Annotated in this window: 418 protein-coding genes, 2 other RNA genes, 4 pseudogenes and 1 riboswitch (2 of these 425 only partly in view); of the genes and pseudogenes, 188 read left to right on the top strand and 236 right to left on the bottom strand. The window is 64.5% G+C overall.

Annotated features, from left to right (window positions below):
- The 12 genes from N2603_RS12865 to N2603_RS12810 all read right to left on the bottom strand — a co-directional run.
- Positions 1-1204, bottom strand: the 5' portion of a protein-coding gene (locus N2603_RS12865) for a Do family serine endopeptidase (RefSeq protein ID WP_018640846.1). 308 nt of this gene lie to the left of the window's left edge; the window shows 1204 of its 1512 coding nt (coding positions 1-1204); the start codon lies at positions 1202-1204; its stop codon lies off the left edge, out of view.
- Positions 1205-1348: 144 nt separating this feature from the next.
- Positions 1349-1555 carry a DUF2065 domain-containing protein gene (locus tag N2603_RS12860; RefSeq protein ID WP_018640847.1) on the bottom strand — a complete coding sequence of 69 codons (207 nt, stop codon included), beginning with the start codon at positions 1553-1555 and terminating at the stop codon, positions 1349-1351.
- Between the two features lie 70 nt (positions 1556-1625).
- On the bottom strand, positions 1626-2522 hold the full coding sequence (gene hflC / locus N2603_RS12855) for a protease modulator HflC (protein WP_018640848.1): 897 nt from the start codon (positions 2520-2522) through the stop codon (positions 1626-1628).
- A complete protein-coding gene (gene hflK / locus N2603_RS12850) occupies positions 2519-3661 on the bottom strand; it encodes an FtsH protease activity modulator HflK (RefSeq protein ID WP_018640849.1) in 1143 nt (380 codons plus the stop codon). Before hflK ends, hflC begins: the two co-directional genes overlap by 4 nt.
- Positions 3662-3814: 153 nt before the next feature.
- Positions 3815-4327: a dihydrofolate reductase gene (locus N2603_RS12845; RefSeq protein ID WP_260389059.1), complete on the bottom strand. Its 513-nt coding sequence runs from the start codon at positions 4325-4327 to the stop codon at positions 3815-3817.
- Positions 4327-4812 (bottom strand): GNAT family N-acetyltransferase, encoded by a 486-nt coding sequence (locus N2603_RS12840; RefSeq protein WP_260389058.1) that lies wholly within the window; start codon positions 4810-4812, stop codon positions 4327-4329. The genes N2603_RS12845 and N2603_RS12840 overlap by 1 nt, the downstream gene beginning before the upstream one ends.
- Before the next feature lie 5 nt (positions 4813-4817).
- Positions 4818-5612, bottom strand: coding sequence for a thymidylate synthase (locus tag N2603_RS12835; protein WP_014493053.1), 795 nt, complete (start codon positions 5610-5612; stop codon positions 4818-4820).
- 170 nt (positions 5613-5782) lie between these two features.
- Positions 5783-6766 carry a tripartite tricarboxylate transporter substrate binding protein BugD gene (locus N2603_RS12830; protein WP_260389055.1) on the bottom strand — a complete coding sequence of 328 codons (984 nt, stop codon included), beginning with the start codon at positions 6764-6766 and terminating at the stop codon, positions 5783-5785.
- Between the two features lie 121 nt (positions 6767-6887).
- Positions 6888-8402: a tripartite tricarboxylate transporter permease gene (locus N2603_RS12825; protein WP_260389054.1), complete on the bottom strand. Its 1515-nt coding sequence runs from the start codon at positions 8400-8402 to the stop codon at positions 6888-6890.
- Positions 8403-8409: 7 nt separating this feature from the next.
- A complete protein-coding gene (locus N2603_RS12820) occupies positions 8410-9171 on the bottom strand; it encodes a tripartite tricarboxylate transporter TctB family protein (RefSeq protein ID WP_260389053.1) in 762 nt (253 codons plus the stop codon).
- A gap of 96 nt (positions 9172-9267) precedes the next feature.
- On the bottom strand, positions 9268-9798 hold the full coding sequence (locus tag N2603_RS12815; RefSeq protein ID WP_260389052.1) for a chromate transporter: 531 nt from the start codon (positions 9796-9798) through the stop codon (positions 9268-9270).
- Complete coding sequence (locus N2603_RS12810; RefSeq protein ID WP_260389051.1) at positions 9795-10400, bottom strand: chromate transporter; 606 nt, start codon at positions 10398-10400, stop codon at positions 9795-9797. Before N2603_RS12810 ends, N2603_RS12815 begins: the two co-directional genes overlap by 4 nt.
- Before the next feature lie 95 nt (positions 10401-10495).
- On the opposite strand from N2603_RS12810, the gene ssrA reads away from it, so the two are divergent.
- From ssrA to feoB, 7 genes are all read left to right on the top strand, one after another.
- Positions 10496-10862: a transfer-messenger RNA gene (ssrA, locus tag N2603_RS12805) on the top strand.
- Positions 10863-10975: 113 nt separating this feature from the next.
- Positions 10976-11494: an SspB family protein gene (locus tag N2603_RS12800; RefSeq protein ID WP_018640857.1), complete on the top strand. Its 519-nt coding sequence runs from the start codon at positions 10976-10978 to the stop codon at positions 11492-11494.
- A 90-nt stretch (positions 11495-11584) separates the two neighbouring features.
- Entirely contained in the window at positions 11585-13018 is a 1434-nt protein-coding gene (gene fumC, locus N2603_RS12795; RefSeq protein ID WP_260424188.1) for a class II fumarate hydratase, read from the top strand.
- Positions 13019-13290: 272 nt separating this feature from the next.
- On the top strand, positions 13291-13479 hold the full coding sequence (locus N2603_RS12790) for a DUF4169 family protein (RefSeq protein WP_018640859.1): 189 nt from the start codon (positions 13291-13293) through the stop codon (positions 13477-13479).
- The gene (locus tag N2603_RS12785; RefSeq protein ID WP_018640860.1) at positions 13476-13727 is read left to right on the top strand and encodes a ribbon-helix-helix domain-containing protein; all 252 of its coding nucleotides are present in this window, start codon (positions 13476-13478) and stop codon (positions 13725-13727) included. The genes N2603_RS12790 and N2603_RS12785 overlap by 4 nt, the downstream gene beginning before the upstream one ends.
- A gap of 116 nt (positions 13728-13843) precedes the next feature.
- On the top strand, positions 13844-14119 hold the full coding sequence (locus N2603_RS12780) for a FeoA family protein (protein ID WP_018640861.1): 276 nt from the start codon (positions 13844-13846) through the stop codon (positions 14117-14119).
- A 36-nt stretch (positions 14120-14155) separates the two neighbouring features.
- Positions 14156-16027, top strand: a complete 1872-nt coding sequence (gene feoB, locus N2603_RS12775; protein ID WP_018640862.1) for a ferrous iron transporter B — start codon at positions 14156-14158, stop codon at positions 16025-16027.
- Between the two features lie 869 nt (positions 16028-16896).
- On the opposite strand, the gene N2603_RS12770 is transcribed toward feoB, so the two are convergent.
- The 3 genes from N2603_RS12770 to N2603_RS12760 all read right to left on the bottom strand — a co-directional run bounded on the left by N2603_RS12770 (position 16897) and on the right by N2603_RS12760 (position 18839).
- The gene (locus N2603_RS12770) at positions 16897-17655 is read right to left on the bottom strand and encodes an outer membrane protein (protein ID WP_260389048.1); all 759 of its coding nucleotides are present in this window, start codon (positions 17653-17655) and stop codon (positions 16897-16899) included.
- 161 nt (positions 17656-17816) lie between these two features.
- Complete coding sequence (locus N2603_RS12765; RefSeq protein ID WP_260389046.1) at positions 17817-18083, bottom strand: hypothetical protein; 267 nt, start codon at positions 18081-18083, stop codon at positions 17817-17819.
- A gap of 384 nt (positions 18084-18467) precedes the next feature.
- Positions 18468-18839, bottom strand: a complete 372-nt coding sequence (locus tag N2603_RS12760; RefSeq protein WP_018640870.1) for a cupin domain-containing protein — start codon at positions 18837-18839, stop codon at positions 18468-18470.
- 323 nt (positions 18840-19162) lie between these two features.
- Between N2603_RS12760 and N2603_RS12755 the strand changes: the two genes are divergently transcribed.
- Positions 19163-19396 carry a hypothetical protein gene (locus tag N2603_RS12755; RefSeq protein WP_260389044.1) on the top strand — a complete coding sequence of 78 codons (234 nt, stop codon included), beginning with the start codon at positions 19163-19165 and terminating at the stop codon, positions 19394-19396.
- 164 nt (positions 19397-19560) lie between these two features.
- Here N2603_RS12755 and N2603_RS12750 read toward each other — a convergent pair whose 3' ends face one another.
- From N2603_RS12750 to N2603_RS12730, 5 genes are all read right to left on the bottom strand, one after another.
- The gene (locus N2603_RS12750) at positions 19561-19788 is read right to left on the bottom strand and encodes a hypothetical protein (RefSeq protein WP_018640872.1); all 228 of its coding nucleotides are present in this window, start codon (positions 19786-19788) and stop codon (positions 19561-19563) included.
- Between the two features lie 321 nt (positions 19789-20109).
- Positions 20110-20355 carry a hypothetical protein gene (locus N2603_RS12745; RefSeq protein ID WP_018640873.1) on the bottom strand — a complete coding sequence of 82 codons (246 nt, stop codon included), beginning with the start codon at positions 20353-20355 and terminating at the stop codon, positions 20110-20112.
- A gap of 41 nt (positions 20356-20396) precedes the next feature.
- Positions 20397-21521 (bottom strand): DUF2336 domain-containing protein, encoded by a 1125-nt coding sequence (locus tag N2603_RS12740; RefSeq protein WP_018640874.1) that lies wholly within the window; start codon positions 21519-21521, stop codon positions 20397-20399.
- Positions 21522-21763: 242 nt separating this feature from the next.
- On the bottom strand, positions 21764-25423 hold the full coding sequence (locus tag N2603_RS12735; RefSeq protein ID WP_260389043.1) for an AsmA family protein: 3660 nt from the start codon (positions 25421-25423) through the stop codon (positions 21764-21766).
- Between the two features lie 154 nt (positions 25424-25577).
- The gene (locus N2603_RS12730; RefSeq protein WP_260389042.1) at positions 25578-26810 is read right to left on the bottom strand and encodes a cytochrome P450; all 1233 of its coding nucleotides are present in this window, start codon (positions 26808-26810) and stop codon (positions 25578-25580) included.
- Between the two features lie 128 nt (positions 26811-26938).
- Here N2603_RS12730 and N2603_RS12725 point away from each other — a divergent pair, with 128 nt between their 5' ends.
- The 4 genes from N2603_RS12725 to N2603_RS12710 all read left to right on the top strand — a co-directional run bounded on the left by N2603_RS12725 (position 26939) and on the right by N2603_RS12710 (position 31072).
- A complete protein-coding gene (locus tag N2603_RS12725) occupies positions 26939-27550 on the top strand; it encodes a TetR/AcrR family transcriptional regulator (protein WP_260389041.1) in 612 nt (203 codons plus the stop codon).
- A 265-nt stretch (positions 27551-27815) separates the two neighbouring features.
- On the top strand, positions 27816-28226 hold the full coding sequence (locus tag N2603_RS12720) for a hypothetical protein (RefSeq protein ID WP_260389040.1): 411 nt from the start codon (positions 27816-27818) through the stop codon (positions 28224-28226).
- Positions 28227-28405: 179 nt separating this feature from the next.
- Complete coding sequence (locus N2603_RS12715; protein WP_260389039.1) at positions 28406-30085, top strand: peptidoglycan-binding protein; 1680 nt, start codon at positions 28406-28408, stop codon at positions 30083-30085.
- Positions 30086-30436: 351 nt separating this feature from the next.
- On the top strand, positions 30437-31072 hold the full coding sequence (locus N2603_RS12710; RefSeq protein ID WP_018640880.1) for a response regulator transcription factor: 636 nt from the start codon (positions 30437-30439) through the stop codon (positions 31070-31072).
- Between the two features lie 131 nt (positions 31073-31203).
- Here the strand turns inward: N2603_RS12710 and N2603_RS12705 are convergent, their stop codons facing one another.
- From N2603_RS12705 to N2603_RS12670, 8 genes are all read right to left on the bottom strand, one after another.
- Positions 31204-31956, bottom strand: coding sequence for a Crp/Fnr family transcriptional regulator (locus tag N2603_RS12705; protein ID WP_260389037.1), 753 nt, complete (start codon positions 31954-31956; stop codon positions 31204-31206).
- A gap of 367 nt (positions 31957-32323) precedes the next feature.
- Positions 32324-34924 carry an EAL domain-containing protein gene (locus N2603_RS12700; RefSeq protein WP_260389036.1) on the bottom strand — a complete coding sequence of 867 codons (2601 nt, stop codon included), beginning with the start codon at positions 34922-34924 and terminating at the stop codon, positions 32324-32326.
- Between the two features lie 157 nt (positions 34925-35081).
- Positions 35082-36377, bottom strand: coding sequence for an MFS transporter (locus N2603_RS12695; protein WP_260389034.1), 1296 nt, complete (start codon positions 36375-36377; stop codon positions 35082-35084).
- A gap of 89 nt (positions 36378-36466) precedes the next feature.
- A complete protein-coding gene (locus N2603_RS12690) occupies positions 36467-38893 on the bottom strand; it encodes a bifunctional diguanylate cyclase/phosphodiesterase (RefSeq protein WP_260424187.1) in 2427 nt (808 codons plus the stop codon).
- 229 nt (positions 38894-39122) lie between these two features.
- The gene (locus tag N2603_RS12685; RefSeq protein ID WP_260389033.1) at positions 39123-40100 is read right to left on the bottom strand and encodes a hydroxyacid dehydrogenase; all 978 of its coding nucleotides are present in this window, start codon (positions 40098-40100) and stop codon (positions 39123-39125) included.
- A gap of 12 nt (positions 40101-40112) precedes the next feature.
- Positions 40113-41966 (bottom strand): TRAP transporter large permease, encoded by a 1854-nt coding sequence (locus N2603_RS12680; protein ID WP_260424186.1) that lies wholly within the window; start codon positions 41964-41966, stop codon positions 40113-40115.
- Between the two features lie 34 nt (positions 41967-42000).
- A complete protein-coding gene (locus N2603_RS12675) occupies positions 42001-43032 on the bottom strand; it encodes a TRAP transporter substrate-binding protein (RefSeq protein ID WP_260389032.1) in 1032 nt (343 codons plus the stop codon).
- Between the two features lie 352 nt (positions 43033-43384).
- Positions 43385-43828 carry a DoxX family protein gene (locus N2603_RS12670; RefSeq protein ID WP_018640888.1) on the bottom strand — a complete coding sequence of 148 codons (444 nt, stop codon included), beginning with the start codon at positions 43826-43828 and terminating at the stop codon, positions 43385-43387.
- A gap of 94 nt (positions 43829-43922) precedes the next feature.
- On the opposite strand from N2603_RS12670, the gene N2603_RS12665 reads away from it, so the two are divergent.
- The 3 genes from N2603_RS12665 to N2603_RS12655 all read left to right on the top strand — a co-directional run bounded on the left by N2603_RS12665 (position 43923) and on the right by N2603_RS12655 (position 48362).
- Entirely contained in the window at positions 43923-44843 is a 921-nt protein-coding gene (locus N2603_RS12665) for a LysR family transcriptional regulator (RefSeq protein ID WP_018640889.1), read from the top strand.
- Between the two features lie 143 nt (positions 44844-44986).
- Positions 44987-46474: a caspase family protein gene (locus N2603_RS12660; protein WP_260389031.1), complete on the top strand. Its 1488-nt coding sequence runs from the start codon at positions 44987-44989 to the stop codon at positions 46472-46474.
- Between the two features lie 202 nt (positions 46475-46676).
- A complete protein-coding gene (locus tag N2603_RS12655; RefSeq protein ID WP_260389029.1) occupies positions 46677-48362 on the top strand; it encodes a SulP family inorganic anion transporter in 1686 nt (561 codons plus the stop codon).
- A gap of 181 nt (positions 48363-48543) precedes the next feature.
- Here the strand turns inward: N2603_RS12655 and N2603_RS12650 are convergent, their stop codons facing one another.
- The 3 genes from N2603_RS12650 to N2603_RS12640 all read right to left on the bottom strand — a co-directional run bounded on the left by N2603_RS12650 (position 48544) and on the right by N2603_RS12640 (position 51857).
- A complete protein-coding gene (locus N2603_RS12650) occupies positions 48544-48906 on the bottom strand; it encodes a hypothetical protein (protein ID WP_260389027.1) in 363 nt (120 codons plus the stop codon).
- A 116-nt stretch (positions 48907-49022) separates the two neighbouring features.
- A complete protein-coding gene (locus N2603_RS12645) occupies positions 49023-50345 on the bottom strand; it encodes a Spy/CpxP family protein refolding chaperone (protein ID WP_260389026.1) in 1323 nt (440 codons plus the stop codon).
- Positions 50346-50432: 87 nt separating this feature from the next.
- Positions 50433-51857: an FAD-binding oxidoreductase gene (locus N2603_RS12640; RefSeq protein ID WP_260389025.1), complete on the bottom strand. Its 1425-nt coding sequence runs from the start codon at positions 51855-51857 to the stop codon at positions 50433-50435.
- An 86-nt stretch (positions 51858-51943) separates the two neighbouring features.
- Between N2603_RS12640 and N2603_RS12635 the strand changes: the two genes are divergently transcribed.
- On the top strand, positions 51944-52450 hold the full coding sequence (locus N2603_RS12635; protein ID WP_260389024.1) for a thioesterase family protein: 507 nt from the start codon (positions 51944-51946) through the stop codon (positions 52448-52450).
- Positions 52451-52466: 16 nt separating this feature from the next.
- Here N2603_RS12635 and N2603_RS12630 read toward each other — a convergent pair whose 3' ends face one another.
- Complete coding sequence (locus N2603_RS12630) at positions 52467-52640, bottom strand: DUF1328 domain-containing protein (protein WP_008556598.1); 174 nt, start codon at positions 52638-52640, stop codon at positions 52467-52469.
- A 231-nt stretch (positions 52641-52871) separates the two neighbouring features.
- Here N2603_RS12630 and N2603_RS12625 point away from each other — a divergent pair, with 231 nt between their 5' ends.
- The 8 genes from N2603_RS12625 (at position 52872) to N2603_RS12590 (ending at position 61183) form a co-directional block, all read left to right on the top strand.
- On the top strand, positions 52872-55493 hold the full coding sequence (locus tag N2603_RS12625) for an ATP-dependent helicase (protein WP_260389022.1): 2622 nt from the start codon (positions 52872-52874) through the stop codon (positions 55491-55493).
- 8 nt (positions 55494-55501) lie between these two features.
- Complete coding sequence (locus N2603_RS12620; protein ID WP_260389021.1) at positions 55502-55786, top strand: type II toxin-antitoxin system HicB family antitoxin; 285 nt, start codon at positions 55502-55504, stop codon at positions 55784-55786.
- An 88-nt stretch (positions 55787-55874) separates the two neighbouring features.
- On the top strand, positions 55875-56291 hold the full coding sequence (locus N2603_RS12615) for a hypothetical protein (protein WP_018640896.1): 417 nt from the start codon (positions 55875-55877) through the stop codon (positions 56289-56291).
- Positions 56291-56962, top strand: coding sequence for an OmpA family protein (locus tag N2603_RS12610; RefSeq protein WP_260389020.1), 672 nt, complete (start codon positions 56291-56293; stop codon positions 56960-56962). The genes N2603_RS12615 and N2603_RS12610 overlap by 1 nt, the downstream gene beginning before the upstream one ends.
- 173 nt (positions 56963-57135) lie before the next feature.
- Complete coding sequence (locus N2603_RS12605) at positions 57136-57654, top strand: Mpo1 family 2-hydroxy fatty acid dioxygenase (RefSeq protein ID WP_018640898.1); 519 nt, start codon at positions 57136-57138, stop codon at positions 57652-57654.
- Positions 57655-57683: 29 nt separating this feature from the next.
- On the top strand, positions 57684-58715 hold the full coding sequence (locus N2603_RS12600; protein ID WP_260389018.1) for an NAD-dependent epimerase/dehydratase family protein: 1032 nt from the start codon (positions 57684-57686) through the stop codon (positions 58713-58715).
- Between the two features lie 27 nt (positions 58716-58742).
- Positions 58743-59369: a methyltransferase family protein gene (locus N2603_RS12595; protein WP_260389017.1), complete on the top strand. Its 627-nt coding sequence runs from the start codon at positions 58743-58745 to the stop codon at positions 59367-59369.
- Positions 59370-59878: 509 nt separating this feature from the next.
- Positions 59879-61183, top strand: a complete 1305-nt coding sequence (locus N2603_RS12590; RefSeq protein ID WP_260389015.1) for a PQQ-dependent sugar dehydrogenase — start codon at positions 59879-59881, stop codon at positions 61181-61183.
- A 263-nt stretch (positions 61184-61446) separates the two neighbouring features.
- Here the strand turns inward: N2603_RS12590 and N2603_RS12585 are convergent, their stop codons facing one another.
- Together N2603_RS12585 and N2603_RS12580 are read right to left on the bottom strand one after the other, a co-directional pair.
- Complete coding sequence (locus N2603_RS12585) at positions 61447-62271, bottom strand: aspartate dehydrogenase (protein WP_260389014.1); 825 nt, start codon at positions 62269-62271, stop codon at positions 61447-61449.
- 36 nt (positions 62272-62307) lie between these two features.
- Positions 62308-63225, bottom strand: a complete 918-nt coding sequence (locus N2603_RS12580; RefSeq protein WP_260389013.1) for a LysR family transcriptional regulator — start codon at positions 63223-63225, stop codon at positions 62308-62310.
- Positions 63226-63380: 155 nt separating this feature from the next.
- Here N2603_RS12580 and N2603_RS12575 point away from each other — a divergent pair, with 155 nt between their 5' ends.
- Positions 63381-64679 (top strand): MFS transporter, encoded by a 1299-nt coding sequence (locus N2603_RS12575; protein ID WP_260389012.1) that lies wholly within the window; start codon positions 63381-63383, stop codon positions 64677-64679.
- A gap of 21 nt (positions 64680-64700) precedes the next feature.
- Positions 64701-65774 (top strand): tartrate dehydrogenase, encoded by a 1074-nt coding sequence (locus tag N2603_RS12570; RefSeq protein WP_260389011.1) that lies wholly within the window; start codon positions 64701-64703, stop codon positions 65772-65774.
- A gap of 36 nt (positions 65775-65810) precedes the next feature.
- Here N2603_RS12570 and N2603_RS12565 read toward each other — a convergent pair whose 3' ends face one another.
- Positions 65811-66665: a tetratricopeptide repeat protein gene (locus N2603_RS12565; RefSeq protein ID WP_260389010.1), complete on the bottom strand. Its 855-nt coding sequence runs from the start codon at positions 66663-66665 to the stop codon at positions 65811-65813.
- A gap of 12 nt (positions 66666-66677) precedes the next feature.
- Complete coding sequence (locus N2603_RS12560) at positions 66678-67208, bottom strand: FecR family protein (protein WP_260389009.1); 531 nt, start codon at positions 67206-67208, stop codon at positions 66678-66680.
- A gap of 551 nt (positions 67209-67759) precedes the next feature.
- Between N2603_RS12560 and N2603_RS12555 the strand changes: the two genes are divergently transcribed.
- Entirely contained in the window at positions 67760-71851 is a 4092-nt protein-coding gene (locus N2603_RS12555; RefSeq protein ID WP_260389008.1) for a VCBS domain-containing protein, read from the top strand.
- A 27-nt stretch (positions 71852-71878) separates the two neighbouring features.
- Here N2603_RS12555 and N2603_RS12550 read toward each other — a convergent pair whose 3' ends face one another.
- Positions 71879-72817 (bottom strand): LysM peptidoglycan-binding domain-containing protein, encoded by a 939-nt coding sequence (locus tag N2603_RS12550; RefSeq protein WP_260389007.1) that lies wholly within the window; start codon positions 72815-72817, stop codon positions 71879-71881.
- Positions 72818-72973: 156 nt separating this feature from the next.
- The gene (locus tag N2603_RS12545; protein ID WP_260389006.1) at positions 72974-73588 is read right to left on the bottom strand and encodes a CGNR zinc finger domain-containing protein; all 615 of its coding nucleotides are present in this window, start codon (positions 73586-73588) and stop codon (positions 72974-72976) included.
- A 133-nt stretch (positions 73589-73721) separates the two neighbouring features.
- Here N2603_RS12545 and N2603_RS12540 point away from each other — a divergent pair, with 133 nt between their 5' ends.
- The gene (locus N2603_RS12540; protein ID WP_260389005.1) at positions 73722-74573 is read left to right on the top strand and encodes an alpha/beta fold hydrolase; all 852 of its coding nucleotides are present in this window, start codon (positions 73722-73724) and stop codon (positions 74571-74573) included.
- A gap of 42 nt (positions 74574-74615) precedes the next feature.
- On the opposite strand, the gene N2603_RS12535 is transcribed toward N2603_RS12540, so the two are convergent.
- Complete coding sequence (locus N2603_RS12535) at positions 74616-75095, bottom strand: MarR family winged helix-turn-helix transcriptional regulator (RefSeq protein ID WP_260389004.1); 480 nt, start codon at positions 75093-75095, stop codon at positions 74616-74618.
- Positions 75096-75195: 100 nt separating this feature from the next.
- On the opposite strand from N2603_RS12535, the gene N2603_RS12530 reads away from it, so the two are divergent.
- Together N2603_RS12530 and N2603_RS12525 are read left to right on the top strand one after the other, a co-directional pair.
- Positions 75196-76404 (top strand): ABC transporter substrate-binding protein, encoded by a 1209-nt coding sequence (locus N2603_RS12530; protein ID WP_260389003.1) that lies wholly within the window; start codon positions 75196-75198, stop codon positions 76402-76404.
- Positions 76405-76418: 14 nt separating this feature from the next.
- Positions 76419-77597 (top strand): cytochrome P450, encoded by a 1179-nt coding sequence (locus N2603_RS12525; RefSeq protein WP_260389002.1) that lies wholly within the window; start codon positions 76419-76421, stop codon positions 77595-77597.
- A gap of 32 nt (positions 77598-77629) precedes the next feature.
- On the opposite strand, the gene N2603_RS12520 is transcribed toward N2603_RS12525, so the two are convergent.
- Positions 77630-78349, bottom strand: coding sequence for a hypothetical protein (locus N2603_RS12520; protein ID WP_260389001.1), 720 nt, complete (start codon positions 78347-78349; stop codon positions 77630-77632).
- A gap of 273 nt (positions 78350-78622) precedes the next feature.
- On the opposite strand from N2603_RS12520, the gene N2603_RS12515 reads away from it, so the two are divergent.
- Positions 78623-79546 (top strand): ABC transporter ATP-binding protein, encoded by a 924-nt coding sequence (locus N2603_RS12515; protein WP_260389000.1) that lies wholly within the window; start codon positions 78623-78625, stop codon positions 79544-79546.
- A complete protein-coding gene (locus N2603_RS12510; RefSeq protein WP_260388999.1) occupies positions 79543-80304 on the top strand; it encodes an ABC transporter permease in 762 nt (253 codons plus the stop codon). The genes N2603_RS12515 and N2603_RS12510 overlap by 4 nt, the downstream gene beginning before the upstream one ends.
- Positions 80305-80412: 108 nt before the next feature.
- Here N2603_RS12510 and N2603_RS12505 read toward each other — a convergent pair whose 3' ends face one another.
- The gene (locus tag N2603_RS12505; RefSeq protein ID WP_260388998.1) at positions 80413-80739 is read right to left on the bottom strand and encodes a hypothetical protein; all 327 of its coding nucleotides are present in this window, start codon (positions 80737-80739) and stop codon (positions 80413-80415) included.
- A gap of 367 nt (positions 80740-81106) precedes the next feature.
- Here N2603_RS12505 and N2603_RS12500 point away from each other — a divergent pair, with 367 nt between their 5' ends.
- The gene (locus N2603_RS12500; protein WP_260388997.1) at positions 81107-81892 is read left to right on the top strand and encodes a L,D-transpeptidase; all 786 of its coding nucleotides are present in this window, start codon (positions 81107-81109) and stop codon (positions 81890-81892) included.
- A gap of 5 nt (positions 81893-81897) precedes the next feature.
- Here the strand turns inward: N2603_RS12500 and N2603_RS12495 are convergent, their stop codons facing one another.
- Positions 81898-83160 (bottom strand): hypothetical protein, encoded by a 1263-nt coding sequence (locus N2603_RS12495; protein ID WP_260388995.1) that lies wholly within the window; start codon positions 83158-83160, stop codon positions 81898-81900.
- A gap of 130 nt (positions 83161-83290) precedes the next feature.
- Between N2603_RS12495 and N2603_RS12490 the strand changes: the two genes are divergently transcribed.
- A complete protein-coding gene (locus N2603_RS12490; protein ID WP_260388994.1) occupies positions 83291-84289 on the top strand; it encodes a glycerophosphodiester phosphodiesterase in 999 nt (332 codons plus the stop codon).
- Positions 84290-84436: 147 nt separating this feature from the next.
- Here the strand turns inward: N2603_RS12490 and N2603_RS12485 are convergent, their stop codons facing one another.
- Positions 84437-86716 (bottom strand): fused MFS/spermidine synthase, encoded by a 2280-nt coding sequence (locus N2603_RS12485; RefSeq protein ID WP_260388993.1) that lies wholly within the window; start codon positions 86714-86716, stop codon positions 84437-84439.
- 221 nt (positions 86717-86937) lie between these two features.
- Here N2603_RS12485 and N2603_RS12480 point away from each other — a divergent pair, with 221 nt between their 5' ends.
- Positions 86938-88548, top strand: a complete 1611-nt coding sequence (locus tag N2603_RS12480) for a phytoene desaturase family protein (protein ID WP_260388992.1) — start codon at positions 86938-86940, stop codon at positions 88546-88548.
- Between the two features lie 264 nt (positions 88549-88812).
- On the opposite strand, the gene N2603_RS12475 is transcribed toward N2603_RS12480, so the two are convergent.
- Entirely contained in the window at positions 88813-88968 is a 156-nt protein-coding gene (locus N2603_RS12475) for a Flp family type IVb pilin (RefSeq protein WP_129272625.1), read from the bottom strand.
- 163 nt (positions 88969-89131) lie between these two features.
- Here N2603_RS12475 and N2603_RS12470 point away from each other — a divergent pair, with 163 nt between their 5' ends.
- Positions 89132-90019, top strand: coding sequence for a 50S ribosomal protein L11 methyltransferase (locus tag N2603_RS12470; RefSeq protein ID WP_260388991.1), 888 nt, complete (start codon positions 89132-89134; stop codon positions 90017-90019).
- Between the two features lie 121 nt (positions 90020-90140).
- On the opposite strand, the gene N2603_RS12465 is transcribed toward N2603_RS12470, so the two are convergent.
- On the bottom strand, positions 90141-90320 hold the full coding sequence (locus N2603_RS12465) for a hypothetical protein (RefSeq protein ID WP_018640925.1): 180 nt from the start codon (positions 90318-90320) through the stop codon (positions 90141-90143).
- Positions 90321-90505: 185 nt separating this feature from the next.
- Between N2603_RS12465 and N2603_RS12460 the strand changes: the two genes are divergently transcribed.
- Positions 90506-92335, top strand: coding sequence for an aminopeptidase P family protein (locus N2603_RS12460; protein WP_260388990.1), 1830 nt, complete (start codon positions 90506-90508; stop codon positions 92333-92335).
- 218 nt (positions 92336-92553) lie between these two features.
- Positions 92554-93831, top strand: a complete 1278-nt coding sequence (locus tag N2603_RS12455) for a multidrug effflux MFS transporter (protein WP_260388989.1) — start codon at positions 92554-92556, stop codon at positions 93829-93831.
- Positions 93832-93942: 111 nt separating this feature from the next.
- Here N2603_RS12455 and ligA read toward each other — a convergent pair whose 3' ends face one another.
- The 19 genes from ligA to rsmH form a co-directional block, all read right to left on the bottom strand.
- Complete coding sequence (gene ligA / locus N2603_RS12450) at positions 93943-96090, bottom strand: NAD-dependent DNA ligase LigA (protein ID WP_260388987.1); 2148 nt, start codon at positions 96088-96090, stop codon at positions 93943-93945.
- A 160-nt stretch (positions 96091-96250) separates the two neighbouring features.
- Positions 96251-97924, bottom strand: a complete 1674-nt coding sequence (gene recN / locus N2603_RS12445) for a DNA repair protein RecN (RefSeq protein WP_018640929.1) — start codon at positions 97922-97924, stop codon at positions 96251-96253.
- A gap of 16 nt (positions 97925-97940) precedes the next feature.
- Positions 97941-98843, bottom strand: coding sequence for an outer membrane protein assembly factor BamD (locus tag N2603_RS12440; protein WP_260388986.1), 903 nt, complete (start codon positions 98841-98843; stop codon positions 97941-97943).
- Positions 98844-99084: 241 nt separating this feature from the next.
- Positions 99085-100047, bottom strand: coding sequence for a UDP-3-O-acyl-N-acetylglucosamine deacetylase (gene lpxC, locus N2603_RS12435; protein WP_018640930.1), 963 nt, complete (start codon positions 100045-100047; stop codon positions 99085-99087).
- A gap of 360 nt (positions 100048-100407) precedes the next feature.
- Positions 100408-102204, bottom strand: coding sequence for a cell division protein FtsZ (gene ftsZ, locus N2603_RS12430; protein ID WP_260388985.1), 1797 nt, complete (start codon positions 102202-102204; stop codon positions 100408-100410).
- An 87-nt stretch (positions 102205-102291) separates the two neighbouring features.
- Positions 102292-103614: a cell division protein FtsA gene (ftsA, locus tag N2603_RS12425; RefSeq protein ID WP_260388984.1), complete on the bottom strand. Its 1323-nt coding sequence runs from the start codon at positions 103612-103614 to the stop codon at positions 102292-102294.
- On the bottom strand, positions 103611-104645 hold the full coding sequence (locus N2603_RS12420; protein WP_260388983.1) for a cell division protein FtsQ/DivIB: 1035 nt from the start codon (positions 104643-104645) through the stop codon (positions 103611-103613). The genes ftsA and N2603_RS12420 overlap by 4 nt, the downstream gene beginning before the upstream one ends.
- A gap of 346 nt (positions 104646-104991) precedes the next feature.
- On the bottom strand, positions 104992-105978 hold the full coding sequence (locus N2603_RS12415; RefSeq protein WP_260388982.1) for a D-alanine--D-alanine ligase family protein: 987 nt from the start codon (positions 105976-105978) through the stop codon (positions 104992-104994).
- A gap of 125 nt (positions 105979-106103) precedes the next feature.
- Complete coding sequence (gene murB / locus N2603_RS12410) at positions 106104-107021, bottom strand: UDP-N-acetylmuramate dehydrogenase (RefSeq protein WP_260388980.1); 918 nt, start codon at positions 107019-107021, stop codon at positions 106104-106106.
- A 4-nt stretch (positions 107022-107025) separates the two neighbouring features.
- On the bottom strand, positions 107026-108429 hold the full coding sequence (gene murC / locus N2603_RS12405) for a UDP-N-acetylmuramate--L-alanine ligase (protein ID WP_020607781.1): 1404 nt from the start codon (positions 108427-108429) through the stop codon (positions 107026-107028).
- Positions 108430-108551: 122 nt separating this feature from the next.
- Complete coding sequence (gene murG / locus N2603_RS12400) at positions 108552-109652, bottom strand: undecaprenyldiphospho-muramoylpentapeptide beta-N-acetylglucosaminyltransferase (RefSeq protein WP_260388978.1); 1101 nt, start codon at positions 109650-109652, stop codon at positions 108552-108554.
- Between the two features lie 84 nt (positions 109653-109736).
- Positions 109737-110888 carry a putative lipid II flippase FtsW gene (gene ftsW, locus N2603_RS12395; RefSeq protein WP_260388977.1) on the bottom strand — a complete coding sequence of 384 codons (1152 nt, stop codon included), beginning with the start codon at positions 110886-110888 and terminating at the stop codon, positions 109737-109739.
- A 212-nt stretch (positions 110889-111100) separates the two neighbouring features.
- Positions 111101-112498, bottom strand: coding sequence for a UDP-N-acetylmuramoyl-L-alanine--D-glutamate ligase (gene murD, locus N2603_RS12390; RefSeq protein ID WP_260388976.1), 1398 nt, complete (start codon positions 112496-112498; stop codon positions 111101-111103).
- A 10-nt stretch (positions 112499-112508) separates the two neighbouring features.
- Positions 112509-113612, bottom strand: a complete 1104-nt coding sequence (gene mraY / locus N2603_RS12385; RefSeq protein WP_018640940.1) for a phospho-N-acetylmuramoyl-pentapeptide-transferase — start codon at positions 113610-113612, stop codon at positions 112509-112511.
- 148 nt (positions 113613-113760) lie between these two features.
- The gene (locus tag N2603_RS12380; RefSeq protein WP_260388975.1) at positions 113761-115140 is read right to left on the bottom strand and encodes a UDP-N-acetylmuramoyl-tripeptide--D-alanyl-D-alanine ligase; all 1380 of its coding nucleotides are present in this window, start codon (positions 115138-115140) and stop codon (positions 113761-113763) included.
- On the bottom strand, positions 115137-116609 hold the full coding sequence (locus tag N2603_RS12375) for a UDP-N-acetylmuramoyl-L-alanyl-D-glutamate--2,6-diaminopimelate ligase (protein ID WP_260388974.1): 1473 nt from the start codon (positions 116607-116609) through the stop codon (positions 115137-115139). The genes N2603_RS12380 and N2603_RS12375 overlap by 4 nt, the downstream gene beginning before the upstream one ends.
- An 83-nt stretch (positions 116610-116692) precedes the next feature.
- Positions 116693-118447: a peptidoglycan D,D-transpeptidase FtsI family protein gene (locus N2603_RS12370; protein ID WP_260388973.1), complete on the bottom strand. Its 1755-nt coding sequence runs from the start codon at positions 118445-118447 to the stop codon at positions 116693-116695.
- Positions 118444-118836 (bottom strand): cell division protein FtsL, encoded by a 393-nt coding sequence (ftsL, locus tag N2603_RS12365; RefSeq protein WP_018640944.1) that lies wholly within the window; start codon positions 118834-118836, stop codon positions 118444-118446. The genes N2603_RS12370 and ftsL overlap by 4 nt, the downstream gene beginning before the upstream one ends.
- 3 nt (positions 118837-118839) lie before the next feature.
- Positions 118840-119829 carry a 16S rRNA (cytosine(1402)-N(4))-methyltransferase RsmH gene (gene rsmH / locus N2603_RS12360; protein ID WP_260388972.1) on the bottom strand — a complete coding sequence of 330 codons (990 nt, stop codon included), beginning with the start codon at positions 119827-119829 and terminating at the stop codon, positions 118840-118842.
- Positions 119830-120335: 506 nt separating this feature from the next.
- Here rsmH and N2603_RS12355 point away from each other — a divergent pair.
- The gene (locus N2603_RS12355; protein ID WP_260388970.1) at positions 120336-121118 is read left to right on the top strand and encodes an N-acetylmuramoyl-L-alanine amidase; all 783 of its coding nucleotides are present in this window, start codon (positions 120336-120338) and stop codon (positions 121116-121118) included.
- Between the two features lie 119 nt (positions 121119-121237).
- Here the strand turns inward: N2603_RS12355 and N2603_RS12350 are convergent, their stop codons facing one another.
- Together N2603_RS12350 and N2603_RS12345 are read right to left on the bottom strand one after the other, a co-directional pair.
- On the bottom strand, positions 121238-122470 hold the full coding sequence (locus N2603_RS12350) for an RNA polymerase sigma factor (protein ID WP_260388969.1): 1233 nt from the start codon (positions 122468-122470) through the stop codon (positions 121238-121240).
- A 129-nt stretch (positions 122471-122599) separates the two neighbouring features.
- Positions 122600-122953, bottom strand: coding sequence for a YciI family protein (locus N2603_RS12345; protein ID WP_026311694.1), 354 nt, complete (start codon positions 122951-122953; stop codon positions 122600-122602).
- Between the two features lie 150 nt (positions 122954-123103).
- Between N2603_RS12345 and rnpB the strand changes: the two genes are divergently transcribed.
- Positions 123104-123582, top strand: an RNA gene (rnpB, locus tag N2603_RS12340) — RNase P RNA component class A.
- A gap of 117 nt (positions 123583-123699) precedes the next feature.
- Here rnpB and N2603_RS12335 read toward each other — a convergent pair.
- From N2603_RS12335 to N2603_RS12325, 3 genes are all read right to left on the bottom strand, one after another.
- On the bottom strand, positions 123700-124230 hold the full coding sequence (locus N2603_RS12335; RefSeq protein ID WP_260388968.1) for a GNAT family N-acetyltransferase: 531 nt from the start codon (positions 124228-124230) through the stop codon (positions 123700-123702).
- Positions 124227-124937, bottom strand: coding sequence for an alpha/beta fold hydrolase (locus tag N2603_RS12330; protein ID WP_260388967.1), 711 nt, complete (start codon positions 124935-124937; stop codon positions 124227-124229). Before N2603_RS12330 ends, N2603_RS12335 begins: the two co-directional genes overlap by 4 nt.
- A gap of 73 nt (positions 124938-125010) precedes the next feature.
- Positions 125011-125439: a DUF983 domain-containing protein gene (locus tag N2603_RS12325; protein WP_260388966.1), complete on the bottom strand. Its 429-nt coding sequence runs from the start codon at positions 125437-125439 to the stop codon at positions 125011-125013.
- A 79-nt stretch (positions 125440-125518) separates the two neighbouring features.
- Here N2603_RS12325 and N2603_RS12320 point away from each other — a divergent pair, with 79 nt between their 5' ends.
- Complete coding sequence (locus N2603_RS12320) at positions 125519-126889, top strand: aminotransferase-like domain-containing protein (protein WP_260388964.1); 1371 nt, start codon at positions 125519-125521, stop codon at positions 126887-126889.
- Positions 126890-126896: 7 nt separating this feature from the next.
- Here N2603_RS12320 and N2603_RS12315 read toward each other — a convergent pair whose 3' ends face one another.
- Complete coding sequence (locus N2603_RS12315; protein ID WP_260388963.1) at positions 126897-127157, bottom strand: hypothetical protein; 261 nt, start codon at positions 127155-127157, stop codon at positions 126897-126899.
- 243 nt (positions 127158-127400) lie between these two features.
- Between N2603_RS12315 and N2603_RS12310 the strand changes: the two genes are divergently transcribed.
- A complete protein-coding gene (locus tag N2603_RS12310) occupies positions 127401-128144 on the top strand; it encodes a sulfite exporter TauE/SafE family protein (RefSeq protein WP_026311699.1) in 744 nt (247 codons plus the stop codon).
- A gap of 30 nt (positions 128145-128174) precedes the next feature.
- Here N2603_RS12310 and N2603_RS12305 read toward each other — a convergent pair whose 3' ends face one another.
- From N2603_RS12305 to N2603_RS12290, 4 genes are all read right to left on the bottom strand, one after another.
- Positions 128175-129581 (bottom strand): MATE family efflux transporter, encoded by a 1407-nt coding sequence (locus N2603_RS12305; RefSeq protein WP_260388962.1) that lies wholly within the window; start codon positions 129579-129581, stop codon positions 128175-128177.
- 67 nt (positions 129582-129648) lie between these two features.
- Positions 129649-131448 carry an ABC transporter ATP-binding protein gene (locus N2603_RS12300; protein WP_260388961.1) on the bottom strand — a complete coding sequence of 600 codons (1800 nt, stop codon included), beginning with the start codon at positions 131446-131448 and terminating at the stop codon, positions 129649-129651.
- Positions 131449-131956: 508 nt separating this feature from the next.
- Positions 131957-133540: a DHA2 family efflux MFS transporter permease subunit gene (locus N2603_RS12295; protein WP_260388960.1), complete on the bottom strand. Its 1584-nt coding sequence runs from the start codon at positions 133538-133540 to the stop codon at positions 131957-131959.
- A 28-nt stretch (positions 133541-133568) separates the two neighbouring features.
- Positions 133569-134879 (bottom strand): HlyD family secretion protein, encoded by a 1311-nt coding sequence (locus N2603_RS12290; RefSeq protein ID WP_260388959.1) that lies wholly within the window; start codon positions 134877-134879, stop codon positions 133569-133571.
- A 199-nt stretch (positions 134880-135078) separates the two neighbouring features.
- On the opposite strand from N2603_RS12290, the gene N2603_RS12285 reads away from it, so the two are divergent.
- Together N2603_RS12285 and N2603_RS12280 are read left to right on the top strand one after the other, a co-directional pair.
- Entirely contained in the window at positions 135079-135714 is a 636-nt protein-coding gene (locus tag N2603_RS12285) for a TetR/AcrR family transcriptional regulator (RefSeq protein ID WP_018640959.1), read from the top strand.
- 54 nt (positions 135715-135768) lie between these two features.
- Positions 135769-136110: a DUF6665 family protein gene (locus tag N2603_RS12280; protein WP_018640960.1), complete on the top strand. Its 342-nt coding sequence runs from the start codon at positions 135769-135771 to the stop codon at positions 136108-136110.
- A 91-nt stretch (positions 136111-136201) separates the two neighbouring features.
- Here the strand turns inward: N2603_RS12280 and N2603_RS12275 are convergent, their stop codons facing one another.
- Together N2603_RS12275 and N2603_RS12270 are read right to left on the bottom strand one after the other, a co-directional pair.
- A complete protein-coding gene (locus N2603_RS12275; protein WP_260388955.1) occupies positions 136202-137410 on the bottom strand; it encodes an extensin-like domain-containing protein in 1209 nt (402 codons plus the stop codon).
- 355 nt (positions 137411-137765) lie between these two features.
- Positions 137766-138572: a DUF2147 domain-containing protein gene (locus N2603_RS12270; RefSeq protein ID WP_260388953.1), complete on the bottom strand. Its 807-nt coding sequence runs from the start codon at positions 138570-138572 to the stop codon at positions 137766-137768.
- A gap of 195 nt (positions 138573-138767) precedes the next feature.
- On the opposite strand from N2603_RS12270, the gene N2603_RS12265 reads away from it, so the two are divergent.
- A complete protein-coding gene (locus tag N2603_RS12265) occupies positions 138768-139550 on the top strand; it encodes a DUF2147 domain-containing protein (protein ID WP_260388952.1) in 783 nt (260 codons plus the stop codon).
- Between the two features lie 258 nt (positions 139551-139808).
- Positions 139809-141257, top strand: coding sequence for a FecR domain-containing protein (locus tag N2603_RS12260; protein WP_260424185.1), 1449 nt, complete (start codon positions 139809-139811; stop codon positions 141255-141257).
- 251 nt (positions 141258-141508) lie between these two features.
- Here the strand turns inward: N2603_RS12260 and N2603_RS12255 are convergent, their stop codons facing one another.
- Both N2603_RS12255 and asd read right to left on the bottom strand, forming a co-directional pair.
- A complete protein-coding gene (locus tag N2603_RS12255; RefSeq protein WP_260388951.1) occupies positions 141509-142066 on the bottom strand; it encodes an NUDIX hydrolase in 558 nt (185 codons plus the stop codon).
- Between the two features lie 64 nt (positions 142067-142130).
- Positions 142131-142994, bottom strand: a complete 864-nt coding sequence (asd, locus tag N2603_RS12250) for an archaetidylserine decarboxylase (RefSeq protein ID WP_018640967.1) — start codon at positions 142992-142994, stop codon at positions 142131-142133.
- Positions 142995-143029: 35 nt separating this feature from the next.
- On the opposite strand from asd, the gene N2603_RS12245 reads away from it, so the two are divergent.
- Positions 143030-144694 carry an aminotransferase class III-fold pyridoxal phosphate-dependent enzyme gene (locus N2603_RS12245; protein ID WP_260388950.1) on the top strand — a complete coding sequence of 555 codons (1665 nt, stop codon included), beginning with the start codon at positions 143030-143032 and terminating at the stop codon, positions 144692-144694.
- A gap of 239 nt (positions 144695-144933) precedes the next feature.
- Here N2603_RS12245 and N2603_RS12240 read toward each other — a convergent pair whose 3' ends face one another.
- The 3 genes from N2603_RS12240 to N2603_RS12230 form a co-directional block, all read right to left on the bottom strand.
- On the bottom strand, positions 144934-145593 hold the full coding sequence (locus N2603_RS12240; RefSeq protein ID WP_260388948.1) for a hypothetical protein: 660 nt from the start codon (positions 145591-145593) through the stop codon (positions 144934-144936).
- Between the two features lie 154 nt (positions 145594-145747).
- Complete coding sequence (locus N2603_RS12235; protein ID WP_260388947.1) at positions 145748-146437, bottom strand: class I SAM-dependent methyltransferase; 690 nt, start codon at positions 146435-146437, stop codon at positions 145748-145750.
- A 33-nt stretch (positions 146438-146470) separates the two neighbouring features.
- Entirely contained in the window at positions 146471-147523 is a 1053-nt protein-coding gene (locus N2603_RS12230) for a glycosyltransferase family 4 protein (protein WP_260388945.1), read from the bottom strand.
- Positions 147524-147797: 274 nt separating this feature from the next.
- Between N2603_RS12230 and N2603_RS12225 the strand changes: the two genes are divergently transcribed.
- Positions 147798-148514: a L,D-transpeptidase gene (locus N2603_RS12225; RefSeq protein WP_018640972.1), complete on the top strand. Its 717-nt coding sequence runs from the start codon at positions 147798-147800 to the stop codon at positions 148512-148514.
- A 112-nt stretch (positions 148515-148626) separates the two neighbouring features.
- Complete coding sequence (locus N2603_RS12220; protein ID WP_260388944.1) at positions 148627-149043, top strand: c-type cytochrome; 417 nt, start codon at positions 148627-148629, stop codon at positions 149041-149043.
- Here the strand turns inward: N2603_RS12220 and N2603_RS12215 are convergent.
- A complete protein-coding gene (locus N2603_RS12215; protein WP_260388943.1) occupies positions 149022-149306 on the bottom strand; it encodes a hypothetical protein in 285 nt (94 codons plus the stop codon). The two genes, N2603_RS12220 and N2603_RS12215, sit on opposite strands and share 22 nt — an antisense overlap.
- Positions 149299-150093, bottom strand: a complete 795-nt coding sequence (locus tag N2603_RS12210; protein WP_260388942.1) for a DUF899 domain-containing protein — start codon at positions 150091-150093, stop codon at positions 149299-149301. The genes N2603_RS12215 and N2603_RS12210 overlap by 8 nt, the downstream gene beginning before the upstream one ends.
- Positions 150094-150183: 90 nt before the next feature.
- Here N2603_RS12210 and N2603_RS12205 point away from each other — a divergent pair, with 90 nt between their 5' ends.
- From N2603_RS12205 to N2603_RS12175, 7 genes are all read left to right on the top strand, one after another.
- Complete coding sequence (locus N2603_RS12205) at positions 150184-151404, top strand: helix-turn-helix domain-containing protein (protein ID WP_260388941.1); 1221 nt, start codon at positions 150184-150186, stop codon at positions 151402-151404.
- A 28-nt stretch (positions 151405-151432) separates the two neighbouring features.
- Complete coding sequence (locus tag N2603_RS12200; RefSeq protein ID WP_260388940.1) at positions 151433-152071, top strand: Vgb family protein; 639 nt, start codon at positions 151433-151435, stop codon at positions 152069-152071.
- Between the two features lie 129 nt (positions 152072-152200).
- On the top strand, positions 152201-153769 hold the full coding sequence (locus tag N2603_RS12195) for a DUF4403 family protein (protein ID WP_260388939.1): 1569 nt from the start codon (positions 152201-152203) through the stop codon (positions 153767-153769).
- A gap of 90 nt (positions 153770-153859) precedes the next feature.
- Positions 153860-154969 (top strand): ABC transporter ATP-binding protein, encoded by a 1110-nt coding sequence (locus N2603_RS12190; protein ID WP_260388938.1) that lies wholly within the window; start codon positions 153860-153862, stop codon positions 154967-154969.
- Positions 154970-155017: 48 nt separating this feature from the next.
- Complete coding sequence (locus N2603_RS12185; RefSeq protein WP_260388937.1) at positions 155018-156076, top strand: ABC transporter substrate-binding protein; 1059 nt, start codon at positions 155018-155020, stop codon at positions 156074-156076.
- Positions 156077-156098: 22 nt separating this feature from the next.
- Positions 156099-157361 (top strand): ABC transporter permease, encoded by a 1263-nt coding sequence (locus tag N2603_RS12180; protein WP_260388936.1) that lies wholly within the window; start codon positions 156099-156101, stop codon positions 157359-157361.
- On the top strand, positions 157358-158185 hold the full coding sequence (locus N2603_RS12175) for an ABC transporter permease (protein WP_260388935.1): 828 nt from the start codon (positions 157358-157360) through the stop codon (positions 158183-158185). The genes N2603_RS12180 and N2603_RS12175 overlap by 4 nt, the downstream gene beginning before the upstream one ends.
- 313 nt (positions 158186-158498) lie before the next feature.
- Here the strand turns inward: N2603_RS12175 and N2603_RS12170 are convergent, their stop codons facing one another.
- Positions 158499-159458: an IS5 family transposase gene (locus N2603_RS12170; protein ID WP_425248937.1), complete on the bottom strand. Its 960-nt coding sequence runs from the start codon at positions 159456-159458 to the stop codon at positions 158499-158501.
- A gap of 205 nt (positions 159459-159663) precedes the next feature.
- On the opposite strand from N2603_RS12170, the gene N2603_RS12165 reads away from it, so the two are divergent.
- Positions 159664-160875, top strand: coding sequence for an ABC transporter substrate-binding protein (locus N2603_RS12165; protein ID WP_260388934.1), 1212 nt, complete (start codon positions 159664-159666; stop codon positions 160873-160875).
- A 155-nt stretch (positions 160876-161030) separates the two neighbouring features.
- Here N2603_RS12165 and N2603_RS12160 read toward each other — a convergent pair whose 3' ends face one another.
- Complete coding sequence (locus tag N2603_RS12160) at positions 161031-161561, bottom strand: PRC-barrel domain-containing protein (protein ID WP_018640984.1); 531 nt, start codon at positions 161559-161561, stop codon at positions 161031-161033.
- 227 nt (positions 161562-161788) lie between these two features.
- A complete protein-coding gene (locus N2603_RS12155) occupies positions 161789-162343 on the bottom strand; it encodes a hypothetical protein (protein WP_260388932.1) in 555 nt (184 codons plus the stop codon).
- A 180-nt stretch (positions 162344-162523) separates the two neighbouring features.
- On the opposite strand from N2603_RS12155, the gene N2603_RS12150 reads away from it, so the two are divergent.
- Together N2603_RS12150 and N2603_RS12145 are read left to right on the top strand one after the other, a co-directional pair.
- Complete coding sequence (locus tag N2603_RS12150) at positions 162524-163264, top strand: response regulator (RefSeq protein ID WP_260388931.1); 741 nt, start codon at positions 162524-162526, stop codon at positions 163262-163264.
- 13 nt (positions 163265-163277) lie between these two features.
- Entirely contained in the window at positions 163278-164603 is a 1326-nt protein-coding gene (locus tag N2603_RS12145) for an ATP-binding protein (protein WP_260388930.1), read from the top strand.
- Between the two features lie 9 nt (positions 164604-164612).
- Here N2603_RS12145 and N2603_RS12140 read toward each other — a convergent pair whose 3' ends face one another.
- Positions 164613-164813, bottom strand: a complete 201-nt coding sequence (locus N2603_RS12140; RefSeq protein ID WP_018640988.1) for a hypothetical protein — start codon at positions 164811-164813, stop codon at positions 164613-164615.
- Positions 164814-165041: 228 nt separating this feature from the next.
- Between N2603_RS12140 and N2603_RS12135 the strand changes: the two genes are divergently transcribed.
- From N2603_RS12135 to N2603_RS12100, 8 genes are all read left to right on the top strand, one after another.
- Positions 165042-165584, top strand: coding sequence for a lytic transglycosylase domain-containing protein (locus N2603_RS12135; protein ID WP_260388929.1), 543 nt, complete (start codon positions 165042-165044; stop codon positions 165582-165584).
- A gap of 191 nt (positions 165585-165775) precedes the next feature.
- Positions 165776-165904, top strand: a riboswitch (TPP riboswitch).
- Complete coding sequence (locus N2603_RS12130; protein ID WP_260388928.1) at positions 165892-166902, top strand: FAD-dependent oxidoreductase; 1011 nt, start codon at positions 165892-165894, stop codon at positions 166900-166902. Its footprint overlaps the riboswitch before it by 13 nt.
- The gene (gene thiS / locus N2603_RS12125) at positions 166893-167090 is read left to right on the top strand and encodes a sulfur carrier protein ThiS (protein WP_260388927.1); all 198 of its coding nucleotides are present in this window, start codon (positions 166893-166895) and stop codon (positions 167088-167090) included. Before N2603_RS12130 ends, thiS begins: the two co-directional genes overlap by 10 nt.
- A gap of 164 nt (positions 167091-167254) precedes the next feature.
- Entirely contained in the window at positions 167255-168037 is a 783-nt protein-coding gene (locus N2603_RS12120) for a thiazole synthase (RefSeq protein ID WP_260388926.1), read from the top strand.
- Positions 168024-168629 (top strand): thiamine phosphate synthase, encoded by a 606-nt coding sequence (locus tag N2603_RS12115; RefSeq protein ID WP_260388925.1) that lies wholly within the window; start codon positions 168024-168026, stop codon positions 168627-168629. Before N2603_RS12120 ends, N2603_RS12115 begins: the two co-directional genes overlap by 14 nt.
- A gap of 282 nt (positions 168630-168911) precedes the next feature.
- Positions 168912-170810, top strand: coding sequence for a phosphomethylpyrimidine synthase ThiC (gene thiC, locus N2603_RS12110; RefSeq protein ID WP_260388924.1), 1899 nt, complete (start codon positions 168912-168914; stop codon positions 170808-170810).
- 249 nt (positions 170811-171059) lie between these two features.
- Complete coding sequence (locus N2603_RS12105) at positions 171060-172214, top strand: hypothetical protein (protein ID WP_260388923.1); 1155 nt, start codon at positions 171060-171062, stop codon at positions 172212-172214.
- A gap of 77 nt (positions 172215-172291) precedes the next feature.
- On the top strand, positions 172292-172813 hold the full coding sequence (locus tag N2603_RS12100; RefSeq protein ID WP_260388921.1) for a mismatch-specific DNA-glycosylase: 522 nt from the start codon (positions 172292-172294) through the stop codon (positions 172811-172813).
- A gap of 320 nt (positions 172814-173133) precedes the next feature.
- On the opposite strand, the gene N2603_RS12095 is transcribed toward N2603_RS12100, so the two are convergent.
- Positions 173134-173571, bottom strand: coding sequence for a VOC family protein (locus tag N2603_RS12095; protein WP_260388920.1), 438 nt, complete (start codon positions 173569-173571; stop codon positions 173134-173136).
- Between the two features lie 294 nt (positions 173572-173865).
- Here N2603_RS12095 and N2603_RS12090 point away from each other — a divergent pair.
- A pseudogene (locus N2603_RS12090) lies at positions 173866-174520 on the top strand (glutathione S-transferase family protein).
- Positions 174521-174768: 248 nt separating this feature from the next.
- Positions 174769-175464, top strand: coding sequence for a glutathione S-transferase family protein (locus N2603_RS12085; RefSeq protein WP_260388919.1), 696 nt, complete (start codon positions 174769-174771; stop codon positions 175462-175464).
- Positions 175465-175607: 143 nt separating this feature from the next.
- Here the strand turns inward: N2603_RS12085 and N2603_RS12080 are convergent, their stop codons facing one another.
- The gene (locus N2603_RS12080; protein ID WP_018641000.1) at positions 175608-176042 is read right to left on the bottom strand and encodes a hypothetical protein; all 435 of its coding nucleotides are present in this window, start codon (positions 176040-176042) and stop codon (positions 175608-175610) included.
- A 577-nt stretch (positions 176043-176619) separates the two neighbouring features.
- Here N2603_RS12080 and N2603_RS12075 point away from each other — a divergent pair.
- From N2603_RS12075 to N2603_RS12060, 4 genes are all read left to right on the top strand, one after another.
- Complete coding sequence (locus N2603_RS12075) at positions 176620-177003, top strand: RidA family protein (protein WP_260388918.1); 384 nt, start codon at positions 176620-176622, stop codon at positions 177001-177003.
- A 145-nt stretch (positions 177004-177148) separates the two neighbouring features.
- Complete coding sequence (locus tag N2603_RS12070) at positions 177149-177409, top strand: hypothetical protein (protein WP_260388917.1); 261 nt, start codon at positions 177149-177151, stop codon at positions 177407-177409.
- Between the two features lie 240 nt (positions 177410-177649).
- Positions 177650-177901 carry a hypothetical protein gene (locus N2603_RS12065; protein ID WP_260388916.1) on the top strand — a complete coding sequence of 84 codons (252 nt, stop codon included), beginning with the start codon at positions 177650-177652 and terminating at the stop codon, positions 177899-177901.
- 118 nt (positions 177902-178019) lie between these two features.
- Positions 178020-178658, top strand: coding sequence for a hypothetical protein (locus N2603_RS12060; protein WP_260388914.1), 639 nt, complete (start codon positions 178020-178022; stop codon positions 178656-178658).
- Positions 178659-178775: 117 nt separating this feature from the next.
- On the opposite strand, the gene N2603_RS12055 is transcribed toward N2603_RS12060, so the two are convergent.
- A complete protein-coding gene (locus N2603_RS12055; protein WP_260388912.1) occupies positions 178776-179261 on the bottom strand; it encodes a J domain-containing protein in 486 nt (161 codons plus the stop codon).
- Between the two features lie 111 nt (positions 179262-179372).
- On the opposite strand from N2603_RS12055, the gene N2603_RS12050 reads away from it, so the two are divergent.
- Both N2603_RS12050 and N2603_RS12045 read left to right on the top strand, forming a co-directional pair.
- Positions 179373-180140 carry an SDR family NAD(P)-dependent oxidoreductase gene (locus N2603_RS12050; RefSeq protein WP_260388911.1) on the top strand — a complete coding sequence of 256 codons (768 nt, stop codon included), beginning with the start codon at positions 179373-179375 and terminating at the stop codon, positions 180138-180140.
- A 265-nt stretch (positions 180141-180405) separates the two neighbouring features.
- Positions 180406-180651 (top strand): helix-turn-helix domain-containing protein, encoded by a 246-nt coding sequence (locus N2603_RS12045; RefSeq protein WP_018641007.1) that lies wholly within the window; start codon positions 180406-180408, stop codon positions 180649-180651.
- A 21-nt stretch (positions 180652-180672) separates the two neighbouring features.
- Here N2603_RS12045 and N2603_RS12040 read toward each other — a convergent pair whose 3' ends face one another.
- Entirely contained in the window at positions 180673-180942 is a 270-nt protein-coding gene (locus tag N2603_RS12040; RefSeq protein WP_260388910.1) for a hypothetical protein, read from the bottom strand.
- A 159-nt stretch (positions 180943-181101) separates the two neighbouring features.
- Between N2603_RS12040 and N2603_RS12035 the strand changes: the two genes are divergently transcribed.
- The gene (locus tag N2603_RS12035; RefSeq protein WP_260388909.1) at positions 181102-181611 is read left to right on the top strand and encodes a collagen-like protein; all 510 of its coding nucleotides are present in this window, start codon (positions 181102-181104) and stop codon (positions 181609-181611) included.
- 151 nt (positions 181612-181762) lie between these two features.
- On the opposite strand, the gene N2603_RS12030 is transcribed toward N2603_RS12035, so the two are convergent.
- Both N2603_RS12030 and N2603_RS12025 read right to left on the bottom strand, forming a co-directional pair.
- The gene (locus tag N2603_RS12030; protein WP_260388908.1) at positions 181763-181984 is read right to left on the bottom strand and encodes a hypothetical protein; all 222 of its coding nucleotides are present in this window, start codon (positions 181982-181984) and stop codon (positions 181763-181765) included.
- A gap of 96 nt (positions 181985-182080) precedes the next feature.
- Complete coding sequence (locus N2603_RS12025; RefSeq protein WP_260388906.1) at positions 182081-182347, bottom strand: DUF2277 domain-containing protein; 267 nt, start codon at positions 182345-182347, stop codon at positions 182081-182083.
- A gap of 128 nt (positions 182348-182475) precedes the next feature.
- On the opposite strand from N2603_RS12025, the gene N2603_RS12020 reads away from it, so the two are divergent.
- The 3 genes from N2603_RS12020 to N2603_RS12010 all read left to right on the top strand — a co-directional run bounded on the left by N2603_RS12020 (position 182476) and on the right by N2603_RS12010 (position 184733).
- Complete coding sequence (locus N2603_RS12020; protein WP_260388905.1) at positions 182476-183537, top strand: alpha/beta fold hydrolase; 1062 nt, start codon at positions 182476-182478, stop codon at positions 183535-183537.
- Positions 183538-183708: 171 nt separating this feature from the next.
- Positions 183709-184053, top strand: coding sequence for a hypothetical protein (locus tag N2603_RS12015; RefSeq protein WP_260388904.1), 345 nt, complete (start codon positions 183709-183711; stop codon positions 184051-184053).
- A gap of 77 nt (positions 184054-184130) precedes the next feature.
- A complete protein-coding gene (locus N2603_RS12010; RefSeq protein WP_260388903.1) occupies positions 184131-184733 on the top strand; it encodes an MSMEG_1061 family FMN-dependent PPOX-type flavoprotein in 603 nt (200 codons plus the stop codon).
- A gap of 214 nt (positions 184734-184947) precedes the next feature.
- Here the strand turns inward: N2603_RS12010 and bfr are convergent, their stop codons facing one another.
- From bfr to N2603_RS11995, 3 genes are all read right to left on the bottom strand, one after another.
- Complete coding sequence (gene bfr, locus N2603_RS12005) at positions 184948-185436, bottom strand: bacterioferritin (protein WP_018641014.1); 489 nt, start codon at positions 185434-185436, stop codon at positions 184948-184950.
- Between the two features lie 132 nt (positions 185437-185568).
- Positions 185569-185841 (bottom strand): (2Fe-2S)-binding protein, encoded by a 273-nt coding sequence (locus N2603_RS12000; RefSeq protein WP_018641015.1) that lies wholly within the window; start codon positions 185839-185841, stop codon positions 185569-185571.
- A 159-nt stretch (positions 185842-186000) separates the two neighbouring features.
- On the bottom strand, positions 186001-186309 hold the full coding sequence (locus tag N2603_RS11995; RefSeq protein ID WP_260424184.1) for a hypothetical protein: 309 nt from the start codon (positions 186307-186309) through the stop codon (positions 186001-186003).
- A 131-nt stretch (positions 186310-186440) separates the two neighbouring features.
- On the opposite strand from N2603_RS11995, the gene N2603_RS11990 reads away from it, so the two are divergent.
- The 3 genes from N2603_RS11990 to N2603_RS11980 all read left to right on the top strand — a co-directional run bounded on the left by N2603_RS11990 (position 186441) and on the right by N2603_RS11980 (position 187464).
- A complete protein-coding gene (locus N2603_RS11990) occupies positions 186441-186761 on the top strand; it encodes a hypothetical protein (RefSeq protein ID WP_260388902.1) in 321 nt (106 codons plus the stop codon).
- Positions 186762-186998: 237 nt separating this feature from the next.
- A complete protein-coding gene (locus tag N2603_RS11985) occupies positions 186999-187280 on the top strand; it encodes a hypothetical protein (RefSeq protein WP_018641019.1) in 282 nt (93 codons plus the stop codon).
- Between the two features lie 16 nt (positions 187281-187296).
- On the top strand, positions 187297-187464 hold the full coding sequence (locus N2603_RS11980) for a hypothetical protein (RefSeq protein WP_260388901.1): 168 nt from the start codon (positions 187297-187299) through the stop codon (positions 187462-187464).
- Here N2603_RS11980 and N2603_RS11975 read toward each other — a convergent pair.
- Complete coding sequence (locus N2603_RS11975; protein WP_260388899.1) at positions 187461-188687, bottom strand: lytic murein transglycosylase; 1227 nt, start codon at positions 188685-188687, stop codon at positions 187461-187463. The two genes, N2603_RS11980 and N2603_RS11975, sit on opposite strands and share 4 nt — an antisense overlap.
- Before the next feature lie 7 nt (positions 188688-188694).
- The gene (gene ettA / locus N2603_RS11970; protein ID WP_260388898.1) at positions 188695-190344 is read right to left on the bottom strand and encodes an energy-dependent translational throttle protein EttA; all 1650 of its coding nucleotides are present in this window, start codon (positions 190342-190344) and stop codon (positions 188695-188697) included.
- A gap of 233 nt (positions 190345-190577) precedes the next feature.
- Here ettA and N2603_RS11965 point away from each other — a divergent pair, with 233 nt between their 5' ends.
- Both N2603_RS11965 and N2603_RS11960 read left to right on the top strand, forming a co-directional pair.
- The gene (locus N2603_RS11965; RefSeq protein WP_260388897.1) at positions 190578-190793 is read left to right on the top strand and encodes a hypothetical protein; all 216 of its coding nucleotides are present in this window, start codon (positions 190578-190580) and stop codon (positions 190791-190793) included.
- Positions 190794-190926: 133 nt separating this feature from the next.
- Positions 190927-191889 carry a D-2-hydroxyacid dehydrogenase family protein gene (locus N2603_RS11960; protein ID WP_260388896.1) on the top strand — a complete coding sequence of 321 codons (963 nt, stop codon included), beginning with the start codon at positions 190927-190929 and terminating at the stop codon, positions 191887-191889.
- Positions 191890-191945: 56 nt separating this feature from the next.
- Here the strand turns inward: N2603_RS11960 and N2603_RS11955 are convergent, their stop codons facing one another.
- Positions 191946-193142, bottom strand: coding sequence for a L,D-transpeptidase (locus tag N2603_RS11955; protein WP_260388895.1), 1197 nt, complete (start codon positions 193140-193142; stop codon positions 191946-191948).
- Positions 193143-193510: 368 nt separating this feature from the next.
- On the opposite strand from N2603_RS11955, the gene N2603_RS11950 reads away from it, so the two are divergent.
- Positions 193511-194290 (top strand): hypothetical protein, encoded by a 780-nt coding sequence (locus tag N2603_RS11950; protein WP_260388894.1) that lies wholly within the window; start codon positions 193511-193513, stop codon positions 194288-194290.
- A 1-nt stretch (position 194291) separates the two neighbouring features.
- On the opposite strand, the gene sseA is transcribed toward N2603_RS11950, so the two are convergent.
- From sseA to N2603_RS11935, 3 genes are all read right to left on the bottom strand, one after another.
- Positions 194292-195146 carry a 3-mercaptopyruvate sulfurtransferase gene (gene sseA, locus N2603_RS11945; RefSeq protein WP_260388893.1) on the bottom strand — a complete coding sequence of 285 codons (855 nt, stop codon included), beginning with the start codon at positions 195144-195146 and terminating at the stop codon, positions 194292-194294.
- 148 nt (positions 195147-195294) lie between these two features.
- Positions 195295-195708, bottom strand: a complete 414-nt coding sequence (locus N2603_RS11940; protein ID WP_018641027.1) for a rhodanese-like domain-containing protein — start codon at positions 195706-195708, stop codon at positions 195295-195297.
- A gap of 128 nt (positions 195709-195836) precedes the next feature.
- A complete protein-coding gene (locus tag N2603_RS11935) occupies positions 195837-197012 on the bottom strand; it encodes a vWA domain-containing protein (RefSeq protein WP_260388892.1) in 1176 nt (391 codons plus the stop codon).
- 123 nt (positions 197013-197135) lie between these two features.
- Between N2603_RS11935 and N2603_RS11930 the strand changes: the two genes are divergently transcribed.
- The 5 genes from N2603_RS11930 (at position 197136) to N2603_RS11910 (ending at position 203038) form a co-directional block, all read left to right on the top strand.
- The gene (locus N2603_RS11930; protein ID WP_007600697.1) at positions 197136-197381 is read left to right on the top strand and encodes a GlsB/YeaQ/YmgE family stress response membrane protein; all 246 of its coding nucleotides are present in this window, start codon (positions 197136-197138) and stop codon (positions 197379-197381) included.
- Between the two features lie 105 nt (positions 197382-197486).
- Positions 197487-198329: an AAA family ATPase gene (locus N2603_RS11925; RefSeq protein ID WP_028152332.1), complete on the top strand. Its 843-nt coding sequence runs from the start codon at positions 197487-197489 to the stop codon at positions 198327-198329.
- Positions 198330-199177: 848 nt separating this feature from the next.
- Positions 199178-200590, top strand: coding sequence for a tyrosine-type recombinase/integrase (locus N2603_RS11920; protein ID WP_260388890.1), 1413 nt, complete (start codon positions 199178-199180; stop codon positions 200588-200590).
- A gap of 382 nt (positions 200591-200972) precedes the next feature.
- Positions 200973-201770 (top strand): hypothetical protein, encoded by a 798-nt coding sequence (locus tag N2603_RS11915; RefSeq protein ID WP_260388889.1) that lies wholly within the window; start codon positions 200973-200975, stop codon positions 201768-201770.
- The gene (locus tag N2603_RS11910; protein ID WP_260388888.1) at positions 201770-203038 is read left to right on the top strand and encodes a hypothetical protein; all 1269 of its coding nucleotides are present in this window, start codon (positions 201770-201772) and stop codon (positions 203036-203038) included. The genes N2603_RS11915 and N2603_RS11910 overlap by 1 nt, the downstream gene beginning before the upstream one ends.
- 69 nt (positions 203039-203107) lie before the next feature.
- Here the strand turns inward: N2603_RS11910 and N2603_RS11905 are convergent, their stop codons facing one another.
- A complete protein-coding gene (locus tag N2603_RS11905; protein ID WP_018644829.1) occupies positions 203108-203290 on the bottom strand; it encodes a hypothetical protein in 183 nt (60 codons plus the stop codon).
- A 188-nt stretch (positions 203291-203478) separates the two neighbouring features.
- Between N2603_RS11905 and N2603_RS11900 the strand changes: the two genes are divergently transcribed.
- Both N2603_RS11900 and N2603_RS11895 read left to right on the top strand, forming a co-directional pair.
- Positions 203479-203688: an intracellular growth attenuator family protein gene (locus tag N2603_RS11900; protein ID WP_260388886.1), complete on the top strand. Its 210-nt coding sequence runs from the start codon at positions 203479-203481 to the stop codon at positions 203686-203688.
- A 45-nt stretch (positions 203689-203733) separates the two neighbouring features.
- The gene (locus N2603_RS11895) at positions 203734-203991 is read left to right on the top strand and encodes a hypothetical protein (protein ID WP_260388885.1); all 258 of its coding nucleotides are present in this window, start codon (positions 203734-203736) and stop codon (positions 203989-203991) included.
- Between the two features lie 119 nt (positions 203992-204110).
- Here N2603_RS11895 and N2603_RS11890 read toward each other — a convergent pair whose 3' ends face one another.
- From N2603_RS11890 to N2603_RS11860, 6 genes are all read right to left on the bottom strand, one after another.
- Positions 204111-204377 (bottom strand): hypothetical protein, encoded by a 267-nt coding sequence (locus N2603_RS11890; protein ID WP_260388884.1) that lies wholly within the window; start codon positions 204375-204377, stop codon positions 204111-204113.
- A 277-nt stretch (positions 204378-204654) separates the two neighbouring features.
- Positions 204655-204843, bottom strand: a complete 189-nt coding sequence (locus N2603_RS11885; protein ID WP_260388883.1) for a hypothetical protein — start codon at positions 204841-204843, stop codon at positions 204655-204657.
- Positions 204844-204920: 77 nt separating this feature from the next.
- Positions 204921-205157, bottom strand: a complete 237-nt coding sequence (locus N2603_RS11880; protein WP_260388882.1) for a hypothetical protein — start codon at positions 205155-205157, stop codon at positions 204921-204923.
- Positions 205154-205333 (bottom strand): hypothetical protein, encoded by a 180-nt coding sequence (locus N2603_RS11875; RefSeq protein ID WP_260388881.1) that lies wholly within the window; start codon positions 205331-205333, stop codon positions 205154-205156. Before N2603_RS11875 ends, N2603_RS11880 begins: the two co-directional genes overlap by 4 nt.
- Before the next feature lie 244 nt (positions 205334-205577).
- Positions 205578-205898, bottom strand: coding sequence for a hypothetical protein (locus N2603_RS11865; RefSeq protein ID WP_260388879.1), 321 nt, complete (start codon positions 205896-205898; stop codon positions 205578-205580).
- Between the two features lie 83 nt (positions 205899-205981).
- Positions 205982-206437 (bottom strand): Hsp20 family protein, encoded by a 456-nt coding sequence (locus tag N2603_RS11860; protein WP_260388878.1) that lies wholly within the window; start codon positions 206435-206437, stop codon positions 205982-205984.
- 407 nt (positions 206438-206844) lie between these two features.
- Here N2603_RS11860 and N2603_RS11855 point away from each other — a divergent pair, with 407 nt between their 5' ends.
- Together N2603_RS11855 and N2603_RS11845 are read left to right on the top strand one after the other, a co-directional pair.
- Positions 206845-207162: a hypothetical protein gene (locus N2603_RS11855; RefSeq protein ID WP_260388877.1), complete on the top strand. Its 318-nt coding sequence runs from the start codon at positions 206845-206847 to the stop codon at positions 207160-207162.
- Between the two features lie 282 nt (positions 207163-207444).
- Positions 207445-210862: pseudogene (locus tag N2603_RS11845) on the top strand (AAA family ATPase).
- 224 nt (positions 210863-211086) lie between these two features.
- On the opposite strand, the gene N2603_RS11840 reads toward N2603_RS11845, so the two are convergent.
- From N2603_RS11840 to N2603_RS11825, 4 genes are all read right to left on the bottom strand, one after another.
- On the bottom strand, positions 211087-211692 hold the full coding sequence (locus N2603_RS11840; RefSeq protein WP_311741295.1) for a hypothetical protein: 606 nt from the start codon (positions 211690-211692) through the stop codon (positions 211087-211089).
- 539 nt (positions 211693-212231) lie between these two features.
- Positions 212232-213224 (bottom strand): ABC transporter substrate-binding protein, encoded by a 993-nt coding sequence (locus N2603_RS11835; protein WP_260388874.1) that lies wholly within the window; start codon positions 213222-213224, stop codon positions 212232-212234.
- A 493-nt stretch (positions 213225-213717) separates the two neighbouring features.
- A complete protein-coding gene (locus N2603_RS11830) occupies positions 213718-214311 on the bottom strand; it encodes a DUF6647 family protein (RefSeq protein ID WP_260388873.1) in 594 nt (197 codons plus the stop codon).
- Positions 214312-215171: 860 nt separating this feature from the next.
- Positions 215172-218387: an ATP-binding protein gene (locus N2603_RS11825; protein WP_260388872.1), complete on the bottom strand. Its 3216-nt coding sequence runs from the start codon at positions 218385-218387 to the stop codon at positions 215172-215174.
- An 853-nt stretch (positions 218388-219240) separates the two neighbouring features.
- Here N2603_RS11825 and N2603_RS11820 point away from each other — a divergent pair.
- Positions 219241-221157 carry a PAS domain-containing sensor histidine kinase gene (locus N2603_RS11820; RefSeq protein WP_260388871.1) on the top strand — a complete coding sequence of 639 codons (1917 nt, stop codon included), beginning with the start codon at positions 219241-219243 and terminating at the stop codon, positions 221155-221157.
- A 256-nt stretch (positions 221158-221413) separates the two neighbouring features.
- Here the strand turns inward: N2603_RS11820 and N2603_RS11815 are convergent, their stop codons facing one another.
- The 3 genes from N2603_RS11815 to N2603_RS11805 form a co-directional block, all read right to left on the bottom strand.
- Positions 221414-221722, bottom strand: a complete 309-nt coding sequence (locus tag N2603_RS11815) for a DUF1330 domain-containing protein (protein WP_260388870.1) — start codon at positions 221720-221722, stop codon at positions 221414-221416.
- A 310-nt stretch (positions 221723-222032) separates the two neighbouring features.
- The gene (locus N2603_RS11810) at positions 222033-222584 is read right to left on the bottom strand and encodes a cache domain-containing protein (protein WP_260388869.1); all 552 of its coding nucleotides are present in this window, start codon (positions 222582-222584) and stop codon (positions 222033-222035) included.
- 248 nt (positions 222585-222832) lie between these two features.
- Positions 222833-224383, bottom strand: coding sequence for a winged helix-turn-helix domain-containing protein (locus N2603_RS11805; protein ID WP_425248984.1), 1551 nt, complete (start codon positions 224381-224383; stop codon positions 222833-222835).
- 99 nt (positions 224384-224482) lie between these two features.
- On the opposite strand from N2603_RS11805, the gene N2603_RS11800 reads away from it, so the two are divergent.
- The gene (locus tag N2603_RS11800; RefSeq protein ID WP_260388867.1) at positions 224483-224941 is read left to right on the top strand and encodes a cupin domain-containing protein; all 459 of its coding nucleotides are present in this window, start codon (positions 224483-224485) and stop codon (positions 224939-224941) included.
- Positions 224942-225393: 452 nt separating this feature from the next.
- Here N2603_RS11800 and N2603_RS11795 read toward each other — a convergent pair whose 3' ends face one another.
- Both N2603_RS11795 and N2603_RS11790 read right to left on the bottom strand, forming a co-directional pair.
- A complete protein-coding gene (locus N2603_RS11795; protein WP_260388866.1) occupies positions 225394-226356 on the bottom strand; it encodes an MBL fold metallo-hydrolase in 963 nt (320 codons plus the stop codon).
- Between the two features lie 343 nt (positions 226357-226699).
- Complete coding sequence (locus N2603_RS11790) at positions 226700-227626, bottom strand: transglutaminase family protein (RefSeq protein ID WP_260388865.1); 927 nt, start codon at positions 227624-227626, stop codon at positions 226700-226702.
- A gap of 175 nt (positions 227627-227801) precedes the next feature.
- Between N2603_RS11790 and N2603_RS11785 the strand changes: the two genes are divergently transcribed.
- Both N2603_RS11785 and N2603_RS44930 read left to right on the top strand, forming a co-directional pair.
- The gene (locus N2603_RS11785) at positions 227802-228710 is read left to right on the top strand and encodes a transglutaminase-like domain-containing protein (protein WP_260388864.1); all 909 of its coding nucleotides are present in this window, start codon (positions 227802-227804) and stop codon (positions 228708-228710) included.
- Positions 228620-228838, top strand: a complete 219-nt coding sequence (locus N2603_RS44930) for a DUF6894 family protein (RefSeq protein WP_425248983.1) — start codon at positions 228620-228622, stop codon at positions 228836-228838. Before N2603_RS11785 ends, N2603_RS44930 begins: the two co-directional genes overlap by 91 nt.
- 346 nt (positions 228839-229184) lie before the next feature.
- Here N2603_RS44930 and N2603_RS11780 read toward each other — a convergent pair whose 3' ends face one another.
- Positions 229185-229358 (bottom strand): hypothetical protein, encoded by a 174-nt coding sequence (locus N2603_RS11780; protein WP_260388863.1) that lies wholly within the window; start codon positions 229356-229358, stop codon positions 229185-229187.
- A gap of 2 nt (positions 229359-229360) precedes the next feature.
- Positions 229361-229789 (bottom strand): hypothetical protein, encoded by a 429-nt coding sequence (locus N2603_RS11775; RefSeq protein WP_260388862.1) that lies wholly within the window; start codon positions 229787-229789, stop codon positions 229361-229363.
- Positions 229790-230048: 259 nt separating this feature from the next.
- Here N2603_RS11775 and N2603_RS44925 point away from each other — a divergent pair, with 259 nt between their 5' ends.
- Together N2603_RS44925 and N2603_RS11770 are read left to right on the top strand one after the other, a co-directional pair.
- On the top strand, positions 230049-230207 hold the full coding sequence (locus tag N2603_RS44925) for a sigma factor (protein WP_425249004.1): 159 nt from the start codon (positions 230049-230051) through the stop codon (positions 230205-230207).
- 409 nt (positions 230208-230616) lie between these two features.
- Positions 230617-231843 (top strand): FAD-dependent monooxygenase, encoded by a 1227-nt coding sequence (locus N2603_RS11770; protein ID WP_260388861.1) that lies wholly within the window; start codon positions 230617-230619, stop codon positions 231841-231843.
- 208 nt (positions 231844-232051) lie between these two features.
- Here N2603_RS11770 and N2603_RS11765 read toward each other — a convergent pair whose 3' ends face one another.
- Positions 232052-232660: a cupin domain-containing protein gene (locus N2603_RS11765; protein ID WP_260388860.1), complete on the bottom strand. Its 609-nt coding sequence runs from the start codon at positions 232658-232660 to the stop codon at positions 232052-232054.
- 103 nt (positions 232661-232763) lie between these two features.
- On the bottom strand, positions 232764-233747 hold the full coding sequence (locus N2603_RS11760; RefSeq protein ID WP_260388859.1) for an ABC transporter substrate-binding protein: 984 nt from the start codon (positions 233745-233747) through the stop codon (positions 232764-232766).
- 726 nt (positions 233748-234473) lie between these two features.
- Here N2603_RS11760 and N2603_RS11755 point away from each other — a divergent pair.
- Positions 234474-235127 carry a recombinase family protein gene (locus N2603_RS11755; RefSeq protein ID WP_260388858.1) on the top strand — a complete coding sequence of 218 codons (654 nt, stop codon included), beginning with the start codon at positions 234474-234476 and terminating at the stop codon, positions 235125-235127.
- 589 nt (positions 235128-235716) lie between these two features.
- On the opposite strand, the gene N2603_RS11750 is transcribed toward N2603_RS11755, so the two are convergent.
- The 3 genes from N2603_RS11750 to N2603_RS11740 form a co-directional block, all read right to left on the bottom strand.
- Positions 235717-236997: an AAA family ATPase gene (locus N2603_RS11750; protein WP_260388857.1), complete on the bottom strand. Its 1281-nt coding sequence runs from the start codon at positions 236995-236997 to the stop codon at positions 235717-235719.
- A gap of 133 nt (positions 236998-237130) precedes the next feature.
- Complete coding sequence (locus N2603_RS11745) at positions 237131-237775, bottom strand: hypothetical protein (protein WP_260388856.1); 645 nt, start codon at positions 237773-237775, stop codon at positions 237131-237133.
- 245 nt (positions 237776-238020) lie between these two features.
- Positions 238021-238302, bottom strand: a complete 282-nt coding sequence (locus N2603_RS11740; RefSeq protein ID WP_260388855.1) for a transcriptional regulator — start codon at positions 238300-238302, stop codon at positions 238021-238023.
- Positions 238303-238686: 384 nt separating this feature from the next.
- Here N2603_RS11740 and N2603_RS11735 point away from each other — a divergent pair, with 384 nt between their 5' ends.
- A complete protein-coding gene (locus N2603_RS11735; RefSeq protein ID WP_260388854.1) occupies positions 238687-238944 on the top strand; it encodes a helix-turn-helix transcriptional regulator in 258 nt (85 codons plus the stop codon).
- Between the two features lie 26 nt (positions 238945-238970).
- Complete coding sequence (locus N2603_RS11730) at positions 238971-239432, top strand: hypothetical protein (protein WP_260388853.1); 462 nt, start codon at positions 238971-238973, stop codon at positions 239430-239432.
- Positions 239433-239715: 283 nt separating this feature from the next.
- Here the strand turns inward: N2603_RS11730 and N2603_RS44740 are convergent, their stop codons facing one another.
- From N2603_RS44740 to N2603_RS11715, 3 genes and pseudogenes are all read right to left on the bottom strand, one after another.
- A complete protein-coding gene (locus N2603_RS44740) occupies positions 239716-239877 on the bottom strand; it encodes a hypothetical protein (RefSeq protein WP_311741285.1) in 162 nt (53 codons plus the stop codon).
- A gap of 203 nt (positions 239878-240080) precedes the next feature.
- Positions 240081-240431 carry a hypothetical protein gene (locus N2603_RS11720; RefSeq protein WP_260388852.1) on the bottom strand — a complete coding sequence of 117 codons (351 nt, stop codon included), beginning with the start codon at positions 240429-240431 and terminating at the stop codon, positions 240081-240083.
- A 61-nt stretch (positions 240432-240492) separates the two neighbouring features.
- Positions 240493-240721: pseudogene (locus tag N2603_RS11715) on the bottom strand (hypothetical protein); the annotation flags it as partial.
- Positions 240722-241009: 288 nt separating this feature from the next.
- Between N2603_RS11715 and N2603_RS11710 the strand changes: the two are divergent.
- Positions 241010-241279: a DUF3551 domain-containing protein gene (locus N2603_RS11710; RefSeq protein WP_260388851.1), complete on the top strand. Its 270-nt coding sequence runs from the start codon at positions 241010-241012 to the stop codon at positions 241277-241279.
- Positions 241280-242391: 1112 nt separating this feature from the next.
- Here the strand turns inward: N2603_RS11710 and N2603_RS11705 are convergent.
- Together N2603_RS11705 and N2603_RS11700 are read right to left on the bottom strand one after the other, a co-directional pair.
- Complete coding sequence (locus tag N2603_RS11705; protein WP_260388850.1) at positions 242392-242589, bottom strand: hypothetical protein; 198 nt, start codon at positions 242587-242589, stop codon at positions 242392-242394.
- A gap of 204 nt (positions 242590-242793) precedes the next feature.
- Positions 242794-243102, bottom strand: coding sequence for a hypothetical protein (locus N2603_RS11700; RefSeq protein ID WP_425248982.1), 309 nt, complete (start codon positions 243100-243102; stop codon positions 242794-242796).
- 192 nt (positions 243103-243294) lie between these two features.
- Between N2603_RS11700 and N2603_RS11695 the strand changes: the two genes are divergently transcribed.
- The 3 genes from N2603_RS11695 (at position 243295) to N2603_RS11685 (ending at position 245439) form a co-directional block, all read left to right on the top strand.
- Positions 243295-243459: a hypothetical protein gene (locus tag N2603_RS11695; protein ID WP_260388849.1), complete on the top strand. Its 165-nt coding sequence runs from the start codon at positions 243295-243297 to the stop codon at positions 243457-243459.
- Positions 243460-243864: 405 nt separating this feature from the next.
- On the top strand, positions 243865-244353 hold the full coding sequence (locus N2603_RS11690; RefSeq protein ID WP_260388848.1) for a phasin family protein: 489 nt from the start codon (positions 243865-243867) through the stop codon (positions 244351-244353).
- A 126-nt stretch (positions 244354-244479) separates the two neighbouring features.
- Positions 244480-245439 carry an alpha/beta fold hydrolase gene (locus tag N2603_RS11685; protein ID WP_260388847.1) on the top strand — a complete coding sequence of 320 codons (960 nt, stop codon included), beginning with the start codon at positions 244480-244482 and terminating at the stop codon, positions 245437-245439.
- Between the two features lie 666 nt (positions 245440-246105).
- On the opposite strand, the gene N2603_RS11680 is transcribed toward N2603_RS11685, so the two are convergent.
- The 5 genes from N2603_RS11680 to N2603_RS11660 all read right to left on the bottom strand — a co-directional run bounded on the left by N2603_RS11680 (position 246106) and on the right by N2603_RS11660 (position 251076).
- On the bottom strand, positions 246106-246648 hold the full coding sequence (locus tag N2603_RS11680; RefSeq protein WP_260388846.1) for an REP-associated tyrosine transposase: 543 nt from the start codon (positions 246646-246648) through the stop codon (positions 246106-246108).
- Between the two features lie 158 nt (positions 246649-246806).
- Positions 246807-248453, bottom strand: a complete 1647-nt coding sequence (locus tag N2603_RS11675) for a GMC family oxidoreductase (protein ID WP_260388845.1) — start codon at positions 248451-248453, stop codon at positions 246807-246809.
- Positions 248454-248469: 16 nt separating this feature from the next.
- Entirely contained in the window at positions 248470-249063 is a 594-nt protein-coding gene (locus N2603_RS11670) for a GNAT family N-acetyltransferase (protein ID WP_260388844.1), read from the bottom strand.
- A 117-nt stretch (positions 249064-249180) separates the two neighbouring features.
- Positions 249181-250107: an SMP-30/gluconolactonase/LRE family protein gene (locus tag N2603_RS11665; protein WP_260388843.1), complete on the bottom strand. Its 927-nt coding sequence runs from the start codon at positions 250105-250107 to the stop codon at positions 249181-249183.
- 135 nt (positions 250108-250242) lie between these two features.
- The gene (locus N2603_RS11660) at positions 250243-251076 is read right to left on the bottom strand and encodes an AraC family transcriptional regulator (RefSeq protein WP_260388842.1); all 834 of its coding nucleotides are present in this window, start codon (positions 251074-251076) and stop codon (positions 250243-250245) included.
- Between the two features lie 178 nt (positions 251077-251254).
- Here N2603_RS11660 and N2603_RS11655 point away from each other — a divergent pair, with 178 nt between their 5' ends.
- Positions 251255-252358, top strand: a complete 1104-nt coding sequence (locus N2603_RS11655; RefSeq protein WP_260388841.1) for a mandelate racemase/muconate lactonizing enzyme family protein — start codon at positions 251255-251257, stop codon at positions 252356-252358.
- A 9-nt stretch (positions 252359-252367) separates the two neighbouring features.
- Here the strand turns inward: N2603_RS11655 and N2603_RS11650 are convergent, their stop codons facing one another.
- Positions 252368-252724 (bottom strand): hypothetical protein, encoded by a 357-nt coding sequence (locus N2603_RS11650; protein ID WP_018641036.1) that lies wholly within the window; start codon positions 252722-252724, stop codon positions 252368-252370.
- Positions 252725-252906: 182 nt separating this feature from the next.
- Between N2603_RS11650 and N2603_RS11645 the strand changes: the two genes are divergently transcribed.
- On the top strand, positions 252907-253131 hold the full coding sequence (locus N2603_RS11645) for a hypothetical protein (RefSeq protein ID WP_211406954.1): 225 nt from the start codon (positions 252907-252909) through the stop codon (positions 253129-253131).
- Positions 253132-253410: 279 nt separating this feature from the next.
- Here N2603_RS11645 and N2603_RS11640 read toward each other — a convergent pair whose 3' ends face one another.
- A complete protein-coding gene (locus N2603_RS11640; RefSeq protein WP_026311707.1) occupies positions 253411-254067 on the bottom strand; it encodes a glutathione S-transferase family protein in 657 nt (218 codons plus the stop codon).
- 182 nt (positions 254068-254249) lie between these two features.
- On the opposite strand from N2603_RS11640, the gene N2603_RS11635 reads away from it, so the two are divergent.
- Positions 254250-255473 carry a polyhydroxyalkanoate depolymerase gene (locus N2603_RS11635; RefSeq protein ID WP_260388840.1) on the top strand — a complete coding sequence of 408 codons (1224 nt, stop codon included), beginning with the start codon at positions 254250-254252 and terminating at the stop codon, positions 255471-255473.
- Positions 255474-255526: 53 nt separating this feature from the next.
- On the opposite strand, the gene N2603_RS11630 is transcribed toward N2603_RS11635, so the two are convergent.
- The 8 genes from N2603_RS11630 to N2603_RS11595 all read right to left on the bottom strand — a co-directional run bounded on the left by N2603_RS11630 (position 255527) and on the right by N2603_RS11595 (position 267960).
- Entirely contained in the window at positions 255527-258856 is a 3330-nt protein-coding gene (locus tag N2603_RS11630) for an adenylate/guanylate cyclase domain-containing protein (protein WP_260388839.1), read from the bottom strand.
- 229 nt (positions 258857-259085) lie between these two features.
- A complete protein-coding gene (locus N2603_RS11625; RefSeq protein WP_260388838.1) occupies positions 259086-259688 on the bottom strand; it encodes a hypothetical protein in 603 nt (200 codons plus the stop codon).
- A 345-nt stretch (positions 259689-260033) separates the two neighbouring features.
- Positions 260034-261902 (bottom strand): ABC transporter ATP-binding protein, encoded by a 1869-nt coding sequence (locus N2603_RS11620; RefSeq protein WP_260388837.1) that lies wholly within the window; start codon positions 261900-261902, stop codon positions 260034-260036.
- A gap of 200 nt (positions 261903-262102) precedes the next feature.
- Entirely contained in the window at positions 262103-263029 is a 927-nt protein-coding gene (locus N2603_RS11615) for a 2-hydroxyacid dehydrogenase (protein WP_260388836.1), read from the bottom strand.
- Positions 263030-263042: 13 nt separating this feature from the next.
- On the bottom strand, positions 263043-264371 hold the full coding sequence (locus tag N2603_RS11610; protein WP_260388835.1) for an NAD(P)/FAD-dependent oxidoreductase: 1329 nt from the start codon (positions 264369-264371) through the stop codon (positions 263043-263045).
- Positions 264372-264411: 40 nt separating this feature from the next.
- Positions 264412-265287 (bottom strand): ABC transporter permease, encoded by an 876-nt coding sequence (locus N2603_RS11605; protein ID WP_260388834.1) that lies wholly within the window; start codon positions 265285-265287, stop codon positions 264412-264414.
- Between the two features lie 3 nt (positions 265288-265290).
- A complete protein-coding gene (locus tag N2603_RS11600; protein ID WP_018641046.1) occupies positions 265291-266241 on the bottom strand; it encodes an ABC transporter permease in 951 nt (316 codons plus the stop codon).
- Positions 266242-266268: 27 nt separating this feature from the next.
- Positions 266269-267960, bottom strand: a complete 1692-nt coding sequence (locus tag N2603_RS11595) for a peptide ABC transporter substrate-binding protein (protein ID WP_260388833.1) — start codon at positions 267958-267960, stop codon at positions 266269-266271.
- A gap of 218 nt (positions 267961-268178) precedes the next feature.
- Between N2603_RS11595 and N2603_RS11590 the strand changes: the two genes are divergently transcribed.
- The gene (locus tag N2603_RS11590; RefSeq protein ID WP_018641049.1) at positions 268179-268811 is read left to right on the top strand and encodes a cupin domain-containing protein; all 633 of its coding nucleotides are present in this window, start codon (positions 268179-268181) and stop codon (positions 268809-268811) included.
- A 125-nt stretch (positions 268812-268936) separates the two neighbouring features.
- Positions 268937-270781: an ATP-binding protein gene (locus tag N2603_RS11585; RefSeq protein WP_260388832.1), complete on the top strand. Its 1845-nt coding sequence runs from the start codon at positions 268937-268939 to the stop codon at positions 270779-270781.
- Positions 270782-270787: 6 nt separating this feature from the next.
- Here N2603_RS11585 and N2603_RS11580 read toward each other — a convergent pair whose 3' ends face one another.
- Positions 270788-271813, bottom strand: a complete 1026-nt coding sequence (locus tag N2603_RS11580; RefSeq protein WP_260388831.1) for an AraC family transcriptional regulator — start codon at positions 271811-271813, stop codon at positions 270788-270790.
- A gap of 188 nt (positions 271814-272001) precedes the next feature.
- Here N2603_RS11580 and N2603_RS11575 point away from each other — a divergent pair, with 188 nt between their 5' ends.
- The 4 genes from N2603_RS11575 to N2603_RS11560 all read left to right on the top strand — a co-directional run bounded on the left by N2603_RS11575 (position 272002) and on the right by N2603_RS11560 (position 276113).
- Positions 272002-272451 (top strand): cupin domain-containing protein, encoded by a 450-nt coding sequence (locus N2603_RS11575; protein ID WP_018641055.1) that lies wholly within the window; start codon positions 272002-272004, stop codon positions 272449-272451.
- Positions 272452-272550: 99 nt separating this feature from the next.
- The gene (locus N2603_RS11570) at positions 272551-274038 is read left to right on the top strand and encodes a flavin-containing monooxygenase (protein ID WP_260388830.1); all 1488 of its coding nucleotides are present in this window, start codon (positions 272551-272553) and stop codon (positions 274036-274038) included.
- 70 nt (positions 274039-274108) lie between these two features.
- A complete protein-coding gene (locus tag N2603_RS11565; RefSeq protein WP_260388829.1) occupies positions 274109-275182 on the top strand; it encodes a hypothetical protein in 1074 nt (357 codons plus the stop codon).
- Positions 275183-275387: 205 nt separating this feature from the next.
- Positions 275388-276113, top strand: coding sequence for a hypothetical protein (locus N2603_RS11560; protein ID WP_260388828.1), 726 nt, complete (start codon positions 275388-275390; stop codon positions 276111-276113).
- A 290-nt stretch (positions 276114-276403) separates the two neighbouring features.
- Here N2603_RS11560 and N2603_RS11555 read toward each other — a convergent pair whose 3' ends face one another.
- Both N2603_RS11555 and N2603_RS11550 read right to left on the bottom strand, forming a co-directional pair.
- Entirely contained in the window at positions 276404-277747 is a 1344-nt protein-coding gene (locus tag N2603_RS11555) for a cytochrome-c peroxidase (protein ID WP_425248981.1), read from the bottom strand.
- A gap of 18 nt (positions 277748-277765) precedes the next feature.
- Positions 277766-279472: an alkaline phosphatase family protein gene (locus N2603_RS11550; RefSeq protein WP_260388826.1), complete on the bottom strand. Its 1707-nt coding sequence runs from the start codon at positions 279470-279472 to the stop codon at positions 277766-277768.
- 264 nt (positions 279473-279736) lie between these two features.
- Between N2603_RS11550 and N2603_RS11545 the strand changes: the two genes are divergently transcribed.
- Complete coding sequence (locus tag N2603_RS11545; protein WP_260388825.1) at positions 279737-280912, top strand: YncE family protein; 1176 nt, start codon at positions 279737-279739, stop codon at positions 280910-280912.
- A 37-nt stretch (positions 280913-280949) separates the two neighbouring features.
- Here the strand turns inward: N2603_RS11545 and N2603_RS11540 are convergent, their stop codons facing one another.
- Entirely contained in the window at positions 280950-281741 is a 792-nt protein-coding gene (locus N2603_RS11540) for an ABC transporter substrate-binding protein (RefSeq protein WP_260388824.1), read from the bottom strand.
- A gap of 234 nt (positions 281742-281975) precedes the next feature.
- Between N2603_RS11540 and N2603_RS11535 the strand changes: the two genes are divergently transcribed.
- On the top strand, positions 281976-283169 hold the full coding sequence (locus N2603_RS11535) for an efflux RND transporter periplasmic adaptor subunit (protein ID WP_260388823.1): 1194 nt from the start codon (positions 281976-281978) through the stop codon (positions 283167-283169).
- A 12-nt stretch (positions 283170-283181) separates the two neighbouring features.
- On the top strand, positions 283182-286340 hold the full coding sequence (locus N2603_RS11530) for an efflux RND transporter permease subunit (protein ID WP_260388822.1): 3159 nt from the start codon (positions 283182-283184) through the stop codon (positions 286338-286340).
- 213 nt (positions 286341-286553) lie between these two features.
- Here N2603_RS11530 and N2603_RS11525 read toward each other — a convergent pair whose 3' ends face one another.
- Both N2603_RS11525 and N2603_RS11520 read right to left on the bottom strand, forming a co-directional pair.
- Positions 286554-288815, bottom strand: a complete 2262-nt coding sequence (locus tag N2603_RS11525; RefSeq protein ID WP_260388821.1) for a cation:proton antiporter domain-containing protein — start codon at positions 288813-288815, stop codon at positions 286554-286556.
- Positions 288816-290080: 1265 nt separating this feature from the next.
- A complete protein-coding gene (locus N2603_RS11520) occupies positions 290081-291253 on the bottom strand; it encodes an MFS transporter (RefSeq protein WP_260388820.1) in 1173 nt (390 codons plus the stop codon).
- Positions 291254-291304: 51 nt separating this feature from the next.
- Between N2603_RS11520 and N2603_RS11515 the strand changes: the two genes are divergently transcribed.
- Complete coding sequence (locus tag N2603_RS11515; protein WP_260388819.1) at positions 291305-292126, top strand: AraC family transcriptional regulator; 822 nt, start codon at positions 291305-291307, stop codon at positions 292124-292126.
- A 374-nt stretch (positions 292127-292500) separates the two neighbouring features.
- A complete protein-coding gene (locus N2603_RS11510; RefSeq protein WP_260388818.1) occupies positions 292501-293853 on the top strand; it encodes a malonyl-CoA decarboxylase in 1353 nt (450 codons plus the stop codon).
- 297 nt (positions 293854-294150) lie between these two features.
- On the opposite strand, the gene N2603_RS11505 is transcribed toward N2603_RS11510, so the two are convergent.
- The 6 genes from N2603_RS11505 to N2603_RS11480 all read right to left on the bottom strand — a co-directional run bounded on the left by N2603_RS11505 (position 294151) and on the right by N2603_RS11480 (position 298530).
- Entirely contained in the window at positions 294151-294438 is a 288-nt protein-coding gene (locus tag N2603_RS11505; RefSeq protein WP_260388817.1) for a GIY-YIG nuclease family protein, read from the bottom strand.
- Between the two features lie 178 nt (positions 294439-294616).
- Positions 294617-295786: a D(-)-tartrate dehydratase gene (tarD, locus tag N2603_RS11500; protein WP_260388816.1), complete on the bottom strand. Its 1170-nt coding sequence runs from the start codon at positions 295784-295786 to the stop codon at positions 294617-294619.
- Between the two features lie 138 nt (positions 295787-295924).
- The gene (locus N2603_RS11495; protein ID WP_029674077.1) at positions 295925-296167 is read right to left on the bottom strand and encodes a DUF3297 family protein; all 243 of its coding nucleotides are present in this window, start codon (positions 296165-296167) and stop codon (positions 295925-295927) included.
- 11 nt (positions 296168-296178) lie between these two features.
- Positions 296179-296655: a glutathione peroxidase gene (locus N2603_RS11490; RefSeq protein WP_260388815.1), complete on the bottom strand. Its 477-nt coding sequence runs from the start codon at positions 296653-296655 to the stop codon at positions 296179-296181.
- Between the two features lie 2 nt (positions 296656-296657).
- Positions 296658-298058 (bottom strand): amidase family protein, encoded by a 1401-nt coding sequence (locus N2603_RS11485; RefSeq protein WP_260388814.1) that lies wholly within the window; start codon positions 298056-298058, stop codon positions 296658-296660.
- Between the two features lie 214 nt (positions 298059-298272).
- On the bottom strand, positions 298273-298530 hold the full coding sequence (locus N2603_RS11480) for a DUF6894 family protein (protein WP_018641072.1): 258 nt from the start codon (positions 298528-298530) through the stop codon (positions 298273-298275).
- 260 nt (positions 298531-298790) lie between these two features.
- Between N2603_RS11480 and pqqA the strand changes: the two genes are divergently transcribed.
- The 10 genes from pqqA (at position 298791) to N2603_RS11430 (ending at position 309103) form a co-directional block, all read left to right on the top strand.
- Entirely contained in the window at positions 298791-298871 is an 81-nt protein-coding gene (gene pqqA / locus N2603_RS11475) for a pyrroloquinoline quinone precursor peptide PqqA (RefSeq protein ID WP_007595659.1), read from the top strand.
- A 130-nt stretch (positions 298872-299001) separates the two neighbouring features.
- The gene (gene pqqB / locus N2603_RS11470) at positions 299002-299931 is read left to right on the top strand and encodes a pyrroloquinoline quinone biosynthesis protein PqqB (RefSeq protein WP_260388813.1); all 930 of its coding nucleotides are present in this window, start codon (positions 299002-299004) and stop codon (positions 299929-299931) included.
- Positions 299928-300707 (top strand): pyrroloquinoline-quinone synthase PqqC, encoded by a 780-nt coding sequence (pqqC, locus tag N2603_RS11465; RefSeq protein ID WP_260388812.1) that lies wholly within the window; start codon positions 299928-299930, stop codon positions 300705-300707. The genes pqqB and pqqC overlap by 4 nt, the downstream gene beginning before the upstream one ends.
- Positions 300708-300718: 11 nt before the next feature.
- Positions 300719-301030 (top strand): pyrroloquinoline quinone biosynthesis peptide chaperone PqqD, encoded by a 312-nt coding sequence (gene pqqD, locus N2603_RS11460; RefSeq protein ID WP_260388811.1) that lies wholly within the window; start codon positions 300719-300721, stop codon positions 301028-301030.
- Positions 301027-302220, top strand: coding sequence for a pyrroloquinoline quinone biosynthesis protein PqqE (gene pqqE / locus N2603_RS11455; protein WP_260388810.1), 1194 nt, complete (start codon positions 301027-301029; stop codon positions 302218-302220). The genes pqqD and pqqE overlap by 4 nt, the downstream gene beginning before the upstream one ends.
- A complete protein-coding gene (gene pip, locus N2603_RS11450) occupies positions 302210-303196 on the top strand; it encodes a prolyl aminopeptidase (RefSeq protein WP_260388809.1) in 987 nt (328 codons plus the stop codon). The genes pqqE and pip overlap by 11 nt, the downstream gene beginning before the upstream one ends.
- Before the next feature lie 25 nt (positions 303197-303221).
- Positions 303222-303899, top strand: a complete 678-nt coding sequence (locus tag N2603_RS11445; RefSeq protein WP_260388808.1) for a DUF4286 family protein — start codon at positions 303222-303224, stop codon at positions 303897-303899.
- 359 nt (positions 303900-304258) lie between these two features.
- Positions 304259-306058 (top strand): FAD-dependent oxidoreductase, encoded by a 1800-nt coding sequence (locus tag N2603_RS11440; RefSeq protein ID WP_260388807.1) that lies wholly within the window; start codon positions 304259-304261, stop codon positions 306056-306058.
- Entirely contained in the window at positions 306028-307875 is a 1848-nt protein-coding gene (locus N2603_RS11435) for a 2-oxoacid:acceptor oxidoreductase subunit alpha (protein ID WP_260388806.1), read from the top strand. Before N2603_RS11440 ends, N2603_RS11435 begins: the two co-directional genes overlap by 31 nt.
- Positions 307876-308047: 172 nt before the next feature.
- Positions 308048-309103 (top strand): 2-oxoacid:ferredoxin oxidoreductase subunit beta, encoded by a 1056-nt coding sequence (locus N2603_RS11430; RefSeq protein WP_080134168.1) that lies wholly within the window; start codon positions 308048-308050, stop codon positions 309101-309103.
- Here N2603_RS11430 and N2603_RS11425 read toward each other — a convergent pair whose 3' ends face one another.
- From N2603_RS11425 to N2603_RS11415, 3 genes are all read right to left on the bottom strand, one after another.
- Complete coding sequence (locus N2603_RS11425) at positions 309104-309547, bottom strand: DUF4399 domain-containing protein (RefSeq protein WP_018641083.1); 444 nt, start codon at positions 309545-309547, stop codon at positions 309104-309106. It abuts the gene before it with no gap.
- A gap of 17 nt (positions 309548-309564) precedes the next feature.
- Positions 309565-311121 carry an SUMF1/EgtB/PvdO family nonheme iron enzyme gene (locus N2603_RS11420; RefSeq protein WP_260388805.1) on the bottom strand — a complete coding sequence of 519 codons (1557 nt, stop codon included), beginning with the start codon at positions 311119-311121 and terminating at the stop codon, positions 309565-309567.
- Between the two features lie 307 nt (positions 311122-311428).
- A complete protein-coding gene (locus N2603_RS11415; RefSeq protein WP_260388804.1) occupies positions 311429-311998 on the bottom strand; it encodes an STM3941 family protein in 570 nt (189 codons plus the stop codon).
- Between the two features lie 145 nt (positions 311999-312143).
- Between N2603_RS11415 and N2603_RS11410 the strand changes: the two genes are divergently transcribed.
- The 6 genes from N2603_RS11410 to N2603_RS11385 all read left to right on the top strand — a co-directional run bounded on the left by N2603_RS11410 (position 312144) and on the right by N2603_RS11385 (position 315006).
- Positions 312144-312827, top strand: coding sequence for a hypothetical protein (locus tag N2603_RS11410; RefSeq protein WP_260388803.1), 684 nt, complete (start codon positions 312144-312146; stop codon positions 312825-312827).
- A gap of 37 nt (positions 312828-312864) precedes the next feature.
- Entirely contained in the window at positions 312865-313314 is a 450-nt protein-coding gene (locus tag N2603_RS11405; protein WP_260388802.1) for a DsrE family protein, read from the top strand.
- A gap of 248 nt (positions 313315-313562) precedes the next feature.
- Positions 313563-313886 (top strand): ArsR/SmtB family transcription factor, encoded by a 324-nt coding sequence (locus tag N2603_RS11400; RefSeq protein WP_260388801.1) that lies wholly within the window; start codon positions 313563-313565, stop codon positions 313884-313886.
- The gene (locus N2603_RS11395; protein WP_260388800.1) at positions 313883-314302 is read left to right on the top strand and encodes an SRPBCC family protein; all 420 of its coding nucleotides are present in this window, start codon (positions 313883-313885) and stop codon (positions 314300-314302) included. Before N2603_RS11400 ends, N2603_RS11395 begins: the two co-directional genes overlap by 4 nt.
- Before the next feature lie 42 nt (positions 314303-314344).
- Positions 314345-314563 (top strand): hypothetical protein, encoded by a 219-nt coding sequence (locus N2603_RS11390; protein WP_260388799.1) that lies wholly within the window; start codon positions 314345-314347, stop codon positions 314561-314563.
- Between the two features lie 2 nt (positions 314564-314565).
- Positions 314566-315006 carry a DUF1801 domain-containing protein gene (locus N2603_RS11385; protein WP_260388798.1) on the top strand — a complete coding sequence of 147 codons (441 nt, stop codon included), beginning with the start codon at positions 314566-314568 and terminating at the stop codon, positions 315004-315006.
- Positions 315007-315256: 250 nt separating this feature from the next.
- On the opposite strand, the gene N2603_RS11380 is transcribed toward N2603_RS11385, so the two are convergent.
- The 4 genes from N2603_RS11380 to N2603_RS11365 all read right to left on the bottom strand — a co-directional run bounded on the left by N2603_RS11380 (position 315257) and on the right by N2603_RS11365 (position 321023).
- Positions 315257-316795 (bottom strand): SpoVR family protein, encoded by a 1539-nt coding sequence (locus tag N2603_RS11380; protein ID WP_018641092.1) that lies wholly within the window; start codon positions 316793-316795, stop codon positions 315257-315259.
- The gene (locus N2603_RS11375) at positions 316792-318069 is read right to left on the bottom strand and encodes a YeaH/YhbH family protein (protein ID WP_026311712.1); all 1278 of its coding nucleotides are present in this window, start codon (positions 318067-318069) and stop codon (positions 316792-316794) included. The genes N2603_RS11380 and N2603_RS11375 overlap by 4 nt, the downstream gene beginning before the upstream one ends.
- A 19-nt stretch (positions 318070-318088) precedes the next feature.
- Positions 318089-320032, bottom strand: a complete 1944-nt coding sequence (locus tag N2603_RS11370) for a PrkA family serine protein kinase (protein ID WP_018641094.1) — start codon at positions 320030-320032, stop codon at positions 318089-318091.
- Positions 320033-320330: 298 nt separating this feature from the next.
- A complete protein-coding gene (locus tag N2603_RS11365) occupies positions 320331-321023 on the bottom strand; it encodes an STM3941 family protein (protein ID WP_260388797.1) in 693 nt (230 codons plus the stop codon).
- Between the two features lie 290 nt (positions 321024-321313).
- Between N2603_RS11365 and N2603_RS11360 the strand changes: the two genes are divergently transcribed.
- From N2603_RS11360 to N2603_RS11335, 6 genes are read left to right on the top strand one after another with little or no spacing between them, the layout of a single operon-like run.
- Positions 321314-324163 carry a bifunctional transaldolase/phosoglucose isomerase gene (locus tag N2603_RS11360; protein ID WP_260388796.1) on the top strand — a complete coding sequence of 950 codons (2850 nt, stop codon included), beginning with the start codon at positions 321314-321316 and terminating at the stop codon, positions 324161-324163.
- Between the two features lie 13 nt (positions 324164-324176).
- Positions 324177-325175 carry a phosphogluconate dehydrogenase (NAD(+)-dependent, decarboxylating) gene (gene gnd / locus N2603_RS11355; RefSeq protein ID WP_260388795.1) on the top strand — a complete coding sequence of 333 codons (999 nt, stop codon included), beginning with the start codon at positions 324177-324179 and terminating at the stop codon, positions 325173-325175.
- Positions 325176-325203: 28 nt separating this feature from the next.
- Positions 325204-326715, top strand: coding sequence for a glucose-6-phosphate dehydrogenase (zwf, locus tag N2603_RS11350; RefSeq protein WP_260388794.1), 1512 nt, complete (start codon positions 325204-325206; stop codon positions 326713-326715).
- The gene (pgl, locus tag N2603_RS11345; protein ID WP_260388793.1) at positions 326712-327461 is read left to right on the top strand and encodes a 6-phosphogluconolactonase; all 750 of its coding nucleotides are present in this window, start codon (positions 326712-326714) and stop codon (positions 327459-327461) included. The genes zwf and pgl overlap by 4 nt, the downstream gene beginning before the upstream one ends.
- Entirely contained in the window at positions 327448-327990 is a 543-nt protein-coding gene (locus N2603_RS11340) for a gluconokinase (protein ID WP_260388792.1), read from the top strand. The genes pgl and N2603_RS11340 overlap by 14 nt, the downstream gene beginning before the upstream one ends.
- Positions 327987-328799 carry an HAD family hydrolase gene (locus N2603_RS11335; protein WP_260388791.1) on the top strand — a complete coding sequence of 271 codons (813 nt, stop codon included), beginning with the start codon at positions 327987-327989 and terminating at the stop codon, positions 328797-328799. Before N2603_RS11340 ends, N2603_RS11335 begins: the two co-directional genes overlap by 4 nt.
- Positions 328800-328981: 182 nt before the next feature.
- Here N2603_RS11335 and N2603_RS11330 read toward each other — a convergent pair whose 3' ends face one another.
- Complete coding sequence (locus N2603_RS11330) at positions 328982-330781, bottom strand: glycoside hydrolase family 15 protein (RefSeq protein WP_260388790.1); 1800 nt, start codon at positions 330779-330781, stop codon at positions 328982-328984.
- Between the two features lie 30 nt (positions 330782-330811).
- Entirely contained in the window at positions 330812-332773 is a 1962-nt protein-coding gene (gene malQ, locus N2603_RS11325; protein ID WP_260388789.1) for a 4-alpha-glucanotransferase, read from the bottom strand.
- A gap of 204 nt (positions 332774-332977) precedes the next feature.
- Between malQ and N2603_RS11320 the strand changes: the two genes are divergently transcribed.
- From N2603_RS11320 to treY, 6 genes are read left to right on the top strand one after another with little or no spacing between them, the layout of a single operon-like run.
- Entirely contained in the window at positions 332978-334924 is a 1947-nt protein-coding gene (locus tag N2603_RS11320; RefSeq protein ID WP_260388788.1) for a maltotransferase domain-containing protein, read from the top strand.
- Between the two features lie 11 nt (positions 334925-334935).
- On the top strand, positions 334936-338229 hold the full coding sequence (gene treS, locus N2603_RS11315; RefSeq protein ID WP_260388787.1) for a maltose alpha-D-glucosyltransferase: 3294 nt from the start codon (positions 334936-334938) through the stop codon (positions 338227-338229).
- A complete protein-coding gene (gene glgB / locus N2603_RS11310) occupies positions 338222-340369 on the top strand; it encodes a 1,4-alpha-glucan branching protein GlgB (protein ID WP_260388786.1) in 2148 nt (715 codons plus the stop codon). The genes treS and glgB overlap by 8 nt, the downstream gene beginning before the upstream one ends.
- Before the next feature lie 3 nt (positions 340370-340372).
- A complete protein-coding gene (gene glgX / locus N2603_RS11305; RefSeq protein ID WP_260388785.1) occupies positions 340373-342451 on the top strand; it encodes a glycogen debranching protein GlgX in 2079 nt (692 codons plus the stop codon).
- Positions 342448-344199: a malto-oligosyltrehalose trehalohydrolase gene (gene treZ / locus N2603_RS11300; protein WP_260388784.1), complete on the top strand. Its 1752-nt coding sequence runs from the start codon at positions 342448-342450 to the stop codon at positions 344197-344199. The genes glgX and treZ overlap by 4 nt, the downstream gene beginning before the upstream one ends.
- A 1-nt stretch (position 344200) precedes the next feature.
- Positions 344201-346987, top strand: coding sequence for a malto-oligosyltrehalose synthase (gene treY / locus N2603_RS11295; RefSeq protein ID WP_260388783.1), 2787 nt, complete (start codon positions 344201-344203; stop codon positions 346985-346987).
- Positions 346988-346990: 3 nt separating this feature from the next.
- Here treY and N2603_RS11290 read toward each other — a convergent pair whose 3' ends face one another.
- Positions 346991-347308: a polyhydroxyalkanoic acid system family protein gene (locus tag N2603_RS11290; RefSeq protein ID WP_018641108.1), complete on the bottom strand. Its 318-nt coding sequence runs from the start codon at positions 347306-347308 to the stop codon at positions 346991-346993.
- A 179-nt stretch (positions 347309-347487) separates the two neighbouring features.
- On the opposite strand from N2603_RS11290, the gene N2603_RS11285 reads away from it, so the two are divergent.
- Positions 347488-347652 carry a DUF3309 family protein gene (locus N2603_RS11285; protein WP_018318514.1) on the top strand — a complete coding sequence of 55 codons (165 nt, stop codon included), beginning with the start codon at positions 347488-347490 and terminating at the stop codon, positions 347650-347652.
- Between the two features lie 132 nt (positions 347653-347784).
- On the opposite strand, the gene ligD is transcribed toward N2603_RS11285, so the two are convergent.
- Positions 347785-350454: a DNA ligase D gene (ligD, locus tag N2603_RS11280; RefSeq protein WP_260424181.1), complete on the bottom strand. Its 2670-nt coding sequence runs from the start codon at positions 350452-350454 to the stop codon at positions 347785-347787.
- Between the two features lie 117 nt (positions 350455-350571).
- On the opposite strand from ligD, the gene ku reads away from it, so the two are divergent.
- On the top strand, positions 350572-351456 hold the full coding sequence (gene ku / locus N2603_RS11275; protein ID WP_260388782.1) for a non-homologous end joining protein Ku: 885 nt from the start codon (positions 350572-350574) through the stop codon (positions 351454-351456).
- A gap of 147 nt (positions 351457-351603) precedes the next feature.
- Here ku and N2603_RS11270 read toward each other — a convergent pair whose 3' ends face one another.
- The 6 genes from N2603_RS11270 to N2603_RS11245 form a co-directional block, all read right to left on the bottom strand.
- Complete coding sequence (locus tag N2603_RS11270; RefSeq protein WP_018641111.1) at positions 351604-352293, bottom strand: response regulator; 690 nt, start codon at positions 352291-352293, stop codon at positions 351604-351606.
- Positions 352290-355013 (bottom strand): sensor histidine kinase, encoded by a 2724-nt coding sequence (locus N2603_RS11265; RefSeq protein WP_260388781.1) that lies wholly within the window; start codon positions 355011-355013, stop codon positions 352290-352292. The genes N2603_RS11270 and N2603_RS11265 overlap by 4 nt, the downstream gene beginning before the upstream one ends.
- A 40-nt stretch (positions 355014-355053) precedes the next feature.
- Entirely contained in the window at positions 355054-355659 is a 606-nt protein-coding gene (locus tag N2603_RS11260) for a K(+)-transporting ATPase subunit C (RefSeq protein WP_260388780.1), read from the bottom strand.
- 112 nt (positions 355660-355771) lie between these two features.
- On the bottom strand, positions 355772-357886 hold the full coding sequence (gene kdpB / locus N2603_RS11255; RefSeq protein ID WP_260388779.1) for a potassium-transporting ATPase subunit KdpB: 2115 nt from the start codon (positions 357884-357886) through the stop codon (positions 355772-355774).
- A gap of 40 nt (positions 357887-357926) precedes the next feature.
- Positions 357927-359630, bottom strand: coding sequence for a potassium-transporting ATPase subunit KdpA (gene kdpA, locus N2603_RS11250; protein ID WP_260388778.1), 1704 nt, complete (start codon positions 359628-359630; stop codon positions 357927-357929).
- Between the two features lie 112 nt (positions 359631-359742).
- The gene (locus N2603_RS11245) at positions 359743-359832 is read right to left on the bottom strand and encodes a K(+)-transporting ATPase subunit F (protein WP_018641117.1); all 90 of its coding nucleotides are present in this window, start codon (positions 359830-359832) and stop codon (positions 359743-359745) included.
- 612 nt (positions 359833-360444) lie between these two features.
- Between N2603_RS11245 and N2603_RS11240 the strand changes: the two genes are divergently transcribed.
- The 8 genes from N2603_RS11240 to N2603_RS11205 all read left to right on the top strand — a co-directional run bounded on the left by N2603_RS11240 (position 360445) and on the right by N2603_RS11205 (position 363884).
- Positions 360445-360909, top strand: a complete 465-nt coding sequence (locus N2603_RS11240) for a hypothetical protein (protein WP_260388777.1) — start codon at positions 360445-360447, stop codon at positions 360907-360909.
- Between the two features lie 22 nt (positions 360910-360931).
- Complete coding sequence (locus tag N2603_RS11235; protein ID WP_260388776.1) at positions 360932-361210, top strand: hypothetical protein; 279 nt, start codon at positions 360932-360934, stop codon at positions 361208-361210.
- 132 nt (positions 361211-361342) lie between these two features.
- A complete protein-coding gene (locus tag N2603_RS11230) occupies positions 361343-361597 on the top strand; it encodes a hypothetical protein (protein ID WP_260388775.1) in 255 nt (84 codons plus the stop codon).
- Positions 361598-361621: 24 nt separating this feature from the next.
- Complete coding sequence (gene dapA, locus N2603_RS11225; RefSeq protein ID WP_260388774.1) at positions 361622-362539, top strand: 4-hydroxy-tetrahydrodipicolinate synthase; 918 nt, start codon at positions 361622-361624, stop codon at positions 362537-362539.
- Between the two features lie 27 nt (positions 362540-362566).
- A complete protein-coding gene (locus N2603_RS11220) occupies positions 362567-362962 on the top strand; it encodes a hypothetical protein (RefSeq protein ID WP_260388773.1) in 396 nt (131 codons plus the stop codon).
- A 110-nt stretch (positions 362963-363072) separates the two neighbouring features.
- Positions 363073-363261: a hypothetical protein gene (locus tag N2603_RS11215; protein WP_260388772.1), complete on the top strand. Its 189-nt coding sequence runs from the start codon at positions 363073-363075 to the stop codon at positions 363259-363261.
- Between the two features lie 17 nt (positions 363262-363278).
- Positions 363279-363665 (top strand): hypothetical protein, encoded by a 387-nt coding sequence (locus N2603_RS11210; RefSeq protein ID WP_260388771.1) that lies wholly within the window; start codon positions 363279-363281, stop codon positions 363663-363665.
- Positions 363666-363755: 90 nt separating this feature from the next.
- Positions 363756-363884, top strand: a complete 129-nt coding sequence (locus tag N2603_RS11205) for a hypothetical protein (protein ID WP_018641127.1) — start codon at positions 363756-363758, stop codon at positions 363882-363884.
- On the opposite strand, the gene N2603_RS11200 is transcribed toward N2603_RS11205, so the two are convergent.
- Positions 363881-364462 carry a TetR/AcrR family transcriptional regulator gene (locus N2603_RS11200; protein ID WP_260388770.1) on the bottom strand — a complete coding sequence of 194 codons (582 nt, stop codon included), beginning with the start codon at positions 364460-364462 and terminating at the stop codon, positions 363881-363883. The genes N2603_RS11205 and N2603_RS11200 overlap by 4 nt on opposite strands.
- An 86-nt stretch (positions 364463-364548) precedes the next feature.
- Between N2603_RS11200 and N2603_RS11195 the strand changes: the two genes are divergently transcribed.
- The 3 genes from N2603_RS11195 to N2603_RS11185 all read left to right on the top strand — a co-directional run bounded on the left by N2603_RS11195 (position 364549) and on the right by N2603_RS11185 (position 367617).
- Positions 364549-365289 (top strand): crotonase/enoyl-CoA hydratase family protein, encoded by a 741-nt coding sequence (locus N2603_RS11195; protein ID WP_260388769.1) that lies wholly within the window; start codon positions 364549-364551, stop codon positions 365287-365289.
- A gap of 84 nt (positions 365290-365373) precedes the next feature.
- The gene (gene upp / locus N2603_RS11190) at positions 365374-366009 is read left to right on the top strand and encodes a uracil phosphoribosyltransferase (RefSeq protein ID WP_018641130.1); all 636 of its coding nucleotides are present in this window, start codon (positions 365374-365376) and stop codon (positions 366007-366009) included.
- 33 nt (positions 366010-366042) lie between these two features.
- Positions 366043-367617 (top strand): AMP-binding protein, encoded by a 1575-nt coding sequence (locus N2603_RS11185; protein WP_260388768.1) that lies wholly within the window; start codon positions 366043-366045, stop codon positions 367615-367617.
- Positions 367618-367765: 148 nt separating this feature from the next.
- Here the strand turns inward: N2603_RS11185 and N2603_RS11180 are convergent, their stop codons facing one another.
- The 11 genes and pseudogenes from N2603_RS11180 to N2603_RS11130 all read right to left on the bottom strand — a co-directional run bounded on the left by N2603_RS11180 (position 367766) and on the right by N2603_RS11130 (position 377884).
- Positions 367766-368677 carry a flagellin gene (locus N2603_RS11180; RefSeq protein ID WP_260388767.1) on the bottom strand — a complete coding sequence of 304 codons (912 nt, stop codon included), beginning with the start codon at positions 368675-368677 and terminating at the stop codon, positions 367766-367768.
- A gap of 12 nt (positions 368678-368689) precedes the next feature.
- Positions 368690-370465 carry a flagellar hook-associated protein FlgK gene (gene flgK / locus N2603_RS11175; protein WP_260388766.1) on the bottom strand — a complete coding sequence of 592 codons (1776 nt, stop codon included), beginning with the start codon at positions 370463-370465 and terminating at the stop codon, positions 368690-368692.
- 18 nt (positions 370466-370483) lie between these two features.
- Positions 370484-370942 (bottom strand): flagellar protein FlgN, encoded by a 459-nt coding sequence (locus N2603_RS11170; protein WP_425248980.1) that lies wholly within the window; start codon positions 370940-370942, stop codon positions 370484-370486.
- 15 nt (positions 370943-370957) lie between these two features.
- Positions 370958-371206 carry a hypothetical protein gene (locus N2603_RS11165; RefSeq protein WP_260388764.1) on the bottom strand — a complete coding sequence of 83 codons (249 nt, stop codon included), beginning with the start codon at positions 371204-371206 and terminating at the stop codon, positions 370958-370960.
- Positions 371207-371209: 3 nt separating this feature from the next.
- Entirely contained in the window at positions 371210-372475 is a 1266-nt protein-coding gene (gene flgE / locus N2603_RS11160; RefSeq protein ID WP_260388763.1) for a flagellar hook protein FlgE, read from the bottom strand.
- Between the two features lie 31 nt (positions 372476-372506).
- Complete coding sequence (locus N2603_RS11155; RefSeq protein WP_260388762.1) at positions 372507-373157, bottom strand: flagellar hook assembly protein FlgD; 651 nt, start codon at positions 373155-373157, stop codon at positions 372507-372509.
- Positions 373158-373603: 446 nt separating this feature from the next.
- Complete coding sequence (locus tag N2603_RS11150) at positions 373604-373876, bottom strand: hypothetical protein (protein ID WP_260388761.1); 273 nt, start codon at positions 373874-373876, stop codon at positions 373604-373606.
- Positions 373877-374045: 169 nt separating this feature from the next.
- Positions 374046-374474 (bottom strand): flagellar export chaperone FliS, encoded by a 429-nt coding sequence (locus tag N2603_RS11145; protein ID WP_260388760.1) that lies wholly within the window; start codon positions 374472-374474, stop codon positions 374046-374048.
- Positions 374474-376156, bottom strand: coding sequence for a flagellar filament capping protein FliD (fliD, locus tag N2603_RS11140; protein ID WP_260388759.1), 1683 nt, complete (start codon positions 376154-376156; stop codon positions 374474-374476). The genes N2603_RS11145 and fliD overlap by 1 nt, the downstream gene beginning before the upstream one ends.
- A 62-nt stretch (positions 376157-376218) precedes the next feature.
- Positions 376219-377043 carry a flagellin gene (locus N2603_RS11135; protein WP_018641141.1) on the bottom strand — a complete coding sequence of 275 codons (825 nt, stop codon included), beginning with the start codon at positions 377041-377043 and terminating at the stop codon, positions 376219-376221.
- 143 nt (positions 377044-377186) lie between these two features.
- A pseudogene (locus N2603_RS11130) lies at positions 377187-377884 on the bottom strand (RNA polymerase sigma factor).
- Between the two features lie 513 nt (positions 377885-378397).
- Here N2603_RS11130 and N2603_RS11125 point away from each other — a divergent pair.
- The 3 genes from N2603_RS11125 to N2603_RS11115 all read left to right on the top strand — a co-directional run bounded on the left by N2603_RS11125 (position 378398) and on the right by N2603_RS11115 (position 382740).
- Positions 378398-380155, top strand: coding sequence for a hypothetical protein (locus tag N2603_RS11125; RefSeq protein WP_260388758.1), 1758 nt, complete (start codon positions 378398-378400; stop codon positions 380153-380155).
- Between the two features lie 715 nt (positions 380156-380870).
- Complete coding sequence (locus N2603_RS11120) at positions 380871-382190, top strand: hypothetical protein (protein ID WP_260388757.1); 1320 nt, start codon at positions 380871-380873, stop codon at positions 382188-382190.
- Positions 382191-382203: 13 nt separating this feature from the next.
- Positions 382204-382740: a hypothetical protein gene (locus N2603_RS11115; protein ID WP_260388756.1), complete on the top strand. Its 537-nt coding sequence runs from the start codon at positions 382204-382206 to the stop codon at positions 382738-382740.
- A gap of 1 nt (position 382741) precedes the next feature.
- On the opposite strand, the gene N2603_RS11110 is transcribed toward N2603_RS11115, so the two are convergent.
- From N2603_RS11110 to N2603_RS11085, 6 genes are read right to left on the bottom strand one after another with little or no spacing between them, the layout of a single operon-like run.
- The gene (locus N2603_RS11110; protein ID WP_260388755.1) at positions 382742-383989 is read right to left on the bottom strand and encodes an acetyl-CoA hydrolase/transferase family protein; all 1248 of its coding nucleotides are present in this window, start codon (positions 383987-383989) and stop codon (positions 382742-382744) included.
- 7 nt (positions 383990-383996) lie between these two features.
- Complete coding sequence (locus tag N2603_RS11105; RefSeq protein ID WP_260388754.1) at positions 383997-385550, bottom strand: class I adenylate-forming enzyme family protein; 1554 nt, start codon at positions 385548-385550, stop codon at positions 383997-383999.
- 24 nt (positions 385551-385574) lie between these two features.
- A complete protein-coding gene (locus tag N2603_RS11100; protein ID WP_080134126.1) occupies positions 385575-386741 on the bottom strand; it encodes an acyl-CoA dehydrogenase family protein in 1167 nt (388 codons plus the stop codon).
- A gap of 36 nt (positions 386742-386777) precedes the next feature.
- Positions 386778-388067, bottom strand: coding sequence for a TRAP transporter large permease (locus N2603_RS11095; protein WP_260388753.1), 1290 nt, complete (start codon positions 388065-388067; stop codon positions 386778-386780).
- Positions 388068-388079: 12 nt separating this feature from the next.
- Positions 388080-388634 carry a TRAP transporter small permease gene (locus tag N2603_RS11090; protein ID WP_260388752.1) on the bottom strand — a complete coding sequence of 185 codons (555 nt, stop codon included), beginning with the start codon at positions 388632-388634 and terminating at the stop codon, positions 388080-388082.
- Between the two features lie 37 nt (positions 388635-388671).
- The gene (locus tag N2603_RS11085) at positions 388672-389697 is read right to left on the bottom strand and encodes a TRAP transporter substrate-binding protein (protein ID WP_260388751.1); all 1026 of its coding nucleotides are present in this window, start codon (positions 389695-389697) and stop codon (positions 388672-388674) included.
- Between the two features lie 228 nt (positions 389698-389925).
- On the opposite strand from N2603_RS11085, the gene N2603_RS11080 reads away from it, so the two are divergent.
- The 4 genes from N2603_RS11080 to N2603_RS11065 are packed head-to-tail and all read left to right on the top strand — an operon-like array spanning position 389926 to position 393240.
- A complete protein-coding gene (locus N2603_RS11080) occupies positions 389926-391128 on the top strand; it encodes a CaiB/BaiF CoA transferase family protein (RefSeq protein ID WP_260388750.1) in 1203 nt (400 codons plus the stop codon).
- A gap of 44 nt (positions 391129-391172) precedes the next feature.
- Positions 391173-391625, top strand: a complete 453-nt coding sequence (locus N2603_RS11075; protein WP_011089535.1) for a MaoC family dehydratase — start codon at positions 391173-391175, stop codon at positions 391623-391625.
- Positions 391625-392476, top strand: coding sequence for an HpcH/HpaI aldolase/citrate lyase family protein (locus N2603_RS11070; RefSeq protein WP_260388749.1), 852 nt, complete (start codon positions 391625-391627; stop codon positions 392474-392476). Before N2603_RS11075 ends, N2603_RS11070 begins: the two co-directional genes overlap by 1 nt.
- Before the next feature lie 20 nt (positions 392477-392496).
- Entirely contained in the window at positions 392497-393240 is a 744-nt protein-coding gene (locus N2603_RS11065; protein WP_260388748.1) for an IclR family transcriptional regulator, read from the top strand.
- 10 nt (positions 393241-393250) lie between these two features.
- Here N2603_RS11065 and N2603_RS11060 read toward each other — a convergent pair whose 3' ends face one another.
- Positions 393251-393661, bottom strand: coding sequence for a hypothetical protein (locus N2603_RS11060; RefSeq protein ID WP_260388747.1), 411 nt, complete (start codon positions 393659-393661; stop codon positions 393251-393253).
- A 252-nt stretch (positions 393662-393913) separates the two neighbouring features.
- Positions 393914-394705, bottom strand: coding sequence for a fumarylacetoacetate hydrolase family protein (locus N2603_RS11055; RefSeq protein ID WP_260388746.1), 792 nt, complete (start codon positions 394703-394705; stop codon positions 393914-393916).
- Between the two features lie 207 nt (positions 394706-394912).
- On the opposite strand from N2603_RS11055, the gene N2603_RS11050 reads away from it, so the two are divergent.
- The 4 genes from N2603_RS11050 (at position 394913) to N2603_RS11035 (ending at position 396904) form a co-directional block, all read left to right on the top strand.
- Positions 394913-395812, top strand: coding sequence for a LysR substrate-binding domain-containing protein (locus tag N2603_RS11050; RefSeq protein ID WP_018641158.1), 900 nt, complete (start codon positions 394913-394915; stop codon positions 395810-395812).
- A gap of 153 nt (positions 395813-395965) precedes the next feature.
- Positions 395966-396298 (top strand): hypothetical protein, encoded by a 333-nt coding sequence (locus tag N2603_RS11045; protein ID WP_260388745.1) that lies wholly within the window; start codon positions 395966-395968, stop codon positions 396296-396298.
- A gap of 217 nt (positions 396299-396515) precedes the next feature.
- On the top strand, positions 396516-396731 hold the full coding sequence (locus N2603_RS11040; protein ID WP_260388744.1) for a DUF4349 domain-containing protein: 216 nt from the start codon (positions 396516-396518) through the stop codon (positions 396729-396731).
- On the top strand, positions 396728-396904 hold the full coding sequence (locus N2603_RS11035) for a hypothetical protein (protein ID WP_211404936.1): 177 nt from the start codon (positions 396728-396730) through the stop codon (positions 396902-396904). The genes N2603_RS11040 and N2603_RS11035 overlap by 4 nt, the downstream gene beginning before the upstream one ends.
- A 28-nt stretch (positions 396905-396932) precedes the next feature.
- Here the strand turns inward: N2603_RS11035 and N2603_RS11030 are convergent, their stop codons facing one another.
- The 11 genes from N2603_RS11030 to N2603_RS10980 form a co-directional block, all read right to left on the bottom strand.
- Entirely contained in the window at positions 396933-397268 is a 336-nt protein-coding gene (locus N2603_RS11030; protein ID WP_018641162.1) for a hypothetical protein, read from the bottom strand.
- 85 nt (positions 397269-397353) lie between these two features.
- Complete coding sequence (locus N2603_RS11025; protein ID WP_260388743.1) at positions 397354-397845, bottom strand: Hsp20/alpha crystallin family protein; 492 nt, start codon at positions 397843-397845, stop codon at positions 397354-397356.
- Positions 397846-397921: 76 nt separating this feature from the next.
- Positions 397922-398383 carry an Hsp20 family protein gene (locus tag N2603_RS11020; protein ID WP_018641164.1) on the bottom strand — a complete coding sequence of 154 codons (462 nt, stop codon included), beginning with the start codon at positions 398381-398383 and terminating at the stop codon, positions 397922-397924.
- A gap of 215 nt (positions 398384-398598) precedes the next feature.
- On the bottom strand, positions 398599-400089 hold the full coding sequence (locus tag N2603_RS11015) for an amidase (RefSeq protein WP_260388742.1): 1491 nt from the start codon (positions 400087-400089) through the stop codon (positions 398599-398601).
- A 16-nt stretch (positions 400090-400105) separates the two neighbouring features.
- The gene (locus N2603_RS11010) at positions 400106-400903 is read right to left on the bottom strand and encodes an FAD binding domain-containing protein (RefSeq protein WP_260388741.1); all 798 of its coding nucleotides are present in this window, start codon (positions 400901-400903) and stop codon (positions 400106-400108) included.
- A gap of 11 nt (positions 400904-400914) precedes the next feature.
- Entirely contained in the window at positions 400915-403302 is a 2388-nt protein-coding gene (locus tag N2603_RS11005; RefSeq protein WP_260388740.1) for a xanthine dehydrogenase family protein molybdopterin-binding subunit, read from the bottom strand.
- 2 nt (positions 403303-403304) lie between these two features.
- Positions 403305-403793 carry a (2Fe-2S)-binding protein gene (locus N2603_RS11000; protein ID WP_260388739.1) on the bottom strand — a complete coding sequence of 163 codons (489 nt, stop codon included), beginning with the start codon at positions 403791-403793 and terminating at the stop codon, positions 403305-403307.
- A gap of 19 nt (positions 403794-403812) precedes the next feature.
- The gene (locus N2603_RS10995; protein ID WP_260388738.1) at positions 403813-404919 is read right to left on the bottom strand and encodes an ABC transporter ATP-binding protein; all 1107 of its coding nucleotides are present in this window, start codon (positions 404917-404919) and stop codon (positions 403813-403815) included.
- On the bottom strand, positions 404916-405812 hold the full coding sequence (locus N2603_RS10990; RefSeq protein ID WP_260388737.1) for an ABC transporter permease: 897 nt from the start codon (positions 405810-405812) through the stop codon (positions 404916-404918). Before N2603_RS10990 ends, N2603_RS10995 begins: the two co-directional genes overlap by 4 nt.
- The gene (locus tag N2603_RS10985) at positions 405809-406687 is read right to left on the bottom strand and encodes an ABC transporter permease (RefSeq protein WP_260388736.1); all 879 of its coding nucleotides are present in this window, start codon (positions 406685-406687) and stop codon (positions 405809-405811) included. The genes N2603_RS10990 and N2603_RS10985 overlap by 4 nt, the downstream gene beginning before the upstream one ends.
- Before the next feature lie 77 nt (positions 406688-406764).
- Positions 406765-408114: an ABC transporter substrate-binding protein gene (locus tag N2603_RS10980; protein ID WP_260388735.1), complete on the bottom strand. Its 1350-nt coding sequence runs from the start codon at positions 408112-408114 to the stop codon at positions 406765-406767.
- Between the two features lie 195 nt (positions 408115-408309).
- Here N2603_RS10980 and N2603_RS10975 point away from each other — a divergent pair, with 195 nt between their 5' ends.
- On the top strand, positions 408310-409836 hold the full coding sequence (locus tag N2603_RS10975) for a glycosyl hydrolase family 79 N-terminal domain-containing protein (RefSeq protein ID WP_260388734.1): 1527 nt from the start codon (positions 408310-408312) through the stop codon (positions 409834-409836).
- Positions 409837-409845: 9 nt separating this feature from the next.
- Here N2603_RS10975 and N2603_RS10970 read toward each other — a convergent pair whose 3' ends face one another.
- A complete protein-coding gene (locus N2603_RS10970; protein WP_018641173.1) occupies positions 409846-411144 on the bottom strand; it encodes an MFS transporter in 1299 nt (432 codons plus the stop codon).
- A gap of 641 nt (positions 411145-411785) precedes the next feature.
- Between N2603_RS10970 and N2603_RS10965 the strand changes: the two genes are divergently transcribed.
- Genes N2603_RS10965 through N2603_RS10955 form a run of 3 tightly spaced genes read left to right on the top strand, consistent with a single transcriptional unit; the run spans position 411786 to position 415556 of the window.
- Complete coding sequence (locus N2603_RS10965; RefSeq protein ID WP_260388733.1) at positions 411786-413000, top strand: ABC transporter substrate-binding protein; 1215 nt, start codon at positions 411786-411788, stop codon at positions 412998-413000.
- An 8-nt stretch (positions 413001-413008) separates the two neighbouring features.
- On the top strand, positions 413009-414742 hold the full coding sequence (locus tag N2603_RS10960) for an FAD-dependent oxidoreductase (RefSeq protein WP_260388732.1): 1734 nt from the start codon (positions 413009-413011) through the stop codon (positions 414740-414742).
- 19 nt (positions 414743-414761) lie between these two features.
- A complete protein-coding gene (locus tag N2603_RS10955) occupies positions 414762-415556 on the top strand; it encodes an IclR family transcriptional regulator (protein ID WP_260388731.1) in 795 nt (264 codons plus the stop codon).
- Positions 415557-415731: 175 nt separating this feature from the next.
- On the opposite strand, the gene N2603_RS10950 is transcribed toward N2603_RS10955, so the two are convergent.
- The 7 genes from N2603_RS10950 to N2603_RS10920 all read right to left on the bottom strand — a co-directional run bounded on the left by N2603_RS10950 (position 415732) and on the right by N2603_RS10920 (position 422458).
- Complete coding sequence (locus tag N2603_RS10950; protein WP_260388730.1) at positions 415732-416511, bottom strand: SDR family NAD(P)-dependent oxidoreductase; 780 nt, start codon at positions 416509-416511, stop codon at positions 415732-415734.
- Positions 416512-416548: 37 nt separating this feature from the next.
- Positions 416549-417253: a GntR family transcriptional regulator gene (locus N2603_RS10945; protein ID WP_260388729.1), complete on the bottom strand. Its 705-nt coding sequence runs from the start codon at positions 417251-417253 to the stop codon at positions 416549-416551.
- A 108-nt stretch (positions 417254-417361) separates the two neighbouring features.
- Entirely contained in the window at positions 417362-418105 is a 744-nt protein-coding gene (locus N2603_RS10940; RefSeq protein ID WP_260388728.1) for an aspartate/glutamate racemase family protein, read from the bottom strand.
- Between the two features lie 10 nt (positions 418106-418115).
- Positions 418116-419381, bottom strand: coding sequence for an NAD(P)/FAD-dependent oxidoreductase (locus tag N2603_RS10935; RefSeq protein WP_260388727.1), 1266 nt, complete (start codon positions 419379-419381; stop codon positions 418116-418118).
- A gap of 3 nt (positions 419382-419384) precedes the next feature.
- Positions 419385-421046: a thiamine pyrophosphate-binding protein gene (locus N2603_RS10930; RefSeq protein WP_260388726.1), complete on the bottom strand. Its 1662-nt coding sequence runs from the start codon at positions 421044-421046 to the stop codon at positions 419385-419387.
- A gap of 129 nt (positions 421047-421175) precedes the next feature.
- Positions 421176-421529, bottom strand: a complete 354-nt coding sequence (locus N2603_RS10925; protein WP_260388725.1) for a RidA family protein — start codon at positions 421527-421529, stop codon at positions 421176-421178.
- An 11-nt stretch (positions 421530-421540) separates the two neighbouring features.
- Positions 421541-422458: an NAD(P)-dependent oxidoreductase gene (locus N2603_RS10920; protein WP_260388724.1), complete on the bottom strand. Its 918-nt coding sequence runs from the start codon at positions 422456-422458 to the stop codon at positions 421541-421543.
- A gap of 212 nt (positions 422459-422670) precedes the next feature.
- Between N2603_RS10920 and N2603_RS10915 the strand changes: the two genes are divergently transcribed.
- The 3 genes from N2603_RS10915 to N2603_RS10905 all read left to right on the top strand — a co-directional run bounded on the left by N2603_RS10915 (position 422671) and on the right by N2603_RS10905 (position 424804).
- The gene (locus N2603_RS10915) at positions 422671-423507 is read left to right on the top strand and encodes a transporter substrate-binding domain-containing protein (RefSeq protein WP_018641184.1); all 837 of its coding nucleotides are present in this window, start codon (positions 422671-422673) and stop codon (positions 423505-423507) included.
- A 401-nt stretch (positions 423508-423908) separates the two neighbouring features.
- Positions 423909-424337, top strand: coding sequence for a universal stress protein (locus tag N2603_RS10910; RefSeq protein WP_260388723.1), 429 nt, complete (start codon positions 423909-423911; stop codon positions 424335-424337).
- A gap of 14 nt (positions 424338-424351) precedes the next feature.
- The gene (locus N2603_RS10905) at positions 424352-424804 is read left to right on the top strand and encodes a universal stress protein (RefSeq protein WP_260388722.1); all 453 of its coding nucleotides are present in this window, start codon (positions 424352-424354) and stop codon (positions 424802-424804) included.
- A gap of 89 nt (positions 424805-424893) precedes the next feature.
- Here the strand turns inward: N2603_RS10905 and N2603_RS10900 are convergent, their stop codons facing one another.
- Both N2603_RS10900 and N2603_RS10895 read right to left on the bottom strand, forming a co-directional pair.
- A complete protein-coding gene (locus N2603_RS10900; RefSeq protein ID WP_260388721.1) occupies positions 424894-426390 on the bottom strand; it encodes a carboxylesterase family protein in 1497 nt (498 codons plus the stop codon).
- A gap of 19 nt (positions 426391-426409) precedes the next feature.
- Entirely contained in the window at positions 426410-427750 is a 1341-nt protein-coding gene (locus tag N2603_RS10895; protein WP_260388720.1) for an MFS transporter, read from the bottom strand.
- Positions 427751-427956: 206 nt separating this feature from the next.
- Here N2603_RS10895 and N2603_RS10890 point away from each other — a divergent pair, with 206 nt between their 5' ends.
- Positions 427957-428604, top strand: a complete 648-nt coding sequence (locus N2603_RS10890; RefSeq protein ID WP_260388719.1) for a TetR/AcrR family transcriptional regulator — start codon at positions 427957-427959, stop codon at positions 428602-428604.
- An 83-nt stretch (positions 428605-428687) separates the two neighbouring features.
- Here the strand turns inward: N2603_RS10890 and N2603_RS10885 are convergent, their stop codons facing one another.
- The 6 genes from N2603_RS10885 to N2603_RS10860 form a co-directional block, all read right to left on the bottom strand.
- Positions 428688-429473 carry an ABC transporter permease gene (locus N2603_RS10885; protein ID WP_018641191.1) on the bottom strand — a complete coding sequence of 262 codons (786 nt, stop codon included), beginning with the start codon at positions 429471-429473 and terminating at the stop codon, positions 428688-428690.
- On the bottom strand, positions 429470-430282 hold the full coding sequence (locus N2603_RS10880; protein WP_260424180.1) for an ABC transporter permease: 813 nt from the start codon (positions 430280-430282) through the stop codon (positions 429470-429472). Before N2603_RS10880 ends, N2603_RS10885 begins: the two co-directional genes overlap by 4 nt.
- A 69-nt stretch (positions 430283-430351) precedes the next feature.
- Complete coding sequence (locus N2603_RS10875) at positions 430352-431398, bottom strand: ABC transporter substrate-binding protein (protein ID WP_260388718.1); 1047 nt, start codon at positions 431396-431398, stop codon at positions 430352-430354.
- Positions 431399-431419: 21 nt separating this feature from the next.
- Entirely contained in the window at positions 431420-432727 is a 1308-nt protein-coding gene (locus N2603_RS10870; protein ID WP_260388717.1) for an NAD(P)/FAD-dependent oxidoreductase, read from the bottom strand.
- Positions 432728-432741: 14 nt separating this feature from the next.
- Positions 432742-433458, bottom strand: coding sequence for an HAD family hydrolase (locus tag N2603_RS10865; RefSeq protein ID WP_260388716.1), 717 nt, complete (start codon positions 433456-433458; stop codon positions 432742-432744).
- A 35-nt stretch (positions 433459-433493) separates the two neighbouring features.
- Positions 433494-434576: an ABC transporter ATP-binding protein gene (locus N2603_RS10860; RefSeq protein ID WP_260388715.1), complete on the bottom strand. Its 1083-nt coding sequence runs from the start codon at positions 434574-434576 to the stop codon at positions 433494-433496.
- Positions 434577-434787: 211 nt separating this feature from the next.
- Between N2603_RS10860 and N2603_RS10855 the strand changes: the two genes are divergently transcribed.
- On the top strand, positions 434788-435726 hold the full coding sequence (locus N2603_RS10855) for a LysR family transcriptional regulator (RefSeq protein WP_260388714.1): 939 nt from the start codon (positions 434788-434790) through the stop codon (positions 435724-435726).
- Between the two features lie 105 nt (positions 435727-435831).
- On the opposite strand, the gene uxuA is transcribed toward N2603_RS10855, so the two are convergent.
- The 6 genes from uxuA to N2603_RS10825 all read right to left on the bottom strand — a co-directional run bounded on the left by uxuA (position 435832) and on the right by N2603_RS10825 (position 442070).
- On the bottom strand, positions 435832-437022 hold the full coding sequence (gene uxuA / locus N2603_RS10850; RefSeq protein WP_260388713.1) for a mannonate dehydratase: 1191 nt from the start codon (positions 437020-437022) through the stop codon (positions 435832-435834).
- Positions 437023-437035: 13 nt separating this feature from the next.
- Positions 437036-438085, bottom strand: coding sequence for an L-idonate 5-dehydrogenase (locus N2603_RS10845; protein WP_260388712.1), 1050 nt, complete (start codon positions 438083-438085; stop codon positions 437036-437038).
- The gene (locus tag N2603_RS10840) at positions 438082-439488 is read right to left on the bottom strand and encodes a TRAP transporter large permease (RefSeq protein WP_260388711.1); all 1407 of its coding nucleotides are present in this window, start codon (positions 439486-439488) and stop codon (positions 438082-438084) included. The genes N2603_RS10845 and N2603_RS10840 overlap by 4 nt, the downstream gene beginning before the upstream one ends.
- A 4-nt stretch (positions 439489-439492) precedes the next feature.
- Positions 439493-440071, bottom strand: coding sequence for a TRAP transporter small permease (locus tag N2603_RS10835; RefSeq protein ID WP_260388710.1), 579 nt, complete (start codon positions 440069-440071; stop codon positions 439493-439495).
- 125 nt (positions 440072-440196) lie between these two features.
- Entirely contained in the window at positions 440197-441156 is a 960-nt protein-coding gene (locus N2603_RS10830) for a sialic acid TRAP transporter substrate-binding protein SiaP (RefSeq protein ID WP_260424179.1), read from the bottom strand.
- 89 nt (positions 441157-441245) lie between these two features.
- Positions 441246-442070 (bottom strand): FadR/GntR family transcriptional regulator, encoded by an 825-nt coding sequence (locus tag N2603_RS10825; protein WP_260388709.1) that lies wholly within the window; start codon positions 442068-442070, stop codon positions 441246-441248.
- A 144-nt stretch (positions 442071-442214) separates the two neighbouring features.
- Between N2603_RS10825 and N2603_RS10820 the strand changes: the two genes are divergently transcribed.
- Both N2603_RS10820 and N2603_RS10815 read left to right on the top strand, forming a co-directional pair.
- Positions 442215-443684 carry a mannitol dehydrogenase family protein gene (locus N2603_RS10820; RefSeq protein WP_260388708.1) on the top strand — a complete coding sequence of 490 codons (1470 nt, stop codon included), beginning with the start codon at positions 442215-442217 and terminating at the stop codon, positions 443682-443684.
- A 110-nt stretch (positions 443685-443794) separates the two neighbouring features.
- Positions 443795-444202 carry a nuclear transport factor 2 family protein gene (locus N2603_RS10815; RefSeq protein ID WP_018641213.1) on the top strand — a complete coding sequence of 136 codons (408 nt, stop codon included), beginning with the start codon at positions 443795-443797 and terminating at the stop codon, positions 444200-444202.
- A gap of 67 nt (positions 444203-444269) precedes the next feature.
- Here the strand turns inward: N2603_RS10815 and N2603_RS10810 are convergent, their stop codons facing one another.
- Positions 444270-444986, bottom strand: a complete 717-nt coding sequence (locus N2603_RS10810) for an HAD family hydrolase (protein WP_260388707.1) — start codon at positions 444984-444986, stop codon at positions 444270-444272.
- 145 nt (positions 444987-445131) lie between these two features.
- Between N2603_RS10810 and N2603_RS10805 the strand changes: the two genes are divergently transcribed.
- Together N2603_RS10805 and N2603_RS10800 are read left to right on the top strand one after the other, a co-directional pair.
- Complete coding sequence (locus N2603_RS10805) at positions 445132-445980, top strand: SDR family oxidoreductase (protein ID WP_260388706.1); 849 nt, start codon at positions 445132-445134, stop codon at positions 445978-445980.
- 119 nt (positions 445981-446099) lie between these two features.
- Entirely contained in the window at positions 446100-447368 is a 1269-nt protein-coding gene (locus N2603_RS10800; RefSeq protein WP_260388705.1) for a serine hydrolase domain-containing protein, read from the top strand.
- A 53-nt stretch (positions 447369-447421) separates the two neighbouring features.
- On the opposite strand, the gene N2603_RS10795 is transcribed toward N2603_RS10800, so the two are convergent.
- A complete protein-coding gene (locus tag N2603_RS10795; RefSeq protein WP_260388704.1) occupies positions 447422-448309 on the bottom strand; it encodes a dienelactone hydrolase family protein in 888 nt (295 codons plus the stop codon).
- A gap of 659 nt (positions 448310-448968) precedes the next feature.
- Here N2603_RS10795 and N2603_RS10790 point away from each other — a divergent pair.
- Positions 448969-449547: a MarR family winged helix-turn-helix transcriptional regulator gene (locus tag N2603_RS10790; RefSeq protein WP_018641224.1), complete on the top strand. Its 579-nt coding sequence runs from the start codon at positions 448969-448971 to the stop codon at positions 449545-449547.
- Positions 449548-449561: 14 nt separating this feature from the next.
- Here the strand turns inward: N2603_RS10790 and N2603_RS10785 are convergent, their stop codons facing one another.
- On the bottom strand, positions 449562-450500 hold the full coding sequence (locus N2603_RS10785) for a hypothetical protein (protein ID WP_018641227.1): 939 nt from the start codon (positions 450498-450500) through the stop codon (positions 449562-449564).
- A gap of 823 nt (positions 450501-451323) precedes the next feature.
- On the opposite strand from N2603_RS10785, the gene N2603_RS10780 reads away from it, so the two are divergent.
- Positions 451324-452094 (top strand): response regulator transcription factor, encoded by a 771-nt coding sequence (locus tag N2603_RS10780; protein WP_026311729.1) that lies wholly within the window; start codon positions 451324-451326, stop codon positions 452092-452094.
- A gap of 210 nt (positions 452095-452304) precedes the next feature.
- On the opposite strand, the gene N2603_RS10775 is transcribed toward N2603_RS10780, so the two are convergent.
- The 6 genes in view from N2603_RS10775 to flhA are tightly spaced (at most 38 nt apart) and all read right to left on the bottom strand, a layout consistent with a single transcriptional unit that may run on beyond the window.
- On the bottom strand, positions 452305-452763 hold the full coding sequence (locus N2603_RS10775) for a hypothetical protein (protein WP_018641232.1): 459 nt from the start codon (positions 452761-452763) through the stop codon (positions 452305-452307).
- Positions 452760-453272 (bottom strand): hypothetical protein, encoded by a 513-nt coding sequence (locus tag N2603_RS10770; RefSeq protein WP_018641233.1) that lies wholly within the window; start codon positions 453270-453272, stop codon positions 452760-452762. The genes N2603_RS10775 and N2603_RS10770 overlap by 4 nt, the downstream gene beginning before the upstream one ends.
- Before the next feature lie 38 nt (positions 453273-453310).
- Positions 453311-453796, bottom strand: coding sequence for a rod-binding protein (locus N2603_RS10765; RefSeq protein WP_026311730.1), 486 nt, complete (start codon positions 453794-453796; stop codon positions 453311-453313).
- Complete coding sequence (locus N2603_RS10760) at positions 453793-454212, bottom strand: hypothetical protein (protein ID WP_260388703.1); 420 nt, start codon at positions 454210-454212, stop codon at positions 453793-453795. Before N2603_RS10760 ends, N2603_RS10765 begins: the two co-directional genes overlap by 4 nt.
- Before the next feature lie 4 nt (positions 454213-454216).
- Positions 454217-454969: a flagellar biosynthesis protein FliR gene (gene fliR, locus N2603_RS10755; RefSeq protein WP_018641236.1), complete on the bottom strand. Its 753-nt coding sequence runs from the start codon at positions 454967-454969 to the stop codon at positions 454217-454219.
- Positions 454966-456940: the 3' portion of a flagellar biosynthesis protein FlhA gene (gene flhA / locus N2603_RS10750; RefSeq protein ID WP_260388702.1), read on the bottom strand. 107 nt of this gene lie beyond the right edge of the window; the window shows 1975 of its 2082 coding nt (coding positions 108-2082); its start codon lies beyond the right edge, outside the window — the gene reads right to left on this strand; the stop codon is at positions 454966-454968. Before flhA ends, fliR begins: the two co-directional genes overlap by 4 nt.

Here is a 456940-nt window from a genome sequence, read left to right as displayed (position 1 = left end):
TCTCCGGCGCCGGCTCGTCGGTCTTCACCACGGCCTGCACCTTCTCGGGATCCTGCAGACGGCCGAGCGTGACCTTCTTGGTCTCTTCCTGGCCCTTGCGGATGATGACGACGTCGACCTCCTTGCCGACCGCGGTGTCGGCGACGACGCGGGACAGGTCCTTCGGATCCTTGACGTCCTTGCCGTCGAACTTGACGACGACGTCGCCGGGCTCGATGCCGGCGGGCTTGGCCGGGCCCTTGTCATCGACGCCGGCAACCAGCGCGCCGCGCGGCGGCTTGATGTTGAGGCTCTCGGCAATCTCGTCGGTGACGCTCTGGATGCGCACCCCCAGCCAGCCGCGGCGCAGCTCGCCGAACTGGCGGAGCTGGTCGACGACGCCCGCGACCGTCTTCGACGGCACGGCGAAGCCGATGCCGATCGAGCCGCCGGAGGGCGAGATGATCAGGGTGTTGACGCCGATGACGTCGCCTTCGAGGTTGAACAGCGGGCCGCCGGAATTGCCGCGGTTGATGGCGGCGTCGGTCTGGATGTAGCTGTCATAGGGACCGGACGAGATGTCGCGGTTCTTGGCCGAGACGATGCCGGCCGTCACCGTTCCCCCCAGGCTGAAGGGATTGCCGATCGCGACCACCCAGTCGCCGAGGCGCAGCTTGTCGCTGTCGCCGAACTTCACCGCAACCAGCGGCTTGGTCGGCTTGAACTTCAGCACTGCGAGATCGGTCTTCTTGTCGACGCCGACCAGCTCCGCCTTGATCTTGGTACCGTCGTTGAGGATGACGTTGATCTCGTCGGCGTCCGCGATGACGTGGTTGTTGGTGACGACGACGCCTGACGTGTCGATGATGAAGCCGCTTCCGAGCGAGTTGGTCTTGCGCGGCGGCGGGCTGCTGCCGCTGTCGCCGCCCTTGCCGCCGCCACCGGGGCCCCTGCGGTTCTTGAAGAAGTCGTCGAAGAACTCCTCGAAGGGTGAGCCGGGCGGCAGCTGCGGCATGGTGTTGGCGCCGCCCTTGGCCTCGACAGTCTGCGAGGTCGAGATGTTGACGACCGCGTCGATCACCTTCTCGGCGACGTCGGCGATGCCCTCCGGCCCGCGCGCCTGAGCCGGGGTGCCAAGCGCGCCGAAAGCGCTGATGGCGAGCGCGGCCAGCCCAATTCGCACACCATGGCGCAAGCGGGTCGGGGCAATGATGGCAGCGGTCATTGTGATCTCCAGAGAAATAAGGATTCGGCGCCAGACTGCGCTCGAACGGGGGCACGGCGCAAGCGCGGACCTTAACGGGTCTCAAGACCCGGATAATATGGCGAAAACCGGCTTCTCGCCTTCACTTTGGCGTTGGCTCTTCGGCTAAATCGGACGGCGCATCACCCAGATCAGGATCAGGCCGACGACGGCCGAACCGATCCCGACCGCTCGCAGGATGTGGTCGGGAGTGGCCATCGCACTCTTCATGGCCTTGCGCATCCAGTTTGGACTTGCCGCAAACATCAAGCCTTCCAGCACGAACAGGATGCCCAAGCCGATGAGGAAGTCGGCGAACGCAATGGACCTCATCGGATTGGAACCTCCCGTAGTGCTGTTCTTGTCTGGACGAAGGGCGGCAGAACTGCCGCCCCTGTCTAGCTTAAGGCTTCGCCGGCGTCTCGGCCGCCCTCTTGCCGGTCGGGTTACCGAAATACCGGAAGAAATCCGACTCCGGCCGCAGCAGGAAGCGGGTGTCGTTCGCACGCAGCCCGTTCTCGTATGCCGTCATCGACCGGTAGAAGTAGAAGAAGTCGGCATCCTTGCTGTAGGCCTCGGCGAACAGGCGGTTGCGCTCGGCATCGCCCGCGCCGCGGGTCTGGTCGGCCTGCGAATTGGCTTCCGCGATGATCACGGTCGCCTCGCGGTCGGCCTTGGAGCGGATCTCCTGCGCCTTCTGGCCGCCCTGCGCGCGGAACTCGGCGGCCTCGCGCTCGCGCTCGGTCTTCATGCGCAGATAGACCGCCTGGCTGTTCTGCTCCGGCAGGTCGGCGCGCCGGATCCGGACGTCCACCACCTGGATGCCGTAGCCGTCGGCCTCGCGATCGAGCTGGTCGCGGATGCGCTGCATCAGCTTCTCGCGATCGTCGCGCACCACGTTGATGAAGGTGACCTCGCCGAGCACGCGGCGCAGCGCCGCGTTCAGGAGCGTGGTGAGCTGGATGTTGGCAGCCTGGATCGAGCCGACGCTCTGATAGAAGCGCAGCGCGTCCTTGATGCGGTAGCGCGCGAAGGCGTCGACTACGAGCCGCTTCTGGTCGGACGCGATCGCTTCTTGCGACGGGTTCTCCAGATCGAGAATCCGCTTGTCGATGTTGATCACCGAATTCCACGGCGCCTTGAAGTGCAGGCCCGGGGCGGTGACGACGTCGACGGGCTTGCCGAACTGCAGCACGATGGTCTGTTCGGTCTGTTGCACCGTGAACAGCGACATGTAGCCGACAATCACGACGAGCAGGAGACCGAGCAGCGTGACGATACCTGTGACCGGAGACCTCATCGGGTACCTCCGCTCGAGGGCTGACCGGTGGTAGGCGGCCGCTTGGTCGTCAATTCGTTGAGCGGCAGGAAGGGCACGACACCCTGGCCCGAGGGACCGCCGTCATAGACGAGCTTGTCGGCACCGCCGAGCACGCGCTCCATCGTCTCGAGATAGATCCGTTCACGCGTCACGTCGGGCGCCTTCTTGTATTCTTCGTAAACCTTCAGGAAGCGCGCGCTCTGGCCCTTGGCCTCGGCGATCGCCTGCTCCCTGTAGCCTTCGGCGGCCTGCTGGATCTGCGCCGCACGACCGCGGGCCTGCGGCACCACCTGGTTGGCATAGGTCTGCGCTTCGTTCTGCAGCTGCTCGAGATTGGCGCGCGCCGCCTGCACGTCACGGAAAGCGTCGATCACCTGCGCGGGCGGGTCGACCTTCTGCATCTGCACCTGGGTGACGAGAATGCCGGCGCCGTAGCTGTCGAGCGTCCGCTGGATCAGCTCCTGCACGCCCTGCTCGATCGTGTTGCGAGCGCCGGTCAGGATCGGCTGGATCTGCGAGCGGCCGATCACCTCGCGCATTGCGCTCTCGGCGACCGCCTTCACGGTGCCTTCGGGGTTCTGGATGTTGAACAGGAAGTCGCCGACGCCGCCGGCATCGGGCTTGATGCGCCACAGCACGGTGAAGTCGACGTCGACGATGTTCTCGTCACCGGTGAGCATCAGGCTCTCTTCCGGCACGTCACGGATGGAGCGGCCGCGCCGCGCCGGATCGTCGATCAGGGTCATGCCGATGGAGGTGGTGTTGACGCGCAGCGCCTTCGGCAGCAGCACGGTCTCGATCGGATAGGGCAGATGATAATTCAGGCCGGGGTCCACGGTGCGGACATGCTTGCCGAACCGCAGCACGACGCCGCGCTCTTCGGACTGCACGCGGAAGAAGCCCGACAGCAGCCAGAACGCGATGATGAGCAGGATGATCAGCGTGATGCCGACGCCGGAGAAATAGCCGCCCGGCATGATCTGCTGAAGGCGGTCCTGGCCGCGCCGCAGAAGGTCTTCCAGATCCGGCGGCCTCGGCCCAACCGGTTGCGGGCCTGAGCCCCACGGTCCCTTCGGACCCGAGCCCCATGGGCCACCGCCCTGATTCTTCCACGGCATTCGACGCTCTCCTCGGCAGGGTTGAATTGCCCCCGCCCGCTTTGTCCGGTCCGGCTTTATAGGGGACAGGCAGGTCCCTTACAACGCAGCCCTCGCCACCTTCCGAGCTAAGCCCGAAGGCAGAAAAGTCAATGTTAACATTGGCGAATGCGGTTAACGGGGCGGCCGCCGACGATATGTCACATAGGAGTAGTCGGCGCTGTCGTCGGGCCCGGCAGGATGACGGATGCGCGCCATCTCGTCCCACTCCGCCCTGTCGATGTCGAAATGCGTGTCGCCTTCGGGCCGCGCATGCACTTCGGTGATTTCGAGGCGATCGGCACGATCGAGCCATTGCCGGAAGATCTCGGCGCCGCCGATCACGGCGATCTCGGTGACTGAACGCCGCAGGGCATCGCCAAGCGCAACCGCGCCGGCATCCGCGGCGGATGTCGTGACGATGGCACCAGCGGCGCGATAGGCCGCATCGCGCGTGACGACGATGTTGGTGCGGCCCGGCAGGGGACGGCGGGGCAGGGATTCGAAGGTCTTGCGGCCCATGATCACGGGCTTGCCGATCGTGAGCGCCTTGAAGCGCGCCATGTCGGACTTCAATCGCCACGGCATCGCATTGCCCGCGCCGATGACGCCGTTTTCCGCGATCGCGACGACGAAGACGATGTCCATCAAGCAGAGCTCCCGGCAAGCTGCGTCAGCGCAGGCCCGGTGACGCGGCACAGCGTCCAATCGTCCATCATGACGGCGCCGAGCGATTTGTAGAACGCGATCGACGGCGCGTTCCAGTCGAGCACCGCCCATTGCAGGCGCGACCAGCCGTTCTCGACGCACTCCCTGGCAAGATAGACCAGCAGCGCCTTGCCGAGGCCCCTGCCCCGATGCGACGGCCGCACATAGAGATCTTCGAGATAGATGCCGTGGCGGCCGCTGAATGTGGAGAAATTGGCGAACCAGACCGCGAAGCCGACCGGCTCGCTGTTCCACTCGGCGATCGCGCAATAGAGCTGCGGCCTCTCGCCGAACAGCGCCTCCGCGATGTCAGCCTCGGTTGCCTCGACCTCATGGGACAGCTTTTCGTATTCGGCGAGCTCGCGGATGAAAGAGAGAACGAGACCGGCTTCGCCCGGGCGCACGCGGCGGATGTTGACCGACATCCGCGCTAGACCGCGACTTCCGCCTTGATGTGCGGATGCGGATCGTAGCCGACGAGCTCGAAATCCTCGTAGCGGAAGGAGAAGATGTCCTTCACATCAGGGTTGATCCGCATCACCGGCAGCGCGCGCGGCGCGCGCGTGAGCTGAAGCCGCGCCTGCTCCAGATGGTTGGAGTAGAGATGAGTATCGCCGAGCGAGTGCACGAAGTCGCCGGGCTTCAGACCGGTGACCTGCGCGACCATCATGGTGAGCAGCGCATAGGAGGCGATGTTGAAGGGCACGCCGAGGAAGACGTCGGCCGAGCGCTGATAGAGCTGGCACGACAGCTTGCCGTTCGCGACGTAGAACTGGAACAGCAGATGGCAGGGCGGCAACGCCATCTTCTCGACGTCGGCCGGATTCCAGGCAGTGACGATCAGCCGGCGGGAGTCCGGGGTGCGCTTGATCATGTCGATGACATTGGCGATCTGGTCGATGCTGCGCCCGTCGGCTGTGGGCCAGGAGCGCCACTGATGGCCGTAGACCGGGCCGAGATCGCCATTGGCGTCGGCCCACTCGTCCCAGATGGTGACGCCGTTGTCGCGCAGATATTTGATGTTGGTGTCGCCCTTCAGGAACCACAACAGCTCGTGCACGATCGCCTTCAGCGGCAGCCGCTTGGTGGTCAGCATCGGGAAGCCGGCAGACAGATTGAAACGCATCTGATGACCGAACACCGACAACGTGCCGGTGCCGGTCCGATCGGTCTTCTCGGCGCCGTCTGAAAGAATCCGCTCGAGCAGGTCCTGATATTGGTGCATGTGCGACTGAGCCTTTGGGAGGCGGCGAACTTAACGGCCGCCCCCGCGCTGCGACAGCAGCGATTCGCTGCTCCCACAGATTATACAAGGAAAAGGTGAGCGTTCCCGCGGCAAACGACAAGGGGCGGAACTTGCGTCCCGCCCCTCGCCTATCGGCTTGAAAGTGCTGATTAAGTTGCCGGCTTGAGCACCGGGGTCCACTTCGCGATCTCGTTCTTGACGAGGGTCGCCAGGGCCTCGGGCGTCCGGTCCTTGGGCGCCGGGATGACGCTGCCGAGCTCGAGCAGGCGCTTCTTCACGGTCTCGTCGTCGAGCGCCTTGATGGCGCCGGCGTTCAGGCTCGCAATGATCGCGGGCGAAGTTCCCTTGGGCGCGAACATCGCGTTCCAGGCCTGGGCCTGGAACGCAGGCAGTCCCGCTTCAGTCGTGGTGGGCACGTTCGGCAGCGACGGATTGCGCTCCGGCGTTGCGATCGCATAGGCCTTGATGGTGCCGGCGTTGATCTGCGGCACAGCATTGACGATCTGGTCGCACATGTAATCGACCTGCCCCCCCACCAGCGCATTCATCGCGGGGCCGGTGCCGTTGAAGGGCACGCCGACCGGCTTGACGTCGAGGATGGAGTGCAGGAGCTCGCAGGAGACGTGCGAGACCGAGCCGACGCCGGCATGCGCCGCGTTCACCTTCTCGGCATTGGCCTTCACGTAAGCCACGAACTCCTTCAGGTCCTTCGGCGGAAAGTCCTTGCGCGCGAGGATCAGGATCGGTGTGCCCGCGAGCAGCGCGATCGGCTCGAAATCCTTCTCGGGATGATAGGCGAGCTTCGGATAGAGCGGCACGGACGCCGCGTGCGTACCCATATGCCCGGTGATGAGCGTATAGCCGTCATTGGCGGCACGCGCCGCACGCGTGGTCGCGGTGGTGCCGCCGGCGCCGACCACGTTCTCGATGATGATGCTCTGACCAAGCGTCTGCGCCATGTGTGCGGTGACGATGCGCGAGATGACATCGGTCGGCCCGCCCGCGGCGAACGGCACGATCATGGTGATGCTGCGCGTCGGATAGTTTTGCGCCTTCGCAGGTGCAACAAAGGCGCAGAGCGATGCGAGCGCGGCAGCACATGCGCCCGTAGCAAGCGCGCGAAGAGAGGTCATATCGTTTCCCCGGGACACAAACAAAAATGCCGGCCACAAGGGCCGGCATTTTCATGTCACGAAGACATCACATACGTCGATTCGACTTCCGAATGCGGCGCGCGGACGCAGGGCGCCGCGGCTAGTTCTCCGACTCGGTGAACACCTCGTCGCGCTTGGCACGCAGCGTCGGCAACACCGTGAGCACCAGCAGGCCCAGCGAGATCGCCAGCAGCACCGCCGACAACGGACGCGTCAGGAACACGCTCCAGTCGCCGCGCGAGATCAGCAGCGCACGGCGCAGGTTCTCTTCCATCAGCGGTCCGAGCACCATGCCGAGCAGCAGCGGGGCCGGCTCGAAATCGTGCTTGATCAGCCAGTAGCCGACGAGCCCGAACACGCCGGCGAGGATGACGTCGACGGGCGCGTTGTTCACCGAGTAGATGCCGATCGCACAGAAGATCACGATCGAGGGGAACATCAGCCGGTAAGGCACGCGCAGCAGGCGGACCCAGATGCCCACGAGCGGCAGGTTGATGATGATCAGCATCAGGTTGCCGATCCACATCGAGGCGATCATGCCCCAGACGAGGTCGGGCTGCTTCTGCATCACCTGCGGACCCGGCACGATGCCGTGGATGGTCATCGCGCCAACCATCAGCGCCATCACCGCGTTCGGCGGGATGCCGAGGGTGAGCAGCGGGATGAAGGAGGTCTGCGCTGCGGCGTTGTTGGCGCTTTCCGGCGCCGCCACGCCTTCGATCGCGCCGCGGCCGAACCGCTTCGGATCCTTCGCGAGCTTCTTCTCGAGCGTATAGGCCGCAAACGAGGCGATGACGGCGCCGCCGCCCGGCAGAATGCCGAGGATCGAGCCGAGCACGGTGCCGCGCAGGATCGGTGGCGTCGAGTCGACCAGGTCCTTCCTGGTCGGCATCAGGCCGGTGATCTTCTGCTGCACGAGGTCGCGGTTCATCTCGGCGCCGGCGTCGAGATTGCGGATGATCTCGGCGAAGCCGAACACACCCATCGCCACCGTCGCAAAGCCGAGACCGTCGGCCAGCTCCGGAATGTTGAAGGCCATGCGCGAGGCGCCGGTCTCGATGTCCGAGCCGACCATCGAGAGCAGGAGGCCGAACACGATCATCGCGATCGCCTTCAGCACCGAGCCCTTGGCCAGCACCACTGCGAAGATCAGGCCGAGCACCATCAGCGAGAAATACTCAGCCGGACCGAACGCCAGCGCCAGCTTTGTGAGCGGCGCGCCGAGCACGGCGATCAAGATAGTTGCGACGCAGCCGGCGAAGAACGAGCCGATCGCGGCGATCGCCAGCGCCGGGCCGGCACGGCCCTGCTTGGCCATCTGGTGGCCGTCGATGGCGGTGACGACGGATGTCGCCTCACCGGGAATGTTGACCAGGATCGACGTGGTCGAACCGCCATATTGCGCGCCGTAATAGATGCCGGCGAGCATGATCAGCGCGCCGACCGGCGGCAGGCCGAAGGTGATCGGCAGCAGCATCGCGACCGTCGCGATGGTGCCGATACCAGGGAGAACGCCGACCAGCGTGCCGACGAGGGCACCGATCAGGCACATCAGCAGGTTGATGGGAGAGAGCGCTACGACAAAGCCGTGAGCGAGGTTGGCAAAAATATCCATCACGCCCTCACTGGATCAGGAAACGCGGAAACATCGGCATCGGCAGTCCGAGCACGTAGGGGAACAGGATCGCGCAGCCGAGCGTCAGACAGGCGCCGACGATCGCGGCCTCCAACCAGCGTGTCTCATGCGACCCTGTCGCCGCGATCATGAAGCTCACGAACGCGGTGACCACGAGCCCGAGCGGCCGGATCGCCAGCGCGAAGAACAGGATCGCGACCATCACGAACAGCGGCCCGCGCCAGGAATAATGCGCCATCGACGGCCCGTCGGCCAGAAGGCCGGTCAGGGCGATGGCGGCGGACAGGGCGACCAGAAGCCCGCCGAACATCCGCGGCGCGGTGCCCGCGCCGAACGAGAAGCCGCGCATGCCCTGCAGATCGCTCGACGCCCACAGCGCGAACAGCGCGACCGCCATCAGAATGACGCCGCCTACATAATCCTGCGCCGACCGGACGGTCATGAACAGCGTGACGATCGCCACCGCAAGGATCGGATAGGAATAGATCAGCGCCAGCAGCACATCGGAGGACGCCTTCTTGGTCTCACCGCCGGCCGCTCCGATCAGGGCCGCGGGAGCACCGGCGACCAGCGCGGTAGCGTGGCTGATCAGCACGGTGGCCGGGCCGCGTCCGGCACCCCAGCCGAAGATGGTCCCGATCGACCAGATGAATTCGAAGATCTGTGGCGCTATCGCCAGCAGGCAGAAACCGATCACCACCTTGGTGTTTCGGGTGGCTGTCGCTGAGTGGCCCATCGTCTCGGCCATGCATGTCTCCTCCGCGACCCGTAAGTCACGAGCACTGTTGTTCTAAATCGGCTGGAAAGGGATCCCCGGGGCCGCAGCACTGCCTAGCGATTTTCATCACACAATGCCAGCAAAACCCAACAGGCCGCCGGCGAGCAAGAGCCAGAGAGGATTGATGCGCGAGATCGATGCGATCACCGCAACCATCGCGGTCAGAAGCACTGCAGCAATCGTCCGGTCGGTCGACTGGGCCAGGATCAGGGCACTCGCCGCCATCAATCCGATCGAGAGCGGAACCAGTGCAGCCTGGATCAGGGCCGGCCAGCGCGACTGGCTGGGCCGATTGAGGAGACGGCTGACATAATAGGCAACCAGCGCGATCGGCAGGCACATCGCCAGCGTCGCCGCGAGCGCACCGGGGATGCCGGCGACGGCATAGCCGATTAACGTCACGATAAGTACGTTCGGACCCGGCGAGAGTTGTGCGATCGCATAGGCATCGGCGAACTGCTTGTCGGTCATCCAATGATGCACGTCGACCGCGATGCGGTGCATCTCGGGCACCGCCGCGGCGGCGCCGCCGACCGCGAACAGCGACATCAGGCCGAAGGTCGAGATCAGTGCCCAGAGCGGGCTCTCGGCGTTCACGCTGCTACCTTCCGCCGCAGGAGGAAGGTCGCGCCGATGCTCACGGGGATCGCGACCAGCAGCACGGCCTGAAGCGGCAGGCGGAGCACGCCGATGGCGAGGAAGACGCCGAGCATCAGGATCAGCGCGACCGCTTCCATCCGCTTCAGGAGCGGCGTCATCATGCGGAAGACCACGGCGATCAGGAGGCCGACCGCGGCGCAGGAGATGCCTGCGAGGATACGACGCAGCACCTCGAGGTCGCCGAACCGGGCGTAGGCGATCGCGAGCACGGTCATGATCAGCGTCGGCGGCAGCAGCAACCCGGCAAAGGCTGCAATGCCACCCGCGATCCCGCGCAGCCGCGCGCCAAAGACCATCGACAGATTGACGATGTTGGGGCCGGGCAGGAAGTGGCAGAGCGCGAAGGTCTCGTTGAACTCGTCCGGCGTCATCCAGCGGTGCTGCCCGACGATGGCCCGCCGCGCAAACACCAGGACCCCGCCGAAACCCGCCAGCGACATCCGGGCGAAGGCGGCGAAGAGCGCGGTCAGGCTGGGCGGGGCGGCAGCGCTGGTCGGATGGTCCGGCTCTTGGGCGGCCGGTGCTGAATCGGCGGACATGTCAGGAGCTTAGAACCGAGGCCGCGGCGCGGCCAAGATCGGATCAGCCGCCATCCGGAACCTATCCAAAGGGAACCGCACATCGCCGCTCGAAACCTCTGTTTTTTGAAACCTTTGCCCCCTATATTGGGGGTGCCGGTTCGCCGGCTATGGAAATAAACGGTCGTCGCAATAAACCATTCGGACCCGGGGGCGGTACCCGGCGCCTCCACCAAAGCCCACATCGGGCAGGCCCTGAACGCGGGCTTTGGCGGGGGCGAAATAGGATCGACGAGGGCGTAAAGGGCGTACTTTTTCCCGGTATTGTTCCGCCGTTATCGGGCTACTGCAATAGTTGCCAACGACAACTTTGCTCCGGTTGCTCAGGCTGCGTAACGCAGTTTGAAAGACCACTTTAAAGTCCTAGCGGGTTAAGCTCCGCTAGGCGGGGTTCGGAGGCACCTGGCAACAGAAGCCTCCACTTACATTTCATTTCTTCCCGGCGGGGACTCCTGCTGACCCATCAGGCGCGGTACTATCGCGGCTTGGCGAGTCGGACCGGCAGGGTCCGGCTTGGGGGATGCAACAGGACCACCATGGCGACCGATCATATCCGATACGATGTGCTGGCCCGCGACGCACTGCGCGGCGTGCTGCGGAAGGTGCTGACCGACGCCGCATCCCATGGCTTGCCGGGCGAGCACCATTTCTTCATCACCTTCGTATCGAAGGCCGAGGGCGTGAAACTGTCGTCGCGGCTGCTGGCGCAATATCCGGAAGAGATGACGATCATCCTCCAGCACCAGTTCTGGGACCTGACCGTGCTCGAAGACCGCTTCGAGGTCGGCCTGTCCTTCGGCGGCATTCCGGAGCGGCTGGTGGTGCCGTTCAGCGCCATCAAGAGCTTCCTCGATCCGTCCGTGAAATTCGGCCTCCAGTTCGATACGTCCGACGTCGCCGAGGTGGCGCCGGAGAATTTGCCGGCAGCGCCTGCCCCGTCGGCTGTCGCCGTGCCGGCGCCCGCCGCCGAGAAGGCGGAGACCGCCGAAGAGCCGACCCCGCCGAACCAGGGCGGAGCCGAGGTCGTGCGGCTCGATCGTTTCCGCAAGAAATGATCTAGGCTGTCGCGCGGAGCCATCGCGCCCGGTCAAACTGCCTGTATAGAAGAGCGCATGAAGAGGCCGCACGGCGTTTCGCGCGGCAGAATGGATGTGCTCATGGCCAAAGCTGCCCGCTCGAAGACCGCCCGCCCCGCAACTCGCATCGAGACCGACAGCTTCGGTCCCATCGAAGTGCCCGCCGATCGCTATTGGGGGGCGCAGACCGAGCGGTCGCGGCAGAATTTCCGCATCGGCACCGACCGCATGCCGATCTCGCTCGTGCATGCGCTCGGCATGGTCAAGCTCGCTGCCGCGCAGTCCAACCTCGAGCTCGGCCTGCTCGACCAGCGCCGCGCCAATGCCATCATCCGCGCCGCGCGCGAGGTGATCGAGGGCAGACTGGACGACCATTTCCCGCTTGTCGTGTGGCAGACTGGCTCGGGCACGCAGAGCAACATGAACCTCAACGAGGTGATCGCCAACCGCGCCAATGAGCTGCTCGGCGGCGAGCTCGGCGCCAAGAAGCCGGTGCATCCCAACGACCACGTCAACATGAGCCAGTCGTCGAACGACTCCTTCCCGACCGCGATGCATATTGCGGCGGCAAGCCGAATCAACGTCGATCTCGTTCCCGCCCTCGGCGAGTTGCTCCGCGCGCTGCGCAAGAAGGAGAAGGAATTTTCCAAGATCGTGAAGATCGGCCGCACCCACACTCAGGATGCGACGCCGCTGACGCTCGGCCAGGAATTCTCCGGCTATGCCGCGCAGGTCGAGAGCGGCATCGCGCGGCTCAAGGTCGCGGTGAAGGATCTCTACCCGCTGGCGCAGGGTGGCACCGCGGTCGGCACCGGCCTCAATTCGAAGCCGCGCTTTGCAAAGCTGTTCGCAAAGCATGTCGCCGGGATCACGAAGCTGCCCTTCACCAGCGCCGCCAACAAATTCGAGGCGCTGGCCTCGAACGATGCTTATGTGCTGGCGCACGGCGCCATCAACTCGGTCGCGACCGGCCTGTTCAAGATCGCCAACGACATCCGCCTGCTCGGATCGGGTCCGCGCTCGGGGCTCGGCGAGCTGATCCTGCCGGAGAACGAGCCGGGCTCCTCGATCATGCCGGGCAAGGTCAATCCGACGCAGTGCGAGGCGATGACCATGGTGTGCTGCCAGGTGTTCGGCAACCACACCGCGATCACGGTCGCCGGCAGCCAGGGCCATTTCGAGCTCAACGTCTACAAGCCGGTGCTGGCCTACAACATGCTGCACTCGATCCGCCTGATGGCGGATGCCGCGCGCTCCTTCACCGAGCATTGCGCCAGCGGCATCCGCGCCGACGAAAAGCGCATCAGGGAGCTGATGGAGCGCTCGCTGATGCTGGTGACGGCGCTGGCCCCCAAGATCGGCTACGACAACGCCGCCAAGGTGGCCAAAACCGCCCATGCCAACGGCACCACGCTGAAGGAGGAGGCGCTGCGGCTCGGGTTCGTCTCGGCCGACGAATTCGACCGCCTGGTGCGCCCCGAGAAGATGACCAGCCCGGGCTAGATTTCCGAATTCCGATAGTCATCCGTAATCATACGGACGCTGGACGCTCAGAAATATGCGGTTTTGGGGGCGGGACTTGATTACCGTCAATGTTCCGGGGGGGCGGCGTGTTACGCAAGCCCCACCGCCCTGACGGGGCGAAATTCATCGTTTGATGGCCCGAAGGGCCGATTGACGAGGACGAGCGAATGACCATCAAGTCTTTTGGGGCGCAATGCCGCCCCCTGAATATTTCATCCTGCCTGCCGAGGATCGGGTGATGGAGACGCGGCATGGGGAACGTCATCAACCTGAATCGTTTCAGGAAACGCGCCGAGCGGGAAGCCTCGGCGAAGCAGGCGGACGCCAACCGGACGAAGTTCGGCCGCACCAAGGCGGAGCGGTCGGCGGAGGAGACGCGCGCGGACAAGGCGAAGGCGCACCTGGACCAGCATCAGATCGATCGCGAGGAGCAGCCATGAAGTCGCCCGTCGTGAAGCGATCGATCGTCGTCGCCGGCCACAAGACCAGCGTCAGCCTGGAAGAAGCGTTCTGGAACGGCATGAAGGAGATCTCGGGCCTGCGTAACATGACGCTGTCCGAGCTCGTCGGCGAGATCGACGGCAACCGCCAGCAGGGCAATCTGTCCTCGGCGATCCGCCTGTTCGTGCTCGACTACTTCAAGAGCCGGGCCATGGCCGCCCAGCCGGACAAGGTCCCGGCGCAATAGCCGCCGGGGCGTGTTTCCGGCGCGACTCCGGCGTCTGCACTTTAAAATCACTCTAAGGTGCAGTTTCGGCCGCCGAGTGCGCTTGACCTCAATGCCCTGCGTTGAAAATACAGGGCATGACCGACCATGATGATACGCGCCCGCATATGCCGCTGGGTCTGGCCCTGCGCGGCTATACCGGCGTCATCCAGCACCTTTCCACCAAGGATACGGGCTCTGCGCTTTCGGACATCGAGCTCGAAAGCCGCCTGATCGAGCTTGGCTTCGTCGAGGGCGCCCGGGTCGAGGTCCTGCACGAGGGGCTGGTCGGGCGCGACCCGATCGCGGTCAGGGTCGACAGCATCACGATCGCGGTCCGCCGGCGCGAAGCCATGGCCATCATCGTCGCCTAGTCAGCGACCGGATAACTGCCCCAGGCCTTTGATCCCATGGAAGCACCCCTGCTGCATCTCGCCCTGGTCGGCACGCCCAACAGCGGCAAGACCTCGCTGTTCAATGCCCTGACCGGCAGCCGGCAGAAGGTCGCGAACTATCCGGGCGTCACCGTCGAGCGCAAGGAGGGCTTCTTCGTCACCCCGCTCGGCCGCCAGGTCTCCGTGGTCGACCTGCCCGGCACCTATTCGCTGCGCGGCCGCAGCCCGGACGAGGAGATCACCCGCGACTTCGTGCTCGGCAAGGCCTCCGGCGAGATCGTGCCCGATCTCGTGCTGTGCGTCGCCGATTCCACCAATCTGCGCCTGACCATCCGCCTGCTGCTCGAACTGAAGCGCACCGGGCGGCCGATGATCCTCGTCCTCAACATGTTCGACATCGCGTCCCGCCGCGGCATCACGGTCGACGTCGAGCGGCTCGCCAAGGAGCTCGGCGTGCCCGTGGTGACCTCGATCGCGGTGCGCAAGGGCGGCACGGCCGACCTGCTGGCGCTGACCGACGAGATCTCGGCCAAGCTCGCCAGCGAGCCGCAGGAGAACAGCTGGCGTGCGCTCAGCGTCTCCGAGCTGCGCGCCACCCAACGCGAAGCCGACCGCATCATCGCCGACTGCGTCAGCCTGCCTGCCAGGCCCGACACCTGGACCGCGCGGATCGATGCCGTCGTGCTACATCCGGTCGGCGGGCTCATCGTGCTGGCGCTGATCCTGTTCGTGATGTTCCAGGCGGTGTTCGCCTGGGCGCAGCCGGCGATGGATCTGCTCAAGTCAGGGTTCGACGCGCTCGGCGAGCTCGTGAAAGCCACCCTTCCCGACGGCCTGCTCCAGAGCTTCCTTCAGGACGGCGTGATCTCCGGCGTCGGCAGCGTCATCGTGTTCCTGCCGCAGATCATCCTCATCTTCCTGTTCATCCTGCTCTTGGAAGATTTCGGCTACATGGCGCGCGCCGCGTTCCTGATGGACCGCATCATGGGCGGCGCCGGCCTGCACGGCCGCGCCTTCATTCCACTGCTGTCGAGCTTTGCCTGCGCCATTCCCGGCATCATGGCGACGCGCGTGATCGACAACAAGCGCGACCGGCTGACCACGATCCTGATCGCGCCGCTGATGACCTGCTCGGCGCGCATTCCGGTCTACACGCTGATCATCTCCGCCTTCATTCCGGCAAAGGACGTCTGGGGCTTCATCAACCTGCAGGGCCTCGTGATGTTCGGCCTCTACACCACCGGCATCGTCAGCGCGCTCGCCGTCTCGTTCGTGATCAAGTTCTTCATGATCCGCGACTATGCGCCGGCGCCGTTCATGCTGGAGCTGCCGGACTACAAGATGCCCAGGCTGAAATCGATCGCGATCGGCATCTACACCCGCGCAAAGATGTTCCTGCAGCGCGCGGGCACGACGATCTTCTCGATGATGGTGCTGATCTGGTTCCTGGCCTCGTTCCCGCAGCCGCCGGCAGGCAGCACCGAGCCCGCCATCGACTTCAGCCTCGCCGCGATGATCGGCAAGGCGCTCGAGCCCCTGCTCGCCCCTGTCGGCTTCAACTGGCAGATCGCGGTGGCGCTGATCCCCGGCATGGCCGCCCGCGAGGTCGCGGTCGCAGCGCTCGGCACCGTCTACGCCATCGAAGGCGGCAAGGAAGCGGCCGAGCAGATCGGCCAGGTGCTGGCGACGAAATGGTCGCTCGCCACTGCGCTGTCGATGCTGGCCTGGTACATCTTCGCGCCCCAATGCGCCTCGACGCTGGCCGTGATCCGGCGCGAGACCGGAAGCTGGGGATGGATGGCCGTCACCTTCACCTACATGCTGGTGCTGGCCTATGCGGCGAGCCTCGTGACGTACAACGTCGCCGTCGCACTCGGCGCGGGATAGCCCCTCTCAAAACTAAAACTGCGAAAACAACCCCATGCACAGTAGGCAGGGGCTGTGAAATCAATGGGTTGCGCGGGTGCGATTCCGTAGCCCGGATGGAGCGCAGCGAAATTCGGGAATCTCGCCGAAGAGCATCACCGGACCCGGATTGCGCTGCGCTCCATCCGGGCTACGGACTACGCCGGTTGCGCCGTCGGGCAAAACACTGGCATGATGGCACCATCCCGAAAATCATCGACGCTGCACACGCTTGATCTCGTGAAGCGCGGATCATGCGATTGGGCGAAGGCGTTCGGTCATGCGGAGCGTGGCGAGGTACCGCCTGCCCGATAGATGGCGCATTCTGCCAAGAGCGTCACCACGGCGCGTTGCTTGCGCTCCACCCCGGAAGTGCGACCTTTGATTTCGGTCAATGGTAGGGCTCATCGGCATGTCACGTTTTCTCGTCGTCCTGCAAAGGGAGAGAATACATGACCAGACATGCCAAGCTGCTTGGACTGTTCGTAGTCGCCGCGCTGTTCACGGTAACGCCCCTGTCGTTCCGCTACTCGCCGGTGGACGCGTTGACCGTGTCCACTGACACAGCCGAGGCCCGCGTCGGGCGTCCCCTTACGCCCGGAAGCGTTGCAGGTGTCAATCGCAGGGTCCATCGACGCGCCTACTATGGTGCAGCAGCGGCCGGAGCTGCAGCCTATGGGGCTTATGGTGCCTATGGCTATCGCCGGGCTTGTGGATATTACCCCTACCCGCCCTGCTATTGAGGAGCGCGCGATCGCAGGAGCTAATACCGGACATCCTCGCGTTGTCCTTGCCCCATGAAAAAGGCCCCGGTCGATGCCGGGGCCTGAGTTCACTGGAGAGATTTAGGTTCAATAGCGCGCCGTGACCGGCGCACCGTAACCGCCGAAGCGGTAGTTCACCCGAACCGTGACCATGTCGACGTCCTGGGTGACCCCGCTGCCCGTGAGGATGAACCCACCGGGCGTGACCACGCCCGCGAAGGAGGTGTTGTCGCGCCCCATCCAGAGATGATCGTATTCGACGCCGACCGACCAGTTCGGGGTGAAGCCATACTCCCAGCCAACACCCAGCGCACCGCCCCAGCGCGTGTGACCTACCGAAGCGAGGCCGACGCCGGTGACGTTGTTGAAGATGTCAAAGCGATTGCGCGTCACCGCGGCGCCGCCCTTCACGTAGAGCAGCGAAGCGTTCCATGCCCAGCCGAGCTGGGCCGTGAACAGCCCGATCGCATCGATCTTGCCCGTGGTCGAGATCAACGGATCGACCAGGCTGACGCGGGTGTTCTTGATCTCGGCCCAATCGCCCTGCGCTTCCAGGCCGAGCACGAACTGATTGGTCTGCCAGCGATACCCGATCTGTCCGCCGGCGAGGCCTCCGGAGCGATCGGCGCAGCCACTTGCGACGGCGCCTGCGGGCGTTATCAGATCCGCACAGCCGTGGCTCCACCCATAACCTCCGTTGGCGCCAATATAGAACCCGGTCCAGTTGTAGACCGCCACCACCGGCGCCGGCGGCGGCGCTGCCTTCACAGCCATATCGGCCGCCATGGCCGGAGCCGCCATGCTCAGTGCCGCGAAACCGATCGCAGCGATCGAAAGCTTCTTCATTGTCTCGTCCCCTTTGCTCAAATTTCTTCGTCAGAAGCGAGCTCCTATGCCGGCTGGCGTGCATAAGTGCTGCAAACATCCTGGAGTCTATGCGCGAGGGGAGTTTCAACCCGTACCAAAATGGCAACACTCAAGCGTGACGGCTATGCACGAGAAAGTGCTTAGTCGTCACTTGAAGCACCGGGCGCCGCGGCGCCGTCCTGTTCGTCGGCAAGCCACGCGTCGATGCCGGAGGACGGGATCAGCCGCTTCGGAAGGTGGGGGTTGATCGTGCCTGCAAAGACGGAGAGTCCCTCCTCACGCCTGGCGCGCGCAAACAGCCTCGCCTCATGCTCGGTCGCAAAGGTCTTCGTCTCACGCGGACTTCGTTGTCTCGGCAGAACGCCTCGCTGTCGCACTTCGAAGGTGACGTACCAGGTTGGAATCATTGCGCACACCAACAGATCACCAGTCCCTGAAGTCGCGTTGTGGTGTAGCCGTCATCCGCGTGCTTGATTCAGATCAAGCTGCCGCTCGACCCCTTTCATCCGAGCGCTGGACGCACCGGGATACGAACTGGGCGTCGGTTGACCCGCCGGGCAGAACAGGGGCACGATGGCATCATCAAGATCGCGACCAGCTCCAAAGCGACGAACTGTTTCCATGGATCACTTCAGCACCGACAGACTCCTCGTAGGATGGGTAGAGCTCTTGCGAAACCCATCGCGCTTCGACACGCTCGGAAACAATGATGGGTTTCGCAAGAGCTCTACCCATCCTACGGACTGCGTGCGATGCGCGTGTCCGTGACAGCAGGCTGTGGCGCGTATGGCTCACGGCTCCATCGTGTAGGAGCGCCCGGGTTCGAGCACATAGATGGTCAGGAAGCGGAGCGGACGGTCCGGGTCGCAATTGCGAAAGTGGGTGTGCGGAACATCGGCCCGATCCTGCAAGGTCTCGCCCGCCCGGTATTGTCGCGGCTCATCGCTGCCATAGGCGGATTCGGCAACACCTTCGACGATGTAGATCGCGCCCGCAACGGGATGCCGGTGAAGCGGCGCGACGCCGCCCGGCGGATAGGTGACCTCGACGACCATGAGCTCCTGCTGCTTGCCGGGCAGCGGAAGACGTTCGAGAACCTTGCGCGTGACACCGGCAAACCCGGCTTGCCGAGCGCCTGCCTGACCGTCGCTACGTTCATTCATTAGGCACCTGTCGTTCGAGAGTTGTAGCCGTCGCCACATCGCGGTGAACGACAATGGAACGTTTTACGCAAGGCGACAGAGTGGAAGGCATAACCGCTCACTCAGCATTCTGCCTTATATGCGACAGGGCGTTCAAAGCCTCGTGTCATCAGGTCCACCCGGAACAGAGGGACTCGCCCTGGCGCGGTTCCGTCGGGAGCTTCGACGAAGCACTCGGATGCAACCGACCTGAACAGCCATTCAAGAAAGTTTCTTGCCCGTTCCTGCAACAGGCGATGGTGGCGGTCGTTGACTCGCGACGGACGCAAGCCAAGGAGGAACAGATGAAGAAGCTGACTTACGCTCTTGCAGCGCTAGCGACGCTTGTAATCGGTACGCCCACAATCGCCAACGCGGCCGGCTTCGGAGTCTATGTCGGCGGCGACAGGGGCTATTATGACGGCCCCCGCGCGCGCATCTACGAGCATGACCACGGCTGGCACCGTGGCTGGTACCATCACGACCGCGACTACGACCGCGGTGTCGTGATCCGTCGTTATCATCACTGGGACGATTGATGCGAGCCAGCACGATCGAACAAGGAGGCCCCGCTTCGGCGGGGCCTTTTTGTGTTTTGCACTCTTTGTATTTTGCGTTGGACGCAACGAAGACGCCGCCCAGCACGGCGGCCTCTTGGCCGACGTCAGATCACTTTGCGCGGTCTATCAAATCGCTTGTGTCGCTACTTCGTATAACCCTGGCTCGTACACCACCACATGGCGTCGGCCGAGGTCGAGCCATGCTCGATGACGTATTTTCGGCACGCTTCGTAGTTGACGGCATAACGCTTGGCACACGGGACGGAGGAAATCGTGCCGCCGCTCCAGGAACACTTGTATTGAGCATTGGCTGCCGGCATCGATAGGGTTGCGACAGCGAGCCCGACGACGAGAAACGCGAAGGTCTTCATGACTATCTCTCCCAAATCCAGGGATTAGCGAGTGCTATCCCAGGTGGTACGATATCATGCTTTCGACTGCGCAAGCTCGACGCATGCCCATTCGGGATCGAAGGGGTGCCTTGCGGAAATGCCGACTCTCACACCCCACGGCGAGCTAACGAAATCCGGGCGCGATCCACGACGTGCCGGCCTCCGCCGTACTCGGTCATTGCGAGCGAAGCGAAGCAATCCAGGATCTTTCCGCGGAGACAGTCTGGATTGCTTCGCTGCGCTCGCAATGACGGTGTGGAAGCAGCACGGGTCCGCCAGCTCCATCCGGGCTGCAGCAGCTTACCTGAAATACCCCACGACGAGATCGACATCCGAGCTGCGGGCCGCCGTGCCGTTCAGCTCGGCATCGATGACGCGCCGGCAGGCCTCGATCGCGGCGTGGTCGCCGAGGTCGTTGGCGGCTTCGAGCACGAGCCATGCGGCGTCCACCGAGGCCTTGTCGGGCGCTCCGCCGCCGAGATCGGTGGCGACAGCATTGTTGAGGTTCTTATTCTTGCGAACTGCGGTGCCGAATTGAGGCAACATCTGCAATACTCCCCTCTCGAATTCCTGCTCAGTGAACCTGTTCAGTGAACCTGGAGCTCGGGCTGACGGCCCGAGGCGGAATCGGCACCCGCGCTGTTCTTGCGCGACTGGTAGAACTTCAGGATGCTGCGCGAGGTCTCGATCTTGAGCCGGCCGAACTCGCGCTCGTTGTCCTGGAGGTCGCGGGCCGTGATCAGATGATCCTTGGCGCCGAGGAAGAGCAGCGACATGGTCGTGTCCCAGGAGAAATCGAGCGCCTTGCACAGCACCAGGATCATCTCGCGGTTGCGGTCCATCAGCGCGCGTTCGATGACGTCGACCGGCAGCGCCGACAGCAGCGACAGGCCGATCTGCACCTCGTCGAAGCGGTGCTGCCGGGCATAGTTCGAGATCGAATCCTGGTTGAGATTGCCCTGGCGGTACTGCGTCGTCACCACGCGCTTGGCGACGAAATAGCTGCGCGAGGACGGGCCGAACTTGGATTGCAGATCGCCGGTGACCTCGGTCACCGAGCTCTGGATCTGCGCCATCATCTCGGGGCGCTCGGTCTCGAGGCGGCGGCGGACGTCTTCCGACGCCTTGGCGATCAGCTGCTGGAAGATGTGACGCGGCACGTCCTTGCGGAGGCCAAGCTGCTCGGCAAGGATCGAGTCGCCCTCGGCGCGGCGGACCATGTGCAACAGGCCGGAGCCGGAGAAGCGCGCGCCCTCGTTCTTCGCAACCGAGGTCACGACCTCCTGGTTGCCGCGCTTGACCAGCACATCAGTCACGGCCTCGCCGATCGACTGGCGCTGCGAGATCGCGAGCAGATGCGCCTGGCCCTTGGTCATGGCGCTCTCGACCAGAACCTTCTCGTCGATCCGCGTGGAATCGCGCAGCACGGGGCCGGCGACCTCGATCGCGTCGTCGAAAGCGAGCTTCTCGATGACGTTGAGCGGAGCGTGGTCGCAGGCCGACATCAATTCGGAGAGCTGCACGCGGGCGGCGACCTCGATCTCGTCGGCGAGCCGGCCGATCACCTCGCCGAACATGCTGATCTCGTCGTCGACATAGCGGCCGGTGATCAGAAGATCGGTCGCGTGCCACAAGGCGCGTGCCCGGCTTTCGTCGGTGCCGCGCGCGATTGCGTCGTCCAGATCCTGCAGAAGCGATTTCGCCCCGTTCATCTCGATACCCCAGTTCTTGGTCGTTCTTTGGCGAACCGTTGCGCCTCATCTGGCGCGACGCCGAATTCCTCTGGGATCCAACGCTAGAGATGAAACGCGAGAATTCGGTAAAATCGGCAAATCAGTTTTGCCGACTAAAATTCATTCAAATGCGAGAGAATGGGTTAACCGGCGGGCAAGGGGCTGCGCGGGACGTGCGCCCCCTCTCCCGCGCGGCTCTCAATTCGCGCAGACCAATCCGCTCACGGATTCTGCGGCGTCAGCACCAGCGGCGGCTTCGGCTTGGGTTTTGCGGGCGCAGGGCCGGGCGCCGGCCGCACCTCGATCGGCGGCGGCAAGGGCGCGACCTGCTGGCTCGCGAGTGGAGCACTTGTAAGTGGAGGGCTCGTCAGTGCAGGACTTGTCAGTGCTGGACTTGGCGCGGCGGGCGCGGCCTGCGGCGCCTTCGGCGTCGGCGCAGCCTTCGCCTTTGGCTGCGCGCGGCGCGGATCCTGGCCCGGCAGCGGCACATTGATCGGCGCCGGCTCGGGCGCCACCTCCGGCGACACCAGCGTCGGCAGAGCGGCGGTGGCCGGCGGCGGCTCGCCGCGCTCGATCGCATCGAGCCGGCGCGTCTCGCGGTCGATCGTGCGCACCGCGAGCCATGACGACAGCGGCGCCAGGTCAACGGTGCGGCTCAATCTGTCGGGCGGACCTGCCGCGAACAGCTGGATCTCGGGCGGCGCGCCGGAGAGCCCGGTCATAATCGGCGTCAGGCTGGCGCGGATGTCGGCCTGATCGGCGGGAATGTCGTAGCCGCCGGAGACGATGGCGCGGGCATTCTTCGCCTCCAGCGGCGTCGCGCCGACCCGCAGCCGTCCGTCGCGGATCGTGAACGGGATCTGCGCCGAGGCGACCGCGATGGGGCCTGCCGAGAGCGCGGGCTCGACCAGCTGCCGCAGGCGGTTGTCGTCGCTGACCTGGCCGCCGTCACTGGCGCGGATGGCGATCTCGAAGGCGCGCGGATTGAGGCCGCTGATCTCGGCGGATTCGAGCGTCACGGTGCCGTTGCCGGCGAGCGCGCCGGTGAGCGCCGCGACGCTGCGGCCCTGGCTGGTCAGCGCCATCTGCACCGAGGCACGCCCCTTCGGCAGCGCGAGGTCGCGGTAGCGCAGCACGGTCGCATCGACATTGCTGAGCTCGATGCGCGCGTTCAGCGCCAGGCCATTGGCGCCATTGCGCGCGTCGAAGCTCGCTGATATCTCGCCGCCGCCAACGCCACCCTTGAGGCCATCGAGCGCGAGCGACTGGCCATCGCTGCGGATCGTGCCGCCGAACGGGCGCAACTCGATGCCGCCGGGCATCATGCCGCGCAGCGCCTGGAAGGCGATGCGGCCGCGCCAGCCACCGAGCAGCCCCGCACTCAGCGGCTCGCCCGCATCGCGTCCCGCCGCGCCGATCGCCATCGCGAGCGCAGGCCCAAGGTCGAGCGTATCGAGGCCCATCTCGCCGTCGACGCTCTTCTCCGGATCGAGCGTGACCGCGAGACGCCCGCGCAGATGCGAGCTGCCTGCGCTGCCGTCGAGATCGTTGAAGGTCAGGCGGTTGCCTGCCAGTGTGAGGCGCGAGGACAGGCTGACGCCCTGCACCGACTTGTCGGCCGTGCCAGTCCCGAACAGCGGCGCGAGGTTGACGTTGCGCACCCGCAGATTCACGCTGGCTTTTGGCTCCGACAGCTCGACGGTCCCTTGCGCATCCGCATCCAGCCCGCCACCGCTGATCTTCGCGTTCAATTGCAGCGGCCGCCGCCAGGCACCGCTGAGCTTGCCTTCGAACTGCGACGCGCCCTCGCCTGCGGCGACCACGCGATCGAGCCCGAGCAGGGCCAGCAATGCACTGGCCTGCGGTGTCGAGACTTTCGACTCCAGCGTGAACTCGCTGCTCTGCAATTTGTCGAGATCGATGCCGTTGACGGCCGCTACCGGCGTCTGCGCGGCCAGCGTCGCGGTCACCTTGAGCTGCGGCGCGTCGAGATCGAGCACGGCGCGGGCGTCGCTGCGATCGGCATGCTCGGCGTTCTTGTCAAGGCTGAGGTCGAGCTTCAGGCGGGTTGCGCCCGGCAGTGACGGGAGGGCATCGAAGCGCGCACGCACCGACGGCGCAAACGGCTCGATCAGTGCGGTGAGCTCGTGCAGTGAGCTGCCTGAGGATTTCAGCGCGAGCTTGCCGGTGGCCCTGGTGCGGTCGAAGCTGCCGCTCGCTTCCGTGGTCACGTCGCTGGTCTGGCCGAACCGCAACTGCTCCAGCGACAGCGAATTCGGCCCGTAACCGAGCTTCGCCGCGAACGGTCGCAACTCCTGGCCGGCGGAGATGGCGCGGCCGACATCGAGCGAGAGCCTTGCCTCCTCCGGCCATTCACCTTGCGGCCCTGCGAGCGCGCGGACAAAGCTCGCGGCAGCGTCGAGATCGAGCCGGTCGGCCTTCAGCTCGGCATCGATCCGCGAGCCCTTGCTCGCGCCGCTCTGGACGAAGGCAATCCGTCCCTCGATGGCGCCGCCTTCGATGTCCGCCTTCAGGCGGTCGATGGCGAGATGGTTGGCGGCGATGGTCACGTCGCCGGCAAGGCGCAGCGGCCGGGTGCTGCGGCGGTTGATCTCGCTGCGGCCCTGGAGCCAGGCCACCAGCGTATCGGGGTCGGAGGATTCGACGTTGAGGCGGCCGCTGAAACTGTCGGCGCCGGGCGTTGCGCCGTTGAGCGAGAGCTGCGTCGTGCCGGGCGCGCGCAGCTCGAGCCGCCGGAAGGTCCAGGAACGGCCGTCGGTCGCAAGCTCCGCCGCGATGTTCTGGAGCGGCCGGCCACCGAGCATGATCTGGTCGGAGTTGAACTCGATCTGCGCCGGGATCGGTGCCTGCGGGATCGCGGCGAGGCCTGCGCGCAGCGCCGGCAGGATGCGCAGCGGCTCGGAATCGTTTTTGGCCGCCAGCCTGTCGGCATCGATCTGGCGGGCCGACAGCACCGCGCGCAGCAGCGGTGAAGCACCGAACCTGAGGTCGCCGACGCCGCCGACTTTCAACGCGTTGTCATCAGTGCCGATGCTCGCATCGATCTGGTCGAACTTGGCACCGGCCGGGTCGGCCTTGAGTTTTGCGGTGAGCTTCCACGGCGTCGGCCCCGCCTCGCCCGGCTTCTTTGCCGAAGGCACCGCGAGCGTCAATGCGCCGTCGAATTTCGGCAGGCGGTTGTCGAAGGCGAGCACGCCTTCGAGATCGGCCAGGATCGCGCGCTCGCCGGGATCGACGTTGAGATGCAGGCGCGTGGCGCTGCCGTCGGCGCTCGGGCCGGAGGAGACGCGGAACGGATAGCGCGTGCCTGACACCTTGAAACTGCCGTCGCCTCGCACCGAACCGGCGAGCGAGCGGACGTCGCCGGAGAATGCGATGTCGGTCAGCTCCAGCGTCGAACGGCTGGCGGCATCATGCAGCGCGATGCGGCCGGTGAGGTTCACCCGCTCGATGGCGAGCGAGCCCAGGTTGAAACTGCCGCTCGCGGTCGACGGTAAATCGACCCGGCCGCGCGCATCGAGGCCGAGATCGACCGCCATGCCGCCCACGCTCAGCTCGGTGGCGCGCCATTCGCCGCGCATGAGAGAACCCAGGCTGAACTCGACGTCGAGCTTGTCGGCCCGCAGCCGGCCGAGATCGTTGTTGCCGCCGAAGGTCACGGAACGCAGCCGCAGGGTCGGCGCCGGCAGCAGCCGCGCGTCCAGTTCGCCCGCCACCCGTACCGGCACGCCGATGATCCGGCCGGCCTCCGCCTCGAACTGGGGCCTGAACTGGTTCCAGTCGATGAAGTAAGGCCCGATCAGCGCGGCGAGCAGCGCTAAGATGAAGGCAATCGCCAATCCGAGCAGCGTCGTCTGCACGGGTCTCCCCTCGGCCAAACCGGCACCCGGGCCAAACCTTGACCCCTGCAAACCTTGGCCTTGAGGCTTCAGGCGCGCCGGAACAGCCCCTTATATAGAGGGAAGTGTGGCGAAGTCACAGCGACTGTTGCGCGCGGAGGTTAACGGTGGGGCCTCACCAGCTCGCGGGGAGCTGCGTCAGGCCGCGCAGCACGAAGGTCGACCGCCATTTGGGGTTCTCGACGTCGTCGATGCGCAAGTCAGGCAACCGCCGGAGCAGCGTGGCGATGGCGATCTCGGCCTCGATGCGCGCCAGCTGAGCCCCCAGGCAGAAATGGATGCCGCCGCCGAACGACAGCGGCTTGACGTTCTGCCTGGTGACGTCGAGCCGGTCCGGGCGATCAGGGTAAACGGCGGGATCGCGGTTGGCCGAGCCGAGCAGGCAGAGCACCGTCTCGCCCTTGGGGATCTGCCTGCCGCCGAGATCCTCGATGTCCTCAAGCGTGACACGCCCGGTCATCTGCACGGAGGAATCGTAGCGCAAAAATTCCTCGATCGCGCCCACCATCAGCTCCGGCCGCGCCTTCAGCAGCGCCAGCTGGTCCGGATTGCGGTGGAGCGCCAGAAGGCCGTTGCCGATCAGATTGACGGTGGTCTCGTGACCGGCGCCGAACAGCAGGATGATGTTGGCGGTCAGCTCCTCATTGGTGAGCTTGTTGCCGTCCTCCTCGGCTTGCACCAGCTGCGTGATCAGGTCGTCGCCGGGATTTTTGCGGCGGAGCTCGAACAGCTGCTGGAAATACATCTGCGCCATCATGTTGCCGGCGTTGCCCTTGGCGATCTCCTCCGGCGAGAGCGGCACGGGGTCGAGCAGCCGGCCGCCGTCGCGCGAGCTCTTGTAGAAGACCTCGCGATGGTCCTCGGGGATGCCGAGCATGTCGCAGATGATGGTGACGGGCAGGCGGAAGGCGAAATCCTCGATCAGGTCCATGTGGCCGCGCGCGATCACGGCATCGATGGCCTGGTCGACGATCTCCTGGATGCGCGGCCGCATGTCCTCGACCCGGCGCGCCGTGAAAGCCTTTACGACGAGGCCGCGCAGGCGGGTGTGATCCGGAGGATCAGACTGCAGCATCCAGTGGCTCATGCTGCGGAACACCGGCTCGTCCATGATCTTTTCGCTGTAGCGGCGCTTGGAGCGCTCGACGAAATCCTTGCCGAAGCGCTTGTCGCGCATCACGAGGCTGACATCGGCGTGGCGGCTGGCGACGAACTGGCCGAACGGCGTCACGTGGATCGGATCGATCGCGCGCAGCCGGTCGTAATGTGGATAGGGATCGCGGATGAAATCCGGCGACAGCGGATTGAACAGCGGATCACCGCCGGCGGGTTGCACTTGCTCGTTCATGGTGACCTCAATCGGTTGCCGCATGACACGCATACGCAAGGCAGCCCCTGCCCGGCGTAACCCATCCCTGTTATTTATCAACTCGATACATTGTTGTATCGAGTTGCATTCTGCCCTAAGCTGCGCCGATGTCAAGGGTGAGAACCAGGCCGACCAGGGACGACACGCGCGACAAGTTGTTCGAGGCGGCCGCGCGCGTGTTCGAGGAGGACGGCATCGGCGGCGCCAGCATCGAGGCGATCGCGGCAGCGGCGGGTTTCACCCGCGGCGCGTTCTATTCCAACTTCAAGAGCAAGGACGAGCTGATCATCGCCATGCTCGAGGACCATGTCGAGCAGTCGATCCGCCGCAACATGGACATCCTCGCCCAGCACGACAATCTCGACGATTTCATCGCGGCACTGAAGACAATGGACCGCAGCAAGCAGGACCCGCTCGGCCGCGCGCCCCTCCTCCACATGGAGATGATCCTCTACGTCGCGCGCGCCGAGAAGCGCCGGCCCGAACTTGCCAAACGCCTGCGCGCGCGGCGCAAGCTGGTCGCCGACATCGTCGAGGCGACATTGAAGGGCAACGCGAAGGGCGGCACTCTGAACCCGCCCTGGATGGCGTCCGTCGTGCTGGCGCTGGAAGACGGCTTTCGCCTGCACCGGCTGATCGATCCGGAAACGACGCCGGCCGACAGCTTCTTACGCGCCATCACGGATCTGCGGCGAAGGACGGGGTTGGCGTCGGACTAGGGCGGCTACGTATGTGCCAAACCGCCGCAGCCTCGGGAACAAACGGCGCGACGCGATCAAGAAATGTCCGCGGAACAGCGTGGCTGATCGATCCCTTCAACCGACGCGATCAGCCCTGAAGCGACCGCCATCAGGAGACGCGAGACCATCGAGATGAACGCGCATTTATCTTCATGACTCTTTGCCTCTCCTGATTGCACGTTTGCAACTTTTGCCCGTCCTTGATGTTGGCACGGCATCACAACACCAACGAGGAGGACAGCACATGAAGACCGCGCTAGTTCTGGCAACCGTCGGCACGCTCGGCCTGAGCGCGGTGGCAGCACCAACGCCCGCGGAAGCCCGCTGGCGTGGCGGCTTCGGTCCGGCTCTGGCAGGTGGATTGATCGCAGGCGCCGTGATCGGCGGCCTGGCCTCTTCCGCTTACGCGTATGGGCCGGGTTACGGCTACTATGGCCCGGGTTACGGCTATTACGGCGGCGGCTACGCACCGGCGTATTACGGCGGCTACGAACCATATCCCTGGGGCGGCTACACCACGACCTACTACAGCACTGGTTATGCCCCCGCCTATTACGGGTACGGCTATCGCCGCGTCGTGCGTCCGGCCTACGCCTATTACGGCGGACCGTTCCCGCGGCGGCACTTCCATCACCATCGTTGGCACCACTGGTGATGTGAAGCGCCAAGACAGGCCCAGCGCGGAACGCTGAGCCCTCAGGAATGATGATCAGGCCGATGCCGTCCGGCTTCGACCGGGAAGTTCAATGCGCGCGGTCGCGTCAGGACCGAACCTGAGCAATTGCAGCGAGCACATCAAGGAGATCTCAGATGAACACGAGGAAGAACAAGTTTTTGCTGACCACGGCAGTGCTTCTCGCCGGCGTCAGCCTGGCATCGGCGCAGGGCATGCGTGAAGGTGCCAGCGGAGGTGCTGCGGAACACGGACAATCCGGCGACGCGAAGTCGCACGGCGCCGCTGGCGCCTCGCGCAGCGAAGGAATGACCCAGGGCCGCGCGGGCGGTCGGGCCGAAGGCTCCTCTGCGGCGCACGACAGCGGCCGAGCCGCGGACAAGAGCGACAAGCAGACCATCGGTCAGGGCCGCGACGGCGCGCGTCAGTCGCAATCGGAGCAAAGCAAGCAAGGCAAGGACCAGACGGTCGGCCAGAGCCGTGGCGACAGGGACCAGGCGCGTCAATCCAAGTCCGAAAGCGACAAGAGCGGCAAGCAGACGATCGGACAGAGCCGCAGCGACCGCGACCGTACGCAGTCGCAGAGCACCGAACAGAACAAGAGCACCACGACGGGCGCCAATGCCAGGGACAATGCCCGGGATAAGAATGCGCAAGACAAGAATGCCCAGAGCAAGAACGCGCAGGGCCAGAGCACGACAACCACCGGCGCGAACACCAAGGGCACCGCCCAAGACAGGAACGCGCAAGACAGGAACGCACAAGGCACGAACGCGCAGAGTCCGAGCACGACGACGACCGGCGCGAACACTGGTGGCAGCGCCCAGGGTAACGTCCAGAACCAGAGTGCCCAGCAGGGTCAGGGCACGACGACCGGCACCAACGCGCAAGGTCAGGCCAACGCTCAGGCTCAGACCCAGGGCGCGACCACCCAGAGCATGTCCGGTCGCGTGCAGGTGAATGCGCAGCAGCAGACACAGCTGCAGCAGTCGGTGCTCAGCTCACGCAATGTGGACCGCGTGCGGGTCAACACCAATGCCATCAACTTCCGGATCAATGCCGGCGTGGTCGTGCCGCGGAACATCTCCGTGGTCTCGGTCGCGGCTTATCCTGCGTTGATCGACGTCTATCCTGACTACCGCGACGACAGCTTCTTCGTCGTCGACGACGAGATCATCGTCACCGACCGCGGCCGCAGGATCGTCGACGTCATTCCCGCCGGGCCGCGGACGCACTATGCCCGCAGTGGTGGCTTGAGCGGAGGTGGCGGCAGCATCGCTGCGCTGGATCTCAGCCCCGACGAGATCCGCGTTGTTCAGCGGGTCCTGATCGAACGCCACATGCTGTCCGGCGAAGCCGACGGCGTCCTCGGGCCGGGTACACGTAGGGCATTGATGACCTTCCAGAGACAGGAAGGCTTCCAGGCCAGCGGCTCGATCGATACCCGCACCGTTGCTGCGCTCGGCGTGTCCAACCAGATCCGCGCCACGCAGGGCCAGTCGACCACGGTCGGCCAGGGCGGCAACAACCAGTCGGCGCCGCAGAACACGACCGGGCAAAGCACCGGCCAGGGCAACGCGCCGGCGCAGCAGAACCAGACCACCGGTCAGGCTCCGCAAAACCAGCCGTCCACAACCGGCCAGGCTCAGCAGAACCAACCGGCCACCTCGGGTCAGGCCAACACTCAACCGCCGTCGGGCCAGACCACCGGCCAGGCTCCGGCACAAAGCAGCACTCCGTCCACCAGTCAGCCCAGCACCAACCAGAACACGCAGACTGGACAGACCAATCAGAACAGTGCGCCGCCGCCTTCGACGTCGAGTCAGCCAACCCAGAAGTAGAGCGGCTGACCACATGCTTCCGAGCCCCGCCTCCCGGCGGGGCTCTTTCGCTGCGGCCTGCAGCATTGAAGGCGAGGACCAACAGCAGGCAGAACGCGGTTATGTCAAAACGCAACGGCAGGTATTCGGACGACGACGCCTCATTCGGGCCTGTCTCGCGCGCTTGCGATCAAAAGGACACACCCGGCGTCCGGCGCCGCATACTGTCACAGATTTAATTTGCACCTCGCGATTGCAGGACGTAACTGCCATTCAAGAGCGACGTGATCCGGGAATAACCGGACGAGAAGGCGCTGCACCAACAAGCAAGAAAAGCAAGCACAGCAGCTACTTTTCGTTCAGGAGAATTCATTGCCCGGCATCGTCCATGTCGTGGATGACGACGCATCGTACCTATCGGCCATCCAACAAGTTCTAGAGGCAAGCGGATACCGCGTTGCCACCTATGCATCGGCGCAGCAATTGCTGGAGCAGCGGCCCGACGAAAGCAAGGGCTGCATTCTGCTGGATGTCAGGATGCCGGGCATGAGCGGGCTCGAGTTGCAGAGCCGCCTGACCGAGCGCGGCTCGACACTGCCCATCATCTTTCTGAGCGCTTATCCTGATGTCAGCATCACCGTGAAGGCGATCAAGGCGGGAGCGGACGACTTCCTGATCAAGCCTGTTGGCCCGGATGATCTCTTGAAAGCCATCGCACGCGCGATCGCGCGGCATCGCAACGCGCGCGAACTTGACGGCGAGCTTGAAGCGCTTCGGGCCCGGCTTTCAACGCTTACCCCGCGCCAGCGGCAGGTCTTTGAGATCATCGTCCAGGGCAAGACGAGCAAGCATGCCGCGCGCGAGCTCGGCAGCACCGAGCGGACCATCAAGGCGCATCGGAGCGCGATCATGGACAAGCTGCAGGTCCAGTCGGTGGTCGAACTGGTCAGAATCGCCGAGCGGCTCGGCGTGCTCGGCGAGAAGGACGAGCCGGGGACGGCGGTATGAGCATGACGCGGCGGTTCACGGTTTTGCGGGTCGACATCAGCGACAAGTCTCGCCGCCGCTCAGCGGTGGCTGATCCGGGTGACGGTCGCAGCCCATTGCCTTCCCGGATGGTCGCTCACGGCAATCGCAATTCACCCGCTATGTCGGTCGGCGTAGTCAATGCGCGAGGTCGCGCCGTATTTCGTCGAGAAGATCTGCTCGACCTCGCGATGCATCGTGCCATGACATTCACACGCTGCGGCCGCGAGTCTTGCTCGGTCGATCTCGATGCGGCCTCGTCGATCAGATCTGATCGCGCCGGATGCACGCAGATTGCGCATCAGGAGCGTCACGGTCGTTCGGCGCACACCGAGCATTTGCGACAGCGCCTCCTGGGTGAGAGGCAGGACATCGTCGTCAATGCGGTCGCAAATGTGCATCAGCCAGCGTGCCATCCGGGCTTGCACCGGATGTAGCGCATTGCAGGCTCCGCCGCGCTGAAGCTGCACCAGCATCGCCCTGATGTGAATCTGGATCGCGTGCCGGATCGCGGAACTTCGGTGAAATGCCGCGTGAAATTGCCGCGCCGGGATTCGCGAGGCGGTCCCCGCCGCACGAACGATGGCGGTAAGAGCCGAGGACGACGGTCCAAACACGGAGAGAGTACCTATTGCCCCCTCGCGACCGATCAGGGCGCTGGCAACGGTCTGGCCGTCCGCCAAGTCGACCATCAGCGAGACGGCACCGCTATGAGGAAACAAGACATAGTCGACCGGATCACCGTTGTGCGAAATCGACGCGTCCTCAAGGAGCGCGACTGTCTCCAGCTCGGGCGCCAGCAGATCGAAATCGGCAGACGGTAGTGCTGCCAAGAGGCGATTACCAATTCCGCCAACTTGTCTCACTGCGGGTGAACCGCGAAGTATCCGCTTTCACCACTCCGAGCGGCGCGAAACAGCGGTCTCAGCATTTGCTCGGATCTGTCTTCGCGACCCGCACCAAGATCCAGTTCACTGACAAGCATCCTCACTCTCAACGACAAAACCGCTTGCCACGAGGCGAAATTTCCTCGTGCGCTCAATGCGATCTAGATGCAGGCGAGGCGCGGATTACACAACTGCAAATCAGGTATGGGTAACACCGTACGGGGCAAGTTCCGTCGGCCAGCCGTTCCTCTCGGTCCTCGGGTTCCATTCGGTTGCGCACTCGGCAGCGGCCCGAAACAGGCGCCTTTCGGGGGCTGAAAGGACAAGCGGACGGGCCGATTGTCTTTCAGGAGTTCATACCTCCGCCGACCACTTTCACCGCAGCCACGCCAACCACCGCAACATCGAGTCTTCTCAGCATCGCCCTCGCCTGCTCGGCGCAATGCTCGATCAGCCAGCGCTCGAAGGCGGCGGGTGCCAGCGCCGGCGCATAGAGGAAGCCTTGCACGACGTCGCAGCCGAGCTCGGCCAGCGTCCTGCGCTGGCCTTCGGTCTCGACGCCTTCGGCGACGACGGTCATGCCGAGGCCCTGGCCGACGCGCACCACGGCGGTGGCGATCGCCAGCGCGCCCGCGTCACGCTCGATATCGCGCATGAAGCTGCGGTCGATCTTGAGCTCGCGGATCGGCAGATGGGCAAGGCGGCTGAGGCTGGAATAGCCGGTGCCGAAATCGTCCACCGAAAGCCCGACGCCGAGCTCGCGGATCGCATTCATGGTCTCGAGCGCGGCGACGCTGTCCTGCATGAACGCACCCTCGGTGATCTCGAGCATCAGGGCGTCCGGCGGCAAATCGTATCCGACGAGGATGTCCTTCAGGCGTGCGGCCAGCGTGACGCTGCGGAAGTTGATCGGCGACAGGTTGACGGAGACGCTGGGGATATTGAGCCCGGCGCGGCGCCAACTCGCCATCTGCCGGCAGGCCTCGCGCACCGACCACAGACCGATCTGGTCGATCAGGCCGCACTCCTCGGCAAGCGGGATGAATTTCGCCGGCGAGACATCGCCGAGCTCGGCGTCGTGCCAGCGTGCCAGCGCCTCGACACCGTGGACGGCGCCGTCGCAGCTGCGGATCTGCGGCTGATAGCTCAGCGTCAGCGCGCTGTCCGCGATGGCACGGCGCAGCGCCGCGATCAGCGCCAGCCGCTGCTCGGTCAGCCCGTTCATCTCGGCGCTGAACAGGCGATGGGTGGAGCGGCCGGCCTGCTTGGCCATGTACATGGCGGCATCGGCCTGCTGCATCAATGTGTCGATGTCGGTCGCGTGATCAGGATAGAGGCTGATGCCGATGCTGGCCGACATCGGCATCAGCTTCGACCCGAGCCGCAAGGGTGCGGCCAGCGCTTCGGTGATCCCGGCCGCAATGCGCTCGGCGGCCTCGGCGTTGCGTTGCGGCAGCAGGATGACGAATTCGTCGCCGCCGAGCCGTCCCAGCATGTCCTCGAGACCGATATGTTCGCGCAGGCGCTGCGCCAGTTGGATCAAGAGCTCGTCGCCGGCGGCGTGGCCGAACGTGTCGTTGACGTCCTTGAAGTGATCGACGTCGAGGAAGGCCAGCGCGACATGGCTGCCGGTCGGGCAGGCATCGATCGCGGTCGTGATCAGGTGGCGCAACTGTGCGCGGTTCGGCAGGCCGGTGAGGATGTCGTGATAGGCGAGCCGCGCGATCTCGGCGCGCGCTTCCTTGCGCTCGATCGCGAAGGCGCCGAGGTTGACGCAGGCCTCGACGATGCGGCGATGCCAGTTGCTCGGCGCGCGCGGCTCGCGATAGTAGAAAGCGAAGGTGGCGATGACGCGGCCGTCCTTGGCCTTGACCGGGGTCGACCAGCAGGCGCGCAGGCCGATTGCGAGCGGCATGGCCTTGTAGGGCTGCCAGCGCGGGTCGGTGTCGAGATCCTCGGCCAGGACCGGCACGCCGTAGAAGGCCGCGGTCCCGCAGGAGCCGACATTGGGGCCGATCGCGATGCCGTCCAGCGCGCGGGAATAATCGTCCGGAAGGCTCGGGCCGCCGAGCGGATGGACCAATCCGGCGGCATCGACGTGGAGCAGCGAGCAGACCACGTCGGGCGCGATCTCCTCGACCCGGCGACACAGCCTGTCGGCGATGTCGGTGATCGGGACCTCGTCGGCGAGCGCGCCCATGATCAGCTGCTGGAGGGAGCGGAGCTGCTTGGTCTCGGTGATGTCCTCGAGCAGCGCGAAGATGTGCTTGACCCGACCCTTCCTGTCGCGAAAGGCATCGATCCGGGCGCAGACCCAGATCTCCTCGCCGTCCTTGTCGTAGACCAGCGTCTCGATTTCGCTGCTATGGCCGCCGGCCAGCAGGCGCTTGACCAGCTTTGCGACGGCGTTGCGATCGGTGTGGCAGCCGGCGATCAGCTCGCCGGCGCGGCGCCCTTCGGCCTCCTCGCTGGTATAGCCGAACAGCGCCGTGAACGCGGAATTGACGTAGACGATGTTCTGCTCGACATCGGTGATGATCACCACGCGGTTGGTCTGGTCGGCGACCGCGTGGAGAAGCTCGATCCTGACGCGGCGCTCCGCATCGAGCGTGACGTCGCGCGCGAACACGATGCGATGGGGCCGGCCGTCGACCGTCGCCGACGAGATCGCGACCTGCACCTTGATACGGCTGCCGTCGCGCCGCACCAGGCTGAACTCGTCGCGGAGATCCGCGGTCGCGCCGGCCTCGAGACATTTGACGGTGAGAACGGCGACGGCGCGGCCGAGCACCTCGGTGGCGGCGAGCTTCCAGATCCGCTCCGCGGCCGGGTTGAAATGCGTGATGCGATGCGCCTCGTCGACGATGACGATGCCGTCGTCGGCGCGTTCGAGCGCGGCGCGCATAACGTCCGGAATGTCTGTGACAAGGTGATCGGAGGCGGACATCGTCTGAACCGGCGGCATCGGGAAATGCAGGCAATCGGCGAGAGGTTAACGCTCCGATGGTGTCCAAGACGTTTTTGCAATTCCGTCGCGCCGCGCCAAGGCGGGACATGCTTAACGTCCCGCGAAAACGGCAGACGTATCTTGATGCGTCCGGAACCTATTCGGATGCCGGTTTGAGCTTATGCAGCCGCCCGGCTACGGCGCGCACCTTGCCCGGCGAGGCCCGCCACACCGACAGCGCCGACAAGCCGCTCACGACCATGGCGATGGCAAAGGCGAGCGTGTAGTCGCCGGTGCGATCATAGAGCAGGCCCGTGAGCCAGGGACCTGCCGCGCCGCCCGCCAACGCCGCCAGCATGATGGTGCCGAAGATGCTGCCCTGGTGCCTGCCCTGGAAAATCTCGAACACCACCGCGCCCATGATCGAGGTGAGGCCGTAGCCGAGCGCGCCTTGCGTGAACACCATGACGTAGACGAGCCAGAGCGACGGCTGGAACTTGAGCGCGATCAGCGCCGCGAAACAGATCGCAAAGCCTGCGCAGCTGATCGCCCACACCCACTCGCGCCCGATGCGATCGGAGACGTGACCGAGCAGGATCTGGCCGGGAATGCCGAGCAAGCTGACGATGCCGAGCGCCCACACCGCGACATTGGGACTGAAGCCGATATCGAGCAGGAACTTGGTCTGGTGCACCTGCACGGCGTACCAGATGTAGAGGCCGGAGAAATAACCGACCGCAATCCACCAGAACCGCGCGGTCGCGACGGCGCGTTTCAGCGTCCAGTCGGTGTTGACCCAGACGGGGTCGACCACGTTGGAGACCGGCTTTGCAGCGCCGGCGCCAGGTGCCGCATCGCCGTCCGGCCGCAGGCCGATATCCTCGGGGCGCTTGTGCAGCAGCAGATTGATCGGCGCCAGCGCGATCAGGACGAGCAGCCCCATCGCAGTGCAGGCGGTGCGCCAGCCGGTCTGCTCGATCATGTGCTGCACCCACGGCAGCAGCGTCACCGAGCCGATGCCGACGCCGGCAAAGGCGATGCCGATGGCAAAGCCGCGCTTGCGGATGAACCAGTTCGGCAGGAACAGCGACTGGCCGGAATAGCCGAGACAGACGCTGCCGGCGCCGACCATGACGCCGATGGTGAGATAGAGATGCCAGGGCTGGCTGGTGAGCGGTGCCAGCAGCAGCCCGCCGCCCATCAGCACCACGCCGAGCTCCATCACCGCGCGCGGACCGGCGCGGTCCATCAGACGGCCGATCAGCGGGCTCGCAACGCCGGATGCCACGAAGCCGAACGAGAAAGCGCCGGCGGTGACGCCGCGCTCCCAGCCGAATTCGGAGATGATCGGCGGAAAGAACAGAGAGAACGCGGTGCGCGCGTTGACGCCGATGGCCATGGTGACGAAGGTCACGGCGACCACGACCCAGCCGTAGAAGAACGGAAGCCGCATTTTTTCTATTTCATCCCTAGACGATCCTTCGGACCATCTGAGGGTGTCCGGGTCAAGCGCTTTTCGCGCATGCCCATCGAGCGGTGATGTCAGGCGGCGTCGAGCCGGGAGGATTCGGCCGCATCCGGCTCGATCTCGCCGACCGGCTGCGGGCGCCCGAACAGATAGCCTTGGGCAAAATTGACGCCGAGCGTTCTCAGCCGCTCGAACTCCTCGGCGGTCTCGACGCCCTCGGCGGTGACCGACATGTCGAGCCCTCGCGCCAGCGTCACGATCGAGGAGATGATGGCGGATGAACGCGGCTGGTGCGTGAGGTTGCGGATGAACGACTTGTCGATCTTGATCTTGTCGAACGGGAACGCGACGAGATAGCTGAGCGAGGAATAGCCAGTGCCGAAATCGTCGAGCGCGAGCTCGATACCGATGCTCTTCAGCCGCTCCATGAAGGCGAGGTTCTCGACGCCGCGCTCCAGCAGAACCGATTCCGTGATCTCGATCTCGAGCCGCGGCGGCGGCAGGCCGGAATCGGCGAGCGCCGCGCAGATCATCTCGAACAGCTCGGCTTCCTTGAACTGGATCGGCGAGAGATTCACGGCGACCATCAGGTCGGAGGGCCAGCCGGCCGCATCCGCGCAGGCGCGCCGCAGCACGAATTCGCCGAGCGGAACGATCAGCCCGGTCTCCTCGGCTAGCGGAATGAACTGGTCCGGCGGAATCAAGCCGCGGCTCGGATGCCGCCAGCGCACCAGCGCCTCGAAGCCGCGCCGCACGCCGCCGGTGGCATCGACGAACGGCTGGTAGTGCACCTCGAGCTGGCAGCGCGCGATGGCGTCGCGCAAGTCTCCTTCCAGCGTGTTGCGCGCCTCGAGCTCGGCCGACATCGCCTCGTCGTAGACGGTGAAGCAGTTGCGGCCCGCCGATTTCGAGCGGTAGAGCGCAAGGTCGGCCTTCTTCAGCAGCTGCTCCTGATCGCTGCCGTGATCCGGCGCGATCGCGATGCCGATGCTGGTGCCGATCTCGACGCGATGGCCGGGCAGCAGGAACGGCTGTGCCACGAGCTTGGCGACCCGCCCCGCGAGCTCGGTGGCGCAGGCGCGCTGATCCTCGCAAGCCCCCTGGATGATGGCGAACTCGTCGCCGCCGAGCCGCGCCAGCACGTCGGTGGCGCGCAGCGCGGATTTCAGCCGCTGCGCCACCTGGCGCAGCAGCACATCGCCGGCGCCGTGACCGAGAGAGTCGTTGACGTTCTTGAAGCGGTCGAGGTCGAGCATCAGGATCGAGAAGGTCGCACCGTTGTCGTCGAGCTGTCGGTTGAGCTCGTCGAGCCGGGCGAGGAAGAAGGCGCGGTTCGGCAGGCCGGTCAGGATGTCGGTCTGGGCGAGTTCGAGCACCCGCCGGTTCGCCAGCGACAGCCGCCGCGAATTGCGGCTGGCGAGCATGAGATAGGTCGACAGCGACAGCGTCAGCAGCATGCCGACGATGAGGACCGCGACCGCGCGATCATAGGCCGTCTCGAGCGCGCCGCCGGCGGTCGGCATCGCGCGCACCTGCCAGTCGGTATCGCCGATCTTGAGACCGCCCGACCAGTGCAGGGTCCGCGCGACGTCGCGCATCGACTGCGGCGCGGTGGCGGCGGACGAATAATCCGGCAGCATGTCCTCGAGGCTGACGATCTGGCCGGTGAAGGGCGGATAGACGTTCACGCTGACCGCGGGGCTCGCGCCGGTGGTCACGCGGATGGACTGGATCAGCAGCGGCAGATCGAAGACGCCAACCACGAAGCCGGCCAGATTGCGGCGCCGGTCCGCGACCGTCTCGCGCGACGTTCCCTTGGCGTAGACGGGAATGGCGACGAGGACGTCGGGCAGCCGGCCGCCTTCCCTGGGCTCGTAGAGACGGGTACGGACGGCCGCAACCCGATCGTTGTCGCTGGCACGCTCCAACACCGCAAGGCGTTCCGGGATGCTCGCGTAGTCCATGCCGTAGACCTGCGACGTCTTCGGCTGCGTCGAATAGAACACCGGGAAATATTCGTCGCTCTGCGGCGCCACCGCGAGAGCATCGCCCTGGAGCGACTTGATGCGATAGCCGGACACGCCGTCCGCGACCGCGGCGGCCTCGTAGTCGGTGCGCTCCTTGCGGTTGACGCGCGGCAGCCAGGCGATGCGCAACATGCCGGGATGGCGCTCGAACAGGCGCGCGCTGAAAGTCTCGAATTCGCTGCGGGTGATTTGCTCGTTGGTGGATTCGAACAGCGTGCGCAGCGCGACGAGCCTGGAGATGTACTCGCCCATGCCGTGCTGCATGACGATCGCTTCGGTCTCGGCCGCGTTCTCGAACTCGATCCTGTTGACGCGGTTTTCCCAGCGCGCAACGGCGGCCGCGCCCACGATCGAGAACAGAAGCCCGACGGCGACAGCGACCAGCGCAGGGCGATAGAGCCCGAGCAGCGGCGCGGCACGCCACCATCCGGTCTTCCGCTTCCGATCCTGATCGTTCTGATCGCGGCCGCCCATCTTGATCCGCACGTCCCCCTTCGGCGCGGCGGCACGAACTTCTGGTTGAGCCGCCGGAACTTCTATCGGACAAGGATCGGGGTTAAGAACTGCACAATTTCGGAACCCGGGCGTGCCGGATTGCGCGCCTTAGTTAACGACTACCCTGCAAACCGCGGCAGACTGGAAATAACTTGCCGGTTTTGCCCGACGTCGCGGACGAGGACGAGGTTCAAGTCAGACCGCGTTCTCAGGGCCGGCGCGTCCAGCGCTCGGCATTGACGGCGCCTTGCGGCACCTCGCCCCGCACGATCGCTTCGACCTGTCGCACGGTTTCCAGCGACTGGTACTCGATCGCCTGCGGCGTCAAACCGCCGACATGCGGGGTCGCGATGACGTTCGGCAGCTTCGCGAGCTCGGGCGACGGCATCTGGTCCGGTGCACGGCCGACGTCCATCGCCGCACCGGCGATGCGGTTCTCACGCAGCGCGCGTGCCAGCGCGGCCTCGTCGACGAGATTGCCGCGCGAGAGATTGATGAACACGGCATGCTTCTGCATGCGCGCCAGCGCGGCCTCCCCGATCAGATTCTCGGTCTGCTCGTTGGCGATGGCGAGGCAGACGACATAGTCCGATGCGGCGAGAAGCTCGTCGAGACCGACCTGCCTGATTGCGGCATCACTGACATCAGCGAAGGGATCGGAGACCAGCGCCTCCATGCGCAGCACTTTTGCGATCTCGGCGAGATAGCGCCCGATGCTGCCATAGCCGATGATGCCGACCCTGCTGCCGGCGAGCTGGCGGCCCATCCGTGCCTCGGGCTTGCGGCCGGCCTGGTAGTCCGCCGTCGTCCGCGACACGCCGCGGGAGAGATCGACCATGAAGCCGAGCGCGAGCTCGGCGACCGCCTGCACGAAGCCGGGACCGGCGCGGGTCACGAGCACGCCGGCTTGTGAAGCCGCATCCACGTTGACGTTGCGGATGTCGACGGCGCAGCGGATGAAGGCGCGCAGGCGCAGCAATTGCGCGAAGATTTCCCCGCGGCCTTCGGTCATACGGTCGGCGACGATGATGTCGGCATCTTTGGCGGCGCGCACGAGGCCGGCTGCATCCAAAGTCTCATCGCTCTCGTGCAGGATCACCTCGGCGGCCGCGCGCAGGCCGTTCAGGCTGCGATCGCCGTAGTAATTGCGCCGCATCTCCGGGGTGTGCGCGAGCAGGACCTTCACGACAAAACTCCTTCAGTAGCCGAATGCCCGCGGCAGCGCGGTCGAGAGCCATGGCACGAAGGCGATGACGAGCAGGCAGAGGAACAAGAGGCCAAGATAGCCCATGATCGGCTTCACCGTCTGCTCGATCGGAACGTTGCCGATCAGGCAGGCACCGTAAAGCCCGAGCCCGAGCGGCGGCGCGAACAGGCCGATGCCCATCGCGATGACCAGCACGACGCCGAAATGCAGGGGATCGACGCCGAGCTGCACCGCCACCGGCAACAGCAGCGGCCCGAAGATGATCAGCGCGGCCGCGCCCTCCAGCACCGAACCCATCACGATCAGCACGACGATGGCGAGCAGGATGAACATCCAGACGCCCGAGGTCTTCGACAGTCCCAGCATGAAATCGCCGACCGCGTGCGGGACCTGCTGCAGGGTCAGCGTGAACGCCAGCGATTGCGCGGCGGCGACGATGAACAGCACGAGCCCCGCGCGCGTTGCGGCCTGGACGAAACTATGGGCCGCGGTCTTGAAGCTGAGCTCGCGGAACACGACGCTGCCGACGACCAGCGCATAGGCGACGGCAAAGGCGGAGATTTCGGTCGCCGTGGCAAAGCCGCTCTTGAAGCCGAAGAAAATCATGAAGATCAGGCCGAACGCCGCGATCGCGCCGCTCCAGAGCCCGGATACCGGCGCCTGCGGCGCGACGTCCTCGGCCTCCGCCGGCGGCTTGCCGAAGATGATGGAGACCGCGATCAGCACCAGCGCCATCAGCGCTGCCGGCAGCAGCCCGGCCATGAACAGGCCGCCGATCGACAGGTTGGCGACGAAGCCGAGGATGATCAGGTTGATGCAGGGCGGAATGGTTTCCGCCATCACCGCGGAGGCCGCGAGCAGCGCCACCGCGCCGCCCGGATTCTGCTTGGAGCGGCGCGCTGCCGGGATCAGCACCGAGCCGACCGCGGCGACATCGGCCATCTTCGAGCCCGAGATGCCGGAGAACAGCACCATCGAGGCCACCATCACGACGTTGAGGCCGCCGCGCATGCGCCCGACCGCACGCTGCAACAGCTCGATCAGGCGCACCGACATGCCGTTAGCTTCCATGAGGTAGCCGACGAGGATGAAGAACGGGATCGCCAGCAGCACGAAATTGTCGATGCCGCGCGCCATCTGCTGGGCGAAGATGACGCCGGGCAGCGCGCCCTCGACCCAGATGAAGATCAGCGCGGCGAGCGCCAGCGCAAAGCCGATCGGCAAGCCGCCGAACAGGGTCGCGAAGAAGCCGATCAGCATCAGCGTGCCCGCCGACGGCACCGAGGCCGGCGACAGATAATCCCAGGCGAGATAAAGCCCGGTCACGACGATGATCGCAACGAGGCCCCTGACGATATCAGGCAGCGGCCTTGCGCAGAGATGGTCGATCGCGAACACCGTCATGAACAGCGCGCCGACACCCATGGGGTAGAAGGTCAATTCCAGCGGCAGGCCGGAGCCGGTGGTCTGGCCGGCGGTCAGCGAGCCCAGCTTGATGGCGTGATAGGCGACGTAGCCGGAGATCAGCACGATCAGCAGGGCGCTGGCGGCATCGACCAGCGTGCGCAGCCGCACCGGCAACAGGTCGCGAAAGAAGGAGACGCCGACATTCTCGCCGCGCGCGAGCGCGCTCGCCGCGCCGAAGAAGGCCGAGCCGACCATCAATCCGCGCGCGACGTCGTCGGACCATTCGACCGGCGCGTTGAAGAAGAAGCGCAGCAGCACGGAGGCGCAGACGACCACGAGATCGGCGGCGAGCAGCACGGCCGCGATCCCGTCGCTGAGGCGAAGCAGAAGTATCATGCTGCCGTGGCGGCCGCCCGAAAGCGGCACGGCGGCTGTCATCGCCATTTCGGACTTCGCCATTGGGACTTGGCCATCAGGCTTGCGTCGCGCGGATCATGTCGATGACCGGCTTGGATTCCGGCCGCGCCTTGATGAAGTTCTCGATCTGCGGCGCGACGCGCTTCTTGAAGGCTTCGCGGTCGCATTCGGCGACCGTCACGCCCTTCTCGCCGAGTGTCGCCAGCGCCTCCTTCTCGACCGCAAGGCCATGAGCACGGGTGTCGACCGCGGCCTTCTTCGCGGCATCGAGGAAACCCTCGCGCAGCTTCGGATCCATGCGGTTGTAGGTCATGTCGCTGAAGTAGATCGCCAGCGGCGAGAAATTGTGCTGCGTCAGCGCGTAGAATTTGGCCGTCTCGAAGAACTTGCTGGCGAGGATCGTCGGCGGATCGTGCTCGAGGCCGTCGAGCACGCCGGCCTGCAAGGCCGTATAGATCTCGCCGAAAGCCAGCGGCGTTGCGGCCGCGCCCATCAGGCGCAGGCATTCGGTGATGACGGGATTGGGCAGGGTGCGGATCTTGAGCCCGGCGAGATCCTCCGGCGTCTTCACCGGCTTCTTCGCCAGCACGCTGCGCGAGCCGAAATTATAGGCCCAGGCGATGATGCGGATGTTGCCGCCCTTGAGCAGCGCATCCTCGATCGGCTTGGCGGCGCCGGAATCGAACGCCTTGGTCTGCTGCGGGAAGCTCGAGAACAGGAAGCCGAGGTCGAAGGTGCCGACCAGCGGCACCAGATTGGCCGAGATCGACGAGCCCGACACCATGAGGTCGATGACGCCGAGCTTCACCGAATTGATGACGTCGATTTCCTGGCCGAGCTGGTTGTCCGGAAAGAACGCGACCTCGACCTGCTCGCCCAGCCCGTTGCCCTTCAAATTCTTGACGAGGTTGTCGTAATAGACGCGGCCATTGGCGAATTTCGGATCGTTCGGCAGCGAGGAGGAGCATTTCAGCTTCAGCGTCGCAGCTTCGGCACGGCCGATGATCGCGGGAGAGAGCACGAGGCCGGCGGTGACCGCCGCCGATGACTTGATGAACGCGCGGCGGTTCACGGGCACGATGGTCATGGTGCGGTCTCTCCCCAATTATTCTTTTTGCAGCCGCGATCATTGTCGCGGCGTCTTGGCTCGACAGTATGGCCAAAGCGACGACACAGGCAAGGGATGCGCCCGGCGGCGCCGCGATGGCGCGAGCGACGGGCGCACTGCAGAAATCGCGACGGAACGCCTTTATTTATCGGTGTTTTCGCGCATCCCGCACGGCAGCGACGACGCCTGCCGTGCAGGATTGAGAGGGATCGATCCAATTCAGGTATGGATCAATGCCGAACGCATATCGATCGGATTGTACGAAGCAGACGAACGAAAGCCGCGGGATCGTGATCCCGCGGCTCGCAAGGTCGGAGCGAATGCGGTGTCGTCAGCGCGAATGCGCGCCGCTGAGCTGGCCGCCCGCAGCCTGCACATCACGCGAGGGACGCAGCGCATAGGCGCCGTCGCCGAGCAGGGCCTGCGCCGCGAGCGCGATCGCCCAGAAGGCGGGGAATTCCCAGCCGCCCTTCGGATTGGAGAAGAAGAAGCCGGCCGCGCCGTGCACCGAGAAGATCGCGCCGAGCAGGATCGGAATGCCCGCGAGCGCCGCGTAGCGGGTCCAGACGCCGAGGATCAGGGCAACGCCGCTGAGCACTTCCACGGTCATGATGAGATAGGCGAGCTCGGGCGGGAAGCCGAGGCTGCCGAAGAACTTTGCGGTGCCAGCCGGGGTGAACACGAACAGCTTCAGGCTGGCATGGGCGAGGAACAGCGCGCCCAGGGTCACGCGCAGCACCAGCGCGGCGTAGGGGGCGGTACGGGAATCGATCATGGCGGTCTCCTTTGCGGCGCACCATGATCTATTCTCAAATCGATAATAATCTGCTATTTTCGAAATATACTTCACACTAGCAGAGTGAAATAGTTTGCTCGACCGCCTGACCAGCCTGGAAGTCTTCGCGAGGGTGGCCGCAGCCGGCAGCCTCTCCGGCGCGGCCCGGGCCATGGGCCTGTCGCAGACCATGGTGACCAAGCATGTCGCCTCGCTGGAGACGCGGCTCGGCACAAAACTGTTCCACCGCACCACCCGGCGGCTCTCCATCACCGAGGCCGGACGGAGCTATCTGGAATCGGCCGAGCGCATCCTCGCCGACATGGAGGCCGCCGACGCCGCGATCGCGCGCGAACGCGTCGAGCCGCGCGGGCTGCTGCGCGTCAACGTCCCCGTCGTGTTCGGCACAAGGCAGATCGCGCCTGCGATCGCGGAGTTTTCGGCCGCCCATCCCGAGGTCACCGTCGAGCTCGGTCTCAACGATCGCCTCGTCGACCTCGCCGAGGAAGGCTGGGACCTCGCGATCCGCATCGGCAGCTTGCGCGACTCCAGCATGGTCGCGCGAAAGCTCGCGCCGAACCGCCTCGTGGTCTGTGCCGCACCTTCCTATCTTGCCAGGCACGGCACGCCGCGTACCGTCGCCGACCTCGCCGGACACAATTGCCTCGGCTACACGCTCTCGCAGCAGGCGAGCGCGGCGGAATGGCTGTTCGGCGCCGAGGGCGAGATCCGCGTCCAGGTCAGCGGCACCTTGCGTGCCAACAACGGCGATGCGCTGCGCGCGGCGACGCTGGCCGGCCTCGGCCTTGCGCGCCAACCCACCTTCATCATCGCCGACGATCTGCGCTCAGGCGCGCTCGTCGCGCTGCCGCTCGATCAGCCGGAGATCCAGACGTCGGCGGTGCATGCGGTCTACCTGCCCGACCGCCGGCCGCCGGCCAAGGTGCGCGCCTTCATCGACTTTCTCGCCGCGCGCTTTGCGCCCGTGACGCCCTGGGACCGCGGACTGCCTTGACGGCGCACGGCCGGACGCGCCCGCCGGGCAGACATTCTGCCCGATTTGTCGCACGCCAAGCGTGAGCCAGCGCACAGACGGCGTCATGGTACGGATCTAGAAAAGGTGACATCATCGCGCGCATTGCCGATGGAGGTGACATCATGCGCCGTCCAGTCCTTTCCAATTTGCTGCTTGCGTCCGGCCTTCTTGCGCTCACACAACTGACGATGCCGACCGATGCCGCGGCCGAAGCGCGGCTTGCGCTGGTGATCGGCCAATCCGCCTATCGCACCGTGCCGGAACTGCCAAATGCCGCCAACGACGCCAAGGGCATGACGGAGCTGCTCGGCAATGCCGGCTTCACCGTCACGTCGGCAGCCAACCTCGGCCAGAACGAGATGCGCGCGGCGATCTCGGATTTCGCCGGCAAGGTCAGCGCCAGCGGCGCCGACACCGTCGCGTTGGTGTTCTATGCCGGCCACGGCCTGCAGATCGACGGCGAGAACTATCTGGTGCCCGTCGACCTCGACCCCAAGCGCGAGGCCGACATTCCGCTGCAGGGCGTGCGGCTGAACGACATGCTCAACACGCTCGGCGCACTGCCGACGCGGGCGCGCATCTTCATGCTCGATGCCTGCCGCAACAACCCGTTCCCCGCGCTCAGCGGCGCCGGCCACGGGCTTGCGATCGTCGACACCAAGGCCGGCGCGCCCGGCTCCTTCATTTCCTATTCGACCTCGCCCGGCGCCGAAGCCGAGGACGGCAACGGCATCGACAGCCCCTACACCACGGCCGCGCTGACCATCGCCAAGCAGCCCAATCTGCCGATCGAGGAGGTGTTCAAGCGCATCCGCGTCGCGGTGGCGCAATCGACCGAAGGACGGCAGATCCCCTGGGAAAGCTCGTCGCTGACGACCGACTTCAAGTTCTTCGGCGGCGAGAGCAGCGGTCAGCCGGCTCTGCCGGGCGCATCCGCCATGGCGCTCGCCAGCGGCACGCGCAGTGTCGCGGACTGGCGCCGGGATTTGCAGGGCAAGGAGCCGAAGGCCGCCTATGAGCTCGTGATCACTGATGACACCGTGGAGGCGTATCAGGCCTATATCGAGCTGTACGCGCAGGACGCCCGCACGCCGCGCCTGCGCACGGTGGTGGAGCGCCGGCGCCAGATGCTGGCCTGGGAGCGCGCGGTCGCGATCAACACGCGCGCCTCGTTCGAGGCGTATCTGGCGAACTGGGACAATAGCGATCTCGCGGCAACCGCGCGCAGGCTGCTTCTCCGCGTGCAGAACCGCAACTATGCCTTGCCCGTGGCCGCCGCGGCCACTCCTGCTCCGATCGCCGTCGCGATGGCGCCGACCTGCCCGTGCTCGACGCCCACGCCTCCGGCCTCTCCGGTCAACCCGGCGGTAGCGCCTCTCATCAAGAAGCGCGTCGACGAGACGCCGCCGAAGCGCAAGGTGGTCGAGACGCCGCCGAAGCCGCGCCGGCCGCCGCCTGAAGACGTGGTCTATGAGCGCGCACCGCCGCCGGATCGCGGCCCGCCGCCCGGCGCCATCATGCAAGGCATCGGCATCGGGATTGGCCTCGGCATGGGCATGGGTGGTGGCGGCCGCGGCGGCGATTATCACAACGACCGCGGCCGGTACTGAGGGGGACGCGCGCGATACGGAGGACAGTATGTCCTCCGTCATTGCGAGCGCCGCGAAGCAATCCAGAGTCTCTCCGCGGCGGGATCCTGGATTGCTTCGCTGCGCTCGCAATGACGACGGATGTCGAGAGATTGCGTCTTCCGCCTTCCAATCCGGAAATGCTGTAGTCTAATCGATCGACACAGGCTTTCCGGGGACCTCGATGCCGCACGACGCCGACGCCAAGAGCTCAAAAGAGCACGCATGGCCGCTGTTCCGCTCGCTCGCCTCCTATTCGCTGCCGGGCGACCTGATGGCGGGGCTGACGCTGGCTGCGATTGCGATCCCGGAGCAGATGGCCACCGCGCGGCTTGGCGGCTTTGAGCCGCAGATCGGCTTCTTCGCGTTCATGGCCGGCTCGCTCGGTTTTGCGCTGCTGGGCGGCAACCGCTTCCTGTCCTGCGGCGCCGACTCCACGATCACGCCGATCTTCGCCGGCGGACTTGCGGCGCTCGCCGCGGTCGGCTCGCCGGAATATCAGGGGTTTGCGGTCGCGCTGGCGCTGATGGTCGGCGCGATGATGCTCGCCGGCGGCGCCTTCCGACTTGGCGGCATCGCCAACCTCCTGTCGGTGCCGGTGATGGTCGGCTTCCTCGCCGGCATCTCCGTCCACATCATCGTGTCGCAATTGCCCGGCGTGCTGGGACTGAAGTCGCCGAGCGGGCCGACGCTCGATCGCATCGGCGTGCTCGCCGACGAGCTCAACCGCAGCAATCCCTTCACGCTGTGCATCGGCCTCGGCGTGCTGGCAACGGTCTTCGTCTCCGAGAAGATCAGCGCGAAAATTCCGGGCGCGCTGATCGGGCTCGTCGCCGCGACGCTGGCCACGATCGCGCTCGGCCTCGAAAGCAAGGGCGTCAGCGTCGTCGGCAGCGTGCGGGGCACGCTGCCGCGGCTCACCCTGCCCGAGCTTGCGCCGGAGCATTGGGTGCATCTGGTGTCGCTCGCCTTCGTGATCACGGTCGTGGTGATGGTGCAGACCGCCGCGACCACGCGCTCGTTCCCGTCCGATCCCGACAAGCCTGCCGACGTCGATCGCGACTTCCTCGGCGCGGGCGCCGGCAGCGTGCTGTCCGGCCTGTTCGGTGCGTTTCCGGTCAATGCCAGCCCGCCGCGCACCGGGATCGTCGCCGAGACCGGCGGACAATCGCAGCTCGCAGGGCTTGCGGCCGCGGCGATCGTGCTGGCGCTGCTCGCATTCGGCACCGGACTGTTGCGGCACGTTCCGGACGCGGCGCTCGGCGGCATTCTGCTGTTCGTCGCGCTGCGCATCGTCCGCACGAAGCAGATCGTCACGATCTACCGCCAATCTCGAAGCGAATTCCTGCTGATCCTCGCCACCGCCGCCCTGATCATCATACTGCCGATCCAGCAGGGCGCGTTCCTCGGCATCGTGCTGTCGCTGCTGCACGGCATCTGGAGCACGACGCGGGCGCGGCTGGTCGAGTTCGAGCGCGTGCCGGGCACCACGATCTGGTGGCCGGCCCATTCCCACATCAGCGGCGAGCACATCGACGGCGTTGCCGTGATCGGGCTGCAGGCGCCGCTCTCGTTCCTCAACGCACCGGGCTTCCGCAGCGACGTCGCGAAGGTGCTCGGCACGGCGACGCCGCAACTCCTGGTGCTGGAAGCGAGCGGCATGGTCGAGATCGACTTCACCGCCGCGCAGATCCTGCTCGAAATCTTCAAGGCGTGCAACGAACAGGGCGTCACCGTCGCGCTGGCACGGCTGGAATCGGTGCGCGCACAGGACGCGTTCGAGCGCTTCAGATTGTACGACGCCCTGCCCCGCGAGCGCATCTTCCACAGCGTGGACGAGGCCGTGCGCAAGCTGGCCAAAGCGGAATAGTTGGGGACGCTGGCCGAGCCGCGGGCTCCCAACCTCTCCCGCTTGCGGGAGAGGTCGCGCCGAAGGCGCGGGTGAGGGCTTTCGCCTCTTGGGGATTGTCCCGTTGCGGAAGCACCCTCTCCCCACCCCTCCCCCGCAGGCGGGGGAGGGAGCGCACCTGCCTCGCGGCGACACTCTTTCTCTATGACGCGAGTGTCGGATGGTCCCGCTGCACCGTCTCGCGGATCCAGCTGGCATGGATCGCGCGAAACAGGATCTGCGCGGTCTTGAGGTCGCCCGCCTCCATGCAGAGATCGACGATGCGATGGACCGCATCATCGCGCATCAGTCCATCCGAGATCTTCATCGCGATCTCCATCGCGACCTTGGCCGCGCGCTCGTAGCGCGCGCTTTCGCGCCTATCGTTGCGTGCCGCCCCTGCAGCGCTCGCGGCCGCCGCCTCGCAGATCGCACGAATGCGCGCGGCGGCCTCGATGTCGCCGAGCGGCCCTTCGATGGCTTCGTCCCAGATGTCCTGTCGCGTCTTGCGCGCCAACCACTTCATCGCCTCACCATCCGCGGTCTTCGCGCCGTCATATTGCCGCGCTGCCGCCTCTCCCCAGCATAGAGAGGCCTGCCGAGATCGGCGAGGCGGATTTTTCCGTCACACTTGATACGCATTCAGGACGTCCGACGTGGGCCGATGGCCTCGAACTGCGCCTTCTGTTCGTCATTCAGCGTGGCGTAGAAATCCTCCAGCGCCGCGCGCACCGATTTGACGCCGTCGAGCATCACATCGAGCCGCTTGCGGACCGCGGCCATCCGCGCCGGCGGCGTCATCACCTCGCTCGGCTGGCAGGCCGCCTTGAGCGATGCGCTGACCTTGGCGCTGGTGTCCTGGAGCACCTGTAACGCGGCGCGCTGCGTGTCGTTGGGATGAAGCCGGGCCTCGATGTCGGTGCCGGGCCAGTCAATCGCAGCAGGCGCAGCGCAAGTCTGCACTAGCGATCCCCCACTGCCGTTGGACGCCGTCCCACGACGCTGATCTTCAGCCAGCGCATTGAAGCGCGCCTTCTGCTCGTCGGTGAGCGAGCCATAGAACCTATCGAGGGTAGGCTGAACGAGATCGACGGCTTTCACCATCGCCTCGACCCGCTGCTGCATCGCCGCCAGCCGGCCGGGTGCTGTCGCCGCGACCTGAGTCGGACAGGATGTGCGGATCAGCGCGGCAGCGTCGATCGAGGCACTGCCGAGTGCATCGAGACTGGCGCCTTGCGCCTCGGTCGGCTGCACCGCCGCGGCGATCTGGTCGATCGGCAGACCGACGATCTCGCGCCGGTCGCTTCCGCACAGCTGATCCAGCGCAACGCCGCGCGCTTGCCGCCGTCCCTGCGGGCGCTGCGGCAGATAGGCTGACAGACCATCATAGCCGTAGGGGCCGAAGAGGCCGGCATAGATGTCCGGATAGCCGTAGCCCCAGAAGCCGACACCGTCGCCCCAGATCGTGTAGTCGTAGAGATCGTTATAGGCGAACGGCCAGAACAACGGTCCGACCCAGCCGTAGCCGCCGCCCGCATGCTGCCACCATCCGCTGCTGGCGCCATGCCAGCCCGCGAGCGCGGCCGCCGCCGTGATCTGGGCGCGCGCCGCGGGGTTGCCGATCAGACGACCGTTGCGGAAGGCGCTGGAATGCACGTTGAGAGCGTTGCGGAAGTTCGCAGGGCGCACGGACGCATTACGGATCTGGCCGAAATTCGAGCCGTGCCGGGCGCCGGTTGCAAACCGCATCGCGCGATGATGGCCGCCACCATACGCATGCCCGAAGCCGTGGCCACGGAAATGGCCGCCGCCGTGATGGCCGCCGCCGTGATGGCCACCGCCATGCCCGCCGCCGTGACCACCGCCATGGCCGCCACCGTGACCGCCACCGCCCTTGCCCAGAGCCGTTCCCGCCAGCAGGCAGGCAATCGCCATCACGGCAATTCCAATGACCGGTCGCAACATCGCATCCTCCCGCAAGCCGCGCCATTGAGGCATCGGAAATTGTCGGGAATTGGAACCGCTCCGGCTGCCGAAAGTTCCCGGACTGCGTTACGCCTCCGGCACGATCTTGCCGGGGTTGAAGATGTTGAGCGGATCGAGCGCCTTTTTCAGCGCCCGCATCGCGTCCAGGGCCTCGGGGCCAAGCTCGGCCTTGAGGTATTTCTGCTTGCCCTGGCCGATGCCGTGCTCGCCGGTGCAGGTGCCGTCCATCGCCTGCGCACGCTCGACCAGGCGATGCATGAACTCCTCGCCGCGCGCCATCTCGCCGGCATCGTTGGTGTCGCAGACCAGAGAGCAGTGGAAATTGCCGTCACCGACATGGCCGACGATCGGCGACAACAAATTGAGGCGCTTGAGATCTTCCTCGGTCTCGCTGACGCAATCGGCAAGCCGCGAGATCGGCACGCAGACGTCGGTTGCAACCACGCCGATGCTGTCACCGGGGCGCAGCGCCTTCACCGACCAATAGGCGTCGTGCCGGGCTTGCCACAGCTTGGTGCGATCCTCCGGCTTGGTGGTCCAGGAGAATTCGCCGCCGCCGCAGTCCTTTGCGATCTCGCCGAACGCCTTGGACTGCTCGGCGACCTCGATCTCGCTGCCGTGGAATTCCATGAGGAGCAGCGGCGTCTCCGGCAGCGTCAGCTTCGAGTACGCGTTGCAGGCCTTCACCTGCGCGGCATTGAGCAGCTCGATGCGCGCGACGGGAATACCGGTCTGGATCGCCAGGATCACGGCCTGACAGGCTCCGTGCACGGTCTCAAACGACACCGCGCCGGCCGCAATCGTGTCAGGAATGCCGCGCAGGCGGATCGTCAGTTCCGAGATGATGCCGAGCGTGCCTTCGGCGCCGACGAACAGATGCGTCAGGTCGTAGCCCGCGGACGACTTCTTGGCGCGCGTGCCCGTCGTGATGATCTCGCCGTCGCCGCGCACCACCTTCAGCGCCAGCACGCTGTCGCGCATGGTGCCGTAGCGCACCGCGTTGGTGCCGGAGGCGCGGGTCGAGGCCATGCCGCCGAGCGAGGCATCCGCGCCGGGATCGATCGGGAAGAACAGGCCCTGGTCGCGCAGATGCTCGTTCAGCGCCTTGCGGGTGACGCCGGGCTGGATCACGCAGTCGAGATCCTCGGCATGCACCGCGAGCACCTTGTTCATGTCGCGCAGGTCGATCGAGATGCCGCCGGCGGGCGCGTTGACCTGGCCCTCCAGCGAGGTGCCGGTGCCGAAGGCGATCACGGGCACGCGGTTCTTCGCGCAGATCCGCACCACGTCCTGGATGTCGGCGGTCTCCTGCGCCATCACCACGCCGTCCGGCGGCTGGTTGACGATCCACGTGGTGGTATGGCCGTGCTGCTCGCGGACAGCCTGCGAGGTGACGAGGCGGTTGCCGAAGCGTGCGGCGAGCTGTTCCAGCGCGCTCGCGAGGGCTTTCGGCTCCGGCCGCGGCGGATTATTGGTGATGGTCGTACCCACGGAAATTCCTCCCGACAGAACAACCGTGGCAAAGGACATATAACCGGTCAAGTCAAGGGACCGGACGCATAGCTTGGGAAGGACACATGCCGGAGACTGCCGCCACGGCGCCCGACGCGGAGCCGTTCCGCTCCTCGATCATGCAGATCGAGCCGCAATGGATCGACTACAACGGCCATCTCAACATGGCCTATTACAACGTCATGTTCGACCGGGCGATCGACGAGTTCTGGCTCGAGCTCGGGATCGGTCCGATCTACAAGAAAGAGCGTCACGGCTCGACCTTCACCGCCGAATGCCATGTGCGCTATTTGCGCGAGATCCATCTCGGCGATCCCGTGCAGATCCTGGTGTGGCTGCTGGAAGCCGACGACAAGCGGCTGCACACCTTCGAGGAGATGAGGCACGGCACCGAGGGCTGGCTGTCGGCGACCTCGGAGAACATGTCGCTGCACATGGACATGAAGGCGCGGCGCGTTGCGCCGTTTCCGCCCGACATCCAGCAGCGCATTGCTGGGGTCGCCAAGTCCCACAGCGCCCTGACGCGACCCGAGGGCATCGGCAGGAATGTGGCGATGCCCTCGAAGCGGTAGTGCATGATCCGGCGCGCTATATCCTGTTGCGGCCGCGCGCCAAGCCGACCACGGCCGAGACCAGGAACAGGACGACCGCGATGAAGAAGATGATCTTGGCGATCTCGATCGAGGCGCCGGCGATGCCGCCGAAGCCCAGGATGCCGGCGATCAGTGCGATAACCAGAAACGTCACAACCCAGCCTAGCATGGTCAAACCCTCGTCTTGATGTCTCTCGGCACGGCTGGCCGCGCCACCTGCCCAGACAATCTCGACGCGGGAACGAGGTTCCGGGACGCATAACGGCGAAATTCGCACCTCGCGCAGGAACAAATCGGCCGGCCGCGTACGTGGAAAACCTCGCACCGGCGCCCCATATAGGCACCAATCCCTGTTAAGAAGGCTCCCTCCCGTCACCCCGCGGTGCCATCGTGGGGCCAAATGATTCGCATGACCGAGCCGAGCAAGATCACCAGCGTTCCCGACCACCAGCCCGCAGCCGGCGGCATCGCCGCGCGCGCGCGCGCCTCGGTGGGCCCGAAATATTTGTCCGGGCTCAATCCGGAGCAGCGCGAGGCGGTGGAGACGCTGGACGGCCCGGTGCTGGTGCTGGCCGGCGCCGGCACCGGCAAGACGCGCGTGCTGACCACGCGCATCGCCCATATCCTGAGCCAGGGCCGCGCCCGCCCCGCCGAGATCCTGTCGGTGACCTTCACCAACAAGGCCGCGCGCGAGATGAAGCACCGGCTCGGCCAGATGCTCGGCCACGCCGTGGAGGGCATGCCGTGGCTCGGCACCTTCCACTCCATCGGCGGCCGCATCCTGCGCTTCCATGCCGAGCTGGCGCAGCTCAAATCGAACTTCACCGTGCTCGACGTCGACGACCAGGTGCGGCTGCTCAAGCAGCTGCTGCAGGCCGAGAACATCGACGACAAGCGCTGGCCGGCGCGCATGCTGGCCGGCCTGATCGACGGCTGGAAGAACCGCGGCCTGATGCCCTCGCAGGTGCCCTCGGGCGAAGCCGCGATGTTCGCCAACGGCAAGGGCGGCAAGCTCTATGCGAGCTATCAGGAGCGGCTGAAGATTTTGAACGCCGCCGATTTCGGCGATCTCCTGCTGGAGAACATCCGCATCTTCCGCGAGCACCCGGATATCCTCAGGCAGTATCAGCAGCGCTTCAAGTTCATCCTGGTCGACGAGTACCAGGACACGAACGTCGCGCAATATCTGTGGCTGCGGCTGCTGTCGCAGGCGCCGTCAAAGCCCGCTGCGCAAGCCGTCATTCCGGAGCGCGTCGAAGACGCGAACTACGACGCGCAATTGCGCGTCGGAGAATCCGGAGATGAGTCCTCAGCTCGAGATTCCGGGTCTGCGCCTTCGGCGCATCCCGGAATGACGGAGCGGGCGGCACTGGCGGCTGCTCCTGCAGCCCCCACCAAAAACATCTGCTGCGTCGGCGACGACGACCAGTCGATCTATGGCTGGCGCGGCGCCGAGGTCGACAACATCCTGCGCTTCGAGCACGATTTTCCGGGCGCCAAGGTGATCCGCCTCGAGCGCAACTACCGCTCGACCGGCCACATCCTCGCCGCCGCCTCGCACCTGATCGCGCACAATGAGGGCCGGCTCGGCAAGACGCTGCGCACCGAGGACGTCGAAGGCGAGAAGGTCACCGTCACGGGCTCCTGGGATTCGGAAGAGGAAGCCCGCGGCATCGGCGAGGAGATCGAGCAGATCCAGCGCCAGGGCGAGAAGCTCAACGAGATCGCCATTCTCGTGCGTGCCTCCTACCAGATGCGCGAGTTCGAAGACCGTTTCGTCACGCTCGGCCTGCCCTATCGCGTGATCGGCGGCCCGCGCTTCTACGAGCGCGCCGAAATCCGCGACGCGCTGGCCTATCTGCGCGTCATCAATTCGCCCGCGGACGACCTCGCCTTCGAACGCATCGTCAATACGCCGAAGCGCGGCCTCGGCGATGCCACCGTGCAGATGCTGCACGACCACGCCCGCAAGCGCCGCATTCCCCTGTTCGAGGCGGCGCGCGCGGTGGTCGAGACCGACGAGCTGAAGCCGAAGGCGCGTGGGTCCTTGCGCGACCTCGTCGCCCAGTTCGACCGCTGGCGCGCCCAGCGCGAGGTCACCGCGCACACTGACCTGGCCCAGATCGTGCTCGACGAGAGCGGCTACACCGAGATGTGGCAGAAGGACCGCTCGGCGGACGCTGCGGGCCGGCTGGAGAACCTGAAGGAGCTCGTGCGCTCGATGGAGGAGTTCGAAAACCTGCAAGGGTTTTTGGAGCACATCTCGCTGGTGATGGACCGCGACGGCGGCGCCGAGGAGGACGCGGTGTCGCTGATGACGCTGCATTCGGCCAAGGGCCTCGAATTCGACAACGTGTTCCTGCCCGGCTGGGAGGAAGGCCTGTTTCCGAGCCAGCGCACGCTGGACGAACAGGGCCGCGCGGGCCTCGAGGAAGAGCGCCGGCTCGGCCATGTCGGCCTGACCCGCGCGCGCCGCCGCGCCATGATCTATTTCGCGACCAACCGGCGCATCCATGGCACCTGGTCGACCACGATCCCCTCGCGCTTCCTCGACGAACTGCCGGCGGCCAATGTCGAGATCACGGAATCCAAGGGCGGCTCGGCCTGGGGCGGCACCGGCGGCTACGGCGCCTCGCGCTTCGACGACATGGAAGCGTTCGGCTCCAGCTACACGACGCCGGGCTGGCAGCGGGCGCAAGCCAACCGTAACCGCGGCGGTGGCCGCAATAGCGGCGGCAGAAGCGGCGGCTTCGAGGAAGAAGCCGCGACGTTCTCGTCCTCCTCGTCATCCGGACCGGATTTCGGCAGCTTCTCCTCGCGCCGCCGCGGTCCCCTGACCATCGAGGGCGAGCTGGTCGCCAAATCCACAGGAACGACCTCGGAATTTTCGCTCTCCGACCGCGTCTTCCACCAGAAATTCGGCTACGGCCGCGTCACCAAGATCGACGGCAACAAGCTCACCATCGCCTTCGACAAGGCCGGCGAGAAGAAGGTCGTGGACAGCTTTGTGCAGCGGGCGTGAGGCCCGGTATGGCCCACTACGTCGCCATCATCGAGGACGCCGGCCCGGACGACGTCAGCTTGTGGTTTCCGGATCTGCCCGGCTGCATCTCCGGCGGCGACGACGTCGATGAGGCCCTGGAGAATGCGCCCGAGGCGCTCGCATTCTATGCTCAGGAGTTGACGGAGGATGGCCGCCAGCTTCCCCCGCCGAGGACGCTGGAGGAGCTCAAGGCCGACCCTGAATTGGCCGACGACCTCAGGAACCACACGGCCGTCCTGATCGAATGGCCGCCCCTCGCCGATCCCGAGTGAGGACTGTTCGCCGCACTTGCCGGACTCTCGACAGTTCTCCCCCGAACAGCCCTTGACCCCCGCGAACTTCCCCGTATCAGATAAACCCATGGTCCGGGGCTCCATCACATTGATCGTGCTGGCATTGGTTATGCCGTCGCTTGCGGCGGCGGAAACCATGAGCTTTGGCGATTCGATCGGGAAGCTGGCAGCGAGCTGCGGCGCGGAAATCGTCGCCAATTGCCGCGGCGTCAATCCGGACTCGACCCGGCTGAAGGAGTGCCTGTCGCGCAACCGCGACGTGCTCTCGCCGCAGTGCCAGAGCGACTATCTCGGCGTCTTCGACGCGATCCAGAAGCGCGTCGCCGCGCGCGTCACGGTGGCGAACGCCTGTCAGCGCGAGATCGTCAAGGTCTGCGGCGGCTCGACCAAGGAGACCAGCAAGTCGATCCCCTGCCTGGTCTCGACGCCCAAGGGCATCAGCAACAACTGCCTGAAGGCCGTCGACGATGCGGGGTATCGCTGATGCGTGCCAAGGGGTTTTCCAGCGTCGGACTATGCGTCGCGCTCGGTCTCGTCTTGCTTGCGGGCGCCGCAAGCGCACAGACGGCGGCGCCGACCCGCGACGACATCGTCGGCAAGCTGAACCATTTCGAAGAGGCCGGCGAGGTCGATCTTCCCGCCTTGAAGCAGCAGGTGATGGAGCGCGCCAAGGCCAGGATCAAGAACGATCCGGGTCCGGTGAACCGGCCGCCGATCGCGCCCGATCTCGCCAAGCTGTCCGCCTTCAACGCGCAGATCCAGTTCGATGCCGACACGCCGATCATCCAGCCGGCGTCCTACCAGACCGTCGGCCGCATCGCGGACGCGCTGGTTCACTCCTCGCTGCTGCCCTACACCTTCCTGATCGTCGGCCACGTCGAATCCAATTCGAAGACGCGCGAGGCCAACGCGATCCTGAGCCAGCGTCGCGCCGATGCGATCCGCGACGTGCTGGTGAACACGTTCAAGATCTCGACCAAACGACTGCATCCGATCGGGCTCGGCGAGGAGCAGTTTCTCGACCGGGCCAAGCCGACCTCGGCCGTCAACGGCCAGTTGCAAATCCTGACCTATGCGAAGGTGCCCGAGGACGCCCCCGCGCATCCGGCTGCGGCACCTGCGCCTGCGGCGAAAAAGCCCGCCAAGAAGCGGTAAGCAGACGCTCCCAGGCGTCCGACGGAACCCTTTGAAGTCCTGACCGTTTTGTGATCTGTCGCACAGCGCGACGGTATGGTCTTGCGCGACAATAGTGCCGGTTTGTGCACTGCTCTATCAGGTGCTATAGGCTCTGTTCGTCCTTCCCCGACCCCGTTCTGCATGAGACCAAGATGGGTGGCTTTTTTCAACGCCAACTTGCCGTTTATGTCGAGTACCATCGCGATCCCCGGAACACGGCGATGCATGTGGTGGGCATCCTCCTGCTGTTCACCGGCGCGGTGATGCCGCTGACGCTGGTGAAGGTCCCGCTGTTCGGGTCCGAGGTCAGCCTGGCGGTGATCCTGGCCCTGCCGGTCCTGATCTATTGGCTGCTGCTCGATCTGGCGCTCGGGGCCGGCATTCTGGCGGTCTCCATCGTGCTGTTCTCGATCGCGTCGACCATTGCGGCGCAAGTCAGCACCGTGACGATGTGGGCGATTTTTGCCGCCCTGGTCGCGCTCGGCTTCGCCGCGCAGGCCATCGGCCACAAGGTTTTTGAGGGGCGCGAGGCCTCGCTGTTCACGTTTCCCTCGCATCTTTTGCTGGGACCGATGTTTGTCATGGCAAAATTATTCATTGCACTGGGCTTCCGTCGCGACCTTGCCGCGATTCTGGCGCCTCTTCCGACCAATTCCCTTTCAACCCGATAGCTCCAGAAGCGAAACAGCAAACCTTCTTCATGGCTCTCGTACTGGTTACCGGTGGCAGCGGTTTCATCGGACATCATCTCGTAGAATCGCTCCGCGCCCGTGGGCAGCGGGTGCGCGTTCTCGATGTTCGTCCGCCGGCCGCGCCGAACGCCGACGTCGACTATGTTCATGGCTCGGTGCTGGACTGCGCCGCGGTCGATACCGCGCTGTCCGGCGTCGATCAGGTGTATCATCTCGCCGGTCTGCCCGGCATGTGGGTCGCCAACAAGCAGGACTTCCACGACGTGAATTGCCGCGGCACCGAGGTCGTGCTGGCGGCCGCGATGAAGCACGGCGTGTCGCGCTTCCTGCACTGCTCGACGGAATCGATCCTGTTCCCCTATACCGACCTCAAAGGCGCTCCGGCCGAAGAGGCGCTGCAGCCGGCCGAGGCGATGCCGGGCGCCTATACACGGTCGAAGTCGCTCGCCGAGCATCATGCCGCCAAGGCTGCGGCCGAGGGCTTTCCGCTGGTGATCGGCACGCCGACCATGCCGATCGGGGCCGCCGACCACAATCTGACGCCGCCGACGGCGATGCTCTGGTACTTCCTGCAGAAGAAGGTGCAGCCGCATCTCAACTTCCTGGTCAATCTGGTCGACGTCCGCGACGTCGCCATGGGCCTCGTGCTGACCATGGAGCGCGGCCGCATCGGCCAGCGCTACATCCTCGGCGGCGACTGCGTGCCGCTGGGCAATATCCTGCGGATGATGTCGGCGATGAGCGGCCGCCGCCAGTTCCCGGTCGTCGTGCCCGGCAAGATCGCCGAGCTCTCCGGCATCATGCTCGAATATTTGTCCGACAACTTCACGCGCCGGCCGCCCAACGGCACCGCCGAGGGCGTGCGCATCGCGCTTGCCGCGAGCGATCTTTCGATCGGCAAGGCCCGTAACGAGCTCGGCTATTCGCCGCGCCCGATCGAGCCGGTCCTGCGCGAAACCATCACCCATCTGCTCGCCCGCAACGGCCAGCAGCCCTCCGGCGCCATCGAGCATCACGCGCTGTCCTCGCGCGCGGGCTGAAGCCGCCGCCCAACGCAAAGAACCTTCATGTCCTTCGATTTCAGCAAGCTTCTCTCTGTCGCCTGGGGTGGCTGGACCACGGCCTGGCCGACCGAACTCCTGGCCCTGATCTGGCTCGCCTTTCTCCTCAGCTGGGTCGGCGCCTCGTTCTGGCAGGGCCGGACCAAGAAGCAGGTCATGACGTTGGAGTCGCAGCGCTACAGCCTGCCGATCCTGGTCGGCGGCATCCTGTACACGCCGTTTGTTGCGGAGCTCCTGGGCTGGAAGCCGCTCTGGGTGCCCGGCAATACCGGTGTCACCGTCGCCGCGATCCTCTCGATCGCCGGCATCGCTTTCGCCTGGTGGGGCCGGCTGCATCTCGGAAAGTTCTGGTCCAACACCATCACCCACAAGGAAGACCATCGCGTCATCGACACCGGCCCCTACGGCATCGTGCGCCATCCGATCTACACCGGCTTGATCTTCGGCATGCTCGTCACCGGCATCGCAATCGGCCTGGTCACGACGATCCTCGGCGCGATCCTGATCTCGCTCGGCATGTGGCAGAAGGGCCGGATGGAAGAGGTGTTCCTGTCGAAGGAGCTCGGCGAGGACGCCTACGGCGCCTATTGCCGCCGCGTGCCGATGATCATTCCGTTCACCTCGCCGCGGTGAGCGTGTAGCAGCGCTCGTAGCCCGCATGAGCGCAGCGACATGCGGGACCAGTCGCCCCGGATATCGCTTCGCTCATCCGGGCCACGGCAGTCTCCATACGGCTACGCAGCGTTGCTGCTAATCCCGTCATCCCCGCGCAATGGCGAAGCCATTGTCGCTGGAGGCGCGAGGTTTGCGATGCGCATGCATCGCGAGCCGAGCCTCGAAGGATGCACGGCCGAGATGCAGCCGGGCCGCTCATCCTTCGAGGCTCGCAAGAGCTCGCACCTCAGGATGACGGTGATGGAGCTTGCCATGCAAATTCGGCTTGCTGCCATTTGCGCCATAAACGGCCCGAAGCGGGCCCACATAGGTTGACCTTTTTACCGCCAGCCAGTTGGATGCGCGCGCAACGAGGCACGACGACATTCTATCGTGGATCTGGAGAGGTCGACGATCAGGCCTGAGCCCGCGCGGGGTTTTGGGCGATCCGCCGTGGACGGTGCCTCAGAGTTCGACAGGGGCTTCTCATGACCTTTTCCAGCATCTTCGCGCAGTTCGTTGCCCTCCTCGGCGGCATCGCGCTGCAATGGCGCAAGCTCTCGGGCACCGAGCCGCCGCCCGCCTGGGGCCAGACGCCCGCCATTCCCGAAGCCAAGCCGCAGGGCGCGATCCCGACGCTGAAGATGCCGACCGCGCGCGGCTGGAACGAGGGCCAGAAGCCGACCGTCGCGCCCGGGCTCAAGGTCAATGCGTTCGCAACCGGCCTCGACCATCCGCGCTGGATCGAGGTGCTACCCAACGGCGACGTCCTGATTGCGGAGGCAACCCAGATCGCAGGTGCTCCGCGCAGCGTGTTTCACTACGCGATGCAGGCGACGATGCGACGCGCCGCCGCACTCGGCGTCTCCGCCAACCGCATCACGCTCTTGCGCGACAAGGACGGTGACGGCGTCGCCGAAGTGCGTGGCGCCTTCATGGAGAATCTCAACCAGCCGTTCGGCATGGCGCTGGTCGGCGACATTTTCTACGTCGGCAACACCGACGGCGTGATGGCCTTTCCTTACGTCGCCAATGCCGACCGCATCACTGCGCCGGGCAAGCGGCTGACCACCTTCAAGCCGGCCGGGCACTGGACGCGCAGCCTGCTCGCGAGCCCCGACGGCAAGAAGCTCTATGCCGGTGTCGGCTCGCTCAGCAACATCGCCGAGATGGGCATGGAGGTTGAGCAAGGCCGCGCCGCGGTCTACGAGCTCGATCTCGCCGCCGGCACGCATCGCATTTTTGGCGCGGGCTTGCGCAACCCGGTCGGTCTTGCCTGGGAGCCGAACACAGGCGTGCTCTGGACCGTCGTCAACGAGCGCGACGGGCTCGGCGACGAGACGCCGCCCGACTATCTCACCTCGGTGCGCGACGGCGGCTTCTACGGCTGGCCCTATTGCTACTGGGGCAAGACGGTCGACGACCGCGTGCCGCAGGATCCGGCGATGGTCGCCAAGGCGATTCAACCGGACTATGCGCTGGGCGGCCACACCGCCTCGCTCGGCCTGTGCTGGATGCCGGCGGGCACCCTGCCCGGCTTCCCCGATGGCATGGTGATCGGCCAGCACGGCTCGTGGAATCGCAGCAAGCTGTCCGGCTACAAGCTGGTGTTCATCCCGTTCGAGAACGGCAAGCCCTCCGGCCCCGGTCGCGACATCCTGTCGGGCTTCCTGTCCCCGGACGAGAAGGAATCCTACGGCCGCCCGGTCGGCGTCGTGATCGGCCCCGACAAGAAGTCGCTGCTGATGGCCGACGACGTCGGCAACGTGATCTGGCGCGTGACGGGCGCGTGAGACGAAATATGTGGAGATAGGCGCCACGGCGATCGCATATTCGTTCCGTCATCCCCGCGCGAGCGCATAGCGCTCGTCGCTGGAGGTGCGAGACACGTGGCGCAACGCGCCACGTGGGGAGCCTCGAAGGATGAACGGCCGCGATGCAGCCGGGCCGTCATCCTTCGAGGCTTGCTCTGCGGCGCATCTGCGCCGCAAAGCAAGCGCCTCAGGATGACGGTGATAGAGCGCACCGCCGTACAGGCAAATTAAGCCTCAACCCATCACGTCCCCACACACAACGTGGCGCGCTGCTTGCGCAGCAGCGCGATCACGGACAGTGCGGTGATCAGTCCGGTCTTGGGATTCTCGGACGGGATGTTCTCGATCGACATCGAGAAGCGCGCCGAATCCGCCTCGACCTCGACGCGATGAACGTTGCGCGTCACGGTCGGGTCGGCCCAAACCTGCATCCGGGTGCGATCGGGGCCGATGCCCGCCAGCGACAGCGCGACGGCGACGTTGACGTTCGCCGGAAAGCCCTTCGCCGCCTCGCGCGCGCTGCCCTCGAACAGTTTCAGCGGCTCGCGCAGATTGTCGATGTCGATGCTGTTCTGGACAATGAAGGGCGCGCCCTTCAGTCCGTCGATCGGCTTGCGCGTCACCATCTTCACCGAATGGATGGTGCCGACCGCGGCGGCGTTGACGGCATCGAGGCCGATCAGCGCGCCGGTCGGCACGATGATGCGGCCGCCATTGGCGCGGGCGAGATCGACCAGATCGAAATTGTCGAGCAGCCCGCCGATGCTGACCACGACCGCGGCCCTGCCGCGCTTCACCGCGGGCTCGACAATCGCACGCAATTGGCTGCTCGGCGCGCATTCGACCACGATGTCGGCGGCGTCGCCGAGCCGGTCGAGCGGCAGGATTTTCGGCGAGCGACGCAGGCCGTTGATGAAGGCCTGATGCTTGGCAGGATCGCGCACGGCCACCGCCGAGAGCGACAGGCCCTCGATGCCCTGATCGAGCGCGGCCGCAACCTTGGTGCCGATCGAGCCCAGGCCCGCGATGGCCACCCGCAATTCGCTCGAAGCTTTCTGATCCGTCATCGCATCACCTTCTGTCCAGGCCGATGTCATAGCCTCTCAAGCCTCCCGCGCATAGCTGCGTAGGCGCGCCTCCAGCACGGCCAGCATGGCATCGCGGGCCGGATCGCGCGAGCCGCGCAGCCAGGCGGCGGCGAGCGGCAGCCGGCCGACCGGGCCGCCCTGCTTCGGCCGAAGCGGCACGAAGCGCACGCCCGAGACCGCCATTCGCGTGGTCCAGCGCGGCACGATGGCGACGCCGAGCTTCGCTGCGACCAGGTTGATGATGGTCTGCTTCTCGTCGGCGACCTGCACGATGCGCGGCGTGCGGCCGGCCTGCTCGAACAGCTTGATGGTGAGGTCGTGGCTGTGCGGCCGCGAGCGGCGGTCCGGCACCAACATCGCCTCGTCGGCGATCTGCGCCAGCGTGATCGACTTTCGCTCGGCCAGCGCATGCCGCTGCGGGAACGCCACGATGGCGGTCTCCTGGAGCAGGTCGCGGAATTCGAGACGCTTGTCCGCACTGTCGGGCGGGCGGACGAAGGCGAGATCGAGCGCGCCGGTCAAAATCTTCGGCAGCAGCCGGACCGTCTTGTCCTCGAGCAGCTGCACCGCGATGTCGGGATGCTTGTCGCGGAAGTCGCGCAGCAGCGGCGGCAGGAGCCCGGCCGCCGCGCTGTCGATGGCGCCGATCCGCAGCCGCCGCGCGGCCCCCGCACGCGAGCGGTTGCGTAAGTTGTTCTCGACCGCCTCGACCTTGGCGAGGATGGCGCGGGCATCGCGCAGCAGCGTGGTACCATCCTCGGTGAGCGACACCGCGCGCGTGGTTCGCGCAAACAGCCGTGTGCCGAGATCCTCCTCCAGCAGCCTGATCTGGCGGCCGAGCGCGGAGGGCAGCATCTGGAGCTGCTGCGCCGCATGGCCGAAATGTAGTTGTTCGGCTGCCGCCACGAAGCATCGAAGCTGATGCAATTCCATTCCGGATCCTCTCGTCTCGCCTGGCGAGGATTATATCATTTTTTTGTATAAACTAGCGCCGATTGAGTCCCTCGGCTTCCCCCGCCTAGGCTTGTTGCAGGCAGGGCCCCTTGGGTCCGCCGACACAACAACAAGCCGGAACCGAGGAGGCCAGGGTGGCGAGCGAGATTCAGACGCGCGTGCTGCGCAAGATCACTTGGCGCATCGTTCCCTTCATCATGCTGCTGTACTTCGTGGCCTTCATCGATCGCGTCAATATCGGCTTCGCCTCGCTGACGATGAACAAGGACATCGGTCTGTCACCCGCGGTCTACGGCTTCGGCGCCGGCATCTTCTTCTGGGGCTATTTCCTGTTCGAGGTGCCCTCCAACATCATCCTGCACAAGATCGGCGCGCGGATCTGGATCGCGCGGGTGATGATCACCTGGGGCCTGGTCTCGGCCGCGATGGCGTTCGTGCAAGGGCCGACCAGCTTCTACATCCTGCGCTTCCTGCTCGGCGTTGCGGAGGCCGGCTTCTTTCCCGGCATCATCCTCTACCTCTCCTACTGGTTCCCGGCGCGGCAGCGCGCCGCGGTGACCGCGCTGTTCATGGCGGCGGCGCCGCTCTCGACGGTGCTGGGCTCGCCGATCTCGGGCGCGCTGCTGGAGATGGACGGACTGCTCGGCTTCAGGGGTTGGCAATGGCTGTTCGTGCTGGAGGCGCTGCCGGCCGTGCTGCTCGGCTTCGTCGTGCTCGGCTTCCTCACCGACCGCCCGGAGAAAGCGAAATGGCTCACTGATGACGAGCGCCGCTGGCTGGTCGAGACCATGAATGTCGAGACCACCAGCAAGGCCGCGACCGCGAGCCACAGCATCTGGCGGGGCCTCGCCGATCCGCGCGTGCTGGCGCTGTCGCTGATCTATTTCGGCACCTCGGCCGGCCTCTACACGCTCGGCGTCTGGGCGCCGCAGATCATCAAGCAGTTCGGCCTGTCCTCGCTCCAGGTCGGCTTCCTCAATGCGCTGCCGGCGACCGCCGCCGTCGTCGCCATGATCCTGTGGGCGCGGCATTCGGACCGCACCGGCGAGCGCACCTGGCACGTCGTGTGGGCCTGCCTGATCGCGGCAGCCGGGCTCGCCTATGCTGGCCTTGCGACCGGCGTCGTCGCCGTGCTGGTTGCGCTCGCGCTCGTCAACATCGGCATCTCCTCGGCAAAACCGCCGCTGTGGAGCATGCCGACGTTGTTCCTGTCCGGCCCTGCGGCCGCGGCCGGGATCGCCACCATCAACTCGATCGGCAATCTCGGCGGCTTCGTCGGCCCCGCCATGATCGGCTGGATCAAGGACCAGACCGGCAGCTTTGTCGGCGGTCTCTATTTCGTCAGTGGCCTGCTCGTTCTCTCCGCCGTCCTGACCCTGCTATTGTCGCGCGCGAAAACCGCGCCCGTCGAACCCGTCCCGCAATCCCACTGATCTCTCAAACGGAGCCTTCCCATGCGCACCCATTCGATCGCAGCCATTCCCGCCGACGGCATCGGCCCCGAGGTGATCTCGGCCGGCGTCCGCGTGCTGGAGGCTCTGGCAAAACGCAGCGGCGATCTCGCCTTCAACGTCAAGACATTCGATTGGGGCTCGGACTATTACAAGAAGCACGGCGTGATGATGCCGGCGGACGGCCTCACTGAGCTGAAGAAGTTCGACGCGATCTATTTCGGCGCGGTCGGCGCGCCTGATGTCCCCGACCACATCACGCTGTGGGGCCTGCGCCTGCCGATCTGCCAGGGCTTTGACCAATACGCCAATGTGCGGCCGACCAAGATTTTGCCCGGCGTCGCCTCGCCGCTGCGCAATGTCGGCGTCGGCGATCTCGACTGGGTGATCGTGCGCGAGAACTCGGAAGGCGAATATGCCGGCATGGGCGGCCGCGCTCACAAGGGCCTGCCTGAGGAGGTCGGCACCGAGGTTGCGGTGTTCACCCGCGTCGGCGTCACCCGCATCATGCGCTATGCGTTCCAGCTCGCGCAGTCGCGGCCGCGCAAATTCCTGACCGTCGTGACCAAGTCGAACGCGCAGCGCCATGGCATGGTGATGTGGGACGAGATCGCAGCCGAGGTCGCCGGCGAATTCCCCGACGTGACCTGGGACAAGATGCTGGTCGACGCCATGACGGTGCGGATGACGCTGCATCCGAAGAGCCTCGACACCATCGTCGCCACCAACCTGCACGCCGACATCCTCTCCGATCTCGCCGGCGCGCTGGCCGGCAGCCTCGGCGTGGCGCCGACCGGCAACATCGATCCGCAGCGCCGCTTCCCCTCGATGTTCGAGCCGATCCACGGCTCGGCCTTCGACATCACCGGCAAGGGCATCGCCAATCCGGTCGCGACGTTCTGGACCGGCGCGCAGATGCTCGAGCATCTCGGCGAGAAGGATGCGGCCAGCCGATTGATGGCGGCAGTCGAGCGCGTCTGCGCGGCCGGCGTGCTGACGCCCGACGTCGGCGGCAAGGCGACGACGAAGGACGTGACGGATGCCGTAGTCGATGCGATCCACGGCTCGAACGTCTAGTTGGCCAACGCGAGTTTCGGTGAGCCAATCCCGACGTCACTGCACGCCGTAGCGGGCGAACGCGTCGGCGATCTTGAGGTCGATGAGCTTTGCCGCCGAGACGTCACGATCGCCGCCGGCGTTGTCGCCCTGCCTGAGCCTGGCAAGTCCGCGTCCATAGAGCGCGCTTGCCAGGTTTGGCGCCAGCCGCAGCGCGGAATCGTAGTCGTCGATGGCCGCGGCGAACTGCCCCATCTTCAGATGGATCAGCGCGCGTGAATCGTATGTCGCGGCATCGTTGGATACCGACTGAATCACCTTGTCGCAATCGTCGAGCCCGGCCTGCAGGTCGCCGATGATCGCTCGCGTCCAGCAGCGTCCGCTCCGCGCCCACGTCAAGTTCGGATCGAGGCGAATGGCCTCGTCGAAATCCCGCGCGGCCCGATCATACTGGTTCAGCTTCAGGTGGGCTTCGGCGCGGTTGGCGAAGGCGTTGCCATAGGCCGGGTTGAGCCTGATCGCCTCGTCGAAGGACTTGACCGCGTCCTCATATGCTCCCTTCCTCAAATAGGCGACGCCGCGATTATTGACCGGCTTGACATAGCCTTTGGCGAGCTCGATCGCCCGATCGAAATCGCTGATCGCGCGGTCGTACTCCGCCGCGGCGGCATAGGCGTTGCCGCGATTGTTGTAAGCCAGAGCCAGCGCCTCCGGCTTGGCATCGCCCGAACTGATGAGCGCCGTACAGCCGGCGATCCGAACCTGGGCCGGAATGCTGTCCGTACCGTTGCACTGCGCAATGCTCTGGAGATGACTTTTCTTCTGCGGCTGCTGCGCGACCGCGGACGAGCCGATCGACAGCAGCACGAGAACGGGCGCTACGCTGTCGATAATGGCAGCCCTGATCGTCATGTCCGTGCCGCTTCAGCATCCTCTGCAGATGTTCAGCCTGGGACCACCGCTCCCCTGCTCGGGCGCTGCAGCAGTCACGCGCTTCTTCACCAATTTGCTCTTTCCCTCTTCGATGAGAGTCGAGAACCTGACCGCGCCGTCATCCGCGACTTCGATATGCGGCGTGGTGCCCCGGATCCCCATCGTTGCAACGGGCGTATCGACTTTCATATCGCCGCTCTTCGCGATCTGGCCTGCAACAAAGGTCGCCGTTCCCTTGGCCAGATTGAAGAACGTTGCGTTGGACTTGCCGTCCGGCTCGTACACGTACTCGTCCAGGGTCATACGCGCGTTGCTCGATAGATTGAACGACGAGCCATCGCTGAAATTGATGCTGACCCGACTGTCCGCCCCGGTTCGCACGACGTCGCGCAGATACACGACATCGCCGACCTTGGTTTGCGCAGCCGGATCGCCGAGCTTCGCCTGAACGACGACCGCACCTGCATGCTCGATCGAGACCGAGCCTGCAACGGCGACGACCTTGCCGATGGGTTTCGGCACAACGTCCTCAGGGCCGCGTGTCGCGGGATTGATTTGAGCCTGCGCTGGCGCAGCGAGAACGCTCGCCGATGCCCAAATGAAGCCAGTGACCAAAACTGCAATCGTATGCCTGCACATGACCCGCCCTTTCCGAGAAGATCTGCATGGCGCTTGATGGGAGCTATGTGAGCTTCGACCAAGCTCGCAATTCGTGCATCGTGAATATCTACAACCTGGGTCGGTCCTAACGGACCTGCCCTCCAGAAGAAGCAATTCTTCCGCGCTTGATCTTAAGCCCAAGCCGTTTGCCTGGCCAGCGAAAGTGCGCTAGATATCGCATAGCTCAAGCGTCAACTTCTTGAGAGCGCAAATTGCTGTGGCGGAGAGATATCTCCGCTGAACCTGCCATCACCTTGGCAATACCTATAAAGTTCGCATTTCATATCAGACGTTTTCGGCGTGCAGGCCTGGGGTTGCTAGCGCCAAAAATTGCGCCCGCGGCGTAGCAAAACCGACAAGAAGACCGCGGCACCGCGCCGAGCCGGAATTGTTCGGCGCGCGAGGCTACGGCCATGTCAGTTGCGTTTGGCGTTGGACCCCAGAACGGGGTCACTCAGACTTTTCCCCTCCAGATCATCGGCATCGTTCAAAGCACGTTGGGATACATTACCCTCACGCGCGAGAAGGGCCCAGCCACGCAGGTCAGCATTGACGACCTAATCTGCCGCCATGACGTAATCGAGACGGCTGCGGATGCGCAGATCGGGATTCGGCTTCTCGACGGCACCATATTCAGCGTCGGCAGCGGAGCTCGCGTCGAACTGCGCGAGTTCGCCTCCGAATCCGACTGCGCTTCGCGTTCGACCGTCGTTGCGGTCACCAGCGGAAGCTTTGCGTTCGCGGCCGGTCGGCTGCCAAACAGCTGCACCCTGACGGTCGACACACCTCTTGGCAGCGTTCGCGGCCGCTCCCATGCGACCGGCTTCGGCATCCTGACGATGGCGGCGCTGACTTTCTCGATGGTGAAAGAAGCGCAGGGCTCGGACCCCGACGCCGCGTATCTCGATAGCGATACGCTCAGTTACAAAGACCTTCAGCACGGCTCCTTCGAGCTCATCACCAAGGAGCGGGTGCCGCGGCACATCATCGTCGACGATCCAGGCGAAACCGTCATCCTGAACAGGATCGGCTCCTCGGTCAGCGTGAGTCAGGTTGCCAACAGCGCTGCTCGCATGGAGGAACTGCACGCAGCTCAACAGGACGTGCTCGCCAATCTCACGCGCGGTCCGACAGGATCCAGTACGCCACCTGGCATCATTGCCCCCTCGCTGCAGCACATCAACTTCAACCCGGATAACGGGCCTGCGCCGCCAAACCTGCTTCCGCCACTGCCGCCGGCCGACATCCCCTTGATCGTACGTCCGCCGCCGTCACTGAACGTTCCTGCCGGGCCGACCGAAATCGACACGATCGCATTCAACGACACGTTCGCCGCGACAACCGGCACTTTCTCCGCCAGCAGCCCGATCGGTGCCGTCCTCACCTACGGTCTCAGCGGCGGGACGGCGGGCACCACGGTCCTGGATGGACAGACCTACGATCTCTCGCAAACCGGTGCGTATGGCACCCTCTATCTCAATAGCGCGTCCGGCGCCTACACTTTTGTTCCGAACGCGGATGCCATCAATGCCCTGTCGTCGCCGACGACCATGAGCTTCATCATCACGGTCTCGGACACCGGGTTCTCGACGAGCCGAACCTTCATCGTCAACATCCACGGCGTCAACGACACTGCCATCATCTCCGGCAACGCCGCCGGCACAGTGGTGGAGGCGGGCGGCGTCGCCAATTCGGCGCCGGGCGCGCCGAGCGCAACCGGCACGCTGACAGACGCCGATGTCGACAATCCGCCCAACACCTTCACGGAGGTCAGTTCGCCGACCAGGAGCGCGGGCGGCTACGGCACGTTCACGATGACAGTCGGCGGCGTGTGGACCTACACGCTCGACGATAGCAACGGTACAGTACAGTCGCTGAATGTCGGCGACACCCTGATCGATCGGTTCACCGTGACCACGATCGACGGCACCCCGCAGCTGGTGACGATCACGATCAACGGCACGAATGACGCCGCAATCATCTCCGGGACGACGACCGGTTCAGTCGTCGAGGCGGGCGGCACTTCGCCCGGCACGCCGGTCGCGACGGGCACGCTTCTCGCCGCGGACGTCGACAATCCCGCCAACACGTTCGTGGCGGTCAATACGCCGACGGCAAGCGCGCACAGCTATGGCAGCTTCACCATCACCGCGGCCGGCCTGTGGACCTACACGCTGGACAATAACAGTACCGCAGTGCAGGCGCTCAACAATGGCGCCACGCTGACAGACAGCTTCACGGTGACCTCGGCCGACGGCACCGCACAGACAGTGACGATCACCATCAACGGCAGCAACGATGGGGCGATCATTTCCGGAACGACGAGCGGCGCGGTGATCGAGGCCGGAGGTGTGGCCAATGGCACGCCCGGCACGCCGACCGCGACCGGCACGTTGACCGATCTCGACCCTGACAATGCGTCGAACACCTTCACCCCGGTCACCACGCCAAAGGCCAGCGTGGGCGGCTTCGGCACCTTCACGATGACGGCGCTTGGCACGTGGACCTACGCGCTCGACAATAGCAACGCGACGGTACAGGCGCTCAATGTCGGCAATACGCTGAACGACCAGTTCACCGTGACCACGGTCGACGGCACGCCGCAGCTGGTGACGATCACGATCAACGGCACCAATGACGCCGCTTCAATTTCCGGAACGACGACGGGTTCGGTGCTCGAAGCCGGCGGCATCGCTTCCGGCACGCCAGTCGCGACCGGCACGCTCACCGATACCGACCTCGACAATCCCGCCAACACCTTCACGGCGGTGACCTCGCCCAGGGCCAGCGACGGCGGCTACGGCACTTTCACGATGACCGCGTCCGGACTGTGGACCTATACGCTCGACAACGGCAACGCCGTGGTCGACGCGCTGGATGTCGGCGACACGATCACCGATCATTTCACGGTGACGTCAATCGACGGCACCACGCAAGAGGTGACGATCGCCATCCATGGCGCCAGCGACGCCGACCCCAACGACTTCGACAATCTGGCGACGGGATCGACCGTCGTCTCCGATCCCCCGTTCGTCTTCGGCACCCCTGGACACGACAGCGTCGCCGGTGGCGGCAGCGTTTCCCAGATCGTCTACGGCGGCGCCGGCGACGACACCCTGAACGGAACCGGCGTGAACGACACCATCTACGGCGGATCCGGCAACGATACGATCAAGGGCAACAACGGGGCCGACATCATCTACGGCGGCTCCGGGCAAGACACGATCGCCGGCAGCAACGAGAACGACACCGTCATCGGCGGCTTCGGTGCGGACAATCTCACGGGCAGCAACGGCGATGACGTCTTCGTCTATCTGTCGGCGGTCGATTCCAGAGCCGGCCAGTTCGATACGATCACCGATTTCAGATCGGGAAGCGACAAGATCGATTTGACGGCGATCGGCGCGCTCGGATTCGTGATCCTGGCATTGAGCTCGACAAGCTCGTCCGTGCCGCCGCACACCATCGCCTGGATCTACGACAGCTCGGCCAACGAAACCATCGTGTATGTCAATCCGACCGATCAAACCCTCCAGATCGGCGATTCCAGCCTGGTGGAAGTTCATCTCCAGGGTGTCGCGACCATCGATTCCTCGGACTTCATCGTGGATCAAGCCGCGGCACCGGTCCAAGCGGTGAGTGACAACCTCGATCCGGCCGCCGCCACGCAAGGCGATGCGGCGGTCATGGCCTTGAGTACCTCCGATGCCTCCACGGAGGCGACGACAAGTGGCGGCTCTGTTTCGTTGGTCGGAAGCTCGCCCGCAATCGATGTGAGCTACCCCTTCGATATCAATCGGGATCACAGCGGGTGGAGCCACGAGATCACCGCTTCCACCCCGGACGAGACTGCAGCACTCCCCGGCCTGTCACAACCGGCAATCCATTCGCTATCGATCGAGCCCGTCAAATTTGTCTTCGAACCACCCCGGACCGACGACAGCATCCATCCGAACGTAATCGGCGCGATCGGCATGACGGAGCAAAATCAGGTCGTCGCTTTCAGCATGCCAGATGCGCTCCTTGCCATCGACCAGCATCCAGAGAACGGCAAGGCTGCAGAGGCTCATGGCCATGTAAGCCTTGCCGATACCGCCAGTGCGCTTCTCGATATCGCCTCGCAGAAAGGCCTCGGGAACGGCGGCAACCCTCATTCGAATCAATCTCAAGAAAGCAAACACAGTCATGCTTCGATGGAGACGCCCGACAAGTCCAATGGACAACCTCATTCCGCGGCAGACGACACGCACGGCCCACACGGAAACGCGCAGGCCCATCCGTCCGGACCGGGCGATTCCTTCAAGTTCGTGACTCCGGCGATCGAGAAGTCGGGCGTCGCATTTGTGGACGATCTCACGGCGCCGCCCGATCATCATGAAGGCGTGGCACATGCCTACGGACATGGTGGCGCCGCTGCAGCGGACGAGGTTCCGCAGCTGGACGATGGCGCTCACGGCGTGGGCGGCTCAGGCGGGCCTCATGGGCAGCACGATCTCCTGGTGTGAGCTCGATCTGCTGAAACCGCTCTTCCTTTACTTCCGCCCGGCGGGCGGCGGCGTCGCCATCGCGGCGGCAGGCTCCGGCGGCGTCAGATGGCGCGGGACGATGATGGTCTGACCCGGGGAGAGCTGCGCGTTCTCTGCAAGCGAGTTGCTCTGCGCGAGCGTCCACAGCGGCACGCGATTGGCTGCGGCGATGCTCTCCATGGTGTCGCCGCGGCGCACCGGCACCCGCACGCCGCTATCCCACAACTCGACCAGCGTATCGGCGGGCACGAGATAGCGCAGCGGCACGGCATCGGCCTGGGTCTGCGGCGGAATGCGCGGCAGCTGCGCCACCATCTCGACGATCTGGCGATGGATGTCGTCGGACTTCTCGATGTTGATGTGCGAGACGCGGCTGTTTTCCTTCAGGTCGTAGCTCGCGTAATGGCCGCGATAGCCGGGCACCGCCACGACGTCGCCGCCGCCGAGCACGCTATCGGACAGGAAGATGTTGATGAAGCGCTCGACATTGAGCGGCACGTCGCCGGTCGCATGCGCGGGATCGATGGCGATCACGAGGCTGATCGGGATGTTCTCCTTGGCCGCCATCTCGGAGATCACCACCGAGCACAACCCGCCCATGGAGTGGCCGATCAGCACGATCGGCGCCGGGCTCTCCTTGTAGCTGGCGATGGCGCGGTTGCCGATCAGCCGGCAGATCGTGAATTCATAAACGTCGGCCGAGAAGCCGGCCTGCGTCAGTTTCTCGCTGAGCCGGTCCATGCCGGTCGAGAAGATCGGCCCCATGGCGCCGCGGAACAGGTAGATTTTCGGCGGCGGCAGCGGCTCGGCGGGCGGAGCCGGAGGCGGCGCTGTGGCCGTCACGGCCGGGCGCTTCGACTTGGCGGGTGAGGCCACGGCTATGCCGTTGCCCAACGCGAGCAGCGCCACCGCTGCCAGCACGACTAGCCGCCTCAAATCAATCATCGATCCAGCAGTCCCACCACGGGAGGCAAGGGCCTCCCCCAAACCGGCTTAGTGACGACCGATTTGGCGGATTTTGGGGCGCGGGAACCGGGACGCGACGCACCGCCGCGCGCATCAAGGCTATGTGACCTGCCGGATGGGCCACGCTCCGGCCCGTCACTGCCTGCCCTTGAGCCGGCTGCGATGTGCGGCCTGCTTGGCGCGGTTGCCGCAGACCGCCATGATGCACCACCGCCGTGCGCGCCTGCGGGTGTGATCGGCGAACAGCATCGTGCAGTTATGGCCCTCGCACGCCTTCACGTCGGAAAAGTCTTCCTCGCAGACGAACTTCGCCATCGCCTCGCCAATGGGCAGCAGCAGAGCTTCGGCCGATTGCCAACGCCGCATCCTCTGCAGCGCAAGTCCTTCCTCGCCGTGGCGGGGCGCGATTTGCAGGAACGCCTCATCGCGCTGCAGGATGCTGTTCAACGGGCCAAGCTCATGCAACGCCTTCGCGGTCAGCGGCCGACCCGCATGCTCCAGAACAAAGCCCCTGAACCACTCGCGCAACGCGCGGGCCTGATCGGCGACCTTGTCGAGCTCAGCCGGCCTCGCACGCGCCTTCAGCGCGTCGAGCTCCTCCGCCGGCACCAGCTTCGCTTGCGACAGCCAATCGATCAGGCCGTCGCCATCGTCGAGCCAATCGACGGGCGTATCGACTGGCGTTGCCACCGAATTGAGAAAATCGAGGCCGAGCGAGTCGGCGATGAACATGGCGGGCGGGCGATCCATGAGCGCGGTCCTTGGCCGTCAAAACAAGGCTACTCGTAGTAACCAGTAAAAAGCCTATTGACAAGTTACTCGCTAGCTACGTAACCTGTAAATAGGATTTTAACAGGTTACATCCAACAAAATGGAGATGGCCATGCCCCCGACCGCCTATCGCACCGCCGACGTCGATGGCTTCAAGGTGTTCTATCGCGAGGCCGGCTCTCGAGGCGCGCCGAAGCTGCTGCTGCTGCATGGCTTCCCGAGCGCCGGCCACATGTTCCGCGACCTGATCCCGTTGCTCGCCGACAAATTCCACATCGCCGCACCGGACCTTCCCGGCTTCGGTCAGTCCGACATGCCGGCGCGCGAAAGCTTCCGCTACACCTTTGACAACGTCGCGCAGGTGATCGAGCGCTTCACCGAAGTGATCGGCTTCGACCGCTTCGCGATCTACGTCTTCGACTACGGTGCGCCGACCGGCTTCCGGCTCGCGCTGCGTCACCCCGAGCGGATCACCGCGATCATCTCGCAGAACGGCAACGCCTATGAAGACGGCCTCAGCGACGGCTGGACTCCGATCAAGGCCTATTGGCAGGATCCCTCGCCCGCCAACCGCGAGGCGCTGCGCGCCTTCCTCACGCCGGAGGCGACGCGCTGGCAGTACACCCATGGCGTTCCCGATCCGACGACAGTGTCGCCGGACGGCCAGAACCTCGACAATTTCTATCTGGCGCGTCCGGGCTCCGATGACGTGCAGCTCGATTTGTTCGGTGACTACAAGAGCAACGTCGCGCTCTATCCGTCATTCCAGGACTATTTCCGCAAGCACAAGCCGCCGTTCCTGGCGGTCTGGGGCAAGAACGATCCGTTCTTCATTCCGCCCGGCGCCGAAGCGTTCAAGCGCGACAATCCCAATGCGGTCGTGCAGTTCTTCGACACCGGCCATTTTGCGCTTGAGACGCATGCGAAGGAGATCGCGGACAGCATTCGCGCGTTCCTGAAGTGACGTGAGCTGTGGCGATCGTCGATCGCCACATCGCGCGCCGGCCTAAAGCGGCAGCATCCGGTTCAAGAGGTCGAGCAGTGTGCGCTGCTCGGACTCGCTCAGCGGCGCCAGCATCTTCCGGTTATAGGGCTCCGTCAGCCTTGCCCCCTCGGCAATGAGCTTTGCGCCCTTTGGCGTCAGCATGAGCTCGACCGCACGGCGGTCCGCCTTGGAGCGGTTGCGCTTGATGAAGCCGGACGATTCAAGCTCGTTCAGGATCTTGATCAGGTTCGGCAGCCGCAGCCGCAGCAGGCTGGCGAGGCTGCTCGGCGGCACGCCGGGATTGTCACGGATGACGGCGAAGATCGCATAGGTTGCCGGCGTCAGGCCCAATGCGGCGAACTCCTCGTAGAAGCCTTCGAAGAACTTCAGCTGCGCGAGGCGCAGCATGAAGCCGGGCGTCCGCTGAAGCGCACTCAGATCCAGCGTTTTCTCCTGCTGCTCAGCAGATTTGGCTCCGGCTTTCGGGGTCTTCGAGCTCATGATTTGCAATCCAAGGCGGGGGCGAATTGACACTCTCAAAAATAGCTATAAAATATAACTATTATTCAGCGGCACCAAGACCGCCTATGGGAGGGACACAATGAACAGCAAATTCCTGCATAAATTGTGCATGTTGGCCGCAATGCTGACCACGGCACCGGCGTTCGCGCAGGACGTGGTGAAGATCGGCATCCTCAACGACCAGTCGGGGCCGTTCGCGAGCTATCAGGGCATCGGCTCGGTCGTCGCCGCCAAGATGGCGGTCGAGGATTACGGCGGGAAGGCCGCCGGCAAGCCGGTCGAGGTCGTCGCGGCCGACCATCAGAACAAGACCGACATCGGAATCGGCATCGCCCGGCGCTGGTACGAGAACGAGAGCGTCGATGCGATCTTCGACATCCCGAACTCGTCGATCGCGCTCGCGGTGGCCGGCATGAGCGCCGAGAAGAACAAGGTGTTCGTCGGATCGGGCGCCGGCACGGTGCTGCTGACCGGCGAGAAGTGCACGCCGAACACCGTGCACTGGACCTACGACACCTATGCCTATGGCCGCGGCCTCGGCAAGGCGATCGTGCAGCAGGGCGGCAAGAAGTGGTTCTTCATCACCGCCGACTACGCTTTCGGTCATGATCTGGAGAAGCAGGCCGCGGAGGCCGTGAAAGCATCCGGCGGCGAGGTGCTCGGCAGCGTGCGGCATCCGCTGGGAACGGCCGACTACGCCTCCTTCCTGCTCCAGGCCCAGGCATCGGGCGCGAATGTCGTCGGCTTCGCCAATGCCGGCGACGACACCATCACCTCGATGAAGCAGGCCGCCGAGTTCGGCCTGACCCGGGACCACAAGCTGGTCGGATTGATCCTGGGCATGAACGGCCTTCCCGCGCTCGGCCTGAAATTTGCGCAAGGCGCGCAGATCATGAATCCGTTCTACTGGGATCTGAACGACGGCACACGTGCGTTCGCAAAGCGCTTCACCGAGCGCATTCCGTCGAAGGCCTACCCGAACGACATGCAGGCCGGCGTCTATGCCTCGGTCATCCACTACCTCAAGGCGGTCGACAAGGTCGGCAGCGGCAGGGACGGCAGGGCCGTCGTCGCCGCGATGAAGGAGATGCCGACCGACGATCCGCTGTTCGGCAAGGGCTACATCCGCAAGGACGGCCGCAAGATCCACCCGCTCTATTTGCTCCAGGTCAAGGCACCGGAGGAATCGACGTCGGCCTGGGATCTGCTGAAGGTCGTCTCCACCATCAAGGGCGAGGACGCATTCCGCGCCGAGAGCGAAGGCCAGTGCCCGCTTAGCAAGCAATAGAGGCGGAGCTGACCATGAGCGGCAATGCATCCAGCCCGGTCGACCCGTTTGCGCCCGACTTCCTGATGGATCCCTATCCTGCCTATCAGGCGCTGCGCGCGCATGGGCCCGTGTTCGAATTGGAGCGTTATGGCGTGTGGGCGATGGCCGGCTATGCCGAGGTCGAGCCGGCGCTGAAGGACTGGAAGGCGTTCATCAGCGGCGAAGGCGTCGGGCTCCACGGCATGAATCCGGCGCTGCCAAGACCGCTGACGCTCCAGATCGATCCGCCCGATCACGACAAGGGCCGCCGGGTGCTCGGCCGCACGCTGTCGCCGGGCGTCGCAAGGAAGCTGCGCGAGACGTTTCAGCAGGAGGCCGAGAAGAAGGTCACGGAGCTGATCGACAAAGGCACGTTCGATGCCGTGACCGATCTCGCCGAGGCCTATCCGATGAAGGTGTTTCCGGATGCGATCGGCATCCGGCCCGACGGCCGCGAGAAGCTCCTGGCCTGGAGTACGTTCGTGTTCAACAGCTTCGGCCCGGAGAACGAGATACTCGCGGCTTCACGGAAAGAGGGTCTCGCCGCCCAGAGCTGGATCATGGAATGCTGTGCGCGAGATGCGCTACGGCCCGACAGTCTCGGCATGATGATCTACCAGGCCGCCGACGAGGGCGAGATCACCGAGCACGAGGCGACGCATCTGGTGCGGCCGTTCCTCACCGCCGGGATCGACACCACCGTCAACGGCATCGGCAATACCCTGCTCGCGCTCGCCACGCATCCGGATGAATACCGCAAGCTCCACCACAAGCCGGAACTGGCGCGCAACGCGTTCGAGGAAGGTCTGCGCTACGATTCACCGGTGCAGACGTTCTTTCGTACCACCTCGCGCGACGTCGAGATCGCAGGCGGCGTGATCCCCGCCCACCGCAAGGTGCTGCTGTTCATGGCCTCCGCCAACCGCGATCCCGCGCGGTGGGATGGACCCGATCGCTTCGACGTCGAGCGGGTCGCAACCGGGCATGTTGGCTTCGGCGCCGGCATCCACGCCTGCGTCGGCCAGATGATCGCGCGTCTGGAAGGCGAATTGATCTTCGGCGAGCTTGCAAGGCGCGTGAGGACGATCGAGCTCACGGCTGAACCGAAACGCAGGCTCAACAATTCCCTGCGCGGGCTGGAGAGCATGCCGGTGCGTGTGACGGCCGCCTAGGCGGCCTCGCACGACCCGGGCATGCGCGTGTATCAGTTCCTCGCCGGAGCTGTTGCCGCGGCGGCGCGCGCGGACCGCGGCGCGCCGGGTTCGGCGACGGGAGCAGCCGGAGCGCGCGAGCGCATGATCGCGGCGTCGATCTCGGCGATGACGCGGCGCTGGATCGCCTCGTTCTTGTCGATCGAGATGTGGCCGACGCCGGTGCCGCGCACGTCGACATTGTCGAGCTTGCCGCGCAGACCCGCTGCGGCCCGCACCGGCTCGCCGGGACCGTCGCCGATATAGATGTTGATGTAGCGCTCGGCGCCGGTCGAGAGCTTGGTCTTGAACACGGAATCGAGGCCGATCGCGAGCTTCACGGGCACGCCGAGCTGGTTGAGCTTGGCGATCATATCAGGCAGCGCGGTCGCGCCGGAGGAATGGCCGACCAGGATGATGGTCTTGATGCGGCCGGCCTTGTAGGCGGTCGCGGCTTCATCGGCGAGCGAGGACCAGGACACGAAGTTGGCAACGGTCACCGGGACGCCCTGCGCCTGGAGCCGGGCACCGATCGTGTCGAGCCCGAGCGAGAAGATGTTGAGCACGCCGCGCAGCAGGTAGACATGCGTCGTCTGGGCCGCAGCCTGGGTCGGCGCGGCCTTGGCGGTGGTCGGGCTGATGGCAACAGCTGACAGCAGGAGCAGGCCCATCGCCCACACACGGAGGGCGGACAATTGGCTGGCGCCGGCGGTGTGACGGCCGTTCGGTCTCATCGATGTTTTCCCTGGGGACAATACGCTTCGCGATTGGCTGGAATCGTAGCCACGGCCTGCTCGCAGACGCAACAAAGAGCCGCGTGAACGGCAATCTTAGCCACAGCCCGTTGCGGTTGCGCAACACTAGCCCGGAACCTGCCACCGAAGGGCCTGTTTTGAGACCATTTTTCCCCAGCCAATTGCGACCGGGCAAGGGCATTCCTATCTCAGGGCTCCGCTGACCGCCCTCCCGGGCCGGTTCCAGCCTCCCTTCCCACCCTGCCGGCTATCATGTCCTCCATCATCTCCGTCGCCAATCTGTCGAAGACCTATGGGTCCGGCTTCAAGGCGCTCAAGAACGTCAATCTCGACATCAAGCGCGGCGAGATCTTTGCGCTGCTCGGGCCGAACGGCGCCGGCAAGACCACGCTGATCTCGATCATCTGCGGCATCGCCAACCCGAGCGAAGGCAAGGTCCTCGTCGGCGGCGAGAACATCCAGACCTCCTACCGCAAGGCGCGCTCACTGATCGGCCTCGTGCCGCAGGAATTGCACACCGACGCCTTCGAGAGCGTGTGGGCGACGGTGAGCTTCTCTCGCGGCCTGTTCGGCAAGCCGAGGAACCCCGATCACATCGAGAAGGTGCTGAAGGACCTCTCGCTCTGGGACAAGAAGGACAACAAGATCATCACGCTCTCCGGCGGCATGAAGCGCCGCGTGATGATCGCGAAAGCGCTGTCGCACGAGCCGCAGGTCCTGTTCCTGGACGAGCCCACCGCCGGCGTCGACGTCGAGCTACGCAAGGGCATGTGGGAAGTCGTGCGCACGCTGCAGCAGTCCGGCGTCACCATCATCCTCACCACGCACTACATCGAGGAAGCCGAGGAGATGGCCGACCGCATCGGCGTCATCAACAAGGGCGAGATCGTGCTGGTCGAGGACAAGGCGACCTTGATGCAGAAGCTCGGCAAGAAGCGGCTGACGGTGCACTTGCAGGGCAAGGTCACCTCGCTGCCGGAAAGTCTCGCGCACTACGAGCTCGACCTCTGCGACAATGGCGCTACGCTGGTCTACGACTACGACACCAAGGGCGAGCGCACCGGCATCACCAGCCTGCTCAGCGACCTCCGCACCGCCGGCATCCGCTTCAACGATCTCGACACGACGCAGTCGTCGCTCGAGGACATCTTCGTCGACCTCGTGAGGACGTCATGAATCACCGCGCCATCCGCGCCATCTACCTGTTCGAAATGGCACGCACCTGGCGCACGCTGCTGCAAAGCATCGTCTCGCCGGTGGTTTCGACCTCGCTCTATTTCGTGGTGTTCAGCGCGGCGATCGGCTCGCGCATCAGCCAGGTCGAGGGCGTCAGCTACGGCACCTTCATCGTGCCGGGCCTGATCATGCTCTCCGTGCTGACGCAGAGCATTGCGAATGCCTCGTTCGGCATCTACTTCCCGAAATTCACCGGCACGATCTACGAGATCCTGTCGGCGCCGATTTCGTACTTCGAGATCGTGCTCGGCTATGTCGGCGCCGCCGCGACCAAGTCGATCATCCTGGGCCTGATCATCCTCGCAACCGCCGGCCTGTTCGTGCCGCTGCACATCCATCATCCGATCTGGATGCTGACTTTCCTGGTGCTGACGGCCGTGACGTTCAGCCTGTTCGGCTTCATCATCGGCATCTGGGCCGACGGCTTCGAGAAGCTGCAGATGATCCCGATGCTGGTGGTGACGCCGCTGACCTTCCTCGGCGGCAGCTTCTACTCCATCGACATGCTGCCGGCGGGCTGGCGCACGGTCGCGCTGCTCAACCCGGTCGTCTATCTGATCTCCGGCTTCCGCTGGAGCTTTTACGAGATCGCCGACGTCAGCGTATCCGTCAGTATGGGAATGACGGTGGCGTTCCTGGTGATTTGCCTGGCGGTGATCTGGTGGATTTTCCGCACCGGATATCGGCTGAAGAATTGATGGCTGTCCCGTAGCCCGGATGGAGCGTCAGCGTAATCCGGGACCGGCGTCATGTCAGGCTCCAGCGGCCCCGGATTTCGCTTCGCTCCATCCGGGCTACGGAAGTCTTCACCGATAGCAATGGAAGCGGTGGTAACCGTCGTAGTACCCGTGACAGCGGTGGCGATAGTGGCGGTGAGGAATGCCGAATACACCCTCCACCGCACCGACGGCGCCGCCGACACCGGCGCCGACCGCGCCACCTACCACGCCTCCCACGGGACCGGCGATCCGGTTACCTTCATAGGACCCTTCCTGGGCGCCGCGCACGATCCCTTGAGCATGACCAGCTCGAGGCAACGACAGCAGTGCAAGCAGGATGGCGGCGGCTGCGAACAGCAGGCGGACGGGAAAGCCGGCCGGCAGGACGGCGGCGTTGACGCGGGCTTTGTTCATCTTCAGTCCCAGGGAAGTACAGAGTAAACGGCGGCGAAAGCCACCAATCGGCAGGCCATCATCAACGCACCGCGCGGCCAAATGGTTGCGCCTTTGTGACGAATTGTCGGCGATGTGAACGCATGTCCACTCGCGAAAATGTCAGCATCGCCGCTGGCCGCACGGCACAAAGCGGCCTTGCTTACATCAGACATCACGTTAACGATGGGCGGGCGGGCCGCTGGAACGGAAGCCGGATTGCGGGCATATTGCATGCCGGGGGACGGAGAGCCGCGGTGTTATTGTTTGAGCATGATCTTTTCGGAAAACCGCTACACACTTTTCCGGATCATGCTCTAGCGTGAACAGGCCGGAGGCCAGAAGTCAGATGCGTTCGTTCTTTATTGCTTTCACCTCTCTGATGCTTTTGAGCGCGGGCACCGCGCAGGCCAAGGTCGAGATCACCGTCGACAAGGACAATCAGCAGATGACCGTCGCCGTCGACGGCGTCGCGCGCTACCGCTGGCCGGTGTCGACCGGCATCCCTTCGCGCGAGACGCCGGGCGGCGCCTTCCGCGCCTTCCGCATGGAAGAGGATCACTACTCCAAGGAATTCGACGACGCGCCGATGCCGCACGCGATCTTCTTCACCAAGGTCGGGCACGCCATCCACGGCACGGATTCGGTCGGCCGGCTCGGTTCGCCGGCGTCACATGGCTGCGTGCGGCTGTCGCGCCAGAACGCATCGACGCTCTATGCGCTGGTGCAGCAGCAGGGCGTGCTCAACACCACGGTGACGCTGACCGGCTCGGCGCAGGTGGCGCTCGCGCGCAATCCGCGCGGTCGCACCAACACTGCAGTGGCCCGCGCTCCGCAGCAGCCTGCCGAAGAGCAGTATGCGACCACCGGCGATCCCGTGAACCTGACGCCGCCGCAGCAGTCCGCGCGCCGCTACATGCCGCAGGACGACAATTACATCTATCCGGCCGACGGCAGCGACACCGGCGCGCGTTATCCGGCGCCGCGCCCGATCACGCGCCCCTATGGCACGCAGGCCTATCAGCAACTGCCGCAGCCGACCTACGACCAGGGCTATGGCCAACAGGGCTACTATTATCAGCAGCAGCAGCCCCGCCAGTATTATCAGCCGCGCAATTATTACTACCAGAACTGATGCTATTATTTGAACGCGGCGTCGCCGCGTTCGACGATCTTTCGTGCCGCATCGACGAAGGCCCGCGCGACGGGCTCGAGGATCTCGGGCCCGGTCGCCGTGAGATCATCCGACGGCGTGTGGAAGGTGCGATGGCGGCCGGCCATGCCGAGGAAATTGGCGTAGCCCGCCGCGTGCACGTCGCGGAGCTCGCCGACCGCCTGCTTCTCCGTCACCAGACGTTTTGCCGCGACTTTTGCAAAAGCCTCGTCGGTCAGCCCGACCGCGGATTTGCTCAGCACCAGATAACGCTCCTCCTCGGGCCGCTCGGTGCGGACTCCTTCCGCAAGGGCGTAACAAGCGTTCGACGAGCCGAAATGAATCCACGCCAGCGTGTCCTTCGGCGCCGGCGCGCCGTGCTTCAGGAACAGCTCCATCCCGCCATGTCCGATCTCGTGTCCGGCAGTGGCGATGAAGACGAAATGCGCGGGCCATTTCTCGGCGGCGACGGTGCGCGCCAGCGCGAGGAAGTTGGCGATGCCGGGGCCGCGCTCGCAGACGCAGGTGTACCAGCCTGTCATCGGCGTCGAGACGACGATGGTCCGGCCACGGCCGGCCCCGATCTCTGCAATCACGTTCCGGCCGGCGACATCGCGCTCGTAATAGCCCTTAACGTCGACGGTGACAGGCGCGCCCGCAGCGAGCGCGCGCTCGAACGCCGCGCGCGACGTCGCGCCGACCACGATCACCGGCACCGGCCAGGGCGCATCCTCCTGCGTGACGTTGTAGGCGAAGCGGTCGTCGGCGGGATTGCCGATCATCAAAAGGATCGCCGCCGGCTTCTTCGCCGCCGCTTCACTGATCGCGGCGCGATGGGTGGGCCCCAGATAGGCGCCGCGATCAAACGGCAGATCGAGCCACAGGATCTTGCCGGCAACGTCGCCGGCGCGTGCGAGGGGCGCGGACAGGTGGAAGCTCGCGCGGTCCTCCGGCGGCCACCAGAATGGCGTCGCCTCGACAGCGGTGCCGGCGGCCTCGGCCCTGGCCTGCTCGACGACATATTGCCGGCCGAGTACGACGGGCTGGAAGCTGACATCGAAACCCGCCTGCTTCATCTCCCCGGCGATCCAGTCGGCGGTCGCGCGATCGCCGGGCGAGCCGAAGCGGTGCAGGCCGAAGGAGGCATAGCGCGACACATCTTCATAGAGGCTCGCACCCGAAAGCACATCCCTGGCTGCCGCCTGCCCGACCATGAGAACCGCCATTGTTGCGATGAAGACAAGCCGCATGTGAGTGGCTCCCTGAACTCTGTTTTTTGAGGCGCAGTTTCCGCCTTCCACGGCCGCCGTCAACCGCAAGGCTGGACGAAACGCGCAAAGATTTCATAAGCTCCTGTTTTCACGAGCGCTGTGAATCTTGATGCCGTCACGTGCCACGACAATCCTGACCGTGCTCTCTGTTCTTGCAGCGGGACAAGCCATTGCAGGAAAAGCTATGGCCTTTGATCTCGAGGCGCATCGCGGCGGGCGGGCGCTGCTGCCGGAGAACACCCTGCCCGCCTTCGCCAACGCGCTGTCGATGGGCGTCGACACGCTGGAGCTCGACGTCGGCGTCACCGCCGATGGCGAGGTCGTCATCTCGCATGAACGCGGACTCAACCCCGATATCGCACGGGATGCGAGCGGCGTCTATGTGGCCGCGCCCGGCACGCCCTTCGTCAGGCTGCGGCTCGACGACGTCAGGACGTACGACGTCGGCCAGATCCGGCCAGACAGTTCTTACGCGAAGCAATTCCCCGAGCAGCGCGCCGTGCCGGGGGCCCGCATCCCCACGCTGAAGCAATTGTTCGCGCTGGTGCGCAAGTCGGGCAACGCCAATGTGCGTTTCAATATCGAGACCAAGATCGATCCGAACCGTCCGGACGAATCCCTCGATCCGCAAGGTTTCGTCACTGCGCTGCTCCGGCTGATCGACGCCGAAAAATTCTCCGACCGCGTCATGATCCAGTCGTTCGACTGGCGGACCCTGCAGCTCGTCCAGCAGCAGGCGCCGACCATTCCAACGGTGTACCTGACGCTCCAGCGCGGCTCCGGCCAGACGGTGGCGCTCGACAAGGCCACCAACTGGACCGCGGATTTCAACCCGGCCGACCACGGCGGCTCGTTGCCGCGAACGATCAAGGCTGCGGGCGGGGCGATCTGGTCGCCCTATTTCGGCGACGTGACCGCGGCGCTGGTCACTGAAGCCCATGCGCTCGGATTGCGCGTCGTGGTCTGGACGGTCAACAAGCGGGAAGACATGGTGCGGATGATCGAGATCGGCGTCGACGGGATCATCTCGGACAATCCGGACCTGTTGCGGCAGGTCGCCGGCGAGAAGGGAATTGCCTTGCCGGCGGGGACGCCGGTGGAGCCGTAAGCTTCGATGTCGTGTCCCGGACGCGACGCAGCGCGCAGCGGTGCGGCGCAGAGCCGGGACCCAGAGTTGTGGGCCCCGGCTCTGCAGCGCAGCGCTGAAGAAGCGCTGCACTGCGTCCGGGGCACGAGACCGCTCGTAGCGCGAAGACTACTCCCCGTCCCTCAAGCGCCGGTACAGCGCGCCCAGGATGTTGGAATAATCATCGGTCCAGACCCGCACCCTGTCGTCGGCCTCGGTCTGCTCCCACGATTTGGAGGCGGCGAGCTTGCCGACATCTTCCTCCTCGCGCGCGGAGATGACGACGTCGGTCGAGAAGATGTAGTCGGAATCGCGGCCCGAATCCTCGTTGAAGACCCAGCTCTTGAGATCGTTGGCGTCGGCGATGCCGACCACGACGGTCTCGAGATCGAGGTGGCGGTTGGAGACGTGCATCACCACCGCGCCATGCGGCGCGAGCTTGTCCTTGTAGATCTTCATCGCCTCTTCGGTGGCGAGATGGATCGGGATCGCATCGGATGAATAGGCATCGACGATGATGAGATCGTAGGCGCCGTCGGCCTCCTTGGCGAAGGTGAGACGCGCATCGCCGATGACAGGCTTCAGGTCCGGCAGGCAGCTCGAGATGTAGCGGAAGTTTTTGGGATCACGCGCAGCATCCACCATCGACTGGTCGATCTCGAAGAATTTCCAGTCCTCCCCTCGCTCGGCGGCGCAGGCGAGCGTGCCCGATCCGACGCCGATCGCGGCGACCTTGAGCGGCGCCCCCTTGCGCTCCCGGATCGCGGTGACGGCCTGACCGATGCCGCCGTCCTTGTGATAATAGGTGATCGGCTCGGGCCGGCCGGTGACCGGCGTGCCGTCATTGTTGCGGAAGCGCTCGGCGCCGTGAATGGTGGTGCCGTGCATCAGCACGTGGAAATAGCCGCCGGGCGTCTCCACGATCTTGTGCACGCCGAAGAAGCTGCGCACCGTGGTGACGCGGCCCTCGTCTGCCGGATAGATCCGGATCAACGCCAGCGCCAGGGCCACAGTGGCAAAGATCTTCCAGCGCCCGGCATTGAGCGCCAGGGTCAGCAGCGCGGCGAGCACGCCGACCGAGCCGGCGACCCAGACGCGGTGATCTTCGAACCAGGTCGAGAGATTGCCGGTGGTCGTGGACGGCGCGATGAGTGCCACCGCGAGGGCGGCGAGCGCCAGCCAGTACCATTTGACAATGCCGGCAAGACGCTCGTTCGCGGACGGTCGGCACAGCGCGGCGAGCGCGATCAGGATCGGATATTCGGCGATCCACGAGAAGGTGAAGGGAGCAACGAGGCCCGCAAAGAGGCCGCCGACCATGCCGCCGAACGACAGCGCGACATAGAAGCCCGTGAGATATTTGGCGGCCGGCCGGGTCCGCGCCAGTTCGCCATGACAGGCCATGGCGATGACGAAGAAGCACAATTGATGACCGCCGAGCGTCAGCAGCAGATTCTGCTCACCCCCGAACGCCAGCAGGAAGACCACGCCCGCGATCGCGACCGGCTGGAGCATCAGCATCCATTTGTGCGGCAGCAGCGGCCGCGACTGGAACACGACCACCCAGGTGAGCAGGTACAGCGACAGCGGCAGAACCCAGAGCAGCGGCGCCGCCGCGACGTCGGTCGAGATGTGCGCGGTGACCGCGATGAGCAGGCCCGACGGCACCGCGGCGAGGAAGATCCAGCGCAGCCGCGTCACCAGGCTTGGTGCCGGCGCATTGACGCCCTCGCTTCGCGCATCGGCGACCGCCAGCTTCGGCGAGCGCAACAACAGCACGCCGCAGGCGCCGATCAAGAGAATCAGCAGACCATAGCCGGCGGTCCAGAAGCGGTTCTGCGTGTGAAGCGTGAACATCGGCTCCAGCAGGAACGGATAGGACAGCAGCGCCAGGAAGCTGCCGATGTTGGAGGAGGCATAGAGGAAATAGGGATCGTGCCCGGCCGGATGGCCGGTGCGGACGAACCAGGCCTGCAGCAGCGGATTGTTGGCGGCCAGCGCGAAGAACGGCAGGCCGATCGAGACCACGAACAGGCCGAGCAGCCAGAACGCGTAGCCCGACGCCGGCGGCTCGCCATAGGCCGACGCAATGCCGAGCGGCAGCGTGGCGAAGGCTGCGATGAGCAGCACCAGATGCACCGCGACCGGAACGATGCGGTTCCTCGCCTGCATCAAGAGATGCGCATAGGCATAGCCGGCCAGCAACAGCGACTGGAAGAACACCATGGCCACCGACCACACCGCCGGCGAGCCGCCGAGCCGCGGCAGCACCATCTTCGTGAACAGCGGCTGCACCGAGAACAGCAGCAGCGCGCTGACGAAGATCGCGGCGGTGTAGACCGTCAGCAGCAGCCGGTTGCGCGACGACGAAGCCTGCTCCGTGGCGGCGGGTTGCACGATCGAATCCATGAAAGCTCCGGCTCAAACCCCGGCGGGCGCCGGACCGCGCGCAATGGAGCACAAGGCGCCTGAACGGGCAATAAAGGGGCTCGTGATGTTGCAGCAAGGAATGCTTGATATTACAGGGTCGTTCCGGGGCGATGCGAAGCATCGAACCCGGAACCTCGAGATTCCGGGTTCGCGCTTCGCGCGCCCCGGAATGACGGTAGGCAGAACAACTCGAATCTCTCATGACCGAAACCGACGTTGTCATCATCGGCGCTGGCCATAACGGCCTCACCTGCGCGGCCTATCTCGCGGGGGCGGGCCTGCGCGTGCGCGTGGTCGAACGGCGCAAGGTGGTCGGCGGCGCAGCCGTCACGGAGGAGTTTCACCCCGGCTTTCGCAATTCGGTCGCGGCCTACACGGTGAGCCTGCTCAATCCGCAGGTGATCGCTGACCTCAAGCTCGCCGAGCACGGCCTGCGGGTGGTCGAACGGCGCGCGCAGAATTTCCTGCCCGCGCCCGACGGCAGCTATCTCCTCACCGGCGAGGGGCGGACCAAAGCGTCGGTGGCGCGACTCAACGCGCGCGATGCGGAGGCGCTCGACGGCTTCTCGCGCGAGTTGGAGGACATCGCCGACGTGCTCCGGCAATTCGTGCTGCGCGCGCCGCCGAACCTGCTCGACGGCTTTGGCACGAACGCGATCCGCGAGGCCATGAACGCATTGCAGAGCGCCAACATCCTGCGCGGCCTGACGCTGGAGCAAAGCCGCAGCCTGCTCGACCTGTTCACGCGCTCGGCCGGCGAGATGCTGGACGAACGGTTCGAGCACGATCTGGTCAAGGCGCTGTTCGGCTTCGACGCCATCGTCGGCAATTACGCCAGCCCCTACGCTGCCGGCTCGGCCTATGTGATGCTGCATCACGCCTTCGGCGAGGTGAACGGCAAGAAGGGCGTCTGGGGCCACGCCATCGGCGGCATGGGCGCCATCACGCAGGCGATGGCGCGTGCCGCCAGGGATCGCGGCGTCGCGATCGACACCGATGCGGGCGTGCGCGAGGTGATCGTCGAGCGCGACCGCGCCGTTGGCGTGGTGCTGGAGAACGGCGAGACGATCCGCGCGAAATATGTCGCGGCCAACGTCAATCCAAAGCTGCTCTATACGCGACTGATCGCGGCCGACGCGCTGCCGCAGGACTTCCTCGCCCGCATCCGGCACTGGAAGAACGGCTCTGGCACCTTCCGCATGAACGTGGCGCTGGACCGCCTGCCCTCCTTCACGGCGCTGCCTGGCGAGGGGGATCACCTCACCTCCGGCATCATCCTCGCGCCGAGCCTTCCCTACATGGACCGCGCCTATCTCGATGCACGCGCGCAGGGCTGGAGCCGACAGCCTGTCGTCGAGATGCTGATCCCCTCGACGCTCGACGACACGCTCGCGCCCGCCGGCAAGCATGTCGCAAGCCTGTTCTGCCAGCACGTCGCGCCGGAGCTTCCCGACGGAAAATCGTGGGACGATCATCGTGACGAGGTCGCCGATCTCATGATCGCGACGGTGGATGCTTACGCGCCGGGTTTTGCGTCGAGCGTGCTCGGCCGCCAGATCCTCTCCCCGCTCGATCTCGAACGGCAGTTCGGCCTGTTAGGCGGCGACATCTTCCACGGCGCGCTGACGCTGAACCAGCTGTTCTCGGCGCGGCCGATGCTGGGCCATGCCGATTATCGCGGGCCGCTGAAGGGCCTCTATCACTGCGGCTCCGGCGCCCACCCCGGCGGCGGCGTCACCGGCGCCCCCGGCCACAATGCCGCGCGCGTGATCCTGCGGGACCACCGCGCGCTGTTCGGAAGCCGTGGATAGGGCTGTGGATGGGCTGTGGACAGACTGTCGAGATGTCTGTGGTCAGGCGGGGAGCCCGATCCGGACATCGTGAGGAAAAGGCGGTGGATAACCGCGGGACAGCTGGAGGATGAGCCGGTGGATGACGCCCTGATAAAGGGCTGACGGCCTGTGGACATCGCCGAGCCCCCAAACGAACTCGCCCGCCGAGGGCAATTCCCCGCGCGGGCGCTCGTCTGGAATTCTATGAAGAAAGTAGCCCCCGCTGGAAATCGAAGGCGGAAATTACTTCAAGGAGGTGCTAATCGAACCGAACTTGTCGTTCATCGTGCTGCCCAGGCTGTTCACCACGGTGATGATCGCCAGCGCGATGCCGGCCGCGATCAGGCCGTATTCGATTGCGGTCGCACCGGATTCGTCGGACCAGAACTTCAAAACCATGCGCTTCAAGACGTGCCTCCGTTTCAATTTCAAGCTGTGTTGGCCAACCCCAACAGCCGCAAATCTACGGGGTGCGACCTTCGGTCCAGTTAATCCCGAGATTCAACTTATGCGGAAAATTGAGCGCAAAAGTTCCCAAAATTGAGCCGATGGAACCCTGAGAATGCAGCCTTCCCCCACCCATCGCGCCAGCTTCTCGATCGGTACCGAAGCCGCCGCAAGGCGCGTCGTCGATGTGCTCACCGAGATGTTTTTCGAGGGCGACGCAGCGGTTGCCGCGTTCGAACGGCCGGACGGCCAATGGGACGTCACGCTGCATTTCGCTGAGGCGCCGGACCAGGTCTGGCTGCGCGAACTCATTGCTACTTCAGCAGGAAATGAGATTGCCGACACACTTGTCTTCGACACCGTCGAGGCCAAGGACTGGGTCAAGGCGAGCCTGGAGGATCTGGTCCCGGTGCCGGCCGGGCGCTTCGTCGTGCACGGCAGTCATGACCGCGATCGCGTGGCGCCGAACAAGCTCAAGATCGAGATCGAGGCGGCGCTCGCCTTCGGCACCGGCCATCACGGCACCACGCGCGGCTGTTTACTCCTGCTTGACCATGTCCTGAAGAGTTCCCTTCCGCGCAACGTGCTCGACCTCGGCACCGGAACCGGCGTGCTGGCCATCGCGGCGGCCAAGGCGCTGCATCGCGCGGTGCTGGCCTCCGACATCGACCCGCCCTCGGTCCGGGTGGCGGCCGAGAACGGCCGGCTGAATGAAGTGGGTCACCATGTGCGGGTGATCCGCGCCACCGGCTTCGCCGCGCCGGATTTTGCCCGGGCCGGGCCGTTCGACCTGGTGCTGGCCAACATTCTCGCCAACCCGCTGCGGCAGCTGGCGAGCCCGATGGCGCGGCACCTTGCGCCCGGCGCCCGTGTCATCCTCTCCGGCCTGTTGACGCATCAGGCCCCCGCCGTGATCGCCGCCTATCGCGCGCGCGGGCTCGTGCCACTGCGGCACCTGCGGATCGAGGGGTGGAGCAGTCTGTTGTTGCGGAAGGTGGGGTAAAACGAGGTGCCGTAGGGTGGGCAAAGCGAAGCGTGCCCACCATAACGATCGATAATCATGGAAGATGGTGGGCACGGCGCAAGAGCGCCTTTGCCCACCCTACGACATTCCCGTTGCCGCGCTACTCCGCCGGCTTCTCGTCCCGGCGCACGGCGCGCTTGCCCTGCAAGGCGCGCCTTGCACGGCGCTCGGCGAAACGGTCGATCATCTGGCTGATGAGGCCGCGCGGCTTCTTCGGTGCCGTTGCGGCCGGGGTGCGGCGCGCCGGCGGCGAGATCTTCTCAAACGTGAACGCTGGCATCGTGTGTCCCCTCGCCGTTGAGATGAACCACTTGCTCGAATTTCCCTGTCATCCGGACGAAGCGCAACTGCCGCATCCTTTACTCCACTCATTCGAATGGAACATTTTCAAGCACAGTCCATGCCAGATGCGATGGAAATGCGTCTAGATTGCGGACCGATGCCCATGATCCTAGAGTGATCCACATGTTCGAAGCGCACTTCCAGACATTCGAGGAGCCTGAGGCCGGCGTCGCGTTGACGGCGCGCCTTGCCGCACTCCGCGAAGAACTCGCCCGCCGCAAGCTGACCGGCTTCGTCATTCCGCGCGCCGATCAGCAGCAGAACGAATATGTGCCTCCGTCGGAAGAGCGGCTGGCCTGGCTGACCGGCTTCACCGGTTCGGCGGGCTTTGCGGTGGTGCTGACCCGCGAGGCCGCCTTGTTCGTCGATGGCCGCTATACGCTGCAGGCGGCTAAGCAGGTCGATGGCAAGGCCTGGGCGGTGGAATCGCTGATCGATCCGCCGCCGGAAAGCTGGGTGACGGCCCATCTGAAGGCGGGCGATCGCCTCGGATTTGATCCGTGGCTGCACACTTTTTCGGCAACCGAGCGCTTGGCCGCCGCCTGCGCCAAGGCCGGCGCCGAGTTCGTCGCCGTCGACGGCAATCCGGTCGATGCGATCTGGCAGGACCGGCCGCAGCCGCCGCTGGCTCCGGTTGCCGTGCACAGCCTCCAGCATGCCGGCGTCACCGAGGCCGAGAAGCTGACGCAGATCAGGGACGAGATCGCCAAGCTCGGTGCCGATGCGCTGGTGCTGTCGGACAGCCATGCCGTGGCCTGGACCTTCAACATCCGCGGTGCCGACGTCGCACACACGCCGCTGCCGCTGTCCTACGCGCTGGTGCCCAAGGACGGCCGTCCCACGATCTTCATCGACCACCGCAAACTCTCCAACCTCTCGCGCGACCATCTCGAACAATCCGCCGACGTGCGCGAACCCGATGCGATGGCGCCGACGCTGATGGCGCTGGCCAAGAGCGGCGCCGCGATCGCGCTCGACAACGCCACCGCCGCCGACGCGCTGAGCCGGCTGATCGCGGGCGCCGGCGGCAAGCCGGTTCGCGGCAGCGATCCAATTGCATTGCTCAAGGCAGTCAAGAACGCGACCGAGATCAAGGGCACCAAGACGGCCCATGTGCGCGACGCCGTGGCGTTGGCGCGCTTCCTGGCGTGGATCGATCGCGAGGCACCAAGTGGCAAGCTCACCGAGATCGACGCGGTCGAGGCGCTCGAAACATTCCGCCGCGACACTGGCGCGCTCAAGGACGTCTCGTTCCCGACCATCTCTGGAACGGGGCCGAACGGCGCCATCGTGCATTACCGCGTCACCCGCAAGAGCAACCGGCGCATCGCGCCCGGCGATCTGCTGCTGATCGATTCCGGCGCGCAATATGAGGACGGCACCACCGACGTCACGCGCACCATGGCGGTCGGCGAGCCGACTGCCGAGATGCGCGACCGCTTCACCCGCGTGCTGCGCGGCCACATCGCGATCGCACGTGCGATCTTCCCCGACGGCACCACTGGGGCGCAGCTCGACACGCTGGCGCGGCAATATCTCTGGGCCGCCGGCGTCGATTTCGAGCACGGCACCGGCCACGGCGTCGGCAGCTATCTCTCGGTGCATGAGGGGCCGGCCCGGATCTCGAAGCTCGGCACCACGCCGCTGAAGCGCGGCATGATCCTCTCCAACGAGCCCGGCTACTACAAGACCGACGGTTTCGGCATCCGCATCGAGAACCTCGAGCTCGTCGTCGCCGCCGAGATCAAGGGTGCCGAGAAGGCGATGAACGCCTTCGAGACGCTGACGCTGGCGCCGATCGACCGCCGGCTGATAGACGCCGCGATGCTGAACAAGGACGAGCTCGACTGGCTCAACGCCTACCACGCGCGCGTAAGGGCCGAGGTGCGGCCGGCGCTGGACGAGGCGACCGGGGCCTGGCTCGATCAGGCGACGGCGGAGCTGAAGGCGTAGCGCGCATAGCGCTACGCGACCAGCGCAACGCTTGGCCACTTTCGTCCGCAATCCCGGTGGCCTTGGCACACTCCTTGTGCAGCTTCTCCGTAAAACAACGGCTTCCCTCGCACTGTTATTATAACAGTCCCGAAATCCGAATAGCCGCATTCCGAAACGTCGATATCCGTCTTGCGTGAGCAGGCTACAGTCGATTCGACTTCGAAAGACGGACAGTTATGCACGGCATGATCAGCAGGCCGCCGGACGCGGCAACGAAAAACATCGCGAGCTCGCGCGTGATGCTGCTGTTGCTCGTCTGCATGACGGGCGTCGCGCCGATCTCGCTCTACATGCTGGTTCCGGCGCTCCCCGTGCTGGCGACGAATTTCGGCAGCGACATCTCGATCGCGCAGATGACGGTATCGCTGTACATGGTCGGCATCGCCTGCTCGCAACTGATCATGGGCCCGCTGTCCGACAAATTCGGGCGGCGCCCGGTGCTGCTCGCAGGACTCGCGCTGATGGTCACGGCGAGCATCGGCTGTGTCTTCGCCGGGAGCCTGCCGCAACTGATCGCTGCACGTTTCTTCCAGGCGCTCGGCGGGGCGACCGGCATGGTGGTGAGCCGTGCCATCATCCGCGATCTCTATGAGCGCGAGCGCGTCGGCGCCATGATCAGCCTCGTCATCGCCGTCATGATGATCGCGCAGATGCTCTCGCCGCTGACCGGCGGCCTGATCGAGACCGCGTTCGGCTGGCGCGCGATCTTCTACGCGATTACCGCAGGCTCTCTTGCGGTCGCGATCGGCATCGCGCTCGCGCTGCCGGAGACGCGCCGCGACCGTGCCGCCGGCAGCGGCTTTCGCGGCGATGTCGGCAGCCTGATCAGGAACCGCGCCTTCGTCGGCTACGTGCTGTGCCAGGTGCTGGCCTCGCAGATCATCTTCACCTTCGCCGGCGGCGGTCCGTACATCGTGGTGACGCAGATGGGCCGCACCACCGTCGAATATGGCGCGTGGTTTGCCACCAGCAGCCTCGCCTTTCTCGTCGGCAATCTGCTCTGCGTGCGCTTTGCGCCGCGTCACTCGCTGGAGAAGCTGATCTGGTTCGGGCTGGCGCTGCAGCTCGGCGGCAGCATCTTGAACCTGCTCTGGAGCTTGACGGGACTGAACGCGGCCCCGCTCTGGCTGTTCGGCACCCAGATGATCGTGATGGCCGGCAACGCCATCGTGATGGCAAATTCCGCGGCCGGCGCCATCAGCGTCCGCCCCGAGGCCGCCGGCACGGCGTCGGGCGCGATGGGCTTTCTGCAACAGGGCCTCGGCGCGCTGATGTCGCAATTCGGCGCCTATCTCGGCGGCCACTCGACGACGACGCTGCCGCTGACCTCCGCGGTGCTCGCGATCTCGCTGCTCTGCGCCTGCACGATGATCTTCGTCGTCCCGCGCCGCGAGGTGGTGGTGAGCGAGGCGCTGATCGAGCAGGCGGAGGAGGAAGAGACCGGGATGATGTGAGAGGCGGCACCCCGCCCTCCCCGTCATTGCGAGCGCAGCGAAGCAATCCAGACTGTCACCGCGGAAAGATTCTGGATTGCTTCGCTGCGCTCGCAATGACGGAAGAAAGCATCACTCCCCGATCAGCTTCAGCCACTCGTCTTCCGTCAACACCTTGACGCCGTGCTTGTTGGCCTCCGCGAGCTTCGAGCCTGCGCCGGGGCCGGCGACGACGAGATCGGTCTTCTTCGATACCGAGCCCGACACTTTCGCACCTAAACGCTCCGCGGTCGCCTTCGCTTCATCCCGCGTCATCTTCTCCAGCGAGCCGGTGAAGACCACGGTCTTGCCGGCGACGGGCGAGTTGCTCTTCGGCTTCTCGGCGTCGACGATCTCGACCTCCCTGGTCAGCCGCTCGACGATGCCGCGATTGTGGCTCTCGCCGAAATAATCGGCGATGCTCTTGATCACGGTGTCGCCGATCTGGTCGAGCGCATCCATATCCGCCATCGCCTCCTCGTCGCCCTTGGCGACCTTGAGGCAGGCGTCATGGAACGCGTCCCATGAACCGTAGCCGCGCGCCAGCGCCAGCGCCGTGGTCTCCCCGACATGGCGCATGCCGAGCGCATAGACGAAACGCTCCAGCGCGATTTTGCGCCGGCTCTCGATGGCGCCGAACAGATTGCGCACCGAGGTCGCGCCGTAGCCCTCGATCTCCTCGAGCTTGAGCTTCGCATTGCGCTTCTCCAGCGTGAAGACGTCGGCGGGCTCCTTGACCCATCCTTCATCGAAGAAATACTGGAGCTGCTTCTCGCCGAGACCATCGATGTCGAAGGCGCGGCGCGAGACGAACAGCTTGAGGTGTTCGATCTTCTGATAGGGACAAGCGAACTCGCCGGTGCAGCGCGCGCGCGAGCCCTCTTCGCCCGCCGCGGTCTCCTCGCGCGTGACGTCGGTGTGCAGCGGGCACGGGCACTTCTTCGGGAACTCGAATTCCTTGGCACTCCTCGGCCGCTTGTCGAGGACGACGTCGACCACCTGCGGGATGACGTCGCCGGCGCGCTGGATCACGACGGTGTCGCCGATCCTGATATCGCGCCCCTCGCGCAGCACTTCGCCCTTGTTGCCGATGCCCTTGATGTAGTCCTCGTTGTGCAGCGTGACGTTCTGCACGATCACGCCGCCGACGCCGACCGGCTCGAGCTTGCCGACCGGTGTGAACGAGCCGGTGCGGCCGACCTGGATCTCGATGTCGCGCAGCACCGTCATGGCGCGCTCGGCCGGGAATTTGTGCGCAATGCCCCAGCGCGGCGTGCGCGAGACGAAGCCGAGCCGCTCCTGCCAGTCGATGCGGTCGACCTTGTAGACGACGCCGTCGATGTCGTAGTCGAGTTTTGCGCGCTGCTCCTCGATCGCGTGATGAAACGCGAGCAGCTCCTCGACCGAGTGGCACAGCTTGGTCAGCGGATTGGTCTTGAAGCCGCAGCGCTCGAACCAGCCGATCATGCCGCTCTGCGTATCCTCCGGCATCGCGCTCATCTGGCCCCAGGCATAGGCGAAGAAGCCGAGCGGACGCGAGGCGGTGATGGTCGGATCCTTCTGCCGCAGCGAGCCCGCGGCCGAGTTGCGCGGATTGGCGAAGATGGTGTCGCCGGCGGCCTTCTGCCGCTCGTTGAGCGCGAGGAAGGCCTTCTTGGTCATGTAGACCTCGCCGCGCACCTCGCAGATGTCGGGAACGTTGCGGCCCTTCAGCTTCTGCGGCACGTCTTCGAGGGTGCGGATGTTGGCGGTGACGTCCTCGCCCTCCGCCCCGTCGCCGCGCGTTGCCGCCGTGACGAGCTCGCCTCCCTCGTAGCGCAGCGACATCGAGAGGCCGTCGATCTTGGGCTCGGCGGAGAAATCGATCTTGTCGTCGTCGAGCTTCAGGAACCGCACGATGCGGCCGACGAAGTCGCGCACGTCCTCTTCGGCAAAGGCGTTGTCGAGCGACAGCATGGGCACGGAGTGCCGCACCTTCCTGAAGCGCCCGGACGGCGCCGCGCCGACCTTCTGCGACGGCGACTCTGCGCTGACGAATTCAGGAAAGCGTTTCTCGATCGCGTTGAGACGCTGACGCAGGGCGTCGTACTCGGCGTCAGTGACGGTGGGCGCGTCCTCCTGATAGTAGCGCTCGTTGTGTCCCTCGATCTCGAGCGACAACCGCATGTGCTCGACCTTGGCCTGCGCCTTGGTGAGATCGGCGACGTCGCGAAGCGGTTTCGATTTTGCTGCTCTGGCCATGGTGCTTGGATACGACGGAGCGGGTAGCACGGTAAAGGCGTGTGGAAATCTCGTGCCCCGGACGCAGCGCAGCGCGAAGCGGTGCGCTGCAGAGCCGGGGCCTATGTGACGAGGCATTCTGGGTCCCGGCTCGCGCTGCGCGCGTCCGGGACACGGAGGCCTAAGCCGTCGCCGCCTTCAGCAGCCGTTCCGCCGCCGCCCGCGCCTCGGCCGTGATCTCGGCGCCGGCGAGCATGCGGGCGATCTCCTCGCGGCGGTGGTCGGCGGCGAGCGCGTTGACGCGGGTGGCGACGCGCTTGCCCTTGTCGAGGGCGTCCTTGGAGATCAGCAGATGCTGGTCGGCCCGTGCGGCGACCTGCGGGGCGTGGGTCACGGCCATCACCTGCACCTTGCCGGCAAGCCGCGCCAGGCGACCGCCGATGGCATCCGCAACCGCGCCGCCGACACCGGTGTCGATCTCGTCGAACACCAGCGTCGGTGCCGAGCCGCGGTCGGACAGCACGACCTTGAGCGCCAGCAGGAAGCGCGACAGCTCGCCGCCGGAGGCGACCTTCATCATCGGGCCCGGCTTGGTGCCCGGATTGGTCTGCACCCAGAACTCGACGCGGTCAAAGCCCTGCGGGCCCGGCGCGGCCTCGTCGGTCGCGACCTGGGTCATGAACTTGGCGCGTTCGAGCTTGAGCGGGGCAAGCTCCGCATTGACGGCCTTGTTGAGCTTTTCCGCCGATTTCTGCCGCGCCAGCGACAGCTTCTTGGCGGCGGCGGCATAGCGGCCATCTGCCTCGATCGCGGCCTGCTCGAGCTTCTTCAACCGCGAAGCGCCCGCGTCGATCAGCACGACGTCGGCAGCGTATTTGGCGGCAAGCGCCGCGAGCTGGTCGACCGGGGTCGAATATTTGCGGGAGGCGGCGCGCAGCGCGAACAGCCGCTCCTCGATGCGTTCGAGCTCGGCCGGGTCGAAATCGGTTGCGGCAAGCGCGGCCAGCAGATGCTGGTCGGCTTCCTCCAGCGCGTTGATCGCGGCGTCGATCGCCTTCACCGCGGGCTCGACCAGCGCCGGCGAGTTGACGCCGCGGCGCTCCAGCCGGCGCACCGCCGCCGACAGCGCCGCAACCGGCGAATGATTGCCGCCGACCGCCTCCTGCGCCTCGCGCAGATCGGAGGCGATCTTCTCGCCCTGCATCATCGTGGTGCGGCGCTGGGCCAGAGAGGTCTCCTCGCCCTCCTTGGGCGCGAGCTGCTTCAGCTCGTCGGAGGCGTGGCGCAGATAGTCGGCCTCGCGCGCAGCGCGCTCCATGCCGGCGCGATGCTCTTCCAAAGCCGTGTTGGCGGTGCGGCGGGCGTCCCAGAGCTCCTCGACGGCCGCGACGTCCTTTTCAAGGCCTGCGAAGGCATCGAGCAGGCGGCGGTGCGTGGCGGCATCGACCAGCGCGCGCTCGTCATGCTGGCCGTGGATCTCGACCAGCGCGGCGCCGACGGCCTTCAGCGTCTGCACGCTGATCGACTGGTCGTTGATGAAGGCGCGGGTACGGCCGTCGGCGAGCTGCACGCGGCGGAGAATCATCTCTCCGGTGTCGTCGAGTCCGTTCTCGGCGAGGATCTTCGCCGCGGGGTGATTCTTCGGGATATCGAAGACGGCGGTGACCTGCCCCTGCTCCGCGCCGTGGCGCACGAGGCCGGCATCGCCGCGGCCGCCGAGCGCCAGCGCAAAGGCATCGAGCAGGATGGATTTGCCCGCCCCGGTCTCGCCGGTCAAAACCGCAAGGCCGGTGGCGAATTCGATATCGAGCCGTTCGATCAGGACGATGTCACGGATCGACAGACGCGCCAGCATGGAACCCCAAAATTTCCTAGCCGAGGCCCATCTTCTTGAAGGTCTTGCTGATCCAGGACCCCTGATTCTCGCTCGGCTCGAGACCACCCGATTTTACAAGATTATAGGCGTCCTTGTACCAGCGGCTGTCAGGAAAATTGTGGCCAAGCACGGCGGCGGCGGTCTGCGCCTCGCCGACGATGCCGATCGCCATGTAAGCTTCGGTCAGCCGGTAGAGCGCCTCCTCGACATGGCGCGTGGTCTGGTACTGGGTGACGACGGCCTTGTAGCGGTTGATCGCGGCGGTGTAGTCGCGCTTCTGCGCGTAGTAGCGGCCGACATTCATTTCCTTGCCGGCGAGCTGGTCGCGAGCGCCCTCGATCTTGGCCTTGGCGGAGGTCGCATATTCGGACGTCGGATATTTGCGTATCACCTCTTCCAGCGAGGCGATCGCCTTCTCGGTGCGGGTCTGGTCGCGGCTGATGTCGGGGATCTGGTCGTAGTGCGAGGCGGCGATCAGGTACTGCGCATAGGCTGCATCCGGGCTACCGGGATGCAGCGTGACGTAGCGGGTGGCAGCGCCAATGCAGCCGTCATAGTCGCCGCCCTGGTAGGAGGCGTAGGCCGACATCAGCAGCGATTTGCGGGCCCAGTCGGAATAGGGATGCTGGCGATCGACCTCCTCGAACTTCTTGTTCGCCGCCTTCATGTCCTTCTTCTCGTTCATGAGGTACAGGCCCTCATTGTAGATCTTGTCGGCAGGCTCCTCGACGAAGGTGTCGTCCTTGGCGGTGAACTTGTCCCAGAGATCGCCGGTGCCGCAGCCGGCCAGCGGCAGCGCCAGCAGGACAAAGGTGGCAGCCTGAAGCAGCCCACGGGCGGCAATCGAGGCCTTAGGCGAAATCGAAAGAGATCCGCGCGTCATACGCTGTGCCGACATGAGTTTTGCCCTGACGCCCTGTGATGCGGTGCCCGCCAGCCCATGAACCCCGCCATGAGCGCGAAATGGTGCCGTGGTGCCTGCCATGCGACCACGCCGATGTATCCAAAAACGATCCTAACCAACCGGATAGGCAGGCATTTCGCCCGGATTAAGGCGAACTCGCCGCAATGCTAGCCGATCATGGTTACCAGGAGTTTCCACGGGGCAAGCCGTCGAAGGCCGGCGACAGCAGGTCCCTTCAGGACACGTCCGGCCCGTAGGCGGCGGCGATCCGGCCGCCGACAATGCCGCGACCGACTTCGCCCACCGGACGGGTGGTGCGACGCACCGCCTCGCCCTCGACCACGCGCCAGGCGGTACGGTCGGCCAGCAGCGCGGTCAGGACGGCGTGGTTGAGCTTGTGGCCACCGCGGACCGAACGGTAGGCGCCGAGCAGCGGCAGGCCGGCCAGCGCGAGGTCGCCGATCACGTCCAGCACCTTGTGACGGGCACATTCGTCGGCGTAGCGCAGGCCCTCGGTGTTGAGCAGCCGCTCCTCGTCGAACACGATGGTGTTGTCGAAGGAGGCGCCGAGGGCATAGCCCGCGCTCCAGAGCCGGGCCACGTCGCACATCAGACCGAAGGTCCGGGCACGGCCGACTTCGCGGCGGAAGCGCTCCGGATTGAGGTCGAAGGCGTAGCTTTGCTGACCGATGACGGGATTGGTGAAGTCGATCTCGACCTCGGCGCGGAACCCGTTGGCATAGGGCCGGATTTCGCCGAAGGAGTCGCCGATCTTGACCGAGACCGGCTTCAAAACCTGGATGAAGCGGCGCTGCGCCGACTGGGTGACGATGCCGGCCTGGTCGATGGCGGCAACGAACGCTGCGGCGCTGCCGTCCATGATCGGTACTTCCGGCCCGTCGAGCTCGATCGTGGCGTTGTCCACGCCCATGCCCCGCAATGCAGCAAGCACATGCTCGGCGGTGGAGACGAGCGGACCGTTCCGATCGCCGAGGACGGTGGCAAGGTCGGTCGCGATCACCTGGTCGGCGGTCGCCTGAACTTCGCGGTCACTTCCCTCAAGGCCCGTACGGACAAAAATAAAACCTGCGTCGATAGGCGCAGGCCCAAGCGTGAGAGTGACGGGAAGACCGGAGTGAACGCCGACGCCGGCCACGGTGGCTTGCGCACGAAGCGTTGTTTGCCGGCTAAATTTCATCAGGAACCCGCCCCACTACGACCCATTGCGACTTATACTCGACCCGACCGATCGGCCTAGACCGTCGTGCGAATCCGTATCCCCAAGTCACGGCAAACCATAGTTGCTGCCTCAAACAGCGCCAACTCACGGTTTTTTACCGATTGTTACCCCAAACCTGCCGTATTCGCGCCAAGGCTTAACCAAATTGCGCCGGGGTTTTGGGCCGCTGCCGGCGATTTTACTGAACCACCGAATACATAATTAATGATTTAAAATCAGATGCTTGACCGTGCAATCCGGGTACTCCCGGGAGAAAAGGAAAGGTCCCGGCAAGCTTGTCGCCGGGACCTTTTTTCGTCTGCCTTATTGTAACAATCCTCAGGTCGCCTGCCGCCGCAGGAAGGCCGGGATATCAAGATGGTCGTCACCCTGTGGCGCCGGCGCAACAGGTGCGGGGCGGCCATGCATGTCGAGCCCCTGCGGCGCGGGACGGCGGGCATACTCCGATACCGGCTCGCTGGCCGCGATCTGCTGCGCCACGCTCTTCTGTGGCCGGCGATCGGGCAGCGGCGGCATGGCCGGGCCGGCGGTGCGGGCGGCGACCGGCGGTTCGCTCTCCTCGTCGCGGCGGCCGAGGCCGACATTGGCGAGGCGCTGCAGCAGCGACAGGCGGGTCTTCTGCGGGGTCTCTTCCTCGACCTCGCCGCGGGCCTGGCGAAGCTCGGCCTGGGCCGGCATCGGCAGCTCCTCGATTCGCGGCATCCGCGGCGCGCGGACCGGCGGGCGCTCGGCCTGCGGCGGGATGAAGTTTTCCGGCATCATCGGCTCCTGCATCGCGACCGGGGCCATGTCAGGCTCCGGAAACAGGGTCGGCTTCTGCGCGATCGGACGCACGGTGACGTCGCCATAGGTCTGCGGCGCGGGAGCCTGAGGGACTTCCGCAACGGCAGCCGCGATGGCGGCGAGCGCCGCGCGCTCGACGTTCGGGCGCGGCGCGACCGGAGCAGCCGGGGCCGGAGCGGTCGCCGGGACCTGGGCTTCCAGCTTCTGGGCGCGCTCGGCCAGGCGCTGATTGTCAGCGCGCAGGCGCGCGGTCAGGTCGGCGAGACGGCTCTCGGCAACGGCGGCGGGGGCAGCAGGAGCCTGCTGCACCTGCGGCGCCGCGTTCGCGACCGGCGCGGAGGTCGCCTGGCTGTTGCGGGCGATTGCGGCCTGCTCGATGCCGGTGGCAACGACCGAGACCCGGATCAGGCCGTCGAGGGCTTCGTCGAAGGTGGCGCCGACGATGATGTTGGCGTCCTGGTCGACTTCCTCGCGGATGCGGGTCGCGGCCTCGTCGACCTCGAACAGCGTGAGGTCCTTGCCGCCGGTGATGGAGATCAGGAGGCCCTTGGCGCCCTTCATCGACGAGTCGTCGATCAGCGGGTTGGCGATCGCAGCTTCCGCGGCGGTCAACGCGCGCTTGTCGCCGGAGGCTTCGCCGGTGCCCATCATCGCCTTGCCCATCTCACGCATCACGGCGCGGACGTCGGCGAAGTCGAGGTTGATCAGGCCTTCCTTGACCATCAGGTCGGTGATGCAGGCAACGCCCGAATAGAGCACCTGGTCGGCCATCGCGAAGGCGTCGGCGAAGGTGGTCTTCTCGTTGGCGACCCGGAACAGGTTCTGGTTCGGGATGATCAGGAGCGTATCGACGACCTTGTGCAGCTCGTTGATGCCGGCTTCAGCGGTGCGCATGCGGCGGCCGCCTTCGAAGTGGAACGGCTTGGTCACGACGCCGACGGTGAGGATGCCCATGTCGCGCGCGGTCTTGGCGATGACGGGTGCAGCGCCGGTGCCGGTGCCGCCGCCCATGCCGGCGGTGACGAACACCATGTTGGCGCCCGAGAGATGGTCGCGCAGCTCGTCGATCACCTCTTCCGCCGCCGCGGCGCCGACATTCGGCTGCGAACCTGCGCCGAGGCCTTGCGTAACCGCCGTGCCCATCTGCACGATGCGCTGCGCCTTCGACATCGTCAGCGCCTGCGCGTCGGTGTTGGCGACCACGAAGTCGACGCCCTGCAGGCCCGCCGTGATCATGTTGTTGACGGCGTTGCCGCCGGCGCCGCCGACGCCGAACACGGTGATCCGGGGCTTCAGTTCGTGAATATCAGGAACATTGATGCTGATGGTCATGGTTGCCTCTCGATCACGCGCGCGTGGGTTCGCCCCGGCCGGCGGCCGCGGGAGTTGGTGAAAATGGGAGATTGCGGAAAGGAGTCATCAGAAGCCCTCGCGTAGCCATCGTCCAACCTTTCCAAAATAACCGCCGGTCCCTGTTCTGACCTGCTGCCGCGTATGCCGCGGTTCGACATGTTCCTGGTGAACATATTGCGGGTAGACGAGGAGTCCGGCCGGCACCGCGAACGCGGCGTTCTTCGCCTCGTTGGGCAGCCGGCCGAAGCCGAGGGGACGTCCGACCCGCACGGGCCGGCCGAGAATTTGTGTTCCGAGTTCGACGAGACCGGTCAGTTGCGAGGCACCGCCCGAGAGCACGACGCGGCCGTTGGGCTCTGACGCGAAGGGCGAATCCTTCAGCCGGTCCCGGACCATTTCGAAGATTTCCTCGGCACGGTGCTTGACGATGTTGGCGATAGTGGCGCGGGAGACGATCTGCGGCAGATCCTGCTCGTCACCGGCTGTCGGTACAGACATCAGCTCACGCGAGTCCGATCCACCGGTGATGACCGTCCCGTATAAAGTCTTGATTCGCTCGGCATCGGCAATGGTCGCGGAGAGTCCACGCGCGAGATCCATCGTGATGTGTTGCCCGCCGACCGCAAAACCCGCCGCATACACGAAACGGCCGCCGGAATACACCGCGATCGTCGTGGTGCCCGCGCCCATTTCGACGACGGCCGCGCCGAGATCGGCCTCGTCGTCGGTCAAAACCGACAAGCCGGCGACATAAGGGCTCGCCGCCATGGCTTCGACATTGATGTGGCAGCGTTCCACCGCGAGCATCAGGTTCCGCGCCACGGTGGCATCGCAAGTGACGACGTTCATGTCGACGCCGAACTGGTGCGCGACCATGCCGCGGGGATCGCGGATGCCCTTGACGCCGTCGAGTGTGTAACCGACCGGCAGCGCGTGCAGCACGGTGCGGCCCTCGCCGGTCGCGTGGCGCATGCCGGTGGAGGTGACGCGGCTGACGTCGGCGGGCGTCACGGCGCCGCCGCGGATGTCGGCGGCGGCTTCGACCAGCTGTCCGGAGAGCCGGCCGCCGGACACCGAGAGCAGCACGGACTCGACCCGCACCTTGGCCATCTTCTCCGCCAGCGCGACGGCCTGGCGGACCGCCTGCTCGCATTCCGTAAGATCGACCACCGCGCCGGCCTTCATACCGCGCGACTGGATCTGGCTGTAGCCGATCAATTCCACCGCGTGGGTGCGGCCGCGCAAGGCATCGCTCGGCGCCGACGGCTTCAGCCGCGCGATCATGCAGGCGATCTTGCTGGTGCCGATGTCGAGACAGGCGACCAGGCCGCCGCGCTTGTGCGGCATCTGGCGCGTCTTCGGCGTCTGGGTGCGATCAAGACCGGTCATGCAGCGTCCCCGGCCTTCTTTTTCTTCTTGTCCTTGAACTGCTCTTCGCGCGCCTTGGCGGCGTCGTCGGACAGCTGCACCACCAGGCGATCCGGCAGGCGCATGTCGACGGCGACGATGTCGCGGGAGAACAGCTTGTCTTCCTTGTCGAGCCTGGACAGCATCGCGAGCGCGTTGCCGACGTCCTGCTCGGGCAGGCGGATGTCGAGGCCGTCCTTCAGCCTCAGGTTCCAGCGCCGCTCGCCGACATAGACCGCGGCCTTGGTCACCGCATTGACCTGCGGATAGCGCGCCAGCAGCGCCAGGAAATCGCGGGCCTGGGTGTCGGCGCCCTTGCCGACCACGAGCGGCAGCGACAGGAAGCGGCGCGAGACGTAAGGCTCGAGCACGGCGCCGTCGTCGGCGATGACGGAGAGGCGGCCGGCCTCCTGCCACAGCGCGAACGCCTTGCGCTCGGTGAGCTCGATCATCAGCTGGCCCGGATAGAGCTTCAGCACGGTCGCATCCGCAATCCAGGGATTGGCCTTGAGCTTGTCGCGCACGGCGTCCGCATCGAGGAACAGCAGCGAGGAGCGGCCGCTGACGCCGCCGATGGCGAGGATCTCGTCCTGGGTGAGCTGCTTGCGGCCGTTGATCACCACGGAGGTGATCCGGAAGCCGGCGGAATTGGCCATGGCGTTGCGGGCGTCGCTGACCGCCGTGATGAAGTCCTGGAGATGGCCGCCCTTGACGATGCCGAAGCCGCAGCTTCCGAGCAGCAGCAGCACGGTCATGGTGATCCCGACCCGGCGCGGCGCATAGCGCTCGACCAGCGCGACCACGCGCGGCGGCGGCTCGCGCTCGACGACGACCTTGGCCCTGGCTTTAGTCTTGATCTTGGCGGCAGCGCGCTTCTGCTCGCGCCTGGCGTCGAGCTTCTCTTGCACCCACTCGCGCAGAAGCACGACCGCTCCGACAGCGGCCGCCTTCAGGTCAGCTTGGGGCCTCAGCGATCTGAAAAGCGACCGGGTGAGGCTTCCTGCTCCATCCATTGCACGAGCTCGTCAACAGTTTGCCCGCGACATCGCGCGGATCCTGGCGAACATGACGTCTCGGTGCCGGGCCGGGTGCTGGTCTTCAGCAGAAGAAGCCTCTCCCCTTCAAAGCGTTCGCTGGAGGTGACATCACCCGCCACAGCTCACGCGCCGGCAGCCAAAGCGCCATATGCGCCGCCAGCGTTAACCTTCGGATGTCCTGGTAAACAAAAGGTAAACTTCGTTAACGCCGGACGCTTTTTGCCCAGCCATGTGAGGTATTTATGCCGCGATGTCCGGCATTTTACCGGATTTGGGCCCCAAACCGGGCCGTTTCGCCGGTCCGGCCGTTAACCAGTCCTAATTATTTCCGCACGCCGGGCACGGCGAGCTCGATCAGCCCATGCAGGAACTCGACGAACTCGATGCCCTCGGCTTTCAGCGCCTTGGGGTAGAGCGACGACTTGGTCAGCCCGGGCAGCGTGTTGGTTTCGAGATAGACCAGGCCCCGCTCGGAGACGATGAAGTCCGAGCGGGAATAGCCGGTGCAGGACATCGCCCGGTGCGCCAGCATCGCCTGCTCCTTGAGCGCTAAGGTGATCTCGGGCGAAAAGCGGCCGGGGCAGATCTCCTGGGTCGACTTCAGGAGATACTTTGCGGCGTAGTCGAAACTGCCCTCGCCCGGAATGATCTCGATCGGCGGCAGCGCGATGATCGTGCCATCGGTGCGCTCCAGCACGCCGCAGGTCGCCTCGACGCCGGCGATGTAGGGCTCGATCACGTACTCTTCCTGCTTCGCCGCGTTGCGGACGGCGACGAGGTCCTGCTTGGCATTGACGAAGATCAGGCCGTAGCTCGACCCGTCGCGCGCAGGCTTTGCGATCAGCCGTCCATATTCGGCGAAGGCCTCGTCGATGTCATCGAGCGCGACGTTGGCCGGCGGCGTGACGCCGCCAAGCGCAGCAAAGCGCTTGGCCGCGATCTTATCGAAGGCGAGATGCGAGGAGGCCGAGCCAGAGCCGGTGAACGGCACACCGCGCGCCTCGCACATCACCTGCAATTCGCCATTCTCGGCGCTTCCACCATGCAGCCCGAGCACCAGCACGCGATCTTCCGCCTTGGCCTTGTCCAGCGCCTGCGCGATCGGGATGCCGGATGTGCCCGGCTTGAACTCGTCCTCGAACGGGCGGGCATGCTCGAGCAACTGCCTGGACTGCACCACATGCACCTTGTCCTCGACGTCCCACCACCAGAGGTCAGCGTCGGGCAGCGCCTGATGCAGCGCCTGCGCCGAGGCGACCGAAACCAGACGCTCGCGGTTGGAGCCGCCGAAGAGGATGGTGATGCGCATGTTCTCAATTACCTATCTGCTTCGTCATTCCGGGATGCGCCGCAAGGCGCAGGCCCGGAATCCATACTCCCGATCGTGGTTATGGATTCCGGGCTCTCGCTTCGCGAGCCCCGGAATGACGGCGATCATGAAACCCCGATCCGCTTGATTTCCCAGTGCAGCTCAATTCCCGAATTCGCCTTCACGCGCTCACGCACGGTCTCGCCGAGCGTCTCGATGTCGTGCGCGGTGGCATCGCCGGTGTTGATCAGGAAATTGCAGTGCATCTCGGACACCTGCGCGCCGCCGACGCACAGGCCGCGGCAGCCGGCGGCATCGACCAGCTTCCAGGCGGAATGGCCGGGCGGATTCTTGAAGGTCGAGCCGCCGGTCTTCTCGCGGATCGGCTGCGCGCTCTCGCGATGGCTTTGCACCTCCGCCATGCGCGCGCGGATTGCATCAGTGTCCTTGATCTCGCCGCGAAAGCGCGCGGAGGTGAAGATGACGGAGGGATCGACGCCGCTGCTGCGATAGACGAACTTCATCTCGGCGTTGGAGAAGACATGCTTGGTGCCGTCGCGACCGACTCCCCTCGCCTCGATCAGCACGTCCTTGGTCTCGCCGCCATTGGCGCCCGCATTCATGCGCAGGGCGCCGCCGATCGTGCCGGGAATGCCGAAGAAGAATTCGAGCCCGCCGATATTGGCGGACGCCGCCACCTCCGCCACGCGCTTGTCGAGCGCGGCAGTGCCCGCGGTGACGATGTCGCCACTCGCGGTCGCCTCGCCGAAGGCGCGCGGCGCAAGACGGATCACCACGCCGGCAATGCCGCCGTCGCGTACGATCAGGTTGGAGCCGACACCGATGACATAGACGGGAATGTCGGCGGCAAGATGCGCGAGGAAATAAGCGAGATCGTCCTCGTCCGCGGGCGTGAACAGCACCTGCGCAGGACCGCCGACGCGAAACCAGGTCAGCTCGGCCAGCGACTGGTTCGCCAGCAGCCGGCCGCGCAGGTCCGGCATCGCGGCTTTGAGTGAAGGGGTGATGTCGGGGAAGCTCACAGCCTTACCCCAGCGCCTTCAATTCGCCGGGCAGCGCATACGCCCATTGCGTGATGTTGCCGGCACCCAGGCACACGACGAGATCGCCGGGCTTCGCCGATCCCTTGACGATGCCCGCGAGCTCCGAGGCCGCCGGCAGCGGGATCACCTCGCGGTGGCCGTGCGCGCGCAGGCCGGCAACGAAATGATCGCGGTCGATGCCTTCGATCGGCGCTTCGCCGGCGGCATAGACGTCGGCGACGACAACCGCGTCGGCATCGTTGAAGCAGGTGCAGAATTCTTCGAACAGCGATTGCAGGCGGGTGTAGCGGTGAGGTTGCACAACGGCGATGATCTTGCCGTTGGTGGATTCCCGCGCCGCCTTCAGCACCGCCGCAATCTCGACGGGGTGATGGCCGTAATCGTCGATCACGGTGACGCCGTTCCATTCGCCGGTCTTGGTGAACCGGCGCTTGACGCCGCCGAAGCCCGCGATCGCCTTGCGGATCGCGTCGTCGGAGACACCGAGCTCGCGCGCGACCGCGATCGCGGCTGTTGCGTTGGAGGCGTTGTGGCGGCCCGGCATCGGCAGCATGAGATCGGCGATCTCGTGCACGTTGCCGGTCTTGCGATCGCGGAAGGCGACCTTGAACTTCGATCCGCCGCCCATCGGAGTGAGGTCAAGCAGCCGCGCATCGGCCTGCGGGTTCTCGCCGTAGGTGATGATGCGGCGGTCCTCGATTTTGCCGACCAGGCTCTGCACCACGGGATGGTCGATGCACATCACGGCAAAGCCGTAGAACGGCAGGTTCTCGACGAAATGGCGGAACGCATCCTGCACGGCGTCGAAGGTCTTGAAGTGATCGAGATGCTCTGGGTCGACATTGGTGACGATCGCCACGTCCGTCGGCAGCTTCAGGAACGTGCCGTCGCTCTCGTCGGCTTCCACCACCATCCAGTCGCCGGCCCCCAGACGCGCGTTGGAGCCATAGGCATTGATGATGCCGCCGTTGATGACAGTCGGATCGAGCCCGCCGGCATCGAGCAGCGTTGCGACCATCGTGGTCGTCGTGGTCTTGCCGTGGGTGCCGGCGATCGCGACGCAGCTCTTCAGCCGCATCAGCTCGGCCAGCATCTCGGCGCGGCGCACCACGGGAATGCGGCGCTCGCGCGCCGCCATCAGTTCCGGATTGTCGCGCTTGATCGCGGTGGAGACGACGACGACCTCGGCACCATCGACATTCTCGGCCTTGTGGCCGACCGATACCTTCGCGCCCTTCTTGCGCAGACGGTCGAGATTGTAATTGTCGGAGGCGTCCGAGCCCTGCACGGCATAGCCGAGATTGACCAGCACCTCGGCGATGCCGCTCATGCCGATCCCGCCGATCCCGACGAAGTGGATGGGTCCGATCTCGCGCGGCAGTCTCATGCTCTGTTCCCTGACCTTGCCGCCGGAAAGGCGGCATCTGGCGAAGGTCACGGCCAAATCAGCCGCGCGCCCTTCCTACTGGATGCCCCGCTTTGGAAGGCCATGACAAGGGCTTTTTCGCGTCAGATTCCAGCGACCTTGACCACCAGATCGGCCAGCCGCTCCGCGGCATCGAGCCGCCCTGCCCCCTTCGCGGCCGCGGCCATCGCGGCAAGGCGCGCCGGCTCGGCGGCGAAGCCGGAGATTTCGGCGGCGAGGCGGTCCGAGGTGAACTCGGTCTGCGGGATGCGGATGGCGCCATCGACCTTGGCCAGCACGCCGGCATTGGCGAACTGGTCCTGGTCGATCGAGCCCGGCAGCGGCACCAGGATCGAGGGCCGGCCGATGGCGGCAAGCTCGGCGACGGTGCCGGCGCCGGAGCGCGACACGATCAGATGATTGGAGGCGAGCCGCGCCGGCAAGTCGGTGAAGAACGGCGCGAGCTCGAACTTGATCTTGAGCTTGTCGTACACCGCGCGGACGCGCGCCATGTCCTCCTCGCGCACCTGCTGGGTGAGGATGAGACGGCTCCACAGCGCAGGCTCGAGCCGCTCGATCGCGCCGGGGACGATGTCGGCCATGATGCGCGCGCCCTGACTGCCACCGACGACGAGCAGGCGCAGCGGACCGTTGGTTTCGGGCGCGGTGTATTGCACGGCAGCTGCCGCGAGGATCGCGGGCCGCATCGGCGTGCCGACCGTCGTGGTCTTAGGCGACAGCGCCGGATCGCGGTCGAGCACGCCGGGCAAGGATGTCGCGATGGCACGGACACGGCGCGACAGGAACCGGTTGGCGCGACCGAGCACCGCATTGGCGTCGTGGATGATGCCGGGCACGCCGGCGAATTTCGCCGCGACCAGCGGCGGCAGCGTCGGATAGCCGCCGAAGCCGACGACGGCCGCCGGCTTCAATCGCTTGATCAGGCTGTAGGCCGACAGCGTTCCGGCGGCGAGCGTGAGGCCGGCATAGGCGAGCTGGAGCGGATTGCGGCCGCGCGCGGTCTCGCTTCTGACGACGTCGATCATGTCCTTGCTGAACAGCCCGCTATAGCGCAGCGCGCGCTCGTCGGTGACGAGGCGGACGCGAAAGCCGCGCCGGATCAGCTCGACGCCAAGCGCCTCGGCCGGAAACAGATGGCCGCCGGTGCCGCCCGCGGCGAGAAGAATCAGGGGGGAGGTGTCCATAAACGCCCTTTTACAAGGCCTTTGCCGTCATTGCGAGCGCAGCGAAGCAATCCAGGCTGTCCCCGCGCTCGCAATGACGAAGGACTACGCGTAACTCCGCATCGCCTCGGCGTGGCCGCTGGCCTCGACCTCGGTGCGCGGGCGCAGCCGTGTCAGCGCCAGCATCATGCCGACACCATAAGACAGCGAGACGATCGAGGAGCCGCCATAGGAGATGAACGGCAGCGTCATTCCCTTGGCGGGGATAAGCTGCAGGTTCACCGACATGTTGATCGCCGCCTGCACGCCGAACAGGATCGCAAGGCCCGAGGCCGCAAAGCGCGAGAACATGTCCTCATTGGCATAGGCGCGCGACAGCGTGCGGATAACGACGAAGGCGAACAGCGTCAGCATCGCAAGACACAGGACGATGCCGAACTCTTCGGCGGCGACCGCGAACACGAAGTCGGTGTGGCTGTCCGGCAGGCTGCGCTTGGCGATGCCCTCGCCCGGCCCGAGGCCGAGCCAGCCGCCGTTGTAGAAGGCCTCCATCGCGGTATCGACCTGGAAGGTGTCGCCCGAGGCCGGATTCATGAAGCGCTTGATGCGCCCCGCCACATGCGGAACGAACAGATAGGCGCTGAACAGGCCGGCGGCAGCGGCGCCAGCAAGGCCGAACACCCAGATCATGCGCATGCCCGCGATGAAGAACAGCGAGCCCCACACCATCAGGATCAGCATGGTCTGGCCGAAGTCCGGCTCCATCACCAGCAGCGACACCAGCATCAGAAGCAGCACCAGCGCCATCGAGGTCGCCGGCATCTCCGGCCGCTTGGTCGATTCCGCGAACAGCCAGGCCGCGATGACCACGAAGGACGGTTTTGCGATTTCGGAGGCCTGGATGTTGACGCCGAGCAGCGTGATCCAGCGCCGCGAGCCCTTGACCTCGGGGCCGATCGCGAGCGTCACCACGATCAGGATGATGCTGACGGTGAAGATGATCAGCGCCGAGCGGCGGATCGCGCGCGGCGACAGGAAGGACACCCCGACCAGCACCATGAAGGACGGCCCCAGGAACATCACGTGACGGCTGAAGAAGTGGAAGGGATCGAGCCCGATGCGGGTCGCAACCGGCGGGCTCGCCGCCAGCGACAGGATCACGCCGGTGAGCATCAGCGCCAGGATGGCGCCCATCAGCGGCTTGTCGACGGTCCACCACCACTCGGAAAAGGGGGTGCGTTCTTCACGGGAGAGCATGGGCGGCCGCTTTCGGACAGAGGTCCGTCCATTGGTCGCCGAGGTTGGTTACCGGGGGGTTAATGGGATCGATCAAGTTGTGGAGAGTCTCGTGCCCCGGACGCAGCGCAGCGCGCCGCCTCTTCGCGGCGTGGTGCGCTGCAGGGCCGGGGCCCATTGCGGCTTCTGGGTCCCGGCTCGCGCTACGCGCGTCCGGGACACGAGAGCGCGCCTCACACCACCGGCTTCACACCCGGCAGGGCCTGCACCAGCTCGCGGAACTTGGCGCCGCGGATCTCGAAATTGCGGTACTGGTCGTAGGAGGCGCAGGCGGGCGACAGCAGCACGACGGCGTCAGCAAGCCCCGATGCCTCCGCATCGCGCGCGGCGTGCTCGACGGCGACGTCGAGCGTCTGGCTGATCTCGTGCGCGACCGTGCCGAGCGTTCCCGAAAACTCCTCCGCGGCCTCGCCGATCAGATAGGCTTTTCGGATGCGCGGGAAGAAGCGTGTGAGGCTCGTGATGCCACCCGCCTTCGGCTTGCCACCGGCGATCCAGAAGATGTCGGCAAAGGACGACAGCGCATGCGCGGTGGCGTCCGCGTTGGTGCCCTTGGAATCGTTGACGAACAGCACGTTGCCGCGGCGACCGACCTGCTCCATGCGGTGCGCCAGCCCCGGAAAACTGCGCAGGCCATTTTGAAGCACGTCCTGGCTGATGCCCATCGCGAGCACGGCGGCGGCGGCGCAGGCTGCGTTCTGCGCGTTGTGCAGGCCGCGCAGCGACCCGATACCGCCGAGCGCGGCGACCTCGCTGCGGGCACCGCCCGAGGCGCGCACGATGTTGCCGTGCTCGAAATAAATGCCGCTCGCCAGCGGATTCTTGACGGAGATGCGCACCACATTCTTGCCGGCGCGGTCGAGCCGGTCGGCGATGTCGCGGCAATAGCCGTCATCGACACCGACGATCGAGGTGCCGCCCGCCTGCACGCCGGCAACGAGACGCTCCTTGACCGCGGCATAATGCGCGAGCGTGCCGTGACGATCGATATGGTCCTCGCTGACATTCAGCAAAATGCCGACCGAGGGATCGAGCGAGGGCGTGAGGTCGATCTGGTAGGACGACATCTCGATGACGTGGACGCGGCCCATGCGCGGCGGCTCCAGCGACAGGATCGCGGTGCCGATATTGCCGCCCATCTGGGTATCGTAGCCGGCGACTTTCGTTAAGTGCGCGATCAGCGCCGTCGTCGTCGACTTGCCGTTGGTGCCGGTGATGGCGACGAACGGCGCGTTCGGTGCATGGCGCCGCCGTTCGCGGCAGAACAGCTCGATGTCGCCAATGACCTCGACGCCGGCTTCTCGCGCCTTCAGCACGCTCCAGTGCGGCACCGGATGCGTCAGCGGTACGCCGGGCGCGAGCACGAGGGCTGCGAAATTCGCCCAGGAGACGTTGCGCAAGTCGGCAGTGATGAAACCGGCCTGCGCGGCCTTGGCGACGTTCTCGGCACTGTCGTCGGCGGCGACCACCTCGGCCCCGCCAGCCTTCAGCGCATGGCAGGAGGCGAGCCCCGAGCCGCCGAGGCCGAACACGGCGACCGTCTTGCCGGCGAAGGATGTGACGGGGATCATCGTGGTACCATCAGCGCAGCTTCAGCGTCGACAGGCCGGCGAGCGCCAGCATCACCGAGATGATCCAGAACCGGATCACGATCTGCGGCTCGGTCCAGCCGAGCTGCTCGAAATGGTGATGGATCGGCGCCATGCGGAAGATGCGTTTGCCCGTGAGCTTGAACGACACCACCTGCACGATGACGGAGACCGCCTCCAGCACGAACAGGCCGCCGATCACCGCGAGCACGATCTCGTGCTTCACCGCGACCGCGATGGCGCCGAGCATGCCGCCGAGCGCGAGCGAGCCGGTGTCGCCCATGAAGATCGAAGCTGGTGGGGCATTGAACCAGAGAAAACCGAGACCGGCCCCCAGCAGCGCGCCGCAAAGCACCGCGAGCTCGCCGGTGCCGGCGACATATTTGATCTGCAGATAATCGGCGAACACGGCGTTGCCGGCGAGATAGGCGATCATCGCAAAGCTCGCGGTCGCGATCATCACGGGCACGATGGCGAGGCCGTCGAGGCCGTCGGTGAGGTTCACCGCATTGCCGGCGCCGACGATGACGAAGGCGCCGAAGACGACGAAGAACCAGCCGAAATGCAGCACCGTGTCCTTCAGGAAGGGAACCGTCAGCGCGGTCGACGCGGGATCGCGGTTCAGCCGCACCAGCGCGTAGCAGGCGACCAGCGCGATCGCCGCCTCGATCAGCAGGCGGAGCTTGCCGCCGAAACCGGTCGTGGTCTGCTTGGTCACCTTGAGGTAGTCGTCGTAGAAGCCGACGAAGCCGAAGCCGAGCGTCACGGCGAGCACGATCCAGACATAGGGATTGAGCGGATTAGCCCACAGCACGGTGCCGACCGTGAGGCCGGACAGGATCATCAGGCCGCCCATGGTGGGCGTGCCCTTCTTGCTCAGATGCGATTGCGGGCCGTCAGCGCGGATCGGCTGGCCCTTGCCCTGGCGGATGCGCAAGTGGTCGATGATCCAGGGCCCGAACAGGAACACGAACAGCGCGCCGGTGACGATCGCGCCGCCGGTGCGGAAGGTGATATAGCGGAATACGTTCAGGAGGGTGCGAAACGCACCCAGGCTCGGAAATGTATTGGAGAGCTCGATCAGCCAGTAAAACATTCAGACGGTCCTATGGCGCCTTTCGCACGCAGCCTTGTTCCTGGCCCCGACGTGCCTCACGCGCATTCGCTTCATCATGGGTCGGGCGACCTCAATGGACGGCTTGGTGCCGCAAACGGTGGATTGGGAACTGCGCCTTCCAAGCAGTTTACGCCTTTGCCTGCAAGGCGGCCACTAGGCCCGGCACAAACTTGTTGACCCAGAACATCTTCTTGCTGCCCTTGACAACCACGACATCGCCTGCCTGCAGCAGGCTTGCGACCTCGCCCGGCTTCAGCGTGGCGGGATCGTCGTGCCAGCCGAGGCCCTTGCCTGATGGCAGCACGTCATAGAGGTTGCGCATCAGGGGACCGACGCAATAGACGCCGTCGATGCCGTCGAGATACTTGGTGAGGCCGGTGTGATAGCCAGGTGCGTCATCGCCCAGCTCCAGCATGTCGCCGAGCACCGCGATGCGGCGACCGCCCGTCATGTGGCGTGCCTGCAGGCTTTGCAGTGCAGCAGCCACGCTGGCCGGATTGCCGTTGAAGCTGTCGTCGATCACGGTGATGCCGCCGACCGCCTGCTCGACGCCGCGGCCGGTCATGATGCCGACGCGATCGAGCTTGATCGCGAGCGTCGCCGGATCGAGGTTGGCGGCACGGATCGAGGCGAGCGCGGCGAGCGCATTCTGGACGCGGTGCGGCGCGCCCGGCGTCAGGCTGAAGGCGATCTCCTTCTTGCCGATCATGGCCACGACCTGCCAGCTCTCGCCGTGCGGCGCATGCGCGACCTCGTGCACCTCGGCATGTTCGCCGAAGCGCACCACCTTGCCCTTCCACTCCGCCGCCTTGATCCCTGCGGGCAGCACCAGCACGCCGTCCTCGGGCAGGCCGAGCGCGATCGACACCTTCTCGCGGCGGATGGCTTCGAGCGAGCCGAGCTTTTCCAGATGCACCGGCTGGACATTGACGACGAGCGCGACCGTCGGCCGCGTGAGTTCGCTGAGCCGCGCGATTTCGCCTCGCTGGTTCATGCCCATTTCGACGACCCACAGGCTGGCGTCTGCCTTCGCATTGCACAGCGTCAGCGGCACGCCCCAGAAATTGTTGAAGCTGGACGGGCTGGCATAGGCGTTCGGATAGGCCGCCAGGAATTCCTTGGTGCTGGTCTTGCCGGCGCTGCCGGTGAGGCCGATCACGGGCCCGTGGAAGCGCGCGCGGGCGGCGCGCGCGAGACCCCAGAGACCGTCGATCAGCGTGTCCTTCACGACGATCTGGGGAATGCGGATGCCCGCGATCTCGTGCGGCACGATCATCGCCACTGCGCCTGCGGCTTCCGCCTTGTCGGCGAACTCCCAGCCGTCGCGCGCGCTGGCGAAGGCCGAGACGAAGCCGCCGCTCGGCGTGCCGCTGAGCGCGACGAACAGGCTGCCCGGCTTCACCAGCCGGCTGTCCTGGGTGACGAAGTCGATCGGCGTGTCCGGAAATGATCCGGCGGCGCCCAGCGCACGCGCGACCTCGGCAACCGTCCAAATTGGCGCGCTCATGCAACCCTCGACGCTAGTGCGGCGGCGACCGCCTCGTGATCACTGAAGGGCAGCACTTCGCTGCCGACGATCTGCCCGGTCTCGTGACCCTTGCCGGCGATGAGCAGTGCATCGCCGTCTTCCAGTTCCTCGATCGCGACGCGAATGGCCTCGGCGCGGTCGCCGATCTCGCGCGCGCCTTTCGCCGCGGCGAGGATCGCGGCGCGGATCGCTTCCGGCTTCTCGCTGCGCGGATTGTCGTCGGTGATGATGACGCCGTCGGCATTTTCGGCCGCAATCCCGCCCATGATCGGGCGCTTACCGGCATCGCGGTCGCCGCCGGCGCCGAACACGACGATAAGCCTGCGCTTCGCATAGGGACGCAGCGCCTGCAGCGCCTTTGCCAGCGCGTCGGGCTTGTGCGCGTAGTCGACGAAGATCGGCGCGCCGTTGCGCTCGCCGACGCGCTCCAGCCGCCCCTTGGCGCCTTCGAGATGCTCGAGGCTGGCAAACACGTCGGCGGCGTCGCTGCCGGTTCCGATGGCAAGACCAGCCGAGACCAGCGCATTCTCGATCTGGAACTCACCGACCAGCGGCAGCCGGATCGCGTAGCTCCTGCCGCGATGTTGCACCGTCAGCTTTTGAGAAAAGCCTTCGACAACGGCCTCGGTGAGACGAATGCCCTCGCCTACCCCATTGCCGTTGCGTCCGACCGCCATCACGCGCAGGCCGCGCGCCTTCGCCGCTTCGATGGCTTCGGCTGAGCAATCGTGATCCGCCGAGATCACGGCAGCGCCGCCGGGCGGCACCAGTTCACGGAACAGGCGGAGCTTTGCGGCAAGGTAATGCGCGACGGTCGGATGATAATCCATGTGGTCGCGCGAGAGATTGGTGAAGCCGCCGGCGGAGACGCGCACGCCGTCAAGGCGATATTGGTCGAGCCCGTGCGAGGACGCTTCGAAGGCGAGATGCGTGACGCCGTCGCGCGCGATCTCGTCGAGCTGCCGGTGCAGCGCGATCGGATCCGGCGTCGTCAGCGAGCCGTAGACCGTGCGTTTCGGCGAGACGAGCCCGATGGTTCCGATGCTGGCGGAGGCATGCCCGAGCCGCTCCCAGATCTGCCGCGTGAACGCGGCGACCGAGGTCTTGCCGCTGGTGCCGGTCACTGCCGCAATGGTCGCGGGCTGCGACGGAAAGAATCTTGCCGCAGCCAGCGCCAGCGCGCGGCGCGGATTGGCGACGGAGATGAACGGCACCTTGCAGGCGGCCGGCGCGTGATCGCCGACCACGGCGACCGCGCCTGCCGCAATTGCGGCATCGATGAAGCGGGCGCCGTCGGTCTTGCTGCCTGCCAGCGCGAAGAAGAGGTCGCCGGGCTTGACCACGCGGCTATCGAGCGCAACGCCCGTCACCTCGAGCGCCGCGACGGCGGGCTCGATTGCGGCATCATTGCCCAAAATATCCTGACCCAGGAGGTCGCGCAGCTTCATGGTCTTCCAGTCGACATGCCGCGCCGGGAAGCCGAATCGTCAGGAAAAGCCGAATCAGCACCGGCGATGGCCACCCCGGTTGATTACTGGGTTGTCCTGGATGCTGCAAGAATAAGGCGCTCGGACGGCGGCAGGTCGAACCGCGGCTCGACGCCCAGCAGCGGCGCGATCCGCTCGATCACCTTGCCGCCGGTCGGCACCGCGTTCCAGCCCGAGGTGATGAAACCCTTCGTCTCAGGGATCGCCTGCGGCTCGTCCAGCATCACCAGGATCTGATATTTCGGATCGTCGCAGGGCATGATCGCGGTGAAGGAGTTGAGCACGCGCTTTTTGGCATAGCGGCCGTTGATGACCTTTTCGGACGTGCCGGTCTTGCCGCCGACGTAATAACCCTTGATGTCGGCGGTCTTGGCGGTGCCGATTTCGGCGTTGAGCCGCATCAGGAACCGCATCTTGTCGCTGGTCTCGGTCTTGATCACGCGCTTGGCTAGCGCCGCGGCTTCCTCGGGGGTCCGCTTCATGAAGGTCGGCGGGATCAGATAGCCGCCGTTCACCAGCGAGTTGATACCCATCACCGCCTGCAGCGGCGCCACCGACATGCCTTGGCCAAACGCGATGGTCACCGTATTCAGCTCACCCCAGCGCCGCGGCACCAGCGGCGCCGCGCTCTCCGGAAGCTCGGTGCGCAGGCGCGTCAACTGGCCCATCTTGGCGAGGAACGCCTTGTGCGCTTCGACGCCCTGGCCGAGCGCGATCCGCGCGGCGCCGATGTTGGACGAGTATGTGAACACTTCCTTGGTGTTGATGAAGCGCCCGAGCGGATGGCTGTCGTGGATGGTGAACTTGCCGTAGTGCAGGTTTCCGCGCGCATCCCACGACGTGTTCAGGTTGATCTTTCCGGAGTCGAGCGCCATCGCCAGCGTGAACGCCTTGAAGGTCGAGCCCATCTCGTAGACGCCGGTGGTCAGGCGGTTGATGCGGTCAGGGTCGTGCGCTTCCTTCGGATTGTTGGGATCGAAGTCCGGCAGCGAGACCATCGCGACGATCTCGCCGGTCTTGACGTTGGAGACGATGCCGGAGGCGGCCTTGGCGTGGAACTTGTCCTTGGCCTTGAGCAGCTCGTCGCGCAGCGCGTGCTCGACGCGCAGGTCGATCGAGAGCTCGATCGGCTTCTGCAGCCGGTCGGTGGCAAAGCCCGCGCGGTGGAGATCGGCCAGGCCCTGATTGTCGAGCCACTTCTCCATGCCGGCGATGCCCTGGTTGTCGATGTTGACGAGACCGATGAGGTGGGCGACCTCATTGCCGGTCGGATAGACGCGCTTGTTCTCGCGCAGGAAGCCGATGCCGGGAATGCCGAGCTTGTGGATATCCTGCTGCTGCTTGGCCGTGACCTCGCGCTTGAGCCAGACGAAACCCTTGCGCGTCCGAAGGCGCTCGCGCACCTCGGCCTCGTCGAGATCGGGCACGGTCGCGGTCAGAAGCTCGATCGCCTCGTCCTTGTCGATGATGCGGCGCGGCTCGCCGAACAGGCTCGAGGCCTTGACGTCGGTCGCGAGGATCGCGCCGTTGCGGTCGACGATGTCGGGCCGCGCGGTCGCGACCACCTCCTGCGACGCCGCGCGGCGCGCACTGTGCGCGTCGGCGCCGATCGCGAACATCACGAGCCGGCCGCCGATCAGGGCGTAGACCGAGGCGAAGGCGAGCATCGCGAGACCGACGCGGGCGCGCGCCTTGGCCGCGCGGTCGACGTTACGCCCGTAGAGCAGGCTGCGGATCAGCCGCTGCCGCCAGGGTTCGGTCGGCTTTTCCATGGGTTTTGCAGGCGTTGCCGGGCTCATTGCTTGTCCTCGGGCTGAGGCACGGAGCCCGTCACGGTGTCAGGATCGCTCGCGGCTTCGATGGTGTTGAGCATGGCCCCGATCGGGTCGGGCTCGCCGGGCCTGAACATCCGCGGCGGACGCTCGGGCAGATTCTTCAGCGAGTCATATTGCGTGCCGTTGACCGGCTTGAGCGGCAGATGGCGCTCGGACAGGCCCTGCAGGCGCAAGGGCGCATCGAGCTTGGCCCATTCGGAGCGCAGCGAGGCGATCGCGTCGCGCTGCTCGCGGATCTCCGCATGCAGCCGCAGCACCTTCTCGGTGCGCGCGGTGGAGTCCATCTTGATCCGATAGACATAGGCCGCCGCGAAGATCAGCGCGCCGATGACGAGGAGGTGGATGATGCGCATGGGCTAGCCTCCCCTCATTACGTCGGAGAGTTTCGGCCAGGGCGATTGCTCGTCGTCATCATGCGCAGGTGCAGTCGTGCGCTCGGCGGCACGCAGCTTGGCGGAACGCGCGCGCGGATTGTTCGCGACTTCTTCTTCGCCCGCGACCACGGGCCGCCGGGTCAGCAGCTCGAAGCTCGGCGGGACTTGCGCCACCTCCGGCAGATGCCGCGAGCCACCGCCGGTTTTGGAACGCCCGGCAAGGAAATTCTTGACGATGCGGTCTTCCAGCGAATGGAACGAGACGACGACGAGGCGGCCGCCAGGCTTGAGCACGCGCTCGGCAGCCGCGAGCGCGGTCTGGAGTTCGTCGAGCTCTTCGTTGACGAAGATGCGCAGGGCCTGGAACGTCCGCGTCGCGGGATGGATGTCGCCGGGCTTGGACCGCACGATCCTGCCGATGAGATCGGCGAGCGCGCGCGTCGTCGTGAACGGCGTCTCCTGCCGGTCCGCGACGATGGCGCGGGCAATGCGGCGCGACTGCCGCTCCTCGCCGAGCTGATAAATGATGTCGGCGAGATCGCCTTCCGAGGCACGCGCGACCACGTCGGCCGCGGTCGGGCCCGTCTGTCCCATCCGCATGTCGAGCGGGCCGTCGAGGCGGAACGAAAAGCCGCGGCCGGCCTGGTCGAGCTGCATCGAGGACACGCCGACATCCATCACGACGCCGTCGACGCCATCGATGCCTTGCGCGGCACAGACCTCGGCGAGATTGGAGAAGCGGTCCTCGACCAGCGTCAGCCGGTCTGCGGCGCGCGCGACCAGCTCGGCACCGCCTGCGATCGCGGTGCGATCACGGTCGATCGCGATCAGCCGGGTTCCCGGCACGTCGAGGATGGCGCGGCTGTAGCCGCCGGCGCCGAAGGTGGCGTCGACATAGATGCCGCCCGCGCGCGGAGCGAGATGATCGATCGCCTCGCGGCCAAGCACGGGAATGTGAGGAGCGGTGCTCATGCGCCACGCCTGCCGAACGACCATGACAGATCGGGGGCGAACCAGCCCATAACGCCTCGAATGATTCCGCGTCGCGGCGGTTCCACGACCAAGCCCCAGTCCAACATGGTTACCGAGCCCGGTCGTCCCGGGCGCCAAACCCAGAGTTCCCAGTGGAATTTGACGGGCAGCCATGGGATTTCGAGCCAAAATACGCTTTGGCCGCCTCCGGACGCGGGTCGGCTCTTCATCTCTCAGTAACGGCCCTTAGCGTTAAGAAAGCGTTGATCGGCTCGTTACAAGTCGAAAAGGTGAGGCGATGGTGATGCCTCATCCACACACCCTGTTCAAAATGCATCCGTTAACCGCGTCGCGCGATTGCGTACGGCGGAGGGTAAAGGAATAGTAAAGAGAAGGGCTTGGCCCACTCTCCTGTCCGACTTGAGCTGCCTATGTCGTCCGGTTCGCCGTCTGGATCTGATTCGAAGCGTCAGCGCGTCCTCCCGGTTCCCAAGGCCGCGGCGAACATGCGCACGTTCGAGCCGGATTCCTCGATCGTCTCCGACATCATCCCCTCGCCGAACCATGGCGAGCGCAACAAGGGTCGGCAGGCGGACATGATCCTGCTGCACTACACCGGCATGCCCGACGTCGAAGGCGCGCTGGCGCGGCTGTGCACGGCGGGCACCGAAGTGTCGGCGCATTACGTCGTGCTGGAGGATGGCCGCATCGTGCAATGCGTGCCCGAGGCCAAGCGCGCCTGGCACGCCGGCGTCTCGTCCTGGGCCGGCGAGGACGACGTCAATTCCTGCTCGATCGGCATCGAGATCGTCAATCGCGGTCACGACTGGGGCTATCCGGAGTTTCCGCTGCGCCAGATCGCCGCCGTGATCGCGCTGTGCCGCGGCATCATGCTTCGCCGCAAGGTACCCGCGCACCGGGTGCTCGGCCATTCCGACGTCGCCCCCGCGCGCAAGAAAGATCCCGGCGAAAAGTTTCCGTGGCATTCGCTGGCCAATTCCGGCGTCGGTCATTGGGTGACGCCGGCACCGGTCGTACGCGGCGAGACCCTGATGCTCGGCACCATCAGCGACGCGGTGTTGAGCATGCAGCAGGCGCTCGCAAAGTACGGCTATGGCGTTCCCCTCAACGGCAAATACGACGCCGCGACGATGGAGGTCGTCACCGCCTTCCAGCGCCATTTTCGCCCGGCGCGACTGGATGGTGTTGCGGATCATTCGACGCTGTCGACCTTGCAGGCGCTGCTGGCGAGCCTGCCGCAGGATGGGACGACGGTCGCGTCGAAGTGACGGCGGCTGCCGCACACTCCGTCATTGCGAGGAGCACTTGCGACGAAGCAATCCAGACTGTCTCTGCAGAGCCAGTCTGGATTGCTTCGCTACGCTCGCAATGACGGAGTGTGTGGCGACTACCCCATCTCCCTCACCCTTCGCGCATAGAGCCGCCGCAACGGCTCCAGCTGCGTCGCCGCCGTTGCCGCACGATAGGCCTTACGCGCCTCTTCCTTCCGCCCTAACCGCCGCAACAGATCCGCGCGCACCGCAGGCAACAGCGCATAACCGTCGAGCCCGCCGCGCGCGGTGATCGCATCGACGAGATCGAGCGCACGTGCCGGGCCGTCGACCATCGACACCGCCGCGGCGTGGTTCAGCTCGATCACCGGCGACGGGTTGATGCGGAGCAGCACCTCGTACAGCCCTGCAATCTGCGGCCAGTCTGTCGCCTCGAAGCTCGGCGCGCGCGCATGCAGCGCCGCGATCGCGGCCTGCACCGCATAGGCTTGCGGCCGGCCGGGTATGCGCAGCGCCTCGTCAACCAGACGCGAGCCCTCCTCGATCTGCGTGCGATCCCAGAGCGTGCGATCCTGCTCTTCCAGCAGCACGATGTCGCCGGCGGCCGTCTCGCGCCCGGCGCGCCGCGCATCATGCAGCAGCATCAGGGCGAGCAGGCCCTTGATGCCGCTGCGACCGGGCATCAGCCGGTCGAGCAAGCGGCCGAGCCGAATGGCCTCAGTCGCGAGATCCGGCCGCATCAGATCTGCGCCCGAGGTTGCGACATAGCCTTCGGTGAAGACGAGATAGATCACGGCGAGCACGCCATTGAGCCTGGGCGCCAGCGCCTCGCGCTCCGGCACCTCATAGGGAATGCCGGCAAGCCTGATCTTCTGCTTGGCGCGGACCAGCCGCTGCGCCATCGCCTCCTCACCGACGAGGAAAGCGCGCGCGACCTGCGCGGTGGAGAGCCCGCACACGGTGCGCAGCGTCAGCGCGACCTGGACCTCGGGCGCGAAGGCGGGATGGCAGCAGGTGAAGATCAGCCGCAGCATGTCGTCGTCAAGCGTTGCCGGCGGCTCGTCGGTGTCTCGTGCGTTGAGTTCGAGCTCATGCACCAGCGCCTGCTGCTTGCCGCGGAAGACGGCCTGGCGGCGGATGCGGTCGATCGCCTTGTTGCGGGCGACATTGACCAGCCAGGCGCGGGGATTGTCAGGGACCTCGCACGCCGCCCAGCGCTCCAGCGCTACCGCGAACGCGTCCTGCAGCGCGTCCTCGGCGAGATCGAAATCGCCGACGAGGCGGATCAGCGTGGCCAGCGCCCGCCCCGCCTCGTCGCGGAAGATGGTTTCGATCTCGCTCGGGGTCATGTCATGCGATCACTTGACTCCACCGTCATTCCGGGGCGCGACGCAGTCGCGAACCCGGAATCTCGAAGTTGTCGAGCGAGATTCCGGGTTCTCGCTTCGCGAGCCCCGGAATGACGAATGTAAGAATGATCACTTGTCGTACACCCAGATCGGCCGCACCTCGATCGAACCGACACGCGCGCTCGGAATCCGCGCCGCGATCTCGATCGCCGCGTCGAGGTCCTTCGCCTCGATCAGGTAATAGCCGCCGAGCTGCTCGCGCGTCTCCGCGAACGGGCCGTCGGTCGTCAGCGTCTTGCCGTCGCGCACGCGCACCGTGGTCGCGGTCGTGGTCGGGCGGAGCCGATCGCCGGCCTTGAAATTGCCGTTCCGAATGATGGATTGCGTAAAGGCCTCATACTCAGCCGACATCTTCTGGGTGGTTCCCGTGTCAACCTTCGCGTACTCGACCTCGTTCTGGTAGATCATCAGCAGATACTGCATCGCTTCACTCCTGTTGTTCGGCTGTGTCGCCGACATCCAGTCGAACGGGGCGCGCTCCAAACGACATCTTCAGGATAAATTATTTTCGAGAACGCGTGCGCGGCGATCTCGGCTTGACGGAACCGTCACAAATGCGCCATGCGTAACCCGTCAGTCGGCCGGACGGCCGCTCCGGCAGGTGCCGAAAGGCCGCCGGGGAGGAAAGTCCGGGCTCCCTTGACATGCGGTGCCGGATAACATCCGGCGGGGGCAACCCCAGGGAAAGTGCCACAGAGAACGAACCGCCCGCCTTCGCCCTTTGGGCTTCGGCGAGGCAGGCCCGCCGGGCTTGCCACGTCGTAGCAGCGCAAGCTGCGTAGACGGGTAAGGGTGAAAAGGTGCGGTAAGAGCGCACCGCGGCGCCGGCAACGGGGCCGGCATGGTAAACCCCACCGGGAGCAAAACCGAATAGGGACGGCGTAGCGGGCTGTTCGCGCAAGCGATAACGCCGCGGGGCGATGTCAGGCCCGCCGTCCGGGTAGGTTGCTCGAGGCCATGTGCAAACATGGTCCCAGAGGAATGGCCGTCACGTATCGTTCGCGCAAGCGGGCGGTGCCCTACAGAACCCGGCTTACAGGCCGGCTGATATTCTAAAGCGCTTTCGAGCGAAGTGGAGTTCCGGTTCGCGTCAAGAAAGCGCGTCTTAACTAGGAAGCAACGAGGGGTTCGATGCCAGCGCATCGGACCCCTCACCATTTTTGCCGATGTCATTCCGGGCTCAGTCCCCCGAGACGCCGGATATCTGCCTCCATAACGAAGTTTTCGTAAGCGCTGTCAGCGATCTTGAAATGCGTAGAGCCAACCTTCTTGAAGCCATGCCGCAGATAGAAGTCGATGGCCCGGCCATTCTCCGCGTTGACCTTCAGCCAGACACGTTCGCCACCGATGCTCCTGCAATGATCCATGGCACGCTGCAAAAGAGCGATGCCTCTTCCGCCCGACTGGTGCCTTGGTTGAACATACAGGGTCATGATTTCCAGCGGTGAGCAATTGGGCAGCGGCGGCGCAGCCATCGAGCAAACCGTCACGAAACCATCAATTCCTATCCGGTTCTCCGATACCCAGATCGACAGGTTTGGATCGCTAAGAGAGCTTCGAAGTCTTTGCGCCGTGAACTCTGCAAGAACGTAGTCCGCGAAAAATGAGCTCACTCCTTCCCGAAGATACGTGCTCAACCAGACTTCAATGCTCACCGCTGCCAGACTGGAGGCGTCCCGCTCTTCAGCTTTCCTGATCACATTGCACCGTCCAGCACCGCCATCAGCGCCTCCGGCGCCGTGACGTTCGGCGCGTGGCTCGCATCGAGCTCGAAATAGCGCCAGCCATCCTCGTTCTTCGCCCGCTGCGCAAACTGACCGAACACGTCGCCCGGCGGAATGCGCGTGCAAGAGATGTAGCTGCGCGGCATCGCCGGCTCGCCATGTTCGAGCCTCAAGCTGGTCTCGAAGCATTTGACCGGCATCGCCACACGGCGCGCGTCGAGCCAATCGAGATCGGTCTGCGGCGTATCCGGCGGCGGCGGGTTCGGCAGAATACGGTAGCCGTCGCCGGAGCTTGCTGCCTTGCGCATCGGCTCGCGCCCGGCCTCGTTGAGGTCGAACAGCGACTGGCCGTGACGCGGCACGAAGGCATCGAGATAGATCAGCTGCGTCACGCGCTCGCGCGCGCGGTCGGCGACGCCGGTTGCGACCATGCCGCCATAGCTGTGGCCGAGCAGCACGATGTCGTTGAGGTCCTCGAAGGCGATGACGTTGAGGATGTCCTGGATATGCGTCTCGAGGTCGATCGCGGGATTGGCCAGATGCGCGCGCTCACCGAGACCGGTGTAAGTCGGCGCCACCAGGCGATGGCCCGCCTGCGCCATCAGCGGATGCATCTTCTTCCAGGCCCATCCGCCCGACCACGCGCCATGACAGAGCAGGAAAGTTTTCGCGCGTGCGGCCATCGGCGTTTCCATCGTTCTTGTTTGTACGATGGAGTGTAACGGCCGCGCGCGCGATGTAAACGCCGCCGCCGCGTTAGGCCGCGCGCGTATTCACTTTTGCGAGGACGAGCGCACCGGCCTCGCGCCGCAGCTTGCTCGCCTCGAAGCCATGCATGCCGAGCTGCCATTGCAGGCCGACGATGGCGCCCTTGGTCGGTTGCAGCAGCGCGAGCGAGGCGAACAGCGTCACCGGCAGCCACACCGCCAATTGCAGCCAGATCGGCGGCGCGTAGGCGGTCTCGATTGCGAGGATCGCAGGCACGACGAGGTGACCGACCACGACCATCACCAGATAGGCGGGAAAATCATCGGCGCGCTGATGGAACAGTTCTTCGCCGCAATGATCGCAAGCCTCGGCGACTTTCAGGAAGCGTCCGAACATATGTCCTTCGCCGCAGTTCGGGCACTTGCCCAAGAAGCCGCGCCACATCGCCTTCGCCAGAGAGATTGAACCGGTCGCCATGACCACACCTCTTCCTTTTTGATGATCCATACAATAATCTCTTGTATCCATACATTCAAAGAATATGGGCCTGAATTGCATGGACTGGACCCCTACAATCTCGGAGCTGAGCGGGCCGCGCTACCAGCGCATCGTCGACGCCATGGAGGCCGACATCGCCGCAGGCCGGCTGGTGCGCGGCCAGCAGTTGCCGACACAGCGCGCGCTGGCAAAGGCGCTCGGCATCGACCTCACCACAGTGACGCGCGCCTACACCGAGGCGCGGCGCCGCGGCATCATGGAGGCCCGGGTCGGACAGGGATCGTTCGTGTCGGAGACCAGCGCGCGACGCGCGGTCGACCTGCCGCATCCGGTCGCGATCGACCTCTCGATGAACGTGCCGCCGCATCCGCTCGAAGCGCAGCTCGACGAGCGCATCATCGCCGGGATGGAAGCCCTCCGCGCCCAATCGGGCCTGACCGCGTTCCTGAACTACCAGCCGCCCGGCGGCAGCGCGCATGAGCGCGAGGTCGCGGCGCGCTGGATGCGTACACGCGTCCCGCACGCGCACGCCGACCGGCTCGTGATCTTTCCCGGCGCGCAGACGATCCTGTTCAACCTGCTCGCCCATCTCACGCGGCCCGGCGACGTCGTGCTGACCGAAGCGCTCACCTTCCCCGGCATCAAGGCCGCCGCCGCGCGGCTCGGCGTCAGGCTCGTCGGCGTCGCCATGGATGACGGCGGCATCCTGCCTGATGCGCTGGCAAAGGCCTGCCGCACGCACAGGCCGAAGGCCGTCTACCTCATTCCGACGCTGCATAATCCGACCACCGCGACGCTTCTCCCCGAGCGGCGCAGCGCCATTGCGAAGATCCTCCGCGATGCCGATACGATTCTGATCGAGGACGACGCCTACGGGCTGCTCGATCGCGCGGCTTCGCCGATCGCGAACCTCATCCCGGAGCGGACTTATCTTGCAACCACGCTGTCAAAATGCATCGCGCCGGCGCTGCGCGTTGCTTATCTGATGACGCCCGACAACGCTGCGCAGCAAGAGATGCGCGCCTCCTTGCAAGCGACGGTGCAGATGCCAGCACCGCTGATGGTCGCTCTGGTGACGCACTGGATCGAGAGCGGCATTGCCGATCGCATCATCACCGCCATTCGCAACGAGGCGGTCGGCCGCCAGCAACTCGCGCAGCGGGCACTGAAGGGATTCGAGTTCCTGGCCAAACCCGCCGCCCATCATTTGTGGCTACGATTGCCGGAGAGCCGGCCCGATGTCGCGGCCTATCTGCTGCGCAATGGCCTCGCGATCGTCGCCGGCGATGCCTTCACCGTGGACGGAACACCGCCGCATGCGGCGCGCGTCTCGCTCGGCGCAGCGCGTAACAGGGCGGAATTGACCGAGGCGCTGCGCATCCTGGTCGGCGCGCTACACAAGCCCGCCGACACCAGGCAGATCGTCTAAACTCTTCTTATTGATGGTGACGACGGTGGCGTGGACGAACGACAGGCGCAACGGCTGCGGGATAAGCCGCGTAGGCCTCGCTCGGGACCACCGTCTCGCCACGTGCCGCGCGCCCCGCGGGCGTGAGCTGGCCGCCATTGAGCACATCGCGGTCGGGATGCGCGGCCTGATAGGCGGCAGGCTCTGATAATTGCGCCTGCGCCAATGTCGGCGTCAGGGCGGCGGCCGACAACAATGCGGCCGCAACGGCAATGTTCACGCGGGTCATGATCACGCTCCATCATCTCGTCAGGGACGGTGCGGCGTGACGCCCGGCAGGCCCCCAGGATTAAAGTACAGGCGTCATGTAGGAGCCGCTTCGGCGAACGCTCGCCCTTGACCCGCCCTTGCGGATCACGCTTGCGTGCGGTTTTGAAATTGACCTTCCCGGCCGCATCTGTGCTATGCGCCAGATGACGATCAAAAGCGGCGATCGAAGCTCGGCATCGCCGCTAACAACAGGAAATGATTGGTGGAAACGTCCACTTACGCGCTGCTGCTGTTCGGCGCGCTGGCCGGCGGCTTCGTCTCGGGCCTTGCCGGATTCGGCACGGCGCTGATGGCGCTCGGGATCTGGCTCTACGTCCTGCCGCCCTCGCTCGCGGTGCCGCTGGTGCTGATCTGCTCGGTGATCGCACAGACCTCGACGCTGCCGTCGATGTGGAAGAGTTTTGATCTTTCGCTGGTGTGGCCGTTCCTGATCGGAGGACTGATGGGCGTACCGCTTGGGATCATGATGGTCGCCTCCGCGGATCCGAAAGTCTTCAAGCTGAGCGTCGGCGTGCTGATCCTGATCTTTTCGAGCGCGCTCTACCTGAACAAGAGACCGCTCGCCTTCAAGTTCGGCGGCCGGATCGCGGACGGCGCGATCGGTTTTGCCGGCGGCATTCTGGGCGGGCTTGCCGGACTGTCCGGGCCGCTGCCGATCCTGTGGGCGAACATCCGCGGCTGGAACAAGCACGAGCGGCGCGGCATCTTCCAGCTCTTCAATTTCACGGTGCTCGCGACCGCGCTGGTGTTGCAGACCGCGTCCGGCCTCGTCGCCCTCAAGGTGGTCTGGCTCGCTGCTGTCGCCTTTCCGGGCACGCTGATCGGAGCCTGGGCCGGCGCGCGCGTCTACCACGCGCTGAACGACAAGCATTTTGGCGATGTCGTGCTCGGCCTCCTGTTTCTGTCGGGCCTCACACTCGTCTGGAACAGCGTTGGCGCGCACTGACGCGCACGCCAACACAACAATCAGCCGTCGCTACGCCGGTGCACGCGCGGGAGGCGCTTCAGGCTCAGCCTCCATCTGCGCCGGAACCTCGGGAGGCCGCAATGGCGCCAGGCGCTTGCCGAACTCGCGGTATAGCAACCACACGCTCAGCGCGGCCTGAAGCGTCGTTGTCGCGATCGACAGATACCAGACATGCTCCATCCGAAACCCCGGCCACGTCGAGAGCCAGATCGACGGCAGGGAATAGGTGAGGACCCGCATTGCCGAGGTCACCAGCACGGGCTTGGTGTTGCCGAGCCCCTGGAACATGCTGGAGGTGGTGAAAATCAGCCCCTGCGCCACCATGTTGAACGAGACAATGCGCAGGAAGAGCGACGCAACTGCCATCGTCTCCCGATCATTCGAGAAGCCGGCCAGCAACAGACCTGGCGCGAGCTGCGCGAGGATCAGGAAGACAATCATCACGGCGGTCGCGACAAGCGCCGCCTTGACAAAGGTCTCCCGCACGCGCGCACCATTGCCGGCGCCGAAATTCTGGCCGGCGATGGGCCCCGCAGCCAGCGCGACGGCGAGCGCCGGCATCTGGATCAGGCCGAGGAGACGCGTGCCGATACCAAATCCGGCCTGCGCCGCCGGGCCGAAAACGCTCAGCACATAATAGCCTACGGCCATGATGATGAAGACCATCACGAACTCGCCGCCGGCGGGCAAGCCGACATTGAGGATTCTCTTCCACTGCCGAAGCTGAGGCCGCCATTGCGCGGGATGAAAGGCGACGTAACGCTCCAGCTTCAGGAAATACGCGAGCAGCATCAGCACGCCGATGAACACCGCAATCGAGCTTGCGAGGCCGGCCCCGGCGACGCCGAGCGGATGCCCGGTGCCCCAACCCGAGATCAGGATCGGCGCCAGCGCAATGTTGATGCCCACGGCGAGCGCCTGCACCAGCATGCTCGGCCGCACGATGCCGGTCGCCCGCAACGCGGACGCCATCACTTGCGTCGCGAATTGCAGCGCCAGTGCCGGCGTGAACCAAAGCAGATAGACGGTGCCGGCTTCGACCGTTGCCTCGTCGGCCGCGACCGCGCGCATATAGGGACGCGACAGCACGAAACCCGCAACCAGTGTCAGCAGCCCGAACAGAACCGACAGGACGACCGACTGGTTGAACACCAGATTGGCATCGCCACGGTCCTTGCGGCCCACGGCATGCGCTATCAACGCAACTGTACCGACGCCGAGCACCTGCATCAGGGCATTGACGAGAAAGCCGGCGTTGCCGGCCGCGGCGACGCCCGCGATCGCAGCCTCGCCCAGACTCGAGACGAAGTAGAGGTCGACGAGCTGGCAGATCATGATCGTGATCATGCCGACTACGATCGGCGGCGCCATGCTCAGGATGTGGCCCACGATGGAGCCGCGCGTCAGGTCTTTCATGTCAGTCCATCCCTGCCCTAAATCCTTCGCCGCCTACGGACGCTCTCCTTCGTCCGCAGGCCGCGCCTCACTCCGCCGCCGCGATATGTCCAAGCTCCACCACCTGGCGCTCGAATAGGCCGCGATAGATGCCTCCCGGCTTGCCCGCGAGCAGGGCATGCGTGCCCTGCTCGACGATCTCGCCGCGGTCGAACACCAGGATCCGATCGAGACTTCGCACCGTCGACAGCCGGTGCGCGATCACGATCGAGGTGCGGCCTTTCATCAGCCGTTCCATCGCCTGCTGGATCAGCGCCTCCGATTCCGAATCGAGGCTCGACGTCGCCTCGTCCAGTATCAGCACCGGCGCATCCGCCAGGAATGCGCGCGCCAGCGCCACGCGCTGCCGCTCGCCGCCCGACAGCTTCACGCCGCGCTCGCCGACGAGCGTGCCGTAGCCCTTAGGCAGGCGCAGGATGAAGTCGTGCGCATTGGCGAGCCGCGCCGCCTGCTCGATCGCCTCGATGCTGGCGCCGGGCCGGCCATAGGCGATGTTCTCGGCGAGCGAGCGGTGAAACAGGATCGGCTCCTGCTGCACGATCGCGATCTGGCTGCGCAGCGATTGCTGCGTCGCCAGCGCGATGTCCTGCCCGTCGATCAGCACGCGACCATCGGTGACGTCGTAGAGCCGCTGCACCAGCTTGACGAAGGTGGTCTTGCCGGAGCCGGAGCGGCCCACGAGACCGACGCGTTCGCCGGCACGGATCGTGAGCGACAAGCCGTCATACAGCGGCGCGCGATGGCCGCCATAATGGAACGTGACGTCGTCGAACACGATCTCGCCGCCCTCGATCGCGATCGGCCGGGCGCCCGCGGCATCGACAATCCCGATCGGCTCGTCATGGATCGCCACCAGCTCGTCCATGTCGTTCACCGCGCGCTGCAGATTGTTGATGTGCATACCCACGTCGCGCAAATAGGCGTGGATGACGTAGTAACTCGTCAGCACATAGGTGACGTCGCCGGGCGAGGCATGCCCCGAGATCCACAGCAGCACCGAGCCTCCGATTACCGAGGCGCGCAAGGCCAGCAGCAGCGCGAGCTGCGCCATGGCCGTGTAATTGTAGCGGAACCAGGTCCGCCGCACCCGCGCGCGCCAGCGGTTGATGACGCGGGCGAGCCGCGCATCCTCCCGCGCTTCCGCGCCGAAGGATTTCACCACCGCGTTGCAGGTCAGGGCGTCCGCCAGCGTGCCGCCGACCTTGGTGTCCCAGGCATTGGAGACGCGCGCGGCCGGCGCGATGTACCGGGTCGAGAACAGCACGGTGATAGCGACGTAAAAGAGCGCTCCCACCGCGATCACCGCGCCGAGCGACGCCCAGTGCAGGCCGATCAGGACCACAGAGCCCATCAGCACCAGCAAGGACGGCGCCAACGCCATCAGGATGGTGTCGTTGAGCAGGTCGAGCGCCCACATGCCGCGCGTGACCTTGCGCACGGTGGAGCCGGCGAAGGCGTTGGCGTGCCAGTCGGTCGAGAAACGCTGCACGCGCATGAACGCGTCCTGCGCCACCTCCGTCATGGTCTTCAGCGTGAACGGCACGATCGCCTGGAGACCGATCAGCCTGAGCACCATGGAGGCTGCACCGAGCGCCACGATGGCGCCGAATGCGACCAGCGCGGCGTGGCGCGCATCGGGGTCGGACGAGCCGCGCGTCAGCGCATCAACCAATTGTCCGGAGAAGACCGGCATGAACAGGTCGGCGACGGTCGCGCCCAACAGGCCGCCGGCGACGACCAGCGTACGCCCCGGCTGCTTCAGCCAGTGCTTGAACACGAAGGGCAGCACCACGCGTATCGCCGCGGGCTTCTTTGATAGAACGGTCATGACATCATCCGGCCGCTTTTGGCGCGGGCCGGCTCCATCGATGGACGCAAGTCGGCCGCAAGGGCCGGGACGGCGTCACGTAAGACTGATATTGACTTGGGAAGAGGAGCGATCGGGACGAAGCGCCCAATCGAATCTGGCGGAGGAGGCCTCTAACAGGCCGCGTACATACCGAACCAGGAGATCATCGAGCGCGGGCGTACGATCTGCGAGTGCGACGAAATCATGCAAATCTCCCCGGTTCGAATGAATGAGGTGCGCTTTATAGATGTGCCGTGGGAGATTTGCAACGGGGCCCACGCGAGATCACGGATGAGTGTTGCAATTTGGTCCGGGGCGCCTTGGTGAGCGTCGCCCTCGCCTCAAATCTCCGCTGTCATGCCCCGGTTTGACCGGGGCATCCAGTACGCCGCGGCGGATGTGGTGAGAGCGAGATCTCCAACGCAGGCCTCTGGAATACTGGATCGCCCGGTCGAGGCCGGGCGATGACACCGATTGTGTGTCCCGATTAATGCGCGTCGCCACCGCCGGCCAGCGAGGCCGGCTTGTTCAGCAGCGTCACCAGCAGGCTGAGGCCGAGATAGAACACCGTCAGCACGAAGAAGGCATCGCCAAAGCTCATCACCACGGCCTGGCGGTGCACGATCTGGCTGAGCTGCTTCATCGCCATCAGCGCGGAATCGCCGAGCCCCTGGAACTTCTGCTGGAGCATGGTCAGGGTCTCGGTCGCGGTCGCATTGCCCCAGGTCACGCGCTCCTGCAGGCGCGTGATGTGCAAATCGGTGCGGTCGTTCAGCACCGTGTTGATGACGGCAAGGCCGACCGCGCCGCCGAGATTGCGCATCAAATTGAACAGGCCGCTCGCGTTCTTCACCCGGTCAGGCGCCAGCGTGCCGAGCGCGATGTTGTTGGTCGGCACCATCGCGAACATCATGCCGACGCCGCGCAGGATCTGCGGCACCAGCAGCTCGTAGAAATCGTAGTCGCGCGTGATCCAGGTCATCTGGTACGAGCCGATCGCGAACACGACGAGGCCGAACGCGATCATGTAGCGCATGTCGATCTTGACCATGAGCCGGCCGACCAGCGGGGCGACCAGGAACATGGTGATGCCCGAGACGAACATGGTCTCGCCGATCATCAGCGCGCTGTAGCCGCGCACCTCGGCGAGATAGCGCGGATAGATGTAGGTCAGGCCGTAGAGGCCGATGCCAATGCAGAACTGCAAGACGCAGCCGACCGCGAAATTGCGGTTGGAGAAGGTGCGCAAATTGACGATCGGCTCGGCCGCCGTGAACACGCGCCAGAAGAAGGCGATCGCCGAGATGGCGCAGATCCAGGCGCAGATCGCCACCGACGTGTCCTGCATCCATTCATATTGCGGACCTTCCTCCAGCACATATTCCAGCGTGCCGAGGAAGCCGGCCATGAACAGCAGGCCCCACCAGTCGAAGCGCTGGAGCAGCTCGAAATGCGGCTCGTCGAAATCGACCAGCGCCAGCACGCCCAGCGTGATGCCGATGCCGGGCACGACGTTGATGAAGAACAGCCAGTTCCACGACATCAGGTCGGTGATGTAGCCGCCGACCGTCGGCCCGATCGTGGGAGCCAGGGTCGCGACAAGCCCGATGATGGGACCGACGATGTGGAATTTCGTGCGCGGGAACACGGTGTAGGCCGAGGCGAACACGGTCGGGATCATGCCGGCGCCGAGGAAGCCCTGCAGTGCGCGCCAGAGGATCATCTCCTCGATCGTCGTCGCAAAGCCGCAGAGCAGGCTCGAGGCGGTGAAGCCGGCCGCCGAGATCGCGAACAGCAGCCGCGTGCCGAAGGCGCGCGACAGGAAGCCCGACAGCGGAATCGCGATCACCTCGGCGATCAGATAGGCGGTCTGAACCCAGGAAACTTCGCTGGAGCTCGCCGACAGGCCGGCCTGGATTTCGCTGAGAGACGCCGAGACGATCTGGATGTCCAGGATCGACATGAACATCCCGAACACCATGATGATGAACGCGAACAGCCGCTTCGGCGCGATGCGCTCCGAAGCGGGGTTCGCCATCATGGCGGGTGAAGCGGTCGTGGCGTTGGCCATGGTCTGACCTCGCAGCGCTCGGGTTATGCTACTGCGGATGGATCATGGTGGGATCGTCGAGATCGACCTCGCTGTCGGCGTCGGCCGCGCCCTTGTTGGTGTCGACAGTGGCGTAGACCGACATGCCGGCGCGGAGCAGGTTCTGCTTGGCCACCGACTTCGGCACGCGGATGCGGACCGGCACGCGCTGCACGATCTTGGTGAAATTGCCGGTGGCGTTGTCGGGCGGCAGCAGCGTGAACACCGAGCCTGCGCCCGCCGCGATGCTGTCGACCACGCCGGAGAACTTGCGCATGCCGTAGGCATCGACCTTGATCGTCACCGGTTGGCCGGGACGGATGCGCTTGAGCTGCGTCTCCTTGAAGTTGGCGTCGATATAGACCTCGTCGAGCGGGACGACGTTGCCGAGCCGCTGGCCGACCGCGACGAAGTCGCCAGCGTTGACGAGGCGGTTGGAGAACGTGCCGCTGACCGGCGCGCGCACCGCGGTGAAGGCGAGGTCGCGCTCGGCCTTGGCGAGCGAGGTCTTGAACTCGGCGAGCTGAGCCTGCGCTTCGGCCTGCTGCGCCTTGGCGACATCCACATTGCTGACCGCGACGTCGTAGGCGGCCTGCGCGGCCTTGACGGCGGCGGCGCCCTGGTCGCGTCCGGCTTCCGAGCTCTCGAAGGTGGCGCGCGAGGCAAAGCCCTTGCTGCTCAGCGCCTGCTGGCGCTCATAGTCGAGGTCGGCGCGCTTGAGACCCGCTTCGGCCGAGACGAGCTGCGCCTTGGCCTGCGCGACCTGGCTGTCGAGAGCTGCGACCTGGCGGCCGATGCGATCGATCGTCGCCTGCTGGGTCGCGATCTTGGTTGCTGCGGCATCGACCGCGATCTTGTAGTCGCCGTCGTCGATGCGGAGGATGATGTCGCCGGCGCGCACCGTCGTGTTGTCGCCGGCAAGGATCGAGGAGATGTGGCCGGCAACGCGCGCGCCCAGCATGGTGTTGTTGGCGCGCACATAGGCATCGTCGGTCGAGATGTAGAAGCGGCCGACCAGCGTGTAATAGCCGGCATAGCTCGCGGCCGCGAGCGCCAGCACGAGACCGACACCCATCAGCACGAATTTGCGCTTGCCGGGTTTCGGCGCGCCGGCAGCGGGCGCGTCCGGCGCTGGGGCCGGTTTGTCCGTTACGGGGGTCTCGGGCGCCTCGCTGCGGCGCTTGGTTTCCTCGGCCACATGGGAGCGCAACTGCTCGGCAAGGGCTGCGGGCGTCTCGGCCGCAGCCGCATCGTTCGCCGACATCGTCTCCACCGTTTCCTGGCGAATGACCCGCGCAGCCTGATCTCTCGATACGGCCATAAAGGCCTCCCCAAAAAAAGCGCGACCAGGGACCGCCGCCTCGCGGCCTGTTCCCTCTCGCTCATTTCCAAATATCATTGACCGAACCGTTCGGTCAATATAGATAATATTACCGGGCCGGGACCCTACTGGCCCGAATCCTTTATTTGCGTTTCATAGGTCGGCACCTCGCCCAGAAACCTTCCGAGACCCTGAACCAATGGTTGTAGCTGCCGGCGAACATCTGCACGTCATCCAGGAGGAGGACAGCTCCAAGCGCCGCCAGATCCTCGACGGCGCCCGCAAGGTGTTCATGGATCTCGGTTTCGACGGCGCCAGCATGGGCGAGATCGCGCGCGCCGCGCAGGTCTCCAAGGGCACGCTCTACGTCTACTTCGCCGACAAATGCGCGCTGTTCGAAGCCATCCTCGAGCAGGAAGCGCTCCAGCACGGCCAGGTCGTGTTCAATTTCGATCCGGTGCGCGATGCCGAGACCACGCTGAAGGAGTTCGGCCGGGCCTACATCCACCTGCTGTGCCGCCCCGGCGGCGGATCAGCGATCCGCACCGTGATGGCGATCGCCGAGCGCATGCCCGATGTCGGCCGCCGCTACTATGCGCGGGTGCTGGACAAGACCATCAACCGCCTCTCCGACTATCTCAAGATCCATGTCGCCTCCGGCGATCTCAGGATCGACGATTGCGACCTCGCAGCGTCGCAGTTCATGGAGCTGTGCAAGGCCTCGCTGTTCCTGCCCTTCGTGTTCCAGGCCGCGCCCGCACCGTCGGAAGAGCGCATGACCGAAGTGGTCGACAGCGCGACGCGGATGTTCCTGGCGGCGTACCGGGCGAAGTAGCGGCAAGCGGGCCGCGCGTTGCGCGGGCCCGTCTCACGGCACTATATTTGAGCCATGTCCCGTGATCTTCGCCCGCCTGTCGATATCCTCCATTACGAGATCGTCCAGGAACAAGCTTCGGCGCTTGGACGGATGGGCCGCACGCTCGAACAGGCGCTGGCGCGTTTGCGCGAGTTCGACGCCGCCCACGCCGCCACGCCGACTGCGGCCTCGACGCAGCCGGCGAGGCGCGAGCTGGTGTTGGAAGCCGGCCAGGCGCTGTGGATGTTCGTGGTGCAGCGTGAGGCGACCGGCCTGCGCGACAGCCGCCACATCATGCGCACCTACAACGTCCCGGCCGAGGTGCAGCGCTGCATGGGGCTGGCCCCTGCACCGTCGAAGCAGGGATCGAAATGATTTTGCCGCGTCCGCCCGTAGCCCGCATGAGCGAAGCGACATGCGGGAACACCGTGCCCGGATCGCTTCGCTCATCCGGGCTACGCGACCGTTAATCGTCCGCGTACTCGTCCTCTTCCTGCTTCCGCGTGCTCTTGCGCGTACCGAGCGAGCCGGTGACATAGGGATCGCGCCTGCCCGCGTAGGGATTGCGCTGCTGGGCGCGGCCCGCGACCTCTTCGCCTGAGACCGCGGCGGGCTGGCAGATCAGGCGGCGGCTGGCGCGGCGCATCAGATCGACGTGGATGTGATCGTAGTGATAGACGTTCGACCCCGGCGCCAGCACCGTGGTGAAATGCGCGCACGCGCCCGACTGCACGTCGCGCAGAAAGCCCTGCTCTTCCGGCATGCCGCGCCAGCCGTCCTTCACGGTGACGCGGCGGCCGTCGGCGAGCACGAAGGCGGAGATGTCGAGTGCGTTGCCGAAGGCGTGCTCGGAGATGTGGGCATGCGAATTGCCGTTCATGCCGCGGCAGGAATAGGCCGAGATCTGCTTGATCTCGGCAACGCGGACGCCGAACCAGCGCATCGCCGAGGGCTGCACGGTGTCGGCGAGCCAGCGGTCGAGTTCCGACACGATCGGACAGGCGAGCGTCGCGGTCGGCTTGATCGCGACGGGGCCGACGGCGGTGACGGGATTGCCCTGCGCCGGACCAAGGCGCGGCAGCGGCTGCTGTGCCGGCGCTTGTGAATAAGGCGCGGGACCGGGCTGCCGCGCCGGATAGCTCGGCGCATTCATGTAGCGCGCTGCGCCCGCGGCATCGGTGCCCTCGGGCGGCAGATCGATCTCGTCTTCCTGCGGTGCGACGCCGGGCGCGTTGAGCGACATCGGGCCGGAGGATCCACCATAGCCCGAGGGCTGGCGCACCGCGCTCTCGGGATAGTTCGGCCGCTGCGGATAGGACGATGCCGGATAATTCTGGCTCTGCGGATAATTCGACTGCGGCTGCACCGGCCAGCGCGGCTGGTTGCCGATGCTGCCGGGCGGGCGCAACGTCTCGTCGGCAAAGCCGTAGCTGCTGGAGGCCTCGCCAATGGCGGCGACTTTCAGCGGATACTCGGCGCCGCACATGCCGGGCCCCGAGATCGGGTCGATGCGGACGATGTCCGCGCTCTCCTTGACCGCGCCGGATTTCAGGCATGCGGCTTCCGCCTCGGCCCGCCATGGTTCACGTTCGGCCTGGAAGAAGCCGCGTCCGCAACCCGCTAGCGAAACAAGGACGATGGAGCCGACGAGATACAAACGAACTCCGCGCGTCATGGACGCACGTTCGGTGAATTTACTTAAAGACTCTTCAACACGTTGATTTCGGTGTTCTTTAACCATAGCGGGCGCGGCAGTGCGGACTGCTGACGATGACGAGCGACAGCGAGGCTGACTTTTTCGAAAAGAGACTTTCTGTTAACCATAAGGACTGCGCGCCAGGCAGCGCGCATGGAGGGACGACCTCATGACGTTCGCCGGGAGACTGAGCGTAGTCACCGCGTACCTCGCCATGGCCTTCGTCGGCGCCATCGTGCTCGGCATGATCTAGCGCATCAGTCCGACCACACCACAGGCTGGCTTGCCCTCTTCCCTCCCTCAGGGAAGAGGGCGCGTGCGCGCGTCGACATAGCTACGACCGCACGTCCCACTGCCGCGACGTCGTGACCATCTTCTCCTGCTGCTCTTCAACGCGCGTCCAGTCGTTGCCCGAGCACCAGAAGCGGCCAATCACGCAGGCCTCGACATGAAGCGTGCCGGAGCTCAGCGTGATCTTCCCGTAATAGGTGCTCCCGCTGGAGCGGCTGTAGATGCTGCCGGTCCAGACGTCGTGCGATTTCGGCTTCATGTTGACGAGCACGCTCTCGCCCCGGCTCGACGTCTCGGTGAGCGCATAGCCGCACAGCGCAGGGCCGCAGCGCTCGATGCGAACCGTGCTCTTGGCACCTAGGCTCTCCCACTCACCCAGCGGCAAATAGGTGGCCTCGCCGTCGCTACGCTTCGCGATCGCTGTGCCCTGCTTGCTCTCGGGCCTCGAGGCAAGCACCGGCGCCTCAACTCTTGATGCCTCGAGTCTTGGCGCCGATGGCGGCACAACGGGCTGCGACGTCGTCGCGGCAAGGACGGGAGCGGTCGATGCCGGTGATGGCGCGACCACAATCGGCTGCGGCGGCCGGATCGGGACGGCCGGAGTGACCGGCTGCGGTGCCTGAACAATCGGCGCGGGCGCAGGCGACGGGGCCGGTATCGTGTTGGCCTCTTCCCGCGGCCGAAGACTGCGGCTGGACACCGAAACACAGGCGGCGGATCGGCAATTCCTGGGCGCCTCGATATGGAACCGGTGACCGCCGATCGAGAAGGCGTAGGAACCGGCCTGGGCCGCGGGCGCCATCGCTGTCAGTACGATCGATAGGCCAAGCGAAGTCGCAAGCCGCTGCATCGGCGCCTCCAGTCGTGTCGCGACGAGGTTACGCAGGACGAGCCGGGGCTGAATGTGCGCTGCCTCACCCAGACGCGCGCGAGCCGTTGTGACGTCCGTCACGGAAGGCGGGACCGGCCCGGCATAGGGTCGAACCACGCTTCATCCACCAGCGACTTCAGTCCATCTCGGGACCGCGCCATTTCGGAGGTTGTCATGAACAAGCTCACCATCGCCGCCACCGCGCTCTTCCTCGCTTCGACCGCCGCTGCGCATGCCGGCAATTCGATCTCGTTCCAGATCGAGGGCCAGCACATCCGCATCGAAACACCGCGCAACTGCGCCTCGCTCGATTGCGTCACCATCGTTGCGCCGGGCCTGTCGGACAAGCCGATCAAGCTGAACAACATCAACCTGAAGGGCCTCGGCGGCTCCAAGGATGATGACGTCGACACCACGCCGGCTCCGGCCACGGCCACCCAGCCCGCGCCGGCCCCGGTGCAGCAGCAGCCCGTGCAGCAGGCGCCGGTTCAGGCGACCGCACCGGCCGCTCCCGTTGTTGCTCCCGCCGGGCCCGCGCCGACCGTTGCCGCCGCTCCGGCCGCCACCTACGACAACACGGCCCAGCCCGCGCCTGTCGCGGCTCCCGCTGCGGCTGCGCCGGTCGCAGTCGCTCCCGCACCGGCTCCCGTTGCCGCCGCGCCCGTGGCCGCCCCGAACTCGCCGATCGGCGTGTGGGCGACCGAGGAGAACAAGGGCAATGTCCGCGTCGAGCAGTGCGGCGCCAATCTCTGCGGCTATGCCCAGAAGACCAACGAGCGCATCCTGATCAACATGAAGCCCGATGGTGCGAAGTGGAGCGGCCGCATCCACGATCCCGACTCCGGCCGCAACTACGACTCCACGATCGCGATGAAAGGCCCGAATGCGATGCGCGTGCAGGGCTGCGCCTTCGGCGGCATGTTCTGCGGCGGCCAGACCTGGAAGCGCGTGAGCTGACGCGCGGAGCGCGTCATCCCGGGGCGATGCGAAGCATCGAACCCGGGATCTCGCGCGGCAGACTCCCACTACAATTTCGAGATTCCGGGTTCGCGCTATCGCGCGCCCCGGAATGACGAGCAACGGGGCGCCACGTCCCTCGCAGGACGTGGCTCTTGAGCATTCCCCCCATGCGACGTTCATCCGCCATTCAGCCTCATACGGCTGATATCGGCCGATCTCGCCTCGCGTTCTCACCGGGACATCCTCGTGACTTCAATGGTGGCTTGGCGCCGCTCCGTGTTCGCGCTCGTGCTGCTGGCCTTGCCGGCCGCCGACAGCAGCGTGGCTTTCGCATCCGATGCAATCGAGCTTGCGCAGGCTCAGCCACAGGCACAGCCGACGCCCACTCCGTCACCGACGCCATCAGCTTCACCGACACCGGCGGCAGATGCGCAATCCGCCACCGTCGAGCCGATCGGCAACGTCGCGACGGCGACAGGGATCGCGACCGTGATCCGCGACAAGAATTCCTATCCGCTGCGGGTGCGCGACGACATCTATCTCAACGACGTCGTGCAGACCTCGTCGAACTCCTCGCTCGGCATCACCTTCAACGACGCGACCACGTTCAACCTTTCGGCCAGCGCCAGGATCACCATCGACAATTACGTCTATGAGGACGGCGGCAAGCAGAACTCGGCGATCTTCGACGTCGGCAAGGGCACCGTCGCCTTCGTTGCGGCTGCGGTGGCGAAGACCGGCGACATGAAGATCGCGACGCCGACCGCGACGCTCGGCATCCGCGGCACCACGGGCGTCGTCGACGTGCCCGAGAACGCTGCAGCCGGCGCTGCGAACAACGTCAACATCAAGCTCTATCCCGACGCCGACGGCCGGGTTGGCCACATCGAGGTCAACGACCGCAGCAGCGGCACACGGATTGGCGCGCTGACGCAAGCCGCGAGTGGCTTCGCGATCCGGCCTGGCCCAGCCGTTGCCGGCGTGATGCGCTTTGCCGCCGTGCCGATCACGATTCCAGCGCAGCAGATCGCGCGCGACCGCGGCTTCGTCAGCCAGGTGCATCTGGCCCAGACCACGGGCCGGCAGATCGTGACCGAGCAGCGCGACTTCCGCCGCGCCAATCCGGCCGCGATCAGTCGCATTCCGCGGCCGGCGCAGCCGCCGCAGCAGCAGCAATTGCGGCCGACGACGGCGCCGGGCCAACAGCGGCCGAACGGCCAGCCCGGCCAGAACAACCGTCCGGGCCAGCAGCAGCCGGGCACGCCGGGCCGGCAAGGAACACAGCAAGGCGCCCAGCCGCCGCAGCGGCAGGGCCAGGGACAACAAGGCGGCGCGGTGCAGTCGGGTGGCCAGCGCGCGGGTCAGGGTCAGCAGCAACGTGGCCAGCAACAGGGCGCAGGGCGTCCAGGTGCACCGCGCGCTGGAGAAGTCACGCCGCCCAATCGCACGCCGCAAACCCGGCCCCAGCGCGGTGGACAGATTCCACCCGGAGGAGTCGTGCCGCCGCATGCGGGCGGACCACAGCAGCCCGGCGCACAACCGCAAACGCCGCGCACCGGCGTGCAGCCCGGCCAGCCGCCCGCGGCTCAACAGCCGGGCGGCGTGCAGCGGCAGGGCGGCTTCCAGCAGCGCGTCCCAGCCGCACAACGCCCCGCAGCGCCGCGCAAGCCGGCGCCCGCTCCGAAGGAGAAGGAGCGGCGGTGACCTTTGAGCAACCAGCGACATAGGTAACGGTTCAGTGCGGCGACGACTTCCGCAACGATGGTGCGAGTGAAGCGCTTCTCTGTTTCCTCTTCGTCATTGCGAGCGCAGCGAAGCAATCCAGAATCTTTCCGCGGAGGGACTCTGGATTGCTTCGCTGCGCTCGCAATGACGGCTTGGAGAGAGCTGAGGCTCTGCAGGCATACTAGCTCGCGGAGACTGACTCACCGCAAGCTAGGTGGCGTGAAAAGGCCTCACGCCTCGCCGCGCAGCCAGGCCTTCACCTTCTGCAACAGGCCATGTCGCAGCTCCTCGACAGACGCCGCTTCCGCCGGTGTCAGCGTCTGCAAGGCGGCATCGATATCGTCGGCCGCCAGCGATGGCGCGGGCGATGCTGCCAGTCCCGCCGCCGCGAGCGCAATCGGGCCGATCTGAGTCAGGAACGCGCGCTCATATTCGCGCGACAGGCGGGCGATCGCATCGTCCAGCGTCAGCCAGTCGACCGCCTTGATGTCGTTCATCAGCTTGCGAACCTGACCGCCGTCGGCCTCCATCCGCCAGAAGTGCACGACTTTTGAGCGGCCGCCGGACTGGTAGACCAGCGTGCCCAAAAATTCGTGGATGGCGACGTCGTGGCCGGTCTCCTCCAGCACCTCGCGGTGCGCCGCTTCCTTCGGCGTTTCGCCGTCGTCGAGCTTGCCCTTGGGCAGGACCCATTCATTGCGCTTGCGCTGGCGCACGACCGCAACCAGCGGCGGCGCGCCACGCCGCAGCACAATACCACCCGCCGCCATCACCGGCGCCCGCGCCATCGCTCACATCCAGTATCGTCGTCCCCGAAAGACGATATAGGCGGCCGGCGCGGCGGATTGAAGGCTACTTTCTTCTGAGCAGCGCTTGACCGGCGCGAATGCGCGTGCCTTCGGCGATGCCATCGCAGAAGGTAAAATCGCCGGGCGCGAGGATGATGATGGTCGAGCCGTGCTCGAACCAGCCCAGCTCCTCGCCCTTGCTCACCTTGACGTCGCAGGGAAAGTTGACCGGCCCGCGCGTCTGCGCGTTCAACACCATGTCGAGGAAGTGCAGGCGGATGCTCGCGACCAGGATCGCCGCCACCGGCACCAGCGTCACGGCTTCGCCGGTCGAAAGATGCGTGCGGATCACCGCGCGCTCGTTCTTGCAGAACAGACGCTCGACCCGCTTCAAGGCAATCGGGTTGACGTTCCAGACATCGCCATGGATCAGCGTGACACGCTCGATATGCGCGTCATAGGGCGCGTGGAAGCGATGATACATGCTCGAGGTCAGCCGCAGCGTGACGAAGGAGCCGTTGCGGTGCTGCTCGACCAGCGCGGAGTCACCAAGCAAGTCCAGCAGCGAATAGGGCGCGCCCTTGACCTGGAACAGCTCGGTGTCGGCGATCTTCCCGTGCGCACCGACGATGCCGTCGGATGGGCTGGCGACAATGGATGGGTCGAGATCAAAGGGACGCAGGCCCGGCTTGAGCTCCCGGGTGAAGCAGTCGTGCAGGCTCTTGAAATGGGTCTTGCGCGCCTCCGACAAATCGAGGTCGGAGAACAGCTTCCACAGCGCGATCGAAAAGTCCCGCACGAGGGGATTCTCGATCTTGGAGAACCAGCCCATGAAGCGGGTCAGCGCCGCGCGCGGGATGCGGTTGGTCAACAGGAAGTTGAGGTCTTCCTGCTGGGTGAAAGAGGCGATGAGGGCTTTGACTGTCATGAATCTGTCAGCTCACAGTATTAGCGCTTGTTGTCATGGAAACGACACTCCCGATTCTCTCGATGTCCGTGGCCGCCGCAGCTTCTGCTGCCGCCGTCCTCCCGAAGATCAAGGCGCGGGTCGAATTGTCCCGCGCCAAGCACCGGTCGCTCGCCGGGCACTCCAAGATGTCGCGCCGGGTGGCAAAGCTGCTCCCGTTCTACGAGTTCGAGGGCGACAAGTACTTCGGATGTGACGGCGCGCCCGCGAACATCGTGGCCCAGCGCAAGGACGCCTTCTTCCGGCTCGCAGCTCTCTACGCCGAGCGCTACCCCAGGGGTCGCGCGATGACGAAGGAAGCGGCGGAGACGATCTCCGACCTGAACTTCACCGAGAGCTACCGCGTGCCGTTCCAGTTCTCGCGCCTCGTGCGTGAGCACCTGGGCACCTCGACCTTCATGGAGTCCTCGAGCGGCGTCACCGTCACCGATGTCGACGGCAACACCTCCTACGACCTGACGGGGTCCTACGGCGTCAACATCTTCGGCAACGACTTCTACAAGGAGTGCATCGAGGGCTCGGAGAAGCGGGCGCATGCGCTGGGTCCCGTGCTCGGCCCCTATCATCCCGTGATCCTCGAGAACGTGCAGCGGCTCTGCCAGATCTCGGGCCTCGACGAAGTCTCGTTCCACATGTCTGGCACCGAGGCCGTGATGCAGGCGGTGCGGCTGGCGCGCTACCACACCAAGCGCACGCATCTGGTCCGCTTCGCCGGTGCCTATCACGGCTGGTGGGGTGACGTGCAGCCCGGCGTCGGCAACCCGATTCCCGCGCACGAGACCTACACCCTCTCCGAGATGTCGGAGAAGACGCTGCATGTTCTGAAGACGCGCAAGGATATCGCCTGTGTGCTGGTCAACCCGCTGCAGGGCCTGCATCCCAACAGCAACGCGCCCGGCGATTCCTCGCTGGTCGATTCCTCCCGCGGCGGCAATTTCGATCGCGCCGCCTACACGGAATGGCTGAAGAAGCTGCGCGAGGTCTGCGACCAGCGCGGCATCGTCCTGATCTTCGACGAGGTCTTTGTCGGCTTCCGCCTCGCCGCCGGCGGCGCCCAGGAATATTTCGGCGTCAAGGCCGACATGGTGACCTACGGCAAGAGCCTCGCCGGCGGTCTGCCGGTCGGCGTGGTCTGCGGCAGACGCGAGCTGATGCGCCGCTTCCGCGACGACCGCCCCGCCGACATCTGCTTCGCCCGCGGCACCTTCAACTCGCATCCCTACGTCATGACGGCGATGGACGAGTTCCTGAGCCGGCTCGCCAGCCCGAATTTTCGCGCTGTCTATGACGGGCTGGAGGAAACCTGGAACGGCCGCGTCAAGAAGCTCAACCAGATGATGGAGAGCGCCGACCTGCCGGTGCGGTTCGCCAACTTCTCCTCGATCTGGACGGTGAAATACACCACGCCGTCCCGCTACAACTGGATGCTGCAATATTACCTGCGCGCCGAAGGCCTGGCGCTGAGCTGGGTCGGCACCGGCCGCCTGATCTTCAGCCTCAACTACACCGACGCCGACTTCACCGAAGTCGCCGAACGCTTCGTCCGCGCCGGCGAGAAGATGAAAGCCGACGGCTTCTGGTGGCACGACGGCGTGCTGACCAACAAGCAGATCAAGCGGCAGATTCTGAAAGAGATGCTGGCCAAGCGCTTTGGGCGCTGAGGCTGGTTCCCTCCACATAATCACAGTCATTCCGGGGCGATGCGAAGCATCGAACTCCGGTGCGCAATCGCGCTCCTGAGAATCTCGAGATTCCGGGTTCGGCTCTTCGAGCCGCCCCGGAATGACGGCGTGTGCGGCGAGGCCCACAGCATTCGCAGCCCCCCAGACGTGGATGCCCGGGACAAGCCCGGGCATGACGTAACCATCAGACATCGGAGTGTGTCGTATGCGCCGCGCGCTCAGGCGTGCTGCTCTTCGAGCACGGGCTCATCGATGAATCCCAGCGTGTGCTCGGGGTTGAGGTGCAGGCCGGGGTCCATCAGCTCGCCGCGCATCAAAGCGAGCGGCGCGCCGCGATAGAGCATCAGGTCGTGGAACGGGTCGGTCAGGATCTTGGTCATCCAGACGAGCCCGGTCTCGACGTCGCGGATGAAGAACAGGTGCACGGTCCGGAACAGAAGGCCGCCGCCGCCGACCACGAGCCAGATCTTGGCAACCTGACGCATGAAGTCGGTCGCGCTCGCCCAGGGGGTGAAGAGGCCGAACAGCGTCGGATCGGCGAACAAGACCAGCGGCGAGAGCGCCCAGATCGCCATCAGCACCACCTTGCGCTGCAGGTTATAGCCGACCTTGATCTCTTCCTTGTACTCGTGCGTCGCCTGGTTGATGTGGTCGTAGGTGTGCGGCTCGAAGAAGAAGTGACCGGCCTGGCGCGAGGTCATCGATACCAGCCAACCGACCAGCGCGGAGACCACGGGATCGATGAACAGCCAGACATAGGCGAAGAGGAAGCTCAGCGCGCTGACGAAGTGCAGGCTCTGATTGATGCGGCTATGGTGATAGTAGCGATGGTCGTCCCAGCGCTGGATCCGCAGCTGCTCGAGATAATTCTTGATCATGCTCTCCCCCAAAATGCTTTCGGGTACGGGATTTACAGGGATTCGATGTAGGCCGTATGACATCATCATTTTGTCATGTGACGATGTGCAGCGGCGCGATGACGCACGTGAACGCGTGAGCGGCGGATCGTGCCGCCGCTCTTACGCAGGCTGCTCAAGCCGCCTTGGCGACGTCGACCTTGCGGAAGCGCACCAGCGAGAAGTGACCGAGCGGCGGGATCAGGCGGCGCTCGGCGAGCTCGATGCCGTTGGCACCGGAGAGCCACTTGGCATAGCGCGACCAGGCGAACTCCGCGGTGCGGAAGCCGAGCGGACGCACCACCGGCTGCAGCTTCTGCTCGATGAAGCGGCGCATGCCGGCATCGGCGCTGACACGGGTGAGGATGATCAGCTCGCCGCCCGGACGCAGCACGCGGGCGAATTCGTCGAGCGCCTTCTCCGGATTCGGCACGGCGGTGACGACGTACTGCGCCATCACCACGTCGAAGGAATTGTCGGGGAATTCGAGCTTCTCGGCGTCCATCACCGCAAGGCCCTCGACGTTCTTCAGATTGCCTTCGGCAACGCGCTGGCGCGCCTTGTCGAGCATGGCTTCCGAAATGTCGGTGCCGAAGATGCGCAGGTGCGGCGCGTAGAGCGGCAGCGAGATGCCGGTGCCGACGCCGACCTCGAGCACGCGGCCGCCGATCTTGTTGGTGGCCGCGATCGCGGCCTGCCGGCCCTTGGCGAACACGCCGCCGAACACGAGATCGTAGACGGGCGCCCAGCGGTCATAGGCCTGCTCGACCGTGCCACGGGTGAGGTCGAGCTGCTGGGTGCCGTCAAGGTTCATGATCTTAGCCATCGATGAGGTTCTCGCTGTGGATCCAATGAAAGGTCAACCGCGCACCGGTCGCCGCGCCATGCGAGGCGAGGCGCGCAGGACGCGGCTGGGCTGAAGTGACGTGAGATTTCCGACGAACTGCCGCGCGCTGTTCTCCCAGGAACGCTCCAGCGCAAAATTGCGGCAGGTCTCGCGCGACATGGTGAGCGCGCGCAGGCACGCGGTACGCAGATCGTGGTCGATCGCGCCGATCGGATGATCCGCGATGACGTCTTTCGGACCCGTCACCGGAAACGCCGCGACCGGCGTGCCGCAGGCAAGCGCCTCGAGCTGCACGACGCCAAAGGTGTCGGTGAGGCTCGGAAACACGAACACGTCGGCGGCGGCGAGATGCGCGGTGAGATCGGCGCCCTTCTTCTCGCCGAGGAACACCGCGTCCGGATACTTCTTCTCCAGCGCCGCCTTCTGCGGGCCGTCACCGACGACGACCTTGGTGCCAGGCAGATCGAGCGAGAGGAACGCTTCGAGGTTCTTCTCCACCGCGACACGCCCCATGGTCATGAAGATCGGGCCCGGCAGATCGAGCTTGGCGGGATGATCGGGATGGAACAGCTCGGTGTTGACGCCGCGCGTCCAGAAGCCGAGCCGCTTGAAGCCGCGCTCGGACAGCTCCTGCCGCAGCGAGGGCGTCGCCACCATGGTCATCGCGGCGGCGTCGTGGAAATGGCGCAGCACGGCATAGCCGACGGCATCAGGGATACCGGTCCGCACCGAGACGTATTCCGGAAAGCGCGTCGTATAGGAGGTGGTGAAGGCGAGCCGGTTGCGCCGGCAATAGGCCCGCGCCGCCCAGCCGATCGGCCCTTCGGTCGCGATGTGCAGCGCTTCCGGCGCGCACCTCTCGATCCGCCGCGCGATCTCTTTCGCCGACGGCAGCGCGATGCGCAGGCCCGGATAGGTCGGCAGCGGCCAGGACGGAAAGCCGTCCGGGGTGAGGAAGTCGATCTCGACGTCGAGCGCCTTGGCCGCGTTCGCCAGCGATGTCAGGGTGCGGACCACACCGTTGACCTGCGGATGCCAGGCGTCAGTCGCGATTAATACCCGCATGGGGAAATCCCGAGAGTTTGATGATTCTCGGCTTTCGACCATCAACCAAGGATATTTCAGGCGTGTGACGTCATAGAAGTGTCGGCCCGCTGTTTTGTTCGTTAACGGAGCCCTGCAGCCACGAAACTGTCATGAAACAATCCTTGCCGCGATGAAACCGTTTTCGGTTTTCCGCGCAAACGTCCCGAAACTTGTTTCCGTTAGTGACTTACGCAACGGAGCACCGCAACGGTGCCGGGGTGGCCAAGAACACCCGCGCAAACAGGGGCGACCAATGTTCAATCTGGACACGTTCAAGACGTATTCGCGCGCCGTTGCTTTCGGCGCAGTCGCGATCTCCGCGATCGCATTCGCAGGTCCGGCCGAGGCCGCGCCGGTGCAGCTCTTCCCGTTCTTCCAGCCGCTGCCGCCGATGGCCGCGCCGCAGCCGATCCAGCCCTATCAGCCCTACCAGGCGGCGCCCTCGCAGGCCGCGCCGTCGGAAGATCAGGACACCGTCGAGATGCCGGCCCGCTTCCGCCGCCAGACGGTCTCCTATGCGACGCGCGAGGCGCCGGGCACCATCATCATCGATACGCCCAACACCTATCTCTATTACGTGCTCGGCAACGGCCAGGCGCTGCGCTACGGCATCGGCGTCGGCCGCGACGGCTTCACCTGGTCCGGCATCCAGTCGGTGAGCAAGAAGGCCGAGTGGCCGGATTGGACCCCGCCGCCGGAGATGATCGCCCGCCAGCCCTATCTGCCGCGCCACATGGCCGGCGGCCCCGGCAATCCGCTCGGTGCCCGCGCCATGTATCTCGGCGGCACCATCTACCGCATCCACGGCACCAACGCGCCTGAGACCATCGGCAAGCACGTTTCGTCCGGCTGCATCCGCATGACCAACGACGACGTCACCGACCTCTACTCCCGCGTCAACGTCGGCACCAAGGTGATCGTGCTGCCGATGACGGAACGCCGCGCGGATCTCGGCGCCGCGACGCGCTAACGCGACAGGACATTGTGACGCGAACGGCCCCGGAACCCACCGGGGCCGTTTTCGTTTGCCCTCGACATCCCGACGCGCGCTCGCTGCGGCGCGGTCCCCGACGGAGGCGCAGATGCAATCATGCCTGCTAACATCGCCAAGCGCCTGGCTGCGCACGATTGTCAGTGCGGCAGCATTGACATCGCTCCTCTCCGCGACCGCCTCCGCGCAGCAGCCGTCGAGCGACGCGGCGGCTCAGCAGGCCTTCAACAATGCCTGCCGCACCTGCCATTCGGTAAAGGAAGGCGACAACCGCCTCGGTCCCAACCTCAACAAGATCGTCGGCCGCAAGGCCGGCGCACTGCCGGACTACAACTACTCTCCGTCGATGAAGGACGCCGGCTTCGCCTGGGACCAGGACAAGCTCACCCGCTTCATGGTCAAGCCGGACGAGGTCGTGTCCGGCAACAAGATGCAGCCCTATGGCGGCATCTCTGCGGAGGAAGCAGGCAAGATCGTTGCTTATCTTCAGGCGGCGGGTGGGCAATAACGCCCCCACCGCTCCGCGATCAGCCTCAGCCACGCGGCCGAATGAAACGCGCTCATCAAGAGGTACATCGGCACCATGCCGCCGAGCAGAGACCCCTGCCCGGCGCCACACAGCATGTCCGGGCCGCCGCCGGGCGCGGCGGTCAGCACGGCCATGACGGCGAAGGTAGGCGTCGCCGCCAAGGCCAGCCATCTGGCGAGACGGCGCGCGGCCGTCACGCCATCGCAGCCGGCGGGCGCCGTTGCGCTGGCGGGACTAGTCACGACCTTCCGCGGCCTCCTTGCGAAACGCCTTCTCGCCGGCATCCGTGACCTCGACCCATCTCTTGTCGGGCGCGGCACCTTCCTCGTAGCTGTCGTGCCAGTTCCACCATTTGTAGGTCGGCGTCTGCGGATAGCCCTTCGGTGAATCCTCCCAGACCTCCTGGCGGCCGAGCGGGGTGATGTCGAGATAGTTCCAGGTGCCGCCCATCTGCTCGTCGCCGCGGCTCTTGACGAAATAGGTGCGGAAGATGCGCGTCCCATCGCGGTAGAACACGTTGGTGCCGTGCCACTCCTCCACGCCGAAATCGGCATCGAAGCTGTCGGTGACGGTGACCCAGGGCATGGTCCAGCCCATCCGCTTCTTCAGCCTGATGATGTCGGCCTGCGGCGCGCGCGAGGCGAACACCAGCGTGGTATCGCGGGCGTTCAGGTGCGAGACATGGGCGACCTGGTCGGCCACCATGGAGCAGCCGCGGCAGGCATGATCGGGCCAGCCGAACACGCCGGGCTCGAAGAAGGCGCGGTAGACGATCAGCTGCCGCCGGCCCTGGAACAGATCAGCCAGACTGACCTTGCCGCCGGGCCCCTCGAACGCATAGGTTTTGGCAACTTCCATCCATGGCATGCGCCGACGCTCGGCGGCCAGGGCGTCGCGGGCACGGGTATGCGCCTTTTCCTTCACAAGCAGTTGCTGGCGGGCGGCCTCCCAGTCCTGCGCCGACACCACCGGCGGGGTCTGCATGGCGGTCTGTCCGTTGGTTCCGGCCTTTTCTGCTGATGTCATCATGACTCTCCAAAGCGTTTGCTTGACGTCCTGCCAACGACTTCTGGCACCAAGCGGTTGCGCGGTGGGAGTAACAAGTGTGGCGGGATTGACATGGAGTCGCTGATCACCGCCGCCGCCCGCGCACTCGAAGCCGGCGATCCGCTCGGCGCGCTGAACCGCGTGGCGCTGCGCAACGATGCACCGTCGCTGGCGCTGCGCGGCATCGCGATGGCGCAGCTCGGCGATCTCGCCAAGGCCAAGACGCTGCTGCGCAGCGCTGCGCGCGCCTTCGGTCCGCGCGAGGCTGTGGCGCGTGCAAGATGCGTGGTGGCCGAAGCCGAGATCGCGCTCGTCTCACGCGACCTGAGCTGGCCGGTGAAAACGCTCGCAGCAGCACGCGCGACGCTCGAAAGGCACGGCGATCTCGCCAATGCGGCCCATGCGGGCCACATCGAAGCGCGCCGTCTCCTTCTCCTCGGGCGGCTCGACGAGGCCGAGCGCACCTTGGCCGCCCTCGGCAACTCCGCGCTCCCGCCGGCATCGCACGTCGTACGCGAGCTCGTGGTTGCCGGCATCGCGATCAGGCGGCTGAAAACAGGGGATGCCCGCACGGCACTCGACCGCGCAGGCCGTGCAGCGCGGCAGGCAAAAATCCCGGCGCTCATGGCCGAGGTCGACAATGCAAACCTGGTCCTCGACACGCCGGCAGCTCGCCTGATCAAGCGCGGCGAGGAACACCCGTTGCTGCTCGGAGAGGTCGAACGGCTGGCGAGCTCGACGGCGCTCGTGGTGGACACCTTCCATCATGTCGTGCGCAGGCAGGGCGTTGCCGTGCCGCTCGGAACACGGCCGGTGCTGTTCGCGCTCGCCCGCCTTCTGGCGCAGGCATGGCCCGCGGATGTCACGCGGGACAGGTTGATAGGCGGTGCGTTTCAGGCAAGGCACGTCGACGAGTCGCACCGCGCGCGATTGCGCGTCGAGATCGGGCGGCTCCGCACCCAGCTCAAGCCGCTGGCCGACATCAGCGCGACGAAACAGGGTTTCGTGCTGGCGCCGCGGAAAACGCGCGACGTCCTCGTGCTGGCGCGCCCCAATGAGGAGAAGCACGCCGCCCTCCTCGCCTTTCTCACCGACGGCGAGCCGTGGTCGAGCTCCGCGCTCGCCCTTGCGCTCGGAATCAGTCCGCGCACGGTGCAGCGGGCCCTCGAGGAGCTGGCGCGGTCGAACAAGGTCCAGTGCTTCGGGCACGGGCGTGCGCGCCGCTGGATGACGCCGCCCGTCCCGGGTTTCCCGACAGGCTTGTTACTCCCCACGCCGCTGCTGAAGACGTAAGCTGCATCACCTCACAGGGACCAGGCACATGAAGCGTTCAGCCGCCGAGATCGTCAGGGAATACGGACCTTTTGCCGGCGTCGAAGCCGTGCATGGCGTCACCTATGACGGCACCCATGTCTGGTTCGCATCCGGCGACAAGTTGAACGCGGTCGATCCCGAGAGTGGCAATATCGCGCGCTCCATCGACGTCGCCGCACATGCGGGCACGGCATTCGACGGTCGGCACCTCTTCCAGATCGCCGAGGACCGCATCCAGAAGATCGATGCGGCGACGGGCAAGGTGATCAGCACGATCCCGGCGCCCGGCGGCGGTGGCGATTCCGGGCTGGCCTGGGCGGAAGGCTCGCTCTGGGTCGGTCAATACCGGGAGCGCAAGATCCATCAGATCGATCCGGCCACAGGGAAGGTCCTCCGCACCATTGAAAGCAAGCGCTTCGTCACCGGCGTCACCTGGGTCGACGGCGAGCTCTGGCACGGCACCTGGGAAGGCGAGGACAGCGACATCAGGCGGGTCGACCCTGATACGGGCAAGGTGCTGGAGCAGCTCGACCTGCCCGCTGGCACCATGGTCTCGGGCCTGGAGTCCGACGGCGGTGACCGCTTCTATTGCGGTGGCGGAGATCGCGGCAATGTGAGAGCGGTCCGCCGTCCGCGGCGCGGCTAGGTGCGCGATACGCGGCAACGGCGCGTTAGCGACCGTTAACCTGTTCGCCCCAATTCCACCCCCTTGGTGCGCTCTAGCGCCCTCCTCGCCCGCCCTGTAAAATCCCCACCGGGGCGGCTTGGGGGATTGATGCGTCTGACGTTGAATCTGAAGACTATCCTGATCGCCGTCGCGGTGCTCGCGGCGTCGTTCTTCATCAGCCTGAAGGCGATGGACTTGCTGTCGCCGCGCGCGACGAACTCCGCGCCGCCGGTCGCGCAACTGCCGCCGCTGCCGCCGGTCGCGAAGAGCTCGATCGTGGTCGCGCCGGTCGCCATCGCGCTGTCGGCGATCCGCGAGCAGGCCGAGAAGGCCGCGCCGCGCAATTTCGCCGGCAAGGCCGACAATCCGATCTCGCAGATCCTGGAGAACGCCGATATCGGCTGGACCGCGGTGCGCGGACCGATGGCGGCCGCCGGCGACAAGGACGTGCTGACCATCTCGACGCCGCTCTCCGGCAAGCTGAACGTGACGGGCTCGCTGTCGGCGAAGGCCACAGGCGCGCTCGGTGACGCGCTCGGCAGCGTGCTCGGCGGTGACGCGGCGAAACGGATTGGCGCCGTCAACATCAAGAATTTGAACGCCAGCGCCGAGATCAAGGGCAACGTCATCGTCACCTCGCGTCCGAAGCTCGCCGCGAACTGGCATCTCGAGCCCAATCTCGGCGCGCAGGTCAATCTCGGCGACACCAACCTCAATGTCTCCGGCGCCAAGGTCAACGTGCCGGCGCAGGTGAAGCCGCTGATCGACAAGAATGTCGGCGAGCAAATCAACATCGTCTCCGAGCGCATCCGCAACGATCCCTCGCTGCGGGAGAACGCCAAGGTGCAATGGGCCAAGGCCTGCCGCTCGATCCCGCTGCAAGGCTCGGGCAGCTCGGCGGCGCTGCCGCCGCTCTGGCTTGAGATGAAGCCGGTCCGCGCCATCGCGGCGCAGCCGCGGGTCGACGCGCAGGCGGTGACGCTGCTGCTCGGCCTCGAGGCCGAGACACGCGTGACCTCGAGCCCGACCAAGCCGGACTGCCCGTTCCCCGACAAGATCTCGATCGTGCCGCCGACCGGCACCGGCGTGAACATCGGCGTGCCGATCGACGTGCCCTTCACCGAGATCAACAAGCTGATCGCCGCGCAGATGGTCGGCCACACCTATCCCGAGGACGGTTCGGGCCCGGTCGACGTCACCGTGAAGAGCGTCAACGTGTTCCCGTCGGGCGACCGGCTGCTGATCTCGCTCCTGGTGCGCGCCAAGGAAAAGAAGAGCTGGCTCGGTCTCGGCGCGGAGGCGACCGTCCACATCTGGGGCCGGCCGATGCTCGACCAGGCGCAGCAGACGCTGCGGCTCGCCGACATCCAGCTCGCGGTCGAGTCCGAGGCGGCCTTCGGCCTGTTGGGAGCGGCGGCGCGCGCGGTCGTGCCGCAGATGCAGCAGGCGCTGCTGCAGAAGGCGACGCTCGACCTGAAGCCGATCGCCGCCAACGCGCGCGAGAAGATCGCGGCCGCGATCGCCGACTACCAGAAGAGCGAGGACGGCCTCAAGGTCGACGCCAAGATCGACAGCCTGACCCTCGCCGACATCGCCTTCGACTCCAAGACGCTGCGCGTGGTCGCGGAAGCCGGCGGAACGCTCAACGTGTCCGTGACGAAGCTGTCGGGCATGTAGCGCACCCCGCACGCCTCGCTTGCGCCGCTGGCATTCTCGCCGCAGGATGCTAGTCTCACACGGCACTGTAGGGGACAACGCGAGGACAACATGGAAGCCGGCATGGTCACGCCTGCGCCGGCATTGGTGCGCTTTTCCGGCATTCAGAAGACCTACGATGGCGAGAACCTCGTGGTGAAGAACCTCGATCTCGACATCAGGAAGGGCGAGTTCATCACCCTGCTCGGCCCGTCGGGCTCGGGCAAGACGACCACGCTGATGATGCTGGCTGGCTTCGAGGTTCCGACCCATGGCGAGATCTACCTCGCGGACCGGCCGATCAAGAACGTGCCGCCGCACAGGCGCGACATCGGCATGGTGTTCCAGAACTACGCCCTGTTTCCGCACCTGACGATTGCGGAAAATATCGCCTTCCCGCTCTCCGTTCGCAAGACGAGCAAGGCGGACGTGCAGGAGCGCGTCAGCGCGGCGCTACGCATGATCAAGATGGAAACCATGGCGCAGCGGCGGCCCGGGCAGCTGTCCGGCGGTCAGCAGCAGCGCGTGGCGCTGGCCCGTGCGCTGGTCTTCAATCCGCAACTCGTGCTGATGGACGAGCCCCTGGGTGCCCTCGACAAGCGCCTGCGGGAGCAGATGCAGTTGGAGATCAAGCAACTGCACGAGACGATGGGCATCACGATCGTCTACGTCACCCACGACCAGAGCGAAGCGCTGACCATGTCGGACCGCATCGCCGTGTTCAACGACGGCATCGTGCAGCAGATCGACAGGCCCGACGCGCTGTACGAGCATCCGGTGAACAGCTTCGTCGCCCACTTCATCGGCGAGAACAATGTGCTGGCCGGTACCGTCGAGACCATCGACCAGGGCTATTGCCGCGTCGCGCTGGCCGGCGGCGGCGCCGTCACCGCACGGGCGGTCAATGTCTCGGGCGCGGGCGCATCGACATCGCTCTCGGTGCGGCCGGAGCGTGTCGCGATTGTTCGGGATGGCGACGCCGGCGAAGGACCCAACCGGCTGCCGGCAAAAGTGCAGAACACCATCTATCTCGGCGACCACGCGCTGGCCGTGCTCGAGGTCGCCGGCAATGGGGAGTTCATGGTCAAGCTTCAACCGGGAGCGCATCACAGCCTGCAACCTGGCGAAGGCGTCTTCATCACCTTCCGGCCCGAGGATTGCCTCGCCCTCGATCCCGTCTGATCCAGCGATCAACATCAACGCAATGCACATGTAGAAGGAACAACGACCATGCTGAAGCGCAAGATTGGCAAGATCGCTCTGGGTTTCGCCGCGGCACTGAGCGCCAGTGCTGCGCTGGTTACGGTCGGAGAGGCGCGCGACCTCACCGTCGTGTCGTGGGGCGGCGCGTATCAGGATGCCCAGAAGAAGGTCTATTTCGAGCCGTTCAAGAAGGCGTCGGGCGCTCCGATGAACGACGAATCCTGGGACGGCGGCGTCGGCGTGCTGCGCGCCAAGGTGCAGGGAGGTGCCGCGACCTGGGACGTCGTTCAGGTCGAGAGCGACGAGCTGGCGGTCGGCTGCGAGGAAGGCCTGTTCGAGAAGCTGGATTATTCCAGGATCGGCGGCGAGGCCGCCTATATCCCGCCGTCGGTCAATCCTTGCGGCGTCGGCGCCATCCTCTACGATTTCGTTCTCGGCTACGACAAGGACAAGCTGAAGGACGCCCCGAGCGGCTGGGCCGACTTCTTCGATACCAAGAAGATTCCCGGCAAGCGCGCCTTGCGTCAGGGCCCGAAGACCACACTGGAGATCGCGCTGATGGCCGACGGCGTCGCGCCGAAGGACGTCTACAAGGTGCTGGCGACCGACGAGGGTGTCGATCGCGCGTTCAAGAAGCTCGACACCATCAAGGGCGACATCGTGTGGTGGAAGGCCGGCGCCCAGCCGCCGCAATTGCTCGCCTCCGGCGAGGTGGCGATGACCTCGGTCTACAACGGCCGCATCGACACCGCGAACAAGAACGAGAAGAAAAATTTCGGCATGGTGTGGGACGGCGCGCTCTTCACGCTCGATAGCTGGGTCATCCTGAAGGGGAGCCCGAACAAGGACGCGGCCTACAAGTTCCTCGACTTTGCAGGCAAGGCGGAGAACCAGTCCAAACTGTCGGAGAACATTGCCTATGGCACCTCGAACAAGGACGCTGCCGGTAAGCTGCAGCCCGCCGTGCTGAAGGACCTGCCGACGGCGCCTGACAACATCAAGAACGCGGTCGAGATCAACGTCGCCTTCTGGCTCGAGAACATCGACCGCCTGACCGAGCGCTTCAACAAATGGGCCGCGAAATAAAGCGCCCCACAAGTCTCGCCCAATGACGGATACGCGCTTGACCAGCGCCAATGCATCGACCGAGGTGCCGCTCAAGCGCCGATTGAGGCGTGCGGAGCGGGCACGCCAGGTCAAGGCATTGGCGCTGGTAGCACCGCTTCTCGTCTTCCTGCTCTTCACCTTCGCAGGCCCCATCGCCGGCATGCTGTGGCGTGCCGTCGATGACCGCGAGGTGCGCCAGGTTCTGCCCCAGACGGTCGCGGCTCTCGCCAATTGGGACGGCAAGGACCTGCCGGACGAAAAGGCCTATGCGGCGCTGGCCAGCGACATCCTGGCGGCGCGCGCCGCCGGCACCGTTGCGATTGCGGCCAAGCGGCTCAACTACGCACTGAACGGCTTTCGCACGATCCTGACCAGCACGGCCCGCAATCTGAAGGCGATGCCGGAGCCCGGCTCCGCCAAGGAGACGCTGGGCAAAGTCAATCCGGCCTGGCGTGAACGCACGACATGGACGACGATCAAGAATGCCGGTGGCCCGGTCACCGGCTTCTACCTTCTCGCCGCGCTCGACCTGACGCGGAATGCGGACGGCGCGATCGTCGCGGCCCCGCCGGATCAGGCCATCTACCGCGACATTTTCGCCCGCACCTTCCTCATCAGCCTCGGTGTCACCGCACTCTGCCTGATCCTCGGCTTTCCGGTCGCCTATCTGCTGGCAACGCTGCCACCGGGCCGGTCGAACCTGCTGATGATCTTCGTCCTGCTGCCGTTCTGGACCTCGCTTCTGGTCCGCACCTGCGCCTGGATCGTGCTGCTGCAGAGCAAGGGCGTCGTGAACGACAGCCTGCATTGGCTCGGCATCATCGACGAGCCGCTCCGCCTGATCTACAACCGCTTCGGCGTCTGCGTGGCCATGACCCACGTGCTGCTGCCGTTCATGATCCTGCCGCTCTACAGCAGCATGAAGGCGATCTCGCCCGCCTACATGCGCGCCGCCGCCTCGCTCGGTGCGCCACCCCTCACCGCCTTCCTGCGCATCTACCTGCCGCAGACCCTGCCCGGCATCGGCGCCGGAAGCCTGCTCGTCTTCATCCTGGCGCTCGGCTACTACATCACGCCGGCGCTCGTCGGCGGCGCCGCCGACCAGATGATCAGCTACTTCATCGCGCTGTACACAACCGAGACGGCGAATTGGGGCCTTGCCTCGGCGTTGGGCGCGGTGCTGCTGCTGGCCACCGTTCTGCTCGCTCTCGTCTACGGCAAGCTGGTGCAGGGCCAGCAGGTCACGGGAGGGATGAAGAATTGAGCGACAATTCTCTCCGCACGCCCAGCCAGCGCATCGCGTGGACCACGACCATCGTTGTCTCGACGCTGGTGTTCATCTTCCTGATCGCGCCGATCCTTGCGATCATGCCGCTGTCCTTCAGTTCGGGCTCGTACCTCACCTATCCGCTGCCGGGCTTCTCCTTGCGCTGGTACGACGATTTCATCAATTCGCCGCGCTGGATGAACTCGTTGAAGAACAGCATGATCATCGGCGTCGCCTCGACGCTATTGTCCATGGTTCTCGGCACGCTGGCCGCGCTGGGGCTGGCGCAGTGGAAGAGCCGGTTCAAGCCGCTCGTGCTGGCCTTCGTGCTGTCGCCGGTCGTCGTGCCCGGTGTCATCACCGCGGTCGGCCTGTACTTCTTCTTCGCGCCGATCGGGCTGACCGGCAGTTATCTCGGCCTGATCCTGGCCCACACCGCGCTGGCGACGCCCTTCGTGGTGATCACGGTCGGCGCGACGCTGCAGAGCTTCGACACCAATCTGGCGCGCGCCGCCGCCTCGCTCGGCGCCTCGCCGCTTCAAGCGTTCCGACGCGTGATCCTGCCGCTGATCCTGCCGGGTCTCGCCTCGGGTGCGCTGTTCGCCTTCGCGACCAGCTTCGACGAGGTGGTGATCGTGCTGTTCATGGCAGGTCCGGAGCAGCGCACTTTGCCGCGCGAGATGTTCAGCGGCATCCGCGAGAACATCAGCCCAACCATCACGGCAGCGGCGGTGATCCTGACGACGGTATCGGTCATCCTCCTCGCGACGCTGGAAGGCCTGCGCCGGCGCAACGAACGGCTCAAGGGCGGCAGCGCTTGAAGGGCGCTCTTTTCTTCCTTCTCCCCTTGCGGGAGAAGGTGGCGTAGGCGGCCTTCGGTCGCCGTTCTTAAGAACGCCGAAGCGAAGCTTCGGCTACGGCGCCGGATGAGGGGTCTCTCTCCGCACGCTCTACTGCGAGACGGTGCCTCGCGGAGAGAGACCCCTCACCCGTCTCGCCGCTACGCGGCGAGCCACCCTCTCCCGCAAGGGGCCTGTTGCGTTATCGGCTTTTGAGGCTGAGGAGGTCAGGAGAGAAGGCCGCGGTCACGACAATTGCCAGCCAATTCTGTAGTTGTCGCCCTCGGCGGGCGGCTCAGGCGGCGATCGTGGCCCAGCGCCTCATGTTGAAGGCGATCGAGGCGAGCAGGACCTGCCCGCTTGCCTTCATGAGACCGACGTAGCGGATGCAGGTCAGTCGCATCCGGCGTTTGAGAGTGGCGAAGGTGGTCTCGACCTGGGCTCGTCGGCGCGCGATGAGGAGGTTGTAGCGTTTGAGCCTTGGCGGCAGTTCCGGATGATGTCGGTTAGGACGGAACGCGATGCGGGGCTTTTTCCCCGCCGCTTTCAGCCGGGCTCGTCTGGCATGCGTGTCATAGGCCGCATCGGCCCACACCACGGCCTCATCGCCGCGGATCAACTCATCGGCCGGCGTGGTGTCGTTGATGTTGGCGGGCGTGGTGAGCACTGTGCGGATCAGGCCGGAGCCTTCATCGACACCGACATGGGCCTTGTAACCGAAGGTCGAGCCGCCTTTGCCCTGCCGCTTGGTGAACCGGGCGTCAGGGTCGTTTGAGGGGCGATCCTCCTTCGGAGGAGCCGACACCGCCTGGATCAAGGTCGCATCCAGCATCGTGCCGCGCTTGAGGATGACGCCGGCATTCTCAAGCTGGCGATCCAGTTCACTAAACAGCTTCTCCAGCAGCCCTTGTTCAACGAGCTGGTTCCGGAAGCGGTTCAGAACCGTGTGGTCGGGCGTTGCATCCTCAAGGCTCAGACCGACGAAGCGCTTGAACGACAACCGGTCGCCCAGCGCTTCCTCGAGTTCGCGCTCCGAAAGACCATAGAGGGACTGCAGCAGCACAGCACGAAACAGCACCAGCACCGGATAGCCCGGACGACCGGGGCTCCCTTCATCCCGCAAATGGCCGATCAGCTTCTCGAACCGGTACCACTTGACCAGGCCCGCCAGCCGATCCAGCGCCGCATTGGCGCCGGCCCCCTTCGGCATCAGTGCTTCCACAAAGCTCGGCTGTCCCGTCCGCTTCACCGCCATCGTCATTCCCCTAAGGCTTTGCCCTAGAGAATCACAACCGACGGATTACGCAACAGGCCCACAAGGGGAGAGGGTTAGGAACACCGGCCACCCCTTCTGATTTTGCATTCTGCTACGGCGCACACCGCTTAGCTGCCACGACCGATTGTCGCTAGAACAGTCCCCGCAAATAACGCCCAAACAACAACACACAGGGAGAAACAACATGCAAAAACTCATTGCCGCGGTCGTGGCCGGTCTCGCGCTCGCCGCGACCTCCGGCGCCGCGCAGGCGCAGGTTTCCGACGATGTCGTCAAGATCGGCGTGCTCACGGACATGTCGAGCCTCTATGCGGACGCGACCGGCAAGGGTTCGCTCGCCGCCGTCGAGATGGCGGTCGCCGATTACGGCGCCAAGGTCGCGGGCAAGCCGGTTCAGGTGGTCGCCGCCGATCACCAGAACAAGCCCGACGTCGGCGTCAACATTGCCCGCAACTGGTACGACAACGACAAGGTCGACGCGATCTTCGACGTGCCGACGTCGTCGGTGGCGCTGCCGATCTCCGCGCTGACGCGCGAGAAGAACAAGATCAACATCAATTCCGGCGGCGGCTCCTCCGACATCACCGGCGTTGCCTGCTCACCCAATACCGTGCACTGGACCTACGACACCTATGCGCTGTCGAACGTCGCCGGCAAGGCGATGGTCAAGCGCGGCGAGGACACCTGGTTCTTCGTCACCGCCGACTATGCCTTCGGCATGGCGCTGCAGCGCGACGCCGCGAACGTCGTCAAGGAAAGCGGCGGCAAGGTGCTCGGCGAGGTCCGTCATCCGCTCAACTCGTCGGACTTCTCCTCGTTCCTGCTGCAGGCCCAGGCCTCCAAGGCCAAGGTGGTCGCGCTGGCCAACGCCGGCGGCGACACCACCAATGCGCTGAAGCAGGCGGCCGAGTTCGGCCTGACCCAGGGCGGCCAGAAGATGATCGCGCTGCTGCAGGAGATCACCGACACGCACTCGCTCGGCATCAAGGCGACGCAGGGCCTGATCGTCACCGACGCCTTCTACTGGGACATGAACGATGAGACGCGTGCCTTCTCCAAGCGTTTCAACGAGAAGGTCGGCCACATGCCGACCATGATCCAGGCCGGCCTCTATTCGGCGACCATGCACTATCTGAAGGCGATCGAGGCCATCAAGACCGACGAGGCGCCGAAGGTGATGACGCAGATGCGCGCGACGCCGGTCAACGACTTCTTTGCGAAGAACGGCAAGATCCGCATCGACGGCCGCATGGTCCACGACATGTATCTGTTCGAGGTCAAGAAGCCCGAGGAGTCCAAGGGCGAGTGGGACCTCTACAAGCTGATCGCCACCGTGCCCGGCGACGAGGCGTTCCGTCCGCTCGACAAGGGCGGCTGCCCGCTGGTGACGCATTAGTTGCCGTCATTGCGAGCGCAGCGAAGCAATCCAGAAATGCATCCGCGGAGTTAGCTCTGGATTGCTTCGTCGCAAGAGCTCCTCGCAATGACGAGAGACGCGACAGCGCGCCCGGTGAAAACCAGGCGCGCTTCGTTCAGCCGACTAGAAGCCCATTATTCCGAGTACTTGAACTCGGGCATGTTCTTCAGCTCGTCCTTGCTCGCATTGAACACGGCGTGGTCCGGATACCACTTCGAGGTGGACGACGTCGTGGTCGCCGCAGGCCTGTCGGTGCCGGTCGCAGCGCCCGTCGTCGTGGTCGCGGCGGGCTTGGCGCCCGGGTTCGTGCTGGCGCCGGTATAGGCCACGGCCTCGTTGACGAACTTCAGCTTCTCGTAGGGCACGGCGACCAGATGCTCGCCCATGCCGAGGAAGCCGCCGACGCCGATCACGGCGATCTTGATGGCGCCGCTCTTGTCCATCAGGAGATCGTTGATCGAGCCGATGTTCTCGTTGGCTTCGTTGTAGACCTTCAGGCCGGACATCTTCGAGGCGCGCCACTCGCCCGACGCGGTCGTGGTTGTCGTTGTCGCGGTGGCTGCAGGCGCTGCCTTGTCGGTGGTGGCCGTCGGGTTTTGCGCGAACGCGGCGGTCGCAAGCAGTGCAGTGCCGGCGAGGCCGGCGACGATCGATTTCATCAACATTGTTGTCCTCTCCTTCAGCAGCAAACTCGTGAGGAGAGAACAGCGCTGAACACGCGCGGTTCCTAAAGATGCTGCAATTTCGCCGTGCAATGATGGCGCTGCACTGCGAGGAAAGTTCCTCCAGTCGCGCAGGAAACTCCCCGGGCGCACTGTTCCCCGCCGACGATCATGCGCCCTGGGTGAAGCACGATCGCGGCGGGGAACGCGCCGACCCGCGTCGCTCGGGGTCAGCTCTTGTAGTCGATCAGGAGCGCGGAGAAATTCGAGCTGCTCGATGAGCTGCCGTTGGCGCCGTAGGACGAGCTCGACGATTGCGACTGCTGCAACGCCTGCAGGAACTGCTGGAGGATCTCGGCCGTGGTCTGGTCCGTCGAGCTGCTGCTCGTCGAGTCCGTCGACGACGATGAATCCGAAGAGCTGTCGTCCGGCGGCGGGCCGGGCGGCGGTCCACCGGCGCCGCCGGGACCGTTCGCGAAGGCGGACTGAAAGACGTTCTTCAATTCCTCGGCCTGGTCCGAGGTCAGCGTCCCGTTCGACACTTCGCCGGAAATGAGATCGTCGATCTTCGACTGCATGTCCTCCTTAGAGGGACGTGTGCCGCTCGACTGGTCACTCGACCGGCTCTGCTGGAGCGCGGTGTCGATGTCCGTCAGCGCCGTCGAGAGCGCGGACTGGTCCGACGACGAGATCGTGCCGGCGGAAACTTGCGATTGCAATTCCTGCTGCAGCCGCTGCAAGGGCGACTGGTAGCTACCGGCGGATGCCGCCGAAATCGAAGTCATGATGGCTCCGTGGATTTTGCGGGGTTTCTTGTGTGACCGCGCCACGGTATGGTTAACGGCCTTAACGAGACCTTGCCGCTTCCCTGCCCGGACGTGTCCCCACGTTGCAGACAGCCCCGCGGAAACAATCTGAAACAAAAATCTTCGCCATTTGGCCCGAATCTTGGACAAACAAAGCGCATGGCCATTCCCAATCCCAACATCCTGGTCGTCGAGGACGACCGCGAAACCCGGACGTTGATTGCGAAGTACCTGCGCAACAACGCCGGCAACGTCACCGCCGTGAGCGACGGCCGCGAGATGTCGCGCGCCATGGCCGATCACCGCGTCGACCTGATCATCCTCGACGTCATGCTGCCGGGCGAGGACGGGCTCAGCCTCTGCCGCAAGGTGCGCTCGGAGACGCAGACGCCGATCATCATGCTGACCGCGCGCGGCGAGGACGTCGACCGCATCGTCGGCCTCGAGATGGGCGCGGACGACTATCTGCCGAAACCCTTCAACCCGCGCGAGCTGCTCGCCCGCATCAACGCGGTGCTGCGCCGCCAGGCCGCGGCGCAGGCGGCAAGCTCGATCGAAGGCGCGAGCACGCTGGCCTTCGAGGGCTGGCGCATTGATCTGCGCCTGCGCGAGCTGCGCAATCCCGACGGTGCGCGCGTCGCGGTGACCAGCGCCGAGTTCGACCTGCTCCGCACCTTCTGCGAGCGGCCCGGCCGCGTGCTGTCGCGCGACAGCCTGCTCGACCTCACGCAAGGGCGCAACACCGGCTCGTTCGAGCGCTCCATCGACGTGCTGGTCAGCCGCATCCGCCGCAAGATCGAGCCCAATCCGGCCGATCCCACCATCATCAAGACGGTGCGCTCCGGCGGCTATCTGTTCACGCCGAGAACCGAGGCGGTCGCGGCCACCCTGAGCAGCTGAGGGAACGGCGACGATGAAGCCGTTCGGGTTCTTTCACCTCAGGGGTATCGGCGGGCAGATCGCCGCGCTGGTGCTGGCCTCGACCGTCGCGCTCCATCTCGTCGTCACCACCGCCTTCCTGATCAGCCGGCCGGACCGTCCGGACACCCCGCCGGACGGCGCGCATCAACTGACCGATGCCGCGCTGCTGCTCGGCTCTGCCGAGCAAGCCGAACGGCCGCGCCTCATTGCCGATCTCGCCCGCGCTTTCCCGAAGCTGAACATCGAGATGCTCGCGCCGGGCACGGCGAGTGTCGTCGAAAACAACGACAGCCAGCACCTGCGCGGGATCCGCCGCCACCTCGGCCACGACTACAAGGTGGTGCAGCTCGTTCCCGAAGGCGGCACACATCGGGTCGGCGTGCAATTGCCCGACGGCACGGTGATCGCCGGCCGTGTCGATGGGGGTTCGCGGCCGTGGTTCTGGGGCGCGCCGTGGCTGACGACGCTGATGTCGGCCTTCATCTGCGTCACCGTGCTCGGCCTGTGGGCGGCGCGCGCGCTGGCCGCGCCGCTGTCCTCCTTCGCCAGGGCCGCCGAGAATTTCAGCCTGGACGGCGGCGCGGACCCGCTGCCCGAGCGCGGGCCGGAAGAGATCCGCTCGGTGGCGCGCGCGCTCAACCGCATGCACGAGCGGATCGCACGGCTGATGTCGGATCGCACGCGAATGCTGGCCGCGATCAGCCATGATCTGCGTACGCCGATCACGCGGTTGCGCCTGCGCGCCGAGTTCATCGAGGACGAGGGCAACCGCAAGCGCATGCTGATGGATCTCGACCAGATGCGCTCGATGCTGGAATCGGTGCTGTCCCTGCTGCGCAACGACCGCAAGATCGAGGCGGTGACCCTGGTCGACATCGCCAGCACGCTGCAGCTCGTCGCCGACCAGTTCGGCGACATGGGCCACGTCGTGCACTATGAGGGTCCCGTGTCGGCGACTGCCGCCGCGCGGCCCGACGATCTGCATCGCGGCGTCACCAATCTCGTCGAGAACGCGGTGCGCTTCGGCGCCGAGGTCACGATCCGTCTCGACATATCGGGCACCAAGCTCGTCATCGACGTCGAGGATGACGGCCCCGGCATTTCGGATGCGCGCAAGCAGGAGATGCTGGAGCCGTTCGTGCGCGGCGACGACGCGCGCACCATGGACGACTCCACCGGCTTCGGACTCGGCCTGTCGATCGCGCGCGCGATCGCGGTCGCCCATGGCGGCGAGTTGTCGCTGCACGACCGCGAGCCGCACGGCCTGATCGTGCGGATGCAATTGCCGGTGTGGCAGGAGCCGCGGCTGGCGGCCTAAGCCAGCAACTCAGGCGGCGAGCGGCGGATGCTTGATCGCGTGCTCATCGAAGATCGCTACCGCCTCGAAGCGGTAGCCGCAGGCTTGGCACTTCCAGAGATAGGAAACGCGGCCTTCGCCCGGCTCGATCCAGTCCGGAAATGGGATCGGTGTGCCACATTGTGCACAAGGGTTCTGCATGGGAATGTCGTCGATGTCTGCTGGGGTCATGGACGTCCTCCCGAGTGCTTCTTGAATTGCGATTGTTGGGCGAATGCGCGAATGGACAGACCCGCTGTCGCGTAAGGCACTCCACCAGCTCCGAACTTAACCTAGGTTTAAGTCGTAAAAGCGACGGGCCGGCGAAAATCGCCGCGGGTGGCATTTCGCCACATCATCGCCGTGTTCCCGCGGCCTAACGCGCGAGGGTGCAGGTCCGTTCTGCCGAGGAATATTTCGATGAAAACTTTGCATATTGCCGCGCTTGCCGCGGCAGGGTTGATGATGACGCAGGCCGCATTCGCGGGCGAAGCCGAATATGCCGAGATGGTCGCGATGCATGCCCGCGCCAACGGCGTGCCGGAGGCGCTGGTGCATCGCGTCATCATGCGCGAAAGCCGCTACCAGCCGGGCCTCGTCGGCCGTGGCGGCACCATCGGGCTGATGCAGATCAAGCTCGCGACCGCCCGCGGCGTCGGCTACACCGGCGATGCGGCCGGCCTGCGCGATCCCAACACCAATCTCACCTATGCGGTGAAGTACCTCGCCGGCGCCTATCGCGCCGCCAATGGCGACCACGCACGAGCTGTGCGTTATTTCGCGGGCGGCTATTACTACGTTGCAAAGCGGCAGCGGCAGGAGATGGTGCAGCAGGCGAGCAACGAGACGAACTCCCAGGCTTGGCTGGAGCCGAACGGCAATCCGCAGCCGATGTTCGGCAACGTTCCGCACAGGAAGCTGGCGCAAGGCGTCCGCAACGCGCGGGCGCAAGCGCCAAAGTAACTTTCGCGGCCCGGGCGCGCTGCAGCGTGCAACGCTGCTGCGCAGAACCGGGACCCAGCGCTCCACGCGAAAATGGGCCCCGGCTCTGCGACGCACCACGCCGCCAAGGGCGGCGCGCTGCATCGCGTCCGAGGCACGGCTGCGGTTCCCGCCAAGCGCGTTGACCACCCCGCCTCCCTGGCATACATTAGACCCGTTCCGAGGGGTGCTCCGAGGAGGAGCTGAGATACCGCTAAATGGGCAATACCGCCCAGGACCGCGGTGACCCTTTGAACCTGATCCGGGTCATGCCGGCGAAGGGACAGGGATGTTGCAGGCGACCAAGCGACCGGATTCACCGGTATCCATCATCGGCGCAGGCATTGCCGGCGCCTGGCAGGCCCTGCTGTTCGCGCAGGCCGGCCACACCGTGACGCTACACGAGCGCGGTGACGCCGGGATGACCGATTCCACCAGCCACTGGGCCGGCGGCATGCTGGCGCCCTATTGCGAGGCCGAGGTCGCCGAACCCATCATCAGCCGCCTGGGCCTGCGCTCCCTGGACATCTGGCGGCGCGAATTGCCGGATACCCCCTTCAACGGCTCGCTGGTCGTCGCCCATCCGCGCGAGCGCAGCGATTTCGAGCGCTTCGCCCGCATGACCGAAGGCCATCGCCGGCTCGATGCCGCTGGCCTCGCCGAGCTCGAGCCGTCGCTGGAGGGACGCTTCCGCGATGCACTGTTCTTCCCGACCGAGGGCCATGTCGAGCCGCGCCGCGTGCTGCCGAAGCTGCATGAGCGCATCAAAGCTGCCGGCGGCACCATCAAGTTCGACAGCGACGTTACCGCAGAAGATCTCGACGGCATCGTGATCGACTGCCGCGGCCTGTCCGCACGCGAGGAGCAGCCTGGCTTGCGCGGCGTCAAGGGCGAGATGATTTTGATCGAGACGGACGAGGTGCAGCTGTCGCGCCCGGTGCGGCTGATCCATCCGCGCTGGCCGCTCTACGTGATCCCGCGCGAGCAGAACCTGTTCATGCTCGGCGCGACCTCGATCGAGACCGAGGACACCGGCGTCAGCGTGCGCTCGGCGCTGGAGCTCTTGGGCGCCGCCTATGCGGTGCATCCGGCGTTCGGCGAAGCCCGCATCGTCGAATTCGGCTCGGGCCTTCGTCCCGCTTTTCCCGACAATCTGCCGCGCATCGGCATCCGCGGCGAGAGGATCGCCGTCAACGGCCTCTACCGCCACGGCTTCCTGATCGCGCCGGCGCTCGCCGAGCTGACGCTTGCCTATGTCCAGCGCGGCCAGATCGACAACGAGGTGATGCAATGCGCGTGATCGTCAACGGTGAGCAGTGCGAGGTGAGTTCGGTCAGCGTCGACGCGCTGCTCGCCGAGCTCGACTACGAAGGCACCCATTTCGCGATCGCGCTGAACTACGACGTCGTGCCGAAAAGCCGCTGGGCCGAGACGAGCCTGAAGGCCGGCGACGAGATCGAGATCATCACGCCGCGGCAGGGAGGGTGATGATGATGCGGGCACACTCTTTCCACGTCGTCCCGGCGAAGGCCGGGACCCATAACCACCGCCCTTTATTGGGACGGACGATCTCTCCCTGCGTGCCCCGAGCGAAATCACGCGGTATGGGTCCCGGCCTTCGCCGGGACGACAATTAAGGAGACACCTCCCACATGGTGACCTTCTACGGCAAATCCTTCGCCTCCCGCCTCCTCATCGGCAGCGCGCTCTATCCCTCGCCCGCGATCATGCAGGAGGCGATCCGCGCCTCCGGCTCGAACATCGTCACGGTGTCGCTGCGGCGCGAATCCGCCGGCGGCAAGACCGGGGACGCGTTCTGGAATCTGATCCGCGAGCTCGAGGTGACCGTGCTGCCGAACACCGCCGGCTGCCGCACCGTGCGCGAGGCCGTGACCACCGCCAAGCTCGCGCGCGAGCTGTTCGGCACCAGCTGGATCAAGTTAGAGGTCATCGCCGACAACGACACGCTGCAGCCCGACGTCGTCGGCCTCGTCGAAGCCGCGACCATCCTGATCAAGGACGGCTTCGAGGTGTTCCCCTATTGCACCGAGGACCTCTCGGTCGCCAACCGCCTGGTCGATGCCGGCTGCAAGGTGGTGATGCCGTGGGCCGCGCCCATCGGCAGCGCCAAGGGCATCACCAACCGCGATGCCCTGAAACTGCTGCGCGAGCGCCTGCCCGACATCACGCTCGTGGTCGATGCCGGCATCGGCGCACCCTCCCACGCCGCGCAGGCGCTCGAGCTCGGCTACGACGCCGTGCTGCTCAACACCGCCATCGCAAAAGCCGCCGATCCCGTCGCGATGGCGAATGCCTTCCGCCTCGGCTGTGATGCCGGCCGCACCGCTTACGAAGCCGGGCTGATGAACGCGCGCGACTTCGCCTCCCCCTCCACCCCTGTTGTTGGGACCCCGTTCTGGCATGCCGTATCCTGATCGCTTCTATCCCGTCGTCGACAGCCTTAACTGGGTCGAGCGCCTGACCAAGCTCGGCGTCGGCACCATCCAGCTTCGCGCGAAGGAGCTCAACGACGCCGACGCGCTGCAGATCGTCACCGACGCGCTGGCGATCACTGCGGGCACGCAAGCCAAGCTGGTCGTGAACGACTATTGGCGCGCGGCGATCGTCGCCGGCGCGAAATATCTGCATCTCGGCCAGGAGGATCTGGCGGATGCGGACCTGAAAGCCATCCGCGAGGCCGGCGTTCTCCTCGGCATCTCCACCCATGACGACGCCGAGCTTGAAACCGCGCTTGCCGCCAAGCCCGATTACGTCGCGCTCGGCCCGATCTTCTTCACCACCTTGAAGTCGATGCGCTTCGAACCGCAGGGCATTCCAAAAATCACCGAATGGAAGAAGCGCATCGGCAACATCCCGCTGGTCGCGATCGGTGGCATCAAGTTCGAGCACGCCGCGGAGATCTTTGCCGCCGGCGCGGATTCCATCGCCGTGGTGTCCGACGTCACCCAGAACGCCGACCCGGACGCACGGGTGCGGCAGTGGCTCCGCCTGAAGGAGGCTGCATGACCGAAAATCTCTCCGCTCGTCATTGCGAGCGAAGCGAAGCAATCCAGAGTCTCTCCGGAGAGGCAGTCTGGATTGCTTCGTCGCAAGAGCTCCTCGCAATGACGGAGACACCCTCTTCATCCCGTCACCCTGAGGTAGCCGCTTCTTCAGCGGCCCTCGAAGGGCGACGGCCCGGCTCTTTCATCCTTCGAGGCTCGCCCAGCGGCGCTTTCGCGCCGCTGGTCTCGCACCTCAGGATGACGAGAACGAACACTGCGAACACGAATTAAACCGGAGGACCCCATGAACATCCGCTCCAACCCGCAACAGACCGTCCCCGCCGTCACCACCGGCCCGCTGCCTTCCTCGCGAAAAATCTTCGCCTCGCCCGACGCCGCGCCGGATATCCGCGTGCCGCTGCGCGAGATCATCCTCTCCGAAGGCGCGGGCGAGCCGAATCTGCCGGTGTACGACACCTCGGGCCCCTACACCGACCCGAGCGTCACCATCGACGTCAACGCCGGCCTTGCCCGCAGCCGCAAGCAATGGGTGCTGGAGCGCGGCGGCGTCGAGGAATATGAGGGCCGGCAGATCAAGCCGGAGGACAACGGCAGCGTCTCCACCGACAAGGCCGCGCGCGCGTTCTCGGCCTATCACAAGCCGCTGCGCGGCCTCGACGGCCACAAGATCACGCAGCTCGAATTCGCCCGCGCCGGCATCGTCACCAAGGAGATGATCTACGTCGCGGCCCGCGAAAACCTCGGCCGCAAGCAGCAGCTCGAGCGCGCGGAAGCAGCGCTTGCCGACGGCGAGAGCTTCGGTGCCTCGGTGCCCGCCTTCATCACGCCGGAGTTCGTGCGCGACGAGATCGCGCGCGGCCGCGCCATCATCCCCTCCAACATCAACCACTCCGAGCTCGAGCCGATGATCATCGGCCGCAACTTCCTGACCAAGATCAACGCCAATATCGGCAACTCGGCGGTGACATCGTCGGTCGAGGAAGAGGTCGAGAAGATGGTGTGGGCGATCCGCTGGGGCGCCGACACCGTGATGGACCTCTCCACGGGCCGCAACATCCACACCACGCGCGAATGGATTTTGCGCAACTCGCCGGTGCCGATCGGCACCGTGCCGATCTACCAGGCGCTGGAGAAGTGCAACGGCGATCCGGTGGCGCTCACCTGGGAGCTCTACAAGGACACGCTGATCGAGCAGTGCGAGCAGGGCGTCGACTATTTCACCATCCACGCCGGCGTGCGCCTGCAATACATCCACCTCACCGCCAACCGCGTCACCGGCATCGTCTCGCGCGGCGGCTCGATCATGGCGAAGTGGTGCCTGGCGCATCACAAGGAGAGCTTCCTCTACACGCATTTCGACGAGATCTGCGACCTCATGCGCAAGTATGACGTCTCGTTCTCGCTCGGCGACGGCCTGCGCCCGGGCTCGATCGCCGACGCCAACGACCGCGCGCAGTTTGCCGAACTCGAGACGCTCGGCGAACTCACCAAGATCGCGTGGGACAAGGGCTGCCAGGTCATGATCGAAGGCCCCGGCCACGTGCCGATGCACAAGATCAAGATCAACATGGACAAGCAGCTCAAGGAGTGCGGCGAGGCGCCGTTCTACACGCTTGGACCGCTGACCACCGACATCGCGCCGGGCTACGACCACATCACGTCGGGCATCGGCGCTGCCATGATCGGCTGGTTCGGCTGCGCCATGCTCTGCTACGTCACGCCGAAGGAGCATCTCGGCCTGCCCGACCGCAACGACGTCAAGACCGGCGTCATCACCTACAAGATCGCCGCCCACGCCAGCGACCTCGCCAAGGGCCACCCCGCAGCCCAACTGCGCGACGACGCCCTCTCCCGCGCGCGGTTCGACTTCCGCTGGACCGACCAGTTCAACCTCGGCCTCGACCCGGACACGGCGAAAAACTTCCACGACGAGACCCTGCCGAAGGAAGCCCACAAGGTCGCCCATTTCTGCTCGATGTGCGGCCCAAAATTCTGCTCGATGAAGATCACGCAGGACGTGCGCGACTATGCGGCCACGCTGAACGATCCGAACTCGGTGGGGATGTCGATCAGCGGGACGGCCGAGGACGGCATGAAGCAGATGAGCGCGAAGTTCAAGGAAATGGGCAGCAGCGTTTATCTGGATGCGGAGAAGGTGAAGGAGAGTAATCGGGTGTTGTGAGGGCAATCAGCGTTATCCGCAGCCAGTCGCATTGCAACCGAAACTTTCAAGGCCGGGCGAAAGCCCGGCCTTCCTTTTGGCATCATCGGTCGGATTGCAAATTTCACGACCTTGGGTAGAGTTACATCATCAGACAAGTTGAAGCACCCAGGACTCAGATCATTCAAGTATTTTCGTCTCTGGTGCATTGCCGCGAAGATGCGGCAGAGCAGCAGGGCTTTTGCAAGTTAACGCGCGAGCAATACGCCCATGCCACGTGAGATCTTGGAATTCCGGCTAGTTGTTGCATCTCCTTCGGACGTGTTTGAAGCCCGAAGGGCCGTTTTCGACGGCGTGTATGAACTCAATCGAGCGCTGGAGCCTCAGCGCATCTCAATTCGGGCGATGGGATGGGAGGAGTACGTTACCCCTGGAATCGGAGCCGAAACGCAAGATGTGATCAACAGGCAGCTCCTGCGCGACTATGACATTCTGGTCGCAATCTTTGGTACCAAACTAGGAACTCCCACTGCCGGCGCTCTATCTGGCACTGTAGAGGAGATTGAACATGCCATCTCTGACACTACAAGTGTTATGGGGCAGCATCGAGTTCAGGCTTATTTTCTAGATAGAATTGATGGTACAGCGAGCATTTCGATCGATGAACTCAAGCGAGTTCACGATTTCCGCAAGTCACTCGAACCACGCGGCGTACTCTACCGTCTGTTTAAGACTGAGCAAGAACTCCAGCAGGAGATACGTGTAAATATTCATAGATCGATCATCGAGTACCTAAGCAGGCTGCCCCAGAGGTCCCTTAGCACCTCTGAACCGCAGACGGAGCAGCCGCCGAATGTACAGGCTTCCGCTCGCCCAGATGAAGGTGTGGGCTTACTCGATCTTCAGGAAGAGGGCGAAGAAGCGATAGCATTAGCAAGCGCGGCCGTCGCACGCATCGGAGAGTTTATTGATGAGATCACCCAAGCAACAAACCATCAGACCTCTGAAATAGAAAAACTTTCGCTAGCCAGCGCCAAGGAGAAGAAGCGATCCATAAACGAATATGCGACGTTCATTGAGCTGCGAGCGAATGCGATGAAGAGGGAAGCTTCAACAGCACGCGAGAACTTCGCGATCTTTTCCCAAGCGGCAATTGCTCTTGCAGCCTTGCAAAAGCAGTCCGCAGACGCGCAACAGTACCAAAACGAAGTGACAGTTTTACTGAACTCAGCCGAAGCAATGCTCTCGGTACTTACCACTAGCCGGACAAGCATTGAAGGGTTCAAGTCCGCAATACAGAGGCTTCCTCGAATAACGACTCAGTTCGACAGGTCAAAAAGGCTTTTGATTGAGGCGACCGATGAATGCATCGACCTCGTTAATGATACTGAAAATAGAATGTATCAAATCGCGGGACGCACTTAGAAGCTAGGCGGAATAGGCGAAGCCACATCTGGGTTGACAACCTTATCGCGACCGCCCATGCGGCTACAACGTTACTGTTGGTTGATTTGTCCAAACTCGCCATAGACCGCCTCCCCGACCAGCTCCGTCCCAACCTCCGCCTCGTCTTCGTCGGCACCGCCGCCTCGACGCGCTCGGCCGGGCTCGGGCACTACTACGCCCATCCCGGCAACCGCTTCTGGCGCGCGATCCATGAGGCCGGGATCACGCCGCGGCGTTATCAGCCGGGCGAGTTCACATCGCTGATCGCGCTCGGGATCGGCTTCACCGATCTTTCCAAGTCGGGCGCGGGGATGGACCACCAGATCGCGGCGGAGACGATCGACGTGGCGGGGTTCAGGGCGAAGATGGAAAAGTATCGGCCGCGGACGATTGCGTTCACGAGCAAGAAGGCGGCGAGCTTGTTTTACGGCAGGCCGTCAGCTGCGATTGCGCTGGGGCGGCAGCCGCGTGACGGAAGCTGGCCGGAGATTTTTGTGCTGCCGTCGCCATCAGGTGCTGCGTCGGGGAGTTGGACGCTGGAGCCGTGGCGGGAGCTTGCGGCGTGGATTGCTGCGTAGGGTGGGTTGGCGCTGGCGCCGCAAACTCAGTCGTCGTCCTGGCGAAAGCCAGGACCCATTACCCCAAGGAGAGGTTTGGCGAAGACTCGTGGTCCGGTACTGCGACCAATCGCAATCGATAAATCACGCGGTATGGGTCCTGGCTTTCGCCAGGACGACACTGTGGGTCTGGCTTGCGAACCTGCTCAAACACGAAGGCCTCGTAGGGTGGGCAAAGGCGCGTCAGCGCCGTGCCCACGATTTCTCCGTGGGTCCCGACAGTGCGTGGGCACGGCGCGCGAAGAGCGCGCCTTTGCCCACCCTACGGTACCGTGGCCCCCTCAGCCCGCATACGCCCTGTCCAGCTCCGCGATCACGATCTTCCGCATCCCCATCATCGCCTGCATCACGCGGTTCGCTTTGGTGCGGTCGGGGTCGCCGAGATAGCGGCCGAGCGCCGCCGGGATCACCTGCCAGGACAGGCCGAATTTGTCCTTGAGCCAGCCGCACCTCGACTCCTCGCCGCCGTCGGCGGTGAGCGCTTTCCAGAAATAGTCGACCTCGCCTTGCGTCTCGACGCTGATGAAGAACGACACCGCCTCGTTGAAACGATATTGCGGCCCGCCGTTGAGCGCGTTGAAGCGCTGCCCCTCCAGCTCGAACACCGCCATGAAGTCGCTGACGGTCTCGACCCTGGCATTGGGAAACACCGACTTGTAGAACGCGACGGCCTCGGGGACGTTGTTGTCGAACCAGAGGAACGGCGTGATCGAGGTCATGAATGGGGTTCCTTTCGGCTTGGGCGGGGCGCGCGGGTGCTCCAAGGACGCGGCCGGGAGGGGCGTTCCGACAAGGAGAAGCGGATTTTTTCGCCGGCCGTAGGATGGGTAGAGCGCAGCGAAACCCATCAATCGGGCCGAAACCACGGTGTCGCGGTTCAATGGCGCTGTGACGAAGCGATGGGTTTCGCTTCGCTCTACCCATCCTACGCATTGGAAAACCGGATAGCTTGTCGGAAACAGCCCCTGCCATTCGTCCTCTGAACACAGCAGGCAACCACCCCGGAGCCTCCCATGCCCACCATCACCGCCTTCGAAAACTCGCCCGACCGCGGCCGCGGGCAGGCGCGGGACATGCGCGTGCGCTGGGCGCTGGGCGCTGGAGGAGGTCGGCCAGCCCTACGACGTTCGCTTGGTCTCGTTCGCGGCAATGAAGCAGCCGGCGCATCTGGCGCTGCATCCGTTCGGGCAGATCCCGACCTTCGAAGACGGCGATCTCGCCCTGTTCGAAACCGGCGCGATCGTGCTGCACATCGCCGAGCGTCATGGCGGGCTGCTGCCGACGGATGCGAATGCCAGGAGCCGCGCGATCGCGTGGATGTTTGCCGCGCTGAACACGCTGGAGCCGCCGATCGTCGAGCTCGGCATGGCCATGCTGTTCGAGCGCGACAAGAGCTGGTACGCGGAGCGGCTGCCGATGCTGCAGGATCGTGTCCGCACCAGGCTCGGCGAACTGTCCCGCCGCCTCGGCAAAGCCGACTGGCTCGACGGCGCATTCAGCGCCGGCGATCTCATGATGGTGACGGTGCTGCGCCGGCTGAACACCTCGGGCCTGCTGGAGGAATATCCCGACATCGCCGCCTATGTCGCCCGCGGCGAGGCGCGGCCGGCGTTCGGACGTGCGTTCGATGCGCAATTGGCGGTGTTTCAGGCGGCGTCGCGTTCGTAGGAGAGCAAGGTTCGGAGCGGCGCCACACACTCTATCGTCGTCCCGGCGAAGGCCGGGACCCATACCCCCAGGGAGAGGTTTGGCGAAGACTCGTCGTTCGGTACTACGCCCGCCCACCACACTTAGATCACGCGGTATGGGTCCCGGCCTTCGCCGGGACGACAGCGTGGACTTGGCAAATTCCGTCCCCCATTGCGTCCATCTCCCCACCCCTGCATTCTACCCCGCCACCCCGGAGGAGCCGCCCCATGCTGACCCTCTATTCCTACCCGCAACTGTTCGGCGTCGCCGACAACAACGGCTACGGCCTCAAGGTCTATGCCTTCCTCAAGCTTGCGGGCGTGCCGTTCGTGCACGAGCACATCTTCGATGCCTCCGCCGCGCCGCGCGGGCAGCTGCCTTATATCGTCGACGACGGCGAGACCATCGGCGACAGCGAGACGATCATCGCGCATGTCATCGCCAAATATCGCCTGACCATCGATGCGGCGCAGTCAGCCGAGCAGCGCCGGACCAATCATCTCGTCACGCGCATGCTGGACGATCTCTACTGGGTGATGTCGTTTTCGCGCTGGAAGGACGAGCGCTTCTATCCCGCGTTCCGCGACGGTTTTATCGCGCAGCATCCGCAGGTCAGCGCCGAAGGGTTCGAGAAGGCGAAGGCGTATAACGCGCAGCGCTATCATTACCAGGGCATCGGCCGCTACGCGCCCGGAGAGGCCTATGCGCGGGGGCTTGCCGACCTGCAGGTGGTGGCGGAGATCGTGCCGGCCACAGGCTTCGTCCATGGCGCGGCGCCGACCAGTATCGATGCCGGCATCTACGGCTTTGTCGCCAACATCTATTATTTTCCGATCCCGACGCCGCTGAAGGCCTTCGTCGATGCGCATGCAAACCTCGTCGCGCATTGCGAGCGGATCCATGCGGCGATCGGAAAATCGTAGGGTGGGTTAGCTCGCGGCCGCGCAGAGCGCGGTCCGCGGGCGTAAGCCACCTCTTCTTTTTCCGCGGCGGCAGAAGTGGTGGGTTACGCCCTGCCGATGCGCTTCGCGCATCCGCAAGGCTAACCCACCCTACGGCACCGCCCCTACCGCATCGTGATCGCGAGCCCGCTCAGATCCGCATTCGCCATCAGGCCGACCTGCGTGCCCGTGAGCTCCAGCACCGCGCCCTTCTGGTTGGTGAGCACGATGGCGCGGGCGCCGCGGCCGACGGCGAGGCCCGCGCCGGCCGCGCCATAGACGCCGGCGACGTCGGAGGGACGGTTGATGTTGGAGACGCGGCCGCGCAGCACGGTCTTGGATCCGCCGAACACGAGGCCGTAGTCGAGCCCGCCGGTGGAGAGCCCATAGGAGCGGCCACGGAAGTTCAGCACGCCGGAGCCGCCCGAGCCGCCGATGATCCAGCCCGCCTTGTAGATCGTCAGCACCACGGTGCCGCCGTCGGCCAGCGCCGAGGTCGAAAGGCCGGCGAGCGCGGCAATGGCGACCAGCGCGGCGCGAAGGGTGCTAGCGATCTTCATGGAGTGTCTCCGGGGGCTATTTTTTTGGGAGGGAAACGAATCAGACGCGGCCAATCTATCCGATCGATCGCGGCGGCAACATGATGGCAGGGCGTTTCCGCCAGTACGGCGGCGGCTGGACTCGCGGACGGTCCCTCATTCTCCGTCATTGCGAGCGCAGCGACTTGTCCGCCGAAGCCTCGGCGAAGGCGGAAGCAATCCAGAATCCTTCCGCGGGGCCAATCTGGATTGCTTCGCGGAGCCTGTCATCGGGCCGCGCTTCGCGCGGACCCGGTGGCTCGCAATGACGGGGTGGCTGCATTCCGGCCTTTCCTGCCAGCGGCTGCACGCGGGGAGAGGCGAACCACCGCGCTCGCGGACAACCACCGCCACCATGCCATTATGCCCCTGTTTTGCCCGACGACGCAAACGAATATTTCGCTCTTCCCGAAATCGAAAAAGCCCAATGATTTCGGCCTCATCTCTACTGTGCATGGGGTTGTTTTCGCACTTTTTATTTTTGCGCCCTCCGATGCCGATTGCAACTCCCCCGCATCCCGCTACGCTCCTGCTCCCGACACGCCCACGAGGTGATGCCATGCCGATCCAGCATTTCGCGGCCCCGCCGCACGTCAAGGCGCCGCCGCTGTCCTTTGCGACACGCGTCGGCGACCTCCTGTTCGTCTCGGGCATTCCCGGCTTCGACGCCCATGGCGCGCTGCCCGACGGCTTCGAGGCGCAGTTCGCCAATGTCGTCGTCAACATCAAGCGCGTGCTGGACGAGGCCGGGGCGACCTTGCGCGACCTCGCCAAGGTCAACGTGCTCCTGACCCGCGCATCGGACGTTGCCGCCATGAACGCGCTCTATGCCGGCGCCTTCGGCCCGCCGCCCTACCCCGCGCGCACCACATGCGTGGTGCATGCGCTGCCCGATCCGAAGATGCTGATCGAGATCGAGGCGGTCGCGTCGCTTTTGAAGTAAGCACGTGTGGCTTGCCGGGCACGCGGCCGAACCAAATGCCCTGCGCCGCCTGACGTATCCGTGAAACGGCACCTCCCCGGCTTGCCAAGGGCCGGCTTTTACCGCACGAATTTTCGGGTCACACTTCCCCACAAGGAGATATTTCATGCGTCGCGTTCTCGCCCTCTGTGCCGTTGCCGGCATCGCTAGTTCCGTGTTCGCCTTGCCCGCCTCGGCGGCAGTCGGCTATTACGTGATCCGCTGGGACAACACCGGCATCTGCCAGGTCTGGAACGAGGACCTGAAGTACAAGCCGTTCCAGTGGGGCGTGTCGACCTACAAGGTCGTCAGCAAGCCGGTCCCGACCTTCCAGGCCGCGTCCGACCTCCAGATCAAGATGCGCGCCGAGCGCCGCTGCACGCTCTAGGCTTGAGGCGACAGATCGGATTCGAAGGGCGGATCGCACGCAGCGGCCCGCCCTTCCTCTTTTTGGCGGAGCCCTCTTTTTCAGCCGAATACGCGCATTTCCAGCGCCTGCGCTTTGAACCTCGTCAGCGCGCGGAACTACTCACCTCTTGTCCGGGGCGCAGGCCAAGAAGCACCCCGCGCCACGCCTCCCCATCGTTGTCGGGAGGCGCATCACATCTTTCATTTTTAGGAGCTGATCATGCGTCGTCTTTCCATGCTGTGCGCTGCTGCGGGTCTTGCCGTCACTGCCTTCGTCGCCGCGAGCCCTGCCGAAGCCAGCTATCATCTGATCCGCTGGCAGGACACCGGCTTCTGCCAGATCTGGGACGAGAGCATCCCGACCGCGCCGTGGCCGGCCGGCTATCACCGCGCCAGCGCGACCGTGCCGACCTTCCTCGACGCGCTCGTGGTGAAAGACAATGCGCTGAAGACCGGCCACTGCAGCTGGTAAGATTCGATCGGCGGACGACAAGGGCCGGGCAAGGATGCGATGCTAGCATCCTTGCCCGTTCGCGTTTCCATCCAGCGTTTCATTCAGCGTTTCTATTCAGACCTGGCGGGATCAATCGATGCGCAGGCTCACCACGACGGCAGCCATCTTCGCCTTGTCGCTCGCGCTCGTCTCGACAGCGCCGGCGCAGGCGCCGCAATCCTTCCGCGTGATCTCGCCCATCTTCGGCCAGCTCGTCAGTTTCGCGATGCCGTCGAATTTCGCGGTGGTGTTCGAGAACACCAAAGGGGGCCACTACATCCGTGAAGCCGTGCTGAAGGGCGAGACGCCCGAGCAGTGGAGCCAGATGATCACGGTCACGGGCGAGAAGGGCATGACGCTGACGCCGGATGCATCGCCCGAAAATTTCGCCGGCACCATCGCCGGCGGCTTCAGATCGGCCTGCCCCGACAGCTTTGCGGCGCAGCCGCTCGGCGCCATGACGTTCGGCCGCTTCGAGGCATTCGCCGCCGTGATCGGCTGCGGCCGCATCGACAGCGGCCCGACCCGTCACAGCGAGACCGCGCTGCTGATCACGCTGAAAGGCAGCACCGATTACTACACCATCCAATGGGCCGAGCGCGGCCCCGAGACCGACGAGCCGCCGATCAGGGACGAACGCTGGCAGGCGCGCCTGAACGATCTCAACCCGATCGCCCTCTGTCCGATCGTGCCAGGCGAAGCCGCGCCCTATCCGAGCTGCGTGAGCAAGGGGTGAGGATTCAGACCTTGTAGGGTGGGCAAAGCGGAGCGTGCCCACCACTCCATCCGTCGCGAACACGGTGGGCACGGCGCTTTGCGCCTTTGCCCACCCTACGAGATCCCGCTCGATCCCTCACGCGTCCTTGTGCGCGCCGGGATGGATCAGGACGTCGCGCGCGGCGGCGAGGTCGATGAAGGCCTGCGCGGTGCCGCCGTGGTCGGGATGCATGCCCTTGGCGGCACGGCGGTAGGCCTGGTTGATGTCGTCGCAGGTGAGCTGCACTGCGAGCGGCAGGCCCAGCATCTTGCGCGCGCGATCCTCGCTGGAGAGCTTCTTCGGCATCGCGTTGCGGCGGCCGAAGCGCGGCGCGGTCAGGCCATGAACGACCTCGAGCACCACACCGAGCCGGCGCTGGGCCGCCTGCGTGACGCTGTGATCGTCGTTGACCACGGCCTGGCGCAGCACCGGAAGCGCCTGCTCGGCGGCCTGTCGCAGCGTCGCATCCGTGCTCATCCGCACGATCTCGGCCACGACCCGGCCAGCCTCGGCCCAGTCGGCCGGCTGTGCCGACCGCAGGCGCTCGAGAGCGAGTTTCCAGGATTCAAGCCGTTCCATCATGCGCGCAACGTTTAGCAACACGGATCAGTATGCCAAGGCCGCCGTTTCCGACCCCTTAATTTCGGGTTAGCCTTTCATGAAACTTAGAAACGAAATCGGGAGGAAAATGTCATGGCATTGCTCGCAAACCACATCGCTGTCGTCACGGGCGCCGGGTCCGGTATCGGCCGCGCGATCGCGGCCGGCTATGCCCGCGAGGGCGCGCACGTGGTGCTGCTCGACGTCAACGCCGACACGGTCGCGGAGGTCGCCCAGGAGATCCGAAAATCGGGCGGCAAGGCCGACAGCTTCGCACTCGACGTGACCAAACGTGATGATTGCTTTGCGCTGGCAAAGCAGGTCGCGGGCAAGGTCGGGCAGGTCTCGATCCTCGTCAACAATGCCGGTATCACCCGCCGCAACGCCTTCACCGCCGAGACCGAGACGGTGGCGAAGGACTGGAACGACATCATCTCGCTCAACCTCAACGGCGTCTTCAACATGGCGCAGGCCTTCCTCGCGCCGTTGCGCGCGAGCAAAGGCCGCATCGTCAATATCGGCTCGATCCAGTCCTTCGTGCATCTGCGCACGCCGAGCTCGGCGGCGTATACGACGTCGAAACACGGCGTGCTCGGCTTCACCAAGGCGCTCGCGGTCGAGCTCGGCAAGGAAGGCGTGCGCGTCAACGCGATCGGACCGGGATTAATCGAGACCAACATCAACGCCCATGTGCGTGCGACCAATCCGGCGCTGGTGCAGGCTTTCGTCGACCACACGCCGCTGGCGCGCACCGGCAAGCCCGAGGACATCGTGGGCCCCGCGATCTTCCTCGCCTCGGATATGTCAGCCTATGTCACGGGCACGATCGTGATGGTTGACGGCGGGTACCGGACGGTGTGAGGCGCGGCCCTCTGTCATCACACGCGGTGTCATCGTCCGCTTCCCGGGGCATGACTCCGTGTTTGTCGCGCGCGAGATAGGTCCGCATCGCCATGCATCTTCTGCCAAACGCGGCCGCTTCGCGGCATTCCTGAGGTCATCTGGTGCGATCGTCCGCAATTAACCTTTCATTAACCAAACCCGCCCACCGTGGTTCTACGGCCTGGGGGTCGTTGTTCTCGATCCGCTTCCAGCGAAGGAAGCGGGCGTTGATCGGGGTGTGTTGATGACCACTGTTCATGTCGCGGCGCCGCAGGACGCACAATTCCTCGCTCCGAACCAGATCGTTCCACTGCTGATCGGCGCAACCGTCGACGAGGTCGAGCGCGAGCTCGTGCTCCAGACGCTCGCCCGCTGCGACGGCAACCGCACACGCGCATCGCGCGTGCTCGGCCTGTCGGTGCGCACGCTGCGCAACAAGATCAGGCTCTATGCCGCCTCCGGCATCGAGGTGCCGACCTGTCAGGAGTAGTGCGCAACTGCGTGCGGACGATCAATCCGCCTGCGAGGCTGTGCCGCCAGACAAGCGGCGCAGCCCGCGCTGTGCACACATGCCAGCCAGCATCGCAAGTGCGATGACCGCGACCGCCGCCGCAATCAGCTCGATTGCGCGAAGAGCGAAAGCCGTCATGACGGCCCATGCCGGCTGCGGCTCCTCGGCGAAGGCAATCGGCACGATGTCAGGCACGAGCAGCTGGGCGATGACGACGGCCGCGGCAAGGACCGCGACGGACAGGCAGAACATCTTCAATGCTGCGCGCATCGATCGCTCCTCGCGATGATCATGGCCCTGCGCAACTCAATGACACGTCGCCTCGCTCCGTCGATTGATGTTGATCAAGCGCAGCACGATGCGCCGGTGGAATTGCTGCTGTCGTCAAACGCCGCTAAGTAGCTTGCTTCCGGTCAAGGGAGCAGTGGTGTGGCAGACGATCAGGGACGGCAGGGACCTCCGGGTCCGCGTGGGCGGCAGGGCGAACCGGGACGGCCGGGACCGCAGGGTCATCCGGGCAAGCGGGGCCCGGACGGCGCGCGCGGCAAGCCGGGGCCGCAGGGCAAGCCGGGACCGATCGGAAAGGCGGGACCGCTGGGCAAGGCCGGTCCGCAAGGCAAGCAGGGCGAAGCCGGCCCGCGTGGCGCGGCCGGCCCGCAGGGTTCGGTCGGACCGGCGGGGCCGCAAGGTGCGCGCGGCGAGCAAGGTCCGCCCGGCCCGCTGCCGTCGATCGAGCAGGTGCTGCCGTGGCTCGACCAGCTCTTCGACGCCTGGGACGAGCGCCGCCGCCAGCGCGAACGTGAAGCCGCCGAGCGCGCGGCGCTCGAGGCCGCCGTCCAGGAGGCCGGTGAGCCGATCGCCGATGACGAGGGCGACGACGGCGAAGCCGACGATCACAGGAAAAAGAAGAAAAAGAAGAAGCACGGCAACAAGAGCTAGCGGCCGCACACGTGCCCCGGACGCAGCGCAGCACGCAGTGATGCGCTGCTGAGCCGGGGCCCACGACGCTGAAACGTGGAGGCGACCTCTAGGTCTCGGCTCTGCGTCGCACCGCTAGCGCGCTGCGCCGCGTCCGGGACACGCAGAGCGATCAAGAAGCCGCGGAGGAATCATCCCGGCGCGACAGCATGCCCATGCGCTCGAACTGCCAGCGCATGGCGCGATACCAGAGATAGCCGACCGCTGCGCCGCACAGCGCAAGGATGACGACGCTCGCGCTCGAGAACGAGCCGCTCCACCACATCATCCACGCGGTCCACAGCAGCGTGAAGATGATGGCACCTGCCTTGAGAGGAAGAAGGGGGCGGCTCATGGTCGTGCTCCGGGCTGTCAAAACCCCGGCAGGCACCATCGCAAGGTGAGACGCCCCTTACCGTGAGCCAGATCACGGAAGAGCCCCCTGGAGCCTCTAACCGAACCGCAACCGCGAACGCTCCTTCGCCTTCTCCGCCTCGACCTCGCGGTCGCGCGCCGGGGCATGGGTGTGCAGCGAGACCAGGAGCTTTCGCGCGGCTTCCGAGACCTCTGCCACGGCGAGGTCGAAGGCGGCCTCGTTGGCCTGCGACGGCTTGTTGAAGCCGGACAGCTTTCGCACGAACTGGAGCGCGCTGGCGTGGATCTCGTCCTCCGTCGCCGGCGGCTCGAAGTTGAACAGCGTCTTGATGTTGCGGCACATGCGGCGTCTCTCTCCCTGGGTTTCCATAAGGACGATCGGCGGAGGCGAAATCCTACATCCTTCCCCGCACTTCTGCTAAGTTCCGCCGCAAGGCGGCCGCTGAGCATGAGCCGCACGGGGAGAGAGACATGAAAGCTTCTTGCGCGGCGCTGGCAGGCGCTCTGCTGTCCTTTTCGACATGGGCGGTGGCTGCCGATTATCCCACGCCCAAGCAAGGCGACTGGGTCGCCAGGGACTTCAAGTTCCACACCGGCGAGGCCATGCCGGAGCTGAAGCTGCACTACACCACAATCGGCGAGCCGACCGGCCAGCCAGTATTGGTGCTGCATGGGACGGGCGGCTCCGGCGCGAGCATGCTGACGCCGTCCTTTGCCGGCGAGCTGTTCGGCGCCGGGCAGCCGCTCGACGCGTCCAAATATTACATCATCATTCCCGACAGCATCGGCCACGGCAAATCGTCAAAACCGTCCGACGGCATGAAGACGAGCTTTCCAAAATACGATTACGACGACATGGTCGAGGCGCAATATCGCCTGGTGACGGAGGGCCTCGGCGTCAAGCATCTGCGGCTCGTCATCGGCAATTCGATGGGCGGCATGCACACCTGGCTGTGGGGCGAGAAATATCCGAAGGCGATGGACGCGCTGATCCCGATGGCCTCGCAGCCGACTGAGATGGCATCGCGCAACTGGATGCTGCGGCGGATCATGCTCGACACCATCCGCAACGATCCCGACTACAACGGCGGCAACTACACCAGCCAGCCGCGCATGATGAAATACGCCATCACCGCCTACGGCATCGCCAGCATCGGCGGCACGCTGGCCTATCAATCGCAGGCGCCGACGGCGGCCAAGGCCGACAAGATCGTCGACGACCGGCTGGCGACGCCGATCACGGCGGATACCAACGACTTCCTCTACCAGTGGGAATCCTCACACGACTACAATGCGAGCGAGAAGCTCGAAGCCATCGAGGCCTCGCTGCTGCTGATCAATTCCGCCGACGACGAGCGCAACCCGCCCGAGACCGGCCTCACGGACGCTGCGATGAAGCGCGTCAAGAACGGCCGCCTCTACCTGATCCCCGCCAGCACCGAGACGCGCGGCCACGGCACCACCAGCAATGCAAAGTTCTACAGCGAGCAAATCAGACAATTTCTGCAAACCGCGCCGCAGCGGACGATGTAGGACGACGGGGCGCAAATCCACATATCGCAATGCATCATATGCGGCGCCTCGGCGCCGCATATTATTTGAGCATGCAATGCGGCGGCAGCTCGGGCTTAATCGCGTCAACGATACGAATCGACGCGCGGGACAGTCGCGCGCCAATGAACGATGCGCGAGGAGGAAGATCGCATGCACAGGCTCGCACTGTGCGTCTGGCTGGCCGCGCTGACGAGCGCCGCGTTCGCATTCGACAACGGGCAATACGATCACGTCCCGCCCGACATTCGCGCCTGGTTCAAGAGCGTGATCGCGCCGAACGGCGTGCCCTGCTGCGACATCTCCGACGGCCATCGCACCGAATACGACGTGCGCGGCGGCACCTATTGGGTCCCGATCGAGGGTCAGTGGATGGAGGTCCCCGAACGCGCCATCATCCGCGATCAGGGCAATCCGGTCGGTCAGGCCGTGGTGTGGTACGTCCGCCATCGCGGCGCCATCATCATCAGCTGCTTCGTGCCGGCCGATGCGGTGTAGCGTGTCGTGGTGGATTTCATTGGCTGGAAGCAGATCGATCGGGTAGTTTGACGCCGAGCCGACAGGGAGGCACGCCGTTGACCGATCTTTGCGCCGAAGACCTCGCCACCATCTATGCCAAACCGACGCCGCGTGTGATCGCGAAGGCACGCCCCGCGATCGATGCGCATGCGAAGAAGTTCATCGAGATGTCGCCGTTCTGCGTGCTCGCAACGTCGGGCACTGACGGGAGCGTCGACGCCTCGCCGCGCGGTGGCGGCATCGGCTTCGTCCGCGTCGCCGGTCCCAACCAGTTGCTGATGCCCGACCGCTCCGGCAACAACCGGATCGACAGTTTTCGCAACGTCGTCGAAGGCTCGGGCTTCGTGCACCTGTTGTTCTTCGTCCCCGGCATCGACGAGACGCTGCGCGTCGGCGGACGCGGCACGCTGTCGGCCGATCCGGACCTGCTCGCCTCCATGGTGGAATTCGGCAAACCGCCGCGCGCGGTGCTGAGCGTCGCCGTCAGCGAAGTCTATTTCCACTGCGGCAAGGCGCTGATGCGGTCGAAGCTATGGTCGGGGGACAAGGTGCAGCGCTCGGTGATGCCGAGCATCACCGAGGTCATTCACGAGCAGACCGGCCTCGGCGAGCCGGAAAGCCAGGCGATTACGGAAGAGCGCTACAAGGCGCAGCTGTAGGTGGCGCGGCGACTAAAGCAGCCACAGTGTCGTCCCGGCGAAAGCCGGGACCCATAACCCCAAGGAGGGGTTTGGCGACGACTGGCAATGAAGAGTTCGTCCCGCGGTACTAACACCGGCGCTTGCAGATAGATCACGCGGTATGGGTCCCGGCCTTCGCCGGGACGACACCGGAGTATGCAGCTAACGCGGAGTATGCGGCTAGCGCCGGAGCTTAATGCCCCTCGCCCTCGAGCCCGCCGACGTGCTTCTGGGTGTAGAGCTCAAGGCCGATGCGGCCGATCAGGTCGAGCTGGGTTTCGAGGAAGTCGATGTGATGCTCCTCGTCGCTCATCAGCTTTTCGAACAGGTCGCGCGTGACGTAGTCCTTGACGCTGTGGCAATAGGTGGCCGCTTCCTGATAGAGCGCCCGCGCGCTCATCTCGGCGGCGAGATCGCACTCGATGATCTCCTTGACGTTCTGGCCGATGCGCAGGGGATCGAGCACCTGCATGTTCGGGAAGCCGTCGAAGAACAGGATGCGCGCGGTGAGCTTGTCGGCGTGCTCCATCTCCTCGATGGACTCCTTGCGCCAGACCTTGGCCATGTCGAGGAGGCCCCAATTGTCGAGGAAGCGATAGTGCAGCCAGTACTGGTTGATCGCAGTCAGCTCGTGACGCAGTGCCTTGTTGAGATAGTCGATGACTTTTGCGTCGCCCTGCATGGTTCACTCCAGCTCTTGCAGTCCAAAACGGCCCTAACCGTATTTAGAATGCTTCTAAGTCAGTTCGAAGACCAGAGCAACCGGCTACGCAGACGCAGCCGGGGAAAAGCTCAGCCGATAGTGCGGAAGATTTCAGCAGGCCGCGAGTGCGAACTTGGCGGGCTCGGCCGTCTCGTCATTGGCGGCCACGGTGTGGGAATGCGGACAGCCGGCACAGCAGGACTTGGCGCAGGGACCAAGCGCTTCGTCGATGATGGTCTTGATGGTCCGGGCGCAGCGGCCGCATTCGGCGCTACAGCCGAGACATCCATAGACCTGCTTGGCATGACGCACGGCGTCGTCGGACTCGGCGACGGCGGCGCGGATATCATCATCGCTCAACACGTTACAGGAACAAACGATCATGGAAGCGGCAGGCCCTTCGGTGATGCGCCATCATCGATATTTAACGGGCCAGCCGGATGCAAAGGGAAAAACCGGTATTTGAAGCTATTCCAAACTGGCCCGGAAACAGCCTAGAACGGCTCTAAAATAAGGTATTGCGGTGGATCAAGATTGCAACGCCTAGTCGCCGCCACCGCCTCCCCCACCGTCGCCGCCGCCCCCGCAATCTCCGCCACTGCTGCCGCTGTCGCCGCTCGAACAGCTGCCGCTGTCGGTCGAGCTGCTCGAACTGTCGCTGGAGAACCAGCTGCCCAGCGAGAAGCCGTCACTGGTCCCCGAATAGCTGTCGCCACCGGCTCCTCCATCACCGCCGGCCCCTGCGCGCGAGCGCCGCTGACCGCGGTTCTTGAGATGGGTGATCCAGCCGTAACCGACGGCGAAGATGACCCCGGCCGCAATCAATGCATTGATCATCGCGTTGCCCATCATCGTCTCCCTGGCGACCTGCGGTCCTACCAATTGGTCGTCCCCGGCAAAGGTGCCGTTCATTGATCATTCAAACGAAGTATGGAACTCTGTTCCCCAAAGAGTTCCCGCGTGCTTATGCAAAAGGTCAATCGATGAAGAAGTCCCTCCTGACAGTCGCTGCCCTCGTCACATTGGCTCTGACGGCCGGAACCCCGGCCCATGCCCAGCGCGGCGTCGCTGCCGGCGTGGCGGCGGGGATCATCGGCGGCGCCATCGTCGGCGGCGCGCTGGCTTCTCCGTATTATTACGGACCAGGCCCCGGCTATTACGAACCGGGCTACTACCCGCCCCGCTACTACGCGCCGGGCCCGGGATATGTCGCCGACGACTATTACGGCGGCTGCGTCTGGCAGAAGCAGCGCTTCTGGGACGGCTATGCCTGGCGCGTCCGCCGCGTCCGGGTTTGCGGCTGAAGCGCTTGAGCCGGCTCGTTTGCAGCGCTTGCCTGGACCGGTTGACTACGGATATGCCGTTCATCTTGGAGCCCGAAAAAGACCGCTTTTTCTCGTCACAGCTCCGTGTGCGTTTACCGTGGATTGACCATTTGCGCGCTTCCTAGCCGCAAGGCCATTTCCATCAGAGTGTGCGTGAACCTTTGAACCCCGGGCGCCTCTAACAAGAGGAACCCATCTCCCAGGAGAGCCAAGAGCATGAAGAAGACTTTAGTTGCCGCCCTCACGGTTGCGACGGTCGCCGGTTCGCTGGTGACCGCCACTCCGTCTGCCAAAGCCGGTGACAACATCGGCGCCGGCATCGCAGCCGGCCTGATTGGCGGCGCCATCGTCGGCGGCGCCATCGCGTCGAGCCGGCCCGCTTATGGCGGCCCCGTTTACGTTGCCGAGCCCCCGCCGCCCGCGCCCTGCTACTGGCGTCGTGAGCGCTATTGGGACGGCTACGGCTGGGTCAGCCGCCCGGTTCGCGTCTGCTACTGATCTGATCGGCTGGCGCATGCGCGCCGCGATCAAGAAGCCCGGCCGAGAGCATCGGCCGGGCTTTTTCTTTGGTGAGACGCTAAAGCGCGATGAGATTTGGATGAATCGTCATCGCGCTTCAGGTTGTTGTTTGCGCATGATCTTTCCGGAAAACCGCTTCGCACTTTTCCGGATCATGCGTTAGCGCGCCGCCTGGATCGAGCGCAGCACCTCTTCACTCGGCCAGCAATCGACCTTGAGTCCCGCCGACTTCTGATAGGCGCCGAGCGCGGCACGCGTCTGCATGCCGGCCTTGCCGTCGATCTTGTCCTTGTAGAGCCCGACGCGGGTGAGCCCGCGCTGCATGGTCTCGACATCCTTGGTGCGCAATTGCTTCGAGGCCGACCAGGGCGTCGCGAACGGCAGCGGGCTCGTCATGCGATCGCTGAGATGGCCGACGAACAGCACGTAGAGATCGGAGAAATTGTATTCCTTGATGACGAAATAGTTCTTCGTCGTGAGGAACGACGGACCATAGATGCCTTCGGGCTGAAGCAGCGAGGCCGGCTGCGCCTGCTCTGCGGCGCTGAGCTTTTGCCCGCGCACCGGCACGAAGCCTTCACGCAGCCACTGGCCGATCGGCTTCGTCACCTCGGGCACGCCCGTCGTGCAATCGACCTTCGCCGGCGCCTGCACCTCGTAGGCCCAGCGCACGCCGCTCTGCCAGCCCTTGTTGACGAGCTGCTGCGCGGCGGAAGCGAGCGCGTCCGGCACCGAATGCCAGATGTCGATGCGACCATCGCGGTCGAAATCGACGCCGTGCTTATAATACTCCGACGGCAGGAACTGCGTGAGTCCGGTGGCGCCCGCCCAGGACGAGCGCATGTCCTTGCGCGTCACCACGCCTTCGCCGAGGATCTTCAGCGCCAGGATGAACTCGTTGCGATAGGTGTCCTTGCGCCGACCGACATAGGCCTGCGTCGCCAACACACGAACCAGATCATAGGGCAGCGTATAGCGGCCGTAGTCGGTCTCGCGTCCCCAGATCGCGAGCATGACGGTCGCGGGTACGCCGGAGCTCTTCTCGATCTCGGTCAGCGCCGGACGATACTTTTGCAGGAGCCGCTGTCCCTCGCCCGCAAGCCGCGCGATCGAGGCGTCCTTGACGTAGTCGGCCGGCACCTGCACGAACTCGGCCTGCGACGGCGCGCCGGTCGCGGGCCGTCCCGGCAGGATCAGATCGGGCAGCTTGTAGTCGGGCTCGAGCCCGCGCGTCTGCTCGTCGAACGTGGCGCGCGAGACGCCGGCGGCCTGCGCCTCCGGCCAGAGCGAGGCGATGAACTGCGTGAAGGCCGCGTCGGCGGCGCGGGCGGACGACCAGCCGCAGGTGACGACGATCACCGCAGCGATGAGCGCCCGCCGCATCATGCCGTCATCACCGCGTCAGCTTCTTGTACTTCACGCGGTGCGGGATGATGCTGTCCTGGCCGAGCCGGCGCATCTTGTCCTTTTCGTAGTCCTGGAAATTGCCTTCGAACCATTCGACATGGCTGTCGCCCTCGAAGGCCAGGATGTGGGTCGCGATGCGGTCGAGGAACCAGCGATCGTGGCTGATGATGACGGCGCAGCCGGCGAAATCCTCCAGCGCCTCTTCGAGCGCGCGCAGCGTGTCGACGTCGAGATCGTTGGTCGGCTCGTCGAGCAGCAGCACGTTGGCGCCGGACTTCAGCATTTTTGCAAGATGCACGCGGTTGCGTTCACCGCCGGAGAGCGCGCCGACCTTCTTCTGCTGGTCGGCACCCTTGAAGTTGAAGGACGAGCAATAGCCGCGCGAGTTCACCTCCTTCTTGCCGAGCAGGATCAGCTCGTTGCCGCCGGAGATCTCCTCCCAAACGTTCTTGTTGCCGTCGAGCGCGTCGCGCGACTGGTCGACATAGCCGAGATGCACGGTCTCGCCGACCGTGATCGTGCCCTTGTCAGGCGTTTCCTGCTTGGTGATCATCTTGAACAGCGTGGTCTTGCCGGCGCCGTTAGCGCCGATCACGCCGACAATGCCGCCGGGCGGCAGCTTGAAGGTGAGATCGTCGATCAGGAGGCGATCGCCATAGCCCTTGCTGAGGGCTTCGAAATCGACCACGTTGGCGCCGAGCCGCTCGGCGACGGGAATGATGATCTGCGCGGTCTGGGTCTGCTTCTCGCTGGCCTGCTTGAGCAGTTCCTCGTAACGCTGATAGCGCGCCTTGGACTTGGCCTGGCGCGCCTTGGGCGAGGACGCGACCCATTCCTGCTCGCGGGCGATCGTCTTCTGATGCGCGGCGTCCTCGCGTCCCTCCTGCTCCAGCCGCTTCTGCTTCTGCACCAGCCAGGACGAGTAGTTGCCCTCGTACGGAATGCCCTTGCCGCGATCGAGCTCGAGAATCCAGCTCGTGACGTTGTCGAGAAAGTATCGATCATGGGTCACGATCAGGATCGCGCCCGGATAGGTGCGCAGATGGCCTTCCAGCCACGACACCGACTCGGCATCGAGATGGTTGGTCGGCTCGTCGAGCAGCAGGAGTTCGGGCTGGTCGAGCAGCAGCCGGCACAGCGCGACGCGGCGGCGCTCACCGCCCGAGAGCTTTTTCACATCGGCGTCGTCGGGCGGGCAGCGCAGCGCGTCCATGGCCTGGTCGACCTTGCTGTCGAGATCCCAGAGGCCCTGGGCCTCGATCTCGTCCTGCAGCTTGGTCATCTCGTCGGCGGTCTCCTCGGAATAGTTCATCGCCAGCTCATTGTAGCGATCGAGGATGGCCTTCTGCTTGGCGACGCCCAGCATGACGTTCTCGCGCACGCTGAGCGCGGGATCGAGATGCGGCTCCTGCTCGAGATAGCCGACGCGGGCGCCCTGCGCGACCCAGGCCTCGCCGTTGTACTCCTTGTCGAGGCCGGCCATGATCTTGAGCAGCGTCGACTTACCCGAGCCGTTGACACCGAGCACGCCGATCTTGGCGTCCGGGTAGAAGCTCAGATGGATGTTATCGAGCACCTTCCGGGTCGGGTAGCTCTTGGTCAGGCCCTGCATGAAATAGATGAACTGGCGCGCCATCGGTCCCGTGAAACCTTCGATTTGAGGAAATTTGCTTGCCGCCGATGTAACGATCCCGCCCCCAAAGGGCAACGTTTTCCCTCCGTTCACCACGGATGAATACGGGACGGACACCATCCGGACGCAGATCCGGACAATTGAAACCATTTTTTAATAAAGCAGGCCAAAGCTCGGTTTCGCGCGGAAACAGCGCCGCCCGTCAGAACGAACGGGGAGCACAGCGAGGCCGCATCATGGCTCTGATCGAGACCCATTCCCTTCCCGTTCCGGCAGAAGCCGGGCACGTCTCCGGCTTCGCCTCGGAGATCAAGGCCTTCTGGAAGCGCTTCTTCACCACTGCCTTTAACCCCTACCGGCCCGAACTGCATTACATGCGCGGCCCCGGCCCCGCCTGGCGCGCCAAGCATGGCATGGATGCGCCGATCCGGCTGAAGCCCCGGGACCTCTAAAGCTCCCTTGCCTATCGGATTTTTGAAGACGCAGGCTGCTTGCGCACGAGGCTGATTGCGCGCAACCATGGCCCGGTTCCGACGATGGCGCTTCCCGCCCGGCGCCGTCACCTCTCGCCATGGATGAACGCTGATGAGCCGGCTGCGCTGCGCAATTCTCGACGACTATTTCAATCTCGCACTCGACGTCGCCGACTGGCCGAAATTGTCCGACCGCGTCGACGTCACCGTGTTCAGCCATCCCTTCGCCTCGGAGCAGGCGGCTGCCAGTGCGCTGGCCGATTTCGAGATCATCTGCGCGATGCGCGAGCGCACGGCGTTTCCCAAGAGCCTCTTCGATAACCTGCCGAAGCTGAAGCTGCTGCTGACATCGGGCATGCGCAACGCCTCGATCGACATGGAGGCCGCGAAGGCCAAGGGCGTCGTCATCGGCGGCACGCAATATTCGCGCGATCCCACCGCCCCGCTCGCCATGGGGCTGATCCTGGAGCTGACCCGCGGCATCGGCCGCGAGAACGCGCGCATGCATGCGGGCGAAGCCTGGCAGACCTTTGCCGGAGTCGAGATCGAGGGGATGACGCTCGGCATCATCGGGCTCGGCAAGCTCGGCACCAAGATGGCGGGCATCGCCAAGGCATTCGGCATGAACGTGATTGCCTGGAGCCCGAACCTCACGCCGGAGAAGTGCGCGGCGGCAGGCGTCGGCTATGCCACCAAGGAGGAGCTGTTCGCGAAGGCCGACATCGTCACCATCCATGTGGTGCTGAGCGAGCGCTCGCGTGGCCTCGTCGGCCGCGCCGATCTTGCGCGGATGAAGCCGACGGCCTTCCTCGTCAACACCGCGCGCGGGCCGATCGTGGACGAGCAGGCGCTGCTGGAAGCCTTGCAGCAGCGGAAGATCGCGGGCGCCGGCATCGACGTATTCTCAATCGAGCCGCTCCCGGTCGACCATCCCTTCCGCAAGCTCGACAACCTCGTGCTGACCCCGCATCTCGGCTACGCGACCGAGGACGGGTTGCGCATCCATTACGGCCAGATGGTCGAGGCGATCGACGCCTTCACCAAGGGCGGCGAGCTGCCGCGCAAGCTGGCCTGAAACGAAAAGGGCGCGCCGACGGCACGCCCTTCGCAGTTTGATCTCGTTCGAAGCGCTCAGCGCACGGTGACCGGCGCGGGCAGCGGCGGCACCACCGTCGGCTGCGTGCCGGGGACCGGGCCGGCCTGGGCGGACATCGGAGCCGGTGCGGGCGCTGCGGACGCCGTCGCCGTTCCCGGCGGCGGGCCGCCCGGCATCACGACCACGCGGGTGCCGACCTTGACGCGATCGAACAGGTCCGAGACGTCCTCGTTCAGCATGCCGATACAGCCGGACGAGACGAACTTGCCAATCGTCGAGGGCTGGTTGGTGCCGTGGATGCGGTAGACGGTCGAGCCGAGATACATCGCGCGGGCGCCGAGCGGGTTGCCGGGGCCGCCGGCCATGAAGCGCGGCAGATACGGCTGACGCTCGATCATCTCGGTCGGCGGATGCCAATCCGGCCACTCCGCCTTGCGGGTGATCTTCTGCACGCCGGTCCAGGTAAAGCCGTCGCGGCCGACGCGGACGCCGTAGCGGATCGCGCGACCGCCTCCGAGCACGTAATAGAGGTAGGTGTTGGGCGTATCGACCACGAGCGTGCCGGCCGGCTCCTTGGTCTGGAACGAGACCTCCTGGCGGCGCAGGTTCTGCGGCAACTGCGCCGGCGCAGCATCAGGCTGCTCCTCGGGCGGCAGCGAGGCGATCGTCATCGGCCGGCCATCGGCGCCGACGGGCGCCTGCCCGGCCTGGACCGTTCCGGTCGCGGCGGGACCACCGACTGCTTCCGGCGGACGCAAGCCGTCACCCGTGGGTGCCTGGGCCGGACGGTCGGCATAGATCACCGGCGGCGGACCGGCGGGGCGGCCGTAGCGGGGATCATCCGGCGACATCACCGGTCCCTGCGGCGGGGCAGCCGAATAGACCGGCGGAGCGCCGGCCGGACGGCCATAACGGGGATCGTCCGGCGACATCACCGGCCCCTGCGGCGGGGCCGCCGAATAGACCGGGGGACCTGCAGGGCGGCCGTAGCGCGGATCGTTGGGCGAGGTGATCGGACCACCCGGGCCGGGCGGCGGCAACGCGGCCTGCGGCATCGCGTCGTCGTCATCTTCCAGCGCGTCGAAGTTCGGCGTGCGGTCACCGGGCCGATACTCGGCCGGGGCGCCATAACCCGGCGCCTGCTGGACCGGATAGCTTTGAGCCTGCACGAGCGAGGTTCCCGCCGCAGCGACTGTTGCGGCAGCGCATATCGTCAGAAAATGTTTGATCATCATCGCTCTTGTATAGCCCCGGGGCCCCATCAGGACCGTTAACGGCCAGATGACCGAAGATAGCGGCACATTCAAGACATATCAGGCCGGTTTGCGCCGGATTTGCCGAATTGTGATCCGCAAGATTACCGTTGCCCCGTTGCATCACGGGGCGGAAATCGTGTTGCGCCGTCAATTGCCGGAGCTTCGGCCCCGATTTTTAGGGAATGGGCCGGAATCGTTGCGGTATGTTCGAATCAGCCTGATTCGCCTCCGCTTTGAGCTCCGATCCCCGCGTGGCGAACGCGGCAAGCAGTACCGTCACCGCGTTCAGATGGCTCTTGGGTCCCGGTCGCCACCCGCCGGGGCGGAAATTCGTAACCCGTCCGATGCTTCCCGGCTTTCGCTTCCTGTTTGCCGCGATCGTGCTGTCAACCTCCATCCTGGTGTTCGGCCTAGGGGCCGCCGCGCTGCTGCGGGCGACCCATGAGCAGTATGTCAGCAACCCCTCCTGGCGGAACGGCCCGCAGGAGCAGGTGTTCGCGCAAGCGTCCGAGCCGGTCCAGCCGGTGCTCGCAGCCTTGCGCGCGGAGCCGGAGCCGGCCGAGCCCGCGCCGACGCTGCGCGACCAGGTGCCGACCATCGGATTGCCGGTCCAGGAGCCCGAACAGCCGGCCCCGGTGGCCAGCGAGGCCGAAGCGGTGGCACCACAGGTCGCCGCACCCGCGGCTGACATCCCCGCCACCGAGCCGGCCAAGGCCGAGACCACGACGGAAGCCGCAGCGCCCGCCGCGACAGACACGCTCACGCCCGCCGATACCACGGCATCCGTTCCCGAGGCGAAGCCTGCCGCGACCGCCAGCGTACCGGCGCCGGCTGATCCCGATGCCGCTCCAGCCTCCCCTGCGGTCGACGTTGCCCCGGCCAAACTGGCCGCACTGAACGATCCCGCGACCACGGCCTCGAAGGATGCGCCGGCGAAGGCCAAGGCCGACGTCAAGGCCGACGCCAGCAAGCCAGAGAGCAAGGCGACCAAGCCCAAGGCGAAGAAGCGGCATCGCGTCGTGGTGCGGCGTCCGCCGCCTCAGCAGTTGCGGCAACAGCTCGATCCCTTCGGGCAGCCGCAGCAGACTTTCGCGACGACGACGGCCACGAGGACGCGCCAGTAGCTCACGCCGGCCCGGTCGCGATCGGCGGGCCCTTCTCCTGGCCCCATTCCGACCATGAGCCGTCGTACAGCGCGGTATCGGTGATCCCCAGACGATAGAGCGCGAGCGTGAGCACGCCCGCGGACACGCCGGAGCCGCAGCTCGTCACGATCGGCGCATCGAGCTTGACGCCGGCGCCGGTGAAGGCGGCGCGCAAGTCGTCGAGCGGCTTCATCTCGCCGGTCGCGGCGTCGAACAGGAGGTTGTAGGGCACGTTGCGGGCGCCGGGGATGTGGCCGGAGCGGATGCCCGGCCGCGGCTCGGGCGCACGGCCCTCGAAACGATCGGCGGCGCGCGCATCGATCACCTGCTCGGCGCGGGTTTCGACGTTGGCGATCAGCTGCTGCATGGTGCGCACGCGCTTCGGATCATAGCTCGCCTTGAAGCTTTGCGGCTTCGGCTTCACCTCGCCGCTCTCGACCGGGCGTCCTTCCGCACGCCACTTCTTCAGGCCGCCATTGAGGATGCGCACATTGCTATGGCCGAAGGCCAGGAACATCCACCACGCACGGGGCGCTGCGACCCAGCCGCCGGCATCGTAGAGCACGACGGTGTCGCTATTTCCGATGCCGAGACCACCGCCGTCGCGACCGAACTGCTCGGCGCTCGGATACATGTGCGGCAGCGGGTTGGAATGATCCGACACCGCGTCGACGTCAAAGAACACAGCGCCAGGAAGGTGCGCGGCGAGGTAGTCATCCTTCGGCAGCGGCAGCACGCCCGGCAGCTTGAAGCTGGCGTCGAGGAGCTTGACGTTGGCCTCGCCCATGTGGGCGGCGAGCCATTCGGTGGAGACGAGGGGGTCGGTGGCGGTCATGCGAGGTCTTTCTTGTCATTCCGGGGCGTGCGCAGCACGAGCTTTGATGCGCACTTGCGCATCTGAGAATCCATCGTGCGGCTGAGTTGGTGGATGAATGGATTCCGGGCTCGCGCTTCGCGCGCCCCGGAATGACGAAGGGGGAGAGTTAGCCCTTCTTCTTCGGCTCCCACTGCTCGGTCGGGCCGCCGGCATCGCGCCAGGCGGCGTAGCCGCCGGCGATGTGGGCGACGGGCTTGAGGCCCATGTCCTGCGCGGTCTTGGCGGCGAGCGCGGAGCGCAGGCCCCCGGCGCAGTGGAACACGAACTTCTTGTCCTCCTGGAAGATCGGCTTGGCGTAGGGGCTCTGCGGATCGATCCAGAATTCGAGCATGCCGCGGGTGCAGGCGAAGGCGCCGGGGATGCGGCCGTCGCGCTCGATCTCGCGGGGATCGCGGATATCGACGATGACGACGTCGCCATTCTTGGAGATCTCGATGGCGTCCTTGGCGGTGAGCGTCTCGATCTCGGCATTGGCCTCGTCGATCAGCGCCTTGATGCCGCGTGTGATGGTCTGGGGCATATGGTTCTCCCTCTCGTTGTCATTCCGGGGCGCGCGTAGCGCGAGCCCGGAATCCATTGATCTACGCGTGCTGCGGCCCGATGGATTCCGGGCTCGCGACTTCGTCGCGCCCCGGAATGACAGCAACGCTAGTGCGTCAATTCCTTCATCGCACTCTCCAGCCCCTCGATCGTGATCGGATACATCCGGTTGGCGAAGATGCGTTTGATGATGGTGGTCGATTCCGAATAGTCCCAGTGCTTCTGAGCGACCGGGTTCAGCCACACCGCATGCGGATAGGTGCGGATGATGCGGTCGAGCCAGATCGAGCCGGGCTCCTCGTTGACGTGCTCGACCGAGCCGCCGGGCACCATGATCTCGTAAGGCGACATCGAGGCATCGCCGACGAACACGACCTTGTAGTCGTGCGGGTATTTGTGCAGCACGTCCCAGGTCGGCGTGCGGTCGGTGAAGCGGCGCTTGTTCTGCTTCCAGACGCCTTCATAGAGGCAGTTGTGGAAGTAGAAATACTCCATGTGCTTGAACTCGCTCTTCGCCGCCGAGAATAGCTCCTCGACCTGCTCGATATGCGAATCCATGGAGCCGCCGATGTCGAAGAACACCAGCAGCTTCACCGCATTGCGCCGCTCCGGGCGCATGTGCACGTCGAGATAGCCGTGATTGGCGGTCTCGCGGATGGTGGTGTCGAGATCGAGTTCGTCGGGCGCGCCGGTGCGCGCGAATTTGCGCAGGCGGCGCAGCGCCACCTTGATGTTGCGGATGCCGAGCTCGACATTGCCGTCGAGATCCTTGAACTCGCGCTTGTCCCACACCTTCACGGCGCGGTTGTTGCGGTTCTTCTCCTGCCCGATGCGGACGCCCTCGGGATTGTAGCCGTGCGCGCCGAACGGCGAGGTCCCGGCCGTGCCGATCCACTTGCTTCCGCCCTGGTGGCGGCCCTTCTGCTCCTCGAGGCGCTTCTTCAGCGTCTCCATGAGCTTGTCCCAGCCCATGGCCTCGATCTGCTTCTTCTCTTCCTCGCTGAGGTATTTTTCGGCGAGCTTCTTCAGCCACTCCTCCGGGATCTCCGCCTTCTCCATGGCATCGAGCAGGCTTTCCAGCCCCTTGAACACCGTGCCGAAGACGCGATCGAACTTGTCGAGATTGCGCTCGTCCTTCACCAGCGAGGTGCGCGACAGATAGTAGAAATTCTCGACCGAATAGTCCGACAGGTCGGCGTCGAGCGCCTCCATCAGCGTGAGGTATTCGCGCAGCGTCACGGGGACCTGCGCGTCGCGCAGAGAGGTGAAGAATTGCAGGAACATGGGTGACAGATTGCCCGTCGGGGGGCGAACGTCAAGGGGCGGAGACCGGCGCTCTGCGCTGGACCGGCAGGCTTTTTGCTCTAGAATTGACCGCCTCAAGGGGTTGTTTTGGGGACGTTTGCAATGGGAATTCTCGCAGCGCTCATCATCGGCGCGATTGCCGGCTGGCTGGCCGGCAAGATTGTCCACGGGGCGGGATTTGGGCTGATCGGCAACATCGTCGTCGGCATCATCGGCGCGCTGGTGGCGGGCTGGATTCTGCCTCAGCTGCACATCCAGCTGGCAACGGGCACGGTCGGCGCCATCGTGGACGCCACCATCGGCGCGGTGATTGTGCTGGTCATCCTTTCGCTGATAAAACGGGTCTGAAAGCCTGACCGAACCAGGAACGGCCGCCGCGAGCGGCCGTTCGCTTGTCGTGACCAAGGCAATGAAATTGGCAATGCCTGGGACGACGACCAACAAGGACCCGCGATGAAATTTACCGGCACCAAGGACTATGTTGCGACCGACGATCTCAAGGTCGCGGTCAATGCCTCGATCGTGCTGGAGCGCCCGCTCCTCATCAAGGGCGAGCCCGGCACCGGCAAGACGGTGCTGGCGGAGGAAGTGGCGAAGGCGCTGAACGCGCCGCTGCTGACCTGGCACATCAAGTCCACCACCAAGGCGCAGCAGGGCCTCTACGAATATGACGCGGTGTCGCGCCTGCGCGACAGCCAACTCGGCGATGCCCGCGTGTCCGACATCAGGAACTACATCAAGCGCGGCAAGCTGTGGGAGGCCTTCACGGCCGAGCAGCGCCCGGTGCTGCTGATCGACGAGATCGACAAGGCCGACATCGAATTCCCGAACGACCTGCTGCTCGAGCTCGACCGCATGGAATTCCATGTCTACGAGACCGGCGAGACGATCAAGGCCAAGCAGCGCCCGATCATGATGATCACCTCCAACAACGAGAAGGAGCTGCCGGACGCTTTTCTCCGCCGCTGCTTCTTCCACTACATCAAGTTCCCCGACGCCGACACGATGGGCCGCATCGTCGACGTCCACTTCCCCGGCATCAAGAAGCGCCTGGTCGAGGAAGCGCTGCGCATCTTCTTCGAGGTGCGCGAGGTGCCCGGCCTGAAGAAGAAGCCGTCCACCTCCGAGCTGCTCGACTGGCTCAAGCTGCTGCTCAACGAGGACATGAGCGTCGAGCAGTTGAGGGAACGGGATCCGCGAAAGCTGATCCCGCCGCTGCACGGCGCGCTGCTGAAGAACGAGCAGGACGTGCATCTGTTCGAGCGACTGGCGTTCTTGAGCCGACGGGAAGTGTAAGGCCGGCCGCCACCCACACACTCAGTGTCGTCCCGGCGAAGGCCGGGACCCATACCGCGTGATCTATCGATTGCGAACAGTCGGCGTACCGAACCAGCAGTCTTCGCCAAACTACTCCCTGTGGTTATGGGTCCCGGCCTTCGCCGGGACGACATTGGGGAGACATTTGCGCACTGCTTCAACTTCGTCATTTTGAGCGCAGCGAAGCAATCCAGAATCCCTCCGCGGAAGCAGTCTGGATTGCTTCGCTGCGCTCGCAATGACGGAGCAAGGGGCAATGGCGCCATTCTCCAACTCGCATCCTGATCGCAGACACACCGTCGCAGCCTCGCGGCGCATTTCGCCCGAGCTTTGCTTCATTCCTCGCCCCTCAAAGAAAGAGGGCGCAGGGAAGGCCGGGTGCCGACCGGCACCCGCGGTCTGCTGCGCGAATGGTGCGCAGAGAAACCGCACAGCAGCATACAGGTGTAGCCAATCACTCGGCCTTCCCTGCGCAGTGGTCGGACGGCTTATGCCGCGCTCTCCCGGGAGCCGAACTTTCCCTCTGGCCTCCCTCACCTCGCGAATTGACGATGCCGTTGACCCGGTTGGGCTCGCGCACATCTCCGCAAAGGCTTGACCGTAGCAACGACGGCCAGGACCACACGTCTATATTTTGGCATTCGGTGAAACACGCCGAAACTAAGAAAACCCTTCAAAACCAGCGCTTTTCGACTACCCTGATGCGGGCTGTTTCAGCGGGCTTCACCAAAATAAGGGCCCGGCCCTAAGCCTTTCAGCGTCCGCACGACAAACTGAAAGCCCCAAAGCCGGGCCCTTTGGTCCCAAGCCTTAGGAGCCGAAACCACATGGATACTACCACTGCCCCCTCCCCAGCCGGCAAGCGGGGCCGCAATAGCAGCGTCATCCTGACTGACCGCCTGTGCGAGAAGCGCGTCCCCAAACGGACCAAGTTTTACGACCGCAAATGCCCCGGTCTGTACGTCAGCATCACGACGGCGGGCGTCGCGACTTTCTCATTCAAGTTCACCGACAGGCAGACCGGCAAGCAGCGCACCGGCTGGCTCGGCGTCTACAATCCGGAGACCTTCACGGTCGAGGACGCCCGCAGCAAGGTCTACGGCCTCAAGGCCACGGGCGGCGATGCCCTCGCCGAGACCTTCCGCGACCAGAAGACCGCGAAGGTGAAACGCGGCAAGACCGTCGCCGAGATCATCGACGAGCGCATCAAGTGGATGAAAACGCCCGTCAAGAAGCCCGACGGTGAGATGCGCCCCCGGTTGGAAAGCTGGGAGAATACTGCCAGCCATCTCAGCCGCTTCCTCCGCCCCGGCCTCGGCAAGAAGCTGGCGACGGAGGTCACCAAGCACGACATCGCAACGCTCTCGAATGACATCGTCGCGGGCAAGTTCGGCAAACCTTCGGTCAGCAACGCCCGCCATATGCGCAAGGCAGCCTCGGGCCTGTTCAATTGGGCAGCCGAAGCCGGCCGCGACTACGTGACGGCTAGCCCCTGCGTCAATCTGCCGAAGCTCGACCCCGAGCATCCCCGCACACGCGTCCTGTCCGAGGGCGAGATCAGGATCTTCTGGCACGGCCTCGACCGCGACGACCTCCCCTATGACCGCCGGACGCGGCTGGCGCTCAAGTTCGAGCTGGTCACAATGCTGCGGTCGCGTGAACTGCTCGGCGCACGCCGGGATGAGCTGTTCGACCTCGACGGCGAGCATCCCCGCTTTGATGTCCCCCTTAAGCGGGTCAAGAAGCGGCGGGTGGTCCAGCAGCCGTTGTCTGATCTGGCGGTCGAGATCATCAAGGAGGCGCTCGCCTCGGATGATCAGCAGTTTGTCTTTGAAAGCGCCATGTACAAAGGCCAGCCGATCCACCGCAAGGCGATGGCCGATGCACTGCGCGGCACCAAGCACGAGAAGAACAAGGATAAAACCAAGACCGCCGGTCTTTGCGAATTGCTTGGCCTCAAGCCGTTCACGCCGCACGACCTACGCCGGACGGCGGCCACCTTGGCGGGCGATCTCGGCTTCGACGATGCATGGATCGCGAAGTGCCTCGATCACGCCCCCAGCAAAAAGTCCGAGGTTGTCGTGCCGACCGTCACCGGAAAGGTCTACAACCATTCCAAGCGTATGAAGGAGAAGCGCGCGGTGCTGGACGGCCTGGCAGCCGAGTTGCGGCGGATCGTCGGCGCGCCTGTGCCTCTCGCCATCAGTCCAGAAAAGAACGAGCCGAGCCTCGCGGCCTGAATGCGTCGCCTATTGGGATCTCAATCAGATCCCTTAGGTGCCTTTGCTTGCATTCCCCCGCGCAGGGAGTGCTTGGTGAGGAAAAGCGATGTGAAATCAATGCCATGATCGGGTTGTGTCCCCCGTTGTGTCCCCGATCCGATGTTCCTCAAAAATTTACGTGGGGATCGTCGCCGGTTCGGCGACGACGGGGCACTGGCCGCTACCGGTTTCGGCCAACCATTGGATGTGGCTTCAGCCGGTTGAGCCCGCCGCTTAGCAATTCCGGCACCACTTAGAATTAGAGGAATCTCAGGAATCCTCACGCGCATAGCTGCGCATCCGTTTGCCTTCCCGTCAAAGCTGCGGAATCGTGAACTTTCGACCACATGGACGATTCGCGATGTCGGACGACCTCAGACCTGTAAAGCTCAGAGATTTCTTAAGCGCTCTCAATGTTCCTGACCTTGATCAGCTGCCGCTAATCCATACGACGGAAAGTTCGCGAATTTTTAGCATTCTCAATCAGGGCAAGCTCAAGGCCACACCCTGCAACGTGTTCAAGGGCGAGGACCTCTGTTACTTCTTCGTTGGACGGCCCGCTTACAAGGCAAAATTGGCGGAGCCCAACCCGTACTATTGGCAGCTGCCGATGGTCTTCGTTGTCAAATTCCACACTGCTTTACAATCGAAGCGGATTTTTCCGTTTGACAGCGGGGCATTCGCCAACTCCAAACTGCCAAGCCATATTCTTAGCTTTGACATCGCTGACTACGACTTGGCCCCTAATTCAGCGCTAGTCACCAAGCTGATTTCCACTTTCTATGGCTCGAACACAAATTACTTCAACGCTGTGGGGGTGAAGCCAGAAGACCTCGAAATGCGCCACGTTCTCACACCAATGCATTTGCAAATTCTCTCGCTCGCTCAGATGTACGCCCAGCCACGCACGATTGACAGCGACGACCGTAAATCCACCATTGAGTTGCAAATCGAGGGAGACGTCGAAATTGAGGGCGGCGATTTGCTGGGCGTGATCCTTCCAGAGGAGTTTAAACGTGCTCCAGAAATTGTCGCGAAGCTAAATTCATTCGGCTGCCAAATCGAATACTACCCGTTTTACCCACTGCGCAGCGACCACTTCTATTACGCGATTTACGATAGCGTCGCGAAAGTCCTCAAAGCGAACGGGCATATTTAGTGCGTGTCTCTTCGGCAAAAATGCTCGGCGCTGTGCGACTGACCGAGGCTGCCGATGGCATCGGTATCGCACTCTTCGGATTCAGCAACAGCAACGAAACATATGTCGCTGAAACGGACTACGAGTTGCGGATCACGGATTTCGTTCCGGTCAGGCCTGATGAATATCCCATCGACTATTCTATAACGAGAGAGGCTCAAGCAGCTCCTGTGCAGATAGGGGACGCCTGTCCTATTCCATACTGGATCGACAATAAGCCCGGCCTGTTGCGCGGAAGCGTGTCCCTGAGTGAGTTCGACGAGCATTTTGGAGAAGCCAGCTCGACCGAAGGCGTTATTGCTGAGCTACGCGAAATAATCTCCAGGAGCAGAACGCGTCACTACCAAAAACAACGCCACTTGGACGCTGAGAAGCAGGTACTCAAGGATTTCGAGGACATTTTCAGTGATTATCCGGTACACTCTCGGTACTGGATTTCCAGATTTCGGGCAGCGGTCCTCAACGCGATTCAATTGGATGACGAGCAGCAAGCCAGTATGCGCACGCGGCTGCGGCATCGGATTCTCGAATGGGTTGAGAGGTTCCGGTATAAGAGCCAGCTGCGCTTGTTAAGCACCGCCCTGTCCAGCGCTCAACCTCATATCCTGGACCGACTGGAGGTGCAGCTTATCCTCTTCGACTATCTCGCACAGCGATTTGATAAGCGCGACATCGCGGCATTGCGCAGGCCTGATGTGCGGGATGTCATTCTGGAGTACTTCCCCAAGGGCCTGCATGGCTTCATTACGGAGGACAAGCCAGAGATTCTACGGATGCTCGGGGAGCGGAGCGCTGAGTTTGCTTACGATACCCTTTGGGTTGGCAGCCGGGTCAACTTGGTGCTTCGCTTTCTTCAGATGTTCCCGGAAAGTGAGACGGGTGACTTCCGCGATGTGATTGTAACTAGCTCGGTCATTTTCGGCTCTTCAGAACTACCCGCCGAAGTGTACGATCGGGTCGATGCCGCTTACACTGTTCAACTGTTCCAGCTCCGAGATGAAATCGGTTACGCATACAGGGTCATCTTTCGTGATCGAGCTCAAGCCGAGCTGTGGGCCGACACGGCTGAGGACCTTTTGCGGAAAATCAGCGACCTGTACGGACTGCTAAGGCTAAGGGAGGGTGTCTATCGTCTATCAGGCAAGATACCCGTAAGTGAGCGTCCGATATCCGATAGAGTTGTGAACGAGCTGCGCGCCTATGCCACCACGCCCTCTAAGGCGAAGTGAACTTCGAGCATCGAGTGGACAATTGATGCTTCTTCAATCGTTCAGGCCGGATGCCAGCGTCTATTTCCGCTAATGCAGCCTCTGATGAGGAGGATGAACCTCACTCATCTGCTCCAATCTCAGCTCCAACCGCTCATTCAGCAGCATCAGCGCTCTCAGTGCGCCGCGCCAATCACCATTACAAGCTGCGACGATCTCATCGACCGCAAGCTCGTATTGATCAAGAGCAGAGTTGGTGCGTTGGCGTGACATGCGAACAACATCCAAACAGAAACCTGAGTAGATCGTGTCAATAAGGGGTCATTTTCCCCGCAATTCACAAGCAACATATGTTGTTGCGAGGCTGCAACGTGCGCGACCATCCTAGGTCCTAGGCTGGTCCATTGATGCGACCAAAGCGCATTTCATTCTTGGTTCAATTAATAGATCGCGGGGGAAACGTGTTTGACGTCTATCGCAACGGGACGACTAACCTGCTCGTTTTAGAATTAGGCTCGCCGATCCCGGCAGCTTACTCCGGCAAGAGGTGGCGCAAGAGCAGAAGAAGAATTCTAAAGGTGAGCGAAGAGATCAAATCGGCAGTTCAGCAGCAGGGCTATTACGTGCGTAGCTTGCGGCCCACAAGAGAGTTGGTGGTCGAAGTTGAGTAGATCGGCGATCAGTGAGGCGGCCAAAGCCGAGATAGAGCGGAGCACATGGAATTCAACGACCCGCTGTTGGGTAAGAAGATTGATCCAGCGGGCGTGATCGTGTTTCGTCACCGACCCAGCGAGCCAGAATTGAACAAGGTGTTTCCTTTAATTGCGGCGGATCGCCCGGACTTGTTCAACCACCGTCCCCGGCCGGCGGCGCAAGAACGGTTAGCTCTTCTGGCGCGAACTCTTCTTTGCAGTGATCGCAGCGGCGTTGGATTTAGCATCCCCGCACCTGCTCACGCGATTGTAATTCGGTAAAGGCCGCCGGAATGAACCCCGCTGGTCAGTTGGTCTGGAAAACACAAAAAGTCGCGCCGCCAGAAAATGGGCGCGACTTTTCTCGACGCCAACTCGGTCGGGAACGAGCTGTTGATTACTTACTTCTCTTTGATAACGGTCGTGCTGCTGCTACTACCGACTGTCCCTTCCTCGCAGACTTTGGTCTGCTTGATGCGATCTTCGGCTTCCACGCGGCTCTTGAAAGCCATCGGACCGATCTGTGTTACGACCTCCTTGTCCGCCGGGCGTGTGGTGGTAACCGTGCATTGGCGGCTCGGACCTTGCACGACATAGTACTCATCGGCCAGTGCTGGGCCGGTGCATCCGATGATTAATGCGCCAGCAAGAAGAAGTGGTGCTTTCATTGTCGCCTCTCTCTGTTCAAGTGCTGCCGAACAATGCGATATAAGAGAATGCCGGGCGCTACCGCGCACACGACCTCTCATTCTTCTTTCGGCGGCTTTGTAACTTGTTTAAGAGTGGACAGTTCCTCTATTTTGGCGCTTGGAAGCCAGCACCAAAGCGGTTGCGATGGCATCCCGCCGTGCCTGAGGCGAAGACACGGCGCGCGAAACCTCTACGTGAGCGGAATAGCGTCCGCTGCGTCTTTTGCCGGAAGCCGCGACGCGTCTGCGGGTGGATTTAGGTTTTTTGTTTCTCGACTGCGCTTTTTCCATCGGAGCTCTTAGAGCGCTCTTCGAAACGATCAACGCCCTTAGCTAGATCGTGCCCCGTCTTGCTCTCGTTTTTTGCTTCCTCGTTGGAAGCTGCTTTACGCAAGCCTTCAGCGGCCCGTTCCCCCGCTTTCGATGACTTTCGTTCGTCTTCCATTGTAGTCCTCCTCATCAAGATGCTTCCCAGCGAACTAGTCCTCAGCTGGGATAACCGACCAGCGACGTGCACAGTTCCTACAGTCCGTCTATATGACGTCCCGTTGCGGACGCGGCCCGGGACGCATTTGCGCAAAGGAGAAGAAACAGCACGCGCTCCGCCTTGTACCTTGCGGCCGCGCGACTGCATTCCGACCCAGACATCACGGCTTCTCCACCGGCCGCGCAGACGGTCCACTTCCAACGGCCGCGCCCGCGCTGTTTCAATACGATGTCGTAGCCGGCGTAGCGCTCCTCATCGGCCTCGAAGTTCATGCCGCGAACCGTCCCGGCAGGCCGTCCTGAATCTGGTCCATCATCCGCTGCTCGCGCTCGATCCGGCTCAGATAGAGTTCTCGCTCCCTCTCTGTCTTGGCGCCGCTAAGCAGCAGCCGGTAATGGGCGATGACCTTTTCGCTGCCGCGGATCAGCATGTCCCGCAGGTCCGTCATGGCGCAGCTCCCATCGTTGCGGGCGAGACTGGCCTCGGGGGCATGGTAAGCGCTATGGGAAAGGTCTGGGACGTCAACGCCTCCAGGGCCGAGCTCTCCTCCGATAGGCGCCGTTCGATGAACTGTCGCTCGAGGTCCGACAGCTGCGTCGCAAGTAGGCTGCGATAGCGGTGAATGTTGTTGCGATGAGCCCGGATGCGGGCAAAGTTCTCATCGAGCATCTTCGTCGCTCCCTCACCGTCACCTAGGCCGCTGCCCGCTCGACCGAGCGCAACCGCATTGGCTTTCCGCCGGGAGGATTCCGGGGGCGTTCGTCCAGCGCGCAAAGCGCCTCAAGAATCTCGTCGATCCTGACCGTCGCCTTCAGTCCCTCGGGCGCCCGCAGTGACGGGCACGATGCGATCGCAGAAGCGTCCGATGCCCACGAAGCCAGGATAGCGCGTTTCTCAGACAGGCTGAGGGTCGGATGGGAGACCACGTCCCGCGGATGTTCGAAAACCGTACCGGGATGGATGATGGCGTTGAGATCGACAACGTTGTCGTGAAGAGCGGTCGTCGGCCGCATGGCTTCCTCCATTTCCAAGACGAATTGAGGGAGAGCCGCGCGGGAAGGCCCGCGCGGTTTGGTCGCTGTTCTGTAGGATGGCCTCAGGCCGCCTTGGATTCGATCTGCGCCACGTTATTCGGCCCGGCGCCGTTGATCGCAATGCGACGCGGCTTCATCGCTTCGGGGATTTCCCGCTGCAGGTCGATGACCAGCAGGCCATTCTCGAAGCTGGCGCCCTTGACCTCGACGTGGTCGGCGAGCGTGAACTGCCGCTTGAAGTTGCGGGCCGAGATGCCGCGATGCAAGAAGGTCTTGCCGTCCTTCTCGCTCTTGTGGCCTTCGAGCGTCAGGACGTTCTGCTCGACCGTCAGGACGACCTCGTCAGGGCTGAAGCCGGCGAGCGCGACCGAGATCTGGAAGCGGTTCTCGTCGAGACGCTCGATATTGTAGGGGGGATAGGTCTCCTCGCCCGCGCGCTGGGCGGCTTCGGCGAGATCGAAAAGACGGTCAAAGCCGATGGCCGACCGGAAGAGGGGCGAAAAATCAACAGTGCGCATAGCCAGATCCTCCTGGGAGCAAAATGGTTACGAGCGGCACCGGACACGACCGGTGCCCGTCTCAGTGGCGGGACCCGAACGGCATCCCGATCGTCGTACGACGACGCCGAAAAAATTTGGAAGCCAGGGAAAAGTTTCAAGACCCGCGGACATTTTTTTCGCAAGGAATCGCGGTCGTTAACGAGAGCATCGGACCTATTCTCGGGCTTTCCTGAGAGCCGCCCGGAGCCGCTCCCTTTCCTTTGTCCCACCGCTCGTCCTCGGCCTGCGCCTGCTTCTCGAGAGCCTCGATCCCGAACCTGATAGACTGCGCCCTGTCCGCGTGCCTCCGCTCGGCCGCGTTGAGGGCACTGCGCTTTCGCCGTGGCCTTCTCGCGCCGCTCCCGCTCCTTTTCGCGAGCGGCCTCTTGCCGCCGGCGCTGCGCCGCTTGGCGCTTCTGCTCCTTCTCGAACTCGACGGCGGCCTTTCCGGTATGGCCAGCAAGGCTCGCGGATCTAGCGCCCGGCGACTGCCAGAGCGCTTCAAGATTGGAGACAAAGCCCGGGACGAACAGCAGGTCGCGCGGACCGTCACCAATCACCTGATAGGCAATATGGACGTCGTCACTTTTGACATAGCGAGTGGTCGGGATGTCAGCCATGCTGGCCTATTGCGTGACAAATCCGCACGGCGCGAGTGTCGCACCCCATTCCGCGTCAGGCCAGCGAAATTCGTTGAATATTGATGCGCTCGAGAGCCGCTAGGTCGCCAGGGCGCGCAGCGATTGAGAGAATTGATGTCGCACGCTACTACAACCGCGACGTCTGCTTCGGGTAAATGGCTGCCTTAGGCAGCTCCACGACGCTATTCCGCGCAACTCTCCAAAGCAGACAGTGCGAGGCCGAGAGCGAAAGTCAGCTAAGGGCCCAAAAGCTGCCCTTCCTCCGCGATCAACTCGTGACGTTTCACCGCGCCCAGCGCACGCCATCTTGAGATAGACTGGAGTACCTAGAGCCGGGAGGAGCCCATGGACGTCGGGGCCTGGCTGTGTGGTCTGGGACTGGGACAGTACGAACAGGCGTTCCGGGAGAACGACATTGACGCCGAGATCCTCATGGACCTCACGGCCGAGGATCTGGTTGGACTCGGCGTCGCCTCTATAGGCCATCGCCGCAAGCTGCTCGCCGCCATTGCTGCCCTGCGCGCCGGCTCTATGTCGGCGACCACCCCTGTTACGGCCGCACCTACCGCTGTCTCCGAAAAGTCCGCGCCTGCACCGGAGGCCGAGCGCCGTCAGCTCACGGTGATGTTTGTCGATCTGGTCGACTCGACTGCACTCGCGGCCCGGCTAGATCCGGAGGAAATGGCCGAACTCCTACGTGCCTATCAGAGCGCAGTGGCGGCCGCGATCGCGCGGTTCGAAGGGCATGTGGCGAAGTACATGGGCGACGGTGTGCTGGCCTATTTCGGCTACCCGCGCGCCCACGAGGATGAAGCCGAACGCGCGGTGCGGGCCGGGCTGGCCGCGGTTGCTGCGATGCACGGCCTAAGATCGGCGCATGGTGAGAGGCTGGCGGCCCGAATAGGCATCGCGACCGGCCCGGTGGTTGTCGGCGAGTTGATCGGCGAAGGCGCGGCACGCGAGGAGACGGTGGTCGGCGATACGCCGAACCTCGCGGCCCGGCTGCAAACCCTGGCCGAGCCGGGCACGGTCGTGAATCTCCGCTCGCACCCGGGAGCTCGTTGGCGGGCTGTTTGAACTCGCCGAGCTCGGGCTGCAGATATTGAAGGGATTTCCCGTTCCGGTCCGGGCATGGCGGGTGGTCGGAGAAGGCACCGCCGAGAGCCGGTTCGAGGCCTTGCACGGTGCAGACCTAACACCGCTCGTCGGTCGAGAGCACGAGATTGGTCTCCTGCTCGAGCACTGGGAGCGAGCCAAAGAGGCGGAGGGTCAGGTGGTGCTGCTGGCGGGCGAGCCTGGCATCGGCAAATCACGCCTTCTGCGCGCGCTGCGCGGGCGGCTTGAAAATGAGCCACATACGCCCTTGGGGCACTATTGCTCACCGCACCATCAGACAAGCCCGCTTTATCCGGTAATCGGCCTGTTGGAGCGGGCGGCGGGCTTTGTTGCGGACGATCCCCTCGCAGCGCGTCTCGATAAGCTCGAGGCGTTGCTTGCCCTATCGACCGATGATGTCACCAAGGTCGCGCCTCTGATCGCGTCATTGCTGTCACTCGAGACGGATGCACGCTACCCGCCGCTCGACATGAGCCCGCATCGGCAGAAGGAGCGGACGCTTGAGGCGCTGGTCGATCAGGTGTTGGGCCTGGCAAGGCGCCGGCCCGTCCTCGCCCTGTATGAGGATGTGCACTGGGCAGATCCGACCTTACTCGAGCTGCTCGATCTCCTGGTAGACCGGGTGCAAAGCGCGCCCGTGCTCGTCCTCATCACCTTCCGGCCCGAGTTCGCGCCGCCCTGGATGCGCTATGCCCACGTCTCCGCGCTGACCCTCAGCCGGTTGAGCCGCCGGCAGGGCGCGGCCATCGTTGCGCGGCTGAGCGGCGGGAAGGCGCTGCCTCCTGCGGTGCTCGACCAGATCGTCGCGAAGACAGACGGTGTGCCGCTGTTCGTCGAGGAACTGACTCGCGCTGTGCTAGAGACCAATCTGCTCCGCGATGAAGGCGACCATTACGCGCTCGTGGGGCCGCTCCCGCCCATGGCGATCCCAACCACCCTCCAGGAGTCGCTGTTGGCCCGGCTCGACCGGCTCGCCCCGGCTCGTGAGGTGGCCCAGGTCGCGGCCGCTATTGGCCGGGAATTCTCTCACGAACTGCTCGCGACGACGGCGCAGTTGTCGGAGAGCGAATTGCAGGCGGCATTGGATGACCTCGTCGGCTCCGGCCTGGTATTCCGGCGCGGGATGCCGCCTCAGGCGACCTACAGCTTCAAGCATGCACTTGTGCAGGACGCTGCCTATGCGACCCTGGTGCGCCCGAAGCGGCAGCGCTTGCACGCCCGGATCGCCGCGGCGCTCGAGCAGCATTTTTCGGAGACGGTGCAGACACAGCCGGAGCTTCTGGCTCATCATTTCGCAGAGGCCGGGCTGATTGCACCGGCGATCGACTATTGGTTGAAGGCGGGACAAGCAGAGATCGCGCGCTCGGCCACAGCAGAGGCGATCACGCAATTGACCAAAGGGCTCGACCTGGTTCCTGCACTCCCCGACGACGCCCCACGATGGCGGCGGGAACTCGAACTGGAAGTTGCCCTCGGTGTCGCGCTGATGGCTGCGAAGGGGTGGGCGGCACCGGAGGTCGGGCAGGCCAACGCACGCGCCCGAGACTTGTGCGAGCGCCTTGGCGACACGTCGCGGCTCTTTCCTGTGCTCTATGGGGAATGGGTTTTTCACGTCGTGAGGGCGGAGCTCGAGGCCGGTCGGACGGCAGGCGAGGACTTACTCCGCCGTGCCCAGGAACAGAACGACGTGGCCGCCGAAACCATTGGCAACCGCATCGTCGGAACCGCTGAATTGCTTCGCGGCGAGTTAGCGGCTGCTCGCGACCATCTGGAGCGGACGCTCGCTCTCTACGATCCCTACGCGCATCGGTCGCTCGCCTTCCTGTTCGCGCAGGATCCGCGCGTGGCAGGACTGTCCGTTCTGTCTTGGGGACTGTTCGCCCTCGGCTATCCCGAGCAGGCGCAGGCGAGGAGCGAACAGGCATTGACAGCCGCGAAGGAGTTGTCTCATCGCAATACCCTCGGCTATGCCCTGCTTTACGGCTGCACCCTGTCGCAGCTCCGCCACGACATAGACGAGGCCCGATATCGGGCGAATGCGCTGATCGCACTTGCAGCCGAACAGGATTCCCCACACTTCCTCGGAGCCGGCATCATCATTCGTGGCTGGACGCTGGGCGAGGTTGGGGATTTTGGGGCTGGCATCGTGCAGATCCGAGAGGGGCTTGCGATGTGGCAGGCCACCGGAGCGGGTTTCCTGGTGCCCTATTTCCGAAGCCTGCTGGCCGAGGTCCACGGCCGGTCGGGCGCTGTGAACGAGGGCTTGGATCTCATTACCGAAGCGCTCGACCGAGTGAAAAAAACCGGCGAGCGGTGGTTCGAGGCCGAGCTCCATCGGATGATGGGCGAGCTGATGCTGCGGCTGCCAAGGCAAGATCCGACCGCCGCGGAAGCACGGTTCGAACATGCGGCTGCAACCGCGCGCCAGCAAGGCGCCAAGCTCTGGGAGTTGCGCGCAACCACATGCCTTGCACGACTTTGGATAGAACGGCGCCTGCGCGGCGAGGCTCACGATCTGCTCAGTCCGCTCTATGGCCAGTTCACTGAGGGCTTTGGAACACCGGATCTCCAGGCCGCTAGAGTAATACTTCGAGAGATCACTGCCAACTCCGAGCCGAAGAACCCGACCCCAGGTCCCAGCAGCTAGTTCTGCATACGAGCATCGCAGCTCCCTAGCCAAGTCGGCTGCAAGGAATCTCTCAGCGGTGGCATGAGGCGGCCTGCCTCGGAACACCGGCTCCGGGTCAAAATGCGGAGGACTCAGGTTGAGCAAATCTGGTCCGCTCTGGCTCAACGAGCGGACCTCCGTGGGAACGCAACCTCGCTGATGGGCCATGAGCTGACAATCGACGCAAACGCACGTCAGTCCGTTCACTGCGGCAGAAATGCTCCTGCTATTGATCCGATGACCTCGCTGCTAGCTGCCGGTTGATAGGATCGGGCGAAAATAAAACGAGATGTCAGAGGTATCTCCGCTTCGGATCGACCATCCTGGCCGATGAGTATCAATCCGGCGCCGCCATTTGCGACATTCAGAATAATCGGCTCGCCGCTCCATGTCTTGATCGGGGCCATTCCTATGATGAGGAATTCGCCGACAGGCTGGTCGAAATATTGGATACGCAATTGCGGGCCGACTTCGGCCGCAGCAAGTTCAAGGCCGAGCTGCTGGGCCCGTGCGTAAACGCTAGCCAGGCTCACGGTATCGGACGTGAACCCAAGCTGCGCAGGCGATAGATCGACAAGTTCCACATTTGTCTTCCGAGAGCTAACGATGAACGTCGGCCGAGCAAGGATTTCAGCGGCCTGACCACCGACATTGCAACCCTTGCTATCGAGCTCGTTACGCAACGCAAGAAAGTCAGCGAAGGTACCTATTGTGACCGTCTTCCATGTCGCAACGTCGCGCCCGGACTTGATAGTCTGTTGCGACGCTGGGTCCGAGCGCGGCTTGAGCTTCAGCTGGTTCTGCAACACATCGCGGGCTGCGCATTGAGCGGACGCGGCGCTCGCAAAGGGAATGACGCAGACCGCCCAGAGTGCGGAAGCGAAAACGTAGGGGCAAACTCGCCTTGAATGGTCATTATGTGCCGCGCACCGGGCTCGGCTTCTGAAAGTAGACATGGCAAATAGCTTTTCTAAAACGTTGGACGGAAAAAAGCTCGCCTCCGAGTCAATGGGAAGAACGGAGATAAATGAGTCCAAAGAACATTTCTGCGGCCGACTTTGAAATAAGTCCGGAGGCGGGGGCCTATGGCCAAAGTAGTCCAACTTCCAAATGGCGGGCGGCAGTCCGTAAGCCTGAACCATCAGTCCTAACGGGAATGATGTCGCCGAAAGATAGCACCCGGAGCAAATCGGCTCAACGCCAAAGTCGGCGGTGGGTCAAACTCGCCCTGAACGGTTGGTCTGGCCGGAGTCCGATCTACCTCAAAAAGCCGAACTCAACCTTAGCTTCCTCCTCGACAGCAACGGGCCAATTCCCGACTCATGCAGCGCAGCAATTGTCGGGCCAATTATTCGATCACCTCATCAGCGCGGGCGAGCAACGATGGAGGAACGACCAAGCCCAGGATCTTTGCAGTCTTGAGATTTATCACCAGTTCGAATTTGATGGGCTGTTCGACCGGCAAATCGGCGGGCTTCGCACCTTTGAAAATCTTGTCGACATAAATAGCGGCCCGGCGCCAAAGGTCCTGAAGATCAGCACCGTAGGTCAACAGGAAACCGGCGTCAGCGAACTCTTTCTGACCGGAGGTGCCCGGCAGCCTGGTCCTTATAGCCGCTTCCGCGATCTGACCACGATAGTTGTACAGCACGCTGTCTCCCTGCACGATGAACCCCTGCACTCCCTCTTTACTCATCGTCGCAAATGCTTGGTCAAATTCATCTGACTTACGGGCTTCGACCGGGACAATCGTCAGTCCGAGGGACTGAGCCGTCTGACTCATCGGAATCAATCGGTTCCGATTGAGTGCAACGTCCGGGTTCCAAAGAACACCGACACGCGAAAGGTTCGGCAGTGCTTCCTTCAGCAGCTCAAACCGCTTACCCACAATCTCGTCGCCCGTGTCTGCCGTGAGCCCCGTGACATTTCCACCAGGGCGCGCAAGGCTGGCAATAAGCCCGGCCCGAACTGGTTCAACAACAACGGTCGTGACGATCGGGATGGTTGTGGTCGCTTTCATGGCCGCAACGACAACTGGAGTGACCCCGGCAACGATAATGACATCCACGCCGCGACGAACAAGGTCCGCAGCAAGCGCGGGCAGTTGTTCGATCTCCCCCTTAGCGAAACGATATTCAATGACGACATTTTCGCCTCGGCGGTAGCCGAGACCTCTCAGGCCTTCTTCAAACGCGTGGATAAGGTCGAGCGTCTGCTCTCGGGACGCTATTGAGAGATATCCCACCTGGTAAGTCCGCTCCACGCGCCGTTGCGCAAATGTGGCAAGCGGCCATATCGCTGCCGTGCTGCCAACAAGCGTGATGAACTTTCGCCGGTGCATGTGTCCCCTCAAAAGAACACGTCAGGTTCTGCGTTGCAGCATAGCACCTTGCCCCTTGCTCCGCGAATAAGAAGTAGCTTCCCGCCTTCAGCCACTCGTCAGGCGCGATGTCTCAGTTGGGTCAACAGCGCCATTTGGGAGGTCGACCTGTCACTTTCCGGTCTACACCGAAAAGCGGACCATCTCAGAGTGCGCCCGAACTTCGCATTCGGGCCATGAGCCGACCTGTGCGCCACCGGCCAGTTGGGTGAATGCGTCACCCTCAGCGAGCTCAGGGAATAAGCGCGGCCGGCAGTGGTCCTGTTGGCAGCGGTACAAACTGATTCTGCTGCCCCTGAGCCATCGCCAGGATCGCCAACGCAAATGCAAGGACCACCAAGAGTTTGGTCATCAGTCAAATCCGCTGAAATCTTGTTCGTGCATACGAGATCTCGGCTTTGCGCTCCTTCGGAAAGGCAATCGTCGAACAGCGACCAAAATAGACCGCTCACAATCAATACATGCATGCTGAAGAAATCAGCACTGTGAACATGTCGACGTCGAACTCTTTCTCCAAGCTCAGTCCGAACCGCTCTAGCCATTTAGCTTGAGCCAGGTAGGCCGTCTTCTCTCGCGCCTGTAGGCAATCAAATTTGAGCTCACCTAGATTCTGAAGGTGATGGACCATTTCGTGTACCAGGACCGATTGGTCCGTCGGCGAAGTCCCACCCCAATCGTCAGGAAGCAGGATCGTTCTCGTGTGGTTGTCGTAGAGTGCGACAACCTCGCGCTGAGCTAATTGCCCATCGTTTCCTATGAAGCCTTGCGAAGAAGCAAGGTCCCTGGCACGCAACCTCGCAAGCTCCATCCTCGACGCAAATTCAATAGCGGGACGTTCTTTGATGGCAGGCAGGTCAAAATTTGATGAGAGCCAAGCCACAACGTCATCCAATAAAACTTCCGTAGGTTGAGTTGCATCAGAATGCAACGAAGCCGAACGCGACCCGGTGGACCCGCTGCGCTCCAAAGCATATTCGCAATGGGCTCTCGAGGATGTCGCTAACGTGAGGGAGGCAATTGCCGCGACCAAAAGGAATTGTTTGAACATGACCCTCTCCTAGAGGCTGTTCGGAATAGAGACCCTCTTCAAAACAATCAGTCAGCAGTTGAATGGCCGGAAGCATAGCATTCGCTTGGCGACGCCGTTGTGAACCCATTCACACCAAAGAAGCCACCACGCCCGTCACCGAGTATGATGCCCGCCCGTCGAACAATGATGTAGTACGCAGCAATCGGCGCCCTGATCAAAAACTACGCCCATAGCAACCTCTCTTGCGCGAGGTGCGTATGGATGATCAGAAAATTGTTCAGTATCAGTCAGTCCGGCCCGCTTCGTAAGAGGCGACCCCATAAAGTATTTCCTGCTTTAAAGTCAAAGGTTCAAGCGCAAACAGAATCTCTTGTGGCCGCGGAGGATCGTGATCCGGCGCAACCATTCTGACCAAATTTGCACCGAGGCCAAGGCGCGCAAGCATAATCGAACGATGAGGGCACATAGACTGATGGCGTTTGCGATCAAACCACACGCACGCCGACGCACCAATGGTTCGCCTTGCCCGCGACCACAGATGACCGCTCCGGGTCAAAATGCGAGGTGGCGGCCATCTCGCAGCCCGTCAGCTTATCTCTCAGAAGCAGACGTCGGTCGACACGATGCGTAGGTCCGCGACGGGCCACATCCGGACTCATGCAGCGCAACAAGATACGCACTCGGCCGATCACTTTATCAGTGCGCGCGAGTACCATCGGGAGACGAACCTTGCAATTCGATTCGAATTGCGCGGCGCTTCATTCGGCTAACTTTGTGCGTCGGCGCCAAGTTCGAGGCTATGTCCTGCGATTGGTTGAATCTTGGCCTCCAGGCTCCGCGCATCACCGGCTCCAACGATCCGATCTCAGGCGCCAACACTAGTTCAACACTCTCACCAGATCATCAGCCTCGCGCAGATCGCGGGAAGTTTCCGCGGATGCGAATTTCGCCCGAGTCGATATTAGCAGGTCTCGTGCCTCAGCGCGTCCGGATGCGCTCTCGCCTGCGCTGACCAGGCGCGCGATGCTGATCGCCGTGCGCAATTCCCAACCGACCGCCCCGAGCTTCCTGGCAGAGGCAAGCGAGCGCTTGAACAAGCGCATGGCGGCCCGGTCGTCCCGCGATGGATCGCAACACAGCAGCGAGCCGTGGATCCGGTAAATCTCGGGAGCAGCCCAGCGCTCTCCGGTTTGCTTCACCAGGGCCTCAGCCGAGGCAGCGAAGTTTCGAGCCCTATCCATCTGCCCGATCCGTCCGAATTCCGTGGCAAGCAGAATTCGATAGAGCGGCATCTGGATGCACCGGTTCTCGGCGGGCAGCTTATCGAGCAGGCCGCATAGCTGCTCGAGCACGTCCGGCGCGGGGCCTCGTGCCGCCAACGCTGCGGTTGCCCACAATGGACCGATGACCCGGTACATCGGATAGCCATACTCGTCAGCGACCTTCAGACCGCGCTTCACGCTGGCAAGGTTCTCCGGAAGGTCACCTTCATACCAGTGATCGGCGACGCCGAGAATGGAGGCAAAAGCCACCATGAACGGATGTCCGATCTCGTTCGCGAGCTGCCGCGCCGTCACGCAGCACTCTCTGGCCCGGCCGGGCCGGCCCAACAGCCATTCAATGTGTCCGGAATAGACGAGCGATACAATCAATGGATCATGCTGATAGATCTGGACCAGCTTGCCGTGCTCGCGCGGATTGTAGCGAGCGCTGACCAGAGCCGCGAGCTCACTCGCCTGCTGCAAACGACCGAGGAAGAAATTGGCGATCACGGCGGCGGTGTAGGCCATGAGGGCGGCTTCGTCGTTGCGCCACTCTTCTGCCCGCCGGACGAAATTTTCCGCGTGTTCGAGGCCCTTGGTGAGCTCGCAGTTGACCAGCTTGGCTATGGTACTTCCCCACAGCACCGTCGCCTTCTCGCGAATGGTGCCATGGCTCGCGCAAAGCTCGAGTGCACGACTGTAGGGGCCATAGACGTTCGGGTCGGACCATCCGGCGTTGGCCGTGTACGCCATCGCCAGATTGGATTGCAGTCCGATTTCAGCCTCGAAGCGCCGCGGCGACGCCGGCATCTTGGATATCAGCGAGAGGCCTTCGCGAAGGTGAGCCACGGCTTCCTTGGTGGCGGATCTGCGCAGCGCGGATTTGCCAGCCTGGAGCCAGGCCTCGATCGCCTCCGGAATGTTGCCTGCGCGCGCATAATGATAGCCCAATACCGCCGGCTGGCCGCTTTCTTCAATGGAGGCTTCCTGGAGCAGCCACGATGCCACGCGCGCATGGAGTTCACGCCTTTCCTCCATGAGCAACGAGGAGTAGGCGACTTCCTGTATCATCGCATGTTTGAACGTGAAGACCTCGCCTTGAGGTTCCTTGCTGCGATACACGATCCCCGCTCTCTCGAGAGCTCGCAACGCCTGTGGCAGCGTTTGGCTCTTATCCGGAAACACGTTGAAAATGCCTCCATAGTCGAAACGCCTTCCGAAAACGGAGGCGATCTGGGCGACGCGCTTGGCAGGACCGAGACGATCAAGGCGCTCCATCAGGGAATCGTGAATACTTGACGGCACCAGGGGTTCCGGCAACTTCGGCGCAGGGCTTTCGGCGGCCAGCGGGACCGCACCGGCATCGACGACGGCCCGCGTGAACTCCTCGACAAAGAGTGGCACGCCGTCGGTCCTTTCCACGATCTGGCTGGTGATCTGGCGCGGCACGAAATCGCTGCCCGCGACGGCTGCGACCATCTGCTCGCATTCATGCGCTGCCAGCTTCTGGAGGGGGACCCGTCTAATTGCCGTGCCTGACAACCAGTCGGCCTTGTAATCATCGCGATGCGTGATCAGGACCATGATCCGCTCGCCAGGACAGCGAGCCATCACGCGTACCAGCAGTTCGATGGTGGTCGGGTCCATCCACTGGACGTCCTCGACGATCCCGAGGATCGGCTGCTTGCGCGAGGCGGCGACAAGAGCGTCGACGAACACCTGAAACGCACGCTCGCGCTCCAGGGGAGATCCGAAATCCGCGGGCTCGTATCCCGCGCATGCGGGGATCGACAGCACCGCCCCGTAGTAACGAAGCGCCTGCTTGAGATCGGTGACGGCGCTCGCCAACAGCGATTGCAGTTTTGCCAGCGCGAGTTCCGCGTTGTCGGTCTCGTGGATGCCGGTCGCACGTATGAGGCGCTCGATTTCCGGGGCAAGCGGCGTGTTGATGTGGAACGGCGAACATTGCAGCGACAGAACATCACGCGGAGACGCACCGAGCGAACTGCGGAACTGGCGGATCAAACGTGACTTGCCGATGCCGGGCTCGCCGGAAATGACGCCAACTTGCCCCGAGCCGGCGAGAGTCTGCTGCCACATCTCGGCAAGTAACGCACTTTCGCTGGTTCGGTTTATCATCGGGGCAAGAGGCGACCTCCGCGCGCGGTCGAACCTGCTTTCGTTTGACCCAAGCGCCTCTGCACGCCAAGCCTCGACCGGCTCCTCCACGCCCTTGAGAGCTTGTCGGCCAAGCGGCGCATAGCTGAAGGTTCTGCGGGTCAGGTCGTAAGTGCTCGAGCCGACTACGATACCGTTCTCACTCGCGAGTCCTTGCAGGCGGGCAGCGACATGCGCCGTACTGCCGAACACTTCCCGTCGATCGGGGGGCTCGCCGGGCACGCTGCCGACGACGACGACCCCGGTGTTGACCCCGATGCGCACGCCCAGGCGAACGAAGCTGCCGTCCGACAGCAGAAACTTGTGTTCCTTGATCGCCGCGGCAATCGCCAGAGAGGCGCGGACCGCGCGCTCAGGATCATTTTCATGGGCTTGCGGGACGCCAAAAAATGCGAGCAACCCGTCACCAATCATTCTAGCGATATGACCGCCGTAGCGGCGAATCTGCTCATCGCAGATATCGCGGTAAGTTCTGATAATCGCGAAGAACTCCTCGGGATCGATCCGCTCGCTCAGGGGTGTCGAACCGACGATGTCGATAAATGTCACGGTGAGCTGGCGGCGTTCGGCATGCGGAGCCTCATTCTCGACATTCGGCGGCCCCTGTGTCCGCTGAAGTCCGCCCAAACGATCGGGCTTCGGCTCGCTGCTCATGACCCACCAAGTTCACTTTCCGCCGTACCTGCCGTGAGGCAAGATAGAACGCGAGCCGCATCCAGTTGACGCTGCCGAGCGGCCAGTGCCCAGGCAGACAGTTCCAGGGATTGAATACCATGTGCTCGCAGTCGTACAGCGCATTCTGCGTCAAACTCTTGAAATGGCAGGCCATCCAGCCGCACTTTAGGACGGGTCCATGGCCGCGAAGCGTCCCCAACGTCATCCGACGTGACGGCGTGCCGTACCCGTTTGGAGAAATCGAACACGACGTCATCGCCGCCTTGTTGCGTGCGCGGGTGCGGATCCCTCACAAGCGATTCCTGAAGAAAGCTTTTCGATGGGCCCAAAACGCAAACGTCCACCATCTAATGTCCTCATTTGACCACCGGGAGGACCGACCAAATAGCGCACGACCTTGTGCTCGCCGATCTCGGGTCACAAGCTGCGATCACGCTCGGGCCGACCCATGTCCGGTTGATCCCAGCGAGCCGACCTACGGATGGAACATGCGAACTTCGGCAACCGGGCCACAAGCGGTAAAGCTCGGAACGGACAGATGTCTTCCGGTTCACCTCCAATTGCGACCGGTCGAGCGGGTATCCCCTATCGGCACCGTGCTTACGTTCGCCCAGCCGAGACTTGGCACGCTGGACGGCGAGCAGGAGAACGGGTCATCGAAGGTCGCCCGCCGGTAGTCTTCTCGACCTGCGCCGCGCTGTTCTGTCTCGCCAGCACTCCGCTGCTGCCGCTTTACCCGCAAGGTAGATTGGGACAGACTGACTTTGCAAATGGGTGACTGGCGGTGCGAGCCAGCGGCTTTGCTCCATCGCTCTGGAGTGGGAGCGTCAGCATGCCCGATTGGCCGAACGAACGGGACCGACCCAGTCGCGGCACTGAAAGCGTCCGCATCGCTCTGGCGCGGCTTAGCCCCCAGACACAGCAAGTGCAAACCAGTGGAAGTTCAGCGACGACATTGACGTCGCGTTTTCTCCCGGTTATTTGCGCCGCCATTGCGGTTGGAATCTTCATCGCTGACACTGCTACCCCCGCTGAGATCGCTTTCGGCGTGCTGTACGTCGGCGTTGTGCTGCCAGCGGCAAGGTTTCTTCAGTGGCGTGGTGTTGTACTCGCGACATTGGGATGCATGGCGCTGACGGTACTAAGCCATGTTCTGTCGCCGCACGAGCAATCGCTAAGCATCGCTGTTGCAAACAGACTTATCAGCCTTGTAACGATCGGCGTTGCCGGTTTCATCGCCGTACAAGGCCAATTCAGAGAACTGGTGCTGCGCGAGCAGGCCAGCCTCCTCGACCTCACCCACGACACCATCTTCGTGCGCGATATGGACGACGTCATCGTTTACTGGAATCGTGGCGCCGAGGAACTGTATGGATGGAAGAAAGCGGAAGCCATCGGTAACGTCACTCACCAGCTCCTGCAGACGGTCTTTCCCGTGCCACTTGAAGAGATCACGGCGGGGTTGCTCCGCACGGGCCGCTGGCAAGGTGAACTCGTCCACACGAAGAAAGACGGCACACCGGCGATGGTGGCGAGCAGGTGGTCTCTGCAACGGGACGCGCGTGGCCATCCCGCCGCGACCTTGGAGACCAATAACGACATCACCGAGCGCAAGCGGGTGGAGGATCTGACCGGGCAGGTGTTCGAGAGTTCACCTGACGGAATCGCCGTCATTGGTCGAGACTACCGGTTTCAGCGCGTCAACCCGGTGTACGAGCGGATTTGGCAAATACGGGCCGACGGGTTCGTCGGGCAGCACGTTGGGGATCTGCTGGGTACCGAGTTTTTTGAGCAGGAGGTCAAACCGTATTTGGACCGCTGTCTCACAGGAGAGGGCGTCAGCTTCGCGGGATGGTTTGCCTATCCGGTCGGCCGCCGTTACCGGGTCGTGTCCTATTGGCCGCTGCGGCTGCATTCGGAGCAGGTCGAGGCCGCGCTCGCGATTGTTCGCGACCTCACCGAACATGCGCTGGCCTCCGAAGCCTTGCAAGCGGCGCAGGCTGAGCTCGCGCATGTCAATCGCGTCACTACGATGGGCCAACTGACGGCCTCGATCGCCCATGAGGTGAACCAACCGATCGCCGCCGTGGTCACCAACGCAGACGCCGCCTTGAACTGGCTGAACGCTCAGCCGCCCAACCTGGACCAGGTCCGGGAGATCCTCGGCCAAATCGCTAATGACGGCAACCGAGCTGGCGACGTCATCGGCCGGATCCGCACCCTTATCAAGAAGGCGCCGCCGCGCAGGGGTCGGTTCGACCTCAATGAAGCCATCCTCGAGGTCATCGCGCTGGCCCGCAGCGAGGTTCTGAAGCATGGCGTCTCGCTGCAAACCGGGCTCGCGACCGGCCTGCCGGCGGTGGACGGCGACCGCGTCCAACTCCAACAGGTCATCCTCAACCTGATCCTCAATGCGGTCGAGGCCATGAGCGGCGTCGACGAGGGAGCACGGGAGGTGCTGATCAGCACAGAGGCGGATGCCGCGGGCGGCGTGCTCGTCACCGTGCGCGATTCCGGTATGGGGCTGGACCCGAACGATGCGGACCGCCTGTTCGAAGCCTTCTACACGACCAAGCCGGAGGGCATGGGCATGGGCCTGGCCATTTGCCGTTCGATCATCGCCGCTCACGGCGGGCGGCTGTGGGCGACCGCCAATGAACCTCGCGGCGCGGTGCTTCAGTTCACCCTGCCTCCAGAATTGGACGAGACCGCTCTCGCGGAGCGCGCCGGGCACATGCCGGTGGTGTGAGGTTGCAGGTTTGGGCGAAACCGGTCTGTTCTCGGCGGCGGCTGTCTTTACTGCGCTCGCCATCCGGTCGAACGTCGGGTTCGGGTCAATCGCGTCAGTTTGGCGCTCTGCCAGCGACTTCCGATCTACCCCAAACTCCAGACATGCTGCTGCATCGCATTGAGTGACGTGATGGGCCAGAATGAGACCTTCGGCGGTGCGAACGACCTACGAGGCAAAATATCAGGCTGCGTGGTGCGCGTCGCCAAAGCGGGGCTCAATCCGTTGGCTGCGGGCCGTCGTAGCCTTCGATCACGATGATATCGATGTCCACGGCGCCCGCGCGCAGTGCCCTCGCCTTGGTGTATTCCGGTGAGCGGTAGCAGGCGAGCGCGGTTTCGTAGTCCTTGAACTCGATCACGATGTTGCGCTCGCGCGCCTTGCCCTCCACCGCCTCGAAGGTGCCGCCGCGCACCCGGAATTTCGCGTCGTATTTGCGGAGCACCGCCGTGAGGGCGGGGCCGTAGGCTTTGGTGTATTCGGGTTTGATCACATCGATGCGCCCGATCCAGTACCCGTTCGGCATGTTGTCCTCCTCATCTTTGCATTCTCAAATCAAAAGGGGCCACTGGGGGTCGAATTGCTCTGCGTGCCAATGGTTCCGTCGGGTTGACGACACCGTTGCGGCTTGAGGTTAGTGGCGCGGCGGGGCAAGTCTAATCGAGCGTCGAGGTCCGTTCAGGGTCAATCGCGTCGGTTTAGTCCTCGCGCGATGATTTCCGGTCTGCCCCGATCAGCGGACAGCCTCGCCGTCCATCGCGAGGTCTCAAACGGGCCAAAAGCTGCCTTGGCCCGCTCACATCGCCCAGTTCAGGTCACCTACCGGAAGCAGACCTCTAAGCGCTTTGAGCTAAGGTCAGGCACGGGCCAGTAGGCGACATCGCAGGGCTTGGCATCATGATAGAAGGTATCAAGCGGACGTTGCGGCTTGTATCCGGCGAGGCAAAAATTAGGGGGAGTACCCGACAAGGCAAATGTATCCCGCGACTTTCGTAACGAAAGCGATCTTCGGGAGTTTTGTCAGTCCCGGGACGAGGCGATAGATAGCTGACCTCTGAAACAACTCCCTCTTGGGCCTTGGCTAATTCTTCCCCATACGGCTTGCCTGAAGCGTCCTTGCTATCTTTCTGAACAATACCGAGGCGCGCGGGATTTGGATTGGCAACCATCTTGCCGTCTGGCCCCGCGCAGGTCGGATACAAATCCCTGTCGCTGAACGTCGGGGCGCCTTTGTTGATTTGCTCGATTGTCGCGACTGGGTCAGCCTTTATGCCCGCAATAACCCTTTCGAGCATGGCGCGCGCCTCACTTGCGGTACCGTACTGTTGACCAATGGCTGCTTGCGTGAACAAAAGCGAGGCAACGCCTGAAAGAATGATCCTGATCATCGTTCACCCTCTATATTTTTTTAAATATCAATCCCCTTCCCTCGCAGTTTCGAATCGACCTGTCCAGATTCAAATTAATGCTTGCTCTCCGCTTCTATCGCGATCGGCAAAAGGTCCGCCTTGGGTCACAGGCTGCCTTGGCCAGCTTGTATGGCGCTGTTCGGGTCACCTTTAGAAAGCAGACCTCTCGGCGCTTTGAGCTAAGGTCAGGCACGGGCCATCAGCAGACCTGTTGATCAGGCTTCACATCATTCCGGGAGCCCGGCTGCGCGCAGGGCTTTGCCAAGCTTCGCCGCCAGTTCAGGCGCGCAGGCGACCCCAGCGAACTGGCCCGAGATGCGGAAGGTCGGCTGTAGTTCCAGCACGCAGGCCGCAGCCGCCCTCGCCTCCTTCAGCCGCCCGAGGGCAGCGAGTGAAGCCGCGAGCTGCACCCACGTAATGCTGTGGGCGGGATTGGCGAGGTTAGATTTGTAGGCTGCGCGCGCAGCCTCCGCATGACGATCGCGACAGAAATGGCCGAGCGCCTGCGCATCGTAGGCGGCAAAAGCCCATGGATCGAACGGGCTCAACCGCAAGCCGCGCTCGCTCCAATCGATTGCGCGCTCCGCCTCACCAACCCATCCCGCGACAACGCTGCCGAGGATCCACGCGAGCGCGGTCGAGGGACTCAAGGCGAGCGCGGCCTCGAATGCGGCGAAAGCGGCCTGGCGATCATGGGCGTCCATGCCAAGCGAGAAGCCAGCGAAGGTTAGCGCCATCGCATCGTCGCGCCCGTGCTCGATGGCAAGGCGCGCGTGGCGCACTGACGCGAGGCGATCCTCTTCCTTCAACCCGGCGCGTAAAAAACGATTGTGATAGCTCATCGCCGCAAGGCCATGAGCGAGCGCGTATGCGGGATCGAAGGCCAGAGCGCGCTGTAGCTGTGGCAGCGCGAGTGCGGCGCGATCGGGCATGCCTGAATCGACATCCGGCTGCGCACGCAGCACGAGTTCGTAGGCGTCGAGACTGTCGGTCCGCTTGCGGCCGATGCGGTCGACCTCGGCGCGTCGTAGACTTGGCTCTATCGCGCCCATCACGGCTAGCGCGATCTCGTCCTGTAAAGCGAAAATGTCGCCCACAGTGCGGTCGTAGCGCTCGGCCCAGATCTGTGCGCCGCTGGCGGCATCGGCGAGCTGTGCGTTGATGCGGACGCGGTCGTCTGCGCGCCGCACGGTGCCTTGCAGGACATAGCGTACGCCGAGATCGCGACCGACCTGCTTCACGTCGGCAGTGCGGCCACGCCAGACGAAACTGGAATTGCGCGCGATGACAAACAGCCACCGGATGCGCGACAGCCCCGTGATGATGTCGTCGACCATGCCATCGGCGAACCAGGCGGCTTCGCCGGAGTGCTCGAATGGCAGCACGGCGATCGACGGCTTTTCCGGCACCAGCAGCGCGGCGTGATCGGCCTCGTCGGCATTCGCGCCGATTCGCGTCACCGGCGGGCCGATATAGCGATAGCCACGGCGCGGCAGCGTCTCAATCCAACCTCTCCCACCGCCCGGCTCGAGCGCGCGGCGCAGCGCAGCGATCTGGACGGTGAGATTGCTCTCCTCGACAGCGAGTCCCGGCCACGCAGCATCGATCAGCGCGTCCTTGCTGACGGGGGACGCGGCGCGCTCCAGGAGGAGGCGCAGCAGCGCGGCCCCACGCTGACCCAGCAAGCTCGGCACGCCCTCGCAAGACAGCGCGCCCGTCTCGGCGTCGAGTGCAAAAGAGCCAAATCTGTAGGTACCTGGTGGGAGCCGTTGGGTCATTTCGGAGACATTTTGCACCAATTTCGGAGATGTTTCACGACCTTTGGATGAGGGAAAGGCAGCCTGCGGCACCCGATCACGCCAACTTGGAGGGCCAATATGAGTGGACAAGCCATCATCCGAAGACCTGGTGAAGGGAAGTCTGTGAAGTTCGCCGGCCAGCCCATGGCATTTCTGGTCACCGCCAATGACACCCGGCATACCTCAATGTTCGAGTGGACGATTCCACCAGGCTTCTTCACCGGGCTGCATGTCCATCGCGTGCAGGAGGAAACATTCTATGTGCTGGAAGGGGAGTGCGACTGGCAAGTCGGCAACGAACGCGTGCGCGCCACGCCCGGCACCTATCTTTTCCTGCCGCCGGGCGTGCCGCACAACATCGGTAACGCCTCCGACAAGATTGCACGCGTGCTCATGACAGTGTCCCCGCCCGGCCACGAGCGCTATTTCGAAGAGCTGGCCGAGACTGTAGCACGTGGCGGCGCGGCCGACCCCGGAACGATTGCTGAGCTTCGCGCACGCTATGACACGGATCAGCTGTCGGCACTCAGAAGCTAACATCTCTTCCACGATCGAAATTAGGAGCACGTTTGGCCACGATCGCGTGGTCAGACGTCTCCTTTGGGTCTTGGCTGTGTGAAAACACCAGGGCGCCTGACGGCGATAGAATACGTTATTCGTTCAACACCGTCTTAGCGGTCAACCTCGCAAGCGCATTCAACTCAGGGAACGAACTGAAGAATGTAATTCTAGCGGCGTTTCGATCTTTCGCGTTTTTATACAGCCAGGGTCAAAGGCTGACCTTGGGCAGCTCCACGATGTTATTCCGCTCAGCTTCCGAAGGCGGACATTGCCAGGCGAGGAGCGTAAGTCAGCTCAGGGCCAATTCCTGACCCTGAGCATCTGCGACGAGTTCGTTGGCTGAGGATGGTTACTCGATCACTTCATAGGCATAGGAAGGCAGTGACGGCGCCCCATGCCTGAAGGCTTGTAATCGCACGGCATCGACATCACTTCGCTTCCTTCTGACGCTCGACAACCAGCCGCTTCTCGGCGCCGGCTTGCAAATCGTCGAGCTGCTTGCGGAAACCTGGCAAGTCTACAAGAGGATGCGGATCAGTAGGCTTGCGCGTCTTCAGCAGATCTTTCGCTTCGGTGAGACCCGTCGAGAAGCCATGTGTCGTGAGATGCAACTCCACGGGGCGTGTACCATCCTGCGTGAGAGTGCGGATACGTTTTACACTCGCGATGAATGCCTCCACTTGCTCCGGCCCGCGTATGCGATTGAGCCCAAGGCCGCCAACCGTGAACGCGCGGTAAGTGCGGGCGCCATCACGTGCATCGAATGCGAATGAGGCGGTGCCCATCGTGTGACCAGGTGTCTCGAACGCCTGAACTGCAATGTCGCCACCGGTGACCGTCTGACCATCGGTGAGCACGATGTCAGGCTCAATCATGATCCACGGCCACCGCGGATGCGGTGACTCTTCCGCACCTTCGCGCCAACCCTCTTTGGTCATGGCAAAGCGTGTTCCAGGCGCCAGCTCCGATTTGAGTTGGCCAATCCCGCCTGCATGGTCGACGTGACCGAGGGTGACAACGACCAGCTTGATGTCCTTGGGTTCGAACCCCAGCGTGCGAATGTTTTCCAGCAACTGGCTGGTGTACGGCCCATAGAGCGTGTCGATCAGCACGTGGCCATTCGGCGAGGTGATCAGCCAGGCAGAGACCCAACAGATGCCGACATAGTAGACGTTATCGAAAGCCTTGTAGGGCTCGATCTTGTTCAATGCCGCGTCCCCAACAAACTTGGCCATGTTCGGCGGCATGCGGCCGGTCTCACTGAACACGGTAAAGGCAGCCATCAGCGGCGCCGATTCGCATCTTGTCGTCAGCGGCTGCTCTTGTGCAGACGCTTGAGCCGATAGCAGAGAGAGAGCTGCAACGGCACTTCGGATATAGGCAAACCTCATGGTCGTCCTGCCGGGTCAAACAAAATGTACCGACATCGAGACGAACTGCCCGGTGTCCCGCGTCGCCGTGATGCCGGTTCAGGGAGAGGGCACCGTCGACTGCGTCGGAACAGCGCTGCGCCTAACCTCACAATCTCATCACAGTTATCGGACCAAGACAACGAAGTATCGTAGGGCCGCGGCGCAACAATCGCTGCTCCGCAATAGGTGTTAGTGACCCATGACTGCAATGGGTCAAACACCGAATAACTCAGGTTTGAGCAAGTCTGGTCCCTCTGGCACAACGAGCGGACTTCCGACTGCCGAGGCGCTTCGCAGATGGGCCACACGCAGCCATCTCTCCTCAAGTCTTTGTGGGCGGATCCGTACAGGTTTCCTCGGCGCTGTAGTTAGCCACACCTGTTTCTGACTTCACATTCACGGCAACTTCCATTCCGACTTCGTCATCGGGTTCACCCCAATATGTCCCCCACAGTGGAATGGCCTGCTGCGGCGTCCGGGCAACGCCGACCCTGATCAGATCACGATTTCCGACGATACCGTTGGTCGGGTCGAACTCGACCCAGCCTGAGCCGGGAATGTAGATCGAGCACCACGCGTGCGTCGAGCCGCCGCCAAGTCGCTCCGGCCCGTCTCGGTCGGACACATATACGTAGCCTGTAATGAAACGCGCAGCGAAACCAAGCGAGCGCGCCCCCTCCATCATCAGCAGGGCGAAATCGCGACACGTCCCCTGCTGCAGCGCGAGCGTCTCGGCAGGGCTCTGCGTGCCCGGCGATGTCCTGCGCAGATAGGAGAAGCCTTCGGCAATCGCCTCGTTGAGCGTCATCAACAGGTGGCCCGTCGGCCGGCTCGCGTCACGCACAACGAACTTCGACAACCAATCATCGACCGCGTGGTCGTTCGGATGATGGCGCCGCATGTACGGCACGAGATCCGGCAACTCGTCGTCACCATACGAGAACGGATGCTGGCGGGCGTATTCCTCGATCCGAAAGTCCGGCGCGTTCTCCGGCGTGTGTTCGAGGCGAATTATCGTATCGAATTCCAGGACATCACTCGACGCATTGAAATCGATCAAGGTCTGGCAGTTGCCGAACACGTCGTGGATCCAACGGATCTCAGCTGGCTCCGGCCGCACTGTCAGTTGGCAGTCGAGCAATCGCTGATCGAAACTGTCACGGGGACGGAAGAGGAGCTGGTGGCGCCCTAGTTTGACCGCTCGGTGGTAGCGATAGACTGTGCTGTGGTGGACGGTGTAGATGGTCATCACACGCGCTCGGTCCCCGCCCAATATGGCCTCTTTTCACCGATAGTTCCACTTCCGCAAGCGAACCCCATCTGCCTGCTGTTTCGGCACTTTGCGAGAGGGTCTCGGAGGGAACCCGACGGAGCTGCGGCGCTTGTAGTTCAGCGTCAACGCTGACGAACAGGGAGAGCGCATCTTGAAGATTCGCGCCGGCTACGAGCTTGCATTCCAATGCAGTCAGGACCTCCCGATGGTACTCATGCTGAGTGTCCATCCATCCCGCCGAAAAGACCTTCTGACGGATCATGTTATTCGCACTCTTCCCCGCGTGCGAACCAGGGAATACCTAGACGGCTTCGGTAATATCTGCACGCGGCTCGTAGCGCCCGCCGGCCTGATCCAGATTCGCAACGAATTCGTGATCAAGGATAGTGGGCGGCCGGACGCCGAGGCCCTCAACGCGCCCCAAGTGGCGCTTCAGGACCTTCCCGACGAAACGCTGGTCTATCTGCTGGGCAGCCGCTACTGCGATACCGAAAAGCTCACCGATCTTGCCTGGACGATGTTCGGTGCCATCGAAGGCGGCTGGGCGCGTGTTGAGGCGGTCTGCGATTACGTCCACAACCGCATCCAATTCGGTTATCACTTCGCGCGCAACGACCGGACGGCCTCGGAAGCTCATGAGGAACGCGTTGGGGTCTGCCGCGACTTCGCCCATCTGGCGGTGACTCTGTGCCGATGCGTGAATATCCCGGCCAGATATTGTACGGGTTATCTCGGCGACATCGGGGTGCCGCCCGATCCGGCGCCTATGGATTTCAGTGCTTGGTTCGAGGTCTATCTTGGTGGACGCTGGTACACATTCGACGCGCGACATAATCATCCAAGGATTGGTCGCATCTTGATCGCACGCGGCAGAGACGCCGCCGATGTCGCGATCTCCACGACATTCGGCCCCGCCCAACTGGTGCGCTTCACGGTCGTCACCGAGGAGGTCCCGGAGAGCAATCAGCAATGCCGAAATTTCACTTCAAACTCTGCGATACCCGCATTGTCGCCGATCATGGCACCCACGAGCTCGCCGGTGCGACAGCCGCCCGGATAGAAGCAATCAGGCTGGCCCGCTCCATCCGTGAGGCCAGACCCGAGCTGGCCGGCAGAAACTGCTCAGTGTCCGTCACCACCTACACCGGCGAGCCGGTCTGCAGGATTTCCATCGATGACGTAATGTAGCCCGACCATCTCGCGGACAGCCTCAATACTGAAACAGTCCGATCGAGCCGCAGGCTAGGTCATAAGCAAGCGCAAAGCCTGAAGTTGCTGCAATCGAGCATACGTGCATCAACGGTTCAAATTCACCGTCATTCTCGAGCTTTTGGTGGCGTCCGCCTTCGATACTCCTACGGCAGAGCTCGCTTTCTCTGGATTTCCCCAGAGAAACCAGATCACCAACCCAAACGAAAGAAGGCCTGTTAGGACTACACTTAGGTCGCGCTTCATCAGAGTGCACCTAGCACAGCGTCAAGGACCGGTGTGACTGTAGACGACGTACCGAGCCGCCTCAACTTTAGGCTGTTTGCTAAGGCAATACGGGGAGGACGGCGATGTTCTCTGCAGAAACCCCGCTTCCAGCGCTCGCGAAATAGATAGCCATCAGTAAAATTGCCGCGAAGGCAGCGTATCCGAGCATGATCCAGCTGTCGAAGGCGCGTTGCTCGGCGAACACTCCATTGGCCCGATGTGCAATCTGCATTGTCATATCTCCTTTGAATAAGTGTGGGCACCACTCGTCCGGTCACCTGCCCGGTTTCTAGGCTCATTTTGATTTTGAGTATGGCGGCTCTGATCTCTTGAGCGTTTCCACGCTGTCAAAACCAGAATGGCCACGCAGCCGACCGTATTTGCTGAAAAAATGGCTACCGCAAGCAAATCGTGCGTAACCGTAATCGAGTAACTTACGGTTGCAATGTTGGCCGCGGTAAACAAGAGCCAGGTTGATATCGAGACTGCTCTTGCGCCCGCTTTGTCCCGGTGAACTCGCATGATTTGAGGGATGTAGCCCAGCAGCCTCGCCGTGTTAAGGATAGCAAAGGCGCCAAGAGAGCAATCTGCCAAGTTCATGACGTTCACCAGTGCCAAGGCATGTAGAAAAAACATAAAGGAAGGTGCGATGCTGTGTGTCATTCAATAAACTTGCGCTCTTGAGAAAAAATTCCGACGCAGTCCGATTTTTTTATGCGATTTCACGTTTTGAGCCGGCTCTCGTTTGATCGCTCTCTTGAAGATGATGTTTGGCAAGCTCTGCCTCCGGCTCCGCGCTTTCATCCGTGCAGAGCAACCTGCTCAAGTTTTTCGAACTGAATGGGAATTTTTGGTTCCGTTTTGAGTCAACTCAATAGGGGGACGCTTGAACCCGGATCCGACCACCAGGTTCAGAACACTTGTGGTACCTCATCTTGCAGACGCGTTGGCTTTCGCCCGATGGCTCACGCGCGACCGGGCAGATGCCGAGGACGTCGTGCAGGAAGCCTTGGCGCTCCGGCCGCGCAAAAAGAAGCAGCGACCTCACGCGTCACCAACCAAACAGCACTCGGGAAGATAAAGACTTCGGACGCCGTAGACGATTATTCCCCGCCGCCACAATTGGTTCGCGGTTCGCCCCGCAAAACCCAGCTGCGCCTCGGAGAAGGATTTTCCAAAAGCGAACATGATGAGAACGGCAGGCACGCAGCGATTACTTGCCTCTTTGTTGGGCTCACCATCCATTGCGGCACCCTCGCTCGAGAGTAGACGAGCAATCACTTCATGCCGATATTCACCCGTCCTACCAATTCATGACGTTGGGCCACCGCGCCAATCTGCGAATGCGCGTAGGCTCTATCGAGCCCATCGAGCCATATCTCTGCCATGTCTCGTCTAGCCTGGACTGCTGACGTGCCGGACGTCTTGCGGCAATCCGACTTCTCGATACCTGGTGCGCCTGATATACTGGACGATGTCCCAGCGCCTGGATGCAGATCGCCGCTGGATGGGGTGAGCGCATGGTTAATGGCGCTGCGTTGGTGTGCATCGTCGGCGCTGGTCCGGCAGGCCTTGTGCTCGCCCACATCCTTCACAGGTCGAACATCTCGTTCGTGATCCTGGAACGTGAGCAATTAGGCGAGCTGCGCAGCCGCACGAAAGCCGGACTGATCGAGCAACGCGCGGTCGCCGCACTCCGACCCTTCGGTCTTGCCGACACCATCATCGAGCGCGGAGGCCGCAACGGCACCTGCGAATTCCGGATCGATGGCGAAGTTATCGTCTGCAACTACGGGGCTCCCAGCGATGATGGTCAGGGTCACTACATCTACCCGCAACAGGAGCTTGTAGGCGACTGGGCCGATGCACTTGTCGCGAAGGGCGGTCAGATCCGTTTTGGGGTTAGGGTTGTCGACATTGCGCAGAACGAGACAGATGTCGAGGTGCGGGCGGTTACCGCAGCGAATGGTGAACCTTTCACGATCCGTGCCGAAGCTGTCGTGGGCTCCGACGGCGCCGGAAGTCTGGTCGCGCGCGCAGCGGGCTTCAAGACGTTCGAGATTGCCCACCCGTTCCGCTGGCTTGCGGTAATCGCTGCGATTGCCCCTCCGAGCCCCCGTACGGTTTATGCACTGCATCCCAAAGGGTTCGCAGGACAGTTTCGACGCTCCGCGACGTCGACGCGATACTACCTGGAAGTGCCTGTTACCGACACGGTTGCCGACTGGCCCGACGAACGCGTTTGGGCAGAGCTGGAAGAGCGCATGGCAATTCCCGGCCAACCGCCCCTGGTCCGCGGCGATCTCATCGAGCGGGATTTCCTCGATCTGCGCGTTCGTGTGCGCGAGCCGATGCAGTTGGGGCGTATATTCCTCGCCGGTGACGCCGCTCATATGGTGACGCCGGCGGGCGCCAAGGGCATGAACATGGCTATTCAGGATGCGGTCGAACTCGCGGCGGGCCTATGTGAGCGTTACGGCGATGCCGCCAGCGGCGACCGCCTCAAAGGTTACACGGCTTCGCGGCTTCCGGACATTTGGCGCTATCAGGAGTTCTCAAATTGGGTGCTCAGCCTTCTCCACACCGGGCCTGCGGCGCAGGGGGGGATGACAGAAAAGCAGGACTTCGTCCATCGCTTGCGCCGGGCACGGCTTGACCGAATGATCAATGACCCGGATTACGCGCGTTGGTTCGGCCGCACCTACAGCGGGTCCTAAGCTCCAATTCCAACGATAGCTGGACACGCACACTGCTGCGTCACTGCTCCTATGAAGTCCGTTATGGGTCAACGGCTGCCCCTCGGCACCTCCATGACGCTATTCCGCTTCCTCGGAAGCGGACAGTGCGAGCACAAGAGCACTAGTCATCCACGGGCCAAATTCGGACTCAGCGTCTTAGCGCTTGGAGGCAAATGTCTGAGGTCGCCTAGTATTCTGCCCCATATTTGAGACCGATTGCGTTGATCTGCTCCCGCGTCAATTCTTTTCGCGGTTCGCCGGGCCGGCTGCAGGTCTCGCGAAAGAAACCGTCGAGGCCTGGGGGCACCATGATCCACAGCAGAACCAGTTCCTGATCTGGACTACTGAAACCATGCCAGGTGTTCCTGGGTATGAAAATCGTTCCGCCTCTTCCGCAAGAGTGACGCACATCGTTCAGCGTGACCGTGCCACTGCCTTCCAGAACGTAGAAGGCTTCGTCCCTGTCGAGGTGTCGGTGAACTGGAATGCCTGAGCCCTTGGGTAGCTGCTGAATGCCGAGGCCAAGATTATTGGACCCCGTTACCGGGTCGGCCTTGATGAAGATGTTGCCGCCATCACGAAAATGGATCAGGTGTTCACCCTCTCCGGGACCAAGCACAAAGCCCTGTGGCACCGGGCTGTGCGACTTCGTCTCGATCTCCTCGCTGTTTGGCATCGCGTGCTCCATTGGCCGATATTCAACAATGAAAAAGCCACAATAGCAGAATGCTGCACCACGAGCGACGCCCATGGTCAAAGACGGCTTTTTGTCAAAGGCTGCCCTCGGCGTCTCCACGATGGCTTTCCGCTCAGCCGTCGGAAGCGGGCGGTGCGAGGCCAAGAGCGGAGGTCAGCCACGGGCCACATCCGGACTCATGCATCGCAGCAAACCCTACACTCTATTCGATTACTTCGTCGGCGCGAGCGAGGAGATAGGGCGGGATAGTAAGGCCGATGTTCTTTGCTGCTTTGATATTGATCGCCAACTCAAATCTGGTCGGCTGTTCGATCGGGAGGTCGGCGGGTCGAGCGCCGCTCAGAATCTTTCCTGTATAGTCGGCAAGTTGACGCTGAACATCGGTAATGCGAGGCGAATAACTCATTAGTCCGCCGGATCTGACGAAAAACGACCATTCATAACTCGCGGGTATCCGATACTCCTCGCACAGGGCCGCGAGTTGCTCTCGGCGTGCAATATAGAATGCATCGGGACTGACAAAAAGGGCGGCATGCTTCCGGTTTCTAATTTCGCCGAAGGCAGCAGAAATTTGCTCGTCGGTGCTCGCCTTCAGGACGTGAATTTCTCGGCCAAGCGACTTGGCCGCAGCTTCGGCATCCGCGACCACTACATTCGCATTTGGGTTCGTTGGGTTTACCAGCATGGCGATTGTTCCGCCTCCCGGCGTCAACTCCGCCAATAGCTCAAGTCGCTTGGCGGTGAGTTGCGGAGTGTACATGCTCACGCCAGTCGCGTTTCCTCCCGGCCTGTTCAAACTGGAAACAACACCGAGATGTACCGGGTCCATGGCAATCGCAAACACGATCGGTATCGTCTTAGTCGCTGCCGTTGTCGCCAAGACTCCGTTTGTACCAGTGGCGGCGACGATCACTCGAACGCGACCCTGAACGAGATCTGCGATCAATTCCGGAAAGCGATCATACTTTCCATCAGCGAAGCGGTACTCGATTGTGACGTTTTGGCCTTCTACGAAGCCCTTGGCGCGGAGACCATCCCGAAAGGCGACGAGCAACTCCTTACTTTTCTCGGCTGAGTCGAAGCCAAGATAGCCAATTGTTGGCAGTGCGCCCTTCTGCGCGTATGCCGCACAAGGGGCGATAGTTGCCGCGACGCTGAAAAGCGCAATCAACCCTCGCCACTTCATTGAACCCTCAAGGTCGTAAGTCCAAGGCGGCTAAGCCAGTATAGGCAAGCTCCTCGTCGCGCGCCACGCAGGATTGTCGTACGTCGAAATGCTGCGGCGCACTAAGTCAGACCAAATTTGGGTCAAAATGCAAAGAATTCAGCGTGAGCATGTCTAGAGTCCGCCATGCCTCGCGGAGCAGAGATCGAAGAGGCGGCTCATACTTCGCTGATGGTCAGAAGCTGCCTTCAACACCTTGCACTGGCCTGGTCGGCTCACCTCCCAGAAGCGACGTCGGGTTCATTCGCAGGGCTTTCGAGCGGCCTTCCCGTCCCCCTCACCGATCAGCGTTGATCACCGTGAACCTGCCCATCGAGCGCCGTCTGGACTGCCAAGGCTCCGCGTCAGACTTCCGATGCATGTGAAGTTGGCGCGCCGGCGTCAGCAAGAAAGACCATCGCCCCAAACGGTGCTTTTGCGCCCCAATCTCAAGCATTGCATCGCAACATAATACTCCGCGAATGCCTCGCCAAGTCGGTGACCGAAAAATTTTGCCGCGCGGTGTTGCGAACGTTTGGGTTGCCTCGTTTGGGGGATGCCAGGGGGGAGCATGCGACCACCTCATTGCGCCCCTGTCAGCAAGTTGCTGCGCCGACCATAGCTTTACGTCTCATCAATGATAGGAATCTTGATTTTCGCAACCTTTGTAACATACTGACGTTCGTCTACATGTTACGAGATGGATAAATGTTACAGCCTATCGTCGCCTACTATCGCGTCTCCCGAGAGAAGCAAGGCCGCTCTGGACTTGGTCTTGACGGTCAGCGCCGCCTCGTCTCGACCTTCGCTTCCAATGAGGCGATGGAGATTGCCGGTGAATTCACCGAGGTGGAGACGGCCAAGGGTGCAGACGCGCTGGAGAGGCGCCCGCAACTTGCGGCCGCCCTGCGGAAGGCCAAGAAGCTGAAATGCCCTGTTGTAGTGGCCAAACTGGACCGCCTTTCGCGAGACGTCGCATTCATTGCCGGCCTCATGGCCAAGCGGGTGCCATTCATAGTCACGGAATTGGGCAAGGATGTAGACTCATTCATGCTGCACATCTACGCGGCCGTGGCCGAGAAGGAACGCAACGTCATTGCTGAACGGACTCGCCTCGCCCTTGCTGAGGCCAAGCATCGCGGCAAGCGGCTTGGCAACCAGAGACAGGCGGACATTAACAAAGCCGCTGCAGCGGCTCGGGACGCCCGACTGGAGCCTATCCTGAAGACATTGTGGGACCTGCCCTATCGCGAGATTGCACAAGAGCTGACTGATCGCGGTATCCCCTCGCCTCGCGGCGGTGCGTGGAATGCGATGACGGTGATGCGCGTCATGAGGAGGCTGGGCATCGCGGCAACCTGACGGCCGCCTGTTCAAGCCCAGCTCTGGCGGTCCTCGGCACGACCGCCACGTTATATTGTACGTTTCCTCACGTCTTGTCTGAGTCGTGAGATTGGCGAGCGTGTGAAGCTAAAGTGCGGTGACGACCATGTGCCTTCCGCTGGAAGCGCAGCCGGGCAACCAGCATTCTTCCACCATGGCATTGGCACACGCTCACTCCGCGCATGGCCAGATTGCCGCAAATCTGCCCGTTGCGTTTCAACGCCCTGCAGGTGGGAAATCCTGGCCGCCCACGTCTAAAGCGGTACCTCACCGCAACGGCTTGCCAGATCGCGTTTCCAGAGCCGGATGTCTTGCCACCCATTTTGCGACGCTCGCTGATATTCAACTGTCGCAGAGCGCTCTCGCCTGCTGCGACAGTTCTCCATCCTCTTATAGGGATGGAGAACAACTGTCGCAATGGCAGGCGACCTCTCCGAATGCGTAGTCATGTCATCAACTTACTGCACATTTCAGGTCTCCGACAGACCAGGATCGGGACTGTCGCAGCACGATGGCATTGGTGAAACGGTTGGTCGGTGTCGCGAACTGTCGCACTGTCGCAGCCCACTTAGCTATCATGCGACACTTCATCGGGCTGTCGCGAACTGTCCCCGTCTGTCGCAACCCACCAAAACCTTTTCTCACCTGCAATTTCGTCGAACTCGACCATCTGTCGCAATCTGTCGTGTCGTTTCGGCTGCCCTTTGACCGCCACGATGCCGAGCAGATCTTCAACCGCCCGCTCGAATGAGCGATCAACAGAACGCTCCTTCTTGTCGAGGGGGACGTCCCGTTTGTATTGCTCCTTCCAATCACGCCAGCTAATCGCTTTGACTTCCGCCCAATTGGACTTCGGGGACTGCACCTTTTTCCATTTGCCATCTTCGATGCACTGCCAAAATGCCTTGCGCGCTGGCTGCCAGCGCTGATTTCGAGCTGAACGCACCGCATTTCCGACGGCATTCGAGTGGAAGGTCGGCACCACGTCCGAAGCCTCGAGCCCATCGTCACCGACATAGCGGTGAGTGCACAGGTTGAAGATCAAGGGCTCTGGTCTGGGCCCTAACCTATTCTTCTCGATCTCCAACAACAGCCCACTCGTTTGACCCGTCTCCGCCTTGATCATCATGGTGATCTCTGTCGCGGCGGGCTTTGCCGTCGATCCACGCACGCCCTTATCCGGATCTTTCCCAGTATGATCCAACACCAGGACCGTCGAATTGAACTCCCGTCCGATTGTGATCAGCTTGTCGTAAATGAGCTCCGCCAGGTGGCTTTTGTCGGGATCCACAGGACCGGCCATGCGCGAATAGGTGTCCACCACGATCAACGCGGGCGCCAGCTTAAATCGTTCAACAATAGCCTTGCTAGCCCACTCCATGATCGTACGCATCGCCTGCACAGCCAATGGGTCGTTGAGCTTCGGAAGTTCGCCAGAAGGTACCACAGCGATAGGTGTGGCGAGCTCCGTCTCCATATTGTTCGGCCTGTAACCGCCGATAGCCTGCTCGATGCAGCGCAAATAAGGAACTGCTTGGAGCTCTCCTTCGGCTGCAAACCACACAACCCCGCCAACACGGTTCACTGGATGCGCCGGGTGGAACACGTGCCCAGTGCCGACGCTAAAAGCGAACAGCTCAGTCAGTTTCGTTTTGCCAACCGACGTGGGTCCTGCGAGAATCTGAATGCCACCATCGATCAATAGCCCCTCGATCAGATACTTCGGAGGCACGACGATCTGCTTTTCCCAGGCGAGAACAATATTCGGCCTACGCTTCCGATCAGCAAAAGGATCATGGAAGCCCTCATCGAGGGTGTCGCGAAAGCCAGGTTCAGGCGAGATACCCATTCGACCGTCCTTCTCGGCGCAATCATTGATCCGCTATGCCAATGTCGCCTATTCCACGAGGTCACTCCCACCTACCGTAACAGTGCATACTGGGCACGCCCCAGCGTGGTGCCATTAGGAACGCGGGTGACGGTCACCGAGAACCGTCCGGCTTGGCCCGAGCTGCCTCCTCGCAATAACGGGACCAGAGAACAGAACGCGTGTCAGCGGGAAGGTCGTAAAACGACACCCACATCTCCCCGCCCTGTGCACGCGCGAAGTAATGACGCCCCCACTGCGACACTCGAGCGGGAGGCTCGTCGATAAAGTAGGGATCGAGGGTCGGCACATACTTGTAGATCACGGTCGCGGTCTCGGGCTCGATCTTCAGCCCTTCCGCCTTTCTGATCGCATAAAAATGGTTGACGTCGAAATTGCACTCTCCGAAGTCGGGCCCTCCATAGAGCCAGGACTGGTGCGGGCCGCAGTCGATCTGGCCGTCGGACAACCGGTGCACGGAAAGGATCATCAATGCGTCAGCCGGCTCCAATTGGTTGAACGGAACAAAAAAACAGGACTGCCCCGAAGGCAGCTGGACCCAATATTTCGCCTGCTGGCCATCAAAACCCGTGATCCATCCCAAAGGCGGAATTGGACGCGGGCCGCGATGCATCAAGAGGAACCGATCGTTCGCGTTATCGTGCGGATGCAAAACCAGCCCGAGGTTGGGCCCGGTATATCCGGTCTCCCGCACGTGCATCCACTCACTTCGCCGCTTTGTCGTTCGATGAGTTGTCATTGGTCACTCCACAAATCAGGTTGCTCTACTTTCGAACTCAGAAGGTCCGGCCTGTCGGCCAAATAGCCGCCAGCGCATTCGATGCGCGCGTGCGACTGTTGCAAGCAGTTGGGGATTCATGACCGATCTGCCGCACTGTTGGCTTTGGCGAGGACCGGGTGTAAAAGGCGGGTTAGTGCTATCGACCGCCACCACACCCGGTGGAAACAAGAAAGCGCCGCCCTCTCGCCAAGGGCGGCGCTTTTCTATGCGCTGCGAACGCCATCGCGCGTCGCGGCGGACTCCTCCGATGCACAGACATTCTTGCTGGTCGCCTCAGTCTCGCGCGCAGCAATCCATTCAACAGCAGCGAGCTGGCTGATGCGCACCGCCCAGCCGATGCGCATTTCACGCGGCGCCAGTCCTTGACGCTTCAGCTTTTCATAGGTCGAACGGCTGATGCCGACAGAGCTGCAGAATTCGTCAACCGACCAGCTCAGTCGCGGCACTGGGTGCTTTTCGATGTTCTCAGCGATCGAGCGAGCCATCGTTGTCCTCCTCTATCCACGGCGCACTGCGGCACCTTTCCTACAGAATGCAGTCGCTGATCGAGAGAAGGAAGAGCTGATCTTGGGGCCTCGGTGTCAGCTTGTTTCACGGTGGTCACGCTCACAAGCTTTTGAGTCAGACCTCGACGCGCACCGCGCCACCGATCTCACGCACATCAAACGCCGCGATCGCCCACCAGAGAGAACAACAGCTCTGCTGGAATGAAGCTTTGCTTCGGGACGTTGAAGCTTTGCTTCACGAGGTGCGATTCTGAAGCTTTGCTTCAATCTAGAAGGCTCCATCGGACATCTGCTACAACGAGGATGTCGCCGCTACATCAAGCGCGCCCGAGCTGTTTCACATCTGGAGCCGAAGGAGTCAGAATGTCCGAAGATTCCGCGAAGCGTCGTGGACGCATCATCACCGAGAAAGAGGTCCTCGAAATCATCCGACTGAGCCGGACAACTCTCTACCGTCTGGTGAAAGCAGGAAAATTTCCGCCGCCTCATTACGCCACTGAAAACAAGAAGACCTGGCGTGACAGCGAAGTCTACGCTTGGTGGGAAACGGCTGATGCTCGCAATCCGAATCGGAGACGCGGTGGGGGACGTCGCCCGAATCCGCGCAATTCGGCGCGGTAAACACCGCAAGTAAAGTGGAGAGTCATATGACCAATCAGACCACGAATGAAGCGATCGCCGCCGGCTACTCAGAGATGGCGCCGACCTACATCGTCAAGCCGCGCGACGATGGTCTCAACGCAGATGTCCCGAGTTTCCTGACACATGTTGCCGTTCCCTCGCGGGATTTCACCAAGCGCATGCGCGGAATTGAGATCGACCGCGTTGTCTCCCCTCGGAAAGGGTGGAGAATGGCTGAGGAAGGTTACAGCCGCTTTGTCGCCCGGCAGTACCTCGTCACGGCCGAACGGCATCCCAGCGGCTGGACAATTGACCGTATCAATCTGCACGCAACACCGGGCGAACCTAGCTCGATCGCTGCTCCGGAATTCTTGTGCACAGATGAAGGTATGCCCGTGCTGTATCCCAGCTTGTGGTTCGCCGCGGCTGCAGTGGAGAATGCTGGTCAGCTCGGGCTGACGTGGAAGGCCTATGCAGGCTGGGAATAGGAGGTATCGAGCTCCACGTTCCGCCGATTGATTGCACCGCCCGCCTTACGCTGTTAGTGCCGGAGCGAGATGCGCAATCGATCGGCGGCGTTGTAGGTGCAATACCGCTGTTACTAATTCGGATCGGTCAGCGCGTCATCATTACACGCACAACTTCAACCCGGTCCAAGCTGCTCAGGCAGATGTCGGTGAAGCGGATGACGGGCGCACTCCACAAGCCGACGGGGTCGAAGAACGAAAAATCTAGGACTTAACTGCGGCGGTGCTCCGGTCAGCGTTCGATCTATGAATCGGTCGGCCGTGTGCCCAGCCGCGAATTAGCAGGATCAAGCATCGTCACCGGCGTGAGCCAGCCGCGCCAGTGCGGTGACGACGTGTTGCGGATGTTGGTCACCGGCGGGCCGCCGGTCCGCGGCGGCGGCACGTCCCAGCGCATCAGGGTCATCTGGCACCCAAGTGTTGCGCATTACCGGCGCGGGATAGTCTAAAAATACTCCCTGCATCGCAGCGAGGTTGCCGATGTAGCAAATTGACCATCTGGAAGAGATGGATGATGGCCTCTTGGCTCGTTGTGTTGAATTAAGGCGCGGAGAGTACCGAGAATAGTCGCAGACGTGAGGACCGAGCAGCTCGACTTGCAGAGTGGCCTTACTTCTTGAGAATGCCGATATCCGTGTTGCCTAAGTTCTTTATGGCGCGCTCGGCGGCGGGCGTATCCACCGCGTTGTCGTGGGAGGCTGGAGCCGGACTAACGGAGGAAGCATCCACATCACCGGTCGCGGCGTGGCTGAGCGCATTGCCCACGTTGGGACGGGAGGAGCCCGCAGTACCGCTTACGGTATGACCGGTCGATAGGGTGCCGCCCACATAACCTGTGGAGCCAGTTGCCGCGCTTCCACTCGCCGCGGAGCCGCCACTGCTCGATCCACCCGTACTCTGGCCGAACGCGAGCGAAGCGCCGCCAACGAGTAAGATCAAGATAACGGCGAAGTGGTTCACAGAGCGGTCCTCTACGTGAATAACCGCTCAATAAGTTGCACGTCCGAAAGTTCCATAGAGCCAGGGAGACGGTCTGATTGGTATCGCGGCCAAGACATCGGACTTCGAGATAGCAGTATCCAGCATTGAGCGCGCCACCCAACGTCGGCGAGGGCTGCGCCGGACCCTTGAAGCCGAGCATGCGCAGGGTCCATGCCTCGCAGGCAAAGCCGGTCGGCTTGCTTGCGTGCTTCCGCCGCTAGTTCCGCAGCCGCCCTGACCGAGCCGCCGTAATGCCAGCAGGGCTCCAGGGAGGCTCCAGAGCGCGCGGCCACGAGACCAGCATTTGATCGTTCGAGCATCACGAACGCGCACCGGGAACCCCTATTCGGTTTCTGGTCCTTTGGGACCGGCCCTCCGACAGGCCTGTTCGCGGGCGAAACATTCGCCCAGCTCATGTGCTTTATCGCCGCTATCCCTGCCTAGGAAGTGAGATGTGACATTCGAAGGGAGCGTGCGGGATTTGCGCCTGAGATCGAAACGTTGTCACCTCTTCCGCGAGGACAGTTAACGTGCTGGCCTGATTGAGGAGTGTTCTGATGCGCCTTCCAGTCCTTGCAATTCTCGTCAGCGGCGCACTCTACGCCGCCACATCGGTGCAGGCGCAGACCTACGATCCCACTTACCCGGTTTGCCTCCAAGTCTACACGGGTGGCTTCATGGATTACTATTTCGAGTGCGCCTACACCAATATGGCCCAGTGTCAGGCCTCCGCATCGGGCCGCGCGGCATCATGCGTGGTCAATCCCTACTATGCCGGGAAAGGAGGAAAGCCCGCAGTGCGTCACAAGCGAACGCATCATCAGTGACGATGTAATGCCGTCTGCTCCCGGTGCGCGCCGCCTGCCGCTATGTGACGCAGATCCAAATCCGTCACTGTGACGGATTTGCCCAAGATCTTGACGCGGGTCGATGACGATGCCGCGTTCAGAACAGCGTACGCCTTGGCGGAACAACATACCGACGCGGAAATTTAGTTGCTCGTTAGCCCTTCACGCGGGCTGGCCTGAAGGGTTGGCAGGACGGCTCCGGGTCCCACCCCTGGGCTAACCGGAGCCGTCTTCTCGCTCCGAATTTAATCTGCGATATTCGTCATTTGGTACATACGAACAGAAATCTCAGGCTGAGATTACTGCCAGCGCATGCGTTTCGTAGCGTGCGTTGGCGGCCCCCGGCTCGTCCCCCTCCAGCCCCAGAGATGGGCTTGGGGCCGTTCCGAACCCATACACTGCACGCGAGTGCTGGCGCACCTCCGATTCGGATTGCTTGTTCGCTCTTCAGGCTGGCAGGGCGGCCTCGGCCATTGCCTCCAGTGCGTCGGGGCCGTCTCTCACCGGGATGGGGCCGCGCTCCGAAACCGTCCTGCCTTTGCTGGCCAATGTTCGCCAAGCGCGATGTCTGAGCGGCCGGTGTCGAAGATTTCGCTACGTGAGCAGCGGCAGCAACGAAACTGGACGAGCCGATAGAAGCCCGGCACAAGACCAGAGACCGCCATCGGCCAAGCCGCACAGCTTGGACAGGATGGCAGGATGCAATCGGAAAACGACATGACGCAAACTCGGTTCGTGGCCCGCTCGGACGAACCGGATTTATTCGCACAAGTTCCAAAGGCCAGCTCCCGCGCCCGCGCGAACGCTGGTCGAGACCCGGATCATTGCTTCTTCGTCAGCAACATAGGTTATCGCCCGCGACCCGGCGCAGGGGCATAGTGATCTTGGACTAGCGGAGAGCCCTCTGCTAGCCCCTGTGCTTTCGGCCTCAACTTTGCCTGCGAAGGGTTGGGGCCGCTTTTTTTTGCAAGGGGCTGGCGGCTTGCCGACCGCCAGCAATGCAACTGATACCCCAGAATTGGTCCTGCACGCGCCTGTAGGCGGGCCGCTTGCGGTTCTTCATTTACTTAAAGGGTACCTAGGCGACCAGCTCAGGCTGAACGGCGGGAGCTCCCATGGGGATGGTGCTTAAACAGGAGATCAAGCTTCACAGGTTCGCCGGTATCTCGCCAGAACAATCTTCTGCCCATGCTGCCCGCCACCGCCAGGCGATGGTGGCCGCCGAGCAGAATATGATCATCCGTTGCTATGGCGATGACCTCGCCGTCTTCGTCGACGATGACCTTCATGCGCTGCCTCCGATGCAACGCCCCTCATCGCAGCCGCCACGCTCCGCAATTTATCATCTAATCTCGTGCCTGGGCCAGCGTTCCAATGCACGAAGTTCACGAATCTCGAATTGAGATGCTGCGCGGCCCATTGTGTACTTCAGCACAAGTAAGCGCCCAAGCAGAGCAAGTAAGTCCCGTAGGTGGTTAGTCGAAGGGACAGCTTTACTTTCGTTTGCGTCGTGTTGGTCTCCGGCTGAGCCGTTTGGCGTTTGCCGCGACCTTCCTTCGGTACTGCTCAACAATCTTGTCTGCGGATGCGCCAGCCATCAGACTTTTACCGGCCTTCGCCGCCGCAAAGATTTTCTCACCCACCATGAGTTGGGCTTCACGTCGAGCAGCTTTGCCGCCGCCCATCAGCTTCGCCATCCGCAGGCCGATAACGCGGTTGCTTTCCAACCCGAGCAACATCCAGTTCCACATGCGGCGATATTCCTGGCGAGGCGGATAATTCCGGATCACATCAAGAGCCATGGCGTGCGCGGGGTCCAATCAAAGCCGCCTGGCTCGCTACGACGGGCAGCGATCTACAACAATCTGCTGGCGCCAGGGCTAGTGCAATGGTTCCTTCACCTTGATCCGGGGATACATCCGAATGGGCGATAGCCGGAAATCGCTTCGCGCTGAAGAATAAGCGCTGCTGCTGGGGGCCAACGGAGATGTCCGATGGGTGTGGCAGGCTTGCGCTTCGCGCATTTGAAGAGAACTCTCCGCGTTCGGGCCGTCGCTATTGGCGTGCTGGAAGAACTACCGTTTATCTGCCCAGTGGCGGTCGCAATTGGCTCGCTGATCATGATCGGCATCACGCTCTGCAAGGATTGGCCGCAGTGAGGTATGCCCGAAGGCAGCTATTGACCCTGAGCCGCCATTCACAGGCAGCACGCCACTCCTTAAAACCGCCGCGGTTCAGGTCTCCGCAACGTTCGGCGATCAGCCATCCGTCGATGCCTCCGGGCAGCTTGACGTCCGTGATAAGACCGTCGGCGATAGAACGGCCGAGACTCAACGCGCGCAGGGCTGATTGTTCTCAAACTGACACCGTTGAGCATAGGTCTGGAAGATCGCTAGCTAGACGTTTGTTGGTTGGAGTTGCTACCTAAAGTAATCTCGACATTGCAGAACGCGCGATTGATCTCGGTTTATGGGAGCTCCGACAATCTGACTTGGAACGCCACATCACAATCCCTGTTGACCTTTTCAGAAATGAAGTCGCCCCCCATTTTCTTGGAGCGTCAGATGAGCAAACGCAAACCGGCGACAGCGCTGAAGCGCGCCCGCAATCCGAAATTGGCCGCGCGGGCCCAACGGAATAAGCAGGCCATTGTTCGAAGCCAGAAAGAGGATTTACTTCGCTCTGTTGCGGCAGTCCCGATTGAGCCGCCTCTTGGGCTTCATGATGATCCTAAAGAGCCTCGGGTGGATGCCTTACCCGATGACCTCAGTCAGAGAATGACGGGTAGCGATCCAATGAAAGGCTTTGCTTTAGCGACGGCAAACATGCAGGCGTATCAAGCAAAGCTTCTTGAGATTGCCGGGGCCAACGCGCAATTAGCTTTTGAATTCGGCCTCAGACTTGGGTCGATCAGGTCACCAACTGAATTGTTCGGCGTCATTACGGAGTTTACAAACAGGCGGTTCGATATGTTCGGGCAGCATTCGAAAGAACTGGCGGCATATCCGTTCTGGCGCATCAATCCGCCCCGAGATACGGCTCTGCCGGGATGATTACTGGCATCGACGCAAACGCGGATCACGCACGCGCCGGCCACGGTTGGTTGCTCTCGGCTGGGGAGCGCGGCTTACAACGAGGGAGTCGAATCAGTGCTTGCCATCGGCGAATAGGTTGACACCATGTCCACAACTGAAACCGTGCTGCTGATCGTTTTGGCCGGACTCGTCATTCTGATCCTCGCCAACATCGCGTTTCAGGCGGTAGCGGAGCGAAAGAATCCCCCGATCGGCGTCTTCACCGATTGCGACGGTGTGCGCCTTCACCATATCGAACGGGGCGATGCCGCCGCGCCTTGCGTGGTCCTGTTTCACGGAAATGGCACCATGGTTCAGGATCTCGTCATAAGCGGTTTGGTCGACCGCCTGGCCCAGAGCTATCGCGTCGTTTGCTTCGACCGTCCAGGGTTTGGCTATAGCCACCGTCCGCGCACACGCATCTGGACGGCCACAACGCAAGCTGCCTTGTTCGCGAAGGCTCTTGATCAGCTTGGGGTGCGCAACCCCGTGGTGCTTGGCCACTCCTGGGGAACGCTGGTGGCGATCGCGCTGGCGCTGCGAAGCGGCCATGCCGTGAGTGGGCTGGTGCTTGTGTCCGGCTACTATTTTCCAACCGCTCGGGCGGACTTTTGGCTCATGTCAGCTCCGGCACTGCCGCTGCTCGGCGATCTGATGCGCTACACTATCTCGCCGATCATAGCGTGCGCCATTATGCCGAAGCTGATGCGCACCTTGTTCGCGCCGCGCGCCATCCCGCCGGAATTCAAGAACGAATTTCCGATCTCATTGGCTATCCGACCCAAGCAGTTGAGGGCGGCCGCCGAGGAGAGTGCGTTCCTTATTCCAGCTGCTGCGCAGTTGCGGCTTCAATATCGGGGTATCCGGTGTCCAGTTAGGATCGTGCATGGAAAGGCTGACCGGCTCATCGAAGCCGACCAGTCGCGCCGCCTCCACGCGGTGTTGCCCCGCTCCCTGCTTCATCTGGTCGAGGATGCCGGTCACATGGTTACCTATGCAGATGCGGCGGGAATAGCGGATGCCGTGGCGGCGCTGGCGCCCACCGAACCAGTGAGGACCGTATAGGCTTTCTTGTTGCATTGCGGGCGTCCGGAAGTGGCCCTAGCGGACATGTCCCGGCCGGAGGGGGAGCCTTCCGAGGGGAGCTACAGGACACCGGCCCAACGGTCGCGCCAACGCGCAGGAAGGGCCGTAGAGCTAAGGGCACCGGGGCCGGGGCCGCGCCAGGGCCATGTGAAACTAGGGCCTATTAGGGCCCGGCCGGTTTAGGCGGGCCGCTCACTAGCCAGGCGGCAACCGAAAAATGCCTTTATTTTTCGTCCCTTCCGGCGTTTTCAAGAGGCCCGGAATAGAGCTTGCAGCAAGGACCACACGGTTTTGCCGTACGCACTCAGCGCCGTTCGTCTACACGCGGCCGCGGACTCACAGGGACTACCCGCCCTGCCCGCCACCGGTCGTGCCGACGCTGCCGCGTCCACCGCAACCCGGCCCGCGTTTCGAACGACTCGCGAACCGCCCCTCTTCGTCGGGCCGGGCTGTTTCGACTTATGCCGCAATTCCGAATTTCGGTAAAGTGGAATATTTTTGCGCAGAGGGGTTGACGGAGTGCGAGGTGTTTTGCCCGACGTGAGACCAGTTTCGTAGGATGGGTAGAGCGAAGCGAAACCCATCGCGTTCTTTCCGCGGTGATGGTGATGGGTTTCGCTTCGCTCTACCCATCCTACTGCTCCCTCAACTCCGCTCTCCGAACTTGGCTCCGTCGTCGCATTGCGACAGATCTCCGGCCCAATCTGCCGGATAGTTGCCGATCTCGACGTGGCGATGGAATGACGTCGGTGCCCAATCGCAGACCCGATTAACCAGACCGTGCTTGACGGGGTTGATGTGCACGTAGTCGATGTGCCGAGCATAATCCTCCTCGTCGCGGATGGTGTGCTCCCAATAGCGGCGCGGCCAGATGCCCCGCTCTGCCCTGCTGACGCGGCTCGCTGAGACTACTTCGCCGGGCACGAGGTGGCGGGAGAAGGCGGATTTGATTTGTCGCCAGCGCATTGCAAAATCTGCATCTCCGTCAGGCATCGTCCAGACGGTGTGAAGATGCTCCGGCAGCACCACGATTGCATCGATCATGAAAGGATGCCGCTGGCGAACTTCGCGGAAGGCCGCGCGCAATAGGTCGATGTTCGCCGTCAGAAGCGGAAGGCTCCGATCCGCCAAGTTGACGGTGAAAAAGAAGCTTCCGCCGGGAATGAAATTGCGTCGATAGGAGGTCATGCCTCATTTTAGCACAACCTTGCAGACGATTCTAATTCCGACCTCAACCTATAGTGAAGGGCTTGTAGGATGGGAAGAGCGCAGCGAAACCCATCGCACCTTCAAAGAACGCGGCACGATGATGGGTTTCGCTTCGCTCTACCCATCCTACGAAGATCTCACGCCACCGCCGCGTCCGGAATGCGCGCGGCTTCCATCGGCTGCTTGCCGCGGATCAGGTCCGAGGCGCGGTCGGCGATCATCATCGTTGACGCATTCAAATTTGCCGAGATCATGCGCGGCATGACGGAGGCATCGATGACGCGGAGGCCTTCGAGGCCGTGGACGCGGAGCTGGTCATCGACCACCGCCCAGGTCGAGTCCGCCGGGCCCATGCGGCAGGTGCAGCCGGGGTGGAAGGTGGTGGTGCCGCGCTCGGTGGCGGCGTGCAGGAATTCGTCGTCGGTGTTGACGTTGGGGCCGGGGAAATCCTCGTAGGCGTAATAGGGCGACAGCGGCGCGGACTTCAAAAGCCGCCGCGCGAGCTTCATGCCGCCGACGATCACGCGGCGGTCGAGCTCGGCATCGAGATAGTTGGTCTGGATGATCGGCGGCGCGAACGGATCGGAGGAGCGGATGCGGACATAGCCGCGGCTCTCCGGGCGCTGCTGCCAGGAGGCGACCGTCATGCCGGGCTCGTCCTCGAGCTGCCCCTGCACGCCTTCCTTGTAGGAAGCGGGCGTGAAGGTGAGCTGGAGATCGGAGCTCTCAGCGCTCTCGCCGGAGTGCCAGAAGCAATAGACCATGGTCGGCGACAGCGACAGCAGGCCGCGGCGCGCGGTCGCCCATTTCAACGCCTCGATCCACAGCGAGAAGCCGCGGCGGAGCTCGTTGATAGTCTTGATGTCTTTCACGCGCGCCACCGTGCGCGGGGCGTAATGGTCCTGAAGGCCCTCGCCGACGGGCAGCGCGTGACGCACCGCGATGCCGTGCTGCTGCAACAGATCCGGCGAGCCGACGCCGGAGAGCTGCAAGAGCTGCGGCGAATTATAGGTGCCGCCGGAGAGGATCACTTCCTTGTTGGCGCGCACTTCGACGGGCTGGCCGCCACGGCCGCCCTTGGTGTAGCGCACGCCGACCGCGCGCTTGCCTTCAAAAATGATCTCGGTCGCATGCGCATGCGTGTGCACATGCACGTTGGGCCGCTTCATCGCGGGCTTGAGGAAGGCGGTCGAACCGGAGACGCGCAGGCCCTTGTCGATGGTGCGCTGACAGTAGGAGACGCCCTCCTGGGTCTTGCCGTTGTAGTCGGGGTTGCGGGGAATGCCGAGCGAGACCGCGCCTTCCATGAAGGCTTCGCAGAGCGGATCGCGCCAGTCCATCGTGGTGACGATGAGGTTGCCGTCGCGGCCGCGATAGGTGTCCTCGCCCTCGCCGACCCGCTTCTCCAGGCGCCGGAAGTAGGGCAGCACGTCGGCGTAGCCCCAGCCGCGATTGCCCATCTGCGCCCAGGTGTCGAAATCCATGCGCTGACCGCGGTTGTAGATGTGGCCGTTGATCGAAGACGAGCCGCCGAGCGTCTTGCCGCGCGGCGCGTAGATGCTGCGCCCGCCGGTGTAGGGGCCCACCTCCTGCTGGTAGGCCCAGTTGATGCTCTTCATGTGGAAGGTCTTGATGAACCCCGCCGGCAGATGAATGTAGGGGTGCCAGTCGCTGGGCCCGGCTTCGAGCACGCAGACGCTGACATTGGGATCTTCGCTGAGCCGGCTGGTGAGCACGCAACCGGCGGAGCCCGCGCCGACGATCACATAATCGAATCTATCCATGGTCCCTCGGCCGCCCCTAGCGCGGCTTGTCGTTGAGTTGAAATTCCAGATGCGCCTGCACCGTCGGCCATTCGGCGGCGGTGATGCTGTAAACTACAGTATCGCGCAGCGTACCGTTCGGCGCGACCTGATGGCTGCGCAGGATGCCGTCCTGCTTGGCGCCCAGGCGCTCGATGGCGCGGCGGCTCTGGTGGTTGAAGAAATGCGTACGGAACTCGACCGCGATGCAGTTCAGCGTCTCGAAGGCATGCCGGAGCAGGAGCAGCTTGCACTGCGTGTTGAGCGGCCCGCGCTGCGCGCTCTTGCCGTACCAGGTCGAGCCGATCTCAACGCGGCGGTTGGTGGCATCGATGTTCATGTAGGTCGTCATGCCGACGATATTGCCGCCGGCGTCGAACACGGTGAAGGGCAGCATCGAGCCGGCGGCCTGCAGGCCGAGGCGGCGGTCGATCTCCTTGCCCATGTTCTCCGGCAGTGGGATCGCAGTGTACCAGAGTTTTGACAGCTCGCCGTCCTTGACGGCCTCGACCAGTCCCTCGCGATGCTGATGCGACAGCGGCTCGAGACGGGCATGCTGTCCGCGCAGGGTGATGGGATCAGGCCAGGGCATTGAAGTCGCTCTCCGTTGTCATTGCGAGGAGCGAAGCGACGAAGCAATCCAGACTGTCACCGCGGGGGCATTCCTGGATTGCTTCGCTTCGCTCGCAATGACGGTCACTAGCACCGTTTACTTGTTTAGGAAATTGAGAGGCAAACCGCCGCGCGGCCAGTCCATGGCGATCAGCTCGCCCTTGCCTGACAGCGTGATGTAGGCGGTTTTCAGCCCGGGGCCGCCGAAGGCGATGTTGGTGGTGACGCGGTCGCCGGTCGGGACCTGCTCGACCAGGGTGCCGTCGGGCGCGATCACCGAGATGCAGCCGGAGACGAGGGTGGCGACGCAGACATTGCCGTTTGCTTCCACCGCAAGCGAGTCGAACATCTGGTAGCCGCCGAGGCCGCAAATCGGCTTGCCACGCTCGCCGCGATAGATCGCGTCACGCGGCTTGAGCGTGCCGGGCGCGGAGAGCTCATAGGCCCACAGCCGCCCCGTGGGCGTCTCCGCGATATAGACGGTGTTCTCGTCCGGCGACAGCCCGATACCGTTGGCCGGCAGCACGCCGTGCACGATTTCGACGATCTCGGTCATGCCGGGCTTGAGGTAATACATGCCGCCAACATCCATCTCGCGCGCGCGGCGCTTGCCGAGATCGGAGAACCAGAGGCCGCCCTGCCTGTCGAACACGAGATCGTTCGGCCCGCGCAGATCGTGCTCGCCGCATTTCGTCACGACGGTCTCGACCTTGCCGGATTGCAGGTCGACGCGCTGGATCGAGCCGCCGAGATAATCGTCCGGCTGCGGGCCGGGCATGATCATGTTGCGGGTCGGAATCCAGGAGAAGCCGCCATTGTTGCAGATGTAGATCTTGCCGTCGGGCCCGAGCGCGGCGCCATTCGGGCCGCCCGGAATTTTCGCCACGATCTCCTTGCGGCCGTCGGGATAGACGCGCGTCAGGCGCTGGCCGCGGATCTCCACCAGCACCACCGAGCCGTCCGGCATCACGACCGGCCCTTCGGGAAATTCGAGGTCGGTGGCGAGAACGCGGACGTTGGACATGTGGGACCCTCCCGGCTGCTTGTTATGGCTTGCACGGGATGTCCGGCACGGGCCCCACACGCAAGATTTGCCTGCGGTTATGACAAAGTCACCCCCGCTTGCCAAGCAAGCGGGATGGTATGCCAGCCCTGCAGCTTACTCCCGCACGGGCACCCAGATTTCGAAGCCGCCATTGCCGGTCGCGGGATCGAACTTTTCGTCATAGCGCTCGAAGTTCGGCGCATCGGCCGCCTTCAAGCCGGAGGCCGGCAGCCATTGATTCCAGATCGTATTCACCGTGCGGCGGATCGAGGCGACGTGCTCGGTGTGGGTGAACACCGCATAGCGCTGCTCGGGGATGCGGATGCGACCGAAGCGGCGCGGCAGGTCGGAGAAGTCCGCGACCTCGACGCCGGCGATGTAGTCGAAATTGCCGGCATCATCACCGTTGCAGCAAACGCCATAGGCGACATTGCCGATCCGCGCGGGAATGTCGGCGACCTCCTGATGGAAGCGGTGCCACAGGCCCGGGATCATGGCGCCGTTGTCGCAGGCGATGCGCTCGGCAGGGCCGGCGACGAGGAAGGCCTTCGCCGTCTCGAAACGCGGTGCGGCAAGGTTGTCGAGCATGGTGGAGTCCATGAGGATTGGCTCCTGAAGCTTGAGATGGCTGACGCATGTCGCGGTCCGCACAGCTTCGGGCGTGGTGCCGAACTGCTCGCGGAACGCGCGGGTGAATGCTTCGTGCGAGCCGTAATCCGCCTCCAGCGCGATGCTGAGGATGTCCGGCGCGCCGTTCGCAAGGCTGCGCGCGGCCTCCGTCAGCCGCCGTGCGCGCAGGTAGCGCATCGCCGGCAGGCCGGTGGCTGCGGCAAACGCACGCACCAGGTGGAACCGCGACACGCCGGCGACCGCGGCGATCTCGTCGAGCGTCATCGGCTCGGCCAGATGGCTCTCGATGTACCAGAGCGCGCGCTGGGCTGGGTTCATGACGGTCGGACCTCGTTCGAAGCAAGGCCATGATGCACCGAAGGCCGCCGGCTTCGCTTGATCGGCGTTGCGGTCCTTTAGGAAGATAGCGCCGGAACTGCCACTGGCAACGTCCGGGCGTTCGTGGCTACATTCGACAACTCAAAACCGCTCACAAGAAAGCAGGAGGAACCGCCACATGAAGATCACCGATGTGCGGGCGCACCATATCCGCATCCCCTATGACGCCGGGGTTGCGAGCTTCCGCCAGGGCGCTTCCGCCATCACCGCCCTCGACATGGTGCTGGTCGAGGTCACGACCGATGCCGGACTGACCGGCTGGGGCGATGCCTTCGCCTATGTCAGCCCGCGCACCACGCGGAGCGCCGTCGAGGAGATGATCGCGCCGCAGGCCATCGGCCTCGAGGTTCCTGACGCCGCCGGCATTGCCGCGGCGATGGAGCAGATCCAGCGCAATCTGCATCTGTTCGGCCGCTACGGCATCACCATGTTCGCGATCTCCGGCCTCGACATCGCGCTGTGGGACCTCGCCGCGAAGATCGAGGGCGTGCCGCTGCACCACCTGCTCGGCGAGATCAGGCGCCCGGCCATTCCCGCCTATGCGAGCCTGTTGCGGATCGGCTCGCCCGACAACATCGCCGGTGAATGCCGGAAGGCGCTCGCGCTCGGCTATGGCGCGATCAAGCTGCACGAGACCACGCTGCCTGCGGTGTTCGCCGCGCGCGAGGCGATCGGGCCCAACATTCCCCTGATGGTCGACATGAACTGCCCGCTGTCAGGCGAGCAGGCGATCGCATTCGCGAAGGCGTGCAAGGACGCGCAGCCGATGTTCCTGGAGGAGCCGGTCTGGCCGCCGGAGGATTTTGCCACGCTCGCCGACGTTCGCAGCAAGGGCGGGCTCGGCGTCGCAGCCGGCGAGAATGCCTGCACGGAATATCAATTCCGCCAGATGATGGATGCCGGCGCCGTGAGCCACGCCCAGCCGTCGGTGATCAAGGTCGGCGGCATCACGGAGTTCCTGAAGGTCGCGGCGCAGGCCGATCAACGCGGCGTCAAGATCGTCCCGCATTCCCCCTATTTCGGTCCCGGCTTGCTGGCGACGCTGCATCTGCTCGCGACGCGCGAGGACGGGCTGGTCGAAATGTTCTACCTCAAGCGCGAAGCCTGCCTGTGGGGCGGCCGCGCCGATGCCGATGCCACCGGCCATGTCGCGGTGCCGGCAGGACCCGGGCTCGGCTATGAGCCCGATCGCGACGTGATGGAGCGCTATCGCGTGGCGTGATCGACGCGCCTATTTCGCAGCGTCCTTTGGCGGCGGCGCGTCCTGCTTCTTCTTCAAATCTTCGGCGGTCTTCGCCTGCGCGGCCTGGAGATCACTGATCGTCTTCTGCAGGCCGGCAACGCTCGTCTTCAGCGCGTCGATCTGGCGACCTGCCGCATCCAGCTTCTGCTGATGATCGAGGTTGAGCTTGGTGATCGTCTTCTGGAGGAAGTCGATATTGCTCTGGAGACAGCTGGTGCGGCGCTCCATGGTCTTCTCGACGGTGCAGATCTCGATGCCCGGCACGTCCTGCGCGCGGAGCGGCGCAGCCGCCAGCGTCGCGAGCAGCAACATCGGGAAAAAAATGCCGGTGCTTCGAAGCGGCATGCAGGGTTCCTCGCCAAATGATCACAGCAATGTGCGCCGATTGCGCACAGCGGCCGGACGCTACCACACTCGTACCGCATTCTCGCGTTGAGCTTGGCTTGTTCCCTGGGACGGGGAGCAGTGAACCGCACGCGAAGGAAGTGGGCGCACTTTCGCGGCTTTGTTTAGGGGAGATTTTTACAATGGCAACGCGCGATAGACGTCTGGCGGAGTTCGATGGCGCTGGAGAACCGCCACCTGGCCTGCCGGTCGAAGTGCTGTGCGAGGATCACAGCGGAACATATCAGCTGCCGTTCGCCTGCCGCTATGTCGGAGGACGCTGGCAAAACCACGAGGCCGGCATCGCAGTCGAAGCGACCGTCATCGGCTGGCGCCTGCCGCGGGTGAAGCATTCGGGCGTCGCCTGACTGCGGCTTGTGTTCCAAAATGCGACGGGGCCGCGCTCCGCCTTAACCAACGGAACGCGGCCCGAACGAATCACGTCCGAATCAGCGGAGCGGCCCCGTACACAGCTGTTCACGGCTAGATGTCGCAACCGGCCCGCGCGGCCATACAATATCTGCGTACCATGGGACCGCCTGGTCCCCGGGGCGAGCGCCAAAAGTTAACGGCTTCAATGACATGGCTACCGTGGGCGGCGGCGCGAGGCCTCGCTCCCAAAACAGGCAGGGCGACGTCGCTCCTGCCTAATATTCGACCTCGAGCTCCTCGATCTCGGCCGGCTCTTCCTTCGCCGCCGCGATCCACTCCCTCATCTCGGGCATCGCCATGATGGTATCGGCATAAGCCTTGAGGCGCGGCTCGAGCTTGACGTCATAGGTGACGAAGCGCGTCACCACGGGGGCGTACATCGCATCCGCCATGGTGCGCCGCTCGCCGAACAGGAACGGACCGCCGGATTTCTCCAGACAGTCGCGCCAGATGAACCAGACGCGGTCGATGTCCGCCTGCGCGCGCGACCAGATCTTGAACCCGGGGAAGTGGCCCTTGAGATTGACCGGCAGCGAAGCGCGCAGCGTGGTGAAGCCGGAATGGATTTCGCCGCAAATGGAGCGGCAATGGGCGCGCTGGACGCGGTCATCCGGCAACAGCCCGGCTGACGGCATCACCTCGTTGAGATATTCGGCGATCGCAAGCGTATCCCAGACTACGGCGCCCTCGTGCCGCAGGCACGGCACCAGGATTGACGACGACAGCAGCAGGATCTCCGCACGCGCCGATGCGTCATCCGGCGCGGTCACAACTTCCTCGAAGTCGAGCCCGGAAAATTTCGTCAGCAGCCAGCCACGCAGCGACCAGGACGAATAGTTCTTACTGCTGATGGTCAGTGTCGCTTTCGCCATATGGCCTCTTCCCTCACGCCTGTGACCCGCACCCCGCCCGGCCGCGGATTTGCTCATTCGCTGAGCTTCCCGGTGTCCTCACCCCGCTTCCGGAGCAAGCGATGTGCCAATTTTGCGGGCGGTCCTGCTCCCGTCTGGCTTCGATATTGCATGACGGCAGGGAACAGGGTGGGCAATTCGGTATGATGTCGATGTATTATCAGGCCTTTCAGAACCATATGGATCTGACGGCGCCGTGGCGGGCGGGCGCCTCGTCCGCGCTGAAATTCCTCAATCTGGCGCCCCAGGGCATGTCGCACCAGGTGGTCGGCCGACTCTCGGCCGCGCTGGAGCTGATCTCGCGCTCCACCCTCACCTATGACCGCCCGGCCTATGGCATCGACAGCGTGATGGTCGGAAACCGCGAAGTCGCCGTGCGCGAGGAGATCGCCTACGCGACGCCGTTCGGCTCGCTGCTGCATTTCAGGAAGGACGACGTGGGCGAGCAGCCGCGCATGCTGCTGGTGGCGCCGATGTCCGGCCATTTCGCGACGCTGCTGCGCGGCACCGTGAAGACGCTGCTCCAGGACCACGACGTCTACATCACGGACTGGCACAATCCGCGCGACATTCCGCGCAGCGAAGGCCGCTTCGGGCTCGACGAGTACACCGAGCATCTCATCGACTTCCTGGGACAGCTCGGCCCGCGCCCGCACATGGTGGCGATCTGCCAGCCCTCGGTCTCGGCGCTCGCGGCTGCCGCGATCATGTGCGAGGACAATCATCCGTCGCGGCCGGCGACGCTGACGCTGATGGCGGGGCCGATCGACACGCGCATCCAGCCGACCCGGGTCAACGAGTTCGCCAAGAGCCGGCCGATCGAGTGGTTCGAGCGCAACCTGATCAACTACGTGCCGATGCAGTGCCGCGGCGCGCTGCGCAAGGTCTATCCCGGCTTCGTGCAGCTCACCGCCTTCGTCTCGATGAATCTCGAGCGCCACATCAAGCAGCATCTCGACCTCGCCAATCACATCGCCAAGGGCGAGAAGGAGAAGGCCGCGACCATCAAGACCTTCTACGACGAATATTTCGCGGTGATGGACCTGCCGGCGGAGTTCTACATCGAGACCGTGCGCGACGTGTTCCAGGAGCACCTGTTGCCGCAGGGCAAGCTGATGCACCGCGGCCGTCCCGTGAACACCAGGGCCGTCAGCCGCATGGGGCTGATGACGGTCGAGGGCGAGAAGGACGACATCTGCTCGATCGGCCAGACGCTGGCGGCGCAGGACCTCTGCACCGGCGTGCGCGCCTATCGCCGCGTCCACCACATGCAGGCCGGCGTCGGCCATTACGGCGTGTTCTCGGGCAAGCGCTGGAACAACGAGATCTATCCGCTGCTGCGGGATTTCGTGCACGTGAATTCGTAACCGTCATCCCCTGCCGCCAGGACGGCCAGCCAGCCAGCGGAAGCGGCACGTGCCTAATGCGCTTGCGCGAGCAACTCTTTTGCTTCCACGAGCTCGGGAAGATCTCGCTCCGTCTCGAATCCAGCGAGCACGGGAGCGAGCAGTTCGGACACCCTACCTGCTCGGCCATTTGTCCTGTGCAGGCGGGCAAGCCCAAGAGCGCTGCGCAGCTCGAAGGTCTTGGTCTGCTGGTGTCGCGCGATGTCCAGCGCTCGCCTGAGGTCGTCTTCGGCGCTGGATTCGCTCGAAGAACCATGGCGCGACAAGAGTTTACCGCGGACACGATGCAGCTCGGCATCAAGCCAATGCTGGCCGGACTGTTCGGTCCGGGCGATCAGTTCGTTCAGGATCTCCAGCCCGGTCTCGACTTGGCCGACCTCTGCATTCGCCACGGCAACATGCATCCCCCAAAACGGCTCGCACAGGTAGCAATCGTTCTCGTGCAGCAAGCTCCAGCCCTGACGCATGTCCGCCAGTCCGGCCATTCGGTCGCCGGCCCGCCACTTGGCGAGGCCATTCAGGTAGGTGCCCGCGGCCACGTACAACGGCATCGTGTGGTCGCGCGCGAGACCGAGCGCCAGGATCGTCTCTGTTTGCTGCAACATGCCCCCGCATACCCCGTCGAACACGGCGCGATGAACCAGCGCGTTGGCCTGGGACAGAGCGCGCTTTTCTGCCGAAGCACCCACCGCTTCGGCAGCGAGCTTGCGTGCGCGCGCGACGATACCGAGCGGCCAGAGCACCAGTGCAAGGAATCTCATGATCACGAACGGCAGATCCAGCGCCGAAGCCCTGAATGTCGCGGGATCCGGTTCGGCGCCATAGATCGCGAGCGCCCGCTCGAGATGCGTTCGCGCGTTCAGGTAATCGCCGGCGAACCAGCTGGTGACGCCGCCCGTCCAATGAGCGACAACGGCGGCCACCGGCGAGTCCGGTCGTCGGTCAGCGGCACTCCTGATGGCATCCGCCAGCTCGCGCATCGGAGCGAGTTCGCCGTGCGTCAGGCAGGCATTGAAGAGCCCCGAATGGATCGGCGCAAGTTCAACGGGATCATCGATGTCGACTGCGAACTGGCGCGCACGCGTCCACGCCGCGACCGTTTCGGGAGCGCTGTGCCCGAGGCTGCCACGCAAGGCACGGCCATACGAGATTTGAAGGTGCAGCCTGCTAATCATCCGGCGAGGATCGTCAGGCAGCTCGTCGGCGGTCGCAATGGCCTTGCCGAGATGCGCGATCGCTTCGGAATAGGCAGAGCGTTTCAGCGCCTGCTGGCCCGCCTTGCGCCACCATTCGAGGGCGACCTCGCTCAGCCCCGCTTCCGTGAAATGGTGCGCGAGAACCTCCGGCTCGGTCTCGGCGACGACTGGAAATTTCTCGCGCAGGACATCGCCAATTCGCGTGTGAAGCAGCTGCCGTTTGCTCTTGAGCAGGCTCTCGTAGGCCGCTTCCTGAACTAGGGCGTGCTTGAAACTATAATTTGCTTCGGGCGGAGCCCCGCGGCGAAGCAGCAGTTCGGCCTCTTCAAGCTGTGCCAGCGCATCGCTCAGCGTCAGATCATCGCGTCCCGCCACGGTTTTCAGCAGCGCGTATGAGAAGTCGCGCCCGATGGCGGCGCCTATCTGCGCCACCTCCTTGACCGGAGCGAGCCGGTCGAGCCGCGCCATCAGCGAATCCTGCAGCGTGGCGGGAATAGCAAGCGACGGGAGCGGACTACTCAGGCGATAGCGCCCGGCATCTTCGACGAGCAGGCCGGACTCCAGCACCATCTTGGTCAACTCCTCGACGAACAGCGGGACGCCATCCGTCTTGTCGATGATCTGCTTCATCATCTCGCGCGGCAGCTGGCGACCGACGACCACCTGTTCGACCAGCGCGCGCGTGTCCTGCCGATCGAGCCGATCGAGTCGCAACAGACCGACGTTGGCAAGGCCCGACCAGGAAGGCTCGAACTCCGGCCGGGATGTCATGAGCACGAGTATCGGCAATGCCCTGATCCGATCGACCGCGAGATCAAACAGTTCAAGTGTCGTGGCATCGGCCCAATGCAGATCCTCGCAGATGATCAGCAGAGGCTGATCGCGCGCCAACCCCTCAAGCTGATCGAGAAGGGCGGCAAATGTCTGTCGCCGCAGCTGCGCCGGGCTCAAGCCAAGGGGCGGGCAATGGTCACTGGTTGGAATCGAAAGCAGGGCCGCAATGAGCGGTGTTGCCCGGGCGACCTGCTGGGTCCCCAGGGCCAGCATTGCCTCGAGCTTGCCGAGCTTTTGTTCTGGCGTGTCGTGCGAGCGGATTCCGGCGGCGCGCTCGAGCTGCGCGACAAAAGGATGCAGGGCACTGTTGGTATGGTATGGCGAACACTGATATCGCACCCGACGGTGTGTCCCCAACGAAGGACTTTCGGACAGCGTTGCGACAATGCGCGACTTGCCGATGCCCGCTTCGCCGGAAATCAATACGATCTGGCCCTGGCCCTGCCATGCCTCACGCTGGCGCGAGAGAATGAATTCGATCTCGTCCTTGCGGCCGACAAAGCCGATCGAGCGCGCGGCGCGGACCGCCTCGAAGCGGCTCTCGGATGCGGTCGCTCCTTCCACCGCCCACACCGCAATGGGTTCGCCTATCCCCCTGACTTCGCGGCGGCCGAGATTGCGAAAGGTGAAGAGATCCCCAAGCAGCCGGCGCGTCGACGATGCAACGACGACCACACCCGGCTCCGCCAGGCTCTGAAGCCGCGCGGCGAGGTTTGGCGTATCTCCGACGGTCGCGTGCTCCTCCGATGCATCCCCGCTGATGAGGTCGCCGACCACCACAAGCCCGGTCGCAATGGCGATCCGCAGCTCAACCTTCTCGCCGGCGCCTGTCTTGAGCTGGCGAATTACGGAGATGATGTCGAGGCCCGCTCGCACTGCGCGCTCCGCATCATCTTCGTGGGCGCGCGGATAGCCGAAATAGACGAGTATCCCGTCACCGACGAACCTGGCTATCCTGCCGTCATAAGCGGCAATGACACGCGCGCATGCGGCGCGGTAGGCCCGGATCACTTCCCACATGTCCTCGGGATCGAGACGCGCCGAGAGCGCAGTCGAGCCGACCAGATCGCAAAACATCACGGTGAGGTGGCGCCGCTCGGCGTCGTGAGGAGGAGCGGGCGATGCGATCAACGCGGCTGGATCGAGGTCGGCAATGGCACGCTGCATCTTGCGGCGATGACCGAGCAGGACTCCGAGCTTGTCAAAGTCCTCGTCCATCAGCTCGGGAAGGACGCCCACGTCGATCCCATTCTGGGCAAAACGCTCTGCGTATTGCCCAAGCCCCAGCTTCCCGAGCCACTCCGCAATCTGCATGGCTCCACCGATGTTGTGGCTGGCAGTTAGCAGAATCTTGGACCACGGCCGCGCGGAGACAATATCCCAACGCCACCATGATGGCACGTCTTGTTTGCTGCGCAAAAATTTAGGTTATTCGATACCGACAAGGTATCGACCGGTACAGTGCTCGATGCGAACGGCCGCGCTACCAAACATCGTTGGCACGCAGCGTTGGACGGCAGAGGTTGCGATGAGCCGTCACTGCTCACTCCAGACCAGAAGCCGAACCAACACTGCGGCTTTCGCTCACGTGCGATGCCAAGCCGACGTCTTTCCGTGAGCGCACTTCCTTCATTGGCTCATTCGCGGACGCTTCGTGGCTGCGAGCCATCGTGCCCGCTGCAACCTGAAGCGAAGAGCCAACCACCCAGCAGCCGGCAACAAAGCCTATCAGGCCGTTGGGCAGATTTTGATCAAGGACAAGGATGCTGACGGACAAAGTTGCGGCGATGGCCGCGCCGAACGTTCCGGCCGCGCTCATGATCTCAGCCGGCTCGGAGCCGGTCCATTCTTCCGAGATGCTCGATGTCGGCTTCCGCGAGACATTGCCGGACAAATCAATTCCGACATAACAGCTGACAGCTCCGTAGAGCATTGTCAGGAGCACAATCCAGCCGCTTTCGAACAATCCGCCTTTCTGACGCAACAGGGTTGCACCGACATAGAGGCCGCAAGAGGCCCCCACGGCCGCCAGCCCAATTCTTTCAAGGATATGGGCCGACTTGATCAGACTGGAACGGGCGATCCCAAGACTGCCGACGTGCCTCTTGAGGGAGAATGCGCTGGAAATTGCGCTGCTAATCTTCATTGGGGGGCTCCTTCTGAGTAATTGGCAGCCTACTGGCTGACCCCAAATAGAAGCTGCCTGGACGCGTTTCTCGATGCCCTCGATTCCCACTTCTGAAAAATCTGTGCTGAGTGATGGGGCTGGCTTGCTCGTGCGCAAGACGAGGAGCCAATCCAAAGCTGCGCGCACGCGGCTGCGCAGGCATTGCATCTCACCCGTATTTGTCGAATTCGAGTCCGGGTGCGGCAATTTCTTGCCGGAGTGTTAGTTCAAAACGAGAGGGACGAACTATGAAGCGGTTCACACACCGCTGTTTCCTGTCGCTCCATCCGATCACGAATTCCGGAGGACACATGAAGTTCGCAATCAGGCCGACCACTCCTCACCCCACACCTGCACCACGTGGCCAGGCGATACTTCGCGATACTGCCGTACCGGCGGCTGGTAATCCGGTGCGCGCACCGGGCTTCTGATCTCGTCGTTGGAGGCTTCACGCTTGGTGCCGCGGCGCGACGGGTCTGGCACCGGCACCGCCGCCATCAGCTTCTTGGTATAGGGATGCTGCGGATCGCCGAACACCGAAGCGCGAGGGCCGATCTCGACGATCTCGCCGAGATACATCACCGCGACGCGGTGGCTCATCCGCTCGACCACCGCGATGTCGTGAGAAATGAAGAGATAGGCAAGGCCCATGCTGGCCTGAAGGTCGAGCATCAAATTAACGACCTGCGCCTTGACCGAGACGTCGAGCGCGGAGACCGCCTCGTCGGCGACGATCAGCTTCGGCCCGAGCGCGAGCGCGCGCGCAATGCAGATGCGTTGGCGCTGGCCGCCGGAGAATTCATGCGGGAAACGCGCGGCCATGTCGGCGGCAAGACCAACACGCACGAGCAGGTCCGCGACCTTGTCGCGCGCCTGTGACGCGGTGGCGAGACCGTTGGCGAGCAGCGGCGCGGCGATCGCCGTTCCCACCGACATGCGCGGATTGAGGCTCGCGAACGGATCCTGAAACACGATCTGCATGTGCTTGCGGAAATCGCGCAAAGTGCGGCCGTTCATGGCGAGAACATCCTGGCCGTCGATCAGGATCGTCCCGCTGTCGGGCTCGAGCAGCTTGAGGATGGAGCGGCCCGTCGTCGACTTGCCGCAGCCGGATTCGCCGACCAGCGCCAGCGTCTCGCCGGCGCGCAAGGTGAAGGAGACGTTCTCGACCGCGTGCACACGGCCGGAGACTTTTCCGAACAAGCCCGAGCGGATCGGAAAGCGCGTGGTGAGGTTTGAGACTTCCAGCAGCGGCCGCTCGGCGATCGAGACCGTATCGGGGGTCTCCATCGGCTCGTCCGATGTGCCCGTCACCTTGTCGACGATCGGAAAACGCATCGGCCGGTGGCGCCCGTCCATCGAGCCGAGCCGCGGCACGGCCGCGAGCAGCGCACGGGTATAGGGATGCGAGGGCGCGGCGAAGATGCGCGAGGTGACATCCGTCTCCACCGCCTGCCCGCCATACATCACCACGGTGCGATCCGCGATCTCGGCGACCACGCCCATATCGTGAGTGATGAAGAGGATCGACATCCCCTCCTCCTGCTGAAGCTCCTTCAGCAGTTCCAGGATCTGGGCCTGGATGGTGACGTCGAGCGCGGTGGTCGGCTCGTCGGCGATCAGGAGCTTCGGCTTGCAGGCGAGCGCCATCGCGATCATCACGCGCTGGCGCATGCCGCCGGAGAAGCGGTGCGGGTGCTCGTGGAAGCGCGATTTCGCCGCCGGGATGCGGACGCGGTCGAGCAGACGGACGGTCTCGGCCTCTGCCGCCGCGCGCGACAGGCCGCGATGCTGGATCAACGCCTCCGCGATCTGAAAGCCGATGGTGAGCACGGGATTGAGGCTCGTCATCGGCTCCTGGAAGATCATGGCAACGTCGTTGCCGCGAATGTCCTTCATGCTCGCTTCGGGCAGCGTCAGGAGATCGCGCCCGGCGAGCGTGACGCGGCCCTCGATGCGGCCGATCTCCTTCGGAACGAGCCGCATGATCGAGAGCGCAGTGACGCTCTTGCCCGAACCGGACTCGCCGACGATCGCCACGGTTTCGCGGGGCGCAATCTCGAACGAGACGTTGCGGACGACGGGGACCCATTGCCGCTCGAGCATGAACGATGTGGTGAGGCCCGAGACGGACAGCACGGGGGACTGTGCTTCGGCCAGGACTTGATCTGGTCTCGTTGCACCAATGTTCATGCGGGGCCCCCTGCACGTGCCCAGGCGGAGGTCCGCCCCCTCTCCCGCTTGCGGGGGAGGGTTGGGGAGAGGGTGTCTCCGCTGGCGAGGACCCCCAAGAGGAGAGAGCCCTCACCCGCGCCTTCGGCGCGACCTCTCCCGCAAGCGGGAGAGGTGCACCGAGTCCGCGGCTGCATCGATGTTCCCATCACCACCACCCCTCAATAGCCGCGCGTACGATCGACCAACCCCGGCAGGTCTTCGCCGCGGCGGTGACGTGCGATGATGTCGAGCACGTAGTCGACGGCCGTATCGGGCGTGGTCATGCTGGCATTGTGCGGCGTCAGCAGGATGCGCGGATGGCTCCAGAACGGATGGCCCGCCGGCAGCGGCTCGGGTTCGGCGACGTCGAGCACCGCGCCCGACAGTGCGCCACTGTCGAGAGCGGCGAGGAAATCGGCCTCAATGAGATGCGGGCCGCGTCCGACATTGACGAGACAAGCACCGCGCGGCAGGCGCGCGAAGAGGTCCGCATTCAGGATGCCGCGGGTCTCGTCGGTCAAGGGCAGCAGGCAGACGAGAATGTCGGTCTGCGCGAGAAAATCCGGCAAGGCCTCAGCACCTGCATAGCAAGTGACGCCTTCGATCTCGCGCGCCGAGCGATTCCAGCCGAGAAGCGGAAAGCCGAACGCCTTGAGCCGTTCGAGCACGGCCTGGCCGAGCTGGCCGAGCCCCATCACGCCGACACGCCGGCGCTTGGCCGGCGTGATCCGGATCTCGCGCCAGACCTGCTCCTTCTGCTGGTTGATGAAGTGCAGGAGGTCGCGATGCAGGGCGAGTACGCTCATGGTGACGTATTCCACCATGGTCTCGGCGATGCCGGGCTCCAGCATGCGCAGCAGCGGTATGTGCGGCGGCAGCTTTGTCACATCGAACTGGTCGACGCCGGCGCCGACCGAGAACACCAGCTCGATGTTCGGGAACGTCGTCGCGATGTCATCGGGCGGCACCCAGGTCACGAGATAACGAACATCGGCGGGATCGCCGATGTCGGGCCAGAGCCGGAACGGCATGTCGGGCGCGCGCTCCGCGAAGAAACGCGCCCACTCCGCGCCGCGCACCGTGTTGGCCTTGTAGAGAACCGTCATGTCACGCCCGCCCTCAGAACGGGCTGACCGGCGCGAGCCGGCGGCCGTCGATCATGCGCTTGTGGCTGTAGGCGGCGGGATCGACCAGCGGCGTCGATCCAGTCACGATATCGGCGGCGAGCTTGCCGGCCGCCGGGCCGATGCCAAAACCGTGGCCGGAGAAGCCGGTCGCGAGGAAGAAGCCCGGCAGCGCATCGACCGGCGAGATCACGGGAATGGTGTCCGGCGTGCAGTCGATCGTGCCGCCCCAGGCTTCCGCGATCTCGATGTCCTTCAGCTCCGGGTTCGACTTGATCAACGAAGCCAGCGCCGCATTGACCAGCGACATGTCGGGCGCGGGATCACGCACACGCTCGGCCTCGAACGGCGACGGCTTGTCAAAGCTCCAGCTCGTGCCGCGCATGATCTGGTCGAAGAACGACTTGCCGAACGACAGCTTCAATCCGTTCTTGCGATGCAGATAGGTCGGCCAGAAGGTGCGCGCGTAGCGAAACAGATCGGGCGACAGCTCGACCGTGCCGCGGTTGCGCAGCGCCAGTGTGAAGCCGCCGTCGAGGCGGCGGCGGATGCAATAGAAGTCGGTGCCGAGCGCGCCCGAGGTGATCTCGGGCGCCGGCGTGGTCCGGCATGCGGTGGCATTGACGAGGCCGATCGGCAGCTCGATGCCGTGGCGGCGGCAGAACAGCGACGACCATGCGCCGCCCGCCAGCAGCACGGACTGCGTGCGAATGGTGCCCTTCTCGGTGACGACGGCGCTGACCCGGCCGCCGGTCGTTTCCAGCCCGCGCGCGGCGCAGCCCTGATGGATGGTCACGCCGTGCTTGCGCGCGGCCGTGGCGAGCGCAGGCACGGCCATCGACGGCTCGGCGCGGCCATCGCTCGGCGTGTGCAGGCCGCCGACCCATTTGTCGGCATTATCAGGCAAGTGCTCGGCAACCTCGGCCGGCGTCAGCACGGTGGAGTGGACCTGCTGCTCGCGCGCGATCGCGGCCCAGCGCTCCCAGCCGGCGAGCTCGTCCTTGCTCTTGGTGAGGAACAGGACGCCGGTGCGGCGGAAGCCGGCATCGACGCCGGCGTCGTTCTGCATGTCTTCCCACAGCCGCAGCGCCTCGCGCGCCAGCGGGATTTCCTCGCGTGCGCGGCCTTGCTGGCGGCACCAGCCCCAATTGCGGCTCGATTGCTCGCCGCCGACATGACCTTTCTCGACGAGGGCGACGGAGTGGCCCTTCTTCGCCAGATGATAGGCGGCGGACACGCCGATGACGCCGCCGCCGATGACGACGACGTCCGCCTGCGCCGGCAGGCGTTCGTCGCTATTTATACGGGTGAGCGGCGGGGACATGGGGCACTCCTGGCATTCAGTTCGGTCGAGCTCTTGCTCGTCATGGAATGTTCATTCGCGGATCCAGCGCATCGCGCAGGCCGTCACCGAGGAAGTTGAAGCTGGTCACCGCTAGCGTGATGGCGACACCCGGCACGATCGCGAGCCACGGCGCGCTGGTGAGATAGATCTGCGCGTTGTTGAGCATGTTGCCCCAGCTCGCCGCCGGCGGCTGGATGCCGAAGCCGAGATAGCTGACATAGGATTCGAGCAGGATCGCCTTGGCGACGTTCAGCGTCGCGGCCACCACGATCGGCGCGATCGCATTGGGGACGAGCTCGCGGAACATGATCCGCAGGTTCGACGACCCGAAGGCGAGAGCCGCCACGGCGAACTCGCGCTCGCGCAGCGAACGCACCTGGGCTTCGACGACACGGGCAACGGCCATCCAGGCGGTGGCTGCGATCAGCACGGTGGTGGTGACGAGGCCGGGCTCGGTGAGCGCCGCGAGCGCGAGCAGCAGGAAGATGGTCGGAAAGCACAGCACGGCGTCGACGAGCCGCATCAGGACCGCACCGACGGCGCCGCCATAGAAGCCGGCGAAGGCGCCGACCACGATACCGACCGCCATCGCCATCACCATCGCGACGATGCCGATCGAAAGCGACACCCGTCCGCCCATCATCAGGCGCGCCAGCACGTCACGACCGAGCTCATCGGTGCCGAGGATATGCGCGCCCGACAGCGGCGGCGCGAACCGCTTCATGATGTCGATATAGGTGTCGTCGAACGGCAGGAAATAGGGACCCAATGCTGAGCCGAGGACCAGGACGAGAATGATCATCGCACCGGCAAGCGCAAGGCGATGACGGCAAAAGCGCCGCCACGCGGCCTGACCGGGCGTGCGCTGAACGGTGGAGAGGGCCGCAGTCGCCATCGCCTAGCCCACCCGGATGCGCGGATCGACGACGGCATAGAGGATGTCGGCGAGCAGCGAGCCGATCAGCACCATCGTCGCCGAAAACATCAGGATGCCCATCACCACGGGATAGTCGCGGTAGCCGATGGAATCCAGAAACAGACGGCCCATGCCGGGCCAGGTGAACACGGTCTCGGCCACCAGCGCGCCGCCAAGCAGCGTCGGAAACTGCAGGCCGGCCACCGTGATCATCGGCAGCAGCGCGTTGCGCAAGCCATGCACCGTGAGGATGCGCCATTCCGGCAGGCCCTTGGCGCGCGCGGTGCGGATGTAGTCCTGGTTGATGACCTCGAGCATCGAGGAGCGCATGAAGCGCCCCCACATCGCGGTCTCGACCAGCGCCAGCACCATCGCCGGCGCAATCAGATGATGCAGCAGGTCGAGGAAGGAGCCGTCGCCGACGGTCTGGCGATTGCCTGCCGGGAGCCAGCCGAGCTTCACCGAGAACACGTAGATGGTGACGAGGCCGAACCAGAAGGTTGGGATCGACAGCGCGATCATGGCGCCGACGGTGGCGAGCGTATCGAACACCGAATAGCGGCGCAGCGCGCCAAGGATGCCGATCCAGCAGCCGAGCAGCACTGCGATGATGGTCGCCGTCGCCATCAGCTCCAGCGTCGCGCCGAGATGCGAGGAGATCACCGACAGCACCGCCTCGCCGTCCCGATAGGACTTGCCCCAGTCGCCTTTCAACATGCGGCCGAACCAGTCGAGATACTGGATTGGCAGCGGCCGATCGAGGCCGAGCTGCCTGGTGACGCGATCGAGATCCTCCTGCGTCATCTGGCCGGAGACGGCAAACTGCGAGAGCGGGCCGCCCGGCGCCAGGTGCAGAATGGCAAAGCCGATCGCCGAAACGATCACGAGCAGCATGATCGCCTGTGCCAGGCGATTGGCGACGTAGCGGGCCATCTCAGGCGATCCAGCCGGCCTGAGACATCAAGCCCAGTACCATTCGCGCATGTTCCAGCTGTTGATCGACATGTTGATGTTGGGACGGAAGCCTTGCAGCCCCTCCTTGATGCCCTCGGCGATGAAGCTCTGGAACAGCGGCAGGATGGCGAGGTCGTTGCGGATGAGCTTTTGCAGCTCGCCATAGGTCGCCTTGCGCTGCGCCAGGTCGAATTGCTTGGCGCCTTGAGACAGCAGCCGGTCGGCCTCCGCACTCTGGTATTGATAAGTGTTGTAGCCGCGACCGCCCTTGGCGGGAATGGCACCGGAGCCGAAGCGCGGCGTCACGTCGGGGTCGCTGCCCAGCATGAAGTTGACGCCGACGATCACGGAATTGAACTTCGATTGCTGCCAGAAGTCGCCCCAGATCACGGCCGCCGGCATGTTGTTGACGCGCATCGCCGCGCCAATGGCCCGCCAGTCCTGGATCAGGAGCTGCTGGCACTGCTCGCGCACGGCACTGCCCGCCGTCGTCGAGTTGGTGAATTCGAGCTTCACGCCGCCCTTTTCGCGAATGCCGCCGGAGCCGCGAACCCAGCCCGCAGCGTCGAGCAGCGCATTGGCCTTGGCAGGATCGTATTTGTGCTGCGGCAGCCCCTGCTGGAACGACCAGGCCTGCTGCGGCACGAAGCTCTCGGTCTGCGTCGGCAGGCCGTAATAGAGCGCATCGATGATCGCCTGCTTGTTGATGCCGAGATAGAGCGCCTCGCGCACGGCGCGGTCGGTGAAGGGACCAAAATCCAAATTGGGCGCGATATGCTCTACCGAAGACGTCGAAGAGACGAAGATCTTGCGACCCTTCAGCGTCTTCGCCTCCTGCACGAAGTTCGGCAGGATGCCTGCAAGGCCCGTGTAGTCGACCTGTCCGGTGCGGAACTGGGTGTAGAGCACGGTGAGATCGGGAATGTATTTGAAGACCACACGTTCGACGTACGGCCCCTTGCCGTGATAGCCGGTGTGGGCATTCAACTGGATATGATCGCCAGGCACGCGCTCGCCCCAGCGGAATGGACCGGTCCCGACCGGCGCATTGTGGAACGGCGAAGCGTTCGGATCGGACACCTTCTCCAGGATGTGCTTGGGCACGATGAAGGTGAACGACGCCAGGATCGACATGTACGGCGAATAGGGCGCTTCCATCCGCCAATGAATCTCGTCGGGCGCGACGACGGTGATGTCCTTGACGAGGCTATGGCCGACCCGGCTGCGCGCGCGGAAACCGGGATTGTTGATCAGCTCGATGGAGAATTTGACGTCCTCCGCCGTGAACGGCGTGCCGTCATGCCATTTCACGTCGCTGCGGAGCTTGATCTTCCAGGTCAACCCGTCGGCCGACAGGCCACCATTCTCGAGGGTCGGGACTTCGCGGGCGAGGTCGGGAACGAAATTCCCGTCGGGGTCGATGTACCAGAGCGGCGAAAACACCTGCCACCAGATGCCCTGATCGACCTCGATGCCTGGCATCAGCGGATGGAAGACGGTCGGCTCCTGCGACAGCGCCGCGATCACCTGGCCGCGCGGCTTGTCCGGCGGACTGGTCGGGCGCTCGGTCTGCGCGAAGGCGCTGCCTGCAAGACTCCATCCCGCCGCGGCGCCGGCGCCGAGCTGGAAGAACTGACGGCGATTCGGAACTCCGAGATGCACTGCCCCAACGCCGAACCTGCCGGTGTCGTCTGCCATGACCACTCTCCTTGTCGCACGCGGCACCGTCTCCCGCGCCCCCGAGACCCCGGCAAGGGACAAGGAGTGGGCTTTAGTGCTTCTAAATTTTTCGATCAAAAGTTCATCATGACTAAATACAGCTGTCAATCACATTGCTAGGATGCGCGACCTTTTCACTGTGACTGAACCTCGGACCCGATGCGGTCGCGGGGTGAGACGATGCATGGGAGAGCGACATGGATGGTCGCGGCGACACGAACGGCACCAAGGACGTCCCGGCGATCGAGGCCGACGATGCGGTCGACCAGCGCCTCGGCGAGACCGTGCGGCTGCTGCGCCAGCGCGCCGGGCTCTCGATCCAGGACGTCGCCAACAAGACCGGCCTCTCCAACGGCATGATCAGCCAGCTCGAACGCGCGCGCGCCATGCCGTCGATCCGCACGCTGCGCCTGCTCAGCATCGCGCTCGATGTGCCGATCTCCTACTTCTTCGAGACCAGCGATCCCGACAACGTGCAGCGCTACATCGTGCGCAAGAACGCCAGGCGCCTGCTGCGGCTCACTGCCAGCGGCGTCGTCAAGGAAGCCCTCACCCCCGACGGCAAGGGCCAGCTCGAGCTCTACGAGCTCACGCTCAATCCCGGGGCGTCCTCGGGCACCGACTTCCTGCAGCACACCGGCGAGAAGGCCGGCTACATCCTGTCGGGCAGCCTGCGGCTGTGGCTGGACAACCAGGCCCATCTGCTCGAGGCCGGCGACAGCTTCCGCTTCCCGAGCATCGTGCCGCACATGTTCGACAACCCGACCCAGCAGGTCGCGCGCGCAATCTGGGTGACGACGCTGCTCAAGACCGATTCGCCGCCAGGTTGAAGCATGTTTCCTGTTCCCGGCGGCCTCGGGGGCGCAAATTGACCCTCGACGGAGAGCCGGGCAGTCTGTAGCTCACATGATGCCGGGCTCGTCGACATGCGCGGCTGACGTCTTTGGTGTGAGACATGAAACTCAGGGGGCTTCTGACACTCGCGATGGCCGTGCAGGTCGTCGTGACCGCCGCAGCCCTCCTCGCCTCCTATGCCGTGACCGGAGCCGCCGGCGGCTTCGGCACGCCCCAGATCATTGCCCTGCTCGCAAGCACTGTCATTGCGGCGCTGTTCGCGCGTCTGTGCACGCGTGCGATCGAGACGACGCAGCACGATCAGGCGAAGACCGTCGCCGAGAGCGCGCAGATCACGCAAGCCATCATCAAGACCGCGCTCGACGCCTTCGTCCAGACCGATGAGCGCGGCATCGTCCTGGAGTGGAGCTTCCAGGCCGAGGCCCTGACCGGGTGGTCGCGACAGGAAGCGCTCGGCGCCGACGTCGTCGACCTCCTCATCGCCGCGCCGCTCCGCGACGGCTTCCGGCAACGCATGATGCGGCTGCTGCCCGAACTGGCGCATGCGCCGATCGGCATCCGCTTCGAGGCGAGCCTGCTACACAGGAATGGCGGCGAGATCCTGATCGAGGCGTCCAGCACGGCGCTGCGTCTCGGGGAACGCCAAATCATCAACACCTTCGTCAAGGACGTCACGCAGAAACGGGCCGCCGAGGAGCAGCTGATCCAGGCCCAGAAGATGGAGGCGGTCGGGCAGCTCACCGGCGGCATCGCGCACGAATTCAACAACATGCTCACCGTGATCACCGGCACGATCGAGATCCTCGCCGACGCCGTGAAGGACAATCCGCCGCTTGCGACCATCACCAAGCTGATCAGCGAGGCCGCCGACCGCGGCGCCGCGCTGACATCGAGCCTGCTGTCCTTTGCCCGCAAGCAGGCGCTCCAGCCGGCCGAGATCGACGTCAACGAGCTGCTCGAGGAACTGGCCAAGCTGCTGCTGGCGACCTTCGACAAGAAGATCGAGATCGTGACCAAGCTGGACGCCAATGCCTGGCTGGCTTTCGCCGATCGCGGCCAACTGAGCTCGGCGCTGCTCAACCTCGCCATCAACGCCCGCGACGCGATGCTGGGCGGCGGCAAACTCACGCTGACGACGCGCAACGTGGTGTTCGGCGTCCGCGAGGCCGTCGCGGTCGGCGCCGGCTATGCCGGCGACTATGTCGAGATCGAGATCGCCGACACCGGCACCGGCATTGCCCGGGCCATTCTCGAACGCATCTTCGATCCGTTCTTCTCGACCAAGGAAGTCGGCAAGGGCACCGGGCTCGGGCTCAGCATGGTGTTCGGCTTCGTCAAGCAGTCCGGCGGCGGCATCAAGGTCGGCTCCGAGGAAGGCCGCGGCACGACATTCACGATCTACCTGCCGAAGGCCGAGACCAGCACGCTTCGCCCGGCCGGCTATGACGAGCGCAAGATCGTTGGGGGACAGGAAACCATCCTCTGCGTCGAGGACGACCGCGACGTCCGCCAATACGTCACGGTGCAGCTCGAGAGCCTCGGCTATAAGGTCATCCCGGCCGCGAACGCCACCGAAGCGCTCGCCGTCGCGGCGGAAGGCAAGGCGTTCGACCTGCTGTTCACCGACATCGTCATGGCCGGCGGCATCAACGGACGCGAGCTCGCCGAGCAGATGGTGGCCGCGCGGCCCTCGCTCAGGGTGCTGTTCACCTCGGGCTACGCATATGACTCGCAAGCTCTGGGCCGCGCCACGATGAGCGCACCGCTGCTGACGAAGCCGTACCGCAAGGCCGAGCTCGCGCGCATGCTGCGCCGCTCGCTCGACACCGCCGTCGATTCCGCGGGCGATGCAATCCCGACGCCCTACTCGGTGCAGGCGGACGTCGACGGCTTCTTGCGCAGGCAGGCGGCTGAAGACGGCGGCACCACGCGATCGCGAAAATAGCTCCGACTAGCTCATCCTTCGCCGCAGCGTGGCCGACGGCGTCTCGCCGAATTTTTCGCGGTAGGCGCCGGCCATGCGGCCGAGATGGGTGAAGCCGAGGTCGAAGGCGATCCCGGTGATGGAGGCATCGGGCGCGGCCTGGGCGAGACGCGCGTGCAGGCCGGCAAGGCGCATGTCGAGCAGCATCTGTGAGATCGAGACGCCGAAGTGACGGCGGAAGCCGAGCTGGAGCGCGCGGATACCGATGCCGGAGGCGCAGGCAAGCTGCACGAGGTCGAGCGGCTCGCCGGCATTGTCCGCAAGATGGTCGCGCGCTGCGCGCAGTGCGCGCGGCAGTCGCTCGGCTTGGCCCGAGAACGTCCGGATCGCATCCGACAAGCCATGCCGCTGCCCGTTGAGGAGGTGATCGAGCATCGCCTCGCGCCAATCGGCCATCGCGACCGGCGACAGCCTGCCGGACGGCCCGAGGCGCTCGGCAATCAGCATCAGCTCGGCAAGACTGGATTGCAGGCGGCGCCCGGACGGTGCGTCCAGGTCGATCGCAGCATCGAACTCGACCGCACAAGCCGCCCTGCCCGACAGCGCCGCGGCGCGCTGCTCGACCAGACGGCGGTCGAGCAGCAGGATCGCCTGCGCGCAATCGGCCCACATCATCCGGGTCGGAATAGTCGGCGACAGCAGCGATGCCGTCCGGCCCGGACTGGCATCGAGCTCCCCGGCGCCGGCACGTATGCGGGCCGAGCCAGTGAGCGGGACCTGCACCAGGAAGAAGCGCTCGAGGCATCCGGGATCGATGCTGACCGATCCGCCATAGGCGACGTAGTTGATGGAGAAGCCATCGAAGGCCGCGCAATTGTGCCGGGCGGAGAAGCCGGCCGCCCGTGGCCGCGTCGGTGTGAGATCGTGCGGGCAGAAGATGCGCCCGATCTGCTCGGCCGCTTCGTCGACATCATCAGTGGTGACGCAGGCGAAATCCGCAAGCCGCTCGGCTGCGGACGCCCTTGCGCTCACCTCCTGCACGGTTGCGGACATCGTCGACCACGCTTCGCGTCACGGAATTGCTTTAAGCCTATAATAGTCCCCCGAACGCGAAAAGGGCCGCCTCCGCAAAATCGTCGTGCTGCATGGCAATAGCCGCATCCGGATTCGTTTAGCGGATAGACAGGCGGCCCATGGCTGGCCGAAGCTCCCTCCCCGCCGGAATCCATGAGGAGCAAGCCATGACTGCACTCGAAAAGGGCATTACCGCTAGCGGCACGGGCTATGGCGGCAAGAGCTGGAACATCCTTGGCCAGGTCTATTTCCCCAAGGCCGTCACCGATTCCACCTTCGCGTTCGAGACCAACAGCGATCCGGGCCAGTTCGTGCCGGTGCACATCCACCCGACCCAGGACGAGTTCATCCTGGTGCAGGAAGGCACGCTCGACCTCAAGCTCGACGGTCAATGGGTCAAGGCCCATGCCGGCGACCTCGTGCGCATGCCGCGCGGCATCCCGCACGGTTATTTCAACAAGTCCGACAAGCCGTGCCGCGCGCTGTTCTGGGTCTCGCCGATGCAGAAGCTGGAGGCGCTGTTCAACCAGCTGCACAATCTGACCGACCCAGCCGAAGTGGTGCGCATCTCGGCGCTGCACGAGGTCGACTTCCTGCCGCCCGAGGCCAACGACTAGCCGTCGCCGCCTCGTCCACTGTCATCTGCTTGCAGGTCTTGCCGGCCGCGCCTAGCGGCCGAACGTGGCCGCTTGCGCGCGAACACATCGAGCAATCCCATGATCAGTCCCAAGCATGTCTGCGTGATCGGCGCCGGCGTCTCCGGCCTTGCCGCCGCAAAAGCGTTCGCCACCCGCGGCCACCGCGTCACCATCGTCGAGCGCAGCGGCGATCTCGGCGGCGTCTGGGAGCCCGCGCGCTCCTATCCTGAGGTGCAGACCCAGAGCCCGAAGGATCTCTACCGCTACACCGACCGCGCCATGCCGGACGCCTATCCGGAATGGCCGACCGGCCCGCAAGTCCACGCCTATCTCTCCGGCTATGCGAAGAGCTTTGGCCTCGACCGCATGCTGCGCCTCAACACGGAGGTCGCTGGCATGGCGCGCCGCGCCGACGGAAGACCAGGCTGGACCCTCGCCCTGACGAGCAAGGGCGACACGACGAGCGAAGATTTCGATTTCGTCGCTGTCTGCACCGGGCAGTTCAACGAGCCGCGCGAGCTGCATTGTCCGGGCGAGGACGGTTTTCTGGCGCTGGGCGGCCAGATCCTGCATTCGTCGAAATACGGCGATCCGGCGCTGGCGAAAGGCCGCCGTGTCGTCGTGCTCGGCGGCTCGAAATCGGCGACCGACATCGCCGTGAACGCGGTGAAATCAGGCGCGCGCGAGGTCACCATCGTGATGCGCGAGCCGGTCTGGCGCATCCCCTATTTCATCGGCGGGCTCGTGAACTTCAAACGCATCCTCTACATCCGCGCACAGGAGGAGATGTTTCCGGGCTGGGGCGCGAGCGCGATGGCAAGGCTTGCCCATCGCATCGCCGCGCCGCTGGTCTGGGCCAACTGGCGCGGGTTGGAGAGCCTGCTCAAGGCGCAGCTCAAGCTCAAGCAGTGCAAGATGGTCCCGACGGAGCGGATCGAGGACGGCGTCAACTGCTCGGTGCCGATCGCAACGCCGGGCTTCTATCCAATGGTCGCAGATGGCCGCATCAAGGCGGTGTTCGGCACGTTCGATCATTATGAAGGCGACAGCATCGTGATGAGTGGCGGCGAGCGCGTCAGTGCCGATGTCGCGGTGCTCGCGATCGGCTACAAGCTCGGGGTGCCGTTCCTGCCCGAGATTTATCGGCAGAAATTGGTCGATGCCGACGGGCAGTACCGGCTCTATCGCCTGATCGCCAATCCCGATCTGCCCGAGCTCGGCTTCGTCGGCTTCAACTCCTCGTTCTGCACCGTGCTCTGCGCCGATCTCGCGGCCAACTGGCTGGTGCGCTACGCCGACGGCCAGCTCGCCAACCAGCCGACGGCGCAGGCGATGCGCGACAACATCGAGATGATGCTGCATTTCAAGCGTGTCGAGCGGCCGGCGGCGGGCGTCTATGGCGGCCTCTGCGTCGCCCCCTATCACTACCGCCATTTCGACGAGCTGATGGCCGATATCGGCGCGAAGCACTGGAAGCGCGGTGGGCTCGCAGGCCGCTTCCAGCCGCCGGACGCAGACGCCTATGCCAAGTTCCTGGCGACGGCGCCGGACTACCGGGCGGCATGAGAGGAGAATTGCGGCTGCTCGCGTCTGGTGCTTACGATCTCCCTGGCCATCGAATCGACGGGAACCAGCCATGGGATCGAGACGCCTTGCCGCCGCGGCTTTCGCGGCTGTTGCTTTCTTCGTCGCGACGCCCGCCGTTGCACAGAGCGGCGCGCCGACGCCGAAGCAATCCGAGGCGCTTGCCACCTACGAGCGCGCGCTCGGTGATTTCAAGTCGATCCTCGCCGAGCGGCGGCGCCAGATCGAGGCAAAGGAGCCGCTGCCGAACCTGCCGGGACAGGCGCTCTATCTCGCACGCGTCGCCGTGATCAGCAGCTACAAGGATCTCACCGATGCCATGCCGTCGCGGATCGGCCGGCCCAACAAGTTCGAAATTCCTCCCGCCTATTTCGATGCCGAGATCGAGCCGCTGGTCGACGAATACGGAAAGTTATTCGACATCATGGAGGCGCCGCCGGCCAATGCGCAGAACTCGGCGACGCCTTTCAAGGACGTCGTCGATCTCGCGGCCGCGATCGCGCGCGCCAAGGGGCTTGCACCGGTTCACGCCGAAGCTGCGGGCCGGATCAGCCTCGGGCTGTTCTTTGCGGAGACCAACGGCAAGCAGAATGTCCGCAACGGACGCTCGAACACCTATATGGGCAGCTTCCAGACTGGTCCGTCCGAGGACCGCAACGGCCGCAGGAAATGGGAGACCATCAAGGGCGAGATCGCAGCGATCGATCCCGAGCTGAACGCGCGTGACGACAAGGAAGAGGCGCGCGCCCGCGGCACCGATCATCGCTTCAACCACTGGACCAATGTGCGCGACGGCCTGATGAACGCGCACGCCGATCTGTTCCGGGAGATCCCGGGAATCGTGAAGACGTTGCCCGACCCAATCGACCAGATGAAGCTGTTCGAGCTGATCCAGATCGTCCCGACCCCGACAAGGTCCGCGCTTAAATCGGGCGATCTGCTGAATTACAGGGTGTCCAGTCCCACCATCATGAAGCACCTGCGCAACAACAGCATTTTTGCGTTCGGGCAGGCCGACCGGGCGAGAACCTCAGCCAGCTTCCGCGAGATCCTCGCGGCGATGTGGCTGTTCAACCGGAAGTTCGAGCGGGCGATGGCGAAATATGCGGAGATCAAGTCGCGCTGAGGAAGCGGTTTGCAACTGCTACCGGACGTCGTAGGCTCCCTCTCCCACTCGTCATCGGGAAGGACGCGCCACGATGCCATCGGCCATCTCATGCGCCTGCTAATCCTCGGCGGCAGCCAGTTTCATTTCGTCGGACTTCCCAAGGGATGGACAACAACCAGAAGGAATCGCTACAAATAATCACACTTGGGCAGGGAGCGCGAATATGGCCGACACCAAAAGGGTTGAAGAATCACCCGCTGGCAAGGAATGGAAGATCATCGGCGCGTTCGGAACGACAATATGGGGTCTCTTCAGCGTCTATCAGAACAAAACCGGCGACGCGATCGTAATGTTTGTTTTGTCGATTTCGTTCCTGCTAGGTGAGTTGGGTTATCCTTCGACCCATATCACCAAAGCTATTGGCGGTTATATTGTCGTCCCCCTTAGAAGGTTTTTCGGATACGGTGACGGTATCGCTCGAATATTGATGATAGTCATTGCAGTCGGCGGCACAGCACTCATTGTAAAAAAGTTCTTTGAAGTCTCTCTGATACCTGACTCGATCGACTTCATTATAAAGCGAGGGGGCATCAGCCTTCTTGGAGTGACGGTTATCCTTTATATCGCAATGGTAATAAGCAAATTTTCGTTTGAACTATCTCACCTAAAGTATGATCGATCGATTTTCCGCCACGAGCTGGCATTCTATGTGGCAAGCGTCCTTCTCTGCATTTTGTGGGCCATCGTCAATGGCGGCAACGGCTTTTGGGATAATCTCTTCACCAGTCAAGCGAAAAGGCGTACTCCCGAATACATCTTGGACGATGGTTCAATACGCGTTCTTTATTGCTTGTGTGCGGTCAGCTTTGTCTGGTCCATTTGCTTTGCGCTGAATGTTCTCTCGCGGATTTTCGAATGGTATATGAGGGATCGCTTGGAAGCCAAGTGAGCACAATCAACTGCCTTGATGGAGCTGACATCGGATCGGCGCCTCCTTAGTGCTGCACCCAATGTGGCAGTGAGCACATCGCGGGACGCGGACATGTCTTGCCACTCATACTCCAACGCTCACGCGACACCGGCTCCAGATCGCGAAGGGCCCACGGCGCTTAGCCTTGGGGCGGTGTCGAGGCAATTGCGATCTGATCTTCAGCGCGAATAATATCGGTAGAGTCGTCAGGCCCCGCCGCGACCATGGATGCCATTGAGGGGTGTGACCACCTCGGACATTCTGACCAACTAGTTCTCCACCTTGTAGCCGTCCGTCAGCGTCTTCAGGAACGCGATGATGTCGGCCTCGTCCTGCTCGGTCATCGCCGGCTTGTCACCGGGGTGACGGTCGAAGGGCGGATCGGTGACATCCACATTGGCGTGATATTTTGGCGGCAGGTCGTCGTACTTCAGCACCGTGCCGTCGGCGGCGCGCGGAAACACTTTTTCCGGATTGGTGTCGCGGAAATTGTAGAAGTCCATCACCTGCTGAAGGGTGCTGAAGACGCCATTGTGAAAGAAAGCATGACGCGTCGCCGTGTTGCGCAGCGTCGGCGTCAGGAACATGCCGCAATATTGCGTCTGCTCGGAAATGTCGGTGCGCTGCGGGCCGCAGACGCCGAGGTCGAAGTAATTGGGATCGCGATTATTGGCGAGCGCGGCATTGCGCGGCGCGCCGAGGGCCTCGTATTGATGATCGGTGAACAGCGGCGGCAGGCCGTCGCGCGTCGGGGCCGAGGTATGGCATCCCGCGCAATTGGCCTTGTCAGGATCGTTGAAAACCTGCAGGCCGCGCAGCTCGCTCTCGGACAGCCGGGCCTTGCCTTCGAGCCAGTAGTCGTACTTGCTGGTGTAGGGATGGAAGCTCGGCTCTTCCACCTGATAGCGCGCGACCGCGAACATCGCCTCCGCGATCAGGAGCCGCTGATTCCTGAGCACACCGGCACCGAACAGCTCGGCGAAGCGGTTGGTATAGGGCGCGCGGCGCAGCTTGTCGGCGACGATCTCGGCACTGCCGCCGTCCATCTCGTTGGGATCGAGCAGCGGAACCAGCGCCTGGTCCTGCAACGTGTCGGCACGACCATCCCAGAACAGGCCGCCCTGCGGCACGATGTTCGTCGATGCGCCGGTGCCGCCCGCGGTCTTGGTCGTGCGCGCGGCCTGCTGCCCGATTGCGGCCATCTGCGCGAGGTCGATGATGTTGTCGTCGTCGCCCTTGTCGGGGCCGATGCTGAAATTCGGATGGCGCTCGAGATAGGTCAGCGACGGCACCGCGCGTGCGCCCTGCCGCGACAGGGTGGCGCCGCCGAGCATCACCGGCCCGTCACTGGGCGGCCCATAGGCGTGATCCGGGCTGTGGCAGGAGGCGCATGACAGCGCTCCGGACGAAGAGAGCGAGGCGTCGTAAAAGATCTCCTTGCCGAGCTGTGCCATCGCCGACAGAGGAGCGACGGGCGGGCGCATGAGACGGACCGGGTTCGGGTTCACACCCACTTTATTCGTCTCTGCAAATCCTTTCGTTCCGGCAGCAAAGACGGCGCCGGCCAGACAAAGTAGGCCGGCGCCGAGGAGCCACGTAGTGCGGCCGTTCATTAGTCGCATCCTATTGGACTAGTGGTGGTGGTGCTCGTCCGGCGGGCTGGTGATGACGGTGCCGGAGGTCGGATCGAGGAACAGCGCATCGGCCCGTAGGTCGTGGCTGTGATCATGGTCGAAGTCGAACAGGTCCATGATCGATCCCGTGGTGGCGTCGAATGCGCCGCCGCCGAGACGCTGGCCGCGCAGCCAGTTGTCCTCGATGAAGCGAACCACCGAAGCCTGCGTCGTGTAGGTGTGGCTGACATAGTTCGTCCTGGCGTAGGGCGAGACCACGATCAGGGGAACGCGCGTGCCCGGACCGCAGCGGCCGTTGACCGGCTGGCCTTCGAGCCCCTTCGGCGCCGGCTGCTTGCTGGCGCCAAGGCCACAGAGGCCGGGGCCATTGACCTGATCGGCGGTCGGATCATACGAAGCGTTCTTCGGCGCGACGTATTGATGGTCGTACCAGCCGTCGGAGTCGTCATAGGTGATGATGACCGCGGTCTCACGCCACTCCGGCTGTTTCTGCAGGAAGTTAATCAGCTCGACATTGCCGACCTGCTCGTCGAGCGGATCGGAGTTGCCGGCATGACCGTCCTGGAAAGCCGGCATCTTGATGTAGGAGACGGCAGGGAAATTGCCGGCCTTCACCGCGGCATAGAAGTCCTCGAGGTCGTAATTGTGATTGGCGGGATCGACCTTGCCGTTGAGGTCATGGGTATGGCCGATCGCACGGACCGAGCTCGGCCGCGCATGGGTCGGGTTCGCCGTCGACTTATGATACTGGAAGAAGGCGTGATGCGGGACGTAGTCCACGATCGTGCCGTTGACGTTGCTGGAGAAGGTGCTGCGGGCGCAGCCCGTCGTCCCGTTGGCATTCTTGAGCGTGAGGTCGAAGCCGCCCATGAAGCTGCCCCAGCTGATGTGCTCGGCGTTGAGCAGGTCGCCGATGTTCTTGCCGCCCATCAGCATGGTGCTCGTCGCGCTCGAGCAGACGTCGTTGCCGGGGTCGGTGTCGCCGGTCAGTGTCAGACCGCCCTGACCGTCGGCGATCGACGATGACGTGCCGATGACCGGCTGCACACCGTTGGTTTGCGCGGCGACCACTTCGAGCATGCCGGGCGTCGACGGACCGAACGTGTCGGTCCAGTTGTTGTCGCTCATGGCGAAGTGCTGGGCGTAGTTCCAGAAGGCAGTGACGGTGTTGCCGTCGAAATAGCCCATCACCTGCCCGTTCGTGCCGAATGCGCCGGCGCCGCCGGCGGTGCCGCGCCCGGTGAATTTCGGGAACAGGTCTGCCTTGCCGTTGTCCACGGCCTGCTGCTCGGGCGTATAGGAATGGTTCTGCGAGCGGGTGTTGGCCTGGGTGCGGTCGAGGCGGAACGGGTCGGTCGCGCCAGTGCCGTTGGCCGGACTGTCGTTGGGATTGTTGACCAGCAGATTGGCCGTGACGAGGTTGTTCACCTTCGGGGTATGCGGCTTCGGCACGAAGGGAATCGAGCCGGACGGATTGGCCGCGTTCGGATAGGTCGCGAAATAATGGTCGAACGAGCGGTTCTCGTTGAAGATGATCACGAGATGCTTGATCGGCGTTTCCGTATGAATGTCGTGCGGATGACGGTGATGATCCCGATCGTGGTCCCGGTCCCGACCGAAATCGTCCGCGAGGACGGGAATGCTGCACGCGAGTGCCGTCGCGGCCGCGAAGAACGCGACCGTCGTCAGAAATCTGGTTTTCATTGTTGTGTTGCCCCGAAGGATTGACGCCGACGCTCGGGAACGTAATGGCGGCGGATGACAGGGCTGTGTCAGTTTGACGCACGAGACACTTTGCGCAGTAGCCGAGACGCGATTTTTCACGCAGCCGCCTGGTTCGCGCCGTCCTTGCCGAGGCATGCAGGTTTATTCCGTGGGCGATGGCAAAAATGATCGCGTCCAGATTGTTGCGCCATGCGCCCGGTTGCATTTAGCTTGGCCAGACAAGAACAAATCCTCGGGGGAAACATGAAAGCCGCTCCTCGCATACGCGTGCGCCATGTCGCGTCAGCTCTGGTCGCGACGTCCCTGGCTGGCCTTGCCAGTTTTGCCGCCCACGCCGAGATCGTCGTCAGCGCCAATGACGGCAAGATGGTGCTGGAGAACGGCACTGCCGTGGTGCGCAAGCAGCCGCTGCCGGATACGGTCAGCGTCATCGACTTCACCGACGGCGCGTTGAAGCTGCTGGGCGAGGTGCCGGCGCCTGCCAGCGTCGTCGGCCCGCCGCCGAGTGTGGCAATCGCGCCCGACGGTGCCTTTGCGCTGGTGACAGGCGCGATGAAGATCGATCCGGCGGATCCGACCAAGGCGGTGCCCGACGACAAGCTTTCGGTCATCGACCTGAAGTCCTCACCGCCAAAAGTGCTCGCGACCCACCAGGCCGGCGCGGGCGCGGCCGGGGTCTCGATCAACCGCGCGGGCACGCTGGCGCTGGTTGCGAACCGCAGCGAAGGCACCGTCTCGGTGTTTGCGATCAGCGGGAGCACGCTGACGCCGGCCGGCAAGGTCCAGCTTGGTGATGCCAAGTCGGGCCCGAGCCACGCCGTGTTCTCGCGCGATGGCGCGACCGCGCTGGTCACCCGCGACGGCGACAACAAAATCTCGCTTCTCACCGTGGACGGGACCAAGGTGGAGTACGCCAAGCGCGACCTCTCCGCGGGCATCCGCCCCTATGACATCGACCTCACCGGCAGCGCTGCGGCCGTCGTCGGCAATGTCGGCGCCGGCAGCGGCGACAACGACACGATCAGCCTGATCGACATGACAGCAAAGCCGATCCGCATCGTCTCGACCGTGACCGTCGGGCAGACGCCGGAAGCGGTAAAGATGTCGCCGGACGGCAATCATGTTGCCGTCACAGTCATGAACGGCTCGAACAAGCCGTCGGCCTCGCCGTTCTTCAACGATTTCGGCCTGCTCAAGGTCTACCGGATCTCGGGGACCGAGCTCGCGCCGGTGGCGGAAGCCAAGATCGGCCATTGGTGCCAGGGCATGGTGTGGTCGAAGGACTCCAAGCATGTCGTGGCGCAGTGCATGGTCGAGAACGAGCTGATCGCATTCGCGTTCGACGGCAAGGCGCTGACCAGGACGTCCACGCTCAAGCTGCAGGTGAGCCCCGCGGGGATCAGAACCGCGGAGCCATGAGATCAGCGCGCGGCGCAGCCACCCTGCGCCGCCTGCCCTACTCCGTCCGGATCGGCGTGTCCTTCAGGCCGTTGTTGTCATAGGCCTTGCGCAAAGTGCCGTTCGACACCGCTTCGTTCATGAATTTGCTGACGAAGGCGAGCGCCTGGCCATGGCCGAGCGGGACGGCGACGGCGGTCACCGTCTTCTTGAAGGTCTCGTCGAGCACGCGTGTCCCCGGAATCTTCTGCGCCATCTTGTTGAGCTGGTCGCGTGACAACGCGAAGGCGTCGATCTCGCCGCTCTTCAGCAGGCCGGAGATTTCATCGTATGTCTGATAGCCCGTCACCGTCGCGTTCTTCAGATGCGCAATGGCGCCGCGCATGGTGGTCGTGGCGTTGACGGCCGCAACCTTGATGCCCGCCTGGTCGAGCGTGGCGAAATTGGTGATGCTCGAACCCGGCTTGACGATGTAGGTGGCGTCGGCGACCTCGTAGATCGGGCCGAACAGCATCTTGGTCTCGCGCTCGGGATCCTTGGGCAGCCATGTAACGTCCCAGGTGCCCTTTGAGGCGGCGTCGGTGATCTGTCCGGAATTCTGGTGCACGACATATTCGACGGGTACACCGAGCTGCGCGGCCATCTCCTTGCCGAGGTCGACCGGCACGCCGGCAAAGCCGGATTCCGTCCTGGTCGACCAGAACGCGCCGCCCGCCGGGCTGATCGCGATCGCAACCCGGAGCTTGCCGGTCGGCGCGATCTCGTCCTTCAGGCCATCGGCTAGCGCGGGCATGACGAGGGCCGCTGCGAGAACGAGGCCGGCAAGGGCCGAGTGGAGGATCGTGGGCATGTCATGTTCTCCTCACCTTTTTTCTTCTTTCAACTGCTCCGTCTCCGGCACACGGCCTGACACAATTCTGGTCGATCGTGCGCGCGGTGAAAAGCGGTTTGTCATGACAAACCTGCCAAAGGCCACGGCGCGGTTTGCAGTGCAAGGCCGGCGACTGCCATGGCTATGGTGTTCCACGGCCGGGCGTTTATTGGTAGCCTGCGGCACCGACAGACAGAAATCGGGGGCCACCGAATGACCTGCGCGAATCCCACATCGCTCGCCCATCGCAATGGCGCGTGGAGACATGTCGGACGGGCGCTGGCCGCCGCGAGTGCCGTGATCGCGCTCGCCGGCTGCGAGGACAAGAACGCCTTCGTGGCGCCGCCGCCGCCGAAGGTGGACGTGGCCACACCGGTGCAGCGTCCCGTGACGCGCTATGTCGAGGCCACCGGCAACACCGCGCCGATCAAGAGCGTCGATCTCGTCGCGCGCGTGCAGGGTTTCCTGCAATCGATCGACTATCAGGACGGCAGCTTCGTCAAGCAGGGCACCCAGCTGTTCACGATCGAACCGGAGACGTACAAGCTCAAGGTCGAGCAGGCGAAGGCCGCCGAGGTCGGCGCGCAAGCAACGGTCAAGCAGGCCGAAGCCGATTACAAGCGGCAGGTCGATCTGGTACAGCGTCAGGCGGTCTCGCAGTCCACCCTGGACACCTCGACATCGACCCGCGACAATGCCCAAGCCAGCCTCCAGCAGGCCCAGGTCAATACCAGGCTCGCGGAGGTCAATTACGGCTACACCAACGTGACCGCGCCGTTCGACGGCATCGTCAGCGCGCACCTGGTTTCGGTCGGCGAGCTTGTCGGCGTCTCCTCCCCGACCCAGCTCGCGACCATCGTCGCCCTGGACCCGATCTGGGTGAACTTCACGGTCAACGAGCAGGACGTCCTTCGCATTCGCGCCGAAGCGGCCCGCCGCGGGCTGACCGTCGCCGACCTCAAACAATTGCCGGTCCAGGTGGGCCTGCAGACCGAAACCGGGTATCCGCATGAAGGCCACCTCGACTACGTCTCGCCGACCCTCAACACATCGACAGGCACCCTCGCGGTGCGCGGCGTCATACCCAACGACAAGCGGGCGCTGCTGCCCGGTTATTTCGTTCGCGTCCGCGTGCCCTTCGACCAGGAGAAGAGCGCCCTCCTCGTCCCCGACACTGCACTCGGCAGCGACCAGGGCGGCCGCTATCTCCTCGTCGTCAACAAGGACAATGTCGTCGAGCAGCGCAAGGTGCAGATCGGGCCGACCGACAACGGCCTGCGCGTGATCGAAAGCGGCCTCAAGCCGGAGGACCGCGTCGTGATCGCGGGGCTGCTTCGCGTGATCCCGGGCCAGAAGATCGACCCGCAGGTGACGAAGATCGACCAGTCCCAGGCGTCCACCAAGTAGGAGCCGCCGGCCATGATCTCAAAGTTCTTCATCGAGCGGCCGGTCCTCTCGAACGTCATCGCGCTCCTGATGATCCTGATCGGCGGCGTCGCGCTGTTCAACCTCGCGATCGCGCAATACCCCGACGTGGTGCCGCCGACGGTGCAGGTCACCACGCGCTATCCCGGCGCCAGCGCCAAGACCGTGATCGACACGGTCGCCTTGCCGATCGAGCAGCAGGTCAACGGCGTCGAGGACATGCTCTACATGCAGTCCTACAGCGGCTCCGACGGCACCTACACGCTGACCGTCACCTTCAAGATCGGCACCGACCTGAACTTCGCGCAGGTGCTGGTGCAGAACCGTGTCTCCAGCGCGCTCGCGCAGTTGCCGCAGGCGGTGCAGAACCAGGGCGTCACCGTCCAGAAGAAATCGACCGCGATCCTGCTGTTCGTGACGCTGACCTCGCCCGAGGCGAAGTACGACAGCCTCTATTTGAGCAACTACGCCACCATCAACATCCGCGACGAGCTCTCCCGCCTGCCCGGCGTCGGCAACGTCACGGTGTTCGGTGCCGGCCAATATTCGATGCGGGTCTGGCTCGATCCGAACAAGCTGCAGGTCCGTGGCCTCGTGCCGCAGGACGTCATCAACGCAATCCAGCAGCAGAGCCAGCAGGTCTCCGCGGGCCAGGTCGGCGCACCGCCGACCCCGCCGGGCCAGGCGTTCCAGTACACGCTCAACGTCAACGGACGGCTCGACGACACCACCCAGTTCGAGAACATCATCGTCAAGACGGGGACCAGCGGCGACGTCACGCGGGTGCGCGACGTCGGCTGGGTCGAGCTCGGCGCGCAGACCTACAGCCAGATCTTCTCGCTCAACAAGCAGCCCGCCACCGGCATCGGCGTGTTCCAGTCGCCCGGCGCCAACGCACTCCAGGTCGAGCAGGCGGTCGAGAAGAAGATGGCCGAGCTCGCCAAGCGCTTCCCGGAAGGCATCAAATACGACACGCCGTTCGACACCACCAAATTCGTCGAGGCCTCGGTGCACGAGGTCTACATGACGCTGATCGAAGCCGGCCTCCTGGTGCTGGTCGTGATCCTTGTCTTCCTGCAGGACTGGCGCGCGATGCTGGTGCCGGCGACGACGGTGCCGGTCACCATCATCGGCGCCTTCGCCGCGATGGCGGCGCTCGGCTTCACCATCAACATGTCGACGCTGTTTGCGATCGTGCTCGCGATCGGCATCGTGGTCGACGACGCCATCGTGGTGGTGGAAGGCGCCGCGCACAATATCGAGCAGGGCATGAACGGCCACGACGCCGCGATCAGGGCAATGGACCAGCTGTTCGCGCCGATCGTCGGCATCACCCTGGTGCTGATCTCGGTGTTCCTGCCGGCCTCGTTCCTCGCAGGGCTCACCGGCCGCATCTATTCGCAATTCGCGCTGGTGATCGCGGCGACTGCGCTATTGTCCGCCATCAACGCAGCGACCTTGAAGCCGACGCAATGCGCATTGTGGCTGCGGCCGGCGGTGCCGCCGGAGCAGCGCAACTTCTTCTATCGCGGTTTCAACAACGTCTATAACCGGGTCGAGCGCGGCTATACGCGGCTGATCACCTTCCTGGTCAGGCATGCCACGGTGTCGGTCGCGGTTGCTCTGGTGCTGATCGGGGTCGGCGGCTACGGCCTGTCGCGGGTGCCGACCGGCTTCCTGCCGATCGAGGACCAGGGCTATCTGATCGCCGCCATCCAGCTCCCCGACGGCGCCTCGCTGGAGCGGACCCAGAAGGTGCTCGATCGTGCCAGCGATATCATCAAGGATGCGCCGGGCGTGGCGCAGGTCATCACCATCGCCGGCATCTCCGCGCTCGACAGCAGCGCAAGCCTTGCCAATGCCGGCGTCGCCTACATCATCCTGAAGGATTGGGATGCGCGCAAAGGCCCCGGCGAGGATCTGCGCTCGCTGGTCTTTGGCCTCAACGACAAGCTCGCCGTGATCATGGAGGCGCGGACCATCGTGCTGCCGCCGCCGCCGATCCAGGGCATCGGCAACGCCGCCGGTTTCTCGATGCAGGTCGAGCTGCGCGACGGCAACAGCGATTTCGCCAAGCTGCAGGCGATCACCGGCGCGATGGTCACCAACGGCCAGAGCCAGAGCGCGCTGCAGCGCGTGCAGTCCTCGTTCCGCTCCTCGGTGCCGCAATTCAACGTCGAGATCGACCGCATCAAGACCCAGACGCTGCACGTCACCACCGACCAGGTGTTCTCGGCGCTGTCGACCTATCTCGGCTCATCCTACGTCAACCAGTTCAACAAGTTCGGCCGCGTGTTCCAGGTCTACACGCAGGCCGATCCCGCCTTCCGCGTCACCGAGCGCGACATCGCCAACATGCAGGTGCGCAACTCGAACGGCGACATGATCCCGATCGGCACCGTCGCCACGATCACGCCGGCGACGGGGCCGTCGTTGATCAGCCTCTACAATCTCTATCCCTCCTCGACCATCATCGGCCTGCCGGCGCAGGGCTACTCCTCCGGCCAGTCGCTGAAGCTGATGGAGGAGATCGCGGACAAGACGCTGCCGCCCGGCACCGGCTATGAATGGACCGCGATGTCGTACCAGGAGAAGGCGGTCTCCAACCAGATCTACTGGGTGTTCGGGCTCGCCATGCTGCTGGTCTATCTCGTGCTCGCCGGCCAGTATGAGAGCTGGTACGCGCCGATCTCGGTGATCCTCGCCGTGCCGCTGTCGCTGATCGGGCCGATGCTGATCCTGAGCGGCCTCAAGATCGACAACAACCTCTATTGCCAGATCGGCCTGATCCTCCTGATCGCGCTGTCGGCGAAGAACGCCATCCTGATCGTCGAGGTCGGGCTCGAGCTGCACGTCCGCGACGGCAAGCCGATCCTGGAGTCGGCGATCGAGGCGGCCCGCGCCCGCTTCCGCCCGATCCTGATGACGTCGTTCGCCTTCATCCTCGGCGTGGTGCCGCTGGTGCTCGCGACCGGCGCCGGCGCCAGCGCCCGCAAGTCGATCGGCATCACGGTGTTCTCGGGCATGCTGGCCTCGACCTGCCTCGCGGTGCTGTTCGTGCCGGCCTTCTTCGTGGTGGTGCAGCGCTTCGAGAACTGGCGCGCGTCGAAGAAGGCGCCGAAGCCGCAGCCGGTGGCGGAGGTGAAAGGATAGACAACGGCTATCGACCGCGATCGTCATTGCGAGCGCAGCGAAGCAATCCAGAGTCTTTCCGCGGAGACAGTCTGGATTGCTTCGCTGCGCTCGCAATGACGTTGGAGAGGGATCGGCGAAAAGGGGAATGTCCCAATGAGGAGATACCCTCTCCCCGGCCCTCTCCCGCAAGCGGGAGAGGGGGCGCACCGCCTGCGCGGCTACAGCCCCTCACTAGGCCTTCTCCGCCGACGTCTGCCGTGCCTCGCCGCTCGACACCAGCAGCACCGAGACCTTCGACTGTCTCAGCACGGCGTCGGCGACACCGCCGAAGGAGAGATGATCGGCCTGGATGCGGTCGACGCCGATGACCACGAGATCGACGTCGGTGGTGTCGATCTCGCGCAGGATCGCAGCCTCCGGCGACCGGTTCACGCGCAGCGTCGTGATGATATCGACATCGTAGCGGGCGGCGAGATCGCTGGCGTCCTTCAGGATGCCCGTTTCCTGGCTGAGGCCACGCGACACCCCGCGTTGCGCGCCCTTGTCCCGCGTCGTCGCCACATAGATCACACGCAGCGAGCCTGATCCGGCCTGCGCCAGCGCGACCGCGACCTCGGCGCCGCGCTTGGAGACGGCGCTGCCGGAGACCGGGACGAGGATGTTGAGCCCGTCGGGCACCGGCTGCTTCAGGTGGCTGCCCTTGGCCACCACGATCGCGAGCGGCCCTTCGAATTGAGCGGCGATGTCCTCGACCTTCCTGTCGAAGCGATCCCTGGTCGCGATGACCTTGTCGATGCCGACGACGAGGAGATCGAAACCCTTCTTCGCTTCCTCGCCGACCGCTTCGCCGAGGTCCGATCTGCGAACCCGCGTCGTCACATCGACGTTCCCGGCCTCGGGATCGGAAGCGACCGTTTCGGCCGCCCGCTTCACCACGGCTTCATGGCTCCCCTCCCCGCTGCGGCCCCTCTCCTGCTCCGTGGCGCGCTTGCCGACATGCAGCACGGTGATCGGCAGTCCGCGCATGCCGGCGATCAGGCCCGCGATGTGGGCGGCAAAGGTGGCGTTGACGCTCTCGTCCACGGCGAGCAAAGGGCGTTCGAGATTTGCGACGAAGCCGCGCCTCTCGAATTCCTCGCGCTCCAGGCGCTCCTTCTCCTCCTTGCTCATCGGCAGCCTGGCCAGCGCCGCGCGCAGCATCGGCGGCATCGCCATCGTGGTCACGATCGCCATGGTCACGATCATCGTGAACAGGTTCTGGCTGAGCACGCCGATGGACAGGCCGATGGTGGCGATGATCACCTCGGTCGAGCCGCGCGCGTTCATGCCGCTGGCGAGCGCGAGCGACTCCCGATAGTTCAACCCGCCCACGGTGCCCCCGACGAACGCGCCGCCGAACTTGCCGACGCTGGCGATGACGACCAGGAGGCCGGTGAGCATCAGCAGCTCGGGATCGCGCAGCACCGACAGATCGGCGGCAAGGCCCGCGAGACCGAAGAACACCGGCATGAAGAAGCTCGAGATCAGCCCGCGCAGACGCTCGTCGATCTGCCGCGTCAGGATCGGGGATTCGCCGACCAGGATGCCGGCGACAAAGGCGCCGAGCACGGTGTGCACGCCGATCAGGTGCGTGATCAGCGCCATCGTGCCCCTCAGCAGCAGGATCACGGTGATGACGGGCGCGGTGCTGACGAGAGTGTCGTTGGCCCAGCGAATCAGCTGGAACACCAGGCGGCGGCCGATGGTGAAGCTGAGCACGAGAAAGGCCAGCGTGCCCAGTACGGCCTTGGCGACCGAGGCCACGTCGAGCGTGCCTTGCGAGGCCAGGCTGAAGATGACGGCGATGATGATCCAGCCGATGGTGTCGTCGATCACGGCGGTGGCAACGATGATCTGGCCGACATCGCGGCGCATGAAGTTCATCTCGCGGATGACCACGGCGACGATCTTCACCGAGGAGATCGACAGCGCCGTGCCCATGAACAGCGAGGCGACGAGGCGCGCGTGCGGATCGGGCAGCAGCGCGTCAGGCAGGAACTCGCCGAGGGCGAAGCCGCAGGCGAAGGGCACGACGATGCCGGCGATCGAGATCGCGATGGCGGCCTTGCCGACCTTCCTGACCAGCTTGAGGTCGGTCTCCATGCCGGTCAGCAGCAGCAGAAAAAGAATCCCGAACTGGGCGATACCGTCGATCATCGCCTTCTGCTCGGGGGTCTTGGGGAAGATGGCGTGCTGCGCCTCCGGCCAGAGCCAGCCGAGCAGCGACGGCCCGAGCAGGATGCCGGCGAGCAGTTCGCCGATCACCGAGGGCTGGCCGATGCGCTGCATGATCTCGCCGAGGCCGCGGCCGACGACGATCAGCAGCACGATCTGCAGAATCAGGAGGGACTCGGAGGGGCCGGCCGATTTGCCGCCTTCGGCGCCCGCTGCAATGGTGGTGAGGACGAGCACCGCGGGGACGAGGCCGACCGGTCGGAGCAGGCTCCACTGCATGCAGGTGTCTTGTCCCTTTTTGCTGTCCCGGCAAGGTTGCCGGGCCACAGGGATAGAACCCGCGGGAGGTGGAGCGGGTTCCCGTCGCTCGCGGCGGGGATTAAGGGGGTGAAAACAAAAAGTGCGAGAACAACCCCATGCACAGTAGAGATGGCGTTGAAAAAGCTCGAGAAAATTTCGGTGTTCCCGAAACGGCTTGCTCCGTCGGGCAAAACAGGGGCAGAATGGCATCATGGGTGGCATGGGCCGGGTGCCTCCTCATCCCCCGTCATTGCGCGCGCAGCGAAGCAATCCAGAGTACCTCCGCGGAAAGATTCTGGATTGCTTCGTCGCAAGCGCTCCTCGCAATGACGAGTGGAGAGAGTTGCGGAAGGGGCCGCCACATCCCCCGTCATTGCGAGCGCAGCGAAGTAATCCAGAGTCCCTCCGCGGAAAGATTCTCGATTGCTTCGTCGCAAGCGCTCCTCGCAATGACGAGTGGAGAGAGTTGCGGAAGGGGCCGCCACATCCCCCGTCATTGCGAGCGCAGCGAAACAATCCGGAGTCCCTCCGCGGAAGAATTCTGGATTGCTTCGTCGCAAGCGCTCCTCGCAATGACGAATGGAGAGAGTTGCGGAAGGGGCCGCCACATCCCCCGTCATTGCGAGCGCAGCGAAGTAATCCAGAGTCCCTCCGCGGAAACATTCTGGATTGCTTCGTCGCAAGCGCTCCTCGCAATGACGAGTGGAGAGAGTTGCGGAAGGGGCCGCCACATCCTCCGTCATTGCGAGCGCAGCGAAGCAATCCAGAGTCCCTCCGCGGAACGATTCTGGATCGCTTCGTCGCAAGCGCTCCTCGCAATGACGAGTGGAGAGAGTTGCGGAAGGGGCCGCCACATCCCCCGTCATTGCGAGCGCAGCGAAGCAATCCAGAATCCCTCCGCGGAAGAATTCTGGATTGCTTCGTCGCAAGCGCTCCTCGCAATGACGAGTGGAGAGAGTTGCGCAAGGGGCCGCCACATCCCCGTCATTGCGAGCGCAGCGAAGCAATCCGGAGTCCCTCCGCGGAGGGATTCTGGATTGCTTCGCTTCGCTCGCAATGACGACGTGGTGAGAGTCCCGGCCTTACGCCCCCGTTCGTGCCCCGGACGCAGCGCAGCGCCACTTCGGCGGTGCGCTGCAGAGCCGGTGCCCATGCGAGACGGGAATTCGCGGCGTCTGGGTCCCGGCTCTGCGCCGCAACGCTCCCGCGTTGCAGCTTGTCCGGGACACGGGAGCGATGCGCCCTCACGCCGGCTGCGGCGTCCGGATCTCCCGCGGCAGGATCAGCGCAGCGACGATCGCGAGCAGACAGAGTGCGGCGAAGGCGTGCAGCATGGTGACGAAGCCGCCCTGCTCGTAGAGCCAGGCGACGAGGCCCACGGACGCGCCGGCCGCGGTGAAGCCGACGAAATAGCGCACGGCATAGGCGCGCGAGCGCCACTCTTCCGTGGTGTACTTGCCGACCATGGCATCGTTCACCGTGACCTGCCCGAACGCGCCCATGACGATGCCGATCGAGACCAGAATCAACGGCAGGTTATCCAGGCTCGCGGCGAGATACAGGAACGGCGCAAGCATGAAGGACAGCGGCAGCGCTACGGTCTTCAGCGAGTAGCGGTCGAGCAGCCGGCCGATCGTGTACTGCGTCATCGCGCCGAACACGTAGACGCAGGCCGCGATGACGCCTAGCAGCGCCGGGCTTTTGGTGAGATCGGCGAGCCGCTCCGCGAACAGCTTCGGCAGCGCGACGGTGACGGCATTGAAGGTCGTGGAGATCGCGATGACGACGATCAGCAGCGCCAGGATCACGCGCCACATGTCTTGTTTTGCCACCCGCGCCTGCGCCGCCGACTGCTTCGAGCCCTTGCGGTCCTCGTGCACGACCATCATCGCGAAGGCAATGCCGATCAGGACCGTGACCACGCCGGGAACGATGAAGGCAAAGCGCCAGCCGAGATATTGGCCAATCACGCCGGTCACCAGCGCGGACGAAGCGACGCCGAGATTGCCCCAGACGCCGTTGATGCCCATCTCGCGGCCGAGCCGGTCGGCATATGACACGATCATGGCGGTGCCGACGGGATGGTAGATCGAGGCGAAGATGCCGATCGCGAGCAGCGCGGCGCCGAGCTGCACGGGCGTCTGCACGAAGCCGACCGAGATCATGGAGGCACCAATGCCGACGAAGAAGATCAGCATCATGTGGCGGCGGCTCCAGCGGTCCCCGAGCCAGCCGGTGAGCAGCGAGCCGGCGCCGAAGGCGATGAAGCCCGGCGTCGCGTAAGGCAGCAGCTCCGAATAGGCCATGCCGAGCGCCGGGCCCATGATGATCACGGCAGCGGCAAAGATCAGCATCGAATAGTGGTCGATGAAATGGCCTGCGTTGACGAAACTGATGACCCGGCTGGGGCTGTTCATTACGAATCCTCTCCTGCTCCGAAATGAGTTATATGTCGGACCCATGACGGGATGCTGCCAATGACTGTCTTGGAAACGCCAATCTTGGAAACGCCAATCCTGCGGGAGGTCCGGAGCAACCATCGCTCGCCCGCGGGCGTGCATCTGGTCGCGCGCGACTATCCCAAGGGCATGCGGATCGACCTGCACATGCACCGCGAGGCGCAGCTGATCTATGCGGCACGCGGCACCATGCAGGTGACGACGCCCGGGGGACGCTGGCTGGTGCCGCCGGACCGCGCGGTCTGGGTGCCGGCCGGGCTCGAGCATGCCCTCGACCTGCTCGCCGACATCGAGATGCGCACGCTGTATTTCGACCTGTCCTGGCTCAAGCGCGAAAAGCGCTATGAGGGATTGACCCGGGAATTCGTGGTGCGGGTGTCGCCGCTGCTGAACCAGGCGATCCTCGCGCTGTTCGACGCGCGGAATACCGAGGAGCGCACCGAGCTGCTGGTGCGGCTGGTGATGCTGGAACTGCACCAGGCCGAGGATTCCGCGACTTTCGTGCCGCTGCCGCGCGAGCCGCGCTGCCGCCGTGCGGCGATGATCGTGCTCGACGATCCTACCGGCCTGCACGACATCGACACGCTGGCGCGCGAGGTCGGAACTTCCGCGCGAACGCTGTCGCGGCTGTTCTCGAGCGAGACGCAGCTGAGCTTCAAGAGCTGGTGCCAGCGCGCCCGCATTGCGGCAGCGATCCAGCGGATATCGACGGATGCGAGCGTGTCGGTGAAGCAGCTCGCGACCCAGCTTGGTTATGCCAGCGTGCCGGCGTTCTCGGCGGCGTTCCGTCAGGTGACGGGGCGAACGCCGACGGAGTTTGCGGGGAAGTAGGGCTGCCCAACCTCGTCATTGCGAGCGCAGCGAAGCAATCCAGAATCCCTCCGCGGTGGCAGTCTGGATTGCTTCGCTACGCTCGCAATGACGGCGCGTGAGGCAGCCGCCTTGTTTTCCACACGCCACCGAGCCGTAGGGTGGGCAAAGCGAAGCGTGCCCACGACTTTTTCGCTATCGTCGAGAGATGGTGGGCACGGCGCAAGTGCGCCTTTGCCCACCCTACGGCAGCGGTGCAAGCCGGGACATGCGGCCATTCTCCAAACGCACGGCCCAACTAAAGATACAAAATTCCCCTGCTTGATTGTGATCGGCTTCCGCCTAAATCCCGTGTAAGCTTCGGCACCGCACAAAACCGGATTCGAAAAGTCCAGATGGCCAACGCCTTCTTCTCCGACCTGCTCGCCACCATCTCCGAGCGCGGCCGCACGCTGCTTCGCCGCGGCGACAGCGCGGACACCAGACAGGATGCCGACGGGCTGATCGAGCTCTGCGGCGCGCTGCTGTCGGGCCGGGGCGAAGCCTCCGGCACGGCGATGGCACGCGAGGTGCTCGATCTCTACCGGGATCTGGATGCGGCGGGACGCCGCGCCTTCTTCGAGGCGCTGGTGCGCGACTTCGGCCCGGACCGGGAACGCCTGTCGGCGGCGATCGAGAAGTGGCGCGCCAAGCCGACCGACGAGGACGCCAGCTCGCTGCATTTCGCCTCGGAGCCGCGACGGCAGGAGCTGATCCGCCGCCTCAACCGCGCGCCCGGCGGCACCGGCGATCTCGTCGCCATGCGCGCCGACCTGCTCGGGATGATGAACGGGCACACCGATCTCGCCGCGCTCGATCGCGACGTCTCGCATCTCCTCTCTTCGTGGTTCAACAGGGGGTTTCTCGTGCTGCGCAGGATTGACTGGTCGACCCCGGCCAACATCCTCGAAAAGATCATCCGTTACGAAGCCGTGCACGAGATCAGCGACTGGGACGATCTGCGCCGCCGCATCGATCCGGTCGACCGCCGCTGCTACGCCTTCTTCCATCCGGCGATGGTGGACGAGCCCTTGATCTTCGTCGAGGTGGCGCTGACCGAGACCATCCCCGGCGCGATCGCGCCGCTGCTTGCCGTCGATCGCCAGCACCTTCCCATCGAGAAGGCGCGCACCGCCGTGTTCTATTCGATCTCGAACACCCAGCGCGGCCTTGGCGGCATCTCCTTCGGCAGCTTCCTGATCAAGCAGGTGGTGGAGGAGCTGCGCCGCGAGACGCCGAAGCTCGACACCTTCGTGACGCTGTCGCCGGTGCCGGGCTTCATGCAATGGGTGAAGCAGGACAAGGATTTGCCGCTGTCGGACGAGGACCGCGAGGTGCTGAAGCGCCTCGACGATCCCAAATGGTTCGAGAGCCCCGAAACCACGACGCTGCTCCGCAGCGTGCTGGAGCCGCTCGCCGCCTATTATTTCCTGAAGGCGCGCACGCCCAAGGGCCGGCTGATCGATTCCGTCGCCCGCTTCCATCTCGGCAACGGCGCGCGTCTTGAACGCATCAACTGGCTGGGCGACCTCTCGCCGAAGGGCGTGCGCGAGTCCGCCGGCGTGATGGTCAACTACCTCTACCGCCTAGACGACATCGAGAAGAACCACGAAGCCTACGCCAATGACGGCGAGGTCGTGGCGTCCAGCGCGGTGAAGAAGCTGCTCAAGGGCGAAGGCCGGCGGCTGCTGGATATGCGGCTGTCGTAGGCATCTGGTCATTGCGAGGAGCCCTTGCGACGAAGCAATCCAGACTGTCTTCGCGGGGAGACTCTGGATTGCTTCGCTGCGCTCGCAATGACAGAGGATGTGGCGACGGCTCACGCAAGTCCACCGGGCCTAGATGCCTACGAGCGGCGCAGCTCTCTCCACCGTCATTGCGAGGAGCCCTTGCGACGAAGCAATCCAGACTGTCTCCGCGGAGAGACTCTGGATTGCTTCGCTGCGCTCGCAATGACGGAGGATGTGGCGACGACCTGCGCCGGACTGCCCAAGCTGGACGCGCGGTCAGATCAGTGTCTCGTACAAATCCGTCCAGTCTGGATTGAGGCTCTCGATCAACGCGAGCTTCTTTTCCCTGCTGCCACCCTTGATCTGCTTCTCGCGCGCAATCGCGTCGGTCATGGTGGCGTGCAACTCGTACCAGACGAGGAGCTTGCACCCGTACTTCGATGAAAAGCCCTTTACTAATCCCTGGCGATGTTCGAACGCGCGGCGCGGCGGATTGGAGGTGACACCTGTGTAGATCGTCCCATTGCGGCGATTGGCGAACATGTACACGCAGGGTTGCTTCATGATCGTACTCGGCTGAGGATAGCCTCTACGATATCACAACCAAGAGATGATTGCGAGGATTTCGCCACCTCGTCATTGCGAGGAGCCCTTGCGACGAAGCAATCCAGGCTGCCTCCGCGGAGAGATTCTGGATTGCTTCGCTGCGCTCGCAATGACGGAAGCTGTTGCTGCAGCCGGGCTACTCCGCCAGCGCCTTCATTTCCTTGTACAGATCGGACTTGCCCTCAAACCCGATGCCCGGAAGATCCGGCATCGTGATGTGGCCGTTCTCGACACGGACGCCGTCGGGGAAGCCGCCGTAGGGTTGGAACAGGTCGGGGTAGCTTTCATTGCCGCCCAAGCCTAAGCCGGCTGCGATGTTCAGCGACATCTGGTGGCCGCCGTGGGGGATGCAGCGGCTTGGCGACCAGCCGTAGGTTTTCAGCACCTCGAGCGTGCGCTGGTATTCGCAGAGGCCATAGGACAGCGCGCAGTCGAATTGCAGCCAGTCGCGGTCGGGGCGCATGCCGCCGTAGCGGATGAGATTGCGGGCGTCCTGGTGGCTGAAGAGATTCTCGCCCGTCGCCATCGGGCCGGGATAGAATTCGGCGAGGGCTGCCTGCAGCGCGTAGTCGAGGGGATCGCCGACCTCCTCGTACCAGAACAGCGGGTAATCGCGCAGCATCTTGGCGTAGGCGATGCCGGTCTCGAGGTTGAAGCGGCCGTTGGCGTCGACGGCGAGCTGCGCGTCCTTGCCGATCTCCTTCAGCACCGCCTCGATGCGGGTGCGGTCCTCGTCGATCGACGCGCCGCCGATCTTCATCTTGACGACGTTGTAGCCGCGATCGAGATAGCCGCGCATCTCAGCCCGCAGCATCGAGAGATCCTTGCCGGGATAGTAATAGCCGCCGGCGGCATAGACGAAGACGCGCGGATTGGCCTTGACGCCGTGGCGCTCGGCGAGCAGGCGGAACAGCGGTTTTCCCGCGATCTTGGCCACCGCGTCCCACACCGCCATGTCGATGGTGCCGACCGCGACCGAGCGCTCGCCATGACCGCCCGGCTTCTCGTTGGTCATCATCGCGGCCCAGACCTTGTCGGGGTCGAGATTGTCGCTCGCGCTATCCAGCAGCGATTTCGGATCGGCCTCCAGGATGCGCGAAGCAAAACGCTCGCGGATCAACCCGCCCTGGCCGTAGCGGCCGTTGGAGTTGAAGCCGTAGCCGACGACGCGCTTGCCGTCGCGCACCACGTCGGTGACGACGGCGACGAGGCTGGTCGTCATCTTGGTGAAGTCGATATAGGCGTTGCGGATCGGGGAGGAGATCGGTTTTGTGATCTCGCGGACGTCGACGATGCGGACGGACATGGGGGTGGCCTCAGTAGTTGTTTTCGTCATTGCGAGGAGCGAAGCGACGAAGCAATCCAGACTGCCACTCGCGGAAAGATTCTGGATTGCTTCGCTTCGCTCGCAATGACGAGGAGAGAGCAGCGCGCTCAGCTCAAACTATTTCTTATCCCGAAAATACGGCTCGACCGGACCATGCACCTTGATGGTCAGCGGGTTGCCGTGGCGGTCCTTGGCGTTGCCGGCGGTGACGCGGACCCAGCCTTCGCTGATGCAGTACTCCTCGACATTGGTCTTCTCGATGCCCTTGAAGCGGATGCCGACGTCGCGCGCCAGGATGTCCGCGTTGTAGTACGGGCTGTTCGGGTCGACCGACAGGCGGTCGGGAAATTCGTCGCTCATGATTGTCTCGCTCACAACAGTGTTTCGATTTGATTCCGCAACCCTTCGGGCCGGGCCGTCGGCGCGTAGCGCGCGATCACCTTGCCGGCACGGTCCACCAGGAATTTGGTGAAATTCCATTTGATGGAGGCCCCCAGCAGGCCGGATTGCTGACGTTTCAGGTACTCGTACAAAGGATGCGCATTGGCGCCATTGACGTCGATCTTCTCGAACAGGGGAAAGGTGACGTCGTAATGGGTCGAGCAGAATTCCTGGATCTCGCTCGCCTGCCCCGGCTCCTGCGCGCCGAACTGGTTGCAGGGAAAGCCGAGCACGGAGAAGCCGCGCGGCGACAGATCGCGATAGAGATCCTCGAGGCCGCGATATTGCGGCGTGAAGCCGCATTTGCTCGCGGTGTTGACGATCAGCAGCACCTGTCCCTCGAACCGGCGCATGGGCACCTCCTCGCCGGCGAGCGAGTTGGCCTTGAAGTCGTAGATCACCGACATCGCTAACCCACGGGATCGATCGGCGACGGCGGCACGCCGCCCGCCTCGATCGCTTCGCCCGCGAGGAGACAGAGGTCCTCGCGATAACGGCCGGAGACGATGTGCACGCCGACCGGCGCCTTGCCGACGAGGCCGGTGGAGACCACAAGGCCCGGCAGGCCCATGAACGGAATCGCGATCTGCGGCAGCTGCGCTTCCCAGACGCGCTTGAAGGACTCCTCATCCTTGCGGTCGAGATGATCGGGGAAAGGCAGCTCGCCGGAGACCGGCGTCAGCAGCACGGCGTATTTCTCGAAGAACAGCATCCAGTCGCGCGTCAGCGTGGCTCTTCGGGTCAGCGCCTTGGCGTAGTTCGCCTGATCCATCGGCGTGACCCTTGCGCGATTGCCGCGCAGGCAGGCCAGCGCGCCGGGATCGCCCTCGCGCTCGGCCATTTCAAGCTGCGCCTCATAACCGTCGCCGAGCCACAGCTTGATCTGCCACTCGACCGCCTCGCGCATCGGCGGGGTATCCTCGATGACGTCAACGGTCCAACCGGCGCGCTCCAGGCGCTTGCCGGCATCGCTCACCGCAGCCTTCACCTCCGGCGTCGTGGCAAGGCCGTTCGGATTGAGGCAGAGCGCGGCGCGCTTGGGCCGCGCCGGGCCTTCCAGCGGGGCCGGCACGAACCAGGGGTCGCGGACGTCGCGGGCCGACATCGCTTCGAGCGAGATGCGCAAATCGTGGACGGTGCGGGCGAGCGGGCCCGAGACCGCCATGATCTGCGGCCCGATCGGGCGCTCCGGCAGCACCGGGTTGAAGGCCGGGATGCGGCCGAGCGTCGGGCGCAGGCCGTGCACGCCGCAGGCATAGGCGGGATAGCGGATCGAGCCGGCGATGTCGGTGCCATGGGCGATATGGCCGATACCGGCCGCGACCGCCGAGCCGGCGCCGCCGGAGGAGCCGCCCGGCGTCAACGAGGCGTCGCGCGGGTTCTTGGTGTCGCCATGGACCAGATTGGTGGTGAACCAGCGATAGGAGAAGGCCGGGCAATTGGTGCGACCAAGGAGAATGGCGCCGGATTTGCGGAAATTGGCGACAACCGGATTGTCCTCGTGCGCGATCAGGTCGCGCTGCAGCTTGAGGCCGTTGGTGGTGGCAAAACCCTCCTGATCGACATTCGCCTTGATGGTGACGGGCACGCCGGCGAGCACGCCGGGGTCCTCGCCCCGGCCAATGGCGGCATCGACGGCGTCGGCCTGCTTGAGCACATCCTCCGGGCGGTGGTCGATCACGGCGTTGAGCGCAGGGTTGACCGCGTCGAGGCGGTCGAGGCCGGCCTTGGAGGCCTCCCTGGCGGACACCTTTTTGGACCTGACGAGGGTGGCGAGGTCGGCGGCCGACAGGCGCCAGAGATCTTGCATGGCTTGCTCCGTATGACCGGCGTCTTTTAGCGCCGGGAACGCGGCAAAGCCATGCGGATTTCGCAGGGGCGAAGGGCGGGTTTGGTGCCGGGTGGTGCCTCATTCCCCGTCATTGCGAGGAGCTCTTGCGACGAAGCAATCCGGACTGCCTCCGGGGAGGGATTCTGCATTGCTTCGCTACGCTCGCAATGACGGAGGAGAGAGCTGGGGGCCTCTAATGCCTTGTCGCCGACTGGTCCGGCATGTCCAGCAGCGCCTCGGTGAAGGGAAACTCCAGCACGATGTCCCCGTCGGAATCGGTGACCTCGATGACCGCCTCCAGCAGCGCCGGCTGGGTTCCTTCCGATTTCAGGACCTCCAGGATCATCTGGCGGGCGACCTCCCAGGCGCGATCGGGATTGCGCAGATCCTCGCCGTCAGGATCCACGATCAATTCGTCGCCGATACGGGTGTTGAAGAAATATCTGGGCATGCCTGATCCAATGGGGTCGCCTGTGGCCGATTGGAAGCCGTTCTATACTCACAACTGGTTTATCCCGACAGGGATCACGACCTATCGGCAATTTTGCGGATGTCATTCGCTCATCTTTACGGCCGCAATACGCTCTCTTTGCGGTGCAACAATCCTGCCGTCTACTACCTAGGTCGGGAAAATTTCACTGGCGAACTTTTCCGCCCGCATTACTTTATCTGCGGGCGGATACGTCCGGTTTCGCGAAAATGGAGAGCCAAATGGCCTGGAAAGCCCCGAAGATCGTCGAAGTGCCCTGTGGCATGGAAATCAACATGTATGTGAGCGCTACCCGCAAGTGAGCGGTTGGTGAGTACGCGTTCTGCGCAGGTGGTTCTTGCGGTCACGATACGTTTCCGGGGGACAGAAACCTTGTCCGAAACTGTCTCGGCCTGAGATCCACCTCGCGACGTTCCCTCCAGGAGACGGATCATGCTTCGCGTCGTCGTCCTGGGCGCAGGGGCCGGCGGCGGTGTGCCGCAATGGAATTGCGGTTGCGAGGGCTGCCGCGCGGCCCGCAGCTATGGACACGAGCTCCATCGAACCCAGGCCTCGGTTGCCTTCAGCGGCGATGGCGAGCACTGGTTCCTGATCAACGCCTCGCCCGATCTTCGCCAGCAATTGAACGCCACGCCGCAGCTGCATCCCAAGGCGGGCGCGCTGCGCCATACGCCGGTTGCGGGCGTGATCCTGACCAACGGCGAAGTCGATGCCGTGGCCGGCCTGCTGTCGATGCGCGAGGGCTCGCCCTTCACGGTCTATGCCCATGAGAAGGTGCTGGCGATCCTTGCCAGCAACAGCATCTTCAACGTGCTGAACGAGAAGAACGTCAAGCGCCAGCCGATCGGTGTCAGCGAGCCGTTCGAGCCGCGGCTGCCCGACGGCGCCCGCTCGGGGCTCGAGGTGCTGCCCTTTGCCGTACCCGGCAAATCGGCCTGGTATCTCGAAGGCAAGGCCCATCCGGGCGGCGAGACCGGCGACGGCGATACGCTGGGCCTCAAGATCACGGACAAGGCCACCGGCAAGTGCTTCTACTTCATCGCCGCCTGCGCCGAGGTCACCGACGCGCTGAAGGCCGAGATCGACGGCGCGGCGCTGGTGTTCTTCGACGGCACGGTCTGGCAGGATGACGAGATGATCAGGGCCGGGCTCGGCCACAAAACCGGCAAGAGCATGGGCCATGTCGCGATGTCCGGCGCCGACGGCGCGATCGCGCGGCTCGCCGATCTCGATATCGACAGGAAGATATTTCTGCATATCAATAACTCGAACCCCGCGCTGCTGCCCGGCTCAAGCGAGCGAAAAACGGTCGAACAAGCGGGCTGGCAGATACCTGGGGATGGAACGGAGATCGTGCTGTGAATGCCGCGTCAATGACTGGAATGACCGCGCTCTCGATCGGCAAGGACATCAGGCTCACCAGCGCCGAGGAGCTCGAGGCGACGCTGCGCCACATCGGAGCTACGCGCTATCACAGCCTGCATCCGTTCCATAAGCTGCTGCACGGCGGCAAGCTGAGCAAGGGCCAGGTGCAGGCCTGGGCGCTCAACCGCTACTATTACCAGAGCACGATCCCGATCAAGGACGCGGTGGTGATCTCGCGCTTCCGCGACCGCGCCACGCGCGTGGAATGGCGCCACCGCATCGAGGACCATGACGGCGATGTCGGCTCCGAGGGCGGCATCGAGCGCTGGCTGAAGCTAACCGAAGGGCTCGGGCTCGACACCGCTTACGTGGAATCGACCGAAGGCATCTTGCCGGCGACGCGGTTCGCGGTGGAGGCCTACGTCCACTACTGCCGCGAAAAAAGCCCGCTGGAGGCGATCGCCTCCTCGCTGACCGAGCTGTTCGCGCCGAACCTGCATGAAGAGCGCATCTCCGGCATGCTGGAGCATTACGACTTCGTCAATCCTGATATCATGAGCTACTTCAAGCGCCGCCTGACGCAGGCGCCGCGCGATGCCAATTTCGCGCTCGACTACGTCAAGGCGCACGCCACGACGCCGGAGCAGCGCGCGCTTGTGTGCAACGCGCTGATCTTCAAGACCAACGTGCTGTGGGTGCAGCTCGATGCGCTCCAGCACGCCTATGTCGAAGGCAACATTCCGCCGGGCGCGTTCGTGCCCAAAGCGAGCTGAGGATTAGAGCAATGGCCGGGCCGCGGAACATCAGCGTCAGCGAGGCAAGCCGCCCCGTGCTGCCGCGGCATGCCAAGCTGAAATATGACGAGACGCGACAAGTCTGGGTGATCCTGGCGCCGGAGCGGGTGCTGGCGCCGGACGAGATCGCAGTCGAGGTTCTGCAGCTCTGCAACGGCGAGCGCAATGTCGGCGACGTCGCCGATCAATTGGCCGCGAAATACGCCGCGCCGCGCGAGGCGATCCTGACCGACGTCATCGCCATGCTGCAGGATCTCGCCGACAAGGGCTTCCTCACCGAGGTCCGGGAGAAGACGTCATGACCGACGTGCTCGGCAACATCCAGCCCGGGATGAGCGACAGCCTCGCGGTATTGGAGAAACAGCGCTCGACGGCGGAGACTTTTGGGATTCCGCTCGCGGTGCTGCTGGAGATCACGCATCGCTGCCCGCTGCAATGCCCCTACTGCTCCAACCCGGTCGAGCTCGACCGCTCTGGCAAGGAGCTGACCACCGATGAGTGGAAGAAAGTGCTGAGTGAGCTCGCCGAGATCGGCGTGCTGCAGGTGCATTTCTCCGGCGGCGAGCCGACGGCGCGGAAAGATCTCGTCGAGCTGGTGAAGCATGCCAGCGACGCCGGTCTCTACACCAATCTCATCACCTCGGCCGTGCTGCTGACGCGCGAGAAGCTCAGCGAGCTCGCCGACGCCGGGCTCTGCCATGTCCAGATCTCTTTCCAGGGCGTCGAGGAAGGCCTTGCCGATCGCGTCGCCGGGTACAAAAACGGCCATCGCAAGAAGCTTGAAGTCGCGAAATGGACGCGCGAGCTCGACCTGCCGCTCACCGTGAACGCGGTGATGCACCGGCAGAACCTGCATCAGCTCCCCGACATCATCCAGATGGCGATCGATCTCGATGCCGACCGGCTCGAGGTCGCCAATGTGCAATATTACGGCTGGGCGCTGAAGAACCGCGCCGCCTTGATGCCCACCGTGGCGCAGCTCGATGAGTGCACCCGCCTCGTCGAGGAGGCGCGCGAGCAGCTCAAGGGCCGGCTGACCATCGACTACGTCGTGCCGGATTATTACGCGCTGCGGCCGAAGAAGTGCATGGGCGGCTGGGGCCGGCAGTTCTTCAACATCTCGCCCGCCGGCAAGGTGCTGCCCTGCCACGCCGCCGAGAGCATCACGGGGCTCGATTTCGAATCGGTGCGCTCCAACCATTCGATCGCCTGGATCTGGCAGAACTCCGAGGCCTTCAACCGCTATCGCGGCACCGGCTGGATGAAGGAGCCTTGCAAGTCTTGCGAATTCCGCGAGATCGATTTCGGCGGCTGCCGCTGCCAGGCCTTTGCGCTGACGGGCGATGCCGCCAACACCGATCCGGCCTGCGCGCTGTCGCCGCTGCACGAGACCATCTTCAAGCAGGCCGAGCGCGAGGCCGAGGGCGAGACCAACCGCTTCCTCTACCGCAACTTCGCCGGCGGCACCCTGGAATCCGAGAATGACGCCTGACGCCGACGCAGGCACAGCGGTCAGGCGTGCCGACCCCTTTGCGCCGCTGACCTCCGACATGCTCGATGTCGGCGACGGCCATGAGCTCTATGTCGAGAGCGTCGGCCGCGCCGACGGAATCCCCGCGGTCTATCTGCATGGCGGGCCCGGCAGCGGCTGCCAGCCCGATCATCGCCGGCTGTTCGATCCCGACCGTTTCTGCGCCGTGCTGTTCGACCAGCGCGGCTGCGGCCGCAGCCGTCCCAAGGGATCGCGCGAGCACAACGCCACGGCGCACCTGGTCGCGGACATGGAGAAGATCCGCGAGAAGTTCGGCTTCGAGCGCTGGATGGTGGTCGGCGGCTCCTGGGGCGCGACGCTGGCGCTGGCGTATGCAGAGGCGCATCCCGAGCGCGTCTTAGGTCTCGCGCTTCGCGCAACCTTCCTGGGCACGCGGGCCGAAGTCGTGACGGCCTTCACGACGCGCCTGTCGCAATTCTATCCCGCGCTTTACGGGGACTTCCTCAGCGTGCTGCCCCCCGAGGAGCGGGACCAGCCGGTCGACGCCTGTTGGCGCCGCATCCTCGATGCCGACCCGGCCGTGCATGGCCCGGCGGCGAAGGCCTGGCACGACACCGAGCGCATCTTGTCCGAGCACAAGCCTGCAAAGACACGGCTCGACCTCGCGTCGCTGAACGTCTGGCGCACATTGCCGGCGACCCCGTTCATGGAAGCGCATTATTTCGTCAACGACAGCTTCATGACCGAAGACCAGTTGCTGCGGAACGCGGGCCGGCTCAAGGGCATCCCCGGCATCATCGTCCAGGGACGCTACGACCTGTTGTGCCCGCCCGAGACATCGCATGCGCTTGCAGGAGTCTGGCCTGGTTCCGAGATTCGCATCGTGGAAGAAGCCGGGCATTCGCTCTATGATGGCGGCGTGAGGGACGCGGTCATGAAGTCGATCGCGGATCTTGCTTCGAAGGCCGCGCGCTGAGGCGCAATAACAGGACCACAAGAAAATGCCGCTCGCCGGGAAAGGCATGCTGCTGACGTCGATGAACATCGACGCTTCAGATGAGGCCGAGTTCAATCGCTGGTACGATCGCGAGCATCTGGAAGAGCGCGTCGCGATCGAGGGTTTCCTGGAAGCGCGGCGCTATGTCGCGCACGCCGCCAATCCCAAATATCTCTCCCTGTATTCGACTGCGACGCTCGACGTGCTCGACAGTCCGGCCTACCGGGCGCGGCTCGCCAACCAAACCGAATGGTCGCGGCGGAGCATGGCGCGTTTCAATGACATGCTGCGCGTCGTCGCGCGCATCACCATCAGCAACGGCACGGGCCGCGGCGCTGCGCTCGGCATGGTACGGCTGCGGCCGACGCCTGAAAATGCTGGGGCATGGCGTGATGCACTGCAAGAAAAGCTGACGCCAGGGGAGCGCGAGGGCATCATCTCGATGCATCTGCTCGAGAGCGAGCCGGAATTGTCGGGCGCAACGGCGGACATTCCAGCGGTGCGCAACGAGGGCGCGCGCGACTGGTTCGTGCTGATCGACGGCACCCACGTCGGCGCAGTCTCGGCTGTCATCGCCGAGCGCTTTACCGGTCCCGCCGCATCACCCTTCCCGCTTCCGGTCTCGGTCGGCACCTACTGCCTGATGTGGGACCTCGCGAAGAGCGATATCGCGCGGAGCTAACGTGGGCCTATTGCTGCGCTGCCCGCCAAGCCGTCATTGCGAGCGCAGCAAAGCAATCCAGACTTGCAGCCGCGGCGACACTCTGGATTGCTTCGTCGCAAGGGCTCCTCGCAATGACGAGGATGGAGCGCATCGCAACATATTGCACCGCCGCATTGCTGCGCGCGGCGCGTTAATGCTGTGCACGCGCAGCTCCCATGAAAGGCGGTGATCACCCAAATTTGCCGTTGTGCTTCGGAATGGTTCTAATAAGCTAACCCAATGACGTCATTCAGAAACCGGATCGAAGCGCGATAAAGCGCTCGCCAAGCTCAAGAAAAGGCCGCGGGGGTCTTTGAGCCTGCGCGGATAGGGTAGGAATGAAACCGACCGATATCGCGGCCCCCGACTACTTTCACAAAGTAGTCGATTGCCAGTGGGCCTGTCCTGCGCACACCCCGGTTCCCGAATACATCCGACTGATCGCACAAGGCCGCTACAGCGACGCCTACATGATCAATTGGAAATCGAACGTGTTTCCCGGAATCCTGGGACGCACCTGCGATCGTCCGTGCGAGCCGGCGTGCCGCCGCGGACGCGTCGAGGACAATCCGGTCGCGATCTGCCGCCTCAAGCGCGTCGCCGCCGACTTCAAGGATGACATCAAGCAGCGCCTGCCGCGGCCTTCGCCGAAGAACGGCAAGCGTGTTGCCCTTGTCGGCGGCGGTCCGGCGTCGTTGACCGTTGCACGCGATCTCGCGCCGCTCGGTTATCATTGCACCGTGTTCGATGGCGATCCCGAAGCCGGCGGCATGATGCGCTCGCAGATCCCGAAATTCCGCCTGCCCAACTCGGTGATCGACGAGGAGACCGGCTACATCCTGGGTCTCGGCGTCGACTTCAAGGGCGGCCATCGCATCGAGAGCATGAAGTCGCTTCTGGCGGAGAAGTTTGACGCGATCTTCGTCGGCTCCGGCGCGCCGCGCGGCCGCGAGCTCGACATTCCCGGCCGGAAAGAGGCCGCCGCCAACATCCATATCGGCATCGAATGGCTGGCCAACGTGTCGTTCGGCCATGTCGACAAGATCGGCAAACGCGTCATCGTGCTCGGCGGCGGCAACACCGCGATGGATTGCTGCCGCACCGCGCGCCGGCTCGGCGGCGAGAAAGTGACGGTGGTCGTGCGTTCCGGCTTCGAGGAGATGAAGGCCTCGCCCTGGGAGAAGGAAGACGCGCTCCACGAGGACATCCCGATCCTCAACTACATGGTCCCGGTGGCTTTCAAGCACGTCGCCGGCAAGCTGATCGGCGTCACCTTCCAGCACGTCAAACCCGAATACGACGCCAAAGGCCGCCGCAATCTGGTGCCTTCGGGAGACCCCGATCAGACCATTCCCTGCGATGACGTGCTGGTCGCGGTCGGGCAAGAGAACGCCTTCCCCTGGATCGAGCAGGATTGCGGCATCGAGTTCGACAAATGGCACATGCCGAAGGTCGATCCGAAGACGTTCGTCTCGACCAACCCGAAAGTCTTCTTCGGCGGCGACGCCGCGTTCGGGCCGAAGAACATCATCTGGGCGGTCGCGCATGGCCATGACGCCGCGCTGTCGATCCACAAGATGCTCTCGGGCGAAGACATCACCGAGCGCCCGCTGCCGGAGGTGCAAATCTCCTCGCAGAAGATGGGCATCCACGAATGGAGCTATGACAACGACATCTCCAACGACAAGCGCTTCAAGGTGCCGCATCGCGACAAGGTGATCGCGCTGAAGGACATCCGCGCCGAGGTCGAGCTTGGCTACGACGTCAAGCTCGCACTGGGCGAAGCCGAGCGCTGCCTGAACTGCGACGTCCAGACGGTGTTCTCGACCTCGCTCTGCATCGAGTGCGACGCCTGCGCCGACATCTGCCCGATGGACTGCATCACCTTCACCGACAATGGTGAGGAAGACGATCTGCGCCAGCGCCTGAAGGCGCCCTCGCCGCGCCCGGACCAGGACCTCTACGTCTCCAGCGACCTCAAGACCGGGCGCGTGATGGTGAAGGACGAAGATGTCTGCCTGCATTGCGGGCTGTGCGCCGAGCGCTGTCCCACCGGAGCCTGGGACATGCAGAAATATTTCATCGATATGACCCACGCAGGTTCGACATGTCCGACAAAAAGCCGATCAGCAGCGTAAACGACTTCGTCGTCCGTTTCGCCAACGTCAACGGCTCGGGCTCGGCCAGCGCCAACGAGATGTTCGCGCGTGCGATCCTGCGCCATGGCGTGCCGGTGTCCCCGCGCAACATCTTCCCATCCAACATCCAGGGCCTGCCGACCTGGTATGAGGTGCGGGTGACGGAAGACGGCCATCTCGGCGCCCGCGGCGGCGTCGACATGATGGTGGCGATGAACCCGCAGACCTGGGACAAGGACGTCGCCGGCATCGAGCCCGGCGGCTATCTGTTCTACGATTCCACCAAGCCGATGCCGTCGACAAAATTCCGCGACGACATCTCCGTGATCGGCGTGCCGCTGACCGCGATCGCCAACTCGACTTACACCGATCCGCGTCAGCGCCAGCTGTTCAAGAACATCATCTATCTGGGCGCGCTGTCGGCATTGCTCGACATGGACCCGAAGCTGATCGAGCATCTGATCGGCGAGCAGTACAAGGGCAAGGAGAAGCTGCTCTCCTCCAACGTCCATGCGCTGCATCTCGGCCGCGACTGGGCGCTGCAGAATTTGAAATGCCCGATCGGGCTTCGCGTGAAGAAGTCCGACAAGGTCGGCGACCGCATCTTCATCGAGGGCAACAGCGCCGCCGCGCTCGGCGCCGTCTATGGCGGCGCCACCGTGTGCGCGTGGTATCCGATCACGCCCTCCTCGTCGGTAGCGGAGGCCTTCACCGCCCATTGCAAGAAGTACCGGCACGATCCGGAGACCGGCAAGGCGAAATACGCGATCGTGCAGGGCGAGGACGAACTGGCCTCGATCGGCATCGTCATCGGCGCCTCCTGGAACGGCGCGCGCGCCTTCACCGCGACCTCGGGCCCCGGCATCTCCCTGATGACGGAATTCATCGGCCTCTCCTACTTCGCCGAGATTCCGGCCGTGATCATGAACATCCAGCGCGCCGGCCCCTCCACGGGCATGCCGACGCGCACCCAGCAATGTGACATCATCGCCTGCGCCTATGCCTCGCATGGCGACACCAAGCATGTGCTGCTGTTCCCGGAAGATCCGGCCGAAGCGTTCGAGTTCGCGGCTGCCGCCTTCGATCTCGCCGAGCGTCTCCAGACCACGATCTTCCTGATGCTGGACCTCGACATCGGCATGAACCACCGGCTCTGCCGTCCGCTGAAGTGGGATGACGCCCGGCAATATGACCGCGGCAAGATCATGACCGCGGAGATGCTGGAAGAGGGCCGCGACTTCGGCCGCTATCTCGACGTCGACGGCGAAGGCATTCCCTATCGCACCTATCCCGGCACACATCCGACCAAGGGCTCCTATTTCACCCGCGGCACCTCCCGCGACCGCTATGCGCGGTACTCGGAGGAAGGCACCGTCTATGCCGACAACATGCAGCGCCTGGTGCGCAAGTTCGAGACCGCGCAGGACCTGGTGCCGCGGCCGCTGCAGGCCAATGCGGAACGGCCGACCAAATATGGCGTGATCTATTTCGGCTCGACCTCGCCGGCGATGGACGAAGCGATCGGCCTGCTGGAGGCGCGCGGCCATCAGCTCGATCGCCTGCGCATCCGCGCCTTCCCGTTCCACTCGAGCGTGGCGAGCTTCCTCGCCGAGCACGACTTCGTCTATGTCGTCGAGCAGAACCGCGACAGCCAGCTCCGTCAGCTCATCGTCAACGAGAACGGCATCGATCCCGTCCGGCTCGTTCCGATCGTGCATTACGACGGTTCACCGATTACCGCCCGCTACATCGCAAAAGCCATTGGCGACCACCAGGATCACCTCAAGGTGACCCCGCTCCGCAAGGCCGTGTCATGATGGCAAACTGCATCCACATCGTCATTGCGAGCGCAGCGAAGCAATCCAGACTGCCTCCGTGGAAAGACTCTGGATTGCTTCGCTTCGCTCGCAATGACGGAGTGCGGTTGCGACAGCCCGGCCGTGTGCAAAGAGACGTCGGATTGCGGCAAGGGAGCAGAGAGAAACGGTCATGACCTATATTGCCAAGCCGAAATTCCATCATCCGGGCCTGAAGAAGAACGAGCTCGGCTACACGCATCGCGACTACGAGGGCAAGATCTCGACGCTGTGCGCCGGCTGCGGCCACGATTCGATCACGGCCTCGATCATCGAGGCCTGCTACGAGCTCTCGATCGAGCCGCATCGGGTTGCAAAGATCTCCGGCATCGGCTGCTCGTCGAAGACGCCGGACTATTTCCTCGGCAACTCGCACGGCTTCAACTCCGTGCACGGCCGCATGCCCAGCGTGCTCACCGGCGCCAACCTCGCCAACCGCGACCTGATCTATCTCGGCGTCTCCGGCGACGGCGATTCCGCCTCGATCGGCTTCGGCCAGTTCGCCCATTCGATCCGGCGCGGCGTCAACATGACCTATATCGTCGAGAACAACGGCGTCTACGGCCTGACCAAGGGCCAGTTCTCGGCCACCGCCGACCGCGGCTCGAAGAGCAAGAAGGGCGTCACCAACACCGACAATGCCATCGACCTGGTCGCGATCGCGCTGCAGCTGGGCGCAACCTTCGTGGCGCGCTCGTTCTCCGGCGACAAGGGCCAGCTGGTGCCGCTGATCGCAGCCGCGATCGGCCACAAGGGCGCGTCCTTCATCGACGTCATCAGCCCCTGCATCGCCTTCAACAACCACGCCGGCTCGACCAAGAGTTTCGACTATGTCCGCGAGCACAATGACGCCGTGAACCGGCTTGACGTGCTGGTCGGCCGCGATCCGATCGCGGTGGACTACGCGCCGGGCACGGTGCAGGTGGTCGAGCAGCACGACGGCAGCAAGATCGCGCTGCGCAAGATCGACGCGGACTACGATCCGCATGATCGTCTCGGCGCTCAGACCTTCCTCGCGAAGCACGCCGCCAAGGGCCAGATCGTCACCGGCCTGCTCTATGTCGACCCCGACGCGGAGGACCTGCACGAGCACCTCAATACGGTCGAGACCCCGCTCAACACGCTGGAAGCGGACACGCTCTGCCCGGGCTCGGCGGTGCTGGACAAGATCAACGCCAGCCTGCGCTGATCACTTGCCGGCAACTGGTTGCCTGACACGTATGGTGATCTTCTCGGACACGATGGGCGGCTCGAACGGATAGTGCTTGGCGTCGCCGAGCACCAGTTGCAGCGTGTGCGTTCCGGGTGCAAGTTCGAGCTGGGTTTCGGTCTGCCCGGCGCCGAAGTGCAGATGCGACTTGTCCTGCGGAATTGGCTCCTTGGGATCGATGGGATCGTTGACGTCAACGAGCAAATGGTGATGGCCGGCGTTCTGGTAGTCGTCGCCGGCATGCGTCACGCCCATGTTGCGCAAACCGAACCGGACCCAGAATGCACCGCGAACCTTCTGCCCGTCACGCGGGCTGATGAAATAGAGCTTGGCGTCCTTGGGCGCGGTCTTGCCTTGCGCGTAGGCTCCGCCGGGAGGCAATGCGAGCGCCGCCGCCAATGCGGCGCAAAAAATGATCTTCATCAAACCCCCTCCAGGACTTACGGACTGAGCGCGACGCGGAATCCATGCGTGGGATAACGAACATTGGTGTCGTAACCATCGCGGTTGGATGGCCGCACATATCGCGAATCGTTCTTCCAGGAGCCCGAGCGCAGCACGTGCGAGGAGCAGTCACCGCCGGCCCATGCCGAGCCGTCGCCGGGCGCGCCTTGATAGGTCTTGTGCCAGCAATCCTCGACCCACTGGTCGATCCCGCCGCCCATGTCGTACAGGCCGAACGGGTTTGGCTTGAAGCTGCCGACCTTCGCCGGCTGCTCGCTGGCGAGGTTGCCGCAATCCTTGCAGCCGGCCATGCCCGGCTGGAGCTTGTCGCCCCACCAATACTTGCTCTGCGTTCCGCCGCGCGCCGCGTACTCCCATTCGGCTTCGCTCGGAAGCCGATACGGCTTCTTCGTCGCCTGGGAGAGATACGCCACATATTGCTGCGCGTCGGTCCAGCTCACATTGCTGACCGGCGCGTCGTCTTTGCCGGTGGCCGTGAAGGAGCACGCCTTCGCAGCGGCGCATTCGTTCCACTCCTGCACGGTCACCGGATATTTGCCGATCGAGAACGGCTTGATCGTGACCTGGTGGACCGGGCGTTCCGTCGGATCGTCATTGCTTCCCATGGCGAAGCTGCCGCCGCGAATGGCGATCATCTCGGGTTCTCGGACCGCCGTCACCGATGGAACGGATGCCGGAGATGGTGAAGGCGATGCGGCGGGCGACGGCGTCGTTGTGGGCAACGGCGAAGCCGCGGGTGCGGCTTGTGGCGCCGGTACCGCCGGGCTCGGAACGGATTGCGGCACCGGCGAAGCTGACGGCGCCGCGATCGGAGGAGCGGCAGCCTGTTGCCCCACCTGGCTGCGGTGCTGCACCAGCACGTACCAAAGCACGTAGCCGGCAATCACCAGCAATGCCATGATCAGAAGAAAGAGCAGGATGCTCTCGCGCCGGCCGCGCGTCCTGCCGACTGCGTCTGCGTCCGGCAGCACGCGATAGACCCGCACCGGATCGGTGATGTTCTTGACCTTGCGGTCCCCGAGCGATTCATAGCCGCATACGACCTTGTGCTTGATCTGCTCGTAGATCGCACCCGAGATATAGACCTGACCGGGCTCCGCAATGCCTTCGATGCGTGTGGCGATGTTGACGCCATCGCCGTAGATATCGTCCGGCTCTACGATGACGTCGCCGAGATTGACGCCAATCCGGTATTCGAGCCGTGAATGCTTGGGAAGCGGGGCGTTGCGGCCGAGGAGATTCTGCTGGATGACGATGCTGCATCGAACGGCCTCGACCGGGCTATCGAAGATGGCGATGAAGCCGTCGCCCGTCGTCTTCACCAGCGTGCCATGGTGCTCGACGATGCTGGGCTGGATGATATCCCGCTCGATCCGCTTGACGCGGACATGCGTTCCCTCCTCGTCGGCCTGCATGATGCGACTGTAGGAAGCGATGTCGCCGACAATGATCGCCGCAAGACGACGGGGCATGGGGCCGTGTGGGGGCTGCCCGTCCTGATTTCCGGATCTGAAGTTGCGAATTTCGCCCATTGCGGGGACTCCACGCGCGACGAGAGGCGGCCCCACTCTACGACTGCCAAGAGCAATCGCCTGTGAAGGCTATCACATCGACGAACGGGGACAATGTCGAATGGCTGACGGCATCGGGTTCCCAAAAAACGAAGGCCCGCGCCGATTGAACCTTCCTGGCTTGAGGTTCGACTAAGGCCGCACATGGAACCAGGCCGCCTCGCTCCGCTCTGCGCGTGGAAGCGAGTTGAACGCGTCACGCATGCGGCGACTGCCAACACGCAATGTTTCGTGAAGGCAACGCGGTCGGCCTCGACTGCGGCCTGGACTAGCCGACAGGCTCGGGCTCAGCTGCGGCGCGACCCGTATATGCCAGCCGTCCGACCGTCCAGTATTGCTTGCAGGTCTCGAACAGCGTTTCGCCGTCCACGGTCAGGCCGCCCGTGACGAGCACGCCGTCCGCACCAATGGGCTTGTTCAGCAGCGACAAGACGCGCTTCAGAAAGCCGCCTTCGAACCGCTCGGCGAGAAGAGGATCGACCTGAAGAACGACGATCCTCTGGCTGCGATACCGAAAGATCGATATGTCCCTCACCGATCGCCACGAGATGGTGTCATCGGCGATCCTGGTGTCGCGAATGCCGATACGGGTGATGAAGAGGACCGGCTCCCTGGCGGAGATCAACGTCCAGAGCGTCCTGCAGGTGGCCAGGCCGAAAAACACGACGCCGAAATAGCTGAGTGCGATCTGGATCGTGGCGATGTCCTTGCCATAGTGCCAGCTGAATGCGAGCGCGCCGCACAGCAGCGTCGCCAACAGGCCGGCTCCCAGCAACTTGAACAGCCGCGGAAGGGAATAGCCGATCGCAAGGTTGGGCAAGCTCTGACTTACGGACATTCTGACCGCCACCAGTCATCTGCAACAACCCGGGGTTTACCAGCGCCCCTCCTTCCAAATTGTTAAAGCGGGAACCTTGCGTGAGGCTGCCCGCAAGGCGGGCGGCCAGGAACGCTTGAACGCAGGACTTTCCGCCCGCGACTAAATGCCAGTCGGCTGTCACCCCGCGCGCTGCGGATGGACGACGGTTCACACGCCCTGGTGCGATCATGAAGCTTGCCTCATCCTTCCGCTTGTCCTTGCCGCCTTCGTCGGCGCGGCCCGGGCCGAGGAGGCCGACGACATCCGTGAGGCCACCAGGGCCGAGGCCGACACCTTCAACGCGCGCATGTATGCGGGCAGGCCCGGCGACAAGGCCTATGCCTGCTTTGTCCGCCGTTACGACGCCGAGCATCTGGCGCGGCACCCGAAGCAGAAGGTCGCGTCGATGAAGCTGCTGATCTCCGCGGAGGTCGACAAGGAGGACAAGCAGCTCCACAACTCGTTCCGCCTCGGCTTCAGGTATCGCCACCGCAGCGGCGATTTCGATTCCAGCGGCTCCTGTAACCACGCCGTGTTCACCAAGGACGGCACCGAAACCCGCCTCGGCTGCGGCGTCGACTGCGAGGGCGGCGGCATCGGGGTTGCGCTCTCCAAGGACGACAGGTCGGCGATCGTGCGCCTCGCGCGGGTCAGGGTCTGGCAGAACAACAAGCCGGACGACGATGCCGAGCGATCGCTGGTCGCCGGCGCCGACGACGGGATCTTCCGTCTCGATCGCACCGACACAAGCGAATGCGCTTCGCTGGTGACCGACCGCAAGGAACTCGCGGCCCTGCGCCACAAGTGATATGTCCGGCAAAATCAGGCAATCCAGGGAGACTGCCATGAACCGCCGTAACATCCTGTGGAGCGCCGTCTCGACTTTGGGTGCCGCGCTCGGCGCCTCCAGCGCGAAGGCCGCGATCGAGGCTCCACCGTCGAACAAGCTGAAGGTCGTCTATCACCTCAGCGACGCCGAGAAGGTCAATTTCGTGCTCGGCAACATCCAGAACCACATCGACGGCGTTGGTGGTCCGGCGAACGTGACAATCGCGCTGGTGATCCACGGTCCGGCGCTGAAGCCGTTTCACTCGGCGCGGGCCAACCCCGACATCAGCAAGCGCGTCAGCGAATTCTCCAAGGATGGCGTCGAGCTCGCCGCCTGCGGCAACACCATGAAGGCGCAGAACGTGACGCTGACGGATCTGCTGCCGGGCTTCGTCAGCGCGGAGAAGGGCGGCGTGGTCAGGTTGGCCGAGCTGCAGTCGCAAGGGTATCTGTATCTGCGGCCGTAGCGTTGCGGGAAGACGGTGCGCTCCCTCCCCCGCTTGCGGGGGAGGGTTGGGGAGAGGGTGTCTCCGCAGAGGGACAACCCCCTAGAGGAGAGAACCCCCACCCGGCGCTTCGCGCCGACCTCCCCCGCAAGCGGGAGAGGTAAGGCGGAGGCCGCGGATCCCCTTCCCAACTCATCGCCAGCCCACTTGACTTACCCATAACCCCATGGTTATGAATTAACCCATAACCTCTGAGTTATGGATTAGCCATGTCCTCCGCCCACGATCTCCTGTTCAGGACGCTCGCCGATCCGACCCGGCGGGCGATCTTCGAGCGGCTGTGCCGCGAGGGCGAGCAGACGGTCGGGGCACTGACGCTGCGATCCGGCGTTTCCCAGCCGGCGGTCTCGAAACATTTGGGCGCGCTGAAGCAGGCGGGCCTCGTGCGCGACCGCCATGAAGGACGCCAGACCCACTACAGCGCAGAGCCCGGCGCGCTCAATCCACTGGTCGACTGGACCAGCCAGATGACCGGCTTCTGGCAGAACCGGCTCGACGCTCTCGATGATCTCCTGAAGAGGATGGACCAATGACCGAAACACGATCCGTCGTCGTCGAGCGCGAATTTGCCTTCCCGGCGGAACGGCTATGGCGCGCGCTGACACAGCCGCATCTGATCGAGGAATGGCTGATGAAGAACGACTTCAAGCCCGTGGTCGGTCATCGCTTCAACCTGCGCGGCGAATGGGGCGGCGTGCTGGACTGCGAGGTGCTCACCATCGAGCCGCAGAAGGCGCTCGCCTATACCTGGAATTTCTCGCACGAGGACGCCGCGTTCGACCTGAAGAGCGTCGTGACCTTCACGCTGACGCCGACGGGCGCGGGCACGCATCTGCGCGTCGAACAGGCGGGCTTCAGCCCGACGCAGAAGCAGGCCTATGGCGGGGCGCATGCCGGCTGGAAGCAGTTCTTCGCCAAGCTGGACGAACTGCTGGCGCGGGCTGAGTAGCTCGCCGGCGTCTCTTCCATACATTTTCCAAAGGAGGTCCCAATGAGCACGAACATGTGGATTCGGCGGATTCATCGCTGGCTGTCGATGGCGTTCACGGTCGCGGTCATCGCCAACATCGTCGCCATGACCATGCAGGTGCAGGCCGTATGGATCGGCTTCCTGGCGCTCGTGCCGCTGATCCCGCTGCTCGCGACAGGGCTGTATCTGTTCGCGCTGCCTTATCTCGGCCACCGCGACGGCGCGCGGCAAGAGGCGTGATCATGAAGAAGGCCGTCACCGCAAAGAAGAGCAGCGCGACGAAGACGGACGGCGCCTCGCCCTCCAAATTGATCGACGGCCGCATCAGGGAGCTCGGCGACTGGCGCGGCGAGATGCTGGCGCGGATCCGCGGCCTGATCAAGCAGGCCGTCCCTGACGTCGTCGAGGAATGGAAATGGCGCGGCGTTCCCGTGTGGGAGCACGACGGCATCATCTGCACCGGCGAGACCTACAAGGAAGTGGTGAAGCTGACTTTTGCCAAGGGCGCGGCGCTGGACGATCCCGCGGGCCTGTTCAACTCCAGCCTCGACGGCAATGTGCGCCGCGCGATCGATATTCGCGAGGGCGAGAAGATCAACGAGAAGGCGTTGAAGGCGCTGATCCGCGCGGCGGTGGAGCTGAATGCGTCCAAGAAGAAGCCGGCCAAGAAGCAGCCGGCGTAGAGCGCCACGAGTTCCGTTGATCGCTATAGCAGCCGCGGACTGGCTCCAACCTCTCCCGCTTGCGGGAGAGGTCGGCGCGTCCCGGGCGATGCGAAGCATCGTCCCGCGCGCCGGGTGAGGGTTCTCTCCTCTGGGGGAGTCCCACTGTGGAGATACCCTCTCCCCGGCCCTCCCCCGCAAGCGGGGGAGGGAGCGCACCTCCGTGGGGGCGATATTGGAGTCTCACAGCGTCAGACGCTAGACGATGCCCTCAGGCTACCGCTGCCGGAATCGGACGCGGGCTCACGACGTATTCGCGCAAAACCTTGTCGTTGGCGTCGACCTCGATCAGCGCGACGTCGTAGGTCCAGAGATCGGCCAGGTGCTGAAGCACGCGCTTGGCGTCGGTCTCGTTGAGCTGCGAGCCCTTGATGACGTGGTGATGCAGGATCAGCCGGCGGTCGCCGGAGAGGTCGACATCGACCACCTCGATATTGGCGTCGATGTAGCCGACGTCGTGCTGTCGCGCCAATTCGCGCCGGACGCGGCGGAAGCCGCGCTCGTCGTGGATGGCATCGACGCGGATGCCGGCGCGCTCCTCGGGGTCGTCGTGGAGATGGAACATGCGGAAGTGCCGCATCAATTTGGGGCTTAAGAACTGACCGATGAAGCTCTCGTCGCGGTAATTGGCCCAGACGTCGCGCAGCACGCCCATCACGTCGTTCTTGCCGGCGATGTCGGGGAACCATTCGCGGTCCTCGTCTTCGGGCCTCGTGACGATGCGCTCGATGTCCTGCATCATTGCGAAGCCGAGCGCATAGGGGTTGAAGCCCGAGAAGCGCTGATCGTCGAATTCGGGCTGGAACACCACGTTGGTGTGCGATCCCAGGAATTCGAGGAAGTTGCCATCGGTGATGCGGCCCTGCTGGTGCAGCTGGGTCATGATGCGATAGTGAACGTAGGTCGCCGTCCCCTCGTTCATCACCTTGGTCTGGCTCTGCGGATAGAAATATTGCGCGATGTGGCGGACGATGCGCAAGAGCTCGCGCTGCCAGGGCGCCAGCCGCGGCGCGCTCTTCTCCAGGAAATAGAGCAGGTTCTCCTGCGGCAGGCCGAGCAGCTTGCGGCGCCGCTCGACGCTGAGCGCCGAACGGCTCTTGCTCTTGCCGGCCGGCACGGTACGCCAGAGATCGTTGAAGACCTCTTCCTCGTGCTGGCGCCTGCGCCCCGCCCGCTTCTCCTCGGCGCGCAGATCCAGCTTCTTCTTGCCGGGATAGCGGTCGATGCCGTGCGACATCAGCGCATGCGCGGCGTCGAGTGTGCGCTCGACCTCGGTGCGGCCGTAGCGCTCCTCGCATTGCATGACGTAGTTCTTGGCGAAATCGAGATAGTCCAGGATGCCCTCGGCATCGGTCCACTGCTTGAACAGATAGTTGTTCTTGAAGAAGTGATTGTGGCCGAAGGCGGCGTGCGCGATCACCAGCGTCTGCATCGTCGCCGTGTTCTCCTCCATGAGGTAGGAGATGCAGGGCGAGGAGTTGATCACGATCTCATAGGCGAGGCCCATCAGGCCCTTGCGGTAGGAGGCCTCGTGGAACGCGAAATGCTTGCCGAAGGACCAGTGCTTGTAGAACAAGGGCATGCCGACCGACGAGTAGGCATCCAGCATCTGCTCGGCGGTGATGACCTCGATCTGGTTCGGATAGACGTCGAGCCCGAGATCCTTCAACGCCACCTCTTCGCAGGCATCGGTGATACGCTGCAAGGTGCGAAAATCCCAATCCGCGCCTTCGAACAAACGTTCCGTCATGGAGCGGCTTTCTCCTGAGCAGTGTCGCGGCGCTGGAACAGGTCGTGGAACACCGGGAATATCTCGCTGCGCTCGGAGACCTTGCGCATCGAGAGCGGTGCGCCGCTGTTGCGCAGGCGCTCGTAGAGGGTCCAGAGCGAGGAGTCGGAGAGATCGAAGGCGCTGCCGCCGGATTCCCCGACCTCGAGATAGGCAAAGAACTGGCAGACCGGCAGGATCTTGTCGGTCAGCAGCAGCCCCGTGAGCTCGCCGTCGGAATAGGAATTGTCGCCGTCGGAGGCCTGCGCGGCGTAGATGTTCCAGTCCGAGGGATTGAAACGCTCGCGCACGATCTCGTGCATTGCCTGCAGCGCGCTGGAGACCAGCGTGCCGCCCGAGGCCGGGCCGTAGAAGAAGGTCTGCTCGTCCACCTCCTCGGCGCGGTCGGTGTGACGGATGAAGACGATCTCGACATGCTTGTAGCGCCGCTTCAGGAACACGTAGAGCAGCATGTAGAAGCGCTTGGCGAGATCCTTCATGTGCTCGGACATCGAGCCGGAGACGTCCATCAGGCAGAACATCACGGCCTGCGCGACCGGCTTCGGCACCATCTCGAAGCGGCGGTAGCGGATGTCGAGCGGATCGATGAAGGGAATGCGCTTGGACTTCGCTTTCAGTGCTTCGAGCCGGGCGATGAGCTCGGTACGTTCGTCCTCGTCCGTGCAGGCGGCGATCGCGGCTTCAAGCTCCTCGATCTCCTCCTTGCGGGGACGCTTGAGCGCGATGCGGCGCGCCAGCGCGAGCTTCACCGTGCGGCTCACCGAGATGTTGGCGGGTGAGCCCGACGTGGTGTAGCCGGCGCGCTGGATGCCCTCGCTCTCGGTCTGCGCGATCTTGCGCTTGGCGAGATCGGGCAGTTCGAGGTCGTCGAGGAAGAGATCGACGAATTCGTCGCGGCTGAGCACGAAGCGGAAGGCGTCCTCGCTGTCGCCTTCGCCGGGACCGGAGTCCTTGGCGCTGCCCTGGCCGGAACGCTGGAGATAGTCGCCCTCGATGAACTTCTTGTTCCCGGGCAGCACCATGTCCCGCGTTCCGCCTTCGCGGCGGAAACGCGGCTCATGCATCCCGTCGAGCGGGATCGTGACCTCACCACCCTCCAGGACGTCCTTGATGTCGCGATCCTGCGAGGTCTTCTTGACGGCGCCCTGCACCAGGGATTTGGCCCGACGCAAGAACCGCTGCCGGTTCTCAAGACTCTTGCCGCCTGGATTCAGGCGCCTGTCAATAATGTGAATGGCCACTTTCCCATCCGCCTCAACCGGCCTGCTTCACGCGCATGTACCATTCGACGAGCCGGCGAACCTGACGCTCGGTGTAGCCGCGCTCCACCATGCGTGCGACGAACTCGCCGTGCTTCTTCTCCGTCTCGCCGTCCTTCTTCGACCCGAAGGAGATGACCGGAAGCAGGTCCTCGACCTGGGAGAATATCCGCTTTTCGATCACGTCGCGAATCTTCTCGTAGGAGGTCCAGGTCGGATTCTTGCCACTGTTCTGAGCCCTGGCCCGTAACGAGAACTTGACCACCTCGTTCCGGAAATCCTTCGGATTGGCGATGCCGGCCGGCTTCTCGATCTTGGTCAATTCCTGGTTCAAAAGCTCGCGATCGAGCAACTGGCCGGTGTCGGGATCCTTGAAATCCTGATCCTCGATCCAGGCATCGGCGTAATCCACGTAGCGGTCGAACAGATTCTGGCCGTAATCCGAGTAGGATTCGAGATAAGCCTTCTGGATCTCGTTACCGATGAACTCGGCATAGCGCGGTGCCAGCTCCGCCTTGATGAACTCCAGGTAACGTTTCTCGGTTTCCTCCGGCAGCTGCTCGCGGCGGATCGACTGCTCCAGCGCATACATCAGGTGCACGGCATCGGCGGCGACCTCCTGCGGATCGTGGTTGAAGGTCGCAGCCAGGATCTTGAAGGCAAAGCGCGTGGACACGCCGTCCATGCCCTCGTCGACGCCGGCGGCATCGCGATATTCCTGGACGCTGCGCGCCTTCGGATCGGATTCCTTCAGGCTTTCGCCGTCATAGACCCGCATCTTGCCGAACAGCGTGGAGTTCTCGTGCTTGCGCAGACGCGACATCACCGAGAACCGCGCCATCGTTTCCAGTGTCGACGGCGCGCACGGCGCCGACGCCAGCTCCGAGCCCTGGATCAGCTTCTCGTAGATCTTCTGCTCTTCGGTGACCCGCAGCACGTACGGCACCTTGATCACGCAGATGCGGTCGATGAAGGCCTCGTTGTTCTTGTTGGCCTTGAAGCTCGCCCACTCCGCCTCGTTGGAGTGCGCCAGGATCACGCCGGTGAACGGGATCGCACCGATATTCTCGGTGCCGATGTAGTTGCCCTCCTGCGTTGCGGTCAGCAGCGGGTGCAGCATCTTGATCGGCGCCTTGAACATCTCGACGAATTCAAGGATGCCCTGGTTGGCGCGATTGAGGCCACCCGAATAGCTGTAGGCGTCGGGATCGTTCTGCGCGTAGGTCTCGAGCTTGCGGATGTCGACCTTGCCGACCAGCGACGAGATGTCCTGGTTGTTCTCGTCACCCGGCTCGGTCTTGGAGACCGCGATCTGGCGCAGCCGCGACGGCTGGATCTTGGCGACGCGGAATTGCGAGATATCGCCGCCGAAGGCTTCCAGTCGCTTGTAGCACCACGGGCTCATCAGGCCGGTGAGACGCCGGCGCGGAATGCCGTATTTCTCCTCCAGCATCGGCCCGAGATGATCGGGATCGAACAGGCTGAGCGGGCTTTCGAACACGGGCGAGAGTTCATCGCCGGCCTTGAGCACGTAGATCGGCTGCACTTCCATCAACGACTTGAGCCGCTCGGCGAGCGAGGATTTGCCGCCGCCCACGGGGCCGAGCAGATAGAGGATCTGCTTGCGCTCCTCTAAGCCCTGCGCTGCGTGCCGGAAGAAACCGACGATACGCTCGATGGTTTCTTCCATGCCGTAGAAGCCGGCGAAGGCCGGATAGGTGCGGATGGTGCGGTTCAAAAAAATACGGCCAAGGCGTGGGTCCTTGGCCGTGTCAATCGTCTGCGGATCGCCGATCGCTGCTAGCAGTCGTTCGGCCGCGTTTGCGTATTTCATGGGATCGCTTCGACACGATTCCAGATATTCCGCCATCGACATGTCGTGCTGGCTTCTCGCCTCGAACGACCGAGCGAAAGCGTTGAATAGAGAATCGTTGTACATGATCCCTCTCCGCGTGAGTTCCGCTACAAGCTGAAACGAAAGCAGTTACCGGAGCGTTCCTCAGGCCGTTTCGAATCAGCGTGAGCACATGACGATCATTGGACACCCGGGGACCGACTCGACGCAACGCACAACGTAGGCAACCGGGTGAGTTACGAACAGGCACCTGCCTGTTATTTATGCGAATCTATGTATATCTTCGCTCATTTCCAGAAAATGTCACTCGGCCGCCACATCCGGGCATTACCGGGGATCAGCTCATCCGGCGGTGCAGCATAGCCGTCGGCCGGCGGCAGCTTTATGACGCTTGTACGGCCAAGCCTTGTGCACCGGAGCCTTGTGCACCCGAGCCTTGCGTGCCTTGATCGCGATCTCGCCGCAATGCGGTGCGTGCATCGCTGGCGGCATGGCACTCACGGCAAGCGCGGAGCAATGTATCAAAATCGGTCGCCAGCCCCTCGGTGGAAATGGCGATCCGATCGTCCCGCGCGCCGCGCGATGTCGCCCGCCTCCTGCCGCGAATAGAGGAGAGCTGTCGCTGCAACGCCGGCGTCGGCGTCAGCACGATCAATCTGTGCCCGCGGCGATCCTCGGCCGAAATCTCCGCAATCGACTCCCACAGCAGAAATTCATTGCCGATGCGGAGATCGCGGATGCCGTAGGGGGTGACGATCACCACCGGTCCACGTTCGCCGGGAAGCAGCCAGATCAGCCAGCCGGTGATCAGGCCGAACACCGCAACGCCGGCATAGCCGACCGTCGTGTCGTAGTCGCCGAGGCTGTCCCACCAGTCGAAGGCGAGGCTGGCGCTGAACAGGATCATCGCGAACCCCGCCGCGACCAGCAGTCGCAAGCGCGTGGCGCATTGGTTGATTTCGAGATCGTAGGGCACATCGATGCGCACGGTCGGCGTGATCGATTGCGGGCTGTCGGAGACGGCGGGCGGAGGGCCGTCAGGATGTACTTGCATGCTTTCCCCCAGCACGGCCATTCGCGACCGGTTCACCAACGATCGGGCAGACCGGAATCTGCTGACGACACGCTGTGCAGCGGCCGACAGACGTTACGCAGCGAGACCTCGGCCGAACCTTTCCGGCCAACGACTTTTTACGCAACACAGCCACTGCCGCCTGGATCGCCATGATCGCGACGGAGTTACACTGAGAGTATGACGCTCAGACCCTTGATTGGTTCCCTCCCGGGTGCATGTAAGCTAGAGGATAGCGCGTCAGGACCGGCGCGGAAACCCCTCGCCCGCAGGCTTGGAGATAAATAAGCATCATGAATCCCGTCAAAGAACTGGAAAAGCACGGACAGGCCGTCTGGCTGGACTTCCTGGCCCGCGGTTTCATCGCCAAGGGCGACCTGAAGCGGCTGATCGACACCGATGGCGTCAAGGGCGTCACCTCGAACCCGTCGATCTTCGAGAAGGCGATCGGCAGTTCGGACGAATACGACGCCCCGATCGGCAAGGCGCTGAAGCGCGGCGACCGGACCGTGGCCGACCTGTTCGAGGCCGTCGCGGTCGAGGACATCCAGAATGCCGCCGATGTGCTGCGCCCGGTCTATGACCGCCTCAAGGGCGGTGACGGCTATGTCAGCCTGGAAGTCTCGCCCTATCTGGCGATGGACACCGCCGGTACCGTCGCTGAGGCACGGCGGCTGTGGAAGGACGTTGGCCGCAAGAACCTGATGGTGAAGGTGCCGGCGACGCCCGAGGGCCTGCCGGCGATCGAGACGCTGATCGGCGACGGCATCAGCATCAACATCACGCTTCTGTTCTCCAAGGCGGTCTATCTCGAGGTGGCGGAGGCCTATCTGGCGGGTCTCGAAAAATACGTCGCCGGCGGCGGCGATCCGTCGCATGTCGCCAGCGTGGCGAGCTTCTTCGTCAGCCGCATCGACTCGGTGGTCGACAAGCAGCTCGACGAGAAGATCGCGCGCGCCAACGATCCGTCCGAGAAGGAGCGGCTCGCCGCGCTGAAGGGCAAGGTCGCAATCGCCAATGCCAAGGTCGCCTACCAGGATTACAAGCGCCTGTTCTCGGGTCCGCGCTGGGAGAAGCTCGCCGCCAAGGGCGCCAAGCCGCAGCGCATGCTGTGGGCGTCAACCGGCACCAAGAACAAGGACTACAGCGACGTCCTCTATGTCGAGGAGCTGATCGGCCCCGACACCATCAACACCGTGCCGCCGGCAACGCTGGATGCGTTCCGCGACCACGGCAAGCCGCGCGACAGCCTGGAAGAGAATGTCGAGGACGCAAGGCGCGTGCTGGAGGAGCTGGAGCGCTCCGGCATCTCGCTGGATGCGATCACCGAGGAGCTGGTCAGGGACGGCGTAAAGCTGTTTGCGGATGCCGCCGACAAGCTCTACGGCGCGGTCGCCCACAAGCGCGCCACCGTGCTCGGGCCGGCGCTCGATCGCCAGCAGCTTTCGCTCGGCGACGGCCTCGGCAAGGCTGTCGCCAAGAGCACCGAGGAATGGCGTGCCTCGGCAAAAATCCGCAGGCTCTGGCAGCGCGACAAGTCGGTCTGGACCGGCACCGACGAGGACAAATGGCTCGGCTGGCTCGACAGCGCCGCCAAGGCGGACGTTGCCGACTACGAGGATTATGCAGGCCGCGTGAAGGGCCAGAAATTCTCCGACGCCGTCGTGCTCGGCATGGGCGGATCGAGCCTCGGACCCGAGGTGCTGGCCGAGACCTTTGGCAAGAAGCCGGGCTTCCCCAAGCTGCACGTGCTTGACTCCACCGATCCCGCGCAGGTGCGGGCGATGGAAGACAAGATCGACATCGCCAACACCGTGTTCATCGTCTCCAGCAAGTCCGGCGGCACCACCGAGCCGAACGCGATGAAGGATTATTTCCATGATCAGGTTGCCAAGGCGGTCGGCCCGAAGGTGAAGACCGGCCATCGCTTCATCGCGGTGACCGATCCCGGCTCCTCGCTGGAGAAGGCGGCGAAGACGCTGAACTATGCCCGCATCTTCCATGGCGAGCCCTCGATCGGCGGGCGCTATTCGGTGCTCTCGCCGTTCGGCCTGGTGCCGGCGGCAACTGCCGGCATTGACGTCAAGACCTTCGTCAAGCACGCGCTCTCCATGGCCCGCTCCTGCGGACCGGACGTGCCGCCGTCCGAAAACCCGGGCGTGCAGCTCGGCCTTGCCATGGGATTGGCCGCGCTCGATGGCCGCGACAAGGTGACGATCCTGTCGTCGAAGAAGATCGCCGATTTCGGCGCCTGGGCCGAGCAGCTGATCGCGGAATCGACCGGCAAGGAGGGCAAGGGCCTGATCCCGATCGACGGCGAGCCGCTGGGCGATCCCTCGGTCTATGGCAATGATCGCTTCTTCATCGACATCCGCATCGACGGCGAAGCTGACGCTGCACACGACTCCCAGCTTGCCGCGATCGAAGCGGCCGGCCATCCCGTGGTGCGCATCGTCATGAAGTCGATCGAGCATCTCGGCCAGGAGTTCTTCCGCTTCGAGCTGGCCACGGCCGTGGCAGGCTCGATCCTCGGCATCAACCCGTTCGACCAGCCCGACGTGGAAGCGGCCAAGATCAAGACCCGCGAGCTCACGGCGTCGTTCGAGAAGACCGGCAAGCTGCCGGCAGAAGAGCCGGTGGTCAGCACCAAGGAAGCCGATCTCTACACCGACGAGGCCAACGCCACGGCGCTGCGCGCCGCCGGCGCCAATGGCGACCTCACGTCCTGGCTGAAGGCGCATCTGTCGCGCTCGGGCGAGGGCGACTATGTCGCCCTGCTCGGCTACATCGCGCGCGACAAGGCGACGATCGATGCGCTCCAGGCGATGCGGCTCGGGGTGCGCGAGAAGCGGCATGTCGCGACCTGTGCCGAGTTCGGCCCGCGCTTCCTACACTCCACGGGGCAGGCCTATAAGGGCGGGCCCGACAGCGGCGTGTTCCTCCAGATCACCGCCGACGACGCCAAGGACCTGGCGGTGCCGGGCCAGAAGGCGAGCTTCGGCGTGATCAAGGCGGCGCAGGCGCGCGGCGATTTCGACGTGCTCACCGAACGCGGGCGGCGCGCGCTGCGTGTCCACCTGAAGGGCGGGCTCAAGAAAGGTCTCGCGGCGCTCAATGCGGCGCTCAACGACGCACTGAATTAAGGGAATCTCTCACATGCAACTCGGCATGATCGGCCTCGGCCGGATGGGCGGCAACATCGTTCGCCGCTTGATGCGCCAGGGACATTCGACCGTGGTCTACGACAAGGACGCCAAGGCCGTCGCGGGCCTTGCCGCAGACGGCGCAGTCGGCTCGGCGACTCTGGAAGAGTTCATCTCCAAGCTCGAGCGTCCGCGCACGGCCTGGGTGATGCTGCCGGCGGGGCGCATCACCGAGGCGACGATCGACACCATCGCGGGCGTGATGCAGGAGGCCGACGTCATCATCGACGGCGGCAACACCTTCTGGCAGGACGACGTCCGCCGCGGCAAGGCGCTGAAGGCGCGCGGCATCCACTATGTCGACGTCGGCACGTCGGGTGGCGTGTGGGGCCTCGACCGCGGCTATTGCATGATGATCGGCGGCGAAAAGGCCGTGGTCGACCGGCTCGATCCGATCTTCGCTGCGCTCGCGCCCGGCGCCGGCGACATTCCGCGCACCGAAGGACGCGAGGGGCGTGATCCCCGCATCGAGCAGGGCTACATCCATGCCGGCCCCGTCGGCGCCGGGCACTTCGTCAAGATGATCCACAACGGCATCGAATACGGCCTGATGCAGGCCTATGCCGAAGGGTTCGACATTCTCAAGAACGCCAATATCGACGCCCTGCCGGCGGATCATCGCTATGATTTCGATCTCGCCGACATCGCCGAAGTGTGGCGGCGCGGCAGCGTGATTCCGTCCTGGTTGCTCGACCTCACCTCGACCGCGCTCGCCGACAGCCCGCTTCTGTCGGAATATTCCGGCTTCGTGGAGGATTCCGGCGAAGGACGCTGGACCGTGAATGCCGCGATCGACGAGGCCGTGCCGGCCGAAGTCCTGACCGCGGCGCTCTACACACGTTTCCGTTCCCGCAAGGAACACACCTTCGCCGAGAAAATTCTCTCCGCCATGCGCGCGGGTTTCGGCGGCCACAAGGAGCCGAAGCAGCCGGGCGCTTCGAAACCAAAGTAACAAGTAACAGAGCGAAGGCCGATCGTTCGTGACAAAAGACCCGCAAGCCAAGCGCAAGCCGGAAAATTGCGCCTTCGTCATCTTCGGCGTCACCGGTGATCTCACCCATCGCCTGGTGATGCCGTCGCTCTACAATCTGGCAGCGGAGCACCTGCTGCCGGAAAAATTCTGCGTCGTCGGCGTGGCCCGCAGAGGCCAGTCGGATGACGAGCTGCGCGACAGCCTGCTGAAGGGACTGCACCAGTTCGCGACCCGTCCTGTGGACGACGACGTCGCAAAGAAGCTGCTGGAATGCGTGACCTTCGTCGAGGCTGATCCGAAGGATCCGCCATCCTTCGACCGCTTGCGCGAGCATCTGGATTCGCTGGAATGCGCGCAGGACACCGGCGGCAACCGGCTGTTCTACCTGGCAACGCCGCCCGCGGCGTTTGCGCCGACCGCGCGCGAGCTCGGCCGCACCGGCATGATGAAGGAGAACGGCGCCTGGCGGCGGCTCGTGATCGAAAAGCCGTTCGGCACCGACCTCGCCTCGGCGCGTGCGCTGAACGGCGAACTGCTCAAGATCATGGACGAGCACCAGATCTACCGGATCGATCATTACCTCGGCAAGGAGACGGTGCAGAACATCCTGGTGCTGCGCTTTGCCAACGGCATGTTCGAGCCGATCTGGAATCGCAACCACATCGACCACATCCAGATCACCGTGGAGGAGAAGCTCGGCGTCGGCCATCGCGGCGGCTTCTACGACGCCACCGGCGCGCTGCGCGACATGGTGCCGAACCATCTGTTCCAGCTGATGTCGCTGGTGGCGATGGAGCCCCCTGCACGTTTCGACGCACATTCCGTGCGCTCCGAGAAGGCCGACGTCCTCACATCGATCCAGCAGCCGAGCCGGGAAGAGGCGCTGAAGAATTCGGTGCGCGCGCAATATCTCGCCGGCCGCGTCGGCGACGACGCGATCACGGACTATCGCAAGACCGAGGACGTCAAGCCCGACAGCACCACCGAGACCTTTGTCGCGCTCAAGCTGATGATCGACAATTGGCGCTGGGCCGGCGTCCCCTTTTACCTGCGCACCGGCAAGGCGCTGGGTCACAAGCGCACCGAAGTCGCGATCAAGTTCAAGCAGGCGCCGCTGTCGATGTTTTCGGGCACGGACGTCGATCGCCTGTCGCAGAACTTCCTCACCATCGGCATCGCGCCCACCGAGACCATCGAGCTGCAGTTCAACGCCAAGATTCCGGGACCGAGCATCACCATCGACGGCGTCGAGATGAAGTTCCGCTACGGCGACTATTTCCGGGCCGATCCCTCGACCGGCTACGAGACGCTGATCTACGACTGCATGATCGGCGACAACATCCTGTTCCAGCGCGCCGACGGCATCGAGGCCGGATGGCAGGCCGTGCAGCCGTTCCTGGATGCCTGGAAAAGCGAGGGCACCAACGGCATCGAGACCTACGAAGCCGGCAGCGACGGCCCCGCCTGCGCCGACGAGCTGCTCCGGCGCGACGGGCGAAGCTGGCGGAAATTTTCGTGATTGCGGCCGGACTGCCGAAGCTGATCGTCGCAGCCGATGCCGAGGCGCTGGCGCAGACCGCGGCCGAACGGGTGATGGCGCGGATCGGCGCCAATCCCGGGCGTATCGCGATCTGCCTCACCGGCGGGTCAAGCCCGAAAAAGCTCTATCAATTGCTCGGCAGCGACGCCTGGCGCGACAAAATCCCATGGGACCGCGTGCACTGGTTCATCGGCGACGAGCGGTTCGTGCCTGAAAGCGATCCTCTCAACAACATGGCGGTGGCGCGGGCGGCATTTCTCGATCGCAATGCGCCTGCCGGCCATATCCACCCGATCCCGACCACGGCCGAGAATCCCGATGCCGGCGCCCAGGCCTATGCGCGCGAGCTGCAGGCCTTCTATGGCGCAGACCAGCTCGATCCGGCGCGGCCGCTGTTCGACCTGGTCCTGATGGGCGCAGGACCGGACGGCCACACCGCCTCGCTGTTTCCCGGCTTTCCCGAGATCGAGGAGACCACGCGCTGGGTCGTCGGCGTGCCCAAGGCCAATGTCGCCCCGTTCGTGCCGCGGGTGTCGCTCACCCTGCCCGTGCTGGCCTCGTGCTACGAAATGCTGTTCGAGATTGCCGGACACGACAAGCGGGCGATCTTGACGCGCCTCCTCAATGGCGAGAATCTGCCGGCCTTACGCGCGCGCTCGTTTGGTGAGACCGTCTGGCTGGTCGACAGGGCCGCGCTTCCGGAGGAAATTCGTGGGCCGCGTTGAAGCACCTTGTGCGTTGATCGTGATGGGCGTGTCGGGTTCGGGCAAGAGCACGGTTGCAGGGGCGCTCGGCGAGCGGCTCGGCTGGCGCTTCGAGGACGGCGACAGCTTCCACCCCGCCAGCAACGTCGAGAAGATGCGGGCCGGACATCCCCTCACCGACGAGGACCGCTGGCCCTGGCTCAACGCCATCGCCGACGAGATCGAGCGGGTGTGCGGACGCGGCGAGCATGTCATCATCGCCTGCTCGGCGTTGAAGCATACCTATCGCGACGTGCTGCTGCGCGGACGCGATGACGTCCGCTTCGTGTTCCTGAAGGGGACGAAAGAGCTGATCGCCGAGCGGCTCGCGCAGCGCAAGGGCCATTTCATGCCGCCCGGGCTGCTGACGAGCCAGTTCGACACGCTGGAGCCGCCGGAAGCGGGCGAGCACGTCCTCACCGTCTCGATCGACGAGACGGTCGAGGCCATCGTGGACGGCATCGTACGGCAATTGAAACTGGGCGGGGCAATACCCAAGGTTCTGCCATGACCCCCATCTCACTCGTGGTCTCCGACGTCGACGGCACGCTGCTGACGAAGGACAAGACGCTGACCGAGCGTGCGCGGAGCGCGGTGCAGCGGCTGCACCAGGCCGGCATCGGGTTCACCATCACTTCCAGCCGCCCTGCGATCGGCATGCGTTTCCTGATCGAGCCGCTGGCGCTGTGGTTGCCGGTCGGCCCGTTCAACGGCTCCTCGATCGTCGATCCCGAGATGCGGCCGGTCGAGCAGCACCTGATTCCGCCGGGTGCTGCCGAGCGCTCCTTGCAGATCCTCCGCGACTACGGCGCGGACATCTGGCTGTTCACCACCGACAAATGGCTGATCGACAATCCTGATGGTAAATATGTCGCGCATGAGCGGCACACGATCCGCTCCGATCCGACCATCGTGACGGATTTTTCGCCGTACGTTGCGAGCGCCTGCAAGATCGTCGGCGCCAGCGCCGACGCGGCCGGGCTCGCGGCTTGCGAGAAGGCGATGCAGGAGGCGCTCGGCAGCGCGGCCACCGCGGTGCGTTCGCAGACCTATTATCTCGACATCACGCCGCCCGGCTTCAACAAGGGCACCTTCGTCGAGGCCATGGCCAGGCGCCTCGACATCTCGACCGACGCGGTCGCCACCATCGGCGACATGCAGAACGACCTCCCGATGTTCCGCATCAGCGGCACCTCGATCGCCATGGGCAACGCCGCCGACAACGTCAAGGACGAGGCGACCCACGTCACAGGGAGCAACGAGCAGGACGGTTTTGCCGAGGCGATGGAGATGATCTTGAAGCGGAACGGGGTGGGCTGAGCGGGCCGCGGGTTCGCTCAACCTCTCCCGCTCGCGGGAGAGGTCGCCGCGTAGCGGCGGGTGAGGGTTTTCTCCTCTCGGGGGTTCTCGCCTGCGGAAGCACCCCCACCCCAGCCCTCCCCCGCAAGCGGGAGAGGGAGCGCACCTCCGCTCTGGATACACGCAAGGCTAATCCAAATTCACTACTTCGAACGCTGCATCGCCGGCTTCTCGCTTCTCTGCCTCGCCGCCGAAAGATTATGCGCCGTGTTGATCAGTGCGATGTGGGTCAGCGCCTGCGGAAAGTTGCCGGTCTGGCGGCGGGCCGCGGAGTCGTATTCTTCGGCGAGTAGCCCAACATCGTTCGCAACGCCAACCACGCGATCGAACAAGACCTGTGCCTTGTCGAGATCGCCCGACAGCACATAGGCGTCAGCCAGCCACAGGCTGCAGGCGAGGAACGCGCCTTCGAGCGGCGGCTGGCCCGCGGGCACTTCGCGCGGATCGTGCCGCAACACGAAACCGTCGCGCATCAGGCGCGTCTCGACCGCTACGATGGTGCCCCGGATGCGCGGGTCTTCGGCCGGCAGAAAGCCGACCGACGGCAGCAGCAGCACGCTGGCATCGAGCAGTTTTGAGCCGTAGGACTCGACGAAAGCGTTTTCTTCAGCATCGAATCCGTTGTTGCAGACGTCGCAATGAATGGCTTCGCGCAAGGTGCGCCAATGCAGCAGCGGCGCCTTGAAGCCAAAGGTCTCGGCGCTCTTGATGCCGCGGTCGAAGGCGACCCAGGTCATGACCTTCGAGAAGACGTAGTGCCGGGGCTGCCCGCGGCGCTCCCAGATGCCGTGGTCGGGCCGGTCCCAGACTTCGGCGAGATGGTTGAGCACGTTGCATTCCAGCGCCCAGCTCTCCTCGTCGAGCTTCAGCTTGGCCATGCGCGACTGGTGGAAGGCGTCGATCAGCTCGCCGTAGACATCGAGCTGGAGCTGCGCATGCGCGGCGTTGCCGACACGCACCGGCCGCGCGCCCTCATAGCCGGCGAGCCAGGCTGCTTCCCATTCCAGCAGCCGCCGCTGGCCCCAGATGCCGTACATGATCTGCATGTTCGACGGCGAGCCGGCGGCCGCGCGCAGCAGCCAATTGTGCCAGGCCGAAGCTTCCTCGGTGTAGCCCGAGTTCATCAGCGCCAGCAGCGTGAAGGTGGCATCGCGCAGCCAGCAGAAGCGGTAGTCCCAATTCCTGGCGCCACCGAGCTTCTCCGGCAGGGAGGTGGTGGGCGCCGCGACGATGCCGCCGGTGGGAGCGAAGGTCAGCGCCTTCAGCGTGATCAGCGAGCGCACGATCAGGTCGTGATAATCGCCGTCGCGGGTGCAATGGCTGCACCAATCCTGCCAGAAATTCTCGGTCTCCTTAAGCGCGACCTCAGGATCGATCGGCCCGGGCGGCTCGAGATGCGAGGGACCGTAGGTCAGCACGAAGGGAATGGTCTCGCCTGCCCTCACCTCGAAGTCCGACACCGTGGTCAGATCCTCGCCGCGGGTCTCGACCGGCGTGCGCAGCACCGTCATGTCCTGGCCGGCGACCGCAAGCAAGGCGTGGTCGATCCGCCGCACCCAGGGAATGTCGACGCCGAAGCCGAAGCGGATGACGAGCTCCATTCGCATCTTGACGGTGCCGCCGACGCCGCGAACCAGACGCACGATGTCGGACGCCTTGCCGCGCGGCGGCATGAAGTCGATCAACGCGACCGTGCCGCTTTCAGTCTCAAACCGCGTTTCAAGGATGAGGGTATTGCCGAGATAGCGGCGCGAGATCGCGGTGACGTCCTCGCTTGGCGCGACCAGCCAGCGGCCATTCTTGCGGTTGCCGAGGATCGCGGCAAAGCAGGCGTCGGAATCGAAGGCCGGCCAGCACAGCCAGTCGATCGAGCCGTTGCGCCCGACCAGCGCCGCGGTCTCGCAGTCGCCGATCAGCGCATAGTCCTCGATCCTCTGCGTCAATGTCGTACAAGCCTGGGAAGCCCCGGCTGTTCAACTCCCGCCGGTCAGGGAACGTTCCCGCGTTGCCGCTCTCAAGGCCGTGAGATCAACCTTCGAGGCGATCTTGTCGAGCGCGACCGGCAGGCGCTGGCGCCAGTTCGGATGCTCGTCGATCGTGCCGGGAATGTTGGGCTGGTCGATCACGCCGAGCAGATCCTCCATGGACACCGCGAGCAGGCGCGAAGGCGTGCGCGACAGGAAGGCGAGCACCGAATAGAGGTCGTTGGCATTGATGCCGTTCTGCCGCAAAATCTCGTCGAGTGCACCGAGCGCATCCCAGCGGGCCTGGTCGTTCTCGCCGGGATCGAGCCCGAGCGAGCGCTTCATCTTGAGATCGCTGAAGGAACGCCAGCCCGCATAGGTGCACAAATCATGCGTGTTCAGCGTCACCAGCGCGTTGGGCCGGTAGTGATCGATATTGCGGAAATGGCCGCCATCGTCGCGCTCGAACATCATGACGAGATAGGACCAGATGCCGAAATCCTGCATGGTCTCGCGAAAGCCTTCCGGCACGGTGCCGAGGTCCTCGCCGATCACGATGCATTTGTGGGCCGCGCTCTCGCGCACCACCGCGGCGAGCAGCGCCTCGAACGGCATCTGCACATAGGCGCCGTTGTCCGGCTTGAAGCCGCGCGGCACCAGATAAAGCCGCTTCAAGCCGAGCACGTGGTCAAGCCTGATGGCGCCGGCATGGCGCATCGAGGCCGCCAGCATGTGGGCGAACGGCACGAAGGATTGCGCCTCGAGGCCACCGGCGTTGAAGCCGGCGAGGCCCCAGTCCTGGCCGATGGTGTTGAGCACGTCGGGCGGAGCGCCGACGGCGAGGTGGCGGGAAATCGCGGTCTGCTCGTTCCAGGCATCGAAGCCGTTGGACTGCACGCCGACGGCAACGTCGAGATAGAGGCCGACGCGCATGCCGAGCTGGCCGGCCAGCTCCTTGGCGGCATGCAATTGGCTGTCGGCCGTCCATTGCACGAATTCGACGAACTCGACATCGCGCTTATCAGGGCCATTGCGCAATTCGGCGCATTTGGCTTCGTCCGGCTGCTGCCATCCGGACGGCCATTCCCACCATGGCCGGTTGAAGCGATGCCGCAGCACCTCGAAGCAGGCAAAGCGGGACAACAGCGGCGCGCGGGCGGCGCGGAAGGCATCGAACTCCTTGCGGCGTGCCGCGCTCGCGCTCGTCACGAAGCTGTTGAAGGCCGCGCGCAGGGCCAGCCATTTCAGCGCTGCCATGTCGGCATAGGGCACACGGTCGCCTTCACGCAGCCGCGCGGCGGTCGCGGCCGCATCGGGGACGAGATCGGCGGAAAATTCCGGGATCGCCTCGACGTCGATATAGAGCGGATTGAGGAACAGCCGGCTGTTCGGCGAATAGGGGCTGCAATCGGCCGGCTGGTCGTCGAACAGCACGTGCAGCGGATTGAGGCCGACGCCGTCGGCACCGAGTTGCCTGGCGAGCCGGACGAGACCGGCGAGGTCGGTGAAATCGCCGATGCCCCAATTGCGATTCGAACGGACGCTATAGAGCTGCACGGCGAGCAGCCAACCGCGATCGAAATCGCCGCCGAAGGCGCGCTCGGGCGCCACGATCATCGGCACGTCTTCGCTCGCACCCCCGGCATCCGTCAGGGTCAGGCGGTGGTAGCCGAGCGGCAGGCCGGCAGGCCAGGCGATGACCGGCTCGCGCGTCTCGCCTTCCGCGATCACATTGCCGTTGCCGACGATCTTCCATTGCAGCGGCGGCGTCCCGGTTGCCGCCAGTTCAGTGCGCGGATGTCCCAGGGCGCGCACCACGACCGGCCCGCTGACGAAGCGGTAGACCCGCTTCTCCGGCAGGGCATCGAGGATGGATTTGAGCGCCTCAGGCGCGGTGACCCGCAGCTTGCCGAGGGCGTCGATGAATTCGGACTGAACGCCCTTGATCCGGGCTTGAGCTAAAAGATCCATTCGGCACGCAGCTTGCAGGCCATTATTTGGCCGGGGGCAGGGATTTTAACGAGGTCGCGGAAGAGGTTAGTCAGGGGTAACTCGCAAACTGCGCTTGCCGTTCCCAAGGGAACCAATGACACACAAGCGGCTTTCTATAATGGTACCAAGCGTGGGTTCCCGACAAGGGAAACGGGCTCCTGCTTTCTTGTCAATGGCATCACCGTGAACAAGACAATTCAAACTGTCGAGAGTGCCGCAGCCGGCAGCGCTTTCCTCATCGAAGACGTCTATCCCTTGATCGACGGCGGCCGCTTCGCCGTGAAGCGGATCGCGGGCGAACGCGTCGAGGTCTGGGCCGACATCTACCGCGATGGCGACGCCGTGATCAGTGCCGCGCTGATCTGGCGAGGAGAGCAGGACCGCGAATGGCGGAGCGAGCCGATGACCCCTCACGGCAATGACCGCTGGTCCGGCGCGTTCACGCCCGCTGAGCCCGGCCAATTTGTCTATGCGATCGAAGCCTGGACCGACGAGTTCGCGACTTGGTCGCACGCCGTCGCGCGAAAACGGCGGACCGGGGTCGATGTCAGCCTCGATGCGATCGAGGGCGCCGGACTGCTGACCAAGGCACATGTCGCGCGGCAGGACGCAGCACAGGTCATCACCAGGCAATGCGAGGATTATCTCCAGACCGGCGACGTCGCTCCGCTGCTGGCAAACGAGCTCGGCAAAGCGATGGCCGAGAGCCAGTCGCGGCCCGACCTGACGTGCTCGCCGCTCTTCCCGCTGATCGTCGACCGCGACAGAGCGCGCTTCGGCGCCTGGTACCAGATGATGCCGCGCAGCCAGAGCGAGGTCCCCGGCCAGCACGGCACCCTGCGCGACTGCATCGCGCGCGTGCCTGATATCGCCGCCATGGGCTTTAACGTGCTCTACTGCACCCCGATCCACCCGATCGGCCACACTCACCGCAAGGGCCGCAACGACGCGCCGGTGGCGAGCGAGGGCGATCCCGGCTCGCCCTATGCGATCGGCGCCGCCGAGGGCGGGCACGATGCGCTGCATCCCGAGCTCGGCACGATCGAGGACTTCCGCGCGCTGGTCGCGACCTGCCTCGAGTACGGGCTCGAGCTTGCGCTGGACTTTGCCGTGCAGTGCTCGCCGGACCACCCCTGGCTGACCCAGCATCCGGAATGGTTCAAATGGCGGCCGGACCGCTCGGTGCGGACGGCGGAAGGGCCCTATTCGGACATCGTCATCCCCGATTTCGGCTGCGTCGATCGCACCGGGCTGTGGAATGCGTTTCGCGACGCCATGCTGTTCTGGATCGACCATGGTGTCACCATCTTCGCGATCGACAATCACGACACCGCGCCACTTCCGTTCTGGGAGTGGCTCATCGGCGACATCCGCCGCCGGCATCCCGAGGTGATCCTGTTCTCCAAGACCTTTGCACGGCCGAAGCTGATGAAGGGCCTCGCCAAGCTCGGCTTCGCGCAGTCCTTCAGCTATTTCCCATGGCGCACGGCGAAGTGGGAGCTGGAGCAGTATCTCGGCCAGCTGACCGGCTATCCCGAGCGGGACTTCTATCGGGCGAACCTGTTCGTCAACACCGCCGACCTCTTGCCCTATCATCTCCAGAGTGGCGAGCCCTGGATATTCAAATCACGGCTCGCGCTGGCCGCGACGCTGTCGGGCAATTACGGGATCTTTGGCGGATTCGAGCTGCTGGAGCACGAGGCGATTCCCGGCCACGAGGAATATCTCGATTCCGAGAAGTACCAGATCAAGACGCGCGAGTGGAACGCGCCCGGCAACATCAAGCCCTACATCGCCGCGCTCAACCGCATCCGCAACGACAACGCGGCGCTTCAGCAGACTGCGGCCTTGCGCTTCCTCGGCATCGAGGACGGCGAGACGATCGCCTTCGCCAAGGAGGCGGCCGATCCCGCCAACACGGTGGTCGTCGTGATTGCGCTCTCGCGCCATGCGCGCGAATTCTGGCTGCCGCTCGGCGACGTCACTGTTGACGCCGGTGGACAGCGACACCATGTGACGGCACTCGAAAACCTCCTCACCGGCGAACAGTGCCGCATCGAATGGGGCGGGATCAGGTTGCGTATCGATCCCGACCGCGATCCTGCGCTCCTGTTCCGCTGCCTGGCGTAAGGGGTCACGCCATGAATGTTCTGTCTTCCGTCGACACCAAGAAAGTTGAGGCTGCCGAGATCGTGGATGAGCTCTGGTACAAGGACGCGATCATCTACCAGCTCCACGTCAAGGCCTTTGCCGACAGCAACCATGACGGCATCGGCGATTTCGCCGGGCTGACCGAGAAGCTGCCCTATCTGCAGGAGCTCGGCGTCACCGCGCTGTGGCTGCTGCCGTTCTACCCCTCGCCCGGCCGCGACGACGGCTACGACATCGCCGACTACGGCTCGGTCAATCCCGATTTCGGGACGATGAAGGATTTCAAGCGCTTCATCCAGGAAGCGCAGAAGCGCGGCTTGCGCGTCATCACCGAGCTCGTCGTCAACCACACCTCGGACCAGCACAAATGGTTCAAGCGCGCGCGCCGCAGCCATCCCGGCTCGAGCGCCCGCAACTGGTATGTCTGGAGCGACACCGACCAGAAATACCAGGGCACACGCATCATCTTCACCGACACGGAAAAGTCGAACTGGACCTGGGATCCGGAGGCCGGCGCGTTCTACTGGCACCGCTTCTTCTCGCACCAGCCGGATCTCAATTTCGACAATCCGCGCGTGGTCAGTGCGCTCATCCAGGTGATGAAGCGCTGGCTGGACGCCGGGGTCGACGGCTTCCGCCTCGACGCGATTCCCTATCTCTGCGAGCGCGAGGGCACCTCGAACGAGAACCTTCCCGAGACGCATGCGATCATCAAGCGCCTGCGCCAGGAACTGGATTCGTATTCCAAGGGCAAGCTGCTGCTGGCCGAGGCCAATCAATGGCCGGAGGACGTGCAGGAATATTTCGGCCGTGGCGACGAATGCCACATGGCCTATCACTTCCCGCTGATGCCGCGCATCTACATGGCGATCGCGCAGGAGGACCGCTTCCCGATCACCGATATCCTGCGCCAGACGCCTGATATCCCGGCGAGCTGCCAATGGGCGCTGTTCCTGCGCAACCATGACGAGCTGACGCTGGAGATGGTCACCGACGTCGAGCGCGATTATCTGTGGACCACCTACGCCAACGATCCGCGCGCCCGCATCAATGTCGGCATCCGGCGGCGCCTCGCGCCGCTGATGGACAACGACCGCCGCAAGATCGAGCTGATGAACTCGCTGCTGCTGTCCTTCCCGGGCACGCCGATCATCTATTACGGCGACGAGATCGGGATGGGCGACAACATCTATCTCGGCGACCGCAACGGCGTGCGCACGCCGATGCAGTGGAGCCCCGATCGCAACGGCGGCTTCTCACGCTGCGACCCCGCCCGTCTCTACGCGCCGCTGATCATGGATCCGGTCTACGGCTATGAATCGGTGAACGTGGAGGCGCAGTCGCGCAGCCTGTCCTCGCTGCTCAGCGCCACCAAGCGGCTGATCTCGGTGCGCAAGTCGACGCTCGCCTTCGGCCGCGGCACCATGACCTTCATCCGCCCGGCCAATCGCGCCGTGCTGGCCTATGTCCGGCAGTATCGCGACGAGGTGATCCTCTGCGTCGCCAATCTCTCGCGCGCCGCGCAGGCGACCGAGCTCGATCTGTCGCCCTGGAAGGACCGCATCCCGCAGGAGATGCTTGGACGTACCCGTTTCCCGGCGATCGGCGAATTGCCCTACATGATCACGCTGGGGCCCTACGGCTTCTACTGGTTCCACCTCACCGAGCGCGACAAGTCCGAGCCGGTGACGCCTCGCGCGGTGCCGGAGTTCGAGACCCTGGTCGTGCCGGTCAATTCGAACTGGGTGTCGCTCGCGCGCGAGCGCGGCGTGTTCGAGCGCGACGTGCTGCCGGGATTTTTGGCAAGGACACGCTGGTATCCGGAGCACAATCCCAAGCACATCCAGACAGCGCTGACCTCGGCGGTACCTTTCAGCGATATCGGCGACAACAGGCCATGGATCGCGTTCTTCGAGACCACGCGGGACGACGTCAAGACGCGCTACGTGCTGCCGCTGCAGATCGAATGGGTACGCTTCGACCGCGAACGCTTCAACCCGAAGGCGCTCGCCGCCGTGCGCCAGGGTGCGCGCGAGGGCACGCTGCTCGACGTTGCGACTGAGCAGATCTTCATCGGGCTTTTCCTGCGGGGTCTGTCGCAAAACCTGGTGGTGGACGAGAACAATCTACGCCTGGAGTTCAAAGCCACCAGCCGGTTCGCCGATTACACCATCAAGGAGCCCCAGCGCATCCGCGCGATCGAGCAGTCCAACAGCACCGCGCTCGTGGACAACCAGTATGTCGTCAAGATCCATCGGCAGCTCGAAAGCGGCACCAGTCCCGAGATCGAGATCGGCCATTATCTCACCGAGGTGGCTCACTTCGCCAACACGCCGGCGCTGCTCGGCAGTGTCGAGCTGGTCGAGGACGCTCGGCGCAGCACGCTCGGCGTGCTGCATGCCTTTGTCGAGAACCAGGGCGACGGCTGGACCGTGACCACCGGTTATCTCGATCGCTATATCGACGAGCAGCGCGTCTTGCCCGCGGGCGAGGCGCCGCGCGAGACCCAGGAGCAGGCGCCCTACCTGCACTTCATCGCGCAGATCGGCCGTCGGCTTGCCGAGTTGCATGTCGCCCTGGCCGCGGCAAAGCCGGACAATCTCGCTCCGGAGCCGATCGGCTCCGAGCACGCCAGGCGCTGGGTCTCCGACCTCAAGGCGCGAGCCGAGCACGTATTCGAGCACCTGGCCAACAGCCGCGACGGCCTGCGGGAGGCGGACCGGCCGCTGATCGACCAGCTCGGCGCAGCGCGCGCGGCCCTGCCCGGCCAACTCAATGCACTATTGCCTTCCGCCATCGGCGGGTTGAACATCCGTCATCATGGCGACTTCCGCCTCGGGCAGACTTTGATCGTGAAGGACGACATCTTCATCATCGACTTCGACGGCAATCCGCGCCGGCCGCTGGCCGACAAGCGGCGCAAGCTGCCGGCCGCGCGCGACGTCGCAGGCCTGATCCGCTCGATTGATCTTTCGGTTAACGTCGCCCTCAACCGGGCGCTCACGGGCGCCTCCGACGAACAGGACCGGCTTGCAGCCGCGCTCGGCGAATGGCGCGAACGCGCCACCACGACGTTCCTGCACGCCTATCGCGAGGCCATGACCGACCGGCGGCTGTGGCCGGACAATCCGCAAACCGCGCAAGGCCTGTTAAGGTTTTTCCTGCTTGATCAAGCGTTCGACGATGTGGAGTACGAACTGTCCCACCGGCCCGAGGGGCTCCATGCGCCGCTGACCGGACTGCTTCGCATTCTGTCCAGTGCCGAGAGCGAAGCCCATGCCTAAACTGCCAGCCGAAGCCTACGCGATCATCGAGGGCCGTCACTCCGACCCCTTCCACTATCTCGGGCTGCATCCCGAGGGCGGCAAGAGCGTGGTGCGCGCCTTCGTGCCGGAGGCCTCCAATGTCGAGGCGGTCGGCGAGCATGGCGAGGTCGCGCCGCTCGACCGCGTTCATGACTCCGGCCTGTTCATCGGAGCCCTGCCCAACGGCTCGAAGCACTACCAGCTGCGCGCGAAATTCGGCAACAACGTCGTCGAATTCGAGGATGCCTACCGCTTCCCGCCGATCCTCACCGATTTCGACCTCTATTTGCTGGGCGAAGGCACCCACCAGCGCCTCTACGACAAGCTCGGCGCGCACCCGATGCGGCTCGACGGCGTCGACGGCATCGGCTTCGTGGTGCTCGCGCCGAATGCGCGGCGCGTATCGGTGGTCGGCGATTTCAACTTCTGGGACGGGCGGCGTCATCCGATGCGGGTGCGCGGCAGCGGGTACTGGGAGCTGTTCATCCCCAATGCGAAGATCGGCGATCACTACAAGTTCGAGATCGTCGGCCCGCACGGCCATCTGCTGCCGCTGAAATCCGATCCGATGGCGTTTGCGAGCGAGGTGCGGCCGAAGACGGCTTCGATCGTGCTCGACGAGGCGCATCTGCCGCGGCCCCGCCCGGCGCCCGGCGGCATCAACGCTCTGTCGGCGCCGATGTCGATCTACGAGGTCCATCTCGGCTCGTGGCGGCGCAAGGACGACAATGAATGGCTGACCTATCGCGAGCTCGCCGAGCAGCTGCCGGCCTATGCCCGCGACATGGGGTTCACGCATCTCGAATTCCTGCCGGTAAGCGAGCATCCGTTCGACGGCTCATGGGGCTATCAGCCGACCGGGCTCTATGCGCCGACCAGCCGGTTCGGAAGCCCTGAGGATTTCGCCGCGCTGGTCGACGCCTGCCACCGCGAAGGCATCGGCGTGCTGCTCGACTGGGTGCCCGGCCATTTCCCCGACGATCCGCACGGGCTCGGCAGTTTCGACGGCACGGCACTCTATGAACACGCCAACCCGCTCCAGGGACGCCACCTCGACTGGGGCACGCTGATCTACAATTACGGCCGCACCGAAGTGACGAACTTCCTGGTGTCCAACGCGCTGTTCTGGATGGAGCGCTACGGCATCGACGGCTTGCGCGTCGACGCGGTGGCGTCGATGCTCTATCTCGACTACAGCCGGCCGCCCGGCGCGTGGATTCCGAACCAGTATGGCGGCCGCGAAAACATCGAGGCGATCAACTTCCTGCGCCGCTTCAACACGGAGGTCTTTGCCCGCTTCCCGCAGGCGACCACGGCCGCGGAAGAATCCACCGCATGGCCGCAAGTCTCGCGCCCGGTCGAATTCGGCGGGCTCGGCTTCGGCTACAAGTGGAACATGGGCTGGATGCACGACACGCTGAACTACATCAGCAAGGATCCGATCCACCGCAAGCATCATCACGGCGAGATCCTGTTCGGCCTGCATTACGCGTTCTCGGAAAACTTCATCCTGCCGCTGTCGCATGACGAGGTCGTGCACGGCAAACGCTCGATCCTGGGCCGCATGCCCGGCGACGAATGGCAGCGCTTTGCGAATTTGCGCGCCTATTACAGCTTCATGTTCGGCCACCCCGGCAAGAAGCTGCTGTTCATGGGCGCCGAGATCGCGCAGAGCCGCGAATGGAATCACGACCAGTCGCTCGACTGGCACCTGCTCGAATACAAGGTGCATTCCGGCATCCAGGCACTGATCCGCGACCTCAACCGGCTCTACCGCGCGGTCCCGGCGCTGCATCAGATGGACTGCGACCAGGCCGGCTTCGAATGGCTGATCACCGATGATGCCAACCGCAACGTGTTCGCCTGGCTGCGTAAGGGCTTTGACGAGCACGCGCGATGCCTCGTCATCGTCAACTTCTCCCCCAATGTCTATCGCAGCTATCGCGTTCGCGTGCCCCTGGCCGGCAAGTGGAAAGAGGTGTTCAATTCCGACTCCGCCCATTACGGCGGCAGCAATGTCGGGAACATCGGCGAGGTCCAGACCGTTGACGGCAAGACGCCCGAGCTCCGCCTCACCATTCCGCCGCTCGCCGCGATCTTCCTCGTTCCGGAAAGCTGACATATGCGCCTGACCGCCGGATCGCCCGCACGCCTCGGCGCAAGCTGGGACGGACGCGGCACCAATTTTGCGCTGTTCTCCGCCAACGCGCAGAAGGTCGAGCTCTGCCTGTTCGACGCCCAAGGCCGCCGCGAGCTCGAGCGCGTCGAACTGCCTGAAAGGACCGAGGACGTCTGGCACGGCTATCTCAACGACGTCTCGCCCGGCCAGCTCTACGGCTACCGGGTGCATGGTCCCTACGAGCCCGAGCACGGCCACCGCTTCAATGCCAACAAGCTGCTGCTCGATCCCTATGCGAAGCGGCTCGCGGGCCGGCTGGTCTGGAGCGATGCGCATTTCGCCTACCGCACCGGCTCACCGCGCGAGGACCTGTCGTTCGACCGGCGCGACAATGCGCGCGGCATGCCCAAGGCCGTCGTGGTCGACGAGACCTTCAACTGGGGCCGGCGCGAGATCCGGCCGAACATTCCGTGGGAAGACACGATCATCTACGAAGCTCACGTCAAGGGCCTGACGCAGAAGCGCGACGACGTGCCGCCGAACCTCCGCGGCACCTATGGCGGCCTGTCCTCGCCGGCGATGATCGAGCACCTCAAGAAGCTCGGCGTCACCACGATCGAGCTGCTGCCGATCCACAGCTTCGTCGACGACCGCATCCTGGTCGAGAAGAAGCTCGTCAATTACTGGGGCTACAACTCGCTGTCCTTCTTCGCGCCGGAGCCGCGTTACGCCCAGGACAATGCGCTCGATTCCTTCCGCACCACGGTCGCGCGCCTGCACGATGCCGGCATCGAGGTGATGCTCGATGTCGTCTACAACCACACCGCCGAGGGCAACCACCTCGGCCCGACGCTGTGCTACCGCGGCATCGACAATGCCTCCTATTACTGGCTCAACCGCGAGAACCCGCGCTACTACGACGACTTCACCGGCTGCGGCTCGTCGGTGAACCTCACCCATCCGCGCGTGCTGCAGATGGTGATGGATTCCCTGCGCTACTGGGTCGAGGTCTGCCATGTCGACGGCTTCCGCTTCGATCTCGCCACCACGCTCGCGCGCGGACCGAACGGTTTTGATCGCGGCAGCTCGTTTCTGACCGCGATCCGGCAGGATCCGGTGCTGGCCGCCGTGAAGCTCGTCGCCGAGCCCTGGGACCTCGGCCTCGGCGGCTACCAGGTCGGTGCTTTCCCCTCGCAATGGTCGGAGTGGAACGACCGCTATCGCAGCGCCATGCGGCGCTACTGGAGCGGCGAAGGCAGCCTGATCGGCGACATCTCCAGCCGCATGACGGCGTCCTCCGACCTGTTCAATCACGACGGAAGGCGGCCGCGCGCCAGCATCAACCACATCACGGTGCATGACGGCTTCACGCTCGCCGACCTCTTCAGCTACAACGAGAAGCACAACGAGGCCAATGGCGAGGACAATCGCGACGGCTCCAACGACAACCACAGCAACAATTGTGGCGTCGAGGGCCCGACCGACGATCCCAAGATCCTCGGCCTGCGCCGGCAGCTTCGCAGGAACGTGCTGGCCTGTCTGATGCTGGCGCAGGGCGTCCCGCTGATCCTCGCCGGCGACGAGGTCGGCAATTCGCAGTCCGGCAACAACAACGCCTATTGCCAGGACAACGAGATCGGCTGGGTCGGCTGGGACAATCTCGGCAAGGATGATGAGGACATGGTCGACTTCGTCGCCGACCTCGCCGACATCCGCCGCCGCTTCTCGCAGCTTCGCAGCCATCGCTGGCTCGACGGCCGTCCCAAGGACGGTGTCTCCTACGGCGCACTGTGGCTGACGCCTGAAGGTAACGAGATGACGGAGAGCGACTGGACATTCCCGGACGGGCGGTTTCTCTCCTATGTGATGGGGCCGATGGAACCCGGCAGCGCCGCGATCTTTATCGTCCTGAACGCCGCCCCCGAAGAGATCGCATTCAAATTGCCCAAAATGTCCGAATACAAGAGCTGGCAGCAGATCCTGAACACGACCGATGCCAAGCTGAACACCATCGACTTCCCGTCCGGAAGCGACAGCAAGGCGCCGCCGCGCTCCGTGCTCGCCTTCGCGGGGGCGCCATGAGGCCATCCTTCGGGGCGCGGCCGACCAAGGACGGCGTGTCGTTCCGGCTGTGGGCGCCCGGCGCGCGCCGCGTCGATCTTCTGCTCGACCGCAGGCACGCGATGCAGCGCCGGCAAGACGGCTGGTATGTGACCGAGATCGTCGGCCTCACCCCTGGCAGCCGCTACAAATTCAGGATCGACGACGAGATCGACGTGCCCGATCCGGCCTCGGCCTTCCAGCCTGAAGACGTCTTCGGCCCGAGCGAGGTGATCGACCACGACGCATTCGCCTGGCGCGCGCAGGATTGGCGCGGCCGCCCCTGGGAAGAGACGGTGCTGATCGAGACCCATGTCGGCACATTCACGGGCGAAGGCAGCTACCGCGCGATGATCGACAAGCTCGATCATCTCGCAGCGACCGGCATCACCGCGCTGGAGTTGATGCCGCTGGCCGATTTCGCGGGATGCCGCGGCTGGGGTTATGACGGCGTGCTGTGGTATGCGCCCGACGGCGCCTATGGCCGTCCCGACGATCTGAAGACGCTGATCGACGAGGCCCATCTGCGCGGGCTGATGGTGTTCCTCGACGTCGTCTACAATCACTTCGGTCCCGAGGGGAATTATCTCGGCCGCTATGCGCCGACCTTTTTCACCGACGCGCATACGCCCTGGGGCAGCGCGATCGACTACCGCGTGCCGCAGGTGCGCGCCTTCGCGGTCGAGAATGCGCTGTCCTGGCTGACCGACTACCGCTTCGACGGACTGAGGCTGGACGCCGCCAACCACATCATGGCGATCCCCGGCGAGCAATCGATGCTGCAGGACCTCAGCGTGACCGCCGGCGAGCTTGCCAGGGCGACGGGGCGGCACATCCATCTCGTGCTGGAGAACGGCGACAATCGCGCCAGCCTGCTCGACGCCGCACAGGAGCCGCCGAACGGAAAATATCGGGGACAGTGGAACGACGATTACCACCACGTCTGGCACGTCATGCTGACCGGCGAGCTCGCCGGCTACTACGGCGACTACCAGACCCCGCGCATGGACCTCGCGCGCGCGCTCGCTTCCGGCTTCGTCTACCAGGGCGAGATCTCGGAATTCTGGGGCAAGAAACCGCGCGGCGAGCCAAGCGGCGAGCTGCCGCCCGCGACCTTCGTCAACTTCCTGCAGAACCACGACCAGATCGGCAATCGCCCGCTCGGCGAGCGGCTCGAGAGCCTGGCATCGCCGCAGCAGATCGAGGCGGCGCTCGCCGTGACCCTACTCGCGCCGATGGTGCCGATGCTGTTTCAGGGCGAGGAATGGGGCTCGAAGGTCCCCTTCCCGTTCTTCTGCGATTTCCAGGGCGGACTTGCCGATGCCGTGCGCAAGGGCCGCAAGCAGGAATATGCCTGGGCCTACGAAAAATACGGCGACGAGGTGCCCGACCCGCTCGATCCGGCAACACTGCAATCGGCTGTGCTCGACTGGACCGGCCACACGCAGGAGCAGAACGCGCGCCTGGCTTTGGTGCGTGACCTGCTCGCGCTTCGCCGCAAGGAGATCATGCCGCGGCTCAAGGGCGCAAGCTTCGGTGATGCCGAGGCGGCCGACAATGGCCTGCTCAGCGCACATTGGCGCATGGGCGACGGCACGACGCTGCGCCTCATCGCCAATCTGTCGGACCACGAGATCACCTCTACCGTCAGCACGGGCACGCCGATCTGGGGCGGCGTGATCGGCGATCTGCTTCCGCCCTGGTCGGTGGTCTGGCGCCTCGGAGGTTGACATGCCTCCCGCCATTCCGCTTGCGACCTACCGCCTTCAGCTCACCGCAGATTTCGACTTCGACAAGGCTGCCGCCGTAGTGCCGTATCTGAAGGCGCTTGGGATCACACATCTCTACGCCTCACCTGTGATGAAGGCCCGCAAGGGCTCAACGCATGGCTACGACACCGTCGATCACGGCCAGCTCAGTCCCGAGCTCGGCGGCGAAGCCGGCTTCGCGCGGCTGAGCGAGGCGCTCAGCAAGCACGATCTCGGCCTCATCATCGATTTCGTGCCCAACCATGTCGGCGTGCACTTTGCCGACAATCCCTGGTGGCTGGATGTGCTGGAATGGGGCCAGGCCTCGCCGCACGCGGCCGCCTTCGACATCGACTGGGACCTCTTGCCCCACCGCGCCCGCGGCGGCGTGCTTCTGCCGATCCTCGGCTCCTCCTATGGCGAGGCGCTGGAGCGCGGCGAGATCGAGCTGCGCTACGATCCCGAACAGGGCAGCCTTTCCGCCTGGTATTTCGAGCACCGCCTGCCGATCGCGCCCGAGCGCTATGGCGAAATCCTGCGCGTGATCGTGAAGGAGGCGGACGCCGCCGAGACAGAGGCAGGCAAGCGTCTGCTTGCGCTCGCAACCCGCTATACGGGGCTGCGTCGACCCAACCGCAAGGAAGCGCCGGCCTTCAAGGCCGAGCTCAAGGAGATCGCAGGCGCCGCCGACATCATCAGCCGCGGTCTTGCCGCCTATCGTGCCGCCAAGGACCGTCCCGCGCAGACACTGGCGCTGCATCACCTGCTGGAGCGCCAGCACTACAAGCTCGGCCATTGGCGGCTTGCCTCCAGCGACATCAACTATCGCCGCTTCTTCGACGTCAACGGTCTCGCCGGCCTGCGCGTCGAGGATCCCGGCACGTTTGCCGCCACGCACCGGCTGGTGAAGCAGCTCGTCGCCGACGGCAGATTGCAGGGCATCCGCCTCGATCATATCGACGGCCTGCGCGATCCCGCGCAATATTGCCAGCGGCTGCGCCGGCTGGTGCGCGATGCGCAGGGCAAGACAAAACCGTTCTATACGGTGATCGAAAAGATCCTCTGCGAGCACGAGCACCTGCCGCATTTCGCCGGCGTCCAGGGCACCACCGGCTACGAGTGGATGAACGTCATCACGCAGGTGCTGGTCGACGCCAAGGGGCTGGAGGCGCTGGACGAGACCTGGCGCCAGATCAGCAACCGGCCGCCACGGCTTGCGCCTTACGTCAAGGAAGCCAAGCGGCGCGTGCTGGAGACGCTGCTGACCAGCGAATTCACCGTGCTGACGCGCCTGCTCGCGCGCATCGCCAACGGGCATTATTCGACGCGCGACTTCTCAGCCGACAGCCTGCGGCAGGCGCTCGAACTCTATGTGCTGCATTTCCCGGTCTATCGCACCTATCTGACCACGGCCGGGGCGACCGCCCACGACCGCAAGCTGATCGAGGACACCATCGCGCGCGCCCGCGCCGAATGGTTCGCCGCGGACGAGGGCATCTTCGACTTCCTGCGCGATGCGCTGACCATGGACCTGCTCAAGCCCGGCCGGCCCCCGCACAGCACGCCACGCGTACGCCGCTTCGCACTGAAGGTGCAGCAGTTCACCGGGCCGGTGATGGCGAAGTCGCTGGAGGACACCGCGTTCTACCAGTTCCATCGGCTGCTGGCGCTGAACGAGGTCGGCGGCGATCCCGCGAGCACCGGCCTCACCGTTCCCGCCTTTCACGAGGCGATGCGGGCGCGCGCCAGGGAGTGGCCGCAAGGGATGACGGCGACCGCGACCCACGACACCAAGCGCGGCGAGGACGCGCGCGCCCGGATTGCGGCACTCAGCGAAGTTCCCGGCGAATGGACCAGCGCGGTATCGCGCTGGAAGGTCCTGAATGCGCCGCATCTCGCGCTCCACGGCCATCTGCGCGCGCCGTCGGCGACGTTCGAATACATGCTGTACCAGACCCTGCTCGGCGCCTGGCCGCTGCAGGGGCCGCTTGATGAAAGCTTCGTCGAGCGCATCCAGGCCTATGCGCTCAAGGCCGCGCGCGAAGGCAAGGAGGAAACGAGCTGGCTCAACCCGCACGAGGCCTATGAGAGCGGCATCAAGAGCTTCATCGCGAAGATCCTCGACCCCGCGCTGTCAGGCGAATTCCTGGAGGCGTTGCAGACCCTGGCGCGCCGTCTCGCGCTGCTCGGCGCACTGAACTCGCTGAGCCAGCTCACGCTCAAGGCGACGCTGCCGGGCGTGCCCGACGTCTATCAAGGCACCGAATTCTGGGACCTCTCGCTGGTCGATCCCGACAACCGCCGCCCCGTGGATTTTGCCGCGCGCGACGCGGCGCTGACGGCACTGGAAGCGCCGGACTGGAGCGGACTGATCAAGTCCTGGCCAGACGGCCGGCTCAAGCTCGCCTGGACGCGGCAACTGCTCAGGCGGCGCAACGAGCTCGCCGACGTCTTCGCGCAAGGCGACTACCAGAAACTGGAGGTGCGCGGCACGCACGCCGAGCACGTCATCGCGTTCGCCCGTCGCCGCGGCCGCGCCGCCGCGATCGTCGTGGTCGGACGCCAGTTTGCGGCGTTCACGCACGCGGGCCGGGAGTGGCCCGCACTTGGAGGCTTCGACGCGACCGTCGATATCACAGGCTATGCCGCGGCGGGACTTGCGGGCAACGCACTGCCGATCGCACAGGCTTTCCGTGATCTTCCGGCAGCCGTCATTCCGGCCCGCGCAGCAAGCGCCATCAGGCCGGCACGGCAGCGCGTAAGCGCCTGAAACTCACTTTCCGCCGTCCTTGGTCAGCAGCAGTTGCCCGCGCTTCTTGATGGTCGCCTGCGCCATCTCGGCAAAGCGCTGCAACAGCCACGGCAGGACCACCTGGACCTTGACGTGATCGTCGGCGACGTCGACCTGACCGGTCGCGATCTGCCCGAGCGCGCGGATGCGGAAATTCATGCTGTCGCCGCTCCAGCGCTCCTCCTCGACCTGCATCACGGGAATGCTGGCGGCCGCGCGGCCAAGCCCGGACTTGAGCCGGCGCACCGCCTCCTCGCGGCCGAGACGATGCGGAATGGAAACGACAAGCGGTGCTGACATGGCTCTGCCCCGTGCTGCTTGATCCTCACTTAATGATGCCGGCTGCGACCATAAAGGTTCCATGCAACTTGCAACTGTCGCCCCGTTTCAAAACCGGAACTTTAAAACCTGCGGCAAGTTGCCCTCACACACGGGACAGGTGCAAGCAACCCTTTCTACAAGGGCTGGAGGAGACTCGCATGTCAATCGGCACGATCATTCTGATCATTCTGGTCATCGCCCTGCTCGGCGGCTTCAGCGGCATTGGCGGCGGCCCGTTCTACGGCACGGGCTATTACGGCGGCGGCGGCCTTGGGCTTGTCATCGTCATCCTGCTGATCCTGCTGCTGATGGGACGGATCTAGCGACCCGGCGAAGACCTCGTAGGGTGGGCAAAGGCGCTCTTGCGCCGTGCCCACCTTCCTCGCCGTTAAAAAAAGGATCGTGGGCACGCTCCGCCTTGCCCACCCTACGGCAGTTCTCCCTGTGGCAGAGACCTACTTCACCTTCCCCGCCAGCTTCTTCATCGCGGCCTTGATCGGCGCCGCCGCATCGTCATAGCCCTCCCAGGCCTTGGACCGTCCTAACAAGCCCGGCACCGTCCGCACCGTGTATTTCTTCGGATCGAGATCGCTCTTCACCTGCGCCCAGGTTACGGGCATCGACACGGTGGCGCCGGCACGCGCGCGCGGCGACAGCGGGGCCACCGCCGTCGACATGCGGTCATTGCGCAGGTAATCGAGGAAGATCTTTCCGTTCCGCAGCTTCTTCGACATGTTGAGCAGATAGCGCTCGGGGTCGTCATCGGCCATCCTCTGGCAGATACCTTGCGCAAACGCCTTGGCCTCTTTCCAGCTCACCTTGTCGCGCGCCCCGTGGAGCAGCGGCACCACGACGTGCAGGCCCTTGCCGCCGGTGGTCTTGCAGAAGCTCTCCATGCCGACGTCGGCGAGCCGCTGTCGCATCTCCTTGGCGGCCTCGACGACGTCGGCAAAATCCACGTCCGGCGCCGGATCGAGATCGAACACCAGCCGGCCCGGCGTGTCATAGGCATAGGGCGCGCAATTCCAGGGATGCAGCTCGACGCCGCCGATCTGCGCCACCGCGGCGAGCCCCTCGATCCGATCGATCTGCAAGTAAGGCTTGCGATCGCCGGAGACTTTTGCGAGCTCCAGAAGATTGGACGTTCCCTGCATGGCGTGACGCTGGAAGAAGCATTCGCCCTTGATGCCGTCGGGGGCACGGATCAGCGAGCATGGCCGCCCCTTGAGGTGCACGATCATCCATTCGCCGACCGCTTCGAGATAGCGCGCGAGATCCAGCTTGGTGACCGGGTTGCCATCACCATCCTCGGGCCAGAGCTCCTTGTCCGGCTTGGAGATGACGACGCCCATCACTTCCGCGGTGCCGGCGTCCTTGGATCGCTTCGCGGTCTTCGCGGCGCGCTTTCTTGCCGAGGGCTTGGCAAGCTCCGTGTCGACCGGCGTCTCGGCCTCGACCTCCTCGGCCGGCTTGTCCTGCCGCAAGCCCTTGAATGCGGCCTGGCGGATATTGCCGTCGGCGGTGAAGCCGGCGAACTCGATCTCGGCGACGAGCTCCGGCTTCAGCCAATGCACGTCGCGCGCCTTCTTCGGGGCATTCTTGCCGCCGAAGGGACTCTCCTTGCTCTCCATCGCCTTCAGCGACGGCATGATGCGCTTGACCGTGTCGGCGCCAAAGCCGGTCCCGACCATGCCGACAAAGGCGAGATGATCGCCGCGATGCACGCCCGCCATCAGCGAGCGGAATTTGCCGTTGGTGGTCTTGTAGCCCCCGATCACGACCTCATGGCCGGCGCGGCATTTGGCCTTGATCCAACTCTCGGTGCGGCCGGAGCGGTAGGGTGCGTCGAGCTTCTTCGACACCACGCCTTCGAGCTCGAGCTTGCAGGCCGATTGCAGTACGGCGTCACCGCCGCTCTCGAAATGCTCGACATAGCGGATCTGCGCCGATTTCCGCTTGCGCGCCTCCAGCAGCGCCTTGAGCCGCTCCTTGCGCTCGCCGAGCGGCAGCCGGCGAAAGTCCTGATTTTCCGCGAAAAGCAGATCGAACGCGAAGAAGATGAGGTCGTCGGTCTTGCCGTCGGACAGCGCGGCCTGGAGCGAGGAGAAATTCGGCGCGCCGTTATGGTCGAGCGCGACGATCTCGCCATCGATCATGGCATCCGGCAGCGAAGTCGCCTCCTTCGCGATCGAGCCGAACTTGTCGGTCCAGTTCAGGCCCTTGCGCGTCTTCAATGTGGCCTCGCCGTCCTCGACCCGGAGCTGCACGCGGTAGCCGTCGAACTTGATCTCGTGACACCAGCCCGCGCCGGGCGGCGGCCGCTCGACCGGCGTGCAGAGCTGCGGCGCGACGAAGTCCGGTATCGCCGAGACCTTTTTGGCGTTCGTCGCCGTCGTCGTCTTCTTTCCCCTCTTTCCGACCTTCAACGCCGTGCGCGGCGCCGGCTGCAAGGTCCTGCCTCTCGTCTCCTCCGCACGATTGGACTGCCACACCGCGTCCGCCTTGGCCTTGCCTGCGCCCTTCGCCAGCATGAACGGCTTTGGCGCGCGGCCCTTGCCTTCGGCAATCTGCTCCATCGCGCGGCCGGAGGCGACCGAGGTGTCCTCGTCGAGAATGTCGTTGTCCGCGCCCTCGCGGGCATAGTCGTCGCGATGCTTGATCAGGAGCCAGTTGGTGCGCTTTTCGCCGCCGCGGTTGCGCATGCGCACCAGCACCCAGCTGCCATGCAGCTTGTCGCCGTGGAGCGTGAACTTGAGATCGCCCTTCTTGAAGCCGGCTTCCGGATCTTCCGCCTCCCACGTACCGCGGTCCCACAGCATGACCGTGCCGCCGCCATACTGGCCTTCCGGAATCGTTCCTTCGAAATCGCCATAGTCGAGCGGGTGATCCTCGACTTCGACCGCCAGGCGCTTGTCGTGGGGATCGAGCGAGGGTCCTTTCGTCACGGCCCAGGACTTGAACACGCCGTCGAATTCGAGCCGGAGATCGTAGTGCAGGCGCGTCGCGTCATGCTTCTGGATCACGAAACGGCGCTGTTCCGACGGCGCCACCGCGGTCTTGCCGGATGGCTCGGGCGTCTTCTCGAAATCACGCTTCTGTCGGTAGGTGGAGAGTTTTCGCAGCACGACCGGTCCCGCTTCTCTTTCGGCTTTCGAGCCTATCACGGCAAAAGTCCCACCCGGAACCAAAACCCGATGGCGAGGTTGGGGTTCCAAATCGTCCTGAAAACACTGGAGAATGGAATGGCCCCCCGTGCCTATTGGAAGGGAACGCTGAAGCTGTCGCTGGTCAGTTGCCCCGTCGTGCTCTATCCCGCGACGACGGCGGCCGAGAAGACCCGATTTCACATGATCAACCGCGAGACCGGCAACCGTCTCAAGCAGCAGATGATCGATGCCGAGACCGGCGACGTCGTCGAGAGCGACCAGAAGGGGCGCGGTTACGAGCTGCGCAAGGGCAAATATGTCGAGATCGAGCCGGAGGAGCTCGAGGCGGTGCAGATCGAGAGCAATCACACCATCGACATCGAGAGCTTTGTACCGAGCGAGGAAATCGACCAGCGCTATCTCAACCATCCCTACTACATCGCGCCTGACGGCAAGGCCGCGGCCGACGCTTTCGCGGTGATCCGCGATGCCATGAAGGACCAGGATCGCGTGGCGCTCGCCAAGATCGTACTCACCAACCGCGAGCACATCATCGCGATCGAGCCGCTCGGCAAGGGCCTGCTCGGCACCACGCTGCGCTATCCTTACGAGCTCCGCGACGAGGACCAGTTCTTCGACGACATCAAGAGCCCGAAAATTACCAAGGACATGGTCGAGCTCGCCGGCCACATCCTGCACACCAAGGCCGCACATTTCGATCCCGGCGAATTCAAGGACGAGTACGAGAACGCGCTGAAGGCGCTGGTGAAGCGCAAGGCCAGCGGCAAGAAGATCGAATTGCCCGAGCCCGAGGAGCGCCCGAGCAACGTCGTCAGCCTGATGGATGCGTTGAAGCAGAGCCTGAAGGGGCGCGGCGGGAAGAAGACGGCGGCGAAGTCGCATGCGCGGCGCGCGACGGGGCGGCAGCGCAGTGCGCGGAAGACGCACCGGGCAGCGGCGAGGCATCGGAAGGCGGGCTGATCCGTCATTGCGAGCGCAGCGAAGCAATCCAGACTCTTTCCGCGGAGGGACTCTGGATTGCTTCGCTGCGCTCGCAATGACGATGTGGATACAGTTTTCGTAGGATGGGTAGAGCGAAGCGAAACCCATCCTACGCATTTTCCAAAGTCAATCCCCCGCCTTCAACCGGTAGCCGATCCCCGTCTCGGTCAGCACATATTGCGGACGCTCCGGATCGGCCTCGATCTTCTGCCGGAGCTGGCGGACATAGACGCGCAAATATTGCGCATCCGTCAGTTCGTCCCACAACTCCTTCAACAAGAAGCGATGTGTCAGCACCTTGCCGGCGTGCTGCACCAGCACGCGCAGCAAATCGTACTCCTTCGGCGAGAGTTTGACCTCGCGCTCGCCGACCTTGACGATGCGGCGGACGAGATCGACCGAGAGATCGCCGGTGCGGAACACCGGGCGCTCGCCCTGGACCTGGAGCTGGTGCCGCAGCGCGGCGCGCAGGCGCGCCAGCAGCTCGTCCATGCCGAACGGTTTTGTCAGGTAATCGTCGGCGCCGAGATCGAGCGCCTGCACCTTGCCGGCCTCGTCGCCCCGGCTCGACAGCACCACAATCGGCACGGCCTCGTTGCGGGACCGGATGGTCCGCAGCAGCTCATGGCCCTGGATGTCGGGTAGGCCGAGATCGAGGATGATCAGTGCTGGCCCTTCAGCGAGCTTTTCGAGCGCGGTCTTGCCGTTCGGTGCTTCCAGGATCTCATAGCCCTGCGTGGTCAGCCCCATCCGCAGCAGTTTGCGGATCGGCGGCTCGTCGTCGATGACCAGGACCTTGATGGCGGCGGCGCTCATGCGGCGGTATCCAATGCGTTGGTCTGGGCCGGAACCGGCAGACGGATGGTGAGGACCGCGCCGCGCCGGTCATTGCGGTTGGCGGCCGAAATCGTGCCGCGCATGGCTTCGACGAAGCCGCGGGAGATGGCGAGCCCGAGGCCCGTTCCGGGACGGACATGATCGCCCTTCTGCGCCCGGTAGAACTTGTCGAACACGCTCTCGAGCTCGTCAGGCGCAATGCCGTCGCCCTCGTCGGCAACCTCCAGCACCACCTGATCGCGCTCGCGTCGGCTCCGGATCGAGACGGTGGTGTCGGGCGGCGAATATTTCGCTGCATTGTCGAGCAGGTTGAACAGCACCTGCTCGAACAGCACGGCGTCCAGCTGGAGCATCGGCAGATCGGCGGCCAGCACCAGCTCGACCTTGTGCGCGGTCAGGATCTTGCTGGCACGGCGCAGCGCGCTGCCGATGATCTCGCCGAGATCGTGCAATGCGGTGTTGGGCACGATGGCGCCGGACTCGAGCTTGGTCATGTCGAGCAGATTGGCGATGAAGCGGTTGAGCCGCTCGGACTCGTCGATCACGGTGGCGAGCAGGTCGCGCTTCTCAGTGTCGGACAAGGCACCGGCGAGATCGCGCATGGTCGAGGCCGCGCCCAGCACGGAGGCGAGCGGCGTCTTCAGGTCATGCGAGATCGAGGTCAAGAGCGCCGAGCGCAGCCGCTCGGATTCGACGGTGCGCTTGACGCGATCCATGTCCTCGACCAGCAGCACGCGCTCGATCGCGAGCGCGCCCTGGTCGACCAGCGCGTCCAGCAGCCGGCGTTGATCCGGCGTCAGCAGCGGGCCGGTGCGGTCGTCGTCGATGCCGATGACGCCGATCGGGCCGCGCCCGGTGCGCATCGGCAGGAACAGCCGCTTTGCCCCCGGCAAGGTGTCCGAGCCGCGACCCGCCGTACGATCGTTGCTCCAGGCCCAGTTGGCGGCGGCAAGATCGGCCTGGTCAAGTTCATCCTCCGGCGGATAGCCGGATTTGACCGTCAGCAGGCCCTCTTCCGGCAGTAGCAGCACCACACGGACCTTCAGCATCAGCGCGATCTGATAGGCCGTCGCCCACAATACGTCGTCGAGGGTAGCGGTGCCGGCGAGCTTCCGGCTGAAGGCATAGAGCTGCTCGGTGGTCCTGATGCGGCCGATGGCGGTGTCGGCTTGCGTGCGCACGCGTCCCGCAACGTTCGACACCACGAACGCAATCAGCATGAAGAAGAAGAACGCCGCGACATTGGTTGGATCGGTGATGGTGAACGTATAGACCGGCGGCAGGAAGAAGAAGTTGTAGGCCAGCGACGCAGCAACACTCGCAAGCAGCGACGGCCACAGCCCGTAGCGCACGGCAACCGCCACCACCGCGGTGAGGAACATCAGGTCGACGTTCTCGACACCGAAATACGGTTTGATGGCCACGGCGGCAGCAAGGCCGGCCGCGGTGATCCCAAGCGCCTCCAGATAGGGACGCGCATCGAACGGCTCGGACCGCGCCGCGGTCTGCACCGCCGTCTTGGGCACCGCCTCTTCGGCGAGCTCGTCGCCCGGAATGACATGAACGCTGATATTGCCGGCGCGGCGCACCAGATCATGCACGACAGAGCCGCGCGTCATCTCGAACCAGCGCGAGCGGGTCGACTTGCCGATCACGATCTGGGTGACGTTGTTGCCGTGGGCGAAGTTGATGACGTCGTCGGCAATGCGGCGGCCGACGGCGGGAATGGTCAGCGCCTCGCCGCCCAGCGCCTCCGCGAGCCGCAGCGTATCGGCGAGGCGATCGCGCTCCTCGTCGGACAATTGCAGGGATCGCCGGGTCTCGATCGAGATCGCGGTGAAAGGTGCATGCAACCGATCGGCCAGCCGCTTGGTGTAGCGGACGAGGCCAGCCGCGCGTGGATCTTCGCTGACGCAGACGAGGATGCGCTCGCCCGCGGCCCAGGGGCCGGCGATCGCATTGGCCTGCATGTGGGTGAGCAACTGCTCGTCGACCCGTTCGGCCGTCCGCCGCAGCGCGAGCTCGCGCAGCGCGGTCAGATTGCCGGGCGAGAAATAATGCTCCAGCGCCCGCTCGGCCTGTTTGGGGACATAGACCTTGCCCTCTCTCAACCGCTGGATCAGATCGTCGGGCGTGAGGTCGATCAGCTCGATGGCATCGGCACGGTCGAAGACCGAATCCGGCACGGTCTCGCGCACCCGGACATGGGTGATCTGGGCGACGACGTCGTTCAGGCTCTCGATGTGCTGTATGTTGACGGCGGTGTAGACGTCGATGCCGTGGGACAGCAATTCCTCGACGTCGAGATAGCGCTTGGGATGACGGCTGCCCGCCGCATTGGTGTGGGCGAGCTCGTCGACCAGCGCGATTTGCGGCCGCCGCGCGATCACGGCATCGAGGTCCATCTCCTCGACGATCTGGCCGCGGTAATCGAGCCGCTTGCGCGGGACGACTTCGAGCCCGCGGACCAGCGCCTCGGTCTCGGCCCGGCCATGGGTCTCGACGAAGCCGACCACGACGTCGATGCCGGCCTTGCGCCTGGCGTGGGCGCTCTGCAGCATCTCGTAGGTCTTGCCGACGCCGGGGGCGGCGCCGACGAAGATCTTCAGCTTGCCGCTCGCGCTTTCCTCCCGGCGCGCAGCTTCCAGCAGCGCCTCGGGAGACGGACGTTGTTCGGGATCGCGGCGCTCTCGGACCATGTTGTCAATATAATCATCTGCGGACCGCGAGCCTAGACCGCTACTTGGCTGCGGCGCGATCCAGCGCGAGGTTCAGCGCCAGTACGTTAACGCGGGGTTCGCCGAGCAAGCCGAACAGACGGCCCTGGACGTTGGCAGCCACGATCTGCTTCACAGCGTCCTGCGGCATATTCCGGGCCTTGGCGACGCGCGGCACCTGGAATTCCGCGGCCTCCGGCGAGATATCGGGATCGACGCCGCTGGCCGAGGTGGTGACCAGATCGACCGGCACGGAAGCATTCGGATTTTCGCCCCTGAGCTTGTCCACATCCTCCTTCAGCCGGTCGGCCAGCGCCTTGCTGGTCGGGCCGAGATTGGAGCCGCCCGAATTGGCGGCATTGTAGGGCGCCGAAACCGTCTTGGTCGAATCATTCGGGTCTGGCGCCAGCGTCGCCGAGGGGCGGCCGTGGAAGTATTTGTCGTCCTTGAACTCCTGCCCGATCAGGGCGGAGCCGACCACCTTGCCGTCGCGCTCGATCAGGCTGCCTTGCGCCTGCGCCGGAAAGATCGCCCCGGCGATGGCGGTCATTGCGAGCGGATAGGCCAGCCCCGTGATGGCGGTGAGCACCAGCAAGAGGACGATGGCGGGGCGGATTTCTCTGAGCATGTATTTTCTCCGATTTCTTCCGTCATTGCGAGGAGCGAAGCGACGAAGCAATCCAGGGCTTTCGACCGCGGAGGCATCTCTGGATTGCTTCGCTTCGCTCGCAATGACGGGGTCAGGCCAAGTGTAGGGCAACAACGACGAGATCGATCGCCTTGATGCCGATGAAGGGAATGACGATGCCGCCAAGCCCGTAGATCAAGAGGTTGCGGCGGAGCAGCGCGCCGGCGCCGACCGCGCGATAGGCGACGCCCTTCAGCGCGAGCGGGATCAGCGCAATGATGATCAGCGCGTTGAAGATGATCGCCGACAGGATGGCGCTCTGCGGGCTCGACAGGTTCATGACGTTGAGCACGTTGAGCTGAGGGTAGAACGCCAGGAACATCGCCGGGATGATCGCAAAATACTTGGCGACGTCGTTGGCGATCGAGAACGTTGTCAGCGCACCGCGCGTCATCAAGAGCTGCTTGCCGATCTCGACCACCTCGATCAGCTTGGTCGGGTTGGAGTCGAGGTCGACCATGTTGCCGGCTTCGCGGGCGGCTTGGGTGCCGGTGTTCATGGCGACGCCGACATCGGCCTGGGCGAGCGCCGGCGCGTCATTGGTGCCGTCGCCGCACATGGCGACCAGCTTGCCCTTGGCCTGCTCGTCGCGGATCAGCTTGAGCTTGTCCTCGGGGGTTGCCTGCGCCAGGAAGTCGTCGACGCCGGCCTCCGCCGCAATCGCAGCCGCCGTCATCGGGTTGTCGCCGGTGATCATGATGGTGCGGATGCCCATGCGGCGCAGCTCGGCGAAGCGCTCGCGGATGCCGCCCTTGACGATGTCCTTGAGCTGGATGACGCCGAGCAGCTTGCCGTCCCTGGCAACCGCAAGCGGCGTGCCGCCGGCCTTCGAGATCTCGTCGGCAATGGTCTGGATCTCGCGGCCGACCTCGGAGAGCCCGCTGGGCTGAATGGCGCGCGCGGTATTGCCGGAGGCAACAGCCATCGGCGCGCCGCCGCCGACATAGTTCAGCATCGCATCGACAGCGCCCTTGCGCACCGACGAGCCGCCGGCATCGACGCCGCTCATGCGGGTCTGCGCCGTGAACGGGATGAAGGTGGCACCCAACTCGGCCATGTCGCGGCCGCGGATGCCGTACTTCTCCTTCGCCAGCACGACGATGGAACGGCCTTCCGGGGTCTCGTCGGCGAGCGAGGCGAGCTGGGCGGCGTCCGCCAGCTCCTGCTCGGTGACGCCGCGAACGGGACGGAACGCGGTCGCCTGCCGGTTGCCGAGCGTGATGGTGCCGGTCTTGTCGAGCAGCAGCGTGTCGACGTCGCCGGCGGCTTCGACCGCGCGGCCCGACATCGCCAGCACGTTGAATCGCACCAGGCGGTCCATGCCGGCGATGCCGATCGCCGACAACAGCGCACCGATGGTGGTCGGGATCAGCGTCACGAACAGCGCGACCAGCACGATCACCGAGATCGAGCCACCGGCATAGGCCGCATAGCTCGGGATGGTGACGGTCGCGAACACGAAGATGATGGTGAGGCCGGCGAGCAGGATGTTGAGTGCGATCTCGTTCGGCGTCTTCTGCCGCTCGGCGCCTTCGACCAGCTTGATCATGCGATCGATGAAGGTCGAGCCTTGCGCGGCGGTGATGCGCACGCGGATCCAGTCGGACAGCACCTGCGTGCCGCCTGTCACCGCCGAGCGGTCGCCGCCGGATTCACGGATCACGGGCGCGGATTCACCGGTGATGGCGGCCTCGTTGACGGAGGCGACGCCCTCGATCACCTCGCCGTCGGAGGGAATTGTGTCTCCCGCCTCGACCAGCACGACATCGCCGACCTTCAGGCTGGTGCCCGGGACCAGCTTGAAGGCCTGGCCGGCGCCGGTCAGGAGCTTGGCCTGGCTCTCGGTGCGGGTCTTGCGCAGCGATTCGGCCTGCGCCTTGCCGCGGCCTTCGGCCACCGCTTCAGCGAAATTGGCGAACAGCACCGTGAACCAGAGCCAGAGGATGATCTGGAAGGTGAAGCCGAGGCTCGCTCCGCCCGTGACGATGTCGCGCAGGAAGATCACGGTGGTGAGCGCGGCCACGATCTCGACCACGAACATTACGGGGTTCTTCACCATCAGCCGGGGATCGAGCTTGGTGAAGGACGCGCGGATCGCGGGGACCACGATCCTGGGATCGAGCATCGCCGACATCGGAGCGCGTTTTTGCAGTTTCATCGTATCCATGGAGGTCACTCCAGACAATCAGAGTCAGAACACTTGGCGATCAGAACACTTGGCCGGCGTTCATCGCGAGCTGCTCGACGATCGGGCCGAGCGCGAGCGCCGGGAAGAAGGTGAGGCCACCGATGATCAGGATCACGCCGACGACGAGGCCGACGAACAGCCCGCCGGTGGTCGGGAAGGTACCGGCCGACGGCGGAACCGACTTCTTGGCCGCGAGCGAGCCCGCGATCGCCATCGCCGGAACGATCATGAAGAAGCGGCCGACGAACATCGCGGATGCGAGCGTGAGGTTATAGAAGAAGGTGTTGCCGGTGAGGCCTGCGAAGGCCGAGCCGTTGTTGCCGGTCGCCGAGGTGAAGGCGTAGAGCACCTCGGTGAAGCCGTGCGGGCCGGCATTCGCCATCGAGGCGACCGCCGCCGGATAGACCACGCCGACCGCGGTCCAGCCGAGATACATCAGCGGCAGCACCAGGATCGCGAGCATCGCCATCTTGACCTCGCGCGCCTCGATCTTCTTGCCGACATATTCCGGCGTGCGGCCGACCATCAGGCCCGCGACGAAGATCGCGAGCACGACGAACAGCAGCATGCCGTAGAGGCCGGCGCCGACGCCGCCGATGATGATCTCCCCGAGCTGCATGTTGATCAGCGGGATCATGCCGCCGAGCGCAGTGAAGCTGTCATGCATGGCATTGACCGCGCCGCAGGACGCAGCCGTCGTGATCACGGCGAACAGCGAGGAGGCGACGATGCCGAAGCGGACTTCCTTGCCCTCCATGTTGCCGCCGGCAAGGCCCAGAGCGTGGAGCGTCGAGGTGCCGTTCGCTTCCGCCCAATAGGTCACAGTGACGCCCGCGACGAAAAGCACGCCCATCACGGCGAGGATCGCCCAGCCCTGGCGCTGGTTGCCGACCATGCGGCCGAACACGTTGGTGAGGCCAGCGCCGATCAGGAAGATCGACAGCATCTGCACGAAGTTCGACAGCGCGGTCGGGTTCTCGAAAGGATGGGCGGCATTGGCGTTGAAGAAGCCGCCGCCGTTGGTCCCAAGCATCTTGATCGCGACCTGCGAGGCGACCGGGCCGACCGCGATGGTCTGCTTGGCGCCTTCGAGCGTCGTCGCATCGACATATGGCCCGAGCGTCTGCGGAATGCCCTGCCAGACCAGGAACAGCGTATAGACGACGCAGATCGGCAGCAGCACGTAGAGCGTGGTGCGGGTGACGTCGACCCAGAAATTTCCGACCGTGCGCACCGAAGCGCGCGAGAAACCGCGGATCAGGGCAACTGCGAGCGCGATGCCGGTGGCCGCCGACAGGAAATTCTGGTGCGTCAGGCCCAGCATCTGCACGAGATAGGAGATCGTGCTCTCGCCGCCGTAGTTCTGCCAGTTGGTGTTGGTGATGAAGGAGATCGCGGTGTTGAAGGAGAGATCTTCGGCGACCGCGCCCTGCCCGGCGGGATTGAACGGCAGCATGGCCTGGAGCCGCATCACGCCGTAGATAATGAGGAAGCCACCGACATGGAACAGCAGCATGGCGACCGTATAGGTCAGCCAGTGCTGCTCGCGTCTCTCGTCGACGCCGGAAATCCAGTAGATGCCGGCCTCGATGGGGCGCAGCACCGGCGACAAGAACGAGCGCTCGCCGTTGAAGACGCGCGTCATGTAGCCGCCGAGCGGTTTTGTAAGCGCGACGATGATGACGCAGAAGAGAACGATCTGGAGCCAACCGATCACAGTCATGACATTAACCCTTCAGGCATTGTGTCCGGCGCAAAAGCGGCAGGAGCATCGCAAGCAGGCCGGCGACGAGCACAGCGTCCGCCAGCAGCAATTCGGCAAGCAGCAACACGGCTCAGAACCGTTCCGGCCGCAGCAGCGCATAGGTGAGGTAGACCAGGAGGCCAAACGAGACGGCGCCGGCGAGCGCATAATCGAAGATCATGGGGTGCTCCCTCACAACCGTTCGCAGGCGTAGGTGTAGCCGATCGCGAGGGCGAAGAAGACGAAGCCCAGCGCCAGCATCAGAACGTCCATCATGGCGATACTCCTCAATACGAGACGATATCCGGCATTGCCTGTCTCTGGATTCCCGGCAGGCCGCTTGCTGCAAGCAAATGCAACACGTGTCTCTCCCGGCCGGGAACTTCACCGCGCTGAAGTGCCATTGCGCACATAGGTTTTCGAGATGGGGCCTATGGCGACGTTATAGGAATCTCATAAAGGCCGGCACGTCGTGCCATCCATCATGTGACACCGACAACGCATTCCGGGAGCACGCGCTTTGCAAGCCGTGCAGCGACGCAATCCACCGACGCTCTTGCTTCTCGTTGGTACGGCAGGCGACGGCCAAGGTCTTTTCAAAACGCCCTGCCTCCATAGGCCTCCACCTTCGGCGGAGACGGCCGCCGCGAATCTGTCGGTCCTATCGGGAAGAATCCGGGCACTTATGAAATCCCTATATCTCTCGCCCGATCCCCATCTCGTTTTCAAACACCCTTCCAGCCATCTTGGAGAGGCCGGCCGACTGACCGACGCCAACTCCAGGAGGCCAGACATGACCGCCGTTCTCCGTCACAACGATCCACCATCGCTCAGTGCGCGCCTTCGTCACGCGCAGGCAATGACCCGGCCGTTGATGCTCGACATCATCCTAGCCTGCCGGCGCTTCCCGTCGCTCGGCCAGAGCGAACGCACCGCGCGCGTCATGCGCCTGATCGATGCGGAGGCCTGGACCGATGCGGCGCTGGCGCTGATGGAGCTCGAGCTGCCGGTGTGGCAGATCCGCCGCATCGCCTATGACGAGGGCGAATGGCACTGCGCGCTCTCGCGCGAGCGCGAATTGCCGGACTGGCTGGACGCGGCGGTCGAGGCGCACCATGCCGACCTCTCGCTCGCTTTGCTGTCGGCGTTCATCGAGGTGCAGGCGTTGGCCGTGGAGGTATCGCGGCCAAGCGTTCCCACTGTGCGCCCTGCCCCGGATTTGCTCTACGAGCCGGTTGCCTGCGAGAACTTCAGCTAAGCCGGCCGGACAGGTTCGCGCCTTGCCGCAATCGTCGAACACATCGCAGGCTTTGAGCCCGGCGCGGGTGATCGCGCGCTTTGCCGTGCGCGTCGTCCTGCTCGGAGCCTTTGCAGCGTTCGGCAGCATCGGCTTCGGCCGCAGCCTCGCCACCCTGCTCTTGATGTCGATCATCCTCTGCGCCGCCGTCGCGATCCTGCGGCGCGAGCAGCTGTTTGGCGCCTTCCTCAATCATTGGGACGAATGCGCAGCATTCGGCGCGCTGTTCGCGCTGGTTCATCTTGTCAACGCGCAAAGCTGAACAGGAAGCTTTATGAGCTTCCTATGAGATCGCCGCAGCGCCTCACTCGAAATCATATTCGCTTGAACAGATATTGATCGAACGGTTGCGGGCTCGCGCCCGCCGCCGCTGTCAATCGGAAGGATTATGTCAATGAAGCTCGTCGAACCTCCCTCTTGCAGTTCCCCTTCAACCATCGTCTTCATCGGCCGCAACCGCAGGGGGCAATGGGTCGCGCAGGAGCAGAACGGCCTCTATGGCGGCCTGTTCGTCAGCCGCGCCCAGGCGGTCAAATACGCGCTGTTCGAGAACGGACAGCATCCCGAGACCATCGTCGAGCTGCCGCGCGAGATCGAGCTCGACATGGGCAAGCGCCCCGACATCATCGTCTCGCAGCGCGCCGCCTGAGCCGGCGCCAACAGGCGACATACCATGTTCATCCCGCCCTCAGCCTGGTTCACCGGCTTCATTCCGGACCTGCCGACACCGTTCGACGCGGCTGACGCGATCGATGTCGAGGCGTTCGCCGCGCTCTGCGAGCGCCAGGTCGCAGCCGGTGTGCCCGCAATCGTAGTCTGCGAGACGGCCGGAGAAGCGCCAACGCTCTCCCCGGCCGAACAGGAGCTCGTCATCCGCACCGCGGTCGACGTCGCCCGCGGCCGCGTGCGGGTCATCGCCGGCGCGGTGTCGAATGCCACCAGCCACGCCATCGCACTTGCGCGGCGTGCGGAGGCGGCCGGCGCCGACGCCGTCATGGCGGTGGTACCCGCCTACAACAAGCCGATGCAGGAGGGCATGCTCGCGCATTTCCGCGCCATTGCCGACGCGATCGGCCTGCCCGTGATCCTGCACGACGTTCCCTCCCGCACGCTGCGTCCGCTTGCCGACGAAACGCTGCTGCGGCTCGTCGAGTCCCGCCAGTTCGTCGGCCTGTGCGACGCAAGCGCCGACATCACCCGCCCGATGCGCCTGAACCGGCTGCTGCCGGCCGGCTTTCGCCTGCTCTCCGGCGACGACGTCACCGCCTTCGGCACTATCGCGAGTGGTGGCGACGGCGCGATCTCGGAAGTCTCCAACATCGCCCCCGATCTGTGCCGCATGATCTTCTCGCAAGTCAGGCAAGGCCGCCTGCAGTCGGCACGTTACCTGCACAAGCGCCTCATGCCACTCATCACCTGTCTCTCCAAGGACAGCCCTGCCCCGCTCAAGAGCGCGCTGAGCGTGCTGGGCCTGATGTCGCCGGCGACAAGGCTGCCGATCGTGCCGCTGGACGCGGCCGCACAGAGGGAGGTGGTGCGCGCCTTCGCCGCGATCGCTGACGAGGAGCTGATCGACAGCGTCGGCGCCTGACACCTCGCGCAGTCGTTCGGATCTCGCATGCCTCCATCAGTCGAAGACCATCACAGGCTGCTCCGCGCCTGGCAGCTGGCAGTGCTGCGCTTTGCCGTGACGCGAAGCGAGTCCGACCGGGTCAATGTTACCGCGCTCGCGGCCGAGCTCGACCGTCTCGGCGGCCGGCGCAGCGGCGAGGATTCGCTGCACTTCTTCCGGCGCACCAGCTCCCATCTCTGCGCCGCCATCTGCGGCCAGCGGCAGGACGCGGAAGCAACCCTGGACTGTTTCTGCAAGCAGATCGACGAGCCGCGGCTACGGCTTGCTTTCGCCGCCGCCGTCGGGCTCGCGCGATCGAAGCCGGCACGATCCAAACCGCAACCGAAACGCGACCCGAACCTCTTCAGAGGACTGCCGGCGCGGCCGCCGGCGCCTTTATGACTTTCCTATACGGCGGCTGTGGCGGTCACCTCGCAATCCTACGCAGCGATGGCCATCATACGAGACAGATCGGAGCGGCCGTCTCGCCGCACCGGATAAGGACTGAGAAAATGTCGATCCTGACACATGGCCTTGACCGCCCCTTCGAACCCGAACGTTCGGCGCGCATCTCCGAGACGCGCAAGACGCAGCTCAGAGGTTTCGCCCTCGGCGCACTGACGCTGCTCTCGATGGGGAGCGTGCTCACCGCGCTGATCGCGCTGAGGACCGCAATCTATGTCTGGCACATGCACGGCTGACCCGCAGGGAGGCCCCTATGACCTTGCAGATGTGTGAAGAGGCCGCCATGGCCGCAATTGCCCTTCAGGCCTCGCGTCGCCGCCCCGACACCAGGCAAGCGACAGCGCTCAGGCCGCTCGATCCGGATGTCGTCAGTGCCGCCATCCCCGCCTTCTTCATTGGGCGCAACCGCGCGGGCCTCTGGGTGGCGCGCGAAGCGAATGGACGCATCGGCGGCCTGTTCCTGTTCAAGAGCTCGGCGGTGGATTTCGCCAAGCAGCAGAACGCGCCGGCGCGCTGCGCCCTGGTATTCCCTGTCGAGACCTTCGAGCTCGACATCGAGAACCGCGGCAATCCGCTGATCGTGCTGGCGGAGGGAGCTAGGCGGTTCCTCGCGCGCACGATCACGAGGCAATCGACATGATCGAGCTCAAGATCGCCATCCTGGTTACGCTGATGGGTGCATTGCTGCTCGGCATGCGCGTCGGTGCAACGCTCGCCCCGGACAAGTAACGTGCAGCTCCTGAAGGGAAATCTCGAGCACGCCGTCACCACGACCATCCTGACCATGACGCTGAGCCTGGTCTGGGGCGCGGTCCTGACGATCGTGATCACGCTTGTGGCCCGTGGGCTCGGCGTCTAGCGCCCCGTCTCGGTCTCGATCAGCCGTGCCAGTTCTGCCGCGGTGACCTCGATCGGCCGGCCGCTGCGCTCGACGCGGGCCTGGATCAACGCGCCCTGGAGCGCCGACGTGCAAAGCACGGCAAGCGATTCCGCCCGCGGCCTTGCGAACCCATCCGCAATCAGCCTGTCGCGCAGCAGTGCGATCCGTGCCGCATAGGCCTTGCGGCCGGCCTCCGCGACCGCACGTTCGCGCGGCGCCAGCTCGAGCAGCACGGTCGTGATCGGGCAGCCGTTGCGGAAGCCGGAGCCCCGCATCCATCCCGCCAGCATCCGCGCATGGGCACGCAAAAGCTCGGCGGTCGAACCACACTCCTCCGCGAGCCCTGCGACGGTCGCAGCCACGCGGCGGCCTGCCTCCTCCACCGCCGCCACCGCGATCGAGGATTTTCCATCCGGAAAGTAGTGATAGAGCGAGCCCTTCGGCGCGCCGCTGACATCGACGATGTCGTTGAGGCCGGTGCGGGAATATCCGTGGCGGCGGAACAGCGTCACCGCGGCATTGATGATGGGCTGGCGATGCTTTGGCACGGCCGGCATGGCGCTCTCCTTCCGGTCAAAAATTATATTGATTGGTCTACATCAGCCTCCGACAGTCAAGGCATGACAACGGCAGGGAGAGGCAGATGTCTGAGGGAGTGACCTACGAGCTCAACGACGGCGTGTCCCGGATCGTCCTCGACGACGGCAGGGTCAATGTGATGTCGGCCGCGACGCTGGGCGGCATCGGCGCCGCCCTCGACGTCGCCGAAAAGGAAGCCGAGATGGTGGTGCTGCGCTCGGCCCGGCCGGGCATCTTCTCCGCCGGATTCGATCTGAAAGTGTTCGCCTCGGGCGATGCCGCCAAGAGCCTCGAGATGGTCCGCGCCGGCGCTGAGCTTGCGCTGCGGCTGATGGCATTTCCGCATCCGATCATCGGCGTGATGGAGGGCCATGCCTATCCGATGGGGACCTTCCTGCTGCTCGCCTGCGACGTCAGGCTGGGCGCGCGGGGGCCGCACCGCATGGGACTGAACGAGGTCGCGATCGGCATCGCACCGCCGAGCTTCGCCATCGAGCTCGCACGGAGCCGCCTTCATCCGGCCTGGCTCAGCCGCACTGCGACGCTGGGCGAGATGTACGAGCCCGACGATGCGCTCACGGCAGGCTTCCTGGATCGCGTGGTTGCGCCGGAGGCCGTCGACGACGCCCTCGGGGAAATCGTCGCGGCCTTGCGCGCGATCCACAAACCGTCGCACGCGACCGCAAAGAAGCGCCTGCGCCAGGGGGCCATGGATGCCATGCGGGCGGCGATCGACCGTGAATTGACCATGGCTGCCTATGAGGCAAGCAACCGGGCGCGCAGAGCGGTCGCGATGCCGGCCTGAGGCCCCGTATCCCGCGGAAAAAGGCTTGGCCTAAAAGTACTTGCCGATCTGGCGCAATTTCACGGAACCGTGTAGAGCGGTTTCATGAGCACAAGCAGCGTCAACGTCGTCGCCCACCCCCTGGTCCAGCACAAGCTCTCCCTGATGCGGGAGAAGGACCGCTCGACCAAGAGCTTTCGCGAAATCCTGAACGAGATCGGGATGCTGCTCGGCTACGAGGTGACGCGCGACCTGCCGCTGGAGCTGGTCGAGATCGAGACGCCGATCGCGGCGATGCAAGCGCCGAAGATCGCCGGCAAGAAGCTCACGCTGGCGCCGATCCTGCGCGCCGGCGTCGGCTTCCTCGACGGCATGCTGGCGCTGATGCCCTCGGCGCGCATCGCCCATATCGGGCTCTACCGCGACCCCGAGACATTGCAGGCCGTGGAATATTACTTCAAGGCGCCGCAGGACCTATCCGACCGCACCGTGATCCTGATGGATCCGATGCTGGCGACCGGCAACTCGGCCTGCGCCGGCGCGTCCCTTCTCAAGGATCGCGGCGCCCGCGACATCCGCTTCGTCTGCCTTTTGGCCGCGCCCGAGGGCATCGCCAGGTTCCAGAGCGAGCATCCCGACGTGCCGGTCTGGACCGCCGCGATCGACGAGCGGCTCAACGACCACGGCTATATCGTGCCGGGCCTGGGTGATGCCGGCGACCGGATGTTCGGCACCAAGTAGACAGGTTTGCGCGATCGGGTTACTCCGGTTGCCATGAGCGCCGACGACTATTCGCTGCAATCGCTGGTCCGGGCTGAGGCGGCTGCCGATCCCGCCTTCGTTTTCGACGGCACGCCGATCTCACGCGCGGAATTCCAGGGGAAGATCGAGCAGACGGCGGCCTGGCTTGCGGCCCAAGGCATCGGCAAGGGCGACGTCGTCGCGGTCTGGCTGGTCAACCGGATCGAATGGATCGCGCTGCTGTTCGCCGCCGCCCGCCTCGGCGCCGTCGTCGCTGCCGTCAACACGCGCTACCGCAGCGCGGAAGTCGCGCATCTGCTCAAGGTGTCCGGCGCCAGGCTGATGGTGGTCGAGGCCGCCTTCCGGTCGATCGATTTCGCCGCCATTCTCGCCGATGTCGCCAAGGCCGAGGTGCCTGCGCTGCAAAAGCTTGCGGTCGTCGGCGCGGATGCGATCCCGGCGCACTGGCCCTGCGTGCGGTTCGATGCGTTCGACAAACTTTATCCGTCAGCACCACCCGCCAAGGACGATATCGACCTGCCCGTGCTGCTCTACACGACGTCGGGTACGACCAAGGGACCAAAACTCGTTGCGCATTCGCAGCGGACGCTGGCGAGCCATGCCGTCTCTGTCGCCAGGGCGCTCAAGCTCGATCCGGAGCGTCATTCGCTACTGGCGATGCTGCCGTTCTGCGGCACATTCGGCATGACGAGTATGCTCGGCTTCATCGCGGCGGGCGCGACCGTCCATGTACTCGACGCCTTCGAGGCCGCGCCGGCTCTCAAAATCCTCACCGAGCAAAAGATCACCCACTCATTCGGCTCCGACGAGATGTTCCGCCGCATTCTCGCCCTCACCGATGCGCCACCGCCATTTCCGCATCTCGAAGTCTGCGGCTTCGCTGCGTTCCAGCCCGGCTGGCGCGAGCTTGCTGCGGAGGCCGAGACGCGCGGCCTCCCGCTGTTCGGCCTCTACGGCTCGAGCGAGGTGCAGGCGCTGTTCTCGATAGCCCTTGCCAGCGACGCCTTCGCCGATCGCATCGAGGGCGGCGGCTGGCCGATGTCGGCGGAGGCGAAGGTGCGCATTCGGGACACCGAGACCGGCGAGCTCGCGGCCCAAGGCGTCTCAGGCGCGATCGAGATCAGCGCGCCCTCGTGCTTCCTCGGCTATTTCAATAATCCGGACGCGACGCGCGATGCGATCACCGCCGACGGCTTCTTCCGCACCGGCGACATCGGCCGGCTGCGCGGCGATGGCTCTTTTGTCTATGAGACCCGCGCCGGCGATGCGATGCGGCTCGGCGGTTTCCTCGTCGCCCCCGGCGAGATCGAGGATGAGCTCAAGTCCTGCCCGGGCGTTGCCGATGCCCAGGTCGTCGCGGTCGATCTGAAGGGGCAGGCGCGCTGCGTCGCGTTCGTGATCCCGGTGAAGGAGCCACCGCAGCAAGAGGCGCTGACAACCCGACTGCGGGAGCGTCTTGCTAGCTATAAGGTGCCCGCACGGATCTACGTGGTCGACGCCTTCCCCGTCACCGACAGCGCCAATGGCGTCAAGATCCAGCGCGCCAGGCTTCGCAGCATGGCCATGGAACGGATCGCGGCGGAATAGCGTCCGGCGAGGAGCATCCACACAACGCGTTGTCATGCCCCGCGAAAGCGGGGCACCCAGTATTCCAGAGACGGTGGTGATAGGACCGACAGGCCGCGGCGTACTGGATTCCCCGCCTTCGCGGGGAATGACACTGGGTACGTTGAGCCTATTTCAGGTAGCTCGCGAGGTTCAGACTCAGGATCTTGCCGAGCGCCGAATAGGATGCCGTGAGCTGGGTCTGGTAGGTCGACAGCTGCGCCGTGACGGCGGCAACGTCGACGCTGGTCAGGTCATTCGACAACGTCTCTGCGTAGCTCTTGTAGTCGGCCTGGCGGGTGCTCGCGGTCTCGATCGAGGACGCCGAACTCGACAGCTTTGCCTGCACGGCGGCGGTGTCGTCGAGCGCCGTGCTGGCGAGGTCGAGCGCGCTGGTGATGTCCGAAGAAGACAGCGTGGTGCTGTTCGCCACGAACTTCAGCACGCGCATCACCTCCTCGAACGCCGAATTGTCGGCGGTGACGCCGTAGGACACGGTTTCATCGGCCGCGACCCGCACCGACGCAACCTCACTGTCGCCATTGTAGTAGCTGGTGTCCGCCGTGGTCGTCGAGCCGGCGCCGGACGAGAAGCTGGTGAGATCGACCGGCGCCGTCTCCGTCTTGCCGCCGGCGAAGACGTACTGGCCGTCATATTGCGTATTCATCAGCGAGCCCATCTGCTGCAGCATCTGCTGGGCGGAGCTGATCACCGAATTGACCTCGGTCGAGCTTCCCGTCGACGCCGCACTGAGCTGGGAGCGCAGCTGGGTGAGGATGTCGGTGACCGAGCCGACCGCCGAATACATCACCTGGACCTTGCTGTCGGCGAGCGTCGCCGCGTCGATATAGGATTGCGCGCGCGTCACCGAGACCTGGAGATTGACGACGTGCTGCGCATCGGAGCCGTAGCCGCCGAAATCGGTCGAGACGACGCCCGAGGATTCCTGGATCTGCTTGTTGGCCATGACCGACTCCACGCGCATCGCGTCGGCGATCATCCGGTTCGACTGAGCGAAGGTGGCCACCCGCATCGCGACCATGCGCGTGCCCTCTTACGTCGACTGCACGGCGGTGAGCAGCGCCGAGTACATGGAGTTGATGGCCTGGATCAGCGCCGACGCCGCCGAATATTTGTTCTGGAGCGTGCTGAGGTTGGCCGATTCTTCGTCGAGGTTGACGCCGGACTGTGACGACAGCGAATTCGCATAGGTCGACTGCGCCGTCTCCTTGGCGGTGTAATCGGTGGACGCCTGCGAGGCCTTGCTCGCGACATCGGAGACGATGGCCGAGGCATAGTCAGCCAGCGACCCCGTGGTGGCGGCAAGGCCGCCGGTCGACGCGAAGGTCCGCGAGTCCGTCAGGGCATCATAGAAGGCGTTGATCACGGTGGCGGAGCCAGACGACAGCACGTTGCTGCCGACCGTCAGGCTCGACGAGGAGTCGAGCGTCGCGAGCTGCAGCTCGTTGGTGCCGGACAGGATCTTGCTGTTGACCGCGATGTCCGACGCGCTCGTTCCCGTGACAAGGTCGTTGAGACCGAAATACTCGGAAAATCCCTCGCCGGAGCTCCCGACCGAGCTCGTCATCTCGTTGATGGCGACGCCATTGCCTGAGCCGGTCGCCGTGATCGCGAGATGGCCGTCCGCATCGACCGACGCCGACAATCCGGAGATGCCGTTGATGGCGGTGACGAGATCGCCGACCGTGGCATAGGACGACAGGTCGAGATCACTATAGGAGACCAGATTGCCGCTCTGGTCGGTGACGGCGAGGCGCACCGTGCCGGTGGCCGACAGCGCCGTGCTGCTGGTGACGGACGTCGTGCCGGTCAGGCTCGTCGGCGCCGGTACTGAAGAGGCGCTGTTCGAGACGCTGTTCATCGCGGAGGCAAGTTGCTGGGCGAGCTGATCGAGCTGGGACTGCGCATCCGGCAGCGTGTCGTCGCGGAGCGTGATCAGCGCGCCGATGTCCCCGCCCGTGATCTGGGAGGTGATGTCGACGCCGTTCACTGTGATCGCACTGAAGCCGCTCGACGACGAGCCGGCCGTGTAGGTCGTCGCCGCCGTCACATTGGCGGCGGCCGTATAGCTGATCGTGTGCGCGGACGAGTCGACCAGCGCCTGGCCTGACGTCGTATAGATATGGAGATCGCCGTTCGACGCCGTGAAATAGCTGATGTTCATCTTGGAGGCGAGGTCCTGCAGCGCGGTGCTGCGCTGGTCCTCGAGGTCCGCCATCGACTGACCCGCCGCGGCGGTCTGCTTGATCTGGGCATTCAGATCCGCGATCTGCTGCAGGTCCGTGTTGACGTCGTCGATCGAGGACGCGATGTCCTGGTCGGCGTCGGAGCGCAGCTTCTGGATGCCGCTCGAGGTCTCCCGCAACTGGCTTGCGACGTCGTCGAGCGCGCTGACGACGTTGGACTGCAATGAGGCACTGCTCGGCGTGCTCGCCAGCGATGACAGCGCCGATTCCACCGATGCGATGCTGTTCGCAAGCGACGTCCCGGACGAGGAATCGTCGCTGCTGCTGATCGAGCCGTAGAGTTTCTGAAGCGACGTCAGATAGGTGTTGGTGGTGTCGGCCGCGCCGAGAGCGGAATCCGCACCGACCAGCGACTTCAACAGCAGCTTGTCGACCGTCGAGGTGATGCCGGTCACCGTGACGCCGGTGCCAACGCCATTGGTGACGCTGCTCGACTGGTTTGCGGACTTCCTGGTATAGCCCGTCGTGTCGGCGTTCGAGATATTCGACGACGTCACGCTGATCTGCACGGACGTCGCCGACAGCCCGCTGAAAGCGATCGATCGTGCGATATCGAGTGACACGGCAGGCTCCTCGAACCGTCAGGCGCTGCGGCTGGTGCCGCTGGAGACCGCCCGGGCTGCGGCGACGCGGCCGGACGCGCCATAGGGCGACACCGCCGCGATCTGCTCGCGGATCGCCTGCATGACGGCCTCGATCCGGCGGTTGCTGGCTTCGATCGCCGCGCGCAGCCGCACCAGATTCTCGTCCATCGCCACACGCAGCTTCAGGATCTTGTCCATCAGCTGCTCGCGCAGGATGCGGTCGCGCACGTGCAGGCTGGTCGTGCCCGCCGCGCATTCGGCAACGATCCGCTCGAACGTCTCCGCCAGCCGGTTCTTCTCGTCGACCTGTTTCAGGCGCGAGGCCGGGAGCCCCTTTGCGAGCTCGGCATTCTCCTCGGCGACAAGCGCGGTCAGCGTGTCGATCAGTGTGATCAGCGACTTGATCCTGACGTCGCCATTCGCAGCGTTCGTCATCTTGGCTTGAGCTACACTCATGGTCATCGCCTTCTTCTAGTTATGCCGGTTGCCGCGCTGGACTTGCGAGTTGCGCAGGTAAGCGCCGATTGCAGTCGCCCTGACGGTTGCCTGCCGCATCACGCCTTCGATCTCCGCGCATTCCCGGCGTGTCGTCTCGACGTCGTCGAGCAGAGCAAGGAGCTGCTTGCGGTCACGCCCCTTGAGGCTCGCGGCCCGCGCCAGCAGCCGCTGCATCCGGCGCAACAGCGCTTCGCCGGCCGCGCCTGCCTTTTCACCGGGCATCGCTCACCTCATCGCCGAGATCAGGGTGTCGTACATCTTGTTGACGGTGGAGATGACCTGGGACGCGGCGGAATAGGCCTGCTGCGCCGAGATCATGCTCGAGAACTGGCTGGAGGTATCGGTGGTCGAGGATTCCAGCTCGCTGCCGTAGATCGTGCCCGCGCCGTTCTCGCCGGAGGCCTGCAGCGAGGCGTTGCCCGACGTCACGGTCGCCGAATAGAGCCCGTCGCTGGAAGCGGCAAGCCCGTTGGGATCGGCAAAGGTCGCCACCGCGATCTTGTAGATCGCGATGGTCTCGCCATTGGAATAGGTGGCGTCGACCACGCCGTTCTTGCCGATCGAGATGCTCGACAGCTTGCCATAGGACAGACCGTCCGAATCGATGCTGGTGACGTTGACCGAGGGCGTGGTCTCGCCGGACGCGTATTGCGTCAAGCCGTCCGTGCCGCCGACCGTGCCGAGGTCCATGGTGATCGTGCTGTCGGTCGCGCCGTCGGTCCAGCCCGTGATCGAGACGGTCGCAGGGTCCGGGCTGGTGCTGGCCAGCGAGCCATCGCTGTTGAAGGTGATGTCGATCGTGCCCGAGGCGGTGCCCGTCGCGGTCGTGGTGTCCGACGACGATGTCGGATTGGCGAAGCTCGCGCTCCAGGCGTTGGTGCCGGTCTTGGTCCAGGTGATCTGCATCGTATTTGCGGCACCGAGAGAGTCATACACCGTCATCGAGCTGGTATAGGTGTCGCCGGTGGCGGCATCCGACGGCAGATTGGCCGCGATCGTTGTCTTGGTCGTGGCGCTGCCGCTGGTCGAGGCGACCTGGGTGTTGATGGCCTCCAGATTGCTCGCCGACTCGCTGCCGACGACATTGCCGTCCGCGTCGGTGCGCCAACCCTCGAGGTAGCTGCCGTTGTTCTCGAGATAACCGGCATTGTTGATCGTGAAGGCGCCGTTGCGGGTGTAGGACGTGATGCCGCCGGACGCGGCGCTGGTCACCACGAAGAAGCCCGAGCCCTGGATCGCGACGTCGGTGGCATTGGACGTCGCGGCCAGCAGGCCCTGCTGGGTAATGTTGGAGCGGCCCGAGACGGTGACGCCGCCCGATGCGTAGGAGGTGGTGTTGCTCGAAGCCGTCACCAGCGCGTCAAACATCGCCGACGTCGTCTTGTAACCGGTCGTATCGGAGTTGGCGATGTTGTCGCTGATCATCGACAGGGACTGGCTCTGCGCGCCGAGCGCCGAGATCGCCGAGGACAATGCACCGGTGAGACTCATGATGAAACTCCGAGAAAAGCAGGCGGTGAGATCAGGACGTGACGCCGAGGATGTTGGCGGCGCTGACGGCGACGCCGTTCACCGTGAGCGAGGGCGTGGACGTCGAGGTGTCGATGCCGGTCACCGTGCCGGTGACGGTCGTGTAATTGAGGACCGAGTTGCCGGCACTGTCAGTCGCGGTCACCGAGATGGTGTACTTGCCGCCGTCCGAATCCTTGCCGTCCCAGGTGAAGGTGTTCGAACCCGAGCTTCCCGTACCGGTGCCGGTGTAGACGACGTTGCCGGACGAATCCGAGATGCTGATCGAGACGTTCGAAGCGGCCGAGGACAGCGAATAGCCGAACGTCGCTGAGCCGTTGCTGAGGGTTGACGTATCGGTCTTCGCCTCGACGGTGTGGCCGATATAGTTCACCGAGTTGAGCGTCACGAGGCTCGAGAACGAGCTCGCGAGCGAGGACATGTTGGAGTTGATCGACTGCTGCTGGGTGAAATTGGCGTAGGAGGTGAGCTGATTGATGAAGTCGGTGGTCGAGGTCGCGTTCAGCGGATCCTGGTTCTGGAGCTCGCTGACCAGCAGGCTGAGGAAATCGCTGGAGGTGAGCGACGAACTCGACGACGTGCTCGATGACGATGACGTCGTCGTGGTCGCGGTCGTCGCAGAACTTACGGCGGAAACGGTCATCAGAAACTCCGACTTTCCTGCGCTGCTTGCGACCGGATGCCGGCCGGCTGCGCTTGAAATCTGTGTGCTGATGAAACGCGTGGGCGCGCGGATTCAGGCGAGGATTCGCGTGTGTGGAAATGGTTTTCGACACGGCAAAATCTGCCGCATGCGAATTAGAAGCGTAGTGAGGTTGCGATCGATTGTTGCGGCAGCCACGCGGCGCATGTCAGAGATACGCGCTCCCTCCTCCTCGTCATTGCGAGCGCAGCGAAGCAATCCAGCGTCCCTCCGTGGAAATATTCTGGATTGCAGCGCTCGCAATGACGGTGTGGATGGAGCGTCGAGCGTATCAACCCAAGGACTCGCGGAGAGTCCCCCTCACCCGCTTCGTATCTTCGATGCGATCCGACCTCTCCCCGCAAGCGGGGCGAGGTGAAGGAAGCGACGATGCCAGAAAGAGCCGCTCAGCTCTCCGCCGTCTCGCCTTCCGTGCGCGGCTCGGCGGTGTCGCCTTTCATTTTCGCGGCGGCGACGACGATGCGGTCGGCGAGGCCCTTGGGCGCGCGGACCGGGGGCGCTGCGAGCGCCTGGCGCAACGCGCGCGCTTCGTCCAGCACGGCCTGCGCGGCGGGAGATTGCGCCAGCAGCGCTTCGGCGGGCAAACGTCGGTCGTCGGGCCAGAGGGAGAGATCCTCGCCCAGCCGATCGATCAGTTCCTCAAACTCGGTGACGTCCATCGCCCGCCGGTCCCGCCTCGGTCAGGCCCGTCATAAAGCATTGCACGCGCGGCGGAAACCGGATTTCAACGGCTTCAGGCGTCAAAAGCGGCCGCAGCACTACGGAAAGCGGTGGAAACGGCCGACCGTCCGCGACCTGCCTCCCCACCTCGCGGAGGAGCAGGCGTCTTCAGCCCCTGCGAGCCGAATCGGCTGGGCCCGGCTTGCCGTTCCGCACGGTCCCGTCGACGAACTCCCAGGCCTCCCGCAGCTCGGTCAGCCCGGCGATGATGCGGCCGAAATTTTGGCGGGCGTGCGGACGGCCATAGGCCTTGAGGTTCGCCAGGATCATCGCGTTGTAGGTCTGGAACAGTCGCTCCGCCACGTCACCGCCCCTCGTGAAATCGAGGTTGTGGCTGAGCCCGCGCAGGATCGCGGTCGCCCTCATCAGGTAGTCGTGTCCCTCCTCGAAGCGCTTTGCCTCCTGGGCGGCCAGCGATTTCTGCAGAAACGTGATCGTGCCGCCAAGCAGCATCGCGACCGCCTTGAGCGGCGGCACGGTCGTTGCCGTTCCCCGATAGGCCTGGTTGGCCATGTACGCCATCGGATTATGCATCATCAATCACTCGAGCTGGAATTGAGCAGGGCCTTGAGATAATCGAGCGTGCTGTTGGCACTCTCGATCGCGGCCTGGTACTTCGCGTATTGCGTCTGAAGCTGCGACTGCAGCGTCGAGGCCGCGCTGTTGATGTCGTCGACCTTCTGCTGAAGCTCGTCGTCGCGGTTCGTCAGGCTGGTGATCTGCGTTTGCAGCGCGCCGGATGACGACGAATAGTTCTTCGCGACCTGATAGATCTGCGATGCGATCCCGGTGGTCGAGGTCACCGTGATCGACTGCGAGGTCGAGCCGCTATAGGTGAAGGCCATGCCGGCATAGATCGAGCCGGCGGCGCCGATGATCGTGGTGCCGCTCACCGTGAACAGCGAGGAATCGCCCCCGACCGAGGCCGAGGTGAGATTGCCGTCGGAATCGACGGTGAGATCCAGGGTGAAGGATTGCGGCGACGTCCCGGTGTTGACGACGCTGAGCTGGCTCGATGACGTCGTGGTCTGCGCCGACAGCAGCTTGGTCACGCCGCTCAGATTGGTGCTCAGGATCTCCGACAGCGTCGAGGTGTCGAGCTCGAGCTCGTTCTTCTCGTTGAAGGACAGGCCGAGATCGGCCATGGTCATGTCGCCCACGGTGCTGTTCAGGGCATTCTGGAGCGCATCCATGATGTTGCGCATCGTGCCGTCGCCGAACAGCACCGCGCTCGAGTCCGCCGTGCCGTCGGTCGCGGTCGCCTGTTGGGCGATGACCTCGTCGCGAAAGGCATTGTAGTTGGTGACGAACGTCTGCAGCGCCGATTCGATCTGGCTGGTGTCGGTCTCGATGCTGATGTTCAGCGAAGTTCCATCCGGCGTCGCCTGGAGCAGGCTGAAGGTGACCCCGCTCAGGACGTCGGAGATGTCGTTGGTGTCGCGGGTCATCGCGATGCCGTCGAGCGTGAATTCGGCCGACTGCGCCTCCTGGATGACGTTGGTGAAGGTCCCTGAGCTGTCGGTTACGCCGAGCTCGTTCATGATGTCGTCGCCAGACGTGCTGGAATAGGTGATGTCAGCGGCGTCCTCGGTGCCGGTCAGCACCATCTGGTACGACGTGCTGGACACCTGCACGATGGAAGCCTGGACATTGGTCGTCGAGGTCTGGGCATTGATGGCATCGACGACGTCCTGCAGCGACATCGTGCTGGTGACGGTGATGTCGGATGTAGCACCGCCCGAAAGGCCGATCGAAAACGTGCCGGAATAGCCGAGCTCGTCGGTCTGGCTCGATTGCGCGGTGCCGGACACCTTGTGTGCGGTCGCGAGCTGACTGATCGTCAGCGTGTGGTCGCCGACCGCAGCCCCGTTCTTGATCGTCATGGACAGCGCCGAGGAGGCGCTGACATCGCCGGTCGAGCTGATGCTCGCCGCGCGCGTCGCGAACGCGCTGGTGGAGAGCGAGTTGACCACCGCGGTCGAAAGCGACGACAGGCCCGAATACAGCGTCTGCAGATCGGTCTGCAGCGTCTGATAGGCCGCGATCTTGGCCTCGTTGCTCGTGATCGTGGTCGAGATCGTGTCCGCCTGCGCGGTCTTCGCGTCGACGGCGGACTGGATCAGCGCGGACCAGTCGATGCTGCTCGAATTGGTCGTCCCGCTGGTGGTGACGGTGACGCCGGAACTTGTGCTGCTGCTGGTCGAGCTGACGCTGGTCACTTTGCCTGACTATCCCCTGGCAGGGAGCGGGCCGGCGTCACGCCGGCCCGCTCGGATCATCATCAGCCCAGCAGCTTGAGCAGGTACTGCGGCATCTGGTTCGCCGCGGCGAGAGCGGAGACGGCGGCCTGGGTCTTCACTTCCGCCGAAGACAGCTTGGACTGCTCGGCCGCGATGTCGACGTCCTTGATCGCCGAATTCGCGGACTGCAGGTTCTGGGTCTGGGTCGAGATCGAGTCGGCGCTGAAGTTGAAGCGCGATTCCTGGGCGCCGATGCTGGCGCGGGCCGCGGAAACCGTGTCGATCGCCGTGTCGAGCGTGGTCAGCGCCGAGGTCGCATCCGACAGCGTGCTGACGTCCAGCGAGGAGACGCCGAGCGAGGATGCGGTGAGGCTGGTGAGCGTGATAGTGATGGTGTCCGAACCGGACGAGCCGACCAGCACCGAGACGCCCGAGGCGAACACGCTGGAGCCGTCGAGCAGGCTCTGGCTGGAATAACGTGTGCCGGAGGCGATCGAATCGATTTCGCTCGTGAGCTGCGTGAATTCCGAGTTGATGTAGGCACGGCTGGAATCGGTCGTGGTGCCCGACGCGGACTCGGAAGCCAGCGACTTCATGCGGGCCAGAATGTCGGAGATGTTCGAGGCGCCGCCGTCCGCGGTCTGCAGGATCGCGGTCGCCTGCGAGGCGTTGGTCGCGGCCTGCTGCAGCGTGGTGACGTCCGAGGAGATGCGGGTCGAGATCGCAAGGCCGGCAGCGTCGTCGGACGCGGAGGTGATGCGCGAGCCGCTCGACAGTTTCGAGAGCGAGCTGGTTTCCTGCGAGGAGTTGATGTTGAGGTACCGGACCGCGGCGTTGGCGGCTGTATTGGTATTAATTGCGGGCATTGGAAGCTCCTGTGCTGATGGGCAAGCGTGCCGCATCGTTGAAATCGACTTACGACGACGCGGACCGCAGCCCCGTCCGTTCGCTCAAACGGCGGAGCGCAGAGAGATCAGGCGCGAAAATTCCTGCGAGGCGAATTTTATGGTTAGCAATCGGTAAACGCGGTGCGGATGTCGCGTTCGTGCTTGCGCAGCAGTTGGCGGAGCTGCTGACGTCCACGCTTGAGCAGCGACTCCACCGCGGCGACCGTGGTGTCCATCACCTGGCGATCTCGCCGTTGCTCATGTTCTCGTGGTAGGAGAAGATCACCGCGATGCGCTGCTGCTCGGGCAGGCGCTGCATCGCGAGCTCCAGCATGCCGTTCAGCTCGTTGCGCTCGATGATCTCGACGGCGCCGGGCTGACCGTCGGCGACTTCCGGCACCGTCTCGACATTCTCGTTGCGCGGCTTGCGCCTGATGTCGATGCAGCGGTTGGAGATGACGCGGTAGAGCCAGGTCGAGAACTTGGCGCGGCCGTGCTGCCAGCGACCGCGATGGCTCCAGACCTTGAGCATGGTGTCCTGCACTACGTCTTCGGCATCCGCCGCGTTGCCGACGATGCGCAGGGCGATCGCATAGGCGCGATCGATATGACGCTCGACCAGCATGCGGAACGCCGCCTCGTCGTCGGCAGCGAGCCTGTCGAGGAGTTCGCTGTCTTCATCGAAGACGACATCGTCGGCAGCGGGCACGCTGTCCGGCGCGAGCGGCACCGACGGCGCGACCTGCACGATCGCATCGACCGGCGCCGTCGTCGTGATCTCGGCCTCGGCGGGAGCCCAGACATCAGCAGCGTAACTCATCCCGCAACCTCCAACCCGCAATGCCGGAGGCGCACATGCCACACGGCTTCCAGGCGTTGAACGGGCCACCAAAACAATCCAGGCGAAGACTTTTCGTTATTTTTCAAGATGTTAGCCGGTCGTTTTTGCCGAGTGTCGGGCAATAATTGCCGACTGCGCGATCATCTCGCGCATCAAACCTGCAATCATCACATCGTCTCGCGCCATGGCGGATCATCCATCCTGAACAGATGTCGTGGAGAGAAAACGCTGACATTACGCGGCACTAGGCGATCGAACGCGACACGCGCACAGCGCATGAAGATGCGATTGTTTCCGAGTGTGAATGAACGCGAGACGACTTCCGCACTCGGCAATTTTTTCCGAATCACCTTTTTCGAACCTAGCGATTTTTTTGAATCTGTCAGTCGCGGCGAATGCGTTTTTGAATCGCGCGTGAACTTTTTTTGCGCGTGTAGCGCCTGACTCGTCAAATGCGCACGTTAATCGACATGTTGGACGGGGAATTGCCGCATGACGATCGCAACGACCGGCGCAGCGCGCCGCGCCCAAATTGTTTCTGCTTGGTCGTTCGATGTTTTCGATACATTTCTGGTTCGCGCCTGCACGACGCCAGATGGTGTATTTGAAAGGACTTACGAGCTCTCGGGCATTTCAAGAACTTGTCCGAATGTTTCCGTCAGTTTCGTTCAGCATCGCATCCAGGCCGAAGGGCGCGCACGCAGGGCCGCGAAGGACAAGCGCGGCGCGGTCGAAGTTCACATCGAGGACATCTATTCGTTCTTTCCGTTCAATCTGTTCGGTCTCACGCGCCGCGATCTGAGCGACCTCGTCGAATCGGAGTTCGCGGCCGAGCTCGAGCTCTGTCGCGTCAATCCGGACATGCTTCGGCAATATTCGGACATGAAACGCGCCGGCTATCGCGTCGGATTCATCTCCGATACCTATTGGGATTCCGAGCGGCTGGCACGGCTGCTGCGCGCCTGCCGTCCCGAGCTGACATGGGACTTCCTCTATGCGTCCTGCGATCACGGCAGCGGCAAGAGCGAAGCCCTGTTCGCCACATATCTCTCCGAGCAGGGCATCGATGCCGGCTCCTCCTTTCACGTCGGCGACAATGAAAAGGCCGATATCAAGGGCGCGAAGCGCCACGGCATTCGCCCGCGCTACTATCCGCAGGCGAGCGCGCAGCTGGCCTCGACGTTCCAGCGCGAGACGGCACTGTTCGGGCTGCTGTGCGCGGGTTCGCCATCGCGACTCGATCACGGCGCGCGCACGTTGCGGCGCATGGTCGCCGCGCGGAGCGCCGAGAAGTCTGCGGCGTTCAACCTCGGGCTGACCGTGCTCGGTCCGGTGATGGCCGCGTTCGACGCCTTCGTGACGCGGCGCTGCGAAGAAGCAGCCGGCGCCGGCCGGAAGGTTGCCCTCGGCTTTCTCGGCCGCGACGGTTTTCTGTCGCACCGGGTCTGGCAGAACCTGCACGGCGAGACGGCGGCCTATGTCGAGATCAATCGCCGCGTCAGCCTGATCGCCTCGGCCGATACGATGCAGCCGCTGGTCGATCTCCTCAGCAAGGTGTTCAAGATCGACGCGCCGACCTTTGGCGACATGGTGAAGATCATGCCGCCAAAGGTCGCGACCTTCTTTGCCGGCTTTCCTGGCGGCATCGTCTCCGGCGACGCGCTCGCCGAGGCGCTTCCCGAACTGATGGACCCAGCTGAAATCGTCGAGCTCGCCGCAGGCTTGCGCGCCCGGCTGCTGGCTTATCTGCGCCATGCCATCCCCGGGTTCGACGACTGTACCGACCTCGTCCTCGCCGATGTCGGCTATTCCGGCAGCGTGCAGAAGGCGCTGCGCCGCGTCTTCGACCTGGAAGGCATCGATATCCGCCTCCACGGCGCCTATCTGATGTCGCTGGACGACACCTTCGACGACATAGCCGAGCAGGACAGCGCGGCAGGCTTCGTCCGACCTGGTGGTCACGCCCCATGTCAAGCGCATGCTGATCCGCAACGTCGCGCTGCTGGAGCAGGCCTGCTGCTCCGCCGACGGCTCGGTGCGGGACTACGACGGCGGCGCAGTGTTGCGCGAGATCAATCCACGTCCTGCGGAGCAACTGGCGTTGGCCGCGGAGATCCAGGCCGGCGCGCTCGCCTTTGCGGCGAGCGCGGACGACGTCGCGCGCGACTATGGCCTTGCTCCCTATGCTGCGCCCGATGTCGCCGCGCGCTGGTGCGCGGCGACGCTGGCGCGGCTTCTGCTGCTGCCTGACCATGACGAGCTGGCGCTGCTCGGCACATTGAAGCACGATGTCAATCTCGGCACCCACGCGCTCGCGCTGTTGCGCGACGAACGATTCGTGCGCGACCAGATCACCGCCCGTGGGCTCTCGGCTGCCTGCACCGCCGCCGCGCCGCCGATGTGGCTCGCCGGCAGTTTTGCCGGCCTATCGCCCTCCCACGGCTATCTCTATGTGCTGTTCGGCGCCAACCGTCTGCCCGCCGACGTCTTTGAGGAACGGCCCTGCGGCCCCGTTCAGGTTGGACTGTTCCGTGCCGGCGGCGATGCGACGCTGGAGCCTATCACCGTTTATCGCAATGGCCTCGGCGAGCTGCGCCTGCGTATTCCCCTGTCGCGGACCATGGCGGTCGCCACGATCGCGCTGCCGCTGGCGAAATTCGCCCCTGAGGGCCTCATTCATGGCGTGACCGTGCAGCAGGGCGATGACGTTCGCGACGCCGCCGAGAGCCAGGACGTCACCGGCCTTGCCGATGACAGCCTGATCTTCGCCGGTCTGCAGCGGACCGGCAGCCATTATCGCGCTGAAACCGACAACGGCTGCCTGCTGATCCCGGTAGCGCCGATGACGCAGGAGATCGCGATCTATACCGTCGCGATCACCGTGCTCGGCGCCGGCCCCAAATAATGCGCCTGATCGCGCCGCCCCGGACGTTGAAGTCCAAGGCTGGCGCGAGGGGGCAGGGAATTGACGGACGGGACGCTTGAAAACCTTGATCGGCTGCTGCAATCCGGCGGTGTCAGGCTCGGTCCGATCCAGCGCGACCGTCTGGGCTGGCTGGTCGAGCAGTACGGTGCGCCGATGCTCGATGGTTTCAGCGAGGGCCGGCGGAACGGCGTCATCATCCTCAAGGAGCCTCTGAGCGGGGCGGCCGCCGAGTTGCTCTACCGCTCGCTCACCCCCGGCTGCGCCGTCGTCATTCCCAGAAGCGAGAATCCCGGCTTCGATTTCCTCAAGTCCAAGCTGACCGAATTCGGCACCGTCGGCCCCTGCGGCGCGGACGGCCCTCACGAGATGTGGTGGGGCGGCATCGGCTGGTCGAAATTCCTCACCGCAGCCGACACGTCCACGGTCCGCCCGCGGATCGTCTCCTGCTATCCGCGCGGGGGCGATGCGACTGCGGCCTTCGCGCTCCGGCACTCGCTCGAGCGCTTTGATCTCACCTGCCACATCGAGCCGATCGATACCCAGCTCGGCGACCGCATCCTCTGCTTCGAGAAGGCGGAGTTCATGATGCGGATGTGGAACAAGTATCGCGAGCCGCTGCTGTTCGTCGAGGTCGGCGCGGTGTTGCGCGAGGCGCCGCTGCTGCCGTCCTTCCTCGGCTGCGACGTCGCGCTCCACAAATGGAATCGCTGGGAGATGTCGGCGCGCACGCTCTATCTCGGCCGCACCGAGGCCGCCGAAATGCTGCTGCGCGCCTGGCAGCAGCTCGCCGCGTCCTATCCTGCGATCTGGGAGGGCTATCTGCTCGACCAGGCCTGGAGCCTGACCTCCTCGCAGCTGCCGCTCGATACGGTGTGGCTCCCCCGCTCATATCATTCGCTGAAAGGCGACCTCGGCGCGATGCGCGCCACGATCCTGCATGACCAGCAGACCACGACACTGGAGCTCGGTCCCGATCCCGGCTTTGCCGGCATCGCGCGCACGGCCCGTCGTGCCGGCCGCACCGGCCCCCGCGATGCCTTCATCGTGATGACGTCGAAAGCCGAGACCGGCGACGGCATCGCCGTGATCCTGCGCGACGTCTCGACCAGCGACGCGGGCGCGGTGGCTGCAACCGTGGAAGCCGTGACTGGTGCCTATGCCGCCGATTGCGGCGGCTACGGCCGGCTGGAGCTGTCGCTCTGTGCCTGGCAGGACGATGTCGGCGTCGCGCGCGAAGCCGCTGCCCTCGCGCGCTACCGCATCCTGGAGATCGCACCGGGACAGCGCATCGCCAACGATTTCTTCGCCGCCCACGCTGCCGACCAAGCGGTCATGACCGCCCGCCATCTCTTCCCCTGACGGATATCAGACGATGCTCAAGACCATCATCCTGCTCACCGATACCGTGCAACAGCAGCAGCCGCTGGCCAACCTGCTCCGCGAGCACAATCGCGATCTCGTCTTCTGCTCCGCGCTGCGCGCAGCGGACCTCGGCGCGATCGAAGCGGACGTGCTGAGCGAGGCGAGGCTAGTGTCCTTTGCCGCCGACGTCGCTGTCCCCGAGAAATTCCTGCTCCGGCTCGGCTATGGCGCCTACAAGTTCTACGCCGCGCCGACGCAATATCCGGGTTTGCCGCCGGCGCCCGACGACAGCGACGAGGATCCGCGCTGCTATTCGGTGATCGCGCAGTCGATGACGATCTGGCCGGACTTCAAGAAGGTCGTCGGCCTGGAGACGGTGACGATCCCTGACGGCACCGTCCCTGCCGAGCGCGAGCGGCTGGTGTTCTCCCGCCTTGCGCACCTGTTCTGGCAGATGTCGGGCATGATCGCCGGCGAGACGACGGATATTCCTGCAATCATCGGGGCCGGCGAGAACCAGCGCCCGACGCTTGCGATGATGAACTGAGCTAGCCGGAGGGCCGGCGAAGTTGCGCCGACAGCGCGTCGCGGTGCTCTGGCGCGGCAATCGCGATCATGCGGCGCGCCCGCTCGGCGAGGCCGCAGCCGCGCAGCTCCGCAACGCCCCATTCGGTGACGACGGCATCGACATCGGCGCGGGGCGTCGTCACGGTCTCGACATTGGCGACGATGCGGCTGGACCCGCCCGACGCCGTCGCCGGCAGCGCGATGATCGCCCTGCCCCCGGACGACGCATTGGCGCCGCGCACGAAATCGAGCTGCCCGCCGATCGCGCCGACGTGAACACCATTCAGCGTCTCGGAATTGACGCTGCCGTCGAGCCCAACCTGAAGCGCCGAGTTGATCGCGACCAGCCGGTTGATCCGCGCCAGCACGCCTTGACCGTGCGTGTATGACGTCGGCCGCACGGCCACCGCCTTGTTCTCGTGCACGAAGCGATAGAGGCGCTGCGTGCCGATCACCTGGTTGGTGACGGTGATCCCGGCATCGATGCCCTTCTCCTCATTCGTTACCGCGCCGCGCTCGATCAGATCGACGACCGCGTCGTTGATCAGGCCGGAATGGATGCCGAGATTGCGTGCGTGCGAGAGCGAGGTAAGTATCGCGTCCGGGATGCGGCCGACGCCGAACTGGAGTGTGCTGCCGTCGGCGATCAGGCTCGCGGCATGGGACGCGATCTGCCGAGAGACGTCATCGAGCGGCGTCGAAGCCAGTTCGACCGGCGGACGGCGGGCAGCGACGCGCATATGGATCGGCACATCTTCCGGCCATTCCTCACCGAACGTGAAGGGCGCATCCGGATTGATCTCGGCGATGACGAGGCGTGCGCCGCGCGCGGCATCGATGACATAGTCGTTGGAGAGGCTGGCACTGAGCCTTCTCTTTGCCTCCGCAAGCTGCACCAGGACGACATCGGCCCTGTGGCGACGCGCGGCGAAGTCGGCGCAGAAGGCGCTGTAGTTGCTCGGGATCACATCGAGCCGTCCGGACCTGGCAAGCCGCCGCGCATTGCCGATCACGCCATAGCTCTGGAACGACACGTGAGGAGCGCATGCCACGGAAAACGTCTCCGAGAACACCGGCCCGATCATCATGCGAAACGGCGGAAGCTGCGCCGCCTGCGTCATCAGCGCCTCGGTCAGGGTGACGGGCTCCGCCGTCGCCTGCCCGCACACCACGAGATCGCCTTCCCGGATCAAGCCGGAAAAATCGATCGGCGGCGTGTTCCCGGACATTGCCGCCTCAGCCCATCGGGGTGAGGCGCGCGGAGGCATCGCCGAGCAGCGTGCGCAGCTCCGTCTTCACGATCTTGCCGTAGCTGTTCTTGGGCAACTCAGCGGTGAGGTAGTAATGCTTGGGACGCTTGAAGCGCGCGATCCAGGCGCTGCACATCTGGTCGAGCTCCTCCCGCGTCACCGCCTTGCCTGCAACGGGAACGACAACGGCCACGACCTCCTCGCCCCATTCCGGATGCGGCCGGCCGATCACCGAGACTTCGGCGACGGCTTCGTGCCGCAGCAAGACCTCCTCGACCTCGCGCGGATAGATGTTGGTGCCGCCGGAGATGATGACGTCCTTGGAGCGGTCCTTCAGCGTCAGGAAGCCATCCGCATCGAAGGCGCCCATGTCGCCGGTATAGAGCCAGCCGTCGCGCAGCGTGCTCGCGGTCGCATCCGGATTCTGCCAGTAGCCGGACATCACGGTATCGCCGCGCACGATGATCTCGCCGATCTCGTCAGGCGCAACGTCCCGGCCCGCTTCGTCCACGGTACGCACCTGCACCACGCCTTGCGCGATGCCGACCGAGGCGAGACGCGCTTCGTAGCGCGGATGGCCGGCGTCGACATGCATGCTCTTCGGCAAATACGTGATGGTCATCGGCGTCTCGCCCTGACCGTAGATCTGCGCGAGCTTCGGTCCGAACACCGCAAGCGCGGCCTTGCAATCAGCCACGTACATCGGGCCGCCGCCATAGATGATGGTCTTCAGCCCTGGCGCGGTCGCGCCCGCCGCTTTCGCGGCCACCGTCAGGCGCCGCACCATGGTCGGCGCGGCGAAGAAGGAGATGTTCTCGCGCTTCGTCGTCAGCTCGAGAATTTCGTCCGGCTCGAAGCGGCCGCTCTCCGGAACAATCTGCGCGCCCATGCCGAGCACGTGCGGCACCATGTAGAGACCGGAGCCGTGCGACATTGGGGCTGCATGCAGCAGCGCCTCCCCAGGCACAATCGGATTGATCTCCGCCAGATAGTTCAGCGACATCGCAAGCAAGTTGCGATGGCTCAGCACGGCGCCCTTGGGGCGGCCGGTGGTGCCGCTGGTGTAGAAGATCCAGGCGGGATCGGTGATGGCGACATCGGCGATGGCGATGCCATCGGCCTTCTCCATACCGAGATGTTCGGCCGATCCGATCTCGATCACGCGCGGCTTCGCCGTGCCGAGTGCCAGCGCTTCCGACGCGACACTTGCCATGTCCTCGGTCACGAACATGACCGCAGCGCCGGAGTTGTCGAGAATGAAGGCGACCTCGCGCGGATGAAGCTTTGCGTTGATGGGAACGGCGACGAGACCGGCATGCCAGCAGGCATAGAGGCAGGCGACATAGTCGGGCACGTTCTTCATCAGCAGCGCGACGCGGTCGCCCTTGCCGAGGCCAAAGCGCTGCTGCAGTGATGCGGCCAGCGAGGCCACGGTCGCGGCGAGCCGGCCGTAGTCCGCGACCGGCGTAAGTCCCTTGAGCAAGGCTGGCGCGGACGCGTCAGCCTTGGCAGCGCGCAGGAGATGGTGAGCGAGGTTCATGGCAATCCTCCCCGAGCCCCCAGCCTAGTAAGACTTCGCGAGCCCGAGCACCTTTTCCGCAATGAAGCTGAGCGCGAGCTGCGGGCTGACCGGCGCGATGCGCGGGATCAGCACTTCGCGCAAATAGCGCTCGACATGGAATTCCTTGGCGTACCCAAAGCCGCCATGGGTCATCACGGCCTGCTCGCAGGCATGGTAGCCGGCTTCGCCTGCAAAGTATTTCGCGGCATTCGCGCCGGCGCCGCAGGGCAAGCCCTTGTCATACTGCCAGGCCGCCTGCATCACCATCAGCCAGGCCGCCTCGAGCTCGACCCAGTTCACCGCGAGCGGATGCTGGATGCCCTGGTTCTTGCCGATCGGACGATTGAAGACAACGCGCGTCTTGGCGTATTCGGTCGCGCGCGACAGCGCTAGCTTGCCCAGACCGACGGCTTCCGCCGCGATCAGGATGCGCTCGGGGTTCATGCCTTCGAGGATGTACTGAAAGCCCTTGCCCTCTTCGCCGATGCGGTCCTCCATCGGAATTTCAAAGTCCTCGAAGAACAGCTCGTTGGAATCGACGATCTTGCGGCCCATCTTCTCGATCTCGTGGACCTTGATCCTGTTGCGGTCGAAATCGGTGTAGAACAGGCTGAGGCCATGGGTCGGCGAGCGCACCTCCTCTAGCGGCGTGGTGCGCGCCAGCAGCAGGATCTTGTGCGCGACCTGCGCGGTCGAGATCCAGACCTTCTGGCCGTTGACGATGTAGCGGTCGTTCTTGGCGACTGCGCGGGTCTTCAGTTGCGTGGTATTGAGGCCGGTGTTGGGCTCGGTGACGGCGAAGCACGCCTTCTCGCGGCCCTCGACCATCGGCGGCAGCATGCGCTTGCGCTGTTCTTCCGTGCCGAACACAACGACGGGATTGAGACCGAACACGTTGATGTGCACTGCGGAGGCGCCGGACATGCCGGCGCCGGATTCCGCGATGGTGCGCATCATGATCGCGGCTTCGGTGATGCCGAGCCCGGAGCCGCCATATTCTTCCGGCACGCAGATGCCGAGCCAGCCGGCATCCGCCAGCGCCTTGTGAAAGTCATGCGGGAAGCCGCCGTCGTGGTCTTTCTTCAGCCAATAGGCATCGGGAAAGCCTTCGCAGATCTTGGCGATGGCGTCGCGAATGGCTTCCTGCTGATCGGTGAGCGCGAAATCCATGGTCTTGATCTCCTTCTTGGGAGCCGGGCTCCGATCCTAGCGCCCCATCTGCGAGGGCAGCCAGAGGATGATAGAGGGAAACGCCACCAGGATCGCGATTGCGATCAGGTGCGCGATGAAATGCGGGAAGGTGCCGTGAAACACCTCGGCCACCGGGCGCTTGGCATAGCGGGCGACGATGAAGCAGTTCAGCCCGACCGGCGGCGTGATCATGCCGACCTCGGCGGTGACGATCTTGATGACGCCGAACCAGATCGGGTCGAAGCCGAGCGTCTTGATCAGCGGCAGCACGATCGGCACGGTCAGCACCAGGATCGCGATCTGGTCCATGAACGAGCCGAGCACGATATAGCCGCACAGGATCAGCGTGATGATGACCCAGCGCGAGGCCGGCAGCGACCCGATCCAGGCGACGAGGTCCTGCGTCACGTGGGTGAGCGTGAAGAAATAGCCGAAGATCGAGGCACCGACCAGGATCATGATGATCATGCAGGTGCCGTGGCAGGCGCGCAGCAGCGTGTGATAGAGTGAGGACGGCGTGATCTTGCCCTTGACGATCGCGAGCAGGAAGGCGCCGAACGCGCCGAAGGCGGAAGCTTCCGTCGGCGTGGCGACGCCGAGATAGATCGTGCCTGTGACGATCGAGAACAGCACCACCATCGGCGAGACCTGCCACAGCAGCGCGAATTTCTCGCGCCACGGCACCGATTTCGCGGCTGGCGCGCGCGAGGGATCCTGCCAGACCAGGAAGTAGATCGTGGCCATGATGGTGATGGTGACGAGGATCGCGGGGATGATACCGCTGATCAGCAGCTTGCCGATGTTGACCTCGGCCAGCAGGCCGAAGATGACGAGCGCAACGCTGGTCGGCAGCAGCATCGACAGCGTGCCCGAGATCGCGACGACGCCCGCGGCCATCTTCGGCTCGTAGCCCTGGCGGATCATCGCCGGCAGGCTGGTCGAGGACAGCGTCGCGGCCGAGGCCGTCGAGGTGCCGCAGATCGCGCCGAAACCGGCGCCGGCGAGCGCGGTCGCCATGCCGAGCCCGCCGGGAATGCGGCCGACCCAGGCCGACGCCGTCTTGAACAGATCGTCCGCGACGCCCGAGAGCAGCACGAGGTCCGCCATGAGGAGGAACATCGGGATGGTGATCAGCTCATAGGACGACACCGTCGAGAGCGGCGCGGTCTGCAATATGCCGAACAGCGTCGACCATCCGCCGACCATGACGAGGCCGACCGAGCCGGAAAAGGCCATGGCGAAGCCGACGGGCGTGCCAAGCGCGAGCAGGCCGAACAGCAGGGCGAGAACGATGAAAGGTGTCATGGATATCGCCCGTTACTCGAAGCTGCGCGCTTCACCGACGCCGGTCACCGGCGGCAGCGGATAAAGGTCACGCCCGCTGACGAGGCTCAGCACATTGCCGACGAACTGAAGCGTCAGCCGCAGCACCAGCACGCCGCAGCCGAACGGCACCAGCGCCGCCGAGATCCAGGTCGGCCAGGCAATCGCGCCGGCCAGCACGTCGTGCTGCTCGTAATTCTCCAGCGCGCGCTCGAACCCGACCTTGCAGATCAGGACGAACACGACCAGGCCGGCGAGCGCGGTGATGATCTCGGACAGCCGCCGGCCCGCCGGCGAGAAGCGCGAGAGCAGGATGTCGACGCCGACATGCGCATGCTCGCGCAAGCCGTCGGACAGCGTGAAGAAGAACACGCCGGCCAGCAGATAAAGCCCGATCAGATCATAGGTGAAGGCAAACGGACGGTTCAGCACGTAGCGCATGAACACGTCGGTCACCACCAGCAGCATGATCACGAACAGGAACACCACCGCGATCACCGTCAGCGCGCGTTCCAGCGCGCCGAGCACATCTCCCGCTCGCTTGATCACCTCTGGCACCTCCTTCTTTGTCGGATGACTTGCCGCTTTACTTGCCGCCGGCGGCGAGCAAATCTTCGAACTCCTTCAGCGCGGCGGATGCCTGCTTGCCGCGGCTGTCGAGCCCGCTCGCCCATTCCTTGCCGACGCCCTTGAGCTTGTCCTTCATCTCGGTTCGGGTCGCCTCCGGCAGCGGATCGAAGCTGACACCCTGATCCTGAAGGTGCTTCTTGGTGGTCTCCGTCTCCTTGTCGACCTGCGCGCAAGCGGTCGGCTCGATCGCCTCGGACGCCTCGTTCATCGCCTTCTTCACGTCGTCGGGCAGCTTGTCCCAGACCGACTGGTTGATGGAATAGGCGACGATGAAGCTGCCGAAGCTGACGCCTTCGGTGGCGTGCTTGACCAGCTTGTCCAGGCCATAGGCCACGACGCTCTCCATCGGGAACAGCAGGCCGTCCATCGTGCCGCGCGACAGCGATTCATAGGCATCGGGTGCGGCCATGCGCACCGGCACCGCGCCGAGCGCACGCAATGTCAGATCCTGCGCGCCGCCCGTGGTACGCAGCTTCAGGCCCTGCATGTCCTTGGTCGCGTCGACCTTGGCTTTCGCGGTCCACACCTGATAGGGCGGCAGCACCACCTCGAACAGCAGCTTGATCTTGTTGGGCGCATATTCCTGCTTGGCCAGAACGCCTTCGCGCGCGGTCTTCCAATAGGCGAGCGTACCCTGGCAACTCGTCTCAAAGGCCCCCGGCAGTTGCGCGACTTCCGAGAGCGGCATCTTGTCGGAGACATAGGACGGCCCGATGTAGCCGATGTCGACCACGCCGGACTGGGTTAGACGCAGCATGTCGGCCGCTTTGCCGATCTGCTGGTTCGGATAATAGGTGAAGGTCACCGCGCCGTTGGTGCGCTTGGTGACGTCGTCCATCCAGGGCTTGAGCATCAGGCGGACGAGATAGTGACCGGCGGGGAAGCTATCGGCGACCTTCAGCTCCAGTGCCTGCGCCTGAAGCGTCGAGACCGGCAGCGAGAGTGCGAACGCCGCGGCGGCCCAGACCAGTTTCGTCTTCATCTTGTTCTCCCTGACGCGTCCCCAAACGGAAGGCGGCAGCGAAACGCTGCAGCACCGCCCGGTCCTCGCTCCAATTCTTGCTTGAGGAAAATGTACATATATGTGAATTTATCTGTCAAGTATATGAACTATGCATGGGGCCATGCGCGTCTGGCTGACGACGTCGAATTGACACTGAACTTTTATGAACTCTAACTCCACGGATATGAATTCATCCCAAGAGGGCCCATGGGACCGCTCGCCGGCTTCACCGTTCTCGACCTGACCTCGGTGCTGATGGGCCCCTACGGCACCCAGGTGCTGGCGGACATGGGCGCCGACGTCATCAAGGTCGAAAGTCCCGAGGGCGACATCGTTCGCCAGATCGGCCCCGGCCGCACGCCCGGCATGGGCGGGATGTTCCACAATGCCAATCGCGGCAAGCGGAGCATCGTGCTCGACCTCAAGAAGACGGAAGGTCGCGACACGCTGCTGCGGCTGGCCAAGCGTGCCAACGCGCTGGTCTACAATGTGCGCCCGCAGGCGATGGCGCGGCTCGGCCTCGACTACGAGACGGTTGCCGCGATCAATCCCGCCCTCGTCTATGTCGGCGCCTTCGGCTACGGCCAGTCAGGCCCTTACGCTGCAAAACCCGCCTACGACGACCTGATTCAGGGCGCGGCGACCATTCCGACGCTGTTAGCTGCCGCCGGCGACGGCACGCCGCGCTATGTCCCCGTCACCATCGCCGATCGCATCGTCGGGTTGATGATGGTGAATGCGATCATGGGCGGGCTGATGCACCAGCAGCGCACCGGCGAGGGCCAGCGCATCGACGTGCCGATGTTCGAATCCATGGCGGAGTTCGTGCTGGTCGATCACTTAGGCGGACTCACCTACGATCCGCCGCTCGACCATGGCGGCTACGCCCGCCTGCTGTCGCGCTACCGCCGCCCCTACAAGACCAGCGACGGATATCTCTGCGTCCTCATCTACAACGACAAGCACTGGCGCAGCTTCTTCGAGGCGATCGGCCAGCCGCATTTCCTCGATCAGCCGCGCTTTGCCAACCACGCCGCGCGCACCAAGCATATCGACGAGATCTACGAGGAGATCGGCCACATCTTCGCGACGCGTACCGCCGCAGAGTGGCGCGAGCTGCTGGAGCGCGCCGACATTCCGGTGATGCCGATGCATACGCTGGAGACGATTTTGGACGACCCGCACCTCAAGGCGACCGGTTTCTTCAGGACCGTCGATCACCCCGTGGAAGGCCGCATCCGCCAGATGCGCGTGCCCTCGACCTGGAGCGTGACCCAGCCGGAAGCCGGCGGCCCCGCACCGACGCTCGGCCAGCACGGCAGCGACATCTTGTGCGAGGCCGGTTTCTCCGCTGAGGAGATCGAACGGCTCGCAGAGCAAAAGGCAGTTCATCTGGCCGCGCCGCCTTAAATCGCAGCGCGGGCCAAAATCGCTGACACAGGGAGGAAACCGCGATGGCCGGGCTTTATTTCGAAGACTTTTCCGTGGGCCAGGAGTTCAGGCATCCGCTGACCCGGACCGTCACGGAAATGGACAACACCATGTTCAGCCTGCTGACGCTCAACCCGCAGCCGCTGCACATCGACGCGCATTTCGCCGAAAAGACCGAGTTCGGCCAGCGCATTTTCAACAGCCTTTACACCCTCGGCATCATGATCGGCATGACGGTCTATGATACCACCATGGGCACAACCGTCGCCAATCTCGGCATGACCGACGTGACCTTTCCGAAGCCGGTCTTCCATGGCGACACCTTGCGGGCGACGACGAAGGTGCTTTCGTTGAGGGAATCCAAATCGCGCCCGAAAGCGGGCATCGTCGAGTTCGAGCACCACGCCTTGAACCAGAACGACGAGATCGTCGGAAAATGCCGCCGGATGGCGATGATGCACAAGAGGCCGGTCTGATGCGTTCGATGCTGTTCGTGCCGGGCGATTCCCCGCGCAAATTCGAGAAGGCGAGCGAAGGCAAGGCCGATGCGCTGATCATCGACCTCGAGGACTCCGTCGTCACCGAGAAGAAGCCGGAGGCGCGCGGGCTGACACTGGCGATGCTGAAGAGCCGTCCCCGCCCGCATCAGCTCTATGTCCGCGTCAATGCGCTCGACACCGGCATGACGCTCGCCGACCTCGCCGCGGTGATCCCGGGCAAGCCCGACGGCATCGTATTGCCGAAATCGCAGGGCGGCGATGATGTGCGGCAGGTCGCGACCTGGCTCGAAGCTCTGGAAGCAGCAGCCGGCATTGCGATCGGCACGACACGCATCGTCTGCGTGGCGACGGAAACGGCAAGCTCGATCTTCGGGCTCGGCAGCTACAAGGGCTGCTCGCCTCGCCTCGCCGGCCTGATGTGGGGAGCGGAGGATCTCTCCGCCTCGCTCGGCGCCACCGAGAAAGCGAGTGGCGGCGTGTTCCACAGCCCCTACCGCCTCGCGCGCGATCTCTGCCTGATGGCGGCGGCCGCAGCCGAGGTCGCGCCGATCGACACGGTCTATACCGACATCGACAATCTCGCGGGCCTCGAAGCCGAAACACGCGCGGCGAGGCGCGACGGTTTTTCGGCGAAGGCACTGATCCACCCCAAGCATGTCGATGTCGTCAATGCGGCGTTCGCGCCGACGGACGCCGAGCGCACCTGGGCGGAAAAGGTCATCGCCGCATTCGCGAGCAATCCCAATTCCGGCACGCTGCGGCTCGACGGCCAGATGATCGACAAGCCGCATCTTCGCGCCGCGCAAAAAATCCTCGGCCAGCCCTAGATCGGAACGCAAGCCTCGTCATGATCGTTCGTCAAGCTGCAAATGTCCTGGAGATCATGGAATTCTTCGCGCAAGTGAAGAAGCCGGCGACGCTTGCCGAGATCGCCGATCATTTCGGCTGGCCGCGCTCGTCGACCTTCAACCTGCTCGCGACGCTGTCGGAGAAGGGCTATCTCTATGAGCCGCGGCCGCGCGCCGGATTCTATCCGACGCCGCGGTGGCTGGCGATGGCGCGGATGATCTCGGAGGTCGAGCCGCTGCCGCCCTGGACGCATCAGCTGATCTCCGATCTCTCGGCGGAAACCGGCGAAACCGCATCCATCGTGGCGCCGGCCGGCGTGATGGCGGTGTTCATCGATGTCGTCGAGTCCAAGGCGGCGATCCGCTATTTCGCGACCATCGGCCATCGTGTGCCGATCCACGCCACCGCAAGCGGCCGCGCGCTGCTGCTGCAATATTCGCAGGACGAGCGCGACTCGGTCTATCGCAAGATCGAGTTCAAGCAGTACGGGCCGTCGACGCCGATCAGCATCGAGGCGGTGGAGACCGAGCTGCGCAACTCCATCTCGCGGGGCTATTGCCAGAGTTTTGCGGACTACAGCCGCGATCTCGCCGGCGCCGCGATCCCGCTGCCGATCGGCGATCGCAGACTGTCGGTCGTCGTGGCCGGGCCGGAGTTTCGCATCGGTCCGAAGGTGCCGGAGGTGGCCGCGCTGATCGCGCGGACGGTCGACCGGCTGCGGCCGAAGACCTCTGCGGCCTGAGGCCGAGGCCTTATTCGAATCCCTGAACGGGCGGCTGCGAAGTCTCCGCCGGCACGGCAGGAGCGGCCTCAACAGGCTGCGCCACCGGCGCGGCTTCAACCGGCGGATTGCTGGCGGCTCTGATCTGACCGTTGGCGTTCATCGCCTGGCGCGTGCGCGGCGGAGCGCCGGCTGCGCGATTGGCCTCGCGACGCGGCGGCTGGCGATGTCGTGCCGAGCGCGAATCTCTCGCGCCCCATGACCGGGCGATCGCAGGTCCGGCGGTATAACCGACCACCGCGCCGGCGACGGCACCGATCGGCCCCAGCACCACGGCGCCTGACACGGCTCCGATTGCTGCAGCACCAGCACGCTCCTGTGCGGCAGCGCCCGCAGGCACGCCAGCTAACAGAACGACGGCAGTGATCAGAGCTTTCTTCATCGGAGCGCCTCCCTCAAGGGGAGATCACTCTTACTCAAATATGGCCACAGGACGTTTGTCCGTTGCCCAACACGGGGCAATCGCCGATGGAACTCCGGCAATTCGAGGGCATAGCTCGACAGAAGCCGATCGGCGCAACTACGGCGCGACCTTGTCGCTAGTAGTCCCGTTGCCGTCGAGTGCAAAGCGCCTCTCCCCGCATCCGCCTTCGCTAAAGCTTCGGCGGACAAGCGCGGGAAGAGGCGAAGACAATCAGACGATCTTGATCGACATGTCGGGCAAGCCCTCCAGCTTGCACAGCAGCACGTCGCCCTTCACCACAGGCCCGACATTCTCCGGCGTGCCGGAATAGATGATGTCGCCGGCCTTGAGCTCGAACGCTTCCGACAGCTTTGCGATCTGCTCGGCGACGCTCCAGATCATCTTGCTGAGATCCGAGCTCTGCTTCACCGTCCCGTTGATCGCGAGCGAAATGGCGCCCTTCTCGAAATGGCCGGTCTTGCTGGCCGGGTGGATCGGACCGATCACCGCGGCGTGGTCGAAGCTTTTGCCGATCTCCCAGGGCTTCTTCTCCGCGGCCATGCCGTTCTGGAGATCGCGCCGGGTCATGTCGAGGCCGAGCGCGTAGCCATAGACATGGTCGAGCGCCTTATCGACCGGGATGTTGGTGCCACCGGATTTCAGCGCAGCGACCAGCTCGACCTCGTGATGATAATTCTTGGTCAGCGAGGGATAGGGATGGTCGGCAACCTCGCCGATCGCAACGTTCTGGATCGCGTCCGTCGGCTTCTGGAAGAAGAACGGCGGCTCGCGGTTCGGGTCCGAACCGCGCTCGATCGCGTGCGCAGCATAGTTGCGTCCGATACAGTAGATGCGGCGGACCTGAAACACCTGCGTCTCGCCGACGATGGGGATCGCGACCATTGGCACCGGGAAGATAGGCTTGGGGGCGGCCTGCGCGGCGGCCGGCGCGCTATCGGCGATGGAAGCTGCGGTCACGGCGGCGGCGGTCGCAAGCAGGTCCCGGCGCGTGGTCTTTTTCATGTTTTTGCTCCCTCATGGCCTCGTTGAGCGGCGTTCTTGCGCGCCGATCCGGCTGATAACCGATATTCAGTATGCCAGCAACGCTGGACGGACGTGGCATCGTCTTATTGATGAGACCGGCCGCTTCGGCGACCCTGCGCCCCGGGGCGCCCCGCGCAAATCTGCTAGCATGGAACTTGCATAAATTCTGGGCGACATGGATGCCACATGAACCTCATCAGCCTCGACATCCGCATGCTCCGCTCGCTGATCTCGGTGGTCGAGACCGGCAGCATCACCGAGACCGCGCGACGGCTTGGCCGCACCCAGCCGGCGATCACGCTGCAATTGCAGCGGCTGGAGGAGCTGACCGGCAAGCAATTGTTCGAGCATGGCGGCCGCAGGCTGACGCTGACCGACGACGGCACCACGGTCCTGACCTACGCAAAATCCATCCTGAGGTTGCATGACGAGCTGATCTCGCAGCTTGCGTCACAGGAAATCGAGGGCCAGGTCGTGCTCGGCACGCCCGACCTCTATGCGGCGTTCATGCTGCCGCAGATCCTCAGTGTGTTTCGAAAGTCATTTCCGCGGGTGCAGGTCGAGCTCAACTGCGCGCTGTCGACACCGCTGGTCGGCCTCGTCAAGCGCGGCGACGTCGACATCGCGCTCGTCACCCGCATGAACGATTTCACCGGCGGCCAAGTGGTTCGGCGCGAGCAACTGGTGTGGATGACCGGCGAGCAATCCGCCGCGCACCAGGAGCGCCCGATCCCGCTGGCGCTCTTGCCGCCCGGCAACATCTATCGCGACTACGCCATCGACACCTTGGAGCGCGCGAATTTGCGCTGGCGTATCGCCTGCGTCAGCGAAAGCGTCGGCGGCCTCCAGGCCGCGGCGTTCGCCGGCATGGCGGTCACCGTGCTCGGCCGCAGCGCACTTGTGCCGGCAATGCGCGAGATCGGCCCCAACGAAGGACTGCCGCCGCTGCCGAAGATCGAGCTGCTCCTTTATAAATCCAGCGGCGCGACCTCGAAGGCCGCGACCGCCTTGCACGACTACCTCGCGCACTATCTGCGCCTCGACGAAGAGCTCAGCGGCCGCGGTGCGCCGATTGAGCTTTCCTGAAGTGTATCGCAGAGGTGGTCAAAAAAACCTCGAAGCTCAACTGCGTCCGTCGATCACGCGGCAGGTCGGACATTGCTCGGCGTCTGCTTTGACCTCCGTTTTTGATCCAATTCATAAGTACGCCCTAGTCCAGCACCGGCCCGGTATGCTTTGATGCGTAAGCAGGAACCGAGACGCAAGGGTGGCCTGATGTTCATACTCATTCGAAAGTACACCAAGGTTCGTTCGGTCGCGGATGCTGCCCGCCGCGCCAAAAGCGGCGTCGGTCAGATCCTGAGGGAGTCGCCCGGCTTCAAGTCATATTATGTGTTGGATGGGGGCGAAGGCGTTGGTGTCGCCGTGACGATATTTGAGGACCGCGAAAGCGCGAATGCGGCGAACGCCAAGGTGATGGGATTCATTCAAGCAAGCTTGCATGACCTTGATCTTGGGGATCCCGAAATCATCGCCGGAGAAGTTTTGGTGAATATAGAATCTGCTGCGTAGACGCTCGCAAGACTCTTCGTCAGCGACCTGCGCAAGAAGCGCCATTTGACCCGCGGCGCACCGATCGAGCTGTCGCAGCTCCTGCGACAGCAGATGTTCGGCGACGCACCGCAATCCTCTTGACACGGAATTCCGGCTGCATATTTTTTGCACCGAGAAAGCTCTTTCTCACCCTCAAAAATCAAAGGACCTAACGCGACCGTCTGGAGAGACGACGATGCTCGATGAGAACTTGGCCCGCATTCGTGCACACCGTAACAACATCCACCGCTACCTGCGTCTTCTGAAGACCAAGCTGTCGGAGCTTGAGCGTCAGTTCATCGAGAGACGTCTCGCGGAAGAACGCAGCGCGCTTGAAAGCCTGACCGCGGCGACCTTCCCGGTTTCCTTCGGCGGCGCGAATACGCCGGCCGAGATGAGGGCGACGCAATGAACGGCTACCGGGAGCTGCTCATTCGAGGCAGCGAAAAGGTGATCGGTCACTACGAACTGCTCCTTGCAAGCGCCAAGACCGAGCACGAGCGCGAACTCTACCGCCAGCGCATCGAGCGCGAGCGGCGGCTGATCAAGGACTTGCAAGGCGAGCTGGACTACCGCGCTGCTTGAGCCATATTCCTCGCGGCTTGACGATCAGTCATGCGTCTCGCTCCTCCGCGGCGGCCCAGGGCCGCCGCAGCCGCATCGGGACGCCGCCACCGCGCGGCGGGTCGTCATTGTCATTGTCGCCGTCGAGCTTGCGCAGGGCGGCCAGGATATCGGCGAGCCGAACCGTGTGGCTCATGCCGGGGATCTCGCGCAAGGCTGGACAGGACTCGACTGCGTACATGTCGGACGCCCAGGACGACAGAATGATCCGCTTCTCCGGTGGAGAGAGTTCTGTCGCATTCAGGACGTCGGCAGGCGAGTCGTAGTGGGCCGCGGGATGAAACAGCGGATTGAGAGTGCCGGCATTGCTATTCACATTGCTCATGGTGGTACCTCCCCTCATGCTCCTTTCCAAGGGACGGGTTTGTTGACGATGGGACGGCGGCGACAATCGCCGCCGCCGCTCGGCGCTAATGCGTGTTGATCGCGATGCGCTTGACGCCTTCGCGCGCCTTCTCGGATTTCGGCAGCGACACGGTCAGGACGCCGTTGGTGAACGACGCCTCGGCCTTGTCCTCCTCGACTCCCTCCAGCGGGATCTGCCGCTCGAAGGCGCCGTAATAGCACTCGGTGAAGTACCTGCCTTCGCCGTTGCGCTCCGCCTTCTTCTCGCCGCGGACGGTCAGGACGCCATTGGCGACCTCGACCTGGACGTCCTTCTCCGTCAGGCCGGGAAGCTCCGCCGAAACGGTAAGCGTTTTGTCTGTCTCGCTGAGTTCGACCTTCGGCCAGCCGAAACGGCCTTCCATCAGCGGCGACCGGCTGGTCCCGCCGAAACCGCGGAAGACGTCGTCGAACAGACGGTTCATCTCGCGGTGAAGCGTCAGGAACGGATCGAAATTCTCGCGCGCCGGCGCAAGATCCTGGTTTCTCGACCAGGGAATGAGATCACGAAAACCCATGATTGCCTCCTTCATGCATCGGGAGCGCGGCCCGCGCATTCGCGCGCCGCGTTCCGCCATTGGATCGATCGAGCGCTCAGGCCGCCTTCTTCTGCTCGATCTGCGATGCCGCAGGAGCGCCGTTCGTGATCGCGATCCGGCGCGGCTTCATGGCTTCCGGGACCTCGCGGACCAGGTCGATGATCAGCAGCCCGTCCTGGAACGAGGCCTGCTTCACCTGGACATAGTCGGCGAGATTGAACACGCGCCGGAACGGACGCGCGGCGATGCCTTGGTACAGATATTCGTGCGCAGCCGTCTCGGGCTTCCGGCCCTCGATGGTGAGCGCGTTCTGCTCGGCCGTCACCGAGATGTCGCTGGCGCCAAAGCCCGCCACCGCAAGGCTGATGCGGTAGTGGTCCTCGCCGGAACGCTCGATATTGTAGGGGGGATAGTTGTCCTCGGTCGCCTGGCGCAACGTGCTGTCGACGAGGTCAGCCAGATGATCGAAGCCGATGGTGGAGCGCCACAGGGGCGCGAAGTCGAAACTGGTCCTCATAACCAAGTCCTCCTGAGAGCAAGATGGATACGAAGGAGCGCAGGACAGGGATCAGACAGGTCCGACGACCAGTCCGGCGCCCGCGCCGGACCCGATCTGGCGTCCGGCACACCGCTCTCGCGGCGAAAAATGACTTAGAAAAACCGATATCGATTTCAAGGGGGCGCTCTAAAAATTTTCGAGCCGCGGGGACGAGGCCGTCCGGTTCCGGCCCACTACGCTTTTGCCCGCACTCGCCCTTGCTCGCTCAGCGCCATCGACGGCCAGAACTTCGCCCAGGGCTGCGCCGCTTCGAACGCTGCGGCGATGCGGAAGATCGTGGGCTCGTCGAGCCAGGGCGCGACGATCTGCAGGCCGATCGGCATGCCGTCGCGGTCGAAGCCGCAGGGCAGCGTCGCGGCCGGAAGACCGGCGAGATTGATCGGCCAGGTGAAGGGCGACCAGCCGAGATGCGGATCGACCTCGCGGCCGTCGATCTTGCCGACGCCGATCTGCCCGGCCTCGAACGCGGTCACCGCGACCGTCGGGGTCACCAGCGCATCGACACGCTCGAACAACTTCAGGAACGCATTGCGCGCCTGGCCGCGGCGATAACCGGCTTCGACATAGTCCGTGCCGCTGTAGTGACGGCCGGCGCTGACGACGTCGCGATAATCGGCTTCAGAGCTTGCGAGATCGGCCGTGGTCTTGCTCGCGACAGCCGCCGCCTGTTCGGTGAAAGCAATCGGCTTCAGCGTATGCTCCAAAATGCCGGGGTCGAGGCCCGGACCATCCATGGTCACCTGTGCGCCGCAGGAATCGAGAATGGCAAGCGCCTTGTTGAACGCGGCGCGCACGTCGGGACTGACTGCGGCATAGCCGAGATCCGCGCTGGCGCCGATGCGGATGCCGTTCAATGACGCGGCGTTGGTATCGAAGCGGCGCGGCGCCACCGGCAGGCTGGCGGGATCGCGCAGATCGTAACCCGCGATGATCTCCAGCGTCAGTGCGGCGTCTGCGACGGTACGCGTGATCGGCCCGGTATGGGCGAGCGAGGCCCATGACGGCGGCGAGAAGCCCGGCGAGCGCGGCACCAGGCCAAAGGTCGGCTTGAGCCCGAACACGCCACAGAAGGACGAGGGCACGCGGATCGAGCCGACGCCATCGGTGCCGATCGCGATCGGCCCGCAGCCGGCGGCAACGCCGGCTGCCGCGCCGCCGCTCGAGCCGCCGCTGGTGCGATCAGGGTTCCAGGGATTCCGCGTCGTTCCCGTGACCGGGCTGTCCGCCGTCAGCTTGTAGCCGGACTCGCAGGTGGTGGTCTTGCAGGTGATGATCGCGCCTGATGCCTTCAGGGCCGAGACCACGGCGGCATCGACGTCTGGCACGAACGCCTTGTTCATCGGCGAGCCGGCATAAGCGGGCACGCCCGCGACGAAGACGAGATCCTTGATCGTGACAGGCACGCCGGCAAGCCGACCCTTGGCCTCGCCAGCACGCATCTCCCTGGTGAGACGATCCGCCTCCGCCCTCGCCTGCTCGTACATCGGCGTCACGACCGCATTGCAGGCTTCGTTCGTCGCCTGAAGCGCGGCGATGGTGTCGTCGACGACATCGCGCGGAGTGAACGCCTTGCGCCGGTAGCCGGCCATGATCTCGGTTGCAGAGAGCGCGCCAAGGCCAGTCGGCGCCGGCGGGAAGGCCGCTCGGCCGGAACCATCAGTCATCATCAACCCTAAAGAGCTAGCTGAGCGCCGCGTCGACGGCGCGCTTGGCCATCACCGTGACGAGATGCGCACGGTAATCGGCTTCGGCATGGATATCGGAGGTGAGGCCGTCGGTATCGATCTTGATCGCCGCGATCGCGGAGGCATCGAAATTGCCCGACAGCGCCGCCTCCATTGGCGGCACGCGGAACACGCCTGGCCCCGCGCCGGTGACGGCGACGCGAACCCCATCGGCGAATTTCGCGACGAACACGCCGACCAGCGCATAGCGCGAGGCCGGCGCCTTGAACTTTGCGTAGCCTGCCTTGAGCGGCACCGGGAAGCGGATCGCGGTGATGATCTCGCCCGGTTCAAGCGCGGTCTCGAACAGGCCGAGGAAGAACTTGTCGGCCACGATCTCACGTGTGCTGGTGATGATGGTCGCGCCGAGACCGAGCACGCCGGCAGGATAGTCGGCCGCCGGATCGTTGTTGGCGACGGAGCCGCCGATGGTGCCGCGGCTGCGCACGGCGGGATCGCCGATCATCGAGGCCAGCGCGGCCAGCCCGGGGATTTTCGTCTGCACCAGTTTTGAGGCCGCCACCACTGCATGCGGCGTCATCGCGCCAATGGTGATGGTGGCGCCCTCATCTGCGACGCCCTTGAGGCTTCCGAGCTTCGACAGATCGACCAGCGCGACGGGGCTCGCCAGCCGCTGCTTCAGCGTCGGGATCAGCGTCATGCCGCCGGCAACGAGCTTGCTGTCCTCGATCGAGGTCAGGAGCTTGGCCGCATCGGGAATCTGGCCCGGCTGATGATAGGCAAACGGTTTCATTGTTGTCCTCCCTATTCCGCCGCGACCGGCAGCGACGCATTCTGCAACAGGCGCCAGATCCGGTTCGGTGTCGCCGGCATGTCGACATGGGTGACGCCGAGATGCGAGAGCGCATCGACCACCGCGTTGATGACGGCGGCGGGCGAACCGATGGTGCCGACCTCGCCGCACCCCTTCACACCCATCGGCGTGTGCGTGCACAGCGTCGAATGCGTCGCGACCTTCATCATCGGCAGATGGTCGGCGCGCGGCATGCAGTAGTCCATCAGCGAGCCCGACAGCAGCTGGCCGGAGCCTTCGTCATAGACTGCGTTCTCGAACAGCGCCTGGCCGACGCCCTGCACGATGCCGCCATGCAGCTGGCCCTCGACGATCATCGGGTTGATGACCGTGCCGACGTCGTCGACCGCGGTGTAGTTGACCAGCGTCACCGTTCCGGTCTCGGGATCGACCTCGACCTCGGCGATATGGCAGCCACCGGGATAGGTGAAGTTGACGGGATCGTAATAGGCCTGCTCCTCCAGCCCCGGCTCCAGCACTTCGAGCGGATAATCGTGCGGCACGTAGGCGGCGCCCGCGATCTCCTCGAAGGTCTTGATGCGGTCCGTGCCCGCGACGGAAAATTTTCCGGCCTCGAACTGGATGTCGGCTTCGGACGCTTCGAGCAGATGCGCGGCGATCTTCTTGCCCTTGACGATCACCTTGTCGGTCGCCTTCGACAGCGCGGCGCCGCCGACGACCAGCGAGCGCGAGCCGTACGTGCCCATGCCGAACTGCACGCGGTCGGTGTCGCCAAAGACGATGTCGACATTCTCGAAGGCGACCCCCAGCTTGTCCGAGACGATCTGCGCGAAGGTGGTCTCGTGGCCCTGGCCGTGATTGTGCGTGCCGATCATGACCGTGACCTGGCCGGTCGGATGCACGCGCACCGTGGCGCTCTCGTAGAGGCCGCCGCGCGCCCCTAACCGTCCCGCAAAGCGCGACGGCGCAAGGCCGCAGGCCTCGACATAGGTGGAGTAGCCGAGCCCGCGGAATTTGCCCTTGCTCGCGGATGCCGCCTTGCGCACACCGAAATTCTTGACATCGGCGGCGACCAGCGCGCCGTCGAGACAGCCCATGGGGTCGCCGGAATCGTACTGCACCAGCACCGGCGTCTGGTACGGATAGGCTTCCTTCGGGATCATGTTGCGGCGGCGGAGCTCGACGCGGTCGATCCCCATCTCGCTGGCTGCGACATCGACGATGCGCTCCAGCACGAAGGTCGCCTCGGGCCGGCCCGCGCCGCGATAGGCATCGACCGGCACGGTGTTGGTGAAGACCACCTTCACATTGCAGTAGATCGCGGGCGTGGTGTAGACGCCGCCGAGCAAGGGACCATAGAGATTGGTCGGGATGTTCGGCCCGAAGGTCGAGAGATAGCCGCCCATATTGGCGAGCGTGTTGACGCGGAAGGCGAGGAATTTCCCGGTCTCGTCGAGCGCGAGCTCGGCCTCGGTGACGTGGTCGCGGCCGTGGCGATCGGAGACGTAGCCCTCCGAGCGGCTCGCGACCCATTTCACCGGCCGCATCACCCGCTTGGCCGCCCAGGTGATCACGGCCTCCTCGCCGTAATGGAACTGCTTGACGCCGAACCCGCCGCCGACATCGGGCGCGACCACGCGCAGCTTGTGCTGAGGAATGTTCAGCACCAGCGCGCCCATCAGGAAGCGCACGACATGCGGGAACTGGCTGGTGGTCCACAGCGTGAAGCGATCCGTGCCCGGCTCGTATTCGGCGATCGCCGCGCGCGGCTCCATGGGGTTGCCGATCAGGCGGTTGTTGACGAGGCTGAGCTTCGCAACATGCGCCGCCTTCTTGAAGGCAGTTTCGACCGCGGCCTTGTCGCCGAGCTCCCAGTCGCAGCAGATGTTGTTCGGCACGTCGTCGAACAGTCGCGGCGCATCGGGCCTGACAGCTTCGAGCACACCGACCACGGAGGACAGCACCTCGTAGTCGATCTTCAGAAGCTCGGCACCCGCATTCGCCTGCTCCGGCGTTTCTGCGATGACGAAGGCGACCATGTCGCCGACGAAGCGCACCTTGTCCTGCGCCAGCATCGGGAATGGCGGCTCCTTCATCGGCACGCCCTTGGCGTCGGTGATGCCCCAGCCGCAGGGCAGCGAGCCCAGTCCGTCGTCGGCGACATCGTCGCCGGTCAGCACCGCGATGACGCCGGGCGAGGCCAGCGCCGCGCTCTTGTCGATGCCGCGGAGCACCGCGTGGCCATGTGGCGAGCGCACGAACACACCGGCCGTCATGCCCGGACGCTTGATGTCGGAGACATAATTGCCGCGGCCGGTGAGGAAGCGCTGGTCCTCCTTCCGCTTCGGTGCGGCGCCGATGCCGATCACATTGCCCATGATCACTCTCCCTTGGCGTTCATGGCGGCCGCGCCAGCCATGACCGAGACGACGATGTTCTGGTAGCCGGTGCAGCGGCAGATATTGCCTTCGAGGCCGTGACGGACGTCGGCTTCCGTCAGGTCCGGCTTCTCGGTGGCGAGCGCAACGGCCGTCATCAGCATGCCCGGCGTACAGAAGCCGCATTGCAGGCCGTGATGCTCGCGAAACGCCTCCTGCATCGGATGCATTCGGTTCGAGCCCGGCACGCCTTGCAGACCTTCGATGGTGAGCACGCTCGCGCCATCGAGCGCGGGCGCAAGCAAGGTGCAGCTCTTCACGGGAAGACCGTTGAGGTGCACCACGCAGGCACCACACTGGCTGGTGTCGCAGCCGATATGGGTGCCGGTGAGGTTGAGCTGCTCGCGCAAGAGCTCGGCGACGAGCGTTGCCGGCTCGACATCGACGGTGGTTGGCCGTCCGTTGAGTGTGAAGGATATCTGCACGGTCATACTCCTGTGCGCGACGGGTCTAGGCGAGTGGAAGCGCGCTGCCGGTGGCCCATGTGGCCATCACGACATCGCCGACGGTGAAGGGATCTGCGAAGAAGGTCTTTTCCGGCACATAGGCCACGAACTCGTCGTCCGGCACGGTGTCGAGCATGACCTTGACGAAATAGCCCTGGTATTCGATCGCGAGCACGCGGCTCGGCAGCGATGTGGTGCAGCCGGGCGGCAGCTCCCTGCCGGGTCTCACCAGCGCCACGTCGTCGCGGCGCACGGCGATATCGACCTTGTCGCCGATGCTGACGGTCGGGCGGGCCTGAAGCGGCACCTCGATGCCCGAGGGCGCGGCCTGCGCGAGGGTGAAGCTCGCGCCGTTCACCTTCTCGACCCGCCCCGACAGCACGTTCTGGCCACCCATGAACTCGGCGACATAGCGGTCGTGCGGATGGGCGTAGACGTCGCGGGCCGGCCCGGCCTGCTTGATCCTGCCCTGCTCCATCACCACGACGAGGTCGGCAAGCGCGATTGCCTCGAGCTGGGTGTGGGTGACGTGGATGAAGGTGATGCCGAGCTCCTGCTGCATCCGCCGGAGCTCCTGGCGCATCTGGACGCGGAGCTGCTCGTCGAGCGCCGACAGCGGCTCGTCGAGCAGCAGCACGCGCGGCTCGGTGATCGCGGCCCGCGCCAGCGCCACGCGCTGCTGCTGGCCGCCTGAGAGCTGGGCCGGCAGGCGGTCGGCGAAGCTCGTCAGCCGCACCTTCTCGATCATGGCGTCGGCAGACCGCAGCCGATCGGCCTTGGACATGCCGCGCACCCGCAAGGCAAAGGCGATGTTCTCGCGCACGGTCAGATGCGGAAACAGCGCATAGGACTGGAACATCATCGCTGTGCGGCGCTGCACCGGCGCGAGCCCGACGACATTCTGACCGCCGATGACGATCTCGCCCGCGGTCGGGTCCTCATGGCCCGCGATCATGCGCAAAATCGTGGTCTTGCCGCAGCCGGAGGGACCGATGAAGCAGCAATAGGCGCCGTCCACGATCTTGAGATTGACGCCGTCAACCACATTGGTCACGCCGTCAAAGCTCTTGCAGACGCCCGCCAGTTCGATATCGCCGCGATCGTTCTTCATTCCTGACCCTTTGTGCGGCTGCCGCGCTTCTTCTGGATCAACACGATGGTGCCGAGGCTGGCGCCGATGACGAGGAAGGAGACGATGGTGGTCACCGTGCCCAGCGCATAGAGCGAGGGCGAGGTGACGTTCAGCGTCATGCTCCAGATCTCCAGCGGCAGCGTGTTCAGCGAGCCCGCGGTCTGCAAACTGCGCGCGAACTCGTCATAGGACAGCGTGAAGCCGAACAGCGCGACCGCGACGAGGCCGGGCGCCAGCACCGGGATCATCACCAGCCGGATCGACTGCCAGCGGCTGGCGCCCAGATCGTAGGCCGCCTCTTCCCAGACATGGTTGAAGCGCGACATCACCGCGAACATCACCAGGACACCGAACGGCAGCGTCCAGGACAGCTGCGCGCCCAGCGCCGAAGTGTACCAGCTCGCATTCAGCCCGAGCGCCTGGAACAGCAGCCCCGTGCCGAGGCCGAGCACGAGGCCGGGCGCGACCAGGCTGCCGATCATCATGTAGAAGACGACGGTGTCGCCGCGGAAACGCCTGCGGAAGCCGAGGCCGGCGAGGAACGACACCACCACCGTGATGACGGTGACGATCGCGGCGAGCTTGATCGAACGATCGAACGAGCCCTTGACGTCGCCGGTTCGCACCTGGGTGAAGAGGTCGACGAACCAGTGCATCGACTGGCCCTTCATCGGGAACACGAGGCCGCCGCGAATGTCCTGGAACGACAGGATGTAGATGCAGAACATCGGGCCATAGAGCGCGAGCACGTAAGCCGCAAACAGCGTCGCCAGCACGTAGAACGTCCAGGGCCTCCCGCCCTTGCTCGGCGCGATCGCCTTGCTGGTTGCAGGGGCAATCGTCTCCGGCATGTCGGCAAGAACCGCGCTCATCGCGTGATCTCCTGCCGGATGTCGACGGTGCGCAGGATCAGCGAGACGATCGCGACCAGCACCAGCGTCAGCAGCACGGCGCTCGCCGCCGCCGTCGGATATTGCAGCACACCGACGTCCTCGTAGAAGGCGCTGACCACCGAGGCCGAGCCGCCGCCGGACATCACCTTGACCACGAAGAAGTCGCCCATCACGATCGAGACCACGAAGATGGTGCCGAGCGCGATGCCACTCTTGGACATCGGCACCACGATCAGGCGCATGATGTCGAAGCGGCTGGCGCCGGCGTCGATCGCGGCCTCGATCAGCTTCTTGTCGATCCGCGCCATCGAATTGAAGATCGGCACGATCATGAAGATCGTGAGCTGGTGGACATAGGCGATCACAACCGCGAGGTCGGAGAACAGCAATACTTCCAGCGGCTGGCGGATCACGCCGGTCGCGAGCAGGGCCTGGTTGATCAGGCCTTCCTTGCCGAGCAGCGGAATCCAAGAAATCATCCGGATGATGTTCGAGGTCCAGAACGGCACCGTGCACAGGAGGAACAGCCCGATCGCAAGCAACTGGTTGCGGACGTGGAACACCAGGAAGTAGGCGACGAAGAAGCCGATGATCAGCGTGAAGATCCAGGTCAGCACCGTGAACTTGATCGTCGCCAGATACAGTTTCAGCGTCAGCGCGGAGTGCAGCACCTCGACATAGCTCGCCAGCGTGAAGCCGGGTGTGAGCCCGCCAAACCCGTCGGCGGCAAAGAAGCTCGCCGCCAGCACGACGAGGATCGGCGCCACGAAGAACGGCACCAGCACCAGCACCAGCGGCGAGACGTAGAGCCAGCCGGCCAGGTTGGATCGCGATGGAGTTGGACTCGGCTGCATGTCAGCGAACGCCTCGACGTCGATCTCACCCGCCGGCGCGTCGCCGCGCCGGCGCCTTTCGTCAGGGAAAGCAGGTTTCAGGCCACCTTGAAGTCGTTCCAGCGCTTGTTCATGTAGGCGGCCTCGTCCATCAGCGTGTTCCAGCACGAGATGTTCTTGACGCGGTCGAGGAACGAGCCGCCGTCACGCTTGGTGCCGGCCTTCTCCATCGCGACTCCGTAGGGATCGTTGACGACCTCCGGCGCGGGCTGGCCCTCGTACCAGAACGCCCATTCGGCGGGAGTGAGGAATTTCTTCGCGGTCGAGGGCACCGGGCTGTAATAGCCGTAGCGCGCGACGAAGCCGCCCTGCCATCCCGAGAGGTACCAGTTGAGATATTCGTAGGCGGCGTCGAGCTTCTTGCCGGTAAGGTGCTTCATCAGGCCCATGCCGTTGCACCAGCCGCGATAGCCCTCCTTGCCGTTCTTGACGTTCACCGGCGCATAAACGCAGGGAATCTCTTTCACGCGCACCGCGGCAACTGCCGGCGACCACATCGACTGGATCACCACCTCGCCCGCCGCCATCAGCTGCACCGACTGGTCGAAGGTGGTCCAGGTCGCGCGGAACTGGCCCTGCTTCTTGAGCTCGATCAGCTTGTTGCAGGTGAAGTCGATCTCCTCCTTGGTCATGTTGCCCTTGTTGCCGTACTTGATCAGCCCGGCGCTTTCGAAGCAGAGCGCGGCGTCCATGATGCCGATCGCGGGCACGTCGAGGATCGCTGCCTTGCCCTTGAATTTCGGATCGATCAGGTCCTTCCACTCGGTCACTTCATGGCCGACGAGGTCGGGGCGGTAGCCGATGGAGTCGGCGTTGTAGACCTGCGGCAGGAAGGTCGCCCATTCGGTGACGCCGTCGTTGAGATCGGTCGCGTCGGGCTTGGCGATGTACATGGCTTCATAGGGCGAGATGCCCTGGCGCGGGATCTTGTGGCCGTCGATCTCGCCCTTGGTGAAGATCGGCAGGATGTTGTCGAACTCCTTGATCTTCTTGACCTCGATGCCCTGGATCACGCCGCGCTTGGCCGCCAGCTTGGCCTGCCAGCCCTCGAGATCGGCGATATCGACCGTATTAGGCTGGCTTATGAAGCGGTTGATGGCGGCGGAGGTGTCGAGGTTCTGCATCGTCACCTTGAAGCCGAGATCCTTGGCCGCCTGGTCGCCGATCGCCTTGACCACCGAATAGGACACACCGACATGGCGCAGCTCGATGTCCTTGATCTCCTGCGCCCAGATGGTCGGGAATCCGCGGATCGCGTCCGACCCGGCGGCTGCGCCCGCAACTGCGGCCGCCCCCTTCAACAGCGTGCGCCGGCTCAGGTTTTTCGTAAGTGCCGCTTCCGTTCCCACCGGATCGGAAGTGGATGTCCCCTTAATCCTGTCAGACATGGCAACCCTCATTGGTTACGATGAACGCTCGCCCCGATCGCCACTGATCGGCCGCGGATGTGATCAGTTGCGCGTGAGGCTATGGCTGAGTTTTTGCGAAGTAAAATTGGAAGTAAAAATTCGCGATATAAACGCGGCTAATGGATCGGACCGCTGCATCTGCTTTTGGCAGCGCGCATAAGAAGGCATCAGGACGTGCATACTGGGACGGCGATCGGACGATGCGGCAACCTCCGCATCGTCAGCATGATCGGTGCCGCATTGCTCGTCGCGGCGACAGGTCGCGCAGCGTGCGCGAGCGAAGTCGTGATCGCACCGTCGCGCATGAAGGCGATCGGCACGGTCGATGCGCGCTTCCAATCCTACAATATCGAGATGGTGGAGGTGACGGGCGGGCGTTTCTGGAAGCCTTACGCGCAAGACGGGATGCAGAGCGATCGCTATAGCGACAGGCCTCCGATTGATCTCGCCAACCCTCGCCTGCGCAAGCTCGCGGCGGCGCTGTCGCCGGCCTATATCCGCATCAGCGGCACCTGGGCGAACGCGACCTATGTCGCGGACACCGAGAGCGCGCCGTCCGCTCCGCCTGCCGGCTTCAACACCGTGCTCAGCCGCGCGCAGTGGCGCGGCGTCGTCGACTTCGCCCGCGCGGCCGATGCGGAGATCGTGACGTCCTTTGCCATCAGCCCCGGCAGCCGCGACGCAAATGGCGTGTGGATGCCGGACCAGGCGCAGCGCCTCATCGATGCCACGCGCTCACTCGGCGGCCGCATCGCCGCCGCCGAGTTCATGAACGAGCCGACGCTGGCGGCGAACAACGACGCGCCGCCGGGATATGACGCGGAGGCGTATGGCCGCGACTTCAGGATCTTCCGCGCGTGGATCCGGCGCTCGTCGCCGGAGACGTTGATCCTCGGACCCGGCTCAGTCGGCGATTCCCCATCGCCCTCAGCTCCCGGCCTCCACACGCGCGATCTGCTCGCAGCTTCAGGACCGGGTCTCGACCGCTTTTCCTACCATCACTACGGCACGCTCTCGCTCCGCTGCGGCGTCCATGACGATCCGTTGCAAGCGCTGTCGGACGACTGGCTTGCCCGCGCTGACGCGACGCTCGCCACGTACCGCGCGCTGCGCGAGGCGTTCGAGCCGGGCAAGCCGATCTGGTTGACGGAAACGGCGGACGCCGCCTGCGGCGGCAATCCCTGGGATGCCACCTTCCTCGACACGTTCCGCTATCTCGATCAGCTCGGCCGTCTGGCAAAGGCCGGCGTGCAGGTGGTGATGCACAACACGCTCGCGGCCAGCGACTACGGCTTGCTCGACGAGTGGTCGTTTCGTCCGCGGCCGAACTACTGGGTCGCTCTGCTATGGCGGCGGCTGATGGGAGCGACCGTGCTCGAAACGGAAACCGCCTCGATGCCCGGCCTTCACACCTATGCGCATTGTCACCCCGTCACAAAGGGCGGCGTCTCCGTGCTCCTCATCAACACCTCGCGGAACGCACCGCACCTCGTGACGCTGGCAGGTCCTGCCGAGCGATACACGCTGCAAGCTGATCGCCTGCAAAGCGCGACCGTCCGATTGAATGGCGAGCCCCTGAGATTGGCCGCCAACGACGACCTTCCGCGCCTTGCGGCGCGCACCGCGCCTGCGGGCCGGCTCCGGCTGCCGCCGGCCAGCATCACCTTCCTGGTGATGCCGGACGCCGCGGCCTGTCGCTGATGCAAGCTGCTATTTCAGGTCGTCGCGCGCTGTCTCCGGCGCCAGCAGGGTCGCGATGATCGTGATGATCGAGAGCCCGATGATGTACACCGACACAGCCCAGTACGATCCGGCCCACGCCAGCAGCGCGGTTGCGATCAACGGCGAGAAGCCGCCGCTGAGCGCAGCCGCGACATTGGCACCGAGCGATGCGCCGCTGTAGCGCACCTGGGTGCGGAACAGCTCCGGCATGAACGCCGCCTTCGGCCCGAACAGCAGCGCATGGGTCAGCGTCATCGTGACGACGAGCGCGAGCGTGATCAGCGCCGGCTCTTTGGTGTCGAGGAACCAGAACAGCGGAAACGCCAGCGCCACCGAGAACACGCCACCGGCGAGATACAGCGCCCTGCGGCCGAAGATGTCGGAGAGCCAGCCGGCGAGCGGCAACGTCGCGAACTCGACGATCGCGGCATAGACCACCGCGTTCAGGATCACCTGGCGCGGCAGGCCGAGCTTCGTCGTGGCGTAGACCACGGTGAAGACGGTGAGGAGATAAGCGAGCCCGACCTCCGACACGGTAATGCCGACCGCGAGCAAAAAGCTGCGCCAGTCGCGGCGAAGCACCTCCAGCACCGGCTGCGCCAGCACCTCCTTGCGCTCGACGACTTCCTTGAAGTGCGGCGTCTCGGCCAGTCTGAGCCGCACGATGAAGCCGACGCCCACCAGCACAATGCTGATCCAGAACGGCACGCGCCAACCCCAGCTCAGGAAGTCGGCCTCGGGCAGCTGCGTCATCAGCGCAAAGATGCCGGTGGAGGCAGCGACGCCGACGGGAAAGCCAATCTGCACCAGGCTGCCGTAGAAGCCGCGGCGGTTGCCGGCGTGCTCGATCACCATCACGACCGCCCCGCTCCATTCGCCGCCGAGCCCGATGCCCTGGACGAAGCGCAAGGCGATCAGCAGGATCGGCGCCCAGACGCCGATCTGGCTATAGGTCGGCAAACAGCCGATCAGGAAGGTGCCGAGCCCCATCGCGATCATGGTCGCGACCAGCATGGTCTTGCGGCCGAGCCGGTCGCCGTAATGCCCGATGATGGCCCCGCCGATCGGCCGCGCCACGAAGCCGACCGCATAGGTCGAGAACGCGACCAGCGTGCCGACGAACGGGTCGAAGCTCGGAAAGAACAGCTTGTTGAAGACGAGTGCCGCGGCCGTGCCGTAGATCAGGAAGTCGTACCACTCGATCGCGGTGCCGAGCGCGCTCGCCCACACCACATGCGCCGTCGTCGATCTCTCCGTCGCCGCGGCGACCCCCGTTGCTGCCGTCATGCCATGCCCCAAAAGATTCCAGACGGCATCATGGCTAAACGCAGGGAGGGTTGCAACCTGCGGACGCAGTTGATCACTCTCGTGCCCCGGACGCTGCGCAGCACGAAGTGATGCGCTGCAGAGCCGGGGCCCACGCTTCCTTCGAAAATTCGGGCCGCATGGGTCCCGGCTCTGCGCAGCAGCGCAAGAGCGCTGCAGCGCGTCCGGGACACGAACGTGCCGGGTGCCGCCACATCCGTCATTGCGAGGAGCCCTTGCGACGAAGCAATCCAGACTGCCTCGGCGGAGAAGGCCTGGATTGCTTCGCTGCGCTCGCAATGACGGTGGTGAGGCACTGCGCCCAATTCGTTCTCAGTGTCGTCCTGGCGAAAGCCAGGACCCATTACCCCGGTCAGCGTTATCAAACACGCACTGTGGCTACAGCGTCCGAAACAAAGCCTCTTGTGGTTATGGGTCCTGGCTTTCGCCAGGACGACACGCGTAGAGGGCACCGACATTCCAACTCACCGCTCTCAGCCCTGCCCCCGTGGAACCCATCCCCACCCTCCTATTCGCCATTGACAAACTAATTCGCTAATATCTAACTTACCGCCAGAACAACCCGCCGCCCCAAGCGGCCCATAAAAAGCGAGGGAACGACGATGAGAGTGTTTCTGGCCGGCGCCATGCTCGCGGCCATGACTTCGACTGCCATGACCACTGCGGCGACCGCGCAAGTCTCCGACGACGCCGTGCGGATCGGCGTGCTGACGGACCTGTCGAGCTGGGGCCGCGACAACAGCGGGCCGGGCTCGGTCGAGGCGGCCAAGATGGCGGTGGAGGAGTTCGGGCCAACCGTGCTCGGCAAGCCGATCGAGATCATCAGCGCCGATCATCAGATGAAGACCGACGTCGGCGTGCAGATCGTGCGCGGCTGGTTCGACAACGGCAAGGTCGATGCGGTCGTCGACATCCCCAATTCCGGCATCGCCATCGCCGTGCACAACATGGTGCGCGAGCGCAACAAGATCGCCCTGCTCTCCGGCCCCGGCGCGAGCTCGCTGACGGACGAGCTGTGCAGCCCCAACACCGTGCACTTCACCTACGACACCTACGCGCTGTCGAAGGTGACGGCCTCCGCCGTGATCAACGAAGGCGGAAAATCCTGGTACTTCATCACGGCGGATTACGCCTTCGGCCAGCAGCTCGAGAAGGACGCGACGCGCTTCATCAACGAGATGGGCGGCAAGGTGCTCGGCGGCGTGAAGCATCCGACCAACACCGCCGACTTTTCCTCCTTCGCGCTGCAGGCCCAGAGCTCGAAATCCGACGTGGTCGCCTTCGCCAATGCCGGCCAGGACACCGACAACGCCATCAAGCAGTCCGGCGAGTTCGGCCTTGTCCAGGGCGGCCAGAAGCTGGTCGGCCTCCTGATGTTCGACACCGACGTGCATGCGATCGGGCTGAAGGCCGCGCAGGGCACCTACATGACCACGGCCGCGTACTGGAATATGGACGAGGCAACCCGCGCCTGGTCGAAGAAGTTCTACGAGCGCACCAAGGTGATGCCGACCATGATCCATACCGGCGTCTACGGCTCGGTGCTGCATTATCTGAAGGGCATCAAGGCCGCAGGCACCGATGATCCCGCCAAGGTCATGGCGAAGATGCGCGAGCTGCCGATTGAGGATATCTTCGTCCACGGCGGCAAGTTGCGCGAGGACGGCCGCGTCATCCGCGACATGTATCTCGCCAAGGTGAAAACGCCCGAGCAGTCCAAGGAGCCCTGGGATTATCTGGACATCGTCAAGACCGTGAAGGGCGAGGACGCCTTCCGTCCGGTCTCCGAGTCCAAATGTCCGCTGCTGAAGAAGTGAGGTGAGCGATGACCGGCAACGAGCACAACGCAATTGAGACTTACGAGTGCGACGTGCTCGTGGCCGGATCGGGTTGCTCCGGCATGTCTGCCGCGATCACCGCGCGCTACCGCGGCCTCGACGTGCTGATCGTCGAGAAGGAGCCGCGCTTCGGCGGCACCACCGCTCGCTCCGGCGGCTGGCTCTGGATTCCCGGCACCTCGCTGGCGAAGGCATACGGCATCGAGGAAACGCCGGAGCAGGCGCGCACTTACTTGCGGCACGAAGCCGGCAACAATTACGACGCCGCACGCGTCGACGCCTTCCTCAGCGCCGGCCCCGAAGCCGTCGATTTCTTCGCCACCAGGACGGCGCTGCGCTTCGACATGCCGCTGGTGTTCCCGGACTATCATGCCGAAGCACCCGGCGGCGCCCAGGGCGGCCGCTCCATGGTGACGCGCCCGTTCGACGGCCGCGAGCTTGGCGACCAGATCAAGACGCTCGGCATGCCGCTGCCGGAACTCACCGTGTTCGGCATGATGCTTGGAAGCGGCAAGGAGATCATCCATTTCATGCGCGTGACGAAATCGCTGACTTCGGCGGTCTATGTCGCCAAGCGCCTGTCGCGCCATCTGATGGACGTACTGCGCTACGGGCGCGGCATGACGCTGACCAATGGCAATGCGCTCGCGGGACGCCTTGCGAAGTCCGCACTCGATCTCAAGATTCCGATGTGGCTGTCTTCGCCCGTTCGCGAGCTGACCGTGGAGAACGGCGCTGTCACCGGCGCCATCGTCTCGCGCGAGGGACGCGACGTGCGCGTTCGCGCGCGGCAGGGCGTCGTGCTCGCCTGCGGCGGCTTCCCGCATGATGTCGAACGGCGCAAGAAAATGTTCCCGCACGCACCGACCGGCAATGAGCATTTCTCGCCCGGCCCGACCGGCAATACCGGCGATGGCCTGCGCCTTGCGGAAAGCGCCGGGGGACGCATCGAGGACCGCCTGCCAAACGCGGCAGCCTGGGTGCCGGTATCGCTGACCACGCGCAAGGACGGATCGAAGGGCGTGATGCCGCACTTCATCGACCGCGCCAAGCCCGGCGTGATCGCGGTGATGCGCGACGGCAGGCGCTTTGCCAATGAGGGCAATTCCTATCACGACTTCGTCCAGGCCATGATCAAGGCCGCCAAGCCTGGCGACGAGATCGCGGCGTACCTCGTCTGCGATCACCAGACGCTGCGCAAATACGGCCTCGGCTGCGTGCCACCCTTCCCGGTGCCGCTGGGTCATCACCTCAATACCGGCTATCTCATGCGCGGCGATACGCTGGAAGTGCTGGCGGCAAAGGCCGGCATCGATGCGAAGGCGTTCACCGAGACGGTCAAGCAATTCAATGCAACCGCGCCGTTGGGACATGATGCCGCCTTCGGCAAGGGTTCAAAAGCCTATAACCGCTATCAGGGCGACGCGCTGCATGGCCCAAACCCCTGCGTCGCGCCGATCGAGAACGGTCCGTTCTACGCGATCAAGATGGTGATCGGCGATCTCGGCACCTATGCCGGCATCGTCACCGACGAGAACGCACGGGCACTCGACGGCGAAGGCCGTGTGATTCCCGGCCTCTATGCCGCCGGCAACGACATGGCGAGCATCATGGGCGGCAATTATCCGGGTGCCGGCATCACGCTTGGGCCGGCGCTGACCTTCGGCTACATTGCCGGCCGTCATCTCGCCGAGAGCGCCGCGAGGCGCAACGCGGCGTAAGCGCGACGCCAGGAGGCGCATGAAGAGAGAAAGCCGCGGCATCCAGTCGATCGAGGTCGGCGGAGAATTGCTCCGCGCGCTCGCCAGAAGCGGCGAGCCGATGATGCTGCGCGATCTCGCGCGCGAGGCCGGCATGACGCCGGCCAAGGCGCATCCCTATCTTGCCAGCTTCTCCCGCATCGGGCTGATCGAGCAGGACGAGACCACCGGCCGCTACGAGATCGGCGCGCTGGCGCTGGAGCTCGGGCTGATCAGCCTGCGCCGCCTCTCCGGCGTTCGTATCGCCGGACCGAAGATCGCCGCGCTCGCGAGCCAGATCGGACATGCCGTCTCGCTGGCGGTGTGGGGCACGCATGGTCCAACCGTGGTGCAGCTGGAGGAACCCGGCCAGCCCGTGCACATCGTGATGCGCGCGGGCTCGGTGATGGCGCTGCTGGAGACCGCCACTGGCCGCGCCTTCGCCGCCTTCCTGCCGGAGAAGACAATCAACGCCGCGCTCGAAAGCGGCCTTGACCGCCATGGCGTCGGCTACAATCCGAAGCGGGCGGTCAAAGGCGCGAAGGTCGCCGACATGCTTACCGAGGTGCGCAAGCACGGCCTCGCCCGTGCGCTCGGGGACCCCCTGCCCGGCGTCAACGCGTTCTCGGCGCCGGTGTTCGACCATTCCGGCCATGTCGCGCTCGTCATCACCGCGATGGGCCCGGAAGGCACTTTTGATGCGCGCTGGGACAGTCCGATCGCCCATGCGCTGCGCGATTGCGCCGGTGGTATCTCGAAACGGCTTGGCTACGGGATGACCGTTGCGGCGGAGTGAGCTCTATGAGTCGTCCTGGCGAAAGCCAGGACCCATTACCCCAGGGAGCAGTCGTCGCCCAAGCTGGCGACCACGAGCCTTCGCCAAACCACGTCTTGTGGTAATGGGTCCTGGCTTTCGCCAGGACGACATCGAAAGCGTAGCAGCAGCGTCGCTCCCACTGCGCCTTCGCCCCCTACTTGTCCTTCACCGGCACCGTGTAGTTCAGGATCAGTCTTCCACCATCCGGATAGATCGTCTGCCCTGTGATGTAGGACGCATCATCGCTGGCGAGGAACGCGACGACGGAGGCGACCTCGCTCGGTTCGCCGCCGCGGCCGGCCGGCGTGCGTGACATCACGGTCTTGCGGGCATCTTCGGACGTGTAGATGGAGGACGCCACCATGTCGGTCAGGATCGTGCCCGGCCCGACCGCGACGACACGAATGTTGTGCGGGGCGAGCGCGACGGCCGCGACCGACGTCAGCTGCTTCATGCCGCCCTTCGACATCGCGTAGGTCGCAAGCGCCGGGATCGCCAGCAGCGCGTTCACCGAGGACATGTTGATGATGACCCCGCCGCCGCCCTGCGCGATCATCTGCTTCGCCGCCGCCTGTACGCCGAAGAACGCGCCTTTCAGATTGATGCCGATGATCTCGTCGAATTCCTCTTCGGAGATCTCGAGGATGTCCCGGTTGCGGGCGACGCCGGCGTTGTTGACCATGATGTCGAGCCGGCCGAACTCCTGCACGGCGGTTGCAACGAGCTTATCAACGTCCGCGCGCTTGGCGACATTGCCGACGACGGTACGCAGCGCATCCGGCCGCCCGAGCTCGGCGGCCGTCGCGGCAAGTCCATCCGCATCGACATCCGAGATGACAACCTTGACGCCGTCATCCAAAAACCTCTTCGCACAGGCCTTGCCGATGCCGCGCGCCGCGCCGGTGATGGCGGCGACCTTGCCGTTGAGCTTCATGTGTGCGCCTCCCGAAAACAGGACGCCCTGTCGGGCGTCAATTCGCCGCTGACCTTGCCGCGGCCGGCATGTAGATCTGCGCGTAACCCTCCTTGATCGCGGCGGTGATGCGATCGAGGCGGCGGTCGATGTGCTTTTCCAGCACCGACACGCAGGTCGCTTCGTCGCGCGCCTTCAGGCCTTCGACCACGGCACGGTGCTCGGCTTGCGTATTCGAGCGGTTGATGCGGTCCATGTCGATCCAGCGCACGAAGCGGATGCGGGCGTTGACGTTGCGCAAGACGCGCAGCATCTCGGCATTGTTCGACATCCCCATCAGCCGCTCGTGGAAAGTCTCGTCGAGCTCGACCAGTTCCACCGAGGAGCGCTCGCCGGGATCGGGGCCGGTGGCTTCGAGGAATTTCAGCAGCGCGTCGATGTCCTCGTCCCTGGCACGCTTGATGGCGAGGCGGATCGCGGCGACCTCGATCGACTTGCGCAGCTCGTAGAGATCGAAGATCTCGTGCGCGTCGAGCTCGCGGCAGAAGAAGCCCTTGCCCGGCGTGAAGCGCAGGAAACCTTCGGTGTTGAGGCGGTTGAGCGCCTCGCGCAGCGGCGTGCGGCTGACGCCGAGGCGCTTGGCCAGTTCGCCCTCGTTGAGCCGCTCGCCCGGCTTGAACTCGTAGCTCACGGCCATCGCCTTGAGCTGTTCATAGACGCGATCGACGATACTGTCGGAAACCAGTTCCACGTTGCTCATCATCAGCTGCATTCATGCCCGAACACAGCCCAATATACCGGGGCTGCTTGGCCGATGGCAATGCAAACCAGAGATTAGCAGAGCTTGTTCAGAGCTTTGCGACAGCTGGAATCAGGCGAAGGCGCGCGGGCGCAGTCCAGCATGAAACCAGGTGATCATGGAATAGATGTCGTAGACGGGCAAGCCGACCTCGGCCTGCAGCGCTGCCGCATAAGGCGGCATGTTGGTGCATTCGAGCACGATGGCGCCGACATCAGGGTTTTTCGCGACAAGCTCCTTGCCGGCCTCGACCACGTCGCGCTCGGCCAAGCCGACGTCCATGTCGTCCTTCTCGGCCTTGATCAGGACGCGGAAGAACTCCTTGCCGTGCTCGGTGCCGACCAGCGGCGTATCGAGCGGCACGCCGGCGCCTTCGAGATGCGCCGGCGTCAGGGTCGAGCCCGACACCGTGACGAGGCCGACGCGCTTGCCGGGGGGCAAGGTCGCCTGCACCCACGGCACCTGCATCAGCGACGAGGTCGCGACGGGAACGCCGACGGCCGCCGCGATCTCCTTCTGGAACAGCGAGAGGAAACCGCAATTGGTGGTGATGGCTTCGGCCCCGAGCCGCACCAGGTCTTTCGCGGCATCGATGAAGTCGGGCAGCAGGCCGGCCGCACCCTTCAGCACCACCTTCTCCGGCGAAGCGCCGCTCACCACGCGATAGAGCACGGGGAACGGCCAGGTCGTGCCGTTGCCCATGTCGCCGGGGATGCGGGGGAAGCGCGCTTCCAGCATCAAAATGCCGAGCGGCGCGCCGTAGACGGCCTTGCCGCCGCGGGCAATGCGAGAAGGCGAGTTGGCAGGATAGGTCATGGGCGCGATCTCAGAGGAAGCGAGTGGGTGCGAACGGCGCGAGCGGAATTTCGGGCGGCTTGCCGCTCAGAAGCTGGGCGACGAGACGGCCGGTGCGCGCCGAGCCGACCAGGCCGACATGGCCGTGGCCGAAGGCATAGACGATGTCGCGCGAGGCGCGCGCATGGCCGATGCAGGGAAGTCCATCCGGCATGCTCGGCCGATGGCCGAACCAGGTCTTGATGCGTGAGGCCGGAATGTCCTTCGGCAGTTTCGGGAACATGCCGAGAAGGTGGTTGCGCAAAATCTCGGCGCGCTTCCAGTTCGGCGCGGCCTCGAGGCCGGCGATCTCGACCGTGCCGGCGGCGCGCAGGCCCTTGTTGGTCCAGTTCACCACCATCTTGGCGTCGGAGGCCATCATCGAGCTGCGCGGACCTGATTCCGGATTCTCGATCATGACGTGATAGCCGCGCTCGGTCTCGAGCGGCAGGGGATCGCCGACCGATGCGGTGAGCTGCTTCGAGCGGGCACCGGCCGCGACGACGGCAGCATCGCAAGCGATCTCGCCGGTCTCGGTGAGAACGGCCACGAGCTTGTTGCCGGACAGCTTCAGCCCGGTCGCCCTGGCCCGCACGTGCTTGGCGCCGCCGGCGATCGCATGATTGGCGAGAGCGGCGACATAAGCGCCGGGATCGCGGCAGCGCCCGGCCTCTTCCACCACCACGCCAAAGGTGTAGCGCGGATGCAGCTCCGGCTCGCGCTGGCGCATCTCGTCGGCGTTGAGCTCCAGCCATTCGACGCCGACCTTCTTGCGCAGGCGCCAGCCGAGATCGTTGTCGAAATTGCCGCGCGACGGGAACACATGCATCACGCCGTTGCGCTCGACCAGTTCAGGCACACCCGCCTCTTCCGCGAGCTTCCTGTGCAGCAGCGGCGCGTCCTTGAGAAGATCGCGCAGCGCGAACGCGGTCTTCTCGACCCGCGCCGCGGTCCAGCCCGATAGCAGGTACTTGATCAGCCAGGGCAAGGCCTTCGGCAAATAGGACCAGCGGATCGCGAGCGGCCCGAGCGGATCCATCAGATAGCCCGGCACCTTCTTCCAGACGCCGGGCTCTGCCGGCGGGATCACCGAATGCGAGGACAGCCAGCCGGCATTGCCATAGCTCGCCGCCTGTTCGCCGCCGGGCTCGCCCGGATCGATCAGCGTGACGCGATGCCCCTCGCGCAGCGCCTCGATGGCGCTGATCACGCCGACCGCGCCGGCTCCGATGATGGCGACGTGGCGGCCTTCAGGCATCGCTTACGCCTTCACCGCGGGCGTGAAATCCTTGCCGACCGAGATCGCCCTGGAATCGATGATGCAGTGGAGGATCGACGGCTTGCCGGAGGCCAACGCGCGCTCGAACGCCGGCGCAAACTCTTCGGTGCGCTCGACGCGCTCACCATGGCCGCCGAACGCTTTCGCATACATCGCGAAGTCGGGGTTCTTGAGCTGGGTGCCGACGACGCGGCCGGGATAGTCGCGCTCCTGGTGCATGCGGATGGTGCCGTATTGCGAATTGTCGACGACGATGACGACGAGCGGCGCATCGTACTGCACGGCGGTCGCGAATTCCTGTCCGTTCATCAGGAAGCAGCCGTCGCCGGCAAAGGCGACGACGACGCGATCCGGGAACTGCCGCTTGGCGAGCACCGCCGCCGGTACGCCATAGCCCATCGACCCCGAGGTCGGCGCGAGCTGGGCGGCAAAGCTGTGGAAGCGGTGATGGCGGTGGATCCAGCCGGCATAATTGCCCGCGCCGTTGCAGACGATCGCGTCCTTGGGCAGGCGGTCACGCAGCCAGGTCGTGACCTGACCGTATTGGAACGAGCCCGGCAGTTCGCGCGCCTTGTCGGTCCAGGCGAGGTAATCGGCATGCGCCTTGGCCGCCTCGCCCTTCCAGGCAACGGCACCTGAAGGCTTCAGCGTCTCGACGGCGGCGGCGAAGGCGGCGGGCGTCGCCTGGATCGCGAGTTCAGGCTGATAGACCCGGCCGAGCTCCTCCGAGCCCGGATGCACATGGATCAGCTTCTGCTTCGGCGTCGGGATGTCGAGCAGCGTGTAGGACGAGGACGGCATCTCCGACATGCGGCCGCCGATCAGCAGGACGACGTCGGCATTGTCGATGCGCGCCTTCAGGCCCGGGCTCGGCCCGATGCCGAGATCACCGGCATAGTGCGAATGATCGGCATCGATCAGCGAGGCCCGCCGGAACGAGGTCGCGACCGGCAGGTCGAACCGCTCGGCAAAGCGCGCGATGCTCTTGGTGGCCTCCTCGCTCCAGCGCGAGCCGCCGAGGATGACCAGCGGCGCCTTGGCGCTGGCGAGCATCGCGCCGACCTGCTCGATATCGGAAGGCGCCGGCCAGCTCACGGCCGGCTCGATACGCATCGCATCGGCAACGGCGGCGGTCTCGGTCAGCATGTTCTCCGGCAGCGCGATCACGACGGGACCAGGACGGCCCTGCATGGCGACGCGGAAGGCGCGCGCGACCAGCTCCGGGATGCGGTCGGGGCGATCGATCTCGACGGCCCATTTCGCCATGGGACCGAACACCGCCTTGTAGTCGAGCTCCTGGAATGCTTCGCGCTCGCGCATGCCGGTATCGACCTGGCCGACGAACAGGATCATCGGCGTCGAATCCTGCATCGCGATGTGGACGCCGTGGCTGGCATTGGTGGCGCCGGGGCCGCGGGTGACGAAGCAGACGCCGGGCCGGCCCGTTAGTTTGCCATAAGCCTCCGCCATCATCGCGGCGCCGCCCTCGGCGCGGCAGATCACGACGTCGATCGGGCTGTCATGCAGCGCGTCGAGGGCCGCCAGATAGCTCTCGCCCGGCACGCAGGTGACGCGCTCGACGCCTTGGGCGACGAGCTGATCGATCAGGATCTGGCCCCCGGTGCGGGTGTTGCGAATGGTCATGACAGCTCCCTGCAGGCTTTGGCGATGCGCATCACGGCATCGCGCAAGTTTTGTTCCGGGGTGGCGTAAGACAGGCGGACATCAGGTGCAAGGCCGATGCAAACAGTGCAGACGGCATCGGCACGCATGTCAGCCGCGCGCAGCGATTGCGATCACCTCGATGCGGTAGGCCGGATCGGCGAGCTCGACCTTGCCGCAGGCGCGGGTCGGCGCGTTGCCCGGCACGACCCAGGCGTCATAGACCGCGTTCATGGCGTCGAAATCGTCCATGGTCCTGAGCCAGACCTGCACGCTGAGCAGGCGCGACTTGTCGGTGCCGGCGCGCGCCAGCATGTCGTCGACCTTGGCCAGCGCTTCCTTTGTCTGCTGGGTGATGTCGGCGGCCTTGGTGTCGGCCACCTGGCCTGCGAGGAAGACGAGATCGCCGAACACGGAGGCGCGGCTGCGGCGGGCGTTCTGGTCGATGCGGGTGATATCTGACATGGGATGTCCCTTTACTTGCCGGTGGCGATGATGCGGCGGCAGTGATCGAGTGCGGCGCCGATGAGGTTGTCGCTCGCCTCCGGCGTGCGGAACGCCGAATGCGCCGACAACGTCACGTTCGGCAGTTTTGTCACGGGATGCCCGGCCGGCAGCGGCTCGACGGTGAAGACGTCGAGACCGGCATGCGCGATGTGGCCCGAACGCAGCGCCTCCAGCATCGCGTCTTCGTCCACGATGGCGCCGCGCGCGGTATTGATCAAAATGCTGCCCTTGCGCATCTGCGCGATGCGCTCGCGCGACAGAAAACCCTTGGTCCCGTCGTTGAGCAGAAGATGCAGCGAGACGACATGGCTTTCGGCGAGCAGCTTCTCCAGTGAAACGAACGCGACACCCGGATGCGTCTTCGGCGTCCGGTTCCAGGCGATCACCTTCATGCCGCAGCCCACCGCCATGCGTGCGGTTTCCGCGGCGATGCCGCCGAAACCGATCAGGCCGAGCGTCTTGCCGGTGAGCTGCATCGCGTCACGGCGCAGCCAGTAGCCCTCGCGCATGCCGCGGTCCATCTCGCCGAAATTTCGCGCGGAGGCCCACATCAGCGCGATCGCGCATTCGGCAACCGCGGTGTCGCCATAGCCCTTGATGGTGTGCACGGAGATGCCGCGCTGGCTAAGCTCTTCCGGGTTCATGTAGCTGCGCGCGCCGGTGCCGAGGAAGACGACATGCTTCAGCGCCTTGCACTTCCCGGTAATCTCCGTCGGCACCGCGGTGTGATCCACGATCATGATCTCGGCATCGCCGAGCAGGCCGGGCAGGTCGTCGGGCTTGATGGAGGGATTGCGGTTGATGCTGACAGGCAGATTGGCCGCACCCAGCAGCTTCTCGGTGACCGCGGCCAGCGTGTCGTTGGCATCGACGAAAACAGCACGCACAGACTTTCTCCTCTCAATCCCGGATCGCAGACCGGACCGCGAGCCGGCCGGGTCTCACGCAATTTTCTCTTGCTTTGCCAACGGACTAGGCTCCGAACTGCCTCATCGCTCAAATCACCGGCAAAGTCGCAATACCATATTGCATTACGATCTGAATACAGAAATAGTCCACGAGCCGGAGCTGTTGATCATTCCCCAGGGGAGCACTGACCATGAACCGCAGGGACGCACTCACCACCGTCGCGCTGGCGGGCGCCGCAATGGCCGCGACCGCCTCGGCCAAGGCCGATACCGCGCCGACCTCCACGCTCGATCGCATCAAGAAGACCGGCGTGCTGCGGATCGCCGTCATCGCCGGCCAGGACCCCTATTTCCACAAGGACCTCGCGACCAATCAATGGTCGGGCGCCTGCATCGACATGGCGAACGACATCGCGGGCAAGCTCGGCGCCAAGGTCGAGCCGCTGGAATCGACCTGGGGCAACCAGATCCTGGATCTGCAGGCCGACAAGATCGACCTCGCCTTTGCCGTGAACCCGACGCCCGAGCGTTCTCTCGTCATCGACTTCTCCACCCCGATCCTGGTGCACTCCTTCACCGTCATCACCAAGAAGGGCTTTGCCAAGCCTGCGACCTGGGCCGAGCTCAACAAGCCCGAGGTCAAGATTGCGGTCGACATCGGCTCGACGCACGAGACGATCGCGCGCCGCTACTGCCCGAAGGCGAACATCCTCGGCTTCAAGACGCGCGACGAGGCGATCCTCGCGGTCTCGACGGGCCGCGCCGACTGCAATGTCTCGCTGGCGGTGCTCTCGATCTTCACGCTGAAGAAGAATCCGACGCTCGGCGAGCTCGCGATCCCGCGGCCGCTCCTGACGCTGCCGACCAATCTCGGCATCCGCGCCGAAGCCGATCGCCGCTACAAGGATTTCCTCAGCGCCTGGGCCGATTACAACCGTTCGCTGGGCCAGACCCGCGAATGGCTGCTGAAGGCCTATGAAACCGTCGGCCTGAGCGCCGACGACATTCCGGGCGAAGTGCAGTTCTGACGGCGATCCTAAAGCGGAACCCCTTGTGGGGGACGCTATCGCGGATGGCTTCTTGGGGACGGGCGGAGCAAGCGCCTCGTCCTTCGAGACGACCGCTTCCCGCGGTCTCCTCACAGGATGAGACTAAGAAGCATTGCCCCCGTTGAAATTGCCGCCGCGCACTCCGCCCTCATCCTGAGGGCCCGCCATCGGCGGGCGTCTCGAAGGATGGGCCGCAGGCAAGCTGCCCGCCACGTTTTTCTTCCTATGCGATCGCCCTACCGAGGTTGTGCCAATTGCGGACATCCTGATCGCGGTACAGTGAACCAACAGGTTGATTTACCTCAAGACTGCAGTCGGAACGCGAGCTAGCTTATCTTCGTAAAGGCAAGCGATACGTCCGGACAATCGGGAGGTAGAGCATGTACCGGCACATTCTCATTCCGACAGATGGGTCTCAGCTAGCGGAGCGCGGGGTGGCGCACGGATTGGCACTGGCGAAATCCCTTGGAGCCACCGTATCCTTCATCTTCGTTGTGGAACCATTCTCCGAAGTCTCAGGCCGGTTCCTCGAAGCAGTCGCAACATATGCCGAGTTGCGCAAGGAACAGGCCGCGAGCGTATTGGAGGGCGCGGCAAAAGCGGCCAGGACGGCCGGCGTTTCCTGCGAGACGATTCAAGCGGAGAGCGGGCAACCCCATCAGGCCATCATCGCAGCAGCCACGGACAAGGGCTGCGATCTCATCGTCATGTCGTCGCATGGGCGCAGCGGACTAGCCGCGCTTCTCATCGGGAGCGTGACGAACAAGGTGCTGACGCACGCACAGACCCCCGTCCTGGTCTGCCCATGAATGTGAGCCCCAAAATGTACACCCGGATTCTCTTAAGCACGGACGGATCGGACGTCGCAAGAAACGGCATCAAGCATGGGATTGCTTTGGCAAAGGCCTTGAAGGCCAAGGTGACGGTCATCGCCGTGACGGAATCACTGCCGATCGACTACGGGAGCGGACACGCCTCGGGATGGATACCGTCACAGCAGGAAATCGATAGCTTCGACGCGGCCTGCAAGGAGCGTGCGGGCAAACTCCTCGACGAAGCGCGCGCCATGGCAGAGCAAGCCGGGTTATCCGCAGAACTGTTGCACGTTCCGAATGCGCACCCGGCCACCGCGATTATCGAAACAGCAAAGTCGGGAGGCTGCGACTTGATCGTCATGGGCTCTCATGGGCGCCGCGGTCTCAAGAAGTTATTTTTGGGGAGTCAAACGTCGGAGGTCTTGGCCGACGGAAGCGTGCCGGTATTGGTCATACACTAACGAGCGGAAACGATAGCACAGGCTTGGTGAAAGCCGGCTTCCAGCCCGCGGAGCCAAGTCACGCCGCCCGGCCTTCTTGTTCGATAGGCTCATCCCGCCTCCCTGATTTTCTTCTTGTCGTTGTCGCCCGCGCTCAGCTCCGCCCACAGGCTGGAACGCACGCCCTCATTGAGCGGCACAACATGGAACGGCTGGCCGAAGACGGCGAGCGCTTCGTGAGGCGGCTCGAACCGCGGCCAGGCTTCCGCAACATCGGGCACACCTGATGTGACAAAGCGCAGCAAGCTCGCCTGAAACCGCGCCGCGACGTCGATGTCGGCAGGCGTCATCGGTCCGCCCTTGCGCTTCAGGATCGGGCGATCGATGAAATCAGGCAGATGCGCCCAGAGGCACGCGTTGTCCGCGCCGTGGGTCGGCCCCTGCGACAGGAACGGCTCCAGCGCCGGGCGATGGTCGAACCGGCTCAGCCACACCGCGCCGCCGGCCGCGGCATGAAGCCGCGCGAGGTCGGCCAATGGTCGGTGCCAGAACGCATCCGACAGCAGCGCCTCGTACGGATCCTCGTCGGGACGCGCCGTGGCGCGGTAGTAGGACAGCAGGCGTCCCCAGCCGGCATCGCCCAATGCCATACGCACCTGACGCTCGGTGGTGCGGATCATTGCGGCGGGCGGCGTGCTCTTCAGGAACATCACCATCTCGTCGCGGCAGGAGCCGAGCCAGAGCGGAATGTCGCGCAAAGTCCCGTCGGCGAAGACGTCCCGCGGCTCGCGCGCGATCACGATGCCATCGAGCACCGGGCCGAATACGGTCCCCGATTCCGTTTCATCCGCGAGCCTGCGGCCGACCCGCTCCACCGCCGCGAAGAGCTCTGGCAACGGCACGCTCGCGATCTCAGCTGGATCGCCTGCCAGCGCGAGCTCATCGAGCACACGGCGCGCGATCTCGTCAGCGTGATCGGCGCTCATGATGTTGCGCCCGGGCGCGCTCAGCGCGAGGGCGCGGATGAACTTGCCCCTCGCCTGCGGCAGGGTTGCGAGCGCAATGACCATGGAAGCGCCTGCCGACTGGCCGGAGAGCGTAATCGCATTCGGATCGCCGCCGAAATTCGCGATGTTGGCGTGCACCCAGTCGAGCGCGGCGAGCGCGTCCTGGAGCGCGAGGTTGTTCGCCTCGCCCAGGCCGTGACGATGCAGTTGCAGGAAGCCGAGCGGGCCGAGCCGGTAGTTGATGGTGACGATCACCGCCGGGCCATGCTTGGCGAGGAAGCCGCCGTCATAATCGGCGCCGCCGCCGGTGACGAAGGCGCCGCCGTGAATGAAAACCAGCACCGGCAGCGGCCGATCCACCCCTGCCGGCGCCCAGATGTTCAAGCTGAGACAGGACTCCTCCGCCTGGTCGAGATGTCCGGGCTGCGGCGCATAAGCGCCGTAGTCCGTACAGCGGCGCGGCTCCGTCCACGCAGGCGGCCGCGTTGCCTTGGCAAAGCGTCGCGCGGTCGCGAACGGCACACCCTTGAAGGCACGCACGGCCTCCTGCTCGGCCCCGACGACGGGGCCACTCGTGGTCGGAACTGCATTTGTCAGCATGCGACGCCCTGCCCTTCGCTCAACCGCGGCGCTTGCCGAGATCGGCGATGTCGACGGTGTGGGTTTCGCGCGCGGTCGCAGCAGCCGCCGCCGAGATCACGCAGCAGCAGGCGACGAAGATCGCGACGGGAATCCACCCCTGAGGCCCCTCCCCGACGAGGCTTGCGCTCACCAGCGGCGTGAAACCTGCGGCGAGGAAGCCGAGCTGGGTGCCGATCGCGGTGCCGGAATAGCGCACGCGCGCCTCGAACATCTCCGCGTAGAACGACGGCCAGATCGCGTTCGGCGCGGCATAGACCACGCCGGACAGGATCATTGCAGCGGCGAAGATCGCGATCGTGTTGCCCGACGTCACCAGCATGAAATAGGGGAACAGCAGCACGGCGCAGCCGAGCACGCCGCCGATGAACACCGGCTTGCGGCCGATCTTGTCCGCGAGCAGGGCCCACAGCGGCTGGGTGATCAGCGCGGTGACGTTGCCGAGCACGCCGGCCCACAGCATGGTCGGACGCGCGACGCCGAACTTGGTGGTGGCATAGCCGAGGGCGAACACGGCGGTCATGGTGCTGACGGTGGCGATCAGCGCGCAGACGATGACGCGAAGCACATCGGGCCAGTAGTCGCGCAGCAGCGTGACGACGGGGAAGCGGGCCACTTTCGCCTTGTCCTTGATGTCCTCGAAAACAGGCGTTTCCGGCATGGTCCGCCGCACCAGATAGGCGACGAGCAGCACGAGCGCGGAGAGCAGGAACGGGATGCGCCAGCCCCAGCTCAAGAGCTGGTCTTCCGGCAGGCTCGACACCGGGATGAACACCAGCGTCGCCAGGATCGCGCCGGCCTGGGTGCCGCTCAGCGTCCAGCTCGTGAAGAAGGCGCGGTTGGAATTGGCGGAATGCTCCAGCGTCAGCGAGTTCGCCCCGCTCTGCTCGCCGGCGGCCGAGAGGCCCTGCAACAAGCGTAGCAGCGTGAGGATGACGGGAGCGGCATTGCCGATCGATTTCGCGTCGGGCAACAGGCCGATCGCGAGCGTCGAGCCGCCCATCAGCACCAGCGTGAACAGTAGCACCGTCTTGCGGCCGATGCGGTCGCCGAAATGGCCGAGGATGACCGCACCGACGGGCCGCGCGATATAGCCGATGCCGAAGCTCAGCAGCGCGAGCAGCGTTGCTGTGCCGGGATCGACATTGGCGAAGAACACCTTTGGAAATATCAGCGCCGCCGCGGTCCCGTAGATGAAGAAGTCGTAGTATTCGAGCATGCTGCCGACGAAGCTTACGAGCGCGGCGCGCTTGGGCAGCTTGTTTTGCGTGGCTTCCGCGCTGGATGATGCGTGCAGCGGCGCGGTTGACGTCAACGTCATGAAATTCCTCCCGTGTGTCCCGTGCGGTGCTCACCAGGGCGTCCGCCCCGCGCGCATTTTGTGGTTCTGGTTGCCGCAACCCTTGGTCTCAATTCATAATGTACGAACTAGTACGTTTATGCAATACGCGTTGGATCACGGCCGGGACGGACGAAATTTGCCTTCACCTTCAAGGTGATCCGTGGAAACTGGCGGGAGAAACAGCAATGCTCGAGCGCATGCCGCCCCCATCGAAGCGCACCAACGACCCCGAGCGCACCAAGCGCGACATCCTCGAAGTGGCGATGGCCGAATTCGCCTCGGAGGGCTATTCCGGCGCCCGCGTCGATGCGATCGCGGCGCGGACGCGCACGTCCAAGCGCATGATCTATTACTATTTCGGCGGCAAGGAGCAGCTCTATCTCGCGGTGCTGGAGGAGGCCTATCGCAGCATCCGCGCGCTGGAGGACCAACTCGACATCGAAAGCTGCGACGCCCGCGAGGGCTTGCGCCGGCTGATCGAGGCGACCTTCGACCACGACGAGCGCAACCCCAACTTCATCCGCCTCGTCTCAATCGAGAACATCCACCACGGCAAGCATCTGAAGCAGAATTTGCAGCTGCGCCAGCTCAACGCCAGCGTGATCGCGACCCTCGACGGCATCCTCAAGCGCGGCCGCACCGAGGGCGTCTTCCGCGATGACGTCGACGCCATCGACCTGCACCTCGCCATCTCCTCTTACTGCTTCTTCCGCGTCGCCAACCGCCACACCTTCGGCGCCCTGTTCGACCGCGACCTCAGCGAGCCGAAGGTACTGGCGAAGAGCCGGACACAGATCGTGGAGATGATTTTGGCTTGGCTGGGGGCGAAGTGAGAGACCCGTAGCCCGGATGAGCGAAGCGATATCCGGGACAAATGGCCCCGCATGTCGCTTCGCTCATGCGGGCTACGGCAACCTCACCCACTCCTCTTCTGCCGCGTGCTCGCCAGCAGCACCAGCATGAAGGACGCCGCCGTCATCAGCGTCGAGATCGCGGCGATGGTCGGGTCGATCTCGTCGCGGAGTGCGGTGAACATGCGCTTGGTCAGCGGCTGATACTGGCCGCCGGAGATGAACAGCGCGACGATGGTCTCGTCCATCGCCGAGATGAAGGCGAAGATGCCGCCGGCGACCACGCTGGACTTGATCTGCGGCAGCGTCACCGCGAAGAAGCTGCGCAGGCGGTTCATGCCGAGGCTGCGCGCCACCATCTCCTGGGCGGGATCGAAGCTCTGCAGGCCGGCCAGCACGGAGATGACGACATAGGGCAGGCCCAGCATCACGTTCGCCAGCACGAGGCCGGGCATGGTCGCGACCAGGCCGACCTTGGCATAGACGAAGAAGATGCCGACCGCGGTGATGATGATCGGCACCACCAGCGGCAGCAGCAGCGCCATGTGGATCAGCCGCATGATCCGCAGCTTCGACTGGCTGATGGCGTAGGCAGCGGCCACGCCGAACGGGGTCGCGATCACCACGGTCAGCAGCGCGACCGTCAGCGTCACCCGCGTCGCCTGCATCCAGGCGGCGTTCGAGAAATATTGCTCGTACCAGCGTAGCGAGAAGGACGGCGGCGGGAAGGTCAGGAAGCGCGCGCTGGAAAACGAGATCGGCGCGATGATCAGCACGGGCAGGATCAGGTAGACCAGCACCAGCGCGCTGATCACGTAGAGGGCCATTCGGGCGGGCGAGGCGCGCATCATTTCTGCCCCAGCACGCGATCGAGCGAGATGAAGCGGCTGACGACGAAGAAGATCGCGAGCACGCTGAGGAGCAGCACCACGGCAACCGCGCTCGCAGCTCCAAACTGGTTGTAGAGCTCGACATTGCGGCTCACCAGCATCGACACCATCACGGTGCGGCCGCCGCCGAGCAGCTCCGGCGTGATGTAGAAGCCGAGGCAGAGCACGAACACCATGGTGCAGCCGGCGAGCACGCCCGGCAGCGACAACGGCAGGAACACGCGCATGAAGGTCAGCGACGGGCTCGCGCCCAGGCTGGCGCCGGCCTGCATGAGATCGTTCGGAATCTTCTGCATCGTCGCATAGAGCGGCAGCACCATGAACGGCAGCAGGATGTGCACGGTGGCGACCACCGTACCGAAGGTATTGTGGACCAGAGCGAGCGGCTCGGAGATGACGTCGAGATAGCGCAAAAACTGATTGATCACGCCGGTGCGCTGCAGCAGCGCCAGCCAGGCATAGGCGCGCACCAGCACGCTGGTCCAGAACGGCAGCACGACCAGCGACAGGATCAGGATGCTCCACCCCTTCGGCACCGAATTGGCGAGATAGGCCACGGGATAGCCGAGCAGCAGCGCGATCAACGTCACCGCAAGGCTGATCTCGAAGGTCAGCGCAAAGCTGCGCCAGTAGACGTCTTCGGTGAAGACGCGGCGATAATTCTCCAGCGTGAAGCCGTCATGATAGATCGACTGCCAGGCGAGCCAGCCGACCGGCAGCACGATCAGGGCCAGGATCACCAGCAGCGCCGGCGACACCAATGCCAGCATCAGGCCGTGCTCGCGGCGCTGATGCTTCTGGGAGGGATCTGGCACGGATGTCGTCAACGCTGCCTCGCCTTACTTCTGCATGAAGGACGCCCAGCGCTTCTCGGCGGCCTCGCCGGCCGGCGAGGACCACCAGGCGTAGGACATCAGCGCCTGCTTCGCCGCATTGGCCGGCTCGCTCGGCAATTGCGCGGCGCGCTCGGGCTTGATCACGCCCGTCTCGAACGCCTTCGGATTGCCCGGACCGTAGTCGATGTGCAGCGGCAGATTGGCCTGGTGCACGGGATCGACGGCCTCGTTGAGGAACTTCACGGCCGTTTCCAGATTCGGCGCGCCCTTGAGAATGCAGAGCGAGGTGCTCTGCAGGATGCCCTGGTTGTAGGTGAAGGCGACTTTGGCGCCTTCCTTGGCGACGGCGCTGACGCGGCCGTTCCAGGCCATCTCCATGTCGACTTCGCCGTCATTGAGCAGCTGCGCCGACTGCGCGCCCGAGGTCCACCACACCGTGATGTGCGGCTTGATCTCTTCCAGCTTCTTGAAGGCGCGGTCGACGTCGAGCGGATAAAGCTTGTCGGGTGCGACGCCGTCGGCCATCAGCGCCGCCTCGAGCGTGGCGAACGGGTGGTTGCGCAGCGCGCGGCGGCCGGGGAATTTCTTGACGTCCCAGAAATCGGCCCAGCTGTTCGGCGCGTCCTTCGGGAAGGTCTTCTGGCTGTAGGACAGCACGCTGGAATAGAACTCGTAGGACACCGAATAGGGACTGCGATAGGCCTCCGGCATCGCCGCGCCGTTCGGAATCTTCGAGAAGTCGAGCTTCTCGATCAGCCCCTGCTCGCCGCCGCGCAGGCAGTTGCCGGTCGGCGTGTCGACGACATCCCAGATCGGCTTGCCGCTGCCGACCTGCGTCTTGATCGCGGGCCAGGCGTCGGGAATGGAGTCCTGGTTGATGGTGATGCCGAGCTTCTTGGCGGAGGGATCGAGGATCGCCACCGTCTGCGCCTGCTGATAGGCGCCGCCCTGCGAGACGAAGGTGATCTGCTCGGCGGCATCAGCCGCACTGGTCAATCCGATTGCGCCCAGCAGCGCGCAGCCCAGTCCGAAATTGCGCTTCATATTCATCCTCACCTCCTCCAAATGATCTCACCGACCGATTGCATCGAGAAACTGGTACCAGCCGGCGACCATGCGCACGGCGGGCTCGCGCAGCGGATAGAACGGTATAGCCTTCATGCGTCGCGCATCGAGCAGGCCCATGTCGGGCGTCTCGCCGCGCACGAAGGCGGCGAGATACCGGCCCATCAGGCTCGACATCGCAACGCCCGCGCCGTTGTAGCCGACCGAGAACAGCGTGCGGTCGTCGAGCCGACCGATATGCGGCACCGAATCCAGCGTCATCGCGACGAGGCCCGACCATTTGTATGCGACCGGAACGTCGGCGAGATCGGGGAAGATGCCGACCATCGCCTTGCGCAACGCGTCGAACGCGGCTTGCGAATCCTGCTTGCCGAAGGCGCCGCGGCCGCCAAAGATCACGCGGCTGTCGACCATGCGGAACCAGCGCATCATGCGCTTGGTCTCGGTGTAGGTGCGCCCCGTCGGCATCAGTTTTCCCGCGAGATTGCCGGGGAGCCGCTCGGTTGCGACCATGGCGCTGCGGAACGGGATCAGCGTGCGCTGCAGATGCGCGGTCGCGCCGGTCAGATCCGAATAGCTGTTGGTGGCGATGATCGCCTGTTTTGCGCGCACTGCGCCTTGCGGCGTCTCGGCGACGATGCCGCCGTTCTCGCGCCGCAACCGCACGACCGGCGACTGCTGGAAGATGGGCACGCCGCGGCGCGCCACGCCGTCGGCGAGACCGCGCAGATAGTTCAGCGGGTGAATGCCGCCCGAACCGGGATTGAGCACGCCGCCGACGAAGGTGTCGGAGCCGGTCTCATCGCGCACGCCGTTCTTGTCGAGAACGCGCACCTCGGCCGAGCCCATCTCGCGCGTCATCCAGTTGGCTTCGTCGATCGCGGCCTTCAGCGTCGTCTCGTTATGCGCGGCCTTGACCTGGCCGGTGCGGGTGAGGTTCGCGCTGGTGATACCGAATTCGGAGACGAGCTCCTCGACCATGTCGGTCGATTCATGCGCGATCTCGTACATGCGGCGCGCCATGGCGCGGCCATGCACGGCGTCGATCTCGCGGAACGACAAGCGGAACTTTGCGGTGATCACCCCGCCATTGCGCCCGCTCGCGCCCCAGCCGGGACGGTTGGCCTCGAGCACGACGGGGCTGAGCCCGCTCTTGGCGATGTGATGCGCGGCGGAGAGGCCGGTGTAGCCGGCGCCGATGATCACGACATCGGTCTGTTGCTCGCCCGACAGCACGGGATAGTCGCGCGCCGGCTCCGCCGTGGCTTCCCACAGCGAATTGACCGATGGCAGCGCGCGCCAGTCCCGTGTCATGCCACAGCTCCCCGTTACGCCGCCGGACCGATCGCCGCATCCGCGAGCGCCTTCAGCGTCGGGAAATGGAAGTCCGGCTTGGTCAACGTTTCAACCGCAGGCGTACCGCCGAAACCGGCGATACCCTGGCGGCGCTCGATCCAGCACACCTTGTAGCCGAGCTTCCGCGCGATCCCGATGTCGTGATACTGGCTCTGCGCGACGTGCAGGATGTCGGACTGCTTGTAGCCGAAGGCGGACTGACGACCCTTGTTGTAGGCGAAGAACTCCGGATTGGGTTTTGCAACGCCGGTGTCGTCGGCGCAGACGGTGTCGTCGAAGGGATTGCCCAGCGCATGCGCGTAGCACGAGAGCGCGACGCGATCGGCATTGGTCATCGCGACCAAGCGGAACTTCGTGCGCAGCCGCTTGAGCGCCTCAACGGAATCGGGGAACGGGCCCCAGCGCAGCACAGCAAGCTGGAACACGTCGCAGGAGGCGTCATCCGCCGGCAGGCCGAGCTCCTTGGCGAGATAGCGGTAGACGTGAAACATCACCTCGCTCGAGCGCTCATAATGCTCGTCGCGGCCGCGCTTGTAGGATTCGAAGATCTTGTCGTCGCTGAGCTCGGCCGGCGTCTTGCCCGAGATCCTGCGCACCGCGGAGAGCACGCCGGTCTCGAAGTCGATCAAGGTGCCGACGACGTCGAAAGTGAGAACCTTGAAGTTGCTGAACGCGGCTTGGGTCGACATGTGGTTTCTTCTCTCCGGTTGGACGCGGCTTGAATTCAGTCCCCCACCCGGGGCACCACGATGGTGTCCTCGGGGTGGAGCGTGACGGTGAGGCTGCCGCCGAGCGGCGGAATGCGGTGATAGGCTTGGTGGTAGCTCGGCTGGCGCAGGCTGAGCGCGATGCCGTCGGCGAGCGCGAGGAAAATGCGCAGGCTCTCGCCCTGGTAGACGATGTCGGTGACGGTCCCGGTCAGCCGGTTGCAGGCGGCATCCTGCGCCCCGTCGTCGATCAGCAGCTTCTCGCTGTGCACGGCCAGCATCAGCGCGTCGCCATCAGGGATCGCACGCGCGCTGCGCAGCAAGGCATTGCCGAGAGAGACGCTGGAGGCATCGACGCGGCGGACCGGCAGCATCGTCGCCTCGCCGATGAAGCTGGCGACGAAGGAATCGGCGGGATGATCGTGCAGCCGCGCCGGCTCGTCGATCTGGACCAGCCGGCCGTCCTTCATGACGGCGACGCGGTCGCTCATGGTCAGCGCCTCGCGCTGGTCGTGGGTGACATAGATGATGGTGGCACCGATGCGCCTGTGCAGCGCGCGCAGCTCGATCTGCATGGATTCGCGCAGCTGCTTGTCGAGCGCGGAAAGCGGCTCGTCCATCAGGATCAGGCGCGGCTCGAAGATCATGGCACGCGCCAGCGCCACGCGCTGGCGCTGGCCGCCGGAGAGCTGCGCGATGCCGCGCTCCTCATAGCCGGCGAGGCCGACCATGCTGAGTGCCGCGCGCACCTTGTCCGGCCAGGAGGATTTCGGCAGGCGCCGCGCACGCAGCGGAAAGGCGACGTTCTCGCCGACGCTCATATGCGGAAACAGCGCGTAGTTCTGGAACACCACGCCGATGTCGCGCTTGTGCGGCGGCATCCAGGTGACGTCGCGGCCGCCGAAGAGAATCGTGCCTGACGTCGGCAGGATGAAGCCGCCCAAAATGCCGAGCAGCGTGGTTTTGCCGGAGCCGGAGGGGCCGAGCAGCGAGACGAATTCACCGGCGCCGACATTGAGCGAAACGTCGTCGAGGGCGCGAACGGCGCCATAGGCCTTGCTGGCGGACCTGATCTCGACGCTTTCCGCTCGCTTGTCCAACGATCGACCTCGCCATGTCCCTTAGCCGCCGTGCCTCACTGCACGCCATAAGCCTGCTTTATAGACAGGGGTTTGGAGCATTCACCGCCGAAGCGTGCGCTGCACCAAATCTTCTCTCGAAGGCCCTGTCTTTAGGCTGTCATCCTAATGACACCAGACTTGCCAAAACTCGGCAATTGCCAAATTCTCACCGCGCCCATAACATGACGTTATGCCCGAGCTCCGCCGCATGCTGCCGTCCAGTAACGCCCTGTTCGTCTTCGACGCAGCGGCGCGCAATGGCAGCTTCACCGCGGCGGCCGCCGAATTGAACGTGACGCAGCCGGCGGTGAGCCGGATGCTCGGCCAATTCGAGGAGCATCTCGGCGTTCGCCTGTTCGATCGCAAGGCGGGCCGCGCGGTGCTCACCGAGGAAGGCGAGCTCTTGTATCGCCGCGTGCTCGAAGGCTTCCGCAGCATCGAGAGCGGGCTCGTCGAGATCGAGCGGCGCCGCAAGGGCACCGAGACGGTGACGCTGTCGGTCTCCTCCGCCTTCACCACGCACTGGCTGATGCCGCGCATCGACAAGCTGCAGAAGCAGTTTCCGCAAGTCGACCTGCGCTTCCAGCTCATCTCCGGCGCGCTGCGCGGGCCGGTGGAGAATGTCGATCTCGGCATGCGCTTCCGCGATCGCGAGGAGCCCTCGTCCGGCGGCACGCTGATCATGAAGGAAGTGATGCTGCCGATGTGCAGCCCCGGCTATCTCGGCGAGACCGATCCGACTGAAGGCAACACCATCATCCGCCTCGCCGAGACGCCGGGCGACTGGGCTGCGGATTACGCATCACTTCTCACCGGGCGCCGCGGCGCGGCCAAGGCGCTCAGCTTCACCGATTATGCCGTCGTGGTGCAGGCCGCGCTGCTCGGCCAGGGCATCGCGCTGGGCTGGCTGACGGTCGCCTCGCACTGGCTGCTCACCGGCGCGCTGGTGCCAGCCTCCGACACGCTCACCACCACGCGCCGCATCTGCGAATTCCTGCCGCCGCGCAACCGCTTGATGCGCCCGATCGCCGCCGAGATCCGCGACTGGATCATCGCCCAGATGAAAAGCGAGATCGCCGCGATCGACCGACTCTATCCGAAGCTCGGCGCGATGGACGCGTGTTATTGAGCTTCCTCTCTCTCCACGTCATTGCGAGCGCAGCGAAGCAATCCAGAATCCCTCCGAGGAGACAGTCTGGATTGCTTCGCTCCGCTCGCAATGACGATGTGGATACTACCGATGCTCAATCGCCCTGATGGCGCCACGCAACTCCGCGAGGCCGCGCAGGCGGCCGATCGCGGTGTAGCCGGGATTGGTGCGCTTGGTGGCGGCGAGATCGTCGAGCATGCGGTGGCCGTGGTCGGGGCGGAACACGATCCTCTTGTCCGGCGAACGTCGCGCGTTCTCCTTCAGCAGCGCCTTGAGCACCGCGACCATGTCGACGTCGCCGTCGAGATGATCGGACTCGTAGAACGACAGGCCATCCGCCTCGCGCTTGGTCGCGCGCAGATGGGCGAACGCAATGCGCGGGCCGAAGCGTTCGGCCATTTCGGGCAGATTGTTCTCGGCGCGCACGCCGAGCGAGCCCGTGCACAGGCAGATGCCGTTGGCCTTCGACGGCACGGCATCGAACAGCGCCTGATAGTCGTCGGCGCTGGAGGCAATGCGCGGCAGGCCGAACAGCGGCCGCGGCGGATCGTCCGGATGCAGCGTCAGGGAGACGCCGAGCTGCTCGGCGACCGGCGTGACACGCGCGAGGAATTCCGCGAGGTGCTGCCGCAGGATTTTCGGCGTGATGTCGCGGTAGGTCTCGAGCCGGTCGCGGAATTGCGGGATCGTCATCGGCTCCGTGGTCGAGCCCGGCAGCGCGCTGGCGATGACCATGACGAGATAGTCGATGTCGGCCTGGCTCATCTGCTCGAACAGCTCTTTCGCGCGCGCCTGCTGCTCGGGCGAATATTCCTGCACGGCCGCCGGGCGCTTCAGGATATGCAGCTCGAAGGCGGCAAAGCGATCCTGGTCGAAGCGCATGGCGCGGGCGCCGTTGGGAAGCTCCCATTCGAGGTCGGTGCGGCACCAGTCGACGACAGGCATGAAATTGTAGCAGATGATCTTGATGCCGGAGGCGGCGACCGCCTCCAGGCTTGCGATCCACGCCTCGATCGACTTCGTCGCCTTTCCGCCGAGACGCTTGACGTCGTCGGGGATCGGGATCGACTCCACCACCGACCAGGTCAGCTTTGAGCGGCCAGGCTGGCCGTTCTCGATAAAATTCTTGCGCTCCTCGACCGCCTTGCGCGTCCAGGCCTCGCCGATCGGCACCTGATGCAGCGCCGAGACGATATCGCTCGCCCCGGCCTGCCTGACGTCATCGAGCGAGACGGGATCATCGGGCCCGTACCAGCGCCATCCCTCCAGCATCATGCGCGTTCTCCAATCAGTTCGCGGTCAGCACGACCTTGACGCTCTGCGAGCGGTCGAGCGCCAGCCGCAGCGCGTCCGGCGCGGTCGACAGCGGCCGCTCGGCGGTGACCAGCGACAGCACGTCGACGCTGCCGTTGCCGATCAGTTCCACCGCGGTCATGAACTCGAAGCCGAAGCGGAACGAGCCGCGCAGGTCGATCTCCTTGGCCATCACGGCGTTCGACGGCGTCGGGATCTGGCCGCCCGGCAGATTACCGATCTGCACCACGACGCCGCCGCGCCTGACGATGCCGATCGCGCTGGCAAGGCCCGCGGCCGTACCCGAGACCTCGAAGGCGACGTCATAGGGACGCGCCGCGGCTTGTGCTTTCAAGCCTTCCTCGCCGGCGGAGACATTCTCGACATGCGAGGCGCCGAGCTTGGTCGCAAAAGCCAGCGGCGCCGGCGCGATGTCGGCCACCGTGACGTCGGCCATGCCGGCGCGGTGCGCGGCGAGCATGGTCAGAAGCCCGATCGGGCCGGCCCCGAAGATGATGCCGCGCTTGCCCTCGATATTGCCGGCGCGCGCGACCGCGTGCAGGCAGACCGAGAGCGGCTCGGCGAGCGCCGCGGCCTGGTAGGAGACGTGGTCCGGAATCTTCACGCACTGCGCCGGGATCGCATCGAAGTAATTGGCGAAGCCGCCCTGCATGTGCGGCGTCTTCGAGGCCGAGCCCATGAAGTAGATGTTCTCGCACAGGTTCGGCCGGCCCTCGCGGCAGGCGACGCAATGGCCGCACCAGCGCGACGGGTTGACGGCAACGCGGTCGCCGATCTTCAGGTTGGCGGCGGCGCCGGAGATCTCGACCACCTCGCCCGAGATCTCATGGCCGAGCACCAGCGGCGACTTCACCACGAAGTCGCCGGTGCGGGCATGGCGGAAGTAGTGCATGTCCGAGCCGCAGATGCCGCCGGCACCGAAGCGGATACGCACCATGCCCTGGCTAAGCTTGTCGAGCGGATGCTCGATCATGCGCAGGTCTTCGGGGCCGAACAGGGTTGCGGCGAGAGCGGTCGAGGTCATTTGGAGAGTCCCATGTATTTAGGCAGCCAGAGGGTCAGTTCGGGAATGTAGGTGATCGCGATCAGTGCGAGCATCAGCGGCACCAGCCAGGGCAGGATGGCGACCGTCGTGCGTTCGACCGAGAGCTTTGCGACGCGGGCGAGCACGAACAGCACCATGCCGAGCGGCGGATGCAGCAGGCCGATCATCAGGTTCAGCGTCATGATCAGGCCGAAATGGATCGGATCGATGCCGAGCTTGAGCACGATCGGCAGCAGGATCGGCACCAGGATGGTGATCGCCGCCGTGGTGTCGATGAAGCAGCCGACGAACAGGATCAGCACGTTGGCGAGCGCCAGGAACACCCATTTGTTGTGGGTGATGCTGAGCATCCAGTCCGACAGCATCTGGGCCGCCTGCGACACCGTCAGCAGCCAGGCGAAGATCGAGGCTGCGGTCACGATGAACAGCACCGAGGCCGTGGTCTCGATGGTGTCGAAGGTCGCCTTGGCGACGGTCCGGAATGTCATGGTCCGGTAGCGGACGAGGCCCAGGAACAGCGACCAGATCACCGCGGCGACGGCGGCTTCGGTCGGCGTGAACCAGCCGAGCGTCATGCCGCCGATCAGGATCACCGGCGCCATCAGCGCCATCACCGCCGAGAAGTCGAAGTACCAGTCGATAATGAGCAGCGTGCCGAGACCGATGACGACCGCCATGTTGACCGAGAGGCCGGCGAGCACCATCAGCCAGATCGCCATCGGGAACGACAGCACGATGACGATCTCGAGACCGGCCGAGCCAAGCTGCGGCCACGAGAACGGCGTGTCGCTGCCCCATTTGTTCTTGTGCGCGAAGTAGGTGACGGTCGCCATCATGAACAGCGTCAGGACGACGCCGGGAATGACGCCGCCCAGGAACAGTGCGCCGATCGAGACGTTCGCCATCATGCCGTAGATCACGAAGGGCAGCGACGGCGGAATGATGGGGCCGAGCGTTGCGGACGCCGCGGTGACGCCGACCGAGAATTCGGTGGAGTAGCCGTGGTCCTTCATCGCCTTGATCTCGATGGTGCCCAGGCCGGCGGCGTCCGCGATCGCAGTGCCGGACATGCCGGAGAAGATCACCGAGCCGATGATGTTGACGTGGCCGAGGCCGCCGCGCATCCAGCCGACCAACGCGACGGCGAATTTGTAGATGCGGCCGGTGACGCCGGCGATGTTCATGAGATTGCCGGCCAGGATGAAGAACGGCACGGCGAGCAGCGGAAAGCTCTCGACGCCGGCGATCATGCGCTGCGCCAGCGTGACATCAGGGGTCACGCCGCTGACCAGGATATAGAGCAGCGACGACGCGGCCATGGAAATCGCCACGGGAACGCCGAGCAGCATCAGGATGAGAAAGCCTCCAAGCAACAGCAGCATGTCGTTACCCTTCAAAACCGTCGTAGGCGCCGGGACGTTCGAGGATCGAATAGCCCTGTCGCAGATGTTGCAGCGCCACTTGCACGGAGCGCACGAACATCAGCACGAAGCCGGCCAGCACGGCGTAATAGACGTAATCCTTGGGAAGATTGATTGTGGTCATAGACTCATCGCCGATGATCTGGATGTAGACCCAGACCAGCTTGATGGCGTAGCCGAAGAAGGCGATCCGGATCAGGTCGATGATGGTCGACAGCACGCGCGCGACGGCATGCGGCAGATAGCGGTAGACCAGGTCGACCTGGATATGCCGCGACAGCCGCACGCACATCGAGGCGCCGATGAAGACCACGCCGATCAGGCAGTAGGTCGCGATCTCCTCGGTCCAGGCATAGCTGTCGTTGAGCACGTAGCGGGTGAAGAACTGGAGGAAGACGGCCAGCGCCATCACCCAGAAGATCGCCAGCGCCACCCAGTCCTCGAAAGCATAGACGCCAAGATCGACCTTGGGCGTCGCCTCCTCCTCGAAGGTGTTGGCGATCTCGTCCGCGGTGATCTGCCGGTGTATTTCGGCGGTCGACATGGGTGTGCTCCTCAAAACTCGCTCACGTGATTTGCTCGCGTCATTCCGGGGCGGCTCGAAGAGCCGAACCCGGAATCTCGAGGTTCCGGGTTCTCGCTTCGCGAGCCCCGGAACGACGGCGCTGCTTATTTCACGTCCTGGATCTTCTCCCAGTCGGCCTTGCGATAGCCAAACGTCTCGAACGCAACGTTCTTCAGCACGGTGTCGCGGAACTCGTTCTTGTCGACCTCGGTCACGGTCAGGCCCTTCTCCTTGAAGAAGGCGACCAGCTTGGCCTCGTTCTGCTTGATCTCCGCGGTCGCTTTCGCAGCGGCCTCCTGCGCGACGTCGGTGAAGATCTTCTTGTCCTCGTCGGAGAGCTTCTTCCAGAGCGCCCCCGCCACCACCGTGTTGAGGTGGTCGACGATATGGCCGGTCAGCACGATGTGCTTCTGCACTTCGTAGAACTTCTTGGCCTCGATCGTGGTCAGCGGGTTCTCCTGGGCCTCGACGGTACCGTTCTGGAGCGCGAGATAGACTTCGGCGAAGGCAATCGGCGCGGTGTTGGCGCCGCAGGCGCGCGGCATGGCGAGGTAGGCCGGCACGTCGGGCACGCGCATCTTCAGGCCCTTGAGGTCGGCGCAGCTCTTGATCGGCTTGTTCGAGGAGGTCTGGCGCACGCCGTAATAGGTCACGGCGACGATGTGGTGGCCGCTCTTGTCCTCATAGCCCTTGGCGAGTTCCTTGAAGATGTCGCTCTTGGTGTAGGCGAGGAGATGGTCCGAGTCGCGGAAGGTGTAGGGATAATAGGTCACGCCGATCGGCGCGAAGCTCTTGGCCGCGAAGCTCGAGCCGGAGATGATGATGTCGACCGAGCCGAGCGAGAGGCCCTGGTTGATGTCGGCTTCCTTGCCGAGCTGCGAGGCCGGATAGACGTCGACCGTGTAGCGCCCGTTGGTGCGCTTGCCGATCTCCTGCGCGGCCCAGACCGAAGCGGTGTGGAACGGCTCCGAGGTCTCGTAGACATGGGCCCATTTGAGCTTGGTCTGCGCCATGCCGGCATGGGTGGTGGCAAGCATCGCCGCGGCGGAGACCGCGAGCATCATCGTCATCTTCTTCAACACTGACTTTTCCTCCATCGTTAAAGTCTGCTTCTTGTTCGCCCGCATCTTGAGCGGATGCGGGCCGCCCAATCTCATCGCCGTCGCGCGCTGCTTCTCTTGGCGCGTTCTTTGGCCTGCTTCTTCGAGGCCCGCTCTGGTTTTGCCGGCTTTGTCGCCGATCGCGCCGTCCGGCTCCGGGCCGGCGACGATCCGGCCGCGGTCTCGGCGCCAAAATTCTGGGCGAAGCGCTCCTGGGAACGCGCCAGATGATCGCGCATCGCCTTGCGTGCGGCGTCCGGATCATGCGCCACGATCGCGTCGCGCACGGCGCGATGCTCGTCGAGCGCGGTGCGCCACGTGCCCGGACTCTCGAAATAATGCGCGAGCTGCGCGAAATAGGGATTGAGACGCTGGTCGAACAGCTCGCCGACCACGCGCACCAGAACGGCATTGCCGAGACTTCCGGCGATCGCGACATGGAACGCGCGATCGTGCACCATCGAGGCTTCGCCGGGATGCTCGACGTTCTCCATCGCGACGAGCGACGCATCGATGCGGGCGATATCGTCCTTCGTCGCGACGCGCGCGGCCTGTTCGGCAATGGCGCTTTCCAGGAATTCGCGGGCGCGCAGCAGCTCGAACGGCCCCTCGATGACAGCAGCGGCTGCGGGCGCCGCAACGGCGGCAGGCTCGATCACATAGATGCCGGACCCGACGCGGATGCGGAGGCGGCCTTCGACCTCGAGCGCGATCAGGGCTTCGCGCACCGTCGGCCGCGACACCTTGAGCTGCTCGGCCAGCTCGCGCTCGGTCGGCAAGCGGCTGCCGACCGCGTACTCGCCGCTGTCGATCAGGCTCCGCAATTGATCGGCGACCTGGCGATAAAGCCGTCTCGCCTCCACAGCTTCCAGCGGCACGCTGGTCCTCCCGGAAGGGTCGCGCGAGGCTGTTCAGACCCGCGGCCCGCCAATTTTTGGAAAATTGGTCTTACCAATTGACCGGAGCATTGACCGAGGACGGGCGCCATGTCAAGCAGCGGCAAAGCAATGGGGGAGACGTCCATGCGCCTTGGCAGCGCCAATCTCGACTGCTTGCCGCCGGCCATCCGCCGCCCGGCCTACGACCGCTCGCGCGTCACGCCCGGCATCGTGCATCTCGGCCTCGGGGCCTTTCATCGCGCGCATCAGGCCGTCGTCGTCGACGATTGCCTCGCTAGCGGCGCCATGTCCTGGGGCATTGTCGGTGCGAGCCTGCGCAGCCCGGATACGCGCGACGCCCTCGCCCCTCAGGATCATCTCTATACTGTTGCCGTACGCGCCGCCGAAGGCACCGAGCACCGCGTCATCGGCGCCCTGCTCGACAGCGTCGTCGCGCGCGAGAAGCCGGCAGCACTGGTCGAGCGGATGGCCGACCCCGCCATCCGCATCGTCTCGCTGACCGTCACCGAGAAGGGCTATTGCCACACGCCGCAGACCGGCGATCTCGACGAGCGGCATCCTGACGTCGTGCACGACCTCAACAATTTTGACGCGCCGCGCTCGGCGCCCGGCTTCATCGTGGCTGCGCTGGCGCGCCGGCGCGCACAGGGACTAGCACCCTTCACCGTGCTGTGCTGCGACAACCTCGCCGCCAACGGCCACACCGTACAGCGGATCGTGACGCAGTTTGCCGCGCTCCGCTCGAAGGATCTCGGTAAGTGGATCGCGGATGCGGCCGCCTTTCCCTGCACCATGGTCGACCGCATCGTGCCGGAGACGACGGACGCCGACCGCGACGCGGTCTCGAACGCGCTGGGTTTTCGCGACGCCTGGCCGGTCATGACCGAGCCGTTCACGCAATGGGTGGTCGAGGACCGCTTCACCGCGGGCCGGCCCGACCTTGCCGCCGCCGGCGTCGAGCTCGTCACCGACGTCAAGCCGTTCGAGCTGATGAAGCTGCGGCTGCTCAACGCCAGCCATTCCGCGCTCGCCTATCTCGGCTATCTCGGCGGCTACGAGACCATCGCCGACACCATGCGGGATCCGCACTTCGCGCGCCTCGCCGCGCGGGTGATGGAAGAGGCCGCGGTGACGCTGACGATGCCATCAGGTACGGATCTCGCTGCCTACCGCGCCTCGCTGCTCAAGCGCTTCGCCAACCCTGCTTTGCATCATCGCACCTGGCAGATCGCGATGGACGGCTCACAAAAGCTGCCGCAGCGCCTGCTCGGCGCGATGCAGGATCGCCTTGCGAGGGGCCTGCCGATCGCAACACACGCGCTCGCGGTCGCCGGCTGGATGCGCTACGTCACCGCGCTGGACGAGCAAGGCCGCGCCATCGACGTGCGCGACCCCCTCGCCGCCGAGTTCGCAGGCATCGCGCGCGAGGCTGGTCCCGTAGCCGAACGGCTCGCGCCGGCCCTGCTCGGGGTCGAGAAGGTGTTCGGACCGCTGGGCACCGAGCCGCGCCTGCGCGAGGCCGTCACCGCGGCGCTCGGCCGTCTCTATCGGGATGGCGCGCGACGGGCGGTGGAGACGCTGGTTTCGGCCTGATCACAAAGCAGGCAGCGGCCTCCCCAATGCTGCACTGCGGTCAAAATCGAACGCAAAATCAAACGCAAGTCGCGCTTGATTTTTGCCTGTCATTGCCGCACCCGAGAGGCATGGCAAAGGACAGCAAGGTCATCGCCGCGAACGCGGCCTTCTATGCCGCCTTCTCCACCGGCGACGTCGCGGGCATGGAGCGGATGTGGGCGGACGACGACGGCATTTCCTGCATCCATCCCGGCTGGCCGGCCATCATCGGGCGCGCCACGGTGATCGGAAGCTGGCGTGACATCCTGCAAAACCCGCAGCGGCCGCAGATCGTCTGCGCCGAGCCGCAGGCCATCGTCGACGGCGACAGCGCCCGCGTGCTCTGCATCGAGATCGTCGACGGTACCGCTTTGGCGGCTGCCAACCATTTTCGGCGCGTCGGCGACGGCTGGCGCCTGGTGCATCACCAGTCGAGCCCGATCGCCCAGATTGTCGAGCAGGCTGAGGACGATAGAACGAGCCGCCGCGTCCACTGAACGGGGTGAGCACGCGGGCGTGACCTACTGTGCATGGGGTTGTTTTCCGACTTTTTTGTTGGCGGCCTCATCCAAGCCCCGCCAGATCGTCCAGCACCACCCGCGCCGCGCTGAAGTCGTCATCCCCGAAGAACATGCTGCGGGTGATGAGAACCGGAATTCCGGCCCGTGAGGCCGCAATCAGGCCGTTGGCTGAATCCTCGATCGCAACACAATCGGAGGCATCGAGCTTCAGCCGCGCCAGAATCTCGAGATAGACGTCCGGCGCCGGTTTCTTGTGCCTGACATCATCGCCGGCGACGATGGCATCGAAGTCCGCGGCCCAACGCGTTCCCAGCGCCTGCGACAGCAGCGCATCGATGTTGCCGTGCGAGGTCGTGGTCGCGATCGCGAGCCGCTGACCGCGCGCCTTCGCCGCAGCGAGCAGTTCCGCCACGCCCGGCCGCAACGGGCAGCAGCCGGTCTCGACCAGCTCGGCGTAATGCGCGGTCTTGATGCGGTGAAGCTCCGCAATGTCTGCATCCGACAATGCCTGGGCAATGCCCAGCCTCGCGTGGTAGGCGCGCATGCGCTCCTTGCCGCCCGTCACCCGCAGCAGATCCTTGTAGACGGAGCGGTCCCATTGCCAGTCGAGACCGGCGCGGGCAAAGGCGTGGTTGAAGGCCAGCCGATGCAGTTCCTCGGTCTCGGCCAGCGTGCCGTCGACATCGAAGATCAGCGCGGCCGCGTGCCGGATCAGCTCGGCCGCATCCACCGGCGCCAGAGCGAACGCTTCTGCCTGCATGATCGATGCCTCCCTGTGCCAGGCGAGCATCGCCCGGGCTGCCGGGCGAGACAAATCGCAATATCTTTTGCCGGACCCAAAAATCTCTTATGAGCGACTGGCGCGCAGCTGGCGCGACGGGAACTCGGACCTGCACGGGAGACGCATGCGGCTCTTCATCCTCGGCCTCGGCTACAGTGCCCGGCATTTCGCCCGCAAATTTGGCGGCAGCTTCTCGCATGTCGCCGGCACCGTGCGCGATCCCGGCGAGCGAACCGACCTGCCGGATATCGAGGTGCATGCCTTTTCCGGCAGCCGCCCCGCGGACGCGACGCTCGAACGTATCAGCGAGGCCGATGTTGTTCTGGTGTCGATCCCGCCCGGCAGCAATGGCGATCCCGCCATCGCGGCGTTTGGCGGCGTGCTGGCGGGGCGTCACCGCAAGATCATCTATCTCTCGACCATCGGCGTGTATGGCGATCATGGCGGCGCGTGGGTGGACGAAGGCACGCCACCGCAGGCCGCCTTCGAGCGCACGCGCCTGCGGCTCGCGGCCGAGCAGGCCTGGACCGATAGCGGGTACGGCAATGTCGCAATCCTGCGGCTTGCCGGCATCTATGGTCCCGGCCGCAACGCGCTGGTGACGCTGCGAACCGGCACGGCCCGGCGCATCATCAAGCCGGGGCAGGTCTTCAACCGCATCCACGTCGACGACATCGCGAGCGCGATCATGGCCGCCATTGAGCACGGGCGCGGCGACACCTTCAACGTCTGCGACGACGAGCCCACGCCGCCGCAGGACGTGATCGCCTATGCCGCGCAGCTCATGGGCGTTGCGCCGCCGCCGGAAGAGGCGTTCGAGACGGCCGAGATGTCGGCGATGGCGCGCAGCTTCTATGCCAGCAGCGCCCGCGTCTCCAATGCGAAATTGAAGCGCGAGCTCGGCGTCAAATTGGCTTATCCGACCTATCGCCAGGCGCTGGATGCGTTGTGGCGCGCAGGCGAAGGACGATAGGTTCCGCTACATCCGGCGCCTCCCAGACATGCCCTGGCCGCGCTTGACTTCGCTCCGGCGCGGCCGTGATCTAGGCATGAGCGAGCCATCCGCATAACGAGCTCGCCTGGGAGGATTGAATGAACAAGACGATCGCCATGATCGCGGCGGCGGCTGCCGCCATCACGCTCAACGCAGCGCACGGCGCGCCACTGCTCGAAGCCAATCCGGATGACGCCGGTTTCTCGAAGCAGGGTCTTGCACGGCTCGACAGCTTCTTCGCACGCGAGATCGCGGCCAAGCGCGTGCCCGGGGCAGTCGTCGCGGTGGCGCGGGACGGCAAGCTCGTGCACTACGAGGCCTATGGCATGCTCGATCCGGACAAGGGCACGCCGATGCCGGTCGATGCGATCTTCGCGCTGGCCTCGATGACCAAGCCGATGGCGGCAGTCGCGGGCCTGACGCTGATGGAAAGGGGCCAGCTGCCGCTCCAGGCCAAGCTGTCCGATTACTATCCGGGCTTTGCCGACATGAAGGTCGGCGTGCCCCAGAGCGACGGCTCGCTCAAGCTCGAGTCGCAGGCCTCGCCGATCTTCATCCACGATCTCTACCGACACACGTCCGGATTGATGTATGGCGGCCGGCCGGACTCATCGAGCCCGGTGGCGCGGCAATATCCCGATGGCGTCGCGCCCGCGATCGAGGGCGACACCCAGGCCTTCATCGACCGCATGACAAAACTGCCGCTGGCGCATCAGCCCTCGACCGAGTTCGAGTACGGCTTTTCGATCGACGTGCTCGGCGCCGTGGTCGAGAAGGTGAGCGAGCAGAAGCTCGGCGATTATCTCGCCGCCAATGTCTGGCAGCCGCTCGGCATGAAGGATGCCACCTTCCACCCGACCGACGCGCAGCGTCCTCGTCTTGCCCGCCCGTTCGCGAACGATCCGCTGACCGGCAAGCCGCAGGCGATCAAGCTGCTCGATACCCCGACACAATTCGACTGCGGCGGCGCCTGCTCGTTCGCGACGGTCGGCGACTACATCCGCTTCGGGCAGATGCTGCTCAACGGCGGCGAGCTCGACGGCCAGCGCATCCTCGGCCCGAAGACCGTGCACCACATGACGACCAATCATCTCGGCCCCGAGATCAAGAACAACGTGGCGAATGTCGAGCCGCATCGCGGCGGCTTCGGCTTCGGCCTGTCGGTCGCGGTCCGCACCAGCGAGGGCCTGTCGTCGGTGCCCGGCAATCCCGGCGAGTTCACCTGGAACGGCGCCTACGGGACGCAGTTCTTCTGCGATCCGAAGGAGCGTCTCGTCGTCGTCGTGGGCACGGCGGCGCCAGGCGAGCTCCGCAAATATTATCGCGAGCAGGTCCAGGACATTGTCTATGGCGCGATGGTGAAGTGACCGTGCCTCGATAAGGAAAGGGCGGCCACTCGGGCCGCCCTAGAAATTTGGCGTCAGCTCAACACGCCGTACTTCTTGAACCAGGCCTCGGCCTGCTTCCAGGCATCATCCGCCGCGTCCCTGCGGTAGCTGCCGCGATAATCCGCGTGGAAGCCGTGCGGCGCTTCAGGATAGATCTTGAACTCGGCGGTCTTCTTGTTCTGCTCGAGCGCTGCCTTGAGCTGCTCGACCTGGGCAACGGGGATGCCGGTATCGGCACCGCCATAGAGGCCGAGCACCGGCGCCTTCATCTCCGGGGCGAGCTGCATCGGGCTCTTCGGCCACAGCGGATTGGCGGGGTCGACCACCGTCCCGTAGAACACCACACCGGCCTTGAGCGTGCCGCTATGGGCGGCATATTCCCAGACCGTGCGCCCGCCGCGGCAGAAGCCGATGATGCCGAGCTTCGCGGTGTCACCGCCCTGCGATCCCGCCCAGGCCACCACCGCGTCGAGATCGGACAGCAGTTCGGCGTCCGGCTTGGCGTTGACGATCGGCAAGAGATCCTTGACCTCGGTGACCCTGGTCAGGTCGACGCCCTTGCGGAAGTAATAGTCGGGCGCGATGGCAAAGGCGCCGAGCTTGGCGAGGCGGCGCGTCACGTCCTTGATGTATTCGTGCAGGCCGAAAATCTCCATCGCCACGATGATCACCGGCGCCTTGGCGTTGCCGCCGGGGCGGGCGAAATAGGCGGGCATCTCCTCGGAGCCGACCTTGATCTTGGCATCGCCGGCCTGGAGGCCGTTGGTGTCAGTCGTGATGATGTCGGCACGGACCGGACCGGCCGCGAGCGTGTAGCCAGCCGCGACGGCCGCGGTGGCGCTCATGAATCCGCGGCGCGAGAGCGGGGCGACTTTCGTCAGCCCGACGACGTCGGATGTCATGGTGGTCTCAAAGCTCATCGGTCTTTCCCTTCCTGCTTCCCATGCTGATGCCCCTGGGGCGCCGCATTCGCCAATAGTTGTCGGACAAACGCAAGTCACCAGCCTGCGAGGACGCGGCTCTCCGCCTCATCCCTTCGTTGGCGCGATCACCTCGGCAGCCTCCGGCCGCCGAAGGACCACGCGCGCCACCCGACCAGATCAGCCGTCCGCCGGTGACTGATCGTGTGCAGGCTTTAACCGCGTGGCCGCACTGCGGCGCAACATCCATTAACCCAAGATTGTGGTTCTCCCGCCCCACTCCACGCCGTCAGAAGTTGCAGATCCGCCGCCGCTTCGCCCATTTCGAAACGCCCCGCCGCAACAAATGGGCTGCGCAGTGGCCGCAACGACACATCATGTTGCCCGGATGTTGCGCGCCATCGGATTCCAGCACGCGATGCGCAGTCATTTGACTGAAATTTTCGGAAGAGTTGAGCCGTCCGGTTTACTCGAACTTTCTTTGTGACGCTCTAGTTCCACGGCCGGAAGTTCCATTTCCGGCAACGGAGAGCGGTCCTCCGAGGCACGCTCCGCCGTCCGGCCAAGCACGAAGGATCGCCCGAGAGCTTCATTGTCGTCCACCAGATTGCGCTACCCAAGGCTCAATTGAATAAAGCTTTATCCGAACCGGAATTGAAATGAATTTGGCTCGCGAATCGATCGAACTGGTGGAGCAGGTCGCACGCATCCTGTGGTTCGAAGGCACCAAGCACGGCTTGCGCGATCGCGAGTGGATGGCGCTGCGTTTCCTCTCCCGTGCCAACCGGTTTTCCCGCACGCCCTCGGCGCTCGCGAGTTACGTCGGTACCACGCGCGGCACCGCCTCGTTCATCATCGGCGAGCTCGAACGGCTCGGCTATATCGAACGAAAGCGCTCGGCCAAGGACAAGCGGTCGGTGTTGCTGAGCGTCACGCAGCAGGGCAAGAAGTTCCTGGCGCGCGATCCCGTCAACGTTCTCGTCGACGCGATTGCCGTGCTCGACGAGGAGGCCAAGATCCGCTTCCGCGACGCGCTCCGCCACGTGCTCGATCAGTCCGACGCGGCCGAGCAGCGGCACCATACCGACGTCTGCAAGCGATGCATCTTCCTCCGGGAAGATCGCACCAGCGCGGACGGCAAGACGACGGTCGAGTTCTCCTGCCGCCTGTTTCGCGCGCCGATCGCCGAGCCGGAGGTCGAGCTGCTCTGCACCGGGTTCGAGCATCACCGCCCGTAGACGGCGGGCTTCGATCAGGGCGTAGCCTTGCGCGACGAATAGATGACGCCGCCGCTGGTTTCCACCACCAGGCGTCCGTTCTCGCTCCGGATCTCCTCGATACGGCCGAGGCCGGGCACCTGCTGTCCCAGCACGGCCTCGATGACGCCGTTCGGACTTTGCAGGATCGCGATCCCCTCATAGGCCTGGCGCACCGACCAGCCCTTGACCACCTTTCGCGGTGCCGCCGTACGTTCCGAGGCAGGCACCGACCCCGTGTATTCCGGCACAGCGACCGAGGCCATCATCGGCATCGTCGGCGAGGGTGGCTGCGAAGCAACGGTCGCCGGCGCCGGAGCCTGGGCTTGCGCGAGCTTGTCGAGCTTCACCGTGGAGGACGAGCTCACCCGTTCGATGCGGTCGAGGTTCTCGGCGAACCGGCCGAAGCGGTCATTGGTTGCCTTGCTGGATTGATCGACCGCGGTCCGCAGGCCGTCGAGATTTTCCGACACGCCCGACACCTGCTTGCGCAACTGGGCGACCGTCTCGCGCAGAATCCTGATCTCGGTATTGGCCGCGACATTGTTCTGGGCGGGCTGCGTGGTGAGATAGGCGATCACGCCGGTGCAGGCGCACACCACCAGGACGGCGGCGACCGCCAAAGTCGCGAGAGGCACCACCCAGGTCGGACGAGGCGGCGGCGGCTTGGCCACGATCACCGCCGGCTTGATCACTGTTGGCGCGGGCTTGGGTATCGCCATCTTGTCGAGGCGCGCCTTGGCACGAATGCGCTTCAAGCCCTCGAGCGCCTCCTTTGCCAGCGTTTCGTCGTTCGCCACAGCCGACATCCGCTTTGCACTTGCTGCGGGCTTGGCCGCTTGCGTCGGGTTCGTCTTGGGCGCTTCCGGAGCCGACTTCGCCGCCGCGGCAACATCGGCTGTTGCGCCGGGACGAGCTTGTCCATCGGACGACATGTGAAAATGCTCCGTTCGCTTCGATCTTTCGAGCGACGAATTTATTTGGCGAAGCTTGCCTGAAACGTGCGCATCGAAAACTTTTCAGCACGCGCAATGCGACGCCGAATGAGTCGAAAGCGTCACGCACGCGGCGAGAGTGCGACTCGAAAGACACACACTCGCCAAGATTTCGCCAAGCTGGAGCCGGCGCGCCACACATGAGTCGAATTGTCGCATGTGGAAACCCGGTGGATAGAGTCAATCCCGGGTTGAAAACCCCCCCATATGCGTGACCTGCATCATCGCCCAAAATAGCAGTGATTATACAGGGATGCGGAACTATAGACCCAGCGTGATGCAAAAGTAGTTTAGTATCCAAACCAACTGGTGTGAGTAGATATATCAAGAAACAACTCGCAACAAACCAACAGCATCAAACACGCATAGCAACCGCTTTGTTACGCGCGCTTGATCGGGAATCGGCAATTGTTACGGTCCTACTCAAGTGATTCTCGCCAGTTGGCGAGGAGATCGGCAAAGTTCAGTAGCGTTCGGACGCAATAGGCAACTTGGCGCAACTGTTCTAGGTCGCTGTCTCAATCCGCCCCGCGAGGTGATCCGTAAGACACCCGCCGGGCCTCACGCAGTAAGCGTTCAGTATCGAGTCGAAGTAACAGGCCCGCGGAAAACGCAGGCACTGAATGCGTAGGGCTGCCCGCGAATATCGAAACCATAACAACGGTTCGCGGGATGGAAATATCGTCAAACAGCATGGTCGCCGAGCCGGTGCATCACAACAACCAGCCGGCCGCGACAAGTGCGAAACAGGGGCGAAAGACTAATGTATATTATCGTTGATGATCGCGAGAGCGTCACGAACAGCTACGTTGGAGGGCTCGTTCGCGAAGGCGTATCGTCGATCGGCTTCTCCTCCGGAGAATTCTGGGACTGGCTGCAATCTGCGAGTGAATCGGACCTGGCAGCGGTCGACGCGTTCCTCCTCGGGGATTGCGATGCCCGCGGAAGTCTGCCGCGGGCGATGCGCAAGCGCTCCGCGGCTCCCATCATCGCCATGAGCGGCCAGAAGATGCTCAAGAACACGCTAGAGCTGTTCGAATCGGGTGTCGACGACGTCGTGCACGTGCCGATTCACCTGCGCGAAATCCTCGCCCGGACGGCCGCAATCGCGCGCCGCCGGGTGGGCGAACTGCCGAGGCCCTGCGAGACCAGGATCCAGGTCTTTTTCAACGGGCGTGACCCCGAGATTGCGGGCCACGCTCTCACCCTGCCCCGCCGCGAACTGCGCATTCTCGAATATATGGTCAGCAACCACGGCAAGTGGATCACCAAGACGCAGATCTTCAACGCGGTCTACGGCATCTTCGAGTCCACGTTCGACGAGAGCGTGATCGAGAGCCACGTCAGCAAGCTGCGTAAGAAGCTCCGCGACCGCCTCGGCTTCGATGCGATCGTGGCCCGCCGCTACGTCGGATACCGTCTCAACATCCCGGCCGGCGAAACCATCGACGTGCCGATGCAGGAGCTCGACGAGGTCGGCATTCTCCTCAACAGGGCGCATGCCGCCCCGGCGGCATATCCGGCCGGAAACTGACGCGGCAGAGCGCCGTCACGAAACCGACAACGGCCTCCGCGGAGCATCTTCGCGGAGGCCGTTGCACTTTCGGGAGCCGCGCGCGCAGAACGCGGGCCTTGCACCGCGGCCGCGGCCGCAGCAAGGCGCGACGACATGAGAATGGCGCCTCAGGATCTCATGCGGACGTGATGCTTCCGCAAAAGCCGCCTCACGCCTGTCCGGTGAAGCCTACGGCTTCGACTGGAATTCTTCCTTGGAGACGTAGTTGAAGTCCTCGACCAATACGTCCTGGACGACGTCGGCCTGCATCCGCTCGTTGACACGCTGCTTGATGGCCGTCGTGAGGATCGAGAGGTCGTAGCGGGCGAGCTTCCTGAAATCGAGGCGGTCGTCGGCATAGATCCGGCGGAATGCCTCGTCGACCACGAACGGCTCCGGCGGAACATTCAGCTGGTGCATGGTCCGCGCCTCCACGGTGTAGACGAAGCGCGCGACGATATAGCCCTGCACATTGCCGTTCTCGACCATGGGCACGCTCAACGCCCGCGTCTTCTGGTACTGGAGCCCGTCCAGATAGGCGTCCTTTGCCGGCAAAAGGCTGCCGTTTTCCTTCCAATAGGCCACGGCGTAGCTCGTGCCCGCCGTGAGGATGCAGACCCAGAGCCCGGCCAGCACGAGTCTGATCATTTTCCGTCCTGCGCTGTGCGACCGGTATAGGTCCCGTCCGACTCGGCTTCCTTGATCGCCTTGACGATGATCGACGCAACCTCGCGCACCGCGTCGTAATGCATCTCGAGGACGGACCGGTTGCGCTCGAGCTTCTCGCGCAGGCGCTGGATCTCCTCGGTGACCTCGACCTCGCTGCCAAGATGCATCCGCGCCCGCATCAGGCGGACGAACTCCAGCATGCTGCGGCTCTTGCGGGCGCTGAAGTCGTCAAAGTCGATCTTCTTGCCCGTCGTGAGCGCGACCGTCTCCTCCTCGACGATGTTTTCGAGCCGGCGGATCGCCGCCAACAGGCCGCGCACCTCGTCCGATCTCACCGCATCTGCGCCCTCGATCACCGCCTCGCCGCTGACATTGGGTAGCAATACCGGCAACAGCGCATCGGGAGATGCTGCAGCAATCGTCATCGCCTCGGTGTCCACGACCGGCTGCTCCATCACCAGGGCTGTCGCGCCTTCTTGTGCCTGCATAGGAAATTCACCCCTCAACTTCTGTCACCCATTCCGGATCATGATCCGGCCTTCCCCGTCACGTCCGGACCCGCCGGATTTGCTGCGGCGAGTTGCTTCGCAATGCCAATGCCCTTGCCCTTCGCGAGCTGGTTGCCGAGTTGCTCCGCCAGCATCGATTTCCAGACGCTGCCCGCGGTCCCCTTGCCGAACAGCTCCTCGGACTCCTTCGGCAGCATCGTTTCGACGAAGCTCTGGAGGATGAAGGCTTCGAACTTCCGGTAGACCTCGCCGGACGCCGGCGCCTTGATCACCTGCACCGGAGGTCCGTTCACCGCGCCTGACTGCGCTTCGGCGACCTTCGCCGCGGATTGATCCGCAGCCGCAGCCGCGGCCGCTTTGCCGACCTCGGCGTCCATCGTGGCAGCGAAATCGGCGCCCGACGATTTCAGCGCATCGAGCTTCGCGGTCGCCGCGCGCTGCGTCACGGGATCGGCGGCCTCGAGGACGTCGAGGACGAGGTCGGGCGTCGCTGTCACGATCATGTCTTGGTCCGGCTGGCTGGCCGTGGCGTCCATGCGCGCACGGTGAGGCTTGTTCCCGTCATCTCCTCGAGCGAACGCTTTTCGGCGTCGCGAAGCTTCTCCGCGAGCGCCGCCTTGGCGACTTCCTCGAGCTGTTTCACGCGGCGGGTCTCGCGGCGAACCTGATCGAGCTGCCGCGAGGCCTGCTCCTGCACGGCGCGCGCGCCGACGCTTGTCCTGTTGAGTCGCCGTGCGATCGACTCGCTCGACGATCCCGCCGGCGGCTTGCCCTCGTTCAGCGCGCCGACCAGCCATTCCTGCTCGTCCTGCAAGCTTTGCTCCTGTTGCCGCAGGTACGCGAGCTGCCATTCGGACAGCCGCAGCTGGAGCTTTACCAGCGAGACCATCCGACCAAGCTTGTCCGCGCGCGACTTCATGTCGTCACTCCGCCAGCCAGGAGGAGACGCCGAGGATGAACTGCGTCAGGAGCTCGTCGCTGGTGAGGTAGAGCAGCAGGAAGCCGCCGAACAGCACGAAGGGCACCGAGATGAAATAGACCGGGATCGCCGGCGTCAGCTTGTTGATCAGTCCGACCGCGAAGTTGACGATGACGGAATAGACGATGAAGGGGCTGGCGATCCGCAGCGTCAGCACGAACGCCTCCGACAGGCGGCCCACGAGCTGGTCGAGCGCCATGCTGCCGCCGATCCTGCTGCCGGGATGCCAGACGTCGTAGGAGTTCATCAGCCCGCGCAGCACCTGCCAGTGCTGGTCGGTCATGAAGAACAGCGTGGTGACCGATGCCATGATCAGCGGCACCAGCGCCGGCGCCGGATCGGTGTCGCCGACCGGCGTTCCCGGGATGTTGCTCAGTCCGATCGCGCTCGCCATCACGGTTGCCATGGTCTGGAGCGCGAGGAAGAACACGCGTCCGCCGAGGCCGATGACGCTACCGACCAGGATCTCCGTGCCGATCAGCAGCGCGAGCGACAGCGGTGCCGCGTTGTCGGTCAGAGGTTTCAGTACCGCGATCAGGATCGGCGTCAGCGCGAACGTCGTGACCAGCGCGATGAACAGCCGGACCTGGGCCGGGACGTTGACGCTGGAATAGCCCGGTACGAACATCAGGCAGGCGCCGATGCGGCAGAACACGATGAACGTCACCAGCACGCTGTCGGCGAGGCCGCTGATCACGATATGGCTCCGAGCGCACGGATCTCGGAGCTGCGCGCCACTTCGACATGCGACAGGATCGGCAGCGTCGGGAACACCCGCTCCAGGATCATCCGGACATAGGGGCGTGCTTCGGGGGTCACCGCCAGCACCACGCTGGTGCCGTTCTCGGTGAACTTGCGGATGGCGGCGCTGGCTTCCGTCGCGAACTGCTCGATGAGCCGCGGATCGGCGTCGAATTCAACGACGTCGCCCTTGGCATCGCGCTTCAGGCTCTGGTGGAAGGCGAGATCCCAGCGGTTGCCGAGGCGGACCACGTTGAGCACGCCATTGTCGGAGAGATCGCCGCAGATCTGCTGGGCAAGGCGCGTGCGCACATGCTCTGCGACCTGCTCGGAGCGCCGCACATGGGGCGCGATCTCGGCAATCGCCTCGAGGATCAGATGCAGGTTGCGGATCGACACGCGCTCGGCCAGCAGGATCTTCAGGATCGCCAGCAGGCCGGAGTAGGAGATCTGCGAGGGGCAGAGATCCTCGACCAGGCGCTTGTATTCGGGATCGAGCCGGTCGAGCAGCCCGCGCATGTCCTTGTAGGACAGGAGCTGGGCGAGGTTCGCCCGGATGACTTCGCTCAAATGCGTGAGCAGCACCGACAGATTGTCGACCGGCTTGCAGCCCTGCCGCCTGACCTCGTCGGCGAAGGCTTCCGTCACCCACAGTGCCTTCATGCCGAAGGCGGGCTCGATCACCTCCTCGCCGGGCACGTCGGGCTTGCCGTCCTTGTCGACGAGCACCAGCACCTCGCCGAGTCTGAGCTCGCCGTGGGCGACGCGGGTGTCGTGGATGCGGATCTGGTAGCTCTTGGGATCGATTGACAGATTGTCGGTGAGCTTGATCTCGGGAATCACGAAGCCGTATTGCTTGGCGAACTTCTTGCGGATCTTGGCGACGCGGTGGCCAAGCTCGGTGCGCGAGCCCAGGAGGTGGACCGAAAGATGGCCGCCGAGCGCCAGCTCGATCTCCGCCGTCTTCAGCGATTCCTTGACCGATTCCTTGGCCTGGGCCTGGGCGCGCTCGTCGGCCTTGCGCGCATCTTCCTTCTGCTTCTCGGCCGCCTGCCGCTTGGGCAAGGTGTAGCCGACGAAGGCCATGACGCCGCCGAGCAGCACGAAAGGCGGCATCGGCAGTCCCGGCATCAGCGCGAGCACGAACATCATCAGCGCGGCGGCCGACACCGCGCGGGGATAGCCGCCGAGCTGCCGGAGCACGGCCTGTTCCGCCGAACCCCTGGTGCCACCCTTGGAGACCAGCAGGCCCGCGGACAGCGACACGATCAGCGCCGGCATCTGCGACACGAGACCGTCGCCGACGGAGAGCTTGGTGTAGACGTCGGCGGCGCGCGACAGCGTGAGGCCGTGATGGGTGACGCCGATCACGATGCCGCCGAAGATGTTGATCGCCGTAATGAGCAGACCGGCGATGGCGTCGCCGCGAACGAATTTCGAAGCACCGTCCATGGCGCCGAAGAATGCGCTTTCCTCTTCGAGCTCGCGGCGGCGGCGCTGGGCTTCCTTGTCGTCGATCAGACCCGCGGACAGGTCCGCGTCGATCGCCATCTGCTTGCCGGGGATGGCGTCCAGGGTGAAACGGGCGCCGACCTCGGCGATACGGGTTGCGCCCTTGGTGATCACGACGAAATTCACCGTGACCAGGATTGCGAAGATGATCAGGCCGATGACGAAGTCGCCGCCCATGACGAATTTGGAGAAGCCGGCGACGACATAGCCCGCGGCGTGCTCGCCCTCCCCGCCTCGTGACAGGATGAGGCGCGTGGTCGCGATGTTGAGCGCGAGGCGCAGGATGGTCGCGATCAGCAGCACGGTCGGGAAGGCCGAGAAATCCAGCGGCCGCTGGATCCACAGCGCGACCATCAGGATCAGCGCCGACAGCGCGATCGAGAAGGCCAGGCCTAGATCGATCAGGATCGGCGGT

Origin of the sequence: Bradyrhizobium huanghuaihaiense, assembly GCF_025200885.1 — a bacterium.
In the GTDB taxonomy this organism is placed as follows: domain Bacteria; phylum Pseudomonadota; class Alphaproteobacteria; order Rhizobiales; family Xanthobacteraceae; genus Bradyrhizobium; species Bradyrhizobium huanghuaihaiense.
This window is presented reverse-complemented; position numbering and strand designations above follow the sequence as displayed.

What these genes read in the sequence shown, in the direction of transcription:
- N2603_RS11525 (WP_260388821.1), bottom strand. Translation starts at nt 288,815, where the DNA reads ATGCAGTGGAGCCTGCTCCGACCGGTCGGCCTCGTCCCCGCGGTGCTC.
- N2603_RS12085 (WP_260388919.1), top strand. Translation starts at nt 174,769, where the DNA reads ATGCTGACCCTCTATTCCTACCCGCAACTGTTCGGCGTCGCCGACAAC.
- N2603_RS12375 (WP_260388974.1), bottom strand. Translation starts at nt 116,609, where the DNA reads ATGAAGCTGCGCGACCTCCTGGGTCAGGATATTTTGGGCAATGATGCC.
- N2603_RS11260 (WP_260388780.1), bottom strand. Translation starts at nt 355,659, where the DNA reads ATGCTCAGAGAAATCCGCCCCGCCATCGTCCTCTTGCTGGTGCTCACC.
- N2603_RS12170 (WP_425248937.1), bottom strand. Translation starts at nt 159,458, where the DNA reads ATGGCGGTGAAGCGGACGGGACAGCCGAGCTTTGTGGAAGCACTGATG.
- N2603_RS12750 (WP_018640872.1), bottom strand. Translation starts at nt 19,788, where the DNA reads ATGAAGACCTTCGCGTTTCTCGTCGTCGGGCTCGCTGTCGCAACCCTA.
- N2603_RS11815 (WP_260388870.1), bottom strand. Translation starts at nt 221,722, where the DNA reads ATGCCGAACGGGTACTGGATCGGGCGCATCGATGTGATCAAACCCGAA.
- N2603_RS12265 (WP_260388952.1), top strand. Translation starts at nt 138,768, where the DNA reads ATGAACAAGCTCACCATCGCCGCCACCGCGCTCTTCCTCGCTTCGACC.
- N2603_RS12780 (WP_018640861.1), top strand. Translation starts at nt 13,844, where the DNA reads ATGACCGACCATGATGATACGCGCCCGCATATGCCGCTGGGTCTGGCC.
- N2603_RS11335 (WP_260388791.1), top strand. Translation starts at nt 327,987, where the DNA reads ATGACCCCCATCTCACTCGTGGTCTCCGACGTCGACGGCACGCTGCTG.
- N2603_RS11680 (WP_260388846.1), bottom strand. Translation starts at nt 246,648, where the DNA reads ATGACCTCCTATCGACGCAATTTCATTCCCGGCGGAAGCTTCTTTTTC.
- N2603_RS10795 (WP_260388704.1), bottom strand. Translation starts at nt 448,309, where the DNA reads ATGAGCTTTGAGACCACCATGACATCCGACGTCGTCGGGCTGACGAAA.
- N2603_RS11665 (WP_260388843.1), bottom strand. Translation starts at nt 250,107, where the DNA reads ATGTCCAACGTCCGCGTTCTCGCCACCGACCTCGAATTTCCCGAAGGG.
- N2603_RS12565 (WP_260389010.1), bottom strand. Translation starts at nt 66,665, where the DNA reads ATGACGATCAGGGCTGCCATTATCGACAGCGTAGCGCCCGTTCTCGTG.
- N2603_RS11485 (WP_260388814.1), bottom strand. Translation starts at nt 298,058, where the DNA reads ATGCAAGATCTCTGGCGCCTGTCGGCCGCCGACCTCGCCACCCTCGTC.
- N2603_RS10910 (WP_260388723.1), top strand. Translation starts at nt 423,909, where the DNA reads ATGTACCGGCACATTCTCATTCCGACAGATGGGTCTCAGCTAGCGGAG.
- N2603_RS11880 (WP_260388882.1), bottom strand. Translation starts at nt 205,157, where the DNA reads ATGAACTTCGAGGCCGATGAGGAGCGCTACGCCGGCTACGACATCGTA.
- N2603_RS11615 (WP_260388836.1), bottom strand. Translation starts at nt 263,029, where the DNA reads ATGACGGTTCTCTACAAGGCCAACACGGTGCGCGGCGCGGAGTGGGCG.
- N2603_RS11370 (WP_018641094.1), bottom strand. Translation starts at nt 320,032, where the DNA reads ATGTACAACGATTCTCTATTCAACGCTTTCGCTCGGTCGTTCGAGGCG.
- N2603_RS11605 (WP_260388834.1), bottom strand. Translation starts at nt 265,287, where the DNA reads ATGGCGACTGCGGCCCTCTCCACCGTTCAGCGCACGCCCGGTCAGGCC.
- N2603_RS12355 (WP_260388970.1), top strand. Translation starts at nt 120,336, where the DNA reads ATGCGCACGTTCGAGCCGGATTCCTCGATCGTCTCCGACATCATCCCC.
- N2603_RS11755 (WP_260388858.1), top strand. Translation starts at nt 234,474, where the DNA reads ATGTTACAGCCTATCGTCGCCTACTATCGCGTCTCCCGAGAGAAGCAA.
- N2603_RS11800 (WP_260388867.1), top strand. Translation starts at nt 224,483, where the DNA reads ATGAGTGGACAAGCCATCATCCGAAGACCTGGTGAAGGGAAGTCTGTG.
- N2603_RS11640 (WP_026311707.1), bottom strand. Translation starts at nt 254,067, where the DNA reads ATGGCGAAAGCGACACTGACCATCAGCAGTAAGAACTATTCGTCCTGG.
- N2603_RS12535 (WP_260389004.1), bottom strand. Translation starts at nt 75,095, where the DNA reads ATGAGCTCGAAGACCCCGAAAGCCGGAGCCAAATCTGCTGAGCAGCAG.
- N2603_RS11435 (WP_260388806.1), top strand. Translation starts at nt 306,028, where the DNA reads ATGTCCGACAAAAAGCCGATCAGCAGCGTAAACGACTTCGTCGTCCGT.
- N2603_RS11170 (WP_425248980.1), bottom strand. Translation starts at nt 370,942, where the DNA reads ATGAGTGTAGCTCAAGCCAAGATGACGAACGCTGCGAATGGCGACGTC.
- dapA (WP_260388774.1), top strand. Translation starts at nt 361,622, where the DNA reads ATGTTCATCCCGCCCTCAGCCTGGTTCACCGGCTTCATTCCGGACCTG.
- N2603_RS12020 (WP_260388905.1), top strand. Translation starts at nt 182,476, where the DNA reads ATGAAAGCTTCTTGCGCGGCGCTGGCAGGCGCTCTGCTGTCCTTTTCG.
- murG (WP_260388978.1), bottom strand. Translation starts at nt 109,652, where the DNA reads ATGGACACCTCCCCCCTGATTCTTCTCGCCGCGGGCGGCACCGGCGGC.
- N2603_RS10895 (WP_260388720.1), bottom strand. Translation starts at nt 427,750, where the DNA reads ATGACGTTGACGTCAACCGCGCCGCTGCACGCATCATCCAGCGCGGAA.
- ettA (WP_260388898.1), bottom strand. Translation starts at nt 190,344, where the DNA reads ATGGCGCGCCAGTTCATCTATTTCATGCAGGGCCTGACCAAGAGCTAC.
- N2603_RS12585 (WP_260389014.1), bottom strand. Translation starts at nt 62,271, where the DNA reads ATGACGGATCAGAAAGCTTCGAGCGAATTGCGGGTGGCCATCGCGGGC.
- N2603_RS11520 (WP_260388820.1), bottom strand. Translation starts at nt 291,253, where the DNA reads ATGAACAGCCCCAGCCGGGTCATCAGTTTCGTCAACGCAGGCCATTTC.
- N2603_RS11770 (WP_260388861.1), top strand. Translation starts at nt 230,617, where the DNA reads ATGCAGATCGCCGCTGGATGGGGTGAGCGCATGGTTAATGGCGCTGCG.
- N2603_RS11805 (WP_425248984.1), bottom strand. Translation starts at nt 224,383, where the DNA reads ATGACCCAACGGCTCCCACCAGGTACCTACAGATTTGGCTCTTTTGCA.
- N2603_RS10990 (WP_260388737.1), bottom strand. Translation starts at nt 405,812, where the DNA reads ATGAGCGCGGTTCTTGCCGACATGCCGGAGACGATTGCCCCTGCAACC.
- N2603_RS12790 (WP_018640859.1), top strand. Translation starts at nt 13,291, where the DNA reads ATGGGGAACGTCATCAACCTGAATCGTTTCAGGAAACGCGCCGAGCGG.
- N2603_RS11290 (WP_018641108.1), bottom strand. Translation starts at nt 347,308, where the DNA reads ATGTCAGCACCGCTTGTCGTTTCCATTCCGCATCGTCTCGGCCGCGAG.
- N2603_RS11400 (WP_260388801.1), top strand. Translation starts at nt 313,563, where the DNA reads ATGTCCTCCGCCCACGATCTCCTGTTCAGGACGCTCGCCGATCCGACC.
- N2603_RS12810 (WP_260389051.1), bottom strand. Translation starts at nt 10,400, where the DNA reads ATGTCCGCCGATTCAGCACCGGCCGCCCAAGAGCCGGACCATCCGACC.
- N2603_RS11730 (WP_260388853.1), top strand. Translation starts at nt 238,971, where the DNA reads ATGACCAATCAGACCACGAATGAAGCGATCGCCGCCGGCTACTCAGAG.
- N2603_RS12800 (WP_018640857.1), top strand. Translation starts at nt 10,976, where the DNA reads ATGGCGACCGATCATATCCGATACGATGTGCTGGCCCGCGACGCACTG.
- N2603_RS11530 (WP_260388822.1), top strand. Translation starts at nt 283,182, where the DNA reads ATGATCTCAAAGTTCTTCATCGAGCGGCCGGTCCTCTCGAACGTCATC.
- N2603_RS10880 (WP_260424180.1), bottom strand. Translation starts at nt 430,282, where the DNA reads ATGCTGGCATTGGTGTCGCCGGCGCTGCTGGTGATCCTGGCCCTGATC.
- N2603_RS11590 (WP_018641049.1), top strand. Translation starts at nt 268,179, where the DNA reads ATGGATGGTCGCGGCGACACGAACGGCACCAAGGACGTCCCGGCGATC.
- treS (WP_260388787.1), top strand. Translation starts at nt 334,936, where the DNA reads ATGAATGTTCTGTCTTCCGTCGACACCAAGAAAGTTGAGGCTGCCGAG.
- N2603_RS11630 (WP_260388839.1), bottom strand. Translation starts at nt 258,856, where the DNA reads ATGCAGATTGCGGAGTGGCTCGGGAAGCTGGGGCTTGGGCAATACGCA.
- N2603_RS12440 (WP_260388986.1), bottom strand. Translation starts at nt 98,843, where the DNA reads ATGTCGGCACAGCGTATGACGCGCGGATCTCTTTCGATTTCGCCTAAG.
- N2603_RS11495 (WP_029674077.1), bottom strand. Translation starts at nt 296,167, where the DNA reads ATGAGCGACGAATTTCCCGACCGCCTGTCGGTCGACCCGAACAGCCCG.
- N2603_RS12660 (WP_260389031.1), top strand. Translation starts at nt 44,987, where the DNA reads ATGCGCCGTCCAGTCCTTTCCAATTTGCTGCTTGCGTCCGGCCTTCTT.
- N2603_RS11515 (WP_260388819.1), top strand. Translation starts at nt 291,305, where the DNA reads ATGCTGCCAATGACTGTCTTGGAAACGCCAATCTTGGAAACGCCAATC.
- N2603_RS11230 (WP_260388775.1), top strand. Translation starts at nt 361,343, where the DNA reads ATGAAGCTCGTCGAACCTCCCTCTTGCAGTTCCCCTTCAACCATCGTC.
- pqqB (WP_260388813.1), top strand. Translation starts at nt 299,002, where the DNA reads ATGCTTCGCGTCGTCGTCCTGGGCGCAGGGGCCGGCGGCGGTGTGCCG.
- N2603_RS11000 (WP_260388739.1), bottom strand. Translation starts at nt 403,793, where the DNA reads ATGACCGTGCAGATATCCTTCACACTCAACGGACGGCCAACCACCGTC.
- N2603_RS11200 (WP_260388770.1), bottom strand. Translation starts at nt 364,462, where the DNA reads ATGCCGGCCGTGCCAAAGCATCGCCAGCCCATCATCAATGCCGCGGTG.
- kdpB (WP_260388779.1), bottom strand. Translation starts at nt 357,886, where the DNA reads ATGGATACGATGAAACTGCAAAAACGCGCTCCGATGTCGGCGATGCTC.
- N2603_RS10855 (WP_260388714.1), top strand. Translation starts at nt 434,788, where the DNA reads ATGCCCGAGCTCCGCCGCATGCTGCCGTCCAGTAACGCCCTGTTCGTC.
- N2603_RS11925 (WP_028152332.1), top strand. Translation starts at nt 197,487, where the DNA reads ATGAAATTTACCGGCACCAAGGACTATGTTGCGACCGACGATCTCAAG.
- N2603_RS11025 (WP_260388743.1), bottom strand. Translation starts at nt 397,845, where the DNA reads ATGGGTTTTCGTGATCTCATTCCCTGGTCGAGAAACCAGGATCTTGCG.
- N2603_RS10835 (WP_260388710.1), bottom strand. Translation starts at nt 440,071, where the DNA reads ATGTCGACCGCCGAAATACACCGGCAGATCACCGCGGACGAGATCGCC.
- N2603_RS11165 (WP_260388764.1), bottom strand. Translation starts at nt 371,206, where the DNA reads ATGCCCGGTGAAAAGGCAGGCGCGGCCGGCGAAGCGCTGTTGCGCCGG.
- N2603_RS12025 (WP_260388906.1), bottom strand. Translation starts at nt 182,347, where the DNA reads ATGTGCCGCAACATCAAGACGCTGTTCAACTTCGAGCCGCCGGCGACG.
- N2603_RS11760 (WP_260388859.1), bottom strand. Translation starts at nt 233,747, where the DNA reads ATGAAGTGGCGAGGGTTGATTGCGCTTTTCAGCGTCGCGGCAACTATC.
- N2603_RS12160 (WP_018640984.1), bottom strand. Translation starts at nt 161,561, where the DNA reads ATGTTGATGAAATCGATCGTCGCCGGCCTCGCCGGCACTGCACTGCTT.
- N2603_RS11180 (WP_260388767.1), bottom strand. Translation starts at nt 368,677, where the DNA reads ATGGTCGCGATGCGGGTGGCCACCTTCGCTCAGTCGAACCGGATGATC.
- N2603_RS11015 (WP_260388742.1), bottom strand. Translation starts at nt 400,089, where the DNA reads ATGACTGATGGTTCCGGCCGAGCGGCCTTCCCGCCGGCGCCGACTGGC.
- N2603_RS11070 (WP_260388749.1), top strand. Translation starts at nt 391,625, where the DNA reads ATGCGTTCGATGCTGTTCGTGCCGGGCGATTCCCCGCGCAAATTCGAG.
- N2603_RS12470 (WP_260388991.1), top strand. Translation starts at nt 89,132, where the DNA reads ATGCAGCCTTCCCCCACCCATCGCGCCAGCTTCTCGATCGGTACCGAA.
- N2603_RS11110 (WP_260388755.1), bottom strand. Translation starts at nt 383,989, where the DNA reads ATGTCCGGGAACACGCCGCCGATCGATTTTTCCGGCTTGATCCGGGAA.
- N2603_RS10965 (WP_260388733.1), top strand. Translation starts at nt 411,786, where the DNA reads ATGAGAGTGTTTCTGGCCGGCGCCATGCTCGCGGCCATGACTTCGACT.
- sseA (WP_260388893.1), bottom strand. Translation starts at nt 195,146, where the DNA reads ATGACCGCCACCGACCCCCTCGTCTCCACCGAATGGCTCGCCGCCCAC.
- glgB (WP_260388786.1), top strand. Translation starts at nt 338,222, where the DNA reads ATGCCTAAACTGCCAGCCGAAGCCTACGCGATCATCGAGGGCCGTCAC.
- N2603_RS12150 (WP_260388931.1), top strand. Translation starts at nt 162,524, where the DNA reads ATGGCCATTCCCAATCCCAACATCCTGGTCGTCGAGGACGACCGCGAA.
- N2603_RS11505 (WP_260388817.1), bottom strand. Translation starts at nt 294,438, where the DNA reads ATGAAGCAACCCTGCGTGTACATGTTCGCCAATCGCCGCAATGGGACG.
- N2603_RS10980 (WP_260388735.1), bottom strand. Translation starts at nt 408,114, where the DNA reads ATGTCTGACAGGATTAAGGGGACATCCACTTCCGATCCGGTGGGAACG.
- N2603_RS11480 (WP_018641072.1), bottom strand. Translation starts at nt 298,530, where the DNA reads ATGCCCAGATATTTCTTCAACACCCGTATCGGCGACGAATTGATCGTG.
- N2603_RS12465 (WP_018640925.1), bottom strand. Translation starts at nt 90,320, where the DNA reads ATGCCAGCGTTCACGTTTGAGAAGATCTCGCCGCCGGCGCGCCGCACC.
- N2603_RS11675 (WP_260388845.1), bottom strand. Translation starts at nt 248,453, where the DNA reads ATGGATAGATTCGATTATGTGATCGTCGGCGCGGGCTCCGCCGGTTGC.
- N2603_RS11425 (WP_018641083.1), bottom strand. Translation starts at nt 309,547, where the DNA reads ATGAAGATCATTTTTTGCGCCGCATTGGCGGCGGCGCTCGCATTGCCT.
- N2603_RS12210 (WP_260388942.1), bottom strand. Translation starts at nt 150,093, where the DNA reads ATGATGACATCAGCAGAAAAGGCCGGAACCAACGGACAGACCGCCATG.
- N2603_RS12580 (WP_260389013.1), bottom strand. Translation starts at nt 63,225, where the DNA reads ATGGAATTGCATCAGCTTCGATGCTTCGTGGCGGCAGCCGAACAACTA.
- N2603_RS11915 (WP_260388889.1), top strand. Translation starts at nt 200,973, where the DNA reads ATGTCGGACGACCTCAGACCTGTAAAGCTCAGAGATTTCTTAAGCGCT.
- N2603_RS11125 (WP_260388758.1), top strand. Translation starts at nt 378,398, where the DNA reads ATGACGATCGCAACGACCGGCGCAGCGCGCCGCGCCCAAATTGTTTCT.
- N2603_RS11555 (WP_425248981.1), bottom strand. Translation starts at nt 277,747, where the DNA reads ATGAACGGCCGCACTACGTGGCTCCTCGGCGCCGGCCTACTTTGTCTG.
- N2603_RS11115 (WP_260388756.1), top strand. Translation starts at nt 382,204, where the DNA reads ATGCTCAAGACCATCATCCTGCTCACCGATACCGTGCAACAGCAGCAG.
- N2603_RS10845 (WP_260388712.1), bottom strand. Translation starts at nt 438,085, where the DNA reads ATGACCTCGACCGCTCTCGCCGCAACCCTGTTCGGCCCCGAAGACCTG.
- N2603_RS10900 (WP_260388721.1), bottom strand. Translation starts at nt 426,390, where the DNA reads ATGCTGACAAATGCAGTTCCGACCACGAGTGGCCCCGTCGTCGGGGCC.
- N2603_RS12635 (WP_260389024.1), top strand. Translation starts at nt 51,944, where the DNA reads ATGCCGGAGACTGCCGCCACGGCGCCCGACGCGGAGCCGTTCCGCTCC.
- N2603_RS10770 (WP_018641233.1), bottom strand. Translation starts at nt 453,272, where the DNA reads ATGCAGGCACAAGAAGGCGCGACAGCCCTGGTGATGGAGCAGCCGGTC.
- N2603_RS12745 (WP_018640873.1), bottom strand. Translation starts at nt 20,355, where the DNA reads ATGTTGCCTCAATTCGGCACCGCAGTTCGCAAGAATAAGAACCTCAAC.
- N2603_RS10940 (WP_260388728.1), bottom strand. Translation starts at nt 418,105, where the DNA reads ATGACCTATCCTGCCAACTCGCCTTCTCGCATTGCCCGCGGCGGCAAG.
- N2603_RS11710 (WP_260388851.1), top strand. Translation starts at nt 241,010, where the DNA reads ATGCGCCTTCCAGTCCTTGCAATTCTCGTCAGCGGCGCACTCTACGCC.
- N2603_RS11415 (WP_260388804.1), bottom strand. Translation starts at nt 311,998, where the DNA reads ATGTCCGTAAGTCAGAGCTTGCCCAACCTTGCGATCGGCTATTCCCTT.
- N2603_RS12370 (WP_260388973.1), bottom strand. Translation starts at nt 118,447, where the DNA reads ATGAGCCCGGCAACGCCTGCAAAACCCATGGAAAAGCCGACCGAACCC.
- thiS (WP_260388927.1), top strand. Translation starts at nt 166,893, where the DNA reads ATGCGCGTGATCGTCAACGGTGAGCAGTGCGAGGTGAGTTCGGTCAGC.
- N2603_RS10925 (WP_260388725.1), bottom strand. Translation starts at nt 421,529, where the DNA reads ATGTCAGATATCACCCGCATCGACCAGAACGCCCGCCGCAGCCGCGCC.
- N2603_RS11955 (WP_260388895.1), bottom strand. Translation starts at nt 193,142, where the DNA reads ATGATCAAACATTTTCTGACGATATGCGCTGCCGCAACAGTCGCTGCG.
- N2603_RS12570 (WP_260389011.1), top strand. Translation starts at nt 64,701, where the DNA reads ATGCGCACCCATTCGATCGCAGCCATTCCCGCCGACGGCATCGGCCCC.
- N2603_RS10930 (WP_260388726.1), bottom strand. Translation starts at nt 421,046, where the DNA reads ATGACCATTCGCAACACCCGCACCGGGGGCCAGATCCTGATCGATCAG.
- N2603_RS12520 (WP_260389001.1), bottom strand. Translation starts at nt 78,349, where the DNA reads ATGAGACCGAACGGCCGTCACACCGCCGGCGCCAGCCAATTGTCCGCC.
- pip (WP_260388809.1), top strand. Translation starts at nt 302,210, where the DNA reads ATGACGCCTGACGCCGACGCAGGCACAGCGGTCAGGCGTGCCGACCCC.
- N2603_RS12315 (WP_260388963.1), bottom strand. Translation starts at nt 127,157, where the DNA reads ATGACCCGCGTGAACATTGCCGTTGCGGCCGCATTGTTGTCGGCCGCC.
- N2603_RS12330 (WP_260388967.1), bottom strand. Translation starts at nt 124,937, where the DNA reads ATGGCCGCACGCGCGAAAACTTTCCTGCTCTGTCATGGCGCGTGGTCG.
- ftsL (WP_018640944.1), bottom strand. Translation starts at nt 118,836, where the DNA reads ATGCGCATCATCCACCTCCTCGTCATCGGCGCGCTGATCTTCGCGGCG.
- N2603_RS12650 (WP_260389027.1), bottom strand. Translation starts at nt 48,906, where the DNA reads ATGAAGTGGTTGGCGCGCAAGACGCGACAGGACATCTGGGACGAAGCC.
- rsmH (WP_260388972.1), bottom strand. Translation starts at nt 119,829, where the DNA reads ATGAGCACCGCTCCTCACATTCCCGTGCTTGGCCGCGAGGCGATCGAT.
- lpxC (WP_018640930.1), bottom strand. Translation starts at nt 100,047, where the DNA reads ATGAAATTTAGCCGGCAAACAACGCTTCGTGCGCAAGCCACCGTGGCC.
- N2603_RS10915 (WP_018641184.1), top strand. Translation starts at nt 422,671, where the DNA reads ATGAACCGCAGGGACGCACTCACCACCGTCGCGCTGGCGGGCGCCGCA.
- N2603_RS11240 (WP_260388777.1), top strand. Translation starts at nt 360,445, where the DNA reads ATGACCGCCGTTCTCCGTCACAACGATCCACCATCGCTCAGTGCGCGC.
- N2603_RS12770 (WP_260389048.1), bottom strand. Translation starts at nt 17,655, where the DNA reads ATGAAGAAGCTTTCGATCGCTGCGATCGGTTTCGCGGCACTGAGCATG.
- N2603_RS12490 (WP_260388994.1), top strand. Translation starts at nt 83,291, where the DNA reads ATGCCGTCACGTGCCACGACAATCCTGACCGTGCTCTCTGTTCTTGCA.
- N2603_RS10985 (WP_260388736.1), bottom strand. Translation starts at nt 406,687, where the DNA reads ATGCAGCCGAGTCCAACTCCATCGCGATCCAACCTGGCCGGCTGGCTC.
- N2603_RS11930 (WP_007600697.1), top strand. Translation starts at nt 197,136, where the DNA reads ATGGGAATTCTCGCAGCGCTCATCATCGGCGCGATTGCCGGCTGGCTG.
- ftsA (WP_260388984.1), bottom strand. Translation starts at nt 103,614, where the DNA reads ATGACCGGTCTTGATCGCACCCAGACGCCGAAGACGCGCCAGATGCCG.
- N2603_RS11075 (WP_011089535.1), top strand. Translation starts at nt 391,173, where the DNA reads ATGGCCGGGCTTTATTTCGAAGACTTTTCCGTGGGCCAGGAGTTCAGG.
- N2603_RS11790 (WP_260388865.1), bottom strand. Translation starts at nt 227,626, where the DNA reads ATGACCATCTACACCGTCCACCACAGCACAGTCTATCGCTACCACCGA.
- N2603_RS11600 (WP_018641046.1), bottom strand. Translation starts at nt 266,241, where the DNA reads ATGGCCCGCTACGTCGCCAATCGCCTGGCACAGGCGATCATGCTGCTC.
- N2603_RS12095 (WP_260388920.1), bottom strand. Translation starts at nt 173,571, where the DNA reads ATGACCTCGATCACGCCGTTCCTCTGGTTCGACAACAACGTCCCCGAG.
- N2603_RS12200 (WP_260388940.1), top strand. Translation starts at nt 151,433, where the DNA reads ATGAAGCGTTCAGCCGCCGAGATCGTCAGGGAATACGGACCTTTTGCC.
- malQ (WP_260388789.1), bottom strand. Translation starts at nt 332,773, where the DNA reads ATGGATCTTTTAGCTCAAGCCCGGATCAAGGGCGTTCAGTCCGAATTC.
- treZ (WP_260388784.1), top strand. Translation starts at nt 342,448, where the DNA reads ATGAGGCCATCCTTCGGGGCGCGGCCGACCAAGGACGGCGTGTCGTTC.
- N2603_RS12600 (WP_260389018.1), top strand. Translation starts at nt 57,684, where the DNA reads ATGGCTCTCGTACTGGTTACCGGTGGCAGCGGTTTCATCGGACATCAT.
- N2603_RS12120 (WP_260388926.1), top strand. Translation starts at nt 167,255, where the DNA reads ATGGTGACCTTCTACGGCAAATCCTTCGCCTCCCGCCTCCTCATCGGC.
- N2603_RS12225 (WP_018640972.1), top strand. Translation starts at nt 147,798, where the DNA reads ATGTTCAATCTGGACACGTTCAAGACGTATTCGCGCGCCGTTGCTTTC.
- N2603_RS11145 (WP_260388760.1), bottom strand. Translation starts at nt 374,474, where the DNA reads ATGATGCATAATCCGATGGCGTACATGGCCAACCAGGCCTATCGGGGA.
- N2603_RS12655 (WP_260389029.1), top strand. Translation starts at nt 46,677, where the DNA reads ATGCCGCACGACGCCGACGCCAAGAGCTCAAAAGAGCACGCATGGCCG.
- N2603_RS10945 (WP_260388729.1), bottom strand. Translation starts at nt 417,253, where the DNA reads ATGATGAGCAACGTGGAACTGGTTTCCGACAGTATCGTCGATCGCGTC.
- N2603_RS11985 (WP_018641019.1), top strand. Translation starts at nt 186,999, where the DNA reads ATGAAGAAGACTTTAGTTGCCGCCCTCACGGTTGCGACGGTCGCCGGT.
- N2603_RS12785 (WP_018640860.1), top strand. Translation starts at nt 13,476, where the DNA reads ATGAAGTCGCCCGTCGTGAAGCGATCGATCGTCGTCGCCGGCCACAAG.
- N2603_RS12725 (WP_260389041.1), top strand. Translation starts at nt 26,939, where the DNA reads ATGTCAAGGGTGAGAACCAGGCCGACCAGGGACGACACGCGCGACAAG.
- N2603_RS11820 (WP_260388871.1), top strand. Translation starts at nt 219,241, where the DNA reads ATGCCCGATTGGCCGAACGAACGGGACCGACCCAGTCGCGGCACTGAA.
- N2603_RS10950 (WP_260388730.1), bottom strand. Translation starts at nt 416,511, where the DNA reads ATGAAGCTCAACGGCAAGGTCGCCGCCATCACCGGCGCGGCGCGCGGC.
- N2603_RS12550 (WP_260389007.1), bottom strand. Translation starts at nt 72,817, where the DNA reads ATGATTGATTTGAGGCGGCTAGTCGTGCTGGCAGCGGTGGCGCTGCTC.
- N2603_RS11655 (WP_260388841.1), top strand. Translation starts at nt 251,255, where the DNA reads ATGAAGATCACCGATGTGCGGGCGCACCATATCCGCATCCCCTATGAC.
- N2603_RS11420 (WP_260388805.1), bottom strand. Translation starts at nt 311,121, where the DNA reads ATGGGCGAAATTCGCAACTTCAGATCCGGAAATCAGGACGGGCAGCCC.
- N2603_RS11105 (WP_260388754.1), bottom strand. Translation starts at nt 385,550, where the DNA reads ATGAACCTCGCTCACCATCTCCTGCGCGCTGCCAAGGCTGACGCGTCC.
- N2603_RS11610 (WP_260388835.1), bottom strand. Translation starts at nt 264,371, where the DNA reads ATGTCCCCGCCGCTCACCCGTATAAATAGCGACGAACGCCTGCCGGCG.
- N2603_RS12845 (WP_260389059.1), bottom strand. Translation starts at nt 4,327, where the DNA reads ATGGACATCGTCTTCGTCGTCGCGATCGCGGAAAACGGCGTCATCGGC.
- murC (WP_020607781.1), bottom strand. Translation starts at nt 108,429, where the DNA reads ATGAGACTGCCGCGCGAGATCGGACCCATCCACTTCGTCGGGATCGGC.
- N2603_RS12045 (WP_018641007.1), top strand. Translation starts at nt 180,406, where the DNA reads ATGACCACTGTTCATGTCGCGGCGCCGCAGGACGCACAATTCCTCGCT.
- N2603_RS12530 (WP_260389003.1), top strand. Translation starts at nt 75,196, where the DNA reads ATGAACAGCAAATTCCTGCATAAATTGTGCATGTTGGCCGCAATGCTG.
- N2603_RS12140 (WP_018640988.1), bottom strand. Translation starts at nt 164,813, where the DNA reads ATGACCCCAGCAGACATCGACGACATTCCCATGCAGAACCCTTGTGCA.
- N2603_RS11645 (WP_211406954.1), top strand. Translation starts at nt 252,907, where the DNA reads ATGGCAACGCGCGATAGACGTCTGGCGGAGTTCGATGGCGCTGGAGAA.
- N2603_RS11750 (WP_260388857.1), bottom strand. Translation starts at nt 236,997, where the DNA reads ATGGGTATCTCGCCTGAACCTGGCTTTCGCGACACCCTCGATGAGGGC.
- N2603_RS11215 (WP_260388772.1), top strand. Translation starts at nt 363,073, where the DNA reads ATGTCGATCCTGACACATGGCCTTGACCGCCCCTTCGAACCCGAACGT.
- N2603_RS12485 (WP_260388993.1), bottom strand. Translation starts at nt 86,716, where the DNA reads ATGGATTCGATCGTGCAACCCGCCGCCACGGAGCAGGCTTCGTCGTCG.
- N2603_RS11005 (WP_260388740.1), bottom strand. Translation starts at nt 403,302, where the DNA reads ATGGGCAATGTGATCGGCATCGGCGCCGCACCGAAGCGGAAGGAGGAC.
- uxuA (WP_260388713.1), bottom strand. Translation starts at nt 437,022, where the DNA reads ATGATGCTGGAGGGATGGCGCTGGTACGGGCCCGATGATCCCGTCTCG.
- N2603_RS12030 (WP_260388908.1), bottom strand. Translation starts at nt 181,984, where the DNA reads ATGAGCCGCCCCCTTCTTCCTCTCAAGGCAGGTGCCATCATCTTCACG.
- N2603_RS12270 (WP_260388953.1), bottom strand. Translation starts at nt 138,572, where the DNA reads ATGCAGCGGCTTGCGACTTCGCTTGGCCTATCGATCGTACTGACAGCG.
- N2603_RS11965 (WP_260388897.1), top strand. Translation starts at nt 190,578, where the DNA reads ATGGCTCTGATCGAGACCCATTCCCTTCCCGTTCCGGCAGAAGCCGGG.
- N2603_RS11780 (WP_260388863.1), bottom strand. Translation starts at nt 229,358, where the DNA reads ATGCAGATTGCACATCGGGCCAATGGAGTGTTCGCCGAGCAACGCGCC.
- N2603_RS12015 (WP_260388904.1), top strand. Translation starts at nt 183,709, where the DNA reads ATGCACAGGCTCGCACTGTGCGTCTGGCTGGCCGCGCTGACGAGCGCC.
- N2603_RS12680 (WP_260424186.1), bottom strand. Translation starts at nt 41,966, where the DNA reads ATGACAGCCGCCGTGCCGCTTTCGGGCGGCCGCCACGGCAGCATGATA.
- N2603_RS12075 (WP_260388918.1), top strand. Translation starts at nt 176,620, where the DNA reads ATGCCGATCCAGCATTTCGCGGCCCCGCCGCACGTCAAGGCGCCGCCG.
- treY (WP_260388783.1), top strand. Translation starts at nt 344,201, where the DNA reads ATGCCTCCCGCCATTCCGCTTGCGACCTACCGCCTTCAGCTCACCGCA.
- N2603_RS11885 (WP_260388883.1), bottom strand. Translation starts at nt 204,843, where the DNA reads ATGGAAGACGAACGAAAGTCATCGAAAGCGGGGGAACGGGCCGCTGAA.
- N2603_RS12345 (WP_026311694.1), bottom strand. Translation starts at nt 122,953, where the DNA reads ATGCAGTATCTGCTGATGATCTACCAGAACGAGGTCGAGTACGCGAAG.
- N2603_RS12595 (WP_260389017.1), top strand. Translation starts at nt 58,743, where the DNA reads ATGTCCTTCGATTTCAGCAAGCTTCTCTCTGTCGCCTGGGGTGGCTGG.
- N2603_RS11405 (WP_260388802.1), top strand. Translation starts at nt 312,865, where the DNA reads ATGAACCGCCGTAACATCCTGTGGAGCGCCGTCTCGACTTTGGGTGCC.
- N2603_RS12625 (WP_260389022.1), top strand. Translation starts at nt 52,872, where the DNA reads ATGATTCGCATGACCGAGCCGAGCAAGATCACCAGCGTTCCCGACCAC.
- N2603_RS12050 (WP_260388911.1), top strand. Translation starts at nt 179,373, where the DNA reads ATGGCATTGCTCGCAAACCACATCGCTGTCGTCACGGGCGCCGGGTCC.
- N2603_RS10775 (WP_018641232.1), bottom strand. Translation starts at nt 452,763, where the DNA reads ATGATCAGACTCGTGCTGGCCGGGCTCTGGGTCTGCATCCTCACGGCG.
- N2603_RS12240 (WP_260388948.1), bottom strand. Translation starts at nt 145,593, where the DNA reads ATGATCAAGAATTATCTCGAGCAGCTGCGGATCCAGCGCTGGGACGAC.
- N2603_RS11085 (WP_260388751.1), bottom strand. Translation starts at nt 389,697, where the DNA reads ATGAAGACGAAACTGGTCTGGGCCGCCGCGGCGTTCGCACTCTCGCTG.
- N2603_RS12190 (WP_260388938.1), top strand. Translation starts at nt 153,860, where the DNA reads ATGGAAGCCGGCATGGTCACGCCTGCGCCGGCATTGGTGCGCTTTTCC.
- N2603_RS11685 (WP_260388847.1), top strand. Translation starts at nt 244,480, where the DNA reads ATGTCCACAACTGAAACCGTGCTGCTGATCGTTTTGGCCGGACTCGTC.
- N2603_RS11360 (WP_260388796.1), top strand. Translation starts at nt 321,314, where the DNA reads ATGAATCCCGTCAAAGAACTGGAAAAGCACGGACAGGCCGTCTGGCTG.
- N2603_RS11135 (WP_018641141.1), bottom strand. Translation starts at nt 377,043, where the DNA reads ATGCCCGCAATTAATACCAATACAGCCGCCAACGCCGCGGTCCGGTAC.
- N2603_RS12545 (WP_260389006.1), bottom strand. Translation starts at nt 73,588, where the DNA reads ATGGATCGCCCGCCCGCCATGTTCATCGCCGACTCGCTCGGCCTCGAT.
- N2603_RS11700 (WP_425248982.1), bottom strand. Translation starts at nt 243,102, where the DNA reads ATGGCTCTTGATGTGATCCGGAATTATCCGCCTCGCCAGGAATATCGC.
- N2603_RS10935 (WP_260388727.1), bottom strand. Translation starts at nt 419,381, where the DNA reads ATGCCTGAAGGCCGCCACGTCGCCATCATCGGAGCCGGCGCGGTCGGC.
- N2603_RS11875 (WP_260388881.1), bottom strand. Translation starts at nt 205,333, where the DNA reads ATGACGGACCTGCGGGACATGCTGATCCGCGGCAGCGAAAAGGTCATC.
- N2603_RS12380 (WP_260388975.1), bottom strand. Translation starts at nt 115,140, where the DNA reads ATGAGCGCGCCAATTTGGACGGTTGCCGAGGTCGCGCGTGCGCTGGGC.
- kdpA (WP_260388778.1), bottom strand. Translation starts at nt 359,630, where the DNA reads ATGACTGTGATCGGTTGGCTCCAGATCGTTCTCTTCTGCGTCATCATC.
- pqqE (WP_260388810.1), top strand. Translation starts at nt 301,027, where the DNA reads ATGACCGACGTGCTCGGCAACATCCAGCCCGGGATGAGCGACAGCCTC.
- N2603_RS12235 (WP_260388947.1), bottom strand. Translation starts at nt 146,437, where the DNA reads ATGGCTAAGATCATGAACCTTGACGGCACCCAGCAGCTCGACCTCACC.
- N2603_RS11265 (WP_260388781.1), bottom strand. Translation starts at nt 355,013, where the DNA reads ATGGTCCGAGAGCGCCGCGATCCCGAACAACGTCCGTCTCCCGAGGCG.
- glgX (WP_260388785.1), top strand. Translation starts at nt 340,373, where the DNA reads ATGCGCCTGACCGCCGGATCGCCCGCACGCCTCGGCGCAAGCTGGGAC.
- N2603_RS12835 (WP_014493053.1), bottom strand. Translation starts at nt 5,612, where the DNA reads ATGCACCAATATCAGGACCTGCTCGAGCGGATTCTTTCAGACGGCGCC.
- N2603_RS12755 (WP_260389044.1), top strand. Translation starts at nt 19,163, where the DNA reads ATGAAGAAGCTGACTTACGCTCTTGCAGCGCTAGCGACGCTTGTAATC.
- N2603_RS11835 (WP_260388874.1), bottom strand. Translation starts at nt 213,224, where the DNA reads ATGCACCGGCGAAAGTTCATCACGCTTGTTGGCAGCACGGCAGCGATA.
- N2603_RS11975 (WP_260388899.1), bottom strand. Translation starts at nt 188,687, where the DNA reads ATGATGCGGCGGGCGCTCATCGCTGCGGTGATCGTCGTCACCTGCGGC.
- N2603_RS12700 (WP_260389036.1), bottom strand. Translation starts at nt 34,924, where the DNA reads ATGTCCGCCTCCGATCACCTTGTCACAGACATTCCGGACGTTATGCGC.
- N2603_RS11210 (WP_260388771.1), top strand. Translation starts at nt 363,279, where the DNA reads ATGACCTTGCAGATGTGTGAAGAGGCCGCCATGGCCGCAATTGCCCTT.
- N2603_RS12645 (WP_260389026.1), bottom strand. Translation starts at nt 50,345, where the DNA reads ATGTTGCGACCGGTCATTGGAATTGCCGTGATGGCGATTGCCTGCCTG.
- N2603_RS11895 (WP_260388885.1), top strand. Translation starts at nt 203,734, where the DNA reads ATGGAATTCAACGACCCGCTGTTGGGTAAGAAGATTGATCCAGCGGGC.
- N2603_RS12105 (WP_260388923.1), top strand. Translation starts at nt 171,060, where the DNA reads ATGCCACGTGAGATCTTGGAATTCCGGCTAGTTGTTGCATCTCCTTCG.
- N2603_RS11580 (WP_260388831.1), bottom strand. Translation starts at nt 271,813, where the DNA reads ATGTCCGCAACCGTGCAGGAGGTGAGCGCAAGGGCGTCCGCAGCCGAG.
- N2603_RS11905 (WP_018644829.1), bottom strand. Translation starts at nt 203,290, where the DNA reads ATGTCACGCCAACGCACCAACTCTGCTCTTGATCAATACGAGCTTGCG.
- N2603_RS11430 (WP_080134168.1), top strand. Translation starts at nt 308,048, where the DNA reads ATGACCTATATTGCCAAGCCGAAATTCCATCATCCGGGCCTGAAGAAG.
- N2603_RS11575 (WP_018641055.1), top strand. Translation starts at nt 272,002, where the DNA reads ATGACTGCACTCGAAAAGGGCATTACCGCTAGCGGCACGGGCTATGGC.
- bfr (WP_018641014.1), bottom strand. Translation starts at nt 185,436, where the DNA reads ATGCAGGGCGACGCAAAAGTCATCGACTATCTCAACAAGGCACTGCGT.
- N2603_RS10830 (WP_260424179.1), bottom strand. Translation starts at nt 441,156, where the DNA reads ATGATGCTCGCGGTCTCCGCCGCGGCGATGCTTGCCACCACCCATGCC.
- ftsW (WP_260388977.1), bottom strand. Translation starts at nt 110,888, where the DNA reads ATGCTCTCCCGTGAAGAACGCACCCCCTTTTCCGAGTGGTGGTGGACC.
- N2603_RS11045 (WP_260388745.1), top strand. Translation starts at nt 395,966, where the DNA reads ATGCGTAAGCAGGAACCGAGACGCAAGGGTGGCCTGATGTTCATACTC.
- N2603_RS12165 (WP_260388934.1), top strand. Translation starts at nt 159,664, where the DNA reads ATGCAAAAACTCATTGCCGCGGTCGTGGCCGGTCTCGCGCTCGCCGCG.
- N2603_RS12080 (WP_018641000.1), bottom strand. Translation starts at nt 176,042, where the DNA reads ATGAAGATCGCTAGCACCCTTCGCGCCGCGCTGGTCGCCATTGCCGCG.
- N2603_RS10905 (WP_260388722.1), top strand. Translation starts at nt 424,352, where the DNA reads ATGTACACCCGGATTCTCTTAAGCACGGACGGATCGGACGTCGCAAGA.
- N2603_RS12305 (WP_260388962.1), bottom strand. Translation starts at nt 129,581, where the DNA reads ATGAAAGACCTGACGCGCGGCTCCATCGTGGGCCACATCCTGAGCATG.
- N2603_RS12040 (WP_260388910.1), bottom strand. Translation starts at nt 180,942, where the DNA reads ATGCGCGCAGCATTGAAGATGTTCTGCCTGTCCGTCGCGGTCCTTGCC.
- N2603_RS12130 (WP_260388928.1), top strand. Translation starts at nt 165,892, where the DNA reads ATGTTGCAGGCGACCAAGCGACCGGATTCACCGGTATCCATCATCGGC.
- N2603_RS12495 (WP_260388995.1), bottom strand. Translation starts at nt 83,160, where the DNA reads ATGCGGCTTGTCTTCATCGCAACAATGGCGGTTCTCATGGTCGGGCAG.
- N2603_RS11410 (WP_260388803.1), top strand. Translation starts at nt 312,144, where the DNA reads ATGCCAGTCGGCTGTCACCCCGCGCGCTGCGGATGGACGACGGTTCAC.
- N2603_RS11285 (WP_018318514.1), top strand. Translation starts at nt 347,488, where the DNA reads ATGTCAATCGGCACGATCATTCTGATCATTCTGGTCATCGCCCTGCTC.
- N2603_RS12320 (WP_260388964.1), top strand. Translation starts at nt 125,519, where the DNA reads ATGGACTGGACCCCTACAATCTCGGAGCTGAGCGGGCCGCGCTACCAG.
- hflK (WP_018640849.1), bottom strand. Translation starts at nt 3,661, where the DNA reads ATGCCGTGGAAGAATCAGGGCGGTGGCCCATGGGGCTCGGGTCCGAAG.
- N2603_RS10960 (WP_260388732.1), top strand. Translation starts at nt 413,009, where the DNA reads ATGACCGGCAACGAGCACAACGCAATTGAGACTTACGAGTGCGACGTG.
- N2603_RS12275 (WP_260388955.1), bottom strand. Translation starts at nt 137,410, where the DNA reads ATGACGCGCGGAGTTCGTTTGTATCTCGTCGGCTCCATCGTCCTTGTT.
- N2603_RS10970 (WP_018641173.1), bottom strand. Translation starts at nt 411,144, where the DNA reads ATGACGGCAGCAACGGGGGTCGCCGCGGCGACGGAGAGATCGACGACG.
- N2603_RS12420 (WP_260388983.1), bottom strand. Translation starts at nt 104,645, where the DNA reads ATGGATGGAGCAGGAAGCCTCACCCGGTCGCTTTTCAGATCGCTGAGG.
- N2603_RS11625 (WP_260388838.1), bottom strand. Translation starts at nt 259,688, where the DNA reads ATGAAGATTAGCAGCGCAATTTCCAGCGCATTCTCCCTCAAGAGGCAC.
- N2603_RS12515 (WP_260389000.1), top strand. Translation starts at nt 78,623, where the DNA reads ATGTCCTCCATCATCTCCGTCGCCAATCTGTCGAAGACCTATGGGTCC.
- ku (WP_260388782.1), top strand. Translation starts at nt 350,572, where the DNA reads ATGGCCCCCCGTGCCTATTGGAAGGGAACGCTGAAGCTGTCGCTGGTC.
- asd (WP_018640967.1), bottom strand. Translation starts at nt 142,994, where the DNA reads ATGACAGTCAAAGCCCTCATCGCCTCTTTCACCCAGCAGGAAGACCTC.
- N2603_RS12505 (WP_260388998.1), bottom strand. Translation starts at nt 80,739, where the DNA reads ATGAACAAAGCCCGCGTCAACGCCGCCGTCCTGCCGGCCGGCTTTCCC.
- N2603_RS12280 (WP_018640960.1), top strand. Translation starts at nt 135,769, where the DNA reads ATGTCCCGTGATCTTCGCCCGCCTGTCGATATCCTCCATTACGAGATC.
- N2603_RS12590 (WP_260389015.1), top strand. Translation starts at nt 59,879, where the DNA reads ATGACCTTTTCCAGCATCTTCGCGCAGTTCGTTGCCCTCCTCGGCGGC.
- N2603_RS12415 (WP_260388982.1), bottom strand. Translation starts at nt 105,978, where the DNA reads ATGCGCATCACCATCCTCTTCGGCGGCTCCAACCGCGAGCGTCTGGTT.
- N2603_RS10810 (WP_260388707.1), bottom strand. Translation starts at nt 444,986, where the DNA reads ATGCAGGCAGAAGCGTTCGCTCTGGCGCCGGTGGATGCGGCCGAGCTG.
- N2603_RS12000 (WP_018641015.1), bottom strand. Translation starts at nt 185,841, where the DNA reads ATGATCGTTTGTTCCTGTAACGTGTTGAGCGATGATGATATCCGCGCC.
- N2603_RS12480 (WP_260388992.1), top strand. Translation starts at nt 86,938, where the DNA reads ATGACCGAAACCGACGTTGTCATCATCGGCGCTGGCCATAACGGCCTC.
- N2603_RS11830 (WP_260388873.1), bottom strand. Translation starts at nt 214,311, where the DNA reads ATGTTCAAACAATTCCTTTTGGTCGCGGCAATTGCCTCCCTCACGTTA.
- N2603_RS11080 (WP_260388750.1), top strand. Translation starts at nt 389,926, where the DNA reads ATGGGACCGCTCGCCGGCTTCACCGTTCTCGACCTGACCTCGGTGCTG.
- N2603_RS11035 (WP_211404936.1), top strand. Translation starts at nt 396,728, where the DNA reads ATGAACGGCTACCGGGAGCTGCTCATTCGAGGCAGCGAAAAGGTGATC.
- feoB (WP_018640862.1), top strand. Translation starts at nt 14,156, where the DNA reads ATGGAAGCACCCCTGCTGCATCTCGCCCTGGTCGGCACGCCCAACAGC.
- N2603_RS12460 (WP_260388990.1), top strand. Translation starts at nt 90,506, where the DNA reads ATGTTCGAAGCGCACTTCCAGACATTCGAGGAGCCTGAGGCCGGCGTC.
- N2603_RS10820 (WP_260388708.1), top strand. Translation starts at nt 442,215, where the DNA reads ATGCGCCTTGGCAGCGCCAATCTCGACTGCTTGCCGCCGGCCATCCGC.
- N2603_RS12350 (WP_260388969.1), bottom strand. Translation starts at nt 122,470, where the DNA reads ATGACCCCGAGCGAGATCGAAACCATCTTCCGCGACGAGGCGGGGCGG.
- N2603_RS44740 (WP_311741285.1), bottom strand. Translation starts at nt 239,877, where the DNA reads ATGACCCTGATGCGCTGGGACGTGCCGCCGCCGCGGACCGGCGGCCCG.
- ligA (WP_260388987.1), bottom strand. Translation starts at nt 96,090, where the DNA reads ATGGCCAGAGCAGCAAAATCGAAACCGCTTCGCGACGTCGCCGATCTC.
- N2603_RS11995 (WP_260424184.1), bottom strand. Translation starts at nt 186,309, where the DNA reads ATGATGGGCAACGCGATGATCAATGCATTGATTGCGGCCGGGGTCATC.
- N2603_RS11390 (WP_260388799.1), top strand. Translation starts at nt 314,345, where the DNA reads ATGAGCACGAACATGTGGATTCGGCGGATTCATCGCTGGCTGTCGATG.
- N2603_RS12540 (WP_260389005.1), top strand. Translation starts at nt 73,722, where the DNA reads ATGCCCCCGACCGCCTATCGCACCGCCGACGTCGATGGCTTCAAGGTG.
- N2603_RS10890 (WP_260388719.1), top strand. Translation starts at nt 427,957, where the DNA reads ATGCTCGAGCGCATGCCGCCCCCATCGAAGCGCACCAACGACCCCGAG.
- N2603_RS12255 (WP_260388951.1), bottom strand. Translation starts at nt 142,066, where the DNA reads ATGGCGCGGGCGCCGGTGATGGCGGCGGGTGGTATTGTGCTGCGGCGT.
- N2603_RS12155 (WP_260388932.1), bottom strand. Translation starts at nt 162,343, where the DNA reads ATGACTTCGATTTCGGCGGCATCCGCCGGTAGCTACCAGTCGCCCTTG.
- flgE (WP_260388763.1), bottom strand. Translation starts at nt 372,475, where the DNA reads ATGAGTCTCACCGGTGCATTGTCCTCGGCGATCTCGGCGCTCGGCGCG.
- N2603_RS10865 (WP_260388716.1), bottom strand. Translation starts at nt 433,458, where the DNA reads ATGTCGACCCAAGCCGCGTTCAGCAACTTCAAGGTTCTCACTTTCGAC.
- N2603_RS12295 (WP_260388960.1), bottom strand. Translation starts at nt 133,540, where the DNA reads ATGGCCAACGCCACGACCGCTTCACCCGCCATGATGGCGAACCCCGCT.
- N2603_RS10800 (WP_260388705.1), top strand. Translation starts at nt 446,100, where the DNA reads ATGAACAAGACGATCGCCATGATCGCGGCGGCGGCTGCCGCCATCACG.
- tarD (WP_260388816.1), bottom strand. Translation starts at nt 295,786, where the DNA reads ATGTCCGTCCGCATCGTCGACGTCCGCGAGATCACAAAACCGATCTCC.
- N2603_RS10815 (WP_018641213.1), top strand. Translation starts at nt 443,795, where the DNA reads ATGGCAAAGGACAGCAAGGTCATCGCCGCGAACGCGGCCTTCTATGCC.
- upp (WP_018641130.1), top strand. Translation starts at nt 365,374, where the DNA reads ATGAGCACAAGCAGCGTCAACGTCGTCGCCCACCCCCTGGTCCAGCAC.
- N2603_RS11690 (WP_260388848.1), top strand. Translation starts at nt 243,865, where the DNA reads ATGAGCAAACGCAAACCGGCGACAGCGCTGAAGCGCGCCCGCAATCCG.
- murD (WP_260388976.1), bottom strand. Translation starts at nt 112,498, where the DNA reads ATGATCCCCGTCACATCCTTCGCCGGCAAGACGGTCGCCGTGTTCGGC.
- N2603_RS11050 (WP_018641158.1), top strand. Translation starts at nt 394,913, where the DNA reads ATGAACCTCATCAGCCTCGACATCCGCATGCTCCGCTCGCTGATCTCG.
- N2603_RS10765 (WP_026311730.1), bottom strand. Translation starts at nt 453,796, where the DNA reads ATGATCGTGACAGCGACGCCCGACCTCGTCCTCGACGTCCTCGAGGCC.
- N2603_RS11395 (WP_260388800.1), top strand. Translation starts at nt 313,883, where the DNA reads ATGACCGAAACACGATCCGTCGTCGTCGAGCGCGAATTTGCCTTCCCG.
- N2603_RS12285 (WP_018640959.1), top strand. Translation starts at nt 135,079, where the DNA reads ATGGTTGTAGCTGCCGGCGAACATCTGCACGTCATCCAGGAGGAGGAC.
- N2603_RS11060 (WP_260388747.1), bottom strand. Translation starts at nt 393,661, where the DNA reads ATGAAGAAAGCTCTGATCACTGCCGTCGTTCTGTTAGCTGGCGTGCCT.
- N2603_RS11155 (WP_260388762.1), bottom strand. Translation starts at nt 373,157, where the DNA reads ATGACCGTTTCCGCCGTAAGTTCTGCGACGACCGCGACCACGACGACG.
- N2603_RS11150 (WP_260388761.1), bottom strand. Translation starts at nt 373,876, where the DNA reads ATGGACGTCACCGAGTTTGAGGAACTGATCGATCGGCTGGGCGAGGAT.
- N2603_RS11040 (WP_260388744.1), top strand. Translation starts at nt 396,516, where the DNA reads ATGCTCGATGAGAACTTGGCCCGCATTCGTGCACACCGTAACAACATC.
- N2603_RS11185 (WP_260388768.1), top strand. Translation starts at nt 366,043, where the DNA reads ATGAGCGCCGACGACTATTCGCTGCAATCGCTGGTCCGGGCTGAGGCG.
- N2603_RS12325 (WP_260388966.1), bottom strand. Translation starts at nt 125,439, where the DNA reads ATGGCGACCGGTTCAATCTCTCTGGCGAAGGCGATGTGGCGCGGCTTC.
- N2603_RS11490 (WP_260388815.1), bottom strand. Translation starts at nt 296,655, where the DNA reads ATGTCGGTGATCTACGACTTCAAGGCCAACTCGCTCGCCGGCGAGGAG.
- N2603_RS10780 (WP_026311729.1), top strand. Translation starts at nt 451,324, where the DNA reads ATGTATATTATCGTTGATGATCGCGAGAGCGTCACGAACAGCTACGTT.
- N2603_RS11960 (WP_260388896.1), top strand. Translation starts at nt 190,927, where the DNA reads ATGAGCCGGCTGCGCTGCGCAATTCTCGACGACTATTTCAATCTCGCA.
- N2603_RS11570 (WP_260388830.1), top strand. Translation starts at nt 272,551, where the DNA reads ATGATCAGTCCCAAGCATGTCTGCGTGATCGGCGCCGGCGTCTCCGGC.
- N2603_RS11595 (WP_260388833.1), bottom strand. Translation starts at nt 267,960, where the DNA reads ATGGCAGACGACACCGGCAGGTTCGGCGTTGGGGCAGTGCATCTCGGA.
- N2603_RS12630 (WP_008556598.1), bottom strand. Translation starts at nt 52,640, where the DNA reads ATGCTAGGCTGGGTTGTGACGTTTCTGGTTATCGCACTGATCGCCGGC.
- N2603_RS11585 (WP_260388832.1), top strand. Translation starts at nt 268,937, where the DNA reads ATGAAACTCAGGGGGCTTCTGACACTCGCGATGGCCGTGCAGGTCGTC.
- N2603_RS12290 (WP_260388959.1), bottom strand. Translation starts at nt 134,879, where the DNA reads ATGGCCGTATCGAGAGATCAGGCTGCGCGGGTCATTCGCCAGGAAACG.
- N2603_RS11705 (WP_260388850.1), bottom strand. Translation starts at nt 242,589, where the DNA reads ATGAAGGTCATCGTCGACGAAGACGGCGAGGTCATCGCCATAGCAACG.
- N2603_RS11010 (WP_260388741.1), bottom strand. Translation starts at nt 400,903, where the DNA reads ATGAAACCGTTTGCCTATCATCAGCCGGGCCAGATTCCCGATGCGGCC.
- N2603_RS11990 (WP_260388902.1), top strand. Translation starts at nt 186,441, where the DNA reads ATGAAGAAGTCCCTCCTGACAGTCGCTGCCCTCGTCACATTGGCTCTG.
- N2603_RS11670 (WP_260388844.1), bottom strand. Translation starts at nt 249,063, where the DNA reads ATGCCCTGGCCTGATCCCATCACCCTGCGCGGACAGCATGCCCGTCTC.
- N2603_RS12260 (WP_260424185.1), top strand. Translation starts at nt 139,809, where the DNA reads ATGGTGGCTTGGCGCCGCTCCGTGTTCGCGCTCGTGCTGCTGGCCTTG.
- N2603_RS11545 (WP_260388825.1), top strand. Translation starts at nt 279,737, where the DNA reads ATGAAAGCCGCTCCTCGCATACGCGTGCGCCATGTCGCGTCAGCTCTG.
- N2603_RS11440 (WP_260388807.1), top strand. Translation starts at nt 304,259, where the DNA reads ATGAAACCGACCGATATCGCGGCCCCCGACTACTTTCACAAAGTAGTC.
- N2603_RS12760 (WP_018640870.1), bottom strand. Translation starts at nt 18,839, where the DNA reads ATGAATGAACGTAGCGACGGTCAGGCAGGCGCTCGGCAAGCCGGGTTT.
- N2603_RS11100 (WP_080134126.1), bottom strand. Translation starts at nt 386,741, where the DNA reads ATGGATTTCGCGCTCACCGATCAGCAGGAAGCCATTCGCGACGCCATC.
- N2603_RS10870 (WP_260388717.1), bottom strand. Translation starts at nt 432,727, where the DNA reads ATGACACGGGACTGGCGCGCGCTGCCATCGGTCAATTCGCTGTGGGAA.
- N2603_RS11055 (WP_260388746.1), bottom strand. Translation starts at nt 394,705, where the DNA reads ATGAAAAAGACCACGCGCCGGGACCTGCTTGCGACCGCCGCCGCCGTG.
- N2603_RS11540 (WP_260388824.1), bottom strand. Translation starts at nt 281,741, where the DNA reads ATGCCCACGATCCTCCACTCGGCCCTTGCCGGCCTCGTTCTCGCAGCG.
- N2603_RS11620 (WP_260388837.1), bottom strand. Translation starts at nt 261,902, where the DNA reads ATGAACATTGGTGCAACGAGACCAGATCAAGTCCTGGCCGAAGCACAG.
- N2603_RS12615 (WP_018640896.1), top strand. Translation starts at nt 55,875, where the DNA reads ATGGTCCGGGGCTCCATCACATTGATCGTGCTGGCATTGGTTATGCCG.
- N2603_RS44930 (WP_425248983.1), top strand. Translation starts at nt 228,620, where the DNA reads ATGCCGAAATTTCACTTCAAACTCTGCGATACCCGCATTGTCGCCGAT.
- N2603_RS11825 (WP_260388872.1), bottom strand. Translation starts at nt 218,387, where the DNA reads ATGAGCAGCGAGCCGAAGCCCGATCGTTTGGGCGGACTTCAGCGGACA.
- N2603_RS12730 (WP_260389042.1), bottom strand. Translation starts at nt 26,810, where the DNA reads ATGAACGAGCAAGTGCAACCCGCCGGCGGTGATCCGCTGTTCAATCCG.
- N2603_RS11935 (WP_260388892.1), bottom strand. Translation starts at nt 197,012, where the DNA reads ATGTTCCTGCAATTCTTCACCTCTCTGCGCGACGCGCAGGTCCCCGTG.
- N2603_RS11030 (WP_018641162.1), bottom strand. Translation starts at nt 397,268, where the DNA reads ATGAGCAATGTGAATAGCAATGCCGGCACTCTCAATCCGCTGTTTCAT.
- N2603_RS12475 (WP_129272625.1), bottom strand. Translation starts at nt 88,968, where the DNA reads ATGGTTTTGAAGTTCTGGTCCGACGAATCCGGTGCGACCGCAATCGAA.
- N2603_RS11920 (WP_260388890.1), top strand. Translation starts at nt 199,178, where the DNA reads ATGGATACTACCACTGCCCCCTCCCCAGCCGGCAAGCGGGGCCGCAAT.
- N2603_RS11445 (WP_260388808.1), top strand. Translation starts at nt 303,222, where the DNA reads ATGCCGCTCGCCGGGAAAGGCATGCTGCTGACGTCGATGAACATCGAC.
- N2603_RS11890 (WP_260388884.1), bottom strand. Translation starts at nt 204,377, where the DNA reads ATGAAAGCACCACTTCTTCTTGCTGGCGCATTAATCATCGGATGCACC.
- N2603_RS11745 (WP_260388856.1), bottom strand. Translation starts at nt 237,775, where the DNA reads ATGACAACTCATCGAACGACAAAGCGGCGAAGTGAGTGGATGCACGTG.
- fumC (WP_260424188.1), top strand. Translation starts at nt 11,585, where the DNA reads ATGGATGTGCTCATGGCCAAAGCTGCCCGCTCGAAGACCGCCCGCCCC.
- N2603_RS11735 (WP_260388854.1), top strand. Translation starts at nt 238,687, where the DNA reads ATGTCCGAAGATTCCGCGAAGCGTCGTGGACGCATCATCACCGAGAAA.
- pqqA (WP_007595659.1), top strand. Translation starts at nt 298,791, where the DNA reads ATGGCCTGGAAAGCCCCGAAGATCGTCGAAGTGCCCTGTGGCATGGAA.
- N2603_RS11245 (WP_018641117.1), bottom strand. Translation starts at nt 359,832, where the DNA reads ATGATCTTCGATTATGCGCTCGCCGGCGCCGTCTCGTTTGGCCTCCTG.
- N2603_RS11535 (WP_260388823.1), top strand. Translation starts at nt 281,976, where the DNA reads ATGACCTGCGCGAATCCCACATCGCTCGCCCATCGCAATGGCGCGTGG.
- N2603_RS11650 (WP_018641036.1), bottom strand. Translation starts at nt 252,724, where the DNA reads ATGCCGCTTCGAAGCACCGGCATTTTTTTCCCGATGTTGCTGCTCGCG.
- N2603_RS11635 (WP_260388840.1), top strand. Translation starts at nt 254,250, where the DNA reads ATGATGTCGATGTATTATCAGGCCTTTCAGAACCATATGGATCTGACG.
- N2603_RS12145 (WP_260388930.1), top strand. Translation starts at nt 163,278, where the DNA reads ATGAAGCCGTTCGGGTTCTTTCACCTCAGGGGTATCGGCGGGCAGATC.
- N2603_RS12070 (WP_260388917.1), top strand. Translation starts at nt 177,149, where the DNA reads ATGCGTCGCGTTCTCGCCCTCTGTGCCGTTGCCGGCATCGCTAGTTCC.
- N2603_RS11695 (WP_260388849.1), top strand. Translation starts at nt 243,295, where the DNA reads ATGGGTGTGGCAGGCTTGCGCTTCGCGCATTTGAAGAGAACTCTCCGC.
- N2603_RS12300 (WP_260388961.1), bottom strand. Translation starts at nt 131,448, where the DNA reads ATGACCGTTCTATCAAAGAAGCCCGCGGCGATACGCGTGGTGCTGCCC.
- N2603_RS11660 (WP_260388842.1), bottom strand. Translation starts at nt 251,076, where the DNA reads ATGAACCCAGCCCAGCGCGCGCTCTGGTACATCGAGAGCCATCTGGCC.
- mraY (WP_018640940.1), bottom strand. Translation starts at nt 113,612, where the DNA reads ATGTTTTACTGGCTGATCGAGCTCTCCAATACATTTCCGAGCCTGGGT.
- N2603_RS11565 (WP_260388829.1), top strand. Translation starts at nt 274,109, where the DNA reads ATGGGATCGAGACGCCTTGCCGCCGCGGCTTTCGCGGCTGTTGCTTTC.
- N2603_RS12740 (WP_018640874.1), bottom strand. Translation starts at nt 21,521, where the DNA reads ATGAACGGGGCGAAATCGCTTCTGCAGGATCTGGACGACGCAATCGCG.
- N2603_RS12820 (WP_260389053.1), bottom strand. Translation starts at nt 9,171, where the DNA reads ATGGCCGAGACGATGGGCCACTCAGCGACAGCCACCCGAAACACCAAG.
- N2603_RS12690 (WP_260424187.1), bottom strand. Translation starts at nt 38,893, where the DNA reads ATGGGCGGCCGCGATCAGAACGATCAGGATCGGAAGCGGAAGACCGGA.
- N2603_RS10995 (WP_260388738.1), bottom strand. Translation starts at nt 404,919, where the DNA reads ATGAAGAACGATCGCGGCGATATCGAACTGGCGGGCGTCTGCAAGAGC.
- N2603_RS12065 (WP_260388916.1), top strand. Translation starts at nt 177,650, where the DNA reads ATGCGTCGTCTTTCCATGCTGTGCGCTGCTGCGGGTCTTGCCGTCACT.
- N2603_RS12060 (WP_260388914.1), top strand. Translation starts at nt 178,020, where the DNA reads ATGCGCAGGCTCACCACGACGGCAGCCATCTTCGCCTTGTCGCTCGCG.
- N2603_RS11195 (WP_260388769.1), top strand. Translation starts at nt 364,549, where the DNA reads ATGTCTGAGGGAGTGACCTACGAGCTCAACGACGGCGTGTCCCGGATC.
- N2603_RS10785 (WP_018641227.1), bottom strand. Translation starts at nt 450,500, where the DNA reads ATGTCGTCCGATGGACAAGCTCGTCCCGGCGCAACAGCCGATGTTGCC.
- N2603_RS12720 (WP_260389040.1), top strand. Translation starts at nt 27,816, where the DNA reads ATGAAGACCGCGCTAGTTCTGGCAACCGTCGGCACGCTCGGCCTGAGC.
- N2603_RS11980 (WP_260388901.1), top strand. Translation starts at nt 187,297, where the DNA reads ATGCGCGCCGCGATCAAGAAGCCCGGCCGAGAGCATCGGCCGGGCTTT.
- N2603_RS11550 (WP_260388826.1), bottom strand. Translation starts at nt 279,472, where the DNA reads ATGAAAACCAGATTTCTGACGACGGTCGCGTTCTTCGCGGCCGCGACG.
- N2603_RS12840 (WP_260389058.1), bottom strand. Translation starts at nt 4,812, where the DNA reads ATGTCGGTCAACATCCGCCGCGTGCGCCCGGGCGAAGCCGGTCTCGTT.
- hflC (WP_018640848.1), bottom strand. Translation starts at nt 2,522, where the DNA reads ATGAGGTCTCCGGTCACAGGTATCGTCACGCTGCTCGGTCTCCTGCTC.
- N2603_RS12610 (WP_260389020.1), top strand. Translation starts at nt 56,291, where the DNA reads ATGCGTGCCAAGGGGTTTTCCAGCGTCGGACTATGCGTCGCGCTCGGT.
- N2603_RS11795 (WP_260388866.1), bottom strand. Translation starts at nt 226,356, where the DNA reads ATGAGGTTTGCCTATATCCGAAGTGCCGTTGCAGCTCTCTCTCTGCTA.
- N2603_RS11860 (WP_260388878.1), bottom strand. Translation starts at nt 206,437, where the DNA reads ATGCGCACTGTTGATTTTTCGCCCCTCTTCCGGTCGGCCATCGGCTTT.
- N2603_RS12675 (WP_260389032.1), bottom strand. Translation starts at nt 43,032, where the DNA reads ATGACCATCGTGCCCGTGAACCGCCGCGCGTTCATCAAGTCATCGGCG.
- N2603_RS12555 (WP_260389008.1), top strand. Translation starts at nt 67,760, where the DNA reads ATGTCAGTTGCGTTTGGCGTTGGACCCCAGAACGGGGTCACTCAGACT.
- N2603_RS12230 (WP_260388945.1), bottom strand. Translation starts at nt 147,523, where the DNA reads ATGCGGGTATTAATCGCGACTGACGCCTGGCATCCGCAGGTCAACGGT.
- N2603_RS11065 (WP_260388748.1), top strand. Translation starts at nt 392,497, where the DNA reads ATGATCGTTCGTCAAGCTGCAAATGTCCTGGAGATCATGGAATTCTTC.
- N2603_RS10875 (WP_260388718.1), bottom strand. Translation starts at nt 431,398, where the DNA reads ATGAATATGAAGCGCAATTTCGGACTGGGCTGCGCGCTGCTGGGCGCA.
- N2603_RS11220 (WP_260388773.1), top strand. Translation starts at nt 362,567, where the DNA reads ATGCCTCCATCAGTCGAAGACCATCACAGGCTGCTCCGCGCCTGGCAG.
- gnd (WP_260388795.1), top strand. Translation starts at nt 324,177, where the DNA reads ATGCAACTCGGCATGATCGGCCTCGGCCGGATGGGCGGCAACATCGTT.
- N2603_RS12825 (WP_260389054.1), bottom strand. Translation starts at nt 8,402, where the DNA reads ATGGATATTTTTGCCAACCTCGCTCACGGCTTTGTCGTAGCGCTCTCT.
- N2603_RS10790 (WP_018641224.1), top strand. Translation starts at nt 448,969, where the DNA reads ATGAATTTGGCTCGCGAATCGATCGAACTGGTGGAGCAGGTCGCACGC.
- N2603_RS12510 (WP_260388999.1), top strand. Translation starts at nt 79,543, where the DNA reads ATGAATCACCGCGCCATCCGCGCCATCTACCTGTTCGAAATGGCACGC.
- N2603_RS12115 (WP_260388925.1), top strand. Translation starts at nt 168,024, where the DNA reads ATGCCGTATCCTGATCGCTTCTATCCCGTCGTCGACAGCCTTAACTGG.
- thiC (WP_260388924.1), top strand. Translation starts at nt 168,912, where the DNA reads ATGAACATCCGCTCCAACCCGCAACAGACCGTCCCCGCCGTCACCACC.
- N2603_RS12205 (WP_260388941.1), top strand. Translation starts at nt 150,184, where the DNA reads ATGGAGTCGCTGATCACCGCCGCCGCCCGCGCACTCGAAGCCGGCGAT.
- N2603_RS11385 (WP_260388798.1), top strand. Translation starts at nt 314,566, where the DNA reads ATGAAGAAGGCCGTCACCGCAAAGAAGAGCAGCGCGACGAAGACGGAC.
- pqqD (WP_260388811.1), top strand. Translation starts at nt 300,719, where the DNA reads ATGGCCGGGCCGCGGAACATCAGCGTCAGCGAGGCAAGCCGCCCCGTG.
- N2603_RS11380 (WP_018641092.1), bottom strand. Translation starts at nt 316,795, where the DNA reads ATGACGGAACGTTTGTTCGAAGGCGCGGATTGGGATTTTCGCACCTTG.
- N2603_RS11270 (WP_018641111.1), bottom strand. Translation starts at nt 352,293, where the DNA reads ATGAGCGCCGCCGCCATCAAGGTCCTGGTCATCGACGACGAGCCGCCG.
- N2603_RS12525 (WP_260389002.1), top strand. Translation starts at nt 76,419, where the DNA reads ATGAGCGGCAATGCATCCAGCCCGGTCGACCCGTTTGCGCCCGACTTC.
- N2603_RS11740 (WP_260388855.1), bottom strand. Translation starts at nt 238,302, where the DNA reads ATGGCTCGCTCGATCGCTGAGAACATCGAAAAGCACCCAGTGCCGCGA.
- N2603_RS12670 (WP_018640888.1), bottom strand. Translation starts at nt 43,828, where the DNA reads ATGATCGATTCCCGTACCGCCCCCTACGCCGCGCTGGTGCTGCGCGTG.
- N2603_RS10955 (WP_260388731.1), top strand. Translation starts at nt 414,762, where the DNA reads ATGAAGAGAGAAAGCCGCGGCATCCAGTCGATCGAGGTCGGCGGAGAA.
- recN (WP_018640929.1), bottom strand. Translation starts at nt 97,924, where the DNA reads ATGCTGGCGCGTCTGTCGATCCGTGACATCGTCCTGATCGAACGGCTC.
- N2603_RS12500 (WP_260388997.1), top strand. Translation starts at nt 81,107, where the DNA reads ATGCGTTCGTTCTTTATTGCTTTCACCTCTCTGATGCTTTTGAGCGCG.
- N2603_RS10805 (WP_260388706.1), top strand. Translation starts at nt 445,132, where the DNA reads ATGCGGCTCTTCATCCTCGGCCTCGGCTACAGTGCCCGGCATTTCGCC.
- N2603_RS12860 (WP_018640847.1), bottom strand. Translation starts at nt 1,555, where the DNA reads ATGAGGTCCATTGCGTTCGCCGACTTCCTCATCGGCTTGGGCATCCTG.
- N2603_RS10885 (WP_018641191.1), bottom strand. Translation starts at nt 429,473, where the DNA reads ATGATGCGCGCCTCGCCCGCCCGAATGGCCCTCTACGTGATCAGCGCG.
- N2603_RS11095 (WP_260388753.1), bottom strand. Translation starts at nt 388,067, where the DNA reads ATGACACCTTTCATCGTTCTCGCCCTGCTGTTCGGCCTGCTCGCGCTT.
- N2603_RS10840 (WP_260388711.1), bottom strand. Translation starts at nt 439,488, where the DNA reads ATGCTGCTGTTGCTTGGAGGCTTTCTCATCCTGATGCTGCTCGGCGTT.
- N2603_RS12055 (WP_260388912.1), bottom strand. Translation starts at nt 179,261, where the DNA reads ATGATGGAACGGCTTGAATCCTGGAAACTCGCTCTCGAGCGCCTGCGG.
- N2603_RS11560 (WP_260388828.1), top strand. Translation starts at nt 275,388, where the DNA reads ATGGCCGACACCAAAAGGGTTGAAGAATCACCCGCTGGCAAGGAATGG.
- N2603_RS12605 (WP_018640898.1), top strand. Translation starts at nt 57,136, where the DNA reads ATGGGTGGCTTTTTTCAACGCCAACTTGCCGTTTATGTCGAGTACCAT.
- N2603_RS10760 (WP_260388703.1), bottom strand. Translation starts at nt 454,212, where the DNA reads ATGAAGTCGCGCGCGGACAAGCTTGGTCGGATGGTCTCGCTGGTAAAG.
- N2603_RS11810 (WP_260388869.1), bottom strand. Translation starts at nt 222,584, where the DNA reads ATGATCAGGATCATTCTTTCAGGCGTTGCCTCGCTTTTGTTCACGCAA.
- N2603_RS11020 (WP_018641164.1), bottom strand. Translation starts at nt 398,383, where the DNA reads ATGAGGACCAGTTTCGACTTCGCGCCCCTGTGGCGCTCCACCATCGGC.
- N2603_RS12455 (WP_260388989.1), top strand. Translation starts at nt 92,554, where the DNA reads ATGCACGGCATGATCAGCAGGCCGCCGGACGCGGCAACGAAAAACATC.
- N2603_RS12185 (WP_260388937.1), top strand. Translation starts at nt 155,018, where the DNA reads ATGCTGAAGCGCAAGATTGGCAAGATCGCTCTGGGTTTCGCCGCGGCA.
- N2603_RS11775 (WP_260388862.1), bottom strand. Translation starts at nt 229,789, where the DNA reads ATGACACACAGCATCGCACCTTCCTTTATGTTTTTTCTACATGCCTTG.
- N2603_RS12765 (WP_260389046.1), bottom strand. Translation starts at nt 18,083, where the DNA reads ATGATTCCAACCTGGTACGTCACCTTCGAAGTGCGACAGCGAGGCGTT.
- N2603_RS12180 (WP_260388936.1), top strand. Translation starts at nt 156,099, where the DNA reads ATGACGGATACGCGCTTGACCAGCGCCAATGCATCGACCGAGGTGCCG.
- N2603_RS12830 (WP_260389055.1), bottom strand. Translation starts at nt 6,766, where the DNA reads ATGACCTCTCTTCGCGCGCTTGCTACGGGCGCATGTGCTGCCGCGCTC.
- N2603_RS11950 (WP_260388894.1), top strand. Translation starts at nt 193,511, where the DNA reads ATGCTTCCCGGCTTTCGCTTCCTGTTTGCCGCGATCGTGCTGTCAACC.
- N2603_RS12220 (WP_260388944.1), top strand. Translation starts at nt 148,627, where the DNA reads ATGCAATCATGCCTGCTAACATCGCCAAGCGCCTGGCTGCGCACGATT.
- N2603_RS11510 (WP_260388818.1), top strand. Translation starts at nt 292,501, where the DNA reads ATGGCCAACGCCTTCTTCTCCGACCTGCTCGCCACCATCTCCGAGCGC.
- N2603_RS12245 (WP_260388950.1), top strand. Translation starts at nt 143,030, where the DNA reads ATGGAAACGACACTCCCGATTCTCTCGATGTCCGTGGCCGCCGCAGCT.
- N2603_RS11940 (WP_018641027.1), bottom strand. Translation starts at nt 195,708, where the DNA reads ATGCCCCAGACCATCACACGCGGCATCAAGGCGCTGATCGACGAGGCC.
- N2603_RS12620 (WP_260389021.1), top strand. Translation starts at nt 55,502, where the DNA reads ATGGCCCACTACGTCGCCATCATCGAGGACGCCGGCCCGGACGACGTC.
- ftsZ (WP_260388985.1), bottom strand. Translation starts at nt 102,204, where the DNA reads ATGACCATCAGCATCAATGTTCCTGATATTCACGAACTGAAGCCCCGG.
- N2603_RS11365 (WP_260388797.1), bottom strand. Translation starts at nt 321,023, where the DNA reads ATGGCCGTGCTGGGGGAAAGCATGCAAGTACATCCTGACGGCCCTCCG.
- N2603_RS12195 (WP_260388939.1), top strand. Translation starts at nt 152,201, where the DNA reads ATGCGTCTGACGTTGAATCTGAAGACTATCCTGATCGCCGTCGCGGTG.
- N2603_RS11865 (WP_260388879.1), bottom strand. Translation starts at nt 205,898, where the DNA reads ATGCGGCCGACGACCGCTCTTCACGACAACGTTGTCGATCTCAACGCC.
- N2603_RS12695 (WP_260389034.1), bottom strand. Translation starts at nt 36,377, where the DNA reads ATGCGGCTTCCGTTCTTCTACGGCTGGGTCGTGGTCGCCGTGACCTTC.
- N2603_RS12135 (WP_260388929.1), top strand. Translation starts at nt 165,042, where the DNA reads ATGAAAACTTTGCATATTGCCGCGCTTGCCGCGGCAGGGTTGATGATG.